Annotated in this window: 442 protein-coding genes, 7 tRNA genes, 1 riboswitch and 1 other annotated feature (1 of these 451 running past the window's edge); of the genes, 203 read left to right on the plus strand and 246 right to left on the minus strand. The window is 59.2% G+C overall.

Going from position 1 to position 451,793, the window contains the following annotated elements; all coding sequences use genetic code 11:
• The first annotated feature begins 191 nt into the window (after nt 1-191).
• Nucleotides 192-1,565 carry an ISNCY family transposase gene (locus O8B93_RS12305; RefSeq protein ID WP_269710310.1) on the plus strand — a complete coding sequence of 458 codons (1,374 nt, stop codon included), beginning with the start codon at nt 192-194 and terminating at the stop codon, nt 1,563-1,565.
• A 12-nt stretch (nt 1,566-1,577) separates the two neighbouring features.
• Here the strand turns inward: O8B93_RS12305 and O8B93_RS12310 are convergent, their stop codons facing one another.
• Both O8B93_RS12310 and O8B93_RS12315 read right to left on the minus strand, forming a co-directional pair.
• On the minus strand, nt 1,578-2,315 hold the full coding sequence (locus O8B93_RS12310; protein ID WP_269710311.1) for a hypothetical protein: 738 nt from the start codon (nt 2,313-2,315) through the stop codon (nt 1,578-1,580).
• Nucleotides 2,316-2,862: 547 nt separating this feature from the next.
• Entirely contained in the window at nt 2,863-3,186 is a 324-nt protein-coding gene (locus O8B93_RS12315) for a winged helix-turn-helix transcriptional regulator (protein ID WP_269710312.1), read from the minus strand.
• A gap of 148 nt (nt 3,187-3,334) precedes the next feature.
• Between O8B93_RS12315 and gstA the strand changes: the two genes are divergently transcribed.
• From gstA to O8B93_RS12360, 9 genes are all read left to right on the plus strand, one after another.
• Nucleotides 3,335-3,970, plus strand: coding sequence for a glutathione transferase GstA (gene gstA / locus O8B93_RS12320; protein ID WP_269710313.1), 636 nt, complete (start codon nt 3,335-3,337; stop codon nt 3,968-3,970).
• Nucleotides 3,971-4,069: 99 nt separating this feature from the next.
• Nucleotides 4,070-4,636, plus strand: coding sequence for a YceI family protein (locus O8B93_RS12325; protein WP_269710314.1), 567 nt, complete (start codon nt 4,070-4,072; stop codon nt 4,634-4,636).
• A 110-nt stretch (nt 4,637-4,746) separates the two neighbouring features.
• Nucleotides 4,747-5,136 (plus strand): COG4315 family predicted lipoprotein, encoded by a 390-nt coding sequence (locus tag O8B93_RS12330; RefSeq protein WP_269710315.1) that lies wholly within the window; start codon nt 4,747-4,749, stop codon nt 5,134-5,136.
• Between the two features lie 5 nt (nt 5,137-5,141).
• Nucleotides 5,142-5,648, plus strand: a complete 507-nt coding sequence (locus O8B93_RS12335) for a sigma-70 family RNA polymerase sigma factor (protein ID WP_269710316.1) — start codon at nt 5,142-5,144, stop codon at nt 5,646-5,648.
• Nucleotides 5,645-6,421 carry an anti-sigma factor family protein gene (locus O8B93_RS12340; RefSeq protein WP_269710317.1) on the plus strand — a complete coding sequence of 259 codons (777 nt, stop codon included), beginning with the start codon at nt 5,645-5,647 and terminating at the stop codon, nt 6,419-6,421. Before O8B93_RS12335 ends, O8B93_RS12340 begins: the two co-directional genes overlap by 4 nt.
• 3 nt (nt 6,422-6,424) lie before the next feature.
• Nucleotides 6,425-7,069 (plus strand): cytochrome b, encoded by a 645-nt coding sequence (locus tag O8B93_RS12345; protein ID WP_269710318.1) that lies wholly within the window; start codon nt 6,425-6,427, stop codon nt 7,067-7,069.
• A gap of 372 nt (nt 7,070-7,441) precedes the next feature.
• Complete coding sequence (locus tag O8B93_RS12350) at nt 7,442-8,062, plus strand: DUF1062 domain-containing protein (protein ID WP_269710319.1); 621 nt, start codon at nt 7,442-7,444, stop codon at nt 8,060-8,062.
• Nucleotides 8,063-8,083: 21 nt separating this feature from the next.
• Nucleotides 8,084-8,710 carry a hypothetical protein gene (locus O8B93_RS12355; protein ID WP_405049059.1) on the plus strand — a complete coding sequence of 209 codons (627 nt, stop codon included), beginning with the start codon at nt 8,084-8,086 and terminating at the stop codon, nt 8,708-8,710.
• 141 nt (nt 8,711-8,851) lie between these two features.
• Nucleotides 8,852-9,508, plus strand: a complete 657-nt coding sequence (locus O8B93_RS12360) for a peroxiredoxin (RefSeq protein WP_269710320.1) — start codon at nt 8,852-8,854, stop codon at nt 9,506-9,508.
• Nucleotides 9,509-9,562: 54 nt separating this feature from the next.
• On the opposite strand, the gene O8B93_RS12365 is transcribed toward O8B93_RS12360, so the two are convergent.
• Entirely contained in the window at nt 9,563-10,015 is a 453-nt protein-coding gene (locus O8B93_RS12365; protein WP_174008398.1) for a DUF5680 domain-containing protein, read from the minus strand.
• A gap of 165 nt (nt 10,016-10,180) precedes the next feature.
• Here O8B93_RS12365 and O8B93_RS12370 point away from each other — a divergent pair, with 165 nt between their 5' ends.
• From O8B93_RS12370 to fghA, 3 genes are read left to right on the plus strand one after another with little or no spacing between them, the layout of a single operon-like run.
• A complete protein-coding gene (locus O8B93_RS12370; RefSeq protein WP_080825138.1) occupies nt 10,181-10,636 on the plus strand; it encodes a YaiI/YqxD family protein in 456 nt (151 codons plus the stop codon).
• Between the two features lie 25 nt (nt 10,637-10,661).
• A complete protein-coding gene (locus tag O8B93_RS12375) occupies nt 10,662-11,351 on the plus strand; it encodes a DUF1345 domain-containing protein (RefSeq protein WP_269710321.1) in 690 nt (229 codons plus the stop codon).
• A 29-nt stretch (nt 11,352-11,380) separates the two neighbouring features.
• Nucleotides 11,381-12,214, plus strand: coding sequence for an S-formylglutathione hydrolase (gene fghA, locus O8B93_RS12380; RefSeq protein WP_269710322.1), 834 nt, complete (start codon nt 11,381-11,383; stop codon nt 12,212-12,214).
• Between the two features lie 60 nt (nt 12,215-12,274).
• Here the strand turns inward: fghA and O8B93_RS12385 are convergent, their stop codons facing one another.
• The 6 genes from O8B93_RS12385 to crcB all read right to left on the minus strand — a co-directional run bounded on the left by O8B93_RS12385 (nt 12,275) and on the right by crcB (nt 16,376).
• Nucleotides 12,275-12,664, minus strand: a complete 390-nt coding sequence (locus O8B93_RS12385; protein WP_080808930.1) for a RidA family protein — start codon at nt 12,662-12,664, stop codon at nt 12,275-12,277.
• Nucleotides 12,665-12,898: 234 nt separating this feature from the next.
• The gene (locus O8B93_RS12390) at nt 12,899-13,387 is read right to left on the minus strand and encodes a hypothetical protein (RefSeq protein ID WP_269710323.1); all 489 of its coding nucleotides are present in this window, start codon (nt 13,385-13,387) and stop codon (nt 12,899-12,901) included.
• Between the two features lie 60 nt (nt 13,388-13,447).
• Nucleotides 13,448-14,242 carry an ATP12 family chaperone protein gene (locus tag O8B93_RS12395; protein ID WP_269710324.1) on the minus strand — a complete coding sequence of 265 codons (795 nt, stop codon included), beginning with the start codon at nt 14,240-14,242 and terminating at the stop codon, nt 13,448-13,450.
• A 25-nt stretch (nt 14,243-14,267) separates the two neighbouring features.
• Nucleotides 14,268-14,936, minus strand: coding sequence for an HAD family hydrolase (locus O8B93_RS12400; protein WP_269710325.1), 669 nt, complete (start codon nt 14,934-14,936; stop codon nt 14,268-14,270).
• Between the two features lie 6 nt (nt 14,937-14,942).
• On the minus strand, nt 14,943-15,932 hold the full coding sequence (locus O8B93_RS12405) for an RluA family pseudouridine synthase (RefSeq protein ID WP_269710326.1): 990 nt from the start codon (nt 15,930-15,932) through the stop codon (nt 14,943-14,945).
• Nucleotides 15,933-15,998: 66 nt separating this feature from the next.
• Nucleotides 15,999-16,376: a fluoride efflux transporter CrcB gene (gene crcB / locus O8B93_RS12410; protein WP_080825146.1), complete on the minus strand. Its 378-nt coding sequence runs from the start codon at nt 16,374-16,376 to the stop codon at nt 15,999-16,001.
• Between the two features lie 199 nt (nt 16,377-16,575).
• On the opposite strand from crcB, the gene O8B93_RS12415 reads away from it, so the two are divergent.
• Together O8B93_RS12415 and O8B93_RS12420 are read left to right on the plus strand one after the other, a co-directional pair.
• Nucleotides 16,576-16,866 carry a hypothetical protein gene (locus O8B93_RS12415; protein WP_269710327.1) on the plus strand — a complete coding sequence of 97 codons (291 nt, stop codon included), beginning with the start codon at nt 16,576-16,578 and terminating at the stop codon, nt 16,864-16,866.
• 119 nt (nt 16,867-16,985) lie between these two features.
• Entirely contained in the window at nt 16,986-17,414 is a 429-nt protein-coding gene (locus O8B93_RS12420) for a plastocyanin/azurin family copper-binding protein (protein WP_269710328.1), read from the plus strand.
• 61 nt (nt 17,415-17,475) lie between these two features.
• Here the strand turns inward: O8B93_RS12420 and O8B93_RS12425 are convergent, their stop codons facing one another.
• The gene (locus tag O8B93_RS12425) at nt 17,476-18,468 is read right to left on the minus strand and encodes a copper chaperone PCu(A)C domain-containing protein (RefSeq protein ID WP_269710329.1); all 993 of its coding nucleotides are present in this window, start codon (nt 18,466-18,468) and stop codon (nt 17,476-17,478) included.
• Between the two features lie 87 nt (nt 18,469-18,555).
• Nucleotides 18,556-18,936, minus strand: coding sequence for a hypothetical protein (locus O8B93_RS12430; RefSeq protein ID WP_269710330.1), 381 nt, complete (start codon nt 18,934-18,936; stop codon nt 18,556-18,558).
• A 172-nt stretch (nt 18,937-19,108) separates the two neighbouring features.
• Between O8B93_RS12430 and O8B93_RS12435 the strand changes: the two genes are divergently transcribed.
• The 5 genes from O8B93_RS12435 to O8B93_RS12455 all read left to right on the plus strand — a co-directional run bounded on the left by O8B93_RS12435 (nt 19,109) and on the right by O8B93_RS12455 (nt 25,108).
• Nucleotides 19,109-19,294 carry a DUF3008 family protein gene (locus O8B93_RS12435; RefSeq protein ID WP_173989057.1) on the plus strand — a complete coding sequence of 62 codons (186 nt, stop codon included), beginning with the start codon at nt 19,109-19,111 and terminating at the stop codon, nt 19,292-19,294.
• A 227-nt stretch (nt 19,295-19,521) separates the two neighbouring features.
• Nucleotides 19,522-19,609: riboswitch (glycine riboswitch) on the plus strand.
• A gap of 149 nt (nt 19,610-19,758) precedes the next feature.
• Complete coding sequence (gene gcvT, locus O8B93_RS12440) at nt 19,759-20,898, plus strand: glycine cleavage system aminomethyltransferase GcvT (protein WP_269710331.1); 1,140 nt, start codon at nt 19,759-19,761, stop codon at nt 20,896-20,898.
• 28 nt (nt 20,899-20,926) lie between these two features.
• A complete protein-coding gene (gcvH, locus tag O8B93_RS12445) occupies nt 20,927-21,289 on the plus strand; it encodes a glycine cleavage system protein GcvH (RefSeq protein WP_046800190.1) in 363 nt (120 codons plus the stop codon).
• Nucleotides 21,289-24,153 (plus strand): aminomethyl-transferring glycine dehydrogenase, encoded by a 2,865-nt coding sequence (gene gcvP / locus O8B93_RS12450; protein ID WP_269710332.1) that lies wholly within the window; start codon nt 21,289-21,291, stop codon nt 24,151-24,153. Before gcvH ends, gcvP begins: the two co-directional genes overlap by 1 nt.
• A 151-nt stretch (nt 24,154-24,304) precedes the next feature.
• The gene (locus tag O8B93_RS12455) at nt 24,305-25,108 is read left to right on the plus strand and encodes an endonuclease/exonuclease/phosphatase family protein (protein ID WP_269710333.1); all 804 of its coding nucleotides are present in this window, start codon (nt 24,305-24,307) and stop codon (nt 25,106-25,108) included.
• 29 nt (nt 25,109-25,137) lie between these two features.
• Here O8B93_RS12455 and O8B93_RS12460 read toward each other — a convergent pair whose 3' ends face one another.
• Complete coding sequence (locus O8B93_RS12460; protein ID WP_269710334.1) at nt 25,138-25,641, minus strand: hypothetical protein; 504 nt, start codon at nt 25,639-25,641, stop codon at nt 25,138-25,140.
• 133 nt (nt 25,642-25,774) lie between these two features.
• Here O8B93_RS12460 and O8B93_RS12465 point away from each other — a divergent pair, with 133 nt between their 5' ends.
• Entirely contained in the window at nt 25,775-27,115 is a 1,341-nt protein-coding gene (locus tag O8B93_RS12465) for an MFS transporter (RefSeq protein ID WP_269710335.1), read from the plus strand.
• A 70-nt stretch (nt 27,116-27,185) separates the two neighbouring features.
• On the opposite strand, the gene O8B93_RS12470 is transcribed toward O8B93_RS12465, so the two are convergent.
• The 5 genes from O8B93_RS12470 to cysG all read right to left on the minus strand — a co-directional run bounded on the left by O8B93_RS12470 (nt 27,186) and on the right by cysG (nt 32,113).
• The gene (locus O8B93_RS12470; RefSeq protein ID WP_269710336.1) at nt 27,186-27,998 is read right to left on the minus strand and encodes a ferredoxin--NADP reductase; all 813 of its coding nucleotides are present in this window, start codon (nt 27,996-27,998) and stop codon (nt 27,186-27,188) included.
• 148 nt (nt 27,999-28,146) lie between these two features.
• Complete coding sequence (locus tag O8B93_RS12475) at nt 28,147-28,653, minus strand: DUF934 domain-containing protein (RefSeq protein WP_269710337.1); 507 nt, start codon at nt 28,651-28,653, stop codon at nt 28,147-28,149.
• A gap of 10 nt (nt 28,654-28,663) precedes the next feature.
• Nucleotides 28,664-30,334 (minus strand): nitrite/sulfite reductase, encoded by a 1,671-nt coding sequence (locus tag O8B93_RS12480; RefSeq protein ID WP_269710338.1) that lies wholly within the window; start codon nt 30,332-30,334, stop codon nt 28,664-28,666.
• A gap of 8 nt (nt 30,335-30,342) precedes the next feature.
• The gene (locus tag O8B93_RS12485; protein ID WP_269710339.1) at nt 30,343-30,657 is read right to left on the minus strand and encodes a DUF2849 domain-containing protein; all 315 of its coding nucleotides are present in this window, start codon (nt 30,655-30,657) and stop codon (nt 30,343-30,345) included.
• A complete protein-coding gene (cysG, locus tag O8B93_RS12490; protein WP_269710340.1) occupies nt 30,650-32,113 on the minus strand; it encodes a siroheme synthase CysG in 1,464 nt (487 codons plus the stop codon). Before cysG ends, O8B93_RS12485 begins: the two co-directional genes overlap by 8 nt.
• Nucleotides 32,114-32,375: 262 nt before the next feature.
• Between cysG and O8B93_RS12495 the strand changes: the two genes are divergently transcribed.
• Both O8B93_RS12495 and mazG read left to right on the plus strand, forming a co-directional pair.
• A complete protein-coding gene (locus O8B93_RS12495; protein WP_269710341.1) occupies nt 32,376-32,963 on the plus strand; it encodes a deaminase in 588 nt (195 codons plus the stop codon).
• Between the two features lie 75 nt (nt 32,964-33,038).
• Nucleotides 33,039-33,884: a nucleoside triphosphate pyrophosphohydrolase gene (mazG, locus tag O8B93_RS12500; RefSeq protein ID WP_269710342.1), complete on the plus strand. Its 846-nt coding sequence runs from the start codon at nt 33,039-33,041 to the stop codon at nt 33,882-33,884.
• 21 nt (nt 33,885-33,905) lie between these two features.
• Here mazG and hflX read toward each other — a convergent pair whose 3' ends face one another.
• From hflX to dusB, 8 genes are all read right to left on the minus strand, one after another.
• Nucleotides 33,906-35,345: a GTPase HflX gene (gene hflX / locus O8B93_RS12505; protein ID WP_269710343.1), complete on the minus strand. Its 1,440-nt coding sequence runs from the start codon at nt 35,343-35,345 to the stop codon at nt 33,906-33,908.
• 92 nt (nt 35,346-35,437) lie between these two features.
• Nucleotides 35,438-35,680 carry an RNA chaperone Hfq gene (hfq, locus tag O8B93_RS12510; protein WP_003496145.1) on the minus strand — a complete coding sequence of 81 codons (243 nt, stop codon included), beginning with the start codon at nt 35,678-35,680 and terminating at the stop codon, nt 35,438-35,440.
• Between the two features lie 184 nt (nt 35,681-35,864).
• A complete protein-coding gene (gene trkA, locus O8B93_RS12515; protein WP_405049060.1) occupies nt 35,865-37,241 on the minus strand; it encodes a Trk system potassium transporter TrkA in 1,377 nt (458 codons plus the stop codon).
• A 48-nt stretch (nt 37,242-37,289) separates the two neighbouring features.
• Nucleotides 37,290-38,654: a nitrogen assimilation response regulator NtrX gene (ntrX, locus tag O8B93_RS12520; RefSeq protein ID WP_269710344.1), complete on the minus strand. Its 1,365-nt coding sequence runs from the start codon at nt 38,652-38,654 to the stop codon at nt 37,290-37,292.
• Nucleotides 38,644-40,905, minus strand: coding sequence for a sensor histidine kinase NtrY-like (locus O8B93_RS12525; protein WP_269710345.1), 2,262 nt, complete (start codon nt 40,903-40,905; stop codon nt 38,644-38,646). The genes ntrX and O8B93_RS12525 overlap by 11 nt, the downstream gene beginning before the upstream one ends.
• Before the next feature lie 150 nt (nt 40,906-41,055).
• The gene (gene ntrC / locus O8B93_RS12530) at nt 41,056-42,507 is read right to left on the minus strand and encodes a nitrogen regulation protein NR(I) (RefSeq protein WP_004441656.1); all 1,452 of its coding nucleotides are present in this window, start codon (nt 42,505-42,507) and stop codon (nt 41,056-41,058) included.
• Nucleotides 42,504-43,652 (minus strand): two-component system sensor histidine kinase NtrB, encoded by a 1,149-nt coding sequence (locus O8B93_RS12535; protein ID WP_269710346.1) that lies wholly within the window; start codon nt 43,650-43,652, stop codon nt 42,504-42,506. The genes ntrC and O8B93_RS12535 overlap by 4 nt, the downstream gene beginning before the upstream one ends.
• A complete protein-coding gene (gene dusB / locus O8B93_RS12540; protein ID WP_269710347.1) occupies nt 43,649-44,665 on the minus strand; it encodes a tRNA dihydrouridine synthase DusB in 1,017 nt (338 codons plus the stop codon). The genes O8B93_RS12535 and dusB overlap by 4 nt, the downstream gene beginning before the upstream one ends.
• A gap of 276 nt (nt 44,666-44,941) precedes the next feature.
• Here dusB and O8B93_RS12545 point away from each other — a divergent pair, with 276 nt between their 5' ends.
• Together O8B93_RS12545 and O8B93_RS12550 are read left to right on the plus strand one after the other, a co-directional pair.
• Complete coding sequence (locus O8B93_RS12545; protein ID WP_269710348.1) at nt 44,942-46,129, plus strand: bifunctional 2-C-methyl-D-erythritol 4-phosphate cytidylyltransferase/2-C-methyl-D-erythritol 2,4-cyclodiphosphate synthase; 1,188 nt, start codon at nt 44,942-44,944, stop codon at nt 46,127-46,129.
• Entirely contained in the window at nt 46,126-46,635 is a 510-nt protein-coding gene (locus O8B93_RS12550; RefSeq protein ID WP_269710349.1) for a CinA family protein, read from the plus strand. The genes O8B93_RS12545 and O8B93_RS12550 overlap by 4 nt, the downstream gene beginning before the upstream one ends.
• Here the strand turns inward: O8B93_RS12550 and O8B93_RS12555 are convergent.
• A complete protein-coding gene (locus O8B93_RS12555) occupies nt 46,617-47,072 on the minus strand; it encodes a type II toxin-antitoxin system RatA family toxin (RefSeq protein ID WP_269710350.1) in 456 nt (151 codons plus the stop codon). The two genes, O8B93_RS12550 and O8B93_RS12555, sit on opposite strands and share 19 nt — an antisense overlap.
• A gap of 9 nt (nt 47,073-47,081) precedes the next feature.
• A complete protein-coding gene (locus tag O8B93_RS12560) occupies nt 47,082-47,651 on the minus strand; it encodes a P-loop NTPase family protein (protein ID WP_269710351.1) in 570 nt (189 codons plus the stop codon).
• A 249-nt stretch (nt 47,652-47,900) separates the two neighbouring features.
• On the opposite strand from O8B93_RS12560, the gene O8B93_RS12565 reads away from it, so the two are divergent.
• From O8B93_RS12565 to O8B93_RS12575, 3 genes are all read left to right on the plus strand, one after another.
• Nucleotides 47,901-48,077: a hypothetical protein gene (locus O8B93_RS12565; protein WP_167341581.1), complete on the plus strand. Its 177-nt coding sequence runs from the start codon at nt 47,901-47,903 to the stop codon at nt 48,075-48,077.
• A gap of 128 nt (nt 48,078-48,205) precedes the next feature.
• Entirely contained in the window at nt 48,206-48,940 is a 735-nt protein-coding gene (locus O8B93_RS12570) for a helix-turn-helix transcriptional regulator (protein WP_269710352.1), read from the plus strand.
• Between the two features lie 360 nt (nt 48,941-49,300).
• Nucleotides 49,301-50,233 (plus strand): DMT family transporter, encoded by a 933-nt coding sequence (locus O8B93_RS12575; protein WP_269710353.1) that lies wholly within the window; start codon nt 49,301-49,303, stop codon nt 50,231-50,233.
• A 202-nt stretch (nt 50,234-50,435) separates the two neighbouring features.
• Here the strand turns inward: O8B93_RS12575 and lipA are convergent, their stop codons facing one another.
• The 16 genes from lipA to O8B93_RS12655 all read right to left on the minus strand — a co-directional run bounded on the left by lipA (nt 50,436) and on the right by O8B93_RS12655 (nt 65,769).
• On the minus strand, nt 50,436-51,407 hold the full coding sequence (gene lipA / locus O8B93_RS12580) for a lipoyl synthase (protein ID WP_269710354.1): 972 nt from the start codon (nt 51,405-51,407) through the stop codon (nt 50,436-50,438).
• A gap of 103 nt (nt 51,408-51,510) precedes the next feature.
• Nucleotides 51,511-51,759 (minus strand): GlsB/YeaQ/YmgE family stress response membrane protein, encoded by a 249-nt coding sequence (locus O8B93_RS12585; RefSeq protein WP_269710355.1) that lies wholly within the window; start codon nt 51,757-51,759, stop codon nt 51,511-51,513.
• Between the two features lie 95 nt (nt 51,760-51,854).
• Complete coding sequence (gene lpdA, locus O8B93_RS12590; RefSeq protein ID WP_269710356.1) at nt 51,855-53,300, minus strand: dihydrolipoyl dehydrogenase; 1,446 nt, start codon at nt 53,298-53,300, stop codon at nt 51,855-51,857.
• Between the two features lie 60 nt (nt 53,301-53,360).
• Nucleotides 53,361-54,005, minus strand: coding sequence for an SGNH/GDSL hydrolase family protein (locus O8B93_RS12595; protein ID WP_269710357.1), 645 nt, complete (start codon nt 54,003-54,005; stop codon nt 53,361-53,363).
• A 12-nt stretch (nt 54,006-54,017) separates the two neighbouring features.
• Nucleotides 54,018-55,376, minus strand: a complete 1,359-nt coding sequence (locus O8B93_RS12600) for a pyruvate dehydrogenase complex dihydrolipoamide acetyltransferase (RefSeq protein WP_269710358.1) — start codon at nt 55,374-55,376, stop codon at nt 54,018-54,020.
• A 2-nt stretch (nt 55,377-55,378) separates the two neighbouring features.
• Entirely contained in the window at nt 55,379-55,663 is a 285-nt protein-coding gene (locus tag O8B93_RS12605; RefSeq protein ID WP_269710359.1) for a hypothetical protein, read from the minus strand.
• 11 nt (nt 55,664-55,674) lie between these two features.
• Nucleotides 55,675-57,096: a pyruvate dehydrogenase complex E1 component subunit beta gene (locus tag O8B93_RS12610; protein ID WP_269710360.1), complete on the minus strand. Its 1,422-nt coding sequence runs from the start codon at nt 57,094-57,096 to the stop codon at nt 55,675-55,677.
• A 17-nt stretch (nt 57,097-57,113) separates the two neighbouring features.
• Nucleotides 57,114-58,157 carry a pyruvate dehydrogenase (acetyl-transferring) E1 component subunit alpha gene (gene pdhA / locus O8B93_RS12615; RefSeq protein ID WP_174008359.1) on the minus strand — a complete coding sequence of 348 codons (1,044 nt, stop codon included), beginning with the start codon at nt 58,155-58,157 and terminating at the stop codon, nt 57,114-57,116.
• A 153-nt stretch (nt 58,158-58,310) separates the two neighbouring features.
• Entirely contained in the window at nt 58,311-58,628 is a 318-nt protein-coding gene (locus O8B93_RS12620) for an FtsB family cell division protein (protein ID WP_004441601.1), read from the minus strand.
• A gap of 316 nt (nt 58,629-58,944) precedes the next feature.
• Nucleotides 58,945-60,219, minus strand: a complete 1,275-nt coding sequence (gene eno / locus O8B93_RS12625) for a phosphopyruvate hydratase (RefSeq protein ID WP_003512870.1) — start codon at nt 60,217-60,219, stop codon at nt 58,945-58,947.
• Between the two features lie 136 nt (nt 60,220-60,355).
• Complete coding sequence (kdsA, locus tag O8B93_RS12630) at nt 60,356-61,201, minus strand: 3-deoxy-8-phosphooctulonate synthase (RefSeq protein ID WP_230057916.1); 846 nt, start codon at nt 61,199-61,201, stop codon at nt 60,356-60,358.
• A complete protein-coding gene (locus tag O8B93_RS12635) occupies nt 61,201-62,082 on the minus strand; it encodes a VOC family protein (RefSeq protein WP_269710361.1) in 882 nt (293 codons plus the stop codon). The genes kdsA and O8B93_RS12635 overlap by 1 nt, the downstream gene beginning before the upstream one ends.
• Nucleotides 62,083-62,204: 122 nt before the next feature.
• Complete coding sequence (locus O8B93_RS12640) at nt 62,205-62,693, minus strand: ureidoglycolate lyase (protein WP_269710362.1); 489 nt, start codon at nt 62,691-62,693, stop codon at nt 62,205-62,207.
• Nucleotides 62,693-63,736, minus strand: coding sequence for an L-idonate 5-dehydrogenase (locus tag O8B93_RS12645; protein ID WP_269710363.1), 1,044 nt, complete (start codon nt 63,734-63,736; stop codon nt 62,693-62,695). The genes O8B93_RS12640 and O8B93_RS12645 overlap by 1 nt, the downstream gene beginning before the upstream one ends.
• A gap of 49 nt (nt 63,737-63,785) precedes the next feature.
• On the minus strand, nt 63,786-64,556 hold the full coding sequence (locus tag O8B93_RS12650) for an SDR family oxidoreductase (protein WP_405049061.1): 771 nt from the start codon (nt 64,554-64,556) through the stop codon (nt 63,786-63,788).
• A 10-nt stretch (nt 64,557-64,566) separates the two neighbouring features.
• Nucleotides 64,567-65,769, minus strand: a complete 1,203-nt coding sequence (locus tag O8B93_RS12655) for a mandelate racemase/muconate lactonizing enzyme family protein (RefSeq protein WP_269710364.1) — start codon at nt 65,767-65,769, stop codon at nt 64,567-64,569.
• A 160-nt stretch (nt 65,770-65,929) separates the two neighbouring features.
• Here O8B93_RS12655 and O8B93_RS12660 point away from each other — a divergent pair, with 160 nt between their 5' ends.
• The 12 genes from O8B93_RS12660 to O8B93_RS12715 all read left to right on the plus strand — a co-directional run bounded on the left by O8B93_RS12660 (nt 65,930) and on the right by O8B93_RS12715 (nt 77,114).
• Nucleotides 65,930-66,685, plus strand: a complete 756-nt coding sequence (locus tag O8B93_RS12660; protein WP_092769137.1) for a GntR family transcriptional regulator — start codon at nt 65,930-65,932, stop codon at nt 66,683-66,685.
• A gap of 122 nt (nt 66,686-66,807) precedes the next feature.
• On the plus strand, nt 66,808-68,025 hold the full coding sequence (locus tag O8B93_RS12665; protein WP_269710365.1) for an ABC transporter substrate-binding protein: 1,218 nt from the start codon (nt 66,808-66,810) through the stop codon (nt 68,023-68,025).
• 64 nt (nt 68,026-68,089) lie between these two features.
• The gene (locus O8B93_RS12670) at nt 68,090-69,007 is read left to right on the plus strand and encodes a carbohydrate ABC transporter permease (protein ID WP_269710366.1); all 918 of its coding nucleotides are present in this window, start codon (nt 68,090-68,092) and stop codon (nt 69,005-69,007) included.
• Nucleotides 69,007-69,837, plus strand: a complete 831-nt coding sequence (locus O8B93_RS12675) for a carbohydrate ABC transporter permease (protein WP_269710367.1) — start codon at nt 69,007-69,009, stop codon at nt 69,835-69,837. The genes O8B93_RS12670 and O8B93_RS12675 overlap by 1 nt, the downstream gene beginning before the upstream one ends.
• 12 nt (nt 69,838-69,849) lie before the next feature.
• A complete protein-coding gene (locus O8B93_RS12680) occupies nt 69,850-71,001 on the plus strand; it encodes an ABC transporter ATP-binding protein (protein ID WP_269710368.1) in 1,152 nt (383 codons plus the stop codon).
• A 70-nt stretch (nt 71,002-71,071) separates the two neighbouring features.
• Nucleotides 71,072-72,058, plus strand: coding sequence for a 2-hydroxyacid dehydrogenase (locus O8B93_RS12685; protein ID WP_269710369.1), 987 nt, complete (start codon nt 71,072-71,074; stop codon nt 72,056-72,058).
• Between the two features lie 65 nt (nt 72,059-72,123).
• Nucleotides 72,124-72,927, plus strand: coding sequence for a transporter substrate-binding domain-containing protein (locus O8B93_RS12690; RefSeq protein ID WP_269710370.1), 804 nt, complete (start codon nt 72,124-72,126; stop codon nt 72,925-72,927).
• Nucleotides 72,928-72,995: 68 nt separating this feature from the next.
• Nucleotides 72,996-73,694, plus strand: a complete 699-nt coding sequence (locus O8B93_RS12695) for an amino acid ABC transporter permease (protein ID WP_269710371.1) — start codon at nt 72,996-72,998, stop codon at nt 73,692-73,694.
• Complete coding sequence (locus O8B93_RS12700; RefSeq protein WP_269710372.1) at nt 73,694-74,347, plus strand: amino acid ABC transporter permease; 654 nt, start codon at nt 73,694-73,696, stop codon at nt 74,345-74,347. Before O8B93_RS12695 ends, O8B93_RS12700 begins: the two co-directional genes overlap by 1 nt.
• Nucleotides 74,328-75,059: an amino acid ABC transporter ATP-binding protein gene (locus O8B93_RS12705; protein WP_269710373.1), complete on the plus strand. Its 732-nt coding sequence runs from the start codon at nt 74,328-74,330 to the stop codon at nt 75,057-75,059. The genes O8B93_RS12700 and O8B93_RS12705 overlap by 20 nt, the downstream gene beginning before the upstream one ends.
• Nucleotides 75,060-75,450: 391 nt before the next feature.
• On the plus strand, nt 75,451-76,173 hold the full coding sequence (gene lexA / locus O8B93_RS12710) for a transcriptional repressor LexA (RefSeq protein ID WP_269710374.1): 723 nt from the start codon (nt 75,451-75,453) through the stop codon (nt 76,171-76,173).
• A gap of 263 nt (nt 76,174-76,436) precedes the next feature.
• Nucleotides 76,437-77,114 (plus strand): glutathione S-transferase family protein, encoded by a 678-nt coding sequence (locus O8B93_RS12715; RefSeq protein WP_269710375.1) that lies wholly within the window; start codon nt 76,437-76,439, stop codon nt 77,112-77,114.
• A 19-nt stretch (nt 77,115-77,133) separates the two neighbouring features.
• Here the strand turns inward: O8B93_RS12715 and O8B93_RS12720 are convergent, their stop codons facing one another.
• Nucleotides 77,134-79,563 carry a ComEC/Rec2 family competence protein gene (locus O8B93_RS12720; protein ID WP_269710648.1) on the minus strand — a complete coding sequence of 810 codons (2,430 nt, stop codon included), beginning with the start codon at nt 79,561-79,563 and terminating at the stop codon, nt 77,134-77,136.
• A 307-nt stretch (nt 79,564-79,870) separates the two neighbouring features.
• Here O8B93_RS12720 and gltA point away from each other — a divergent pair, with 307 nt between their 5' ends.
• Nucleotides 79,871-81,160 (plus strand): citrate synthase, encoded by a 1,290-nt coding sequence (gene gltA, locus O8B93_RS12725; RefSeq protein ID WP_003502585.1) that lies wholly within the window; start codon nt 79,871-79,873, stop codon nt 81,158-81,160.
• A 78-nt stretch (nt 81,161-81,238) separates the two neighbouring features.
• Here the strand turns inward: gltA and O8B93_RS12730 are convergent, their stop codons facing one another.
• The 19 genes from O8B93_RS12730 to O8B93_RS12820 form a co-directional block, all read right to left on the minus strand.
• Nucleotides 81,239-81,973 (minus strand): amino acid ABC transporter ATP-binding protein, encoded by a 735-nt coding sequence (locus O8B93_RS12730; protein WP_269710376.1) that lies wholly within the window; start codon nt 81,971-81,973, stop codon nt 81,239-81,241.
• Nucleotides 81,951-82,610 carry an amino acid ABC transporter permease gene (locus tag O8B93_RS12735; RefSeq protein ID WP_010971583.1) on the minus strand — a complete coding sequence of 220 codons (660 nt, stop codon included), beginning with the start codon at nt 82,608-82,610 and terminating at the stop codon, nt 81,951-81,953. Before O8B93_RS12735 ends, O8B93_RS12730 begins: the two co-directional genes overlap by 23 nt.
• Complete coding sequence (locus tag O8B93_RS12740; RefSeq protein ID WP_269710377.1) at nt 82,607-83,278, minus strand: amino acid ABC transporter permease; 672 nt, start codon at nt 83,276-83,278, stop codon at nt 82,607-82,609. The genes O8B93_RS12735 and O8B93_RS12740 overlap by 4 nt, the downstream gene beginning before the upstream one ends.
• Nucleotides 83,279-83,358: 80 nt before the next feature.
• Entirely contained in the window at nt 83,359-84,144 is a 786-nt protein-coding gene (locus O8B93_RS12745; protein ID WP_269710378.1) for a transporter substrate-binding domain-containing protein, read from the minus strand.
• A 6-nt stretch (nt 84,145-84,150) separates the two neighbouring features.
• Nucleotides 84,151-84,861: a GntR family transcriptional regulator gene (locus tag O8B93_RS12750; RefSeq protein ID WP_269710379.1), complete on the minus strand. Its 711-nt coding sequence runs from the start codon at nt 84,859-84,861 to the stop codon at nt 84,151-84,153.
• Between the two features lie 192 nt (nt 84,862-85,053).
• Nucleotides 85,054-86,238 carry a lipid-A-disaccharide synthase gene (lpxB, locus tag O8B93_RS12755; RefSeq protein ID WP_269710380.1) on the minus strand — a complete coding sequence of 395 codons (1,185 nt, stop codon included), beginning with the start codon at nt 86,236-86,238 and terminating at the stop codon, nt 85,054-85,056.
• Nucleotides 86,235-87,116, minus strand: coding sequence for an LpxI family protein (locus O8B93_RS12760; RefSeq protein ID WP_269710381.1), 882 nt, complete (start codon nt 87,114-87,116; stop codon nt 86,235-86,237). Before O8B93_RS12760 ends, lpxB begins: the two co-directional genes overlap by 4 nt.
• A gap of 3 nt (nt 87,117-87,119) precedes the next feature.
• Complete coding sequence (gene lpxA, locus O8B93_RS12765; RefSeq protein WP_269710382.1) at nt 87,120-87,935, minus strand: acyl-ACP--UDP-N-acetylglucosamine O-acyltransferase; 816 nt, start codon at nt 87,933-87,935, stop codon at nt 87,120-87,122.
• Complete coding sequence (gene fabZ / locus O8B93_RS12770) at nt 87,932-88,399, minus strand: 3-hydroxyacyl-ACP dehydratase FabZ (RefSeq protein WP_080809102.1); 468 nt, start codon at nt 88,397-88,399, stop codon at nt 87,932-87,934. The genes lpxA and fabZ overlap by 4 nt, the downstream gene beginning before the upstream one ends.
• Nucleotides 88,392-89,459 (minus strand): UDP-3-O-(3-hydroxymyristoyl)glucosamine N-acyltransferase, encoded by a 1,068-nt coding sequence (lpxD, locus tag O8B93_RS12775; RefSeq protein WP_269710383.1) that lies wholly within the window; start codon nt 89,457-89,459, stop codon nt 88,392-88,394. The genes fabZ and lpxD overlap by 8 nt, the downstream gene beginning before the upstream one ends.
• A gap of 49 nt (nt 89,460-89,508) precedes the next feature.
• On the minus strand, nt 89,509-91,833 hold the full coding sequence (gene bamA, locus O8B93_RS12780; protein ID WP_269710384.1) for an outer membrane protein assembly factor BamA: 2,325 nt from the start codon (nt 91,831-91,833) through the stop codon (nt 89,509-89,511).
• 199 nt (nt 91,834-92,032) lie between these two features.
• A complete protein-coding gene (gene rseP, locus O8B93_RS12785; protein WP_269710649.1) occupies nt 92,033-93,154 on the minus strand; it encodes an RIP metalloprotease RseP in 1,122 nt (373 codons plus the stop codon).
• A gap of 49 nt (nt 93,155-93,203) precedes the next feature.
• A complete protein-coding gene (locus O8B93_RS12790) occupies nt 93,204-94,037 on the minus strand; it encodes a phosphatidate cytidylyltransferase (RefSeq protein WP_174008323.1) in 834 nt (277 codons plus the stop codon).
• Complete coding sequence (locus O8B93_RS12795) at nt 94,037-94,780, minus strand: isoprenyl transferase (RefSeq protein ID WP_269710385.1); 744 nt, start codon at nt 94,778-94,780, stop codon at nt 94,037-94,039. Before O8B93_RS12795 ends, O8B93_RS12790 begins: the two co-directional genes overlap by 1 nt.
• A 64-nt stretch (nt 94,781-94,844) precedes the next feature.
• Nucleotides 94,845-95,402 (minus strand): ribosome recycling factor, encoded by a 558-nt coding sequence (gene frr / locus O8B93_RS12800; RefSeq protein ID WP_006312543.1) that lies wholly within the window; start codon nt 95,400-95,402, stop codon nt 94,845-94,847.
• 66 nt (nt 95,403-95,468) lie between these two features.
• Entirely contained in the window at nt 95,469-96,191 is a 723-nt protein-coding gene (gene pyrH, locus O8B93_RS12805) for a UMP kinase (RefSeq protein ID WP_003502561.1), read from the minus strand.
• A gap of 97 nt (nt 96,192-96,288) precedes the next feature.
• Nucleotides 96,289-97,215: a translation elongation factor Ts gene (tsf, locus tag O8B93_RS12810; protein ID WP_269710386.1), complete on the minus strand. Its 927-nt coding sequence runs from the start codon at nt 97,213-97,215 to the stop codon at nt 96,289-96,291.
• Between the two features lie 359 nt (nt 97,216-97,574).
• Nucleotides 97,575-98,342 (minus strand): 30S ribosomal protein S2, encoded by a 768-nt coding sequence (rpsB, locus tag O8B93_RS12815; RefSeq protein ID WP_269710387.1) that lies wholly within the window; start codon nt 98,340-98,342, stop codon nt 97,575-97,577.
• A gap of 192 nt (nt 98,343-98,534) precedes the next feature.
• The gene (locus O8B93_RS12820; protein WP_269710388.1) at nt 98,535-99,377 is read right to left on the minus strand and encodes a cell envelope integrity EipB family protein; all 843 of its coding nucleotides are present in this window, start codon (nt 99,375-99,377) and stop codon (nt 98,535-98,537) included.
• Between the two features lie 116 nt (nt 99,378-99,493).
• On the opposite strand from O8B93_RS12820, the gene O8B93_RS12825 reads away from it, so the two are divergent.
• From O8B93_RS12825 to O8B93_RS12840, 4 genes are read left to right on the plus strand one after another with little or no spacing between them, the layout of a single operon-like run.
• A complete protein-coding gene (locus O8B93_RS12825; RefSeq protein WP_269710389.1) occupies nt 99,494-99,964 on the plus strand; it encodes a RidA family protein in 471 nt (156 codons plus the stop codon).
• On the plus strand, nt 99,961-100,701 hold the full coding sequence (locus O8B93_RS12830) for a glycerophosphodiester phosphodiesterase (RefSeq protein ID WP_269710390.1): 741 nt from the start codon (nt 99,961-99,963) through the stop codon (nt 100,699-100,701). Before O8B93_RS12825 ends, O8B93_RS12830 begins: the two co-directional genes overlap by 4 nt.
• Complete coding sequence (locus O8B93_RS12835) at nt 100,698-101,897, plus strand: GNAT family N-acetyltransferase (protein WP_269710391.1); 1,200 nt, start codon at nt 100,698-100,700, stop codon at nt 101,895-101,897. The genes O8B93_RS12830 and O8B93_RS12835 overlap by 4 nt, the downstream gene beginning before the upstream one ends.
• A 21-nt stretch (nt 101,898-101,918) precedes the next feature.
• Entirely contained in the window at nt 101,919-102,347 is a 429-nt protein-coding gene (locus O8B93_RS12840) for an HIT family protein (protein ID WP_269710392.1), read from the plus strand.
• Nucleotides 102,348-102,469: 122 nt separating this feature from the next.
• Here the strand turns inward: O8B93_RS12840 and O8B93_RS12845 are convergent, their stop codons facing one another.
• A complete protein-coding gene (locus O8B93_RS12845) occupies nt 102,470-103,324 on the minus strand; it encodes an urea carboxylase-associated family protein (RefSeq protein WP_269710393.1) in 855 nt (284 codons plus the stop codon).
• A 110-nt stretch (nt 103,325-103,434) separates the two neighbouring features.
• Between O8B93_RS12845 and O8B93_RS12850 the strand changes: the two genes are divergently transcribed.
• On the plus strand, nt 103,435-104,301 hold the full coding sequence (locus O8B93_RS12850; RefSeq protein ID WP_269710394.1) for a LysR family transcriptional regulator: 867 nt from the start codon (nt 103,435-103,437) through the stop codon (nt 104,299-104,301).
• Nucleotides 104,302-104,313: 12 nt separating this feature from the next.
• Here the strand turns inward: O8B93_RS12850 and O8B93_RS12855 are convergent, their stop codons facing one another.
• The 6 genes from O8B93_RS12855 to O8B93_RS12880 all read right to left on the minus strand — a co-directional run bounded on the left by O8B93_RS12855 (nt 104,314) and on the right by O8B93_RS12880 (nt 111,682).
• A complete protein-coding gene (locus O8B93_RS12855; protein ID WP_269710395.1) occupies nt 104,314-104,658 on the minus strand; it encodes an AzlD domain-containing protein in 345 nt (114 codons plus the stop codon).
• Nucleotides 104,655-105,413 carry an AzlC family ABC transporter permease gene (locus O8B93_RS12860; protein ID WP_269710396.1) on the minus strand — a complete coding sequence of 253 codons (759 nt, stop codon included), beginning with the start codon at nt 105,411-105,413 and terminating at the stop codon, nt 104,655-104,657. The genes O8B93_RS12855 and O8B93_RS12860 overlap by 4 nt, the downstream gene beginning before the upstream one ends.
• A gap of 77 nt (nt 105,414-105,490) precedes the next feature.
• A complete protein-coding gene (clpA, locus tag O8B93_RS12865) occupies nt 105,491-108,001 on the minus strand; it encodes an ATP-dependent Clp protease ATP-binding subunit ClpA (protein ID WP_269710397.1) in 2,511 nt (836 codons plus the stop codon).
• 10 nt (nt 108,002-108,011) lie between these two features.
• Nucleotides 108,012-108,365, minus strand: coding sequence for an ATP-dependent Clp protease adapter ClpS (clpS, locus tag O8B93_RS12870; protein ID WP_006312564.1), 354 nt, complete (start codon nt 108,363-108,365; stop codon nt 108,012-108,014).
• Nucleotides 108,366-108,647: 282 nt separating this feature from the next.
• The gene (gene cckA, locus O8B93_RS12875; RefSeq protein WP_269710398.1) at nt 108,648-111,230 is read right to left on the minus strand and encodes a cell cycle histidine kinase CckA; all 2,583 of its coding nucleotides are present in this window, start codon (nt 111,228-111,230) and stop codon (nt 108,648-108,650) included.
• 173 nt (nt 111,231-111,403) lie between these two features.
• Entirely contained in the window at nt 111,404-111,682 is a 279-nt protein-coding gene (locus tag O8B93_RS12880; RefSeq protein ID WP_269710399.1) for a hypothetical protein, read from the minus strand.
• A gap of 234 nt (nt 111,683-111,916) precedes the next feature.
• On the opposite strand from O8B93_RS12880, the gene O8B93_RS12885 reads away from it, so the two are divergent.
• Nucleotides 111,917-113,167 carry a flagellar biosynthetic protein FliO gene (locus tag O8B93_RS12885; protein WP_269710400.1) on the plus strand — a complete coding sequence of 417 codons (1,251 nt, stop codon included), beginning with the start codon at nt 111,917-111,919 and terminating at the stop codon, nt 113,165-113,167.
• A gap of 91 nt (nt 113,168-113,258) precedes the next feature.
• Here O8B93_RS12885 and dksA read toward each other — a convergent pair whose 3' ends face one another.
• Complete coding sequence (gene dksA, locus O8B93_RS12890) at nt 113,259-113,678, minus strand: RNA polymerase-binding protein DksA (protein WP_006312570.1); 420 nt, start codon at nt 113,676-113,678, stop codon at nt 113,259-113,261.
• A gap of 302 nt (nt 113,679-113,980) precedes the next feature.
• Between dksA and O8B93_RS12895 the strand changes: the two genes are divergently transcribed.
• The 4 genes from O8B93_RS12895 to O8B93_RS12910 all read left to right on the plus strand — a co-directional run bounded on the left by O8B93_RS12895 (nt 113,981) and on the right by O8B93_RS12910 (nt 117,830).
• Nucleotides 113,981-114,457, plus strand: coding sequence for a SixA phosphatase family protein (locus O8B93_RS12895; RefSeq protein ID WP_269710650.1), 477 nt, complete (start codon nt 113,981-113,983; stop codon nt 114,455-114,457).
• 128 nt (nt 114,458-114,585) lie between these two features.
• Nucleotides 114,586-116,064, plus strand: a complete 1,479-nt coding sequence (locus O8B93_RS12900) for a YcjX family GTP-binding protein (RefSeq protein WP_269710401.1) — start codon at nt 114,586-114,588, stop codon at nt 116,062-116,064.
• Entirely contained in the window at nt 116,061-117,140 is a 1,080-nt protein-coding gene (locus O8B93_RS12905) for a YcjF family protein (protein ID WP_269710402.1), read from the plus strand. Before O8B93_RS12900 ends, O8B93_RS12905 begins: the two co-directional genes overlap by 4 nt.
• Nucleotides 117,141-117,269: 129 nt before the next feature.
• Nucleotides 117,270-117,830 carry a hypothetical protein gene (locus O8B93_RS12910; protein WP_080825214.1) on the plus strand — a complete coding sequence of 187 codons (561 nt, stop codon included), beginning with the start codon at nt 117,270-117,272 and terminating at the stop codon, nt 117,828-117,830.
• Nucleotides 117,831-117,844: 14 nt separating this feature from the next.
• Here O8B93_RS12910 and folK read toward each other — a convergent pair whose 3' ends face one another.
• The 3 genes from folK to folP all read right to left on the minus strand — a co-directional run bounded on the left by folK (nt 117,845) and on the right by folP (nt 119,669).
• A complete protein-coding gene (gene folK / locus O8B93_RS12915; protein WP_269710403.1) occupies nt 117,845-118,381 on the minus strand; it encodes a 2-amino-4-hydroxy-6-hydroxymethyldihydropteridine diphosphokinase in 537 nt (178 codons plus the stop codon).
• Entirely contained in the window at nt 118,365-118,730 is a 366-nt protein-coding gene (gene folB / locus O8B93_RS12920; RefSeq protein WP_269710404.1) for a dihydroneopterin aldolase, read from the minus strand. Before folB ends, folK begins: the two co-directional genes overlap by 17 nt.
• A gap of 78 nt (nt 118,731-118,808) precedes the next feature.
• Nucleotides 118,809-119,669, minus strand: coding sequence for a dihydropteroate synthase (gene folP, locus O8B93_RS12925; RefSeq protein WP_473774526.1), 861 nt, complete (start codon nt 119,667-119,669; stop codon nt 118,809-118,811).
• 104 nt (nt 119,670-119,773) lie between these two features.
• Here folP and O8B93_RS12930 point away from each other — a divergent pair, with 104 nt between their 5' ends.
• Nucleotides 119,774-120,400, plus strand: a complete 627-nt coding sequence (locus tag O8B93_RS12930) for a DUF922 domain-containing Zn-dependent protease (RefSeq protein WP_269710405.1) — start codon at nt 119,774-119,776, stop codon at nt 120,398-120,400.
• A gap of 306 nt (nt 120,401-120,706) precedes the next feature.
• On the opposite strand, the gene O8B93_RS12935 is transcribed toward O8B93_RS12930, so the two are convergent.
• Nucleotides 120,707-121,027 carry a 2Fe-2S iron-sulfur cluster-binding protein gene (locus tag O8B93_RS12935; RefSeq protein WP_006312579.1) on the minus strand — a complete coding sequence of 107 codons (321 nt, stop codon included), beginning with the start codon at nt 121,025-121,027 and terminating at the stop codon, nt 120,707-120,709.
• A gap of 158 nt (nt 121,028-121,185) precedes the next feature.
• Nucleotides 121,186-121,554 carry an Hpt domain-containing protein gene (locus O8B93_RS12940; protein ID WP_269710406.1) on the minus strand — a complete coding sequence of 123 codons (369 nt, stop codon included), beginning with the start codon at nt 121,552-121,554 and terminating at the stop codon, nt 121,186-121,188.
• Nucleotides 121,555-122,031: 477 nt separating this feature from the next.
• Here O8B93_RS12940 and O8B93_RS12945 point away from each other — a divergent pair, with 477 nt between their 5' ends.
• The gene (locus tag O8B93_RS12945; RefSeq protein WP_269710407.1) at nt 122,032-128,394 is read left to right on the plus strand and encodes an apolipoprotein A-IV repeat region-like domain-containing protein; all 6,363 of its coding nucleotides are present in this window, start codon (nt 122,032-122,034) and stop codon (nt 128,392-128,394) included.
• Nucleotides 128,395-129,142: 748 nt separating this feature from the next.
• Here the strand turns inward: O8B93_RS12945 and O8B93_RS12950 are convergent.
• Nucleotides 129,143-130,060, minus strand: a complete 918-nt coding sequence (locus O8B93_RS12950) for a PhzF family phenazine biosynthesis protein (RefSeq protein ID WP_269710408.1) — start codon at nt 130,058-130,060, stop codon at nt 129,143-129,145.
• Nucleotides 130,061-130,364: 304 nt separating this feature from the next.
• Between O8B93_RS12950 and O8B93_RS12955 the strand changes: the two genes are divergently transcribed.
• Both O8B93_RS12955 and O8B93_RS12960 read left to right on the plus strand, forming a co-directional pair.
• Nucleotides 130,365-131,138 carry an NAD kinase gene (locus O8B93_RS12955; protein WP_269710409.1) on the plus strand — a complete coding sequence of 258 codons (774 nt, stop codon included), beginning with the start codon at nt 130,365-130,367 and terminating at the stop codon, nt 131,136-131,138.
• 19 nt (nt 131,139-131,157) lie between these two features.
• Nucleotides 131,158-131,658 carry a hypothetical protein gene (locus O8B93_RS12960; protein ID WP_269710410.1) on the plus strand — a complete coding sequence of 167 codons (501 nt, stop codon included), beginning with the start codon at nt 131,158-131,160 and terminating at the stop codon, nt 131,656-131,658.
• A gap of 59 nt (nt 131,659-131,717) precedes the next feature.
• On the opposite strand, the gene O8B93_RS12965 is transcribed toward O8B93_RS12960, so the two are convergent.
• The 4 genes from O8B93_RS12965 to O8B93_RS12980 all read right to left on the minus strand — a co-directional run bounded on the left by O8B93_RS12965 (nt 131,718) and on the right by O8B93_RS12980 (nt 137,527).
• On the minus strand, nt 131,718-132,188 hold the full coding sequence (locus tag O8B93_RS12965; RefSeq protein WP_269710411.1) for a cysteine hydrolase family protein: 471 nt from the start codon (nt 132,186-132,188) through the stop codon (nt 131,718-131,720).
• A 74-nt stretch (nt 132,189-132,262) separates the two neighbouring features.
• Nucleotides 132,263-133,394, minus strand: a protein-coding gene (prfB, locus tag O8B93_RS12970; protein ID WP_269710412.1) for a peptide chain release factor 2 whose coding sequence is annotated in 2 segments (ribosomal slippage) — nt 132,263-133,324 and nt 133,326-133,394 — 1,131 coding nt in all. Because the reading frame shifts where the segments join, the coding sequence is not laid out codon by codon here.
• A gap of 98 nt (nt 133,395-133,492) precedes the next feature.
• On the minus strand, nt 133,493-135,940 hold the full coding sequence (locus O8B93_RS12975; protein WP_269710413.1) for a penicillin-binding protein 1A: 2,448 nt from the start codon (nt 135,938-135,940) through the stop codon (nt 133,493-133,495).
• A 327-nt stretch (nt 135,941-136,267) separates the two neighbouring features.
• On the minus strand, nt 136,268-137,527 hold the full coding sequence (locus O8B93_RS12980) for an N-acetylmuramoyl-L-alanine amidase (protein WP_269710414.1): 1,260 nt from the start codon (nt 137,525-137,527) through the stop codon (nt 136,268-136,270).
• Nucleotides 137,528-138,172: 645 nt separating this feature from the next.
• On the opposite strand from O8B93_RS12980, the gene O8B93_RS12985 reads away from it, so the two are divergent.
• Nucleotides 138,173-141,076 (plus strand): Rne/Rng family ribonuclease, encoded by a 2,904-nt coding sequence (locus O8B93_RS12985; RefSeq protein WP_269710415.1) that lies wholly within the window; start codon nt 138,173-138,175, stop codon nt 141,074-141,076.
• Nucleotides 141,077-141,187: 111 nt separating this feature from the next.
• On the opposite strand, the gene O8B93_RS12990 is transcribed toward O8B93_RS12985, so the two are convergent.
• From O8B93_RS12990 to O8B93_RS13000, 3 genes are all read right to left on the minus strand, one after another.
• A complete protein-coding gene (locus tag O8B93_RS12990; protein ID WP_269710416.1) occupies nt 141,188-141,892 on the minus strand; it encodes an SDR family oxidoreductase in 705 nt (234 codons plus the stop codon).
• A gap of 127 nt (nt 141,893-142,019) precedes the next feature.
• Complete coding sequence (locus O8B93_RS12995) at nt 142,020-142,385, minus strand: antibiotic biosynthesis monooxygenase family protein (protein WP_269710417.1); 366 nt, start codon at nt 142,383-142,385, stop codon at nt 142,020-142,022.
• Nucleotides 142,382-142,708, minus strand: coding sequence for an NIPSNAP family protein (locus O8B93_RS13000; protein ID WP_269710418.1), 327 nt, complete (start codon nt 142,706-142,708; stop codon nt 142,382-142,384). Before O8B93_RS13000 ends, O8B93_RS12995 begins: the two co-directional genes overlap by 4 nt.
• Nucleotides 142,709-142,782: 74 nt before the next feature.
• Between O8B93_RS13000 and O8B93_RS13005 the strand changes: the two genes are divergently transcribed.
• The gene (locus tag O8B93_RS13005; RefSeq protein ID WP_269710419.1) at nt 142,783-143,466 is read left to right on the plus strand and encodes an ArsR/SmtB family transcription factor; all 684 of its coding nucleotides are present in this window, start codon (nt 142,783-142,785) and stop codon (nt 143,464-143,466) included.
• A 27-nt stretch (nt 143,467-143,493) separates the two neighbouring features.
• On the opposite strand, the gene O8B93_RS13010 is transcribed toward O8B93_RS13005, so the two are convergent.
• Nucleotides 143,494-144,651, minus strand: coding sequence for a pyridoxal phosphate-dependent aminotransferase (locus O8B93_RS13010; protein WP_269710652.1), 1,158 nt, complete (start codon nt 144,649-144,651; stop codon nt 143,494-143,496).
• 173 nt (nt 144,652-144,824) lie between these two features.
• Here O8B93_RS13010 and O8B93_RS13015 point away from each other — a divergent pair, with 173 nt between their 5' ends.
• The 6 genes from O8B93_RS13015 (at nt 144,825) to O8B93_RS13040 (ending at nt 149,202) form a co-directional block, all read left to right on the plus strand.
• Nucleotides 144,825-145,592, plus strand: a complete 768-nt coding sequence (locus O8B93_RS13015) for a DsbA family protein (RefSeq protein WP_269710420.1) — start codon at nt 144,825-144,827, stop codon at nt 145,590-145,592.
• 125 nt (nt 145,593-145,717) lie between these two features.
• Nucleotides 145,718-146,155 carry a type II 3-dehydroquinate dehydratase gene (aroQ, locus tag O8B93_RS13020; RefSeq protein ID WP_006312617.1) on the plus strand — a complete coding sequence of 146 codons (438 nt, stop codon included), beginning with the start codon at nt 145,718-145,720 and terminating at the stop codon, nt 146,153-146,155.
• Between the two features lie 25 nt (nt 146,156-146,180).
• Complete coding sequence (gene accB / locus O8B93_RS13025; RefSeq protein WP_269710421.1) at nt 146,181-146,669, plus strand: acetyl-CoA carboxylase biotin carboxyl carrier protein; 489 nt, start codon at nt 146,181-146,183, stop codon at nt 146,667-146,669.
• 12 nt (nt 146,670-146,681) lie between these two features.
• Nucleotides 146,682-148,028: an acetyl-CoA carboxylase biotin carboxylase subunit gene (gene accC / locus O8B93_RS13030; RefSeq protein WP_080834223.1), complete on the plus strand. Its 1,347-nt coding sequence runs from the start codon at nt 146,682-146,684 to the stop codon at nt 148,026-148,028.
• A 6-nt stretch (nt 148,029-148,034) separates the two neighbouring features.
• A complete protein-coding gene (gene aat, locus O8B93_RS13035) occupies nt 148,035-148,679 on the plus strand; it encodes a leucyl/phenylalanyl-tRNA--protein transferase (protein WP_269710422.1) in 645 nt (214 codons plus the stop codon).
• A 79-nt stretch (nt 148,680-148,758) separates the two neighbouring features.
• Nucleotides 148,759-149,202, plus strand: coding sequence for a hypothetical protein (locus tag O8B93_RS13040; RefSeq protein ID WP_269710423.1), 444 nt, complete (start codon nt 148,759-148,761; stop codon nt 149,200-149,202).
• 18 nt (nt 149,203-149,220) lie between these two features.
• Here O8B93_RS13040 and O8B93_RS13045 read toward each other — a convergent pair whose 3' ends face one another.
• From O8B93_RS13045 to gatB, 5 genes are all read right to left on the minus strand, one after another.
• A complete protein-coding gene (locus tag O8B93_RS13045; RefSeq protein WP_269710424.1) occupies nt 149,221-149,658 on the minus strand; it encodes a DUF2155 domain-containing protein in 438 nt (145 codons plus the stop codon).
• 132 nt (nt 149,659-149,790) lie between these two features.
• Nucleotides 149,791-150,189 (minus strand): NADH:ubiquinone oxidoreductase subunit NDUFA12, encoded by a 399-nt coding sequence (locus O8B93_RS13050; RefSeq protein WP_046800275.1) that lies wholly within the window; start codon nt 150,187-150,189, stop codon nt 149,791-149,793.
• 110 nt (nt 150,190-150,299) lie between these two features.
• Nucleotides 150,300-150,773, minus strand: a complete 474-nt coding sequence (locus O8B93_RS13055) for a GNAT family N-acetyltransferase (protein WP_269710425.1) — start codon at nt 150,771-150,773, stop codon at nt 150,300-150,302.
• The gene (locus O8B93_RS13060; RefSeq protein WP_142839643.1) at nt 150,770-151,267 is read right to left on the minus strand and encodes a GNAT family N-acetyltransferase; all 498 of its coding nucleotides are present in this window, start codon (nt 151,265-151,267) and stop codon (nt 150,770-150,772) included. Before O8B93_RS13060 ends, O8B93_RS13055 begins: the two co-directional genes overlap by 4 nt.
• A gap of 207 nt (nt 151,268-151,474) precedes the next feature.
• Complete coding sequence (gene gatB, locus O8B93_RS13065) at nt 151,475-152,980, minus strand: Asp-tRNA(Asn)/Glu-tRNA(Gln) amidotransferase subunit GatB (RefSeq protein ID WP_269710426.1); 1,506 nt, start codon at nt 152,978-152,980, stop codon at nt 151,475-151,477.
• 150 nt (nt 152,981-153,130) lie between these two features.
• Between gatB and O8B93_RS13070 the strand changes: the two genes are divergently transcribed.
• Complete coding sequence (locus O8B93_RS13070) at nt 153,131-153,463, plus strand: DUF1294 domain-containing protein (protein ID WP_269710427.1); 333 nt, start codon at nt 153,131-153,133, stop codon at nt 153,461-153,463.
• On the opposite strand, the gene O8B93_RS13075 is transcribed toward O8B93_RS13070, so the two are convergent.
• Nucleotides 153,445-153,954 (minus strand): GNAT family N-acetyltransferase, encoded by a 510-nt coding sequence (locus O8B93_RS13075; RefSeq protein ID WP_269710428.1) that lies wholly within the window; start codon nt 153,952-153,954, stop codon nt 153,445-153,447. The two genes, O8B93_RS13070 and O8B93_RS13075, sit on opposite strands and share 19 nt — an antisense overlap.
• A 274-nt stretch (nt 153,955-154,228) precedes the next feature.
• Here O8B93_RS13075 and O8B93_RS13080 point away from each other — a divergent pair, with 274 nt between their 5' ends.
• Complete coding sequence (locus O8B93_RS13080; RefSeq protein ID WP_142839639.1) at nt 154,229-154,486, plus strand: YjhX family toxin; 258 nt, start codon at nt 154,229-154,231, stop codon at nt 154,484-154,486.
• 58 nt (nt 154,487-154,544) lie between these two features.
• Here O8B93_RS13080 and gatA read toward each other — a convergent pair whose 3' ends face one another.
• The 3 genes from gatA to O8B93_RS13095 all read right to left on the minus strand — a co-directional run bounded on the left by gatA (nt 154,545) and on the right by O8B93_RS13095 (nt 157,199).
• Nucleotides 154,545-156,026 carry an Asp-tRNA(Asn)/Glu-tRNA(Gln) amidotransferase subunit GatA gene (gene gatA / locus O8B93_RS13085; protein WP_142839636.1) on the minus strand — a complete coding sequence of 494 codons (1,482 nt, stop codon included), beginning with the start codon at nt 156,024-156,026 and terminating at the stop codon, nt 154,545-154,547.
• A 55-nt stretch (nt 156,027-156,081) separates the two neighbouring features.
• On the minus strand, nt 156,082-156,369 hold the full coding sequence (gene gatC / locus O8B93_RS13090) for an Asp-tRNA(Asn)/Glu-tRNA(Gln) amidotransferase subunit GatC (RefSeq protein ID WP_003521472.1): 288 nt from the start codon (nt 156,367-156,369) through the stop codon (nt 156,082-156,084).
• Nucleotides 156,370-156,494: 125 nt separating this feature from the next.
• Nucleotides 156,495-157,199, minus strand: a complete 705-nt coding sequence (locus tag O8B93_RS13095; protein ID WP_269710429.1) for a metal-dependent hydrolase — start codon at nt 157,197-157,199, stop codon at nt 156,495-156,497.
• 84 nt (nt 157,200-157,283) lie between these two features.
• On the opposite strand from O8B93_RS13095, the gene O8B93_RS13100 reads away from it, so the two are divergent.
• Both O8B93_RS13100 and ruvX read left to right on the plus strand, forming a co-directional pair.
• Nucleotides 157,284-157,586 carry an alkylphosphonate utilization protein gene (locus O8B93_RS13100; protein WP_167305589.1) on the plus strand — a complete coding sequence of 101 codons (303 nt, stop codon included), beginning with the start codon at nt 157,284-157,286 and terminating at the stop codon, nt 157,584-157,586.
• A 14-nt stretch (nt 157,587-157,600) separates the two neighbouring features.
• Nucleotides 157,601-158,080 (plus strand): Holliday junction resolvase RuvX, encoded by a 480-nt coding sequence (gene ruvX, locus O8B93_RS13105; protein WP_269710430.1) that lies wholly within the window; start codon nt 157,601-157,603, stop codon nt 158,078-158,080.
• On the opposite strand, the gene O8B93_RS13110 is transcribed toward ruvX, so the two are convergent.
• The 5 genes from O8B93_RS13110 to O8B93_RS13130 form a co-directional block, all read right to left on the minus strand.
• Nucleotides 158,032-158,349, minus strand: coding sequence for a DUF6105 family protein (locus O8B93_RS13110; RefSeq protein WP_269710431.1), 318 nt, complete (start codon nt 158,347-158,349; stop codon nt 158,032-158,034). The two genes, ruvX and O8B93_RS13110, sit on opposite strands and share 49 nt — an antisense overlap.
• Nucleotides 158,346-158,507 (minus strand): hypothetical protein, encoded by a 162-nt coding sequence (locus O8B93_RS13115; RefSeq protein WP_158523269.1) that lies wholly within the window; start codon nt 158,505-158,507, stop codon nt 158,346-158,348. Before O8B93_RS13115 ends, O8B93_RS13110 begins: the two co-directional genes overlap by 4 nt.
• A 249-nt stretch (nt 158,508-158,756) precedes the next feature.
• Nucleotides 158,757-159,401 (minus strand): TetR/AcrR family transcriptional regulator, encoded by a 645-nt coding sequence (locus tag O8B93_RS13120; RefSeq protein WP_080825247.1) that lies wholly within the window; start codon nt 159,399-159,401, stop codon nt 158,757-158,759.
• Nucleotides 159,402-159,549: 148 nt separating this feature from the next.
• Entirely contained in the window at nt 159,550-160,161 is a 612-nt protein-coding gene (locus O8B93_RS13125; protein ID WP_269710653.1) for a GNAT family N-acetyltransferase, read from the minus strand.
• A gap of 140 nt (nt 160,162-160,301) precedes the next feature.
• On the minus strand, nt 160,302-161,954 hold the full coding sequence (locus tag O8B93_RS13130; RefSeq protein WP_269710432.1) for an acyl-CoA dehydrogenase family protein: 1,653 nt from the start codon (nt 161,952-161,954) through the stop codon (nt 160,302-160,304).
• A gap of 354 nt (nt 161,955-162,308) precedes the next feature.
• On the opposite strand from O8B93_RS13130, the gene O8B93_RS13135 reads away from it, so the two are divergent.
• From O8B93_RS13135 to dprA, 5 genes are all read left to right on the plus strand, one after another.
• Nucleotides 162,309-162,740 (plus strand): nuclear transport factor 2 family protein, encoded by a 432-nt coding sequence (locus O8B93_RS13135; protein ID WP_269710433.1) that lies wholly within the window; start codon nt 162,309-162,311, stop codon nt 162,738-162,740.
• Nucleotides 162,741-162,980: 240 nt separating this feature from the next.
• Nucleotides 162,981-163,922: an aspartate carbamoyltransferase catalytic subunit gene (locus O8B93_RS13140; RefSeq protein WP_173986855.1), complete on the plus strand. Its 942-nt coding sequence runs from the start codon at nt 162,981-162,983 to the stop codon at nt 163,920-163,922.
• Nucleotides 163,919-165,211: a dihydroorotase gene (locus tag O8B93_RS13145; RefSeq protein WP_269710434.1), complete on the plus strand. Its 1,293-nt coding sequence runs from the start codon at nt 163,919-163,921 to the stop codon at nt 165,209-165,211. Before O8B93_RS13140 ends, O8B93_RS13145 begins: the two co-directional genes overlap by 4 nt.
• A 48-nt stretch (nt 165,212-165,259) precedes the next feature.
• Nucleotides 165,260-165,877, plus strand: a complete 618-nt coding sequence (gene plsY, locus O8B93_RS13150) for a glycerol-3-phosphate 1-O-acyltransferase PlsY (RefSeq protein WP_162991770.1) — start codon at nt 165,260-165,262, stop codon at nt 165,875-165,877.
• 22 nt (nt 165,878-165,899) lie between these two features.
• A complete protein-coding gene (gene dprA, locus O8B93_RS13155; RefSeq protein ID WP_269710435.1) occupies nt 165,900-167,042 on the plus strand; it encodes a DNA-processing protein DprA in 1,143 nt (380 codons plus the stop codon).
• On the opposite strand, the gene O8B93_RS13160 is transcribed toward dprA, so the two are convergent.
• Nucleotides 166,995-167,228: a hypothetical protein gene (locus tag O8B93_RS13160; RefSeq protein WP_269710436.1), complete on the minus strand. Its 234-nt coding sequence runs from the start codon at nt 167,226-167,228 to the stop codon at nt 166,995-166,997. The two genes, dprA and O8B93_RS13160, sit on opposite strands and share 48 nt — an antisense overlap.
• A 259-nt stretch (nt 167,229-167,487) precedes the next feature.
• On the opposite strand from O8B93_RS13160, the gene topA reads away from it, so the two are divergent.
• From topA to rpmG, 6 genes are all read left to right on the plus strand, one after another.
• Complete coding sequence (topA, locus tag O8B93_RS13165; RefSeq protein WP_269710437.1) at nt 167,488-170,169, plus strand: type I DNA topoisomerase; 2,682 nt, start codon at nt 167,488-167,490, stop codon at nt 170,167-170,169.
• The gene (gene rnr, locus O8B93_RS13170) at nt 170,166-172,520 is read left to right on the plus strand and encodes a ribonuclease R (RefSeq protein ID WP_269710438.1); all 2,355 of its coding nucleotides are present in this window, start codon (nt 170,166-170,168) and stop codon (nt 172,518-172,520) included. Before topA ends, rnr begins: the two co-directional genes overlap by 4 nt.
• A 53-nt stretch (nt 172,521-172,573) precedes the next feature.
• Nucleotides 172,574-173,017 carry a DUF983 domain-containing protein gene (locus O8B93_RS13175; protein WP_092769226.1) on the plus strand — a complete coding sequence of 148 codons (444 nt, stop codon included), beginning with the start codon at nt 172,574-172,576 and terminating at the stop codon, nt 173,015-173,017.
• Nucleotides 173,018-173,079: 62 nt separating this feature from the next.
• Complete coding sequence (locus tag O8B93_RS13180) at nt 173,080-173,706, plus strand: NUDIX hydrolase (protein WP_269710654.1); 627 nt, start codon at nt 173,080-173,082, stop codon at nt 173,704-173,706.
• A 17-nt stretch (nt 173,707-173,723) separates the two neighbouring features.
• Nucleotides 173,724-174,890, plus strand: coding sequence for an MFS transporter (locus O8B93_RS13185; RefSeq protein WP_269710655.1), 1,167 nt, complete (start codon nt 173,724-173,726; stop codon nt 174,888-174,890).
• An 89-nt stretch (nt 174,891-174,979) separates the two neighbouring features.
• Nucleotides 174,980-175,147, plus strand: a complete 168-nt coding sequence (rpmG, locus tag O8B93_RS13190; protein ID WP_003496403.1) for a 50S ribosomal protein L33 — start codon at nt 174,980-174,982, stop codon at nt 175,145-175,147.
• 908 nt (nt 175,148-176,055) lie between these two features.
• Here rpmG and O8B93_RS13195 read toward each other — a convergent pair.
• Complete coding sequence (locus O8B93_RS13195) at nt 176,056-177,426, minus strand: PleD family two-component system response regulator (protein WP_269710439.1); 1,371 nt, start codon at nt 177,424-177,426, stop codon at nt 176,056-176,058.
• Nucleotides 177,427-177,444: 18 nt separating this feature from the next.
• The gene (locus O8B93_RS13200; protein WP_003496409.1) at nt 177,445-177,816 is read right to left on the minus strand and encodes a response regulator; all 372 of its coding nucleotides are present in this window, start codon (nt 177,814-177,816) and stop codon (nt 177,445-177,447) included.
• 131 nt (nt 177,817-177,947) lie between these two features.
• On the opposite strand from O8B93_RS13200, the gene O8B93_RS13205 reads away from it, so the two are divergent.
• The 3 genes from O8B93_RS13205 to O8B93_RS13215 all read left to right on the plus strand — a co-directional run bounded on the left by O8B93_RS13205 (nt 177,948) and on the right by O8B93_RS13215 (nt 181,018).
• A complete protein-coding gene (locus O8B93_RS13205) occupies nt 177,948-178,256 on the plus strand; it encodes a DUF3572 domain-containing protein (RefSeq protein WP_173986774.1) in 309 nt (102 codons plus the stop codon).
• 69 nt (nt 178,257-178,325) lie between these two features.
• Nucleotides 178,326-179,609: a DNA polymerase IV gene (locus tag O8B93_RS13210; protein ID WP_269710440.1), complete on the plus strand. Its 1,284-nt coding sequence runs from the start codon at nt 178,326-178,328 to the stop codon at nt 179,607-179,609.
• A 170-nt stretch (nt 179,610-179,779) separates the two neighbouring features.
• A complete protein-coding gene (locus O8B93_RS13215; protein WP_269710441.1) occupies nt 179,780-181,018 on the plus strand; it encodes a L,D-transpeptidase family protein in 1,239 nt (412 codons plus the stop codon).
• Between the two features lie 11 nt (nt 181,019-181,029).
• Here the strand turns inward: O8B93_RS13215 and dnaE are convergent, their stop codons facing one another.
• The 26 genes from dnaE to O8B93_RS13345 all read right to left on the minus strand — a co-directional run bounded on the left by dnaE (nt 181,030) and on the right by O8B93_RS13345 (nt 208,766).
• The gene (gene dnaE / locus O8B93_RS13220; RefSeq protein ID WP_269710442.1) at nt 181,030-184,530 is read right to left on the minus strand and encodes a DNA polymerase III subunit alpha; all 3,501 of its coding nucleotides are present in this window, start codon (nt 184,528-184,530) and stop codon (nt 181,030-181,032) included.
• A 414-nt stretch (nt 184,531-184,944) separates the two neighbouring features.
• Nucleotides 184,945-185,628: an ABC transporter ATP-binding protein gene (locus O8B93_RS13225; RefSeq protein WP_269710443.1), complete on the minus strand. Its 684-nt coding sequence runs from the start codon at nt 185,626-185,628 to the stop codon at nt 184,945-184,947.
• Between the two features lie 15 nt (nt 185,629-185,643).
• Nucleotides 185,644-186,951, minus strand: coding sequence for a lipoprotein-releasing ABC transporter permease subunit (locus O8B93_RS13230; RefSeq protein ID WP_269710444.1), 1,308 nt, complete (start codon nt 186,949-186,951; stop codon nt 185,644-185,646).
• A gap of 127 nt (nt 186,952-187,078) precedes the next feature.
• Nucleotides 187,079-188,401: a proline--tRNA ligase gene (gene proS, locus O8B93_RS13235; protein WP_269710445.1), complete on the minus strand. Its 1,323-nt coding sequence runs from the start codon at nt 188,399-188,401 to the stop codon at nt 187,079-187,081.
• Nucleotides 188,402-189,067: 666 nt separating this feature from the next.
• On the minus strand, nt 189,068-189,337 hold the full coding sequence (locus tag O8B93_RS13240) for a DUF1467 family protein (RefSeq protein ID WP_010971518.1): 270 nt from the start codon (nt 189,335-189,337) through the stop codon (nt 189,068-189,070).
• 176 nt (nt 189,338-189,513) lie between these two features.
• Nucleotides 189,514-191,181 carry a ribonuclease J gene (locus O8B93_RS13245; RefSeq protein ID WP_269710446.1) on the minus strand — a complete coding sequence of 556 codons (1,668 nt, stop codon included), beginning with the start codon at nt 191,179-191,181 and terminating at the stop codon, nt 189,514-189,516.
• Between the two features lie 204 nt (nt 191,182-191,385).
• Nucleotides 191,386-192,126 carry a biotin--[acetyl-CoA-carboxylase] ligase gene (locus O8B93_RS13250; RefSeq protein WP_269710447.1) on the minus strand — a complete coding sequence of 247 codons (741 nt, stop codon included), beginning with the start codon at nt 192,124-192,126 and terminating at the stop codon, nt 191,386-191,388.
• Between the two features lie 26 nt (nt 192,127-192,152).
• Nucleotides 192,153-193,595 carry an NADH-quinone oxidoreductase subunit NuoN gene (gene nuoN / locus O8B93_RS13255; RefSeq protein WP_269710448.1) on the minus strand — a complete coding sequence of 481 codons (1,443 nt, stop codon included), beginning with the start codon at nt 193,593-193,595 and terminating at the stop codon, nt 192,153-192,155.
• An 18-nt stretch (nt 193,596-193,613) separates the two neighbouring features.
• Nucleotides 193,614-195,125 (minus strand): NADH-quinone oxidoreductase subunit M, encoded by a 1,512-nt coding sequence (locus O8B93_RS13260; RefSeq protein ID WP_269710449.1) that lies wholly within the window; start codon nt 195,123-195,125, stop codon nt 193,614-193,616.
• Nucleotides 195,125-197,122: an NADH-quinone oxidoreductase subunit L gene (gene nuoL / locus O8B93_RS13265; RefSeq protein ID WP_269710450.1), complete on the minus strand. Its 1,998-nt coding sequence runs from the start codon at nt 197,120-197,122 to the stop codon at nt 195,125-195,127. Before nuoL ends, O8B93_RS13260 begins: the two co-directional genes overlap by 1 nt.
• Before the next feature lie 7 nt (nt 197,123-197,129).
• A complete protein-coding gene (nuoK, locus tag O8B93_RS13270; RefSeq protein ID WP_003521516.1) occupies nt 197,130-197,438 on the minus strand; it encodes an NADH-quinone oxidoreductase subunit NuoK in 309 nt (102 codons plus the stop codon).
• A 27-nt stretch (nt 197,439-197,465) separates the two neighbouring features.
• Entirely contained in the window at nt 197,466-198,080 is a 615-nt protein-coding gene (locus tag O8B93_RS13275) for an NADH-quinone oxidoreductase subunit J (protein WP_080809276.1), read from the minus strand.
• Between the two features lie 137 nt (nt 198,081-198,217).
• Nucleotides 198,218-198,709 (minus strand): NADH-quinone oxidoreductase subunit NuoI, encoded by a 492-nt coding sequence (gene nuoI, locus O8B93_RS13280; protein ID WP_004441327.1) that lies wholly within the window; start codon nt 198,707-198,709, stop codon nt 198,218-198,220.
• 36 nt (nt 198,710-198,745) lie between these two features.
• Nucleotides 198,746-199,792, minus strand: a complete 1,047-nt coding sequence (gene nuoH / locus O8B93_RS13285) for an NADH-quinone oxidoreductase subunit NuoH (RefSeq protein ID WP_269710451.1) — start codon at nt 199,790-199,792, stop codon at nt 198,746-198,748.
• Nucleotides 199,793-199,805: 13 nt separating this feature from the next.
• Nucleotides 199,806-201,887, minus strand: a complete 2,082-nt coding sequence (nuoG, locus tag O8B93_RS13290) for an NADH-quinone oxidoreductase subunit NuoG (protein ID WP_269710452.1) — start codon at nt 201,885-201,887, stop codon at nt 199,806-199,808.
• A gap of 149 nt (nt 201,888-202,036) precedes the next feature.
• Complete coding sequence (gene nuoF, locus O8B93_RS13295) at nt 202,037-203,341, minus strand: NADH-quinone oxidoreductase subunit NuoF (protein WP_020012329.1); 1,305 nt, start codon at nt 203,339-203,341, stop codon at nt 202,037-202,039.
• Between the two features lie 10 nt (nt 203,342-203,351).
• Entirely contained in the window at nt 203,352-204,458 is a 1,107-nt protein-coding gene (locus O8B93_RS13300; protein WP_269710453.1) for an NADH-quinone oxidoreductase subunit E, read from the minus strand.
• A gap of 16 nt (nt 204,459-204,474) precedes the next feature.
• Entirely contained in the window at nt 204,475-204,735 is a 261-nt protein-coding gene (locus tag O8B93_RS13305; RefSeq protein ID WP_003521522.1) for a hypothetical protein, read from the minus strand.
• On the minus strand, nt 204,735-205,925 hold the full coding sequence (locus O8B93_RS13310; RefSeq protein ID WP_020012326.1) for an NADH-quinone oxidoreductase subunit D: 1,191 nt from the start codon (nt 205,923-205,925) through the stop codon (nt 204,735-204,737). The genes O8B93_RS13305 and O8B93_RS13310 overlap by 1 nt, the downstream gene beginning before the upstream one ends.
• A gap of 1 nt (nt 205,926) precedes the next feature.
• Nucleotides 205,927-206,355 (minus strand): GFA family protein, encoded by a 429-nt coding sequence (locus O8B93_RS13315; protein WP_269698065.1) that lies wholly within the window; start codon nt 206,353-206,355, stop codon nt 205,927-205,929.
• Entirely contained in the window at nt 206,352-206,954 is a 603-nt protein-coding gene (locus O8B93_RS13320; RefSeq protein ID WP_269710454.1) for an NADH-quinone oxidoreductase subunit C, read from the minus strand. Before O8B93_RS13320 ends, O8B93_RS13315 begins: the two co-directional genes overlap by 4 nt.
• A gap of 21 nt (nt 206,955-206,975) precedes the next feature.
• Entirely contained in the window at nt 206,976-207,560 is a 585-nt protein-coding gene (locus O8B93_RS13325; RefSeq protein WP_003512655.1) for a NuoB/complex I 20 kDa subunit family protein, read from the minus strand.
• The gene (locus tag O8B93_RS13330) at nt 207,551-207,916 is read right to left on the minus strand and encodes an NADH-quinone oxidoreductase subunit A (protein ID WP_269710455.1); all 366 of its coding nucleotides are present in this window, start codon (nt 207,914-207,916) and stop codon (nt 207,551-207,553) included. The genes O8B93_RS13325 and O8B93_RS13330 overlap by 10 nt, the downstream gene beginning before the upstream one ends.
• A 436-nt stretch (nt 207,917-208,352) precedes the next feature.
• Nucleotides 208,353-208,429: transfer RNA gene (locus O8B93_RS13335), tRNA-Asp, on the minus strand.
• A 41-nt stretch (nt 208,430-208,470) separates the two neighbouring features.
• Nucleotides 208,471-208,547, minus strand: a tRNA-Asp gene (locus O8B93_RS13340).
• 87 nt (nt 208,548-208,634) lie between these two features.
• A complete protein-coding gene (locus O8B93_RS13345; protein WP_269710456.1) occupies nt 208,635-208,766 on the minus strand; it encodes a hypothetical protein in 132 nt (43 codons plus the stop codon).
• A gap of 226 nt (nt 208,767-208,992) precedes the next feature.
• Here O8B93_RS13345 and O8B93_RS13350 point away from each other — a divergent pair.
• A tRNA-Val gene (locus O8B93_RS13350) sits at nt 208,993-209,068 on the plus strand.
• Nucleotides 209,069-209,391: 323 nt separating this feature from the next.
• Entirely contained in the window at nt 209,392-209,529 is a 138-nt protein-coding gene (locus O8B93_RS13355; RefSeq protein ID WP_269710457.1) for a hypothetical protein, read from the plus strand.
• Nucleotides 209,530-209,736: 207 nt separating this feature from the next.
• Here the strand turns inward: O8B93_RS13355 and O8B93_RS13360 are convergent, their stop codons facing one another.
• From O8B93_RS13360 to clpP, 5 genes are all read right to left on the minus strand, one after another.
• Complete coding sequence (locus O8B93_RS13360; protein WP_269710458.1) at nt 209,737-211,935, minus strand: esterase-like activity of phytase family protein; 2,199 nt, start codon at nt 211,933-211,935, stop codon at nt 209,737-209,739.
• 348 nt (nt 211,936-212,283) lie between these two features.
• A complete protein-coding gene (gene hupB, locus O8B93_RS13365; protein ID WP_006312721.1) occupies nt 212,284-212,559 on the minus strand; it encodes a DNA-binding protein HupB in 276 nt (91 codons plus the stop codon).
• Between the two features lie 290 nt (nt 212,560-212,849).
• Nucleotides 212,850-215,267: an endopeptidase La gene (lon, locus tag O8B93_RS13370; RefSeq protein WP_269710459.1), complete on the minus strand. Its 2,418-nt coding sequence runs from the start codon at nt 215,265-215,267 to the stop codon at nt 212,850-212,852.
• 414 nt (nt 215,268-215,681) lie between these two features.
• On the minus strand, nt 215,682-216,959 hold the full coding sequence (gene clpX, locus O8B93_RS13375; RefSeq protein WP_003521528.1) for an ATP-dependent Clp protease ATP-binding subunit ClpX: 1,278 nt from the start codon (nt 216,957-216,959) through the stop codon (nt 215,682-215,684).
• Nucleotides 216,960-217,250: 291 nt separating this feature from the next.
• On the minus strand, nt 217,251-217,883 hold the full coding sequence (gene clpP / locus O8B93_RS13380) for an ATP-dependent Clp endopeptidase proteolytic subunit ClpP (RefSeq protein ID WP_003496491.1): 633 nt from the start codon (nt 217,881-217,883) through the stop codon (nt 217,251-217,253).
• Nucleotides 217,884-218,334: 451 nt separating this feature from the next.
• On the opposite strand from clpP, the gene O8B93_RS13385 reads away from it, so the two are divergent.
• Both O8B93_RS13385 and O8B93_RS13390 read left to right on the plus strand, forming a co-directional pair.
• Entirely contained in the window at nt 218,335-219,582 is a 1,248-nt protein-coding gene (locus tag O8B93_RS13385; RefSeq protein WP_269710460.1) for a GGDEF domain-containing protein, read from the plus strand.
• 88 nt (nt 219,583-219,670) lie between these two features.
• On the plus strand, nt 219,671-220,918 hold the full coding sequence (locus tag O8B93_RS13390; RefSeq protein ID WP_269710461.1) for a cytochrome P450: 1,248 nt from the start codon (nt 219,671-219,673) through the stop codon (nt 220,916-220,918).
• 56 nt (nt 220,919-220,974) lie between these two features.
• Here O8B93_RS13390 and O8B93_RS13395 read toward each other — a convergent pair whose 3' ends face one another.
• The 3 genes from O8B93_RS13395 to O8B93_RS13405 form a co-directional block, all read right to left on the minus strand.
• Nucleotides 220,975-221,316, minus strand: coding sequence for a cupin domain-containing protein (locus tag O8B93_RS13395; protein ID WP_269710462.1), 342 nt, complete (start codon nt 221,314-221,316; stop codon nt 220,975-220,977).
• A 174-nt stretch (nt 221,317-221,490) separates the two neighbouring features.
• Nucleotides 221,491-222,006, minus strand: coding sequence for a hypothetical protein (locus O8B93_RS13400; protein ID WP_269710463.1), 516 nt, complete (start codon nt 222,004-222,006; stop codon nt 221,491-221,493).
• Between the two features lie 77 nt (nt 222,007-222,083).
• Entirely contained in the window at nt 222,084-222,548 is a 465-nt protein-coding gene (locus O8B93_RS13405; protein ID WP_269710656.1) for a hypothetical protein, read from the minus strand.
• Nucleotides 222,549-222,726: 178 nt separating this feature from the next.
• Here O8B93_RS13405 and O8B93_RS13410 point away from each other — a divergent pair, with 178 nt between their 5' ends.
• Nucleotides 222,727-223,182: a MarR family winged helix-turn-helix transcriptional regulator gene (locus O8B93_RS13410; RefSeq protein ID WP_269710464.1), complete on the plus strand. Its 456-nt coding sequence runs from the start codon at nt 222,727-222,729 to the stop codon at nt 223,180-223,182.
• A 162-nt stretch (nt 223,183-223,344) separates the two neighbouring features.
• On the opposite strand, the gene O8B93_RS13415 is transcribed toward O8B93_RS13410, so the two are convergent.
• A complete protein-coding gene (locus O8B93_RS13415; protein ID WP_269710465.1) occupies nt 223,345-224,628 on the minus strand; it encodes an O-acetylhomoserine aminocarboxypropyltransferase in 1,284 nt (427 codons plus the stop codon).
• Nucleotides 224,629-224,701: 73 nt separating this feature from the next.
• Nucleotides 224,702-225,136 carry a CoA-binding protein gene (locus tag O8B93_RS13420; RefSeq protein WP_269710466.1) on the minus strand — a complete coding sequence of 145 codons (435 nt, stop codon included), beginning with the start codon at nt 225,134-225,136 and terminating at the stop codon, nt 224,702-224,704.
• 907 nt (nt 225,137-226,043) lie between these two features.
• Between O8B93_RS13420 and O8B93_RS13425 the strand changes: the two genes are divergently transcribed.
• From O8B93_RS13425 to O8B93_RS13450, 6 genes are all read left to right on the plus strand, one after another.
• Complete coding sequence (locus O8B93_RS13425) at nt 226,044-226,880, plus strand: EamA family transporter (RefSeq protein ID WP_269710467.1); 837 nt, start codon at nt 226,044-226,046, stop codon at nt 226,878-226,880.
• A 252-nt stretch (nt 226,881-227,132) separates the two neighbouring features.
• Nucleotides 227,133-227,597, plus strand: coding sequence for a 50S ribosomal protein L13 (gene rplM, locus O8B93_RS13430; protein WP_006312738.1), 465 nt, complete (start codon nt 227,133-227,135; stop codon nt 227,595-227,597).
• 2 nt (nt 227,598-227,599) lie between these two features.
• Entirely contained in the window at nt 227,600-228,067 is a 468-nt protein-coding gene (gene rpsI / locus O8B93_RS13435) for a 30S ribosomal protein S9 (RefSeq protein ID WP_003496509.1), read from the plus strand.
• Between the two features lie 131 nt (nt 228,068-228,198).
• Nucleotides 228,199-229,152 carry an agmatinase gene (speB, locus tag O8B93_RS13440; protein WP_269710468.1) on the plus strand — a complete coding sequence of 318 codons (954 nt, stop codon included), beginning with the start codon at nt 228,199-228,201 and terminating at the stop codon, nt 229,150-229,152.
• A 70-nt stretch (nt 229,153-229,222) separates the two neighbouring features.
• The gene (gene argC, locus O8B93_RS13445; RefSeq protein WP_269710469.1) at nt 229,223-230,155 is read left to right on the plus strand and encodes an N-acetyl-gamma-glutamyl-phosphate reductase; all 933 of its coding nucleotides are present in this window, start codon (nt 229,223-229,225) and stop codon (nt 230,153-230,155) included.
• Between the two features lie 10 nt (nt 230,156-230,165).
• Complete coding sequence (locus tag O8B93_RS13450; protein WP_269710470.1) at nt 230,166-231,011, plus strand: aminoglycoside phosphotransferase family protein; 846 nt, start codon at nt 230,166-230,168, stop codon at nt 231,009-231,011.
• 6 nt (nt 231,012-231,017) lie between these two features.
• Here the strand turns inward: O8B93_RS13450 and O8B93_RS13455 are convergent, their stop codons facing one another.
• Nucleotides 231,018-232,121 (minus strand): COX15/CtaA family protein, encoded by a 1,104-nt coding sequence (locus O8B93_RS13455; protein ID WP_269710657.1) that lies wholly within the window; start codon nt 232,119-232,121, stop codon nt 231,018-231,020.
• Between the two features lie 143 nt (nt 232,122-232,264).
• On the opposite strand from O8B93_RS13455, the gene O8B93_RS13460 reads away from it, so the two are divergent.
• Both O8B93_RS13460 and uppA read left to right on the plus strand, forming a co-directional pair.
• The gene (locus O8B93_RS13460; protein ID WP_269710471.1) at nt 232,265-232,477 is read left to right on the plus strand and encodes a DUF2842 domain-containing protein; all 213 of its coding nucleotides are present in this window, start codon (nt 232,265-232,267) and stop codon (nt 232,475-232,477) included.
• A 97-nt stretch (nt 232,478-232,574) separates the two neighbouring features.
• Nucleotides 232,575-233,804: a polysaccharide biosynthesis GNAT family N-acetyltransferase UppA gene (gene uppA / locus O8B93_RS13465; RefSeq protein WP_269710472.1), complete on the plus strand. Its 1,230-nt coding sequence runs from the start codon at nt 232,575-232,577 to the stop codon at nt 233,802-233,804.
• 18 nt (nt 233,805-233,822) lie between these two features.
• Here uppA and uppB read toward each other — a convergent pair whose 3' ends face one another.
• Nucleotides 233,823-236,087 carry a polysaccharide biosynthesis protein UppB gene (gene uppB, locus O8B93_RS13470; protein WP_269710473.1) on the minus strand — a complete coding sequence of 755 codons (2,265 nt, stop codon included), beginning with the start codon at nt 236,085-236,087 and terminating at the stop codon, nt 233,823-233,825.
• A 210-nt stretch (nt 236,088-236,297) separates the two neighbouring features.
• On the opposite strand from uppB, the gene uppC reads away from it, so the two are divergent.
• From uppC to O8B93_RS13500, 6 genes are all read left to right on the plus strand, one after another.
• Entirely contained in the window at nt 236,298-236,870 is a 573-nt protein-coding gene (uppC, locus tag O8B93_RS13475; protein ID WP_269710474.1) for a polysaccharide export protein UppC, read from the plus strand.
• 16 nt (nt 236,871-236,886) lie between these two features.
• Nucleotides 236,887-238,029, plus strand: a complete 1,143-nt coding sequence (gene uppD / locus O8B93_RS13480; protein WP_269710475.1) for a polysaccharide biosynthesis type 4 glycosyltransferase UppD — start codon at nt 236,887-236,889, stop codon at nt 238,027-238,029.
• Between the two features lie 223 nt (nt 238,030-238,252).
• Nucleotides 238,253-239,806, plus strand: a complete 1,554-nt coding sequence (gene uppE, locus O8B93_RS13485) for a polysaccharide biosynthesis glycosyltransferase UppE (protein WP_269710476.1) — start codon at nt 238,253-238,255, stop codon at nt 239,804-239,806.
• Entirely contained in the window at nt 239,803-241,044 is a 1,242-nt protein-coding gene (uppF, locus tag O8B93_RS13490; protein WP_269710477.1) for a polysaccharide biosynthesis O-antigen ligase family protein UppF, read from the plus strand. The genes uppE and uppF overlap by 4 nt, the downstream gene beginning before the upstream one ends.
• A gap of 78 nt (nt 241,045-241,122) precedes the next feature.
• Nucleotides 241,123-241,272: a hypothetical protein gene (locus tag O8B93_RS13495; RefSeq protein WP_003512607.1), complete on the plus strand. Its 150-nt coding sequence runs from the start codon at nt 241,123-241,125 to the stop codon at nt 241,270-241,272.
• A 171-nt stretch (nt 241,273-241,443) separates the two neighbouring features.
• The gene (locus tag O8B93_RS13500) at nt 241,444-242,085 is read left to right on the plus strand and encodes a hypothetical protein (protein ID WP_269710478.1); all 642 of its coding nucleotides are present in this window, start codon (nt 241,444-241,446) and stop codon (nt 242,083-242,085) included.
• 71 nt (nt 242,086-242,156) lie between these two features.
• On the opposite strand, the gene O8B93_RS13505 is transcribed toward O8B93_RS13500, so the two are convergent.
• Nucleotides 242,157-242,693: a DUF1269 domain-containing protein gene (locus O8B93_RS13505; RefSeq protein ID WP_269710479.1), complete on the minus strand. Its 537-nt coding sequence runs from the start codon at nt 242,691-242,693 to the stop codon at nt 242,157-242,159.
• 229 nt (nt 242,694-242,922) lie between these two features.
• On the opposite strand from O8B93_RS13505, the gene O8B93_RS13510 reads away from it, so the two are divergent.
• The 3 genes from O8B93_RS13510 to O8B93_RS13520 all read left to right on the plus strand — a co-directional run bounded on the left by O8B93_RS13510 (nt 242,923) and on the right by O8B93_RS13520 (nt 243,823).
• Nucleotides 242,923-242,999, plus strand: a tRNA-Pro gene (locus tag O8B93_RS13510).
• A gap of 137 nt (nt 243,000-243,136) precedes the next feature.
• Nucleotides 243,137-243,397 (plus strand): hypothetical protein, encoded by a 261-nt coding sequence (locus O8B93_RS13515; RefSeq protein WP_269710480.1) that lies wholly within the window; start codon nt 243,137-243,139, stop codon nt 243,395-243,397.
• A gap of 222 nt (nt 243,398-243,619) precedes the next feature.
• Nucleotides 243,620-243,823: a hypothetical protein gene (locus O8B93_RS13520; protein ID WP_269710481.1), complete on the plus strand. Its 204-nt coding sequence runs from the start codon at nt 243,620-243,622 to the stop codon at nt 243,821-243,823.
• A gap of 206 nt (nt 243,824-244,029) precedes the next feature.
• Here the strand turns inward: O8B93_RS13520 and O8B93_RS13525 are convergent, their stop codons facing one another.
• Entirely contained in the window at nt 244,030-244,584 is a 555-nt protein-coding gene (locus O8B93_RS13525) for a dual specificity protein phosphatase family protein (protein WP_269710658.1), read from the minus strand.
• A gap of 137 nt (nt 244,585-244,721) precedes the next feature.
• On the minus strand, nt 244,722-245,309 hold the full coding sequence (locus O8B93_RS13530; RefSeq protein ID WP_269710482.1) for a YqaA family protein: 588 nt from the start codon (nt 245,307-245,309) through the stop codon (nt 244,722-244,724).
• 510 nt (nt 245,310-245,819) lie between these two features.
• Here O8B93_RS13530 and O8B93_RS13535 point away from each other — a divergent pair.
• Nucleotides 245,820-246,464: an exopolysaccharide biosynthesis protein gene (locus tag O8B93_RS13535; protein WP_269710483.1), complete on the plus strand. Its 645-nt coding sequence runs from the start codon at nt 245,820-245,822 to the stop codon at nt 246,462-246,464.
• Nucleotides 246,465-246,469: 5 nt separating this feature from the next.
• On the opposite strand, the gene O8B93_RS13540 is transcribed toward O8B93_RS13535, so the two are convergent.
• Nucleotides 246,470-246,745 (minus strand): hypothetical protein, encoded by a 276-nt coding sequence (locus O8B93_RS13540; protein ID WP_269710484.1) that lies wholly within the window; start codon nt 246,743-246,745, stop codon nt 246,470-246,472.
• Between the two features lie 176 nt (nt 246,746-246,921).
• On the opposite strand from O8B93_RS13540, the gene O8B93_RS13545 reads away from it, so the two are divergent.
• Nucleotides 246,922-246,996 (plus strand) — tRNA-Asn (locus O8B93_RS13545).
• A 414-nt stretch (nt 246,997-247,410) separates the two neighbouring features.
• On the plus strand, nt 247,411-247,677 hold the full coding sequence (locus O8B93_RS13550; RefSeq protein ID WP_269710485.1) for a hypothetical protein: 267 nt from the start codon (nt 247,411-247,413) through the stop codon (nt 247,675-247,677).
• A gap of 124 nt (nt 247,678-247,801) precedes the next feature.
• Here O8B93_RS13550 and O8B93_RS13555 read toward each other — a convergent pair whose 3' ends face one another.
• Complete coding sequence (locus O8B93_RS13555) at nt 247,802-248,206, minus strand: DUF2934 domain-containing protein (RefSeq protein WP_269710486.1); 405 nt, start codon at nt 248,204-248,206, stop codon at nt 247,802-247,804.
• Nucleotides 248,207-248,377: 171 nt separating this feature from the next.
• Here O8B93_RS13555 and O8B93_RS13560 point away from each other — a divergent pair, with 171 nt between their 5' ends.
• Complete coding sequence (locus O8B93_RS13560; RefSeq protein WP_269710487.1) at nt 248,378-248,617, plus strand: hypothetical protein; 240 nt, start codon at nt 248,378-248,380, stop codon at nt 248,615-248,617.
• Nucleotides 248,618-248,682: 65 nt separating this feature from the next.
• Here O8B93_RS13560 and O8B93_RS13565 read toward each other — a convergent pair whose 3' ends face one another.
• From O8B93_RS13565 to O8B93_RS13575, 3 genes are all read right to left on the minus strand, one after another.
• Nucleotides 248,683-249,126, minus strand: coding sequence for a TIGR02594 family protein (locus O8B93_RS13565; RefSeq protein ID WP_269710488.1), 444 nt, complete (start codon nt 249,124-249,126; stop codon nt 248,683-248,685).
• A gap of 113 nt (nt 249,127-249,239) precedes the next feature.
• Nucleotides 249,240-249,797 carry a methylated-DNA--[protein]-cysteine S-methyltransferase gene (locus tag O8B93_RS13570; RefSeq protein WP_269710489.1) on the minus strand — a complete coding sequence of 186 codons (558 nt, stop codon included), beginning with the start codon at nt 249,795-249,797 and terminating at the stop codon, nt 249,240-249,242.
• A gap of 149 nt (nt 249,798-249,946) precedes the next feature.
• Entirely contained in the window at nt 249,947-250,228 is a 282-nt protein-coding gene (locus O8B93_RS13575) for a DUF982 domain-containing protein (RefSeq protein WP_269710490.1), read from the minus strand.
• A 188-nt stretch (nt 250,229-250,416) separates the two neighbouring features.
• Here O8B93_RS13575 and O8B93_RS13580 point away from each other — a divergent pair, with 188 nt between their 5' ends.
• The 4 genes from O8B93_RS13580 (at nt 250,417) to sseA (ending at nt 255,203) form a co-directional block, all read left to right on the plus strand.
• Entirely contained in the window at nt 250,417-251,856 is a 1,440-nt protein-coding gene (locus O8B93_RS13580) for a cryptochrome/photolyase family protein (RefSeq protein ID WP_269710491.1), read from the plus strand.
• Nucleotides 251,857-251,978: 122 nt separating this feature from the next.
• Nucleotides 251,979-253,016 carry a cysteine synthase A gene (locus O8B93_RS13585; protein ID WP_269710492.1) on the plus strand — a complete coding sequence of 346 codons (1,038 nt, stop codon included), beginning with the start codon at nt 251,979-251,981 and terminating at the stop codon, nt 253,014-253,016.
• A 12-nt stretch (nt 253,017-253,028) separates the two neighbouring features.
• Nucleotides 253,029-253,766: an alanyl-tRNA editing protein gene (locus tag O8B93_RS13590; RefSeq protein ID WP_269710493.1), complete on the plus strand. Its 738-nt coding sequence runs from the start codon at nt 253,029-253,031 to the stop codon at nt 253,764-253,766.
• A 15-nt stretch (nt 253,767-253,781) separates the two neighbouring features.
• Nucleotides 253,782-255,203 (plus strand): 3-mercaptopyruvate sulfurtransferase, encoded by a 1,422-nt coding sequence (gene sseA, locus O8B93_RS13595; protein ID WP_269710494.1) that lies wholly within the window; start codon nt 253,782-253,784, stop codon nt 255,201-255,203.
• A 72-nt stretch (nt 255,204-255,275) separates the two neighbouring features.
• Here the strand turns inward: sseA and O8B93_RS13600 are convergent, their stop codons facing one another.
• A complete protein-coding gene (locus tag O8B93_RS13600; protein WP_269710495.1) occupies nt 255,276-255,920 on the minus strand; it encodes a dihydrofolate reductase family protein in 645 nt (214 codons plus the stop codon).
• 51 nt (nt 255,921-255,971) lie between these two features.
• Entirely contained in the window at nt 255,972-256,856 is an 885-nt protein-coding gene (locus O8B93_RS13605) for a DUF4344 domain-containing metallopeptidase (protein WP_269710496.1), read from the minus strand.
• Between the two features lie 164 nt (nt 256,857-257,020).
• Between O8B93_RS13605 and O8B93_RS13610 the strand changes: the two genes are divergently transcribed.
• The 3 genes from O8B93_RS13610 to O8B93_RS13620 all read left to right on the plus strand — a co-directional run bounded on the left by O8B93_RS13610 (nt 257,021) and on the right by O8B93_RS13620 (nt 260,094).
• The gene (locus O8B93_RS13610; protein ID WP_269710497.1) at nt 257,021-257,488 is read left to right on the plus strand and encodes a DUF1203 domain-containing protein; all 468 of its coding nucleotides are present in this window, start codon (nt 257,021-257,023) and stop codon (nt 257,486-257,488) included.
• A gap of 98 nt (nt 257,489-257,586) precedes the next feature.
• Nucleotides 257,587-257,922: a PilZ domain-containing protein gene (locus tag O8B93_RS13615; RefSeq protein ID WP_269710498.1), complete on the plus strand. Its 336-nt coding sequence runs from the start codon at nt 257,587-257,589 to the stop codon at nt 257,920-257,922.
• 183 nt (nt 257,923-258,105) lie between these two features.
• Nucleotides 258,106-260,094, plus strand: a complete 1,989-nt coding sequence (locus O8B93_RS13620; RefSeq protein WP_269710499.1) for a bifunctional 2',3'-cyclic-nucleotide 2'-phosphodiesterase/3'-nucleotidase — start codon at nt 258,106-258,108, stop codon at nt 260,092-260,094.
• A gap of 297 nt (nt 260,095-260,391) precedes the next feature.
• On the opposite strand, the gene O8B93_RS13625 is transcribed toward O8B93_RS13620, so the two are convergent.
• A complete protein-coding gene (locus tag O8B93_RS13625) occupies nt 260,392-261,360 on the minus strand; it encodes a LysR family transcriptional regulator (protein ID WP_269710500.1) in 969 nt (322 codons plus the stop codon).
• A 149-nt stretch (nt 261,361-261,509) separates the two neighbouring features.
• Between O8B93_RS13625 and O8B93_RS13630 the strand changes: the two genes are divergently transcribed.
• Nucleotides 261,510-262,127: an FMN-dependent NADH-azoreductase gene (locus O8B93_RS13630; protein ID WP_269710501.1), complete on the plus strand. Its 618-nt coding sequence runs from the start codon at nt 261,510-261,512 to the stop codon at nt 262,125-262,127.
• A 40-nt stretch (nt 262,128-262,167) separates the two neighbouring features.
• Here O8B93_RS13630 and O8B93_RS13635 read toward each other — a convergent pair whose 3' ends face one another.
• From O8B93_RS13635 to ilvA, 3 genes are all read right to left on the minus strand, one after another.
• Nucleotides 262,168-263,433: a GGDEF domain-containing protein gene (locus O8B93_RS13635; RefSeq protein ID WP_269710502.1), complete on the minus strand. Its 1,266-nt coding sequence runs from the start codon at nt 263,431-263,433 to the stop codon at nt 262,168-262,170.
• Between the two features lie 217 nt (nt 263,434-263,650).
• Nucleotides 263,651-263,962: an HlyU family transcriptional regulator gene (locus O8B93_RS13640; RefSeq protein ID WP_269710503.1), complete on the minus strand. Its 312-nt coding sequence runs from the start codon at nt 263,960-263,962 to the stop codon at nt 263,651-263,653.
• Nucleotides 263,963-264,036: 74 nt separating this feature from the next.
• Nucleotides 264,037-265,311 carry a threonine ammonia-lyase gene (gene ilvA / locus O8B93_RS13645; protein ID WP_269710504.1) on the minus strand — a complete coding sequence of 425 codons (1,275 nt, stop codon included), beginning with the start codon at nt 265,309-265,311 and terminating at the stop codon, nt 264,037-264,039.
• 80 nt (nt 265,312-265,391) lie between these two features.
• On the opposite strand from ilvA, the gene O8B93_RS13650 reads away from it, so the two are divergent.
• The 3 genes from O8B93_RS13650 to O8B93_RS13660 all read left to right on the plus strand — a co-directional run bounded on the left by O8B93_RS13650 (nt 265,392) and on the right by O8B93_RS13660 (nt 268,590).
• Nucleotides 265,392-266,849: a TrkH family potassium uptake protein gene (locus O8B93_RS13650; protein ID WP_269710505.1), complete on the plus strand. Its 1,458-nt coding sequence runs from the start codon at nt 265,392-265,394 to the stop codon at nt 266,847-266,849.
• A gap of 95 nt (nt 266,850-266,944) precedes the next feature.
• Nucleotides 266,945-267,202, plus strand: a complete 258-nt coding sequence (locus O8B93_RS13655; RefSeq protein WP_269710506.1) for a heavy-metal-associated domain-containing protein — start codon at nt 266,945-266,947, stop codon at nt 267,200-267,202.
• 515 nt (nt 267,203-267,717) lie between these two features.
• A complete protein-coding gene (locus tag O8B93_RS13660) occupies nt 267,718-268,590 on the plus strand; it encodes an IS110 family transposase (protein ID WP_269710507.1) in 873 nt (290 codons plus the stop codon).
• A 156-nt stretch (nt 268,591-268,746) separates the two neighbouring features.
• Here O8B93_RS13660 and O8B93_RS13665 read toward each other — a convergent pair whose 3' ends face one another.
• The 16 genes from O8B93_RS13665 to O8B93_RS13740 all read right to left on the minus strand — a co-directional run bounded on the left by O8B93_RS13665 (nt 268,747) and on the right by O8B93_RS13740 (nt 284,507).
• The gene (locus O8B93_RS13665) at nt 268,747-270,240 is read right to left on the minus strand and encodes an ABC transporter substrate-binding protein (RefSeq protein WP_269710508.1); all 1,494 of its coding nucleotides are present in this window, start codon (nt 270,238-270,240) and stop codon (nt 268,747-268,749) included.
• Nucleotides 270,241-270,479: 239 nt separating this feature from the next.
• Nucleotides 270,480-271,490, minus strand: a complete 1,011-nt coding sequence (locus tag O8B93_RS13670; RefSeq protein ID WP_269710509.1) for an ABC transporter ATP-binding protein — start codon at nt 271,488-271,490, stop codon at nt 270,480-270,482.
• Nucleotides 271,491-271,501: 11 nt separating this feature from the next.
• Entirely contained in the window at nt 271,502-272,569 is a 1,068-nt protein-coding gene (locus O8B93_RS13675) for an ABC transporter ATP-binding protein (protein WP_269710510.1), read from the minus strand.
• Nucleotides 272,570-272,706: 137 nt separating this feature from the next.
• Nucleotides 272,707-273,612 (minus strand): ABC transporter permease, encoded by a 906-nt coding sequence (locus O8B93_RS13680; protein WP_174008213.1) that lies wholly within the window; start codon nt 273,610-273,612, stop codon nt 272,707-272,709.
• The gene (locus O8B93_RS13685; protein ID WP_092769302.1) at nt 273,602-274,546 is read right to left on the minus strand and encodes an ABC transporter permease; all 945 of its coding nucleotides are present in this window, start codon (nt 274,544-274,546) and stop codon (nt 273,602-273,604) included. The genes O8B93_RS13680 and O8B93_RS13685 overlap by 11 nt, the downstream gene beginning before the upstream one ends.
• Before the next feature lie 73 nt (nt 274,547-274,619).
• Nucleotides 274,620-275,108, minus strand: coding sequence for a Cu(I)-responsive transcriptional regulator (gene cueR / locus O8B93_RS13690; protein ID WP_010971464.1), 489 nt, complete (start codon nt 275,106-275,108; stop codon nt 274,620-274,622).
• An 11-nt stretch (nt 275,109-275,119) separates the two neighbouring features.
• Nucleotides 275,120-276,127: a 2Fe-2S iron-sulfur cluster-binding protein gene (locus tag O8B93_RS13695; protein WP_405049062.1), complete on the minus strand. Its 1,008-nt coding sequence runs from the start codon at nt 276,125-276,127 to the stop codon at nt 275,120-275,122.
• A gap of 15 nt (nt 276,128-276,142) precedes the next feature.
• Nucleotides 276,143-278,647, minus strand: a complete 2,505-nt coding sequence (locus O8B93_RS13700; RefSeq protein ID WP_269710512.1) for a heavy metal translocating P-type ATPase — start codon at nt 278,645-278,647, stop codon at nt 276,143-276,145.
• 186 nt (nt 278,648-278,833) lie between these two features.
• Nucleotides 278,834-278,919, minus strand: a tRNA-Leu gene (locus tag O8B93_RS13705).
• Nucleotides 278,920-279,052: 133 nt separating this feature from the next.
• Entirely contained in the window at nt 279,053-279,781 is a 729-nt protein-coding gene (locus O8B93_RS13710; RefSeq protein WP_269710513.1) for a nuclease, read from the minus strand.
• An 85-nt stretch (nt 279,782-279,866) separates the two neighbouring features.
• Complete coding sequence (locus O8B93_RS13715; protein ID WP_269710514.1) at nt 279,867-280,400, minus strand: MerR family transcriptional regulator; 534 nt, start codon at nt 280,398-280,400, stop codon at nt 279,867-279,869.
• 275 nt (nt 280,401-280,675) lie between these two features.
• Entirely contained in the window at nt 280,676-281,014 is a 339-nt protein-coding gene (locus O8B93_RS13720; protein WP_063951285.1) for an integration host factor subunit alpha, read from the minus strand.
• Between the two features lie 243 nt (nt 281,015-281,257).
• Entirely contained in the window at nt 281,258-282,229 is a 972-nt protein-coding gene (locus tag O8B93_RS13725) for a beta-ketoacyl-ACP synthase III (protein ID WP_269710515.1), read from the minus strand.
• A gap of 4 nt (nt 282,230-282,233) precedes the next feature.
• Nucleotides 282,234-283,295, minus strand: coding sequence for a phosphate acyltransferase PlsX (gene plsX / locus O8B93_RS13730; RefSeq protein WP_006312806.1), 1,062 nt, complete (start codon nt 283,293-283,295; stop codon nt 282,234-282,236).
• Nucleotides 283,296-283,395: 100 nt separating this feature from the next.
• Nucleotides 283,396-283,959, minus strand: coding sequence for a YceD family protein (locus O8B93_RS13735; RefSeq protein ID WP_269710516.1), 564 nt, complete (start codon nt 283,957-283,959; stop codon nt 283,396-283,398).
• An 8-nt stretch (nt 283,960-283,967) separates the two neighbouring features.
• Nucleotides 283,968-284,507: a ubiquinol-cytochrome C chaperone family protein gene (locus O8B93_RS13740; RefSeq protein ID WP_269710517.1), complete on the minus strand. Its 540-nt coding sequence runs from the start codon at nt 284,505-284,507 to the stop codon at nt 283,968-283,970.
• A gap of 271 nt (nt 284,508-284,778) precedes the next feature.
• On the opposite strand from O8B93_RS13740, the gene O8B93_RS13745 reads away from it, so the two are divergent.
• Nucleotides 284,779-285,309: an outer membrane protein assembly factor BamE gene (locus tag O8B93_RS13745; protein ID WP_269710518.1), complete on the plus strand. Its 531-nt coding sequence runs from the start codon at nt 284,779-284,781 to the stop codon at nt 285,307-285,309.
• Nucleotides 285,310-285,383: 74 nt separating this feature from the next.
• Here the strand turns inward: O8B93_RS13745 and O8B93_RS13750 are convergent, their stop codons facing one another.
• The 13 genes from O8B93_RS13750 to O8B93_RS13810 form a co-directional block, all read right to left on the minus strand.
• Nucleotides 285,384-287,522 (minus strand): sodium-translocating pyrophosphatase, encoded by a 2,139-nt coding sequence (locus O8B93_RS13750; RefSeq protein WP_269710519.1) that lies wholly within the window; start codon nt 287,520-287,522, stop codon nt 285,384-285,386.
• A gap of 221 nt (nt 287,523-287,743) precedes the next feature.
• On the minus strand, nt 287,744-288,967 hold the full coding sequence (locus O8B93_RS13755; RefSeq protein ID WP_269710520.1) for an MFS transporter: 1,224 nt from the start codon (nt 288,965-288,967) through the stop codon (nt 287,744-287,746).
• A gap of 21 nt (nt 288,968-288,988) precedes the next feature.
• The gene (gene nusB / locus O8B93_RS13760; RefSeq protein WP_010971444.1) at nt 288,989-289,486 is read right to left on the minus strand and encodes a transcription antitermination factor NusB; all 498 of its coding nucleotides are present in this window, start codon (nt 289,484-289,486) and stop codon (nt 288,989-288,991) included.
• A 4-nt stretch (nt 289,487-289,490) separates the two neighbouring features.
• A complete protein-coding gene (locus O8B93_RS13765; RefSeq protein ID WP_020809943.1) occupies nt 289,491-289,937 on the minus strand; it encodes a 6,7-dimethyl-8-ribityllumazine synthase in 447 nt (148 codons plus the stop codon).
• 176 nt (nt 289,938-290,113) lie between these two features.
• The gene (locus O8B93_RS13770) at nt 290,114-290,746 is read right to left on the minus strand and encodes a LysE family translocator (RefSeq protein WP_269710521.1); all 633 of its coding nucleotides are present in this window, start codon (nt 290,744-290,746) and stop codon (nt 290,114-290,116) included.
• A gap of 294 nt (nt 290,747-291,040) precedes the next feature.
• Complete coding sequence (locus O8B93_RS13775; protein ID WP_269710522.1) at nt 291,041-291,652, minus strand: riboflavin synthase; 612 nt, start codon at nt 291,650-291,652, stop codon at nt 291,041-291,043.
• Nucleotides 291,652-292,896 carry a bifunctional diaminohydroxyphosphoribosylaminopyrimidine deaminase/5-amino-6-(5-phosphoribosylamino)uracil reductase RibD gene (ribD, locus tag O8B93_RS13780; protein ID WP_269710523.1) on the minus strand — a complete coding sequence of 415 codons (1,245 nt, stop codon included), beginning with the start codon at nt 292,894-292,896 and terminating at the stop codon, nt 291,652-291,654. The genes O8B93_RS13775 and ribD overlap by 1 nt, the downstream gene beginning before the upstream one ends.
• A gap of 2 nt (nt 292,897-292,898) precedes the next feature.
• The gene (gene nrdR, locus O8B93_RS13785) at nt 292,899-293,378 is read right to left on the minus strand and encodes a transcriptional regulator NrdR (RefSeq protein WP_063951297.1); all 480 of its coding nucleotides are present in this window, start codon (nt 293,376-293,378) and stop codon (nt 292,899-292,901) included.
• Nucleotides 293,379-293,390: 12 nt separating this feature from the next.
• The gene (glyA, locus tag O8B93_RS13790) at nt 293,391-294,680 is read right to left on the minus strand and encodes a serine hydroxymethyltransferase (RefSeq protein ID WP_006312829.1); all 1,290 of its coding nucleotides are present in this window, start codon (nt 294,678-294,680) and stop codon (nt 293,391-293,393) included.
• A gap of 352 nt (nt 294,681-295,032) precedes the next feature.
• A complete protein-coding gene (locus tag O8B93_RS13795) occupies nt 295,033-296,364 on the minus strand; it encodes a L,D-transpeptidase family protein (RefSeq protein ID WP_269710524.1) in 1,332 nt (443 codons plus the stop codon).
• Nucleotides 296,365-296,736: 372 nt separating this feature from the next.
• Nucleotides 296,737-297,246 (minus strand): transcriptional regulator LdtR, encoded by a 510-nt coding sequence (gene ldtR / locus O8B93_RS13800; protein ID WP_169539083.1) that lies wholly within the window; start codon nt 297,244-297,246, stop codon nt 296,737-296,739.
• 234 nt (nt 297,247-297,480) lie between these two features.
• Nucleotides 297,481-297,918 carry a DUF6163 family protein gene (locus O8B93_RS13805; protein WP_006312832.1) on the minus strand — a complete coding sequence of 146 codons (438 nt, stop codon included), beginning with the start codon at nt 297,916-297,918 and terminating at the stop codon, nt 297,481-297,483.
• Nucleotides 297,919-298,101: 183 nt separating this feature from the next.
• The gene (locus O8B93_RS13810) at nt 298,102-299,145 is read right to left on the minus strand and encodes a serine hydrolase domain-containing protein (protein WP_269710525.1); all 1,044 of its coding nucleotides are present in this window, start codon (nt 299,143-299,145) and stop codon (nt 298,102-298,104) included.
• 164 nt (nt 299,146-299,309) lie between these two features.
• On the opposite strand from O8B93_RS13810, the gene hemB reads away from it, so the two are divergent.
• The 3 genes from hemB to O8B93_RS13825 all read left to right on the plus strand — a co-directional run bounded on the left by hemB (nt 299,310) and on the right by O8B93_RS13825 (nt 301,815).
• Nucleotides 299,310-300,323, plus strand: coding sequence for a porphobilinogen synthase (hemB, locus tag O8B93_RS13815; RefSeq protein WP_269710526.1), 1,014 nt, complete (start codon nt 299,310-299,312; stop codon nt 300,321-300,323).
• Nucleotides 300,324-300,420: 97 nt separating this feature from the next.
• Entirely contained in the window at nt 300,421-300,879 is a 459-nt protein-coding gene (locus O8B93_RS13820; RefSeq protein WP_269710527.1) for an RDD family protein, read from the plus strand.
• A gap of 177 nt (nt 300,880-301,056) precedes the next feature.
• Nucleotides 301,057-301,815 (plus strand): arginyltransferase, encoded by a 759-nt coding sequence (locus tag O8B93_RS13825; protein WP_269710528.1) that lies wholly within the window; start codon nt 301,057-301,059, stop codon nt 301,813-301,815.
• Between the two features lie 92 nt (nt 301,816-301,907).
• On the opposite strand, the gene parC is transcribed toward O8B93_RS13825, so the two are convergent.
• Nucleotides 301,908-304,160 carry a DNA topoisomerase IV subunit A gene (gene parC / locus O8B93_RS13830; protein WP_269710529.1) on the minus strand — a complete coding sequence of 751 codons (2,253 nt, stop codon included), beginning with the start codon at nt 304,158-304,160 and terminating at the stop codon, nt 301,908-301,910.
• A 229-nt stretch (nt 304,161-304,389) separates the two neighbouring features.
• Between parC and O8B93_RS13835 the strand changes: the two genes are divergently transcribed.
• Nucleotides 304,390-305,580 (plus strand): hypothetical protein, encoded by a 1,191-nt coding sequence (locus tag O8B93_RS13835; protein WP_269710530.1) that lies wholly within the window; start codon nt 304,390-304,392, stop codon nt 305,578-305,580.
• Between the two features lie 41 nt (nt 305,581-305,621).
• On the opposite strand, the gene O8B93_RS13840 is transcribed toward O8B93_RS13835, so the two are convergent.
• From O8B93_RS13840 to aspS, 4 genes are all read right to left on the minus strand, one after another.
• The gene (locus O8B93_RS13840) at nt 305,622-307,103 is read right to left on the minus strand and encodes a SulP family inorganic anion transporter (RefSeq protein ID WP_269710531.1); all 1,482 of its coding nucleotides are present in this window, start codon (nt 307,101-307,103) and stop codon (nt 305,622-305,624) included.
• Nucleotides 307,104-307,177: 74 nt separating this feature from the next.
• Nucleotides 307,178-307,233: a sequence feature (sul1 is cis-regulatory element that is thought to sense ions involved in sulfur or methionine metabolism; They are found in Alphaproteobacteria), on the minus strand.
• 78 nt (nt 307,234-307,311) lie between these two features.
• On the minus strand, nt 307,312-309,417 hold the full coding sequence (locus O8B93_RS13845) for a methyl-accepting chemotaxis protein (RefSeq protein ID WP_269710532.1): 2,106 nt from the start codon (nt 309,415-309,417) through the stop codon (nt 307,312-307,314).
• Between the two features lie 104 nt (nt 309,418-309,521).
• Complete coding sequence (locus tag O8B93_RS13850; RefSeq protein WP_269710533.1) at nt 309,522-309,998, minus strand: FUSC family protein; 477 nt, start codon at nt 309,996-309,998, stop codon at nt 309,522-309,524.
• A 2-nt stretch (nt 309,999-310,000) separates the two neighbouring features.
• Nucleotides 310,001-311,788 carry an aspartate--tRNA ligase gene (aspS, locus tag O8B93_RS13855; protein WP_269710534.1) on the minus strand — a complete coding sequence of 596 codons (1,788 nt, stop codon included), beginning with the start codon at nt 311,786-311,788 and terminating at the stop codon, nt 310,001-310,003.
• A 180-nt stretch (nt 311,789-311,968) separates the two neighbouring features.
• Between aspS and O8B93_RS13860 the strand changes: the two genes are divergently transcribed.
• The 8 genes from O8B93_RS13860 (at nt 311,969) to O8B93_RS13895 (ending at nt 319,652) form a co-directional block, all read left to right on the plus strand.
• Nucleotides 311,969-313,249, plus strand: a complete 1,281-nt coding sequence (locus O8B93_RS13860) for an MFS transporter (RefSeq protein WP_269710535.1) — start codon at nt 311,969-311,971, stop codon at nt 313,247-313,249.
• 82 nt (nt 313,250-313,331) lie between these two features.
• Nucleotides 313,332-314,498 carry a ribonuclease D gene (gene rnd / locus O8B93_RS13865; RefSeq protein WP_269710536.1) on the plus strand — a complete coding sequence of 389 codons (1,167 nt, stop codon included), beginning with the start codon at nt 313,332-313,334 and terminating at the stop codon, nt 314,496-314,498.
• A gap of 81 nt (nt 314,499-314,579) precedes the next feature.
• Nucleotides 314,580-315,185 (plus strand): hypothetical protein, encoded by a 606-nt coding sequence (locus tag O8B93_RS13870; protein WP_269710537.1) that lies wholly within the window; start codon nt 314,580-314,582, stop codon nt 315,183-315,185.
• A gap of 180 nt (nt 315,186-315,365) precedes the next feature.
• Nucleotides 315,366-316,394 (plus strand): adenylate/guanylate cyclase domain-containing protein, encoded by a 1,029-nt coding sequence (locus O8B93_RS13875; protein WP_269710538.1) that lies wholly within the window; start codon nt 315,366-315,368, stop codon nt 316,392-316,394.
• Between the two features lie 144 nt (nt 316,395-316,538).
• Nucleotides 316,539-317,897, plus strand: coding sequence for an esterase-like activity of phytase family protein (locus tag O8B93_RS13880; RefSeq protein WP_269710539.1), 1,359 nt, complete (start codon nt 316,539-316,541; stop codon nt 317,895-317,897).
• Between the two features lie 136 nt (nt 317,898-318,033).
• Nucleotides 318,034-318,381 (plus strand): YunG family protein, encoded by a 348-nt coding sequence (locus O8B93_RS13885; protein WP_269710540.1) that lies wholly within the window; start codon nt 318,034-318,036, stop codon nt 318,379-318,381.
• Between the two features lie 167 nt (nt 318,382-318,548).
• Nucleotides 318,549-318,896 (plus strand): hypothetical protein, encoded by a 348-nt coding sequence (locus O8B93_RS13890; protein ID WP_269710541.1) that lies wholly within the window; start codon nt 318,549-318,551, stop codon nt 318,894-318,896.
• Between the two features lie 123 nt (nt 318,897-319,019).
• Nucleotides 319,020-319,652: a DapH/DapD/GlmU-related protein gene (locus O8B93_RS13895; RefSeq protein WP_269710542.1), complete on the plus strand. Its 633-nt coding sequence runs from the start codon at nt 319,020-319,022 to the stop codon at nt 319,650-319,652.
• Nucleotides 319,653-319,682: 30 nt separating this feature from the next.
• On the opposite strand, the gene ppx is transcribed toward O8B93_RS13895, so the two are convergent.
• The 4 genes from ppx to O8B93_RS13915 are packed head-to-tail and all read right to left on the minus strand — an operon-like array spanning nt 319,683 to nt 325,391.
• Nucleotides 319,683-321,206 carry an exopolyphosphatase gene (gene ppx, locus O8B93_RS13900; RefSeq protein WP_269710543.1) on the minus strand — a complete coding sequence of 508 codons (1,524 nt, stop codon included), beginning with the start codon at nt 321,204-321,206 and terminating at the stop codon, nt 319,683-319,685.
• A complete protein-coding gene (locus O8B93_RS13905) occupies nt 321,203-323,506 on the minus strand; it encodes an RNA degradosome polyphosphate kinase (RefSeq protein WP_405049063.1) in 2,304 nt (767 codons plus the stop codon). Before O8B93_RS13905 ends, ppx begins: the two co-directional genes overlap by 4 nt.
• A complete protein-coding gene (gene hdaA / locus O8B93_RS13910) occupies nt 323,503-324,231 on the minus strand; it encodes a DnaA regulatory inactivator HdaA (protein WP_269710544.1) in 729 nt (242 codons plus the stop codon). The genes O8B93_RS13905 and hdaA overlap by 4 nt, the downstream gene beginning before the upstream one ends.
• Nucleotides 324,232-324,233: 2 nt before the next feature.
• Nucleotides 324,234-325,391, minus strand: coding sequence for an AI-2E family transporter (locus O8B93_RS13915; RefSeq protein WP_269710545.1), 1,158 nt, complete (start codon nt 325,389-325,391; stop codon nt 324,234-324,236).
• Nucleotides 325,392-325,674: 283 nt separating this feature from the next.
• On the opposite strand from O8B93_RS13915, the gene purM reads away from it, so the two are divergent.
• The 3 genes from purM (at nt 325,675) to O8B93_RS13930 (ending at nt 328,487) form a co-directional block, all read left to right on the plus strand.
• On the plus strand, nt 325,675-326,748 hold the full coding sequence (purM, locus tag O8B93_RS13920) for a phosphoribosylformylglycinamidine cyclo-ligase (RefSeq protein WP_269710546.1): 1,074 nt from the start codon (nt 325,675-325,677) through the stop codon (nt 326,746-326,748).
• A complete protein-coding gene (gene purN / locus O8B93_RS13925; protein WP_269710547.1) occupies nt 326,745-327,419 on the plus strand; it encodes a phosphoribosylglycinamide formyltransferase in 675 nt (224 codons plus the stop codon). The genes purM and purN overlap by 4 nt, the downstream gene beginning before the upstream one ends.
• Before the next feature lie 132 nt (nt 327,420-327,551).
• Nucleotides 327,552-328,487 carry an omptin family outer membrane protease gene (locus tag O8B93_RS13930; RefSeq protein ID WP_269710548.1) on the plus strand — a complete coding sequence of 312 codons (936 nt, stop codon included), beginning with the start codon at nt 327,552-327,554 and terminating at the stop codon, nt 328,485-328,487.
• A gap of 156 nt (nt 328,488-328,643) precedes the next feature.
• Here O8B93_RS13930 and O8B93_RS13935 read toward each other — a convergent pair whose 3' ends face one another.
• Both O8B93_RS13935 and O8B93_RS13940 read right to left on the minus strand, forming a co-directional pair.
• Complete coding sequence (locus tag O8B93_RS13935) at nt 328,644-329,273, minus strand: NUDIX domain-containing protein (RefSeq protein ID WP_269710549.1); 630 nt, start codon at nt 329,271-329,273, stop codon at nt 328,644-328,646.
• A gap of 58 nt (nt 329,274-329,331) precedes the next feature.
• Complete coding sequence (locus O8B93_RS13940) at nt 329,332-331,554, minus strand: molybdopterin-containing oxidoreductase family protein (protein WP_269710550.1); 2,223 nt, start codon at nt 331,552-331,554, stop codon at nt 329,332-329,334.
• Nucleotides 331,555-331,595: 41 nt separating this feature from the next.
• Here O8B93_RS13940 and O8B93_RS13945 point away from each other — a divergent pair, with 41 nt between their 5' ends.
• The gene (locus O8B93_RS13945; protein WP_269710551.1) at nt 331,596-332,459 is read left to right on the plus strand and encodes a 23S rRNA (adenine(2030)-N(6))-methyltransferase RlmJ; all 864 of its coding nucleotides are present in this window, start codon (nt 331,596-331,598) and stop codon (nt 332,457-332,459) included.
• 4 nt (nt 332,460-332,463) lie between these two features.
• Here O8B93_RS13945 and O8B93_RS13950 read toward each other — a convergent pair whose 3' ends face one another.
• On the minus strand, nt 332,464-333,411 hold the full coding sequence (locus O8B93_RS13950; protein WP_173986680.1) for a lysylphosphatidylglycerol synthase domain-containing protein: 948 nt from the start codon (nt 333,409-333,411) through the stop codon (nt 332,464-332,466).
• Between the two features lie 198 nt (nt 333,412-333,609).
• Between O8B93_RS13950 and O8B93_RS13955 the strand changes: the two genes are divergently transcribed.
• Nucleotides 333,610-334,368 (plus strand): ribonuclease T2 family protein, encoded by a 759-nt coding sequence (locus tag O8B93_RS13955; protein WP_269710552.1) that lies wholly within the window; start codon nt 333,610-333,612, stop codon nt 334,366-334,368.
• A 31-nt stretch (nt 334,369-334,399) separates the two neighbouring features.
• Entirely contained in the window at nt 334,400-334,996 is a 597-nt protein-coding gene (locus O8B93_RS13960; RefSeq protein WP_269710553.1) for a glutathione S-transferase, read from the plus strand.
• Between the two features lie 117 nt (nt 334,997-335,113).
• Here O8B93_RS13960 and O8B93_RS13965 read toward each other — a convergent pair whose 3' ends face one another.
• Nucleotides 335,114-335,770 carry an outer membrane protein gene (locus tag O8B93_RS13965; protein WP_269710554.1) on the minus strand — a complete coding sequence of 219 codons (657 nt, stop codon included), beginning with the start codon at nt 335,768-335,770 and terminating at the stop codon, nt 335,114-335,116.
• A 348-nt stretch (nt 335,771-336,118) separates the two neighbouring features.
• On the opposite strand from O8B93_RS13965, the gene O8B93_RS13970 reads away from it, so the two are divergent.
• The 5 genes from O8B93_RS13970 (at nt 336,119) to O8B93_RS13990 (ending at nt 340,366) form a co-directional block, all read left to right on the plus strand.
• Nucleotides 336,119-336,907 carry an SDR family oxidoreductase gene (locus O8B93_RS13970; protein ID WP_269710555.1) on the plus strand — a complete coding sequence of 263 codons (789 nt, stop codon included), beginning with the start codon at nt 336,119-336,121 and terminating at the stop codon, nt 336,905-336,907.
• Nucleotides 336,904-338,949 (plus strand): excinuclease ABC subunit UvrC, encoded by a 2,046-nt coding sequence (gene uvrC, locus O8B93_RS13975; protein ID WP_269710556.1) that lies wholly within the window; start codon nt 336,904-336,906, stop codon nt 338,947-338,949. The genes O8B93_RS13970 and uvrC overlap by 4 nt, the downstream gene beginning before the upstream one ends.
• Nucleotides 338,950-339,052: 103 nt before the next feature.
• On the plus strand, nt 339,053-339,640 hold the full coding sequence (gene pgsA, locus O8B93_RS13980) for a CDP-diacylglycerol--glycerol-3-phosphate 3-phosphatidyltransferase (RefSeq protein WP_269710557.1): 588 nt from the start codon (nt 339,053-339,055) through the stop codon (nt 339,638-339,640).
• Complete coding sequence (gene moaD, locus O8B93_RS13985; RefSeq protein WP_065654069.1) at nt 339,640-339,894, plus strand: molybdopterin converting factor subunit 1; 255 nt, start codon at nt 339,640-339,642, stop codon at nt 339,892-339,894. Before pgsA ends, moaD begins: the two co-directional genes overlap by 1 nt.
• 4 nt (nt 339,895-339,898) lie before the next feature.
• Nucleotides 339,899-340,366, plus strand: coding sequence for a molybdenum cofactor biosynthesis protein MoaE (locus tag O8B93_RS13990; protein ID WP_269710558.1), 468 nt, complete (start codon nt 339,899-339,901; stop codon nt 340,364-340,366).
• Nucleotides 340,367-340,970: 604 nt separating this feature from the next.
• Here the strand turns inward: O8B93_RS13990 and O8B93_RS13995 are convergent.
• On the minus strand, nt 340,971-341,867 hold the full coding sequence (locus tag O8B93_RS13995) for a branched-chain amino acid ABC transporter permease (protein WP_269710559.1): 897 nt from the start codon (nt 341,865-341,867) through the stop codon (nt 340,971-340,973).
• Nucleotides 341,868-341,927: 60 nt separating this feature from the next.
• Between O8B93_RS13995 and O8B93_RS14000 the strand changes: the two genes are divergently transcribed.
• Nucleotides 341,928-342,479: a CGNR zinc finger domain-containing protein gene (locus O8B93_RS14000; protein ID WP_269710660.1), complete on the plus strand. Its 552-nt coding sequence runs from the start codon at nt 341,928-341,930 to the stop codon at nt 342,477-342,479.
• Nucleotides 342,476-342,985 (plus strand): hypothetical protein, encoded by a 510-nt coding sequence (locus O8B93_RS14005; protein ID WP_269710560.1) that lies wholly within the window; start codon nt 342,476-342,478, stop codon nt 342,983-342,985. Before O8B93_RS14000 ends, O8B93_RS14005 begins: the two co-directional genes overlap by 4 nt.
• A gap of 277 nt (nt 342,986-343,262) precedes the next feature.
• Here O8B93_RS14005 and ndk read toward each other — a convergent pair whose 3' ends face one another.
• A complete protein-coding gene (ndk, locus tag O8B93_RS14010; RefSeq protein ID WP_003502118.1) occupies nt 343,263-343,685 on the minus strand; it encodes a nucleoside-diphosphate kinase in 423 nt (140 codons plus the stop codon).
• A 103-nt stretch (nt 343,686-343,788) separates the two neighbouring features.
• Complete coding sequence (locus O8B93_RS14015) at nt 343,789-344,484, minus strand: glutathione S-transferase family protein (protein ID WP_269710561.1); 696 nt, start codon at nt 344,482-344,484, stop codon at nt 343,789-343,791.
• Nucleotides 344,485-344,741: 257 nt separating this feature from the next.
• On the opposite strand from O8B93_RS14015, the gene O8B93_RS14020 reads away from it, so the two are divergent.
• On the plus strand, nt 344,742-345,788 hold the full coding sequence (locus O8B93_RS14020) for a GGDEF domain-containing protein (RefSeq protein WP_269710562.1): 1,047 nt from the start codon (nt 344,742-344,744) through the stop codon (nt 345,786-345,788).
• 69 nt (nt 345,789-345,857) lie between these two features.
• Nucleotides 345,858-347,741, plus strand: coding sequence for an ABC-F family ATP-binding cassette domain-containing protein (locus O8B93_RS14025; protein WP_269710661.1), 1,884 nt, complete (start codon nt 345,858-345,860; stop codon nt 347,739-347,741).
• Nucleotides 347,742-347,795: 54 nt separating this feature from the next.
• Here the strand turns inward: O8B93_RS14025 and O8B93_RS14030 are convergent, their stop codons facing one another.
• The 4 genes from O8B93_RS14030 to O8B93_RS14045 form a co-directional block, all read right to left on the minus strand.
• Complete coding sequence (locus O8B93_RS14030; protein ID WP_269710563.1) at nt 347,796-348,278, minus strand: GlcG/HbpS family heme-binding protein; 483 nt, start codon at nt 348,276-348,278, stop codon at nt 347,796-347,798.
• A gap of 89 nt (nt 348,279-348,367) precedes the next feature.
• A complete protein-coding gene (locus tag O8B93_RS14035) occupies nt 348,368-348,976 on the minus strand; it encodes a response regulator transcription factor (protein ID WP_269710564.1) in 609 nt (202 codons plus the stop codon).
• The gene (locus O8B93_RS14040; RefSeq protein ID WP_405049064.1) at nt 348,973-350,634 is read right to left on the minus strand and encodes a sensor histidine kinase; all 1,662 of its coding nucleotides are present in this window, start codon (nt 350,632-350,634) and stop codon (nt 348,973-348,975) included. The genes O8B93_RS14035 and O8B93_RS14040 overlap by 4 nt, the downstream gene beginning before the upstream one ends.
• An 84-nt stretch (nt 350,635-350,718) precedes the next feature.
• Nucleotides 350,719-352,656 (minus strand): EAL domain-containing protein, encoded by a 1,938-nt coding sequence (locus O8B93_RS14045; RefSeq protein ID WP_269710565.1) that lies wholly within the window; start codon nt 352,654-352,656, stop codon nt 350,719-350,721.
• A 458-nt stretch (nt 352,657-353,114) separates the two neighbouring features.
• On the opposite strand from O8B93_RS14045, the gene O8B93_RS14050 reads away from it, so the two are divergent.
• Complete coding sequence (locus tag O8B93_RS14050) at nt 353,115-354,041, plus strand: Gfo/Idh/MocA family protein (protein ID WP_269710566.1); 927 nt, start codon at nt 353,115-353,117, stop codon at nt 354,039-354,041.
• Between the two features lie 30 nt (nt 354,042-354,071).
• Here the strand turns inward: O8B93_RS14050 and O8B93_RS14055 are convergent, their stop codons facing one another.
• The 3 genes from O8B93_RS14055 to O8B93_RS14065 all read right to left on the minus strand — a co-directional run bounded on the left by O8B93_RS14055 (nt 354,072) and on the right by O8B93_RS14065 (nt 357,265).
• Nucleotides 354,072-355,100 (minus strand): sensor domain-containing diguanylate cyclase, encoded by a 1,029-nt coding sequence (locus O8B93_RS14055; protein WP_269710663.1) that lies wholly within the window; start codon nt 355,098-355,100, stop codon nt 354,072-354,074.
• Between the two features lie 196 nt (nt 355,101-355,296).
• A complete protein-coding gene (locus O8B93_RS14060) occupies nt 355,297-355,746 on the minus strand; it encodes a DNA polymerase III subunit chi (protein ID WP_269710567.1) in 450 nt (149 codons plus the stop codon).
• A 25-nt stretch (nt 355,747-355,771) separates the two neighbouring features.
• The gene (locus tag O8B93_RS14065) at nt 355,772-357,265 is read right to left on the minus strand and encodes a leucyl aminopeptidase (RefSeq protein ID WP_269710664.1); all 1,494 of its coding nucleotides are present in this window, start codon (nt 357,263-357,265) and stop codon (nt 355,772-355,774) included.
• A 297-nt stretch (nt 357,266-357,562) separates the two neighbouring features.
• Here O8B93_RS14065 and O8B93_RS14070 point away from each other — a divergent pair, with 297 nt between their 5' ends.
• The 9 genes from O8B93_RS14070 to O8B93_RS14110 all read left to right on the plus strand — a co-directional run bounded on the left by O8B93_RS14070 (nt 357,563) and on the right by O8B93_RS14110 (nt 366,764).
• Nucleotides 357,563-358,732, plus strand: coding sequence for an LptF/LptG family permease (locus O8B93_RS14070; RefSeq protein WP_269710568.1), 1,170 nt, complete (start codon nt 357,563-357,565; stop codon nt 358,730-358,732).
• Entirely contained in the window at nt 358,729-359,817 is a 1,089-nt protein-coding gene (gene lptG, locus O8B93_RS14075; protein ID WP_269710569.1) for an LPS export ABC transporter permease LptG, read from the plus strand. Before O8B93_RS14070 ends, lptG begins: the two co-directional genes overlap by 4 nt.
• Nucleotides 359,817-362,198 carry an LPS-assembly protein LptD gene (locus O8B93_RS14080; RefSeq protein WP_269710570.1) on the plus strand — a complete coding sequence of 794 codons (2,382 nt, stop codon included), beginning with the start codon at nt 359,817-359,819 and terminating at the stop codon, nt 362,196-362,198. The genes lptG and O8B93_RS14080 overlap by 1 nt, the downstream gene beginning before the upstream one ends.
• A gap of 293 nt (nt 362,199-362,491) precedes the next feature.
• Entirely contained in the window at nt 362,492-363,439 is a 948-nt protein-coding gene (locus O8B93_RS14085; RefSeq protein WP_269710571.1) for a SurA N-terminal domain-containing protein, read from the plus strand.
• Between the two features lie 26 nt (nt 363,440-363,465).
• On the plus strand, nt 363,466-364,488 hold the full coding sequence (pdxA, locus tag O8B93_RS14090; RefSeq protein ID WP_269710572.1) for a 4-hydroxythreonine-4-phosphate dehydrogenase PdxA: 1,023 nt from the start codon (nt 363,466-363,468) through the stop codon (nt 364,486-364,488).
• The gene (gene rsmA / locus O8B93_RS14095) at nt 364,488-365,318 is read left to right on the plus strand and encodes a 16S rRNA (adenine(1518)-N(6)/adenine(1519)-N(6))-dimethyltransferase RsmA (protein ID WP_269710573.1); all 831 of its coding nucleotides are present in this window, start codon (nt 364,488-364,490) and stop codon (nt 365,316-365,318) included. Before pdxA ends, rsmA begins: the two co-directional genes overlap by 1 nt.
• Before the next feature lie 85 nt (nt 365,319-365,403).
• Nucleotides 365,404-365,658, plus strand: a complete 255-nt coding sequence (locus O8B93_RS14100) for a type II toxin-antitoxin system Phd/YefM family antitoxin (RefSeq protein ID WP_269710574.1) — start codon at nt 365,404-365,406, stop codon at nt 365,656-365,658.
• Nucleotides 365,651-366,097: a type II toxin-antitoxin system VapC family toxin gene (locus O8B93_RS14105; RefSeq protein WP_269710575.1), complete on the plus strand. Its 447-nt coding sequence runs from the start codon at nt 365,651-365,653 to the stop codon at nt 366,095-366,097. The genes O8B93_RS14100 and O8B93_RS14105 overlap by 8 nt, the downstream gene beginning before the upstream one ends.
• 40 nt (nt 366,098-366,137) lie before the next feature.
• Entirely contained in the window at nt 366,138-366,764 is a 627-nt protein-coding gene (locus O8B93_RS14110) for an alpha/beta hydrolase (protein WP_269710576.1), read from the plus strand.
• A 32-nt stretch (nt 366,765-366,796) separates the two neighbouring features.
• Here the strand turns inward: O8B93_RS14110 and gmk are convergent, their stop codons facing one another.
• The 7 genes from gmk to fabD all read right to left on the minus strand — a co-directional run bounded on the left by gmk (nt 366,797) and on the right by fabD (nt 373,881).
• Entirely contained in the window at nt 366,797-367,459 is a 663-nt protein-coding gene (gene gmk / locus O8B93_RS14115; RefSeq protein WP_269710577.1) for a guanylate kinase, read from the minus strand.
• Between the two features lie 5 nt (nt 367,460-367,464).
• The gene (locus O8B93_RS14120; protein WP_269710578.1) at nt 367,465-368,352 is read right to left on the minus strand and encodes a YicC/YloC family endoribonuclease; all 888 of its coding nucleotides are present in this window, start codon (nt 368,350-368,352) and stop codon (nt 367,465-367,467) included.
• A 66-nt stretch (nt 368,353-368,418) separates the two neighbouring features.
• Nucleotides 368,419-369,639 carry an endolytic transglycosylase MltG gene (gene mltG, locus O8B93_RS14125; protein WP_269710579.1) on the minus strand — a complete coding sequence of 407 codons (1,221 nt, stop codon included), beginning with the start codon at nt 369,637-369,639 and terminating at the stop codon, nt 368,419-368,421.
• Nucleotides 369,640-370,001: 362 nt separating this feature from the next.
• Nucleotides 370,002-371,264: a beta-ketoacyl-ACP synthase II gene (gene fabF / locus O8B93_RS14130; protein WP_269710580.1), complete on the minus strand. Its 1,263-nt coding sequence runs from the start codon at nt 371,262-371,264 to the stop codon at nt 370,002-370,004.
• Between the two features lie 252 nt (nt 371,265-371,516).
• The gene (locus tag O8B93_RS14135) at nt 371,517-371,753 is read right to left on the minus strand and encodes an acyl carrier protein (protein ID WP_003502080.1); all 237 of its coding nucleotides are present in this window, start codon (nt 371,751-371,753) and stop codon (nt 371,517-371,519) included.
• Nucleotides 371,754-372,103: 350 nt separating this feature from the next.
• Entirely contained in the window at nt 372,104-372,841 is a 738-nt protein-coding gene (fabG, locus tag O8B93_RS14140) for a 3-oxoacyl-[acyl-carrier-protein] reductase (protein WP_006314577.1), read from the minus strand.
• A gap of 95 nt (nt 372,842-372,936) precedes the next feature.
• A complete protein-coding gene (gene fabD / locus O8B93_RS14145; RefSeq protein WP_269710581.1) occupies nt 372,937-373,881 on the minus strand; it encodes an ACP S-malonyltransferase in 945 nt (314 codons plus the stop codon).
• 224 nt (nt 373,882-374,105) lie between these two features.
• On the opposite strand from fabD, the gene O8B93_RS14150 reads away from it, so the two are divergent.
• The 5 genes from O8B93_RS14150 to rplI all read left to right on the plus strand — a co-directional run bounded on the left by O8B93_RS14150 (nt 374,106) and on the right by rplI (nt 377,874).
• Nucleotides 374,106-375,149: an aldo/keto reductase gene (locus O8B93_RS14150; RefSeq protein ID WP_269710582.1), complete on the plus strand. Its 1,044-nt coding sequence runs from the start codon at nt 374,106-374,108 to the stop codon at nt 375,147-375,149.
• Between the two features lie 288 nt (nt 375,150-375,437).
• Entirely contained in the window at nt 375,438-375,899 is a 462-nt protein-coding gene (gene rpsF / locus O8B93_RS14155) for a 30S ribosomal protein S6 (protein ID WP_003502065.1), read from the plus strand.
• A 13-nt stretch (nt 375,900-375,912) separates the two neighbouring features.
• Nucleotides 375,913-376,161 carry a 30S ribosomal protein S18 gene (gene rpsR, locus O8B93_RS14160; RefSeq protein WP_003496832.1) on the plus strand — a complete coding sequence of 83 codons (249 nt, stop codon included), beginning with the start codon at nt 375,913-375,915 and terminating at the stop codon, nt 376,159-376,161.
• Nucleotides 376,162-376,309: 148 nt separating this feature from the next.
• Nucleotides 376,310-377,284, plus strand: coding sequence for a DUF2232 domain-containing protein (locus O8B93_RS14165; RefSeq protein WP_269710583.1), 975 nt, complete (start codon nt 376,310-376,312; stop codon nt 377,282-377,284).
• Between the two features lie 14 nt (nt 377,285-377,298).
• Nucleotides 377,299-377,874, plus strand: coding sequence for a 50S ribosomal protein L9 (gene rplI / locus O8B93_RS14170; protein ID WP_269710584.1), 576 nt, complete (start codon nt 377,299-377,301; stop codon nt 377,872-377,874).
• Between the two features lie 268 nt (nt 377,875-378,142).
• On the opposite strand, the gene O8B93_RS14175 is transcribed toward rplI, so the two are convergent.
• The 3 genes from O8B93_RS14175 to O8B93_RS14185 are packed head-to-tail and all read right to left on the minus strand — an operon-like array spanning nt 378,143 to nt 381,432.
• Nucleotides 378,143-379,210, minus strand: a complete 1,068-nt coding sequence (locus O8B93_RS14175; RefSeq protein WP_269710585.1) for an HlyD family secretion protein — start codon at nt 379,208-379,210, stop codon at nt 378,143-378,145.
• An 18-nt stretch (nt 379,211-379,228) separates the two neighbouring features.
• Nucleotides 379,229-380,980 carry an MFS transporter gene (locus O8B93_RS14180; protein ID WP_269710586.1) on the minus strand — a complete coding sequence of 584 codons (1,752 nt, stop codon included), beginning with the start codon at nt 380,978-380,980 and terminating at the stop codon, nt 379,229-379,231.
• A complete protein-coding gene (locus tag O8B93_RS14185) occupies nt 380,977-381,432 on the minus strand; it encodes a MarR family winged helix-turn-helix transcriptional regulator (RefSeq protein WP_269710587.1) in 456 nt (151 codons plus the stop codon). The genes O8B93_RS14180 and O8B93_RS14185 overlap by 4 nt, the downstream gene beginning before the upstream one ends.
• Nucleotides 381,433-381,742: 310 nt before the next feature.
• Between O8B93_RS14185 and O8B93_RS14190 the strand changes: the two genes are divergently transcribed.
• A complete protein-coding gene (locus O8B93_RS14190; RefSeq protein WP_174008140.1) occupies nt 381,743-383,239 on the plus strand; it encodes a replicative DNA helicase in 1,497 nt (498 codons plus the stop codon).
• A 99-nt stretch (nt 383,240-383,338) separates the two neighbouring features.
• On the opposite strand, the gene O8B93_RS14195 is transcribed toward O8B93_RS14190, so the two are convergent.
• The 3 genes from O8B93_RS14195 to O8B93_RS14205 form a co-directional block, all read right to left on the minus strand.
• Nucleotides 383,339-383,641 carry an AzlD family protein gene (locus O8B93_RS14195; RefSeq protein WP_269710588.1) on the minus strand — a complete coding sequence of 101 codons (303 nt, stop codon included), beginning with the start codon at nt 383,639-383,641 and terminating at the stop codon, nt 383,339-383,341.
• On the minus strand, nt 383,638-384,342 hold the full coding sequence (locus O8B93_RS14200; RefSeq protein WP_269710589.1) for an AzlC family ABC transporter permease: 705 nt from the start codon (nt 384,340-384,342) through the stop codon (nt 383,638-383,640). Before O8B93_RS14200 ends, O8B93_RS14195 begins: the two co-directional genes overlap by 4 nt.
• A 97-nt stretch (nt 384,343-384,439) precedes the next feature.
• Nucleotides 384,440-385,297: an AraC family transcriptional regulator gene (locus O8B93_RS14205; protein WP_269710590.1), complete on the minus strand. Its 858-nt coding sequence runs from the start codon at nt 385,295-385,297 to the stop codon at nt 384,440-384,442.
• Nucleotides 385,298-385,383: 86 nt separating this feature from the next.
• On the opposite strand from O8B93_RS14205, the gene alr reads away from it, so the two are divergent.
• The 14 genes from alr (at nt 385,384) to rarD (ending at nt 397,537) form a co-directional block, all read left to right on the plus strand.
• Nucleotides 385,384-386,559, plus strand: coding sequence for an alanine racemase (gene alr / locus O8B93_RS14210; RefSeq protein ID WP_269710591.1), 1,176 nt, complete (start codon nt 385,384-385,386; stop codon nt 386,557-386,559).
• A gap of 65 nt (nt 386,560-386,624) precedes the next feature.
• On the plus strand, nt 386,625-386,936 hold the full coding sequence (locus tag O8B93_RS14215; RefSeq protein ID WP_269710592.1) for a type II toxin-antitoxin system ParD family antitoxin: 312 nt from the start codon (nt 386,625-386,627) through the stop codon (nt 386,934-386,936).
• Nucleotides 386,893-387,183 (plus strand): type II toxin-antitoxin system RelE/ParE family toxin, encoded by a 291-nt coding sequence (locus O8B93_RS14220; RefSeq protein ID WP_269710593.1) that lies wholly within the window; start codon nt 386,893-386,895, stop codon nt 387,181-387,183. The genes O8B93_RS14215 and O8B93_RS14220 overlap by 44 nt, the downstream gene beginning before the upstream one ends.
• 6 nt (nt 387,184-387,189) lie before the next feature.
• On the plus strand, nt 387,190-388,596 hold the full coding sequence (radA, locus tag O8B93_RS14225) for a DNA repair protein RadA (RefSeq protein ID WP_269710594.1): 1,407 nt from the start codon (nt 387,190-387,192) through the stop codon (nt 388,594-388,596).
• An 89-nt stretch (nt 388,597-388,685) separates the two neighbouring features.
• Complete coding sequence (locus O8B93_RS14230; protein ID WP_269710595.1) at nt 388,686-389,273, plus strand: CvpA family protein; 588 nt, start codon at nt 388,686-388,688, stop codon at nt 389,271-389,273.
• 138 nt (nt 389,274-389,411) lie between these two features.
• The gene (gene purF / locus O8B93_RS14235) at nt 389,412-390,920 is read left to right on the plus strand and encodes an amidophosphoribosyltransferase (protein WP_269710596.1); all 1,509 of its coding nucleotides are present in this window, start codon (nt 389,412-389,414) and stop codon (nt 390,918-390,920) included.
• A 144-nt stretch (nt 390,921-391,064) separates the two neighbouring features.
• Nucleotides 391,065-391,805, plus strand: a complete 741-nt coding sequence (locus O8B93_RS14240; protein WP_269710597.1) for an SDR family NAD(P)-dependent oxidoreductase — start codon at nt 391,065-391,067, stop codon at nt 391,803-391,805.
• 213 nt (nt 391,806-392,018) lie between these two features.
• A complete protein-coding gene (gene cysS / locus O8B93_RS14245; RefSeq protein WP_269710598.1) occupies nt 392,019-393,404 on the plus strand; it encodes a cysteine--tRNA ligase in 1,386 nt (461 codons plus the stop codon).
• A gap of 259 nt (nt 393,405-393,663) precedes the next feature.
• Nucleotides 393,664-394,032, plus strand: coding sequence for an endonuclease domain-containing protein (locus O8B93_RS14250; protein ID WP_269710599.1), 369 nt, complete (start codon nt 393,664-393,666; stop codon nt 394,030-394,032).
• The gene (locus O8B93_RS14255) at nt 394,029-394,505 is read left to right on the plus strand and encodes a GFA family protein (protein ID WP_269710600.1); all 477 of its coding nucleotides are present in this window, start codon (nt 394,029-394,031) and stop codon (nt 394,503-394,505) included. Before O8B93_RS14250 ends, O8B93_RS14255 begins: the two co-directional genes overlap by 4 nt.
• Nucleotides 394,502-394,966 carry a GFA family protein gene (locus O8B93_RS14260; protein WP_269710601.1) on the plus strand — a complete coding sequence of 155 codons (465 nt, stop codon included), beginning with the start codon at nt 394,502-394,504 and terminating at the stop codon, nt 394,964-394,966. Before O8B93_RS14255 ends, O8B93_RS14260 begins: the two co-directional genes overlap by 4 nt.
• Nucleotides 394,963-395,442 carry a GFA family protein gene (locus O8B93_RS14265; protein ID WP_269710602.1) on the plus strand — a complete coding sequence of 160 codons (480 nt, stop codon included), beginning with the start codon at nt 394,963-394,965 and terminating at the stop codon, nt 395,440-395,442. The genes O8B93_RS14260 and O8B93_RS14265 overlap by 4 nt, the downstream gene beginning before the upstream one ends.
• 2 nt (nt 395,443-395,444) lie before the next feature.
• Nucleotides 395,445-396,401 (plus strand): prolyl aminopeptidase, encoded by a 957-nt coding sequence (gene pip, locus O8B93_RS14270; protein WP_269710603.1) that lies wholly within the window; start codon nt 395,445-395,447, stop codon nt 396,399-396,401.
• Nucleotides 396,402-396,628: 227 nt separating this feature from the next.
• Nucleotides 396,629-397,537 carry an EamA family transporter RarD gene (gene rarD / locus O8B93_RS14275; RefSeq protein ID WP_269710604.1) on the plus strand — a complete coding sequence of 303 codons (909 nt, stop codon included), beginning with the start codon at nt 396,629-396,631 and terminating at the stop codon, nt 397,535-397,537.
• Nucleotides 397,538-397,582: 45 nt separating this feature from the next.
• Here rarD and O8B93_RS14280 read toward each other — a convergent pair whose 3' ends face one another.
• Together O8B93_RS14280 and O8B93_RS14285 are read right to left on the minus strand one after the other, a co-directional pair.
• Nucleotides 397,583-399,343: a peptidoglycan D,D-transpeptidase FtsI family protein gene (locus tag O8B93_RS14280; RefSeq protein WP_269710605.1), complete on the minus strand. Its 1,761-nt coding sequence runs from the start codon at nt 399,341-399,343 to the stop codon at nt 397,583-397,585.
• 262 nt (nt 399,344-399,605) lie between these two features.
• Nucleotides 399,606-400,226: an LOG family protein gene (locus O8B93_RS14285; protein ID WP_080817300.1), complete on the minus strand. Its 621-nt coding sequence runs from the start codon at nt 400,224-400,226 to the stop codon at nt 399,606-399,608.
• Nucleotides 400,227-400,382: 156 nt separating this feature from the next.
• Here O8B93_RS14285 and O8B93_RS14290 point away from each other — a divergent pair, with 156 nt between their 5' ends.
• From O8B93_RS14290 to O8B93_RS14315, 6 genes are all read left to right on the plus strand, one after another.
• Nucleotides 400,383-402,407: a LysM peptidoglycan-binding domain-containing protein gene (locus O8B93_RS14290; protein WP_269710606.1), complete on the plus strand. Its 2,025-nt coding sequence runs from the start codon at nt 400,383-400,385 to the stop codon at nt 402,405-402,407.
• A gap of 111 nt (nt 402,408-402,518) precedes the next feature.
• A complete protein-coding gene (locus tag O8B93_RS14295) occupies nt 402,519-404,405 on the plus strand; it encodes an ABCB family ABC transporter ATP-binding protein/permease (protein WP_269710607.1) in 1,887 nt (628 codons plus the stop codon).
• Nucleotides 404,406-404,543: 138 nt separating this feature from the next.
• Nucleotides 404,544-405,278 (plus strand): phosphatidylserine decarboxylase, encoded by a 735-nt coding sequence (locus O8B93_RS14300; RefSeq protein ID WP_269710608.1) that lies wholly within the window; start codon nt 404,544-404,546, stop codon nt 405,276-405,278.
• Nucleotides 405,279-405,301: 23 nt separating this feature from the next.
• The gene (gene pssA / locus O8B93_RS14305; RefSeq protein ID WP_269710609.1) at nt 405,302-406,168 is read left to right on the plus strand and encodes a CDP-diacylglycerol--serine O-phosphatidyltransferase; all 867 of its coding nucleotides are present in this window, start codon (nt 405,302-405,304) and stop codon (nt 406,166-406,168) included.
• Nucleotides 406,169-406,340: 172 nt separating this feature from the next.
• Nucleotides 406,341-406,472: a hypothetical protein gene (locus O8B93_RS14310; protein ID WP_004440985.1), complete on the plus strand. Its 132-nt coding sequence runs from the start codon at nt 406,341-406,343 to the stop codon at nt 406,470-406,472.
• A gap of 388 nt (nt 406,473-406,860) precedes the next feature.
• Nucleotides 406,861-408,153, plus strand: a complete 1,293-nt coding sequence (locus tag O8B93_RS14315) for a GGDEF domain-containing response regulator (RefSeq protein WP_269710610.1) — start codon at nt 406,861-406,863, stop codon at nt 408,151-408,153.
• A 223-nt stretch (nt 408,154-408,376) separates the two neighbouring features.
• Here O8B93_RS14315 and O8B93_RS14320 read toward each other — a convergent pair whose 3' ends face one another.
• Together O8B93_RS14320 and O8B93_RS14325 are read right to left on the minus strand one after the other, a co-directional pair.
• On the minus strand, nt 408,377-409,138 hold the full coding sequence (locus O8B93_RS14320) for an SOS response-associated peptidase (RefSeq protein WP_269710611.1): 762 nt from the start codon (nt 409,136-409,138) through the stop codon (nt 408,377-408,379).
• Between the two features lie 10 nt (nt 409,139-409,148).
• Nucleotides 409,149-409,472: a YnfA family protein gene (locus tag O8B93_RS14325; RefSeq protein ID WP_035216073.1), complete on the minus strand. Its 324-nt coding sequence runs from the start codon at nt 409,470-409,472 to the stop codon at nt 409,149-409,151.
• Nucleotides 409,473-409,605: 133 nt separating this feature from the next.
• Here O8B93_RS14325 and O8B93_RS14330 point away from each other — a divergent pair, with 133 nt between their 5' ends.
• The 9 genes from O8B93_RS14330 (at nt 409,606) to O8B93_RS14370 (ending at nt 415,575) form a co-directional block, all read left to right on the plus strand.
• Nucleotides 409,606-410,022, plus strand: a complete 417-nt coding sequence (locus O8B93_RS14330; RefSeq protein WP_269710612.1) for an NUDIX hydrolase — start codon at nt 409,606-409,608, stop codon at nt 410,020-410,022.
• A gap of 98 nt (nt 410,023-410,120) precedes the next feature.
• Nucleotides 410,121-410,558 (plus strand): TIGR02301 family protein, encoded by a 438-nt coding sequence (locus O8B93_RS14335; protein WP_269710665.1) that lies wholly within the window; start codon nt 410,121-410,123, stop codon nt 410,556-410,558.
• Nucleotides 410,559-410,663: 105 nt separating this feature from the next.
• A complete protein-coding gene (locus tag O8B93_RS14340; RefSeq protein WP_006314521.1) occupies nt 410,664-410,921 on the plus strand; it encodes a hypothetical protein in 258 nt (85 codons plus the stop codon).
• Nucleotides 410,922-410,935: 14 nt separating this feature from the next.
• Complete coding sequence (locus O8B93_RS14345) at nt 410,936-411,703, plus strand: hypothetical protein (protein WP_269710613.1); 768 nt, start codon at nt 410,936-410,938, stop codon at nt 411,701-411,703.
• Nucleotides 411,704-411,825: 122 nt separating this feature from the next.
• Nucleotides 411,826-412,674 carry a CAF17-like 4Fe-4S cluster assembly/insertion protein YgfZ gene (gene ygfZ, locus O8B93_RS14350; protein ID WP_269710614.1) on the plus strand — a complete coding sequence of 283 codons (849 nt, stop codon included), beginning with the start codon at nt 411,826-411,828 and terminating at the stop codon, nt 412,672-412,674.
• A gap of 2 nt (nt 412,675-412,676) precedes the next feature.
• A complete protein-coding gene (locus tag O8B93_RS14355) occupies nt 412,677-413,300 on the plus strand; it encodes an HD family hydrolase (protein ID WP_269710615.1) in 624 nt (207 codons plus the stop codon).
• Nucleotides 413,297-413,815, plus strand: coding sequence for a tyrosine phosphatase family protein (locus tag O8B93_RS14360; RefSeq protein ID WP_269710616.1), 519 nt, complete (start codon nt 413,297-413,299; stop codon nt 413,813-413,815). The genes O8B93_RS14355 and O8B93_RS14360 overlap by 4 nt, the downstream gene beginning before the upstream one ends.
• Before the next feature lie 77 nt (nt 413,816-413,892).
• Entirely contained in the window at nt 413,893-414,714 is an 822-nt protein-coding gene (locus tag O8B93_RS14365) for a mechanosensitive ion channel family protein (protein WP_269710617.1), read from the plus strand.
• A 180-nt stretch (nt 414,715-414,894) separates the two neighbouring features.
• Complete coding sequence (locus O8B93_RS14370; protein ID WP_269710618.1) at nt 414,895-415,575, plus strand: ZinT family metal-binding protein; 681 nt, start codon at nt 414,895-414,897, stop codon at nt 415,573-415,575.
• Between the two features lie 195 nt (nt 415,576-415,770).
• Here the strand turns inward: O8B93_RS14370 and O8B93_RS14375 are convergent, their stop codons facing one another.
• The 3 genes from O8B93_RS14375 to O8B93_RS14385 all read right to left on the minus strand — a co-directional run bounded on the left by O8B93_RS14375 (nt 415,771) and on the right by O8B93_RS14385 (nt 418,661).
• Nucleotides 415,771-416,589 (minus strand): ABC transporter permease, encoded by an 819-nt coding sequence (locus O8B93_RS14375; RefSeq protein WP_269710619.1) that lies wholly within the window; start codon nt 416,587-416,589, stop codon nt 415,771-415,773.
• The gene (locus tag O8B93_RS14380) at nt 416,586-417,374 is read right to left on the minus strand and encodes an ABC transporter ATP-binding protein (RefSeq protein WP_269710620.1); all 789 of its coding nucleotides are present in this window, start codon (nt 417,372-417,374) and stop codon (nt 416,586-416,588) included. Before O8B93_RS14380 ends, O8B93_RS14375 begins: the two co-directional genes overlap by 4 nt.
• Nucleotides 417,375-417,617: 243 nt before the next feature.
• Nucleotides 417,618-418,661: an ABC transporter substrate-binding protein gene (locus O8B93_RS14385; RefSeq protein ID WP_269710621.1), complete on the minus strand. Its 1,044-nt coding sequence runs from the start codon at nt 418,659-418,661 to the stop codon at nt 417,618-417,620.
• Nucleotides 418,662-418,952: 291 nt separating this feature from the next.
• Between O8B93_RS14385 and O8B93_RS14390 the strand changes: the two genes are divergently transcribed.
• From O8B93_RS14390 to O8B93_RS14405, 4 genes are all read left to right on the plus strand, one after another.
• Nucleotides 418,953-420,512 (plus strand): VOC family protein, encoded by a 1,560-nt coding sequence (locus O8B93_RS14390; protein ID WP_269710622.1) that lies wholly within the window; start codon nt 418,953-418,955, stop codon nt 420,510-420,512.
• 250 nt (nt 420,513-420,762) lie between these two features.
• Nucleotides 420,763-423,543: a DUF2339 domain-containing protein gene (locus O8B93_RS14395; protein WP_269710623.1), complete on the plus strand. Its 2,781-nt coding sequence runs from the start codon at nt 420,763-420,765 to the stop codon at nt 423,541-423,543.
• Nucleotides 423,540-424,184: an HD domain-containing protein gene (locus O8B93_RS14400; protein WP_269710624.1), complete on the plus strand. Its 645-nt coding sequence runs from the start codon at nt 423,540-423,542 to the stop codon at nt 424,182-424,184. The genes O8B93_RS14395 and O8B93_RS14400 overlap by 4 nt, the downstream gene beginning before the upstream one ends.
• An 11-nt stretch (nt 424,185-424,195) precedes the next feature.
• Complete coding sequence (locus O8B93_RS14405) at nt 424,196-425,038, plus strand: MOSC domain-containing protein (protein WP_269710625.1); 843 nt, start codon at nt 424,196-424,198, stop codon at nt 425,036-425,038.
• Nucleotides 425,039-425,208: 170 nt separating this feature from the next.
• Here O8B93_RS14405 and O8B93_RS14410 read toward each other — a convergent pair whose 3' ends face one another.
• Nucleotides 425,209-425,943 (minus strand): class I SAM-dependent methyltransferase, encoded by a 735-nt coding sequence (locus tag O8B93_RS14410; protein ID WP_269710626.1) that lies wholly within the window; start codon nt 425,941-425,943, stop codon nt 425,209-425,211.
• Between the two features lie 164 nt (nt 425,944-426,107).
• Here O8B93_RS14410 and O8B93_RS14415 point away from each other — a divergent pair, with 164 nt between their 5' ends.
• Entirely contained in the window at nt 426,108-427,322 is a 1,215-nt protein-coding gene (locus O8B93_RS14415; protein WP_269710627.1) for an MFS transporter, read from the plus strand.
• A 54-nt stretch (nt 427,323-427,376) separates the two neighbouring features.
• Here the strand turns inward: O8B93_RS14415 and recO are convergent, their stop codons facing one another.
• The 11 genes from recO to rpoZ all read right to left on the minus strand — a co-directional run bounded on the left by recO (nt 427,377) and on the right by rpoZ (nt 436,680).
• Entirely contained in the window at nt 427,377-428,141 is a 765-nt protein-coding gene (gene recO, locus O8B93_RS14420; RefSeq protein WP_269710628.1) for a DNA repair protein RecO, read from the minus strand.
• A 56-nt stretch (nt 428,142-428,197) separates the two neighbouring features.
• Nucleotides 428,198-428,575 (minus strand): response regulator, encoded by a 378-nt coding sequence (locus tag O8B93_RS14425; RefSeq protein WP_269710629.1) that lies wholly within the window; start codon nt 428,573-428,575, stop codon nt 428,198-428,200.
• Between the two features lie 135 nt (nt 428,576-428,710).
• On the minus strand, nt 428,711-429,463 hold the full coding sequence (locus tag O8B93_RS14430; RefSeq protein ID WP_269710630.1) for a Crp/Fnr family transcriptional regulator: 753 nt from the start codon (nt 429,461-429,463) through the stop codon (nt 428,711-428,713).
• Nucleotides 429,464-429,641: 178 nt separating this feature from the next.
• Nucleotides 429,642-430,592 (minus strand): GTPase Era, encoded by a 951-nt coding sequence (era, locus tag O8B93_RS14435; protein WP_035218044.1) that lies wholly within the window; start codon nt 430,590-430,592, stop codon nt 429,642-429,644.
• A gap of 73 nt (nt 430,593-430,665) precedes the next feature.
• Complete coding sequence (rnc, locus tag O8B93_RS14440) at nt 430,666-431,385, minus strand: ribonuclease III (RefSeq protein ID WP_269710631.1); 720 nt, start codon at nt 431,383-431,385, stop codon at nt 430,666-430,668.
• On the minus strand, nt 431,382-432,128 hold the full coding sequence (gene lepB / locus O8B93_RS14445; protein WP_269710632.1) for a signal peptidase I: 747 nt from the start codon (nt 432,126-432,128) through the stop codon (nt 431,382-431,384). The genes rnc and lepB overlap by 4 nt, the downstream gene beginning before the upstream one ends.
• A 206-nt stretch (nt 432,129-432,334) precedes the next feature.
• On the minus strand, nt 432,335-432,739 hold the full coding sequence (gene acpS, locus O8B93_RS14450; RefSeq protein WP_269710633.1) for a holo-ACP synthase: 405 nt from the start codon (nt 432,737-432,739) through the stop codon (nt 432,335-432,337).
• On the minus strand, nt 432,736-433,314 hold the full coding sequence (locus tag O8B93_RS14455; RefSeq protein WP_269710634.1) for a DUF2062 domain-containing protein: 579 nt from the start codon (nt 433,312-433,314) through the stop codon (nt 432,736-432,738). Before O8B93_RS14455 ends, acpS begins: the two co-directional genes overlap by 4 nt.
• 266 nt (nt 433,315-433,580) lie before the next feature.
• Nucleotides 433,581-433,727, minus strand: coding sequence for a hypothetical protein (locus tag O8B93_RS14460; protein WP_035214828.1), 147 nt, complete (start codon nt 433,725-433,727; stop codon nt 433,581-433,583).
• A 196-nt stretch (nt 433,728-433,923) separates the two neighbouring features.
• Nucleotides 433,924-436,158, minus strand: coding sequence for a RelA/SpoT family protein (locus O8B93_RS14465; protein WP_269710635.1), 2,235 nt, complete (start codon nt 436,156-436,158; stop codon nt 433,924-433,926).
• Between the two features lie 132 nt (nt 436,159-436,290).
• Nucleotides 436,291-436,680 (minus strand): DNA-directed RNA polymerase subunit omega, encoded by a 390-nt coding sequence (rpoZ, locus tag O8B93_RS14470; RefSeq protein WP_269710636.1) that lies wholly within the window; start codon nt 436,678-436,680, stop codon nt 436,291-436,293.
• 394 nt (nt 436,681-437,074) lie between these two features.
• Here rpoZ and O8B93_RS14475 point away from each other — a divergent pair, with 394 nt between their 5' ends.
• Nucleotides 437,075-437,644, plus strand: coding sequence for a LabA-like NYN domain-containing protein (locus O8B93_RS14475; RefSeq protein ID WP_003509957.1), 570 nt, complete (start codon nt 437,075-437,077; stop codon nt 437,642-437,644).
• 217 nt (nt 437,645-437,861) lie between these two features.
• Complete coding sequence (locus O8B93_RS14480) at nt 437,862-439,361, plus strand: globin-coupled sensor protein (RefSeq protein WP_269710637.1); 1,500 nt, start codon at nt 437,862-437,864, stop codon at nt 439,359-439,361.
• 304 nt (nt 439,362-439,665) lie between these two features.
• Here O8B93_RS14480 and smpB read toward each other — a convergent pair whose 3' ends face one another.
• Entirely contained in the window at nt 439,666-440,148 is a 483-nt protein-coding gene (gene smpB, locus O8B93_RS14485) for an SsrA-binding protein SmpB (RefSeq protein ID WP_121690118.1), read from the minus strand.
• A gap of 161 nt (nt 440,149-440,309) precedes the next feature.
• Nucleotides 440,310-441,194: a 4-hydroxy-tetrahydrodipicolinate synthase gene (gene dapA, locus O8B93_RS14490; RefSeq protein ID WP_269710638.1), complete on the minus strand. Its 885-nt coding sequence runs from the start codon at nt 441,192-441,194 to the stop codon at nt 440,310-440,312.
• A 360-nt stretch (nt 441,195-441,554) separates the two neighbouring features.
• Between dapA and O8B93_RS14495 the strand changes: the two genes are divergently transcribed.
• The gene (locus O8B93_RS14495) at nt 441,555-443,627 is read left to right on the plus strand and encodes a lytic transglycosylase domain-containing protein (protein ID WP_269710639.1); all 2,073 of its coding nucleotides are present in this window, start codon (nt 441,555-441,557) and stop codon (nt 443,625-443,627) included.
• A 161-nt stretch (nt 443,628-443,788) separates the two neighbouring features.
• Here the strand turns inward: O8B93_RS14495 and O8B93_RS14500 are convergent, their stop codons facing one another.
• From O8B93_RS14500 to O8B93_RS14515, 4 genes are all read right to left on the minus strand, one after another.
• Nucleotides 443,789-444,835 (minus strand): porin, encoded by a 1,047-nt coding sequence (locus O8B93_RS14500; protein WP_269710640.1) that lies wholly within the window; start codon nt 444,833-444,835, stop codon nt 443,789-443,791.
• Nucleotides 444,836-445,409: 574 nt separating this feature from the next.
• Nucleotides 445,410-446,450: a porin gene (locus tag O8B93_RS14505; protein WP_269710641.1), complete on the minus strand. Its 1,041-nt coding sequence runs from the start codon at nt 446,448-446,450 to the stop codon at nt 445,410-445,412.
• Between the two features lie 567 nt (nt 446,451-447,017).
• On the minus strand, nt 447,018-447,326 hold the full coding sequence (locus O8B93_RS14510; protein WP_269710642.1) for a hypothetical protein: 309 nt from the start codon (nt 447,324-447,326) through the stop codon (nt 447,018-447,020).
• A gap of 343 nt (nt 447,327-447,669) precedes the next feature.
• Nucleotides 447,670-447,760 (minus strand) — tRNA-Ser (locus O8B93_RS14515).
• Between the two features lie 162 nt (nt 447,761-447,922).
• Here O8B93_RS14515 and O8B93_RS14520 point away from each other — a divergent pair.
• The gene (locus tag O8B93_RS14520) at nt 447,923-448,264 is read left to right on the plus strand and encodes a hypothetical protein (protein ID WP_010972649.1); all 342 of its coding nucleotides are present in this window, start codon (nt 447,923-447,925) and stop codon (nt 448,262-448,264) included.
• A gap of 90 nt (nt 448,265-448,354) precedes the next feature.
• Nucleotides 448,355-448,531, plus strand: a complete 177-nt coding sequence (locus O8B93_RS14525; RefSeq protein ID WP_269710643.1) for a hypothetical protein — start codon at nt 448,355-448,357, stop codon at nt 448,529-448,531.
• Here the strand turns inward: O8B93_RS14525 and O8B93_RS14530 are convergent, their stop codons facing one another.
• Together O8B93_RS14530 and O8B93_RS14535 are read right to left on the minus strand one after the other, a co-directional pair.
• A complete protein-coding gene (locus O8B93_RS14530; protein WP_269710644.1) occupies nt 448,532-449,332 on the minus strand; it encodes an HpcH/HpaI aldolase/citrate lyase family protein in 801 nt (266 codons plus the stop codon).
• A gap of 7 nt (nt 449,333-449,339) precedes the next feature.
• Nucleotides 449,340-450,557 (minus strand): NAD(P)/FAD-dependent oxidoreductase, encoded by a 1,218-nt coding sequence (locus O8B93_RS14535; RefSeq protein ID WP_269710666.1) that lies wholly within the window; start codon nt 450,555-450,557, stop codon nt 449,340-449,342.
• 328 nt (nt 450,558-450,885) lie between these two features.
• On the opposite strand from O8B93_RS14535, the gene O8B93_RS14540 reads away from it, so the two are divergent.
• Nucleotides 450,886-451,233 (plus strand): hypothetical protein, encoded by a 348-nt coding sequence (locus O8B93_RS14540; RefSeq protein WP_006311510.1) that lies wholly within the window; start codon nt 450,886-450,888, stop codon nt 451,231-451,233.
• 172 nt (nt 451,234-451,405) lie between these two features.
• Nucleotides 451,406-451,793 carry the start of a pyridoxal phosphate-dependent aminotransferase gene (locus tag O8B93_RS14545; protein ID WP_269710645.1) on the plus strand. It continues 725 nt past the right edge of the window, so only the first 388 of its 1,113 coding nucleotides appear in the window; the start codon lies at nt 451,406-451,408; its stop codon lies off the right edge, out of view.

The following is a 451,793-nucleotide window of genomic DNA, read 5'->3' on the forward strand; positions in this document are numbered from 1 at the left end:
TTATGCGATTATTGTTTGTAGCCGCAAAGTTAGAATGTCCTGTTTCTGCAAAGTTGGAATGTCACACTCCCCGGGTCTGAATGATGCCCGTTATGCGATTATTGTTTGTAGCCGCAAAGTTAGAATGTCCTGTTTCTGCAAAGTTGGAATGTCACACTCCCCGGGTCTGAATGATGCCCGGGAGATTGCAGATGGGACTGATTGCGATGAGCGAGCGTGATTTGCAGCGGATCGAGATTTTGTCGAAGGTGATTGCCGGTGGGATGACCATGGTGTCGGCGGCGCATGTGCTTGATCTCAGCACACGGCAAATCCGTCGGTTGTTGAACAGGATGCAAACTGACGGTGCGGCTTCGATCCGGCACAAGGCGATCGGCCGGCCATCCAACAACCGCATCAATGACGGCATTCGTGATTACGCGGTAACGCTGGTTCGTGAACGTTATGCGGACTTCGGCCCGACCCTGGCGACCGAGAAGCTGGCCGAGCGTGATGGCTTGCAGGTTTCGCGCGAGACGTTGCGCAGCTGGATGGTGGATGCCGGAATTTGGCTGTCACGTAAGCAGCGTCGGACGTTTCATCAGCCGAGATTACGTCGCGAGGCCTTTGGCGAGCTGGTACAGATCGACGGTTCTGAGCATCGCTGGTTCGAGGATCGCGGGCCAGCGTGTTCGCTGTTGGTGTTCGTTGACGATGCGACCGGCAGGCTGATGCAGTTGCGTTTTGTACGTTCCGAAAGTGCCTTCACCTATTTTGAGGCGCTGGCGCTTTATCTCAAACGTCACGGCGCGCCGATTGCCTTCTATTCTGACAAACATTCAGTGTTCCGGGTGGCGAAGAAGGATGCCAGGGGCGGCCAGGGCATGACGCAGTTCGGACGGGCGCTGTGTGAGCTAAATATCGAGATTCTCTGCGCAAATTCGAGTCAGGCCAAAGGTCGGGTCGAGCGAATGAACCGGACGCTGCAGGACCGGTTGGTCAAGGAGTTGCGGCTGGCCGGCATCGACACAATGGAGGCGGGCAATGCGTTTCTGCCGGGTTTCATGGCCAATTACAATGCGCGATTTGCGATCGCCCCTGCCCGCTCCAATGACCTGCATCGGCCGATGAATCTGCCACCGGACCGGTTGGCTGAGATTCTATGCAAACGCGAGCAGCGGTATGTCGGATCGCAGCTGACATTCTCGTTCGAACGCCAGCGGATCATGCTGGACGAGAACGACGTCACGCGAGGCCTGGTTGGCAAATATGTCGAGACCTATGCCTACGCCGATGGTCGCCTCGATGTGCGCTGGAAGGGGTATTCCCTGCCCTATACGGTGTTCGACAAGGATCAGCGGGTAACGCATGCGGCGATCACCGAGAACAAGCGGCTCGGCGATCTTTTGGCCTATATCAAGGAACGTCAGGACCAGCAGACAACGCCGAAGGTGAAGACCAACAGCGACAAGAACGGCTACACATCGCGGGGCCGCAAGCCGGGGCGGAAGACGGATGCCATGAACGATCCGGCGGTGATTGCGCGATGTCGGCAAGCACTATCATTCCCGCCTGCGGCGGAATAAAGATCGCGTGGGTCAATGCACACCGATGTCGCTTTGCGTATCCGATTCCAATTGCAGACAGGTGGCCCAGAGTGGTGTTTTGTGGAAGGATCCATCCTCAAAGAGCGTTAGCCCTGCTCTCGCCTCATAGAGCAAACCCAGCCAGCACAAGCGACGAATGACGCCGTAGCGGAGCTCAGACTTTAGGGACCATGCCTCGACTTTTATCTCGGCGTTCGACAGATGTGCCACGCTTGGATACAGGATTTTCAAGACCTCGTTCAGCGAGCAACCTGATCTGGCCTTGATATTGAGAAGATTGAGGAACATGCGCCACCAGCGTAGCCGCTCACGCACTTCCTTTTCTGTTTCAGCATCGTGGACGTAGGAATAGAGATAATCCGTGGCGACCAGATCGAAGAAGGCCTGCGGTCTTGCCAGAAATTCCCTGCCACGTTTGGTTGGCAGCAGCACGTCTTTCTTGCGGCGAAGGAGTTTCAGATGGCCGGTCATGTCGCGCACGACCCAAAGCGGCGGCATGTCGCTTTCATTGAGAACCTTGTTCATCGTGTAAAGCTCGTCGGACGTATAGTCTGGCCATTCAAAGTGAACGGCCGCCCAGTGCACGAACTTGCGGTTCATGGCGCCTGTGGCCGTCAAGCCAATGCCGCCTTGCGTATTGGCATAGGACAGGCTCAGGACCATGCCACGCAGCAGTGGCGACAGAGCGATGACATCGACATCGCCTATGAGTTCAATCTCCGGAAGCATCCTCTGATCTTGTCCCCCTGCATCATTCGATGTCTGTGAGTATCAACTGCTACCGGTACGATTGCTACTGAGAAAGCTAAAGCCGAATGGGTGTGTCTATCACCCGCCCCCGCCCTCTCCTTGCAACCGGAGAGCCGGTTCGGTCGGGGGCTGATCCGCGGTGTCAGTGTCGCATGTCTAAATGGCCGGGACACCTAAATCGGACATTTCTACTTTGCGCCACAGCGGGCATTTCAACTCCCCCGCCACATTGTTTCTATCACCCCCCTGCATCATTCGATGTCTGTGAGTATCAACTGCTACCGGTACGATTGCTACTGAGAAAGCTAAAGCCGAATGGGTGTGTCTATCACCCGCCCCCGCCCTCTCCTTGCAACCGGAGAGCCGGTTCGGTCGGGGGCTGATCCGCGGTGTCAGTGTCGCATGTCTAAATGGCCGGGACACCTAAATCGGACATTTCTACTTTGCGCCACAGCGGGCATTTCAACTCCCCCGCCACATTGTTTGTGGACGGAAAAGGCTTCTGCTGGAAACGTCCATGAGAACTTCAGGCCGCGTCCCTGGCCTTGAGCCACAAGCCAAACTCTTGAACCACGGTCACCACCTTGTCCAGCCGATGACCATCCTCCGTCAGAGCGTACTCGACCTTGACCGGAATGGTCGGATAGACGGTGCGAGAGACAAGCTTTGCCTCCTCAAGCGCGCGCAGGTCCAGTGTCAGCATTCGCTGGGATATGCCCGGCACCAGTCGCCGAAGCTCATTGAAACGCTTCGGGCCGTCCACGAGATATGATGCGATGAGCAGACGCCACCGCCCGCCCAGCAAATGCATGGCCTGCTCGACGGAGCAGCCGGATACCGTGTCTTTCATCAGATAACCTATCGGGATTGCAGGTATAATTTATGTACCTAGATGACAAGTTTTTGCGTTCTTACGTTTTTATACGGCCTGAATTACATGGATGTCACGCTTTTCCTGACGGTAAGCAAGACCGCATAATCCATGGAGACCACCGGGAATGAAACTCTACTACATGCCTGCCGCCTGCTCTCTTTCTCCCCACATCGTCGCAAACGAACTTGGCCTCGATGTCGATTTCATCAAGGTCGATCACAGCGATCACACAACCCAACAAGGGAAGAACTTCTACAAGGTCAATCCGCATGGTTACATTCCCGCGCTTGAGCTTGATGATGGTAACATCCTGCGGGAAGGTGTTGTAATCGTTCAGTATCTTGCCGACCAGAGACCGGAAATGCGCCTTGCTGCCGCCAACGGAACATTTGAGAGATACAAGCTTCAGGAGATGCTCGCCTTTCTCTCGACGGAAATCCACAAGGGCTTCATTCCGCTCCTCTACGCTGATCTGGCAGGTGACTACATCGAGACAGCAAGGCCGAAGCTGGAGAAACGCTTCGCCTGGATTAATGAGCATCTCGCGGACAGATGGTTCCTCATGGGAGACGATTTTACAGTCGCTGACGCGTATCTGTTTGCGTTGACCGGCTGGGGTCAGGCGCCCTGGGTGAAATCCTACTACAATGCCCCAATTCACTTTGACAGTTTTCAGCACCTGCAGGCTTGGTACGGGCGCGTGAAGAGCCGTGAAGCCGTGCAGAAATCCATACTTCAGGAAGGTCTTGATCTGAACTGATGGCAGGGATTTGGTGATCTGTCACAGATCACAGGGATTAAATGGCTTCCTGCGGTGTTCTCCTGATTGCGATCAAGTATTCAAAAAGGAGCCTGCGTCGTGAAATACCCCGACTCCCTCACTTTCCTGATGGTGGCATTGGCCTGCAATCCGGTGTCCGCCAGCCCGTTCTCGTCCGCTGCCGGACGGTATCGCATCGATCCCGCCTCCCATATCGGGTTTTCAATCGAACAGGTTGCCGGTCCCGGAATCAAGGGTGCGATCCTCGATATATCCGGCCGGTTCGACATCGATCCGGACCAGCCGGCCAAATCTTACGTGGAAATCAACTTGAATCCGTCCAGCGTGAAGACGGGGCAAGAGCGGGTGGAAAACTTCCTGAAATCAAGCGCGGTTTTTAATATCTCCGCCTATCCGCAGATCGTGTTTCGCTCCAACCGGGTCGTTCAGGACGGGCCGCGCAGCGCGGTCGTCGAAGGCATATTGACAGCCAAGGGCGTATCCCGACCCGAAACCTTTCACGCGACATTCGTTGAACAGCAAAAGGGATCGGTTACCTTCCATGTCACCGGCAATGTCCCCCGCATGCCCTATGGCATGGGCGTCGGTGTACCGCTCTATTCGAATACGGTGGCCTTCGACATCGATCTGAAAGGCGTCAGATAAAAAGCGGCAGACGCATCAAAAAATCGGCGCGGCGGGGAATAAATCCCGCTGACCGGTGTTTTATCAATATCGGGCGCCTTGTCCGATCCGTTTCCTCAAAGGACTATCTCATGCGTGCACATCAATTCGTTCTGGTCGGCGCCCTCACGCTTGCCTCTACCGCCGCCCTCGCCGAGCCTTATGCCGGTGGAGCGGTGGTTGAAAAGGCAACGGCCAAGGGCACTATCCTCACCGACGCCAAAGGCATGACGCTCTATACATTCGACAATGACGGCGACGCCTCATCGGCCTGCTATGATGGTTGCGCGAAAAAATGGCCCCCCCTCACCGCTCTGAAAACCGACAAGGCGGATGGCGACTACAAACCGATCGCCCGCAAGGACGGCACGATGCAGTGGTCGCATGATGGAAAGCCGCTTTATCGCTGGCAGATGGACAAGAAACCCGGTGACATCACAGGCGATGGCGTCGGCGGCGTTTGGCACGTTGCCAAGGAGTAGCGGCAATGCCGGAGTTTCTGGACGAGATGACAAGTTGCATACCAGCGCTGCGACGTTATGCGAATGCGCTGACGCATGATCGTGACACGGCTGACGATCTCGTCCAGGACTGTCTGGAAAGAGCGATCCGCAAAAAAGCACTATGGCGACCGCAGGGTCCGTTGCGCCCCTGGCTGTATCGGGTGCTTGTCAATGTCTACCGCAACAATCTGCGCGGCAGCAAACGCCGGCCCCAGCAAATCCCGATTGATGACGCGGCGGAACAACTGGTTGTCCCGGCGGCGCAGACGGGTCGGATCGCCCTTGCGGAAATGGCCCGCGCCATCGAAAAACTGTCTGGCGAACACCGCGAGGCCCTGCTCCTCGTCGTTGTCGAAGGCCTGACCTATGCGGAAGCCGCAAATATTCTTGAAATTCCCCTTGGCACACTGATGTCCCGTCTGGGGCGAGCCCGAACGGCACTTGCCCGCATGACCCAGGAAGACCAGCCAAATCTCAAGGTGATAAAATGACCGGCAACGAGCCACAGATAACCGAAGCCGATCTCATCTCCTATGTCGATGGGCAGCTTGAAGACGACAGGCTCGATGCCGTTCGTGCCCACCTCACCTCCAATCCGGCCGACGCACGCAAGGTCAAGATGTGGCAGCAGCAAAATGCGACGCTGACGGCTCTCTATGGTCCTCTCGACACCAATGTTTTGCCCGATCGTCTCGATGTATACCGCATTGAGCGGCGCATGCGATCGGAACGGGCAGACTGGCGCAACAGGGCGGCGGCAGCTGTCGTTGTTCTTGCCGTCGGGCTGACAGGCGGCTGGTTCGGACGTGGACTTGTATCCGACGTTGCCGAACCTGCTTCCATCGTGGCGGATGCAGCGCAGGCACATAAGCTGTTTGCGAGCGACGTTCTGCATCCGGTTGAGGTCCGCGCCGATAGCGAAGATGCCCAGAACCTGCCGAAATGGCTCTCGAAGCGGCTGGACCGCAAAATCAACATCCCGGATCTTTCCCGTCACGGCCTCTCTCTCGTTGGTGGCCGTGTCCTGCCCGGTTCCGAAGGCCCTGCCGCCCAACTCATGTACGAAGACAAAGGCGGGCAACGTGTCACGCTTTACATCGTTGCTGCGGCCGACTCGAACGACAGCGCCATGCGGCGCTCCAGCATCGGTTCGCTGGAGACAGTGTCATGGGACGACGAAATGATCCGCTGCGCCCTGGTCGGCAACCTGCCTTCCGACCGCATGGACGCCATCGCCAAAGACACCTATCAACAGCTGAGTTAACCGATGCAATATTCTGGCGACAATTCCGAGAGCGCTCCGGTGGGTGGACGCAGCTGGCGCAACACGCCCTCCTCCTTTGGGCTGGTGGCGATCGCGTTTCACTGGACGATCGCTGTCCTTTTCGTAGCACAGCTTGCATTGGGATATCTGATGAGCCGCGACAGCATCGATCCGGTGCTTCAGTTTAATCTTTTCCAGTACCACAAGTCGATCGGATTTCTGGTACTGGCGCTCGCAGTGCCGCGTTGCATCTGGTCGGTTTTCAGCGACAAGCCGCGGGCTGTCGATGGCGAAAGTGTCGTTTCGAGGTTCGCTGCGCGGGCCGCTCATGCGGCGTTGCTGTTCCTGACCCTGGCCGTGCCCCTCGCCGGCTGGGCGGTGGCCTCGACCTCTCCCTTGCAAATCCCCAGCTACGTCTTTGATCTCGTTGTCGTTCCGGGGTTGCCGATGGCGATCTCGGATCAAGCCGAGGCCTTCTGGAGTGACGTTCACGCCACCCTCGCCTATCTCGCGGCCATTATCGTCTTTCTTCATGTGATAGCGGCTCTGTGGCACCATTTCGTCCGCAGAGATCCGACCCTTCGTCGCATGCTTCCCCTTCCGGACGCCACGGATAAGAGCTGCCGGGAAACCTCCTCCGGGCAGTAGGGAGACGATCGAAGAGTTGCACAAAAGCTGCAGGCGCAACCTGTTTCAGCCGCCGGATGCACGGGGGCTCCCTTTCCGGGCCATCATTTGTTATGGTCGCCCGCGAAGAGCATAGGCGCATCGAGGTAGACTTTGCCTAAGTAAATACCGGTCTCAATCCAGTTTCACCCGTATTGCGGATAGCCACAGGCTGTCGGCGTATGATCATGTTCATCGGGTGGTGGCAAGAGACCGGTCTGGCATTGTTAAAATGTGCCTTGCACAGCCCTGCTGTCTCAGCTCTTCGCCCACCCAGGACATCGCCACGCCGCACCCGCAAGGGTTTTCTCCTGCACCATCTTGGTGGACTTCCAGACGGAAGACCAAGACACTATGTGCAATCTCCTTCGGGTCCAATGGACCGTCACGCCAAGAACGGCGCCCCAGCCCTGGCTTGCCTGCAACGGATGCGGTGAGCTGAGGGCATTTCAGGCCAGCGGCAAGATCCGGCTCAATGCCAATGGCCGCAAACTCGATGCCTGGCTCATCTACAGATGCCTGATCTGCGACAAAAGCTGGAACCGGCCAATCTTCGAGCGGCAGAATGTTCGCGACATAAGCCCACCTGTTCTGGAGGCACTGCAGTCCAACGATCCGCAGTGGATAAGAGCCGAAACCTTCAACCTCGAGGCGTTGAGACGCAAGTCGCAGCGTATCGACGAGTTTCCGGAGTTCGATATCGGGAAAACGATCCGGGACGAACCTCCCGACTGGGCCGCGGCCGAAATCGATCTCGCGGTTCCGTTTCCGGCTGGCATACGCCTCGATCGCCTGCTGGCCGCCGAACTGGGGCTTTCACGCTCGATGCTACAGAAGCTTCATGAAGGCGGGCACATACGGGCGCAATCCGAGCTTCTGCGGCGGCGTCTCAGGAACGGCACACGGATTGTTATCGAATGCCGCGACGGGCTTGATCCGGAGCGGTTCTGGAAATCGGCGATGACCAGCCTCTAAGGGCAGTGCGGGGGTCTGCAAGTGCAGGCCCTCGCCTGCCGCATCGACGTAGTTCAGCCAGTTGCTGGAGATGGCATTTTTCTATTCATCGGGCTTGCGGAACGAAGAGGAATGGTAAAAAAATCCGGCCGTCTAACGAGGGTATTGGGCGGAATGAAAAGCGCATCTTATATCGCATGGGTGGTCATCGTGGCGATGTCCGCCTCAACGGAAGCAGCTAGCGCCGGGCCGAAGGATCACCGTTGGTCGAAGGATCCGGCGAGCCAGTGCGCGTTCGTCGTGCCGGCCTCGATGACCGAGGGACCGGCCTTCTGGACAGGCACCTGCATCGATGGAAAGGCTTCCGGCATCGGCATGCTCCGTCGTCGGGATGGCGGTCGCGCCGGGGCTGCTTTCCTCGGCAAAATGAAGAATGGCCTTCCTGAAATCGGTGTCGTCGATCTGGGCGACGGATATCGGGCGGGTATGTTCAGTGACGGCGATATTGGTGGCGAGGCCGAGCTTGAGCCCCAGGTGCGGATCGATGCGTTTCGTATTGCTGCTGATGCTGCAAGGCAGGTCAGCGCCAAATATGCAGCGGAGAAGAATGAAGCCTCCGCTCAGCTTTATCGCACTATGGCGGAAACCCTTGAAGCTCAGATCGAATAGGCACCCCCTGCCCGGCGTCGTGACAGACACGCGGTGAAAAGCTCTGGCCATTTCAGACAAAAACTTTAAGCTCCTGCGCCGGACACAAATTGCAGAGAACCATCAGATTTTCAGTTCAAATCATCCGGGAGAAAGCACACTATGAGCCTGCGTATCAACGATATTGCCCCCGACTTCACCGCCGAGACCACCCAGGGTCCGGTGCGTTTTCACGACTGGATCGGCGATGGCTGGGCGGTCCTGTTTTCCCATCCGAAAAACTTCACGCCCGTGTGCACGACGGAACTTGGCGCCATGGGCGGCCTGCAGCCGGAATTCGAAAAACGCGGCGTCAAGATCATCGGCATTTCGGTCGATCCGGTCGAAAGCCATGAAAAATGGAAGAACGATATCCGCACCGCAACCGGCTTCAATGTCGATTATCCGCTGATCGGCGACAAGGACCTGAAGGTGGCGAAGCTTTATGACATGCTGCCGGCGGGTGCGGGCGACAGTTCCGAAGGCCGCACGCCTGCCGATAACGCCACCGTGCGCTCCGTCTTCGTCATCGGCCCCGACAAGAAGATCAAGCTGGTCCTCACCTACCCGATGACCACCGGCCGCAATTTCGATGAAATTCTCCGCGCCATCGATTCCATCCAGCTGACCTCCAAACACCAGGTAGCGACGCCCGCCAACTGGAAGCAGGGAGAGGATGTCATCATCACCGCCGCCGTCTCCAACGAAGATGCGATTACCCGTTTCGGCTCCTATGACACGGTTCTTCCGTATCTGCGCAAGACGAAGCAGCCCGGCTGAGCTCGTAGCGAAAACGGGGGCGGTGAACTATCATCGCCCCATCATTCGCACGTCTCACGGCTTTATGATCCCGCCATGATAGTCAAGCCGGTACGTTTCGACATGTCCCCGGTAGATGCGCTCGACACCGGTGAAGGATCCGAATTCACCAGCATTCGTATCGACATAGATCAGATTTTCCACCGGATGGGTAAAGCCGCCGAGAAACCGGCCTTGCCGATAGAGCGTGGAAAGCGACCGCTGAATGACCATTCCGGCCGTCGTGCCGTCGATCATATCAGGCCTGAGGATACGGCCGTAATAACTCATCCCCCACACCGCGGTTCCCTGGTGCCAGACGACCTCTTGGCCGATGAAATCGGTTCCCCCGAAATAGCTGTCGACATAATGCCAGTCTCCGTCGCGATAACCGAGATCGTGCGATCCCTGACGCGTGGGGGTCGCAGATTTATCGCCGCCGCCGACATATGTTGCAGACTTGGCTTGCACGATAAATTCCTCCAACATTGACCCTCTCCACGATATAGAACATAAAGTGAACATAAACGGTTTTCGCGATTGTCGCAAGCATCCTCCTGCGCGACGTCGAGCCGCTATTTCAGCGCTGACGGGCTTGGTAATTGCGGCGTTTGCGCTTAGAAGCGTGGCAGGAATTATCCCAAAAGAGTGCTCATGCCGCAAAACCCGCAAATCTATGTCGATGCCGACGCCTGCCCCGTGAAGCCGGAAATCCTTAAAGTTGCGGAGCGGCATGGGCTGGAAGTGACCTTTGTCGCCAATTCCGGTCTGCGCCCTTCACGCGATCCGATGGTGAAAAACGTCATCGTATCCGCGGGTTTCGATGCGGCCGATGACTGGATTGCCGAGCATGCCGGCGAAAATGATATCGTCATTACCGCCGATGTGCCGCTGGCCGGACGCTGCGTTGCCAAGGGCGCGCTGGTCACGGGGCCGACGGGGCGTGTTTTCGATCCGTCGAATATCGGCATGGCGACGGCGATGCGTGATCTGGGTGCGCATCTGCGCGAAACCGGGGAAAGCAAGGGATATAACGCGGCCTTTTCACCGCGTGACCGCTCGGCTTTTCTGGAGACGCTTGACCGTTTCTGCCGCCGTGTCAAAAAATGACGCTGCAAACAGAAAGGTGTCGTCCATGCCCCCCGCCAGCCCGAAAAGCCCGGCCAAGAGCCCAGCAAGTCCCAAGAGCAATATCTATCGCCGTCACCGGCCTTTCGTCATTGCATTTCTCGTCTGGGCCGGCAGTCTCGGCGTGGCGCTTGCATTTGCGCCGTCCCTTGCCATCGAGATCGCCGCAGTCCTGTTTTTCCTGACCTATCTGACGCTGGTCGCTTTTCGCCTGCCGCAGCTGACGGCGCAGCAACTGAAGGCCCATGCCGACAGCGACGATTTGCCTGCGATCGCGATCATCGCCGTCACGCTGCTTGCGGTCGGTGTTGCCGTGGTGTCGCTGTTTCAGGCGCTCAACCACACGGGTGAAACGGTCTGGACGCTGCTCATTGCCTTTGCCTCTGTCATCTTCGGCTGGCTGACGATCCACACCATGACCGCCCTGCACTACGCCCATCTTTACTGGCGGCCGGCCACGGTGGACGGCAAGCGTCAGCATCGCGGCGGCATGGATTTTCCGGCGACGAAGGAACCCTGCGGTTACGACTTCCTCTATTTCGCTGTGGTGATCGGCATGACGGCGCAGACCTCGGATGTGGGGGTAACCACCACCGCCATGCGCAAGGTGACGCTACTGCACTCCATCGTTTCTTTTTTCTTCAACACGGTTCTGGTCGCGGCGGCGGTCAATGCCGCGGTCTCGCTTGCGGGCTGAACCGGAATTTTTCTTAAGGGAATGGCTTCATGAACATCATTTCGCAGAATACGGCCTTTGGCGGCATGCAGGGCGTTTTTTCGCACCAGTCCGAAACGCTCAAAAGCGAGATGACCTTTGCGGTCTATGTGCCGCCGAAGGCGATCCATGAGCCCTGTCCGGTTGTCTGGTATCTCTCGGGCCTCACCTGCACCCACGCCAATGTCATGGAAAAGGGCGAATATCGCCGCATGGCGTCCGAACTCGGGCTTATCATCGTCTGCCCGGATACCAGCCCGCGCGGCAACGACGTGCCGGATGAGCTGACCAACTGGCAGATGGGCAAGGGCGCCGGTTTTTATCTCGACGCCACCGAGGAGCCGTGGTCGGAACACTACCAGATGTACAGCTATGTGGCGGAAGAGCTGCCTGCCCTGATCGGCCAGCATTTCCGCGCCGATATGAGTCGCCAGTCCATTTTCGGCCATTCGATGGGCGGTCATGGTGCGATGACGATTGCACTGAAAAACCCCGAGCGTTTCAAGAGCTGCTCGGCCTTTGCACCCATCGTTGCCCCCTCTTCCGCCGACTGGTCGGAACCGGCGCTGGAAAAATATCTCGGTGCGGACCGGACCGCATGGCGTCAATATGACGCCTGCTCGCTGATCGAGGATGGCGCACGGTTTCCCGAATTCCTGATCGATCAGGGCAAGGCCGATAGTTTCCTGGAAAAAGGCCTGCGCCCCTGGCTGTTCGAAGAGGCGATCAAGGGAACGGATATCGGCCTGACGCTGCGCATGCACGATCGTTACGACCACTCCTATTATTTCATCTCCACTTTCATGGATGACCATTTGAAGTGGCATGCGGAGCGGCTTGGCTAAGGATAGGGAAACAGGCCGGCGGCGCCGTGTGAGCGCCGCCGTCTCAGTCTTGATCCCGCGTTACGGGATGCGGGCGATGACCTTGATCTCGAAATCGAAGCCGGCGAGCCAGTTGACGCCGATGGCGGTCCAGTTCGGATAAGGCGACTTGCTGAAAATCTCCTGCTTGACCTTCATGATCGTTCCGAACTGGTTTTCCGGGTCCGTATGGAACGTTGTTACATCTACGATATCGTCGAAAGTGCAGCCTGCCGCCGCAAGTGTCGCCTTGAGATTTTCGAAAGCCAGCCGGACCTGCTGTTCAAAGTCTGGCTCAGGCGTTCCATCGGCACGGCTGCCGACCTGGCCTGAAACGAAAAGAAGGTCACCGGATCGAATGGCGGCCGAGTAGCCGTGTTCTTCGTAAAGCGCGTGTCTGTTGGCCGGGAAAATTGCTTCGCGTTCAGTCATCTAGCATCTCTCTTTGTGGCTTGAGTGCCTTGGACGAGCGAAGCGTTATTTTTGAAGCTTCGAACGCCAAGTTACATACGTTACGTATGCGAGATAGTGACGTACGCAGCGTATGTCAATTCAGATACGCAATGTATGTGAAATCCAATACATCGAGATGCAGTTTTTCAGAGCGTCAAATTTTCATGATTAAAGGGGGATGAGTGGCTGACGCACTCCCGCCTTCCCTGCTGCTTATGGAAACAGAGCCGTCGCAAGCGTCGTCGGACCCGGCCGTTTCAGCCTGAATTCGTGGATCACCCGTTCTGCGACGCCATAGGCGAGTTCCTGCTCGATCGATTGATTGTCGAAGCTGACAACGGTGGCAGTGAATTTGGCCTCGGCGATGACCTCACCCGTTGCTACTGCTGCGGCACGGACGATGACCTTGGCCGATGCCCGCTCTCCGAACAGGAAGGGTGCGCGTGTGACGGATGTGAGACGGATGGTCAGTACCACACGCGGTCTGGTTTCACCCCGCGCTGTCGTCTTGATCGCATTCTGGACCTGCGCGTGGATGGACTGCATCAATGCCGGCGCGACATCCGGGCGTGCGGCGACAAATGCGCCGCGCACATCATAAAGCAGCCGGTCGGTGTTTGTCGCTTCCGGTTCCAGCCTGAAAGACATGAGCACGAAACACGCCAGCACGACAATGCCAAGGCGTTTAAGCGTGGTGGTCATGATCAGCGGCTCCCCTTACGTGAGGTAACCGCATGTTCGGCGATCAGGGTTAGAAAAGCGTTAAGAAGCGCTCTTCAGCGACTCCAGCACGTTGAGGGCGGCGCGCATATCGATCAGCCTGACGGCGCGGCGTTCCAGCGCTTCTTCGTCCTCGCCCCATTGCTCGGCGGTCCAGTCCTCGTCCAGATGGGCGAGCGCCCAGGCTTCTTCCAGCGTGAGTTCGCCTTCCGCCAATGCCAGCGCCAGAATGGCAGAGCCGGTCAGGGACGTCATGGTGTGCAGCGCGGCGAGCGCAATCGGTGTGTCGTATTTCTTCAGCGTCACAGCGAAGGCCGCGATGGCTTCGCGCGGCTGGTCGCGATGCATGACACCTTCGACGAGGATAAAGCGGGCGCCGAGTACATTGGTCGCCCAGTCCAGAACCGGATCCCAATGGTCCGTCTGCCGGGCAACCAGCGCTTCCGGATCGCCGGCGCGATAGCAGAGGAGATCGGATGATGAAAAACGGAGTATGTCCTCGAAAACCGCCTGTGTGTCGCTGGCGATGCCATCGATGGCGGTATTTACATGCCGCGATACCGGCATAACGACCGGGTTCACCACTTCCTTCTGTGCATCCCACTCGTCGCGGAGCAATTCGGCCAGCGCACGCGACGGTGCGACCAGCGGCTTCTTGGCGGGCGTGCGCAGCGGCTTGCCGTCGAGGAGGATGGTGAAACCGCCCTCCTCCGTCTCTCCGACGGTAACATCCTTATAGAACCGCTTCGGCAGAGGTTTCTGCATCTGGATCTGCGCGCGCAGGATCGGGTCGGGGTGGCTGAGGCCCTCCGAAAGGTCGTTCAGGAGATCACGCATGGCATATCCTCGTCAGTCGAAAAAATCATTCAGATATGTCGGCCGGAACATAGGCCGGAATTTCGTTCGGATGGTTGACCACTGCATCGGCGCCCGCCTTCCAGAGGTCCTCGACCGAGGCATAACCCCAGGCAACGCCGATGGCTTTTGCGCCCGCCGCTTTCGCCATCTGCATGTCATAGATCGCGTCACCGATGACGACAGTATCGGCCGGAACCATGCCGGTTTCGTGGCAGCATTCCATCACCATGGCCGGGTGCGGCTTGGATGGGCAGTCATCCGCCGTGCGCGAAACGATGAAATGATCGGCAAAGCCATGGGTTTCCAGAATTTGGGTGAGCCCACGCCGGCCTTTGCCAGTGACGGCCCCGATCAGCACGTCATCCCGTTTCGAAAGCGTATCGATCAGCGAGGCGATACCGTCGAAAAGCGGCGTCGTCATCTCGGGACGTTCCCGTAGAGGATGATAAACCTCCCTGTAACGCTGCGTCATCGCCAGTGCCTCCTCATCCACATGCGTCTTGCCGAGCATGCGGGCGATGGCGATATCCAGCGTCAGCCCGATGATCGCCTTGGTCTCGGAGATATCAGGCCGCGGCTTCCCAAAATCGGCAAAGGTCTCGGACATGACGGCATGGATCAGGCCGGCGCTGTCCACCAGTGTGCCGTCGCAATCGAAAAGGACGAGTTTCATCTGCTATCAGTCTTCCCTATCGCCATCCGCCACGTCGAGGCCGAGCAGGTTCCAGGTCTGCACCATATGCGGCGGCAAGGGTGCGCTGACGCGAAGCCGGCCGCCGTTCGGATGCGGTATATCGATATGGCGGGCATGCAGGTGCAGACGCTTCTGGATGCCGCCCGGGAAATCCCAGTTCGGATCGTCAATGTAATATTTCGGATCGCCGATAATCGGGTGCCCCATATGCAGCGCATGAACGCGAAGCTGATGGGTACGGCCAGTATAGGGTTCCATTTCCAGCCAGGCGAGGTTCTGCGCGGCGGTATCGATGACGCGGTAATAGGAAATGGCGTGATCGGCCCCCTCATCGCCGTGCTTGGCGATGCGCATGCGATCGCCGTCGGGGGTCTGTTCCTTGACCAGCCAGGTGGAAATCTTGTCCTGATGTTTGCGCGGCACGCCCTTGACCAGCGCCCAGTAGGTCTTTTTGGTATCGCGCTCGCGGAAGGCGGCCGTCAGCTTTTGCGCGGCACCACGGGTGCGGGCAACCACCAGCACGCCTGACGTGTCACGGTCCAGACGGTGCACCAGACGCGGCTTTTCGCCCTTCGGGCTGGTCCACGCTTCCAGAAGACCGTCAATATGGCGGTTGACGCCGGAACCACCCTGCACGGCAATGCCAGCGGGCTTGTTGAACACGAGAACCTTGTCGTCCTCATGCAGCAGCATGCGCGCCAGAAGCTCGCCATCATCAGAATGTTTGAGATCCCTCGATCCGATCGGACCGGTTTTGGTCTTCATATCGGAATCGACCGGCGGTACGCGAACCATCTGTCCCGGCTGCACCCGTGCATCCGTCTTCACCCGGCCGCCGTCCACACGCACCTGGCCGGAGCGCAGCAGCTTTTGCAGCTGCCCGAAACCGAGCCCCGGATAGTGAATCTTGAACCAGCGATCGAGGCGCATACCGGCCTCGTCGGCCTCGACCTTGATATGCTCGATACCTGCCATGAAATTTCCAGTCTTTCTGTCTTGATCGCGCGCTCTGTTCGTCGGCGCGCCGTTTGGTTCAAGCCTTTAGAACAAGTTGCGGCCCAAGGCCAGCCCGGCGAAAACCGCGGCGATGGAAACCACAAGGCTTGCGAGGATGTAAACGGCCGAAAGACCGAGTGCGCCACGCTCGAAAAGCGCAACCGCATCCAGCGAGAAGGATGAGAATGTGGTGAACCCGCCAAGCACGCCGGTCACGAGAAACAGGCGCATTTCCATTGATGCGTTCAGCCGACGCGCCACAAGTTCGACCAGCAGACCGATCAGGAAAGACCCGACGATATTAACCGCGAGCGTTCCCCACGGAAAATTCGGCCCCGCCAGCCGCATGCTCCAGACGCCGACCAGATAACGGAATACGGAACCGATTGCGCCGCCTGTGGCGACAAGAGCGATATTGATCATGGGGAATGGTGTCTCCGGAAATTGCCGGACCGGGCAGTCCGACGCATTTCTAGACCAAGGAAACCGCGGACGAAACCCCTTTGCCGGGCGCTTTCAGCCATTAAAATACGATTAAATTGCAGCGTCGCGATTTAGCCTTCCAACAACATGCGGATGCTAATCTTCGGTTTTTAGGGTCGCAAAGATGGCCGGGGGTTGGATGACACAGGTTCTTTCTGTTTCTGCAAATACGGCAGCCTATGCGCTGGAAGCGGTGAAGCCATCGCAGCGCGTTCCGCGCAAAACGGAAATCGAAGACGCTATTCACGAGCTGGCGCGTAAAGCCGAACGCGGTGAGGATTTTCAGCTTCGCGGCATGATGACTGCCATCAAACCACCAGCCCTCGCACTCTATTTCCTGACGGTCGCCAGCCAGCGCCAGGAGCAACAGGCAACGCTGGAACAGGCCCAGCAGGCATATGAAGACAATGAAGGAAATAAACTAATTTAATATCATATATTTACAGAAATTTCCGTATCTATTTTATGATATATGTCAGTTTGATTTCACGCGTTCAGGTTGCTGTCAGTTAGATTTCCTAATCCTCCGACATCCACTGGAGGAAGCTCATGACATCATTGATCCGCTGCACCACCGTCTTCGCAGCGGTGCTGACAGTCTCTGCGCCGGCTTTTGCTGCCACCACCATCAAAGTAACCGAAGGCGGTGAAGGCGGAGGCCCCATGACGCTTGCCTTGGACCAGACGACGGTCAAGGCCGGGGACGCGGTCTTTCAGGTGCATAACGACGCGATGAGCGAACAGCACGAGATGATCCTCGTCAAGCTGAAGTCGGCCGATGAGAAAATCCCTCTCAACACAGCCAAACATCGCGTCGATGAAAAGCAGTTGAAGAGCCTTGGCGAAGTGGCAGACCTCAAGCCCGGTGGCGACGGGCAGTTGAAGGCGAAGCTGACGCCCGGCGCCTATCTTCTCTTCTGCAACATCAAGGGACACTACGAAGCAGGCATGCAGGCCAGGCTGACCGTTACAAAATAAGAATGGCCGAATAGCTGGGGCTGCCGGATGGGTTTTGCGTTCCGGCAGCCTCTTTTTATCGTCAGTTGTGCTGGTGTCCGCCCTTGGCGTCACCACCCTTGGCGGCGCCCGTCGAGAGCACGATCTCGACCTTGCCGGCCTTTTCAAAGACCAGCGTCACCGGCACCTTGTCGCCTTCGGCAAAGGGCTTCTTTACATTGAAGAACATCATGTGCAGGCCGCCGGGCTTCAGTTCCACCGTCTGCCCGGCGGGAATGACGATACCGTCATCCAGCTTGCGCATTTTCATGACGTCGTTGACCATGGCCATTTCGTGGATTTCTGCACGGCCGGCGGCAGAGGACTCCACGCCGACCAGCTTGTCGTCGCTGTCGCCGTTGTTCTTGATGGTCACGTAACCGCCGCCAACCGGCTGGCCCGGCAGCATGGCCTTGGTTGCACCATCAGACACTTCGAGGCTGCCCGCCTTTACGACATCCATATTCATATCCATGGCCATGGCGGAATGGTCGTGCCCGCCGGCATGTTCCGACTTCGCGGTTACTTTGATGGTCGGCGCCGGGCTTTTCAGCGAATGCGGATCGACGCCGACGGCTGCGACTTCATCCCAGGAGACCTTGCCCTTGTCGCCACAAAGCTGCGTCACCTTGAATGGCAGGTCCTGCCCGGCTTCAACGCCGGAGATTTTGCCCTGAACGGCGAAGGTGTCGTAAAACTCGTCCGGCAGGTTACCACCCTTCCAGCGGACTTCGACAGCGCCGCTGGTGATGTCCTTGCCGTGGTTCTTGTAGGTCTTCTGGTAGTCGCCCTTGATGATTTCCAGTTCCCAGCCGGCCTTGGGTTGCGGCTTGGCGGAAATGAAGCCTTCCGGGAGCTTGATCTGTACTTCCGTCGTGGCAAGTCCGCCATCGCAGCCGTGCGGCACCTGAAGGGCGGCAACGATGGTGCTGTCCTGTTCGGCCGAACCGTCCACAAATGTGGCATGGGCAAAAGCCGGCGCGGTCGAAACCGATGCGGCGAAGAGAGTGCAGGTGATGATCTTGGTGGTTTTCATTTGTTCTGTCCCCGCGACTGCGCCCCTTGGGGCTACGCAGTCGCTCCGTGCCGCTGGCAGGCGGCGATGATTCCGTAACGTGAAAAATCAGGCGGACAGGGACGGCGGGCCGCGCGCGGCCGGTTTTTGGATCGTCGGGACAGAGCGGAAGCTCCATTCGGCGGACAGGCGATTATCGAGCCAGGCGAATTCGGTCTTCAACCAGCCTTCCGTATCGGGCATCGGTAGAAGAATGGACGATGCCAGCAGGCAGGCCTCGCAGAAAAGGATAGCGTCGCCCGAATGGGCCGGGCCGTCCTTGGCATGGGAAGCATTCGCCCCACCCGCGTGACCGAGGCAAATCTCGGCAAAGGTTCCATCCGGCAACCGGTAGCTCTCGTCGAGGACAACCTGCGGACTTACGGCAAGTGCGGGCTTGTGGGCAAAACCGAGCGACAGCATCACGGCAGCGCAGAAAATGCGAAGCATTTTCTCCATCCCTGTCAGGCGTCGTTTTCGATTTGCGTCCATATTCTAGGCGATATCCCGCTTTCCCGCCGATTTCAAAGGGGAATTTTGCCGCAGGCTTGATAGTTGTAAGGGAACGATCGACGTGAGGCGGCATTTTCCTATTGAAACCACCATTTCAAAGGAGGCAGACATGCCAGCCAAATCCAAAGCCCAGCAGAAAGCGGCAGGTGCCGCACTCGCCGCCAAACGCGGCGAAGTGAAAAAATCTAGTTTACAAGGCGCTTCAAAAAGCATGGAGAAGTCCATGACAGAAAAGGAACTTGTTGATTTTGCATCGACGAAACGAAAAGGCTTGCCGGAGAAAAAATCCGATTAGCCGCGCCGGTTCTTCGAGCAGAAGTCCGGTCGCTGAAAAGCCCCGTTGCGTCCGTGAGAACCACGTACACCCGCGTCCTGTGACGGGCGTGGACTGGATACGGACACCCGCTCTCGAAATAGATATACGAGACGGCTGATATGACGATGGCGCAGATGGAGCAAGAATCTGTTCAGATGCGTCATTTGGTCCTTGCCAATAGCGGGGCTTCGAAGATAATGAGCGTCGCATCATCGTTGGGAGAAACCGCTTCACTGCGGTGCCGAAGGAGCAACCGCCCCGGAAACTCTCAGGCAAAAGGACCAGCGGTGACGACGGAACTCTGGAGAGAAGCCACCTTTCATAAGGACGGCTCGCCGAAGGGATAACAATCTCAGGCGACAAGGACAGAGGGGGCTCTTGAACCGGCGCTTCGCGCCATGACCTGAGCCCGCGCGATATATCGCGCAACCCTGGAGGCGTCCTTGGACGATACCGCCGCGCTGAAAACCACGCCGCTGCATTCCCTGCACATATCGCTTGGCGCCCGCATGGTGCCGTTTGCCGGTTACGACATGCCCGTGCAATATCCGGCCGGCGTACTGAAGGAACATCTTCAGACCCGCACCTCCGCCGGCCTGTTCGACGTGTCCCACATGGGCCAGGTGATTGTGAAGGCGAAGTCCGGTAACAATGAAGATGCCGCACTTGCGCTTGAGAAGCTGGTGCCGGTTGACATTCTCGGCCTCAAGGAAGGCCGCCAGCGCTACGGTTTCTTCACCGACGAAAACGGCAATATCCTCGATGATCTGATGATTACCAATCGTGGCGATCATCTATTCGTCGTCGTTAATGCTTCCTGCAAGGATGCCGATGTCGCCCACATGAAGGCGCATCTTTCCGATACCTGTGAGATCACCCTTCTCGACGACCGCGCCTTGATCGCACTTCAGGGGCCGCGCGCCGAAGAGGTGCTGGCCGAACTGTGGACGGGCGTTTCCGAGATGAAGTTCATGGATGTGCAGGAGGTGCCGCTGCACGATGTTCCCTGCATCGTCTCGCGCTCCGGTTACTCCGGCGAGGACGGCTTTGAAATTTCCATGCCAGCCGACAAGGCCGAAGAGATCGCCAGGGCACTGCTCGAACATCCCGATTGCGAAGCCATCGGGCTTGGCGCGCGCGACAGCCTGCGTCTGGAAGCCGGCCTTTGTCTCTACGGTAACGATATCGACACCACGACCTCCCCCATCGAAGCCTCACTTGAATGGGCGATCCAGAAGGCGCGCCGCGCCGGTGGCGACCGTGAAGGCGGTTTTCCGGGGGCAGAACGCATTCTTGGCGAACTCAAGGACGGCACATCGCGCCGCCGTGTCGGTCTGAAGCCCGAAGGCAAGGCTCCTGTGCGCGGCCATTCGAAGCTTTTCGCGGATGCCGAAGGCAAGACGGAAGTCGGCGAAGTGACCTCCGGCGGTTTCGGCCCCTCGGTCGAAGGCCCCGTCGCCATGGGTTACGTGCCCGTTTCTTGCGCTGCTCCCGGCACGGCGATCTTCGCGGAAGTGCGTGGCAAATATCTGCCCGTCACCGTCGCCGCCCTGCCCTTCATCAAGCCCACCTACAAACGCTAATCCTCATTCCATCTCCGGAGAGAACACGATGCTGAAATTTACCGCAGAACACGAATGGCTAAAGTTCGAAGGCGATATCGCCACCGTTGGCATCACCAGCCACGCCGCTGAACAGCTCGGCGATCTCGTTTTCGTCGAGCTGCCGGAAGTGGGCGCAACTTTCGCCAAGGATGGCGATGCTGCGACCGTTGAATCCGTCAAGGCTGCCTCCGACGTCTATTGTCCGCTGGATGGCGAAGTGGTCGAAATCAACCAGGCGATCGTTGACGATCCCTCGCTGGTCAATTCCGATCCGCAGGGTGCCGGCTGGTTCTTCAAGCTGAAGCTTTCCAACGCCGCGGATGCCGATACGCTGCTCGACGAAGCAGCCTACAAGGAGCTGATCGCGTAATGACGACGCCCACCGAATTCCATTTCACCGACTATCAGCCCTATGATTTCGCCAACCGGCGTCACATAGGGCCGTCGCCGTCGGAAATGGCAGAGATGCTGAAGGTCGTCGGCTATAAGAGCCTCGACGCGCTCATCGACGCCACCGTTCCCTCCTCCATCCGCCAAAAGGTGCCGCTCACCTGGGGTGCGGCGCTGACCGAACGCGAGGCGCTGGATCGCCTGCGCGAGACGGCCAACAAGAACCAGGTCCTGACCTCGCTGATCGGCCAGGGCTATTACGGCACCATCACGCCGCCGGTCATCCAGCGCAATATTCTGGAGAACCCGGCCTGGTACACGGCCTATACGCCCTACCAGCCGGAAATCAGCCAGGGCCGCCTTGAGGCGCTGCTGAACTACCAGACCATGGTCTGCGATCTCACCGGCCTTGATGTCGCCAATGCATCGCTGCTCGATGAAGCGACGGCCGCTGCCGAAGCCATGGCCATGTGCCAGCGCGTCGCCAAGTCCAAGGCGACCGCCTTCTTCGTGGACGCCAATTGCCATCCGCAGACCATCGCGCTGATCGAGACCCGTGCGGCCCCGCTCGGCTGGAAGGTGATTGTCGGCAATCCCTTCACCGATCTCGATCCGGTCGACGTGTTCGGCGCGATCTTCCAGTATCCCGGCACCCACGGTCATGTCAGCGATTTCTCGGGCCTGATTTCCCGCCTGCACCAGACAGGCGCAATCGCCGCCGTCGCCGCCGACCTTCTGGCGCTGACGCTGCTGAAATCACCAGGCGAAATGGGTGCCGACATCGCGATCGGCACCTCGCAACGCTTCGGCGTTCCGGTCGGTTATGGTGGTCCGCACGCTGCTTACATGTCCGTCAAGGACGCGCATAAGCGCTCCATGCCCGGCCGTCTGGTCGGCGTTTCCGTCGATGCGCGCGGCAACCGCGCCTATCGCCTGTCGCTGCAGACCCGCGAACAGCATATTCGCCGCGAGAAGGCGACGTCTAACATCTGCACCGCGCAGGTGCTGCTCGCCGTCATGGCCTCGATGTATGGCGTCTTCCACGGCCCGCAGGGCATCAAGGCAATTGCCCAGCAGACCCACCAGAAGGCCGTGCTGATGGCCAAGGGCCTGGAGAAACTCGGTTACGTCATCGAGCCGGAAACTTTCTTCGACACGATTACCGTCGAAGTCGGCCATATGCAGGGCGTTATCCTGCGCTCCGCCGTGGCGGAAGGCGTCAATCTGCGCAAGGTCGGCGCCACCAAGATCGGCATGAGCCTTGACGAGCGCACGCGCCCGGCAACGCTTGAGGCCGTGTGGCGCGCCTTTGGCGGCAATTTCTCGATTTCGGATTTTACGCCGGAATATCGCCTGCCGAAGGAACTGCTGCGCACCAGCCAGTACATGACGCATCCGATCTTCCACATGAACCGCGCCGAAAGCGAGATGACCCGTTACATTCGCCGTCTTTCGGACCGCGATCTGGCGCTGGACCGCTCGATGATCCCACTCGGTTCCTGCACCATGAAACTGAACGCCACGGCGGAAATGCTGCCGATCACCTGGCCGGAGTTTTCCGACATTCATCCCTTCGTGCCGGCCAATCAGGCGCTCGGCTACAAGGAGATGATCGACGATCTCTCCGAAAAGCTTTGCTCCGTCACCGGTTACGACGCCTTCTCCATGCAGCCGAATTCCGGTGCGCAGGGCGAGTATGCGGGGCTTCTGACAATCCGCAATTATCATCTCGCCAATGGCGGCACACATCGCGATGTCTGCCTCATTCCAACCTCGGCGCATGGCACCAACCCGGCCTCGGCGCAGATGGTCGGCATGAAGGTGGTGCCGGTGAAGGTGCGTGATAACGGCGACATCGATATTGATGATTTCCGTGCAAAAGCAGAGCAGTATGCGGAAAACCTCTCGTGCTGCATGATCACCTATCCGTCCACCCACGGCGTGTTCGAGGAGACGGTTCGCGAGATCTGCGAGATCACCCACAAACATGGCGGTCAGGTCTATCTCGACGGCGCCAACATGAACGCCATGGTTGGCCTTGCCCGTCCCGGCGATATCGGCTCCGACGTTTCGCACCTCAACCTGCACAAGACCTTCTGCATTCCGCACGGTGGCGGTGGTCCGGGCATGGGACCGATCGGCGTCAAGGCGCATCTGGCGCCTCACCTGCCCGGCCATCCAGCGACGGATGGACGCGAGGGTGCTGTGTCTGCGGCTCCTTTCGGTTCACCGTCGATCCTGCCGATCTCCTGGAGCTATTGCCTGATGATGGGCGGCGAAGGGCTGACGCAGGCGACCAAGGTGGCGATCCTCAATGCCAACTACATCGCCGAGCGGCTGAAGGGCGCTTATGACGTGCTCTACAAGTCCGAGACGGGTCGCGTGGCACATGAGTGCATCATCGATACCCGACCGCTCGCGGATAGCTGCGGAGTGACGGTGGACGATGTGGCCAAGCGCCTCATCGATTGCGGTTTCCACGCGCCGACCATGAGCTGGCCGGTGGCCGGCACGCTGATGATCGAGCCGACGGAATCCGAAACCAAGGCGGAAATCGACCGTTTCTGCGATGCGATGCTGGCGATCCGCGAGGAAGCCCGCGATATCGAGGAAGGTCGTGCGGACAAGCTCAACAATCCGCTGAAGAACGCGCCACACACGGTGGAAGACCTGGTCGGTGAATGGGATCGCCCCTATAGCCGTGAAAAGGGCTGCTTCCCGCCCGGCGCCTTCCGCATCGACAAATACTGGTCGCCGGTCAACCGCATCGACAATGTCTATGGTGACCGCAACCTCATCTGCACCTGCCCGCCGATGGAAGCTTACGCCGAAGCGGCCGAATAAGGCACCTGCGCAACATCATAATGAGGCCCGGAGCGATCCGGGCCTTTTTATTGCGGTCAGCTTTGCGACCATGCAGTCGCCAACCGCACACAATTGATCCGCAGACGTTCCATGCTAAACAGGGCAACGCAGTTAAGGGGATGGAGCGGGAATGCGTCTGATTTGCCTGAATGGTTGGGGCGGAAAGCTTCATGACGAGCTCGTTCCGTATATTGCCTCATCCGACCCCGATATTTTATGCCTACAGGAGGTGGTTCACACGCCTGCCGCCACACAGGACTGGTTGAGCTATCGCGATCACGGCATCGAACTGCCACAGCGGGCGAACTTCTTTCGCGATGTCGCCGAGGCCTTGCCGGACCATGTGGCGATATTCTGCCCCGCGGCGCAGGGTGACCTCTGGCATGGCGAGACGCGATATCCTTCCCAGTGGGGGCTCGCCACCTTCGTTCGCAAATCCATCGCCATCATTGCGCAGGCGCAGGGTTTCGTGCACGGCGTCTTCTCAGCGGACGGATATGGCGACCATCCGCGATCACGCACGGGTCATGCCATCAGGGTTTTCGATTTCACGACCGGTCAGCCTGTCGTCATTGCCCATATGCATGGGCTGCGCGACCTCGACGGCAAACATGATATGCCTGCCCGGCTGGAGCAGGCAAAACGTCTTGTGCAACTCGTCAGGAACATTGCAGAGGATGGTGACCGGGTCATCGTCTGCGGCGATTTCAACGTTCTGCCTGATAGCAAGACCTTCGCCGTGTTGAATGAGCTCAATCTTGTCGAACTCGTCACGACCCGTGGTTTCACCGATACCCGGACCTCGCATTATACCAAGCCGAACAGATATGCGGATTATCTGCTGGTCAATCCGGCTGTGAAGGTCGGTCACTTCGATGTCGTGAGACAACCTGAGGTCTCGGATCATTGCCCATTGCTGCTTGAATTCAGCTGAAGGGCCGGGCGCCACATTAAGGCGGCTCGTCAGCGCACCAGTCGGATGTCGCTCGTCACCACCGTCTTGCCGGTCCTGCCGTCCTTGTCGGTGGTGCGCAGCCGCAGTCCGTTGGTTCCAACCTTTTCAATGGTCATGGCGGCAATGCGGTCGCCGTTGATATCACGGTTCCATCGGACCGTGAGGTTGATTGCGTTACCTCGCCTTGTGCCGGAAAGCGCTGATGGCCGGCCGGAAGGGCCGGTATAGGCGCCACTATAGCGTCCGCCCTTCTCCGACAGATCGGCGGCGATCGCGCGCCTCACCACCAGAAGGCCGCGGCAAGTGCCCGACATGTTGAGCGACGATGCCCCTGCATTGGAATTCAGCGTGCAACTCACATTGATCGGTGGAGTGCCGATCCGGGTTATCACCGTTCCCTCCCCCGCCCATGTGCCTTTCAGCGATGTGAGGAATGCGCGTTCATCCGCATGTGCGGCCTGCGCGGCGAGCAATCCGGCTGAAAATAGAAGTGCAAAAGCCTTGGTCTTCATGGCGAGTATCCGTTTTTTCCATGAAGACTAACTCGCCAGTACCGTCAAACGTTCCTCCAGCCTATTCTGCAACGATCAAAAACATCCCAGATTTATCTTTGTGTCGTGCCAATGCAACCAAATGCGGGCACAGATGTTTCTCGCCAGCCTCGATCAATTTCCCATTCCCTCTTGCATATTTTTCGGAGCATATTTCATGACGACTATCGGCGTTTCTGCACCGCATGGCGGCCTTCCTTCCGGTGGTTTGCCGCGCAGCGGTGGTATCTCAGACCGCACGCTTTTTGCCCTTGCAGCGCTGAATTTTTTCCTCGCCGATGCCCGTGACGGTCTCGGGCCGTTTCTGGATGCATTTCTAGCGACACAGGGCTGGTCTTCGCTCTCGCTGGGCATGATCGCCACGGTCGGCGGCCTCGTCGGCCTGCTTGCCACACCGCTCTGCGGTGCGCTGGTGGATGGCACGACGTGGAAGAGGATGCTGATCGCCATCCCCGTCATTCTCGTGACCATCGGCGCTCTGATCACACTGATCTTTCCGGACGCGTGGATCGTCTGGACCGGCCAGATCATGACAGCTGTGGTCGGCGCCGTGGTCGGTCCGGCCCTTGCCGGCCTCACACTCGGCCTTGTCGGCGAGCGCCTGTTTTCGCATCAGATCTCGCGCAACGAGTTCTGGAACCACGGCGGTAATTTCGCGTCGCTTTTCGCGACTTATGTGGTCGTCACCTTCTTCGGCATGAACGGGATCATCGGCCTGATGCTGCTGACCGCGGCAGGCGCTCTGGTTGCCACGGCGGCCATTGATCCTGCGAGGATAGACCACAAGGTTGCGCGTGGCCTTGCCGAAGACAAGGGAGAGCCCGGGCCATCCGGCATCAAGGTGTTGCTGCACGAGCGCGGGCTGATCTTTCTCGCCATCATTCTGCTGGTCTTCCATTTCGGCAACGCGCCGATGGGCCGGCTGATCGCGCAGGATTTCGCCATCGAACTGCAGACACCCTTCCGCACCACCGCGATCATTACCGGTGTCGCGCAATTCGCCATGATTTTCGTCGCCGCCATGGCGCCATGGCTGATACGCCGTTTCGGTCTTTCCACCGTGTTTATCGTCGCGCTCGTCGACCTGCCCATCCGTGGCCTTCTCGCCTCGGCCTTTACGGATTTCTGGGTCATCTTTCCGGTGCAGTTTCTTGATGGCGTTGGCGCAGGCCTGCTCGGCATTGTCACCCCCGTCGCGGTGGAAAGAATCCTGAAGGGGACCGGCCGTTTTAATGTCGGCCTTGCCAGCGTCATGATGGTCCAGGGCATCGGCGCATCATTCAGCAATGTCGTTGCAGGCTGGCTGGTGACGAAGGGCGGTTATTCGCTGTCGCATCTTGTCGGCGGCGGCATCGCGGCGATCGCGATCGGACTTTTCCTTGTCTATCGCAACGAAATCGCGCCGAAACAGGATGATGAAGGCGCTTCTCGATAACGGCATATTGAAGTGCGCAAACAAAAAGGAGGCCTGACGGCCTCCTGAAATCTTGTAGTCTGTCAGGCATTCAGCCGACGAAAGCGCGTTCGATCACGAACTCGGCGGGCTTGTTGTTGGCGCCTTCGTTAAGGCCGGCCTTTTCAAGCAGTTCCTTGGTGTCCTTCAACATCGCCGAGGAACCGCAGATCATGCCGCGATCAATGGCGGGATCGAGTGCCGGCACACCGAGATCAGCAAACAGCTTGCCGTTTTCGATCAGCGTGGTGATGCGGCCCTTGGAGGGGTAATCCTCGCGGGTGACAGTCGCATAATGCTTGAGCTTGTCGCCGACGATCTCGTTCAGAAATTCGTGATTGCGGATTTCTTCTACCAGATCGAAGCCGTATTTCAGCTCGGCGACGTCACGGCAGGTGTGGGTGAGGATGACTTCTTCGAACTTCTCATAGGTCTCGGGGTCGCGGATCAGGCTTGCGAAAGGCGCGATGCCGGTACCGGTCGAGAACATGTAGAGCCGCCTGCCGGGCGTCAGCGCATCCAGAACCAGCGTGCCTGTCGGCTTCTTGCGCATCAGCACGGTATCGCCAGGCTTGATCGCCTGAAGATGCGAAGTCAGCGGGCCATCCGGAACCTTGATCGAGAAGAATTCCAGTTCCTCGTCCCAGGCCGGGCTGGCGATGGAATAGGCGCGGTAGATCGGCTTTTCACCGACCATCAGGCCGATCATGGCGAACTCGCCGGAACGGAAACGGAAACCGGCCGGACGCGTCATGCGGAAACGGAACAGGTGATCCGTATAATGCTCCACCGACAAAACCGTCTCGGCGTAAACACCGTCGGGTATCTTGATCGCGAAATCTTCCGTCTTGGCTGGCGCGTTCATTTCAGGTTCCGTCCATTCTCATTCGATAAGCGACATTCTCCAACCCGGCAATTATACCATTTTTACCGAGGTTTGAAGGCATGAGAATGTCACAACTGCTATGTACTCAGGAAATATGTATCAAAAAATCATATTTCCGCGCAACGTGTCATGCCGACGCACGACGGCGCCAGCTATAGGCCTCACCGCCCGCCGCCGGCCGGGCCGTCGGCTGGTAATAGACCGGGATTTCCGGCAGGCGATTTTCGGACAGACGGCGGATCGCCGTGTCGTTCGTGACCGCAAAGCTGGTGAAACCGGTTCGCAACATCAGCGGCACCTGGTCGATCAGCACATCGCCCACCGCCCTCACCTCGCCGGCAAAACCGAGGCGGCTGCGCAGGAGCGAAGCGTGGCTGAAACCGCGGCCGTCGTTGAAAGCGGGAAAGCTGATCGCGACAAAGTCGAGACGGTCGAGATATGGCTCCAGCTTGAGAACATCGTCGGCCGGCGTGATAAACACGCCAAGGCCGATATCGTTGCTTTCAGCGGCGCGGACAAGGAAATCGGCGAGCGGCAGCACCAGCTTCTGCTCGGCCGTTGCCTTCACTTCTTCCGTTTCAATCACCCAGGGATCGTTTTCCACGAAGCCGTCGCGGGTCCAGATTTTCGTCATATCCATCTCCTCAGGCAGCTTGGGCGGCGGAACCGTAGAGCGCATCCTTGAAAGGTTGCGGTCCAACGCGGCGATAAGCTTCGAGGAAGTTCTCTTCCTTCGAAAGGCGCAAGCCGAGATAGGTGTCGACGATGGTTTCTACCGCGTCGGTCACTTTTTCCGGCTCGAAGCCACGGCCGATGATCTCACCGATCGAGGTGTTTTCGTCGCCGGATCCGCCAAGCGTGATCTGGTAGAGTTCCGCACCCTTCTTCTCCACGCCCAGAAGGCCGATATGGCCGACATGGTGGTGGCCGCAGGCATTGATGCAGCCCGAAATCTTGATCTTCAATTCACCAATTTCCGCCTGACGCTCCGGCGCGCCGAAACGGGTGGAAATTTCCTGCGCCACCGGAATGGAGCGCGCATTGGCGAGCGCGCAATAGTCCAGCCCGGGACAGGCAATGATATCGGTGATCAGCCCGGCATTGGCGGTGGCAAGACCCGCACCCACCAGCGCCCGATAGACCGGCTCGAGATCAGCCAGCGCCACATGCGGCAGGATGATGTTCTGCTCGTGGCTGATGCGGATTTCGTCGAAGGCATATTCGGCGGCGATATCGGCAACAAGTTCCATCTGCTCGTCGGTCGCATCACCGGGAATGCCACCAATCGGCTTCAGCGAGATTGTCACCATGCCGTAGTCCGGATGCTTGTGCGGCGCGACGTTCTGCTCGACGAAACGGGCGAAACCTCCATCGGCACGCTTCCAGCGCGCCAGGCTTTCCCAGCCTTCGGGTCGATCCGTCAGCGCCGGCGGCGCGAAATAAGCGGTGATGGCAGCAATATCGGCATCCGGCAGCTTCAACTCGGTGTTTTTCAGCTCGGCGAATTCAACCTCGACCTGGCGAGCCAGCTCTTCCGCGCCAGTCTCATGCACGAGGATCTTGATGCGCGCCTTGTATTTGTTGTCGCGGCGGCCATGCAGGTTATAAACGCGCATGACGGCCGTGGTGTAGGACAGGAGATCCTCTTCCGGCAGGAAGTCGCGGATCTTCTTGGCGATCATCGGCGTGCGGCCCTGCCCACCGCCGACATAAACGGCAAAACCGATCTCGCCCTTGTCGTTCTTTTTCAGATGCAGGCCGATATCGTGGACCTGAATGGCGGCGCGGTCGCGCTCGGCACCCGTCACCGCGATCTTGAACTTGCGCGGCAGGAACGAGAACTCGGGATGCACGGAGGACCATTGACGCAGGATTTCCGCATAGGGACGCGGATCGGCGACTTCGTCTGCGGCAGCACCGGCGAAATGATCGGCGGTCACGTTGCGAATGCAGTTGCCGGAGGTCTGCAGCGCGTGCATTTCCACGCTTGCCAGTTCGGACAGAATATCCGGCGTATCGGAAAGCTTCGGCCAATTATACTGGATGTTCTGGCGGGTGGTGAAGTGGCCGTAACCACGGTCATATTTCCGGGCGATATGGGCGAGCATCCGCATCTGCTTCGAATTCAGCGTACCGTAGGGAATGGCGACGCGCAGCATATAGGCGTGCAGCTGAAGATAGACACCATTCATCAGACGCAGCGGCTTGAATGCGTCCTCGGCCAGCTCGCCGGACAACCGGCGCTCCACCTGATCGCGAAACTGCGCCACGCGGCCTTCAACAAATGCGTGATCGAACTCGTCGTAACGGTACATATTCTTCCTCAGACTGCGATAAATGCTGCATCGGCCGGCTTGTAGCCGGTGGCATAGTGCATGGTCGGGCCGGCGGCGCGGATACGCTCGCGAAGCCGCGTCGGCCAGAGCTTGCCGTTCTCTTCCACGACATCGACGATATTGACGTCAACGACCTTGTTGGCGGAAAAATCGCGCTTGCCGATTTCCTCGAACGAGGCCACCGCCTCCGCATGACGAGCGACGATTGCATCCTGCAGCGTCTCGGTCCATTCGCCATTGGCGTCGAGCCAGACGGCAATGCCGTCGCTCAGGCGATTGGCGGTCAAAACCTTGTCAACCATTCACATACTCCCTTTTGAGGCTCGCCGGCTTGACTGCAAGCGCAAGCGCCTCGGATCTGTCGAAATTCGCACCAGCAACCGCATCACCGATGATGACCATGACCGGACCGGTCAGTTCATCGCGATGTTCGAGGTCGGGCAGATCGTTCAATGTGCCATGCAGCAGGCGGCGATCCGCGCGGCTGGCATTCTCGATGACGGCGACGGTGGTTTCGACGCCAAGTCCCGCATCGATCAGCCGCTTGGCCACCGAAGCGGCAACGCTGCGGCCCATATAGACGGCAATGGTGGCGCCGGAGACGGCAAGACGCGCCCAATCAGGCAGGACATCGCCGGTCAGGTCGTGACCAGTGGTGAAAATCAGCGACGAAGCGACACCGCGCAGCGTCAGTGGCAATTCGAAATCCGCAGCCGCGGCAAAGGCGGAAGTGATGCCCGGCACGATTTCATAAGCGATACCGGCCTCGCGCAGCGCTGCCATCTCCTCACCCGCGCGGCCATAGACCAGCGGATCACCGGATTTGAGGCGGACGACACGCTTGCCTTCCTGGCCGAGACGCACCAGCAGGCGGTTGATGTCATTTTGCGACTTGCTATGGCAGCCCTTGCGCTTGCCTACGGAGAGCCGCTCGGCATCGCGGCGACCCATATCGACAATCGCCTGCGGCACCAGGGCGTCGTAGACGATCACATCGGCTTCCATCAGCACGCGCTGCGCACGCAGGGTCAGCAAATCTTCCGCGCCGGGGCCTGCGCCGACCAGCCAGACGCGGCCTTCGCTGCGTTCGGGAGACTGCAGCAGACGGTCAGCCGCCTGACGGGCGGACAGCGTATCGCCAATCGCGACGGCATCCGCGACCGCACCAGAGAAGAAACGCCGCCAGAAATTGCGCCGCAGGGCACCCTTCGGCACGTTTTCCTCAGCCGCATCACGATACTGCACCGCAAGACGCGCGAGTTTGCCGAGCGATGGCGACAGCATCTGGTCGATGCGGGCGCGGATCATCTGGGCGAGAACCGGCCCTGCCCCTTCCGTGCCGATGGCAATGGCAACTGGCGCGCGGGCAACGAGTGCAGGCGTGAAGAAGTCGCAAAATTCGGGCTGATCCACCGCATTGGCGGGGATTTTCTTCGCACGTGCTACAGAGACGATTTCACGATCCAGCGCTTCATCGCCCGTTGCGGCGAACACGAGGGTGGCGTTGTCAACCAACAGGCTGGCGAAGGCCAGAGCACGGTGATCGATACTGTTTTCGCTGATGTAACGCGCAAAATCCGCTTCCGGCTGATCGGCATAAGCAACGATATGGGCGTTGGTATTGGCGAGCAGCCTCACCTTCGCGAAGGCTTCGTCGCCATTGCCGAAAACGGCAACCTGCCGGCCCTCCACCCGGAAGAAAGCGGGGAAGGTTGAAAGGCGGTCGCCAGCAGCGGAAAAATCATGTTCGTTGTGCATTGGACATATATCCCGCATTGCGGCGCAAGATTGAAGAAACAGAAATTCAAGCCTTTCCGGGACCTGGATTTTTATTTCTCGAAGACCCCGGTTTTGGAGGAAAACAAACCGGCGAGGATTTTTCGAGCCTTGGCGGGGCCTCAGAATCCCCGCGGAATCCCTTGACAAAGCAGGTGCCCGCGCCGAACAAGGAATGACAATCACCTGTCGATTTCTCCATGCGAAGACCGCTTTCCTGAAAGCGGCACGAAGGATCAGACCCTTGACCAGCCAGCCGCTCGCCGCCCGCCTCCTCGATGTCATCGAACACGAGATCCTACCCCTGACTGTCCGCGGCGTCAGTCTCGGTAACAAGGTTTTCGGGGCGGCGATCCTGCGCAAATCGGACCTGTCGCTCGTCGTTGCCGAGACCAATAATGAGCTGGAAAATCCGCTCTGGCATGGCGAAGTGCATACACTGAAGCGTTTTTACGAGCTGGGCGAAAAGCCGAATACCAAGGACCTGATTTTCCTCTCCACCCACGAACCCTGCACCATGTGCATGTCCGCCATCACCTGGGCCGGTTTCGATAATTTCTATTCCTTCTTCAGCCACGAGGATTCACGCGACGCTTTCGCGATCCCGCATGACCTGAAAATTCTCAAGGAAGTCTTTGGGCTGGAACCGGGTGGATATCGCCGCAGTAACGCCTTCTGGAATTCTTTCTTCATCGCCGATCTGGTGGAAGGCGAAGACGATGCGCTGAAAACCACGCTGAAGGCCCAGACGGCCCGCATCAAGGCCGCTTATGATGATCTCTCCACCAGCTACCAATCATCCAAGAGCGACAACGATATTCCGCTGAATTAAGCATTTCCAGGGAAAACTGCGTAGCGGTTTTCCGTTCGGACAATACGTAAAACTAAAAACGAAGGTTTAGATACGATGGAAGCCTCGAAGGATATTTCCCGCCTGATCGAGATCATGGAGGCGCTGCGTCAGCCGGAAACCGGCTGCCCCTGGGATGTCGTGCAGACCTTCGAGACGATCAAGCCCTATACGATCGAAGAGGCCTATGAGGTTGCCGATGCCATCGAGCGCAAGGATATGGACGATCTTTGCGATGAGCTGGGTGATCTTCTGCTGCAGGTGGTTTTCCACGCCCGCATCGCCGAGGAACGGGGTGAATTCGCCTTTGGCGACGTGGTGCACGCTGTCACCTCGAAGATGATCCGCCGCCATCCGCATGTCTTCGACGTCTCCGATGCCGATACGCCTGACAGCGTCAAGCTGCAGTGGGACCAGATCAAGGCCGAGGAGAAGCGTGAAAGGGCAGAGCGCCGTGCACGGCGGGGCATCACCGAAGATTTCAAGGCCGGGTTTCTGGGCGGCGTGCAGCGCAGCCAGCCGGCGCTGACGGAGGCTTTGAAATTGCAGGAGCAGGCCGCCCGCGTCGGTTTCGACTGGTCTGACCCGGCGCCCATCCTCGACAAGATCGAGGAGGAAATCGCCGAACTGCGCGAGGCGCTGGCGGAGGGAAAGCCGGAGAAAGTCTCTGACGAACTCGGCGATCTGATCTTCGCCCTCGTCAATATCGGTCGCCACGTCAAAGCCGATCCGGAAGATGCCCTGCGCGGCACCAATACGAAATTCCGTAGACGTTTCAATCACATCGAGACATCGCTCAGCGACAATGGCGAGACGTTGAAAGAGGCGAGCCTCGAGAGGATGGAAGATTTGTGGCAGGCGGCGAAACGGATCGAGCGTTCGCTTGATACGGTTTTGCCCTGATTATTTGATGAACGGGAGCGCTCAGCGTTCCCAGTCTTCCCGCTCGCGACCGGCCGTCTTTCCAAGCTTCCGTTCGAGTTCAACAGCCTGCGCTTCCGACAGGCGAACATCCAGCGCAACCGATCCGTCCTCGTGATCTTCACGATTGTCGACGATGGAATTGCTGTAAACCCAGGATATCAGCGGCAACTGCTCCACGGAAAGAACCACGGTGGTTTCCGTCAGCACACCGGACAGGCGCTTTGAAATCTCGTCCATAAGGGCATCGACGCCCTCACCCGTGATTGCGGAAACGGCGCGGATATCCGAGCGCCCTTCGGCGCGCTCAATGATGGCGTCGTGTGCTTCCGGCTCCAGACGGTCGACCTTGTTCCAGACCTCGATGATACGCTTTTCGGCTTCCTTCTCATCGATACCGAGATCGCCAAGAATACGCAGAACATCCGCAGACTGGGCGGCATTATCAGGATCCGACATGTCACGAACATGCAGAACGAGATCGGCCTCCAGCACCTCTTCCAGCGTCGCGCGGAACGCGGCGACGAGATGTGTCGGCAGGTCGGAAATGAAGCCCACCGTATCCGACAGGATGACGGTTCGGCCATGCGGCAGCTTCATGCGGCGCAATGTCGGGTCGAGTGTGGCGAACAGCATGTCTTCCGCCAGAACACCCGCACCGGTGATGCGGTTGAACAGCGTGGATTTGCCGGCATTGGTGTAGCCAACCAGTGCAACGATCGGATGCGGCACCTTGCGGCGCTTGGCACGGTGAAGCTGGCGGGTACGCACCACCTGCTCCAGCTCCTTTTCGAGCTTTACGATGCGATCCTGCAGCAACCGTCTGTCGGCCTCGATCTGGGTTTCGCCCGGACCACCCATGAAGCCTGCACCACCGCGCTGCCGTTCAAGGTGGGTCCAGCTTCTGACCAGGCGGCCCTTCTGGTAGTTCAGATGCGCAAGATCGACCTGCAGCGTGCCCTCCTTGGTGGAGGCGCGGCGGCCGAAGATTTCAAGGATCAGGCCGGTGCGGTCGATGACCTTGGCGTTCCACTGCTTTTCGAGATTGCGCTGCTGCACCGGGGTGAGCGGATGGTCGACAATCACCAGACCGGAATCGGTTTCATCCAAGAGATGACCGATTTCCTCGATCTTGCCGGTTCCGAACAGGGTTGCGGGACGCGGCTGGTTGACCGAAACGACGAGCCCCTGGGTCACCTCGAGATCGATGGCAAGCGCCAGACCCTTCGCTTCCTCAAGCTTGGCTTCGACGGAACGGCCGGGAGCAGCCGGGCCTGCCGCCGCGTCACGATTTTCGCGCTGCTGCTTGAGAACGGGCACAAGAACAACCGCGCGCATGTCGTCGCGGCGCTTTTCCTGCTCCGGAATGATCGATTCGTTCGAGGTGTCGCGTGTTGAAATGGGTTCGGCCTTATCCAGAAAGAATGTTACGGCCGACCGCATCCGCGCGGGCGGCCATGGAGATTAACCTGACGGGACCGGAAATGTTCCGATTCAGGTCAGTCTCTGTCGAAGATACCGTTAAAGGAGCCTGATCAGGCCGCGCCTTCTTCGCTCTCGAACATCTGCATCGGCTGGCCGGGCATGATGGTGGAGATTGCATGCTTGTAGACCAGCTGCGAGTGACCATCGCGGCGCAGAAGCACGCAGAAATTGTCGAAGGAGGTGACAACGCCCGTCAGCTTGACGCCGTTGATCAGGAAAATCGTGAGCGAAATCTTTTGCTTACGAACGGTATTGAGGAAGAGATCCTGAAGGTTTTGAGAACGTTCCGCCATGGCGCCGCTTCTTTCTTTATTGCCGGCAGGGATACCGGAAAATAATCAATCAATAATAAGCCGGCCGAGTCTTGTCCCCCGCTTGGCCGACCTCAAACTCTGGTATCAAATCATGTTCCGTTCCGCAACGGCGAAAACAGCCAAATGAGTACGAGTATTGACCCGCATTTTCGATTCGGGACAGTCAAAAATATTGTATCGAAACACGGAAAAGTTGTTCCACATCCCGCACCGCATCGGCGGAGGCAAACAGCACGACGCGATCCTTCGCCTTGATTTTCGTGCTGCCATCCGGGCGGATCACCACACCGTCGCGATAGATCGCGCCAATGCGCACGCCATCGGGCATATCGATATCGCGAAAAGACTGACCGACCAGCGGCGATGTTTCCAGCGCTTCCGCCTCGATCACCTCTGCCGAACCGCGCTGGACGGCGTAGACCGAACGTATACGGCCTTTGCGCACATGCTGTAGCACGCGTGAGATCGTGACGGCGCGGGGGTTGATATAGGCATCGAGTCCCAGCGAGCGGGCGACATCATGGAAGGAGGTGCTGTTCAGCAGCGCCAGGTTCGATTTGCAGCCAAGCTGCTTGGCGATCACGGCGGCTAGAATGTTGGTCTGGTCGTTATTGGTGAGCGTGACGATCAGGTCTGCATCCTGAATATCCGCCTGCATCAGAATTTTCTGGTCGAGGGCCGAGCCATGCATGACGATGGTGTGGCTCAGCTGTTCGGATGCGGCAATCGCCCTGTCGCGATCGGCCTCGATGATCTTCACGCGCGTTTTCGGCTGCATTTCCTCGATCTTGTGCGCAACGAAATGGCCGATATTGCCGGCGCCTGCAATGACGATGCGCTGCGCTTCCTGCTCTTCATGGCCGAAGAGGCTCAATGTGCGGCGGGCGTGCTGGCGCTGGCAGATGACATAGGCAAGGTCGCCCACCCGCAACTGCTCGGAGGAATGCGCCACCTTGAGAAGGCCGTTACGATAGACACCCACCACCGTGGCGACGAGGTCCGGAAACAGGCTGGAGAGCTGCTGCAGCGGCGTGTTGATGACGGGGCAATCTTCCATGCATTCGATGGCCAGCATGTAGATCGTATCTTCGGCAAAGCGCACCACATCGGTGGCGCCCGGAAAGGCGATGCGGCGAAGCACCATCTTCCCAACTTCAACTTCCGGGGAAATCGTCACATCGATGGACATGTTTTCGCGGCTGAAGAGATCGGCATATTCCGGCTTCAGATAGCTCTGGTCGCGGATACGGGCAATCTTGGTCGGCACGCTGAAGAGTGCATGCGCCACTTCGCAGGCGACGATATTGATCTCGTCATGCAGCGTTACCGCGATGATCATGTCGGCCTGATCCGCACCGGCCTTGGCCAGCATGTCTGGATGGGCGCCGTGACCGACATAACCGCGCACATCCAGCGTCTCGGTAATGGCGGTGATTAGCGGCGCGGCCGTATCGATCACCGATACCTCATTGTCCTCCCGCGACAATTGTTCGGCGATGCCGTAACCCACCTGCCCTGCGCCGCAAATGATGACTTTCATGCTGTCTCTCTGACGGAATAATCGGTTGCGGCGAAGCGCCTTTTTCCCTTATACGCCGAGAGATTTCAGTTTGCGATGCAGCGCCGACCGTTCCATGCCGACAAATTCCGCCGTGCGCGAAATATTGCCGCCGAAGCGGTTGATCTGGGCCATCAGATAGTCCCGTTCAAACATTTCGCGCGCTTCACGCAGCGGCAGGGTCATGATGTGCTGGTCGCCCTGCGCCGAAATCTTCGGCAGCATGTCGCCAATATCCGAAGGCAGCATGTCGGCCGAGATCGGGGCTTCGCCACCTTCTGGACGGGCGAGGATCATCAGCCGCTCGATATTGTTGCGCAGCTGGCGGATATTGCCCGGCCAGTCATGGGTTTGGAGAACGGCCATGGCGTCGTCGCCGATCTTGCGTGGGCGAATGCCGGCCTGCTCGGAAATCTGCCGCATGAACATGTCGACGAGGAAAGGAATATCCTCGCGCCGTTCGGAGAGCGCCGGCACCTTCACCGGCACCACGGCGAGGCGATGATAGAGGTCCTCGCGGAACTGGCCTTCGGCGATCAGGCTTTCGAGGTGATGGGCGGTAGAGGAAATGATGCGCACATCCACCTTCACCCGCTTGCCGCCGCCGACGCGCTCGAACTGCTGATCGACCAGCACGCGCAGGATCTTGTTCTGGGTTTCGCGCGGCATTTCGCCGACTTCATCAAGGTAAAGAACGCCACGATGGGCTTCTTCCAGAGCGCCCACCTTGCGGGGCTGCCCGGGCAGGCCTTCCGTGCCGAACAGCGCAATTTCCATACGATCAGGCGTAATCGTCGCGGCATTCAGCGCCACGAAAGGTCCCGTGGCGCGCGAGGATTTCTTGTGCACCATGCGTGCCACCAGCTCCTTGCCGGAACCGGAGGGACCGAGGATCATGATACGGCTGTTGGTGGGCGCAACCCTGTCGATGGTCTGGCGAAGCTGCGAAACCGCAAGTGACGCGCCGACGAGTTCAACCGCGTCACCGGTACGCCTCTTGAGTTCCTGAACCTCGCGCTTCAGCTTGGAGTTTTCCAGCGCCCGCTCGGCGATCAGGATCAGACGATCGGCCTTGAACGGCTTTTCAATGAAATCGAACGCCCCTCGCTTGATCGCGTTGACGGCGGTTTCGATATTGCCGTGACCGGAAATCATGACGACAGGGATTTCGGGGTGGCGGCTCTTGATTTCGTCCAGCAGCGCCAGACCGTCGAGTTTCGAACCCTGCATCCAGATGTCGAGAAAGATCAGGCGCGGCACACGCTCGGAAATGGCGGCCAGTGCGCTGTCGCTGTCGAAGGCCATACGCGTCTCGTGGCCTTCATCGGAAAGAATGCCCGCTACGATTTCGCGAATGTCCGCTTCGTCATCCACGACCAAAATATCAGACGCCATATGCTGCTTCCTTGTTATTTTCGCCGCCGACCGCCTCGATATAGGGCAGCAGCACTCGGATCATGGCGCCATGGCCATGGTCGAATTCGGCAGGGGCATCGTGGAGTTCCAGATACCCGCCATGTTCTTCGATGATCTTCTTGACGATGGCCAGACCAAGGCCCGTGCCCTTGTCCCGCATCGTCATATAGGGTTCGAGAATGCGGTGACGGTTTTCGACAGGAAGGCCACGGCCATTGTCGATGATGTCAGCCACGAAACGCGAATTGGCCTCGTCGAAAGACGCACGCACCAGGATTTTACCCGGCCGCTTTTCGCCCTCCACCGCCTCGATGGCTTCCGTCGCATTCTTGATGAGATTGCCGAAGGCCTGTCCCAGCATGCGGGCATCGAACATGCCCTCCAGCGGGATATCCCCCAACTCCGTCGTGAACTTCGTATCGGCGGCGCTGATTTCTCGAAGGAAGGCTGCGTCCTTGAGGATCGCCCGCAGGTCCGACTTTTCCTTCGTCGGCTTTGGCATACGCGCAAAGGCCGAGAATTCATCCACCATCCGGCCGATATCACCGACCTGCCGGACAATGGTGTCCGTACACTGGTCGAAGATGGCGCGGTCATTTTCGGCGATCTGCTTGCCGAAACGGCGCTTGATGCGCTCTGCGGAAAGCTGGATCGGCGTCAGCGGGTTCTTGATTTCATGTGCAATACGCCGTGCCACATCCGACCATGCGGTGGAGCGCTGAGCGATGACGAGATCGGTAATGTCGTCGAGGGTGATGACATAGCTGTCGCGGCCATCACGGGCATCCTCGCGGGTTACCTGCACATTCAGCGTCCGTTCCTTGCCGCGCCGCATGATATTGATCTGCTTGCGGAAGTTGCCGCGCGCCCAGCTGTTCGCCTCGGTCACGACCTGATCAATCTCCGGTGCAATCTCGGAAAGCTGCGCTCCCATCAACTGGTCGAAATTCAGCGCCAGGAACTCCTCACCGGACGGGTTGACGATGGTGATCCTGCGGTTCTCATCAATGCCGATGACGGCGGCGGTCACGCCCGACAACACGGCTTCGATGAAGCGGCGGCGGTCGTCAATATCGTCCTTGGCCTCGATGATCTGCTCCTGCTGGCTGCGCAGTTCCGAGACCATCTTGTTGAAGGTGCGCGACAGGCGCCCGACGTCGCCATCGACGGCGCGAACGGGAACCAGCACATGCATGTTGCCGGTGGCGACACTGTCGGCGGCGCTGATGAGAAGACGGATCGGCCGCACGATCCGGTCGGCGACCGCGATTGCCGTCCAGATGGCGACCAGAAGCACGATCAGCGCAAAACCGAGATAGAGGATCGCAAAGGCGATCTGCAGCGGCGCGCGGCCCGCCTCCATATTCTTGTATTCCGCGCGGTTCTCCTCCATCAGCCGCATTGCGGTCATCACCTTGGGATCGACCGCGCGCACGGTATAGAGGAACGTGCCGCTGATGCCTTCAAGTTTGATAATGGCGCCAACGAGGTTGGTGATACCGGGCGGGATAAGGGTCGGTTGACCGGCGGCGGCTTTTTCGAGCGCGTCGTGCGGAATGGCCGGAAGCGGCTTTTCCGTCTTGATATCGGCCTGCGCAACCGCGTCGCCGTCCTCCTGCACCAGAAACGCGCCGAGCAGGCCGCGGCCCTTGGCCTGACGCGTCATCAGATCGACGAAGCCGGTACGATCAAGATAAAAAAGTGCGCGGTTGCGATCGAGGTCGGTGGCCATCGACAGGGTCTGGCCCTGCAGATAACCGGCATTTTCCATCATATAGGCTTGGGCGATATTGCCTGATGACTCGACGATCGACTGGGTGCGGATCGAAAACCAGCGGTCGAGGCCGACATTCAGCGTCAGGCTGGCGAAGATCGCCACAAGAACGGCCGGCGTGATCGCGACGATGGAGAAAAGCACGACGATGCGAACGTGGAGTCGCGCCGCCGCCCTGCCCTTTTTACGCGCTTTCAGCAGCCGGTTGATTTCGCGGCCGATGAGGAAGATCAGGCCGATTACCAAGATCGAATTGATCACCACCGAGGCAATGACGACATTGGTCGTCGGTGCAATCGGCGTCACGCCCATAAGCACGAAGAGGGTGATGATGGCACAGACAAGGGCAACGCCGGCGAGCACCAGCCCCGGCAGGGCAAATGACATCCTGCGATCGGCAACCACCATTCCCGCTGCCTCGTCGGCAACGTCGTGTTCGGCGGCGGGTTTCCGCATGCACTACTCCCAATTGCTGGCCAGCCAGCACCACAGTCCTGAAGTCAGGCAGGACTCACCTCCCTCTGGCGAATCTCTGTCCTTCCTAGTGTTTTCCAAGCAACACAATGTGGCGAAAATGCAACGACAACTGCGGCCTTGTCAACATTCTCAGCTGGGGCGGGAACTACGATAGACGGAAACGCCGAGCTCGCGGATTTTCTTGCGCAGCGTATTGCGGTTGAGGCCAAGAAGATCGGCGGCCTTGATCTGGTTGCCGCGGGTCGCCGTCAGGGCAGCGAGAATCAGCGGGTATTCGAGTTCGCGCAGCACGCGGTCATAAAGGCCGGGCGGTGGCAGGCCATCACCGAAGCTGGCGAAATAATCCCGCATGTTTTCCTCAACCGCCTGCGAAATGGTGAGCGAGCCGGTGCGGACCGCCATCTTGTCCAGCGGGCTATCGGGAACATCCGACTGCAATTCCTGCTCGATGATCTCGCGGGTGATGACTTCCTGCGGATAAAGCGCCATCAGGCGGCGGATCAGGTTTTCCAGCTCGCGCACGTTGCCCGGCCAGGCATAGGCCTTCATCACCTCCAGCGCCTCTGTCTCGAAACGCTTGCCTTCCAGCCCTTCTTTCTCACCCGTCTGGATGAAATGGCGCACGAGATCAGGAATATCCTCGGCGCGATCGCGCAGCGGCGGCAGGCGCAGCGGCACGACGTTGAGGCGATAATAAAGGTCTTCGCGGAAGAGACCCTGATTGATCGACTGTTTCAGGTCCTTGTTGGTGGCGGCAACGATGCGGACATCGGTACGGATCGGCGTGCGGCCTCCCACGGTCGTATATTCGCCCTGCTGCAGGACGCGCAGCAGGCGCGTCTGGGCATCCATCGGCATATCGCCGATTTCATCGAGGAACAGCGTACCGCCCTCGGCCTGTTCGAAACGGCCGGTGGAGCGGTTCTGCGCGCCGGTAAAGGCACCCTTCTCATGGCCGAACAGTTCGGATTCGATAAGGTCGCGCGGGATGGCCGCCATGTTGATGGCAACAAAGGGACCGTTGCGGCGCTTGCCGTAATCATGCAGCGCGCGCGCCACTAGCTCCTTGCCGGTGCCGGATTCACCCGTGATCATCAGGGTCAGGTCGGTCTGCATCAGGCGGGCGAGAACACGGTAGATTTCCTGCATCGCCGCGGAGCGGCCAACGAGCGGCATGCCGTCCTGCATGTCGTCATCGAGCTTGGCGGGCTTGCGCTTCGGTTCGGAAAGCGCGCGGCCGATGATGGCGATCAGTTCCGTGAGATCGAAGGGCTTGGGCAGATAGTCGTAGGCGCCCTTCTCCGAGGCCTTGATGGCCGTCATGAAGGTGTTCTGGGCGCTCATGACGAGAACCGGCAGGTCCGGACGGGCCTTCTTGATGCGCGGCAGAAGATCGAAGGCGTTTTCATCCGGCATCACGACATCGGTCACGACAAGATCGCCCTCACCCGCCGACACCCAGCGCCAGAGCGTTGCGGCGTTGGAGGTGATGCGCACGTCGTAACCGGCGCGGCTGAGCGCCTGGTTCAGTACCGTGCGGATTGCGGCATCATCATCGGCGACGAGGATCGTAGCTGTCATCTGTCATTTCCTGTCGTGTTCGGCAAAGAGCTGTCGTCAAGCGCCACTTCCGGCGAGACGGGCATCAATACGCGGAAAGTCGTGCGGTGGTTCTGGCTGTCGCATTCGACAATGCCGCCATGGGCGCCGATCAGCTTGGCGACAAGCGCAAGTCCCAGGCCCGAACCATTCGTCTTGGTAGTGATGAAAGGATCGAAAAGATGCGGCAGAAGATCGGCCGGAACGCCGGGGCCGTTGTCATGCACGCAAAATTCGAGCGGCAACGAGATGCGTTCGCGGCTGCCGGCAACCGACATACGCATGCCGGGGCGATAAGCCGTCGTCAGCAATATTTCGCCATCCGTCTGGTTACCCACGGCCTCGGCCGCATTCTTCACCAGATTGAGGAAGACCTGCACCAGTTGATCGCGATTGGCATAGACCGGTGGCAGCGACGGGTCGTAATTCTCTGATATCTTGATGTGGCGGGCAAAACCCGCCTTGGCGATGGCCTTCACATGATCGAGCACCGAATGGATGTTGACCGGTACGCGGTCCACCGGACGCTCGTCGGAAAATACTTCCATACGGTCGACCAGCGAGACGATACGGTCGGTCTCGTCGCAGATCAGTCGCGTCAGCGCGCGGTCTTCATCGGGAACGGAGGACTCCAGCAACTGGGCAGCCCCGCGAATGCCTGAAAGCGGGTTCTTGATCTCATGCGCCAGCATTGAGGCAAGGCCGGTGACCGAGCGAGCCGCGGCGCGATGGGTCAACTGCCGGTCGATCTTGTCGGCCATCGACCGTTCCTGGAAGACGACGACCACCGACCCCGGCTCGCTGACGACGGGCGCTACATAAAGGTCCACCAGCTTGTCCTGGCCGAGGCGCGGCGAACTCAGATCAACGCGATATTCGTTGACCGGCGCACGGCGCTCCCGCACCTGATCGATCAGCGCCAGAAGCGGACTGCCGAAGGGAATGAAAGTGGAGACGCGATAACGGGCAAGATGGGAGGCGCTCGCCCCAAAAAAAGCTTCGGCTTCCCAATTGGCGAATGAAATGAAACCTTCGCCATCCACCAGAATGACCGGGTTTTGCACCGCGTTCAGAACCGCCATGGCGAGCGGGTTTGCATCTGCCGGGCTGTGTTTGTCAGCGCTCATGCGGCCTTCCTTGCGGCTTCTTCGCCCGCATTTTCGCAAAGGGCGGAGCGCAGCAGATCCGCCACCTCTACCGTATCACGCGATGTCATGATGTTAGCCTTATGGGGCGTGGCGATATCAGGTGCGAAACGGTCGAGATACCAGCCCAGATGTTTGCGGGCATGCCGGAGACCGGCTTCCCTTCCGTAGAATTCCAGCATCATCTCGTAATGTTCGATGGCGATGGCGGGAATATCGTCGCGGTGCGGCGCTGAATGTCCGGCGAGCACCGCCGGCAGCCAGGGCTGACCCTGCGCGCCGCGACCGACCATGACAGCATCCGCACCGGAACGGTGCAGGATTTCGCGCGCATCCTCAGCTGTTTCCACATCGCCATTGGCGATCAGCGGCACGGAAATCACCTCGCGCACGGCGCGGATGGCGTCCCAATCCGCCCGCCCCTCATAAAACTGCATGCGGGTGCGACCGTGAATGGTGATGAGCTGCACACCAGCCGCTTCGGCACGGCGGGCAATGTCAGGCGCATTGATGCTGTTTTCGTCCCAGCCGAGCCGCATCTTAAGCGTTACCGGTACATCAACCGCGCCAACCGTCGCCTCGATCAACGACAGTGCATGGTCGGGATCACGCATCAAAGCCGAGCCGGAATAACCGCCCGTCACCTTCTTTGCCGGACAACCCATATTGATATCGATGATGCCGGCGCCGTTATCGGCGGCAATCTTCGCGGCCTCAGCCATGAAATGTGCCTCGCGCCCGGCAAGCTGCACCATATGCGGAACCATGCCGGCATTTTTCAGTCGGGCCCAGGATTCGCCCCTGTTAGCGACGAGTTCGCGACTTGCGACCATTTCCGTCACGACCAGACCCGCGCCATAACGCCAGGCCAGCTGCCGGAACGGCAAATCCGTCACGCCCGACATGGGCGCCAGCACCGCACGATTACGGATCGTGACTGAGCCGATGCTGAACGGTTCTGACAACTCCGGAAGATGCAATTGATGATCTTTCATGCAGAAGGGTTATTTGCATTATTTTTAGACAGTGTTTGCGCGGTTGCCAAGCACTTTTAGAGGGTTGCACCTTTTATTTGCTGGGCGGCTGCCTGCCTGTTTTGCTGTCGGCAGCAATTTGTGCAGGTTCAAAGGCGCAATGACGATCGATCCCGCGACATGCAGGGGCGAATGCGCGTCTTATCGGGCTGGCCATCCGGGTTTTGAAACGCTAGAGCAGGACTGTCAACCGCTAAGGGTTGCGCACAAAGCATATGACCAATGCAGGAAAGTACTATGAAATTCGGCATCGTCATCGTCGCCGCCGGACGCGGTGAAAGAGCAGGCTCTCCTGAGGAAGGGCCCAAGCAATATCGCCCGATCGGCGGCAAGGCCGTGATCGAGCATACCTTGGCGACCTTCCTGCGCTGGAACGACGCCTGCCCGATCGTGGTCGTCAGCCATGCCGATGATGCTGCACTGCTGTCGCCTATCCTTGCACGGCTTGATGCCGGCGAGCGGATCACCACAGTCACAGGCGGCGCGACGCGCCAGCAATCAGTGCTGGCCGGGCTTGAGGCACTCTCCTTGCACGGCCTTACCCATGTGATGATCCATGATGCCGTGCGGCCTTTCGTCGCCGCGGACATGCTGGAGCGTATCGTGGCGCTGCATCTGGCGGGCGCGGGAGGCGTTCTGCCTGCCCTGCCCGTCACCGATACGCTGAAGCGCGGCCTGGATGATCGCGTTGTGGAGACGGTTTCCCGGCAGGGACTTTATGCGGCGCAGACACCGCAAAGTTTCAGCTACAGCGACATTCTTGGCGCGCATCGTGCCGCCGCCGCTTCCGGCAAAACGGATTTCACCGATGATGCATCGATTGCCGAATGGGCGGGACTGACCGTGACGCTGACCGAAGGTTCGGTCGATAATGTGAAACTCACTCTCAAGCGGGATATCGCCATGGCCGATGAAAAGCTCTCCCACGCATTGCCCGATGTGCGCACCGGCAATGGTTACGACGTTCACCAGCTGGAGGCCGGCGACGGCGTGACGCTTTGCGGCGTCTTCATCGAACACGACCAGAAACTCAAAGGCCATTCGGATGCCGATGTGGCTCTGCATGCGTTGACGGACGCGCTGCTCGCTACCTGCGGTGCGGGCGATATCGGCGATCACTTCCCGCCTTCCGACCCGCAATGGAAGGGCGCGGCCTCGCGTATTTTCCTTGAACATGCGGCCAAGGTCGTGCGCGACAATGGCGGCACGATCATGAATGCCGATGTCTCGCTGATCGCCGAAGCTCCGCGCATCGGTCCGCACCGCCAGGCGATGCGGGAAGCACTTTCGGACATGCTCGGCATTGCGCTGGAGCGCTGCTCGGTGAAAGCGACAACCAATGAGACGATCGGTTTCGTCGGCCGCCGGGAAGGCATAGCGGCCATCGCCACCGCCACCGTCGTCTACCGAGGCAGGCCGCTATGAGCCTTTTCCCCGAAGATATCGAAGAACTGGCACGGCGAATCATCACCGATTTCAGCGGCCGTGGTTTGATGGTCTCGACGGCGGAAAGCTGCACCGGAGGACTGATCGTCGGCGCACTGACGGAGATTGCCGGCTCCTCCGCCGTCGTCGACCGCGGTTTCGTCACCTACACGAACGAAGCCAAGAGGGACATGCTGGGAGTTGGCGCCGAGACTCTGACAACATTTGGTGCGGTCTCCCGGCAGACCGCGCTGCAGATGGCACATGGCGCCCTCTTCCGCTCGCGCGCGGATTTCGCCGTGGCGGTGACCGGCATTGCCGGTCCGGGCGGCGGTTCAGCCGAAAAACCGGTGGGGCTGGTGCATCTGGCCGCCAAGGCGCGCAACGGCGAACTCCTGCATCACGAAATGCGTTACGGAGATATCGGTCGTACTGAAATCCGGCTTGCGACGGTCAGGACCGCGCTTGAGATGCTGATTGCCCTCAATCAGGCGGGGTCGGTGTAGATTTTGTCGGCGCGGGTCTCGAAGGCTTCCGCAAACATGCGGAACGCCCGATCGAACATAGAACCCATGACCGCGCCGAGCAGGCGGTTCTTGAATTCATAATCTATGAAGAAATGAATGGCCGCGCCGCCATTTTCGGCGGCTTCAAAACGCCAGCGATTATCGAGATATTTGAACGGGCCATCGATATATTTCACATCGATGGCGCGCTCGGCGGGGTTCAACAACACCTGCGTGGTGAAGGTCTCGCGAATGGCCTTGTAGCCAACAGTCATATCCGCCACCAACAGCACCTTGCCATCCCGTTCCTTGCGCAAGCGGACGGTGAGCGCCTCGCAAAGCGGCAGAAATTGCGGATATTTCTCCACATCGGCGACGAGGTCGTACATGCGGTCGGGCGAGTGTTTGACAAAGCGATGTGTTTCGAACTGTGGCATGAACGGCAGTTAATCCTCGATACCGAGAAGATCAAGAAGGCGGCGAAGCTGTTTTCGGCTTTTTAGCTGGAATATCGGCACGTTGGGGCCATGAAGCGCGAAATTCTCTTCGAAGATCGGAGTGTGGCGGCTTTCGAAATTCCAGATATAGCGCAGGAAATCGAGGTCTATTCTTTCCGGGCACCCTGCCGCCATTTCGGGCCGGGCCTTGCCATAACCCTTCACGATCCGGCTGATCGCACCCCACAGGCAAAGCCAGCGCGGCATCCGGACCCACAGGACGATATCCGTTCTTGGCAGACGCAAATCGAACGATGAGGGATTGCTGCCATCCATCAGCCATCGATCTTCGGTGATGATAGCTGCGATCCTCTGCCGCTGTTCTTCGCGCGGGCGCAACTGCCATCCTGGCAACCAGAAAATGTCGCGATCCATGGAAACATAGCGAAGCCCGAAGGCAGCCGCGAGTTTTTGCGACAGTGTCGATTTCCCACCGCCGGAGCAGCCGACAACCATGATGCGGCGTGCCGACGCGATGATGTCAGCTGCATCCTTGACGTTTTCCAGATAGTTCGGCATCGAATAAACCTCATTCTCGTCGCCGTGCATTGTCCAATAAAGCGGGCAATATTCTGCAACGGTGAGACGCCAGCGCCCGACGTTACGGAAATTTAACTATTGCAACCCCCTCGCAGGGATTGCTATTTATTTGCGACTAATATTACACCCATGGGATGCAACGGCGCTGGAACCTCCCATTTTCACCGCGCTTATTCATCCTTGGGTTCACACCCGATACATAACCGCTTTGAGCCACTGAGTGAGCCGATGGACGATTTTTCCAACATCATCAACCTTCTCGAATCCGCCAAGCAACTCGCATCGATGAACGAAATGCCGATGCTTGCCTATCTCATCGACGTCGCGAAATGCGAGGCGAGAGAGAACAAGCCGGTTTTGCGAAAGCGCAAACGCGGCGAATCGACCGTCAAGGAAGACTGTTAATTGCCTTTTCCCATAGCCGAGCGATAAAGCCGGCTGGTCCAATCTTCAAGACGATGCCATAATCATGCAATGAAACCGGCCGCTTTTTCGAGGCGGCCATTTCTTTGCACAATGGAAACGACAGCGTCATGACAGTCGCATCGGCAGATATCAGAACCTACCGGCAGGAAAGACCCAGGGAGCGGCATGGCTTCGTGCAGATCGTTCTTCCCGTCTCCGGCCACCTGCGGATCGACGTGGCCGGCCGGCAGGATGAACTCTCCACCGGGCGCGGCGTCTTCATCCATCGCGATGCGCCGCACACGCAGGAAGCGACTGACATCAACCGTTCGCTGGTCGTCGATCTCGATGAAAGTGCTGTTTCCGAACGCACGCTCGAGAAGTTTTCCCGCACGCCCTTTCTCGAAATTGCCCCGGACACACGGCAATTGATCGTCTATATGCGCGGCCTCATTGGAACGGATGGGCGCCGAGACGATGTCGCTGGCCTGTGGGCGCCGCTTCTTGTCGACAGCCTTGCCGATGAAAGAGCCGATATCCGGGAGCGCCTGCGTTGGCTTGGCGCGGTCGTTAGGGCGGAACCGTTCTTCCTTTGGACCGTCGGCATGCTGGCGGCCTGTGCGTCGATCAGCGAAAGCCGCCTTCATGCCCTGTTTCTCGAGGAGTTCGGTCTCTCGCCTCACCGCTGGCTGGCCCGGCTGCGTATGGGCAAGGTCTGCGCCCTGCTCGACGATTCCAGCCTGCCCATCGCCGAAATTGCCCTGCTGGCCGGTTTTTCCGACCAGACGGCGCTGACGCGCGCCATGCGCAATAGCGTCGGCGAAACACCGGCCGCCTATCGCCGGAATCGCGGCATCCACTAGATGTGAGCTTTCACGCGGTCGTCGTTCAGTGGAGCGTGGGTGGGTGTGGCTCTACCCCCCTCTGCCCTGCCGGGCATCTCCCCCTCAAGGGGGGAGATCGATCTGTGGCAAGGTCTCGCCCATCTCGAAGCTTGAGAATGAAGTGGAGTTAGCGCCTCCTGCCAATCTCCCCCCTTGAGGGGGAGATGCCCGGCAGGGCAGAGGGGGGTAAGCCACACCTACCCTCAAATCCGCTATAAACGGACAACCCTCTGAAAACCATCAATCAGAGCGGCGGACAAATCCTCAGGAGTTTTTGTCAAGACAGCCGCAAAGGGCTGTGGCACATCGCGGACAAAGTGAATGCGGATGTGACATGACATGAACAACAGGACAGGTCTCGGTGTTTTTTACGGCATGCTGGCGGGTGCGCTCTGGGGCGGCATATTCCTCGCGCCCAAACTCGTGCCGGATTTTTCCGCGCTGCAACTCTCGACGGCGCGTTATCTCACCTACGGGCTGATTTCCCTCATCATTATCGGCCCACGTCTGAAGCGGGTATCGGCCCATTTCGGTCCGCGCGAATGGATCGCGCTCGGCTGGCTGAGCATGATCGGCAACATCGCCTATTACGTCTTCATCTCGACAGCAGTGAAACTGAGCGGTGTCGCCTTCACCTCGATCATCATCGGTTTCCTGCCGGTCGCGGTCACCATCATCGGCAGCCGTGATCATGGCGCAGTGTCGCTGAAGCGGCTCTGGCCATCGCTCGTTTTCGGCGCAATTGGCATCATCGGCATTTCCTGGCAGTCGCTGACGGAAAACGACGCCGGGCTGGATGTCTCGCGTCTCATCGGGCTTGCCTGCGCGCTGGGAGCGCTCGCGTCTTGGACGGCTTTCGCGGTTGGCAATGCCCGTTGGCTCTCGCGCCTTCACGATGTCAGCGCCGATGACTGGAACATGATGACGGGTGTGGTGACCGGCGGGCTTGCGTTGCTGCTCGCCATTCCGGCCTTCGGCTTTGGCGGAGAAAGCCACGGTACGGGAGACTGGCTGCATTTCGCCGCCATCGCCGCCGGGCTTGGTTTCACCGCCTCCATTCTCGGCAATGCCTTCTGGAACCGCATGAGCCGCATGCTGCCGCTCACCATGGTGGGGCAGATGATCCTGTTCGAAACGCTGTTTGCGCTGCTTTACGGGTTTCTATGGGAAGGGCGCGGGCCGACGCTCGTCGAAATCGTGGCGATCTGCTCGGTGGTGCTGAGCGTCGTCTTGTGCATGCGGGCGCATAGGCCGGAGAAGGTTGTGGTGTGATTGGGTGGAAGGCCTGCAACAGGCGGATGAACCATTTCACAAGCCTCGCCTCCCACTCACGTCATCCTCGGGCCTGTCCCGAGGATCCAATTACGTATCGTACAATCGATAGGTCGCAGATGTTCGGGACAAGCCCAAGCATGACGGTGGGGAGAGCGCATATCGCCCGATCCAGCAATCTATGTCGCCGAACCTTTATCCCTTACTCAGCAGCCGCCAGAAGCTTCTTCTCGCGGGCTGCACGCAGGCGTTCGAAATCGTCGCCTGCATGGTGCGAGGAACGCGTCAGCGGGCTGGAGGAGACCATCAGGAAGCCCTTGGCATAGGCGACCGTCTCGTAGGACTTGAATTCCTCCGGTGTGACGAAGGCCTCGACCTTGTGGTGTTTGCGGGTCGGCTGCAGGTATTGGCCGATAGTCAGGAAGTCCACATCGGCACTGCGCAGATCGTCCATCAGTTGCAGCACTTCGTTACGCTCTTCACCGAGACCAACCATAATGCCCGACTTGGTGAACATGGTGGGGTCCAGTTCCTTGACGCGCTGCAGGAGGCGCACGGAATGGAAATAGCGCGCACCGGGGCGAACCGTCAGGTAATTGCCCGGAACGGTTTCCATATTGTGGTTGAAGACGTCTGGCTTGGCGGCCACGACACGCTCCAGCGCGCCGGGCTTCTTCAGGAAGTCGGGCGTGAGGATTTCGATGGTCGTCGTCGGAGACGCGGCGCGGATCGCCCAGATGACCTTTTCGAAATGTTCAGCACCGCCATCGGCGAGATCGTCGCGGTCTACCGAGGTGATGACGACGTGCGAAAGGCCCATCTGCTTGACGGCCTTGGCGACATTCTCAGGCTCGTCCATATCAAGCGCATTGGGCTTGCCGGTCGCGACGTTGCAGAAGGCGCAGGCACGGGTGCAGATTTCACCCATGATCATGAAGGTCGCGTGTTTCTTCTCCCAGCACTCGCCGATATTCGGACAGCCGGCTTCCTCGCACACCGTGACGAGCTTGTGGCTGCGCACCAGTTCGCGCGTCTCGTGATAACCCTTGGAGGTCGGTGCCTTGACGCGGATCCACTCCGGCTTGCGCATCACCTCGGTATCGGGCTTATGCGCCTTTTCCGGATGGCGGATGCGCTTTTCGTCGGACGATGTCCTGTCGAGAATAGTGACCATTAAAAACCTGCTTCCATCGCCTGTAGCGATCTAAACACCTGTTGGCCGGATGCTTTAGAACAATTCCAGAAAAAGCGTAAGCCCTTTCCGGTCATGCGGCCCGTTAGCGCCGCACCAGCTTTGCCACAAACAGCAGCAGGCTGGCGCCCAGGAAAGACGTGACGAAATAACCGAGCCTGCTGTCCTGCACGAAGACATCGAGACTGCGAAGCAGCGCAACAGCCACCACCGAACCGACAATGCCAAGCACAATGTTCATGAAAATGCCGAAACGCATGTCCATGAGCTTTCCAGCAAGCCAGCCGGCGAGACCGCCGATGATGATTGCTGCAATCCAGCCTACACTTTCCATTCCACGCTCCCTGAAACAACAGCCCCGCCTTAAGGCTTCATCGAGACATATGGGACACCCGGCAAGGTTAGACAATGCCGGGTATCACGCGGCACTTATGCGTTGAGCACACGTCCGTAAGCGTCGAGCACGCTTTCCTTCATCGATTCCGAAATGGTCGGATGGGGGAAGATGGTGTGCATCAAATCTTCTTCTGTCGTCTCCAGATTCATGGCGACGACAAAGCCCTGAATGAGTTCGGTCACTTCCGCGCCGACCATATGGGCGCCGAGGAGCTCGCCGGTCTTCTTGTCGAAGATGGTTTTGACCAAGCCCTGGTCTTCGCCAAGCGCGACCGCCTTGCCGTTTGCCGCAAAGGAGAAGCGGCCGACGCGAATATCGCGGCCCTGTTCCTTTGCCTTGGCTTCGGTGAGACCAACCGAGGCAACCTGCGGGTTGCAATAGGTGCAGCCTGGAATCTTCAGCTTGTCCATCGGGTGAACATTCGGCAGACCGGCGATCTTTTCGACGCAGATGACAGCTTCGTGCTCAGCCTTGTGGGCAAGCAGAGGCGGGCCAGCAACGTCGCCGATGGCGTAGATGCCGGGAACGTTGGTCTTGCCATAACCGTCGATGACGATGAAGCCGCGATCGGTCTTCACGCCAGCAGCCTCCAGGCCGATGCCTTCGATATTGGCAACGACGCCGACGGCGGAGATCATGCGATCTGCGGTGATCTTCTCGGAAGAACCGTCCTTCTTCTCCAGCGTCGCGGTGATGGAGTTCGCGCCTTTCTCCACCTTGGAAACCTTGGTTTCCAGATGGATTTTCATGCCCTGCTTTTCGAGCTGCTTCTTGGCGAAGGTGGAGATTTCCGCGTCTTCTACAGGCATGACCTGGCTCATGATTTCGACAACGGTCACGTCCACACCCATGGTGCGGTAGAAGCTGGCGAATTCGATGCCAATGGCGCCCGAGCCCATGACGAGCAGCGACTTCGGCATTTCTTCCGGCTTCATTGCCTCGAAATAAGTCCAGATCAGCTTGCCATCGGGCTCAATGCCTGGCAGCGCACGCGGGCGCGCGCCAGTTGCGACGATGATGTGCTTGGCAGTGTAGGTGCCCTCGCCCAGCGTGTTCTTCGGCACGGGGCCCTGCGGCTGTACCACCGGCTTGGTTGACTTGCCGACTACGATTTCGCCCGGCTTGGTGATCTTGGCTTCACCCCAGATGATATCGACCTTGTTCTTCTTGAACAGGAAACCGACACCATTGTTCATGCGAGCGGCAATGCCGCGCGAGCGGGCGACGATTGCCTTCACATCCGGCTTGATCGAGCCTTCCAGCGTAAGGCCGTAATCTTTGGCGTGGGTGGCAGTGTGCATGACATCGGCGGTGCGCAGCAGGGCTTTGGTCGGAATGCAGCCCCAGTTGGAGCAGATACCTGCCAGATGCTCGCGCTCCACGACGGCAACCTTCATGCCGAGCTGGGCTGCGCGGATCGCGGCAATATAACCGCCCGGTCCCGAACCGATGATGATGACGTCATAAAATTGAGCCATTGAAAATCCTGCCTTGTCTTGTTCGGATGACGGCAAACCGTCCCGAAACGAGAATGAGTGTCAAAGTCCGAGCATCATGCGGACGACGGGCTCCAGCCCGCGGCCGATGGCCCCTGTGTTTTCAGCATCGAGATGAACGCCATCCACCGGCGTCGTGTGGGCGACGGACCCTGCATCGAAAAATCCGCAATCGAGCTCGTCCGCAAGGTCGCGGTAAACGGAGGCCAGCATCGCCGATTCATCAATCGCATCACGAAAGATCGCCCCCATGACGGGGTTCGCCGTTTCGCAGAGCTGCGGCGGCGCGACGATCAGCACACCAGGCGCTTCCCAGTCGGGTACCTGCCAGACATGGTTGCGCGTGAGCTTTACCAGCCGCTCGATACCCTTCATGGCGACAATGGCCGACCCGTGGATCGACGGCTTCATGTCATTGGTGCCGAGCATGATGATGACGAGATCGAGCGGCGCATGGCTGTGCAGCAGCGTCGGCAGCAATCTGGCGCCATTGCGGTCACAATCGGCGGTGTGGTCGTCATAGGCGGTGGTGCGACCGCCCAGCCCTTCGTGGATCACATGCACGTCAGGCCCGAGCGCCTTTTGCAAGACGCTCGGCCAAAGATCGTCATGGCTGTGCCGGCCACCCGTTTCCGCATTTGATCCCCAGGTGAGGGAATCGCCAAAGCAGAGGACCGACTTCACCATCTTACTCTCCGATCAAACCAGCATGCCCATCGGGTTTTCGATATAGCGCTTGAAGGCGCCGATCAGTTCGGCTCCGAGCGCGCCATCGACGCAGCGATGGTCGGTCGAGAGCGTGACGGTCATGACGTTGGCGATCTTGATCTCGCCATTCTTCACGACTGCCCGCTGTTCGCCCGCACCGACCGCCAGAATGGTGGCATGCGGCGGGTTGATGACGGCGGAGAAGCTTTTCACGCCCATCATGCCCATGTTGGACACGGCGGTCGTGCCACCCTGATACTCCTCGGGCTTCAGCTTGCGCTCTTTCGCGCGCTTGCCGTAGTCCTTCATCTCGTTGGAGATGGTGGAGAGCGACTTTTCTTCCGCCTTGCGGATGATCGGCGTGATCAGGCCACCCGGAATGGAAACGGCAACGCCGACATCCGAGTGCTTGTGCTTGACCATGGCGCTTTCCGTCCAGGAGACGTTGGCGTCAGGTACATCGCGCAGCGAAAGCGCCAGCGCCTTGATGACCATGTCGTTGACCGACAGCTTGTAGACCGGCTTGCCGTCCTTTTCCGGAGCAGCCGCATTGAGCTGGGCGCGCAACGCCAGAAGCGTGTCGAGCTCGCAATCCACGGAAACGTAGAAATGCGGAACCGTCTGCTTGGATTCGACCAGACGCTTGGCGATGACCTTGCGCATGCCGTCATGCGGCACGAGCTCGTAGGAACCCGGTTCGAACAGCTTGAGAACCGCTTCGTCCGATTGCCCCTTGGCAAGGGCCGGAGCCGGTGCACTTGGCGATGCAGCGGCGGCCGGAGCAGCCTTCGCACCGCCGGAAGCGGCAGCCTTTTCCACGTCGGTCTTGATGATGCGGCCATGCGGGCCGGAACCGGAGACGGCCGAGAGGTCGAGACCGGCTTCCTTGGCAAGACGGCGGGCAAGCGGCGAAGCAAAGATGCGCTCACCGGACTTTGCAACCGGTGCAGGCGTGGAAGACGCGGGCGCCTGATCGGCGGCCGGCTTTTCAGCCTTGGCAGGTGCTGTTTCTTCCTTCGGCGCTTCGGCCTTAGCGGCTTCCTGCTTGGGAGCCTCGGCTTTCGCAGGAGCGGCATCGCCGCCCTTTGCCGCTTCAGCCACGTCCTCGCCATCGGCGGCGAGAATTGCGATCAGGGCGTTGACCTTGACCCCTTCGCTACCAGCGGGAACCACGAGCTTGGCGACCGTACCCTCGTCGACGGCTTCCACTTCCATGGTCGCCTTGTCGGTCTCGATCTCGGCGATCACGTCACCGGGGGCGACCTTGTCGCCTTCCTTGACCAGCCACTTGGCCAGATTGCCCTCTTCCATCGTCGGAGAAAGGGCAGGCATGGTGATGTTGATAGGCATGACTAGTCCCCCCAAACGAGATTATATTGTTCCAGCTCTTCAGGATGTTCCGCCAGCCGATCCAGCTGCGATGGCGAGACTTCGATATATCCGGCGACATCGTTCAGCCATTCGCTCACGGCGCCGATGACGCCGATATACTCGCGCGGGACACCGGCAATCACATCGCCTTCGCCGTCATTGATAACAGCCCAAAAAACGACGCGCTCGAACTGAGGCGCCCCTTTTGAACCTAAAACGCGATACCAATTTTCCGGCGCCGGGAGGATTTGTTTTATTTTGCTCACAAAATCCTCCTTTACTTGTAGCAGACGGTTTTGACAGCCTGAACGACTTCATCGACGTTGGGCAGAGCCAGCTTTTCGAGGTTCGCCGCGTAAGGCATCGGAACATCCTTGCCGGCAATCGTCAGGATCGGCGCATCGAGATAATCGAAAGCGGCGCGCATGACCTGGTTGGCGATGAAGTCACCGACCGATGACTGCGGGAAACCTTCCTCGACCGTGACCAGACGACCGGTCTTCTTGACCGATTCGATAACGGTCGGCAGGTCCATCGGACGGATGGTGCGCAGATCGATCAGCTCAACATCGATGCCGAGCTTTTCGAGTTCCGCAACCGCCTTGATCGCGTAGGTCATGCCGATACCGAAGGAAACGATGGTCGCATCCTTGCCCTTGCGATGGATACGCGCCTTGCCGATCGGCAGCACGAAATCATCGAGCTTCGGCACTTCGAAGCTCTGACCGTAGAGAATTTCATTTTCCAGGAAAATGACCGGGTTCGGATCGCGGATAGCCGCTTTCAGCAGACCCTTGGCATCGGCTGCCGTGTAAGGCATGACGACCTTGAGGCCCGGAATATGGCTGTACCATGCGGCGTAACATTGCGAATGCTGCGCACCAACGCGGGCAGCAGCGCCCGAGGGACCACGGAACACCATCGGTGCGCCCATCTGGCCGCCCGACATGTAAAGCGTCTTTGCCGCCGAGTTGACGATCTGGTCGATCGCCTGCATGGCGAAGTTGAAGGTCATGAATTCGACGATGGGGCGCAGGCCCGTCATCGCAGCGCCGACGCCGATACCGGCAAAACCATGCTCGGTGATCGGGGTGTCGATGACGCGGCGCTCGCCAAATTCCTGCAGCAACCCTTGAGTGATCTTGTATGCGCCCTGATATTCGGCGACTTCTTCACCCATGACGAAAACTTTTTCGTCGGCGCGCATCTCTTCGGCCATGGCGTCGCGCAGTGCTTCACGCACCGTCGTCATCACCATTTCCGTACCTTCCGGGATATCCGGATCGGCTGCGACATCGATCTTCGGGGCTGCCGGAACCTTTGCGGCTTCCTTGGCAGCGCTCGGCTCTTCGGCAGCTTCGCGGGTCTTGCCGCCGGCGGCATCAGAACCGGAATTTGCGGCTTCGGCCTTCGGCTCTTCCTTCTTGGCAGAGGAAGAGATGTCGTCGGCGCTTTCGCCTTCCTGGATGAGAACGGCGATCGGCGTATTGACCTTGACGCCTTCGGTGCCGGCATCGATCAGCAACTTGCCGATGACGCCTTCGTCCACGGCCTCCACTTCCATGGTCGCCTTGTCAGTCTCGATCTCGGCAATCACGTCGCCGGAGGTGACCTTGTCGCCTTCCTTTTTAAGCCACTTGGAAAGCGTGCCTTCCTCCATGGTCGGGGAAAGGGCGGGCATAAGAATTTCTACAGGCATGGGTTTCCCTTTCCCGATCAGAGCAGAATGTCGGTGTAGAGCTCGGATACATCCGGCTCGGGGTCGTTCTGGGCGAAGTCGGCGCTGTCGGCAACGATATCACGGACATCCTTGTCGATGGCCTTCAATTCGTCTTCACTTGCCCAGCCATGGTCCAGAAGCCGTGCCTTGACCTGCTCGATCGGGTCATGTTCGGAGCGCATCTTCTGCACTTCGTCCTTGGAGCGGTATTTCGCCGGGTCCGACATGGAGTGACCACGATAACGGTAGGTCAGCATTTCCAGGATGATCGGACCCTTGCCGGAACGGCAATGTTCCAGCGCCTGATCGGCGGCGGCCTTGACGGCGCGCACATCCATGCCATCCACCTGAACGCCGGGAATGCCGAAGGACTGGCCGCGCAGCGAATAGTTCGACTGGGCGGTGGCGCGGGCGGTCGAAGTGCCCATGGCGTAACGGTTGTTCTCGACGATATAGATGATCGGCAGCTTCCAGAGAGCAGCCATGTTGAAGCTCTCGTAGACTTGGCCCTGATTTGCCGCGCCGTCACCGAAATAGGTCACGGACACATTGTCGTTGCCGCGATATTTGTTGGCGAAGGCGAGACCGGTTCCAAGCGAAACCTGCGCGCCAACGATGCCGTGGCCGCCGTAAAAATGTTTCTCCTTGGAGAACATGTGCATGGAGCCGCCCTTGCCTTTCGACAGGCCACCCTTGCGGCCGGTCAACTCGGCCATGACGCCACGCGCGCTCATGCCCAAAGCAAGCATGTGGCCGTGGTCACGGTAAGCGGTGATGACCTGATCGCCTTCCTTCTGCGACATCTGCATGCCGACAACGACGGCTTCCTGGCCGATGTAGAGGTGACAGAAACCACCGATGAAGCCCATGCCGTAAAGCTGGCCTGCCTTTTCTTCGAAACGGCGGATCAAAAGCATTTCACGGTAAGCGTGAAGCTCTTCGTCCTTCGAGAAGTCCGGGCTGTTCTTGCCGGTGAATTCGGTTGCGGACTTTGCCGTGGTCTTGCGGCCGGATACGGTCGCTGGTTTTCGCGGCGCCATTCATCCCTCCCTGAGTTGCCGTTTGAATGGATAGAGTGGCGCGTACCATATGCAAGAAAATGCCATGCAGCAATGCTTTAAACGCATGGCACATATTCACGCTAAGATGCTGTGAATAAATAAAAAATGTTAAATTAACTTGATTTAGGTTAATTAGAAATATGTGTTCATGATGACGATTTCGTCCGTGCGGGACATATTCAGCTGGTAACGGGAAATTTCATCGATCATGTCCCGCTCCAGCGAGCCATCGCTCAGCAATTCCACCTGCCGCTCCAGCGCCACACGCGCCTGCGTCAGCTTTGCGAGCTCAGCCGTCCGGGTAATACGCTGCCGCTCCAGCCGTTCCGTCGCCTGAAGGCCAAAGTCACCATGGATGGAATGATAACCGAAATAGGAAAGAAAAGCGATCGTGATGGCCGGAACGATCAAACGGCCGAATCGTCTTTTTTTATGATGTCTGGTCCACATGCCGGAGAGAAGCCCTAAAACGCACAACGTGATTCTGAGACTAAGCCGGATTGTTTAACTATCCGTTGACCTTAAATTATGATCGGCGGATCGGCATGAAAAAGCCCGCCGGAGGGCGGGCTCAAACTGCTGACGAAGTCCTTTAATCTCTCCTCCGTCATACTCGGGCTTGTCCCGAGCATCTGCAACGTCTCAAGTTGGTGGGACATTGGCAGATCCTCGGCACAAGGCCGAGGATGACGTCGAATGTGTTGCCAGACCTGTTGTCAACCTCGGTCAACCGGTCAGCGGGGCTCTACCGCCCCGAGAACACATGTTACCCGCGCAGGATCGAACGGCCGGCGTAGGCAGCCTGCGGGCCGAGCATTTCCTCAATGCGGATCAGCTGGTTGTACTTTGCGAGCCGGTCGGAACGGGCAAGCGAGCCGGTCTTGATCTGACCGCAGTTCGTCGCAACAGCGAGATCGGCGATGGTGGAGTCTTCCGTCTCACCCGAACGGTGCGACATGACGGCGGTGTAGCCGGCCTTGTGCGCGGTTTCGACCGCATCGAGCGTCTCAGAGAGCGAGCCGATCTGGTTGACCTTGACGAGGATGGAGTTTGCGACACCCATCTTGATACCATCGCGAAGGCGGGCGGAATTGGTGACGAAGAGATCGTCGCCCACCAGCTGGCACTTGTTGCCGATGAGATCGGTCAGAGCCTTCCAGCCGTCCCAGTCGTCTTCAGCCATGCCGTCTTCGACGGAGATGATCGGATACTTGGCAACGAGTTCGGCCAGATATTCGGCCTGCTCGATCGGCGAACGGGTCTTGCCTTCGCCTTCATAAACGTAGTTGCCGTTCTTGAAGAATTCGGTCGCAGCACAGTCGAGACCGATGAACATGTCGTCGCCCGGACGGTAGCCAGCCTTTTCGATCGACTTCATGATGAAATCGAGAGCAGCAGGCGCGCTTTCGAGACCCGGTGCAAAACCGCCCTCATCACCGACATTGGTGTTGTGGCCCTGTGCGGACAGTTCTTTTTTGAGCGTATGGAACACTTCCGAGCCCATGCGCACGGCTTCACGGATGTTTTCCGCGCCAACCGGCAGGATCATGAATTCCTGGAAATCGATCGGGTTATCGGCATGCGCGCCGCCATTGATGATGTTCATCATCGGAACCGGCAGCAGATGCGCGTTCGGGCCACCGACATAACGGTAAAGCGGCAGGCCGGAGGCTTCGGCAGCAGCCTTGGCGACAGCAAGCGAAACGCCGAGGATGGCGTTGGCGCCGATGCGCGACTTGTTCGGCGTGCCGTCAAGCGCGATCATCATCTGGTCGATCTGGATCTGGTTTTCAGCGTCGAAACCGCCGATGGCATCGAAGATTTCGGTATTGACGGCTTCAACCGCCTTTTCCACGCCCTTGCCGAGATAGCGCTTGCCGCCATCGCGCAGTTCAACCGCCTCATGCGCGCCGGTGGAAGCGCCCGAAGGAACGGCCGCACGGCCCATGGAGCCGTCTTCGAGGTAAACATCGACTTCAACGGTCGGGTTGCCGCGGCTGTCGAGGATTTCGCGCGCGATGATATCGGTAATGGCAGTCATGGTCTCTCCCTTGGGAATGGAACAGATATTTTCCGTCGCCTGTCTTAGACGATGACGAAGAAATTACAATGACGGCGGACGGTAGAAACGGCCCGCCCGCCATTTAAAATCGATTGGCACAAACCGCGCCGGCCCCTCAGGCTTTGGTGATGGCGTCGAAGGCGAGGAGCTTTTCCAGCAGTTTCGGCATGTCTTTCAGGTGGACCATGTTGGGGCCATCGGAAGGCGCATTGTCCGGGTCCTCATGGGTTTCGATGAAGAGGCCGGCAACGCCGACAGCCACCGCCGCGCGCGCCAAAGTCTCGACGAATTCACGCTGGCCGCCCGTTGAGCCGCCCTGCCCGCCCGGCTGCTGAACCGAATGCGTGGCGTCAAAGACAACAGGCGCACCGAGTGAAGCCATGATCGGCAAGGAGCGCATGTCGGAAACAAGCGTGTTGTAACCGAAGGAGGCGCCGCGCTCGCACAGGAGCACATTCGGATTGCCGCTCTCATTCAGCTTGGCCAGCACGTTCTTCATGTCCCAGGGGGCGAGGAACTGGCCCTTCTTGACATTGATGACGCGGCCGGTTTTCGCGGCGGCGACGAGAAGATCGGTCTGCCGGCTGAGGAAGGCCGGGATCTGCAACACATCAACCACTTCGGACACGATGGCGCATTGTTCCTCGGTATGAATGTCGCTCAGAACCGGAAAGCCGAATTCCTTCTTGAGATCGGCGAAAATCTCCATCGCGCTGTCCAGGCCGATGCCGCGCTTGCCGGAAAGCGAAGTGCGGTTCGCCTTGTCGAAGGAGGATTTGTAAACGAGGCCGATACCCAGACTATCGCACAGCTCCTTGAGCACGCCGGCGATCATGAAGGCATGGTCGCGGCTTTCCATCTGGCAGGGGCCGGCGATCAGCGAAAAACGTTCGCTGTTGCAGAAGGAAACCTTGCTGGCGCCATCGCCGGCGGTGACTTTGAGATTGTTGGTAACGCTCATCATATTTCCTCGAAGGCGAAGGCGACGCCCTGACCGGGTGCTGCGGGCACCACCAGACGGCCGCCCGCTTCCATGCTCGAAACGCCATTAGCAGCAAGTACTGCCGCTGTCACGGCAAGATCGTCGACGGAGAAGACGACGCCCACGCCGCGCAGCCCGCCGTCTCCTCGATTTGAAGCAACTAGGTCAAGGCTGGCGAAGGCCGGCTTTTTGGTCAATCGGATGCAAGCATTGCCGGTTGCGAAAATCATATCTCCATCTGGAGACATCATTGTCTCACAGGCGAAGACCGTTTCGATCAGACGAGCCGCTTTCGCATCTCCGCCGGAAAACAGCACGATTTCGCGGAGCCCCGTGACAGCGTTGGCGTGCCGCTCGAGCATCGTGCGGTCACCCGGCAAAGCCTTCAGCCGCTGGCAGCCGAACAGGAAAAAATCCGCCGCCGCCCCGCTTGCCGCAAAAGCCAGCCGGAATGCCGCTTCGCTGCGCGAACCGTCCGGCATCTGAACCGGCCGCGAAAATTCAAAAAGATCGCCGGCGGACAGGCCCGCCGCGACGAAGCGTTGATGATCGGCAGTAGCGTCGCCTGTTTTGGCGACGAGAGCCGAAAAACCGTCATCGCCATGATGCTTTCTGAACGCCTGATCCCTTCCGGTGAAGACATCGCCCTTCTCTATCGACGCAATATACTTAGCTGGCTCAGCAATCGCCAGCGGCTCGATATAGGTTCCATCCTGAAAGAAAACACAGGCGTTTTGCGTGCCGAATGGATGGAGAGCCGGTGGCGCGACCGTGAAGCCGAGAGATTGAAGTCGGCGAGCCGCGATACCGAGATCCCGCACCGGCAGGACAAGATGATCGACGCTTCGCTTGTCATCCATGATTTCCGTCCCTTCGGCCCGCGTCCGGCGCTGGACCGGACTGTTGCGGCAGACAAAAGCACGAACGACGCCAGGAATGCAAATTGTCTATCCCGGATATTGCGCGTATCCCGGGCAAAAATTCACGAAGAAATGTTGGACATATCCACCGATACAGGCGTTTGCAGCGGGTAAAGGACGGTGTCTCCACCACGTCCCGTCTGCCACATCGTCATGGCAAATATGCCGGAAGGCGCAAGCGGTGTCAGCCTGTGGTGCATGACACCGCAACGATAGGTGACGATCTGGCTGGGGCCTGCCAGAAAGGCCTGGAAGGTGGTTTCATCCGGCGTCCCGTCTTCACCGGCCTCGCAGACCACGATCAGAGATGACGACTGGTCGAGCGGCAAAAAAGTCTGGCTGGAGAATGGATGTATTTCCATTTGCGAGATGAATCGCGCGCCAGGCATTGCCTTCGCCTGTACGAGTTGAAGCACGGGCGTTTTTGCGTCGCCGGTCCCCTCATAGGCATGCGTTAGTGACGCCAGCTGATCGAGTGAAGATATATCGGCGACCGAGCCGAATGGCGCGAAGGCCTCCGCCGTCAGCGGCCTGACGATAACGGGCTTCATCAGGCTGCTCCACTGAAGGCAAGCTGCACTTTCATGCTTTTTGCGCGGTCACCGGCAATATCGAAGGCCTCCCGGACCTGATCGAACGGCAATGTGGCACTGATCAAAGGCTTAACATCGATCAGGCCGCGTCCCATCATGTTCACCGCCTGCGCAAACTCCTCGTGGAAGCGGAACGTTCCGCGCAGCTGCAGCTCTTTTGCAACGATGAGGTTCATCGGAATGGTAAAGTCGCCACCGAGCCCGAGCTGGACGATCACGCCGCCCGGTCGGAGCAGATCCAGCGCCGGGACCAGAGCCGCCTGATTGCCGGAAGCTTCGAACAGGACGTCGAAGACGCCTTTTTCAAATCGGTATTTCTCAAGCAGGCCGACATCGCGCAGGATGTTGACGGCTTCATCCGCGCCGATACGGCGCGCCAGATCGAGCGGTGCGTCGGCGACATCTGTAACGACGATATGCGCCGCTCCGGCAAGACGGGCAACAAGCAGGCTCAGCATGCCGATCGGTCCGGCGCCGGTTATCAGCACCGTCTTGCCCAGAAGCGATCCGGCCTGACGCGCGGCATGGAGGCACACGGCCAAAGGCTCGGCCATCGCTGCCTCACCCATGGAAAGCCCGTCGGCAATCGGTACCGGCTGCGTCGAATGGACCGTCACGATTTCACGGAAACCGCCCTGAACATGGGGGGAGCGCATGGCGCTACCCATGAAGCGCATGTCCAGGCACTGATTCTGCATGCCCTCACCGCAATAGCGGCAGGTGCCGCAAGGCAGGCTCGGATTGACGGCCACGCGCATGCCGGGCACGAGATGCGAAACGGAACTGCCCACCTCAGCCACCGTGCCGGCAAACTCATGACCGAGCGCCATCGGCTCGCGAACGCGCACCGTGCCGAAGCCGCCATGGTTATAATAATGCAGATCCGAGCCGCAAATTCCGCCGACGGCAACAGCCACCCGCACCTCGTCCGCGGCAAGTGGCTGGCCAGCAATTTCCTCTACCCGCAGGTCTTTTGCTGCATGAATGACGATTCCGCGCATGCGCGTCTCCTCCCGTCAATTTCTGTTGGCATCAAGGATGGCAGCGGTCCTAAAGAACCGACAGCATTCCGCCGTCGACATAGATTATCTGGCCATTGACGTAGTCGGAGGCCGAAGCAGAGAGGAACACAGCAGTTCCGACGAGTTCCTGCGGCTTGCCCCAGCGTTTCGCAGGCGTGCGCGCCTTCACCCAGGCGTCGAATTCCGGATTGTCGATCAGCGCCTGATTCATGTCGGTCAGCATGTAGCCGGGGCCGATGGCGTTGGCCTGTATGCCATATTGCGCCCACTCCGCCGCCATGGTGCGGGTCAGCATCTTGATGCCGCCCTTGGCCACGGTGTAGGGCGCCACCGTTGCGCGGGCCAGTTCGCTGGTCAGCGAGCCGATATTGACGATCTTGCCATATCCCCGCGGGATCATCCGTTTTGCAGCCTCACGGCCGATCATGAAGGCGCTTGTGAGGTTGGTGTCGATCACCCGCTGCCAGTCCGCCGTCTCCAGCTCGATCATCGGTTTGCGGAACTGGATGCCGGCATTGTTGACGAGAATGTCGACGTCTATCCCCTGCTCATCAAGCCTGGCGAAAGCCTCAATGATTGCGTTTTCGGAGGTGACGTCAAAGGCGACCGCCTCGGCATCATGGCCGGCATTGCGAAACTCCTCTACCGTTTGCGCGACACGTGACGGATCGGTGCCGTTGATGAGGATGCGTGCCCCTGCAACGGCAAGTCCTTCCGCCATTGCGCGGCCGAGGCCGCGTGAAGAACCGGTAACAAGCGCCGTGCGCCCGGAGAGATCGAAGATGGTCTGATTGATCATGATGCCCTCCTCACAGCGTGCTGACGCGGACCGTCAGGTCCGGCCGCTCGAAGACCTTGGGCAGCAATTCGGTGCCGAGGCCGGGTCCTTCCATCGGCAGCACGAAGCCGTTTTCGATGACAGGCAGATTTGTCACCAGCTCGCTATACCAGCCGGTATAAAAAGCGCGCACCGACTCCTGGATCATGGTGTTGGTCTGCGAAAAAGAGGAATGAACGGCCGCGGCATAGGCGACAGGCCCGGTGCAATCATGCGGCGCGTAGGGGCGATGATAGGTATCAGCCAGCGCGGCAATCTTGCGGCCTTCGGTCAGGCCGCCGGTCCAGACGAGGTCAGTCATGACGATGCCGATCGCACCGGCTTCCAGCATGTCCTTGTAGGGGAAGCGGGAACCGAGCGTTTCCGAGGCACAGATCGGCACGCTGGTGGAGGCGGCCAGTTCCGAAAGGGCGGATACCGAATTCATCCGTATCGGGTCCTCGTACCATGTCGGGTCGAAAGCCTCGAGTTCGCGGGCGATTTTCTTGATCGTCGGCAGGTTCCAGAGGCTGTGAAACTCCACCATGATTTGCATGCGGTCACCCACACATTTGCGTATCTGCTCGAACGGCAAAAGGGCTGCGCGCAACTGCTCGCTGGTGATATAGCGTCCGTCGTTTTCGATGGCCGCGGGATCGAATGGCCAGATTTTCATCGCCGAAATGCCCTGCTCCAGCAGGTTTTCGGCAAGCGCGCCCGCATCCGTCATGAAAGCCTTGAGATCTTCATAGGGGCCTTCGGCATCGTCGCGAAAATTCCAGGTATCGACCGGCTTGATCTTGTTGGACCGAACATAACCGTAACCGGCGCAGGTATTGTAGACGGGAATACGATCGTGGCAGAGGCCGCCCAGCATCTGATGGACCGGCTGGTTGCAGACCTTGCCGAAAATATCCCACAGCGCCAGATCGATCGCCGAAGCCGCACGATATTCGGCGCCAGTCGAGGCCTGCGCCATCGGCAGATTCACCAGTTCGCGGGAATGCGCCTCAATCCGCATCGGGTCGCGGCCAAGCAGGCGACCGGCGAGCACATCATGGATATGAGCCTCGACCGCGCCTGCGCCATAGAAGGTCTCACCCAGCCCGATCACCCCGGCATCGGTGTGGATGCGCACCCAAAGCACATTTGAGAACTCCTCGGTCCGCAAAGTTTCGACAGACGTAATCTTCATTAGCTCCTCCGCGCGCCCACCTCGGTCGCGTCTCCCGATTGACTGACCAGCCTCCCAGCCAGTCTCGATCAGGACAATAATGTTGCTTGTAAAATTTCACAACATGTTTTATACCGATTTATGTACTGAGTTCGTTGACCGCGACGGGAGGAGACCGGAGATGGCACGCAAGCAGACAAAGCCGGAATTGGTAAAAGACGGCGAAAAGCCGAAGCGCGCAAACCGCGTCAACTTCTTCGATCTCGCTTATGAGCGCATCGAGGAACTGCTGATCAATTGCGAGCTGAAGCCCGGCCGGCAACTGACATTGCAGGAATTGCAGGATGCGACGGGGCTGGGCCGGACGCCGGTTCATAATGCCGTCAGCCGTCTTGCCGCCGATACGCTGCTGGTGGTGCTGCCCCGCCACGGCCTCAGGGTCGCGCCCATCGATCTAGCGCGTGAGCGCCTGCTGCTACAGCTTCGCCGGGACATGGAACGCTTCGTCATGCGGCTGGCGGTGGAACGGGCAAGCCTCTCCCATCGCAATCAGATGCTGCATATTGAACGTGCCCTGCGTGAACGGCGGGAGCAGATCACGCTCAGCGAATTCAACCTGCTCGACCGTCGGATTGACCAGATATTGCTGGCGGCGGCGAACGAACCCTTCCTCGAACATACCCTGCGGCCGCTGCACACGATCTATCGGCGCATCGGCTTCATTCACCACACGGTGACACATGGAAAATCCGACCTGACGCAGACAGTCGACTGCCATCTTTCGGTCCTGAATGCCGTCGCGAACCGCCATCTGGACACGGCGCTTGCCGCAACGGACGCCTTGGTCGGCTTCGTCGATTCCATGTTCGATGAAATGGAAACGGGCATAGACCCTCGCCTGCTGGATTGCAGTATCGAACCGATTTTCAAGATTTGAAACAGCGGCGCCATTGGATGCCCACTATCCGGCCGCCATGAAGAAAGATTTCTGAAATACATATTTTACAATGACTTATGGCGCTCGGGAGGCGCCACAAAAAAGCTCAGGGAGGAGCATGGATGAGCAATATCGTAAAATCCTTGATTGCGGCCACAATGGCGACGGCGCTTGCATCCTGGGCAGCCCCTGCGCTGGCCAAGGACAAGATCACCTTCGCCGCCGCGGTTTTTGCGGAAGCCGGACGTGGCGACCGGGTCAAGGCCTGGATCCAGAAGTTCAACGAAAGTCAGGACAAGGTCGAAGTTGAACCCATCGCAATTCCGTTTTCCAGCCTCGCCAACACCGTCTTCACCCAGATGGGTGGCGGCGGTGGACCGGACCTCGTGCGCTTCGACCAGACCGATTTCTTCGCTGCCATTCCATCCGGGCGCCTGCTGCCGCTCGATGATCTGATCAGCGACAAGGATCACGACTTCCTGGGGCCGGACCGCTTCATGAAGGTGAAGGACGTCCGTTACGGTCTGCTGTTCGACACGACGGGTTATGCGCTGCTGTACAACAAGGACATCCTGCCGGAACCACCGAAGGATTTCGAAAGCTTCCTGTCGGCCGCCAAGGAGAAAACCAAGGACGGCGTTTATGGTTATGCCTACCGCGCCACGATGGCGGAGCGCGCCGGTTTCTGGCAGGATCTCTGCAACTACGTCTTCGGATTTGGCGGTCGCTGGAGCGACAAGGACGGCAAGCTCACGCTCAATAGCCCTGACGTCATCAAGGGCGTTACCGCCTACAAGCAGGTTTATGATGCCTCTGTGACGCCACGCGGCGCTGACGCGGCCACCTATCGCCGCATGTTCTGGGAAGGCAAGATCGCCATGAATGTCGATAATGGCGGCGTGGCGGCAATCTTCAACCAGAACGCCCCGCAGCTCAATTTCGCCGCAGCACCCTCGCCTTTCCCGGACAAGGCCCAAGGCCTCATCATGACGGCCCTCGTGGTCAACGCCAACACGAAACACAAGGATGCGGCGGGCGCCTTCATCAAATGGGCCTATTCCCCCGAAAACCAGAAAGGTCTTCAGGCAGCCATGGGGACGGGTGTCGGCACCAAGATCGACATGTCTGCCGAAGAGCAGGCGAAGCGGCCATGGCTGAAGGTCTATGAAGGCCAGATGCAGAATGCCCTTCCGCAGCTTGTGATGGGACATGAGGGCAAGACGCCCGAAATCCAGCAGATCGTGCTCGAGCAGGTGTTGAAGGTCCTTCTCGAAAACGCCGATCCAAAGGACGCCATGGATCGCGCCCAAACGCTGGTGGAGCGGCGCGTGCTTCGCTGAAATCGATGCGGAGGCTGCCTGAACGGCCTCCGCAACCCCGGCTCTATTTCCCTCGAGGTCAGTTATGAAACGTGCCCAGTTCGCAAGAGCAAGGCTCGACGGTCATCCGTTGACTCCTTATCTCTTCGCCGCACCGGTCGGCATCTATCTACTGCTGTTTCAGTTTTATCCGCTGGTCCAGCAGTTCTTCATGAGCTTCACCGCCACCGACCTGCTGACGCCCAACGTCAACCGGTTCGTCGGTATCGAGAATTATTCCTTCCTGATCGAGGATGGCGAATTGTGGAAGGTGCTGTGGATCACGGCGATCTATACCGTCGCCTGCGTGATCTTTGCGATCGGCACGGGCCTCGGTTCGGCAATGCTGCTCGATTCACCTTTTTTCGGCCGGGGTATCGCCCGGGCGCTCATCACCGTTCCCTGGGCCGCGCCGTCCGTTGCCGTCGCGCTGGTGTTCACCTGGATATTCAATTCACAATACGGCATTTTCAACCGGGTTCTCACCGGCCTCGGCCTTCCCTTCGGCGGTGAGAACTGGCTCGACGATCCAAACCTCGCCCTACCGGCTATCCTGCTCACCACCGTCTGGCAGATATTTCCCTTCTCTTCCGTGGTAATCCTTGCGGCGCTGCAGGGCGTGCCGCATGAGCTCAAGGAGGCTGCCGTCATCGATGGCGCTGACCGGCTCAACATCTTCAAGACCGCCACATGGCCGACCATTCAGCCGACCGTGCTGATGCTGACGCTGTTCGTCACCATCTGGTCGCTGCGCCGCTTCGACCTAATCTGGCTGATGACGCAGGGCGGCCCGATCGGCGCGACCAACACGCTCGTCATCGAGCTTTATCGCCAGGGTTTCGTCTATCGCGATCTCGGATCAGCGGCCTCCATCGGCATGATCGGCCTGTCGATCGCGCTTCTGGTCACCGTCATCTATTTCAAGGTCACCCGGATGACTGAACAGGCACAGGGGAAGCGTTGATGAATACCACCGGCAACGCCCACTACGTCCGTATCCTTGCCGTCCTCTTCATGCTCGGCTTTGCGGCTTTTCCGATCTACTGGATGTTCGTCACGTCCATGACGCCGTCCTCGGAACTCTTCGCGCCCTTTCCGCGGCTCGTGCCCGACTGGTCGCAGCTTGGAATCTATCTCGAGGTTTTCGATACCATTCCGGTGACGACATGGCTGAAGAACAGCTTTCTGGTCGCCACAGGCACCACCGTCCTCAGCATCCTGCTTGCCGTCCTGCCGGCTTACGCCCTTTCCCGCTTCCGGTTTGCAGGACTTGCGATACTTGGCTTCGCATTGTTTGCGACGCAGATGCTGCCGGAAGCCATGCTTGTCGTGCCGCTCTATTCGATATTCGGCGATCTCAACCTGCTCAATACGATCCCTGGCCTTGTGCTGGCAAACACCGCTTTCGTGGTGCCTGTCATTACTTGGATCATCAAGGGTGCGATCGACGGCATTCCGATAGAGATCGAAGAAGCGGCAAGGGTCGATGGCTGCTCGCGTCTCGATATTGTGCTCGGCATCATCATTCCGCTGATTACGCCAACGCTCGCTGCCGCCGCCGTTATCTCTTTTTTCCACGGCTGGAACGAATATGTCTTCGCGCAGACCCTGATCAGCAGTGAAAACCTCAGGACGGCTTCCGTCGGGCTCGCCAGTTTTGTCGGCGAACTCTCCACCCCCATCCATTCCGTCATGGCAGTGGGGGTGATCTACACCCTGCCCGCCATCGTCTTTTACCTCTTTGCCCAACGCTACGTGGTCGCCGGAATGACCGCTGGCAGCGTCAAAGGCTGACAGGAAAACCAGATGCCCGCTATTGAACTCAATAATATCTCAAAGAAATTCGGTGCGAAGGAAGTCATTCGCGACATCAATGTCTCGATCGAAGAGGGAGATTTCCTCGTCCTTCTCGGTCCTTCGGGCTGCGGCAAATCCACGCTCTTGCGTATGCTCGCAGGCCTTGAAAGCATTTCCGGCGGGGAAATCCTGATCGGCGGCAGGCGCGTCGATCAATTGCCGCCCGGCGAGCGCGATATCGCCTTCGTGTTTCAGTCCTACGCGCTTTACCCGCATCTTTCCGTGCGCAGGAACATGTCCTTCCCGCTGTTGATGCAGCAGTTTCGCTGGTGGCACCACCTGCCGGTCATCGGCGGCATGGCTAAACGCCGGATCGAGAAATCACCTGCAGTTGTCGAAAAGGTCGCCAGGATCGCAAAAATCCTCGGACTGACGGAGATGCTCGACCGTTTCCCGCGCACGCTCTCCGGCGGACAGCGCCAGCGCGTCGCCCTCGGGCGGGCCATGGTGCGGGAACCGGAAGTGTTCCTGATGGACGAGCCGCTCTCCAATCTGGACGCCAAGCTTCGAACGTCAATGCGTTCGGAGATTTCACGCCTGCACCAGGAGATCGGTGGAACCTTCGTCTACGTGACGCATGACCAGGTCGAAGCCATGACCATGGGCACAAAAATCGCCCTGATGCGCGACGGCATCATCCAGCAATTCGGAACGGCGCGCGAAATCTATACCGATCCGGCCAATACCTATGTCGCCCGCTTCATCGGCACGCCGCCGATGAACCTGATCGTCACTGATAAAAAGCCGGATGGCCTCTTCGTCGGTTCAACCCCGATCCGGGTGGATGCGCCACAGTCGGAGACGGCTTCCACCGTGCTGCTGGGCATCCGGCCAAACGCCCTCTCCCTGACGACGGAGCCGACCGAGGCCTCTCTGCGGGGCGAGGTCGTGATGGTCGAACATATCGGCGCAGATTCGATCATCGCCGTTCGCCTCAAAGACGGCCGCACGGCGCATGACGAGGACGGCGATATGGATGCGGTGATGGTGACCGTTCCCGGATATTGCACGCTTTCACTGCGGCAGGAGGTTTCGCTGACGATCGATCCCGATCAGGCCATCCTGTTTTCGACCGTGACGGGCGAGCGGATCCGATCGTGATCGTGACCCGACCTGCACCAGCGCAACCATTTTTCAATCTCCAGAAATATCCGCAGCGGGGAGAATAGACATGTCAAAACGGATCGTTTTTCACGGCGAAAATGCCGCATGTTTCAGCGATGACTTCACAAGCCTGGTGGATGGCGGCGCGGAAATCGCTCTGCTGCCGGATCAACTCGTCACAGAGGAAGACCGCGACGCCTATCGCAACGCCGATATCATCGTCGGCGTCAAATTTGATGCATCGTTGCCGACGCCGGAGAGACTGACGCTGTTTCATGTTCCCGGTGCCGGTTATGACGCCGTCAATCTCGATCTGCTGCCGAGAAGTGCCGTTGTCTGTAACTGCTTTGGCCATGATCCCGCGATTGCCGAATATGTGTTTTCAGCCATTCTGAACCGCCATGTTCCGTTGCGCGATGCCGACAACAAATTGCGCGCCGGCCAATGGGCCTACTGGTCCGGTTCAGCGGAGCGCCTGCACGACGAAATTTCAGGAAAGACTGTCGGTCTTCTCGGATTCGGTCATATCGGGAAGGCCATTGCCATCCGCGCGAAGGCGTTCGGAATGCAGGTCAGCGTCGCCAATCGCAGCCGCGTGGAACCGTCGGATCTGGTTGACCGCTCCTTCGCTCTGGATCAGCTCAACGAATTCTGGCCGACCGCAGATTTCATCGTCGTCTCCGTACCACTAACGGACACGACACGCGGGATCGTCGATGCGGAGGCATTCGCCGCGATGAAATCCGGTGCCGTCATCATCAATGTCGGGCGCGGCCCGACCATAGACGAGCAGGCGCTTTATGACGCGCTGAAGGGCGGGACCATCGGCGGCGCGGTCATCGACACATGGTACGCCTATCCGTCACCAGACGCGCCGACGAAACAACCGTCCGCACTGCCATTCAATCAACTCGATAACATCATCATGACGCCGCACATGTCCGGCTGGACCAGTGGAACGGTGCGGCGGCGTCAGCAGACGATCGCGGAAAACATCAATCGGCGGCTGAAGGGGCAAGACTGCATCAACATCGTCCGCACCGCGTCTGAATAGCAGATCACCGCATGGCCGGGAGGAGCCGGCCATAAACCACAGCTCAATCAACCAGGGAGAGAGTGATGAGCATCTTTCAGTCTTTTAAATCCGTCGCTGCCGCGATCGCGGTTTGTGCCGGTATCTTCACCGGTTTTTCGGCCAATGCACAGAGCGTCGATGACATCGTCAAGCGCGGCTCGGTGAAGATCGGCGTGCTGGTGGGTGCGCCGCCCTTCGGCTCTGTGGACGCGCAGGGAAATCCGGTCGGGTATGATGCCGATGTCGCGACACTTGTCGGTAAATATCTCGGCGTACCGGTCACCATGGTCCAGCTGACGCCGCCATCACGCATTCCGGCTCTGGAATCCGGCAAGGTGGACTTCCTTGTCGCGACGCTGGCGCCGACGCCGGAGCGCGCCAAGGCGGTGATGTTCACCAACCCCTACAGCGCCTTCCAGGTGGGGATCTATTCTCACAAGGATACCAAGATTGAAAAATGGGAAGACCTGAAAGGCATGACTGTCGGGGTCAATCGCGGATCGAGCGTCGAGCGCGAATTCGTCAACCGCGAGAAAGAACTTGGCCTGACGATCCTGCGCTTTGATGATGATGCGACGACCATGCAGGCTCTTTTCTCGGGTCAGGTGCAGGCGATCGCCGGGCCGGATGCGCAGGCCAACGCAGCCATCAAGCTGCGCGGCGATACGACGACGGAGATGAAATTCTTCTTCTCCATGCAGCCGAACTCGATGACCGTTCGCAAGGATGCCGTCGACCTGCATCAGTGGCTGAACAATACAATCTATTACATCAAGCAGAATGGAGAGCTGGACGCGATTGCCCGCAAATGGGTCGGCACGCCCCTGCCCGTTCTCCCGACATTCTGATCGGACGGCAAAACTCCGGCGCGCCCTTCCACAGGCGCGCCGGAACAGCTTATTCGGGAGGAGCCAGCATGAATTTTTCACTTCACTTCGAGGCCGTGTTTGCCGAATCGGATCTGATCTGGCGCGGCATCCTGTTGACGATAGGTCTTTCGGCAACCGCTATCGTCCTCGGCACGATGATCGCCGTGGCGCTGGTCGCCATGCGCAGTCTCGGCAACGGAGCCATCCGCTTCGGTGTCGATTCCTATGTCGAACTGCTCAGGAATACGCCGTTTCTCGTCCAGCTCTTCATGGTCTTCTTCGGACTGCCGCTCGTGGGCTTTCGCATGTCCGGAACACAGGCAGCGCTCTTTGCCATGACGCTCAACCTTTCGGCCTATGCGACGGAGATCATTCGCGCCGGGGTGGAGTCCATACACCGCTCACAGGTCGAGGCGGGCCTGTCGCTTTCACTCAGCCGCCTTCAGGTATTTCGTTACGTGGTGATGAAACCGGCCTTTGCAAAAATATGGCCGGCACTCTCCAGCCAGTTCGTGCTGATGCTTCTGGCATCGAGCATCTGCTCCTTCATCTCGGTACCCGAGCTCTCCGGTGCGGCTTCGATCATCGAGCAGCGGACGTTTCGAAGCTTCGAGACCTATATCGTCGTCACCATCATCTACCTCCTTCTCGCGCTGGCGCTGAAAATCATCCTCGCATGGTTCGGTCACTGGCTGTTCCGCCGCCGCGTCAAGGTCCTGCCCACCGTCAAGGAAGGAATTGCCTGATGTCCTCATTCGGTTGGCCTGAATTTCTTTTCCTGCTTCGTGCGGCCGGCTGGTCCATCGTCCTGACCGCCATCGCCTTCAGCATCGGCTCACTGGCTGGCGGCTTCTTCGCCATCATGCGGCTTTCGCAATACGGATCGGTCCGCAGTGTCGCGGCAGGTTACATCACCATCATCCAGTCGATACCGGTGCTGATGATCCTGTTCATGTCCTATTACGGGTTGACGCTGTTCGGGTTCGAAATACCGCCGCTGCTCGCCGCATCGGTGTCCCTGTCGGTCTATGTTTCGGCCTATCTGGCGGAAATCTGGCGCGGCTCCATTCAGGCGGTGCCAAAGCAGCAATGGGAAGCCTCGGCCTCGCTGGCGCTCACGCGTTTCCAGCAATACCGTTACGTCATCCTGCCGCAGGCGCTGCGGCTTTCCCTGCCTCCGACGGTGGGGTTCCTTGTCCAGCTCGTCAAGAACACCTCCATCGTATCCGTGGTGGGCTTCGTGGAACTTTCGCGCGCGGGCCAGCTCGTCAACAATGCGACGTTCAGACCCTTCCAGGTGTTCTTCGTCGTCGCCCTTCTTTATTTCGCGATCTGCTTCCCGCTATCGCGCCTCAGCCGCCATCTCGAAAGGGTTCTCCATGTCGGTCGTAACAATTGATCAGGTGCACAAGCGTTATGGCGCCCTTGAAGTTCTGAAGGGTGTATCGCTGAATGTCGAGGCGGGACAGGTGGTCGCCATCATCGGGCGCAGCGGCTCCGGCAAGAGCACGATGCTGCGCTGCATCAACGGTCTCGAAGAGTTTCAGTCCGGCAGTATCACCGCCGCGGGACACAGGGTGGAGCAGGACCAGACCAAGCTCAGACAGTTGCGCAAGGACGTCGGCATCGTCTTCCAGAGTTATAATCTCTTTCCGCATCTGACCGTCGGCGAAAACATCATGCTGTCTCCGAAGATAACGCAGGATGTCGCCGGAGCTGATGCCGATGCGCTGGCGCGCAAGGTGCTGGCGCAGGTGGGGCTGGCGGAAAAATTCGACGCCTATCCGGACATGTTGTCAGGCGGACAGCAGCAGCGCGTGGCCATCGCCCGCTCGCTGGCGATGCGGCCAAAAGTCATGCTGTTCGACGAGGTGACATCCGCTCTCGATCCCGAACTGACGGGAGAAGTGCTTCTGGTCATGGAACAGCTGGCGCGAGAGGGCATGACGATGTTGCTGGTGACCCATGAAATGAGCTTTGCCCGCAGTGTCGCAAATGTGACCGTCTTCATGCACCAGGGCAAGATCTGGGAAATGGGCGCTTCGAAACAGCTGTTCGAGCAGCCGCAAACGCCCGAGCTGCAGGCCTTCCTGTCCAACGGCGTCAAATAGCCAGTCATCCATTGGGAGAGCAGGTCTGGCAAACGCAGTCACCGGACCCGCGCCACGGGGCTGCCACTTCAATGCGAATAAAAGAAGCAACGGAGAGGGTCATCACTCTGCGTTGCTTCGGCGCGTTCAGACGGTTTCGGCTCCTCGGTCGTGATCCGACGTGGAAACATTTCCACGACAATTTCATCGATCGGAATCCGCGACCGGCGTCCATTCACAATGCCATCAACGTCATCGTGCCTGCTCTGTTCATGGTTTCCAAGATTGAATCACGATCCGAGATGCATCCTTCACGAAATTTTAGGGGATTGCGGAACACATATGGAACATATAGTGTTCGTTCTGTATTTGTTTCGCGACTTCAACGACGATTCTTAAGGGTGTTTTCCTCATGCTCACGCGCAAACAGCAGGAATTGCTTCTCTTCATTCATGAAAGAATGAAAGAGTCCGGCGTGCCGCCCTCCTTCGATGAAATGAAGGACGCACTCGATCTTGCTTCCAAATCCGGCATCCACCGGCTGATTACCGCACTCGAAGAGCGCGGGTTTATTCGCCGGCTACCTAATAGGGCGCGCGCGCTGGAAGTCATCAAGCTGCCCGAGGCTTACACCCCGGGTGCAAGGCCGCAGCGCGGCTTTTCGCCGAGCGTCATCGAAGGTAGCCTGGGAAAACCGAAGGAGCCGGAACCGGCGCCTGCCGTGAAGGCGCCCGCCAATGATTTCGCTGGAGCCGCCAGCGTTCCCGTCATGGGTCGTATCGCTGCCGGTGTGCCGATTTCCGCCATCCAGAACAATACCCATGATGTAGCCGTGCCGGTGGACATGCTGGGTTCGGGCGAGCATTACGCGCTTGAGGTCAAAGGCGATTCGATGATCGAGGCCGGCATTTTTGATGGCGATACCGTCATCATCCGCAACGGCAACACCGCCAATCCGGGCGATATCGTCGTGGCACTGGTGGATGATGAGGAAGCCACGCTGAAGCGCTTCCGCCGCAAGGGTGCGTCCATCGCGCTGGAAGCGGCGAACCCGGCCTACGAGACTCGCATTTTCGGACCGGATCGGGTGAAAATCCAAGGCAAGCTGGTGGGGTTGATCCGCCGTTACCATTGATAGCTGGAGGCTGCCGCCGGTATCACTGAAACCGAATTGGTTTTCAGAGGCGACCGATTTGGCTTTCGAAATGAATGGCGCGTCGTTCCGTTGAATTGATGCGCCTTTTCTTTGTGAAATTGGCAAAGGCGCTCGTCGCTGCGAAATGCGGTCGTGCACGACGATCCGTTCATCAATTGGCGTTATGGGAGCCATGGATTCTTTGCGATATTCCAAGGCCCCTTCGCAGGTATAGAAATGTGCGTCCTATCGGGGAAAACGCCATGTACGATCTTTATATTGCCAACAAAAACTATTCCTCATGGTCGCTGCGGCCCTGGGTTTTGATGCGCACGCTCGGCATCGCCTTTGATGAAAAACTCGTTCCGTTCGGTGAAGGTGTTTCCTTCTCCAGCTTTTCGCCGACCGGCAAGGTGCCCTGCCTTGTTGATGAGGGCGTGACGATCTGGGAAACGCTGTCTATCGCCGAATATCTGGCCGAGAGACATCAGGGCGTCTGGGCAAGCGACAAGCACGCACGGGCCTGGTCTCGCTCGGCGGCGAGCGAAATGCATGCGGGGTTTTCCTCACTGCGTAATCTCTACCCCATGTCGGTCGGTATCCGGGTAAAACCCAAAGCCGACGATGCCGGGCTTGCGGCCGATATAAAGCGCGTCGATGCGCTTTGGAGCGAAGGCCTCACAAAATTCGGCGGACCGTTTCTCGCCGGTCAGAAATTCACGGCGGTCGACGCCTTCTTCTGCCCGGTGGCGTTCCGCTTCCAGACCTATGGCGCCGATCTTTCACCGGCGGCGAAGGCCTATTGCGACCGGCTGCTCGCCCTACCCGCAATGCGCGAATGGTACGAGGCCGGACTGAAGGAAATCTGGCGTGATCTGCCACACGAAGAGGAGATCGGCGGCATTGGCGAATTGACCGCGGATCTGCGCGTCAAGGCCTGACAAAACATGCTGGCGGCACTCATTGCGATGCCGCCAGCAACCGGGTGACGGCCTCAGGTACGTCACGGTCAAAACGGCCGCTCTTCCAGTCGTAGAAGCGATGTTCGCTCCACGGCCTGTCGGTGCCTGCGGTCGCCGCGCGTATCCGTCCAACGACGCCCGCTTGATCGCTGCCGGCGAAATTTATCTCCACAGAGCCGATGCGCCTCAGTACGTCGCGATTGAGCAGCAAGGCTCCCGAGCGGCACTGCGTAAACGAGGTTCTGCGGGAAACGATGACGATATCTGCGATGTCACAGGCTTTCCCCGCAAACCGGCCGTCTTCCAGCACTATGATAAATTCGCCGCTTCTCGCACGCGCCACACACCAGACGCCTGTCCTGCAGGTGAAGACGCCGGACGAGGCATCTCTCAGCGTGGCCGTCATCTCCCGCGCCACGGCCTTCATGTCTTCCGGCGCCAGCTTCGATTTTGAGCTGAGAGCAACGGTGGTTGTGGAAATCCCCGTCTTGATAAGGACAGGCGAGAGCGGTTTCTCAGGCAGCAGCAATGCCCTCTGCCACTGATCATAGATGAAGCCCTGCGGCCGCGTTTTTGTGGTGTAGACCTTGCCCTCGTCCAGAAGCGCCACCAGCTTGCCTTCCTCATGGATAAGCAGATCAGGCAGACTGCGTTGGGCGACGGCTCCGGAGAGGCCGAAGGCGAGGAACAGAGGCGGAATTCCAAGAAGCGCCAGCCGGCTGCGCAGCAAGGTCAGCAACAGAAAACCCGCCGAGGCGATGCCGATGAACCAGCCATGCGGCCGCCCGGTGGCGGCGCTGCCGCCCCAGGACGCCACCTCCTGCGCAACCTCTATGACAAGTGCCATGCCGTACCCCATGACCTTCAGGAAGGGCGCATCGAGCCCGAAGGGCATCAACAGCATGGCGATGAGGCCGAAGGGCATGACGACCAGTGACATCAGCGGCATGGCTGCCAGATTGGCGAAAAGTCCATAGGTGGTGACACGCTGAAAATGTTCGACCGAATAGATCGCCGTCGAAAGCCCGCCGATCAGCGACGTGGTGATAACACCGCCGATGATGGTGCCCGCCGTTTCCGCCACCGTCATCCACGCCGGTTTGCGCCCGATGAACAGACGCTCCCGGTCGGTGCGCCAGCGGCTCCAGGCGGCATAGGCGGCAACAAGCGCGATCGTCGCGGCAAAGGACATCTGGAAGCTCGGCCCCATGATTTCCGAGGGAGACAGAGCGAGAATGACCAGAGCGGACAGCGCAACATTCCTGAGGCTAAGCGACGGCTGATCGAACAGCACCGCAATCAGCATCACCGACATCATCAGCCAGGCACGTTCGGCAGAGACGGCAAAACCGGAAATCAGGTAATAGGCGAGCGTCATCAGGAGCGCCGCAAAAGCGGATATCTTCTTCACCGGCCAGCGCTGGGCAAAGGCCGGAAACAGGCTGAAAGCGAGCCTCAGTCCAACAAAGAATATGCCTGAGGCCAGCGCCATGTTGAGCCCGGATATGGCGACGATATGGGCAAGGCCGGAAAGACGCAGGGCTTCCATCGTCCCGGCCGATATGGCCTGTCTCTCATCGGTGACGATGGAGGCGGCAAACGCGCCGGCATCACCACCGATGGTGTTGCGGATGCGCTCGGCAATGGCGATGCGCAGGCCGTAAAGCCGCATATCGGCCCATTCCAGCCAGTCCTCTTTTGCGTCGATATCAGGAGCCGTTACCGTCTGCGGCGGCTTATAAAAAAAGCCGGTCGCGCCGATGCCCCTGAAATAGGAGGCAAAGGCGAAATCATTGAGACCGGGCAAGGCCGGACCGGATGGCGGCGACAGCCGTGCCTTGCCGCGGATGGTCGCACCGAGTGCCGCCGGCTCGCCGCCGCCGCGGGCCAGCAAAGAGACCTTTGCCGGAGGGCGTGACACTGTCGGCGCTTCGGTCGCAGCCAGTTGCACCACATACCGCCAGTCGCCGCGGGCATCGACCTCCCGGCGTATCACCGTTCCTGATATGGTGGTGGTGACGGGCGTATCCAGCACCACGGTCCCTGCCCGCCGCGTTTCGAATTCGGCAAAAAGCATGCCCAGCAACAGCAGCGCGACAATGCTGCAGGCCGTGGCTGCCGGGGTCGCGCGATATCGGGTGGCGCATGCCAGGCCGGCGGCGAGCAAAAAAAGAATAATGAGAAGCGGCAATGAAGGTGCTGCATCCAGTGAAAACCAGAGGATCGCTCCGCATCCGATGAAAACAGGCACGAAAAGAAAATCATGGCCGAATGCGCGTTCCTCGGCGAGGCAGGTGGTGATTTTCTGGATAATGGCAGTTTGCGGTTTCGGCCTGCTGACAAGGGCAGGCAAATCATATGTCGCGACCTCGCCGGTCCGGCGCAGCGGTGACAGGATATCCGCCGTGCCGGGCAAGCCGCCCTGCATCGTTTCGGCATATCCGAAATGCTGTTTTTCCCCTTGACCAAGCAATCTGCGCCGCGCCCCTGCCGCACCGGAAACAGGTTTGCAGGTGGACGCGAGGGATTGCAATGCTTTCCTTTAACCCTGCGTTGACCGAGATTGAATTGCCATGATCGATAAAGTGAAAAGCAACGCGATTGCGTTTGCCGCAATGCACAATTTGACCTTTGGATAGCTTGGCATCGGCGCCAGGATCATATAGCTAATCGGTAGACGCTTAACCGCGAGGCGTGTCTCAACGCCTCCACCCGCATGTTCTCGGAGGATCAGTATGACGGAAAAAAGCGCTACAGTGACACTTGGCGAAAAGCAGGTGGAACTCCCGGTTAGGGAAGGCACGATTGGACCGAGCGTCGTCGACATCGCCACGCTCTACAAGCACACGGGCTCCTTCACCTACGACCCGGGTTTCACGTCGACGGCCTCCTGCGAATCCAAGATCACCTATATCGACGGTGACGAGGGCGTTCTCCTGCATCGTGGTTTCCCCATCGAGCAGCTGGCTGAACAGGGCGACTTCCTGGAAACCTGCTACCTGCTGCTTTACGGCGAACTGCCGACGGCTGCACAGAAGAAGGATTTCGACACCCGCGTCACGCGCCACACCATGGTGCACGAGCAGATGAGCCGCTTCTTCACCGGCTATCGTCGCGATGCGCATCCGATGGCCGTCATGTGCGGCACGGTCGGCGCTCTCTCGGCCTTCTATCACGACTCGACCGACATCACCGATCCGCACCAGCGCATGGTCGCTTCGCTGCGCATGATCGCGAAGATGCCGACGATCGCCGCCATGGCCTACAAGTACCATATCGGCCAGCCCTTCGTTTACCCAAAGAACGATCTGGATTACGCCTCCAACTTCCTGCACATGTGCTTTGCCGTGCCGTGCGAGGACTACAAGGTGGATCCGGTTCTGGCCCGCGCCATGGACCGCATCTTCATCCTGCATGCCGATCACGAGCAGAACGCCTCCACCTCCACGGTGCGTCTTGCCGGTTCGTCGGGTGCAAATCCGTTCGCCTGTATTGCGGCTGGCATCGCCTGCCTCTGGGGTCCGGCTCACGGCGGCGCCAATGAAGCGGCGCTCAACATGCTCAACGAAATCGGCACGGTTGACCGTATTCCGGAATATATCGCCCGCGCCAAGGACAAGAACGATCCGTTCCGCCTGATGGGCTTTGGCCACCGCGTCTACAAGAACTACGACCCGCGCGCCAAGATCATGCAGAAGACGATGTACGAAGTGCTGGAAGCCACCGGCAATTCCGACGATCCGATCATGCAGGTCGCGCTGGAACTGGAAAAGATCGCCCTTTCTGACCCCTACTTCGTCGAAAAGAAGCTTTACCCGAATGTCGACTTCTATTCGGGCATCACGCTGAAGGCGCTCGGCTTCCCCACGACCATGTTCACCGTTCTCTTCGCTCTCGCCCGCACCGTCGGCTGGATCGCGCAGTGGAACGAAATGATCGAAGATCCGCAGCAGCGTATCGGCCGTCCGCGCCAGCTCTACACAGGCGCCGGCAAGCGCGATTACGTTCCGGTTTCCAAGCGTTAAGCCGCGAAACCAACTAAGATCAAAGGCCGGCAGGTTTTCACCCGCCGGCCTTTTTGTTGGGCGTCTCCGGGATATTTCTCAGTGGCGCGCAGCAACGCCGAGAAACTGCTTCAGTTCTGGCGTGACGGGATTGGAGAACACCTCCTCAGGCGGGCCGATTTCATGCACCCTGCCCTCATGCATGAAAACGACGCGGGAGCAGACGTCGCGGGCAAATTTCATTTCATGCGTTACCATCAGCAGCGTCATGCCTTCGCCGGCAAGTTCACGCACCACCGCCAGCACTTCAGAAACCAACTCGGGATCGAGCGCCGAGGTGATCTCGTCGCAGAGGATCGCGATAGGCTGCATGGCGAGCGCGCGGGCAATGGCGACGCGCTGCTGCTGGCCACCGGACAATTCATCGGGATAGGCATCGAACTTATGCGCTAGCCCGACCCGCTCCAGCATCTTGCGGGCAACGGCTTCCGCTTCCGGTTTCGGTGTCTTCTTCACCACCGTCTGAGACAGCATGACGTTGCCGCCGACGGTCTGGTGCGGAAAGAGGTTGAACTGCTGGAAGATCATGCCGACCTTCAGCCGCAAAGCTTTCAGATGCAGATCATCGTCGAGAAGCTGCGCGCCGGCGACTGATATGGAACCGGCCGAAATCGTCTCCAGCCCGTTGATGCAGCGAAGCAGGGTCGATTTTCCCGATCCGCTCTTGCCGATGATGGCGATGACCTCGCCGGGCTCCACATCGAGGTTGATGCCTTTCAGAACCTCGTTGCTGCCATAGCTTTTACGGACTTCAGTGATTTCGATGAGCGACATTGAGCTTCCTTTCGAGGATCTGGCTGCTCTTCGACAGAGGCCAGCACAGCGCGAAATAGATGAGGGCGACGAGGCCATAAACGGTGAAGGGCTGGAAGGTGGCGTTGGTGACGACCGTGCCGGCCTTGGACAGTTCCACGAAGCCGATGATCGAGGTTACCGCCGTTCCCTTGATGACCTGCACGAAGAAACCGACGGTTGGCGGAATGGCCACCCGCATGGCCTGCGGCAGGATGACGTAGCGCATCTGTTGCAGGCGGCCCATGGCAAGGCTTGCCGATGCCTCCCATTGGCCCTTCGCGACAGATTCGACGCAGCCGCGCCAGATTTCGGTGAGAAATGCAGCCGCCCACAGGATCAGCGTCAGGCCCGCCGCCAGCCAGGCCGGCACATCGATGCCGACGAGGCCGAGGCCGAAAAAGGCGATGAAAAGCTGCATCAAAAGCGGCGTTCCCTGAAAAAGCTCTACATAATAGCGCGCGAAAACCCGCATCGATTTTTTTCGGGAAATGCGCATGAACAGCAGAAGCAGCGCCACGAGACCGCCGCCGGCAAAGGAAACGAGCGACAGCAGAACGGTCCAGCGCGTCGCAAGCAGCAGGTTTCTGAGAATATCCCAGGTGGAGAATTCGATCATCGGACACTCCTGCGCGGAAAGATGAGGTTGCCGCCCATGACAAGCACCTGCCTCAACAGAATGGCCAGCACAAGATAGATGACGGTGGAGACCATGTAGGCTTCGAAGGCGCGGAAGGTGCGCGACTGGATGAAATTGGCCGCGAAGGTCAGGTCCTCGGCGGCGATCTGCGATACGACAGACGAGCCGAGCATGACGATCACCACCTGCGACGAAAGCGCTGGCCAGATGCGTTGCAGGGAGGGAACCAGCACCACATGCCGGAAGGTCTCGAAACGAGTCATGGCAAGGCTTGCCCCCGCCTCAAATTGCCCCTTGGGCGTCGCCTGAATGCCGGCGCGGATGATCTCGCAGCTATAAGCACCGAGATTGACCACCATGGCAATGTTGGCCGCGCTCAGTTCCGACAGTTGCAGGCCAAGCGACGGCAGGCCGAAGAAGATAAAAAACAATTGTATGAGAAATGGCGTATTGCGAATGAGCTCCACATAGGTCGCGACCGGCGGCCGCAGCCATTTGGGCCCGAGCGCGCGCACCCAGGCGCAGAATATGCCGAGAGCTATGCCAAGAATGCCGCCGATGGCAATCAATTCCAGCGTGATGGCAATGCCCTTGGCGATCTGCGGGTAATAATCGACAAGCCATCCAAAATCGAATGTGTATTTCACCCGATATTTCCTTTCGGGGAGGACAAACCATGCGCCGGGCGGGGATCAGACAGGACCGGCGCATGGATTTGCCGGGTTGGTCAGAGATCCTTCGGAAGGTCGGTTTTCAGCCACTTCTGCGCGATCGTGTTCAGCGAACCATCGGTCTTTGCAGTCGCGATGATGGCGTTGACCTTTTCCAGCAGCGCCGGCTGTTCCTTGTTCAGGCCGATATAGCAGGGGGAATTCTTGATCAGGAATTTCAGCTCGGGGCGCTTCGGCGGGTTCTTGGCCAGAATGGCGGCGGCCACGACATTGCCCGTGGCCACGGCTTCCACCTGGCCGGCGAGGAACGCAGAGATGGTGCCGTTATTGTCCTCATAACGCTTGATGGTGGTGTCGGCCGGAGCGACCTTGGTCAGTTCCAGATCCTCGACAGCGCCACGGGTGACGCCGATGGTCTTGCCCGAGAGATCTTCCGCCTTGGTGACAGTAACCGAGTCCGGTGCAAAGACGCCGTTGAAGAACGGCGCATAGGCGGTGGAGAAGTCGATGACCTTTTCACGGTCCGGGTTCTTGCCGAGGCTCGAGATGACGAGATCGACCTTGTTGGTCTGCAGATAGGGAACGCGGTTGGCGCTGGTGACCGGCACCAGCTCGACCTTCACGCCAAGCTTCTCGCCGATGAGATTGGCAACGTCGATATCGTAACCCTGCGGCGCCATATCCGTGCCGACGCTGCCGAAGGGCGGGAAATCCTGCGGGACCGCAACACGGATCGTACCGCGCGAGGAAATATCGCTAAGCGCATCGGCAAAGGCTGCGGGCGAGAAACCAAGCGTTGCGGAAACAGCGGCGATGGCGAGCAATGAACGTCTGGACAACATGGGAGACTACTCCTTGGGGCTTGAGAAAAGGGGCTGCAATGAAAGGGAGTTGCGAAGCTCATAAAGCGGGTCCGGTCTGCGGGTGAGATCGAGACCAGTTTCGACTTCGTCGAGATGGCGGATGGCGAGTTCGGCGGCAGCATGGAAATCGGCCGCTTTGATCGCCTCGAAGATGCGGCAATGTCCGTCATGCGATTGTTGTGCATGGAAATCGGACTGATAGAGCATGGAGATGAGGATGGTTCTGGCCGTCAGGTCACGCAGCGCTTCGACGATGATGTCGTTTCCGGCGATTTCGGCGATGCGGATGTGAAAATCACCCATCAGGCAGGTCAGGCGCTGTCGATCACCTTTGGCAATCGCCGCCTTCTCCTCATCGAGATGATCGGCAAGCATGGCAATGCCTTGCGCGCTCACAGTGGAAAGATTGCGCAGAAGCCCATATTCGATGATGCGGCGCGCCTCATAGACCTTGATGGATTCTTCAGCGGAAGGCTCCACCACGAACCAGCCGCGACGTGGGCTGACAGTGACGATGCCGCGCGTCTCAAGCCGCATCATCGCCTCGCGAATGCGCGTCCGCGACACGCTGAAAAGGCTGGCGAGCTGGTTCTCGCTGAGCCGGGTTCCCGGACGGATGCGCGCGGAAAGAATACCTGAGATGATGGCGTCTTCTACCGCGCTCTGGGCGCTTTCGGATGTATGGCTATCTTGCATACAAGATTGAAAGCAAGAGCCGTGCCAGACGAAAATTTAGCGGTTCTCGGCCGCCTGATGATCAGTTGCTTGCCGCCCTAACAATCAAATGCGCTAAAACAGAGCCCTCGCCTGCCTTGATCGGCGGCAGGTGGAACTGAGCGTTACCTGTCCGCGAACCGCGATTACGCCGCTCGGACAGGACAAATATGATCAGGCTGAGCGGCTATTTTTGGTCTTCAGGACATCGAGAAGAATGGCTGCGCCGGTTTCGCCGGGAGGGATTTCCGTATGCAGACGCTGCTGCACCAGCGCGTAACCTTCCAGCATCGCCCGCCGTTCGGTGGTATCGGAAGACAGGCGCTCGGCCCAGCGCAGCATCGAGCCTGATCGCACCACCTCGTTGAAATATTCCGGTATGATGGCGTAATCGGCAATCAGATTCGGCAAAGCGCCCGTCCAGGTCTTCACCCGCTTGCTCAGCATGGTGAAAATCCAGTCGGTCTTATAGACCGAGATGGTCGGCACGCCGGCAAGCGCCAGTTCGAGAATGACGGTGCCGGAAGCGGCAATGGCCGCATCGGCCTTAGCAAAGGCGTTCCACTTGAAGGCAGAGTCGATGCCGATCTCGGGCCGGATATTGTCCGGCCACGCCGCTGCCATTTCGCGAATGCGATGTTCCTGCCGTGGTACGGTGGGAAGCAGGAACCGGGTGGGGCCGTTGCGCTGCACGAAGGCCTTCGCCGCTTCCTGAAACGGCTCCATCAACCGTGTCGTCTCAGTGGAGCGCGAGCCCGGCAGCAGAAGGATGGTCTTCGGATGGCCTTGCTCCGGAAGAGGCCGCTCTGCTCGCTTCTGCCGCACCGCGAGCACTTCGGGATCGACACTGAGCCGGTGGCCGACGAATGTAGTCGGCGGGCCGCCAAGACGCCGCATGGCCTCGGGCTCGAAAGGCAGCAGGGCCAGAACGTGGTCGACATAGGACAACATCGCCGTGGCGCGATACTCCTTCCACGCCCACACGCTCGGGCAGACATAATTGACAACCGGCAGCTGCGGCAATTGCTTGCGGACTTTTTTCGCGACGCGATGGGTGAAGTCCGGGCTGTCGATGATCAGCAGAATGTCCGGCTTTGCGGCCACGATGGCCGCGGCGGTCTGGTTGATCCGCGCAATGAGTTTCGGCAGCTTCTTGAAAACCTGCGTGAAGCCCATGATGGAGAGTTCGGAATAGTCGAACAGAGACTTAAGTCCCTGCGCCTTCAGCGCTTCGCCGCCAACGCCTACCAGTTCGACAGAACCTGCATATCGGGCTTTGAGCGATCGGATCAGATCCGCGCCTAAGAGATCGCCGGATACTTCGCCAGCGATTACCGCCACTTTTAATGCCGCCGTCATCCGATCATGTCTCCGCCCACCATGTCGCCACCCAGTGACGTATCGATGCCGCAAACGAATATGCCCGCCTCGTCGGCTGCTTTCAACATCGCGTCACGATCGAGCACCAGCGCCCGCCCGGCTTCGACGGCAATGCCCGCCAGCCCGGCTCTTTTCGCATTTTCCACGGTCTCGATGCCGATGGTCGGCAGATCGGCGCGTATATCCTGCTGGGGCTTGCAGAGCTTGACTAGCACGCCTTTACGGCGGGGCGATATGCGCCCTTCACCACGCAGAGCGGCGACACGCGCCAGCATGGCATCCGTACCCTCGACACCTTCCAGCGCCACGATGCGGCCACCGACGGAGACCGCCCCCTGCCCGACATCGAGCTTGCCGAGCGCAAGTGCCGCCTCAGCCGCCTTGCGAATATCCTTAAAATCCTCTTCGGCAGGTTTTTGCCCCCCAAAAGACCCCGTGGTTGCCAGAAGGCCGGGCGCAATTTCATGCGCGCCGATGACTTTTGCGCCGAGCGTACTGATGATCTGGATCACCATCTGCAGAACGGCGTCATCACCGCCAGAGAGCAGCGTTTTGACGATGGAAGGCAACTTGAGCAGGATGCCCGCAGTGGGACGGATTTCCCGCCATTCCGGCCGCCGTGCGACGGCGCCGGACAAGACGACACGGTCTACCTGGTTTTCTCTCAGTAGACGGCCAAGACCCGCGACATCCCCGACACTGATGACGGCATTGTCGAAACCGCTCCAGTCGAAACGGGAATCATCGCGCAAGCGCACGATGAAGGGGTTTTCGCCCATCTCCCGGGCGGCGGCTGCCACATAAAGCGGCAACTGGCCGCTGCCGGCCACGATGGCGAGACGCCTACCGCCTGCCACGGCTCACTTGCCCCGGTTAGGCGACGAAATTGCGCGGTCGCTGCCCGCACCGATGAAATCGATGATTTCGAGCGCCTGCGGGCAATCCAGATAGTCGTCACGCTCGATAGCCGCCGCGTTGCCGCGGATCGTGCCTTCGGCCTCGAAAATCGCCTTGTACACGCGCCTGACCTTGTGGATATCCGCGCGCTCGATGCCGGCACGCGTCATACCGACGACATTCAGGCCACCGAGAATACCGGGATTGCCGTTCAGCATGCCATAGGGAATGACGTCGTAATTGACCGCCGACAGTCCGCCGATGAAAGCCTGACGGCCGATGCGGGTGAACTGGTGCACGGCGCAACCACCGCCCAGAATAGCGCGGTCCTCTATGGTGACATGGCCAGCCAGCATCACATTGTTTGACAGGATGATGTGGCTACCGAGCTGGCAATCATGCGCAACATGCGAATTGGCCAGGAAGAGATTATCATCGCCGACAATAGTCTTACCGCCGCCATCGGAACTTCCGGCATTCATCGTCACGCCTTCGCGCATGATGCAGCGTTCACCGATTTCGAGCGTCGTTTCCGAACCATCGTGGCGAACCGCCTGCGGCGTGCCGCCGATGACCGCCATGGAATGAATGATCGATCCGCGGCCGATCGTCGTCAAGCCGGACACTACGGCATGGTTATGCAGCCGGACCTCATCATGCAACGTGACTTTCGCACCGACATAGCTGAGCGCACCGATGACGACGTTCTCACCGACAACCGCACCGTCTTCTATGACGGCCGTCGGGTGAATTCTGGCCGACGCCGCGATCGTGCTCATTGCTGATCCTCGGGGATCATCATAGCACCGACATCAGCTTCCGCCACAAGCGCGCCGTCCACCTTCGCTTCGCAGTGGAACTTAAACACATTGCCGCGCTGACGCTGCTTGGTGACATGGATTTCGAGACGGTCACCGGGTACCACAGGCTTGCGGAAACGCGCATTGTCAATGGTCATGAAGTAGACCAGATGACCGCCTTCGCCCTGGCTGCGAGCGCATATCGCACCTGCCGTCTGTGCCATGGCTTCAACGATCAGAACGCCCGGCATGATCGGGCGATCAGGGAAATGGCCAGTGAAATGCGGCTCGTTAACCGTCACATTCTTGATGCCGATCGCTGAATTATTACCATCGATCTCGATGATCTTGTCGATCAGCAGGAACGGGTAACGATGCGGCAGAAGTTTCATAACTTCCAGGATGTCGGCCGTGCCAAGCGTCGCCTTCGTTTCGTCAGCCATTGTTTTTCTCTCCTGTTTTTTTATCACGCTCATCGACGCGCGCCAGAATATCGGCCATATCGCGCAGGAAATGCTTCATCGGACGCGCCGGTATTCCGCCGTAACGGGCGCCAGCCGGAACATCGGAAACCACACCGCTCATCGCGGCGATCTGCACACCGTCGCCAATGGTGATATGACCATTGATGCCCGTCGCGCCGCCAATCATCACACCATCACCAATGCGGGTACTGCCGGCAATACCGACCCCACTGACGATGCCGCAATGACGGCCGATGCGAACGTTGTGACCGATCTGCACCTGATTGTCGATCTTGGTGCCTTCACCAATAACGGTGTCATCCATCGTGCCGCGATCGATCGTCGTATTGGCGCCGACCTCCACATTGTCCTGAATGATGACCCGGCCGATCTGCACGATTTTCAGCATGCCGCGCGGACCCGGCGCATAACCGAAACCATCCTGGCCGATGCGTGCGCCGTTGTGGATGATGACATTATTGCCAAGCAGCGCCGCCAGAATGCTCGCTCCACCGGCAATCGAGCAATCGCGGCCGATCTGGACATCGGAGCCGATAACGACACCAGGGCCAATGCGCGTGCCCGCACCGATATGAACACGGGCGCCGATCACGGCCAGCGGTTCCACTATGACACCCGCCTCCAGCTTTGCCGACGGATCGACATAGGCTGCCGGGGAAATTTCCGCTCCCATCGTAGCAACAAGCGAGGGCCGCATGGCGGAAGGATGTAGCAAAGCGCCAACCTGCGCAAACAGCGTGTGCGGGGTCTTCGATATCAATGCGGGAATGTGTGAGGGAATCAGGTTCTTCAGGGCCGCGTCACAAATGACAGCACCGGCCTCGCACGTCAGTAGCTCCTCGCCGCTCTTTCGCGAGAGAATGTAACAGAGCTGATCCGGTTTTGCCCGGTAGACCGGTGCAACGGACCTGATAATCCGCTCGCCTGCCGCGTCATCAGACAGTTCCGCCCCAAAACGGTCTGCGATATCTTTCAATCGCAGTCCCTCGTGGGGCGGAAAAAATGCGTTGTATTCCATCAGCCGGAAACTCCAGAACGTTCAAAGTTGCAGTTCTGGACTGCCGATATCAGAAAGTGTTGGACATGCCAAACCGGAAACGCTGTTCCTCGTCGTAGTCTTCCTTGGCAATCGGCACGGCGTAGTCGACACGGATCGGACCGAAGGGCGAAGCCCACATCACGCCGATACCCGCGGATGCACGGATGGAGTTGTCATCCTTGACGGTCTGCGACGTAGAGACCTTGTTGCCATACATCGTACCGGCATCGACGAAGCCGGCAAGACGAAGGCCGAAGTCCTCAGGAATACCAGGCATCGGAGCCGTGACTTCCGCAGACGCTGCGAAGTAGGTTGTACCCCCGATGGAGTCCGAACCGATGCGCGGGCCGATACCATCGTTCTTGAAGCCGCGAACCTGTCGGCCGCCGAACTTGAACTGATCGAAAACGAGCAAATTGTCGCCTGTCGGCATGACATGACCCGCCTGACCCGTGAGCGAACCGATGATGTCGTATTCGTCGGACAGCGTGTAGTAATACCGTGCCTTGGCATAAATCTTGTAGTATTCGGAATCGCCGCCGAGACCTGCAAATTCGTTCGTCAACGCAGCCTGCCAGCCTTCACGCGGCATGTTGCGATCATCGAGCGTGTTGTAGTTCAGCGTGTTCGAAAGGATGGACTGGGTCCAGTCACCACCCTTGATCAGAGCCTGATAAGGTTCGGCAAGATTGGAATTGCTCTGCCAATCACCCTTACCGTCGTAGTTGATCTGCTTATAGGTGTACTTGAACGTCGTCGACAGGTTTTCGGTGATCGGCGCCGTTACGCGCAGCGCGAAGCCCTGTTCGTCGTAGTTGTAGTAGTCTTCGCTCTTGCTCTGGTTCTTGAACAGGTCGAAACCTGCAGCCAGACGGTAGCCGAGGAAATAGGGCTCGGTGAAGGACAGCGAGTAGGTACGCGCATCGTCTTCACCCGCACCGGCTGCAACACGGATGTACTGACCGCGACCAAGGAAGTTCTTTTCTTCGACAGATGCCTCGAGCAGCACGCCGTCGTTCTGCGAGTAACCCGCGCCGATACCGAACGAACCCGTCGACTGATCTTCAACGTCAACCACGATCACGACGCGGTCAGGCGCACTGCCGCCGGCGGTCGAGATATTGACCTTGGAGAAATAACCGAGAGCTTCGAGGCGGCGCTTTGCAGCGGTGATGATCGTCTGGTTGAACGCATCGCCTTCGGAAATATCGAATTCACGACGGATGACGTAATCACGCGTACGGGTGTTGCCACGGATTTCGATACGCTCGACGTAAGCGCGCTCGCCCTGATCGACGATATAGGTCACGCCGATGGTGTTGCCAGCCATGTCGCGGTCGCCGCGCGGCGTAACACGGGCGAAGGGATAACCTTCACCGGCAACGCGCTTGGAAATCGCTTCCATGCTCTGCTGGACTTCCTTGGCGCTGTAGCTTGCACCCTGGCGGGTTTCCACCAGGCCCTGCAGTTCAGAACCGTCGACGCCGGGAACGGTCGATTCGACCGCGACGCCGCCGAAGTTGTAACGCTGACCTTCATCAACCGTGATGGTGATGTTGTATTCGTTCTTGGATTCGTCAAGCACAGCCTCGGAACCCACGACCCGGAAGTCGGCGTAACCGCGATTGTAATAGAACTGGCGCAGCGACTCTTCGTCGGCGCGCAGCTTGTCCTCGTTATAAACGTCCTTACGCGTCAGGAACGACAGCATGTTGGACTTCTTGGTATTGATGACAGCGGCCAGACGACCGTCGCTGTAGGAATTGTTGCCGACGAAATCGATGCGACCGATCTTCGTGCGCTCGCCTTCGTTGATGACGAAAGCAATGTTCACACGGCCCTGGCCAACGGAAACGGTCTGCGTGGTGATTTCCACGTCGCTGCGACCGATGGCGGCATAGGCTTCCTTAAGGCGGGCAATATCCGCCGTCACGATTGCCTGGTTGAAGGGGCCCATCGGCTGGGTCTGCACGATGCCAGCGAGCTTGTCGTCCTTGATCTTGCGGTTACCGTTGAAGACAACCTGGTTGACAAGCTGGTTCTCATTGACCGTCACGACCAGCGTGCTGCCGGAAACGCGCATGGAGACATTCGAGAAGTAACCGGTGGCGTAAAGACGCTTCACCGATTCATCGATATCGGAATTGGAAAAGTTCTTACCCGGCGCAATGGTGATGTTGGAGCGCACGGAGTCCGCACCGGACCGTTCAGCCCCGCGAACATCAATCTTGCTGATGACGGCTGCATTTGCAACGCCAGCAGAGGCAAGCACGCCAAGGCCCGCAACCGAAGAAACACCGGCAGACAGAGCAACCGCCGACACAGCGTTCAAAAATCTTGAACCAGCCTTCATTTCAATTCTTACCTTTTTACGTTGTCCCTCAGCGGGCGGAACCCGACTCCGGCCATGTGCGTCGTTTTACCTGCTTTTCCCCTACAAGCAAGCGTGAACGTTAAATTCTGTTTACTTCGTGCTCCAGAGTGGCTCATTCGCCACTTCGGCATAAAAACACGGTAAACAAACAACTAACAAAACCGTTAAAACACAATCCTCAGCCGATCAAGCTGCTGATATCATTCCATGTTGCAAAAACCATAAGACCCAAAATCATCATCATCCCGATACGGAACGCGACTTCCTGCGCGCCTGCGCCAAGCGGCCTGCCACGGATGGCCTCGATGGCATAGAATACCAGATGGCCACCGTCCAGCACCGGGACGGGCATAAGGTTGAGAAGGCCGATCGAGACGGAGAGAACGGCGGCGAGCTGGATAACGGCGGAAATGCCGAGCGTCGCCATCTGGCCGGATGCCTGCGCCACACGCACCGGGCCACCCAGCTGATCGGCATTCATGCGGCCGGTTACGAGATTGCCGATATAGTTGAAAGTGCCGGTGATGACGTGGCCGGTTTCGCGCACGCCCTCAACCACCGCCTCGGACGGCGAATATTCGATATGACGGAAATTGCCGCTGGTCTGGTCGGTGACGATGCCGATGATGCCCATTTCCAGCTTGTTGCCGAACTGATCCGTGGTTTCGGTACGGGTCGGAACCATCGGCAGCTTAAGCTCCTCGCCTGCCCTTTCGACGGTTACCGTAATCGGCGTGCCCGGCCGGATGCCGACATAACGGCGGACATCCTCGAAGGTCATCACTTTTTCGCCATCGATCGCAACCAGCCGGTCGCCGGGCTTTACGCCGGCGGTAGCGGCGGCGCTGTTTTCACGCACCTCCGCCACGACAGGATCAGCGATCATCCGGCCGTAGATGCCGAAAAGCACCGCAAAAATGAGAATTGCGAGAATGAAATTGGCGATCGGACCGGCGGCAACCGTGGCCGCCCTTTTCCACAGCTTTGCGCCGGAAAGCGTCTGCGCCCTCTCCTCCAGCGACATATGCGACAGGCCGGAACTATCCGGCTTGCTCGCCGCATCTTCGTCGCCGAAGAACTTGACGTAGCCACCAAGCGGAATTGCGGAAATCTTCCATCGCGTGCCGCGCTTGTCGGTGAAACCGATCAGCTCCGGGCCAAAGCCGATGGAGAAAGCGGTGGAGCGGATGCCGCACCAGCGACCGACAAGGTAATGCCCCATCTCATGAACGAAAACGAGCAGGGAAAGCACCAGGATAAAGGGCACGATATAGCCGGTCAGAAAGCCCGTCGCCGCCATTATTGTGTTCATGACAATCTGCCTTTTATGTCGTGACCTTTCGCGCCGCCTAGAAACCCGGCAACAGACCGCCGCCCGACCCGGGCACGTCTCCGGTTGCCGCCGCATGCACGAAAGCTATGAGGAATACCGTAAAGCAGGCGAAAACAAGACCGTCAACACGGTCCATGAAGCCGCCATGGCCCGGAATGAGATGGCTGGAATCCTTGACCTGGAAACGGCGTTTCACGAAGGATTCGAAGAGGTCGCCGATCTGGCTGAACACTGAAAGTACAAGCGCGAGCCCCAGCACCAGCAGGCTGATCCTGCCGTGATAGGCCATGGAGACCGCAGCGCCGCCGATCACCGCCGCCACCGCGCCACCAATGGCACCGGACCAGGTCTTGCCGGGCGAAATAGAAGGCGCAAGTTTCGGCCCGCCAATGGCGCGTCCAACGAAATAAGCCAGGATATCCGTCGACCAGACGACGGCGAAAATAAACAGGATGGAAGCAAAGCCGGCCAGTTCGTCACCGCGGATAGCCGCCAGCGATATGCCGCTCAGGCCCGCATAAAAAATGCCGCCCACCAGCCACCAGTTCTTGCCGCGCAAAACCGGAAACAGCGCCGCAGTCAGCGTGAAGCCGGATAAAAGTGGCAGATCGAGCGAGGATTCGCCGAAGATCGTATTGCCGGCGATGACGGCAACCGCAAACCAGCCCCAGGCATTGCCGGTCGAGTTGGTCTCCGACATCCGGGTAATCGTCGACCACTCATAATAGATGAGGATCGCCAGAAGACCCGCAACGATGCGGAACAGAATGCCGCCATACCAAGTCGCGGCCAGAATGACCGCGGCCATGACGATTGCGGACACGATCCGCAGTCTGAGTTCACGGCTCATCAGGCGCCTGCCACGGCAACCTGCTCGGCCAGAGCACCGAAGCGGCGGTCACGCGTTGCATATTGCTCGATTGCGGAGAAGAACCGCTGACGGTCGAAGTCGGGCCAATATTCGGGCACGAACAGGAATTCGGAATAGGCTGCCTGCCAGAGCAGGAAGTTCGACAGGCGTTCCTCGCCGCTGGTGCGGATGATGAGATCCGGATCCGGCATCCCTGATGTATCGAGCCTCGCCGAAATCGTGTCAGGCGTAATGGCGTCAGCGCTGAGCCGGCCTTCCGCAACATCACGGGCGATTGACGCTGTCGCGCGGGCAATCTCGTCACGACTGCCGTAATTAAAGGCGATCACCAGCGTCAGCTTGGTATTACCAACCGTCATCTGCTCCGCCTCTTCGAGGAGAGAGCGTATATCGGTCTTCAGCCCCTGCCGGTCGCCGATGATCCGCACGCGGACATTTTCGCGATGCAGTTCCGCAAGGTCGCGACGGATGAAGGCCTTCAGAAGGCCCATCAGATCGCTCACCTCGGATTCCGGTCTGCGCCAGTTTTCGGAGGAGAAAGCAAACAGCGTGAGATAGCTGATACCGCAGTCGCCTGCCGCACGCACAGTCTCGCGCACGGCCTCAACCCCACGGCGATGCCCCATCACGCGTGGAAGTCCGCGCTGCTTTGCCCAGCGGCCATTGCCATCCATGATGATGGCGACGTGCTCGGGTATGGAGGAACGTGTCGTCGTCGGCATATCGATCCAGTAACAGGCAGCGCGGAATTAAAACGAATAAAATACAGGTCTATCGCGAGCGATATCAGACCTGCATGATTTCCTTTTCCTTCTCGGCAAGCAAGCGGTCAATTTCCGAAATCGTGTCGTCGGTCATTTTCTGCACCTTTTCCGACTGTCCACGGCTTTCGTCCTGACCGATATCGCCGTCTTTTTCGGCTTTTTTCAGACCATCCATACCGTCTCGGCGCACATGGCGAATCGCCACTTTTGCTTTTTCGGAATATTCGTGGGCCACCTTGACGAGCGATTTGCGGCGCTCTTCGTTGAGTTCAGGCAGCGGAATTCTGAGGTTCTGGCCGTCCACGATCGGATTGAGGCCGAGATTGGATTCGCGTATCGCGCGGTCGACAGCATTGACCATCGACTTGTCCCAGATGTTGACGCCGAGCATGCGCGGCTCCGGAACGGTGATGTTCGCAACCTGGTTGAGCGGAACACGCGAGCCATAGGCATCGATGGTCACCGGGTCGAGAATATTGGCCGAAGCCCGGCCGGTGCGCAGCGATGCGATATCGCTCTTGAATGCATTGATGGCACCATCCATGCGGCGCTTGATATCGTTGAGGTCAATACCACTCATCTTGATACTCCATCTCTATCGGCCAAGCCGGCCGGAATCCGCCCCGGAGGCGACGTCGTTTTTTGATTATTTGTCGTGCACGATGGTCTTGCGACCACCGCCGGTCAATATCTGCGCGAAACCGCCCTTCTCATGGATCGAGAAAACGATGATCGGAATGTGGTTTTCGCGAGCGAGGGCAACAGCGGCGATATCCATGACTGCCAGCCCCTTGCCGAGCACTTCGCTGTGCGTCAGTTCGTCGAAACGGGTGGCTGTCGGATCCTTCTTCGGATCGGCGGAATAGATGCCATCCACCTGGGTACCCTTGAAGATCGCCTCGGCGCCCATTTCGGCGGCACGAAGCGCTGCAGCGGAATCGGTGGTGAAGAACGGGTTGCCCGTGCCGCCGGCAAAAATCACCACGCGACCCTGGGCCAGATGATGAAGTGCAGCGCGCTGCGAGAAGCTTTCACAGATTTCAGGCATCGCGATTGCGGAGAGAACGACGGTGTCGATGCTGAGCTTGCGCAGGGAGGTTGCGAGCGCCAGCGCGTTGATGACCGTTGCCAGCATGCCCATATGGTCGCCGGTGACCCGGTCCCCACCCTTGGATGCCACAGCCACGCCGCGGAAAATATTGCCGCCGCCGACGACGACGCCGACCTCGACGCCCATTGCCCTGGCCTCGGCTATATCGGAGGCGATACGGTCGGCCACCGCCACATCGATACCGAAACCCTGATCGCCCATGAGGGCTTCACCGGAAGCCTTGAGAAGAACACGTTTGTAGATCGGCTTGGAAGACATCATGACTCCTCGGAAATGTAACCGAAACGCGGATACACGAAGGGCACCGCGTTGTCACGCGATGCCCTCCCGTTTTCCCAAGATTGGGTAAATATAATCAGCCCTTGGCGACTGCGGCGACTTCTGCTGCGAAATCGCTTTCTTCCTTCTCGACGCCTTCGCCGAGCAGCAGACGAACCATGCCCGTCACTTCGATGGCAGCGCCGGCTTCCTTTTCGGCTGCCTTAACGGCGTCGCCGACAGTGATGTCGGGGTTGATGACGAAAGCCTGCGACAGAAGGGCGACTTCTTCGAAGAACTTGCGCATGCGGCCATCAACCATCTTTTCGATGATGGCTTCCGGCTTGCCGGATTCGCGAGCCTGTTCGATGAAGACGTTGCGTTCGCGTTCCGCAACAGCAGCGTCAACTTCTTCAGCGCGGATGGCGAGCGGGTTGGTTGCAGCGATGTGCATGGCAACCTGACGGCCGATGGAGTTCAGAACGGCCTTGTCGCCTTCCGACTTCAGGGCAACGAGAACGCCGAGCTTGCCGATGCCGTCGCCGGCAGCGTTGTGGACGTAGGTCGCAACAACACCGTGCGGCACTTCGAGTGCAGCCGAGCGGCGCAGCGTCATGTTTTCACCGATCGTGGCGATGGCGTCCTTGATGCTGTCGGAAACGTTCTTGCCGGTCGCCGGGTAGTTGGCGGCGGAAACAGCCTCAACGGTGCCGTCGGTGGTGAGGGCAACCTGGGCGATACCGCGGATGAGGTCCTGGAACGCGTCGTTACGGGCAACGAAGTCGGTTTCAGAGTTGAGCTCGACAACAACAGCCTTGTGACCCATGGTGGCAACGCCGATCAGACCTTCGGCAGCCGTGCGGCCGGACTTCTTGTCGGCCTTTGCGATGCCCTTGGCGCGCAGCCAGTCGATTGCCGCTTCCATGTCGCCATTGGTTTCAGCAAGAGCCTTCTTGCAGTCCATCATGCCTGCGCCAGACTTCTCGCGCAGTTCCTTCACCATTGCGGCTGTGATTTCGGTCATTGTTTGCCTCTTATCGGTTCGATCGGTCAGCCGGCGGAATTTGCCGTGCCGAAGTTCTGGGTGATGACTGTACCCGGCCGCACACCCTTTGAAACCCGGAGGTTCCGGGATGGGCATGCGCATTCCCAAGTGCTGCGGCGTCGCCATACATCGAAATGATGGGTGCCGCTCTAGTGTGACAGCGTTATGAAGACTGCCTGCCGTTCCAACCACATCGAACGCCTTCGGTTTTAAAAAAACACATGGCGGAGCGGTTAGAAACGAACAAGGCCGTCAACCCATTGAAGGTCTTTGACGGCCTTGTCATATCCTGGTCGAGGAGACGGCGATCAAGAAATCGCCGCCAGACAGGGCCTAAATCAGGCGCCAGCCTCGTCTTCGAGCGCGGGCTCGATCGGAGCTTCTTCGGCAGCGCCGATGTCGCGGCCGGAAGCGCCCTGCTGACGTGCGATACCGTCGATGGCAGCGCGGGCGATCAGGTCGCAATAAAGCGAAATGGCGCGCGATGCGTCGTCGTTACCGGGGATCGGGTAGTCGATGTGATCCGGGTCGCAGTTCGAGTCAATGATCGCAACGACCGGAATGCCAAGACGCTTGGCTTCTTCGATCGCGATCTTTTCCTTGTTGGTGTCGATGATGAACATCAGGTCCGGAACGCCGCCCATATCGCGGATACCGCCGAGAGCCTTTTCAAGCTTTTCGCGCTCGCGCTCAAGGTTCAGGCGTTCCTTCTTGGAGTAGCCGGAAGCTTCCGAGTTCAGGATTTCGTCAACCTTGCGCAGACGCTGGATAGAGTTCGAGATGGTCTTCCAGTTGGTCATCATGCCGCCGAGCCAGCGGGAGTTGACGTAATACTGGGCCGAACGCTTTGCGCTGTCGGCGATGATTTCCGACGCCTGGCGCTTGGTGCCAACGAACAGAACGCGGCCGCCACGGGCAACGGTGTCGGACACGACCTGAAGGGCGCGCGACAGCATCGGAACGGTCTGGGCCAGATCGATGATGTGGATGTTGTTACGGTCGCCGAAGATGTACGGCTTCATCTTCGGGTTCCAGCGGTGCGTCTGGTGGCCAAAGTGAACACCAGCTTCGAGAAGCTGGCGCATAGAAAAATCGGGCAATGCCATGCCTTGTTACTCCTTTTCCGGTTTAACCCCCGCGAAGCGAACAGCACCGATTTTCATCGATACCACCGGGCGGAACGGACCGGATTTCTCCCGGAACATCCCAAGCTTCGCGTGTGGAATGGTGAGCCGCATACAGTCGCCTGCATGAAAATGCAAGCATTTATGCGAAAAAATCGCTCAAATAGCCGCGTTTCAGCGGACTGGCTTGCTTTCGCAGGTTTCGGGCTTGAGAATATCAAGTTTCGCAAGCTTCCCCGTCAGAACGAAATCGCCGTAATCCATCGTCAGATCGCGGGTGATTCCGTTTTCGTAAAGCTTGAACGACATGCGGTAGATCGGAAGGGCGTCGGTGCCGGTCTTGTCGTTGTAATAAGCGATGGTCACCGGCCAGAAAGCGGCCTTGGCGAATTCGCCAGCCTTGCCGGCGTCGGCATCTCCATCCTTCGGCATCTGCGACTTGCCGACAAGCGTGGACGTGATCAGGCTTTCATCACCGTCATCCGAACCATCGAAAATGCGCGATTCGAAGATGCGTTTTCCCTGTTTCGCATGCTCGATGACCTGGAACATGTGCTGCGTCGGGAATTCGCTGGCGACGAGACTGACTTGACGGGCATCCGGCCGGGTCAGATCAACCTTCACGCCATCGGTGCCGTCAATTGCAGCCCCCTGCACTTCCTTGTCCAGCTTGTCGTCGGTGTAGGACTTGGTTTCGAAGGTGAATTTCTTGGCAGCCAGGTCCTCGAAGGTCTTGGTCTGCTGGTCGGTCATGCGAACCGCATCGCCGGTGTTGATCTGCGTCACGAAACGGAAATCCGTCTTGTAACCCTGACAGGCCGAGCCGGTGAATTCATAAACCATGCGGCCGGTCATGCCCTCGATGCCGGAGCGGTCCGACGCATCTTTAAGTTCGAGATCGTAGACGGCGCGATGGGCGACGAGATCAGGAACCGCGATGGGCAAGGCATTGGCAGCGTTTGACAGGCCGGTCATAAGCCCTGTTGCGGCAACGAAGCCAAGCGTCCTGACAAACATGCAATATCTCCTGTTGGACTCGCTGCTCATATTGTACAAGCAACCGCCCGGCTTTTGGATCAACATCTTCTGAATGCCGGATTCTTGAAGGATTTACAACAAAACCGGAGACGAAAATGTCTGACGTCATCGAAGGCCGCCTCAAGGAACTTGGCTTTACGCTTCCAGTCGCGGCAGCACCAGCCGCAAACTACGTTCCGTTCACCATCAGCGGCAATCTTCTCTATGTATCAGGTCAACTGCCGATGGAATCGGGCAAGATTGCGGTGACGGGCCTTGTTGGCCGCGATGTCGACGTTGCAAGCGCCCAGCGCGCGGCCGAATTATGCGCCGTCAACATTCTCGCACAGGTCAAGGCCGCATTGAATGGCGACCTCTCGAAAATCCGCCGCGTCGTCAAGCTGAACGGCTTCGTTGCCTCCGTTCCGGAGTTCGTGGAGCAGCATCTCGTCATCAACGGCGCTTCCAATCTTATTGCCACTGTTCTCGGTGAACCCGGCAGACATGCCCGTGCCGCCGTCGGCATGGCCTGCCTGCCCTTCAATGCGTCAGTCGAAATCGACGCCATCGTGGAAATCGACGTATGACGCTCAAGCTTTCCTGGCTGACGGCGCAACCCGTCGCCCATCGCGGTTATCATGATCTCAACAAGGCGGTCTGGGAAAACACGATTTCCGCCTTTTCCCGCGCCATTGAGGCCGGTTTCGCCATCGAATGCGACGTGCAGCTGGCCGCCGACAGCGTGCCGGTGGTTTTCCATGACCACGATCTGGAAAGGCTGGCCGGCATCAAGGGTGATGTGCGTGAACGCACGTCGGCGGAACTGGCGATGCTCTCCGTTGGACAGACCAAGGACCGCGTCCCCACCCTCAAGCAGCTTCTGACACTCTGCGCCGGCAAGGTGCCGCTCGTCATCGAGCTGAAAGGCCGTGAAGGCGAAGGCGTCGACGATGGTTTTGCCGAGGCGGTGCTGGAAGACCTCGAGGGCTACAAGGGCCATGTGGCGCTGATGAGCTTCGATCATCATCTGCTGAAGGACCTGAAGGCCGCAGGCTCACCCTGGCCGCTCGGGCTGACGGCGGAAGGCGACAAGCCGGAAGACTTCTTTAGGCATGACGAAGCGATGCAGCTGGGACTCGATTTCATCTCCTATCATTGGGGTCATCTGCCCAACAGCTTCATCGAGGCGCAAAGAAAACTCGGGCTTCCAGTGATTACCTGGACGGTAAGGGATGAAAATGCGCGCGCGACTACCTATAAATATGCGGACCAGATGACATTCGAAGGTTTCGACCCGAGAGAGAACCCATCCGCCACGGCATGACAGACGATTATTCCATACGCGTTGCGCAATCCTTCACGGATATCGCTCCGGAAAGCTGGAACCAGCTTTCCGGAGTTTCACGCGACACGTTAGAAAAATATTACAACCCCTTTATTTCCCATGCATTTTTATCCTCCATGGAAGATTCCGGCTCGGCGACGGCAAAGACCGGCTGGCTTGGACATCACATGCTGCTGGAAGATGCCGTGGGAACGCTCGTCGGCGCCGTGCCGGCCTATCTGAAGAACCACAGTCAGGGCGAATATGTCTTCGACCACGGCTGGGCGGACGCTTTTGAACGGGCCGGCGGCCATTATTATCCAAAGCTGCAATGTTCGGTTCCCTTCACGCCTGCGACCGGGCCGAGGCTGCTCATCTCCGAAACCGTGGACGCCAAGCGCTTCAAGCCGCTTCTGGCCTCCGGCCTGGCGCAGGTGACCGAAAAGATCGGTGTTTCCTCCGCGCATGTCACGTTTCTGGAAGAGGATGATCTGTCCGCCCTGCTCCCGCGCGATTTCCTGCATCGGACCGACCAGCAGTTTCACTTCATCAATGACGGCTATCGTGACCACGATGATTTTCTCGAAGCCCTTTCCTCGCGCAAACGCAAGGGGCTGAAAAAGGAACGCCGCGCGGCGCTGGAACATGGCATCGAAATCGACTGGCTGACCGGAAGCGATCTGACCGAGGATATCTGGGATCAGTTCTTCGCCTTCTACATGGATACCGGCAGTCGCAAATGGGGCCGGCCCTATCTGACGCGCAAGTTTTATTCGCTGATCGGCGAACGCATGGCTGATGATGTGCTGCTGGTGATGGCGAAACGCGAGGGGCGCTACATTGCCGGGGCGATCAACTTTATCGGTTCGGATGCGCTTTATGGCCGCCACTGGGGCTGCATCGAGGACCATCCCTTCCTGCATTTCGAGGTCTGTTACCATCAGGCGATCGATTTCGCGCTGGCAAAGGGATTGAAACGGGTCGAAGCCGGTGCCCAGGGTGAACACAAGCTGGCGCGTGGTTATGTGCCGGTCACGACCCATTCGGCGCATTTCATCGCCCATCCGGGCCTGCGCCGCGCCATTGCCGATTATCTTCAGCGCGAACGCGAAGAAGTCGAGCATATCGGCGATTATCTTGACGAACACACGCCCTTCCGCAAGGGCGAGAGACAGGAACACGAACCGGACGCATAGTCCGCGATGAGGAGATCACCGATGACCAGCGCCTATGACGACAACAATATCTTCGCGAAAATCCTGCGAGGCGAAATTCCCAGCCACAAGCTTTACGAAGATGAGCATACGCTGGCCTTCATGGATGTGATGCCGCAGGCCCCCGGCCATCTGCTCGTCGTTCCGAAAACGGGTTCGCGCAACCTGCTCGATGCCGACCCGGAAGTGCTGGCGAAAACCATTCCCGTGGTGCAGAAACTCGCCGTGGCCGCCAAGGAAGCGTTCGATGCGGATGGCGTCTTCATCGCCCAGTTCAACGAACCGGCAGCCGGCCAGACGGTGTTCCACCTGCATTTCCACGTCATTCCGCGCAAGGAAGGCGAACCGCTGAAGCCGCATTCCGGCGTGACGGCCGATGGCGAGGTGCTGAAGGCTCATGCGGAGAAGATCAAGGCAGCGCTCGCTTCGTAACGCTGGCTAAACAGGCAACGTCATCCTCGGCCTTGTGCCGAGGATCTAACCACGTATCGTGAAATCAATCGGTTGCAGATGCTCGGGACACGCCGAGCATGACGGAGGAGAGGTTTTCCGACCTATCGCTCCCCAGGACGGTAGGCATTCCGTTCCGGCCACGGCCAGCCCTCAAGCACCGCCATATCCGGCCGGAATATTTCCACCTTCAGCGGATAACAGGCCGCCGTGTCGCTTGAATGCGTGGCGCTGCAGTCGCCGCCGGGGCACGCGGAAAGCGCGCCGATGAGGTCGATTTCCGCGAAAAATTCCAGATAGTCGCCGGGCCGCACCGGGCTTGCCTTCATGAAGTACTGGTGTGTATCGCGGGTGAAGCCGGTGCACATGAAGACATTCAACACATCATGCACATGCGGCTCGGCCTCGCGGAATGACAGGCCTTTGGCGGAAGCGAGAGCGTTCGTCAGGTTCGAATGGCAGCAATGGTGGTAGTCCCCGCCGCTCAAGAGCTTGTTGGTATAGGGATCGCAACGGGTGCCGATCACATCATGCACACCGCCGCCATCCCCGTCGAAGCCATACCATGACAGCGTATCATGGGTGATGGTCGCCATCGGCCGAAGTGATGGCAGGTTACTCCACAACCGGTTGCCGACGGAAACATGGGTGGCATGCAGCGCGCGCGTCTTGCCGCTGAAAAAGCGCTCGTTCAGATCATGAGCATTCCAGAGGTTCAAATCTCCGACCTGCGGCCCTTCCATGCTGACGATGCGGAAAAAATGCCCTTTGGGGACAGTGAAGGTGCGGCCGTCGCGCGGGGGCACGATGACTTCATCGATCTTCTCCATGCCGTTTTTTGCCTGTTCCAGACGCGCAAGGTCCGGTACTTCAAGCGTGCCGTTCGGATAAACAACGACGGGACGGATGGCACGGCGCTCGGCGGCATCCACGGGTTCGGCAGCAGGCATGATGGTCATGAAATCCTCGGAGAAAGACGTTATCGACCTGATAATTGCGCGATGGCCACCCCGCTGACAAGACGGGTTTTTCTTGCGCTCAGCCCAAGCCTCACTTACCCTAATGGATCATGACACTGCCGCCACTTGCCACCCTTCGTGCTTTCGAATCCGCCGCCAGAAAGGCAAGTTTTGCCCTGGCCGCGCAGGAGCTCGGCATGACGGCGACCGCAGTAAGCCAGCATGTACGCAATCTGGAGGCATGGCTTGGGGTAGCGCTTTTCGAGCGCCATGCGCGCGGCGTCAGGCTTACGCCGGCCGGAAGGGAATTTGGCAACACGGTCTCCGGCAGCCTGCGGCAGATCGCTTCCGGCGCGGAACGCCTCCGCCGGGGTAACGAGCGCATGACCGTGCGCCTTGCCAGCCTGCCTTCGGTGGTGGCACATTTTCTCACCCCCCGGCTGCCCCGTTTCCGGGCCTTGCATCCCGACATACAGGTGTCGATCAGCTATTCTGGGTCACAGCATGCAAGCGCGCCAGATATCACCATCGGGCATGGGATATCCTTCGGGGAAAATGCCGTGGCCCTTTTCAGCGCCGAAACACGCCCAACCTGCGCGCCCAGCTATGTCCCCAATGCTGGTCCCTTCAGTGATGAGGCGAGCCTGTTGGGATCGGAACTGTTGCATGATGACACCGAGACTGCCTGGCGTGACTGGTTTGCGGTTGGCGATATGTCGCTGCCCTATGGTGCAGGTCCGATTTTTGCGGATTTCAATCTGCTGGTTACGGCCTTGAAGGCGGGACAAGGGATAGGCCTCTGCCCGACGGCGCTTCTTCGTGAAGAGATCGCGGAGGGCCAGCTGACCGTACTTTTCGACCGGGCCGTCGATACGGATAAATATTACTGGCTGATGGAGACGTATGATATGACCGCATCGGCGCGCCTTCTCGCAGACTGGCTGGTGGCGGAAGCGCATGGGAGCGACCTGACCTAGAACAAGCAGGCATTAAAAACCGCGCAAGAACAGCCCACCCGCCAGAAGCGCAATCGGAACCACCACCCCGACGATGACGCGCTGCCCTGCTACCAGAAATGCGATGAAACCGAGGGCGGCCGCGCCGATGCGCAGCCACATGGGCGACGCTTCCAGCGATCCCGTTGGAAAGACGATAAGCTTGGCGGTGACGGCCATGACAAGTGCGGTGGCAACCGCCCTCACCCAATAAAGTGCTTCGGAATCCTCTTTCAACCGGTTACCGGCGAGGACGCCGAGCCAGCGCCAAAAATCGGTCGCCAGCCAACCGGCAATGGCGATGAACAGATAGGGCGCCCACCAGTTTTCGGTCATCATGGCTCGCCCTCCGGTGACACGGGTTTGATCCGGCGGCGAAAGACGAAGCGGTCGATCACATAGGCCAAAGTGCCGCCACCGATACCGGCATAGAGAATATCGAATTCCGGCGCGACCATCGCAAAGGCGGGTCCGGCAATCACGCCGATGACGAAGGCGACCTTGACGACGGAATGGCGGGCCGAGGCCCAGATGGATGCGATGAAATAGACCGGTGTCAGAAAGAACAGGACACCAGCAACCAGCGGCGGAAACGCGGCGACCACGCCATAACACAGGCCAACAATGATGGCGTTGACGACCGTGAGCGTGATGCCGAAACCGGCGAACCAGGCGGCGCGTGCCTCACGCGGCACCTTAGAGAGATTTTGCGTCGCAAAGACCCAGGCCGTGATCGCGACGAAATGGGAAAGAAACAGCAAGAACCATGTCGGTGTCTTTGCGCCGCGCATTTCCGGAACGATGGAGGCGACCATCGGCATCATCCGGACCGAAGACAGCGTGACCGCCAGAAAACAGGCGGCAAGGTTGGCGCCGCCGACCATGGAGCCGATCAGGATCATCTTCGCCGGCAAGGCCCAGATGGCAAGCGTCATGAACACCGCTTCGCCGCGCGCCACCCCGGATTCCAGCGCAAAGGCGCTGAAACCGACGAAAGATGTCATGAGAATGAGCGAGGGTAGCGAGAAGATGCCCCGCATTCCCCGGAAGAACCAGCCGCTGAGGGGGATGACTTCGCTTTCGGCAGTCTGCATTTGAATTCCATCAGGAACGGACAGGCATGAAAATGCCGGGCTCTCGCCCGGCATCGTCTATCGGTCAAAGACCCGCATTACTTCTTCTTCGGCACCTTCGGCACCGTATTGGCCTTGCGGCGCGGCTTGTCCTCATCAGACTTGTCGGCCTCGGCCACCAGAACCTCAGCCTCATCAGCGGCCTTTGCCGCCTTGGAAGCCGTTTTCGCCTTGGCCTTCGGTTTACCCGGTGATTTCGCCGCCTTCAGCTCGGCCTCCGGCTGCGGCTTCACGGGTGTGGTCTCCGGCAGAACCTCGAGGATCAGACCGTCGGAGCCGTCATCCTTCTTGCCGACGGTGACGCTGACGACGCCACCCTTCTTGAGTTTGCCAAAGAGGATTTCATTGGCAAGCGGCTTCTTGATGTGTTCCTGGATCACGCGCGACAGCGGGCGGGCACCCATCTTTTCGTCATAACCCTTTTCAGCCAGCCAGGAGATCGCATCCTCATGCAGATCGAAGGTGACATTGCGTTCGGACAGCTGGGTTTCCAGCTGCATGACGAACTTCTGCACGACCTTGTGGATGACGGCGGTCGGCAGCGGCGAGAACGGAATGATCGCATCCAGACGGTTGCGGAATTCCGGCGTGAACAGGCGGTTGATCGCCTCTTCATCCTCACCCGTGCGGCGCGAAGAACCGAAACCGATGGCTGACTTGGCCATTTCGGACGCACCCGCATTGGTCGTCATGATGAGGATGACGTTGCGGAAGTCGATCTTCTTCCCGTTATGGTCGGTCAGCGAGCCATGGTCCATTACCTGCAACAGAATGTTGTAGATGTCGGGATGCGCCTTCTCGATTTCGTCCAGCAGCACCACGGAATGCGGATGCTGATCGACGCCATCGGTCAAGAGACCGCCCTGATCGAAGCCGACATAACCAGGAGGTGCGCCGAGCAGGCGCGAGACGGTATGGCGCTCCATATATTCCGACATGTCGAAGCGCAGCATCTCGACACCGAGCGAGGCGGCAAGCTGCTTGGCCACTTCCGTCTTGCCCACGCCCGTCGGGCCGGAGAAGACATAGGAGCCGATCGGCTTGTTCGGTTCGCGCAGGCCCGCACGCGCCAGCTTGATGGCGGTCGCCAGCGCCTCGATGGCGATGTCCTGACCATAAACCACAGAGCGCAGTTCCTTTTCGAGGTTGGCGAGAACCATCTCGTCATCCTTCGAAACCGTCTTCGCCGGAATACGGGCCATCGTCGCGATGGTGGCCTCGATTTCCCGTTCGGTGATCAGCTTGCGGCGCTTGGAAACAGGCAGCAGCATCTGCGCTGCACCGGTTTCGTCAATCACGTCAATTGCCTTGTCGGGCAACTTGCGGTCCGAGATATAACGGGCCGACAGCTCGACGGCAGCCTTGATCGCCTCGTTGGAATATCTGAGGTGATGATAATCCTCAAAATACGGCTTCAGACCCTTCATGATCGCGATGGCATCATCGATAGACGGTTCGTTGACGTCGATCTTCTGGAAACGACGCACGAGCGCGCGGTCCTTTTCGAAGAACTGGCGATATTCCTTGTAGGTGGTCGAACCGATGCAGCGGATCGCGCCCGATGACAGCGCAGGCTTCAAGAGGTTCGATGCATCCATCGCGCCGCCGGAGGTGGCACCTGCACCGATGACGGTGTGGATTTCGTCGATGAACAGAACCGCGCCCGGAAACTCTTCCAGTTCCTTGACGACCTGCTTCAGACGCTCTTCGAAATCACCTCGATAACGGGTGCCGGCAAGCAGCGTGCCCATGTCGAGCGAGAAGATGGTGTCATTGGCGAGCGCCTCCGGCACCTTGCCTTCGACGATGCGCTTGGCCAGACCTTCGGCAATTGCCGTCTTGCCCACGCCCGGATCACCCACATAAAGCGGATTGTTCTTGGAGCGGCGGCAGAGGATCTGAATGGTGCGGTTGACTTCGTCGTGACGGCCGATCAGTGGGTCGATCTTGCCGTTCCTCGCCTTGTCGTTGAGGTTGACGCAATAGGCTTTCAGCGCATCCTGCTGCTTCTTGGCGGACGGGCCTTCTTCCTCGGGATTGCTGCGGCTCGCCTTGTTCTCGCTTTCCGGCTCATCAGCGCCACGCGCCGCGCGCGTCTGCGACGTGCCCGGGCGCTTGCCGATACCGTGAGAGATGTAATTGACCGCGTCGTAACGGGTCATTTCCTGCTCCTGCAGGAAATAGGCAGCATGGCTTTCGCGCTCGGCGAAAATGGCGACGAGCACGTTGGCGCCGGTCACTTCCTCGCGGCCGGATGACTGAACATGGATGACGGCCCGCTGGATGACCCGCTGAAAGCCGGATGTGGGTTTGGAATCCTCGTCATAACCGGTCACGAGGTTGGTCAGTTCATTGTCGACATAATCGCTGACGGTCTTGCGCAGCGCATCGAGATCGACATTGCAGGCGGCCATAACGGCGGCGGCATCCGCGTCGTCGATCAGCGCCAGAAGCAGGTGTTCGAGCGTCGCATATTCGTGATGACGCTCATTTGCAAAGGTCAGTGCCTGGTGCAGCGCCTTCTCGAGACTTGGGGAAAAAGTTGGCACGTTGCGATCCTCATTTCTTTTCCATGACGCACTGTAGCGGGTGCTGGTGCTGTCGGGCGAAATCCATGACCTGGCTTACTTTCGTCTCTGCGACCTCATATGTAAACACCCCGCATTCGCCCACGCCGTGCTGGTGCACGTGCAGCATGATGCGGGTTGCCGCCTCGCGATCCTTCTGGAAAAAACGCTCCAGAATATGGATGACGAATTCCATGGGAGTGTAGTCGTCATTCAGTAAAAGAACACGGTACAAATTCGGTCTTTTCGTTTTCGGCTTAACGCGGGTGATAACAGACGTTCCGCGGTTGGTGCCGCCGTCTTCCCCGTCGCCCTCGCCCTGCATGTAGATCGGCTTAGCGATCATCTTTCATCATTCTCCAAACTGTTCTCAAACCGACAGCTGATTGCCAGGAGGGAGAACTTCGCCTCTCCATATCTAGGTCGTTAAGATGCGATTTTAAGCCCCTTGCGCAACGGTGCAATCACTATTGCGTTTGCGAAGAGGCAAACCTCGGGAAAAGTGAGGCTGTGGAGGCGGTATACGAAGCAAGAGGGCAACAAACAGGCGGGAACGGCCAGCTCGGGCCACATGCGGACCGGTTCTGCGGGGCAAACGACGCAGGCATCCGGTTCGCCGCCGCCGGCGTCACTCCTTGTCGTCGAGCATCTCGCGAACGGCGATGGCGAGCTGCTTCAGCGAGAAGGGTTTCGGCAGGAAACCGAACTTGGCATCCGCCGGCAGGTTCTTGGCAAAGGCATCCTCGGCATAACCGGAAACGAAGATGAACTTCAGGTCCGGATAGGATTTGCGCAACTCTCTCAGCAGCGACGGACCATCCATTTCCGGCATCACGACGTCAGATACGACGATGTCGACCTTGCCCTCCAGTTCCTCCATCACTTCCAGCGCCTCGGTGCCGGAACCGGCCTCGTGCACGGTGTAACCGCGGGTTTCCAGCATGCGCTTGCCACCGCGCCGCACGGCCTCCTCGTCCTCAACCAGAAGGACGACGGCGGAATTGCCGGTCAGATCGAGTGGCTCTTCTTTCACAGGCTCAGGCGCCACGACCGGGGCGAGTGCCGCCTGACCGGGTTGCTGCCCGGCAACGACCTCCACCACATGGCGCGGCAGGTAGATGCGGAACGCGGTGCCCTTGCCCATTTCCGATTCGGGATAGATATAACCACCTGACTGCTTGACGATGCCATAGACCATCGACAGGCCAAGGCCCGTGCCCTTGCCGACTTCCTTGGTGGTGAAGAAGGGTTCGAAAATCTTGTCCATGATTTCAGGCGGAATGCCGGTGCCACTATCGGCAACTTCCACCATGACCATGTCTTCGGCCGGGAATTCGGGGCGGCCAAGCGCTGCAACTTCTTTCTCATCGACGTTGCGCGTCCTGATGGTGATCTTACCACCATCAGGCATGGCGTCGCGCGCATTAACGCAGAGATTGATGAGCACTTGCTCGAATTGCGAAAGATCGGTCTTCACCGGCCAGAGATCACGGCCGTAGTCGACCTCCAGCTTGACATTGGTGCCTGATATCAACCGGTCGACCAGCATGCGCAGATCGCCGATCACGTCAGTGAGATTGAGGACGGCCGGACGCATCGTCTGCTTGCGCGAGAAGGCGAGAAGCTGGCGCACCAGAACGGCGGCGCGGTTGGCATTGCGCTTGATCTCCATGAGATCGGCAAAGCTCGGATCGGCGGGCCGCGCCTGCAGCAGCAGATGGTCTGATGACAGCAGGATGGCGGTGAGAACGTTGTTGAAGTCGTGGGCGATGCCGCCCGCAAGCGTGCCAACGGCATTCATCTTCTGCGTCTGCGCCATCTGGGTTTCGAGCGCCTTCTGCTCGGTCACCTCGATGGCGTATACGATCGCCACTTCTTCCGGGGCCTCATCGTCCTGGTCGATGACGGCGTTGACGTAGAAACGGAAATGCCGGCCCTCGTCCGTCGGGTGGCGGGAATCGAACGGAGCGATATCGCCCTGGCGATCCTTGGCTTCGGCCAGAGCCTGTTCCAGCCGCGGCTTTTCATTGTCGTGAAGGACCGTTTCAAGCGCCACGCCACGGTCGATATCGTCACGCCCGACGACGCCGGAAAACAGCTTGAGGAAAGGCGCGTTGATACGCAGGATGCGGCCTTCGCCGTCGAGCGAGGCAATCGCCATCGGTGTATTGTTGAAGAAGCGGGTGAAGCGCATGGCGGAGGAGGATTCCGTGTCCTCCTGCCCCTTCGGACGCATCAGCACGATCGTGCGGCTTTCCCCCGGCGCGCCGTCCTTCGCAGTGACCTGATGCACGAGGCGGGCCGGCATGCTCTGGCCGTTCACGCGGCGCATGTCGAGATCGAGGATTTCGGTGCGCTTGGCCGTGCCCTGCGGATGGACGGATTCAATCAGCGCCATGCCTTCGCCGGCGACGATGTCCGAAATGGTCATCGAACCCGGCGAAAACTGCGCGAGATCGATGCCGAGCCATTCCGAAAGGGTGGCGTTCAGATAAACGATCTCGCCCTTGCGGCTGGCGGAAAAGAAACCGGCCGGCGCATGATCGAGATAGTCGATGGCGTTCTGCAATTCGCGGAAGAAGCGCTCCTGGTCCTCGCGCTCCGGCGTGATGTCGGCGATCTGGAAAACGTGCAGCCCCTCGCCGCTCGCATCCTTCAGCACCCGGCCTTTCAGCCTGTACCAATGCGGCCCCGCACCGGAATCCTCGCCGAGCGGTTTCAGCAGCCGGAACTCCTCGTAACCGTCGCGGCCTTCGCGCAGCACGTTGATGAGCCGGTAAAGCGCTTCGGTCGATTCGCGGCTACGCGATAAAAGCGTCTCGAGGCTCTGGATATCGCTCGCCTTCGTGGTGCCGCTCATGCGGCAATAGGTGGCGTTGGCATAGACCATATGCCCCTTGGCGTCGGTGATCAGCGTGCCTTCGGGATGGGCCGAGAGAAACCGGCGGGCAAGGCCGTCCGACTGTGACTGCGGCATGACCTCGATGAAGCCGATGATCGACGAGACCAGAAAGAAGATGCCCATCATGGCCAGCACGCCAAGAATGCCGAGCACGATTTCGTTTTCCAGCGAATCCTTGAAATAGACGAAGGCGGCCGCCGCCGCGATCAGAACCAGTGCCAGAAGCAGAATGCGCAAGACCGTGCCGGAACGGGCACGCCTGTCCACCAGCGGAAGGTCGTTGTCGCTTGTCTCGCGCACCCGTGTCATCTTGGCCTCGCAGTCGTGCAGGTCGTCATTCGGTCAGCCTTATTTCCTCGACGGAATCGGGCAGCAGAATTTCTTGTAGCAACTCGCTTGACCGTCAAAAAGCTCCGCTACGACACAAAGGCTTAAAAACGCACAGCGAAAACAGCCTGAAAGCGGTATAAATGCCTCAAAGGCTACCGTCGCGTACAGCTCAGCTCTTTCACCTGGCATTGAATGCGTGGCGCGGAGCAGACGATCTTGCCGTCAGCGACGGTGCAGACCGAGCATCCGTCCGTAAAATCGATGCAGGACGGATTGTCCCGCACGAAGTCCGTCATGGTGGCGGAATTTTCCGACGCTTTATCTTCCGCTGCCATTGCCAGGTCCGGAGAACCGAAAATCGGTAGCGTCCAGAGAACAACCGCAATGAGACGTGGCGCAGGAAACCCGTCAACGCGCGATAGCTTGACCATTTAGATCGCTCCTCTAGCGAAAGGATTGCAACCTTCATTGTCGCCCAGCATTGAAGGAGAGGATATGGTGTTTTGGTGGCGTCGTTGCGATCGATGCGGCTATCTCGTGGGGCAAAATGAATAAACCTTGTATCGCACTTAAAAAAATCGTCTTTTCCTGTTTCGCGTTCACACTATAAGAACCACGGCAATATTAATTGTCCAAGAAACTGAAATGCCAAAAAATCTGAAGGGATGATCTCCATGATGGAAGATTTTATCGGCACCTATGGCAACAATCTCATCGTCGCCGTTGTCGGTGTGGGTGTAGCGCTTCTCGTTCTGGCGATCGCTTTGTGGCTTCTGCGCAGGCGCAGCGGTTCGTCACCCTTTATCCGTGGCGGTCGCAACCGCCAGCCGCGCCTGCAGGTTCTTGACGCGACGGCCGTGGATGCGCGCCGCCGTCTGGTTCTCGTGCGTCGCGACAATGTCGAACATCTGGTCATGATCGGCGGCCCGACCGATATCGTCATCGAGAGCGGTATCGGCGCGATCCCGATCGTCAGGGACGTGCAGGAGCCGGAACTGAAGGCGCTGCCGCGCCAGGAAAGCGAACAGAGGAGAGCCGAACCGCCGATCCCGCCGGAACGCCTCGCCGCCCTGCCGCAGCAGCCCATTGTGGCCGCAGTTCCTGTTTCCGCCCCGGAAGAACCCGTAAAGCAACCGCAGCGGGCTGAGCCGCCTGCGCCTGCGCCGGTTTCGCGTCCCGTACCTGTTGCGGCAACCGCCGCCCCGGTGCCGCCGCGTCCATCGACACCACCGCAACCCGTGCCGCCCGCGGCAATCTCGCGAGAGCCCGCTTCGCCGGTAAGACAGGCGGCGCCCGAACGGACCCGCCCCGCGCCGCCGCCCATCCCGGTTGCAGCCGTCCAGGCCGCAACCGTCCTGCCAATGGCCGCAGCATCACTCGATATGCCGGCGGCACCGGCAGAGCCGAAGCGGTCCGAGCCCTTCGTACAGGCTCCGGTGCCCGCACCCGTCGCGCCGCCTATCCCCACCCAGATGCCCGAGCAGGCAAAGGTGGCCGAAGAACGGAGCGTGCAGCTTGCCCCGCCGGTCTTTGCGGCGCGTGAGCCGGTGATCGACCAATCCAGCGCTGCCGATTTTCTCGACGCTGCGCGCGACCGGGTGCTTCCGGACCTGAAGCCGGACCAGACTAAATCGCCCGCTCCTTTTCCGCCGAGGCCTGAAAACCCACCTGCGGCTTCAGCCGACGCCGAACCGAAATTTTCCGATGATCTTGCCATCGATTTCGAAAGCTTTCTGGAAGCGGAAATTGCCAAAGGCAAGGAAGCCGATAAAGAACCTTCCGTCACGCCTGTGGCCGACAGGCAGGTCAAAACGCAGCCCGCCTCTCCGCCCGTCACCGGCGCCACACCGGATGGAGACATGCAGAAGGAAATGGCGCGTATCTTCGGAGAGCTTTCCGTCACCCGCGATCGCTGATGCGCGAAATCATGACAACAAAAAGGGCACGGAAATGGCTTCCGTGCCCTTTTTCAATTGATGCGGTTTTCAGCCTGCCGGCGGAAACGCCTTATTCGTCGCGGTAGACTTTTTCGCGACGCTCGTGACGCTCCTGCGCCTCGATGGACAGCGTTGCGATCGGTCGGGCGTCCAGACGCTTGAGGCCGATAGGCTCACCCGTCTCCTCACAATAACCGTAAGTGCCGTCGTCGATCCGCTGAAGGGCTGCATCGATCTTCGAGATCAGCTTGCGCTGACGGTCGCGGGCGCGAAGCTCGATCGCCCGGTCTGTTTCGGAAGATGCCCGATCAGCGAGATCGGGATGGTTGGCGCTTTCTTCGGCGAGATGTCCGAGCGTCTCGCGCGCTTCTCTCAGGATATCATTTTTCCAGGCTATGAGCTTCGCGCGAAAATAGGCACGCTGGCTGGCATTCATGAACTCATCGTCTTCCGAGAGCACATATTTGCTAAGATCGATCTTCTCACTCAACGCGATTCTCCTCGAAGAACATCTCAATGCGGCGGTGTATACTCCAATGATATAGGCCGATTCAAGTCTACAGATCAGTTTTCAGGCATTTTTAAAACTGACACAAAAATCATCTAAATGACTAATTTTTATCCTTTATTCGTATTGAAGCGATCTCTTCTTCAATCACTTCAATGCGACTTACCAACAGGAAAGAGGACTTGCGGTCCTGCAACCCTATCCTGTAGCATTCAGTCCGTGTCCTGACATTCGAACGCCGGTCCCCGCCCTTGACAGCATCTTTCCCGAGCCGAGTTTATCTTCTGCGCCACGCCAAGGCCGCCTGGGCGGCGCCGGGAGAACGGGATTTCGACCGGGGATTGAATGAGGCCGGTTTTGCCGAAGCGGAGATCATCGCCGACCTTGCCGCAGACCGGCGTTACCGCCCCGATCTCATTCTGTCATCCACGGCCGCGCGCTGCCGGCAGACCACGCAGGCCTGGCAGCGGGCTTTCAATGAAGGCATCGATATCGTCTATATCGACGAGATGTACAATGCCCGCAGCGAAACCTATCTGTCGCTCATCGCCGCGCAGACGGAGGTGCAGTCGGTGATGCTGGTGGGGCATAACCCCACCATGGAGGCGACGCTGGAGGCCATGATCGGCGAGGATCTGCTGCATGCCGCCCTGCCCTCGGGTTTTCCCACCTCGGGTCTTGCGGTTCTTGATCAGGACGACAGCGCGGCAAGCGGTAAAAATCGCTGGCGGCTGATCGATTTCCTCTCACCCGGCAGATAACCGCCGCCGCGTGAAACCAAGGCGCCGGGAATCAGCACTGCCGAAAATCCGCTACAGCGCTTCTTTTTTGGGCAGCCGCAACTTCCTATATGCAGCCGTGACCGTGAAACACAGCCAGGAAATTGCCATTGCCGCCTTCTCTTACGTCCCTGACAGACAGCGCGCTTATCGCTTTCGATAATCTGGCCGACCGTGCGAGCAATCTCACCCATCCGACATTGCGGCTTGGCGTCACCGGCCTTTCGCGGGCGGGCAAGACCGTTTTCATCTCCTCCCTCGTGCATAACCTGCTGAATGGCGGCAGATTGCCGCTGTTCGAGGCGATGCGATCCGGGCGCGTCTCCAATGTGCGCCTGGAGCCGCAGCCGGACGACGCCATTCCCCGCTTCCAGTATGAAGACCATATTCAGGCGCTGGTGCGTGACAGGCTCTGGCCGGATTCGACACGGGCGATCTCGGAACTCCGGATCACACTGGATTACCAGAGCGCCAGTGGCTGGGGCCGGTGGTTTTCGGCCGGCAAGCTCTCCATCGATATCGTCGACTATCCCGGCGAATGGCTGCTAGACCTGCCGCTGCTTTCGCAGGACTACAAGCAGTTCAGCGATGCAACTGTCGCACTTGCCGGAAGCGGCATTCGCGCAGAACTCGCGCAGCAATGGCTGGCGATCGCCTCTTCGCTGGATATCAATGCGCCCGCCGACGAAATGACGGCGCGCCGTCTGGCGGAAAGTTTTGCGGCCTATCTGAAAGCCTGCAAATCCGACGAAAGGTCGCTCTCCACTTTGCCGCCGGGCCGCTTTCTGATGCCTGGTGATCTCGAGGGATCGCCAGCGCTGACATTTGCGCCCCTGCCGGGCCTGACCGACGAGAAAGCTCCGAAGGGCTCGCTGCGCGCCATGATGGAGCGACGCTACGACGCTTATAAATCAATCGTGGTCAAACCCTTCTTCCGCGAACATTTCGCCCGCCTAGACCGGCAGATCGTGCTGATCGATACGCTGCAGGCGGTCAATCGCGGTCCGGAGGCCGTGCAGGATCTGGAGCGGGCGCTGGGCGATGTGCTTGCCTGTTTCCGCCCCGGCACCAATAGCATATTGTCGTCGCTGATCCGCCGGCGCATCGACAAGGTGCTGATTGCCGCCACCAAGGCCGATCATCTGCATCATGAAAGCCATGACCGGCTGGAGCGGCTGACCCGCCGTCTGGTAGACCGCGCCATTACTACCATCGGCATGAATGGCGCGGGCATCGAGGTCATGGCGCTCGCTTCCGTGCGCGCCACCAGAGAGGCCAGCGTGCGTCAGGACGGCCATGAGCTGCCCGTTATCGTCGGCACGCCGATGGCCGGTGAAACCATCAATGGCGAGACTTTCGACGGTAATCGCAAGACGGCAATCTTTCCAGGCGATCTGCCAGAGGATCCGGAGCCGCTGTTTCGCAGCATAGACCAGGATGGCGACAAGGCGACACTGCCTGACGTCAATGTCGTGCGTTTCCGCCCGCCCAATATCGACGAGCCGGGCAGCGGCGGCATCCGGCTTTCCGTTCCCCATATCAGGCTCGACCGTGCCATGCAGTTCCTGTTCGGAGACAAGCTCGCATGAAGGCTCCCACACAAAACGATCAGCAGATACGCCGCCCGGCGGCTTTCACGCTCGAGACCGAGGAGACGGCACGGCCGTCCGCCACGCAAAAACGCGCGCCGCGCAGCTTCGACGCGGAGATTTCGCTGACGCCGGATGAGGACGATCCGTTTATGGCGCCTGCGGATATCGACGCCGCCACATTGCCGGTGGCGACGCCGAAGAAAAGCCGTTTCTCCTTCGGCAAGCTGGCGCTCGGGGCGCTTGGTGTCCTGTTCTCGCTCGCCTTCGGGCTCTGGGCGGATCAGCTCATTCGCAATCTGTTTTCCCGCTCGGACTGGCTAGGTTATACGGCAACGATCGCGCTGATCGTGGCGCTTTTCGCGGTTCTCGCCCTTGTTGGCCGCGAGGTCTTCGGCATCATGCGACTCAATGCCGTGCAGTCTCTCAAGGCCGACGCTGAAACGGCGAGCCTCGACAAGAGTCCGAAACCTGCGCGCGCCATCGTCACCCGCCTCAATGCCGTCCTCTCGCACCGGGCGGAAACGGCCAAGGGGCGCGCCGCGTTGAAGGAAACGGAAAATGACGTCATCGACGGCCCGCATCTGATCGAGCTTGCGGAGCGCGAGCTGCTGGTGCCGCTCGACAGGCAGGCCCGTGCCCTCATTCTCAATTCCTCCAAGCGCGTCTCCGTCGTTACTGCCGTCAGCCCGCGCGCGGTGGTCGATCTCGCTTATGTGCTGTTCGAGGTGACGCGGCTGGTGCGCGCCATGGCGGAGCTTTATGGCGGCCGTCCCGGCACGCTCGGCATGCTGAAACTCCTGCGCGATGTCGTCGCGCATCTCGCCGTCACGGGTTCGATCGCCGTGGGTGACGGGCTTGCCCAGCAGATTCTCGGCCATGGCCTTGCCTCGAAACTCTCCGCCCGTCTCGGCGAAGGCGTCATCAACGGGTTGATGACGGCGCGAATCGGTATTGCCGCCATGGATCTTTGCCGTCCGCTGCCGTTCAGGGCGGTGAAGCGGCCGGGCATTGGTGATTTCATGTCCGACCTCACGCCCGATTTAAGCGGCGGAAAAAACGCTGAAAAAGCCTGATCTGCCGGGCATCGACGGTTCAAAAGGTTACGGACAAAGCCGCAAATGAGAGCGAAATAAACCAAGCATTAACCATTCCGCCGGTAGATTGCGGCCTATCGAACAGGCTTCTTCGCCGGGGAAAGTATCATGTATTCGCGCTTCTTTTCGCTTATGGGCGGACTTGCCGCCATTTTGTCCGTCAGCGGCGGTTTCGGCATGTCTGACGTCCATGCGGCATCACGCGATCGCGACGACGTCTTCTTCCGCTCGGTGGCCGGCAGCTGGAAAGGCCCCGGCGAAATCGTCGCCGGTAAATACAAGGGCACGAAATTCACCTGCGACCTGACGGGCGAACCGCTAGACGACAAGCAGACCGGCATCAAGCTTGGCGGCACCTGCCGCGTCGGCGTCTTCAGCCAGCCCATGTCGGCAGTCATCAGCCAGAAGGGCAACAGCTACGAGGGCAAGTTTCTCGATGGCTCCGCCGGCAAGGGTCTCGACATCACCTCCGGACAGGTGAGCGGTGACAAGGTCGTCGTCGGCATCAACCGCGCCAAGCTGAACGGCGCCATGGTCGCCCGCGTCTCGAGCGACAATTCGATGAACATCACCATTTCGGTCAAGGTCGCCGACCAGATGATCCCGGTCATCGGCGTCACGCTGGCGCGTGATATCGACCAGATCGCCGTCGGCTCGATCAAGCCGTAAGAGCCATAATCTTCTCAGCCATCGCCGAGCGGGAGTGTCCACCACTCCCGCTTTTCGTTTGCGCGGACAATGCCGCTCCTGTCCGCCTGCTGGAGCCATTGCCGCACAGGCTTTCCCTTGACCTCGAGATCGGGCGCGATGTCGGCAAGCGGCATCAGCACGAAAGCGCGCTCCGTCATACGCGGATGCGGCACCTCGATGCTTTCCGTAGCGAAAGCCTCATTACCATAGGTCAGCACGTCGATATCGATGGTGCGCGGTCCCCAGCGTTCCGTCCGCACCCGTTTCATGCCCCTTTCGATATCGAGGCAAAGTTGCAGCAGCGCCGGCGCAGTCAGCGACGTTTCTACGAGGGCGCAGCAATTGAAGAAATCCGCCTGATCGATCTTTCCCCAGGGCGGTGTGCGGTAGAGGTCGGAAACGGCCTGCAGCCGGCAATCACCATGCGCATCGAGTTCGCGCAGCGCCCGCGCCATGGCGGCAGTGGGATCGCCGATATTACCGCCAAGCCCCAGTGCGGCGACAGTCAGCTTTTCAGGCACGGTGTTCAACGCTCACCTGCGCATAATCGAGAATGCCGGGAACCGGCGCCGAGGGTTTACGCACCGTGATCCTCAGCCAGACGATCTGCGGATAACGCGCCCGCAGCGCCTTGGCGATGTCGTTCGCCAGAGCTTCGATGAGATACCGGCGCTGCCCGACGACGCTTTTTTCGATGACGGCAAAGGCCACGCCGTAATCGACAGTATTTTCGATATCGTCGGTTTCCAGCGCGTCACCTGCCTCGACTTCCATCTCGGCATCGACGAAAAAGCGCTGACCCAGCACCTCCTCCTGCTCGAGAAGGCCATGACGGGCGAAAAAGGAACAGTTTTTCAGGATGATGGTATAGCGGCTCATCGCATCGCCTCCATGGCAGGATTGTTTCGCCTGAAAACCGCGCCACCTTCGGGACACGGCACTCCGGCACTCGTTGATCTACGCATCGGCCTTTGCCGACGCTTTTGCAAGGACCGCATCGGCAATAGCCAGCGCATCGCGGGTCGCGGCGACATTATGCACGCGAAAAATCGAAGCACCCGCGAGTCTCAGGATCGCGGTGGTTGCAGCCGTTCCGATATCGCGTTCCTCCGCCACATCCCTGCCCGTCAGCGACCCGATGAAACGCTTGCGCGACGTGCCAGCAAGAACCGGCAGGCCAAAAGCGGCGAGTTCACCGAAACGGGCCATCAGCGCGACATTTTCGCTTTCATTCTTGGCAAACCCGAAACCGGGATCAAGCACCAGAGCATCGCGGGCAATGCCCGCATCCTCGGCAATTCCGAGCGAGCGATTGAGGAATTCAAACTGGTCCTCAATGACATCGTCAAGCTTTTGCCGGTCGCGGCCGGTATGCATGATGCAGATGCCGGCGCGGGCGGAAGCAACGACGCCCGCCATATCAAGGTCCTTCTGCAGGCCGAAGACGTCATTGACGATATGGGCGCCGGCGCCAATTGCCAGCCTTGCCGTGGAGGCGCGATAGGTGTCGACGGAAATCAGCACATCGGTCTCGCGGCGCAATTTCTCAATGACCGGCAGCACCCGGTCCTGTTCCTCTGCCTCCGTGACCGCGGCAGCGCCCGGCCGCGTGGATTCGCCGCCGATATCGATGATGTCTGCCCCCTCCTCCACGCAGGTCAGCGCATGGGAAAAAGCCGCATCGACGGCAAGATAACGGCCGCCATCGGAAAAGGAATCAGGCGTTGCATTGACGATGGCCATAATACGGCCACGCCCATCAAGTTTCAGGGAGCGGCCATGGGCCGCTTGCCACACATTGCTGCCGACTGTTATCACGTAACACGCGCCTTTCGGGAATAACGGAGTGTTATGTCAATTCTTATAAGTTCCGCTCCGCCTATGCAGCAAACCTTTTTCAAGTTCAACCGGAAGGCCGGGTCATGACCAAATCATCACGCGCACTCTGCGCCGTTTTCGCAGGCGCATTGGCCCTTTCCCTGTCCGGACCGGCTTTTTCCGAAACCATCGTCCGCAAGACCTATTCCTATTTTTCGGTCAGCGGCAAAACCGCAGCCGATCTCGACCAGCAGCTTTCCAAGCACGGCCCGCTGACCCGCAATACCGGCGCGCGCCATCCCGGTGCGACCGAAATCAAGTTCGGCGGTGAACTCACCTATGTCGAAAAAAATGGCATGTGCAGCGTGGGAACGGCCAAGGTGCTGCTGAACACCCGCATTTTGCTGCCGCAATGGAAAAACCGCCGCCGCACCACGGCGGAACTGGCCTTCATCTGGGATACGCTGCTTGCCGATATCAAGCGCCACGAGGAACGCCACGCGGAAATCGCCCGCACCCATGCCCGTTCGCTAGAAAGACAACTGACGTCGCTTCGCCCGCAGAAAAGCTGTGAAGCACTTCAGGGAATGGTCGGCAAGATCACCCAGACCGTGATGGACGAACACGACCGCGACCAGATGCGCTTCGACGTGGTGGAATCGAAAAACTTCGATGCCCGTATGACCCGGCTGTTGAAAAACCGGCTGGAACAGGGTCAGGCCCGCCGCTGACGGTTGTTGGCAACCCTTCCCAAATCTCAAGGAACAACAGGGACATGACGTAACGTCATGTCCGATATCACCCGTGAATTCTCGTCATGGTGCGGGCGGCGAGACTCATTGTAGCTTGTTCATACGGTTTGAAATGGTTGTGGCCCACGGCGGTCCGGGGGTTGCAACCGTCTCCGGTTCTCCCGGTGCGCACTTGAGGGCTCGCAGGTGTTTCCTCCCTCGCCTGCATGCTGCGTACCCGCCTCGCCCCGCTCCCCATTACCAGGTGAGCGGGGCTTTTTCTGCGCGGGACAATGCCGAAAGTTTTCAGCCCTGACGTTCGGGAACATGCACGACGAGACCGTCAAGCTCGTCATTCATCTTGATCTGACAGGAAAGCCGCGAAGTGGGGCGAACCTCGAAGGCAAAATCCAGCATGTCCTCTTCCATCGGCTCGGGTCCGCCGACCCGCTCTGCCCAGGCATCGTCAACATAGACGTGGCAGGTGGCGCAGGCACAGGCGCCGCCGCATTCCGCATCAATGCCGGGAACGGAGTTGCGCACCGCATTCTCCATGACGGTGGAGCCGTTGCTCACGTCTAGTTCATGAGGCGTGCCGTCAAAGGCAACGATGGTGAGTTTTGTCATGCCGGAAATCCAAAATGTGATCTGAGAATTGTTCTAAACACATAGAGCGCCGCGCGTCCATCCGGACGCGCAAAGGACGCTCTATGTTTTTGAATCTACGCATCGGGGCACACAGGCTGAACCGGCCTTGCAAAATGGCAAATTTGATGGCTTTCGCCTCAGCGGCAGAGCTTGAGGATGAAATTTTCAGCTTCGACAATGGCTGCGGCGAGTTTAGCGATCAGCGCGCTGTCATTGCCCTTCTCCTCCACCGCGGCCGCGGCCGCGGAAACGGCGGAGGCGCCGACTGCCTGCGCCGATCCCTTCAGACGGTGAGCGGTGGCCATGACGGTCTTGGTGTCTGCGTCCGCCATTTCATGCAGGGCTGCGCGGGCGCTGCGGCTGAACAGCTGCAGCACCTCGATTTCCAGATCCTTGTCGCCCATCGTCTGCTGTGCAAGATGATCGAAATCGATTGGCTTCTTGCTGACCGAAGGTGCGCCGCCGTAATTATCGGGAGCTTCGAAAACAATACTGACCGCTGCCATGGCTGGAATCCTGTCTCACCGTATCCTGTTTCGTGTCACATATGTGTCGTATTCACGCATGCTGGCGGCTGCTATCGGCTTAAATTACGGCGTGACGCAGGCGAAAATCTTCTGCTATGGTTAATTTATGTTAAACTTATGCGAAACAAGGCGTTCAGCGTGAAACTCAGGTTTAAAAACTGTTAAAAAGCCGACACTTCGCCGCCGTCGCAAATCCGCATTAATTGTTTCGAACACCTAAATGTGTCACTACGGTACTGCCGTTCTCGCAGGGCTTAAGCTCAAGCTTTGTTATTGCGGCACAGTGATGTAATTTCGCCCGAAAGCTGGACCACCAGCAATTCGGGATTTGGTAAATGGCGGAACTGTTCTCTCTTGAGGGAAAAGTTTCGTTGGCATGATGGCGGCAGTCCGCTTGCTGATCGCAAGTGGGTCAACGGCATGAAGCCGGGCGTATGTGTAACGAGGCGTAACCGCATGGCGAATAACAAGATCAGCGACTCTGTCGACGAGACTGCATTTCAGGCATTGGAAGATGCCTTGCAGCTTGGCGCTTTCGAAGAAAAGCCGGAGACGCGGAAAACTGCAAAGCCGAAGCAGCCGGAGGCCAGAGTGAAGGAAGCAAGCAGACAGACCCCTGCTCCCGAGGCCGCCCGCGCGCCCGCCGAACAGACGCCCAGATCGCCCAATCTCGAAGCCGCCAATGATGGCTCCAAGCGCAGCCCGGCGATGATCCTGAAATCGCTGGAAGGCGGCTCCATCGGCGGCGCATTGCGCAACGCCACGATCATGTCGGTGATCTGGGCGCTCGGCGGCCTTGGCATCGCACATCTTCTTTACGGCAATGCGCTGTGGAACATCGGCTCGCTCGCCGATCTCACCGCCATCCCAGGTCTGATGGCGATCGTCGTCGGCATCCTCGTTCCCGTCATGCTGTTCTTCGCCTTCGCGATCATGATGGCGCGCGCCCGCGATCTGCGCAATGCCGCCCGCTCCATGGCAGAAGTCGCCCTTCGTCTTGCGGAACCCGAAACGGTAGCGTCCGACCGCATCATGTCCGTCGGCCAGGCGGTTCGCCGCGAAGTCTCCGCCATGAATGACGGCATCGAGCGCACCATTGCCCGTGCGACTGAACTCGAAACCCTTGTGCATTCCGAAGTCAACGCGCTTGAGCGCAGCTATGCCGACAACGAACTGCGCGTGCGCAGCCTAGTGCAGGAACTGACCGCCGAGCGCGACGCCATCGTCAACCATGCCGAGCGCATCCGCTCCTCCATCGTTGGCGCGCAGGAACAGATCAAGGAAGAGCTTTCCATCGTCGGCGAAGAGCTTTCGATGCGGATTGCCACGACAGGCGAGGCTTTTGCCTCGATGATCGACACGCGTTCTGCCGCGCTGCTCGAAAAATCGCGCGCTTCGACCGAAGCAATGGGCAGCCTGATCGCCGCCAAGACCGAAAACCTGCTTCAGGCGCTGAACTCCTCCGGCTCGACGATATCAAACGAATTCGACATGCGCCTGCATAACCTCACCTCGACGCTGGATGAGCGCGGTGAAGTGCTGCTGGAGCGTTTCGCGATCCATGCATCGACACTGGACAGCGGCGTGGAAAGCCTCAACAGCGCGCTTGAGGAGCGCACCCGCCAGCTCAACGAGACGCTGTCCACGCGCTCGCTGGAACTCAACCGCAATATCGAGCGCGGCCAGCAGGTCATGGGCGGTTCGCTGGATACGGTTCTCGACAAGCTCTCCACGACGCTTGAAGAAAAGGGCCTCTCCTTCCGCCAGAGCCTGCAAAGCAGCGCCGACGATGCGATCATGGATCTCGATCTTCGCTCGGGCCTTTACGAAGAGCGCATGCAGGCGACGGTCGGCCAGGTCAATTCGGCCTTCGACGAGCATGTGGCGCAATTTGCCAGCGCCTTCGACCAGCGCGCCGGCAGCCTCGACAGCAAGCTGATGGAAAGCCTCGCCCGCATCAACGAAACCGTTGCCGGCGGCTCCGAAGCCCTCGACACCATGCTGACAAGCGGCCTTGAGCGCATCGGCAGCACCATGACCGACCAGTCGCTGGCGCTCGCAACCGCGTTGGGCACGGGTCAAGAAATGTTGGAAAGCGCGCTTGAAAGCCGGACCCAGGCATTCAGCGACGCCATCGGCCAGCGCACCGCCGAAATCACCGATGCCTTCACCAATTCGCACGCGAAGATCGATACCGTTCTGGCGGAACGCAGCAACGCCCTGTTCGGCGCGCTTTCAGCCAGCCAGGACCGTTTCGACGAAGCACTCGCCAGCCGTTCCCTCGCCATTACCGGCTCGGTTTCCGGCACGGCCGAACACCTTGCCGCGATGCTCGACGAACGCGCCGCCGCGATCAACAGCGTCGTTGCCGACGTCGAACGCCGCCTGACGGAAACGCTCGAAACCCGGGCCGCAGCCATTACCGGCGCCGTTTCCGGCATCGAGCACCGCATCTCCGACACGCTGGAAAGCCGCACGGCTGCCCTGCATGATGTCGTCTCCGGCGCGGAGAGCCGTATCGCCGATACGCTTGACGGCCGCACCGCCGCTCTTTCCAGCGCGATCTCCGGCGTCGAGGAACGTATTGCCGACACGATGGACAGCCGCACGCTGTCACTCGACATGACCTTCGCCAATGTCGAGGAGCGGCTTTCCGAGACGCTCGATAACCGCACCTCCGCCCTGACAGGCATTGTTGCCAGCGCTGAAGAAAAGATCGCCGGCGCGCTCGACAGCCGCACGGCCACCTTCGGCGACGTGGTTGCCGGTGCTGAAACCCGTATCGCCGAAACGCTTGATGGCCGCACCGCAGCGCTCAATGCCGTGGTTTCCGGTGCTGAAGAGCGCATCGCGGATGCCCTCGACAGCCGTACCATGGCGCTCGACATGACCTTCTCTGGCGCCGAGGAAAAGATCACCGAAGCGCTCGACACCCGCACCGCAGCCCTTGGCGAACTGGTGGCAAGTGCCGAGACCCGTATTGCCGGCGCGCTCGACAGCCGCACGGATTCGCTGAAGACAGTCGTTTCCGGCGCGGAAGAGCGGATCACCGACCTGCTCGACAGCCGTACCATGGCGCTCGACATGAGCTTCTCCGGCGTCGAAGAAAAGATCACCGATATTCTCGATGGCCGCACTGCCGCCCTGCACAGCGCCGTTGCCGGCGTTGAGGACCGCATTGCCGGCGCGCTCGACAGCCGTACCGCTGCCCTTTCCGGTATCGTATCAGGCGCGGAAGAACGCATCGCCGATGCGCTTGATAGCCGCACCCTGGCACTCGACATGACGATTTCCGGTGTCGAAGAGCGGATTGCCGAAGCTATGGATGCGAGAGCGTCGTCGCTTTCGCTTGCCGCTGCCGGCGTCGGCCAGCGTCTCGAGGCAACCGCCTTCACGCTTGAAAACGCCCTTGCCAGCGGTCACGAGCGGCTGGAAACCATGCTCGGTTCGCAGGCGGAGCGCATTGCCGGTTCGCTGGAGCGCAATAGCGGCCTGATCGAACAAAGCGTTTCGGGTGCCGCCAACCGCATCGAAAGCGTCGTGGAGGACGGCAGCAGCCGTTTTGCGCAGACGGTGGAAGAAGGCGTCTCGCGTCTCGAAAGCAACCTGTCGCAATCACATGAGGATATCCGCACCGCGCTTGACCAGCGCCAGGCGGATCTTGCAGCGACGCTCAGCTCCGCCACCACCCAGATGGGCGACATGCTCTCCGAGCAGGCGATGATGATCGGTACCACGGTCGCCTCCAGCGCCAGCATGCTGGAACTGTCGCTCGAAACCCAGCAGGAGACGCTGCAGAAGGCAATCGACGGCAGTGCGGCAACGCTGGAAGAGCGCCTTCGCAACAGCGCCGGCGACATTGCCGTCAAGATCGGCGAAGCCGCCCGTGAAATCGGCGGGGCGACCGATGCCCTTTCCTCCCGCATCGAAACCTCAATCGGCAATGTCACCACCCGCCTCGACGAGACCGGCGCCCGCATCGAGACCTCTCTCGACGCCCTCCAGACCCGCGTCGGCGGCGATCTGGCCAACGTCAACAATTCGATCGAGGATGCCGGCCGCCGCTTCGCCGACGCGCTGGAAGACAAGACGGCTGTGTTCGCCCGTACCAGCGACGAGGCCGCCGAGCGCATCACCGGCATTCTGGACGAGCAGACGACCCGCGTTGCAGACACGTTCGAAAACCGCACCAGCCGTCTGGCCGAAACCTTCGATGCCGGCTCGGCCCGTATCGACGAGCGCCTCGGCACCATGGACCGGGCGCTGACGATCGGTCTCGACAATGTCAACCGCACCATCGAAGGCAAGGCAAGCGATCTCGCCGTCAGCCTGCGCGGCGCAGTTACCTCCGCCACCCAGAATATCGGCGACGAAGCGGCTCGCTCTTCCGCCCTGCTCGCCAAGTCCGGCTCTGAATTTGCCGAACAGGTGCAGGCGCAGAACGAAGCCTTCACCAAGGCTATCGAGGAACGTTCCGGCGAGATCGTCAATCGCATTTCCGATGCGCAGACCCGTCTCTCCGGCCAGGCCGCTGCCGTCGCCCAGACCTTCTCCGAGGCTGGCAACATCATCGTCAACAAGGTGGCCGAAGCCGAAGCCGTCGTCCGCTCCCAGGTCGGCGTCATCTCGGAGACACTGACCGGTGTCGAATCCGCCCTCGACGCACGCGGTGAATCCATCCGCTCGGCGCTTGATAACCGCACCCGCGAACTCAACTCGATGCTGGCCAGCCGTTCTGCCGAACTGTCGCGCCTGATCGAGGAGAAGGCGAAACCCGTCGTCGACGAATACGCCACCATCGGCCGCGAAGCCGCCGAAAAGATCGTTTCCGCTGCCCAGCAGAGCGCAGAGCTTCTGTCGCAGAGCAATAGCGGCATGGTCGGCATGGTGGAACAGGCGATCAGCGATTACGCCAATGCCGGCACGGATGCGGCAAGCAAGCTCGTCGCGGCCACCCGCCAGAGCACAGACATGCTGTCGCAGACGCATACCGCCATGGCGGATGCCGTCGAAGAGGGTATCGAGAAATATGCCCGCTCAGGCAGCGATGCGGCCAACAAGCTCGTCGCAGCCACACGCCAGAGCACGGATATGCTGTCGCAGACCCATAACAGCATGGCCGAGATCGTCGAGCAGTCGGCGACCAACTTCAACTCCGCCGTCGAGCGTGCCGCACAGGGCTTCGGCGCGGCCGATGAAGCATTGAATGCCTCTGCAACCCGCTTCTCCGAATCGGCCTCACAGGCTGCCGACATGGTCTCCAGCTCCAGCCGTCTGCTCGAAGGAAAGATCGACCGTCTGTCGAATATTTCCGGCCAGACGCTGGCGCAGGTTGCCGGCATCGTTGGCCGCTTCGAGGAACATTCGAAGGTGCTGAGTCAGGCGTCGGAACTGCTCAATGCGGCACAGTCGAGCCTCGTCGGCACGCTGGAAGAGCGTCAGGATGCGCTTCGCAGCCTGTCGGTCGGCCTCGTCAAGCGTTCCGAGGAAATCGAAAGCGCCATGCGCAACGTCGTTGGCGTGGTGGAAAACACCCTCAACGAGGCCGAGGAGCGTTCGCAGAATGTCGCGGGTAATCTGCGTGACAATCTGCAGGCCTCCTTCTCAGATATCGGCCGCTCGCTCGACGAGACCGAACAGCGCGCCCGCTCGGCGGCACAGACAATGCGGGGCGCCCTGCTCTCCGCCGGTCAGGACGCCAGCCGCTCGATCGAAAGCACGCTCTCCGACGCGCAGAAATATTCCGACGAGCTGGTCAACCGCCTGCGCGGCGGTGTCGAATCCTCGCTCTCCGAAGTCGACAACCTTCTGGGCAGTGCCTCGGAAAAATCCAACGCCGCGGCAGCCAACCTCAAGGAAACGCTGCGCCAGGCCGTCGAGGAGGCCGTCAGCCGCTTTGCAGGAGCGACAGACGAGATCCGCCGTTCCAGCCACGATATCCGCCGTGAGCTGGATGCAACCCGCGCCGAATTGAAGCGCGGTGCATTCGACCTGCCGGAAGAGGCCAAGGAAAGTGCAGCCGCCATGCGCCGCGCCGTTTCCGAACAGATCAAGGCCCTGCAGGATATTTCCCAGCTCGTCGGTCGCTCGACCCACCAGATGGAAGTGTCCGAACCCGTCGCCCTTGCCATCGCCGCAACCCAGCCCGTCGCAGAACGCCGCGTCGAGCCGCGTCCGCAGCCGGCGGCGGCGGCTCCGGTGCAGCAGCGCCCGGCACAGCCGCAGCCTGCCCCCGCATTGCGTGGTGCGCTGCCGCTTGAGAACCGCCAGGTCGAAAACCGCCAAGTCGAAAATCGTCAGGCACCCGCCCCGGCACAGCCGGTCGCAACCAACCCGGCCGGACGCCGGGAAGAAGGCGGCGGCTGGATCAGCGATCTCCTGCGCGGCGCGTCCCAGGAGACACCGGCTGCATCCACACCGCGCGCCAGCACCGAGCAGCAGCCCACCCGTGCGGCCGACACCCGCAATCCCCGGCACATGGTGGAATCGCTGAATTCGCTTTCGGTCGATATTGCCCGCGCCATCGATCACGATGCCTCCGTGGAACTGTGGCGTCGCTACCAGCGTGGCGAGCGCGACGTCTTCACCCGTCGCCTCTACACGCTGAAGGGCCAGACGACGTTTGACGAGATCAAGCGCAAATACGAACGGGAAGCGGAATTCCGCACCGCCGTGGACCGCTACATCACAGATTTCGAGAAGCTGCTCGCCGACGTGGCCCGCACCGACCGCGACCGGAGCGTCACCCAGTCCTACCTTACCTCCGATACCGGCAAGGTCTATACGATGCTGGCCCACGCGGCGGGCCGGTTTAATTGACCCTTCACGCCAAGCTTAACTATCAAACCCCGGCTCTGGCCGGGGTTTCGTTTTTTGTTTGAAAAGCTCCGCCAAACTGGGAAATTCCGGCGTATGCAGATAAGGCTCGTGGCGACTATCCGCAGCACACCTTATTTTCGGGTTCAAGCCACGCAGAAATAGTGTTTTCAAATAAAAATCGCACTTGGCGAATCTCGACGCAGAAGCTTCGATAAAAATTTAATTTATATTGAATTACGGCGCTATTTTACTTATTATTTTTTGGTATATTACTATACGATTTATCGTATTTAATTAGAAAATACTTATGAATTTAAAAAATATTGCCATAATAGCAACACTTCCTTTCCAGCTCACTTCTTGCGCCAGATTTGACGAGGATCCAGAAGCCGTCAATAAGTGCGACAGAGGTAAGATAGAACAAACTCTTAAGGACTTTTATGGCCATCGTGAAAGAGAGATACAAACAATAGTCCGACATATTAACTACCGGAAATTTTCCTCGGAATGCTTGGGTACGCTTGAGGTGAGAACCCCAATTTACGGTTGGCCAACTGAGCGCAAATACCCCGAAATATCGATGGGTTGGAATTTGCACTATAGCATACAGGAGAAAACAGGGATCTGCCTGAGGAAGTCCACTACAATCGCGTCGATAAGAATAGACACTATTTGCCATAGATAGTTCCTCGGACACATCGAGAATCCTATAAACCACCAGTCAAAATTTTCCTTCAGCGCCCCGAAATCAAAGTTCGAACGTACCCGATGCAACCCGCACCGCGTGGCCGCCGATGCGGGCGCGGGCGATTTCGTTGTCCTTGATGTCCATGCGCAGGTGGATGTGGGATGGTCTTTCCATTTCCACGCCCTGCTCTATCAGGAGCGGATGGTGGCCGTCCGTCAGCCCGTCGAAATGGTGGATGGCGCCAGAGAGAGCGGCGGCGGCCGAGCCGGTGGCCGGGTCTTCCGCAATCCCCATCTCCGGGGAGAACATGCGGGCATGGAACTTCGCCGCATGGTTGACGCCGCCGCGACAGTAGATATAGGCCGCCGCCAGCAAGCCCTCGACCAGCGGCGCGGTGCGCAGCCAGAGATTGGCGTCGAAATCCATGTCGCGGACGGCGGCGATATTGTGCATCGGCACCAGAAGGAAAGGCACGCCGGCGGTCCAGATCGAGGGCACATGATTCTCGAAGCCTAGATGCCCCTCGCTGACGCCAAGCGCATCGGCGAGCGCGGCGTGATTAAGCGGCAGCTCGACGCGGGAGGATTTGCGTGGCAGGTCGAATTCCGCGAAGCTGACGGCGCCGGCGCGCATCTTCACCGCACAGCGTACCGGACCGACCTTCTCTTCCAGCACGCAGACCATATCGATATCGTCATCGCCCTCGCCGCGATTGCGCTCGGCAATGGCGACTGCCGCACCGACTGTCGGGTGGCCGGCGAAGGGCAATTCGCCTGACGGTGTAAAGATGCGCAGCGAAGCCGCGTGTGAGGGATTGCTGGATCGGTTGATGAAGACCGTCTCGGAGAGGTTCATTTCCCGCGCAATCGCCTGCATGGTGTCCTGGGAAAGATCATCGGCGTCATACATGACCGCCAGCGGATTTCCCGCCATTTTCGTCTCGGTAAAGACATCATAGATATCGTAGTTCAGCGCCACATCCGTCTCCTGCCACTCGTCATTCCGGCTGCCTTGGCAAACTGCATCACGTCGCCCCGCATCGCAACCCTTGTCGGCGGGCGCAAATCAAGAAGCTGTGGACCGGAACTGCAAGACGCTTCGCAATGGAACGCTTGGCGGTTCGAAAGGCCTTGTCGTCTGCCGTCGTCTTCATGTACCAAGGGTGCGTCTGGCGGCTTGTTATCTACCTCCCGGTTGAGGTTTAAAGATTTCGAACCGCTTCAACGGTTTACAGCGTCCTGCACGGGCCGGTTCCGGTCTGCGCCGTTGTTGAGGGAAGCGGATGTCGCATTCTACCTATTCACTGTCCTTCGTCGCCTCCCCATCCGAGGAGGCGCAGATGGCGTTGAAAGAGCTGAAAGCCGTTTATGATGATACGCCGTTCGAAGAGGCCGATGTGATCGTTGCGCTCGGCGGCGACGGTTTCATGCTGCAGATTCTCAACGAGACGATGAATTCCGGCAAGCGGGTCTATGGCATGAACCGGGGGTCCGTCGGTTTCCTGATGAATGACTACCGGGTGGACGGCCTCACCCAGCGCATCGCTGTGGCGAGCGGCAATGATTTCCATCCCCTGCGCATGACGACGACGGATTCCGACGGCGATGAGTTTACCGCGCTCGCAATGAACGAAGTCAGCCTGTTTCGCCAGTCGCATCAGGCCGCCAAGCTGCGTGTCGAGGTAGATGGCAAGGTACGGCTGGAGGAACTGATCTGCGACGGCATGATGGTGGCGACCCCTGCAGGCTCGACGGCTTACAATTTCTCCGCCCATGGGCCGATCCTGCCGCTCGAATCACCGCTTCTGGCACTGACCCCGGTCAGCGCTTTCCGGCCGCGACGCTGGCGCGGCGCGCTTTTGCCGAATAAGGTAACCGTCGATATTCATGTTCTCGAGCGCGACAAACGCCCGGTGAACGCGGTGGCCGACCATACCGAGGTCAAATCCGTTCGTCACGTCAGGATCGCACAATCGCAGGACAGGACGGCGAGAATTCTATCGGATCCGGATCGTTCTTGGTCGGACCGGGTTCTCGCCGAACAGTTCAACAATTAAACCAACCACCACGATTGCCATGCACGTCAAAAAAACGCTCTTCGCTGCTCTGCTTCTCGCCATGGCTGCTTTGCCTGCCCGGGCGCAGACGCCGGCGATCGACACGCTGCCCGTTTCCGCCATATTCGTCGTCAGCAGCGGCATGTGGGAAGACCGGAACCTGGAGCCCGTAAAAGGCCCTGACGGACAATTGCGGCCACCGCCTGCCTCGCCGACACGGGGCTATTACAAGGTCATTGCGATCCGCCAGGGCGACGGCACTGCGAAAATCTACCTGCAGCGCATCGTCTTTACCGCCGACGGACCAAGCCTGCTCGAAAATATCGAGCTTGAAGAATTCAGCCAGATGAAATCCTATGTCACGGATATCCGTCCGGAAAGCTCGAATGGCGCCTCCGCCTCACCCGGCCTGTTCGTGACCGTCTATCTGAAGACGGACCCGATGGCCAAGGAAGCGGAGAGCTGGACGATCCTTATCGACGAGCTGGGTGAGATGAAGGTCGAGAAAGCCTCCAACTAACGTAGTATTTGGAGGCAACCTATTCGCGATTCCGGCCCTGACCGGTGTGCCGGAACACGCTAGTTGTTCAGCTCATGTGCCCCGGTGAGAACCGCCCCGAAATGATGCTTCCACAATCTCGCACCCAGTTCACCGCTCCGGTCGAGACTGGAGCCCACCGTCAACCACGGCAATAGCGTGGGGTGCAGCCCCGCATCGAACAGGGCAAATCCGGCGGCCAGCACGCAGGTATCGGCCTGAATGCCGCAGACGAGCACACGGTCGAGTTTCAGAGACAGGAGGTAGTCGATAACCTCCCGGGGTGGCGCATAACCGTGTTTGATGAATATGCGATCTGCCGGCACGAGCGACACATCATCGCTGCCCGGCTTCCAGCCCAGTTGCCGTTCGAAGGGGGTAACACCTTCATCATGGCGTTCAACGGTGGCGATGCTGGGCATGGTTTTAGCGAGCGCGGATATCTCCGCCACGAGCGAGGCCGGCGGACTGAAGCTTGGCTGGACGTCGACGATATAAAGCGCCTGTTTCATGCGTGTCCTCCAACGAAAAACCCCTCGCAACGGTTTTGCGAGGGGCAACTTTCCGATCGACGCATCAGGGCGTCTTAATCGATATCCGAGACTTCCACATTCGCGCCACCGCTGATGCGGTGGGCAAGCGCGGCTTCCATGAACTCATTCAGGTCACCATCAAGCACGTTGCCGGGCGCGGTGCTTTCCACGCCGGTGCGCAGGTCCTTGACCAGCTGGTAGGGCTGCAGAACGTAGGAACGGATCTGGTGGCCCCAGCCGATATCGGTCTTGGACGCCGCCTGCGCATTGGCGGCCTCTTCCCGCTTCTGCAGTTCCACCTCGTAGAGACGGGCGCGCAGCATATCCCACGCCTTGGCGCGGTTCTTGTGCTGGGAGCGTTCCTGCTGGCAGGCGACGGCGATGCCGGTTGGAATATGCGTGATACGCACAGCCGAGTCCGTGGTGTTAACGTGCTGACCACCCGCACCTGACGAACGATAGGTGTCGATGCGGCAATCGCTTTCATTGATGTCGATCTGGATCGAATCATCGACCACCGGATAGACCCAGATGGAGGAAAACGAGGTGTGGCGCCGGGCATTGCTGTCATAGGGCGAAATACGAACGAGGCGATGAACGCCCGATTCCGTCTTCATCCAGCCGAAGGCGTTGTGACCCTTGACCAGGATCGTGGCCGACTTGATGCCCGCTTCATCGCCGTCGTGGATTTCGAGAACTTCGACCTTGAAGCCCTGACGCTCGGCCCAACGAGTGTACATGCGCAGCAGCATGTTCGCCCAATCCTGGCTTTCGGTGCCGCCTGCGCCGGAATGCACTTCCACATAGGTGTCGTTGCTGTCTGCCTCGCCGGAAAGCATGGCTTCCACCTGACGGCGGTTCGCTTCGCTTCGCAGCGCCTTCAACGCATCTTCGGCATCCTTGACGATCTCGTCATCGCCTTCCATCTCGCCGAGTTCGATCAGCTCGATATTGTCCTTGAGCTGCTGCTCCAGCGCCTTGACGCCGTTGATGCTGTCATCCAGTTGCTGGCGTTCGCGCATCAGCTTCTGGGCTTCGGAGGCGTCGTTCCAGAGGGTCGGATCCTCTGCCTTATTGTTCAACCAGTCCAGTCGTCTTATCGCCTGGTCCCAGTCAAAGATGCCTCCTCAGCAGGCTTATGGCCTGCTTGATTTCATCGACTACGTTCACGATTTCATTGCGCATTTCGCTGGTTCTTCACCTTCATTGAAACTCGTTGCTCAAATAAATGCGGGGGGCGCGGATGTAAAGACCCGCGCCCCCGCCAAACGTCATGACTGCTGTCAATAAAGACCGCCACCACCGCCGGTGATGGCCTGCTGTGCCTGCGGCGACGTCTTCAGAATGTCTTCCTGCGACATGTAACCTTCCGCACCAATCACCGAGAAGGTGGAAGCCGGACCCGTGCCGGGCTTGAAGGCTTCCATGATCGTGTCCGGTTCGCCTTCAGCCGCCGCCATGCCGGTCTTGCGGTTGACGGCGACGAAGTTCATGCCAGCGGGAACGATGAACTTGCTCGGCTCCAGATGCTTGGCCGCATCGGCGATGAACTCACCGAAGATTGGCGCCGACAGCGAACCACCCGTGCCGCCGCGCCCCAGAGGTGCAGGCGAATCGAAACCGATATAGAGACCGGCGACCATGTCCGGCGTGTAACCGACGAACCACGCGTCTTTTTCATCATTGGTCGTGCCCGTCTTGCCGGCAACAGGCAGATCGACCTTGATCTTGCCCGCCGCCGTGCCGCGCTGCACGACGCCTTCCAGCATGGAGGTCGTCTGGTAAGCGGTCATCGGGTCGAGAACCTGCTCACGATTGTCAACGATGACAGGCTCGTCCTGATTGTGCCAGGTGGTGGCGTTACACCCCTCGCAGGCGCGTTCCTCGTGGCGGAAGATCGTCTTGCCGTAACGGTCCTGAATGCGGTCGATAAGCGTCGGCTTGATCTGCTTGCCGCCATTTGCAAGGACCGAATAGGCCGAGACCATGCGCATGACGGTGGTTTCACCCGAGCCGAGCGACATGGACAGAAGCGGCGGCATCTTGTCGTAGATGCCGAAGCGTTCGGCATATTCCGCCACCAGGTTCATGCCCATGTCCTGCGCCAGGCGCACGGTCATCAGGTTACGGGATTTTTCGATACCGAGACGCAGGGTCGAAGGACCAGCAGAACCCCCGCCGTAATTCTGCGGTTTCCAGACCTGACCGCCGGACACCACCTCGATCGGTGCATCGAGAATGACCGATGCCGGCGTGTAGCCATTGTCGAGCGCGGCCGCATAGATGAACGGCTTGAAGGAGGAACCCGGCTGACGCATGGCCTGCGTGGAGCGGTTGAATTCCGACTGCGCATAGGAGAAGCCGCCGACCATGGCCAAAACTCGGCCGGTATGCGGGTCCATCACCACCATGCCGCCCTGCACTTTTGGCGGCTGACGCAGACGGTATTCGTTGCCGGAGCCGGAAAGCGGCTGCACATAGACAACGTCGCCCGCCGTCAGAACGCCGACCGGCGACTTGGCGGTCGCTTTCTTGCCGCTCGCATCACGAAAGGCCCAGCGCATGTTTTCAGCGGAGATATGACCGCGCGTGCGCTTGTCGCCATCTTCCGCATCAGGGTCGGCCTGGACACCGATATCGATGCCATCGGCGGCAACGGCGAGGACAACAGCAAGCTTCCATTCGGGAACGTCCCGGAGGGACTTGACCTTGGCCAGCGCCGCCGTCCAGTCGCCAGCCGTCTCGATCTTCTCCACTGGTCCACGGAAACCGCGACGTTCGTCATATTGCACAAGTCCGTCCTGAAGCGCCTTGCGCGCCTCCATCTGGATTTGCGGATCAAAGGAGGTGCGGACCGAAAGACCGCCCTCAAGAAGCGCCTCCTCGCCGAATTTTTCGACGATCTGGCGGCGGACTTCCTCGGCGAAATAATCGGAGGCGGGAATATGCGCGCCGCCGCGGCGCAGGTTGACGCCGAGCGGCTGCTTCTTGGCATCCGCGGCGTCGGCGACGGTGATGTAGCCGTTTTCGGCCATGCGATCGATCACCCAGTCGCGGCGCTCCAGAGCAGCTTTTTCGCGACGGATCGGATGGTAGTTGGCCGGCCCCTTCGGCAGCGATGCGAGATAAGCGGTCTCGGCGATCGTCAGTTCCGTTACCGACTTGTTGAAATAGGTGAGTGATGCACCAGCGATGCCGTAGGAATTCAGGCCGAAAAAGATCTCGTTGAGATAAAGCTCAAGGATCTTGTCCTTGGAATAGGTCTGCTCGATGCGGAAGGAGAGAATGGCTTCCTTGAGCTTGCGGTCGATGGTCTGGTCGTTGGTCAGAAGGAAGTTCTTCGCCACCTGCTGGGTGATGGTGGATGCACCGACCGGACGGCGACCGGAACCGACATTCTGGAGATTGACGAGAATGGCGCGACCAAGACCCCAGATATCGACACCGGGGTGATTGTAGAAATTCTTGTCTTCGGCGGAAAGGAACGCGGCCTTCACGCGGTCGGGAATAGCCTGGATCGGCAGAAACAGCCGCTTTTCATGGGCATATTCCGCCATCAGCGCACCGTTGCCGGCGTGCACGCGGGTGGTTACCGGCGGTTCATACGTGCTCAGAACTGCATAATCCGGCAGGTCCTTCGTCACGCCGTGCAAATAAATCGCACCGACGACGGCGGCGCACAGGAAGAGCACGCTGGCCAAGCCGAAAAAATATCCAATCAGTCTGATCATACCAAGCTACCGATAATTCGAATCGTAACCATCCACGCCCGACAAAATACGGGCGCATATTTGCATATCGCGTGCCGTTTTGCACACCATACCTTCGATGACAAGCCGGATATGGCAGCATTCGCTGATATGTTACCGGGCCGCGGGCCCGCAATCACGCACCGACGCTTTACGGATTGCCACCGAATCCGGTTTCCGAGTAACGCGGCGAATGTGAGTAAAATAGGGCTTGGGGTCGTTAATCGACCGCAAGCCCAAGAATTGAACAGCTTTTTCCACGATCAATGGCAGGGCGGCAACAACGTCTCCACCGCACCCCTGCCGCCATCAGCCGCCGTTCGCCAGGGCCTTGGAACGGTATCTCCCAACGGCCGTTGCCAATGTGTCGGCCACTTTCTTGCGCCACTCGATATCGAGAAGCAGCTTTTCGTCTTCCGCATTCGAAAGGAAGCCAAGCTCAAGAAGCACCGACGGCACATCATGGGCGCGCAGAACCATGAAACCGGCGTAACGGTGCGGATTGTTGATGAGGCCAACCTGCCCCTCAAAGGAGGAAACGATGTTTTCGGCCAGCGTTACCGAAAAGGCCTGGGTTTCACGGCGGGTGAAATCGAGAAGAATATCGGCGACCTCCGGCGGCTCTGTGGAAGCGGCAACGCCGGCAATCTGGTCTGACTTGTTTTCGCGCTCCGCCAGCTCCTGTGCCTGTCGGTCCGATGCCCGGTCCGACAGGGTGTAGACGGTCGCACCACGAATGCCCTTCTGCTTCAGCGTGTCAGCGTGCAAGGATATAAAGAGATTGGCATTGTTCTGGCGGGCGATCGTCACCCGTTCGGACAAGGCGAGGAAGGTGTCGGAATCGCGGGTGAGAAAGGCCTTGATGCCGGGTTCGCGGTTCAACCGCTCCACAAGCTCCTTCGCAAAGGTCAAAGTGATGACCTTTTCCTCGGTGCCCGTCGTGCCGCCGGTGGCACCTGCATCGATGCCGCCATGGCCGGCATCGACGGCTATGACAAATTCCGCCGGCCGTGATGTCTTGTCGTCGGGCGTGATCGCGGCTGTTGTCACCGGGGCCGGCGCCTGCCACTGCTGGTCCTTCACCAGCTCTGCAAACTTGCCCTTCGTTGTGATCTCGGCATCGAGCACAAAACGGAAAGACTGCCCGTCATCGCCCTTTTTCGTTTCGGCGACCGTCACCTGAACCGGCTTTTTCGCCGTCAGCACGATGCGGGCGCTGTTCTCGCCCATGGTGCCGAAGCGAATATCCGAAAAAAGCCCGGTCGGTTTCAGGTCGGAAGTGGGAAACGCGAAATTCACCGCGGGAAAGTCGACGACGATGCGGGCGGGCGAATCGAGATAGTGAACGTCGAATTCCGGCTCCTCGGCAAAATCGAGAACGATGCGCGTGCGCGCCTCATCACCGATGATCCGCGCCTGGTGGGCGACGAGCGGCTCTGCCGCATGGGCCGTCGGAACGACGGAGACTGAGGTGACGGCATAAAATGCCAAGGCCGCCAAAGCCCGCGCGATTCGCGCGCCAAGCCGCCCTGCCCCACCTGAAATCGCTGCGTTGCGCGTGAAATCCATGGCCTTCAAGAAATTCCGTATATCAGTCATTTTCGATAAACAGCGCGGGAAAACGCCGGTAACGGTGCCGTTTCAACCACGCCGTACGAGTATTTGCGCCTTTGCGCCCCACAATCGCAGGCCTTGGTGAACCAATTGTTAACCCGGAAATTCCACCAATAATATGGCATATTTAGCCAGCCTATTGCTATTATGACAGAGAAAACATACAACGCATGTGAGGGTTAAAAGTGTTGACGGGATAGATGCCCGCCGGCTGCCAATCGAAAAAGACGCTGGCGCTGCACATCGGGCAATCATCTGCCGTCGTTACATTTATCCTGAAACTGGATCAATTCCGGCCGTGGCCGGAGACCTACCCGGTGGCCCTGCCACCGCTGCTCTGAGGAGAGCAAATTCATCGGATCCCAAGGGGTCTATATATTATTGTCGTTCCGCCTGGCCAATGATGTCGCAGCAGTTTTCACATGAACCGGATACCAGGAGCAGGCCAAGCGCCTCGCCGTCGGTCCGGATGCTGCCAGTTTACAGAGGCCCGGCTGGAGACTTCATTTCCGGCACATCCTTGCACTCATATGAAAGGCTCGTCCATGTGGCGGGCCTGTTCTCGTATAAAACAAGGCTGCGCCGAGGAGCACAGCTTACATGGCAGACAAAATGCTTATCGACGCCTCCCACGAAGAGGAGACACGCGTAGTCGTTGTCCGTGGGAACCGGATCGAAGAATTCGATTTTGAATCGGAACACAAGAAACAGATCCGCGGCAATATCTACCTTGCCAAGGTTACCCGCGTTGAGCCTTCCCTTCAGGCGGCCTTTGTGGACTACGGTGGAAATCGCCACGGCTTTCTCGCTTTTGCGGAAATCCATCCGGATTATTACCAGATTCCGCTCGCCGACCGTCAGGCCCTGCTGAAGGCGGAAGCCGAGGATCACCGCCGCAGCGACGATTTCGAATCGGCCGATGCGCCCGAGCCCGGCGCGCCGATGATCGACCTGTCGCAGGTGGATCAGCCTGACGTCGGCATCGTTTCCGCAAGCGAAACTACCGAGGCCGTTGCCACCGAAGAAGCTGCCCCCGTCGCGGAAGCGGTTTCTGAGGAAACGGCCGTTGAGGTCGTTGCGGAGGAAGCGCCCGCCGAGGAAGAAAAGCCGAAGAAGCGCGTTCGCCGCCCCCGCGCCAAGAAGAAGACAGCTGAAGAAATCGCAGCCGAGGCAGCGGATGCGTCTTCCGAAGACGATGGCAGCACCGGCGGCGAAATGGCCGCAATGGTCGATACCGACACGATTTCCGAGGAAGTCGAAGGCCTTCGTCGCGGCAATGATGATGACGAAGACGATGATGACGATCATCACGAAAAGGAAGTCATTGAATCCGTTGGCGCCGAAGACGCCATGGAAGAAGTTCCGGATCGCGTCGCCCGCAAGCCGCGCAAGCAGTACCGCATCCAGGAAGTCATCAAGCGCCGCCAGATCCTTCTGGTCCAGGTCGCCAAGGAAGAACGTGGCAACAAGGGTGCCGCACTCACCACCTATCTGTCGCTTGCCGGCCGTTATTCCGTGCTGATGCCGAATACCGCGCGTGGCGGCGGCATTTCCCGCAAGATCACACAGCCGACTGACCGCAAGCGGCTGAAGGAAATCGCGCGCGATCTGGAGGTTCCGCAGGGCATGGGCGTCATTCTGCGTACCGCAGGCGCCAACCGCACCCGCGTCGAGATCAAGCGCGACTTCGAATATCTGATGCGCCTGTGGGAAAACGTCCGCACGCTGACACTGAATTCCACCGCCCCCTGCCTCGTTTACGAGGAAGGCTCGCTCATCAAGCGCTCGATCCGCGACCTTTATAACAAGGATATCAGCGAGATCATCGTTTCCGGCGAGGAAGGCTATCGTGAAGCGAAAGACTTCATGAAGATGCTGATGCCGAGCCACGCCAAGGTGGTTCAGCCTTACCGCGACATTCATCCGATCTTCTCGCGCTCCGGTATCGAAGCCCAGCTCGACCGCATGCTGCAGCCGCAGGTCACGCTGAAGTCGGGTGGTTACCTCATCATCAATCAGACGGAAGCGCTGGTTTCGATCGACGTCAACTCCGGCCGTTCGACCCGCGAGCATTCCATCGAGGAAACCGCGCTGACGACCAACCTCGAGGCGGCGGAAGAAGTGGCGCGCCAGCTGCGTCTGCGCGACCTTGCCGGTCTTGTCGTCATCGACTTCATCGACATGGAAGAAAAGCGCAACAACCGCTCCGTCGAGAAGAAGCTCAAGGATTGCCTGAAGAACGACCGCGCCCGTATCCAGGTCGGCCGCATCTCGCATTTCGGCCTTCTGGAAATGTCGCGCCAGCGCATCCGCGCTTCGGTGCTGGAATCGACCACGCAGGTCTGCCAGCATTGCGGCGGCACGGGCCACGTCCGTTCGGAATCCTCCATCGCGCTGCATGTGCTGCGCGGCGTCGAGGAATATCTGCTGCGCAACACCACCCATAACATCACCGTGCGCTGCACGCCGGAAACGGCGCTTTACCTGCTCAACCACAAGCGCGGCACGATCGTTGATTATGAAGGCCGCTTCGGCGTCGCCATCATCATCGCAGCTGACGCCGGTGTCGGTGCACAGCATTTCGCCATCGATCGCGGCGAAGCCGTCGAAAATCCGGTGAAGATCGAAAGCCTCATCCAGATGCTGCCGAACTTCGTCGAAGAAGAAGACGATATCGTCATCGAGGTGGAAGAGGACGAAGACGAGGAAGAAATCGTCAAGGCCGAGAGCGCCCAACCACGCCAGCAGCCGCAGGGCGACAATGGCGAGGACGGCAAGCGCAAGCGCAAGCGTCGCCGCCGCCGTCGTGGCAAGGGCGGTCAGAACGACCAGAACGGTGCGCTCGATGGCCAGGCCGGCGATGACGCCGATGATGTTGAAGGCGATGACGACAGCGCCGAAGCTGATGACACCGATGGCGATGCCGACGAAAACGGCGTGAACGAAACCGCAAATTCCGACGAAGACGGCAAGCGCAAGCGCCGTCGTCGCGGCAAGCGTGGCGGCCGCCGCAACCGTGACGATGCTCTCGATGCTGCAGGCACCGACGGCGAGACGGAAGGTGAAGAGGTTTCCGCCGCAGCGCCGGTAACGGAAGAGCCCGCCACCGCCGCCGAAGTGGTGGAAGGCGTGGTTGCCGACGTCGTGGCAGAAGAAGCCCCGAAGAAGCCCCGCCGCACCCGCAAGGCGAAAACCAAGACCGAAACCGAAGAGGCGCCGAAGGCTGAAACCGTCGAAACGGTCGAGCCGGTAATCATCGAGCCTGTCATCGTTGAAGCGACTGTTGTCGATGTCGCCATCGAAGAGGTCGGTGAAGCCTCGGCCGATCTGGCACCGGAAGCGGACGCTCCTGCGGCGGAAGAAAAGACCCGCGCAAACCGGGGCAGCAATGTCTCCAGTTCGGTACCGGTCGTCACCTCTTCCGGTTCGCCCGCGAGCAACCCTGATGGCGATGAGCCGAAGCCACGCAAGGGTGGCTGGTGGCAGCGCAAAGGCTTCTTCTGAGAGAAGTGACACTTAATAAAAAACGCCCGCAACATCGTTGCGGGCGTTTTGTTTTGTCGGTGCCAGAGCCCCAGACGATGTCACAGGAAAGAGTGTCGGTATGACCGCGCGTCAAACAGACCGAGTCAGCCCGCCATCAATCCGGATATTCTGCCCGGTAATATACCCTGCCCCTTCGGACGCGAGGAATGCCACGGTGGCAGCGATTTCCTCGCTCTTGCCGTAGCGCTGCATCGGCACGCTCTCGCGGCGCTCCTCCGTGCCCGGCAGGCTGTCGATCCAGCCGGGCAGGACATTGTTCATGCGCACATTGTCGGCCGCATAGGTATCGGCAAAAATCTTGGTGTAGGAGGCAAGGCCGGCGCGGAACACCGCCGATGTCGGGAACATGGCGCTCGGTTCGAAAGCCCAGGCCGTCGAGATGTTGACGATCGCACCGGCCTTCTGCTTCACCATGATGGGCGCTACGATCCGCGTCGGGCGGATGACGTTCATCAGATAAACATCGAGACCGGTGTGCCATTGCTCGTCGGTAATATCGAGAATGGAGGCGCGCGGGCCATGTCCGGCGCTATTGACCAGCACGTCGATGCGGCCGAATTTCTCGAGCGTCTGATCCGTCAGCCGCTGGAGATCGTCATTGGACTGGTTGGAGCCGGTGACACCGATACCGCCCAGTTCCTTCGCCAGCGCCTCGCCCTTGCCGGAAGAGGACAGGATTGCGAGCCTGTAACCGTCCGCCGCCAGGCGTTTGGCCACAGCCGCGCCCATGCCGCTGCCGCCTGCCGTTACAATAGCCACTTTTTCTGCCGACATCGCTTTTCTCCATATCCAGTCCAACGGGTGGTCCTGCACCACATTGACCCATCTATAACGGGTTTCAAGGATGAGTTCGAACCAGAAAGCCTTGCAGCGGCATACAGAAAAACTGATGCTGGAAATCTCAGCCCAAGCTGCTCCCCTCTATCGAATGGGCGTCCCGGCTGTCGGCTGGCGCTTCCTCCCGTTCCAACATGCCATAATCGCGGATCACATGTGCAATACGCAAGCGATAGTCGGAAAAGACGCCGGATCGGCCCAGAGCTTGCGCCGTGCGATGTGGCAGGGTGTTGCGCCACGCCCTCACCGCCTCCTCATCCCGAAAAAAGGAAAGCGAGAGCATCTTCTCCGGATTGCTGATGCTCTGAAACCTTTCGATGGACAGGAAACCATCGATTGTTTCGAGTTCGGCCCGCAGGCCGGCGGCTATATCGAGATAATGCTGTTTTTCGCCCTCAGCCGGCCAGACCTCGAAGATCACGGCGATCATTGCCCGCCTCCCGTCTGCGGGGCGGAGGTGAGGCGCAGGAACAGCCGGTCCTCGCGGCGGATGAACTGCTCGCGGCGGGCGAACTCATAGTTTTCCCGCCCCGCCGGGTCGGCGGCAAGCCGCGCCCTATAGGCTTCGTAAGCGGCGAGATTTTCGATGTTGTAGACACCATAGGCAATGGTGCTCGACCCCTCCTTGGGCGCGTAATAACCGATGAGATCAGCACCGCAGCGCGGGATCGCCTCGCCCCAGTTACGGGCATAACGGTCGAAGGCATCGACCTTGAAAGGGTCGATCTCATAGCGGATGAAACAGGTCAACATCGTTGGTCTCCTCATGTTCTGTCTCTCCCTTTTATACCATTGCTCCGCATCAATGCTTCGGTTATTGTCGAAGTATGAAGGATGGACCCCTTATCGCCAATGTCGCCGCCCTGATCGGTGACCCCGCCCGCGCCAACATATTGACGGCGCTGATGGATGGACGTGCGCTGACGGCAAGCGAGCTTGCGGAAGCCGCCGGCGTGACCCTGCAGACCGCCAGCGGGCACCTTTCCAAGCTCTCTGAGTCACAATTGCTGAAGGCGGAAAAACAGGGGCGGCACCGTTATTTCCGTCTCTCCGACGAAGATGTGGCGCAGGTTCTGGAAGCGCTGATGGGTCTTGCGCAGCGAACGGGCGCGGTCCGTGTACGCACCGGGCCGAAGGACAAGGCGCTGCGAGAGGCACGCATCTGCTACGACCACCTGGCCGGGGAAAGCGGTGTTGCGCTACTTTCCGCCATTACCGCCAAGGGACTGGTGACATCAGGTGATGACCCGGCGCTGACGGATGACGGGCGCGATTTCTTCTCGAGCTTCGGTATCGATCTTTCGCCGCTCGAAAAGGCGCGGCGGCCGTTGTGTCTGCATTGTCTGGACTGGAGCGAACGCCGCCATCACCTCGGCGGCGGGCTCGGCGCATCGCTGCTTGACGCCATGCAGCAGCGCGACTGGTTGCGGCGCGGAAACGGTCGTGTGCTGACCTTCACGGCAAAAGGCGAAAAGGCTTTCGTCAGCACCTTCGGCTGCACGCCCGCCTGATTTCGGAAAAAGGCGGACGTTGCGGGCTTATTTCAGCCAGCCGGCAATACGTCCCACCGCCTCGGCAATGTCCGATACCGAACCCGCATAGGAAATACGCAGCGCCCTGTGACCCTCCTCGGGATCGAAATCCATGCCCGGTGTCGCCGCCACATCGATTTCCGCCAGCATACGCTTGGCGAAATCCATGCTGTCATTGGAAAAACGACTGGTATCGACATAGGCGTAAAAAGCCCCATCCATCGGAGAGGCCAGAGGCAGGCCGATTTCCGGCAGGCGCGCCATCAGGAAATCGCGGTTGGTGCGGTAGCTTTCCCGGTAGACGTCGAGTTCTTCCGCCGCCGAAAAAGCCGCGGTCGCCGCCAGCTGCGAGAGTTCCGGCGGTGAAATATAGAGGCTCTGGGCCAGGCACTCGACCGGACGGACGAGATTTTCGGGCAGCACCATCCAGCCGATGCGCCAGCCGGTCATGCAATAATATTTGGAAAACGAATTGATGATCACGGCACTATCGGTGATTTCGAGCGCGCTCGTTTCCTCCCCGACGAAGGTCAGTCCGTGATAAATCTCGTCGGAAATGAAGGCCATGTCGCGGCTTTCGCAATAGCTCGCCAACCGCTTCAGCGCCTCACGGCCGGTAACCGTGCCGGTGGGATTGGCGGGGCTTGCCAGAAGCACGCCCTTCAACTTGCAGCCCGCTTTCGTTTCCGCGCGTTCCAGACTTGCCGGTGTCAGCGTGTAGCCGGTTTCGGCCGTGACGGGCACTTCCACGACATTAAGACCGAGCGCTTTCAGAATATTGCGATAAGCGGGGTAACCGGGCCTTGCGATGGCAACATGATCACCGGCATCAAACAAGCTGAGGAAGGCAAGATTGAAGGCGGCGGACGAACCTGTCGTCACCGCGATGCGCGCCGGATCGATGGCCACCTGATGGCGCAGCCGGTAATGGCCGGCGATCGCCTCGCGCAGCTCGCGCAGGCCGAGCGCGTCGGTATAGCCGATGCGTCCGTGTTTCAGCGCTTCTTGAGCCGCTTCCAGCGAGGCTTTCGGCGCGGGGTGGGAAGGCTGGCCGACCGCCATGGAAATAACGGGGCGTCCCGCCTGCCTGCGCCTGTTCGCTTCCGCCAAAATGTCCATGGCGTGAAAGGGTTCGACTGCGCTCCGCTTCGACATCGTAATCAAGGGCATGCTCTTTCCTGAACCGTATTTCGCAGACTTGCCGCAGAATCACAATCTTCACAATCATGCGATCATAATGCGGACAAGTATTTTTGCCGTATGGCATTTGGCTTAAAGTAAGGTAATTGCCTTCATAAGATTTCAAGAGGCTGCGGCCGAACAGAATGAGGACCGATATGGCGCATTTTCTCCGTTCCACCCTTCTCGCCAGCGTGACGGCCCTTTCAACGGTATTCGCCGGCCTGCCCGCCCACGCGCTCGATGAGAAGCAGAAGAAGGAAATGGGCGAGTTCATCAAGCAGTATCTGATCGAGAACCCGGAAATCATGCTCGAGGTTCAGGATGCGCTTGAACGCAAGCAATATGCCTCGCGCAACGCCAAGGCCGCGGAAGCGGTTGCCGACAACAAGAAGGCCATCTTCGAATCGAAATACGACCTGGCGCTCGGCAATCCCGATGGCGACGTCACGCTGGTCGAATTTTTCGACTATAATTGCGGTTATTGCAAACGCGCCATGGGCGACATGGACAATATCCTGAAGGGCGACAAGAAGGTCCGCGTCGTCCTCAAGGAGTTTCCGATCCTCGGGCCGGAATCGGTTGCCGCACACCGCGTCTCCAACGCCGTGAAGCTTTTGGCGCCGGCCAAATATGCCGAATTCCAGCGCACCCTGCTTGGCGGCCGTGGACGGGCCAATGAAGACAGCGCCATGGAAGTCGCAACCTCGCTTGGCCTCAAGGAAGCCGATATCCGCAAATCCATGGCTGAAAACCCCAATGACGCGCAGGTGCAGGAAACCTACAAGCTGGCAACCAGCCTCGGCATTACCGGAACACCCTCCTATATCGTCGGCGACGAGGCGGTTTTCGGTGCTGTCGGTGCAGACCCGCTGAAGGAAAAAATCGCCAACATGCGCAGCTGCGGCAAAGCAACCTGCTCGTGATTCAGACGAAAGGCCTTTATTGCCTGTGAGATAAGGGGCAGCCCCTGCGCTTTAGGGCTTGCAGGGGCTTTTCCTTGAAGGCTGCGCAGTCTATAGGTGTCGCTGATTTTCTTATGGAAACGCGAATGAGCAACATCATCATCGTCATCAACGGCCCCAATCTCAACATGCTGGGAAAACGGGAACCGGGTATCTACGGTGGCAAAACGCTGAAAGACATAGAAAACGATTGTGTGAACGCCGGAGCCGATCTCGGCTTTTCGGTGGAATTTCGCCAATCCAACCACGAGGGCGTGCTCGTGGACTGGCTGCATGAGGCGGGCGAGCGGGCGGCGGGTGTCGTCATCAACCCCGGCGCTTACAGCCACACCTCCATCGCCCTGCACGACGCCATTCGCGCAATTTCGACTCCGGTCGTGGAAGTGCACATCTCCAATATCCATGCACGGGAAGAATTCCGTCACAAATCGATGGTCTCGCCCGCAGCCAAGGGCATGATCTGCGGTTTCGGACCATATGGATACGTCATGGCGCTTCATGCGCTGAAGAACATCACGGCATAAAAAGAAACAAAGAATAGGGTTTGTCATGTCTGAAAAGAAACAGGGTATCGACAAGGAACTGATCCGCGAACTCGCGAATATCCTCAATGATACCGACCTTTCGGAAATCGAAGTGGAGCAGGAAGACCTGCGTATCCGCGTTTCCCGCGCGGCTCCCGCTCCCGCCACGGTCTATGCCGCAGCACCCGCCGCTTATGCGCCCGCACCGGCAGCAGCAGCGCCTGCAGCCGCACCGGCAGTTGCTGCCCCGGCCGCACCTGCAGCACCGGCCCGCAACCCGGCCAACACCGTTTCCTCGCCGATGGTCGGCACGGTTTACCTGTCGCCTGCTCCAGGCGCCCGTCCCTTCATCGAAGTGGGCGCGACCGTCAAGGAAGGCCAGACCATCCTCATCGTCGAAGCCATGAAGACCATGAACCAGATCCCGGCCCCCAAGTCCGGCAAGGTCGTGGAAATCGTCGTCAACGACGCACAGCCCGTGGAGTATGGCGAAGCCCTCGTGGTCATCGAATAAAGGCGGTTCAGCATGGTTTCGAAGATCCTCATAGCCAACCGTGGCGAGATTGCGCTGCGCGTCCTGCGCGCCGCAAAAGAGCTTGGCATTCCGACTGTCGCCGTGCACTCCACGGCCGATGCGGATGCGATGCATGTGCGCCTTGCCGACGAAAGCGTGTGCATCGGCCCGCCGCCTTCGCGTGACAGCTACCTCAACATCCATCAGATCGTTGCGGCCTGCGAAATCACCGGTGCGGACGCCGTTCACCCCGGTTACGGCTTCCTGTCGGAAAATGCCAAGTTCGCCGATATTCTCGACGCGCACGGCATCACCTTCATCGGGCCGACCGCCGAACATATCCGCATCATGGGCGACAAGATCACCGCCAAGCAGACGGCGCAGGAACTCGGCATCCCCGTCGTTCCCGGCTCCGATGGCGAGGTGAAGCCTGAAAACGCGATGGAAATCGCACGCACGATCGGTTTCCCCGTCCTCATCAAGGCGACGGCAGGCGGTGGTGGCCGCGGCATGAAAGTGGCGAAGACCGAAGCCGATCTGGAAGAAGCCGTTGCGACGGCCCGCTCCGAAGCGGCAGCAGCCTTCGGCAACGATGCCGTCTACATGGAAAAATACCTCGGCAAGCCGCGCCATATCGAAGTGCAGGTTTTCGGCGATGGTGAAGGCAATGCCGTTCACCTTGGCGAACGCGATTGCTCGTTGCAGCGCCGCCACCAGAAGGTGCTGGAAGAAGCCAATTCACCGGCACTGACAGTCGAACAGCGCATGAAGATTGGCGAAATTTGCGCTGACGCCATGCGCAAGCTGAAATATCGCGGCGCCGGCACCATCGAGTTCCTGTATGAAAACGGCGAGTTCTATTTCATCGAAATGAACACCCGTCTGCAGGTGGAGCATCCGGTAACGGAAGCCATCACCGGCATGGATCTCGTGCAGGAGCAGATCAGGGTCGCTTCAGGTCAGGGCCTGTCGGTCACGCAGGCGGATATCGAATTCCATGGCCACGCCATCGAATGCCGTATCAATGCCGAAGACCCACGCACCTTCGTTCCCTCGCCGGGCACGCTGACCTATTTCCACACACCGGGCGGCCTTGGCGTGCGCGTCGATTCGGGTGCCTATCAGGGCTACAAGATCCCGCCTTACTACGACAGCATGATCGGCAAACTCATCGTTCACGGTCGCGACCGTGACGAGTGCATCCGCCGCCTGCGTCGGGCGCTCGACGAATTCGTCGTTGATGGCATCAAGACCACGCTGCCGCTTTTCCAGGATCTTCTCCAGAATGAGGATATTCTAAACGGCGATTACGATATTCACTGGCTGGAGAAGTATCTGGCCGGTGACGCGTCTCACTAAGACGATATGGCTGGGCGGCGCAGCAGAAACAACGACATAACGGTCGATATTCTGCTGCGCGCCTATTCCGCCGGCCTGTTTCCCATGGCCGACTCGGCTGACGATCCTGAGCTTTTCTGGGTCGAGCCGGAGATACGCGGCATCATCCCGCTCAATGATTTTCACGTTTCCAAAAGTCTCGCCAAGGCGATACGCAAGAAGCCGTTCGACATACGTTTCAACACCGCCTTCGAAGCTGTCATGGCGGGATGTGCGGCGGAAGCGCCTGACAGGCCGAGCACCTGGATCAACGCCACCATTCGCAGGCTTTATACCGAGCTGCACCAGATCGGCCATGCCCACAGCGTTGAAGCGTGGGAGGGCGAGGAACTGGTCGGCGGTCTTTATGGCGTCTCGCTGGGGGCCGCGTTCTTTGGCGAAAGCATGTTTTCCCGCCGCACCAACGCCTCGAAGATTTGCCTCGTGCATCTGGTGGAGCGGTTGCGGCAGCAGGGGTTTACCCTGCTCGACACGCAATTCACGACCGAGCACCTGAAAACATTCGGCGCAATCGACATTCCAAAATCGGAATATGCGACGATACTGGAAGCAGCCGTCGACCGGCCGGATGTGCCCTTTGATAAATTGATCGCCCAAGAAAATCCGCACTGAAAACAACCTTAGATTTTTCTTGCAACCCGCAAAAACTTGACTTATCCGATCATGATATTTCATTTATTGGGGGATGATCATGCGCTGGATCGCGGCCTTCTTGTTAACGCTGGCACTGGTAGCAACGGCGACGGCCGCTGAACAGCGCCCCAACCCGCAAGCCGCCTGGCGAAACGAAGTTTCACGCGCCCTGGCGGGCGCAACCGGCCGACCCGAATTCAAGGTCGTGCGGACGAAAAATCAGCAGGTGCTCCTTGTCAGTTTTCGCGTCGACCAGACGGGGAAAATGCAGGCCGTACAGGTCAAAAACATCAGGAACAGCACTTACCAAGCCCGAGCGGCTGTAAAGAAGGTATTTTCCGAGGTCCGATTCCCCTCACCTCCTGCCAGCGATCGGCCCCACAAATTCAGCGTTCCAATCGTGATCGGACCCGAACTGACGCGGGAAGAAATGATCGAACAACTCGAAAGCAGAAGCAAAACCCTGGCCGCTATGGCCGAGAAGCTGAAGCGCCAGCGGTAGTTACCGATCAGACGGTGATTATTTGCTGGCCGTAGAAGGGGCAGGAACTTCCGAGTCCTGCTTGCAGCCCGTCAGCCACACGTCGTAGATCGGGTGCTCAACGGCGTTGAGGCCCGGGCTGTCGGCGAACATCCAGCCGGTGAAGATTCGCTTGATCTTGCGGTCGAGGGTGATTTCATCGACCTCGACAAAAGCGTCGATCTTCTGGGTTTCCATCTGGTCGCGGGAATAACAGACCTTTGGCGTCACCTGAAGCGCGCCGAATTGCACCGTCTCGTCGATATAAACATCAAAGGATGTGATGCGGCCGGTGATCTTGTCGATGCCGGAAAACACTGCAACGCGGTTTTCCAGACGGGCGGCGGCGACGGGTGATACGATGAGGACAGCAGAGACCGCAGCAAACAGCGACACTGTCAGCGCACGCAAAGAACGATCCCGCGTGATTTTCCTCATAGGATATGTCTCCAAATATTTGCCTGTGTCGAACCGCCGACCGGATCAACGCCTAAGGGCGGAATGTGGCAAAAACCGGTGAGGCCGGATGCAAGCGCGGCGTTTTGCACAACACCGCGCATCACAAGATGCTTAGTTGCCGGGGGTCCAGGCGTCGTAGTCGCCGGTCACGCGCGGGCGTTCGCCGGCAACAGCCAGCGACCCTTGGGGGCGATAGGCCTTGGACGTGCCGGTGTGGTTCGGCTGATGCGGCTTCTGCCAGTCGCGCGCGACGTAGCTTTCCTGGCTCGGTGGTACGTCGGTGCGATAATGCATCCAGCCATGCCAGCCCGGCGGAATGGCCGAGGCTTCCGCATAACCATTATAGATCACCCAGCGGCGCGGCATGCCCCAAGAGGTGGTGCCGCCTTCGTAATAGGTATTGCCCAACTCATCCTGTCCGACTTTCTTGCCAAAACGCCAGGTATGAAACCGCGTTCCGATCGTCTGGCCATTCCACCAGGTGAAGATTTGCGTCAGGAGAGTCTTCATTATCCGTTCCTCGGGCTTGAATGCGCTGCAGCGATTTTAAATCGCACGGCACAAGACATGCTTATGCCGCCCCTCACGGCAATTGTCCAGCATTTCGAGATATATCGGCGCTATTTCAGCTTCATCCTGAAGCCTAAATGCCGCTTCTCGAAACCCAGTCGCTCATAGAAGCGATGTGCGTCCAGCCGGGCCATGTTGGAGGTGAGCTGGGCGGCATTCATGCCCTGACGACGTGCTTCCTCAAGGCAATAATTGATCATCACCGCACCGATACCCCGTCCGCGCATGTCAGACCGTGTCTGCACCGCCTCGATCACCATGGATTTGGCCCCTCGCCCCACGAGCTTGGTGAGGATGGCCGTCTGGAAAGTGCCGACCACTTCGCCATCCAGTTCCGCCACATAAAGCGTTTCGCTGGGCGATGCGGCAATGGCGCGGAAGGCCGCGAGATAATCGGGCTGCGCCGATTCGTCGGTGGTGTCACCGTGGCCGCCGATCTCGTCGGCGGCGAAAATGGCGGCGAGCGCCGGAAGATCATCTTCGCGCGCCGTACGGATTATCAGTTTCTGCAATGTCGCATTCATCGGGTCAGGCTCTTTTCCATAACGATGCCGGGTAAACCCTCGATGCCGGCCATGCGCTCGATTCGGTCCACCTCGACAAATCCGACGCCTTCATAAAAGGCGATTGCGACAGTATTTTTAGGCTCGACTTCAAGACGCATGATTTCCGCATCCGGAAAGCAGGTTTCCAGTTCGGCGAAGAGATCGCGGCCGACGCCCTGCCGCTGAAGATCGGGCGCCACATAGAGCTGGTGCAACAGGGCCGTCTTCGCCATCTTGGTGGACATGGAGCCATAGGCCATGCCACCGATCCGCTTGCCGTCATCAGCAACGAGAAACTCGCCGCCCTTTTTCTCGACACGGTCCTTCATGGCCTGCGGCGAATGCCATGCGGCAATCAGCTCGTTCACCTTGTCTGCGCCGTAGATCGCGTCATAGGTGGCGTGCCATGTCGTCGCGAGCAGCGTCCGGACCGGCTCGATGTCACGCAGGCTGGCTGTGCGGATGAAAAACATGATCTGGCTCCGTCTTGAAACAGAAATGCCGGGCGTTGATCCCGGCAGAAGTGATGTCAGTCCCTCGTACTCGACGTCATCCTCGGGCTTGTCCCGAGGATCTGAGCACGTTTGACCTTGTGGGTCATTAGATCCTCGGGACAAGCCCGAGGATGACGGATGAGAGCTGTCGGCCTCAATGCTTCTACGGCACGAGGCAGCCTGCGCTTACTCGTCCTCGATACCGAGCTTGGCCTTCACCAGCGCCTGCACCGCCTGCGGGTTGGCCTTGCCGCCCGTCGCCTTCATGACCTGACCGACGAACCAGCCGGCGAGCGTCGGCTTTGCCTTGACCTTCTCGACCTGATCCGGATTGGCGGCGATGATATCATCCACGGCCTTTTCGATGGCGCCGGTGTCCGTCACCTGCTTCATACCGCGGGCCTCGACGATTTCAGCCGGATTGCCGCCTTCGTTCCAGACGATCTCGAACAGATCCTTGGCGATCTTGCCGGAAATGGTCTCGGCCTTGATGAGATCGATGATGCCGCCGAGCTGTTCCGGGGAAACCGGCGTCGTTTCGATATCCTTGCCTGATTTATTGAGCGCGCCCAGAAGATCATTGATGACCCAGTTGGCGGCGGCCTTCGCATCGCGACCGGCGGCGACGGCTTCGTAATAATCGGCGATTGCCTTTTCCGAAACGAGGATCGAGGCGTCATAGACCGACAGGCCGAGATCGGCCACGAAACGGGCCTTCTTGTCGTCGGGCAGTTCCGGCAGATCGACCTTCAGCGCTTCGACGAAAGCATCGTCGAATTCGAGCGGCAGCAGGTCCGGGTCGGGGAAATAACGATAGTCATGCGCGTCTTCCTTGGAGCGCATGGATCGCGTTTCGCCCTTGCCGGGATCGAACAGGCGGGTTTCCTGATCGATGGCGCCGCCGTCCTCCAGAATGGCAATCTGGCGGCGCGCCTCATATTCTATGGCCTGACCAACGAAGCGGATGGAGTTGACGTTCTTGATTTCGCAGCGCGTACCGAAACCTTCGCCCGGGCGGCGCACGGAAACGTTGACGTCGGCGCGCATCGAGCCTTCGTCCATGTTGCCGTCGCAGGTGCCGAGATAACGCACGATGGAGCGCAGCTTGGTGAGGTAACCCTTGGCCTCATCCGACGAGCGCATGTCCGGCTTGGAAACGATTTCCATCAGCGCCACGCCCGAACGGTTGAGGTCCACGAAGGACATGGTCGGGTGCTGGTCATGCATGGACTTGCCGGCGTCCTGCTCCAGATGCAGGCGCTCGATGCCAATCTCGATATCCTCGAAATTGCCCTGACGGTCGGGACCAAGCGAAATGGTGATGGTGCCCTCACCGACGATCGGGTCCTTGAACTGCGAAATCTGGTAGCCCTGCGGCAGGTCCGGATAGAAGTAGTTCTTGCGGTCGAAGATCGAACGGTTGTTGATCTTCGCCTTCAGCCCGAGGCCCGTGCGTACCGCCTGCTTGACGCATTCCTCGTTGATGACGGGAAGCATGCCGGGCATGGCGGCATCGACAAGCGACACGTTGGAATTCGGCGCATTGCCGAAGGTGGTGGAGGCACCTGAAAACAGCTTGGAATTGGAGAGAACCTGCGCATGGACTTCCAGTCCGATCACGATTTCCCAATCGCCGGTGGCGCCGGGAATGAAGCGTTTCGGGTCGGGGGTGCGCACGTCTACAAGGGTCATCTGAAGCTCACGATATACGGGTTCTTTGGCTCTGGTGGGTAGAACATATGGCGCGCGGGCGCAAGACATCTTGCGCCCTGTCGCACGAAGCGCCGAATTTTCGGCGCTCTGCATACGTAATTTTTACGCGTCTGATTTTCAATTCAAATCATGACGATGATTACCCTGTGTTTCATGATCTTTGTCGCCTTCAATCTAGTCGTCTTTCTTGTCTATTGGTGGGACAGGCAAGCGGCGAGGAATGGCGGCTGGCGCATTCGCGAAAGCACATTGCTGGGGCTCGCCTTTCTGGGCGGCAGCGTGGGCGCAATTTCGGCTCAACGCCTGCTGCGGCACAAAACGCGCAAGGAACCCTTTCGCAGCATTCTGCTCTCCATCGTAATTTTACAAGCGGGCCTTGTTGCGTCAGTGGCAATCATGCCGGACTGGCCGGTGCGGCTTGTGAACAGCCTGATAAGGCTCAGTCAGAATTCCGTGCCGTAAAGACCGCTCTCGATCTCGACAAGCTGCTTTTGCAGGCCGACCGACTGCACATCGCGATCGAGCTTCGGCGCGTAGGAGACTGAGAGCCAGCGGACGCTGTAGCCATGGTGGCGGAAAAATGCGACGGCCGGTTCGTTCTGGGCGTGTGTTTCAAGCCGGATGGTTTCAAAACCCCTGTCCGCTATCAGCCGTTCAATATCGGCCAGCAGGAAGCTACCGACCTGCCGGCGCTGAAAATCCGGATCGATCCAGAAATCTGAAATCGTCTCGTCAAAATGTTCCCGCGCCGCCCATCCGGCAACCGTGCCGCCAAATTCCGCCACGCGAATGGCAAGCCATGATGACCGGGTGAAATTGGAAAAGGCGCTGGCCGCGTTGTCGTGAAGCGTCGCGGTGATGCCGAGTGCGGCGGTTGCCTGACGCCATGCCCTGAGGCCGATAGCCGCTAAGGCCGCCGCTTCCTGCTCATGCGCATTGCGAATGACGATCAAGCCGCGCCCTCCATGGCCATCACAAGTAAAACATCGGCGGCGCGATTCGGCCAAATGGTTTTTCCAGACGCGCCCTGGACTTGACCACGCCTGCCTTGCCCGCTAACCAGAACGGGCAAGAACGGAGTTTTTATGTTCGCTCAATCGGAGTCCTGGTAAAGGCCCTGCCCGCAAGTTTCTTGCGCGCCGGGCCAGATGAAACCGAGCCGGATGCCCCAACGGCACCCGGGTTTGCTTTCACGCGTCTAGATGACGCCGACCGGATTTCCAAAAAATGGACATTTCCCGCGCCGAACAGCGCATTCTACATCTGCTCGCCCAGGGCGGCAGAATTGAACTCGTTCGAGACGATACCCGCAAAATCGAAAAAATCGCGCTCTATACGCGCGACGGCTGGATTTTCAGCGGTCTCAATCTCCTCACCTTCCGCAAGCTGAAACAGAAGAGAGCGATCGCCTCTTCCGGCGGCAAGCCTTACCGCATCACGACGCGCGGGCTGGAACTCGTGCGGGGTGAGCTGGACAATCGATGAAAAACAAACGGGCGGCATTGGATGCCGCCCGTTCGTGTAGAAAGCTTGGTGAATCCGCTCACCACCACTTGGCGGGGGTGAACTTGCCCGCTGCCTGCTCGATGGCGTGTGCCGTCTTGAACAGCGTTTCTTCCTCGAAAGGCTTGCCGATGAGCTGCAGGCCGAGCGGCAGGCCCTTGCCGTCAAGGCCGGCCGGCACCGAGAGGCCCGGAAGACCGGCCATGTTGACCGTGATGGTGAAGACGTCCTGCAGGTACATCTTCACCGGATCGGAGGCGAGTTCCTCGTCACCGACAGCAAAGGCGGAAGATGGGGTGATCGGCGCCAGAATGGCGTCGACGCCCGCATGGAAGACGTTTTCGAAGTCACGCTTGATGAGGGTACGGACCTTCTGCGCCTTCAGATAATAGGCGTCGTAATAACCGGCCGAAAGCACATAGGTGCCGACCATGATACGGCGCTGCACTTCCTTGCCGAAACCGGCCGCACGGCTCTTTTCGTACATATCGGCAATGTCCTTGCCGTCGACGCGCAGGCCGTAGCGCACGCCATCATAACGGGCAAGGTTGGACGAGGCTTCCGCCGGTGCGACGATGTAATAAGCGGGCAGCGCATATTTGGTGTGCGGCAGCGAAATATCGACCACTTCCGCGCCGGCATCGCGAAGCCATTCCACGCCCTTGGCCCAGAGCTTTTCAATCTCTTCCGGCATGCCGTCAACGCGGTATTCCTTGGGGATACCGATCTTCAGACCCTTCAGCGACTGGCCGATGGCCTTTTCATAATCCGGCACCGGCAGATCAACAGAGGTGGTGTCTTTCGCATCCACGCTTGCCATGGTCTTCAACAGGATAGCGGCGTCGCGCACGTCACGGGCGATCGGGCCTGCCTGATCAAGCGAGGAAGCGTAAGCGACGATGCCGAAGCGCGAGCAGCGGCCATAGGTGGGCTTGATGCCGACGGTGCCGGTGAAGGCCGCCGGCTGGCGAATGGAGCCGCCGGTGTCGGTTGCTGTAGCGCCGGCGCAGAGATGCGCAGCCACGGCTGCTGCCGAACCGCCAGAAGAACCGCCCGGCACCAGCTTCTGGTCGGAACCATTGGCGCGCCAGGGATTGATGGCCGGGCCGTACCAGGAGCTTTCATTGGACGAGCCCATGGCGAATTCGTCCATGTTGAGCTTACCGAGCATGACGGCGCCCTGATCCCAGAGGTTCTGGGTGACGGTGGATTCATATTTCGGCTTGAAGCCATCGAGAACATGCGAACACGCCTGCGTGTGCACGTCGCGGGTGGCGAAAAGGTCCTTTACGCCAAGTGGAACGCCCTCCAGTTCGCCAGCCTTGCCGGCGGCGATGCGTTCGTCGGAGGCTTTCGCCATGTCGCGCGCCTTTTCAGGCGTCAGGGCGACATAGGCGTTCAGCGCGCCGTTCGCCGCATCGATAGCGGAGAGATAGGCGTCGGTCAGCTCGAGGGCGGAAAATTCTTTGCCCTTCAGCTTTTCGCGGGCTTCGGCAATGGTCAGGCTCGTCAGGTCGGTCATGGTCGGCAACGGCTTTCGAAAATCTCGGAAAAATCAGGCGGCAAACGGCGATCGCTTATTCGACCACTTTTGGGACCATGAAGAAGTCCCGGTCGGTCGCAGGCGCATTGGCGACAATGTCTTCCGCCTTATTGCCGTCGGTCACCACGTCGGCGCGTTTTTTCATGTCCACCGGGGTGACTGACGTCATCGGCTCGACGCCGTCGACATTCACTTCCGAAAGCTGCTCCACGAAACCGAGTATGCCGTTCAGCTGGCCGAGCATATTCTGTGCTTCTTCTTCGCTGACAGCGATACGGGCAAGGCGCGCAACGCGCTTCACGGTGGCGAGATCGACGGACATGGTTCTACTCCGATGGGATATTTCCCATTCGCTATAATCACCATGTCCGCCATTCGCAACGGTAGAAAGCATGTCGTGCCAAACTGCGGAGTGGTTTTGCGGCCCCGACATGCTCTCACGGAGCTTCAGAAGGACAGCGTATCGCCCGCCTTAGGCGTGTGGACACGCGCTTCCGAGCCTTCCATGCCGGCCACGAACTTGTCCGGCGTCTGATCGATGATCGGGAAGGAGCCGTAGTGGCAAGGAAGGACATTCTGGAACTTGAAGAAGCGCTGGCAGGCGAGCGCCGCCACGGCACCGCCCATGGTGAAGCGGTCGCCGATCGGCACGAGGCCAATATCCGGCTGGTGCAGTTCGTTGATGAGCTTCATGTCGGAGAAGATGTCGGTGTCGCCCATGTGATAGACGGCCGGGCCGTCCTCGAAATGCAGCATCAGGCCGTTGGCGTTACCGAGCGAATGGGAGACGCCATCTTCGGTAATCTGGGCCGAGGAATGCAGCGCATTGGTGAAGGTGACGGAAAAACCGTCGAAATGCACCGTGCCGCCGGTATTGCCCATATCGACCTTCGCGACACCCTTTGCGGAAAGCCAGGCGGCAAGATCGGCATTGGCCAGCACGGTGGCGCCCGTTTCGCGGGCGAGCTGAACGGTATCGCCGACGTGGTCGCCATGGCCGTGGGTCAGGAGAATATGGGTGATGCCTTCGGCCGCCGATTTCCCATCCTGTCCGGCAAAACCGGGGTTGCCGGTGAAGAACGGATCGATGAGGATCTTCGCGCTACCGTTTTCGAGGCGGAAGGCGGAATGGCCGAGCCAGGTGATTTTCATGGGAACTTCTCCTTTGTATTGCCGGTATATTATGACATAGGACGGCCTGAACAACCGCACTACCGATATTTCAGAGAGGCGACAATGGCTGCGGATAATGACGATTACGTGTATGATGAAGCGAGCGGCGAATGGCGGCCGGCTTCCGAACTGGCCGCCGAAGCGGCGCGCGCAAAGGAAGTGCGCGATGCCGCCGGCAATGTGCTTGAAGATGGCGATTCCGTAACGCTCATCAAGGATTTAAAGGTCAAGGGCACCAGCACAGTCATCAAGCAGGGCACCGTCATCAAGTCGATCCGCCTCACCGACAATCCCGAAGAGATCGATTGCAGGCATGACGCGGTCAAGGGTCTGGTGCTGCGCACCGAATTCGTCCGCAAAAGATAAAGGCAACACGCGACATGGCGACACTCACAATCGAGGAACTGGCGCAGACGCTGCGGCCCGCACAGGCGATTGCCGGCCTCGACCTTGGCACGAAAACCATCGGGCTTGCCATGTCGGACCTCTCACGTCGCTTCGCGACGCCGCGTCCCGTCCTCAAGCGGGTGAAATTCACGCAGGATGCGCAGGTGCTGCTGGCGTTTGCCGAGAAGGAAAAGGTCGCCGCCTTCATCATCGGCCTGCCTGTCAACATGGATGGCTCGGCCGGTCCCCGCGTGCAGGCGACGCGCGCCTTCGTGCGCACCATGGGCGAAAAAACCACCCTGCCCTTTATCTTCTGGGATGAGCGGCTTTCAACCGTTGCGGCAGAGCGCGCGCTTCTGGAAATGGACGTTTCTCGCGCCAAGCGGGCCGAACGCATCGATTCGGCGGCCGCGAGTTTCATTCTTCAGGGCGCGCTGGACAGGCTTTCCGCGCTGACCCGCGCGGCCGACTGACGGCCCTGCCACCAGGTGGTGATCTGCTTTCTCTTGCGGTATGCGAGGATCGCAAAAACGATCACACTATCTACCGCTATGGCGCGGGCGACCATTGGAGGCAGGTTTTCCGGCGGAATGCCGAGAATATTGCCGTATATCTCGAACACCAGATCATGGGTCTGGCGCGTGAGCATGTAGAAGCCGAAGCTCATGTCGTAATAGGAGAGCCAGTACCAACTGCCCAGCAGCGCGACGGGACCGGCCCAGAGGATCAAAAACCACTTCATGCCGTCTGCCCCCGCACAAAAAACGTATCGGGAATGCCGGCAAGCACCGCCCAGCGCACCGCAGCCATCAGGCATAGGTTCAGCGCCGGCGCGTCGATATCCAACGGCAGCATAGCAAAAAACGTCATCATGACGCCCAAGGCTGTCCAGCGGTTCACTTGCGGCTCCCTTATGCGCAGTCATTGCGCATGGTTAACATTTCGTTAATCCACACTGGACCCGCCGTCATGGCGAGGCAAATGAAAGCTGTCATTATGGTTAACGACGGGCGGGCGACATGTGGAAAAGAATGTGACCCCGTGAACGGACGGAAGCACCGGGCGGTTGCGCGCCCGGTGAAAACATGGCTGATTTTTCATTAACGTCGCGCCTGCCTCGGGTGCTTCCACCCGCCGCGGTAACTTCAGTCAGCCGTAAACGCCGCGCACCAGCCTTTTGACGGCGGTAGTAATCTTATCCCAGTCCTTATCGGATTTGAGCGGCACGCCGGCAAACTGGCCGCTGGTGGCCGCGGAAATGACGAGGTGCTGGATGGCGGCAAACAATACGGCGTTGACGGCAGCGGTATCCACGCCCTTGGGAGCCGCAAGCGAGCCGCGCATGCGCTCCAGCCATTTGCCCAGCGACTTGGCGCGGGCTTCGGCCAGCTGGCGGACCTGCGGCGAGCCATCCGAGACTTCCCAGGCGATGATCTTGCACACAAGCGGGTCGCTGCGCAGCGCATCCATGAAATAAAGCGCCAGCTTTTCCATGAGATCGCCGTAGGTCAGAAGAAACATGCCGCCGGTGTCTTCGGGAATACGATCCTTGACCCAGGAGCCGAGATCCTCGCCAATCGCCTCGATCAGACCGTCAAGGCCGCCGAAATAGCGATAGATGAGCTGCTTGTCGCAGCCGGCGCGGCGGGCAACGGCATTGATGCCGAACCCCTGAAACCCTTCCTCGGCAAGCAGCGACCGCGCCGCATTAAAAATCGCCTTCTCCGTCTGAGCACGATCCTTGATGCGCTTTTCCGGTCTGTCGGCTGAAATCGCCTCTGCGGTCGCCAGCATGATTCCCCACCCGTGTTAAGAAGGCCTGACCACAGGGGTTAACAAAGCATGAAGCGAAGGACAATGTGGCGGCAGGATTGGGCGGAATGTTCCTGTGGATGAAGCGGCCGCGCCAACAATCCTTACCCACACTATGGGGATGCGTCGCTCACTCCAAAGCCATGCCAAACCAAACGCTGCCGGGCGTTTCATGGCTGTCGAGGCGCTTGAAGCCCCGGGTTTCCCAGAATCGCATGCCCGCATGGTTGCGTTCGCTCGCGCCGAGATGGATGCCGTAGACGTTGTTCTGTCTTGCCATATCGAGCCAGCGCGACAGAAGCCGGGTGCCGCCGCCCTTGCCCTGCGTGCGCGGCAGGAGGTTCATGTGGATATGGGCCGGAAAGGGATCGGTAAGCCAGGAGGGCGTGCGGCGCGGATGGTGGATGGAATGAGCGCGGCGCTGGTCGGCACCCCATGTCTGCGGGTCGCCGCCGGGGTCGGGATAGAGGGCGCGCAGATGCGGCCACCATTCCTGCTCCAGCCGTTCTTCGTGCGAAGCCGTATCGAGCGCGCCGGCGATGTAGCCGCAGACACCCTCCTCGTCCTCGGCCACGAAAACGGCATCGGGCCAGAGACGCAGATAGGGCACGGAATAGATATGCCCCACCATACGGCCATCATTGTAAAGCGGGGTGGCATCCTGCCCGGCATCGCCGGTGGCAAGGCTTATGGCGTAAAGCGCGTCTTCATCTTCAGGGCGGGCGGAGCGGAAGGTCAGCATTTGCAGGCGCCCTCCATCTTCGTGCGCGGACACGCGCCAGCCGTCCGAAAGACAGGAATACTCCCCACGCCAACGCATTTTCTCAAATCCGATACCCCTCCCACAGGGACTGCAAAAAATAGCCCTCCACCCTTTATCGGTCAGGATGCGGGCGGATACAATAAATCGATTATATAATTCGGATCGAAGCGGGAATCGAGCATGCCGTAAGTGTGCCGCCAGCCGCCTGCGAGACGGGTTTCGAGGAAGGCATCGGCGATCTTGCCGGCGCCCAGGCGGCAAAGCTCGGCGGCAGCGGCCGCAAGCGCGAACTGTTCCACCAGCAGGCGGGCCGCACCCTCGTCACGTTCCGCAAGCGCGATCGCGGCGCGCAACACATCGGTGGTCTTCTTGCCGGCAGGTCCGAGATCGCGCTCCAGCGTCTGGAAGACGAGATCGAACAGGTCCTTGCCGCGCTGGAGAACCCGTAGCACATCCAGCGCCATGACGTTGCCGGACCCTTCCCAAATGGCGTTAACAGGCGCTTCGCGATAGTGGCGGGCAATCGGCCGCTCTTCGACGTAGCCGTTGCCGCCAAGGCACTCCATGGCCTCATAGATAAGCGCCGGCGCGATCTTGCAGCACCAGTATTTGACGATGGGCGTCATGACGCGGGCATAAGCGGCTTCTGCCGGATTGTTGCGGGCGGCGTCGAAGGCCGTTGCCAGCCGGAAGGAGAGCGCGGTCGCAGCTGCCACATCCAGCGCCATATCGGCGAGAACGCGGGTCATGATCGGCTGGCTGACCAGCATCTTGCCGAAAACCGAACGGCCGCGGGCAAAATGCACGGCTTCGGCAAGCGAGGCACGCATCATGCCAGCAGACGCCAGCGCACAATCGAGCCGCGTCAGCGTCACCATGTCGAGAATGGTGCGAATACCGCTGCCGGGATCGCCGAGCAGATAACCGAAGGCATCGGTGAATTCGACTTCGGCCGACGCATTGGAGCGGTTGCCGAGCTTGTCCTTGAGGCGCTGGAAATGCAGGCCGTTCTTTGAGCCGTCTTCCAGATAACGCGGCACCAGGAAGCAACCCATGCCGTCGCCCATCTGGGCGAGCATCACGAAACCGTCGCTCATCGGCGCGGAGAGGAACCATTTGTGGCCGGACAGACGATAGATACCCTCGCCCACCCGCTCCGCCGTGGTGCGGTTGGCACGCACATCCGTACCGCCCTGCTTTTCCGTCATGCCCATACCGATGGTGACGGCGGTTTTTTGCAGGGCCGGCTTCTGCGAGCTGTCATATTTGCGCGACAGGATCTTCGGCATCCATTCCTTCTGCACCCGCGGCGAAGTCATGATGGCGGCGACGGAAGCGCTGGTCATGGTCAGCGGGCAGAGATGCCCCGCCTCCAGCTGCGAGGTGAGGTAGAATTTCGTGGCGCGGGCCTTGTGCTCACTCCCGCGCGTATCGGGGGAATTCTCCCAGACGCTGGAATGCAGACCTGATGACATCGAACGGCGCATCAGCGCATGCCAGGCGGGATGAAACTCCACCTGATCCAGACGTTCGCCGCGCGGACCGTGGGTATGCAATTGCGGCACGCCCTGATTGGCCATGCGCGCCAGTTCCTGCGCCTCATGTGACGTGACGTAACGGCCAAGCTGGTCGTACTCGTCCCTCAGATTGCGCGACAGGCCGGAGGTGAGATCGACGATCAGCGGATCGGAACGATAGGCGTTGATACCGGACCAGAGGCTAGGCTGGTTCAGTTCGGCGAGCGTTTCTTCTGTCCGGGAATTCTGGGTCATCCGCTGCTTCTAGCTGTTTTGTACTGGCATTGCATAGTGGGGTGATATTGCATAATTCCACCCACAGGAAGCGATTGAGACGATTAGATCGCCGCTTTCGGTATTTTTCGGGAGTGACCCTGATCTAGGTCTCCGGCCTGGAGAATGCCAGACACGTTTCCGGCAAGACAGGGCGACGCCCCGCTCACACTTTGCGAACCGGCGCGCATATCGCTTAATTCGCCACCTGCGACAGCCGATCGATCTGATTCACGGGCCATCGCGCATATTCTGCTTAATCCACCACCTGATGTGGAACCTGCCGCAGGCTTTTTGGGTTGGCGACGTGTTGACAGCCAGCACAGGGAGGAAGCCATGGAGGCCAGCGCAAGGAAGCTCTTCGAACAATATGAGCGTTTTTTCAACAAGTCTCTCAAAGGTGACATGAATATGGAGGAAGTTGCATCCCTCTACGCCTCCGACTTTATCGCTGCATCTCCTGCCGGGGTGATGACCGGAAAGAATGACGACCACCTGAAGCAGGTCATGACGAAGGGTTACGAGCGCTATCGGGCCATAGGAACGAAGGAGATGCGGATACGCGGCGTCCGTATCTCGCCCATCGATGAACATCATTGCGTCGCCCATGTCGCCTGGACGGCGACCTTCGCCCGCAAGGGGCAACAGGATGTCGCAATCGATTTCGATGTTCACTACTTCGTGCAGGAGTTGAACGGGCCGCCGAAAGTTTTCGGCTGGGCGTCAGGCGACGAACAGGCGCTTTTAAAGAAGCACGGCATCGTCTGACACGCGCTTGCCCCATCACCCACCGAAATGCGGGTCTCAAGGGTTGGGAAAACATCGCCGTGTTTTCATTTCAGCCCCTGCGGGCGCTTGCCCCGAGACCATGCAATCTCTATAGAGCGCAGGACCGAATTCCGCGGCACTCCTGAGGCGTGTTCACAGCGAATGGAGCGCACGGATCAGCATTCGGGCGTTCCGGGCATTTTCACGGGAAAATGCGGCGCCCGTCAGGAGGCAAACCGCATGGTCTTCTTCCCCCATCGCCATCTCCTCGGCATCAAGGGGCTTTCCCATCAGGATATCACCCTGCTTCTCGACAAGGCCGATGAGGCGGTGAAAATCAGCCGCCAGCGCGAGAAAAAGACCTCGACGCTTCGGGGCCTGACGCAGATCAACCTGTTCTTCGAAGCCTCGACGCGCACGCAATCCTCCTTCGAGCTTGCCGGAAAACGCCTCGGCGCGGATGTGATGAACATGTCGGTCGGCAATTCCTCGGTGAAGAAGGGCGAAACGCTGATCGATACGGCGATGACGCTGAACGCCATGCGCCCGGACGTGCTGGTCGTGCGCCATTCGTCGGCAGGGGCGGCAGCGCTTCTGGCGCAAAAGGTCGCCTGCTCCGTGGTCAATGCCGGCGACGGCCAGCATGAGCACCCGACACAGGCACTGCTCGACGCGCTGACCATCCGCCGCGCCAAGGGCGAGCTTTCGGGTATCACGGTGGCGATCTGCGGTGACGTGCTGCATTCGCGCGTCGCCCGCTCCAATATCATTCTTCTCAACCAGATGGGTGCGCGCGTTCGCGTCGTCGCCCCCGCCACGCTTCTTCCCTCCGGCATTCGCGACATGAGCGTGGAAGTTTTCCACGACATGAAGGAAGGGCTGAAGGATGCCGATGTGGTGATGATGCTGCGCCTGCAGCGCGAGCGCATGTCCGGCTCCTTCGTGCCTTCGGTACGCGAATATTTCCACTACTACGGTCTGGATGCCGAAAAGCTGAAAGCGGCGAAGGAAGATGCGCTGGTCATGCATCCCGGCCCGATGAACCGCGGCGTGGAAATCGCCTCCGAAGTGGCAGACGGTCCGCAGAGCGTGATTGAAAGCCAGGTGGAAATGGGGGTTGCCGTGCGCATGGCCGTCATGGAAACCCTGCTTGTCTCGCAAAATCAGGGTGAGCGCGTATGAGTGCCGTTACCGTTCTCAAGAACCTCCGCATCGTCGATCCCTCCCGTGATATCGACGAGACCGGCAGCATCGTCATCGGCGCAGATGGCACCATCCTCGCAGCCGGCAAGGATGCGCACAATCAAGGCGCGCCTGATGGTGCGACGGTGCGCGACTGCAAGGGTGTGGTGGCCGTTCCCGGTCTGGTGGATGCCCGCGTTTTTGTCGGCGAACCCGGTGCCGAGCACCGCGAAACCATTGAATCCGCCGCCCGTGCGGCAGCGGCCGGCGGCGTCACCAGCATCATCGTGATGCCGGATACCGATCCCGTTATCGATGACATCGCGCTGGTCGAATATGTGAAGAAGACGGCGCGCGACAAGGCAATCGTCAATGTCCATCCGGCAGCGGCCCTGACCAAGGGCCTCCGCGGCGAGGAAATGACTGAATTCGGCATGTTGAAGGAAGCCGGTGCGGTTGCCTTCACCAATGGCCGCAAGGCGCTTTCCGACACGCTGGTGCTGCGCCGCGCCATGACCTATGCCCGCGAACTGGGTGCTGTCATTGCGCTTGAGACCCGCGACAAATATATTGGCGGCGGGGACATGAACGAGGGGCTTTTTGCGAGCTGGCTCGGACTGTCAGGCGTTCCGAAGGAAGCCGAGATCATTCCGCTGGAGCGTGACCTGCGCATTGCCGGGCTGACGCAGGCGATCTACCACGCCGCCAAGATTTCCGTACCGGAATCGGCAGAGGCGATCCGTGTCGCCCGGCAGCGGGGCGTGAAAGCCACCTGCGGTATTTCCATCAATCATCTGACGCTCAATGAGAACGATATCGGCGAGTATCGCACCTTCTTCAAGCTTTCCCCGCCGCTGCGCGCCGAAGACGACCGCAAGGCCATGGTGGAAGCGCTGAAGGATGGCACGATCGATATCATTGTCTCCTCGCACGACCCACAGGATGTCGACACCAAGCGCCTGCCGTTTTCGGATGCGGCGAGCGGTGCGGTGGGGCTGGAAACCATGCTGGCGGCGGCATTGCGCCTCTATCACAGCGGCGAAGTTCCGCTGATGCGGCTGATCGATGCGCTTTCCACCCGCCCGGCGAAGATTTTCGGTCTCGATGCCGGAACGCTTAAAGCCGGTGCCAAAGCCGATATCACGCTGATCGATCTCGATGAGCCATGGCTCGTGGCACGCGACCAACTGGTGTCGAAATCCAAGAATACGCCATTCGAGGATGCCCGTTTCAGCGGCCGCGCTGTGGCCACTTATGTGGCTGGCAAAGCCGTTCATTCCTTGGCATAAGATCACGGCAAGAGATCACGCGGACGGCGCGACAGAGGGGACATCTGAATGAGTGCTTTGACTGACTGGCAGACAGCGCCTGCCCTTCTCGCGCTGGCGGCGCTGATCGGCTATCTGCTTGGCTCCATCCCCTTCGGCCTCATCCTTACCCGCATGGCGGGGCTGGGTGACGTGCGCAAGATCGGTTCGGGCAATATTGGCGCTACCAACGTGCTGCGCACCGGCAACAAGAAGCTCGCCGCCGCGACCCTGCTGCTCGACGCCCTGAAGGGTACGGCGGCGGTTCTGGTCGCCAATGCACTCTGGGGTTACGAGGCCTCGCTGGTCGCCGGCTTCTTCGCCTTCCTCGGCCATCTGTTTCCGGTGTGGTTGGGTTTCAAGGGCGGCAAGGGTGTCGCCGTCTATATCGGCGTCCTGCTTGGCGCGGCCCCGCTGATGATGCTGGCCTTCGCGCTGATCTGGCTCGCAACCGCGTTCATCACCCGCTACTCCTCGCTGTCGGCACTGCTGGCCATGCTGATCATTCCCGTCGCGCTCTGGGTGCTTGGACCCGAAAAGACGGCCCTGCTGGTGACGCTGCTCAGCGTGATTTCCTGGTGGAAACATCGCGAAAATATCAAGCGTCTGATGGCCGGCACCGAAAGCAGGATCGGGCAAAAGGGCTGAACCCCAATCTTGAGGATATGCCATGCCGCATGAGGAAACGATACGGCAGGGCATAGAGCTTTCCGCGCGGCAGCGGGTCGCCTGGCTGAGGCTCATCCGCAGCGACAATATTGGCCCCGTTACCTTTCGCGAACTCATCAATCATTTCGGCAGCGCCGAAAAGGCGCTCGATGCCCTGCCCGAGCTTTCGCGGCGCGGCGGATCATTGCGCAGCCCACGCATCGCCACGCCGGCGGAAGCGGAAGGCGAGATCGAAACTGCGGACAAATTCGGCGCGCGTTTCATCGGCATCGGCGAGCCGGATTATCCACCTGCCCTGCGCCAGATGGATGGCGCGCCGCCGCTGATCGCCATGAAGGGATCTGCGGATGTGGCGACAAGAGCCTGCGTCGGCATCGTCGGTTCGCGCAACGCCTCCATCAACGGCGCGAAATTCGCTGCTATGCTGGCACGCGATTGTGGGCGCGCCGGTTATACGATCGCATCGGGGCTGGCGCGCGGCATCGATGCGGCCGCGCACAGGGCAAGCCTTGCGACCGGCACGGTTGCGATGCTTGCCGGCGGTCTCGACCGCCCCTACCCGCAGGAAAATTTCGGGCTTTTGCAGGACATATACGATCAGGGCGGCGCGACGATCAGCGAAATGCCTTTCGGCTGGGAGCCGCGCGCCCGCGATTTTCCCCGCCGCAACCGGTTGATCGCGGGCGTGTCGCTTGGCGTCGTCATCGTCGAGGCGGCGGAGCGTTCGGGTTCGCTGATCACGGCGCGGCTTGCCGGCGAAGCGGGCCGTCTGGTTTTTGCCGTGCCCGGCTCCCCGCTCGATGCACGTTGCGAAGGCACCAACCGGCTGATCAAGGAAGGCGCGATGTTGACCACGGGTGCGGCCGACATTCTCGAAGCGCTGCGACCGCTGATGGAGCCGCAATTGCCCTATGACCGCAAAATCGAGGAACCGAGATCCGACACGGAGATGTCACCACCGGGGGACGACGAGCGCAGCATCATCGCCGCCGCTCTCGGTCCCTCGCCCGTGGAAACCGACGATATCATCCGTCACACAGGTTTTTCCGCTGCAACCGTTCATTTGGTGCTGCTGGAGCTTGATATTGCCGGGAAGCTAAACCGGCATGCCGGGGGGCGTGTTTCGCTGTTCGTCGCGGATTGACAGTTTGCGACGACCGCTCTGGATATCGCCGACTTCGACATAGGCCATCTCGATCAAATAACACAGCATGTCTGCGCCCTCGCGACTGGCGACCTGGCGCAACTCCGCCAGCATCTGGCGGATGTATGCCAAGTTCTCTCTGGTCCCCTCATTATCGGCATTATTGTTTGTGGCGTTCGGGACCATATATTTATCCTGGAAATTCAGACTGAAACGGGGAGCATTAAGTCGATTCAAATGATGTTGCCCATCATAACCAATTTACCAAAGATTGCAATACAACAATAGATTATCCATAGGTTGCAAAGGCCCGGAAGCGAGAAAATCGGGCTTGCCTCTTGACCAGCGGGCATTACCTGTCCATGTCGAATTATAAAGAAGGCCAATTGCGGCACCGCGCCGCGACCGGGGCCACGTTAACGGACCAGTTCCAGAGAAGAACAATATGAATGTCGTCGTCGTAGAATCTCCTGCCAAAGCCAAGACGATCAACAAGTATCTTGGTTCGGGCTACAAGGTTCTTGCATCCTTTGGCCACGTCAGAGACCTTCCTGCCAAGGACGGATCGGTGCTGCCCGACCAGGATTTCGAAATGTCCTGGGAAGTCGACAGCGCATCCGCCAAGCGCATGAAGGATATTGCCGATGCGGTGAAATCCTCCGACGGCCTCATTCTCGCAACCGACCCGGATCGTGAAGGTGAAGCCATTTCCTGGCACGTTCTCGATCTTTTGAAGAAGAAGCGCGTTCTCGGCGACAAGCCGGTGAAGCGCGTGGTCTTCAACGCCATCACCAAAAAGGCGGTGCTGGACGCCATGGCCAACCCGCGCGACATCGACGTGCCGCTGGTCGACGCCTATCTCGCCCGCCGCGCGCTTGACTATCTCGTCGGTTTCAACCTGTCGCCGGTGCTGTGGCGCAAGCTGCCGGGCGCGCGCTCGGCCGGCCGCGTTCAGTCGGTTGCGCTGCGTCTCGTCTGCGACCGCGAGTCCGAGATCGAACGCTTCGTCTCCGAGGAATACTGGAACATCAGCGCGCTTTTGAAGACACCGCGCGGTGACGAGTTCGAAGCCAAGCTGATTTCGGCCGATGGCAAACGGCTGCAAAGCCGCGGGATCAAGACCGGAGACGATGCAAACCGGCTGAAGACACTTCTGGAAGGCGCGACCTATGTCGTGGATACGGTTGAGGCCAAGCCCGTCAAGCGTAATCCCGGCCCACCCTTCACCACCTCGACTTTGCAGCAGGCGGCGTCTTCGCGCATGGGCTTTGGCGCTTCGCGGACGATGCAGGTGGCGCAGAAGCTCTATGAAGGTATCGACATCGGCGGCGAGACAGTCGGTCTCATCACCTATATGCGTACCGACGGCGTACAGATGGCCCCCGAAGCTATCGATGCCGCTCGTAAGGCCATTGGCGAGCAGTTCGGCGACCGCTATGTGCCGGAAAAGGCGCGTTTCTACTCCACCAAGGCCAAGAACGCCCAGGAAGCGCACGAGGCGATCCGCCCGACCGATTTCAACCGCACGCCCGACCAGGTGAAGCGTTATCTCGATGCCGATCAGCTGCGTCTTTACGACCTGATCTGGAAGCGCGGTATCGCCAGCCAGATGGCGTCCGCCGAAATCGAGCGGACGACGGTCGAAATCCTCGCGGACAAGAACGGCGAGAAGGCCGGGCTTCGCGCCGTCGGCTCGGTGATCCGTTTTGACGGTTTCATCGCCGCCTATACCGACCAGAAGGAAGACGGCGAGCAGAGCGACGACGGTGACGACGAAGGCCGTCTGCCGCAGATCAATGCGCGCGAGAACCTCGCCAAGCAGAAGATCAATGCCAGCCAGCACTTCACCGAACCGCCGCCGCGCTATTCGGAAGCCTCACTCATCAAGAAGATGGAAGAACTCGGCATCGGCCGCCCTTCCACCTATGCGGCAACGCTGAAGACGCTGAGCGACCGTGAATATATCATCGTCGACAAGCGCAAGCTGATCCCGCATTCACGCGGACGGCTGGTGACGGCTTTCCTTGAAAGCTTCTTCTCCAAATATGTCGAATACGACTTCACCGCTGCTCTCGAAGAAAAGCTCGACCGTATTTCCGCGGGCGAACTGGACTGGAAGCAGGTGCTGCGCGATTTCTGGAAGGATTTCTTCGCGCAGATCGAAGATACCAAGGAATTGCGCGTCACCAACGTGCTGGATGCGCTGAACGAGGTTCTGGCGCCGCTGGTATTCCCCAAGCGTGAGGATGGCTCGGATCCGCGCATCTGTCAGGTTTGCGGCACCGGCAATCTCTCGCTGAAGCTCGGTAAATACGGCGCTTTCGTCGGTTGCTCCAACTATCCGGAATGCAACTACACCCGCCAGCTCACCTCTGACGGTGCGGAAGCGGACGCTGCGGCATCGAACGAGCCGAAAGCACTCGGTGCCGACCCGATGACCGGCGAGGAGCTGACGCTTCGCTCCGGCCGTTTCGGACCCTATATCCAGCGCGGCGATGGCAAAGAGGCCAAGCGTTCCTCGTTGCCCAAGGGCTGGAAGCCTGAGGATATCGACCACGAAAAGGCGCTGGCGCTCATCAACCTGCCGCGCGATATCGGCAAACATCCGGAAACCGGCAAGATGATATCGGCCGGGCTTGGCCGCTACGGACCGTTCCTTCTGCATGATGGTTCCTATGCGAACCTTGAAACCATCGAGGACGTGTTCTCGATCGGTCTCAACCGCGCCGTCACGGTCATTGCCGAAAAGCAGAGCAAGGGACCGGGACGCGGCCGCAGCGGCACGCCGGCGGCGCTGAAAGAACTGGGCGACCATCCCGATGGCGGTGCTATCACCGTCCGCGACGGGCGTTATGGCGCTTACGTCAACTGGGGCAAGGTCAATGCCACCATTCCGAAGGGGCAGGACCCGGCTTCCGTGACTCTGGACGAGTCACTGGTGCTGATCGCCGAGCGTATCGCCAAGACCGGCACCGGCGGCAAGCCCGCCAAGGCCAAGAAACCTGCCGCCAAGAAGGCCGATGGTGCCGCCGCAAAACCAAAGGCGACGAAAGCCAAGGCAGCAACCAAGAGCATGGCGACCGCCAAGCCGAAGGCAGCGGCCAAACCCAAGAAGGCAGCAGAGTGAGCAAGGCGCCACGTCAGAGACAGGGTTCCGCCAGCGACGGTTTCGGACGCACCGGGCGCGGCAAGCGGGTGAGCGAAGGTGAAGGCATCATCCATGGCGAGGTGCCTTCCCGCGAAGTGCTGCTGAAATTCATCGCCGACCATCCGCAGCAGGCTTCCAAGCGCGAAATTGCCAAGGCTTTCGGGCTGAAGGGTGAAAACCGCATCGTTCTGAAAGCGCTGCTGAAGGAACTGGAAGTTGACGGCATGGTGCACAAGAGCCGCAAGTCGCTGACGCGGCCGGGCGGTCTGCCGCCTGTCACGGTTCTCGACATCACCACCCGCGACAAGGACGGCGAATTGATCGGCCGGCCGGCGGAATGGCCGGAGGATATGGGCGCTGCACCCGCCGTGCTGATCCGCCAGTCCTCGCAGGATCGCGGCAAGAAGGCACCGGCGGCAGGTCTCGGCGACCGCATTCTTGCAAAGATATTCCCCTCCAAGGAGAGCGTCGGCCCGGCCTATACGGCCCGCGTCGTGAAACTGATCGACCGTCGCCAGAACGCGCTGCTTGGTGTGTTCAAGCAGATGGAAGGCGGCGGCGGACGGCTGATGCCGATCGACCGGCGCGGCGAAGAAATGGTCATCGACCCCGATGGTGTCGGCGATGCGAAAGACGGCGATCTGATCGAGGTGGAAACCTCGCGCAACAGCGGCCGTTACGGCCTGACGCGCGCGAAGGTTCTGTCCGTCGTTGGTTCCGTCGCATCGGAAAAGGCGATCTCGATGATCGCCATCCATGCGCATGGTATTCCGCATATCTTCCCGTCGAATGTGCTGGCGGAAGCGGATGCGGCCAAGGCCGCGACCATGTCGCACCGCGAGGACTGGCGCGACCTGCCGCTCATCACCATCGATCCGGCCGACGCCAAGGATCATGACGACGCGGTCTATGCCGAACCGGACCCCTCGCCCGACAATCCCGATGGTGTCATCGTCACCGTCGCCATTGCCGATGTCTCCTGGTATGTGCGCCCCGGCGCGCCGCTTGACCGAGAGGCGCTGAAGCGCGGCAACTCGGTCTATTTCCCCGACCGGGTTGTGCCGATGCTGCCGGAACGCATTTCCAACGATCTCTGCTCGCTGAAGGAAGGTGTCGACCGCCCTGCCCTTGCTGTGCGCATGACCTTTTCCAAGGAAGGCCGCAAGGCCGGCCACACCTTCCATCGCATCATGATGAAGAGTGCCGCCAAGCTGTCTTACCAGCAGGCCCAGGCGGCTATCGATGGCAAGCCCGACGACAAGACCGGCCCGCTACTGGAGCCGATCCTCAAGCCGCTGTGGCACACTTATGAGGTGATGAAGCGCGGCCGCGACCGCCGCCAGCCGCTGGAACTCGACATGCCGGAGCGCAAGATCCAGCTGCGGCCCGACGGCACGGTGGACAAGGTCGTCATTCCCGAACGGCTGGATGCACATAAGCTGATCGAAGAGATGATGATCCAGGCGAATGTCGCCGCTGCCGAAACGCTGGAAAAAAAGAAGCAGCCGCTGGTCTATCGCGTCCACGACGCGCCGACGCTGACCAAGCAGGAGGTGCTGCGCGAATTCCTCGGCACGATCGGCATTTCCATGGCCAAGGGTGCGGTCATGCGCGCCAATTCCTTCAACGGCATTCTGGCGCGCGCCATTGATACGCCGCACCAGATCATGGTCAACGAGATGGTGCTGCGCAGCCAGAGCCAGGCAATCTACAGCCCTGAGAATATCGGCCATTTTGGCCTTAACCTGATGAAATATGCGCATTTCACCTCGCCGATCCGCCGTTATGCCGATCTGATCGTGCATCGGGCGCTGGTGGGCTCGCTCGGTCTCGGCGAAGGTGGCATCACGCCACAGGAAGAGGCGACGCTTGATGATATCGCCGCCGAAATCTCGACTTTCGAGCGCCGCGCCATGGCAGCCGAGCGCGACACCATCAACCGGCTGATCGCGCATCATCTTTCCGAAAGGGTGGGTGAAGAATTCGAGGGCCGCGTCGGCGGTGTCACCAAGGCGGGACTATTTGTCGCGCTGCCGCAGTTTGGCGCTGATGGCTTTGTTCCTATATCTACACTCGGAACCGATTATTTCTTCTATGACGAGGCCCATCAGGCTTTGACGGGGGAAAAGACCGGTCTCGGTTATCAGCTTGGCGACACGGTTCAGGTCCGGCTTGCAGAAGCGGTGCCCCTCGCGGGCGCGTTGCGTTTTGAAATGTTGAGTCCGGGGCGTAAGATGCCGGTCGGCTCGCGGTCGTTCCACAAGGCAGGCCGGCGGACATCGCGTCCGGGCGCGAAGCCCGGGACACGGCCGCCCAGAGGGCGACGGTAGGACGACGCTAACAAGACCGCGAAGCGGTTCAAGAACGGGAGAAGGACTTAAGGATGAGTGCACATCAGGGCTCGGAGACGGTCACTTTCGGAGACAGCAGCGCTGAGAGACCGCTTGGCCGCTCGATCATGCGGGGCATGGCCAACCGTTGCCCGGCCTGCGGCAGCGGCCGCCTGTTCCGGGCCTTCCTCAAGCCGGTGGATGCCTGCGCGGCCTGCGGCGAAGAAATGCACCATCACCGTTCCGACGACCTGCCGCCCTATATTTCCATCGTCATCATCGGCCATATCGCCGTTGGCGGCTTCATGATGACGGATATGATCCTGAACATTCCCATGTGGGCGCATTTTGCCATCTGGGTGCCGATCACCATTCTGGCCGCACTTTTGACGCTGCAACCCATCAAGGGCGGCGTCATCGGCCTGCAATGGGCGCTGCGTATGCACGGCTTCGACCGAAAACAACCAAAAGCGCAGATAGACGGCTCTTCTCACTGACCGTGGGCGGGACCTTGCGTGAACCCCAGCACTCCCGGGATGCCGAGACGGTGATCGCGCGCCTGCGGCCGCGCGATGCCGCCTCCCTGATCCTGTTCGACCGTTCCGGCCCGCAGCTCAGGGTGCTGATGGGTCAGCGCAGCAGCGCCCACGTCTTCATGCCCGGCGCCTACGTGTTTCCGGGCGGCAAACGCGATCCGCGTGACCATGCGCTGCCCTTTTCCGGCGATCTGCATCCCGCCGTGCTACGCAGCCTCACCGCTTCGGCAGCACGCCGTCTCAGCGCCGCCGGCGCAAGGGCTCTGGCGCTTGCAGCCGCGCGCGAGCTTTTCGAGGAAACGGGCGTGGATATCGGATTGGGCGCTAAGGGTCCTGATCTTTCCCGTTTCAGATATGTTGCACGCGCCATCACGCCACCCGGCAATGTGCGGCGCTACGACACGCGATTCTTCTGCTGTTATACCGACGAGTTGGGGCTGGATATCCGGCTAATCCGTGATTCCGATGAACTCTCCAACGTGCAATGGCTTGACATGACAGACCTTTCCGGTCTGAACATGCCCAAAATCACGCGTACGGTTCTCGAAGATGTCACAAAACTCATGATAGGTGATCCCTCACTGCCCTTTGAAAGCCCCGCGCGGCTGTACGTCACGCGCCACGGCCGGTTCATTCGAGACTTTGTATAAAGGCCGTCATGTCACAAATGAAATGCGAAGAAGCGGATGCCATCCACTGGCCCTCACTGATCGCCGCGATTTCCGCCATCAGTGCGGTCGGTGTCGCCATCGGCCTTGGGCTGCCGCTCCTGTCGATCATTCTTGAGAAGCGCGGCATCTCCTCGACCATGATCGGGGTGAATTCGGCAATGGCCGGTGTTGCGGCCATGATGGCGGCTCCGGTCACCACCAAGATCGCCCATGATTTCGGCGTGGCGCGAACCATGCTGCTGGCCGTGGTTATTTCGGCGCTGAGCGCGCTCTGCTTCTATTTCGCTGATGCCTTCTGGATGTGGTTTCCGCTGCGAATCGTTTTCCACGGCGCCACCACCACTCTGTTCATTCTCTCCGAATACTGGATCAACATGACCGCGCCGCCGAAAAAACGCGGCATGGTGCTTGGCATCTACGCCACTGGCCTCGCAGTGGGTTTCGCCGTCGGGCCGTTGCTGTTTTCGGCGGTCGGCAGCGAAGGCATCCTGCCCTTCCTCGTTGGCGCCGCGATCATCCTTCTGGCCGCCATACCCATCTTCATGGCGCGCGGCGAAAGCCCGGAACTGGACGAGCACCCCAATCACCATTTCATCCGTTACGTCTGGCTGGTGCCGATGGCATCGGCCGCAGCTTTCGTGTTCGGTTCGGTGCAGGCAGGTGGCCTGTCGCTCTTTCCGATCTACGCCACCCGTGAGGGTTTCAACGAATCGCAGGCCGCTCTCCTGCTGACGGTGATGGGAATCGGCAACATGGTCTTCCAGATACCGATCGGCCTGCTTTCCGACCGGCTGAAGGATCGGCGCACCATGCTCGCCCTGATGGCCTTTGCGGGCGTTTGCGGCACGCTGGCCCTGCCGCTTCTGGTGGAGAGCTGGATACTGGTGGCGGCGCTGCTGCTGTTCTGGGGTGGCCTCGTCTCCGGCATGTATACCGTCGGCCTCACCCACCTTGGATCACGGCTCAAGGGCGCCGATCTGGTCTCCGCCAACGCCGCCTTTATCTTCTGTTACGCCATGGGTACGATCGCCGGACCGCAGGCCGTCGGCATTTCCATGGATATTGCGGGCACCAATGGTTTCGCCTGGGCGCTTGCCGTATTTTTCGGGCTTTACGTGGTGCTTTATGGGTTCCGTTTTGTTTTCCGGGCAAAACAGGCTTGACTTTTTGGGCGCGATACGTAGTTTCGCGCCAGATTTAGCCGAGGTGAGAAGCGCCTGCGGCTTCTCTTTTGTTTAAAGGCAGGACGACCATGGCGAAAGCTACAACAATCAAGATCAAGCTGCTGTCGACAGCCGACACCGGTACCTTCTACGTCACCACCAAGAACAGCCGTACGTTCACGGACAAGATGACGAAGACGAAGTACGACCCGGTTGTACGCAAGCACGTTGAATTCAAGGAAACCAAGATCAAGTAATGTCTTGATCGGGTTCTCCGGCAAATAGCGCGCCCAATGGGCGCGTTTTTTGTTTGTGCCGAAATATTACCGCCACGACGCTCGTCACACCGAGCGGCTTTCCTTTCGTGGAAACGAGGGTGCTGCCTCTCCATAGACCATGACATTGCTGCTGCCACTGGCAAAGCACGCGCGGCACTGACGGGGCACGAGCCTGCCGCCCGTTCAAGCACATGATCGCCAAGATATATCCGCAGGCATTTACGAAGGCTGCTCCGAACACCCCCTTGGCCTATGTCCGTCCCCTGCCCCTACATCGACGTCGCACAGCCCTGCACAGAAATCGGTCGGGAACCGGCGCCTCGCTACACGCGCGCCACCAGCAGGCTGTTTTCGGGAAGAAGGCGGTCGGCCAACGATGTGATTACGGCACGAGGAACCGATTCGGACATCGTCAGCCGACCGACCCCACGATTCAGGAGATGCGGCGGACCTGAGCATCATGGGGCATTCAAACTACGCAATACCAGCCCCTGACGAGCGAAATCGAGACGGCAAAAGCCGCCATCATTCCATCACCGCAAGACCGACAAACCGCCGGAAGAACTGTTACTCTCGATTGTGAGTGTGCGCAGAAGTAAAATAAAAATCAACAAATTCTTAAGCCAGAGATACGTTCCCTGAGAAACATGGTTAAATATACCAAGCTGGCACACTATAGTTTCCTGCGAGATTGAATTCAACGTATTTCTCAACTTGAACTCTATTAAGGCCACCTCGATTCATCCCTTCATTGCAAATAGATAAAATACATCTGGGGTCAATGGCTTGCGGCCTCTCGACGTCCGCCAGGATGGGCGAGTAGCGATTTCGCCGGGATATGCCGGAGAGTCTCCGCAGACAATCGTGGTTAATTGCCCGCGCCCGGCTCAGGCCGCGGCGGCCACGACGCGGTTGCGTCCTGCGTGTTTTGCCTCGTAAAGCGCCTTGTCGGCCTGCTTCAATATCTCGTCCGGCGCGCCGAAGGCACCGCTGCTGGTGGCGATGCCGAGGGAGGCGGTAATGCTCAGTTCCCGATCGATGGAACGAACATAAAAGGGCTTGTCTTCCACGATTGCCCGCAGGCGCTCGGCGACGCTTGCCGCAAGCTCCATGGGCGTATCCGGCATGACGACGACGAATTCCTCCCCGCCATAGCGGCAGGCGAGATCCGCGCCGCGCACCGTGCTGCGGATGCGTGCTGCAAATTCGCGCAGCACCTCATCGCCGACATCGTGGCCATAGGTGTCATTGACCAGCTTGAAGCGGTCAATATCGGTCATGCAGATGGAGATCGGGCGACCACGCACGGCGGCGCGGTCGAAAAGTATCTTCAGGTGACTATCGAGATAACGACGATTGTTGAGGCCCGTCAGCCCGTCCACAATCGCAAGCTCCATCGTATGCTGCAGATTGAGCCGCAGATGTTCATTGTAGCGCTTGCGCCTGATCTGCGTCAGCGAACGGGCGACGAGTTCATTCGGATCGATCGGGCGGAGAATGTAATCGTTCACCCCAAGATCGAGCGCACGCGCCACCATCTCATCCGCCCCCTGCTCCGCCACCAGAAGCAATGGCAGAAAACGGGTGCGCTCCAGCGAGCGAAGCTGCGAACACAGCCTCAGCGGATCGTAGTCCTCGAAATTGGAATTGACGATGACCAGCTCGAAGGGGCTGCTCGCCGCCTTGAGCAAGGCCGCCTGCGGCTCCGTGACGGCATCGATCTCCGCAACCGGCTTCAGCGCCCGGATGATGCGTTCCTGCGAGCTGGCGCGGCCATCCGCAACCAGCACGCGGCCCGGTGTCTGCATCAGGCCATCGCTCCGCAGCATCTCCTCGATGCCGATCTGCCGGGCAGTCTCCGCACGCAGCCGCAGCTCGTCGCTGACGGCCTTCAGTCGAACCAGACTTTTGACGCGGGCGATCAGTTGAAGATCGTTGACCGGTTTGGTGAGAAAATCGTCGGCACCCGCCTTGAGGCCGCGCACACGGTCCGACGGCTGATCGAGCGCGGTGACCATGACAACCGGAATATGAGCGGTATTTGGATTGGCCTTCAGCCTTTCGCAAACTTCGAAACCATCCATGCCCGGCATCATGATATCGAGCAGGATGATATCGACCTGCTCCTCATCACATATCGTCAGCGCCTTGAAACCATCCTCGGCGGTGACGACGTCGAAATACTCAGCGATAAGCCGGGCTTCGAGAAGCTTTACGTTTGCGGGTATGTCGTCAACAACCAGAACTCTCGCCGTCATAACAGTTCCCCAACCGACTTACGCATCGCCAAGATAGGTCTTGATGATTTCGATGAATTTCGGAACGGAAATCGGCTTCGACACATAGGCTTCGCATCCGCCCTGACGAATGCGCTCCTCGTCACCCTTCATGGCAAAGGCCGTGACCGCGATGACCGGGATGACATGCAGCTCGTCGTCTTCCTTCAGCCACTTCGTCACCTCCAGCCCGGAAACCTCCGGCAGCTGGATATCCATGAGGATAAGGTCCGGGCGGTGCTTGCGAGCGAGATCGAGCGCCTCCATGCCGTTGCGCGTCTGAATAGTGGTATAACCAGACGCCTCGATCAGGTCGCGAAAGAGCTTCATGTTCAGCTCGTTGTCTTCGACTATCATGACCTGCTTGGGCATGGTGGGCAGTCCCCGTTTCGCTTTGAAACCTTCATCCAGACATATAAGTTGTCAGGATGCCGATTCCATCGTCCATTCGTTGCGCAAGGCTAGAGGGATTTGGTTTCAAAATAGGTAACTTCGGGGAAGAAATGCTGCGCGATACAAAAAACAAAGGCAATGCCGGCCAGGATCCGCAAGAAACGGCGGCCGCCATACTTGGCTGGCTGGCGAACGAGCCTGACATGCTGTCGCGTTTTCTGGCCTTGAGCGGATTACAAGCCACTATGCTGCGCCAGGCCGTCAATGATCCCGGCTTCCTGGCGGGGCTGACGGATTTCCTGATGAGCCACGAGCCGGATCTGATGGCGTTCTGTGCCGCCACCGATACATCCCCCGAAACGGTGGCCGCCGCCTGGCACCATTTTTCCGGGCCGGGGCTGGATTCAGGTGTGTATTGACGGGACGCCACTTGAGCGGCCATCGCAGCCGGAGTATGGTCGGCTACGTTCTGGTTTTGTTTTCGGCCCATGTCCACGTCACACCACTATGATCCCGGTTTTTGCCGCGACTGTCTGGCTGGCCAGCCAGAAGGGTTGAGGCGTTGCCGCGCCTGCGGCAGCCCGCGTCTTCTCTATCATTCCGAACTCTACGATCTGAGCATCGCCCATATCGATTGCGACGCCTTTTATGCCTCTGTCGAAAAACGCGACAATCCGGAACTGGCCGACAAGCCTGTTATCGTTGGCGGCGGCAAGCGCGGGGTGGTTTCCACCGCCTGTTATATCGCCCGCATCCACGGCGTGCGCTCCGCCATGCCCATGTTCAAGGCGCTGGAAGCCTGCCCCGACGCTGTCGTCATCAAGCCCGACATGGAAAAATACAGCCGTGTCGGCCGTCAGATCCGCGCAATGATGCAGGAATTGACGCCGCTGGTGCAGCCGCTTTCCATCGACGAGGCGTTTCTCGATCTTTCAGGCACCGAGAAGCTGCATCACGATCCGCCGGCGCGGGTGCTGGCGAAATTCGCCCGACGCGTGGAAAAAGAGGTGGGGGTGAGTGTTTCTGCGGGGCTTTCCTATTGCAAGTTTCTCGCCAAGGTCGCCTCGGATCTGCAAAAACCGCGCGGCTTTTCGGTTGTCGGCGAAGCAGAGGCGCTGTCCTTTCTGGCAGCGCGCCCGGTCACGACCATCTGGGGCGTGGGAAAGGCCTTTGCAGCGACGCTGGAAGCGGATGGCATCCGCATGATCGCGCAATTGCAGGAGATGGAAGAGAGCGAGTTGATGCGCCGTTACGGCGTGATGGGGCAGCGGCTGTTCCGGCTATCGCGCGGTATTGATGAACGGCATGTGCACGACAACGATCCGGTCAAAAGCGTCTCGTCCGAAACCACCTTCTTTAATGATATTTCCCGCCATGAGGATCTCGTTTCCATCCTGCGGTCGCTTTCCGAAAAAGTGGCCTGGCGGCTGAAGAAAAGCGGCATTGCCGGCCAGACCGTGGTGCTGAAAATGAAAACGGCGGACTTCAAGACCCGCACCCGCAACCGCAGGCTTGATGACCCCACCCAGCTTGCCGACCGCATATTCCGCACCGGCCTTGCACTCCTGGAAAAAGAAACCGACGGCACCAAGTTCCGCCTTATCGGCATAGGCGTCAGCGATCTGCGCGATGCTGGCCTCGCCGATCCGCCCGATCTCGTCGACAGGCAAGCCACGCGGCGGGCAGCGGCGGAGGCGGCAATGGACAAGCTGCGCGACAAGTTCGGCAAGGGCAGCGTCGAGACCGGCTATACCTTCGGCACCCGCAAATAGGGACCTGAAGACGACCATGCGGACCTTTCCAACTGTGTCTGCCACCACCCGTGCCCAATGTATTTTAGATTTTACACAAATTAGTGATGTTGCGGCCGCGGCTTCCTTAAACTTCATTAAACTTCGCGTGGTTGAGTGAAGGAAGTTTTGTGCATGTGGTGTATTGCGTCATGTCCCTTCGCCTCCGTCTTCTGACCGGCATGCTGTCGGCCAGCATTCTTGCTTTTCCGGCGCTTGCCGCCGACAGCCGGTCGCTGCAGATCCTGGTGTCAAAAAGCGACCAGTCGCTCTCGCTTTATGAGAACGGTGAGATCATCGCCACCTCGAAAGTCTCCACCGGCAAGGCCGGGCACGAGACGCCGAGCGGCATCTTCTCCATTCTGGAAAAGCGAAAATACCACGAGTCGAATATCTATTCGGCCGCCCCAATGCCCTTCATGCAACGGCTGACATGGTCCGGCATCGCGCTGCACGAGGGCAAGGTGCCGAATTATCCGGCCTCGCATGGCTGCGTGCGCCTGCCTTCGAAATTTGCCAAGTCACTTTTCGGAGACACGCAGGCCGGTGTGCATGTCATCATCACCGATCGCCCGGTTTCCCTGCGTTTCGTAGAGCATCCGGCGCTGTTTGCACCACGCGACGATGCCGACGACGGCAAGCTGCTTCTGTCGGATGTGCAGCTGCGCCCGGCGACCTTCGATGCGGCATTGGGTGCGGTCGAGGTTGCCGTCAATGAAAAGACGCAGGCCATCAAACCGGCGGTAAAGATCAAAGCCTCCTCGCCGCTGCGCATCCTCATTACAAGGCGTGGCGAGCGGGAAAAGGTGATGGATATCCAGGCCGTACTGACCCGCCTGGGCTTCGATGCCGGTTCTGCCGATGGTTATGCGGGCGAAATGACGGTGAGCGCCATCAACGGGTTCAAGCGCTGGAAAGGGCTGAAAACATCAGGACCGCTTCTGACCGACGACTTTGTGACGTCGCTTTACGCGTCTGCCGGTGAGGATCATCCGCCGAATGGCCAGATCATGGTGCGGCAGGACTTCAAGCCGCTGTTCGAAGCAGCCATTGATATCAAGGATCCGGAAGTGGCGCTCGGAACCCATTTCCTTGAGGCCGTTTCCGTGGACCGCGCAGCCGGAACCGCGGAATGGAACGGCGTGACGCTCGAAAATCATCTGCCAGCCGCCGCCCGCAAGCGGCTTGGCATTACCGTTACCGAAGCGCCCGGCGGTTTCGACCAGTTGAGCGCCGTACTCAGCCGCCTCGAAATCCCCGCGGATATACGCCACCGGATCGAGCAGGAGCTTTCAAGCGGAAGCTCGATCACCGTTTCCGATCTCAGTCACCAGATGGAGACAGGAACCGGAACCGACTTCATCACCGTCACAAAGGAAGGGCCGGTGTGAGGGCTTTCGCCTCACACCAGCTCCACATCAACGACACCGGGTGCGGACCGCAGCGCAGCGGCGATTTCAGGTGAAATGCGGTATTTCTCCGTCAGCTCAACCTCGATCTCGCGGCTGCCCTCATCCTTGATGACGATGAAATAGACCGATCCGTCGCCTTTTGTGTTGAGGTGGCGGGCAACGGTTTTCAGCGGGCCGGAATCGCGTACATAGACCCGAAGCGCCTTCTGCATCTGCACGGATTTCTCTTCCAGCGACTGCGCCGTCTGAATACGCAGGCCGATGCCTTCCGGCCGCTCTTCCGCCTGTACGGTGATGACAAGCGATTTGCCGACTTCCAGCAGATCACGGAACTGGCCGAGCCCTTCGGAAAACAGCACGGCCTCATATTGTCCTGAAGCATCCGAGAAGGTGACGATGCCCATCTTGTTGCCGGTGCGGGTCTTGCGCTCCTGCTTGCCCGTCACTGTGCCGGCCAGACGCCCGGCGGTGGCGCCCTGCTTCACCGCGGCGGAAAAATCGGCGAAATTCTGCACCCGCAACTTTTCCAATATGGGGCGATAGGTATCGAGTGGATGGGCGGTGAGATAAAAACCGAGCACCTGATATTCACGCAACAGTTTTTCCGAGGCGAGCCAGGACTGGAAGGCGGGCAGGATCAGCTTTTCCGGGCCATTGCCGCCACCGGAGCCGAACATGTCCGACTGACCAATGGTGCGGTTGTTCTGCGCCATCTGGGCATAACCGATGATGCGGTCCAGCCCGCCGATCAGCTCTGCACGGTCACGGCCGAAACAATCGAAAGCGCCGGCATTGATCAGGCTTTCCAGCACACGCCGGTTGATCTGCTTGGGATCGATGCGCAGGCAGAAATCCTCAAGGCTCGTAAACGGCTTGTCGTCGCGTACCTGGACGATATGTTCCACCGCCCCCTCGCCCACGCCCTTGATGGCCGCCAGCGAATAATAGATGCGGTTTTCACCCGTCTCGAACTGGCGGAATGAGGTCTGTACCGAGGGTGCGACGACCTCGATGCCGAGACGGCCGGCATCCTGACGGAAATCGTTGAGCTTTTCCGTGTTGGCCATGTCGAGCGTCATCGAGGCCGCGAGGAACTCCACCGGATAATGCGCCTTCATATAGGCGGTCTGGTAAGACACGATGGCGTAAGCGGCGGCGTGGCTCTTGTTGAAGCCGTAATTGGCGAATTTCGCCAGGAGATCGAAGATGGTATCGGCCTGCGGTTTCGAGACGCCGTTTTTAATGGCACCATCAACAAAACGTTCGCGCTGCTTGTCCATCTCCTCCTTGATCTTCTTGCCCATGGCGCGGCGCAGAAGATCGGCTTCGCCGAGCGAATATCCTGACAGGACCTGGGCGATCTGCATCACCTGCTCCTGATAGACGATAACGCCCTGCGTTTCCTTCAGCAGATGGTCGATGGTCGGATGGATCGATTCCAGCTCCTCCTCGCCATGTTTGCGGGCATTATAGACCGGAATGTTTTCCATCGGGCCGGGACGATAAAGCGCCACCAGCGCGATGATGTCCTCGATGCAGTCCGGACGCATGCCGATCAGCGCCTTGCGCATGCCCGCACTTTCCACCTGGAACACGCCGATGGTTTCGCCGCGCGACAGCATCTCGTAGGTCTTGGCGTCCTCGAGCGGAATGGCGGCGAGATCGACCTTGATGCCGCGCTTGGCAACAAAATCGACGGCCACCTTCAGCACCGTCAGCGTCTTCAGGCCGAGAAAGTCGAATTTGACGAGGCCGGCGCTTTCCACCCATTTCATGTTGAACTGGGTGACCGGCATATCGGATCGCGGATCGCGATACATCGGCACCAGCTTGGAGAGCGGCCGGTCGCCGATGACGATACCGGCGGCGTGGGTGGAGGCGTGGCGGTAAAGCCCCTCGATCTTCTGGGCGATATCCAAGAGGCGGGCGACGACCGGCTCCTTGTCCGCCTCTTCCTGCAATCGCGGCTCCTCCTCGATCGCCTTGGAGAGCGGCGTCGGATTGGCCGGGTTGTTGGGCACCAGCTTGCAGATCTTGTCCACCTGGCCATAGGGCATTTCCAGCACGCGGCCGACGTCGCGCAGGGCCGCTCGCGCCTGTAGCGAACCGAAGGTGATGATCTGTGCCACCTGCTCGCGGCCATATTTGGCCTGCACGTAGCGGATCACCTCTTCGCGGCGATCCTGGCAGAAGTCGATATCGAAGTCGGGCATCGAAACGCGTTCGGGATTGAGAAAGCGTTCGAACAGCAGCGAGAAGCGCAGCGGATCGACATCGGTAATGGTCAGCGCATAAGCAACGAGCGAGCCCGCACCCGAACCACGGCCCGGCCCAACCGGAATATCGTGCTGCTTGGCCCATTTGATGAAGTCGGCAACGATCAGGAAGTAACCGGGAAACTTCATGCGCGAGATGACGCCGAGTTCGAAATCCAGCCTTTCACGATAATCCTGCTCGGTGTAACCGGGCGCCATGCCGAGCGCAGCAAGCCGCTGATCCAGCCCCTCCACTGCCTGTCGGCGCAGTTCCTCGGTTTCGGCGCGTTCGGCCGCTTCCGGATCGTCGCTGGCGCCGGTGAAACGTGGCAGGATCGGCCCGCGCTTTTTCAGCACATAGGAGCATCGGAGCGCGATCTCGACGCTGTTCTCCAGCGCCTCGGGAAGATCGGCAAACAGCGCCGTCATCTCGTCACGGCTTTTAAGGTAATGATCGGGTGTCAGGCGGAAGCGGCTGTCATCGGACACGATGGCGTTATGCGCCACCGCCATCAGCGCGTCATGTGCCTCATAGTCAGCCTTGGACGGGAAAAACGCCTCGTTTGTGGCAACGAGGGGGATATCGTATTCATAGGCCAGCCCAATCAAGCGCCGCTCGTGGGAACGGTCGTAACCGGACTGGCGCTGCAATTCGATATAAAGCCTGTCGCCAAAGAGCGACTTCAGCGTCAGCAGCCGCTCTTTGGCCTGCGCGGTGTGGCCTTCCTTCAGCGCCATATCGACGGGGCCGCCGGAGGCACCGGTCAATGCAATGAGTCCGGCATTGGAGGCTTCTTCCAGCCATGCGCGGGTAATGTGCACGGAATGGCTTCCGCCCTCACCGTCCAGATAAGCGCGGCTGACGAGATCCACCAGCCGCTCATAGCCTTCCGCATTGGCGGCAAGGAGAACGATGGCGGGGAGTTTCTGGAGGTGGCTATTGTGATTGCGGCGATCCTCCGCCGCATCCTGCATGTCGACGGACAGCTGGCAGCCGATGATCGGCTGCAGACCTTCGTCCCGCGCCTTTTCGGAAAATTCCAGCGCGACGAAGAGGTTGTTGGTATCGGTAATGGCAATGGCCGGCTGGCCGTCGCCAACGGCCTTGGACATGATTTTCTTGAGGGGCAACGCCCCCTCAAGCAGGGAATAAGCGGAATGAACCCGAAGATGGACGAAGCCGGGGGTCTTCAACGTTTCGCCAGAGGTCTCTCCACGCATAACCGCATCGCCCATATCGTCATCCTGTCATTCTGAATCGAGGGGGCGATTTTCCGATTTCCGGCGCTCAATGTCCACCATTTTGCGGCATCCATACAGGCTTCTGCGCCGGTGTCTTCTTCACAGGGCGGTGAGGATCACCGAAAAGCTGGCAACAAAGACAGCGATGGAAGCGAAAGCGGCAACGTCACGGATGAAATCAGTCATTGGTCTCTCCTTACTCGTTATGTTCCAACTTTGTTCTCATTTTGTTCGATTGTCAACAGGGTTCTACTGATATTCCTATTGCTAATGTTCGAGAATCGCCTTCGGTTCCGTCCGAGCGAATGGCAAGCCGCTGACTCCAAAGCAAAAAAGCCCGGAGGTGAAGACACCGCCGGGCCTGGGAAAAAATCAAATGCGAGGATAACTTTCGCGCGGTAAACCGCGTCAGAAATCGACGATCTTGCCGTCGGCGAGCGTCACGCGGCGATCCATGCGGTTGGCAAGGTCGTGATTATGTGTGGCGATCAGCGCCGCGAGGCCGGATTGACGAACCAGTGCCTCCAGCGCATCGAAAACATAATGCGCGGTCTCCGGATCGAGATTGCCGGTCGGTTCGTCGGCCAGCAGCAGCAGCGGCGCATTGGCGACGGCGCGCGCAATGGCGACACGCTGCTGTTCACCGCCGGAGAGTTCGGCCGGACGGTGCTCACCGCGATGGCCTACCCGCATATAATCGAGCAGCGCGCTTGCTCGCTTGCGTGCCTCCGCCTGCGTGAGACCGGCGATGAGTTGCGGCATCATCACATTTTCCACCGCGGAGAATTCCGGCAGGAGGTGGTGGAACTGATAAACGAAACCGATGTCGCTGCGGCGGATCGCGGTGCGCGCTTCATCCGGCAGGCTGTTGCAGGGCGCACCGTTGATGAAGACCTCGCCGGCATCGGGATGTTCGAGAAGCCCCGCCAGATGCAGCAGAGTGGACTTGCCGGTGCCCGAAGGGGCGACCAGCGCCACCATCTCACCGCTCTTCAATTCAAAATCGGCCTTGCGCAGAATGGAAAGCGATGTCTCGCCCTGACCATAGGTTCTCTCGACACCGGTAAGCCGCAGCACTGTTTTTTTTGCCATATTGCGAAGCGGTCCTTATTCGTAACGCAGGGCCTGCACCGGATCGAGCTTGGAAGCCCGCCAGGCCGGGAAGATCGTTGCCAGGAAAGAAAGCGTGAGCGCCATGATGACGACGGTGATGGTCTCGCTCAAATCCATTTCGGCCGGCAGCTGGCTTAGGAAATAGAGCTGCGGATCAAACAGCACCGTGCCCGATACCCAGGAAAAGAACTGCCGGATTGACTCCACGTTGAGGCAGACAAGGACGCCGAGTGCGACGCCGGCAAAGGTGCCGACCGTACCGATGGCGGCCCCCGTCATGAAGAAGATGCGCATCACCGCGCCCGAGCTTGCGCCCATGGTGCGCAGGATGGCGATATCGCTGCCCTTGTCCTTCACCAGCATGATGAGACCTGAGATGATGTTAAGCGCCGCCACCAGCACGATGAGGGTGAGGATCATGAACATCACGTTTCTTTCCACCTGCAGGGCGGAGAAGAAGGTCTGGTTCCGCTGTCTCCAATCGGTGATATAGACCTGCCGTTCGGCGGCCTGTTCCACCAGCGGCCGGATGCCATCGACATCATCAGGCCGGCTGACGTAAAGCTCGATCGACTGCACGATGCCATCGGCATTGAAATAAAGCTGGGCTTCGGACAGCGGCATGTAGATCATGGACGCGTCATATTCCGACATGCCGATCTCGAAGACACCTGAGATCTTGTAGGATTTGACGCGCGGATTGACGCCCATCGGCGTCACGTCGCCTTCCGGGGAAATCAGCGTGATATCGTCGCCGGCTGTCACGCCCAGCTGGGCGGCGAGCCGTGAACCGACGAGAACGCCATCACCCGCCATGAAGCCGACGAGGTCGCCGGTCTTGATGTTGGTCGCGACTTCCTTGACCTTGTCGATATCTTCCTGGCGCACGCCGCGCACCAGCGCGCCGGAGCCCGCGCCGCCGCGGCCGGAGGCAAGCGTCTGGCCCTCCACCAGCGGCAACGCCATGGTGACGCCGGGAACAGCGGCGAATTTCTTCGCCAGCTCATCGTAATTGTTGAAGGGCTGGTCGATCGGCTGCACGATCATATGGCCGTTAATGCCGAGAATGCGGGAAATCAATTCGGTGCGGAAACCATTCATGACGGCCATGACGATGATCAGCGTCGCCACACCGAGCATGATGCCGACGAAAGAAAAACCGGCGATGACGGAAATGAACGCTTCCTTGCGCCGCGACCGCAGATAGCGCCATGCCACCATGCGTTCAAATGCGGAAAAAGGCCGGGCGGTCCTTTCCCGGGCGGAAGGAGCCGCACCCTTGTCAGCATCGGCTTTTGCCATGTCGTCTCCCTGATCTCAATTTGCAGGATCGGCCTTTTCCAAAGATCGGTCCCAATCGTAGCGACGCCTGCGCCATAAAACCGGAGCGGTCTTCGCATGAAGGCCGCTCCCATCTTTCCCTTTGCGCTCAGCCAAGCGCCTTGTTCATTGCCGCCTCGATTGTGACGGTTTCACGTTCACCGGTCTTGCGATCCTTCACTTCCACTTCGCCGTTCGCAACGGAACGCGGGCCGACGATGATCTGCACCGGCACACCGATCAGATCGGCTGTGGCGAATTTCTGGCCTGCACGATCGTCCGTATCGTCATAGAGAACATCCTTGCCGGCGTTGGAGAGCTGGTAATACAGCTTCTCACAAGCCGCATCGCAGGCCGCATCGCCAGCCTTCATGTTGATGATCACGACATCGAAAGGAGCGACTGAGGCCGGCCAGATGATTCCGTTCTCATCATGCGATGCTTCAATGATGGCGGGAACAAGGCGTGTCGGCCCAATGCCATAGGAACCCATGTGGACAGGGTGTTCCTTGCCATCCTTGCCCTGCACTTTCGCGCCCATCGGCTCGGAATATTTGGTGCCGAAATAGAAGATGTGGCCAACCTCGATGCCGCGCGCGGAAAGGCGCTCGCCTTCGGGAATGGCGTCGTAGGCGGGTTCGTCATGCATTTCTGACGTCGCGGCGTAATCGGCCGTCCACTCGTCGAACACGCTCTGCAGCGCCGCGACATCGTCGAAATCGGTGCTTTCGGCCGGAATGGCGCGGTCAAGGAAGCTCTTGTGGCAGAAGACTTCGGATTCGCCGGTATCGGCCAGAATGATGAATTCATGGCTGTGGTTGCCGCCGATCGGGCCGGTATCGGCGCGCATCGGAATGGCGCGCAGGCCAAGACGCTCGAAGGTACGCAAATAGGCCACGAACATCTTATTATAGGAATGAATCGCGTCTTCCTTGGTCAGGTCGAAGGAATAGGCGTCCTTCATCAGAAACTCGCGCGAGCGCATGGTGCCGAAACGGGGACGCACCTCGTCGCGGAACTTCAGCTGGATGTGATAGAGGTTCAGCGGCAGGTTCTTGTAGGACTTCACATAGGAACGGAAGATGTCGGTGATCATCTCCTCATTGGTGGGGCCGTAGAGCATCTGGCGGTCCTGGCGGTCCTTGATGCGCAGCATTTCCTTGCCGTAGTCATCGTAACGACCGCTTTCCTGCCAGAGTTCGGCCGTCTGCAGCGTCGGCATCAGAAGCTCGATGGCGCCGGCCCGGTTCTGCTCCTCACGGATGATCTTGTTGACCTTGTCCAGCACGCGCTTGCCAAGCGGCAGCCAGGAATAGATGCCAGCCGATTGCTGCCGGATCATGCCGGCGCGCAGCATGAGGCGGTGAGAAACAATCTCGGCTTCCTTGGGGTTTTCCTTAAGGATGGGCAGGAAATAACGGCTAAGACGCATGACGGCTTCCATTGATACGGACGATAGCGACCAAAGGCGCGGGAATCGCCCCGAATAGAGGGATATTGGCGCCGGATATAGCCGTTTCCCGCCAAGAAGAAAACCCGGCATGAAAAGAGTGATAAAGGCCATTTCAAGGTATTTTCGCGATAGCTAATTCGCGTCAAAACGCTTTGGCCGGAATAATATTCTTGATTGGGTGCGACATAATGCACCACAGAGAATTTTTTGCCGACTGTAACAAATATGCAAAAAATGAGATGACAAGCATGGGGGTTTGGGCTAGCTTTAGCTTACAAAAGAGGCAGGAAGTTTAAATTCTTGTCATTTTCGCGGTCAGTCTTGGGAGGATCAGATCTTAGGCGCGCTCGTCGCTGCCCCGGCAACGGTTACAGATCACGCGAAAACTGAAAAACAAGGCTGAAATGCCTTGTTTTTTTTTGCTTTTACGCACGGCCCCTGCTCCCTGCCATTATTCCGGTAAGAATACGGCGATGAATCACGCAAGCGGCCACGTTGCTGCTGTGTGCACGATAGATATGACATCCATATGACATGGCCTCAGCCAGGTTTGCCGGAAATTGCCACATGCATGGGCAGAGACTTCGGGTTGCTGTGAGGCTGAGTGCGCAGATGCAGGCGGGGCCGACATCGTTAGCGCTTTTGTCAGTCGAAAACCGGGATAATTCGCGGCAGGTCATCAAGGCTGAAGCCGAACCACCAGGTTGCGCCGTACCAAAGCCCACAGATCAGCGCCGAGATCAGGGTCGTCCACAGAACGATCCGCCCGCCCTTGAATGTGGTTGGCGCGCTGGCGACTGTGCCCAGTGCCACATCACCTTCCTCGTCCTGAGTGCGCAGGCCGATCGGAAGCACGATGAAAAGCACCGTCCACCAGACGATGAAATAAACGGCGAAGACCGAAAGAAGCGGCATGTGATCCTCCTGCACAATGCGTCCTTGTAACGTATTCATCGGCGAACCGGAATCAATTCTCGGCAAGAAGTGCAAAAAGCCACAAAGAAACAAAGAGGGCCGCACTTTTCGGCACGGCCCCTTGATTCAAGGAAACGGCGAAGGAGGATGCGTAGCTCCCACCCTTACCTCCCGGTTCAAACCTTCGTTACGAAAACCGTCACGATCGGCTTCTTGCCCCAGCTCTGGTTGGCGGCTGCGCGCACAGCGCGGCGCACCGCTTCACGCAGCAGTTCCAGATCCTTACGGCGCGCGCGCGGAATGCTTTCGACGGCGCCGAGCACGGCGTCATAAAGCGTGTCCTCCATCGCCTCGTCCTCGTCATCGAATTCCGGCAGGCCGAAAGGCACGACATCGGGATCGCCGAGGAAGTCGTAACGGCTGTCCAGCACGACATTGACGGCGACATGGCCGGCAAAGGAGAGCTTGCGGCGATTGCCGATGCCCATCTCGTCCATGTCACCGACGAGATTGCCATCCTTGAAGACGCGGCCATGCGGCACGTCATCGATAACCTCGGCCGGGCCTGGAGCAAGGCGCAGAACATTGCCGTTGCGCACCTTCGGCACCTGGGAAATACCTGCCTGCTCGGCCAGCTCCTTCTGCGCCACCAGATGCGCCGCTTCGCCATGAACAGGCACGACGATCTGCGGCTTCGTCCACTCGTACATCCGCAGAAGCTCGTTGCGGCGCGGATGGCCGGATACATGCACCAGAGCTTCATTGTCGGTCACGATATGAACGCCCTGTTCGATCAGGCCGTTCTTGATCTCGATGATCGCCTTTTCGTTTCCGGGAATGGCACGCGAGGAAAAGACGACGGTATCTCCCGAAGCGAGCGCCACATTGCGCATCTCGTCGCGGGAAAGCTTGGCGAGCGCTGCGCGCGGTTCGCCCTGCGAACCGGTCAGGATCAGCACCACGCGGTCGCGCGGAATATAACCATATTCGTCTTCGGCGAGGAACGGCTTGATGCCTTCCATGATGCCGAGATCCTGCGAGACATTCACGACCCGCTTCAGCGAGGAGCCGAGCAGCAAAACCTCGCGGCCGGCCGCTTCCGCCGCCTGCGCAATCGAGCGGATGCGCCCGACATTGGAGGAGAAGGTGGTGACCGCCACGCGGCCTTCGGCACTTTCGATGATCTGGCGCAGGCCTTCAGAAACCTCATGTTCGGAGGGCGACACGCCGTCGCGCAGCGAGTTAGTGCTGTCGCACATCAGCGCCAGCACGCCCTCTTCACCGATGGCGCGGAAACGCGCCTCATCCGTCAACGGCCCAAGCGACGGGGCCTCGTCGATCTTCCAGTCGCCGGTATGTATGACATTGCCGAGTGGCGTCCGAATGACCAGCGACATCGGCTCCGGAATAGAGTGGTTGACGCCAACAGCTTCGATTTCGAACGGACCGACATTGATGCGGTCGCCGGCCTTGAAGATCGTCACCGGAATTTCGGCACGGGTGCCCTCATAGGCGCGCTTGGCTTCCAGCATGCCGGCCGTGAAAGGCGAGGCATAGACCGGCACATTGAGGCCGGGCCAGAGATCGTTCAGCGCACCATAATGGTCCTCATGGGCGTGGGTGATGATGATGCCCTTGAGGTTCTTCTTCTGCTCGGCGATATAACTGATATCAGGCAGCACCAGATCGACGCCCGGCAGGTCGGGGCCGGCGAAGGTCACGCCGCAATCCACCATGATCCATTCGCGCTTGCTTGCCGGCCCATAGCCGTAAAGCGCCAGATTCATGCCGATTTCACCCACGCCGCCAAGCGGCACAAAGACCAGTTCGTCCTGTTTAGCCATTGTTTTTCTTATCCATTCACGAAAGCGCTCAGGCGTCGGCAATTTGCCGCGCCCGCCGCCTCTATCCAGCATCGGACCTGTTGAACCATCTGATCGACCGGGCCGATGCGGAACCGGTTTGTCACCCTGCATTTCATGAGCCGCAGGAAAGCTCCAACCTAAGGGATCCGGTTCGGCGCGGGTTCCTGGGCCGCACCGTTCACCTCATCCGAAAAACACGTCGCCGGCGGCGATGGAGCGCCTTGCGCCCTCGTCTTCATCCAGCAGCAGATAACCATTATCATCAATCCCGACAAAACGCCCGCCAATCGAACGGTCCGGGAAATTGACGGTGATATGTTCGCCAATCCCGCAGGCAGCGGCCCGCCAGCCGGCTATTACGCCGGCAACACCCCTGCCCTCGTCCCAGTCCCGCAGCACATCAGCCGTCGCGCGGAAGAGATGGGCGAAGAGCTCGTCGGGCGAGCAGGACGCACCATGTTCGGAGAGCATGGTGACGGGATAAAGCGGATTGTCGGGCTTATGGGCGATGTTGATGCCGATGCCGATGACGATGGCGCGCCGACCGTGGGGCAGCAACTCCGCTTCCATCAGAATACCGCAGGTCTTGCGACGACCGATCAGCACGTCATTCGGCCATTTGATCTCAAGCGCTTCACCACCCGTCGGCAGCACCGCACGAATGGCGCGATAGACAGCGAGCGCAAAAGCGAGCGGCAGGGAGCCGATGCGCTCCATCGGCGCGGGATCGATCAGAAGAAGCGAGGCGTAGAGATTGCCGGGTTCAGAAACCCAGGGCCGGCCGCGACGGCCGCGACCGCCGGTCTGGCGGATGGCGGTAACCCACAGGTTGCCGCCATCACCCGCCCGTGCCCGGGCGAAACATTCCAGATTGGTCGATGGCGTCTCCGCCATCGCTTCGTGCCGGAAATCATCAATGGACATCCGACCCGTATGCTTGTCTGTGCTGCTCAAAAGAAAGTCTTCGCCGCAGCGGTTACCGCGTTGCCGAGCGCACCGCCAAAGACGATGAAGGCGACAACGAACAGGGCCGAAAGCGCATAAACGACTTTCAGTTCGCCGGCCGGACGTTCGAACTTGTCCTTGGCCTCATCGAACCACATGACCTTGACGACGCGAATATAATAATAAGCGCCGACAACCGAACCGATCACACCGATGATGGCGAGCGGATAAAGCTTTGCTTCAATGGCGGCGAGGAAGACATAATACTTGCCGAAGAAGCCGGCGAGCGGCGGAATACCGGCAAGCGAGAACATCAGGATCGTCAGCACAACCGCCATGAAGGGGTTGGAGGACGAAAGACCGGCGAGATCCTCGACAGTCTCGACATTGCCGATTTCCTTGCGGCGCATGGAGAGAATGCAGGCGAAGGTGCCGAGCGTCATGACCATATAGATGGTCATGTAGAGGATGACGCCCGAAATGCCAGCCTGCGTGCCGGCGGCAAGACCGACCAGCGCATAACCCATGTGACCGATGGAGGAATAGGCCATCAGGCGCTTGATGTTCTTCTGGCCGATTGCGGCAAAGGAGCCGAGCAGCATGGAGGCGATGGAGATGAAGACGACGATCTGCTGCCAGTCTGCGAAGACCGGCTGGAACGCTTCAACGACGATGCGCACGAGGATCGCCATGGCGCCGATCTTCGGTGCAGCCGACAGGAAGGCCGTAACCGGGGTCGGCGCGCCTTCATAAACATCAGGTGTCCACATGTGAAACGGCACGGCGGAAATCTTGAATGCGAGACCGGCGAGAACGAAGACCAGACCGAAGACGAGGCCGAGCGAGCGGGTTTCCGATGCCAGAACCTGGGCGATTTCGGCAAAGCCGGTGTTGCCGGTGAAGCCGTAGACCAGCGACATGCCGTAAAGCAGCATGCCGGAGGAGAGCGCGCCGAGAACGAAGTACTTCAGGCCCGCTTCCGTGGAGCGCAGGCTTTCGCGGTTGATGGCGCAGACGACGTAGAGCGCCAGCGACTGCAGTTCCAGCGCCATATAGAGCGAGATCATGTTGTTGGCCGAGATCATCAGCAGGATGCCCAGCGTCGCGAGCACCAGCAGCACCGGATATTCGAAGCGGCCGATCGGCTCGAAGCGGCCCTGTCCGACGGCAAGGATCATGGCGGTGATGGAGCCGATCAGCGCCAGCACCTTCATGAAGTTACCGAAGGCATCGGCGATGTAGACACCGCCGAAGGCAACGCCCGATGCGGGGGCGAAAATGATCCAGAGACCGACGACGAGCAGGAGGGCAACGGCGAGGCCGGTTACCGTCGTTGTCGACTTGTCGCCCGAGAAGACGCCAATCATGAGCAGCGCCAGCGCGCCGACCGCAAGGATCAGCTCGGGCGTCGCGATGTGCAGACTGGCAAAAAGGATTTCAGCGGTCATGTCCAACGGGTCCTGTCGTCAATTCATAGAGAGCGCAACATTTTGCGCCGCCTGCAATGCAGCCGAATAGTTGTTTACCAGAAGATCGACCGATGCGGCTGTCGCATCGAACACCGGCGCCGGATAGACACCAAAGAAGATCGTCAGCGCAACCAGCGGATAAAGGATGACCTTTTCGCGGGTTGACAGATCGAGCATCGATTTCAGGCTTTCCTTCTCGAGCGCGCCGAAGATCACGCGGCGGTAAAGCCACAGCGCATAGGCGGCCGAGAGGATGACGCCGGTTGCCGCAAACAGTGCGACCAGCGTGTTGGCGCGGAAGACGCCGATCAGCGTCAGGAATTCACCGACGAAGCCTGACGTGCCGGGCAGACCGACATTGGCCATGGTGAAGATCATGAAGGCGACGGCATATTTCGGCATATTGTTGACTAGGCCGCCATAGGCCGCGATTTCGCGGGTATGGAGACGGTCATAGACAACGCCGACGCAGAGGAAGAGCGCGCCAGACACGATGCCGTGCGACAGCATCTGGAAGATCGCGCCCTGCACGCCCTGCACATTGGCGGCGAAAATGCCCATGGTCACGTAACCCATGTGGGCGACGGATGAATAGGCGATCAGCTTCTTGATGTCGTCCTGCATCATCGCCACCAGCGAGGTGTAGATGATGGCAAGAACCGACAGCGTGAAGACGAAGGGTGCGAAATAGTCAGACGCCAGCGGGAACATCGACAGCGAGAAGCGGATGAAACCGTAACCGCCGAGCTTAAGCATGACGCCGGCAAGAATGACGGAGCCAGCGGTCGGCGCCTGAACGTGGGCGTCCGGCAGCCAGGTATGCACCGGCCACATCGGCATCTTCACCGAGAAGGCGGCAAAACAGGCAAGCCAGAGCCAGGTCTGCATGCCGGCCGGGAAGCCGTATTTCAGCAGTTCGGTCATGTCGGTCGTACCGGACTGCCAGTACATCGCCATGATGGCGAGCATGGTCAGAACCGAGCCGAGCAGCGTGTAGAGGAAGAACTTGTAGGAGGCGTAAACGCGATCCTTGCCACCCCAGACGCCGATGATGATGAACATCGGGATCAGCGTCGCTTCGAAGAAGACGTAGAAGAGAACGGTATCCAGCGCCACGAAAACGCCGATCATGACGACTTCCAGCAGCAGGAAGGCGATCATGTATTCCTTGATGCGCTTCTCGATCGAATCCCAGCTTGCCAGCACGCAGAAAGGCATGAGGAAAGTGGTGAGGATGACGAACAGCATGGAGATGCCGTCGACGCCGAGATGATAGGCGGCGATGTTGCCGAACCATTGATGCTTCTCGACCATCTGGAAACCGGGGTTCGAATTGTCGAAACCGATCCAGACGAACAGCGACACGATAAACGTGAAGACGGTCGTCAGCAGCGAGACGTTGAGAATGTTGCGGCGACCATAAGGGCCGTTCTCATTTGTCAGAAGCAGGAGCACCACGCCGACGAGCGGCAGAAAGGTGACCGTTGAAAGAATGGGCCAATCGGTCATCAGAGGGCACTCCCGAGCATCATCCAGGTGACAAGCGCCGCGATGCCGATCAGCATCGCAAAGGCATAATGATAGAGGTAACCGGATTGCAGGCGGACCATGCGGTTGGTCACGTCAACCACACGCGCTGCAATGCCGTTCGGTCCATAATGGTCGATGACGGCGACGTCACCCTTCTTCCACAGGAAGCGACCAAGCGCCTTTGCGGAACGCACGAAGAGGAAATCGTAGAGTTCATCGAAGTACCACTTGTTCAGAAGGAACTGGTAGAGGCCGCGATGGGTCGCTGCCAGACGCTTCGGCGTATCCGGCGACTTGATGTACATGTACCAGGCGGTCACGAAACCAAGCGCCATGGCGAAGAACGGGCTCCACTTGACCCACAGCGGCACGTGGTGGAATTCCTCAAGGATTTCATTTTCCGGAAGCGTAAAGAGAGCGCCCTTCCAGAATTCGGCATATTCCTCACCGAAGAAATGACCTTCGAACAGGACACCGGCGAAGATCGCGCCAACCGTCAGGATGAAAAGCGGGATCAGCATGACCATCGGCGATTCATGCACATGGTGCATGACGTCGGCGGAAGCGCGCGGCTTACCGAAGAACGTCATGAAAGCCAGACGCCAGGAATAGAAGCTGGTGAACAGCGCGGCGATGACCAGGAGCGTGAAGGCGAAACCGGACAGAACCGAATGGGACGCGTAAGCGGATTCGATGATGACGTCCTTCGAGAAGAAGCCGGCAAAACCGATCATCGTGCCCGGGATACCAACGCCGGTCAGCGCCAGCGTGCCAACGGTCATGGTCCAGAAGGTGATGGGGATATGCTTGCGCAGGCCACCCATGTAACGCATGTCCTGCTCGCCATCGACGGCATGGATGACCGAGCCGGCGCATAGGAACAGCAGGGCCTTGAAGAAGGCGTGCGTGAACAGGTGGAACACCGCCGCGCCATAAGCGCCGACGCCGAGCGCCACGAACATGTAGCCGAGCTGCGAGCAGGTCGAATAGGCGATAACACGCTTGATGTCGTTCTGCACGAGGCCGACGGTTGCCGCGAAGAAGGCGGTGATCGCGCCGATCAGCGTCACGACGGTGAGCGCATCATGCGACAGTTCAAACAGCGGCGACATGCGGGCGACGAGGAAGACACCGGCGGTAACCATGGTTGCGGCGTGAATGAGGGCCGAAACCGGCGTCGGGCCTTCCATCGCGTCCGGCAGCCAGGTGTGCAGCAGGAACTGCGCCGACTTACCCATGGCGCCCATGAAGAGCAGCAGGCAGACACCCGTCATCGCATTGGCCTTGTCCAGATGCATACCGAACAGGTTGATGACCGTGTCAGTGGAAGCAGCGCCTTCAGCCGGCAGATAGGTCGCAGCGGCGGCGAAGATCGTTTCGAAATTGATCGAGCCGAACAGCACGAACACGCCGCCAATGCCGAGGATGAAGCCGAAGTCACCGACGCGGTTGACGATGAAGGCTTTCATCGCAGCGGCCGATGCGGACGGCTTCTTGAACCAGAAGCCGATCAACAGATAGGACGCCAGACCCACGCCTTCCCAGCCGAAGAACATCTGCAGCAGATTGTCGGAAGTCACCAGCATCAGCATGGCGAAGGTGAAGAGCGACAGATAGGCAAAGAAGCGCGGACGATGCGGATCGTGGTGCATGTATCCGATCGAATAAAGGTGCACGAGCGTCGAGACCGTGTTGACCACGACGAACATGACGGCCGTCAGCGTATCGATGCGGAAAGCCCATTCGACGTCAATGCCGCCGGACTGGATCCAGCGCAGAACAGTAACCTTGATCACCTCGCCCGGCTCACCATGGGCGAGCGCCACGGTGAAGAAGACGATCCACGACAGTATGGCGACCACGATCATCAGACCGGTGGTGACATATTCCGACGCCTTGGCGCCGATCGAGCGGCCGAACAGGCCGGCGATCAGGAAGCCGATCAGTGGAAGAAAGACGATAGCCTTGTAGATCATAGCCTTATCAGCCCTTCATCATATTGACGTCTTCGACGGCGATCGATCCGCGGTTGCGGTAGAAGACAACGAGTATTGCAAGACCGATGGCCGCTTCGGCAGCTGCGACGGTCAGAATGAACAAAGCAAAGACCTGGCCGACGATATCGTTCAGGAAGGCCGAGAAGGCCACCATGTTGATGTTGACCGCCAAGAGGATGAGTTCGATCGACATGAGGATGACGATGACGTTCTTCCGGTTGAGGAAGATGCCGAACACGCCGATCGTGAAGAGGATGGCGCTGACCGTCAGGTAGTGGGAAAGACCGATTTCCATATTCTGTTTCCTTGGATCCGTTCGCCTTCAGATGCCCTGGCCCGGCTTGACCTTGACCGTGGTGACGGCGGTCTTCGGGTCGCGGCCGACCTGCGTGGAAATATCCTGCCGCTTGATGTCGGTGCGGTGACGCAGGGTCAGCACGATGGCGCCGATCATGGCCACCAGCAGCACGAGACCGGCCAGCTGGAAGAAGTAGACGTAGTTGGTATAGAGCACATCGCCGAGTGCTGCCGTATTGGTGCGCACGGCCGGCGACGGGATCGGCATGGTGATCGATTTTGCTGCAACCGGGTTCAGGACGCTGCCACCGACCACGACGATCAGTTCAGCCGCCAGAATGACGCCGATCAGCGCACCGACCGGGGCATATTGCAGCACGCCGGAGCGCAATTCGGCAAAATCCACATCCAGCATCATGACGACGAAGAGGAAAAGCACCGCGACCGCGCCGACATAGACCACCAGCAGGATCATGGCGAGGAACTCGGCCCCCGTCAGCAGGAACAGCGCGGCTGCGTTGAAGAAGGTCAAAATCAGGAAGAGCACCGAATGAACAGGGTTCTTCGATGCGATGACCATGAACGCAGACGCCACGGCGACGAAAGCGAATATATAAAAGAATACAGCGTGCAGACCCATCTTGGTGCCTTCTTGTCCTCATCGGGAGAAGATGGCTCGTAGCCCCCTCACCCGTTTCGTCCCCGCCGGCGAAAACCGCGCAGGCATTTTACTTTTTCATCGCTTTCCGGGGTCTCCCCCGGAAAGACGGTTGCACCTTAACGGTAAGGTGCATCCAGTGCGAGGTTGCGCGCGATTTCACGCTCCCAGCGGTCGCCATTGTCGAGAAGCTTCTGCTTGTCGAAATAAAGCTCCTCGCGGGTTTCCGTCGCGAATTCGAAGTTCGGGCCTTCGACGATGGCATCCACCGGGCAGGCTTCCTGGCAGAAACCGCAATAGATGCACTTCACCATGTCGATATCGTAACGCACCGTGCGTCGGGTGCCGTCATTGCGGCGCGGGCCGGCTTCGATGGTGATCGCCTGAGCGGGACAGATCGCTTCACACAGCTTACAGGCGATGCAGCGTTCTTCACCGTTCGGATAACGGCGCAGCGCGTGCTCGCCACGGAAGCGCGGAGACACCGGACCCTTTTCGAAAGGATAGTTGATCGTCGCCTTCTGCTTGAAAAAGTGGCGCATGGTCAGGAAGATCGCGCCTACGAATTCCTTCAGGAACAGCGAGTTGACGGCTTGGGAGAGGCTTGCCATCTCAGTCTCCAGATTTCTGAGCGAGGAGTACGGACATCAACCGGCCCACCCCGTCAGCTTCAATACGAATGCAACCATAACGACCATGGCGAGCGACAGCGGCAGGAACACCTTCCAGCCGAGACGCATGAGCTGGTCATAACGGTAACGCGGAACGAAAGCCTTGGTGAGCGCTATCATGAAGAAGACCATGCAGCCCTTCAACGCGAACCAGACGATACCCGGAACCCAGTTCAGGAACCACACATCCACGATCGGCAGCCAGCCGCCAAGGAACAGGATCGTCGTCAGGCAGCAGATCAGGACGATCGCAGCGTATTCGCCAAGCATGAACATCATGTAAGGCGTCGAGCCATATTCGACCATGTGACCGGCGACCAGTTCCGATTCCGCTTCCGGAAGGTCGAAGGGCGGACGGTTGGTTTCGGCAAGGCCGGAAATGAAGAACACGATGAACATCGGGAACAGCGACAGCCAGTGCCAGTCAAGGAACGAGGCCGGCAGACCCATCATGGTGCCGAGACCGGTGCGCTGGGCAAGAACGATGTCCGTCAGGTTCAGCGAGCCCACGCAGAGCAGAACGGTAACGATGACCAGACCGATCGACACTTCGTAGGACACCATCTGCGCGGCCGAACGCAGCGCGCCGAGGAACGGGTACTTCGAGTTCGAAGCCCAGCCGCCCATGATGATGCCGTACACTTCAAGCGACGAAATCGCGAAGATGTAGAGAATGCCGACATTGATATTGGCGACGACCCAGCCATCCGCAAACGGAATGACGGCATAGGTGGCGAGCGCCAGCGTCACGGCAACCAGCGGCGCCAAGAGGAAGACCGCCTTGTTGGCGCCGGCCGGAATGACGGGCTCCTTCAGGATGAACTTCAAGAGGTCGGCGAAGGACTGGAAGAGACCGAAGGGACCAACGACGTTCGGACCACGGCGCAGCTGCACGGCTGCCCAGACCTTGCGGTCGGCAAGCAGCAGGAAGGCGATGGCCACCAGAAGGCAAACGAGAAGCAGCAGGGACTGGCCGACCATGATCAGCGCGGGCCAGACGTAGCTCCAGAAAAACTGTTCCATAAATCCCCTACCCTTACTCTGCCGCAGCCTGGAAATTGTTGCGGGCCAATGCGGAGCACTCGGCCATGACGGCGGATGCGCGCGCAATCGGGTTCGTCAAATAAAAGTCTTTTACAGTCGAGGCAAACGCCGACTTGGTGAGTGAGCCGGTTTTACCAGCCAGCGCTTCGATATCCGTGGCCTTGCCGGCAACGATCTCGTCGGTTTCCGCCAGATGCGGATGCGCGACATAAAGCTGGCCGCGCAGGGCAGACAGCGAATCGAACGGCAGCTTCTTGCCGAGCACGTCGGACAGCGCGCGCAGGATCGCCCAGTCTTCACGGGCTTCGCCCGGTGCGAAACCGGCGCGGTTGCCCACCTGCACACGGCCTTCGGTGTTGACCCAGATACCGGATTTTTCGGTATAGGCCGCACCCGGAAGGATGACGTCGGCGTTCATCGCGCCCTGATCGCCATGGCTGCCGATATAGACGGTGAACTTTGCGCCCTTGTTCGACAGGTCGAGTTCATCGGCACCCAGTAGGAAGAGAACATCCATGGAGGCGACCATGTCGGCTGCGGCGACACCGCCCTCGCCCGGCACAAAGCCGATATCGAGACCGCCAACGCGGGCCGCGGCAGTGTGCAGCACCGAGAAGCCATTCCACTCTTCGCTGACAGCGCCAACCGAAACGGCAAGCTTGGCAGCAGCCGCGAGAACCGCTGCGCCGTCGGCACGTGCCAGAGCGCCCTGACCGATGATGATCAGCGGGTTCTTGGCGGACTTCAGCTTGTCAACGAAGCTGTGCGAACCATTGGCCAGATCGGAGAGCGTTTCAGCACCCGAGCCGAGATATTCGTAATTGTAGCGCAGCTCACCTGCCTCACCGATCACACCGATCGGGAAACCGCCGCGACGCCAGCGCTTGCGGATGCGGGCGTTGAGGACAGCCGCTTCGAAACGCGGGTTAGCGCCAACGATCAGCAGTGCGTCCGCCTGCTCGATGCCTTCAATGGTGGAATTGAAGATGTAGCTGGCGCGACCCAAAGACGAATCAAGCGCTGCGCCATCCTGACGGCAATCGACATTGGCCGAACCGAGCGACGCCAGAAGCGACTTCAGCGCGAACATTTCTTCAACGGAAGACAGATCGCCGGCGATCGCGCCGATCTTGTTGCCGGATGTTGCGGCAACAGCCTGCTTGATCGCACCGAAGGCTTCGCCCCAGGTGGCGGGCTGCAGACGGCCATCCTTGCGGACGTAAGGCCGGTCAAGGCGCTGCGTCTTCAGGCCGTCCCAGATGAAGCGGCTCTTGTCAGAAATCCACTCTTCGTTAATCGCCTCGTTGACACGCGGCATGACGCGCATGACTTCGCGGCCACGGGTATCGACGCGGATGGCCGAACCGAGCGCGTCCATCACGTCGATGGTTTCGGTCTTGTTCAGCTCCCACGGACGGGCGGTGAAGGCGAAAGGCTTGGAGGTGAGCGCGCCGACCGGGCAAAGATCAACAACGTTGCCCTGCAGCTCCGAGGTCATGGCCTGCTCGAGATAGGTGGTGATTTCGGCATCTTCGCCGCGGCCGATAAGGCCCAGTTCGGCGATACCGGCAACTTCCGTGGTGAAACGGACGCAGCGCGTGCAGTGGATGCAACGGTTCATGACCGTCTTGACGAGCGGTCCGATATATTTGTCTTCAACCGCACGCTTGTTTTCCGCATAACGCGAACCGGCGATACCGAAGGCCATGGCCTGGTCCTGCAGGTCGCATTCGCCGCCCTGGTCGCAGATCGGGCAATCCAGCGGGTGGTTGATGAGCAGGAATTCCATCACGCCTTCGCGGGCCTTCTTGACCATCGGCGTATTGGTGAAAACCTCAGGCAATTCGCCGTTCGGGCCGCCGCGAACATCGCGCACGCCCATGGCGCAGGAGGCGGCGGGCTTGGGCGGTCCGCCCTTCACCTCGATGAGACACATGCGGCAGTTACCCGCGACCGACAAGCGCTCATGAAAACAAAAGCGCGGAACTTCGGCACCAGCCTCCTCGCACGCCTGCAACAGCGTGAAATGATCCGGAACCTCGATCTCTTTACCGTCAACCTTGAGCTTTGCCATGGTCCTACTTACGTCCTGTTGCCTGTTCGTCCCATGTCTCACACGGTCCGCAACAAATCCTTAATCACGCCCGGCACTCGTATCGTCTGCCAGACGCTTCATGGTGTCGCGAGGCCGGAAAATTCCGGCTCCGCCTGAAGCCTCAATGCTTATTCAGCGGCTTCCAGAACAGCGCCATCATCCATGGCCCTGTAGGTATATTGGTCGATGCGCTTTTCGATTTCCGGACGGAAATTGCGGATCAGCGCCTGTACCGGCCATGCGGCGGCGTCGCCGAGCGCACAGATGGTATGGCCTTCGATCTGCTTGGTCACTTCAAACAGCATGTCGATTTCGCGCTTCTGCGCGTTACCCTTGACCATGCGCTCCAGCACGCGCCACATCCAGCCGGTGCCTTCGCGGCACGGCGTGCACTGGCCGCAGCTTTCATGCTTGAAGAAAGCCGCGATGCGGGCAATCGCCTTGATGACGTCGGTGGACTTGTCCATGACGATCATGCCGCCGGTGCCGAAGGAAGACTTCACTTCGCGCATGCCATCGAAGTCCATGATGGCGTCCTTCATGTCCTCACCGCGCACGATGGGGCAGGATGCGCCGCCGGGGATGACGCCGAGCAGATTGTCCCAGCCGCCGCGAATGCCACCGCAATGGTGTTCGATCAGTTCACGGAAGGACAGGCCCAGCGCATCTTCGAAGGTGCATGGACGCTCGACATGGCCTGACACCATGAACAGCTTGGTGCCGACATTGTTCGGACGGCCGATAGACGAGAACCAGGCAGCGCCACGGCGCAGGATGGTCGGCGCAACGGCGATCGATTCAACGTTGTTGACGGTCGTCGGGCAGCCGTAAAGACCCATATTGGCCGGGAACGGGGGCTTGAGGCGCGGCTGGCCCTTCTTGCCTTCAAGGCTTTCGAGCAGAGCCGTCTCTTCGCCGCAGATATAGGCACCCGCGCCGTGATGGACGTAGATGTCGAAATCCCAGCCGTTCTTGTTGTTCTTGCCGAGCAGGCCGGCATCGTAGCACTCGTCGATGGCCGCCTGAAGCGCTTCACGCTCGCGCATATATTCGCCGCGCACGTAGATATAGGCGGTATGCGCGCCCATGGCGAAACCGGCGATCACGCAGCCTTCGATCAGCGTATGCGGATCGTTGCGCAGGATTTCGCGGTCCTTGCAGGTGCCGGGTTCGGATTCGTCGGCGTTAACGACGAGATAATGCGGACGGCCGTCATTTTCCTTCGGCATGAAGGACCATTTGAGACCTGTCGGGAAGCCAGCGCCACCGCGACCGCGAAGGCCGGAAGCCTTCATCTCGTTGATGATCCAGTCACGGCCCTTTTCGATGATCTGCTTGGTGCCATCCCAATGGCCGCGCGCTCTCACGCCCTTCAGGGACTTGTCCTTGAGGCCGTAGAGATTGGTAAAGATGCGATCCTGATCTTTTAACATGCTTCACCTCTTACCGCGGCTTCTTGCCGAAGACCCTGATATACTCGGCTTCGCCACCCTTGGCGAGCGCCTCGGCCTGCTTGATCCACTCGTCGCGTTCGATGCGGCCCTTGAAATTCAGATAACCGTCGACCCAGTCGCATTCGGCCTTCTTCCAGCCGGCGACCTGCGCAAAGGTGAAGATGCCGAGCTCGTGCAGCGTGCCTTCGATCTTCGGACCAACGCCGGAAATGAGCTTCAGGTCGTCAGGCGTCGCCGGGCGTTCGATGCCGGCCGGACGATCCTTGGAATCGAGCGACGGCTTTGCCGCCGCAGCCGTTCCGGAAGCTTCCTTTTCGACGGTCTTTACATTGGCTTCCGCAGCCTTCGGCTCATTGGCCGGCGTCTTCAGCTTCGGATCGGTTTCCGGCGCGTCCGTCTTCGGCTTGGCGGCATTGGACGGCGGAACCGGTGCGGCATCCGCAGGCACTTCGGCCGGCTTGTCGAGATTGGAACGGTCCGGCTTGATCTCTTCCGTCAGCGTCGTCAGCCCGCCGACTGGAACCGACTCGTGACGGTCGATCTGCGGGCCGGTCTTGACCGTGTCGCCCTTGCCCGCCTCGAACGTGTCGATGATTTCTTCCAGGCGCTCGGGCGTCAGGTCCTCATAGGCATCCTTGAAGATGATGACCATCGGCGCGTTGACGCAGGCGCCCTGACATTCCACTTCTTCCCAAGACAGCGTGCCGCTCTCATTGGTGTGCAGCGGATCGTGGTGGATCTTCTTGCGGCAGACATCCATCAGTGCTTCGGAACCGCGCAGCATGCAGGGCGTGGTGCCGCAGACCTGAACGTGGGCGCGCGTGCCGACCGGCTTCAGCTGGAACTGGGTATAGAAGGTCGCCACTTCCATGACGCGGATATAGGCCATATCCAGCATGTCGGCGATCTTTTCGATGGCGGCGCGGGTAACCCAGCCGTCCTGCTCCTGCGCACGCATGAGCAGCGGGATGACCGCCGATTGCTGGCGTCCCTCGGGATATTTCTTGATCGTCTTTTCCGCCCATGCGGTATTATCCGCGTTAAAGGCAAACGCCACGGGCTGGAACTGATCTTCGGCTAGTCGACGAACGGACATACTTCCTCACGCCTTTTCAGTTTAACGTCTCACAACGCGATCTCGCCACCGTGACGAATTCGCAGGCGTAAGCCGCCTTGTCTTTTTGCATGAACACAATGAACTTGCTGCCATTGGGAACCGAGGCCTTGATCTCGTATCCCGACGACAGAAGCTGCTTGATGGTCGAAGAGCCGCCGCTCGACAGCGATATGCCGCCCTCGTCCGTCGCCGTCTGGGCGAGAGCGGGGGCAGACATCGCAGCGAGAAAAGCCGGTATGGCCAGCGGCAGACGCATCAGCGGTCGACCTCCCCGAACACGATGTCGAGGGAGCCGAGTACGGCTGTAACGTCAGCAAGCTGATGGCCCTTGCACAGGAAATCCATAGCCTGCAGGTGTGCGTAACCCGGAGCGCGGATTTTGCAACGGTAGGGCTTGTTCGAACCGTCTGCGACCACGTAAACGCCGAACTCGCCCTTCGGCGCTTCGACGGCGGCGTAAACTTCGCCGGCCGGAACGTGATAACCTTCGGTGTAGAGCTTGAAGTGGTGGATCAGCGCTTCCATCGAACGCTTCATCTCGCCACGCTTCGGCGGAACCACCTTGCCATCGAGCGAGGAGACCGGGCCGATGCGGTGCTTGCCGGAGAGAAGATCGACGCACTGCTTCATGATCTTCACAGATTCGCGCATTTCCTGCATGCGGATCAGGTAACGATCATAGCAGTCGCCATTCTTGCCGACGGGAATGTCGAATTCGAGATCGGAATAGCACTCATAAGGCTGCGAACGACGCAGATCCCAGGCGGCACCCGAACCGCGAACCATGACGCCGGTGAAACCCCAGGCGAAGGCATCTTCCAGCGAGACGACGCCGATATCGACGTTACGCTGCTTGTAGATGCGGTTGTCGGTCAGAAGACCTTCGATATTGTCGAGAACGGTGAGGAACGGGTCGCACCACTTGCCGATATCATCGACCAGTTCCGGCGGCAGGTCCTGATGCACGCCGCCCGGACGAACATAAGCCGAGTGCATGCGGGCGCCACAGGCGCGCTCATAGAACACCATCAGCTTTTCGCGTTCTTCGAAGCCCCAGACCGGCGGCGTCATCGCGCCTACGTCCATGGCCTGCGTCGTCACGTTCATGATGTGCGACAGGATGCGGCCGATTTCCGAGTAAAGCACGCGGATCAGCTGGCCGCGCATCGGGATTTCGAGGCCCAGCAGCTTTTCGACGGCGAGCGCGAAAGCATGTTCCTGGTTCATCGGCGCGACATAATCGAGACGATCAAAGTAAGGAACTGCCTGCAGATAGGTCTTCGTCTCGATCAGCTTTTCGGTGCCGCGATGCAGAAGACCGATATGCGGATCGACACGCTCGACGATTTCGCCGTCCAGTTCCAGAACCAGACGCAGCACGCCGTGCGCGGACGGGTGTTCCGGACCGAAGTTGATCGTGAAATTGCGGACGTTATGCTCAGTCATTCTAGTGCTCCGCCGAGGTGATCATGGCGATGAATTCGGGGCCAGTCATGTTCTGCGTGGTCTCAGCGAACGAATAGCTCGAAGGCTTTTCATCCGTAAAAATCTGCGACGCGAACGTGAAACTGGAAGGGTTGTCGAAAGCCTGCAGCGACACGGCCAGATGTTGGCCATCCTTGGAACGCCACATCAAGGTGCTGCCGCAATTCGTGCAGAAGCAACGCTCGCCCCATTCCGAGGAGGAAAAGACGCCAAGCTGTTCTTCGTTTTCAAAGGAAACGCCGGTGCATTCGACAGCCATGAACGCACCGCCGGACCAGCGGCGGCACATGGAGCAATGGCAAACGCCGAATTCGCGGGCGCCAATGCCGGCATTAAAGCCAACGGCGCCGCAAAGACATTGTCCATGCTCTGTCGCGGGGGCTTGGCTCATTGCTTAGCCTTTTCGTCACCCGGAAGAACATATTCGGTTCCTTCCCAAGGGGAAAGGAAGTCGAAGTTACGGAATTCCTGCTTCAGTTCGACCGGTTCATAAAGAACCCGCTTCAGAACGTCATCGTAACGCACTTCCACAAAGCCGGTAACCGGAAAATCCTTGCGCAGCGGATGGCCTTCGAAACCGTAATCCGTGAGGATGCGGCGCAGGTCCTTATGGCCTTCGAAAGGAATGCCATACATGTCCCAGGCTTCGCGCTCGAACCATTCCGCACCCATGTAAACGGGTGTCGATGACGGCACGCCCTCGTCTTCCGCCACCTGCAGCTTGACGCGCACGCGCAGGTTCTGGCGTGGCGACAGGAGATGGTAGACGACATCGAAACGCTTCTCGCGCTGCGGCCAATCAACGCCGCAAATATCGATGATGTTAACGAAACCGCACTGCACGTCGTCGCGCAGGAAGGTCAAAAGCGCAATCACGCTTTCAGTAGTCGTGTTCAGCGTCAGCTCGCCATAGGCGATATCGGCAGATACCACGAGGGAACCACGCGCTTCCTTAACGTAAGCAGCAAGATCGTTGAGAGCTTCGCTCATTCTTAAATCCGTCCTTTGCCCTTAGCGCTCGATAGTACCGGTACGCCGGATCTTCTTCTGCAGCAGAAGCACGCCGTAAAGCAGCGCCTCAGCCGTGGGGGGACAGCCCGGGACATAGATATCAACAGGCACGACGCGGTCGCAGCCGCGCACCACGGCGTAGGAATAATGGTAATAACCGCCGCCATTGGCGCAGGAGCCCATGGAAATGACGTAACGCGGCTCAGGCATCTGGTCATAGACCTTACGCAGAGCGGGCGCCATCTTGTTGGTCAGTGTGCCAGCAACGATCATGACGTCCGACTGGCGCGGTGAGGCGCGCGGGGCGACACCGAAGCGCTCCATGTCATAACGCGGACCGGACGCCTGCATCAGGCCCTCAACGGCGCAGCAGGCAAGACCGAACTGCATCCACATCAGCGATCCGGTACGCGCCCAGGTGATCAGCTCGTCGGTCGAGGTGACGAGAAAGCCCTTGTCGGCCAGCTCGTCGTTGATTTCCGTGAAGTAGGCGTCGTTGCTGCCAACCGGCTTGCCGGTTGCGGGATCGATGATCCCCTTCGGCTGCGGCGCGACGAGCGTGCTGTTGTTCTGGCTCATGCCCATTCCAGCGCTCCCTTTTTCCACTCATAGATAAAGCCGATGGTGAGGACGCCAAGGAACACCATCATCGACCAGAAACCGAACCAGCCCATCTCGCCGAAAGACACCGCCCAGGGAAACAGGAAGGCGACTTCCAGATCGAAGATGATGAACAGGATCGACACAAGATAAAATCGGATATCGAACTTCATGCGGGCGTCGTCGAAGGCATTGAAACCGCACTCGAAAGCGGAAAGCTTTTCCGGGTCCGGCGCCTTGTAAGCGACAGCAAACGGCGCAATGAGAAGCGCCAGGCCAATGACAAGAGCGATACCGATGAATATTGCGATCGGAATGTAGGAACTGAGGAGTTCAGTCATGGTCTCTTCCTTGCCCGGCCGGGTGCCGGACCTGCCTTTGCGACTGATAAGTCTCAAGGCGCACAAATATGTTGCAACGCCAAAGTGGTTAGCGCAGCCGCGCCCTCTCTGCAAGAGTTTAGGCACCATTTCAAGACACCTGCCGCATTGATTGGCAACAATATTGCCCGAATTGACGCAAATTTGGGCCACAATTCCGACCTAAGCCCCTCAAATACAATAATAATCGATTGAAGGACGCAACCGCAAAAAAGTCACACGAATTTTACATCGAAATGGCGGCGAAGTGACGGTTTTCGGAGATCGAAACTTGACTAAACAACACAGGAAAAATCGCGCATAAAAAGGCTGGAATCAGCCACCGGAAACACCAGCGCCGAAGTGGGCACTCAAGGCGTTTTTTTCGTTTTTGGAGAGGCATTTCAGGAGAGAGAAATGGCGCGAGTGACGGGGCTCGAACCCGCGACCTCCGGCGTGACAGGCCGGCACTCTAACCGACTGAGCTACACCCGCGCTCCACAGACATTTGTCTGCGTATTTTCCGAGGAACAGGATGGCGCGAGTGACGGGGCTCGAACCCGCGACCTCCGGCGTGACAGGCCGGCACTCTAACCAACTGAGCTACACCCGCTTATCCTGACGGCAGGAACTTGTCCCGCCGTACGAACCAGCCTCGGCTGTTCGTTGAGCGGCTAACTACGGCGTTCGTGCGGGGGTGTCAAGCGGGTTTCACGACAAAAGAATAAGCTTCCTCATTTTGATCGGGAAAAATCGGAAGGCCTTTAAGTGCGATCGCCGCAAAGGCCATGTTTTCCGGGCTTTTCCCAACAAAAACAAAAAACTTGTCCACAGCCGCAGGCCACCATGGCGGCTTTTCTATAAAGCTGTCAGTGCATCACCCGGGCCCGATTTTGCCAAAAAGCCCGCAGTTCCCGGCTTTTTGCCCCTCGCCTTTCGCACCCGAAAAACTTGTCCGGAAAAAAAACAAAAAAACTTCACAAAAGCTCTTGCGGTTTTTTTCCGATCCGAATACATCACGGCCACCGACGCGGCGGACATGATCCGCAAGACGCGAAGGGCGATTAGCTCAGTTGGTAGAGCGCCTCGTTTACACCGAGGATGTCGGGAGTTCGAGTCTCTCATCGCCCACCATTTTCCTAAAATCTCCCAATATACCTTCTCCAAGCCGATTGCTTCGCGGGTCGTGAAGCGCTTTGTCCTTAATTTCCCGCACGGGAATCAGACAGTCCTGCCCCCGATTTTACGCTAAAGGACCGGATTCGTAGTCCGAAACAACGACAATCGCTTTTTCCCGCCTCTCATCTATTCCAAATCGGGACTTCTGTTCCGGTTTCCGACAACTGGGCCGAATCTCTGTTCCACTCCGTAACATACCGAAAAATAAGCAGATTCAGACTTTTTAAAGAGATTTCGGGCATTGTTTACGTACCGTTTCATGATGAACGGCTGAACTGATGGATGAAACCATGTCGATCGACGCGTTTGTAACTCTCGCGCTTATTGCGCTGCCTGTTTATATTTTTTTCCGCTGGGTCCAGCAGGACTCAGAAAAACAAGATACTCCCAAAAGTCCGAAGTCCATGGGGCGCTGATCTGTCAGGATCGGTCCGCGGCATTTTAACGGATCGCACCTGGACGAAATTCACCACGAGTCGATACTGAAAGAGCAACGCCGATGTTGCGGCTTGCCTCATGACGCATCGTTCAAGAGCGGCGATAGCCCTTGTGGGGCTCCCTTCGCCAAACAAAAAAGCCGGGCATTGCCCGGCTTTTCTCATTTGCAACGCCATTCAGCGCGATCAGTTGATCGCCTTCAGATTGACGGTGAAGAACAGCGTCTCGCCGGAAGAATCGTCCACACCGTCATTGTCGGTCACGGCATAGGCCGTTCCCGCCTTGTCAAAGGTGAAGCCTTCCAACTTGTCGACGACGTAGCCGTTAGTCTGAGCCTTGAGATCGGGCAGGAAATCATGCGCTTCCTGCTTGGCCACCAGCGGCAGCTCACCACCGATCTTGCCGGGCTTCAGGTCGGCGATCGCGACGCGATAGAGCTTCTTGATCTTGGCCTTGTCACCAATCTGGTTGTCGCGTTCGACGATATAGACATTATCGCCCTGCGCGGTGATTTCGGAAAGGCCGACCCAGCCGGCTTCGGTCTTGTCGAGCGGGTAACGCACGGCGCCCCACTCCTTGGACTTCGGATTATAGGAGACAAGCTTGACGAAGCCCTTCTCATCCGTGCCCCATTCGCGCTGTACGGCCATCCACAGCGTGGCATCATCGCCCTTGCCGACCATGGTCACGCCTTCGAAACCGAAGCGGGTGTCACCGGCGAGTAGTTCCTTCGGCAGTGCGATCTCGGCCTTGATCTCGCCCTTGGCGTTGACGTTGTAGAGCGCGTGCGGAACGAGCTTGGCGCTATCGCCTTCCGAGGCCAGCCAGAAGCCGCCCTTGCCGTCGAGCGTGATGCCTTCGATATCGAGCTTCTGGGCAGCGATGCCGTCACGCTTGACGCGCAGCACGCTGGTGATGGTGGCGGGCTTCTTCGTAGCGTCGATGGTGTAGATCGACGGCTGGTTGCCATAGACCGAGTCGGACACGGCGTAGAGAATGCCGGGCTTTTCGGCATCGCCAACCAAGCCCGAAAGAGCACCCCAGCCGATCGGCGCACCATCGACGGTGGCGGAGACGAGCTGCGGATAGGCCGCCTGGCCTTCCGCACGTTCATAGAGCATGACATGCGAGCGAGCACCGCCACCCTCGACCAGATCGGCCTCGTTAGCCGTGACGAGAAGGTTGCGCGAGGGAATGGCAACAGCACCTTCCGGCGAAATGCCCGAAGGCAGGAGCTGCGTCAGCTGCGGCTCTGCGCCGGTATCCTTGTAGACGGCAACGACCGAGGCGCGCTCGGCAAGAACGAAGAAGTACTTCTGGCCATCGAAGGTTGCTGCCTCCAGACCTTCAGGCTCGATGCCCTTCGCCTTGGAGCGCTTTTCCGGATAGTGGCCGATGGCCGCAACCGCGTGCTCGAGCGAAGCACCGGCTTCATAAAGAAGCTTGCCGGTCTTGTCGAAAATGGTGAAGCCGCGCGAACCGCCCTGCCAGTCGCCCTCATTGGCGATGACGATACGATCATTGTCCAGCCACTTCACCGCATCCGGCTCGCGCTTGCGGCCTTCCTGCTTGTCGGTGAACTTCAGCTGGCCATCGGTCTTGGTGTCGATGCCTTCCAGATTGACGGTGCCGGCGGAGAAATGGGTCTTCACCGTGCCGGTCTTGCCGTCGATGATGACGATATGGTTGTTCTCCTGCAGCGTGAGCGCAATCTCGCCATTGGCATTGATCGAGACGAATTCCGGCTCCGGATCCTCAGGGGAAATTTCAGCGAGACCGGTAACATCGATCTTCTTCAGGGTCGCGCAATCGGCCACGCCGTCCTTCAGGCCGACCGTCACCAGATAACCGGCCGGCATCTGCGGCAATGCGCCTTCGTTCACCTCTTCATCGCGTTCGTTTTCGATCGCGATGGCGGCAAAGGTCCTGTCCGGGGAAACGGCAACGGAATCAGGCTGGCCACCGAGATCACAGCTCGCTTCGATCTTTTTGGTGGCGATATCGACCGTCACCAGCTTGCCGGAGGGGTTGGCACGATTTTCCGACGTGTTGACGCCGGCCAGAACCTTCGCACCTGCAACGGCAACCGAGGTCGGCTCGCCCTGCAGCAGCAATGCGCCGCCGGCCTTCGGAGCCTTTGCGTCGGTGATGTCGATGAAGCCGATGCCACCAAGCGGGCTGTCGGAATAGATCAGCGTCTTGCCATCTTCGCTGGCAGTGACGATTTCAGCCGAGGTGACGGACTTGGCGTCCTTGTCCGCAGGCAGGTTTTTCGCTACCGGGAAAGACGCAATGCGGTTGAAAACCGGCTCGGCAGCGGCCGGGAAGGCAGCGGATGTGAGCAGTGCCGCAGTCAAAGCCATATGAGAAAATCGGAACGCCATTTTAATCCCCCTTGGGTCCAGAAATACCCCATGGCTTCTGCGTCAAAGACGTGACACTGGCATGACATTTCATGGCGGTGGAATCAAAAAGCCCGGCCATGGAGGCCGGGCTTTCGTGTTTATGCGCACATTCCGGGTTTCGAAACGCCGTGTCTCCGGATGGAAGCTACACAGGCGTACCTCGAGACTTTCAATCCACACCCTACGGGGTGAAACCGGGCCGCCCGAAAGAGCTTTCGGAGGCCGCCACTTCACGCCTGATGATGGCATGAGCGCGTCACAACATGTTTCCTCGTGAACCTGAAAAGCCGCCTGCCCGCCGCCGGGCATTGCGGCTTTCCGGAAACCTTACGAGTTGACTGCGTCCTTCAGGCCCTTGCCTGCGGAAAACTTCGGCACGTTGCGAGCCGGGATATCGACTTCAGCACCCGTGGAAGGGTTACGGCCCTTGGAGGCTTCACGACGGCTTACGGAGAAGCTGCCGAAGCCGGCGAGACGGATGTCGCCACCGTTCTTCAGTTCGCCCTGTACGGTTTCGAATACGGCATCAACAGCGGAAGCAGCATCTGCCTTCGTGAGACCAGCCTTTTCGGCAACAGCAGAGACGAGCTCGTTCTTGTTCATGTTTCCACCCCTTTCAATGGTTTGAAACGACTAAAATTAAGCCGGCGCAGAATACATTCGCATCCGCGCACAGCAACTCAAAAGCGCTGGAATCGCCTGAAAAACAAGGGGTCTGCGATTTTTTTCACAAAAAAGGCCGACATTTCTGCCGGCCTTCCACATATTCGTGCCAATTTGGCATCAGTTGCGCGGAGCTGGGCACCGCACATGCGCTCAGACACCTAACGCATTGATTCTATGCACTGCCCGTCGCGAAAGGCGATTCCCGCCCCCCGCGACGACGCGCACCATCAATGCGCGATCGTCTGGTTGCCGTCGTCGACACCTTCGACCGTTGCAATAACAGGCGTCTCGATGCTGCCATCCCACTCGATGGGTTCCGGCTGGCGAATGAGGGCGTGCTTGATGACCTCGCCCATGCGCGACACCGGAATGATTTCCATCTCGTTCTTCACATTATCCGGAATCTCCGCCAGATCCTTGGCGTTTTCTTCCGGGATAAGCACCTTCTTGATGCCGCCGCGCAGAGCCGCAAGCAGCTTTTCCTTCAGGCCGCCGATCGGCAGAACGCGACCACGAAGCGTGATCTCGCCCGTCATCGCCACATCCTTGGAGACCGGAATACCGGTCATGATGGAGACGATAGCGGTTGCCATGGCAACACCGGCAGACGGTCCGTCCTTCGGGGTTGCACCTTCGGGAACGTGAACGTGGATGTCGCTCTTGTCGAAGCGCGGCGGTTCGATGCCGAAGTCCACGGCGCGCGAGCGGACATAGGATGCCGCCGCGGAAATGGATTCCTTCATCACTTCCTTGAGGTTGCCGGTGACCGTCATGCGGCCCTTGCCCGGCATCATCACGCCTTCGATGGTGAGCAGCTCACCGCCGACTTCCGTCCAGGCCAGACCGGTGACGACACCAACCTGATCCTCGCGCTCGGCCTCGCCGTGGCGGAACCGCGGAACGCCGAGATAATCCTCGATGTTTGCAGCCGTGACCGCAACAGACGTGGATTTGCCCTTGATGATCTCGGTCACCGCCTTGCGGGCAAGCTTCATCAATTCGCGTTCAAAGTTGCGAACACCGGCTTCCCGTGTGTACTGCTGGCTGATGGCCATCAGGGCATCGTCGCTGACCGAGAACTCTTCCGGACGCAGGGCATGTTCCTTGATCGCCTTCGGCAACAGGTGACGCTTGGCGATTTCGCGCTTTTCGTCTTCCGTGTAACCGGCAATGCGGATCACTTCCATACGGTCCATCAGCGGACCCGGAATGTTCAACGTGTTGGCCGTGGTCACGAACATCACGTCGGACAGGTCGTATTCCACTTCAAGGTAGTGGTCCATGAAGGTGGAGTTCTGTTCCGGATCAAGGACCTCAAGCAGTGCGGACGACGGATCGCCACGGAAATCCATGCCCATCTTGTCGATTTCATCGAGCAGGAAGAGCGGGTTCGCCTTCTTGGCCTTCTTCATCGACTGGACGATCTTGCCCGGCATGGAGCCGATATAGGTGCGGCGGTGACCGCGGATTTCCGCCTCGTCACGCACGCCACCCAGCGCCATACGCACATATTCGCGGCCGGTCGCCTTGGCGATCGACTTGGCGAGCGAGGTCTTGCCGACGCCGGGAGGACCGACGAGGCACAGGATCGGGCCGCGGATCTTGGTCGCGCGCGCCTGTACCGCCAGGTACTCGACGATGCGTTCCTTGACCTTGTCCAGACCGAAGTGATCCTGATCGAGGATCGTCTCGGCGGCATTGAGATCGGTCTTGATCTTCGACTTCTTGCCCCAGGGCAGACCAAGCAGCCAGTCCAGATAGTTGCGCACGACGGTCGCTTCCGCGGACATCGGGCTCATCTGGCGAAGCTTCTTCATTTCCGCGTCGGCCTTGTCCCTCGCTTCCTTGGAAAGCTTGGTCTTGGCGATGCGCTCTTCCAGCTCGGCCATCTCGTCACGGCCATCCTCGCCGTCACCGAGTTCCTTCTGGATCGCCTTCATCTGCTCGTTCAGATAATATTCGCGCTGGGTCTTCTCCATCTGGCGCTTGACGCGCGAGCGGATGCGCTTTTCGACCTGAAGCACGGAAATTTCGCCTTCCATGAAGCCGAGCGCTTTTTCAAGCCGCTGCTTCACGCTGACGGTTTCGAGCATTTCCTGCTTTTCGGTGATCTTGATCGACAGGTGCGAAGCGACCGTATCGGCCAGCTTCGAATAATCGTCGATCTGGCCGGCAGCGCCGACAACCTCGGGCGAAATCTTCTTGTTGAGCTTCACATAGCTCTCGAATTCCGAAACGACCGAACGCGACAGCGCCTCGATCTCGACCGGATCTTCAGCGGGTTCCTGCAGCGGCGTCGCGGAGGCTTCGTAGAAATCCTCTCGGTCGGTATAGCTGTCGATCTGGGCGCGGCCTTTGCCTTCCACCAGCACCTTCACGGTGCCATCGGGAAGCTTCAGAAGCTGCAGCACATTGGCGACCGTGCCAACCTTGTGGATAGCCTCGGGAGCCGGATCGTCATCGCTGGCGTTGATCTGGGTGACAAGCATGATCTGCTTGTCCGAGCCCATGACTTCCTCGAGCGCACGAATGGATTTTTCCCGCCCGACGAACAGGGGAACGATCATATGCGGGAAAACGACAATGTCGCGCAGGGGAAGTACCGGATAGGTACCGCCAGATGCCGCAGACGTGATGTTCGTCATATCATTTCCTTTCCTGGTCCCTTTCGGGACACCTTGCCGGACATCTTGGGGGCATCCGGCACATTCATTTCTCGAGACTGAAAGTGGAGTTTCGAAACCCCGATTTCAAGTCACCGGAAGAGACGGTCCCGCGCACCGGCAGAACCGTGAAATTCAACAAAACCCAGCGCCGGCTATTACTCCCGACATTTCCGGTTATCCCCAAGGGTCGGGAACCGGGTCGCCGACGGTAATTCACATTTCCGTCATATCGCGCTGCAAATCAGTTGTAAGACTTTATCAGCAAAGCGCAATCCGCTCCAAACGCAAAATCAGGCTTCGCCAAGTTAGGCGCAAGTTTCGACGCAACACACAACGGAAAAGGCCCGCACGGATGCGGGCCTTCTGATTTCATCACAGTACTGGACCAGCTTATCAGGCCGAAACGTTGGTCTTTTCTTCCTGACGATCCGCATAGATATAGAGCGGACGGGCCACACCGCTGACGACGTCGTTGGAGATGACAACTTCGCGAACACCTTCCAGGGTCGGCAGTTCGAACATGGTATCCAGCAGGATCTTTTCCATGATCGAGCGCAGGCCGCGGGCACCGGTCTTACGGGTGATCGCCTTGCGGGCAATCTCGCGCAGCGCGTCCTCGTGGAAGGTCAGTTCCACATCTTCCATCTCGAACAGGCGCTGATACTGCTTGACGAGCGCGTTCTTCGGCTCGGACAGAATCTGGATCAGCGCATCTTCATCAAGGTCTTCCAGCGTTGCCAGAACGGGCAGACGGCCGATGAATTCCGGGATGAGACCGAACTTCACCAGATCTTCCGGCTCCAGCTCGCGCAGCACCTCGCCCACACGGCGATCGTCTTCCGCCTTGACGGTCGCACCGAAGCCGATCGAGGTCTTTTCACCACGGGCCGAGATGATCTTGTCGAGGCCGGCGAATGCGCCGCCGCAGATGAACAGGATGTTGGTCGTATCCACCTGCAGGAATTCCTGCTGCGGATGCTTGCGGCCGCCCTGCGGCGGAACGGAGGCGACCGTGCCTTCCATGATCTTCAGAAGCGCCTGCTGGACGCCCTCGCCCGACACGTCGCGCGTGATGGACGGATTGTCCGACTTGCGGGAAATCTTGTCGACTTCGTCGATATAGACGATGCCGCGCTGGGCGCGCTCGACATTATAATCCGCAGCCTGCAACAGCTTCAGGATGATGTTTTCCACGTCCTCGCCGACATAACCGGCTTCGGTCAGCGTCGTTGCGTCCGCCATGGTGAAGGGAACGTCGATGATGCGGGCGAGCGTCTGGGCAAGATAGGTCTTGCCGCAACCCGTCGGACCGACGAGCATGATGTTCGACTTCGCAAGCTCGACATCGCCGTTCTTGGAGGCATGCGCGAGGCGCTTGTAATGGTTGTGAACGGCCACAGACAGGATTTTCTTCGCCTGCTTCTGACCGATGACATATTCGTCGAGAATCTTGATGATGTCCTGCGGGGTGGGAACACCCTCGCGCGACTTCACCATCGACGTCTTGTTCTCCTCGCGGATGATGTCCATGCACAATTCGACGCATTCATCGCAGATGAATACTGTCGGTCCGGCAATGAGTTTCCGGACTTCGTGCTGGCTCTTGCCGCAGAATGAACAATAGAGTGTATTCTTAGAGTCGCCGCCGTTGCTGCCGCTGACTTTGCTCATATCTCTTTCCTTCCAGCACGCCGCAGGTCCGCCAAACGGATCGCGGTCAACTTACCGCCCGCAGATACGACAGCCCTTGGGGTGCATCGCCGTATCCGCCTCGTTTCCCGGGGTACTAACCGGTATCAGATACATGAGCTGACCACCGGCTGCAACGAATTCCCCATCAAACAAGGCTACGTCATAAAAACTCAACATAGCCTTTATATATACTAATATCGCTTTCTGTTGCGGTTGAAAGCCCCGAAATTACTTTTGCGGGGTCAAACAAACGTTAGAAAGCGGCGCGCCTCAATTCGCGGCGGCGCCTTCCATTTCCTGGCGCGAGGTCAGGATCTTGTCGATCACACCCCAGTCCTTCGCCTCGTCTGCATCCATGAAGTGGTCGCGATCAAGGGTTTTTTCAACCTCTTCGAGCGTGCGGCCGGTGTGCTTCACGTAGACTTCATTGAGGCGACGCTTCATCTTGATGATGTCGCGGGCATGACGCTCGATATCCGATGCCTGGCCCTGGAAGCCGCCGGAAGGCTGGTGCACCATGATGCGGGCGTTCGGGGTTGCGAAACGCATTCCCTTTTCGCCAGCAGCCAGAAGCAGCGAGCCCATGGATGCGGCCTGACCGACGCAGAGCGTCGAAACCGCGGGGCGGATGAACTGCATCGTATCGTAGATCGCCATGCCGGCGGTCACGACACCACCCGGCGAATTGATGTAGAGCGCGATTTCCTTCTTCGGGTTCTCAGCCTCGAGGAAAAGGAGCTGCGCGCAGACGAGCGACGCCATCTGGTCTTCCACCGGTCCGGTGAGGAAAATGATGCGTTCCTTGAGAAGACGGGAAAATATGTCGTAGGAGCGTTCGCCGCGATTGGTCTGCTCTACGACCATCGGCACCAGAGCCATGGCGGTATCAACTGGATTTTTCATGTCCGTCCTTTGTCAACTCTGCCCTTCGCGGAAAACCGCTCCGGAATCACTTCTAACCTTCATTCTCCCTACATAGAGTGTCCCTGCCCCGTACTTCAAGACACGAAGCCGCATATCCTTAACGGCTCAACAGCGTTTGCAGGCCTTCGGGGCCGGTCTGGCAAGGGTTTCGAACCGGCCGGGGCCAGCCGGGGCCCTTTCACCTGCCGCCACCATTTTTTTACCATGGCGGGCGACGCCGGCAAAAACTGCCTGCGATGCACAGATATAACTTCTCACCGGCAAGAACTCGTTAGGTATTTGCTGCTGATATTGCCCAGCGAATTTCCGGTTCCCATCGGGGAATGGGCCCTTCCGGGCGAAATGGCAGCTCAACAATTCCAGCGGGCATAACGCACCTCGTGCGAAAGCGCCCGCTTTTACCGCATTATGGCGCAGATAGGATTTTGCAATGCTGGATGCAAAGACGAGCACGCTACTATGGGCGGCGGAGACGTTCACCCTTGCCGTGCTTTTGGGAACGCTGTGGCTGCACCGCCCTTCCCGCCGGCACAATCTCTATTTCGCCGCCGGTTTCCTCGCCACGGGCTTTGGCACCGTCATGGTGGCGTTTCGTGGGGATATTTCCAGTTTCCTGTCCATTCAGGTCGGCAATACGCTGGCGCTTTCCGCCTTCGGCTTCTGGCTCGCGGGCCTGCTCTGTCTGGAGCAGCGCAAACCCGGCGGCTGGATCGCCATTCCGGCCCTTCTATGGGTCGCCGGAATGTTCGTGCCATCAGTGCGTGAAGACATGGTCGCTCGCATCCTGCTTTATCATGCCAGCGCAGCCACGGGATACTTCATGCTCGCCGGCGTGCTTCTTGCCAGCAGGGCGCGCGCGTCACGCAGCCGAAAGGTACTGGCCACGATCCTGATCCTGCAGGCTTTTGCCGGGGCACTCGTCGCTTCCATCGTCATCCCGACCAATGCCGCTATCCCCAACGCCATTCCCATGACGTCGGCGCTCTCCATTTCCGGCATGCTCGGTTTCACGGCCATCATCATGATCAGCGCCAAGATCATCATGGAAGATACGGAGGACCGTCTCCACCGGCTCGCCATGACCGATCATCTGACCGGCGTCCTCAACCGGCGCGGTCTGCTGGAGGAGTTCGACCGCATCAAGAAGCGCTCGCATGGCTCCGACCGCTACGTAGCGCTGGTTCTCTTCGACATCGACCATTTCAAGAAGATCAATGACAGATACGGACATCAGTCCGGCGATGCCGTGCTCGTGCATTTCTGCAATATCGCACAACGGGTGATCGGCGAGCGCGGCCTTTTCGTCCGGATGGGCGGCGAGGAATTTGCGCTGGTGGCCGAAGTCGAGAGCCCTTCCAGCACCGTGGCCCTTGCGGAATCCATCCGTGGCAATCTGCGCCTTTCGAAAATCACTGCACGCAATGAAGCCATCAAGGTGACAACCAGCGTCGGCATATCCGAAGCCCTGATCAAGGATGCAGAGCTGAGCGTGATGATGACCGAGGCCGACCGTGCGCTTTATGCCGCCAAGAAGGCCGGGCGCAACCGGACCGTCATCCACGTAAATTCGGCCAATGTCGTCGTGCCCGCTTCGGACCGCGACGAAAACCCGATGGACAACAATGCCGACCGGCAGGTCGCGGCACTGAACCGGATATCCGCCATCGCCAGCCGGTGAAATGTCACCTTACAGCGACATGTGACGGCGAACGCACTGGTCGTTTCCCGCCCTTCCCAAAGCGCCACACGCGGACTAAACCATCAGCATGACAGCGACATTTCCCTTTCTCAAAATCGATCCCGCCACTCGCCGCGTTTCCCTCAACGCCCGCGATCCGGCCTTCTACAACGATCCGAACCCGGTTTATGCCGCCCTGCACGCGCAATGTCCCACCTTTTACTGGGAAGAGCAGCGACAGTGGTTTTTCACCTGCTATGACCATGTCAGCACCCTGCTGCGCGATCGCCGGTTTGGACGGCAGATCCTGCATGTGGCTACTCGTGAAGAGATCGGCCTGTCGGAGCCGCTTGAGCATGTGAAGCATTTCGACCTGGCCGAGCAGCATTCGCTTCTGGAGCTGGAGCCGCCGGAGCACACGCGGCTGCGCACGCTGATCAACCGCGCCTTCGTTTCGCGGCATGTCGACAAGATGAAGCCGGAAATCGAGGAACTCGCCAACCGCCTGATCGACGCCTTCGAAGCGAATGGCGAGACTGAGCTGCTCTCCTCTTATGCCGACATCATTCCGGTGACGATGATCGCCCGCATGATCGGCATTCCCGAAGAGATGGGGCCGCAGCTTCTCAAATGGTCGCATGCCTATGTCGGCATGTACATGTTCAAGCGCACGCCCGAAGACGAGCTTCTTGCCGACAAGGCGGCGAAGGAATTCTCGGACTATGTGCGCAGCGTGATCGCCGAGCGGCGGGCGGAGCCCAAAGACGATCTGCTGAGCCACATGATCCATACGGAGCACAAGGGCCAATACCTGACAGACGACGAGCTGGTCTCCACGACCATAGTGTTATTGAATGCCGGTCACGAGGCGACGGTGCACCAGATCGGCAATTCGGTGCGCATCATTCTGGAAAGCGGCCTCAACCCCGAGACCCTTTTCCATGACGAGACGGCAACCGAACGCACGGTCGAGGAAACGCTGCGCATCTGCGCGCCGGTCCACATCTTCCAGCGTTGGGTTCTCGAACCGGTCGAGATCGATGGCGTGCAGTTCAAGCGCGGCGACAAGGTCAGCCTCATCCTGGCAGCCGCCAACCTCGATCCGGCGAAATTTTCCGATCCTCTGGCCTTCCTGCCAGATCGGAACGAGGGCGCCAACGTCTCCTTCGGTGCCGGCATCCATTTCTGCATCGGTGCGCCGCTTGCGAGACTGGAGCTCAATCTCGCTTTGCCCCTGCTTTTCAAACGCCTGCCCGGCCTGAAGATTGCCGAGCCGCCCAAGGTGAAGGACGTCTATCATTTCCATGGTCTGGAGCGGCTCGATCTCAGCTGGTGACAGCCATGCCGGGAATGACCTTTTCCCGGCGATGGACACATAAAAGTCATCCGCCCCTACAACCGGATGACATAATCCTTACGCGTCGTTTCCACGACCTCCCAGGTGCCTGTGAAGCCCGGGCGCAGAACCACCCGGTCACCCGGCCTCAGATCGCGCGATGCGCCGCCGTCTTCAGTCAGGATGGAATGGCCTTCGAGAATGCTGAAATATTCCCATTCGTCATAGACCACCCGCCATTTGCCGGGAGTGGACTGCCAGATGCCGGCATAGATGCCGCCGGGAGCCTCTTCGAGATTCCATGTCGTGAATTTGGGATCACCTGATATCAGTCTTTCCGGCGCGGGTGCGCCATGCTCCACTTCGGTGACATCATCAAAAGACAGAAAATTCGCCATGGTATCCCGGTCCGTCAAATGTGGTCGTTACCATAGCTTTGCTCGATTGTGAGCGCTTCGTCAAACGCCTTCAACCCAGAACACAACTTAAAATTGATTTTCAACTCGATGACGATGAATGCTTGCTTGGCATCCCTCGCCCAGACGGGCGGCCGCAGCCGGGAAAGATGCAGTTCACTCCATCTTGGTCCAGCCAAACACCAGCCACTTGTATTTCGACTTCTTGTCGGGTTCGGCGGTGTAGGTCATCTGCATATCGCCGTCCTTCGCATAGATATCGAGCCTCGGCGTGGTATCCAGCTTGAGCCATAAGGAACTCTTGTTAAACGACCACGTCCCGCACCAGACGCATCCGGTGGACGGTGGATCACCAGCTTGATGGAAATTGTAACGTCCGTCCGCCGTGATCTCCAGATAGTCGAAGGCGGAGTAAAAAGTCGTCACCGTTTCTTGGAACAGCGTGGCGTCCGCTTCCTGCTGGGCCGTTGGCGCCGTCTTCATGTCCCGCGGCGGGCGGCTGGTCGCACCGGTGAGCTTCCATTTTCCGACAAAATCCTGCTGCGTCGGGAAATATTCCGCCTCAGCCTGCGCCTTCGGGACCGGAGCAATGCCCGGCACGTCGGCCAAAAGTGCAATTCCGAATGCAAGGAAAAAGCTGACAATTCGAAGCAGTCCGGCTCGGTTTTCCATATGGCACGTCTTTCGTGATGGGGCGCTAGAGCGTCTGTCTTAGGCGGATTCTGCGCTTGAAGCGACTATGTGCAACCTCAATTTCCTGCCAATTTCGCGAGCGCTATGAACAGGAAGAGCGTGGCCAGAAATTCGATCGGAAGCCGCCAGCGGCTCAATCGGACCCATTTCATTGCAGCCTTCGAAGCCGTTTTGGCCTCACCGGCCACTTCCGTCTCAAACCGCAGCGCCATGGGGATGAAATAGGCAAAGGACCAGATTCGTGCCGCAAGATGCACCGCGAGTGCCAGCCATATCCAGATGCGAATGGCGGGGTGAGCCCATGTCAGCCAGACGGCCAGAAGCAACGCCACTTCGAACAGCCCGTGAATGGGACCCCAGAAAAGCTTTCGGTTGATCCCGCCCCTTTCGGGTTGGATCAGCACCGGCTGGGAGGGCCATACCCGGTCAACAAGGAGAGTCTCGTAGATGCCGCCGCCCAGCCCGATGGCGCCAAGAATACCGGCAATCGCGACCGCATAAAAAACCGAGGGTTCGAACATTGTCGTCACTCACCTTTTCCAGAAATCATCGCTGCGATGCTTGCGAGAGCAAGTCGGATCAGCAGGCATTTTCCAACTTTTCGAAGCACATGAACCCAGTAATGAACTTACCACTGGCGAAATCACGCCCGGCCCATTATCTTGATCACTATGATTTCTTAATTATCGAGATACTTTAATGTCAAGAGACATCTCAAATCGACGGTTGACCGACCTGCTTCGCCAAGCCAGCGCGCAATCACTGCTGATCAGCCAGGCTATAGCGTCCAAGGCTCGGTTGAACACCACCGATCTGGAGTGCCTGGACATTCTTCAAATGCAGGGCCAAGCCAGTGCAGGCGGACTTGCGAAAGCAACCGGCCTGACGACCGGAGCGGTGACGGCGCTGCTGGATCGCTTGGAGAAGGCCGGCTTCATAAGACGTTTGCCCGACCCTGCGGATCGCCGTCGCGTGCTGGCAGCACCAGATCCTGAAAAAATGCGTGCGTTGTTTGAGATGTACGCGCCGCTTCAGGAAAGGATGGAGGCGCTCTATCGAGACTATGATGACGAGCAACTGGAACTGATCATCGGCTTTATGAATAAATCCTGCGCCATTTCTCGTGACTTCGTCGGCACGTTGCAGAAGATTTAAGCGGTGCGCCAGCGAGCCGATGCGCATCGATGCTAATCCCTGCCAACCATAACAATCAAATTCGCTGCCACCGAAAATACCCTGTTTCCAAAGGCTTTCCGGCGGCTGCGTAATTAGAAGTCGGCCGTCATGCGGCTATTCACGCCCGTATGAAGAAACTCATCACACCTTGGCAAATGACTGTTCGAGATCGGCGATGATGTCCTTGACGTCTTCGATGCCGATCGACAGGCGCACCACATCCGGCCCGGCGCCGGCTGCCGTCTGCTGTTCCGGTGTCAGCTGGGCATGGGTGGTGGAGGCCGGGTGGATGACGAGCGAGCGTGTATCGCCGATATTGGCGAGATGGGAGAAAAGCTGCAGCCCTTCCACCAGCGCCTTTCCGCCAGCATAACCGCCCTTCACGCCGAAGGTGAAGACGGAGCCCGCACCCTTCGGCGAATAATGCTGCTGGATGGCGTGGTTATCGCTGTCCTCCAGGCCCGCATAATGGACCCAGCCGACCTTTGGGTGCGCCTTCAGCCATTTCGCGACGGCGAGCGCATTGTCGGAATGGCGCTGAACGCGCAGCGGCAGCGTCTCTATGCCGGTCAGGATCAGGAAGGCGTTGAAGGGCGAGATTGCCGGGCCGAGATCACGCAATCCCAGGACACGGCAGGCGATGGCGAAGGCGAAGTTGCCAAAGGTCTGGTGCAGGACGACGCCGGAATATTCCGGACGCGGCTGCGACAGTGCCGGGAATCTATCCGTCGCCGACCAGTCGAAGGTGCCGCCATCAACAATGATGCCACCCATGGAATTGCCGTGTCCTCCAAGGAATTTCGTCAGCGAATGCAGCACGATGTCAGCGCCATGTTCCAGCGGCCGCAGCAGATAGGGACTTGCCATGGTGTTGTCGACAATGAGCGGCAGGCCGTGACGGTGGGCGACATCGGCAATCGCGGCGATATCGACGAAGGTGCCGCCGGGATTGGCAAGGCTTTCGATGAAGATGGCGCGCGTGCGCTCATCGATCTGCGCCTCGAAGCTTGCCGGATCTGCGGCGTCCGCCCAGCGCACCTGCCAGTCGAAACCCTTGAAGGCGTGGCCGAACTGGTTGATGGAGCCACCATAAAGCTGGCGGGCCGCGACGAAATTATCGCCGGATTGCATGAGCGTATGGAAAACCAGCAATTGCGCCGCGTGACCGGAAGCGACGGCGAGCGCCGCCGTACCGCCTTCGAGCGCCGCCACGCGCTCCTCCAGAACCGCCTGGGTGGGGTTCATGATGCGGGTGTAGATATTGCCGAACTCTTTCAATCCGAACAAGGCGGCGGCGTGATCCGCATCGCGGAAAGCATAGGCCGTCGTCTGATAAATCGGCGTTGCGCGCGCACCGGTAGTAGGATCAGGCTGCGCGCCGGCGTGAACGGCCAGTGTCGAAAATCCAGGATTGTTGCTCGGCATTATGTTTCCTCCATTGGAATTTTGGAGGGATCATAATGCCTTGGCGTCAAATGATAAGTGCAATCCGTACCAACTATCGCGCAATATTGAGACGCGGATACTCAATTGCGGGGCAACGGTCCATCACCACGTCAATGCCATAGGCTTCCGCCTTGGCGGCAGCATTGTCGTCGCGAACGGAAAGCTGGCCCCAGATCACCGATGGCCGGTCGGGCAGCAATATCGCCTCCTCGACAATGGCCGACAAATATTCCGGTGCGCGGAAAACATCGATCATGTCGATCGCCTCAGGGATATCGGCGAGCCTGGCATAGACCTTCTGCCCCAATATCTCCTTGCCCGCCTGGCCGGGATTGACCGGAAAGACGCGATACCCCTTGGACAGCAGAAAGCGCATCACGCCGTGGCTCGGCCTGTCGGGATTGGGTGAAGCACCGAGCAAGGCGATGGTTTTGACGTCAGTCAGAATTTTTCTGAGATAGTCGGGCTCGTAAGTATCATGCTGCATGTCAACTTATCCCTTCTGGAACGTCACCTGATTTGAAGAATACCAGCGCAAGTCCACCATACGAAAACCACGCGAGGATAGCGTCTCCTGCATGATTTCGCGAACACAGCCCCAACATCGGCGATTGCGCCCACCCTTCCAATCTAGGAAGCCTTTCCGTTCTCTTGAACCCCTGCCCGGCCCAAAAATCGCTGCCACGGAGAGTTCAGCGCCCTGCAGCGGCCGCTTGTTGTCCACGCAAAATGATTTCACCAAACACGGGAATTCGGATTGTATTGACTATTTCTGTCCAGTTTTTAAAAACGGCGCAGACAGACCTGAATACCAGCGCAAACAACATTGACGTGCAATTCATGCGCCGTTCGTCTCCTGTTTGTTTTCATTCCGTTCGCAGTTAAATTAGCTATATCTAATTTTCAATAAGTTATGTCGTAAACCAATCAATACCCCAGACTATAACGTTACAGTTCATCATTATGCGAATACATGAAATTTATTTTCAAGAATGTCATCTGCGAATTGATACACCTTCCGCTCAAAATACCCATAGGGGATCAGCGGGAACATTTAGTGAAACAAGTCATATTTTTAGCCCAAAATGTGCCCCTTGGAGGAACGACGAGCCGTGCATCCAGCACTGGTGCCCGCGCCTGATAGATGAAATCCTGAGCAGAACCTTGCATCAAGCCCGCGCAAAATCATTCCTCATTTGCAAAACGTGAACAAAGCGCAAATTTTACGCGTGTAGCAATATCTGCGGCAAGGTGCATCCCGCCCGGGTGGCTTGTGCGGTCGAAAATCGTGTGCATGGGCAATCGGAAAAGGCTTGCTGCCCGCGGGAAATCGATTCCGGTTTTCAAACCAATGCTATAGGTTGCCAAAAGTAGCCGGCGAGCGAGTCTTTATTGTGACATTTGACATTCTTCTTCTGGTGCTCCTCGGCGCGGTGCTGCATGCCGGATGGAATGCGCTGGTCAAATCCGGGTCCGACAAATCGCTGGACGCCTCGCTGATTGCGGCAGGGGCTGCGGCTTGCTCCTTGCCCTTTCTGCCTTTCCTGCCCTTTCCGACGCCGGTGGCCATACCTTTTCTGATTGCCTCGGCCATTCTGCAATTCGCCTATTTCCGCCTTGTCGCCGCCGCCTATACGATCGGCGATATTGGCCTCGTCTATCCCGTCATGCGCGGCGTGGCGCCTTTGATCGTTGCCGCAACGAGCAGCCTGTTTCTCAGCGAGGTGTTAAGCCCGCTCGCACTCGCCGGCATCGCCGTCATTTCCGGCGGCATCCTGACGCTGGCTTTCGAAGCGCGGCGCGGCGGTGGAAAGGCGATCCTGGTCGCCCTTCTCAATGCCTTCGTGATCGCCTCCTACACCTTCGTCGACGGGGTGGGAGCGCGGCTTTCCGGCAATGCGATCTCCTATACGCTGTGGATGTCGCTTCTGCCGCCGGTGCTGCTGTTCGGTTTTGCCTTTTACCAGCGCGGCGTCGGCCCGGTTGCGCAGCACGTTCGGCGCAACTGGTGGCGCGGCCTGATCGGCGGCGGCGGCTCCATTCTGTCCTACGGTCTGGCGCTCTATGCCATGACCAAAGCCCCCGTCGCCGTGGTCGCGGCACTCAGGGAAACCTCCATTCTCTTTGCGCTGGTGATCTCCGTCGTCATCCTGAAGGAACGCGCCAGCATCTGGCGTTATCTCGCCGGCGGCATCATCGCGGCGGGCGTTCTGGTGATGCGGCTCGGCTAAAATGGGTCGATTTAATGGGGTAAAATAATACCCCGCAACTAACATGCTGTTTTAATTCAGTTATTTTTACAGCCCGCAAAATCCGTCATATTGACGCTTTCACGCACACACCGTATAAGCGCGCCAGATCGGATTCCAGCCGGAATAGGGTCATTTGCGGTTGCCTTTAACGGCAACCAAATCAAGCAACAAGAAACGCCCGTATGCTCTTTTATCAAGAGTGTGACGGGTCCACGTTAGAAAGTGAAATCCATGTCTACTTTCGTTCAGAAGCCCGCTGAGGTGGAGAAGAAGTGGATCATCATCGACGCCGAAGGCCTCGTTGTTGGTCGCCTCGCCACCATCGTTGCAACCCGCCTGCGCGGCAAGCACAAGGCTACCTTTACCCCCCACGTTGATGATGGCGACAACGTCATCGTTATCAATGCGGAAAAGGTTGCCTTCACCGGCAAGAAGTATTCCGACAAGAAGTACTACTGGCACACCGGTCACCCGGGTGGCATCAAGGAGCGCACCGCTCGCCAGATCATCGAAGGCCGCTTCCCGGAGCGTGTCGTTGAAAAGGCCATCGAGCGCATGATCCCGCGCGGCCCGCTCGGCCGTCGCCAGATGAAGAACCTGCGCGTTTACGCCGGCTCTAACCACCCGCACGAAGCACAGCAGCCCACCGTTCTCGACGTGGCCGCGCTTAACAAGAAGAACGTAAGGAGCGCCTGATAATGGCCGATCTTTCCTCTCTGAAAGACCTCGCCCCGGCATCGGAAGCTTCGGCTCCCGTGCACGTCCGCAAGGTTGACACCCTCGGCCGCTCCTACGCGACCGGCAAGCGCAAGAACGCCGTAGCCCGCGTATGGGTGAAGGCCGGTTCTGGCAAGATCATCATCAACGGCCGCGATTTCACCACGTATTTCGCACGTCCGGTTCTGCAGATGATCCTCCAGCAGCCGTTGGTCGCAGCTGCCCGTTCGGGTCAGTTCGACATCATTGCAACGGTTGCAGGCGGCGGTCTTTCCGGCCAGGCCGGTGCCGTTCGTCACGGTGTTTCCAAGGCACTCACCTACTTCGAACCGGGCCTGCGCTCCGTTCTGAAGAAGGGTGGCTTCCTGACCCGCGACAGCCGTGTTGTCGAGCGTAAGAAGTACGGTAAGGCCAAGGCCCGCCGTTCGTTCCAGTTCTCCAAGCGTTAATCGCTTATCGGAACAGTTCGTTCAGAACTTCGAAAGGCGGGGCTTCGGCTCCGCCTTTTTTCATGGCTCTCGTCCCTTGTTTTTTCGGCGAGAAGGCAGCACCTTCAACGCAAAACGCGATGGGGTGACATATGCCGGCCAAAACAATCGACCATGCCTTTACCTCGACAACGCTGACTTCGGCCGCGACCGACCCCACCCATGCGGGCGTCCTCTCCTTCATGCGGCGTAAATATACGAAGAATCTCAAGGGCGTTTCGACGGCCGTGTGGGGTATTCCCTTTGACGCGGCAACCTCCAACCGGCCCGGTGCGCGCTTCGGGCCGCAGGCGATCCGCCGCGCCTCGGCGATCTTCGACAATGATCCGCAATATCCCTTCGCTCGCGATCTTTTCGCCCATATGCCGACCATCGATTATGGCGACTGCCTGCTCGACTATGGCAACCACTGGAAAACGCCCGATACGATCGAAAAGGAAGCGCGCAGAATCATCTCCAAGACGGATTATCTGCTGACGCTCGGCGGCGATCACTTCATCACCTGGCCATTGCTGAAAGCGCATGTGGCCAAGCATGGGCGGCTGGCGCTGGTGCAATTCGATGCGCATCAGGACACATGGTTCGATGATGGCAAGCGCATCGACCACGGCTCCTTCGTCGCGCGTGCGGTGCGCGACGGGCTGATAGATCCTGATCGTTCGATCCAGATCGGTATCCGCACCCATGCACCCGACGATTTCGGCATCCGTATTCTCCACGGTTACGAGGTGGAAGAAATGAAGGCGAGTGATATCGCTTCGCTGATCGTCAAGCACACGGGCGGCATGCCGGTCTACCTGACCTTCGATATTGATTGCCTCGATCCCGCCTTCGCACCTGGCACCGGCACACCTGTCGCCGGCGGACCGACCAGCGCCAAAACTCTCTCGGTTCTGCGCGGGCTTGGCCAGCTTGATATTCGCGGTTCTGACGTGGTGGAGGTGGCCCCCGCTTACGACCATGCGGATATTACCGCCATTGCCGGAGCGACCGTTGCAATGTATATGCTTGGCCTGCGTGCCGAACGGCTGGCCAAGGCTGGCTGACAAGCAAAACGGCACTTGCCGAACTGATTCCGAATACCCTTTCAACCCTTTGAAAAGTCAGGACAAGGACATGACAGCGAAGATCTTCATCGATGGCGAACACGGCACCACGGGTCTGCAGATCCGCACGCGCCTTGCCGGTCGCCGCGATATCGAGCTGCTGTCCATTCCAGAGGCCGAGCGCCGCAATGCGGCGATGCGCGAGGATATGCTCAACAACGCCGACATTTCGATCCTCTGCCTGCCGGACGATGCCTCGAAGGAGGCTGTCTCCATGGTGGCCGGCAACAACAATGTCCGCATCATCGACACCTCGACCGCCTATCGCGTCCATCAGGACTGGGCTTATGGCTTTGCCGAAATGGATAAGGAACAGGGCGAAAAGGTTCGTTCCGCCCGCCTCGTCGCCAATCCGGGCTGCTACCCTACCGGCGCGATCGCCCTTCTGCGCCCGCTTCGCACCGCAGGCCTCCTGCCGGACGGTTATCCGGTCAGCGTCAATGCGGTTTCCGGCTACACCGGCGGCGGCAAGCAGATGATCGCGCAGATGGAAGACCAGAGCCGCGATGACGCCATCAGCGCCAATAATTTCCTGTATGGCCTGACGCTCAAGCACAAGCATGTGCCGGAGATGACCATCCACGGCCAGCTCGACCGTGCACCGCTGTTTTCGCCCTCCGTCGGTCGTTTCCCGCAAGGCATGATCGTGCAGGTGCCGCTGTTTGCCGCCGACCTGAAGGAAGGCACGACAATCGAAACGATCCATGCCGCACTGGTGGCCCATTATGCCGGTCAGGACATCGTCAGTGTCGTTCCGCTTGCCGAAAGCAAGGGGCTTTCCCGCATCGATGCGGAAGAACTGGCGGGCAAGGACACGATGAAGCTCTTCGTCTTCGGCACGGAAGGCGGCGAGCACATCAATCTCGTGGCGTTGCTCGACAATCTCGGCAAGGGCGCCTCCGGCGCGGCCGTGCAGAATATGGAACTGATGCTGTCGGCATGAGATTTTTCGCATGAATAATACCACGCCGTCTTTTCCAGCCTCGTGGAATATCGAGGCCGCAAAACGCATCGCCGATACACCGGCCGGCATCGTGTATGAACTGACGCGCAAGGACGGCTCTCTTGCCATTGGCAAGGTTCTGAAAAAGAAGGTGCTTAAAGACAGCCTTCGCGGCGCGGATTTCATCGCATGGCGCGCGGGTATCGGCTGCGTCGAACTGCTCGACCGCTCCGACAATATTCTGCTGATGGAACATGCGGGCACGGAGACCCTTCGCGACGTGCTGTTCCGCGATGGCAACGACGATGCCACCACGGAAATCGCCGCTGAGGTTCTGCTTAGATATCACCAGCCATCAGAGCAGCCGCCGCCGTCCAGCCTGCTAACGCTGCCGCTCTATTTCGAAAGCCTGTTCCGCAAGGCCGAACAGGATCGTTCCGACGGCGTCGACAGCCCCTTTGTCGAGGCAGCAAGGCTTGCGCAGACGCTGATAGATCAGCAGCGGAATATCAAGCCGCTGCATGGCGACCTGCACCATGAGAATATCATGCACAGCGATCGCGGCTGGATCATCATCGACCCGGCCGGCCTGATCGGCGATGCGGCGCTCGATGTCGCCAACATGTTCTCCAATCCGCTCGACCGTTTCGACCTCACCCGCAGCGAAGCACGCATCGCCTCCATGGCAGCGATCTTTTCCCGGACGCTGCAACGGGACGAACGGCTATTGCTGCAATATGCCTTTGCCTATGGCTGCCTTTCGGCCACCTGGCACGAAGAGGACGAAAATGCGGAAGAGCGCGACAACGAACTCGCCGTCGCGGCAACCATCAAGGCAGTGCTGAAACAGTTTTAAGCGCGGTCAGTCCCTGAGTTCGACCGCGACGGGTGCCGGATATTCACCGATGAACCCGCGCCAATGGGCGACAGCAAAACCAAGCACCAGCAGCGCCATGCCCTGATGGGCGAGAGCGACATGGATATCGACATGCATCAGAAGCGTGGTGATGCCGAGTCCCGCCTGAATGGAGATGAGCACGAAGAACAGCACAGCGCGGCGGGCATGCGGCGTGCCGGGCAAGGCACGGGCCATCGACACCATATGCCACAGCGTGGCGGCAAACAGCGTGTAGGCGCCGAGACGGTGGATGAACTGCACCGTCTTCGGATTTTCGAACAGGTTGATCCACCAGGGCTGTTGCAGGAAGAGATCACCCGGCACCAGCGAACCATCCATCAGCGGCCAGGTATTATAGGACAGGCCGGCATTCAGCCCCGCCACCAGCGCGCCGAGATAGATCTGGAACAGACAGAGTACCGTCAGCAGCGCGGCAAAGCCCCTGCCCGTCCGCTCATCCGCCGCATCAGGTGAATGATGCGACAGGCCGCGCAATATCCACATACAGCCCGCGAAGATGAGGCAGGCGATCGTCAGATGGGTGGCGAGGCGATATTGCGAGACATCCGTGCGGTTGACGAGGCCTGATGACACCATCCACCAACCGACGAAGCCCTGGAAACCGCCAAGCGCCAGAAGGCCTACCAGCGGCAGGCGCAGGCGCTTTTCAACGCGGCCGGTGAGCCAGAAGAAGGCAAGCGGGAGGGCAAAGACGAGGCCGATGGTACGGGCAAGCAGGCGATGGGCCCATTCCCACCAGAAAATCGTCTTGAACTCATCAAGCGACATGCCCTTGTTGATTTCCTGATATTGGGGAATGCGCTTGTAGAGCTGGAATTCCTCTTCCCACTCAGCCACGGAAAGCGGCGGTATCGCGCCGTGAATCGGTTTCCATTCCGTGATCGACAGGCCGGATTCGGTGAGCCGCGTGGCGCCGCCGACGAGGACCAGACAGAAGAGCGTGAAAAGCACGACGCGCAGCCAGATGCGCAGCAGGCGGCGGTCTTTTTCCTGTTTCTGCAGGGCGGCCTCCACCACCATGTCCACAGAACCATTTGCCATCGTCATGCCGTTCGAACGCATCTTTCAGGTCTCCCTCATACAGTCATGTTGATTAGCCCCAACCGGCACCACAAAACAAGGCCTCAGGGTTTGCGGCATGCGGTCGCGGCGGTATAGTCCTGCGCAGACATTCAATGATGGAAGATTTCATGCACCCTCGCCTCAGATCGCTTATCGGCACCGTCGTCATCATCTGCCTCGTCGTCGTTTACGCCGTAGCGGCGACGGCCATCGCGTCGGCGACGCTGGCGCAATCGCCCTGGTGGGTGCATCTCGCCTATTTCGTACTGAGCGGCATTCTGTGGATATTGCCAGCGATGCTGATCATCAAATGGATGGCCGGTCCTAAAAAACAGGGCTAATCGCAGGCGACTACGCGACACCCTGAGGTCGCAATTTTATAAACAGATTGTTTGCCGCTCAAGGATATAGTCCGACCGAAACAACCGGAGAGAGTGGATGGTGGCTGAGGGGCCGGTCACAATCAGCGAGGATAAAGCGCCGACCGCCGTGCACAACGAGCGGCGCGGTGCCGATCGTCTGGTGATCGATCTCGTTGACGACGCCAAGTCCATCCGCTCCGACTGGGAACAGCTGGAAAACGACCCGCTCAATTCGCTGCATCAGGGCTTTGGCTGGTGTTCCATCTGGGCGCAAACGCAGGAGAGTGCCCTCCTGACCCTGCGTGGCCGGCAGGACGGCAGGACCATCTTCCTGCTGCCGCTCGAAATCGTGCAGGAAGGCGGTATCCGCAAGGCGCGTTTTCCCGGCGGCCGCTTCAACAATATCAATACCGGGCTTTTCGAACCGGCCTTTGCCGCTCGCGCCGGACAGGAAATCGCCGCGGCGATTGCCCGCGAGGCGCGCAAGCTGCTTGACGGCCGGGCCGATATTCTCGCGCTGCAGAACATCCCGTTGATCTGGCGCGGCAGGACCAGTCCGCTCTCCTATCTGGCCTCCGTCGAAAACCAGAACCCGGCCTTCCAGCTTCCCCTGCTCGACAGTTTCGAAGCCACGCTTCGGCAGGTCAATGCCAAGAGACGACGGAAGAAATTCCGCATCCAGAGCCGCAGGGCGGAGGAAATGGGTGGCTACAGCCATGTGATCGCCCGATCCCCGAAGGAAAAATGCGAATTATTGCAGACATTCTTCCGGCAAAAGGCCACTCGCTTTGCCTCACAGCGCATTCCCGATGTATTTCGCGACCAGTCGGTGAAAGACTTCTTCTACGATCTGGCCAACTTCCAGGAAACGGGCACGGACACTCTGCTGGAGCTGCACGCGATTCGCCTGCGTGGCGCAAATGAAGGCATCATCGCTGCCGTCGCCGGTCTTTCGCGCAAGCAGGATCACATCATCTGCCAGTTCGGTTCGATCGATGAATCTTTTTCAGAACTCAGTCCCGGCGAATTGCTGTTCTGGCTGATGATCGAAAGGGCGTGTCGTGAAAAGGCGGCGATTTTCGATTTCGGTGTGGGCGACCAGCTCTACAAACGCAGCTGGTGCCCGCTTTCCACCGCGCAGCACGATATATTCCTGCCGGTGACGTTGAAGGGCCGGGCAGCGGCTTCCGCCTATGTCGCCATCGCCCGGACGAAGAGCCTGATCAAATCCAATCCGGCGCTTTATGCACTGATCCAGCGTTTTCGCGCCGGGCGGCCAAGAGCGGAAGCCTCGGCCGCCGACTGAGCGGGGTTTCGCGGCCCGTCAGGCGGCGCTCAGATGATCCGGTTTGCGCATCCCGGTCATCGGCAACGCCTGCTCATAGCCCTGTGCCACCAGGTCATCGAGCGTCTTTTCCAGCATCTCACCGTCCTGGCCGGGAACGGAAACGATTATTTCCGCCGGCAGATTGCGCAGCATTTTCTCAAGACTTGCGATCTGCACCGCGCCACACTCGACGAGAACCGTATCATAGGCATCTGACAACGCGCTGAGGATCATCGTCAGACGATCTATGGCGCGCATGGCCTCACGCGGCTGGGCGTTGCCGCGCGGCACGATATGGGCGTCGGACAGCCGGTCTCCGTGAATTGTTTCACCAAAGGCGGCCGCACCGGCCAGAAGGTCCATGACACCGGGAAGCCCGGCTTCGGGTGTCATCAGCCGCGTTGGACAGCCAGACGCCGTCATATCGACGAGAACCACCGACCGGCCCATTTCTGACAAGGCGCGCGCCAGCATCACGGTCGAGGTCGAACCGCTATCACCAGCCGGCGACACGACGGCGGCGACCGGCTTGGCAAGCCGCGTAGCAAGAAAACCCGCAACGGCGTCGATCGAAAAATCGTCCGACGTGTCGATATCCTCTTCTGCCGCCACCTCTCGCGTTGCAACCACCTCCTCTTTTGGCAAGGCCGGTATCGCAGCCATGGTTGTTACAGGCATCTGCGGCTCTTCCTCGGCGACCTTATGGTGCGCCGCGACCGGAATGGCCTGGGGAGCCGGCTGGATTGTCTCGTGACGCGCGGCAATGGGTTGTTCCGGCACGTCCGCGGCCTCATCCGTCTCGGTCCGCGCGCGTGCCGGCGGTGGCGGATCGGAGAGCGGCGGGACCTGGCTGCGGCCCACCGGCTTCAGAGCCCGGCCGGTGAAGAGTTCCACCAGCATGACGACGATGCAGGAGAGCAGAAAGGCTGCGAGCGTCACCACAATGGTGATGGCGCCGGTTTTCGGGAAATAGGGTTCACGCGGTTCCACCGCCGCCGAAATGACACGCGCATCGGCGGGCGTGGAATCCACCGAGCCTGCCCGCGACGTCGCTTCGCGGTAACGGGCGAGATAGGTTTCTAGAAGCTGCCGCTGGGCCGAGGCCTCGCGCTCGAGATCGTTGAGGCCCACCTGCTGCTCGCCGGCCCGCACGCTTTCAGATTTCAGCACGTTCAATTGCTGGACAAGCTGCCGTTCGCGCAGGCGCGATACATTCGCCTCGTTTTCAAGGCTTGCGAGTACCTTGCGTGTCTCTTCCTGAATCTGCCGCTCTATGCCGGAAAGCTGGTTGCGCAGCGCCCTTATGCGGGGATGGCCCTCCAGCAACGAAGAGGAAAGATCGGAAATCTGGCTGCGGATCGTCGTTTCGTTTTCTTTCAGCCTCTGGATCGTCGGAGAGGCGACGACATCGGGGAAGGTATCGAGCGCGCGGCCGCTTGCCAGCGCATTACGCACGCCTTCGGCCCGCGCTTCCGCATTGGCGCGCTCGCCACGGATACGGCCGAGTTCGGTAGAGATGTCGCTGAGCTGGCGGGTGGCAAGCGTTTCGCCCTGCCCGGCCGAAAGGAGATCGGACGAGGCACGATAATCCGCGACCTTACGATCCGCCTCACGCACCTTCTCGCGCAGATTGGCAATTTCCGGCTCCAGCCAGCGTGCCGCTTCCGTGCTGGTATCCAGCTTCGCGCCACTTTGCAGCGAAATATAAGCCTTCATCATCTCATTGGGGATGGCGGCAGCGAGCTTCGGATCTTTCGAGGAAAATTCGACTGTGATGACCCGCGAGCTTTCGACCTGATAGACCTGCAATTTCTCCCGGAAGGCGGTCAGCACCCGCTCCTCGGGCAGAACCTGCAGCGGATCCTTCTTGAGGCCGACCGCGACCAGCAGCTGCGAAACAAAGGAAGGGTGGGCTTCCGGATCGAACTCATCAAGCTCATAAAGCTTCATGTCTTTCGCAACCTGCTTGATGAGGTCGACCGACTGCAGGATCTGCACCTGGCTGGAAACGGTCAATTCATCAAGCACGGGTTCAGCGGGTGCATTGGACTGCTGCGAGGCGCCGAAAGAGGCCGCGCGGGATTCGATGAGCACGCGCGCCTCGCCCTTATAGGCAGGCGACATCATGCTGGCAGCCACGAAGGCGGCGCCCCCGGAGAGAAGGGTAATCGCCGCTATCCGCACCCTGCGTCGCCATATCGCCGCAACAAGTTGCGCAAGGTCGATATCCACATCCCTGTCATCAATGCGATCGCCGTTCATGCAAGCTCCGTAACCGAGACAAACCTCGGGCGCTCAAATATAGATGGCCAATTTTCGCGAAGTTTAAGTCTTGCCGGTAACACAACCGTTAATCTCGGAGAATCCGACGAAATAAAGCCGCTATTATCATCGCTCGCGCCTGATGTTTACCGGCCATTAACCCTAACAGAACGATAAGAATGGTCAAAGATCGACTCGGAGCCAGATGAGATGCCGCTCGCCGGATCACGACATGTCACCGCACTGACGCTTGCCGTTTTGACGGCCCTTTCCGGTTGCGCGGCATATCAACCCGCACCGCGCTCATTTAATGAGGCCGCACTGCAACCCTATCACGTCGATAGCGGTGACAGGCTGCGCATCAACGTTTTCGAACAGGTCGGGCTGACCAATACCTATACCGTCGATCAGGCGGGTTACGTCGCCTTCCCGCTCGTCGGTCAGGTTCCCGCGCGCGGCAAGACGCTGCCGCAGCTCGAAGCCGCCATTGCCGCGAAGCTGCGGCAGGGATATCTGCGCGATCCCGACGTGACCATCGAAATCGACCGTTACCGTCCCGTCTTCATCATGGGTGAAGTGGGTCGTCCCGGCCAATATTCCTATGTGCCGGGCATGACCGTGCAAAACGCCATCGCCATTGCCGGCGGTTTCACTCCGCGCGCCAACCAGGCGGATGTCGACATTACCCGCAAGATCAATGCCGAGGTGATGACCGGCCGCATCGGGATCAGCGCGCCCATTCTGGCGGGCGATACCGTCTATGTACGCGAACGCTTCTTCTGAAAACGGAGCGGTGAACGTGTCGGATGACGGCCCTCCCCTGCGCATCATTCATTGTTTCCGCTCCCCGGTGGGCGGCGTTTTCCGCCATGTGCGCGATCTGATCGAGGAACATGTCAGGCAAGGCCACAAGGTCGGCATCGTCTGCGACAGCTCCACCGGCGGTGCGCACGAGGAACGGCTTTTCGCGCAAATCACCCCGATGCTGGAGCTTGGCCTCACCCGCCTGCCCATCCGCCGGTCGATCAGCCCCGGCGACCTCCTGGCGCTTTGGAAATCCTACAAACACATCAAAAGTTTGCGGCCGGACATTCTGCACGGGCACAGCGCCAAGGGTGGCGCTCTTGCCCGGCTGATCGGCTCACTCCTGCGGGCGAACAGGTATCGCGTAGCCCGCCTCTATTCGCCGCATGGCGGCAGCCTGCATTATGCCCGAAACAGCCTGAAGGGGCAGCTCTTCCTGCGGCTGGAGCGATTTCAGGAGCATTTCACGGATGCGCTCTGTTTCGTCTGCAATTTCGAACAGGAGACTTACGAAGCCAAGGTCGGCAAGCCGCGCACCCGCACCGCTATGATCTATAATGGCGTTCAGGAGAGCGAATTCGAAACCGTCCTTCCCCGCGAAGGTGCCGCCCGTTTCCTCTATATCGGCATGCTGCGTGACCTCAAGGGACCGGATGTTTTCATTAGAGCCTTCGCAAAGATGGAGCGCAACATCGGCCGGCCCATGTCCGGCGTCATCGTCGGCGACGGACCCGACAGGGACAAATATGCGGCGATGATCGACACGGCAGGGCTTTCCCGGCGCATTTCCATGCATGCCGCCATGCCCGCCAGACAGGCCTTCGAACTCGCCACCACGGTGGTGGTGCCTTCCCGCGCGGAAGCCATGCCCTATATCGTTCTGGAAGCGCTTGCGGCGGGAAAAACCGTCATCGCCTCACACGTTGGCGGTATTCCCGAAGTTCTTGGAGAAGACAGCGAGGCGCTTGTTCCGGCCGGTGACGCCGATGCGCTGGCGCGGATCATGGTCAAGGATGCAGAGGATGCCGACTGGGCGCAGCGGGTCATGCCGCGTCCCGACAGCTTCAAGGCGAAATTTTCCACCCCGGTCATGGCCGATGAGATGATGAAGCTCTATCGTGACCTGCTGACGACTTAAAGTCATTTCAGAAACACGATTTTTAATTGTATATTCCAGCCGTCCTGTAGAAATCTATCATAAACGTTTCTTAGCATGTTTCGGCTAGTTTCCAGCTCGTAGAGTCCCCTCTCGTCCATCCAGACGTGACTGGGAGGTTCTACCACTTTGAAGTTGCGTATCGTCCCGTCGAAAATCGAATGCGGCTTTCGGACCGATGCGCTTGATGGTGCGGACCAAAGCAATGACCAAGACTGACAAGGACAGACTGCAATTCGATCTGGCGTCATTGCGCAAGAAACTCTCCGACTACGAAGCCGGGGGGGCTGCGGCATCCGAAACCGTCGTTCTCAATCCGCTTGCGAAGCAGATCGCCAACCAGCTTCGCGCCGGCAACCATTCGCCCAATATGGTGATCGGTCAGTTGCGGCTTCTCGAATTCACGATGCTCGTGGTCATAGCTGCCGTCGTCAACGGCATTGCAGCCGATCGCGGCCTTGAAACCTTCCTCAAGGTTTTCAGCGGTGGCGTGCTGGGTGCGGCACTCTGCGTCTTTCTCCTGCAGGCGGGTGATTGCTATCAGCTTCCCACGCTGCGCACGCCGCTGAAAATGTTCGCCCGCATTCAGGGTGCCGTCTGCCTTTCCTTCGTGGGAATTGCCTGTTTCCTTCTTGTCTTCTTTCCGGAAACGCTGCATTCCTGGCAGGCCTTCGCCATCTGGTATGCGACGGGCGCGATCGCGATTTTCGCTGGTCGGCTGATCCTTGGCTTTGCCATTCGCCACTGGGGCCGCAACGGCGTCATGGAACGCCGCGCCGTCATCGTCGGCGGCGGTGATGCCGCAAGAGACCTGATCCGTTCGCTGGAGCAGCAGTCCGATAACGACATCCGCATCTGCGGCATTTTCGACGACCGGAAAAGCGAGCGGTCTCCCGAGGTCGTCGCCGGTTACCCCAAACTAGGCACCTTTGCGGAGCTGGTGGAGTTCGCCCGCCTGACAAAGCTCGACATGCTGATCATCGCCCTGCCGCTCAGCGCCGAGGCGCGCATTCTCCAGCTTCTGCGCAAGCTGTGGGTGCTGCCGGTCGATATCCGCATTGCCGCCCATGCCAATAAATTGCGCTTCCGCCCGCGCGCCTATTCCCATGTCGGCAAGGTGCCGATGCTCGATGTGTTCGACAAGCCGATCCGCGACTGGGATTCGGTGGCGAAACGGCTGTTCGACATCACCTTCAGCCTCATGGGGATCGCCCTTTTCTGGCCGGTGATGCTGGCTGCGGGAATTGCCGTGAAAACGACCTCCAAAGGCCCGGTCCTCTTCAAGCAGAAGCGTCACGGCTTCAACAATGAAACGATCAATGTCTGGAAGTTCCGCTCCATGTATACGGAACTCAGCGACCCCACGGCGAAAAAGGCCGTCACGAAGAACGATCCGCGCGTCACGCCGGTCGGCCGCTTCCTGCGCAAATCCTCGATGGACGAGTTGCCGCAGCTTTTCAACGTTCTCTACGGCGACCTCTCTCTGGTCGGTCCGCGCCCGCACGCCGTTCACGCGCAGACGGGCGATCTCAAATATACCGAGGTGGTGGAGCATTATTTCGCCCGCCACAAGGTCAAGCCCGGGGTGACGGGCTGGGCGCAGATCAATGGCTGGCGCGGCGAGATCGACCACGGCGACAAGATCAAGTTCCGGACCGAATATGATCTCTATTACATCGAGAACTGGTCGCTGTTTCTCGATCTGAAGATCCTGTTCCTGACGCCGATCCGGCTGCTCAAATCGGAAAATGCCTATTGACCCATACCGGTTACCAGCACACGGCAGATTTTGACGCACCCTTGGCCACCATGCGGCTCATCGGTGCGTTCTTCATCGCGTTCGGTGTGTTTCTCTCCGGTTTCGTGATTTCCGAACCGGCGCCTTACGAGCTGATGATGGTGGGACAGGTGGCCTTGTGGTTCCTGCTCGGCCTTCGCCTTTCGCGCACCGTCGTCCTGCTTTTATGCCTGTTGCTTGCATTCAACGTCGGTGGTTATCTTTCGCTTACCACCATGGCCGATCTGGATGAGGGACCGCTTTATCTCGCCGTCTCGACCTTTCTGGCGCTGACCTCGGTGTTTTATGCGGCAATTGTCGAGGACAAGTACCAGCGGCTTCTCCTGATCTTCCGCGCCTGGCTTGCGGCAGCGCTCATCACATCACTGCTCGGCATCATCGGTTATTTCCATGCCATTCCGGGGTTTGAGGTCTTCACGCTCTACGACCGCGCCAAGGGTGCCTTCCAGGACCCCAACGTCTTTGGTCCCTTTCTGGTGACACCCTCACTTTACCTCATCTATGGGCTTTTGACCGGCAAGGCGATGCATGCGCCCTGGCGCATCTTCGGGCTGCTCATTCTCGCGCTTGGCATTTTCCTGTCGTTTTCACGCGCGGCCTGGGGCCTCTTTCTGTTCGCCACCATTCTCCTCGTCTTCGTCATGCTCCTGAAGGAGCGGACGGCGGCATTCCGCCTGAAAATCCTCGTGCTGTTCCTTGTCGCCGCTGGTCTTATGGTCGCGGCCGTTATCATCGCGCTGCAGTTCAAGCAGGTGGCGGATCTGTTCTCCAGTCGTGCCTCGGCGGTGCAATCTTATGATGGCGGTCATCTCGGGCGTTTTGCCCGCCACTATCTCGGTTTCCTGCTCGCCATGGAACATCCGCTCGGCATTGGCCCGATGGTGTTCGACAATATCTTTCCCGCCGCCGAACATAATATCTGGCTGAAAAGCCTGACCACACATGGCTGGTTCGGTTTCGTCATCTATCTCACCCTCATCTGCTGGACGATTGCCGCCGGTTTCAGACATCTGCTGCGGCCACGTCCCTGGCAATCATTCCTGATCATTTCCTGGGTGACCTTCGTCGGACATGTGATGATCGGCGCCGTCATCGATACCGACCACTGGCGGCATTTCTTCCTGCTGCTCGGCATCTTGTGGGGGTGCATGGCGCTGGAAAAACGCGAGAGCCTGCGCCGCCGTCCACGCGCAGCATAAAGACCTCCCCTTACGGAACCTTACGCCATTTCATGCGTTTAGCCCCCGAATTCTGATTGTCAAACGGGGAGACATCTTATGACGCAGACCAATAATCTCTATTTCATCATCGGCGCACTCCTTGTGGTCCTCGTTGGCCTTGGAGCCTATGTCTGGCACGAAGAGAGCAAGCCGAAGGGGATCGAGATGAATATCGGCCCGAACGGCGTTTCCGTTCAGGAGAATTAAGCCGCAAGCGTCGCGCAAAGTCCGGCCTTTAAGACCGGGTGCATCCCAAGCCGAAATACGGCCTGGATGCACCCGGTCTTCTTATGAGAGGAGACGAAAGGCGGGAACGATTTCCGCCGAGCCGGTTCGATACGAATGATGCGTATCGCCCGATCATGGACACAGCTAGTTATGGTCTCCTCCATCGACCTTTCCACGCGCCTGACTGCCACCAGACTGGCCCTCAAGGCCATCAAGGACCAGGACGACAATTCCGCCGCCCAATCCACTTCCACGCGGACAGCACTCCTCGGCTCCTATGGGCTCGACAGCTCCTCTTCCACCAATACCAGGCTGGCACAGCTTCTGGCGCAATATGGCCAGGCTTCCGGCGACGACACGCAGACCGAGGTCACGGATACGCAGCCTTCCTCCGGCGACATCACCAAGGCCGATTTCATGAAAGGGCTGAAGGGAATGTTGGAGGAGTTGAGCAAGGACCCGGGCAAGGCGTCGCAGGCCAACGCCATGCTGGAGGCCTTGAAGGCCGGCACGCTCATCGTCTCCGATCCCGCCGAGGGTGTACAGATCAAGGCCTGGGATGCGGCATCTGATACAGAAACCACCTCCAAACCTTCGACTGAGATCACCACGACTGGATGGAGCGACTTTCTGAAGGAACATCTGAAACGCGACGGCTCGACCTATGCCAAGAGCGCCAACGGTGCCTATGTCGACACCATCTCCGGCGACAATGCGTTTTTCGGCGGCGTCGGCAGCCGTTATTATTATCTCACCTGGCCACAGGCGAAAAACGGCACCCTGACCGTCTGATATACGGTTGAGGCACCCCTGAACGGATTGCTGCGACATGAACCATGCCGCAGCGTTGTTGCTTTTCTCATTCAGATGGCTGGCGCGGCAGCAGGTTCGCCTCCGCCGGACAGTGCCTTTTGCAGCTGCGCCTCCTGCGCCGGCGACAGCGAGGTCTTGATGACGCGCCCGCGCAGGCCCTCCAGTTCCGCCAGCACCTTTTCCGGCTGCACCTTGCGGACCAGCACGAAGAGCGCCGAAGAGCCATTCGGAATGGTCTCACCCAGCGACTTGATGAAATCGTCATCGATGCCGAAATCCGTGAGCGAACCCGCAAGTGCACCAGTACCGGCGCCAATCGCGCCACCAATAGCGAAACCCGCCAGCGGATTGAGGAACAGCAGACCGACGAGACCGCCCCATAGACCGCCGGACAGGAAACCGGAGCTTGCGCCGATCGCCGTCAGATTGACGCTCTGCTTCAGATGCACCTTGCCGTTTTCATCGCGGACGACGACCACGGCATCCTCCAGATCGACGAGATATTCCTTTCTCAGGCCTGCAAGTTTCAGAAGGACCCGATCGGCCTCTTCCGTTCCGTCAAAACCAACAACGACGAGTTCGGACATGGTTGTCTCCCTGAGTTTGAATTCCGTTGCGATTGAACGCCAAACAAGGTGGCTTGTTCCGACCATGATGGGAAGAGGATATGTCATGCGTTTGACGGCGGTTCATCCAGAGGACACATTGCCCCTTTCCAGCCCTCTCCCGCCATCCACACTCTTTGTTCCTTTTTTTATGAAAAGACCATTTTCCGCTTGCGCCCTAACAGGCTTATATATAAACGGCTTTCAGGTTCGGAGCGTAGCGCAGCCCGGTAGCGCACTTGACTGGGGGTCAAGGGGTCGTGGGTTCGAATCCCGCCGCTCCGACCATTAAAATCAGATAGATAGCCAGTTCCCCCAGAGCTGGCTATATTTGTTTCAGCTCTCTGTAGCTGGCGCTATGCGCGAATTGAAAACACCCGTTTCGGGTGTGCATTTTTCCAAGCCTGATAATTAGGTGTGCTGAGATGGCCAAAAACCCAAAAATAGAACACTCGGAATTCTCGGGCGAGTTTGAGGATGACGGCATCACCGTTCTCGTTGATATTTACCGGCCAGCAGGCACCCAGCAAGACTGGACGCTCGAGGTTATCAGCGAGCACGACGATGTCACCACCTGGGACGAGCCTTTCGCGACCGACAAGGACGCCTGGGAAGAATTCCTGGCCACCTGTGAGAAAGACGGGATTCGCAGCTTTCTGGACGGCGAAGATCCATCGGTTCATTGAGGGTATCTGGCGACACCAAACCTTAGAGCTTGGGCTCAGGCTCAGTCCCCGCTCCCGACATTGGCTCCATCGGCCTTTTTTTGCTGAGGCGTTCTCCGGTTAAATCCCCGAAAATATTCGCTCAATTTTAACCTGGCCGACCGTGGAAGGACGGCGCGCATTGCCTTGTTGACTCTCTGCTAAAATTAGAACATTTAGTGAACAAAAGAGAGGTCATCCACTATGTCCGACGCTGAAAAAATCATCCCCATCAGGCCTGACGACATCGCGGGATACGTTATCCAGTGCCATGACGGCGACGCGAAGGCGGCCGTCGAGGCCCTTCTCGGCGAAATCGAGCATTTGCAGGACCAGCTTTCCCTTGCCGTCGCCATCATGGGAAAAGGATATACACGCGGGTGGAAGCCGGGAACGGGGCGAGACTAAAATCCCGTCTCCGCAGCCGGCCCCTGGCAGGCTCCCTGAAGCGGGCACGGCGGCATGAAGCCGGTTACGCGTTCAGGCAAAAGCCCCCGCCTGTCGGCGTTAGGCCGCAGGACGAAGGGGCAATTTCGGGGCTGCATAACCGCTAACTGGACTTAGGGATAAAGCAGGGCGTCGGCATCAACTGTGACGCAGGCTCGAAGCCGTGCTTAATATTCGTTGGATGCGATGGCGAAGTCGTCGATGATCGGCATTTTTTCAGCGTTTTCCCAAGTGCGGTCCATGGCGTAGGCTGCGGAAAGATAGGGAATGCCGACATGTCCATAACGAATGGAGAGCTGGCTTTCCGCTTCTTTTTCACCGAGACGTGCCACGCGGCTGAGATAGAGCGCCGTCGCAAGGCCCGTTCTGTCCGCGCCGGATTTGCAATGGATGAGAATGGGTTTCGGCGCATCGCGCATGATCGCAACCAGCTGGTTAACCTGATTCATATTCAGTTCCCGGCTGGCCGACATGCCGAAATCGATGTGGTTCAGGCCGAGCTTCTTCGACGTTTCCACCTCGTCGCGATACCAGCTCTCCGCTTCGTTGGAACCGCGCAGATTGATCACGGTCTTGATTCCGTGATCCTCGGTGTAACGAACCAGTTCTTCACTGCTGGGCTGGTTGGAGCGATAAAACTGCCCCGCGACAACCTCGTGAAAATTGCCCAGAAGCTGAATGGCATAGAGGTAACCGCCTGCCGCAAGCACAGCAAAACCCATGCCCCAAAGCGAGCACTTCCAGAATCTTCTCATAATAAAACGGTTCCCTCATTGGACGAGAGAACGGATACATGTAGATTCTGACAGTAAGCTGAAAGATATGCGACAGTATTGTAAGAGTGGAAATTTGCGCTTGATCAACGCACGAAAACGTAAACCGCATAGACCGCGATGAGTGCGGCAGCGGCAGCGGCCGTTATGGCGCCGAGACGTTTTTCGATGAAATGGCGCACCGATTCCCCGTATCGCTGCAGCAATCCGGCGAGGATGAAAAAGCGCGCGCCGCGCGCGACGATGGCCGAAACAATGAACAGGCCGAGGCTGATATTGGCCGCACCGGAGAGGATCGTCACGACCTTGATGGGCGGCAGATGCGCGAGCCCCGAGGTCACCAGCAGAAGAACGATGGTTTCGTAGTTCACGGAGTTTTTCAATTGCTCGAAGCTGTCGAGCTTGCCGTAAAATTCGAGAATGGGCCGGGCGATGCTTTCAAAGGCATAATGGCCGAGAAACCAGCCGGCAATGCCGCCGAGAACCGAAGCGACGGTTGCCACCAAGGCATAAAACATCGCCTTTTTCGGCTTGGCCAGCACCATGGGCAGGAAAAGCACATCCGCAGGCACGACGAAAACCGAGCTTTCCACGAAAGCGACGATCGCCAGCCACCACACGGCGGTTTTGCGCGCCGCGAGCGCCATCGTCCAGGCATAGATGTTTTTCAGCATTTCGTGTCCCCGGGAAAGAATGTTGCGAAGGCGGTGCAGGCATATCGGTGGTGTTTCATGCGGTTTGCCGATGGCAGACCGTGGGCCGGTGCGACCGACTCCCGCACGAGGATTAGAGACAACGCAACAGAATGGCAAATGTTGGAAGATTTATTTTTGCATCGCAAAAAATCATAAAGCCGAGCATTTCCCGCCGCCTCTGAGGGCAGTTGCTGCAATGCGAAATTTCAGCCTGCGGTAGATTAACTCGCCCTTTTGCTGTAGAATGAGAGGTGGAGGAATGAGGAGGAAGTTATCATGGAATATGTAAGCTTCGTTACATCAATCAATCCGGTCATACTTGTCATATTGCTGGTGGTTCTTCTCGCAGGTGCCTACAGCAGTTGGGTTTCGCACTGATCACACCGGGACCACTCGACCAAATGTGAAGGCCGCGTTTCTATCGGTGATAGGCATCGGGCCGGATGAATGTTATCAACCCCGGAGGTAAAACAACTCCCGGGAAGCCGCATGACGAACGAATTCGCATTCACTGACACGTCTGAAAAGCTCAGCACGACGCTTGAAAAGCTGATAGGAAAGCTGCAGGGCCAGACGATCACGTTGCGCGAGTTGATGGAAGCAATCGGCGAACAGGGCCTGTTGCTTATCTGCGCGATTGCCTCCCTGCCATTTCTCATTCCGGTTTCCATTCCGGGCGTCAGCACGGTTTTCGGTGCGGCGATCATCCTTGTCAGCCTCGCAATCACGCTGAACCGCCTGCCATGGCTGCCGGCAAAAATCCTCGACCGCCAGATGGAAACGGCAAAGCTTGTTCCCGCGCTGCAGAAAGGCGTCGCCATCGTCTCCAAGCTCGACGGGTATATCCGCCCGCGCATTCCTGCCCTGACGACGGGCATCGTCGCCAACCGGATAAATGGACTCGCACTGATGACGGCGGGCGTGCTGCTGATGATGCCGCTTGGCTTCATTCCCTTTTCCAACACATTGCCTGGTGTCGCGATCCTGCTTCTTTCGGCCGGCATGATCCAGAGGGACGGCGTCACCGTGCTCGGCGGTTATCTGTTTCTGGGACTGACGGCGATTTATTTTACCGCGCTGGCCTATGCCGCCTTTTGGGCCGGACAGGGCATCAGTAGCTCCATCGGCGGCTAAGGCCCTCAGCGCTCCCTATTACGGGTCTCGCGGCGGTTCTGCCGCGATGCCCACCACACCGCCAGCCGCCGCCGCCTGCGGCGCACCGCCGGCAAATCATGCGAGAGCACGATGAGACCGAGCGGAATCATCCAGAAACCGAGAATGGGTAAGAACCCAAGCGTCCCGCCCACCACCAGAGCGGAACCGGTGGCGATCCTACCGACGCGCGAACGCGGCATGGCAAGGCTCCATTTTCCGAGGTTGAGGCGACCCGTTCTGTGGTCCATGCCGAATTTCATTCGCTACTGCCCTTTTTCACCTGGCCTGTGGATAATTTTTTCAATGCCGATAAGCCCGGAAAATCGGGACTCCGGCGAGATAAAACAAGAGGAATGCGTTTTTTTTGAAAAAACCGCTTGGCAAATCGGAAAAGCATTTGTATTACCCCGCTCACACCGCGCCAAGCGGCGTACGTTCCCTGGTAGCTCAGCGGTAGAGCATTCGACTGTTAATCGACAGGTCGCCGGTTCGAATCCGGCCCGGGGAGCCACTTTTCTACGAATGAGAAAAGTAACATACCGCTAAATCCCTTCATGCCGATCCGCTTACATATTTCATACTCGCAACACTGCGCTCTTTACTGCTTTGTCGGCTGAATTCCGTTTGCGCGTGGAAAACGGACAAAGTCAGAAGATGTTTCAAAATAAATGCTGAAAAATTCCCTTGGAAGCATCTGGCAAGACCGGCAGTAGATTTCTGGTCGCCTTTTTTCGCGTGCTCATGCGCATCAGCTTCGCGATAACGGAGATACCACTTTGCTCTTCTCATCGTGGTTACGGCGCCGCGCTCCGCTGTTAGCGGACATAATGTGTTCAGCCGGGGTTCAGCCCGACAATCCCACTCTAAGTACATGGAACTTGAGCAGATCAGGGCGCGTTAAAGTCGCTCATTGGGAGACGAGATCATGAAGCTTCTAACCGCAGCAATCTGCCTCGTATCGGTTGGCATCCTGAGCGGATGCGTTGACGACAGTGGATACCGGACGGGCGGGTATTACACGTCTGGCGTCTATTATCGTTCTTATGATCGAGACAGATATTATCGCGACTACGACCGCCAAAACTGGCGACACCAAAGGGAATGGCGCGATCGGCGGGATTGGCGCGGTGATTATCGCTACCGCCCGCACGCGCGCTATGACGGTCAGATGTATGGCGTGATTGTCCGTTAACGGTTGCAACATTACTTTTGGCCGGTCCAATCGACCGGCCAAGCGATGTCGGCAGGAATTGCTCGACATCCGTTTGCTGGCACTGGTTAGCACTCACATTGGCGGGTCCGCCGTAAGCTTAGGATCAGCTTTTCTTGACCGCCCGTTTCGTCGCCTTCGCCGCGTTGGTGAGCGCCGGCGGATCGCTTGCGGGAAAGCTCTCCTCAAGGCTCTCGGTCAGATCGTCTTCTTTGTTGTTTTTCGCAGACTTCTGTTCGTTCTGAAGCGATTTCACCGCCGGGGATTTGGCTTTTGCCGCGGGTGCCTTCTTCGCTGGCGTCTTCTTTGCAGGCGCCTTCTCCGTCGAAGCCTTCGCGGCAGCGGATTTCTTCATGCCATTCCCGCTTTTTGACTTTGCTGTTTCCACGTCTGCGGAGAGCTGCCGCTCCGCCTCGATCCAGTGCCGTTCATGATGCCCGTCGGGTCTTCCTTCCCTCTCCCATATTGCGCGCGCTTTTTCACGGATTGCGGCTTCGCGGTCATGGCTCATAACGGGCCTCCCTCTTCCTGTTGCACCGGTTTCGATTGTGCCACTGAAAAAACAGAAAAAGCCAGAGTTTGTTCCGCAAAGACCCATAAGGAATGAGCATTTCCGCGTGAAAGGGAACCGTCGCCGACCGCGGATCGTTTGTCCTGCAGAAAACCCGCAGGAGACAATTTCATGACCAGCCCGCAAAAACCAAAAACCGAACCGCTCGACATTCGCGATGAGGACGTGGCGCGCTTCGAGACAGACAGTGAACTGAAAGGTAGCGACGGCGAGATTTATCCGGACAAGAGCATGAGCCTGCGTGCCCGCCGGCAGGCGGCGCGGCAGCACGAGGATGCCTTCATCGTCGCCACGGATCTAGAGGATGACGACCAGCGCGAGGCGGCACCCGGCGTCAGGGAGCAGCCATAGGCCTCTTGACATGAATAAGGCGGGTCAGAGCCCGCCTTTATCAGAAATATGCTGCTGTCCCGTCGTCAGCGACGGACGGAGACGATTGCCTTGCGGTTGAAATTGGAGACCTGCACCCGGCCGGACTGGTTGCCGCCGAGGATTTGGGCCGTCTTGCCGCTCATGCTCTTCAAAATGCCTGCATGATAACCGCGGCCGTTACGAATGACGACGACATCACCGGGTTTGGCCTGGTTGACCGGAACGGCATAACCGAAAGATGTCCAGGATTTCGCAAATCCAAAGGATTTAGGCGACTGGCGGCCGGCCTTATTGGCGACCGCATGCAGGAAAAGGCCACACCACGGGGTGCTGCGCGGATTTGCGCCTAGAATGTTCTTGAGGCTCTTATTGTTCTTGGACTCATGCAGCCCGGTGTATTTTTCTGCCTGGTTCAGCATGCCGGCAGAGGCCGGCGCCACGACTGTAAAAGCCAAGGCAGCGGATAGAATTAACGCGGATACTCTCAAACGTCTCGCCCTTATGTTAGAGGGCGTCCGTGTATTGTGACAATTTAGCGACAATTTGACGAGAAATGGGCAGAAATCAGACGCCTATTCATGCGGCCTGATCTGTCATTGCTTTAAAACAGGCTGCCCTGCGCCTCATCGGCGCGGCTGCGGCCGGCATTTTCGAGATCCAGCATGCGCAATTTGGTGGTGGTTCCGCCCGGTGCAGAAAAGCCGCCCAACCTGCCGCCGGCGGCCAGAACCCGGTGGCAGGGAATGATGAGCGGCACCGGGTTTTTCGCCATGGCCTGACCGACATCGCGGGCTTTCTCCATGCCAAGACCGAGGTCTTTCACGATGCCGCCATAGGTCGTCGTGCGGCCCCAGCCGATCTGCCGCGCAACCCCATAGACATCGAGGAAGAAGCGCTCCTGCCCGGTCAGATCGAGCTCCACGGTGGTGAAATCGATCGCCTCGCCGCCGAAATAACGGGTGATCATCGCAATCACCTCACGCGTGCGTGTTTCCGGCACCGCAATCGTGGATGACGGCAGACGTCGCAGGAGAAGTTTTTCGGTTTCGCCGGCGTCAGTACCGGGCAATTGCAGACGGGCGATGCCGCGCCCTGCCCATGCGAGGCCGCAATGGCCGAGAGCTGTGGGAAAAACAATATAGCCGTAGTGGTTGGTCATCGCATTCATCATCCGCTTTCGGGCGCACACGATGCCATATCCTGCGTCCGAAACAACCCGTTTCCTGATCTCGAAAAAACCCTATCTCTAAAAAATAAGGCCACCCGATTTTGCCGGGTGGCCTTTCAGTGCATCAGTCGTGAATACGCTCAGGATGCGATCGTATTCGGTGCCTCCGCCTTGTCCTCCATCAGGCAATACGCCTGCCGGCTGGCGGCGACGAAGGCGGTGCGGGCGATTTCACCCGCTACGTCGCCCATCAGCGAGGCGCGGCACAGCCGCAACGCCTGTTCATGCGCCTTTTCGCCGCGCTCAGGCCATTCGTGCTGGAGAAAATCGAAGGCTTCGTAAACGCCGTTGAAAATTCTGGGAGCGCCGTTCTCCAGGGATATGGTAACGGGCTTTTCCCACTTAACATCATTCAGCAACATTGATTGCACTTCCATGCTTCATTAACCCGCGACAAACGCCGGCTCCTCCAGTTGGTTCCCTTCATCAGCGGTTTCAAGAGCGAAAAAATAACCCTCGAGAAACCATGTGCCCCATCTTCTCATTGTAGCCGATTTGCGGAACAAAGCGGTTCAACACTCGTTCAAGCGGAAGTGAACCGGGTCTATTCATGCCGACAACAGCCTCTCCTGCCATCGTCTGGTTCCGCAAGGATCTGCGCCTTTCTGACAATCTCGCTTTGCTTGCCGCTGTGGAGCACGGCGGGCCTGTCATTCCCGTCTATATCAGGGAAAAATTCACTGGGCCGCTCGGCGGCGCGCAGGAATGGTGGCTTCACCATTCACTTCTCGCCCTCTCCGCCGCGCTTGAAGAAGCCGGAAGCCGTCTTTTGCTTTTAAGCGGTGATGCCAAGCAGACGCTGTGCCGGTTGATATCCGAAACCGGCGCAAAGGCTGTCTTCTGGAACCGCCGTTATGATCCGGCCGGTATGGCCACCGACACGGCGCTCAAACAGAAGCTGCGCGACGATGGCCTGACGGTGCGAAGCTTCTCCGGCCAGCTGCTGCATGAGCCATCGCGGCTGCAGACGAAATCGGGCGGGCCTTACCGCGTCTATACACCTTTCTGGCGGGCGCTGGAGGGTGGCGAGGAGCCACATGCGCCGGTGAATGCGCCCAAAAACCTGAAGGTGCCAGAGGTCTGGCCGAAATCCGAAAAACTCTCCGACTGGAAACTGCTGCCCACCAAGCCGGACTGGGCGAAGGATTTCAGTGACATATGGACGCCCGGCGAAAACGGCGCACAGGAGAAACTTGATGATTTCATCGATGGTGCCCTGAAAGGTTATGAAGAAGGCCGGGATTTTCCGGCGAAACCCGCGACGTCGCTGCTTTCACCGCATCTTGCCGCGGGCGAGATATCGCCGGCGGCCGTCTGGCACGCCACGAAAGGGCTTTCGCGACATATCGCCTCCAACGATATCAGCCGTTTCCGTAAGGAAATCGTCTGGCGGGAATTCTGCTACCATCTGCTGTTTCATTTTTCGCAACTAAACGAGAAGAACTGGAACGACAGTTTCGATGCCTTTGCCTGGAGAGACGACGAAAAATCCTTCAAGGCCTGGACGCGCGGCATGACGGGTTACCCGATCGTGGATGCCGGCATGCGGCAATTGTGGCAACACGGCATCATGCACAACCGGGTGCGCATGATCGTCGCGTCCTTCCTCATCAAACATCTGCTGATCGACTGGCGGAAGGGTGAGAAATGGTTCCGCGACACACTTGTGGATGCCGACCCAGCCTCAAACGCCGCCAACTGGCAATGGGTAGCTGGTTCGGGGGCGGACGCCTCGCCGTTCTTCCGCATCTTCAACCCCATATTGCAGGGAGAGAAATTCGACGGCGACGGCGATTATGTGCGCCGGTTCGTGCCCGAGCTTGAAAAGCTCGAGCGGAAATACATTCACAAGCCGTTCGAAGCGCCGAAAGAGGCGCTGAAAAGGGCGGGCATCGAACTCGGCAAGACTTATCCGCTACCGATCGTCGACCACGGAAAAGCGCGGGAAAGAGCGCTTGCGGCCTATGCCGCAGTGAAGAAGACCACATAAAACTGGGTATCGGCAAAATTTTGCGTGGCTAAGCCAAAGCCGGGAAGATAATTTCTTGCCTTGAAGCGGTTGTAACTGGACATAACGGCACCTAATTTCCGCTCAGACAAGAAGGCTCGATCATGACCATTCATCCCTCTGCGCTCAGTGCTATCGGCAACACGCCGCTCATCCGTCTGAAGGCTGCTTCTGAAGCGACGGGGTGCGAAATCCTCGGCAAGGCGGAATTCCTCAATCCCGGCCAGTCCGTGAAGGATCGCGCCGCGCTCTACATCATCCGCGACGCCGAACGGCGCGGACAATTGCGCCCGGGCGGCACCATCGTGGAAGGCACGGCCGGCAATACCGGCATTGGCCTGTCGCTGGTCGCCAATGCACTTGGCTACAAGACGGTAATCGTCATTCCCGAGACACAGAGTCAGGAAAAGAAGGACGCGCTGAAGCTGCTTGGCGCGAAGCTCGTCGAGGTTCCAGCCGCTCCCTATTCCAATCCGAACAATTACGTGAAGGTCTCCGGCCGGCTGGCGAAACAGCTTGCCGCCACCGATGAGAACGGCGCAATCTGGGCCAACCAGTTCGATAATATCGCCAACCGTCAGGCCCATATCGAAACCACCGCGCCTGAGATCTGGGACCAGACCGACGGCAAGGTTGATGGCTTCATCTGCTCGGTCGGATCAGGCGGAACGCTGGCCGGCGTGGCCGACGGCCTGCGTGATTTCAACCCTGACATCAAGATCGGCCTTGCCGACCCTGAAGGTGCCGCCCTTTACGAATTCTACAAGCACGGGGTCCTGAAGTCCGAAGGTTCTTCCATTACCGAGGGCATTGGGCAGGGCCGCATCACCGCCAATCTCGAAGGTTTTACGCCGGACTTTTCCTATCGTATTTCGGATGCGGAAGCGCTGCCGGTGCTGTTCGATCTCGTCACGAAGGAAGGGCTGTGCCTCGGCGGTTCTTCCGGCATCAACATTGCCGGCGCAATCCGCCTTGCCCGCGAGCTTGGTCCGGGGCATACAATCGTGACGATACTGTGCGACTACGGTAATCGTTATCAGTCGAAGCTCTTCAATCCGGATTTCCTGCGCTCCAAGGGACTTCCCGTGCCGCAGTGGCTGGCGACGAAGAGCGAGATTCCGGTTCCCTACGAAACCGTTTGAGGACATGCCGAAATGCCTGTGAATGCCCTGTTCCGTGACGATTTTTATCTTTCTACCGCAGAAGCGATCGTCACGGCGGTGCATGAGGATGGCGGCATAGAACTGGACCAGACCTGCTTTTACGCCACTTCCGGCGGCCAGCCGGGCGATAGCGGCTTTCTCGAGCGGGCGGATGGTTCGCGCATCGAACTTGGCATCACCAAAAACGGTGCCGACAAGAGCGTCGTCGTCCATGTGCCGCTCGAAGGTCAGCCTTCGCCCGAGATCGGTGAAAAACTGACGCTGCATGTGGACTGGCCGCGCCGCTACAAGCTGATGCGCATGCACACGGCCTGCCACCTGCTCTCCGTCGTCTGTCAGTGGCCGATCACGGGTGCGGCGGTCGGCGAGGACGAATCGCGTGTTGATTTCGACATGTCCGAGACCATCGACAAGGACGAAGTCACGGCAAAGCTGATGGAGCTGGTGAAAGCCAACCATCCGGTCTTCCTGCAATGGATCACCGACGAGGAATTGCAGGCCAATCCGGGCATCGTCAAATCCAAGAATGTGCGCCCGCCAATGGGTCTTGGCCGGGTCAGCCTCGTCTGCATCGGCGAAAATTCCAGCATCGACAGCCAGCCCTGCGGCGGCACCCATGTTTCCGAAACGCAGGAAGTGGGCGATATTCACATTGCCAAGATAGAAAAGAAGGGCAAGGAGAACAGGCGGTTCCGCATTCGTTTCGGCGCGCCTGAAGCTGTTGCCTGAAATCGGAGAGACATCATGAGCACGGATAAGAGCCGTTTCGTCGTTTCGGCGGACTGGGTGGAAAAACAGCTCGGCACATCAGGGTTTCGTGTTGTTGATGCGTCCTGGTATCTGCCGGCGCACAAGCGCAATGGCGCGGAAGAATTCGCGAGCGGCCATCTGCCCGGCGCCGTGTTCTTCGATCAGGACAAGATCGCCGATCACACCACCGGTCTGCCGCATTCCCTGCCCTCGCCGGAGTTCTTCGCGCAAGAGGCCGGCGAACTTGGTCTCAGCGAGAATGATACGATCGTGGTCTATGACGGCCCCGGTTTCTTTTCCGCACCGCGCGTCTGGTGGATGCTGCGGGTGATGGGCGTGCGCAAGGCCTATGTGCTGGATGGCGGCCTCGACGGCTGGAAGCGCGAAGGCCGGCTGCTTGAAACCGGCACGCCGGAGATCGAGCCTGCGACCTTTACGCCTGACTTCAACGAGAAACGCGTGACTTCGCTGTCGACCATGCGTGGCATTGTCGACAGCGGCGAAAAGCAGATCGCCGATGCCCGCGGCGCGGGGCGCTTCACCGGCGATGAGGCCGAACCACGTGCCGGCATGCGGTCGGGCCATATGCCCGGCGCGCGCAGCCTGCCAGCGACAGCCTTTTCGGAGAACGGCCACTTCAAGGACCTGACCGCAATCCGCAAGATGGTGACCGATGCCGGCATCGATCTTGGCAAGCCGGTGGTGACGAGCTGCGGCTCGGGCGTCACCGCCGCTGTCATTACGCTGGCGCTGGAATCGCTCGGCCATCGGGACAATTCGCTCTATGACGGCTCGTGGTCGGAATGGGGTGGACTTGAAGATACACCCGTCGTCACCGGCGCTGCCGATCCCCTGCCCGTCATTTCCCATGGCCCGCTGAAGGCGCATGTGACGCAGCTGGAAATGACCGCACCGCCCAAGGTCAGCCTGCCAATCCCGGTCAACCTCCAGACGGCGCTGATGCGGGTCAACAATATTCCCCTGCACTTCTACCGCTACCTCTACTGGCGGGTGGGGAAACGCTGGCATTGGCAGAAGCGCATGCGCATGAGCGATGCCGAGCTTTCCGCCATTCTAGGCGATCCGAAAAACAGCGTCACGGTTCTCTACATGAACGGCGCGCCCGCCGGTTTCTTCGAACTGAACAAGGCGAGCGACGAGGTGACCGAGCTTTCCTATTTCGGGCTGCTCGAAGAGGCGATTGGGGCTGGCGTCGGCAAATGGTTCCTTCTGCAGGCGCTTTACGCCGCCTGGCAGGACAATCCGCAGCGGGTGACGGTGACCACGAATACGCTCGACCATCCGCGCGCATTGCAGCTTTACCAGATGATGGGCTTTTCGCCTGTCGGCACCTATGAGGCCTGGGTGGAGCCGCTTGCCGATACGGAGCTTCTCGAAATTTCGCTGCGTAATTGAGGGTGTGGCTAGTCCACTTCCTACGCATTCCTGTGCTCATCACAGGAATGCAGGCGGAAGGGGAAACAGTACTCACACCTTCTCGATGATCAGATGCGTTGCCCCCTCGCCCGCCACCGTTCCCGTGCAGCGATAACCAAGTGCGGGCAAATCCAGCTCGTCGAAAAGCAGCTCCCCCTTGCCGAGAAACACCGGCGCAAGGGCCAGATGCAATTCATCGATCATGCCCGCCGCCATATATTGCCGGATGGTCGAGACGCCACCACCGATGCGGACATCCCTGCCATTCACTGCCGTAAGCGCCCGATCCAGCGCGGCTTCAATGCCGTCGGTAACGAAATGAAACTCAGTGCCGCCCTTCATGGTGAAGGAATGGCGCGCGTGGTGGGTCAGGACGAAGACCGGGACATGATAGGGCGGTTCTTCGCCCCACCAGCCCTTCCAGCTTTCATCCGGCCATGCACCACGCACAGGGCCGAACATGTTACGCCCTAAAACCCAGGCGCCAATATTTTCGAAGCTTTTTTCGGAAAAATGCTCATCCGTCCCGGTCGAGCCACCCTCCTTGCCGAACATGCGGTGGAAGGTGCGGGTCTTGAATGCCCATTGGTGCAGCTCTTCGCCTTTCACGCCCAACGGGTTCTGCAGGCTCTGGTCCGGTCCTGCGCCATATCCGTCAAGCGAAATGGCGAAATTGCGAACGACGACCTTCGGCATGGCATTCTCCTCCATCAGGAAGGCCAGCTCACCAGCATCCGGCAACCAGCCTCAGATTTCGCGTTCCAGATTGACGGCCGTGGGAATTTGCCCGCCGGCCGCACCCTTGTCTTCCGTGACACTGTTCAGGAGATGATCGGCGATCAGCTCCGCCTGGAATTTACCAAGCTCGTAGCAATAGGTGATTTCGCGCTTTTCGGCCGACCAGTAGACATCGGGACGGCCGCAGGACTTGGCCGTCAGCTTGACGTCGCCCTTCAGGCCATAACCACTGAAACTGCGGCTGATGAGATCGAGAACCTTCGATTCCTTGACCATGATGGCATAGGGCTCGAGTTCCGGGTCGCGCGGCGGCACGTAGCTGACGGAAAATTTCGAGGGTGTCTGGCTGCGATGAGGCGCGAGGAAATTCTTCCAGTCCGAGGCTACACCCGGATAGGCGGCGACACATTTGTCGAATTCGCCATTGGGAAGCCCCATCATCGTGGCCAGATCGCCATAGCCGTCCTTGTCGCGGCCGACCATGAGGCAGGCCATGTTGCGATCGCGGCTCCTGTCCGGTACCAGCGCGGAAAATACCGGGGCCTCGTGCTCGGGCAAGGTCTCCGCCTCGCGCGCCAGATACCAGCTGTCGGTGGCGTTGACGAGCGCGGTGTCGAGCCATTCCTCATTGGCCTCCAGGATGAGCGTGCCGGCCAGCTGATCAGCCGGGGCCTGGACGCTCGCCGTCTCCGCTGTCCCGAAGTCCGAAATCAGCATGCGCGCGCCCTCGTGATAGAGCGAGAAGATCGCATTGCCGATGACGAAATTGACCGACTGCTGCAGCTGATCGTCGGACAGGCCATCGAGACCGGAGGCAACCTGCGCATTCACCTCGATCGGAGCCGTCAACGAAATAAAAGCCAGCGGAACGGCGGCCAGAAAACGACGCAACATAAAATCAGACCTTCCGGAAACGAGGAGCGCCACTGATTCCCGAAGCTAACGAGTCACGCAATGGGCTGGTTGCATCACCTGTCAAGAATCGGGTGGATAGTGCTCCATTTCGGGATCATAGCTGCAAACAAGCAACGCCGACCCCAACTCGAAGAGGCCCCGCCATGACCGATCTCGTCTTCACTGCAATGCCGGCTAAGGAAGCAGAGGCCTTCCGGGCAAGTACACCCGACGCCTACGGCCTCATGCCGGAAAAGGCCGTTTCGCCTGGCGGCATGCCCTGCCGACACTGCCTGTCGCAGATCGAAGAAGGCGAAGCAATGCTGATCCTCGCCTACCGACCCTTTCCCTCGCTTCAACCTTATGCGGAAACCGGGCCGGTATTTCTGCATGCGGAAGCATGCGAGCATTATCCGGAGACCGCGGCCGTTCCGCCGATGCTGGACAGCCCGGATTATATCGTGCGCGGATATGGAGGCGACGACCGCATCGTCTACGGCACCGGCGCGGTGACGGCGACGGGCGAGATCGTGTCACGCGCGCGGCATCTTCTTGAGCGTGCGGATGTCGCTTATGTACATGTGCGCTCCGCCCGCAACAATTGCTATCAGTGCCGTATCGATACAGCATAATCGGCAATTACCTTCAATTTTAACTGAAGAACTAAATGGCTCTCAAGCTTTCCGCAGCATGATGCATGGTATCGGAAACAATTGATTTGAGCAGCGACATGACAAACAACCTCAATATGGCGACCCGCAGCGCAGCCCGCAGCAAGACAAGGATCTTCGCGACGGTGTTTTATTTCAGCCAGTCGACCCGAGGCCGTGTGGTCGATCTTTCCGCCACCGGAATGGCGCTTGAACTGGACGGGCCTTTTGCCGCCGCCAAGGGCAGCCGGGTCAAGGTGCAGAGCGACGATCTGGGATTTATTGAGGGCGTGGTGCAGTGGCAGCACCAGAACCGCCTCGGCCTGCAGCTGAAGCTTTCCACCAACACGCTGGCGCAGCTCTCCTCCTATTTCCGCTTCTTCCATGAAGAAGTGAAACCGACGCTCGCCCGCTGATCCATCGACATCGAACCGGAGTGCGCCGACATGTGCGCCGCACTTCCCTGACAAAAAATTTATCAAACGGTTGAAAACAGGCCCGACTGTCACGGGCTTGTCATTTTGGTGATGGACTCCTCGGCGATTGCTTCTACCCTGTCGTTTTCCCTGACAGAGCAAGCTTCATCCGAAGGAGTTCCCATGTCGTCGCTTCTCGCTCTCCACCCCATCACCCGCCGTTCGCTTCTCGGCGGCATTGCGGCCTCCTCGGCGCTGGTGTTGCTGCATCCCTTTGCCGCACGCGCGGCGGCCAATCAGGCGCATCTGCGCATCATGGAAACGACTGACATCCATGTTCACGTCTTTCCCTATGATTATTACGCCGACAAGCCGAACGACACGATGGGACTTTCGCGCACTGCCTCGATCATCGACAAGATCCGCGCCGAGGCCGGCAATTCGATGTTGGTGGACAACGGCGACTTCCTACAGGGCAACCCGCTCGGCGACTATATCGCCTATGAGCGCGGCATGAAGGCCGGCGACAAGCATCCCGTCATCAACGCCATGAATGTGCTGGGTTATGATTGCGGCACGCTCGGCAACCACGAATTCAATTACGGTCTCGACTATATGTCGAACACGCTGGCGGGCGCCGGTTTCCCCTATGTCTGCGCCAACCTCACCAAGGGCCAGCTCGCTTCCGATCCGAAAAACGACGAGTTGTTCTTCAAGCCCTACGTCATTCTGGAAAAGCAGATCCGCGATGGCGGCGGCGTGACGAGCCCGGTCAAGGTCGGCATTATCGGCTTCGTGCCGCCGCAGATCATGATGTGGGATTCCAAGAACCTCGAGGGCAAGGCCCAGACGCGCGACATCGTTGAGGCCGCGAAAGCCTGGGTTCCCGTGATGAAGGAAGAAGGCGCCGATATCATCATCGCCCTTTCCCATTCCGGCATCGACGGCAAGGGCCAGACGGAGCGCATGGAAAACGCCTCACTTTATCTGGCGGCCGTCGAAGGCATCGACGCGATCTTCACCGGTCACCAGCATCTTGTCTTCCCCGGCCCGAAGACCTGGGACGGCATCGAGGGTGCGGATGCGGTCAAGGGTACGCTGATGGGCAAGCCTGCGGTCATGGCCGGTTTCTGGGGCTCACATATGGGTCTCATCGACCTCCTGCTTGAAAAGGATGGCAAGAGCTGGAAGATCGTCGACTTTACCTCCGAAGCCCGGCCGATCTATCACCGCGACGACAGTCGCAAGGTCGTCGCCGATTTCACCGACAAGGCGGAGGTTCTCGCCGCCGCCAAGGCCGATCACGAGGCAGCGCTTGCCTATGTACGCCGTCCCGTCGGCAAGACATCCGCTCCGCTCTATTCCTATTTCGCGCTGGTCGCTGACGATCCGTCCGTGCAGATCGTCTCCAACGCCCAGACCTGGTACATCAAGGACATGCTGAAGGAAGGGCAATATAAGGACCTGCCGGTGCTCTCTGCGGCGGCGCCCTTCAAGTCCGGCGGCCGTGGCGGCGCGGATTATTATACCGATGTCCCCGCCGGTGACATCGCCATCAAGAACGTTGCCGACCTGTACCTCTATCCCAATACGGTGCAGGCGGTGCTGATCAACGGCGCGCAGGTGAAAAACTGGTTGGAAATGTCAGCGGGCATGTTCAACACCGTGGAGGCCGGTGCCAAGGACGCACCGCTGCTCAATGCCGACTTCCCGTCCTATAATTTCGACGTCATCGACGGTGTCACCTATCAGATCGACATTTCCAAGCCGGCGAAATTCGACAAGGACGGCAAGGCGGTCAATCCCGACAGCAACCGCATCGTGAACCTTCAGTTCAACGGCAAGCCGATCGACCCCGAGCAGAAATTCGTGGTGGCCACCAATAATTACCGGGCAAGCGGCGGCGGCAAGTTCCCCGATATCGCCGCCGACAAGGTGATCTTCGTGGCCCCCGATACCAACCGCGACGTGATCGTGCGCTATATCATCGATCAGGGCACCATCAATCCATCCGCGGATGCCAACTGGTCCTTTGCGCCTGTCGCCAATACCTCGGCAATCTTCGAGACCGGCCCCAAGGGCCGCCACTATGCGGCGGAAATCAAGGGCGCGAAAATCGAGGATGCCGGCGACGGTGCGGAAGGTTTCGCGAAGTTCCGTCTGGTTCTCTAGAGAACACGGCTCTCCCGGCGGTACATTGCCGGGAGAGTGTTTCCTCAGCAACGGATACGCTCCAGACCGACTATCGTCGTGTAATGATCGCGCCGAGGCAAGGGCCCTACGACGCCGCTTGTTTCTTCTCCCCGCCGGGGAGAAGGTGGCCCGAAGGGTCGGATGAGGGGGCAACGCCGGCGATAGATCGCACCCTTCCCCCCCCTCATCCCGCTGCCGCGACCTTCTCCCCGGCGGGGAGAAGAAACAAGCGGCACCTTTTCGATCCAGATATAACGGTGGAGGTTACAGCCAGTGTCACTCCGCAGCGACAGCCAAGGTCCTCTGCTTGCTCGCCTCCAGCATCCCGTTGAAATCCTTATGGTTCGGACAGGCAGACAGGCGCTGCTGAAAGGCTTGCGTGAGCCATTGGCCGGCAGGTCCGGCCGGTGAATCGACGCGCCGCAGCGTAAAGAGCGGATATTCACCCTGCTCATAGGCTTCGAGTTCAAGCGCCTTCAGGCTGCCATTGGTGAGATCATTACGCACGATCGAGGCGGGCAGACCGCCCCAGCCGAGGCCGCCCTTGATGAGCTGGTATTTGGTGGCGATGTCGCTGACGCGCCATGTCTTGTAGGACAGCACGTTGAAATCCCGTCCCTTCGTCAGGCCCGAGGCATCCGTCACCACGAGTTGAACCTCCTCGCGCACGTCAGCGAGAACCAGCGGCCGCTCGATCTGCGCCAGCGGGTGATCGGCAGCGACCACCGGCAACATGAAGGAATGGCCGACCTTTTCCATGACGAGTTCATCGTCCTGGCGCAGCACGGCCCCGCCGATGCCGATGCCGGCCTTGCGGGAAAGCACCATGTCCATGACCATGCCCAGCTCGCCGACATTGAGGCTGAGCGTGACGGTGGGGAACTGTTCGCGAAAATCGCGCAGCACTGCCACGACAGCCTCTGCCGGCACCATGGTGCTGATGGCGACGGAAAGCTCCGCCTCAAGCCCCTGCTTCAGCCCCTTGGCGCGCGCGCGCATTTCCTGCAGGCCGGCGACGATGCGTCGTGCATCCTCCAGCATGGCGCGCCCCTCATCCGTCAGCTTGGGCTGGCGCACGCCATTCCGCTCGAACAGCGTCACTTCAAGCTGCGCCTCCAGATTGGCGATAGTGTAGCTGACCACCGACTGGGCGCGGTTCAGAGCCCGCGACGCGGCGGAGAAACTGCCGGTTTCGGCAACCGTCAAAAACACCTGCAACTGGTCGAGTGTGGGGTTTGCGTCCATGTCCCATCCATTTCATCGATAGATTGCTTCCATATTATCACAGTTTTATTGATGGCAGTAATTTTTCATATAGGGGGCAAAGGAAGGGCATTCTGCTCTCCCGCCCTCCCAAGGCACCCCGTCAAACCATCGCATGCAAGGAAAAGACCATGTCCAACATTCTGCTCATCACTTCCAGCCCGCGTGGCGACGAATCGGTTTCCAACAAGTTTGCCGGTGAGCTCGCCAGCAAGCTGAAGGCCAAGTCGGCTTCCAACACCCTCGTCCACCGCGATCTCGCCGCTGACCCGATCCCGCATCTCGACACCGTCAAGACCGCCGCGATCCGCAAGGCCCCCGACCAGCGCACGGCCGAAGAATCGGTTGCCGCCGATTATTCCGACAAGCTGGTTGCAGAACTTCTGGCAGCCGACACCGTCGTCATCGGCACCGGCCTCATCAACTTCAACATCTATTCCGGCCTGAAGTCGTGGATCGACAACGTCGCCCGCGCCGGCCAGACCTTCAAATACACCGAAACCGGCCCGGTTGGCCTTGCCACCGGCAAGAAGGTTTACATCGTGCTGGCCGCTGCCGGCGTTTATTCCGAAGGCCCGGCCGTTTCGATGAACCACGCCGTTCCCTACCTCAAGACCGTTCTCGGTTTCATGGGCATGACGGATGTGGAAGTCATCTATGTCGAAGGCCTGGCATTTGGTCCGGAGGCCGTCGAAAAGGCTATTGCCGCTGCCGAAGCCAAAGTTGAAGAACTGGCGCAGGCCGCGTGAGGCACATTCAATGAAGGCCGATGCCGGCGGATCGCCGGTATCAGCCGACCCACATACCATGACGGCCGTGGACCTGGTCCCGGCCGTTATTTTTTGCCGCGTAAAGCCGCGCGTCGGCCTCCGACAGAAGCGCGCGGAAAAGCTGCCCATCCTCAAAGGCGGTAGCGACACCGATGCTGACAGTCAGCGGCGAACCATCCGGCCGTTGCAGCTCCGCAAGGACCGCCGCCCTAAGACTGGCCGAAAATGCGAGCGCCGTTTCATGCGTCATCGCCGGCAGGAGCGCCACGAATTCCTCGCCGCCGAAACGGTAGAGATGCCCCAGCGGCTGCACGGCGCGTTTCAGCACCCCGGCGAACTCTCGCAAGATCTCATCGCCCTGCAGGTGTCCGAACGTGTCGTTGACGGTCTTGAAATGATCGATATCGACGATCAGCACGCTGACCGGACGCTGCTTCTCCAGGCATTCCACGACGAGGGAGGGCGCATCGAGCTCCATGCGGGCGCGGTCCGATACGCCGGTCAGCATATCGCGTCCCGAGCGGGACAAAAGCTCCTCATAACGTTCCCGGAAGGTCAAATCGTTGAAGACATCGGCAACGCTGCGGCGTGTCAGAAAGCGGCCCTTGGCCGATGTCAGCCAGAGATAGGTGGCGAAGAGCAGCGAATAGATGCCGACTGCCACCATCTTCGCCTTCCAGCCATCATAAAAGACATCCGCAGGGGCGTTGAACAACAATCGTAGCACCCCATAAAAACCCGCCTGATCGAAGCTCAGGATAACGACGCCGCAGATCGCGAAGCGCAGCACGATATGGCGCTGCAGATAACGCCCGAGCTTCTCGTAAAACAGGATGATGGCGATGGCGTCGATATAGAGCAGGCTGGTTCCCCAGACCATCAGGATGCCCATTTCATCGAGAAAGCCGGTACTCACGGATTGGCCGGGAACGATCGCCACCGTCTGATGAAAATGAACGATCTGCGCAATGATGACGGTCAATATATTGCCGAGAAACAGCCCGTATATGGGCTGTCGCACCACGGCCGCATCCTCGCGCATATAGAGCATGAGGATCATCATCAGCTTGCCGGCAAAAAGGATCGAGGAGCCTGGCGATGCCACGCCAAAGGGCAGCTGCACGTAAAAAACGGCGGCCAGATAGGTTTCCAGGAAGTGCATGACGCCCAGCGCGGTGAGAAAAACACCGATGCCGAGAATATGCCGGTAATGAAGGAATGCCGTCATTACCGAAAAATAGACGATGGCCTCCGTCAGAAAGAGGGCCAGATTTGCCCATTGCATCGGCACACGCCCTATCGATCCATATCGCGCCGGTTGATTGACGCGACTCCTTGCCCTCTAGAGCAATTCCGGTGAACGCGGTTCACCGGAATTGCTCTAACTCTTTGTTCTGTACATTTCCGGACGCAAAACCGAGTACACTTTTGCTGGAAATGCTCTGTGAACGATAGGCCGAAGCAAAGAACGGAATCTTAATGTCCAGAGCAAGAAAACGTCATCATTTTCCTGGGAAAAGCGACGCGCCGTTCTGATCGATGATGAGTTTCGCCTTGCGGATCGTGAACTCCACCGCATCGTCCAGGCTGGAGAAGACATCGGCGCGCACGAATTCATGCACCAGCACTTCGTCACCGGCCTTTTTTTCGATACGGCCCGCCAAGCGGAACTGGCCGCCTTCCTTGATGGGCGTCGCATAGATCAGATAATCGCCATGCGCATGCGGCTCGGCCTGCGCCACCTTCTGCGGCGCATCGGAAGACGGCTGGCCGGAGCCGAAGGCCGAGAGGATTTTGGAAAAAAACGATGCCATGGCTTTCACTCCCTCAATTCGTCTAACATGCGAAGGGCGGCGTTGCCCCGCCCTTCCCCGTCGCCCTGTCCAAATCAGATGATCAGGTTCGACAGGATGTCGTTTTCGGTGATGTCTTCATAACCGAGGCCGGCCGCCTCGAAGCGCTCCAGAAGCCCTGCGAAGTTTTCCTGCGCATTGGTTTCGATGCCGATCAGGATCGAGCCAAAATTACGCGCTGATTTCTTCAGATATTCGAAACGGGCAATATCATCATCCGGGCCGAGCAAATTGAGGAAATCGCGCAGTGCGCCGGGCCGCTGCGGCAGGCGCAGGATGAAATATTTCTTCACGCCGGTGTAACGCATGGCGCGTTCCTTGACATCCGGCAGGCGCTCGAAATCGAAATTGCCACCGGAGACCACGGCGATGACCGTCTTGCCTTCCAGCCTCTCGCGGCCGAGCTTTTCAAGCGCAGCGATGGACAGGGCGCCCGCAGGCTCCAGCACCACGCCTTCAAGGTTCAGCATCTCGATGATCGTCACGCAGATCGCATTTTCCGGGATGAGCATCACCTGCTCGGCCGGGAAATCCTTCAGTGCCTTGAAGTTCAGGTCGCCGATGCGGGCAACGGCCGCGCCATCGACAAAATTGTCGACCTTGTTCAGCGTCACCGGTTCGCCCCGTTCCAGGCTCTTCTTCAGGCTCGGCGCGCCTTCCGGCTCGCAGAACACGAAGTTCTCCTTCTTCACCGTGCCGGCGAGAAAACCGGTGAGGCCAGCCGAAAGACCGCCACCACCGACCGGCATGACGACGATGTCAGGCTTCGTGCCTTCCGGCAGCTGATCCATGATCTCGGCGGCGACCGTCGCCTGGCCCTCGATGATATCCTCATGGTCAAAGGGCGGCACCATATAGCCGTCATTGTCTTCGACGTGCTGACGCGCGGCGGCATAACACTGGTCGAATATATCGCCCACCAGACGGATCTTGATGAACTCACCGCCGAAGATGCGGGTCTTGTCGATCTTCTGCTGTGGTGTCGTCACCGGCATGAAAACAACGCCGTGAACGCCAAAATGGCGGCAGGCGAAAGCAAAGCCCTGCGCATGGTTGCCGGCCGAGGCGCAGACGAAAACCTTGTCCTTGCCAGCCTTGGCCACCGCCTTGCGCAGAAAGTTGAATGCGCCTCTAATCTTGTAGGAACGAACCGGGGACAGATCCTCACGCTTCAGCCAAATCGACGCGCCATACCGACGGCTGAGATGTTCATTCAACTGCAGCGGCGTTTCGGGGAATATCTCCCGCACTTCCCGCCGCGCTGCTTCCACAAGCTGCTTGTCCACGATAGTCAATCCATTGAAATTCATAATGGCACCCGCTATGCCATAGGAAGGCGTCAGAAACAAAGATTCATTTCAGCGCGACCACGAACCCTGGGTTTCATTTCTTGAACAGCAATCTTCTGCGCTCGGTCATCTATGTGGCGTCCATCTTCGGGCTCTACCTTGCAACGGCCATGTTCCTGCCCGCGCTGACCGATCTTTATTACGGCAATGACGACTGGATGGTGTTTGCGCTTTCGGGTTTCATGTGCGGCGGCTTTGCGCTCGCCTGCGCGCTCGCCACCCGCGGCCCCATCACCTCCTTCAACAAACGTTTTGGCTTCCTGCTCGTCAACCTTCTCTGGCTGGTGTTTTCCATCGTCGGCGCGGTCCCGCTTTACCTCTCCGAGCTCGACCTGACGCCCGGTCAGGCGTTCTTCGAATCCGTTTCGGCCATCACCACGACAGGGTCGACCGCCATATCCGGGTTAGACCACGCGCCGCAGGGTATTCTCCTCTGGCGGTCGCTGCTCTGCTGGCTCGGCGGTATCGGTATCGTCGCGCTCGGTCTCTTCATCCTGCCGCTCCTGCGTGTCGGTGGCATGACCTTCTTCCGCATGGAGTCTTCCGACACCGGCAACGACCGGCCTTTCGCGCGGCTGGCGAGCTTCACCCGGGCTTTCGTGGCGATCTACATCATCATGACCATCGCCTGCACAGTGGCCTTCGATTTTGCCGGCATGTCACATTTCGATGCGCTGAACCATGCCATGTCGACAGTCGCGACCGGCGGGTTTTCCACCCACGACGCCTCTTTCGCCTATTTCAACAATACCGCCCTGCTGTGGATCGCCACCATTTTCCTGATCTTCGGCAGTCTGCCCTTCTCTGTCATGATCCTGCTTGCCGTGCGCCGCCGGCTGGAAACGCTGCGCGACCCACAGATCGCCGTCTTCCTTGGTTATCTCTGCGCGATCTCGATTGCGGTTGGCGTCTATCATCATTTCAGGAACGGCGTGCCGCTGGATGATGCGCTCAGCCATTCCTTCTTCAACATGACCTCGATCCTCTCGACCGGCGGTTTTGCCAGCGATGACTATACGCTCTGGGGTCCCTTCGTCGTTGTCGTCGCCTTTTTCGCGACCTTCATGGGCGGCTGTTCCGGCTCGACGGCGGGCGGTATCAAGGCCTATCGGTTCCTTATCATCTTCAACGTGGCGCGCGCCGGGCTGAAGAAGCTGATCTATCCGAACGCCGTCTATTCCGTGCGTTACGGCCAGCAGGTGGTCGATCCGGAAACCATCCGCACCATCTTTCTGTTCATCAGCTGCTTCATCGCATTGTGGATCGCCGGCAGCCTCGCCATGAGCCTGATGGGCTATGATTTCCTCACCGCCACTTCGGGTGTTGCAACAGCGCTTGCCAATGTCGGCCCCGGCATCGGCCCGATCATCGGGCCTGTCGGCAATTTCTCCACGATCAGCGACCCGGCGCTTTATCTGCTTTCAGTGATGATGCTGCTCGGACGTCTGGAAATCCTGACGGTTTTGGTGCTGCTGATGCCGATTTTCTGGAAGAGCTGAGATCGCTGCATCAGCGCAAATAAAGCGCTTGACCTTCCCACGTTGGAATAGTCCAGGCTCTCCCTGTTAGAATTCCAAACCATGGAGAACAGCCTATGTGCAATGGCCATCAGCACCACCACGAAGCCACCACTGCTGCCCCTGTCGGCGCAGATCTTTCCTTTCACGTTGAAGACATGACCTGCGGTCATTGCGCCGGGGTGATCAAGGGCGCGATCGAAAAGACCGTTCCCGGTGCTGCGGTGCATGCGGACCCTGCAAGCCGCACGGTTGTGGTCGGCGGCGTCTCCGACGCGGCACACATTGCTGAAATCATCACCGCTGCAGGCTATACGCCGGAAGCGCGCGCCTGATCAGAAGAGATACCGGCGGCGTTTTATCCTGTCGCCGCCGGCTCGCATGCCTGCCCCGCCTGACGCTGAACCTTGCGTAACGGCCATTGGACGACATCGAGTTTCGTCCTTCATACCTCCCGCAGCAAATGCCTCTCCCGAAGTCGGTGATGAAGAATTCATTCCTCTCGGCGTCATCCTCGGGCTCGTCCGAGGATCTAAACACGTCAGCAAAACAGGAACGTTGCAGATCCTCGGGACAAGCCCGAGGATTGTTTGTTGCTTTCCGGGTATTGTCGGTGCGGGACTGCGGGCCCTTCACAGCCCGCAGTCCCGGCGGCAGGCAACCGTCCGAGGATCGGGACAACACCCCACGTCATCAAGGTTCCCTGCCGCCTTTGCTTCACCGCTTGGAGAGTTGATTGGGCCGCTGATCGCCACGCCCGCAAACAATCCGAAGCCTGCAAAGGATAGCAGACCTATGGACTTTTTGCACACGCCACCCCCCTGCCGCCTTTGCTTCACCGCTTGGAGAGTTGATTGGGCCGCTGATCGCCACGCCCGCAAACAATCCGAAGCCTGCAAAGGATAGCAGACCTATGGACTTTTTGCACACGCCACCCCTTCGATGCCTCGGTGTCGATGTCGCCAAGGACAATCTCGTCGCCAGCGATGGCACCCGCATCCTGACCGTTGACAACAACCGCTGCGGCATCCGCGCGCTGCTCAAGACGATGCGGCCGGATTTCGTCATCTGCGAACCGACCGGAGGCTACGAGCTCATGCTGCTGGAGGAATGCCTCAAAGTGGGCATAACATGCCATCGCGCCGATGTGATGAAGCTCAAAGCCTATATCCGTTCGATGGGAACGCTTGGCAAAAGCGACGCCATCGACGCCAGACAGATGGCCGCCTATGGCTGCGAGCGTTGGGCAAGGTTGCCGTTATGGCATGCGCCGGATGCCGATGAGATGGAATTGCAGGTGCTGGTGCGGCGCAGAGCCGATCTCGTGGCGCTCAGGGTTGCCGAGCACAACCGCTCTAAAGCCCCTGGCGCAAAGGCTATCGCAGCCTCGTTCAAGGCCATGCTCGGTGCCATCCAGCGCCAGATCGACGCCCTCGATGGCCAAATCGCAGCACTCCCATCCCAGCGAAAGCGGAAACGCCAAAGGTCGACGGCGACAGCGCGGCGGAAGGCCCCAGGCCAAAACCGCATTGTTCATGCCCGCAATGTGTGCAGCACAGGGAAAGGGACAGTTCGCCCCCTTCTACAAACGCCTCATCCGAAACGGAAAACCGCCCATCGTCGCTATCGCCGCAACCATGCGAAAGATCGTCGTGACTATAAACGCAAGGCTCAGAGACGACTTGTTACAACAGAGTTGATGACGCCGGAGTGTTTGGCGTAACTCGTCATTCCAAATAGATATTGTGACCCTTGCCCAGGAGTTTAACCCTGCAGCAGCGGACCTGATCCGGCATCCAGCTACGGCGCTGCGGCACCATAACAGCCAAAACCCGGCTCTTGCGAGCCGGGCCATATTTCGTCAGCGCCGTCAGATGGCTTATTTCGTCGCCAGATCCTTGGTCATAATGAAGTAGTTGATCGGATGCGGCTTGAAGTTCTCGACCTTCTCGGAATAGGCATCGAAAGCGGTCTCATGGATGAGGTAGACGGTGACGGCTTCGTCGTAGACCCTCTTCGCTGCCTCGGCATAGATGGCGTAACGTTTGGCCGGCTCAGCCATCGTATAGGCCGATTTGATCAGCTTGTCCGTCTCCTCACTGCAATAATGCGAGATGTTGTAGCCGCCTCCGCAGGTGTAGTCGGCGTTGAGGAACCCGATCGGTTCCGCAACATCGGTGGCATAACCGCGTGACAGAAGAACCATGTCGAAATTGCCGGACAGGAGATCGGGCTCGATCGCGGTGTAGTCGGCAACACGAACATCGACCTTGATGCCGATTTCCTGCAATTGCGCCTGAATAACGGCGGCGACATCCTTGAGTTCGGTTCTTTCAGTGTAGGCCAGAAGCGTCAGCTTCAGACTGCCGGGCGCAATTCCCGCCTCTTTCAGCAGAGCCTTTGCCTTCTCCACGTCATAAGCCGGTGTGACGTCTTTCGGCGCCCAAGGCTCTCCCGGTGCGAAAGGCATCGTTGCGGGCTTTACCACGCCTTCATAGATGCTGTCGGCAATACCGGCGGTGTCGATGGCGGCCCGGATCGCCTGCCGGACCTTGATATCCTTGAACGGCGCCTTGGAATTATTGAGCAGCATCTCCGTAATCCGGGGCACGGTGATCGGCGCGACCTTGACACCCTTCGTGGCTTCTATGGTCTTTACCGCCCAGGGTGGGATCACGCGCGAAATCTGCACTTCACCGCTTCTTATCTGGGTGGCGCGCGTATCGGCATCCGGAATAAAGTTCACACGGCCGCCCGCAAGCTTCGGCATGCCGGCCCAATAGTCATGGTTCGCGGTCAGCTCCATATATTGGTTAGCATCGACCTTGGTGATCTTGAAAGGCCCGGTGCAGGTTCCAATCGGATCGACCTTGCCATCCTTATAGGCTGACGGCGCGAGGATCGAGGTTGCCGGGCTTCCCATCTGCGCTGGCAGCAGCACCGACGGCTCGATGGTCGTGATCTTCACGATATCGTCGCCGCTTGCATCGACGGCTGCGATCAGCTTCGGCGAAAAGGCACGGGCCGGAACCGGTGCCTTCAAGAGATTGGTGAGCGCGTTAACGGCTGCTGCGGCATTGAGCGGCTCGCCATTCTGGAACTTCACACCCTTGCGCAGTTTGAATTCCCAAACCTTCGGCGCGGTCTGCGTCCAGGATTCGGCAAGGCCCGGCTCCAGTTTCGTATCATAACCGACGCGGACCAGGCTTTCGAAGCAGCCTGCGCGGGAACCGAGATAGGCATCGTCGGAGGCCATTTGCCAGCCGGTCTTGACGCCCGTATAATCGTCATAGGTGATCGTTCCGGCGTTTGCCGCATGCGTTCCAAACGAGACGACAATGGCGCATGTCGCCAAAAGTGCGTGCTTCATCATAGAATATTCCCCTTTTATTTTTGATGATAACGCTCTCAATTCACATATTTCACGAATTTCCATTCAATATTTGTGATTACTCAACAGACAAAAAGAATACCCAATGGATACCTTTCGATAATCCATCTGGATATTCTTTATTTTATGTTTTCATACTCGGAATTTTATTCCGATATTAATCCACAAACACACAATTCATCTGTTTTTACCGCAACAGAAAACTGTAACTGCGCCGCCTCTCAGCCCAATTCCCGCCAGCGGTGGCAGCGCGCAAAATGCTCCCCGGAAACGCCTTCCAGAACCGGTTCCACCTCACCGCAGATCGCGGTCGCATATTTGCAGCGGGTGTGAAACTTGCAGCCACCAGGCGGATTGAGCGGGCTCGGCAGATCGCCGTCGAGAAGCATTTCCGGCGCATATAGTCCGGTCTCGTCAAGCATCGACGAGGCGATAAGAGCCTTGGTATAGGGGTGCTTTGGCGCCCGGAAAAGCTCTTCGCGATCAGCGATTTCAACGATCCGTCCGAGGTACATCACCGCGATGCGATCACAGAGATAACGCACGACGCGCAGGTCATGGGAAATCATCAAAACCGTCAGGCCGTGACGGCGCTTCATGTCCATCAGGAGGTTCAGGATCTGCGTGCGCATCGAGGCGTCGAGTGCCGATGTCGGTTCGTCACAGACAAGGAAACTCGGATTGAGAAGAAGCGCACGGCCGATGACGACGCGCTGCAACTGGCCGCCGGAACACTGGCTCGGATACCGATCATAGAAGGAACCGTCCAGACCGACTTCCTCCAGCATGCGTAATACACGCGCCGTGCGTTCCTCGCGGGTGCCGATGCCATGCTGGGCAAGCGGCGCTTCCATGCTCTGGCCAATGCGCATACGCGGATCGAGCGCGGAATAGGGATCCTGAAACACCAGTTGCACGACCCGGCGCACGCGCCGGAGCGCTTCGCCCTGCATATGCAATATGTCGTGATCTCCGATGCTGACCTCACCCCGCGTCGCGTGTGTCAGGCGCGTCATCAACCCGGCAACGGTGCTTTTGCCGCATCCGGATTCACCGACAAGGCCCAGCACCTCCCCCTCGCCGATCGTCAGGGAAACATCGTCGACGGATTTCACCACACGGTGACCGAGGCCCGATATGGGATAATATTTACAGAGGTTCTTCGCGACCACATAGGGCCGGCTGCCGTTATCCGCTGATGGCGGCATCTGTGTCATAGGTTTGGACAACATCATCGCCTCCTTCAACAAACCGCATGGCTGGAATGGTCGTGATCGGCATGGTCGTCGCCGACTGCCCAGCACCGCGCCTTGCGCCCTTCAGGCAAGGCGTTCAAATCCGGTTCCGTCGCCATGCAGCGGCCTCCCATGCCTGCCGACTTGGCGAGCGCGCAACGCGGATGAAACCGGCAGCCGCAGGACATGTCATGGGCCTGTGCGCTTGAGCCGGGGATCGTCAGCAACTGTCCCTCGCTGTCAGTGGTCAGCAGGGAACAACTGATGAGCGCCTTGGTATATGGGTGCTGCGGCGCCTTGAGGATTGCCTGCGTTGGCCCCTCCTCGACGATGCGGCCGGCATACATGACCGCGATCCGGTCCGCGAAAGCGGCGACGACCGAGAGATCGTGGGTGATGAGCAGCGTTGCCAGCCGGCGCTTGCGGCGTTCATCATCCAGCAGGCGCAGGATTTGTGCCTGGACGGTGACATCAAGCGCCGTCGTCGGCTCATCGGCGATCAGCAGCTGCGGATTGCCCGACAATGCTGCGGCAATCATCACACGTTGCGCCATGCCGCCGGAAAGCTCATGAGCGAAACATTGCGCCCGCGCCGAGGGGTCGGGAATGCCGACATCGGACAGGAGACCGACAACCCGGTTCAGCGCAGCACTTCGGCTCATCTTGCGATGAATCCAGAGCGGCTCGGCAACTTGCGTCCTGACCCGGCTGGTCGGGTCCAGCATGGCCTGCGGCTGCTGGAACAGCATGCTGATATCGGCACCACGCAGCGCATCGAGTTCGGAGGATGAAAGAGCGAGAATGTCGCGCCCGGCAAAGGAAATGCGGCCGGAATTGATTTCCACGCCCTGCGGCAGAAGCCGCATCAGCGACAGAGCCGTCATGCTCTTTCCCGATCCGGATTCGCCGACAAGAGCGACGACTTCACCGGCATTGACGGAAAGCGTCAGGCCCGAAATAACAAACTTGCGGCCATTTGGCGTCGGCACCGAAACGTGCAGATCCTCGATTTCCAGAAGCGGTGCGCGCTCGGGAGACAGGGCCGTGTTGGCAAGCGTTTGCCCTTCGATATTCATAAGAGTTCCCCTTATTTTTATTGAATCGGAGGCATTTGCGTATTCATGCGGCTTCAGACGATATTACTCTCCTTCCGGCCCTGCGGCCTTATCTATGTTTGACATTAGTCAAATCTGTTTTTGCCTGTTTGCAGGCGTCAATGATTGTTCGTTTTCTTCGTTTCCAGGTTGAGGCCATGGCCGATCCACGTCACGCTGAGCGCCGACAGGAAGATCGCGAGACCCGGTGCGATGACGAGAATTGGCATGCGCTCGGCATAGGCCTGTGCATCTGACAACATCAGCGCCCAGTCGGCGGCCGGCGGCTGCACGCCGAGCCCCAGGAATGACAAACCGCCTACTGTGATCAGCTTGTGGCCAAAGCGCAGGAACGCCACGGCCGCGATCGGCCAGATCGTATTGGGAATGATATGCCGGAAGATGATGAAGCGCCGCGTGCAGCCCAGCACCTCGGCGGCGCGGATATATTCGCGGGAATTGATCGACAGCGTCAGTCCCCGCGCCAACCGCGCAAAAGGCGTCCAGCCGACGATCGTCAGCGACGCGATCAGCGTTCCGTATCCGGGGCCGAAGATGGCGACGAGGAAAATCGCGATGACCACATCGGGTATGGCGATAAGCAGATCGACCACGCGCATCAGCACCTCATCGAGGATACCGCGGCTGCGGCCACTGATGATGCCGATAAAGGTGCCGATGGAGACCGACAGAATGACGGTGATGGCGGCAATCGTGACCGTGAAGCGGCCGCCGATCAAGAGCCGGCTCAGGACATCGCGACCGAGATGATCCGTTCCGAGCCAATAGGTGGCGCTCGGCGCATTCAGCCTGAGGCGAAGGTTCTGCTGTGCCGGATTATAGGGCGAAATCCACGGCGCGATCACCAGGAGCAGAATGATGGCGAGAAAAATTGCCGATCCCGCATAGAAGGTCCAGTGCCGCCGGCGGATGAAATCCGTGAAGCGGGAGAGTGTCGAGGGGCGCGTGGGCAAGGTCATCGGCATGGCGGCGGCAGGCGCGCTCGGGAAAAGACTAGTGGTCATGTTGACCTCGCATGGCTGGATTGATCAGGACATAGAAGCTGTCGGCCAGAGTATTGACCAGGATGGACAGGGCCACGATGCAGATGAAACCGCCCTGCAGCATCGGGATGTCGCGATTGATCACGGCGTCATAGAGAAGCCGGCCCATGCCGGGAATGGCGAAGATCACTTCCACCACCACCGATCCGCCAAGCAGGCCGGCAAGCCACAGGGCAAAGAAGGTGACCACCGGCAGCGAGCCGTTACGAATGCCGTGGCGCATGACCGTGCCATGCATGCCGAGGCCGCGGCTGCGTGCCGCCGTGATATAGGGCGCGCGCAAGACCTCGGCCATGGCGGCACGGGTGACCTGGGTGAAATAGGCGAGCGGCCGCAATGTCAGGGTCAGTGCAGGCAGCACCAGCGAACGCCAGCTGTCCCATCCGGCCGAGGGCAACCAGCCGAGATAAAGCGCAAAGACCAGCGCCGACATGGGTGCAAACCAGTATTCCGGTGTCGCGACGAAGGTCTGGATCATCAGCGTCGCGAAATTGTCGAGCCGTCCGCCCGGACGCATGGCCGCCAGCGTGCCGAGCGGCAGCGCCACGGCGACCGCGACGGCCAATGCCGTCAGCGCCAGCGTTACCGATACGCCGAGAGAGCGCAAAAGCTCGTTGGCGACGGGCTGGCTGCTGGTGAAGGAAAAACCGAGATCACCGCGCAGTGCATTCCACAGCCATGTGAAATATTGCACGTAAAGCGGCCGGTCGAGCCCGAGACTGACCCTCAACGCCTCCACCGCATGCGGATCGAGCGCGGTATCGCGCATGCGCGAAAACAGGATCGTGCGTGCCGGATCCCCACCCGTCATATAGGGCAACAGAAACGCGATGACGGAAACAATGGCCAGCATCAGGCACAGAATAAAGAAGCGCTGTATTATCTGGATCCACATGGCCTGCTCTCCTTCATCAAGATTGGCAGTTTACACTGCATTCGATGCCCGCTCCCAAAAGGGAACCGGCGGCTTATTTCGCCTGGCGCTGTAAATCCATCGCCGGGCCTGATGTCCCCTTCAGCATGCCGGTGCGTTTGGGCACGACGGCAACCGCCGAAAATTCGAGGTCTTCCGCATGGGCAAGGTCATGAATGATCGGGCATTCCGGCTCACCATTGTCAGGGCAATAGGTCGCGAGGTTGCGGAGCGTATCGGCCATTTCCCGCAGCGTATCCATCTTCGCTTCCAGGTCGATGACATGTTCCATGACGATGCGTTTGACATCGCAGGAGGCACCGCCCGGATCGCGCCAGAGGGTCATGAGCTGCCTGATCTTTTCGATGGAAAAACCAAGATCGCGTCCGCGCCGGATGAAGCGCAGCGTTTCCAGATCATTGGCCGTATAGACCCTGTAGCCGGAATCCGTGCGGTTTGCCGATTTGATCAGGCCGATCATCTCGTAGTGCCTGATCATCTTTGCAGAAACACCGGAGGCGGTGGCGGCTGTGCCAATGTTCATCGATCCTGCTCCTATCTTTCCGGGGTGAAAAATACATCCGCATGAATGTCGGCCGTCCGCATGCCGCGCGCCAGCAGCTGCGGCACCGTTGCCTCGATCATGGCCGGCGGGCCGGCAATATAGGCTTTCCAGCCATCGAGATCGTCGAAATCATCCGCCACGGCGGCGCCGACATAACCGCGACGGATATTCGTATGGTCTTCATTCGACAAAACCGGAACGAAGCTCAGATTGCCGTGCCGGGTGGCGAGATCCTGAAAACGGTCGAGCATATAAAGGTCACGCTCGGCGCGGGCGCCGAAATAAACGTGAACGGGGCGTTCACGGCCGGTTGCGAGCGCCGCCTCGACCACGGCCTTCACGGGGGCAAGCCCCGAGCCGCCGGCAATACCGAGGATCGGCCCGCAATGTTTTTCCCGCAGGAAGGAGGAGCCGAAAGGCCCCACGATCGTGACGGGATCACCCGCCCTGGCGAGCGAGAAGATGCGACCGCTCGTCATGCCGCCGGGAACATGCCGGATGTGAAATTCAATCAGCTCCTCGTCCACCCTGCTCGCGATCGAATAATCGCGCGGCGAACAGTCCGGATAAAGCAGGCGCACATATTGCCCGGGTTTGAAGGTGAACTGCGCGCGATCCTCAAGCCTGACGCGGATGAGCTTGATATCATGGGTCGCATCCACCGCTTCCTCAACCACCCCCTCGAAACGGCCGGTCGGGATATCGGCAAATTCATCCTCACCGTCGAGCCAGCCGATCGTCACGTCGCTCGCGGGCACAGCGCGGCAGGCAAGTGTGAGGCCTTCAGCCTTTTCCTCTTCGGTCAATGAGAACGGCGTATGCTTGAGGAGATCGATCTCACCGGAGATGAGGTGCGATTTGCAGGCGCCGCAGCGGCCCATGCGACAGCCATGCGGATAGGCAATGCCGGCGGCGAGCGCGGCCTGAAGCACGGTCTCACCGTCAGCCGCCACGATGCTGCGGCCGATCTGCGGCAGATAGATTGTGTTGCCAGGCATCACCACATCCGCCTCCTATTCCGCCGCTGCGAGCTGCAGGTCGGACGATCTGTCCACCAGCGGCGCACGGAAGCTTTTCAGACGCAGCGCATTCGTCAATACGAAGACGCTGGAAAGCGCCATGGCTCCGGCAGCAAGGACTGGCGACAGCAGAACGCCGTTGACAGGATACAATATGCCGGCCGCCACGGGAACAAGCGCGGCATTGTAAGCGAAGGCCCAGAAGAGATTCTGGCCGATGTTGCGGATCGTCGCCTTGGAGAGAGCAATCGCGTTGGCAACACCGCGCAGATCACCGGACATCAGCACCACGTCGGCACTTTCAATCGCAACATCCGTGCCCGTGCCGATGGCAAGCCCGACATCGGCTGCGGCAAGCGCCGGCGCATCATTGATGCCGTCCCCGACAAAGGCGACCCGTCGTCCGCCGGCGGCAAGCCTCTTGACCGCCTCCACCTTGCCATCGGGCAACACTTCCGCCACCACCTCGTCAATACCGAGGCGACGGGCAATGGCTTCCGCCGTGCGGCGATTATCACCCGTGATCATCGTGACCTTCAGGCCCAGCGCATGCAGCGCCGCGATCGCCTCCGGTGTCGTCTGCTTGATGGGATCAGCGACGGCGATGATCGCGGCCAGCCGGCCATCGACGGCGGCATAAAGCGGCGACTGCCCTTCCCTGCCCATCCGCTCGGCATCAGCGGCAAAGGCCCCGACATCATAACCGAGCTTCACCATGAACCGGTCAGCACCCGCCTCTACCCGGTGGCCATCAACCGTCGCCGCGACACCGAAGCCGGGGGTCGCTTCGAACGATTCGGCCTCGGCAAGCGTCAGGCCACCATGTTTTGCAGCCTCGACGATCGCCTCGGCAATCGGATGTTCAGACCGGTTCTCGAGCGAGGCGACGAGGCGCAGGACCTCATCCGCATCGAAGCCCTGGGTCGTGTTGAAATGCGCCAGTTTCGGCTTGCCGAGCGTCAGCGTACCGGTCTTGTCGACCGCGATGACATCGGCGTCGCGCAGCGTTTGGAGCGCGTCACCGCGGCGGAACAGCACGCCCATTTCGGCGGCGCGACCGGTGCCGACCATGATCGACGTCGGCGTGGCAAGGCCCATGGCGCAGGGACAGGCGATGATGAGAACCGCAACCGCGTTGACGAGCGCGAAGGTCAAGGCCGGATCGGGCCCAAAGATGAACCAGACGGCGAAGGTGACAAGTGCCGCCAGCATGACGGCCGGCACGAACCAGTTGGTAACCTTGTCCACCAGCGCCTGAATGGGCAGCTTGTCAGCCTGCGCCTCCTCCACCATGCGGATGATCTGCGCGATCAGCGTATCACTGCCAACCTTGGTTGCGCGGAAGGTGAAGGAGCCATTGCGGTTCACCGTGCCGCCGACGACCTCGGAACCCTCCGTCTTGGTAACCGGGACTGGCTCGCCCGTGATCATCGATTCATCGACATAAGAAGAGCCGCTGAGAACCAGACCATCGACCGGCACTTTCTCGCCCGGGCGAACGACGATCACATCGCCCGTTCGCACATCCTGCAACGGTACATCGATGGTTTCCCCATCGCGCAGCACGCGGGCCGACTTGGCCTGCAGGCCGACGAGCCGCTTTATCGCCTCGCTGGTGCGGCCCTTGGCGCGCGCTTCGAGAAAACGGCCAAGCAGGATCAACGTGACGATAACAGCGGCGGCCTCATAATAGACATTGGCCGTGCCGCGCGGCAGGATTTCAGGCAGGAAGGTCGCAACCACCGAAAATCCCCAGGCGGCGGCAGTGCCCAACACCACAAGCGAATTCATGTCCGGCGCGAGCCGCAGAAGCGCGGGAATGCCCTTTTTGAAGAAACGCAGGCCCGGCCCGAACAGGACCAGCGTGGTCAGCACGAATTGCAGATACCAGCTTTCCCGCATGCCGACCGTTTCCATGACGAAATCATGGATGGCGGGCACCAGATGCGAACCCATTTCCAGCACGAAAACCGGCAATGTCAGGACAACGGCCACGGCAAGGCTGATTTTCAGGCTGCGCATTTCCGCTGCGCGCCTGTCCTGTTCCGCATCGCCGGCTTTGTCGGCGACGATCTCTTTCGCCTGGTAGCCCGCCCGCTTGATCGCCTCCGCCAGGGTGGCGGCGGAAGCGGCATTGCCCGCCACACGAATGGTGGCGCGCTCGGTCGCGAGATTGACGCTTGCATCGGAAACGCCGGAAACAGCCTTCAGCGCCTTTTCGACGCGCCCGACGCAGGAGGCGCAGGTCATGCCTTCAATATCGAGTTCGACGGTTTTTTCTTCGACGCCATAACCCGCATGCCGGACAGCGGCAATCACGGCGGGCACATCGGGCGGCCCGGAAAAGGAGATATCGGCGCGTTCCGTCGCAAGATTGACCGAGGCCTTCAAGACGCCCGGTACCTTGGCAATCGCCTTCTCCACACGACCCACACAGGAGGCGCATGTCATGCCGTCGATCGCAATCTGATGACTCGCCCGGATCTCCATTTGTGACATGCGTATGACCCCTCTTTTCTTTATATTGAAAAAGATAGGGCTTCCCATCGTGGCAAGGTCAATAGGTTCTTTTGGGTGATTTTCAGAGAAAAATGCTAATTACTTTAGCAGGCTTATTTTTTAAGCGCGCCAAATAGGAATGAGGGCAATCTGCGATGAACGGCGCACATCGTCTGTAAAGTAAGGTGGTGCGGACGGCGGGACTTGAACCCGCAAGACCAATGGTCGGCAGATTTTAAGTCTGCTGCGTCTACCGATTTCGCCACGTCCGCATCGCTGCGCCCCAAGGTGTCTAAAACAAGGGCGCTACGAAATTATCTCACTCGGTAAAAGGGCCAGCGCGCCCACTCCCGAATGTGATGCTGCCCCATCTACACAGGCACGCGTGCTGCGGTCAACGGGGCCTCAGCCACACCAGGACTGATTTTTTGCCGAGACCGGATGCGCCAGCCCCTCCCGCACGAGTTGATCGGCAAAGGAAACACCCGACCGTGAAAGCCGTTTGCGTTCCGGGGCTTGCCCGCCTGCATCGCCAGAGGACGACACGTCGAAAGTGCCGGCATTCAGCATGTCGCGAAGCCTGACCTTTGCAATGAAACCACGCTGGCGCTCTTCCATGCAGCGAGCGCGGTCGATCTGCGGAACATCGATGCCGGCGAGCTGCATCTTCACGCCCTTCATCCAGAACGTATTGCCATCGGCGACGCAATTATTAAGACCGGAGCGGCCGCAGAAGGCAAAGGCGCCGCTTTTTTCGCCGAGCGAGATTTTTTCGACCGAGGGCCGCGTTTCCGGCAGGATAGCAGCAACCTGGCTTGGCGGTGCGACGGATGGCATGGCGATCGGACGCGGCGGCACTGGGCCGCTACCCGGCAGAACGGGCGATGCGGGGCGAATGGATGCGACTTTTTCCGTTGCGACGGTATCGCGTTTGGCGGCCGTCGCGACTTTCGGGGAATTTGTGGCTGGCGATGTGGTCTTAGCAGCATGCCGCTGCGGCAGAAGGCTGTCGCGATGTTCGTAAACCTGAATGCCGCCGGCAATGACGCCGAGCATCAGCACCCAGGGCCAAACGCTGCCGCCGCTCGATTTCTTCGCCGTGCGGCGTCGCGCTGTCGATTTTCGGTTGCTCACGATCGGACTCCTTTCAACGGAGCCGCATTATCGGCCAAAGGAGTTTCCGAAAGGTTGGCATTGCAAAACAGCTGTGGATAAACCGTCAGCGAACCTGATCGAGCAGGCGCTTGCATTCGAGCAGGTCGAAAAGGGCTTCCTGCAACAGCGCCTGATCATCCTTGCCGATGCTCGATTTGCCGACCGATATTTCGGCATCGCTGTTGCCGCCGCCGAAACCGAAAAAACGGCCGCTCGGCTTGGCCTTCGGACGGCCGACGACCTCGTCCCCATCCGGATCGACGACGCGGGGTTCGGCGACTTCCTTTTCACCGCTCGCCGCCATGATGGCTTCCATGGTTGCCAGATCGCCGGAAGCGATTGCCGCCACGAAACGGTTGCCATTGGTTTTCAGAAGCTTCTGCACACCCTTGATGGTGTAGCCATGGTCATAAAGAAGGTGACGGATACCCTTCAGAAGGTCGATATCGTCAGGGCGATAATAACGGCGGCCCCCACCCCGTTTCATCGGCTTGATCTGCGGAAAGCGCGTTTCCCAGAAACGCAGCACATGCTGCGGCAGGTTCAGCTCATCCGCCACTTCACTGATCGTCCGAAACGCGTCGGGGCTTTTGTCCAAATTTCCACTCCCATCCGAACTGAGGCGCCATGCATCCGGCCGGACACTGAACGAGAACGCTTTACACTCACCGGTCAAAATGCCGCGCAAAAGTCAGTCAGACTCTCGCACCGGCAGCCTTGCCGCGAGATACAAATCACTAAAATTGATTATGATGTGAGTCGACCGGATTTCAACGGCTTGCACGTTGAAATTCAAGTATGTTCACAGGAAGAATGGGGAAAAAGGCTTGCGATACGGCAAAAAGCACGTGTCGCGGCGGTTTCCGGTCGGGCTTATGCCCCGGTCTTCTGGCCCTTCTGCTTGGCCTTGCGGGCCGTATGAGCCTTGAGAATGCGCTGTTTCAGCACGTTCGAGGCCTTGAAGGTCATGACACGGCGCGGCGAAATCGGAACTTCCTCACCCGTCTTCGGGTTGCGGCCTATACGCTCGTTCTTTTCCCGGATCTGAAAAGTAGCGAAGGACGACAGCTTGACGACCTCCCCGCGGGTGATCGCGTTGCAAATCTCGTCGATGATCGTCTCGACCAGTTCGGCGGATTCGGTGCGGGACAGCCCGACTTTACGAAACACAGATTCTGCAAGATCTGCGCGTGTCACTGTCTTCCCGGCCATTTTTCCCCACAAACCGTGTCTGAATTTTTCTCTAGGAGCCGCCGAGATTATTTCCCTTGTGGCGACCGGTCAAGGGATTGTTCCAGATTCATTTGAGGCTTTCGGCAATCAGTGCAAGGGCTTAGAGCAGCCGGTACGGTTTTGCCACAGGCTGGTGCCGCTTGGGCACATCTGACCGGAGCGGGAGCGCGAAAAACACAACCGATTTCGCGCCTGCGCCCCGTCAGAGACGGGAATGGGCCGTTACCAGCGCAGCAGCACCGCCCCCCAGGTGAAACCGCCGCCCATGGCCTCCAGCATCACCAGATCGCCTTTCTTGATGCGTCCGTCGCCGGCCGCGACGGCGAGCGCCAGCGGAATGGAGGCGGCCGAAGTATTGCCGTGCTTGTCGACGGTGATGACGACCTTTTCCGGATCGATGTTGAGCTTCTTAGCCGATCCGTCGATGATGCGCTTGTTGGCCTGGTGCGGAACGAGCCAGTCAAGATCATCGGATGTGGTGCCCGTCGCCTCGAAGGCCTGTTCGATGACGTCGGTGATCATGCCGACGGCATGCTTGAACACTTCCCGGCCTTCCATGCGCAGATGGCCAACCGTGCCCGTCGTGGACGGTCCACCGTCGACATAAAGCTTTTCCTTATGCGAACCATCGGAACGTAGCTGCGCGGTCAGAATGCCGCGATCGCCAGAGGTGCCCTCGCCTTCGCCGGCTTCCAGAACCAGTGCGCCGGCGCCGTCGCCGAACAGAACGCAAGTGGTGCGGTCCTTCCAGTCGAGGATGCGCGAGAAGGTTTCGGAACCGATCACCAGAACGCGCTTGGCCATGCCGCCGCGAATATAAAGATCGGCGGTCGATACGGCATAAACGAAACCGGAGCAGACGGCCTGCATGTCGAAGGCGAAACCATGGGTCATGCCAAGACGGTTCTGGATGTTCACCGCCGTTGCCGGAAAGGTGTTATCCGGGGTCGAGGTAGCCAGAATGATGAGGTCGATATCGTCGGGCGTGAGGCCTGCATTGTCGAGCGCTGCACGCGCCGCCGCCTCGCCGAGAGACGCGGTGGTTTCACCTTCGCCGGCGATATAGCGCTGCCTGATGCCGGTGCGCTGCACGATCCATTCGTCAGAGGTCTCGACAACCCCTTCGATTTCGCTGTTGGTCATGACACGCTTCGGAAGCGCTGCCCCGAAACCACGGACTATAGAGCGGATCATTCTCTTATTCCTCGTCAGCCACGAGAGCTTCGGGCGCCGGGGGCGGAAGCCGTCTTGCGTGGTAAATCTTCAGATCATTTTCTATCTTGGCCGTCAGGCCGTTGTGGACCATGTCGTAGCCGACATCGACGGCGGAGGCAAAACCGATGGCATCCGTACCGCCATGGCTCTTGATGACGATGCCGTTGAGGCCGAGAAACACACCGCCATTGACCTTGCGCGGGTCCATCTTTTCCCTGAGCACATCGAAGGCGCTTTTTGCCAGGATATAACCGATCTTGGCAAAGAAGCTGCGGGAGATCGCCTCGCGCAAAAGCGTCGTGATCTGGCGGGCCGTGCCTTCGGCGGCTTTCAGCGCGATGTTGCCGGTGAAACCTTCCGTCACCACAACATCCACGGTGCCCTTGCCGATATCGTCGCCTTCAACGAAACCGCGATAATCGATGGTGCCGAGGTCGGCCTCGCGAATGAGACGCCCGGCCTCACGCACCTCTTCCTGACCCTTGACCTCCTCGACGCCGACATTGAGCAGGCCGACGGTCGGACGGTCGATATCGAAAAGTGCGCGCGCCATGGCGCCGCCCATCAGGGCGAAATCGAGAAGCTGCTGGGAATCGGCGCCGATGGTGGCGCCAACATCGAGAACGATGCTTTCGCCCTTCAGCGTCGGCCAGATGCCGGCAATCGCCGGGCGTTCCACCCGCGCCATGGTGCGCAAACAGAATTTGGCCATGGCCATCAGCGCACCGGTATTGCCGGCGGAAACCGCGACATCCGCCTCGCCGAGCTTCACCGCCTCGATGGCGCGCCACATGCTGGAGACGTAGCGGCCGCGACGAAGCGCCTGGCTCGGCTTTTCGTCCATGCTGACCGAGACTTCACAATCGTGAAAGACCGACTTTTCCCGAAGGGCGGGATATTGTGCCAGAATGGGGTCGCATTTGCTCTTCTGCCCATAGAGCAGAAAAGTTACATCGTTGTGCCGTTCAAGCGCCTTGGCGGCACCGGGTATGGCAACATCTGGGCCGAAATCGCCACCCATGACGTCAATTGCAATTCTGATCACTCGTCCCTTATCCTTCTTGCCGCCACTCAAGCGGATTTCGCGCGAAAATACCTTTTCCGGCTCTTGTTACAATAAAATTATTTCAGCCCGGCTGGGCCATTCAGTCTTTTTTCCAATCTTTCAACACGGCAAAGGGCGATGGCGGCTTGTCATCGTCGGTCTCTTTTTCAGCCTTTTCGGCAAATTCCACGTCCGGCTTGCGCGGATAAGGGTCGATGGCAAGGGCCGCAAATTCGGCAACCACGGCACCGACATCGATGCTGTCGCCGGTAAACTGGTCGGGAATGTCAGGGCCATCGGGATCGAGTACGATCTCGCCTTCTTCATTCGTCACCATCCTCGCCAGCTTCGATCCTTCCGGCACGAAAATATGTTCCACGGTCTCATCGATCTTGCTCGAAACCGGTTCCAGCGTGACGACGCAGGATTGAGTGACCGCCGCATGCACCTCGCCCTTGATCTTGATGCCATCCCTCTTCCAGCGGGTAACCTGCAGCTCCGCCTTCAGATATTCGACGGAGACCACATCCCAGAATTTCGCCAGCGCCTTCAGCTCCTCGGCACTGGCTGCGAGACCAATCCTGACCGGATTGGCGGAAATATGGCCTACCTTGACGGGATAGGAAAAAGGCAGGTCGTCATTTGCGGCGTGTCGCGCGTTCATCGTGAACCTCATTGTCCAGGCAAGGGCAGCGTCAGGCTTCCGGTTGCTATCGTCTCTTCGGACTGGGCGGCAAGGGCATCGGATGTTTCCATCATCCAGCCCGCCAGCCCCTCCATCTCGGGAGCCTCGTCGTCTACCTGCGGATATATATTGCGCCGGAGCGCTGCGGCAAGAGCGGTACGGTCGGTTGCATCCAGTGCCGCCGCATAGGATTCGAGCCGCCCATAGAACATGCCGGCGAATTTCTTCATGCGTTTCGGCACACCCTGGTCGCCTATCCCCAATTCGCGGATGGAGTGATCGATATCCTGGAAAAAGGCATCGACGATCTCCTGGGCGATCTCCTGCCCGCTGACACCTGATGATTTGGTGCGGCGGAAATAGAGAATCATGATCACCGAGAGCATCTCGAAACGGCCCATGACGGTATCGGGAACGCCTAGATCGAGATAAAAAGCGGGCGTGCGCGCGGCCGCCGTCAAGATCGCATATTGCCGGTCGACTATGGCGCGGTTGTTGTTTTTGTGTCTGAACAGCCCGAATATCATCGTTTTTTTTCCGAAGGGGACGGGTGAATGCGCTTACCGCCCATCGCACTTGTTGCATGATCGTCAAAGCTGGTTTACCGAAGCATCCACGAATTGCAATGCTGTCACGGTCACGTTCGTCTTTTGGCTGAAACAGTCGAAGAGAACCGGAGGAGTTCCAAAAGGCCGGGAAAGCATTGAATTTGGGGGGTGATCGGGATTTTCCGTCCCCGGATTGACACAATCATGTGCACAGACACTGTGCACCACGCAATGCCGGAAGGTGCCATTCATGATCGCAGTCGGGGAAAAGCAGTTGAGCAAGCAGAAATCCGCAAGTCACGGCAAAATTCTGAGCAAAACCGCCATCGCAATCGTGCTCGCATCCGGCCTGCTTTCCGCCTGCACCAGCACGACAGATGTGTTCCATAACGGCTATGTCATGGACGATCAGTCGCTGCAGCTGATCCCGGAAGGCTCGAGCCGTGAGCAGGTTCTCCTGACCATGGGCACGCCCTCCACCACGGCGACTTTCGGTAACGAGGTGTTCTATTACATCTCGCAGAAGCGCGTGCGCCGCGCGGCCTTCCTGAAGCCGTCGCTGGTCGAGCAGAACATTCTCGCGATCTACTTCAACAAGGATGGCGTCATCGAGCGCAAGGCCAATTATACGCTGCAGGACGGCAAGGTCTTCGACTCGATTTCGCGCACCACGCCGACCGGCGGCAAGGACCTCACCTTCCTGCAACAGCTGCTCTCCGGGGGCACCTCGGGCGCCAATATCGCCAAGAGCATTCTCGGCCAGGGCGGCAATACACCCTGACCGCGACAGGAACGGAAAACTCAAAGGCCCGGGGATCGCTCCCCGGGCCTTTTCATTTGTCGGAACCGTAGCCTTTAGTGGGCGAGAACCGCCAGCAGCAGCAGCGCGACGATATTGGTGATCTTGATGGCAGGGTTGACGGCTGGACCTGCGGTATCCTTGTAGGGATCGCCGACAGTGTCGCCCGTTACCGATGCCTTGTGCGCCTCGGAACCCTTGACGTGGCGCACGCCATCCTTGTCGACGAAGCCATCTTCGAAGCTCTTCTTGGCATTGTCCCAGGCGCCACCACCCGATGTCATGGAAATTGCCACGAACAGCCCGTTGATGATGACACCCAGCAGGGATGCACCCAGCGCGGCAAAAGCGGATGCCTTGGAGCCGGAGATCAGCAGCACACCGAAATAAACCACCAGCGGCGCCAGAACGGGCAGAAGCGACGGGATGACCATTTCCCTGATCGCCGCCTTGGTCAAAAGGTCCACGGCCTTGCCGTAGTCCGGCTTTTCCGTGCCGGCCATGATGCCGGGTTTTTCGCGGAACTGGCGACGGACTTCCTCAACGATGGCGCTTGCCGCCTTGCCCACCGCCGTCATGGCGATGCCGCCGAAGAGATAGGGGATGAGACCGCCAAACAGCAGGCCGGCAACCACGTAAGGGTTGGCGAGGCTGAAGGAGATTTCTCCAATGTCCTTGAAGTAAGGATAGGTATCGCCATTGGCGGCGAAATAGGACAGGTCGTTGGCATAGGCCGCAAACAGCACCAATGCGCCGAGACCGGCCGAACCGATGGCGTAACCCTTGGTCACCGCCTTGGTGGTGTTGCCAACGGCGTCCAGCGCGTCGGTCGCCTTGCGAACGTCTGGATCAAGGCCGGCCATTTCGGCGATGCCGCCGGCATTGTCCGTGACCGGCCCGAAAGCGTCGAGCGCGACGATCATGCCCGCCAAGCCGAGCATGGCGGTAACGGCGATGCCGGTGCCGAACAGGCCGCCAAGCTGATAGGTTCCGATGATACCGCCGACGATGACGATGGCCGGCAGCGCCGTCGATTCCAGCGACACCGCAAGCCCCTGGATGACGTTGGTCCCGTGGCCGGTGACCGATGCCTGGGCGATGGAGTTGACCGGCCGCTTGTTGGTGCCGGTATAATATTCGGTGATGACGACGATCAGCGCCGTCACGACGAGGCCGACCAATCCGCAGAAGAAGAGTTTGGTGCCGGTGATCTCCATGCCGGCCACCGTGCCGATCGTTCCCCAGCCAACCGTGGCATAGGTTGCCACGGCAAGGCCGACGACGGAAAAGATGCCGGTGGCAATGAGCCCCTTATAGAGGGCACCCATGATGGAGTTGTTGGTGCCGAGCTTCACGAAGAAGGTACCGGCAATCGAGGTCAGGATGCAGGCGCCGCAGATCGCCAGCGGATAGACCATGGCGCTTTCCAGTATCGGCGTTCCGGCAAAAAAGATCGCGGCGAGAACCATGGTCGCGACGACAGAGACGGCATAGGTCTCGAACAGGTCTGCCGCCATGCCGGCGCAGTCACCGACATTGTCGCCGACATTGTCGGCGATGGTTGCCGGGTTGCGCGGATCATCCTCGGGAATTCCTGCTTCCACCTTGCCGACGAGATCGCCGCCGACATCGGCGCCCTTGGTGAAGATGCCGCCGCCGAGACGGGCGAATATGGAAATCAGCGAGGCGCCGAAGCCGAGCGACACCAGCGCATCGATCACCTCACGCGAGCCGGGCGCGTGGCCCATCACCGCGGTGAGGATGTAATAATAGATCGAGACGCCGAGCAGCGCGAGGCCCGCCACCAGCATGCCGGTGATGGCGCCCGACTTGAAGGCAATATCGAGACCGGCGGAAAGGCTGTGCGAGGCGGCCTGCGCGGTGCGCAGATTGGCGCGCACGGAGACATGCATGCCGACAAAGCCGGCGACACCGGACAGAACCGCGCCGATGATGAAACCGATAGCCGCCATGGAGGACAAGAGATACCAGGCCAGAATGGCGACGATCAGTCCGACGATGGCGATGGTGAGATATTGACGGGTGAGATAAGCTTGTGCGCCTTCACGGATATAACCTGCTATTTCACGCATACGCTCGTTGCCCTGATCGGCATCGAGAACACTCTTGGTCGCCCATACCGCGTAAACCACGGACAGGATACCGCATAAAATCACTATGGGTATTACGGTCATGCGCACTTACCTCCCAAAAAGCCGGGTCTCACTCCCTCCCCGGCGTGGCGAAACCTTGTGCAAGGACAGGGGCGATGGCTCGCACTCCAGGTCCTGTCGTGGCCATTTGTTCCCCTCCCAAGGAAAAACGACCTGCGCGGCAAGATTGCGTTGGCGAAAGGTGCGGCGTCAAGCCCACAAATTTGCCTGAAACATGAAAGGGGTAGAGAACGAGCGCGACCCTACGCGGCGTTTTTGCGCTGCCTCAGCAGAAGCGACAGGACGAGCAGCAGGCAAAGGCCCGCAACCGGCCAGATGACGAGGTTCATCACCGACCAGCCCCAGGCCGTAAACACCTTGCCGGACGAGAAAGAGGAGAGCGCCACCGTGCCGAACAGCACGATATCGTGGAAGCCCTGCACCTTGTCCGCCTCATGCGGGCGATAACTTGACGTAATGATGGCGGTTGCGCCGATGAAACCGAAATTCCAGCCAAGCCCGAGAAGAACGAGCGCCGCCCAGAAATTCCACAGTTCTATGCCCATATGGGCGACGACGGCGCAGGCCATCAGCACGATGAGGCCAGCCGCCACGATTTTTTCCGCGCCGAATCGGGAAATCAGCATGCCGGTGAAGAAGCTCGGGGCGAACATGGCCAGAACGTGCCACTGGATGCCGAGCGTGGCGAGTTCGGTTGGGAAACCACAGCCGACCACCATGGCAAGCGGCGCACCGGTCATCATGAAGGTCATCAAGGCGTAAGAGCCTATACCGCAGATCATGCCGGTAACGAAACGCTGGGTGCGGACGATTTCCGAAAGCGGTCTCACCGCCTCCGTATGGATGGACGCGGCCTTCGGGTCCGGCAATTTCAGGAACGCCAGAATGGCGATCGAAACGAGACCGAGCGGCACCAGCGCGATGAATGCGCCGGCAAAAGTGACCGGCGCAAGCAGGTCCTTGCCGAGAATCGCCAGTTGTGGCCCGACAATGGCGGAGATGATGCCGCCCGCCAGAATCCACGAGATTGCCTTAGGCTTGTAAAAGGACGGCGATGCATCGGCCGCCGCAAAGCGGATTTTCTGCGTGAAGCCGCCGGAAATGCCGATCAGCAGCAGACCGACGGCAAACAGCCAGAAATCCGAGCGGAAGAGCGCGACGGCGGCGATGCCACCGCCGATAGAGCACATCAGCGCGCCGACCATGAAGCCGGCCTTACGGCCAAGGAAACGGGATGCGGCCGCAACGCAGATCGCACCAAGCGCCACGCCGATATTGAAGCCGGTAAGCGGCGCAGTTGCCAGTGACTTGTCGGCGCCGAGCAGTTGATAACCCGCGAGCGCGCCGACCGAAAAGCTTAAAGGTGCAGCCGATCCCATGATCGCCTGCGCCATGGTGAGGAGGAAGACGTTGCGCTTTGCCTCGTCCAGTTGAACCTCTAGTCCGGGGACGGAAACCACGCTCATCTCTTCCTCACCTGCCTGTTATTAGCGCTTTGCCTCGCCGCGTACCTGCTTGGCGATGCGGTCAAGCACCGCGTTCACCAGCTTGGGCTCGTCATGTTCGAAGAAAGCGCGGGCGATTTCGACATATTCGGTGACGATGACGGCAACCGGCACGTCCTTGCGCTCGAGAATCTCGAAGGTGCCGGCACGCAGGATAGCACGCACGGTGGCGTCGAGACGCGACAGCGGCCAGTCTTCCAGAAGGGCGGAGCGCACCAGCGGGTCGATCTTCGTCTGGTCGCGCACGACGCCAGAGACGATCGAACGGAACCACGAAGGATCGGCCTTCAGATAGGTATCGCCATCGACTTCCTGGCCGAGACGGTGCGCCTCATATTCGGCGACGACTTCCATCACGCCGGTTCCGCCGACATCCATCTGGTACAGCGCCTGCACGGCCGCAAGACGGGCCGCGCCACGCTGGTTGGCGGGCTTTACCGAAGGCTGGCGCGGTTCACCGCCGTTTTCAACATCCGACATGCGTTCAGCCACCCAGTTTCTTTTTCAGCTCGATCATGGTAAGCGCCGCGCGGGCGGCAAAACCGCCCTTGTCCTTGTCGGAGCGGCGCACGCGCGCCCAGGCCTGCTCGTCGTTTTCGACGGTGAGGATGCCATTGCCGATCGGCAGCGATTCGCTGACGGCGAGATCCATCAGGGCGCGGGAGGATTCGTTGGAGACGATATCGAAGTGATAGGTCTCGCCGCGAATGACCATGCCGAGCGCAACGAAACCGTCATATTCGGTGCCGTCATTGTCGGCGCCATCGAGCGCCATGGCGATGGCGGCGGGGATTTCCAGCGCGCCGGGAACGGTGATGACGTCATAGGTGGCGCCGGCCTCATCGAGCGCGAACTTCGCGCCTTCGAGAAGGGCATCCGCCATATCGTCATAAAAACGTGCTTCCACGATAAGAAGATGGGGTTTGGACATGTGAGGGTTCCTGGGGGATTTTCCCGAAAAGCTTTACGCCGGATCATACCGGTATTTGCGGCGGTCAAACCACGGCTGGCCGTTTTTGGCAAGTATTTTCATGCATTGCCCGCGCAAGATGACCCGTTTGCACCGGCTGCTGCAAGGCTTAATGTCTGTGCGGCAAGGCTGAAAAATCAGCTTTTCTGGAAAGCCAGATGCACGCCAAGCCCCATCAGCACCGTTCCGGCGGCACGCCGGGCCAGAGCCTGCACGGCGCTCGACCGCTTCAGACGCCCGACCATGGCGCCCGCCAGAAGCACGCCGACGAGATCGGCGGAAGAGAAGATGAAATTGACGGCAATACCGAGGATCAGGAACTGCAGCCAGACGGGAAAGGCGGCCGCCGGATCGACGAATTGCGGTAGGAAGGCCAGAAAGAACAGCGCGGTCTTAGGGTTGAGCACATCAACGATGATGCTGTCGATGAAGGCGCGGCGGGCCGATTTCGGCTCGATGGTCAGATTGACCGCCTCGCCCTCCATGTTGCTGCGCAGCATCGAGAAACCGAGCCAGATGAGATAAAGCGCGCCGCAGAGCTTTACTGCAAGGTAAAGCCACGGCACTGCCTGAAACAATACCGAGAGGCCCGCAGCCGCCGCGAAAATGTGAAAATAGCAGCCGACATGGATGCCCAGCACCGCCATCAACCCGGCAAACCGGCCACGCGCCATGGTCTGAGCGGCCGCGTAAAGCATGGCCGGGCCGGGAATATAGGCAAACAGGGCAGTCGTGATGAAAAAGGCTGTCAGCAGTTCAAAAGACGGCATGATGTATGTTCCCTACCCAGTTTCGCTACCAGTCGATTTCAAACGACCGGACGATATCTGTATAACCTTCCACGTTCGACCGGAAGTGTGGCGGCGACCGACACCAATAGGATCAAACTCGCTGCTCCTCCTCCGTCATGCCGGACTTGATCCGGCATCCAGCCGACGCGCGTCTGCGCGGCGAGAAGAGTCCTTTCAGCCCAAGGACTTGGGCTGGCTGGATTCCGGCTCAAGGCCGGAATGACGGGAGAAGGAAAAGTCCGCGAACACAATAAAGCGCCGAGCCTCCTCAGCTTACGCCGCCGGAAACTCCGCAAGCCTTGCGGCATAACGGGCCATCGTATCGACCTCGAAATTGACGAAATCACCCTGATGGCGTTCACCCCAGGTGGTGACCGCAAGCGTGTGACGGATCAGCAGAACGTCGAAATCGGTGCCTTCAACGGCATTGACGGTGAGCGAGGTGCCATCGAGCGCCACGGAGCCCTTGGGGGCAACGAATTTCGCCAGATGCTCCGGCGCGCGCAGGCGAATTCGCACCGCCTCACCTTCCGGCTCGACCGACAGGATTTCCGCCCTGCCATCGACATGGCCGGAGACGATGTGGCCGCCGAGTTCGTCGCCGATCTTGAGCGCCCGCTCCAGATTGACATGCGTGCCCTTCTGCCATCCGGAAATGGTCGTCAGACGCAGCGCCTCTTCCCATGCCTCGACCTCGTACCAGCGTTCATTGCTGCCATTATCAGGCAGCTTTGTCACCGTCAGGCACACGCCGCCATGGGAGATCGACGCGCCCATGTCGATGGTCTTCGGATCGTAATTGGTCGCCACGCGCAGGCGAACACCCTCCGGCAGCGGTTCCAGCTCGGAAACGGTTCCAACGTCGGTGACAATTCCGGTAAACATCAAATCGGCCTTTCATAATCGAAGCAGCGATCCGGCCCATAGGCTGTCTCGCTGACAAGAGCGTAGTCGCCCGTGATATCGGCACGGCGAAGCGGCGTTTCAATGCCGCCCTTACCGATCACGACAGGGCTTTCGAACAGCATGATACGGTCCACCAGCCCGGCTTCAAGGAATGATTTTGCGGCAAAGGCGCCGCCTTCGACCAGAAGTTCCGACATACCGCTTTCTGCGAGGATGTGGAGGAGGTTTTCGAGGGTTGTAGTTTCGAGGATCTGGACGCCGGCGTCGGTCAGGAGTTGGCGGCGGTGGTTGAGGTTACCCCCCTCTGCCCTGCCGGGCATCTCCCCCTCAAGGGGGGAGATCGATGGGGCACTGTCTTGCCCAACATCAACGGCTGGAGAATGAGAAACGGGTTCAAAATTTGAGCGAGCGGACAGCCCCTCGCCGATCTCCCCCCTTGAGGGGGAGATGCCCGGCAGGGCAGAGGGGGGTAAAGCCGCAACCACCACCGGAACTTCACGCGCGCTCCGCACAAGCTTCGACGCCAGCGGCAACTCAAACTGCCGATCCAGCACGATACGCACCGGCGAGCGGTTCTCCATACCGGCAATGCGCACCGTCAATTCCGGATCATCCGCAATCGCGGTGCGAATGCCGACAAGAATTCCATCGCAGCGTGCCCGCAGTTCATGGACAGCACGACGCGACTCCGCACCGGTAATCGCCACCTGCCCCTCGCCTTCCCTGCCAATCATGCCATCAGCGGAAACAGCAAGCTTCAGAATCACATGCGGGCGTTTTTTCATCTGGCGCGTGAGGTATCCGGCAAGCGCCCGCTTGCCCTCGGCGCGCAGCAGGCCGGTTTCCACGACGATGCCCGCATCACGCAAAATCGTATAACCACGGCCGGAAACACGCTCATCCGGATCATCCACCGCCACCACGACACGGGCGACGCCGTATTCCACCAGAGCATTGGCGCAGGGCGGGGTTTTGCCCCAGTGGGAACAGGGTTCAAGAGTGACATAGGCGGTCGCGCCACGCGCCGCCTCGCCGGCGATTTCCAGCGCTTGCCGTTCGGCATGCGGCCGGCCGCCGATGGCCGTTACCGCTTCGGCAATGATGTGTCCGTCCTTGACGAGAACGCAGCCGACCGAGGGGTTGGTCAGCGTCTGGCCCTGGTGGCGAAGCGAAACCTCGATGGCACGCGCCATGAACCTTTCGTCATCGGCACGGATCGTCACGGTTAGACTCCACCATCCGTATCACGGGCGATCTTGGCGTTGATTTCGGCAATCACGTTTTCGAAATCCTCGGCATGGCTGAAATCGCGATAGACCGAGGCATAACGCACGAAGGCCACGTCATCGAGGCTCTTCAGCGCTTCCAGAACCTGCAGCCCGATTTCTTCCGAGGGAATTTCCGTCTCGCCGGAGCTTTCGAGACGACGGGCAATGCCGGAAACGGCCCGCTCGATCCGGTCGCGGTCAACCGGGCGCTTGCGCAGCGCGATCTCGAAGGATCGCACCAGCTTTTCCCGGTCGAAGGGCAGCTTGCGGCCGCTTTTCTTGATGACCATCAGCTCGCGCAGTTGCACGCGCTCATAGGTCGTGAAGCGGCCGCCGCAATCCGGGCAGATGCGCCGCCGACGGATGGAGGTGTTGTCCTCCGCCGGACGCGAGTCCTTGACCTGTGTGTCTTCGGAACCGCAAAAGGGGCAGCGCATCGTCTTTTTTCCTTACATGTACGGGTACATCGGGAAACGGTCGGTCAGGCCGACGACCTTTTCACGCACGGCGGCCTCGACGGAGGCATTGCCTTCATCCGAATTGGCAACCTTCAAGCCGTCGAGAACCTCGACGATCAGCTTGCCGATTTCGCGGAATTCCGCTTCCTTGAAACCGCGCGTCGTACCGGCCGGCGTGCCGAGACGGACACCAGAGGTGACGAAGGGCTTTTCCGGGTCGAAAGGAATGCCGTTCTTGTTGCAGGTGATGTAAGCGCGGCCGAGGGCTGCTTCCGCACGCTTGCCTGTCGCGTTCTTCTTGCGAAGGTCGACCAGCATCAAGTGGTTGTCGGTGCCGCCGGAGACGACATCCAGACCACCTTCGATCAGGGTTTCGGCCAGCGCCTTGGCGTTCTTCACGACCTGCGCGGCATAGTCCTTGAATTCCGGCTGCAACGCTTCACCGAAGGCAACGGCCTTGGCGGCGATGACGTGCATCAGCGGGCCGCCCTGCAGGCCGGGGAATACGGCCGAATTGAACTTCTTGGCCAGATCCTCGTCATTGGTGAGGATCATGCCGCCGCGCGGGCCGCGCAGCGACTTGTGGGTCGTCGTCGTTGCGACGTGGCAATGCGGGAACGGCGACGGGTGCTGGCCACCGGCAACGAGACCGGCGATGTGGGCCATGTCGACCATCAGGTAAGCGCCGACTTCATCGGCGATCTCGCGGAAACGCTTCCAGTCCCAGACCCGCGAATAGGCGGTGCCACCGGCGAGGATCAGCTTCGGCCGGGTTTCCTTGGCCTTGCGCTCCACTTCGTCCATGTCGAGCAGGTTGTCGCCTTCGCGCACGCCGTAGGACACGACGTTGAACCATTTGCCGGACATGTTGACCGGCGAACCATGCGTCAGGTGACCGCCCGAGTTCAGGTCGAGACCCATGAAGGTATCGCCCGGCTGCAGGAGCGCGAGGAACACGGCCTGGTTCATCTGCGAACCGGAATTCGGCTGAACGTTGGCAAAGTTGACGCCGAACAGCTTCTTGGCGCGCTCGATGGCGAGTTCTTCAGCGATGTCGACGAACTGGCAGCCGCCGTAATAACGCTTGCCGGGATAACCCTCGGCATATTTGTTGGTCATGATCGAACCCTGCGCTTCAAGCACAGCGCGGGAAACGATGTTTTCCGAGGCGATCAGTTCGATCTCGTGGCGCTGGCGACCCAGTTCCTTCTCGATCGCGCCGAAAATATCCGGATCGACTTCGGCAAGCGGACGGGAGAAGAAAGCATCTGTGTTCGACATGGTGAAGGCTCCTGAAACAGTAATGCGATGGCGTCTTAGCGCCCTGCCCGAACAAGAGCAATACGGGCAGCGAGATTTGCCCGTCAAACTGCGACGTTGCGGCGAAAAGTGACAGATGTTTTTATGAAAAGCAGGATACGACGGAAAATAAAGGCGGCGCTTCGATGATGCGCGGCCAAGCCACACACTCGCGTCATCCTCGGGCTTGTCCCGAGGATCTGCAACGCTTCTATTTTACGATAGGTGATTAGATCCTCGGGACAAGCCCGAGGATGACGGCGGAGGGACTGGCTGGCTTTCCAGCGATCACCTCTCCCCTCGCCCACAATTCCACGCTGACGGCTAAGCCCTATCAGTTGCGCGGCAGCAAATCGTCGTCCACCGCACCTGCCGGCTGCTCCATGCCCGCGGTGGTGTTGAGCGCCAGTTCGGCATTGCCGTCCTTGCCGTAGATATCGTCGCGGAACTGAACCACGCCGTCCTTCGCTGACCATGCGGTGATGTAGACGAAATAAACGGGCACTTCCTGCGCGAGCTTGATCGGCGTGTTGACGCGCGATGCGATGACGCGTTCCATTTCCTGGCGTGACCAGCCGGGCGTGTCACGCAGCAACCAGGACGTCAGGTCGCGTACGTTCTGCACGCGCACGCAACCGGACGATTCAAAACGCATCAGCTTGTTGAACAGGCCCTGCTGCGGCGTGTCGTGCATATATTCGTTGTTCGGATTGTGGAAGTTGATCTTCGTCGAGGACATGGCGTTGATCTTGCCGGGGTCCTGACGGAACATCAGGTTCGGAGCCTTCGGCGCGAACCAGTCGACCGTGGTCGGCGAGACTTCCTGCCCCTTGCCGTCGATGAGGCGGATGTTGTTCCGCTCCAGATAGGTCGGGTCCTTCTGCATCAGCGGCACGATGTCCTTTTCGACGATCGAACGCGGCGCGGTCCAGTAAGGATTGAGGATAACCTCGTAGATCTTGGAATTGATGACGTGGGTCGGGCGGCTGGCGCGGCCGACAACGGCGGTGTTGCGCAGCACGACGCGTTCGTTTTCAACGGCCTCGATGGCGGCGGCCGGGATATTCACCATCAGGTGACGCTGGCCGAGATCTCCGGACATGGACTGGATGCGCACGAGGTTGGTCTGCAGCTGCGCGAGACGAATCTGCGCGGAAACATTGAGCGCCTTGGTGGTATATTCGCCGCTGACGCCGTCAGCCGGAAGCCCGTGACGCGCCTGGAAACGCTTCAGCGCGCCATCGACATAGGAATCAAAGGCGCTGGAAATGCCGGCTTCACGCGGCAGGTCGCCCGATACCATCAGTCGCTGGCGCAGCGCCTGCACGGAAGGATCGGAGACGCCGATCTGGAGACGCTGCTGGCTGGCGGGCACATCCGGCCAGCCGCCGTTCTGAACGATCTGCTGATATTGCATGATCGCCTGCTGCATGTAGACAGGGGCTTCCCGTCCGAGAACCGGATTGTTGGAAACGACGCCGACGGCCGAACGCGAGGTATTGGCGTCGAACTGGTCATCCCAGTTACCGCGGCGCGAAGAGCCCATGAGATCGTTGAGCGCATCCTGCGCAAGGGCCGGCGCGGCAAGCGCGGCAACACCAACGGAAACGGCCGAACGCAGAAGCGTGCGGCGCGATACGGGATCGGAAACGGATTTCTTTGTCATTCTACCTACCAGCCACTCTCTTCGGCATTCTGAACAATGCCTAAATCAATATGATTAACAAACACGTACAACGTGCCTGCCGGCCGGTAATACCCGATATGCAAGATCAGGGCGCTGGTGTCTGGCAATATAATCGGCACTTGCCGCAACAACAGGAGGAACAGCCGGCTCCTTAGTCTTGCGCGTCCCATATCAATATGGCCGATTCGTGTCACTGCCCTCTTCTCACGAAGCTGTGTTTCCCTGAAAAACAGGGCGAAGGCCTGACGGATGGCCGGGCTTGACAGGGAAAAACGCGCGGCGGTACCGCGCAGAATCCGCAAGCCGGGGGCAAAGGATGCCCCCGGCCTAAACAGTGAAACCGTCGCGGAATTACAGGCGGTAAGCGATCGAGTCGTTCCAGAAGCGATCAAGGCGCTGCAGCAGCTTGTTCATTTCGGAGAACTCACCGGTGCCGATGCCGCCGACCTTTTCGATCGAGCCGACGTGGCGTTCATAAAGGCGGGCAACCGTTTCGGCGATTGCCTGGCCCTCTTCGGTCAGGCTGATGCGGACCGAGCGGCGGTCGACACGCGAGCGCTGGTGGTTGATGAGACCGAGGTCGACCAGCTTCTTGACGTTATAGGAGACGTTCGAGCCGAGGTAATAACCGCGGGAACGAAGTTCGCCGGCCGTCAGTTCGGAATTGCCGATGTTGAACAGCAGGAGAGCCTGAACGGCGTTGACGTCATCGCGACCCTGACGGTCGAACTCGTCCTTGATGACATCGAGGAGGCGGCGGTGGAGGCGTTCCACCAGGTGCAGCGACTCCATGTAGAGCGAACGGATGGTATCTTCGTGTGCGTCGGCAACAACGGCCTGCGGCTTAACTTTGCTATTGATCATGACTGCCTCACTGTTTTGTTTGGCGGTGTGTTTGTTTGTCTCCCGCCTTGAGTGAGAACCTAATCAATGCGCATAAAATTCTACTTAAAAGCTACGATTAACAAATAGTTACCTGCATTTTCCCAAAGGCGCCGAACTTGTGGCGAAGCGGGAATGCGCTGAGCGCGAACATTATAAATCAATGACTTAACCGAAAAAACCGGCCTGAAAACAGGCCGAATTGCTTTATTCTTATGGTAAATCAATTCTTGCGCGCTCTTCATTTTGGCGGTGATCCAGCCAGAAAGCGACCAGGAATAGTATATAAATGGTTGCCACGAGACCGTGCATGACGGGCACGAGCGTGTTGGCACCGAAGATATGCGGCCATACCTTATACATGGCGATCTGCGTGCCGGCGCCCATGACCCACATGACCGCCCCCCAGGAGGCGCCGAGCCACAGACCAAGGGCCGCGACCGGGAAAATAACCGCGAGCGCACTGCCCGCCACACGCCAGGGCAGGTTCAGCATATCGAAGCGCCCATGACCGCCAAGCGAATAGCCCGTCAGCATCGCCCAATATTGCAGGCCGAACCAGAAACAGGACACCGCCACCAGTCTCATGAAGACCAGAAACAGGATTTCCGTCAGCGGGCGTTTCGGCAGAGGTTGAGAATCAGGTTCCATGGCCGGAAGATAAGGTCTCGACGGGCGGGCGACCAGTCCATATTGAATCCCGCCGCGTGCCTTGTCAAAACATCATCATCAGCCAGGCCGGCAAACCCGCCGAAATCATACAAAGCTGCCCAAATGGTTGCACCGCACGCCGGCACGTTTTGGCGATATGGGCACCGCGCAGGCGGCCCCTTCTTAAATAGCCAAGGCAAGAGCCAGAAGGAGGCGATAAGGAAGACTGCGAGGCACCATTTGGTTTATGGTTCCGGCAATATAGAGATCACGATCCGGTACATAAAAGAGCATTGTGCCGAAGGCGCCGGAATGTCCGATCATCGCCGGGACTGAAAAGAAGGGCGACTGCCAGCGTGGAATGCTGAACCGCATGACACCCACACCGTAAGAAAGAGGAACCCACAGTGAAAAAATCGAGTGCCACCGTGCCGTCATCCTCGCCAAGCATGCCTTGGGAAACAGCTCTCCTGTCACGAAAGCGCGAAGAAAGCGGATCTGGTCCGAGATAGTCGATACGATGGCGCCTTCGGCCGTAAAAGAGGACAAGGCCTTGGGCGTATATAAACGCCTGTCTCGATACATGACCGCCGTGACCTCACAGAAGCGGTTGAGGGTCGCTGCCGTAAAAAGCCAAGTATCCTTCAACGCCAGCGGCTCAAGCAGACGCTCACGCAGCGCATCTTCGTAACTGCGACCGCACAGAACTTCGATGATGCGTCCCAAAAGCATATAGTTGGTGTCGCTGTAGAATGCCTTTCCCGGCGTGGAGGGAGCAAAATGTCCCTTCATGGACCGGCAGATCGACAGAAGTTCATCTAAGCTCCAGCCCCTGTCTGCCTGCAGAAGATCGGCAAGGACAATGCGTCCATCCGGTTGCGTCTCTTCGAAATAGTCCGGAATGCCCGATGTGTGGGCCAGAAGGTCACCGATCGTGACCTTCGATCCGAAATCATATCCCTTGTAAATATTGAGACCACACATCACCTCCCATCCGAGCACATCAGCAGCGCGGGTATCCAGTGAAAGCACGTGCTCTTCACATAACTGCATGATCAGAGCCGTGGTGAACAATTTGGTAATGCTGGCGATGAAGTAGGGCTGTCGCTCTACGCCGCATCGCCAGGAGAAACCAGTAGATGGTTGCTCGATTGCCAGGGAAAGCCCGGTTATGCCGGGCGCGTTGGCAAACCGCGTCACGATCCGTTCAAGTTTGGGTTTTTGCATCTATCGTCCCGCTGGGCCAAGCTCGTTTCCGCCATCATCGAGAGCTGATTTATCCCGGCCAAGAGGCATTGTGACCCAACACCATTGCAGGAAAATTGCCGCATTCGCATCGCGCCTCCTCTGTGTTATGCAGCTTGCGAAATTTGATCGAAGGACATTCTGACATGCAGGACAAAACGCATCTGGTCGACGAGATCACCGGCCATCGCCGCATGCGGCGCAATCGCAAGGCGGATTGGACGCGCCGTCTGGTTCAGGAAAATCGCCTGACCGTTGATGATCTCATCTGGCCGGTCTTCATCGTGCCGGGTAGCAATATTATCGAGCCCATTCCGGCCATGCCCGGCGTCAACCGCATGAGCGTTGACCGGCTGGTGGAAGCGGCCAAGGAAGCCGCTGATCTCGGCATTCCCGCAATCGCGACATTCCCGAATATCGAGATGGAGCTGCGCGACGAGACCGGCTCGAATGCTCTCGAGGCCAATAATCTCATCAACCAGGCGACGATCGCCGTTAAAAAAGCCGTTCCCAATATCGGCATGATCACCGATGTCGCGCTCGACCCTTTCACCAGCCATGGCCATGACGGCATTCTGCGGGGCGACGAGATCGTCAATGACGAAACGGTAGAGCAGGTCGTCAGGGCCGCTATCCTGCAGGCGGAAGCCGGTTCGGACATTATTTCCCCCTCGGAGATGATGGATGGCCGTATCGGCGCCATCCGTCGCGGTCTCGATGCCGCCGGGCACCAGAATGTCGGCATCATGGCCTATGCGACGAAATTCTCTTCCGGCTATTACGGCCCCTATCGCGAAGCGATCTCCACTGCCGGTCTGCTGAAGGGCGACAAGAACAGCTATTACATCAGCCCCGCCAACGGCATGGAGGCGATCCGCGATGCGGCGCTTGACGTCGAGGAAGGTGCCGACATGCTGATGGTCAAACCCGGCCTGCCCTATCTCGATATCTGCTGGCGGCTGAAGGAAAATTTCGGGCTGCCGACCTTCGCGTATCAGGTGTCAGGCGAATATACCCAGATCAAGGCCGCGGCCATGAATGGCTGGATCGACGGCGAGCGTGTGATGATGGAAACGCTTCTCTGTTTCAAGCGTGCGGGTTGCGACGGTATTCTTACCTATTTCGCCATAGAGGCTGCACGCAAACTGGCAAAGGGCTGAGCCCGACGCTTATTGTATTCGGTCGTTTTCTTCCCATATTGTCTGCTGACACGGCAAATATGCCGCGCTGTCAGATCCCCTCAGGAGAAAACGACCGATGAGCCTCGACCAGAACCCCACCTATGCCGCACCGGATGACTGGCGCGCCTATAGCGGCGTCCTGAGCCGGCGCGTCTTCGCGTTCCTGATCGATTACGCGATCGTTCTGCTTCTGTGCATCCCGGCCGCGGTCGTCGTGTTTTTTCTCGGCGTAATTACCTTCGGCCTTGGCTGGTTTCTCTACCCGGCGCTTTTCGTCATCGTCGCGGTGCTTTATTTCGGTGTTTCGCTCGGCGGCCCCTCGCAGGCCACACCCGGCATGCGGGCGATGGGCATCGCAATGGCGCGCATGGACGGACGGCGAATCGATTTCCTGCTGGCGACCGTGCACATCGTGCTGTTCTGGGTCATCAACTCGGTTTTGACGCCGCTGATACTGCTCGCAGGCCTGTTTACCGAGCGCTCGCGCCTCGTTCACGACTTCCTGCTCGGCACCGTCATGGTCAGAACACGCTGATATCGCAGAATGCCACGAAAACGTGGCTTTTAAAGGCGGTAAATACCTCATCCCGCAGTTGACGTTTTCCGTCATTTTGCCATTCTGTGACATTATGCTTGTCGCTTGAAGCGCCGCCGCCAACCCCGTGAAATCGCGGCGCGCTTTATAACAGACGCAGGAGGCGATCACGGTTCGATGAACACGCAGGCGACGCCCTCTCCTCAATTCTATCTTACGGCGCCGGCCACCTGCCCCTATCTGCCGAACCAGATGGAGCGGAAGGTCTTCACCCATCTGGTCGGCCCGCGCGCCTCGGAAATGAACGATCTTCTGACGCAGGGCGGTTTCAGACGCTCGCAGAACATCGCCTATCGCCCGGCCTGCGAAACCTGCCGCGCCTGTGTTTCCGTGCGCATCCTGACCGAACAGTTCCAACCGACGAAATCGATGCGGCGCGTTCTTGCCGCCAACCGAGATGTCGTAGCGACTGTTCACGCTGCCGAACCCTCCACCGAACAATTCGCCCTGTTTCGCCGCTACCTCGACAACCGCCACCAGTCCGGCGGCATGTCCGACATGTCGGCGCTGGACTATGCGATCATGGTGGAAGACACACATGTGAACACCCGCATCATCGAATATCGCGTGCGCGAGCCCGGCTCCGGGATCGATTCCAGCAAACGCGGCGAGCTTCTGGCCGTGGCGCTCAGCGACGTGATGAGCGACGGCCTGTCGATGGTCTATTCCTTCTTCAATCCCGCGCTGGAAAAGCGTTCGCTCGGCACCTTCATGATCATTGATCACATCACCCGCACCCGCGCGCTCGGCTTGCCGCATGTCTATCTCGGCTATTGGGTCGATGGTTCGGAAAAGATGGGCTACAAGACCCGCTACCATCCGCAGGAGCATCTGACGCCGCGCGGATGGGAGGTTTATGTGCCGGAAGAAGAATGAGTTGTCGTTGAAAACCCAGCACGAATGCTGGGCTGATATAAGCAGCGCAGGAAAGGCGTCCCGGCTTTGCCCCCGGGAACGCTGTTCAAATATCACCCGCCAAACTTCCCGCTACGTGGAAAACCCTTCGGCACGGTGCGGCCAACGGTAGCGCGGTCGGCCAGCCATTCGCGCAGTTCCTCGCCGACCTTGTTGAACAGGCGCCCGGCCGTGTCCGACCAGCTGAGACCCTCGGCGAGCGCGAAACATTTCACGTCGATGACGCCGCCATCCTTGTAGCGTTGCAGGCGCACGCCCTTGCCGCGCGACATTTCCGGCACCTGCGACAGCGGGAAGGCCAAAAGCTTGCGGTTTTCGCCGACAACGGCGACATGGTCGCCCGTCACTGGCACGGCAAGCTTGGCTTCGTCAGGCATGGAGACGTTCATGATCTGCTTGCCCTTGCGGGTATTAGCAATCATTTCGCTTTCTGCGACGATGAAGCCGTTGCCCGCAGTCGAGACCAGCAACAGCTTGCGCGACGGGTCGTGAACGAACGCAGTCAGGATGTCCTGATCGTTTTCCATATCAACCATGATACGGATCGGCTCGCCATGGCCGCGCCCACCCGGCAGCTTGTCGGAGCCAAGCGTATAGGCCTTGCCGCCTGTCGTCAGCAGCAAGAGCTTGTCAGTCGTCTGCGCCGGGAAGGCAAGCTTCGGGCCGTCGCCTTCCTTGAAGGTCAGGGTCGACGTATCGGACATGTGGCCCTTCAACGCCCTGATCCAGCCCTTCTGCGAGATGACGATGGTGACCGGTTCTTTCTCGATCATCGCCTGCTGGATGGCCTCGATATCGGCATCCGGCGCATCCGCGAACTGCGTGCGACGGCGGCCGATCTCGGTTGCCTTGGCATATTTCTTTTTGACCTCGCCGATTTCCCAGGCGACGGTCTGCCACTGCTTGTCGTCGGAGGCGAGCAGACCTTCGATTTCGGCCTTCTCGCTGCTGAGTTCATCGAACTCCTTGCGGATTTCGAATTCCTCGAGCTTGCGCAGATTGCGCAGCCGCATGTTGAGGATGGCTTCGGCCTGGTTGTCGGTGAGTGACCACTTGGCCATCATCACCTGTTTCGGCTCGTCCTCCTCGCGGATGATGCGGATTACCTCATCCAGATTGAGATAGGCGACCAGCAGGCCACCCAGAATCTCGAGCCTGCGATCGATGGCGGCCAGACGGTGGCGGGAGCGGCGGACCAGCACGTCCTTGCGGTGCGCCAGCCATTCGCTCAGCACCTCGTTCAGCGCCATGACCTTCGGCACCTTGCCAAGCGACAGCACGTTCATATTGAGCGGCAGGCGGCTTTCGAGGTCGGACAGGCGGAACAGCGATTCCATCAGGAGCGTCGCATCGACGGTGCGGTTCTTCGGCACCAGCACGATGCGCACGTCTTCGGCGGATTCGTCGCGAACATCTTCCAGCAGCGGCAGCTTGCGGGCGAGCAGAAGCTCGGCGATCTTTTCGATCAGCCGCGATTTCTGCACCTGGAAGGGAATTTCGGTGATGACGATCTGGTAACCGCCGCGACCGAGATCTTCCGTTTCCCATTTGGCACGCACGCGGAAACCGCCGCGGCCGGTCTTGTAGGCATCGAGAATATTCTCGCGGCTTTCGATGATCACGCCACCCGTGGGCAGATCGGGGCCGGGAATGAACTCCACCAGCTTTTCGACCGTCGCATCGGGATGCTTGATGAGATACAGCGCCGCATCGCAAAGTTCGTGGGCATTGTGCGGCGGGATCGATGTCGCCATGCCCACGGCAATGCCAGAGGCACCATTGGCCAGAAGATTCGGGAAAGCACCCGGCAGGACCACCGGTTCCTCGTCTTCTTCATTATAGGTGGCGCGGAAATCCACCGCGTCCTCGCCGATGCCTTCCAGCAGCAGCGCCGCCACATCGGTCATGCGCGCTTCGGTGTAACGATAGGCGGCAGCGCCGTCGCCATCGATGTTGCCGAAATTGCCCTGCCCGTCGACGATCGGATAACGCTGCGAGAAATCCTGCGCGAGACGCACCAGCGCATCATAGACCGACTGGTCGCCATGCGGGTGGAACTTACCGATGACGTCACCGACGATACGGGCGCATTTCTTGAAGGCCGAGTTGGGACGAATGCCCATTTCGCTCATGGCGTGAATGATGCGGCGGTGCACCGGCTTCAGGCCGTCGCGCACATCCGGCAGCGCACGATGCATGATCGTGGACAAGGCGTAAGCGAGGTAGCGCTCTTCAAGCGCCGCCTTCAAATCGACCGGATGAATATTATCGTCTCCGCCGGACGGAGGTACCAGATCTTTTCCCATGGTGCTTGACTAGCGGAAATGCCGATAACCGGCAAGAAATTCAGGGGGCGCAGCTGTGGATGAAAGCAACCCTTTCATGCGATTTTTTGTTAACCGCGTTGCAAATGCCGCAATGCCGCCGTCATGGGAATCGATCTAAATCCTATAGACCTTTGAATAATCGCGAATATAAGTATCACCATTCGAATTCGGACACGGCACACAGCCGCACGTTGAGGGAAGAAACATCATGAGACTGAAATCCACCCGGCAAGTTCTTTTCGCGAGTGCCGCGCTTCTTACGCTTTCGGCGCCGGCCTTCGCGCTGGATGGCGGGGACGTGCTGAAGAAGATCAATGCAGCCTATGCCGCCCAGGGCGGCGAGATCACTGCCGGCTCCGTCGCCGTCAACGGCTCCACGGTGACCCTGAACAGCGTGACCTTCAACGCTGCCGCCGATCCGGCCAAGAAAATCCCGGTCGGCAACATCACGCTTGAAGGCGTCGAGGAAAACAACGGCGGTTACAAGATCAAGAACGCCCGCTTCGACAATATCGACTACAAGCAGGAAAAGGTAGAGATCAAGGCAAGCGACATCTACATGTCCGGCCTCGTCATTCCGGCCGATGCAACCACGGGCACCGTGGATTCGCTGATGTTCTATGATGAAGCGCATAGCGGTCCGGTTTCCGTTTCCGTCGACGGCAAGCCGGCTTTCTCGCTTGAGGAAACCAGCGCGACGATGTCGGTCAGCGATGACAAGAACTCGATCGGTTTCGAACTCGACGCATCCGGCTTCAAGGCCGATCTCAGCGAAGTCACCGATCCGGCGACCAAGGATGCCATTGAAAAGCTGAAGCTGCAGGCGCTTTCCGGCGACATGACCATGAGCGGCAGCTGGGAAGTGGCCTCCGGTACTGTTGATGTTGAGGAATACGCCATCGACCTCGATGACGTCGGCCGTCTCAACATGTCCTTTGGTTTCTCCGGCTACACGCTCGACTTCATCAAGTCGATGCAGGAGACGGTGAAGGCGCAGGCTGCCAACCCGAACAAGGAACAGGCGGACCAGGCGGCAAGCCTTGCCATGCTCGGCCTGATGCAGCAGCTATCCTTCGTGAATGCCGAAATCAGCTTCGAAGACGCCAGCATCACCAAGCGCGCCATCGACTATGCGGCAAGCCAGCAGGGCATGACGGGCGACCAGCTTGCCCAGACCATCAAGGGCATGGCCCCGATCATGATGGCCTCGCTCAATGTTCCGGAGTTGCAGAACATGGTGTCAACGGCCATCAACGCCTACATCGACAATCCGAAGAACTTCTCGATCACGGCAGAACCGGAAAAGCCGGTTCCGTTCCCGATGATCATGGGCGCTGCGATGGGTGCGCCGAACACCCTGCCGAAAATGCTCGGTGTCACGGTGACGGCAAACGAATAGAACCAAAAAGCCCCGGTCATGCCGGGGCTTTTCTTTTGTGCTCAGTGCAGTGGCAGCGCCGCCGCATCCTGCTTGTCGTGTAGGGCGAAGCGGTCGATCATATGGGCGCTCGCCTCATTGACGCCGATTACCTCCACCCGCTTGCCGCTTCTGCGGAATTTCAACACCACCTTGTCCAGCGCGCCAACCGCCGAAATATCCCACAGATGCGCTTGGCTGACATCGATCGTCACCGCTTCCACCTCATCGGCGAAATCGAAGGCGGCGATGAAGCTTTCAGTCGAGGCGAAGAAAATCTGGCCATCGACCCGATAGATCCGTTCCCGCCCATCGGCTGAAAGCTCCGGCCGGACATGGAAGAGCTTTGAAACCTTGCCCGCGAAAAACACGCCGGAAAGAAGGACGCCCGCCAGCACGCCCTTTGCAAGGTCATGCGTTGCGAGCACCGTGCCGACGGTTACCAGCATGACGATGCTCGACGATGGCGGGTTGCGGCGGAGATCGAGGATGGAACGCCATGAGAAGGTGCCGATGGAGACCATGATCATGACAGCCACCAGTGCCGCCATGGGAATGATGCGAACGAGATCATCCAGCACCAGAATGAGGAACAGCAGGAAAGCACCCGCCACGAAGGTGGAAAGCCTACCGCGACCGCCGGAGCTGACATTGATGACGGACTGGCCGATCATGGCACAGCCGCCCATGCCGCCGATGAGGGCAGACGCGATGTTGCTCGTCCCCTGCCCGATGCATTCGCGGCTCTTGTTGCTGCCCGTATCCGTCATGTCGTCGACGATCTGTGCCGTCAGCAGCGATTCCAGCAGGCCGACAGCAGCCAGTGCAATCGAATAGGGAAAGATGATCTGCAGCGTCTCGAAGGTCAGCGGCACCTGCGGCAATGCAAAGATCGGCAGCGTCGAGGGCAATTCGCCGAGATCGCCGACCGTGCGGATGTCCATGCCGGAGAAAATCGCAACGCAGGTCAGGGCGACGATGGCGACCAGCGGTGACGGGATGATCTTCGTGACCAGCGGGAAGAGATAGATGATGGCAAGGCCGGCCGCGATCATGACATAGGTTTCAACGGGAACACCGATCAGTTCGGGCAATTGCGCCATGAAGATCAGGATCGCCAGTGCATTAACGAAACCGGTAATGACCGAGCGCGACACGAAACGCATCACCCGGCCGAGTTTCGCGAAACCCGCCACAATCTGCAACACGCCCATGAGGATGGTGGCGGCGAAGAGATATTGCAGCCCGTGTTCCTTGACGAGCGTGACCATCAGCACGGCCGTCGCGGCGGTTGCCGCCGAAATCATGCCGGGCCGCCCGCCGGTGAAGGCGGAAACGCAGGCGATGGCGAAGGAGGCGAAGAGCCCCACTTTTGGATCGACACCGGCAATGACGGAAAAGCCGATGGCTTCGGGAATGAGGGCAAGTGCCACGACGATGCCGGAAAGAACATCGCCGCGAATATTGGAAAACCACTCACGTCTGTAAGTCTGAAATCTGTTCATCTGATTTTTTCGCAAAGAATGACGCACCGGCCGGAACCATGTCCGGTAGATTGAAATAAAATGTCGGTGCTTTGCGTTGTCTGGCGGATCGGCGGCCAGAAGAGCCACCCGGAATTTCACCGGGTCCGTGGTGAGTGGCCCATTTATAGACAGCAAAAAAGCGGGCCGCAAGTTGCGCGCCCGCTTTCGGTACTTGCTACCGTGTATCTCAGGCCGCTTCGCGCCCGCCATATTCCCGCATTTCCGCGTCGCTCAGCCGGAACTGGTGGACGAGTTGCTTGAGACGTGCAGTCTCACCGGCCAGCATGGCGCTGGCGGCATTGTTTTCCTCGACCATGGCGGCATTCTGCTGCGTGCCCTGATCCAGATGATTGACGGCAGTGTTGATTTCGGAGAGCCCCAGCGACTGCTCCCTCGTGGCAGCGGCGATGGCTTCGATATGATCATTGATCGTCTTCACCGAGCCGCCGATGCGCGACAGGGCAGCGCCGGTTTCCCGGACGAACCGCGCCCCCTCCTTCACCTCCGTGCCGGAGGTCTGGATAAGCAGCTTGATTTCGGCAGCGGCCCTTGCGGAACGTTGCGCCAGTTCCCGCACCTCCTGCGCGACGACGGCGAAACCACGTCCCGCCTCGCCCGCACGCGCGGCCTCCACGCCGGCATTGAGGGCAAGAAGATTGGTCTGGAAAGCAATCTCGTCGATAACGCCGATGATGTTGCCAATCCTGCCGGAGGATTGTTCGATCTTTTCCATGGCGGTCACGGTGTCTACGACGAGATTGGCCGTGCGGTTGGCATCCTCGTCCGCCGAATGGGCGATCGCGCGGGCCTCTACGGCGCGCTCCGCTGAAATGCGGATATTCGCCGTCAACTCATCCAGCGCCGCGGCGGTTTCCTCAAGAGAAGCAGCCTGCTGCTCGGTACGACGGGCAAGATCGGCAGCGCTCTGGCTGATTTCCTGGCTGCCGCCGTCAATCGCCACGCTCGACTGCACGACGCCGGACATGGCAGCATCGAGTTGACGGATCGTCCGGTTGAGATCGTGACGCAGGGCTTCGAAATCCGGAGCAAAAGGCTCGTCCAGCTCGAAGGAGAGGTCGCCTGCCGCTAGGCGGCGCAGCGCCGCCGCAAGTCCGCCCGTCGCCTGCATCAGCCTTGCCTGTGCTTGGTCCTCCGCTTCTCGCTGGAACCGCGCTCTTTCGGTTTCGGCCTGTTGCCGGGTCGCAAGCGCCTGGTTCTCCAGCGCGATCTTGGCGATGGCGCCCTGCCGGAAGATTTCCAGCGCATGGGCCATGGCGCCGAATTCGTCCCGGCGGCGCAGGCCGGGAACGGCAAATTCCGTTTCACCTTCCGCCAGACGTCGCATTGCGCCGGTGATCGCGGTCGCCGGACGGGTAATTGAGCGGCCGATGAAGTAGACCCCGGCAAAAAGGCTTACGACGGTCAGCGCGATGAGGGCGACGACGATCGAAACCGTTGTTTCCGCCGCAGCGCTGTTCGCAAGAGCGCTTGCCTCCCTCTCCTGCCTGTAGGCCGTGGCAATATCGGTGACGACGGGCAGCAAGGCATCGTAGGCGGAAGCGAAACTTTCCCGCGCGCCCTCCTCCTCCAGCACGGCGGTCGCGTAAAAGCGAAAAGAGGCTGTGTATATCTCCAATGCATCCATGATGCGCTGACGCTCCGCACCAGGCCGATATTCCAGCTTCACCAGCGCCTTGAAGGTTTCCACCTCCGCGGCATGTTTCGTCACATAGGTTTCATCGCGCCGCAGGATGAAATCTTTCTCGTGCCGGCGCATCATCAGCATGCTGGCGCGGATTTCGGTATTGGTGACGGCGTCGGTGAGTTTTTCGATGGAGTGCACGCCGTTGCGCATGGCACCCTCAAGACCTTCGGACGGCGTGAGACCCAGTTCCCTGTTCTTGGCGACAAGTGCCTTCATGCGCTCGGAATAGGCCTCGGCACCCTGCGCAAGCTTTTCAAGCCGCGCCCGATTTTCGGATGTCGCGCTGCCTTCAAGATCGTCCAAAGACTGCCGGACCTGATTCATCGTCTGCCCGAACTGCACGACGGATTTCATATCGCGCGTCAGCAGAAAATCTCTCTGGTGAAGACGACTTTCATGCAGGTCGTCCTGCAGCGCCGTCAGCACCCCATCGCGCTCAATCAGCGTCTCTTCAGCAACGCGGTAACGCGCCTCCATCTGTCTCTGCCAGAGCAGCATGCCCGCAATAACAGCTATTCCGCACAGCGCAGCCAGCGCCAGCATTGACACGCGATGTGCAATTTTGAACGTCGAGACCAGCGAAAACATTCAACCCTCGTTTGCAGATTTCCTGCGGGGATGAATGATCGAGAAGACTTAAGGACTCCTCTACCGGATTTGTCAGTTTGATTAAGTTTTTGTGACACTTAGGGCTAGAACTTCAGACGCTCGCGAAAAAACACGAGCGCGACAACCATGCCGGTTGCCACACCGACGATGACATCGACAAACCGGACGAAACCGGCAATCTGCGGTCCCATCAGCAGGACGAGCATGGCCGAAGCGCCGGCCTGTATCGGCACGACCGCCGGCAGGCCGAACAGGGTGGCGAGGATCATGGCGATGAAGGTCGCCGAGGCCAGCCGGATTTCGGCGAAGTCATGCGGCACGAGCAGCGCGACCTCCCCGACAAGAATGCCGATGGTGACGCCGACCATCAACCCAAGCCCCTGACGAACATGGCTTGGAATGCCGGGAGACAGGCAGATCAGCGCGCTGATTGCGGCAAAGACGGGTTGCGGATGGCCGAGCCACCGATGCGCGACCCAGAACGCAAAAGCGGCCGCAAGCGCGGCCGCCAATGCACGGGTGAAGGCTGCACGAACACGTTCGAGCAGCGTCTTCAACATGATCAGTCCTTCTTGGACGGAACGACGCGCAGCGCCAGTTCGCGAAGCTGCGTCGGCGTTGCCGGCGACGGCGCGTTCATCAGAAGGTCCTGCGCCTGCTGGTTCATCGGGAACAGCGTGATTTCGCGCAGGTTCTTGGCGCCGACCAGCAGCATGACCACACGGTCGATGCCGAATGCGCAACCGCCGTGCGGAGGCGCGCCGTACTGGAAGGCGCGGTAGAGACCGCCGAAGCGCTCTTCCACATCGCTCTGCGACAGGCCGACCTTTTCGAAGGCCTTGACCATCAGTTCGGGCGACTGGTTACGGATCGAGCCGGAGGCGATTTCGAAGCCGTTGCAGACTGCGTCATACTGGAACGCCTTGATGGACAGCGGATCCTGCCCTTCCAGCGCTTCCATGCCACCCTGCGGCATGGAGAAGGGGTTGTGGGCGAAGTCGACCTTCTTTTCTTCCTCGTTGTATTCGAAGAAGGGGAAATCGACGATCCAGCACATTTCGAAACGGTCGCGATCGATCAGGTTCAGCTCGTCGGCGGCGCGGGTGCGCGCCTCGCCGGCGAACTTGTAGAACTTGGCGGGATCACCGGCGACGAAGAAGCAGGCATCACCCGCTTCCAGGCCGAGCTGCTGGCGCAGCGCCTCGGTGCGTTCCTCGCCGATGTTCTTGGCAAGCGGACCGGAGCCGCCGACCTTGCCGTCTTCTTCCTTCCAGAAGATATAGCCGAGGCCCGGCTGGCCCTGAGACTGCGCCCATGCGTTCATGCGGTCGCAGAAAGCGCGCGAACCGCCGGTCTTGGCCGGGATTGCCCAAACCTGAACCTTTGGGTTGGAAGCGATCATGTTGGCGAAGACCTTGAAGCCCGAACCGTCGAAATGCTCGGTCACGGCTTCCATGACGATCGGGTTGCGCAGGTCGGGCTTGTCGGAACCGTATTTGCGGATCGATTCGTCATAGGGAATGCGCGGCCACTGTTTCGTCACCGGCTTGCCTTCGGCAAACTGTTCGAACACGGCCGTCATCATCGGCTCCATCGTGGTCCAGACATCTTCCTGGGTCACGAAGCTCATTTCGACGTCAAGCTGGTAGAACTCGCCCGGCAGGCGGTCGGCACGCGGGTCTTCATCGCGGAAGCACGGAGCGATCTGGAAATAGCGGTCGAAACCGGCAACCATCAGAAGCTGCTTGTACTGCTGCGGCGCCTGCGGCAACGCGAAGAACTGGCCTTCGTGGATACGCGAGGGAACGAGGAAGTCGCGCGCGCCTTCCGGCGAGGAGGCGGTGAGGATCGGCGTCGTATATTCGGCAAAGCCCAGTTCACCCATGCCCTTGCGCATGGAAGAGATGATCTGCGTGCGCTTGACGATGTTCCTGTGAAGCGTCTCGCGACGAAGGTCGAGGAAGCGGTACTTCAGACGAACGTCCTCAGGATATTCCGGCTCGCCGAAGACAGGCAGCGGCAATTCCTTGGCAACACCCAGAACCTCGATTTCCTGCGCGTAAAGCTCGATCTCGCCGGTCGCCATACCCTTGTTGATGGTGTCCTCTGAGCGCGCCTTGACCAGGCCGTCGATGCGGATGACCCATTCGCCTCGCACGGTTTCCGCAACCTTGAAGGCCGGGCTATCAGGATCGGCCACGACCTGGGTGATGCCGTAATGATCGCGAAGGTCGATGAAGAGAACGCCGCCATGATCTCGCACGCGGTGAACCCAACCGGAAAGGCGAACGGTTTCGCCGACGTCGGACTTGCGGAGAGCGGCACAGGTGTGGCTGCGATAACGATGCATTTTTATATCCTGGAACGTGTCGTGGGCCAGAGAGGCGGCACTGTCGAAATTTGCCGGAAAAGCGCATGACCAGCCTGATTTGTCAAGGCAAAGCGCAAGATTGTCGCCTTCCGCCTGTCCTTTCCCCCGCCTTGGCTTTAGATAGGGCTAATCCAGCCTGCCAAACCGAGTCGGCCCGCAATGAGCCAGATCAGACCTCTTATCCCGCTTCTCGTCACCGCCGGCATTCTGATCGGCGGCAACGGCCTGCAGGGAACCTATATCGCGCTGCGCGGCCTCTCCGAGGGATTTTCGGCCAGCACCATCGGCCTCATCAGCGCTGCCTACAGTATCGGCTTCGCGCTCGGCTGCATTTCGGTGACGCAGCTCATGCGCCGGATCGGCCATATCAGAACCTTCGCCACCATGGCGGCGGTCGCTTCCGCCGCATCGATCGCCATGCCGCTCGTCATCCATCCGGTGTTCTGGATGCTGATGCGTTTCGTCATCGGTATTGCGGTCGCCTGTCTTTTCGCCGTGATCGAAAGCTGGATCAATGCGCAGGTCACAAATTCCAACCGGGCGCGCACGCTTTCCATCTATCGTTTCGTCGATCTCGGCTCCGTGACGCTGGCGCAATATATCATTCCCATCGCCGGTATCGGCGGGCCGGTGGTGTTTTCGCTGATCGCGATGGCCCTGTCGCTTTCGCTGGTGCCGATCTCGCTTGCCGACAAATCCAACCCCGCGCCGCCAAAACAGATTCCCTTCAATCTTTTCGCCGTCTGGCGCATCTCGCCGCTTGCCGTTGTCGGCTGCGTGGCCGTCGGGCTCAGCATGGCGGCGTTCCGCAACATGGGGCCGATCTATGCCGAACAGATCGGAATGTCCGTCACCGCCATCGCCACCTTCATGAGTGCCGGCATCATCGGCGGCGTGGTGCTGCAATATCCACTCGGCGTCTATTCCGATCGTTATGACCGCCGCATCATCATTCTCGCCACCACCGCCGGCTCTGTCATCGTCGGCCTGTTCCTCGCCTTCTTCGCCGGCACGGATGAATGGAGCAACATCATCGGCGTCTTCGTTTTTGGCGCCTTTGCCCTGCCGCTCTATTCGCTGAGTTCCGCGCATGGCAACGATCACGCCAAGGAAGGCGAGCATGCGATGATGTCGGCCGGGCTGCTGTTCTTCTGGTCCGTGGGCGCGACGGTCGGCCCGCTTCTCGCCTCGCTCCTGATCGATCAATTCGGCCCCAAGGCACTGTTCAGCTATACGGCCGCGATCCAGATCGTTTTCATCGCCTATACGCTGTACCGGCTGCAGGTGCGCGAAGGCGTTCCCGTCGAGGAGAGGAACTGGCGGTTCCGCTCGCTTTTGCGCACCTCCGCCTATTTCCAGAAGCTCGCCGCCCCCACCCCGCCCAAAAAGGCCGACCACCCCAAAAAAGATGAACCGGAGCCCGAGAAAAACGATCCTTGAGGCCGGAAAAGCGGGCTTTGTATTGACATGCGCCCGGCAAAGGGAAAGTAAGACGGATAATTTTCACGAGTGGCCATTTGCAATGATTGAAACGACTGCCGCCCTCGCCGAAGCCTGCACGGAACTGGCGAAATCGGAATTCATTACCATCGACACCGAATTTTTGCGGGAAACGACCTTCTGGCCGGAGCTGTGCCTCGTACAGATGGCGAGCCCGACGCTCGAAGTACTGGTTGATCCGCTGGCCAAGGGTATCGATCTTACGCCGATGTTCGAACTGATGGCCAATCCAAACGTCGTGAAGGTTTTCCACGCCGCGCGGCAGGATATCGAAATCATCTACCATCTCGGCGGGCTCATTCCGCATCCGATTTTCGACACGCAGGTCGCCGCCATGGTCTGCGGTTTCGGCGATTCGATCTCCTACGACCAGCTTGTCCAGAAGATCAAGAATGTGCAGATCGACAAATCCTCGCGTTTCACCGACTGGAGCCGCCGTCCGCTGACCGAAAAGCAGCTGGACTACGCGCTGGCCGACGTGACGCATCTGCGCGACGTCTATCTCTCGCTCAAGGCGCAGCTGGAGCGCGAGGGCCGCTCGCTGTGGCTGACCGAAGAGATGGACATTCTGGAATCCCGCGACACCTACGACATGCATCCCGACGATGCCTGGCTGCGGCTGAAATCGCGCCTGCGCAAGCCGACCGAACTTGCCATCCTCAAATTCGTCGCCGCCTGGCGCGAGCGTGAGGCGCGGTCGCGCAACGTGCCGCGCTCCCGCGTGCTGAAGGACGATGGGATCTTCGAAATCGCCCAGCAGCAGCCGAAGGACGCCGAGGCGCTGTCGCGGCTTCGCACCATCCCGAAGGGCTGGGAACGGTCCACCTCCGGCACCGCCATCATCGAAACGGTGAATGCGGCGCTGGCGCTGCCGAAAGAAGAGATGCCGAAGGCACCGCGCCACAGCCATGCACCGGAAGGCTCCGGTGCTGCCGTGGAGCTTTTGAAGGTTCTTCTGAAACTGACGGCGGACAAGCACGGCGTCGCCGCCAAGGTCATCGCCAACAGCGACGATCTGGACAAGATCGCGTCCGAAGGTGAAAAGGCAACCGTTGCGGCGCTGACCGGGTGGCGACGCGAGCTGTTCGGCGATGTGGCGCTGAAGCTCATCAATGGCGAAGTGGCCCTGCGTTTCGCCGGCAAGAAGGTCGAGGCCGTGGAAGTTGAGGTGGCAGTGAGCGAGTCGTAACCGCCCGCCTTTCTCACCCCAATTTTGCCCGCATCGCGTCCCATCTCTTTACCGATGGTCGCGCGATTTGAGGGTCTTGCCATGAAACCTGCCCGCACTCTGCTGCTCGCCGCACTTGTCGCGGCGGCAGGCATTCTCCCCTCTCTTCCAGCCCGGGCCGCCGAGGACAAGGTCGATCTGCAGGGTGAATGGACGACCGACTGCCTGAAGATCGGCAAGAACGACCGCCACGGCATCATCACGCGCATCACCATTCGCGATAGCCGCATACATGCAGTGTCGCAGATTTATGCCCGCAACGGCTGCCAGCGGCCAACGGTACAGGTGCGTTACGAGGGCACGCTGGATGGCGGCCTGAAAGATCAGGACAGCCTGCTTTTTGCCCACACCATCACCTCGATCACCATGACGCCGAATGACGGCGATGTCGTCGAGCGCTATAATCGCGATCCAAAAGGCATGGGCTGCGGCCTGAGCGGCTGGAAAGAAAACATTGCCCTCGATGTCGATGGCCGCACCTGCGCCGCCATCACCTTCGCCCGCAAGGGAGAAACCCTGTTCGACCGCGCCTGGATCGATGGCAACAAGCTTCGTTTTGCCGCCTTTCCGGTCAAATGGTCGAACCGCACGCCCGACGACCGGCCACAATCGCCGCTTGAAACCGTCTATCACAGAACATCCTATTAGAAGTGGTGCCACATCCGCAGGCGTTTGCGGCAACCGCGCAACAGCCTTACCAATCCTTCATGCAACCTTACCGATTGCTCACTTTTTGCGGCGCTTTTTCCACACTAATGTCGCATATGACCTGAACAGAAGCTTTGCCCGAGGGGAGCGCGGGCTTCCCTTTCCGAGATCAGAACCGACATGAGAAAATTGCTGCCCATTCTGGATTACGTGGTGCTGTTCGTTGCCGTGGCCGGCAGCGGCGTAGCCTACGCCTTTCTGGAATATGGCGGCGGCGCGTTGATCGGCGCGACCTATGCGCTTTTCGCTTGCGCACCGATCCTCGCTTTTGAGCGCGGTTACATCATGCCCGGCCTGTCGCGACAGGTGAGCGCCTTGCCGACACCGGCCTATATCGCCGTCGGCCTGATCATCTATGCCGTGCTGGTTTTCTGCGGATTCGGTCTCGGCGGCACCATCCTGTGGCTGAGCGGGATATTTCCCGGCACCTGGAAACGCGCCGTTCACGCCGAAGTGCAGACGCTGATCTTCACGCTCATCGTCTGCGGCATCATCGTCTTCATCATGCGTGTGCGCGAGCTTCTCGGCCGCGACATCTTCATCGACCTCATTCTCGGGCGCTATCGTCGGCCGATCAGCGAAGACCGCGTCTTCATCTTCATCGATCTCGTCGGCTCCACCTCCTTTGCCGAAACCCATGGCGACCTGAAGGCCCAGGAATTCCTCGGCGAAATCTTTGCCAGCTATGCAGCACCGGTCAGACGACATGGCGGTGTCATCGACGATTACATCGGAGATGCCGCCATCATCACCTGGCCCTATCACATGGCGATAAGGCGGGCGGCCTGCGTGCGCTGCGTTTTCGACATTCAGGCGACCATGGAGGAAAAACGCGACATGTGGCTTTCCCGCTTCGGCGAGATGCCGCGCCTGCGTTTCGCCATCCATGGCGGGCCGGTCATCACAGCGGAAATCGGTGTCGACCACCACAAGATTACCTATTTCGGCGATACGGTGAACACGACCTCGCGCCTCGAATCGCTGAGCAAGATGCTCGGCCATCCGGTGCTGATTTCCGCCGATCTCGCCCACCAGCTGGTGCTCCCAAAGGGCGTGCGCAGCGAATATCTCGGCGAACATGCCGTGAAGGGCCGTGGCCAGACGCTTGGCGTCTGCACGCTCAGCCAATATCAAGCGCCCGCAGCATAAGGGTTATCGGCACCCAGAGGCCACGTGCCGGTGGCGGCCGTCACAAAATTTCATCAAAGCTTCAAACGGCAATCACCTGCCTGTCATGCGGCGACCCTATCGCGTCAATCCTGTCTTCAACAGGTATTGAGAGGGGTCTCCATCATGAAGCACATTCTTTTCGCCTCCTGCGCGGTTCTCGCGCTCGCCACCGCATCGCATGCGGCAGACCAGGAGTTTCCGGCAAAGCTGGTCTCCCACGCCATTCTGCCGGCAAACACCATCATTCCGGCGCCCACTGACGCGCCTGAACACCTCAAGACCTCCGCCAAGTTCACCACCGCCGACCGCAAGCGCGCAGAAGGTCTGGGCACCGTGCCGGGCAAGGACGGCGTACGTCTCACCGGTCTTTCCATGCCTTTCAACGGTCAGGCGATGCAGGGTTTCTCCGGCATCAAGGCAATGCCCGACGGCAGCTTCTGGAGCCTTTCCGACAATGGCTTCGGTTCCAAGCTCAATTCCAGCGACGCCATGCTGATGCTTCACCATCTGAAGTTCGACTGGGATGCCGGCAAGGTCAATGCGCTGGAAACCGTGTTCCTTTCCGACCCCGACATGAAGGCGCCCTTCCCCATCGTTCTCGAAGGCACCGCCAAGCGCTATCTGACTGGCGCGGATTTCGACGTCGAATCCATTCAGCCGGTTGCCGATGGTTTCTGGGTGGGCGAGGAATTCGGCCCCTATATCCTGAAATTCACCCGCGACGGCAAGCTGACCGACGTCATCTCCACCAAGGCCGGCGATATCGAGGTGAAGTCTCCCGATCATCCCACGCTCGCCCTGCCCGGCAACCCGACACAGAAGATGCCGGCCTTCAACCTGAAGCGATCTGGCGGTTATGAGGGCATGGCACTTTCCAAGGACGGTTCCAAGCTCTACGGCCTTCTGGAGGGCCCGCTTTACATGGCCGATGGCCAGGTGGAGAAGACCGAAGACGGCGCGACGGCGCTGCGCATCATCGAACTCGACACTGCCAAGAAAGAATGGACCGGCCGCACCTGGCTCTATCCGCTGGCGCAGGGTGGCGAAGCCATCGGCGACTTCAACATGCTTGATGACAGCACCGCGCTGGTCATCGAACGCGACAATGGCGCCGGCACCGCCGACAAGGCCTGCGCCGACCCGAAGAAGCCGGAAGCAAACTGCTTTGCCGTGCCCGCCAAGGTGAAGCGCATCTACAAGATCGAATTTAATGACGCCAATGTCGGCAAGGCCGCCCGCAAGATCGGCTATATCGACCTTCTGAAGATCTCCGATCCTGACAACAAGAAACGTCAGGGCGGCGGCAATGGTTATTACGACATGCCTTTTGTCACCATCGAGAATGTCGACCGCGTCGATGCCACGCATATCATCGTCGGCAACGACAACAACCTGCCCTTCTCGGCCGGCCGCGCGCTGGACAAGGCTGATGACAACGAATTCGTCCTGCTTGAGGTCAAGGACCTGCTTGACGCCAAGTGAGACCAAGGCTGCTGCCAATCGTTTCGGCAGCAGCGAATGACACAACGGAGCGCCGGGCAGACACAAAGGTTTGCAGGGCGCTCCATTCGATTCTCAAGAGCCAACAGAAACATGCTTGCGGAAAAGAAGACATTTCATGCAGGACCATGCAGAGAGACTTTATTACGCCCTGAAGAAAAGCTGGTCGGGTGAGACCAGCAGCCTTTGGTCCCGCGAAAACCCGGCCAAGGGGCAAGGCGGCGTCACCGCGCTGGTGGTGCAGGATATCTTCGGCGGCGAGCTTGCCAAAACCGCTGTCAGCGGTGCCGAGCATTTCTACAATATCGTCGAAGGCACCCGCTGGGATTTCACCTTCGCCCAATTCGATATCCCGGTTGGCTATCAGGACCGGCTCGCCAGCCGCACGGAAGCCATGGCGACGATCACGCCGCTGCAATATGCCTATCTCAGCGCCTGCATCCGCAAGGCGCTGGGGCACGGATGAGCCTTTTGCACGGCAGTGCCGGCCCCGCGCGTTTGCGCGGCGACTTCAGCATGACGGTCAGGTTTCAGCCTCATCCATAACCGCGATTTCCATCTTTCCGCAAAGCGGTCACAATCAATGCGATAATCCTGGCTGGCGCAATGGATGCACCAACAGGAGAGACGTTGATGAGTGAGAGTTGCCCGATACTGACACCGGTAGAACGGCAAATTCAGGATATACTGGAACGCAAGGAAGCGGCGATGATGGCCACCATTCACGCAGCGCTCGAGCGTGTCAGCAACGAGGTCGCGGAAGCATTCCGGGCCGTCGATTCAGATATGCAGCCGCCACCTCGCGACTATTTTGCCGCTGTCGCACATCAACAGCTCTTTCTGTTGTTATGTGGGGCCGATCCGAAAACCTTCGAGGGCGGAGACTCTGAAATCGCTGGTCATATCATTCGGAATACTCAGAACATAACAGAGCACTACTGGAAGAAGAAAGACACAACGACGAATGTCACCAGCAAGTGAAATGGCGACCGACATGATCCTCACATAAGAGGAAATGCCGGCCACGACCGGACCGCTTCGCCATCCCACGTCACAGGCCCTTCATCATCCCCGGTTAAGCAGGCGCAAAATCCGGAGACTGGAATGGACTCGACCGCACAGATCAAGCGCCCGAAACTCGCAGAGACTGTCATTCACGCGACGGCGAGCATAAGAGATTCGAACATTGGCAGATGCTGCGAGATTCTGGCTGACACCTCGCTGCACAATGTCGAACTCGGGAATTACTCCTATCTCGGGCAGCGCTGCATGGTGGGTGACGCGATAATCGGAAAGTTTTGCGCCATCGCCGCGGAGGTCAGAATAGGCGCTCCGAACCACCCGATGGACCGGCCATCCATGCATCGTTTCAGCTACTGCCCGGAATATTACGCTGCCGATGCGGTGCGCGACGACGCCTTTTTCGACCAGCGAAAGTGGGATCGCGCCATCATCGGTCACGATGTCTGGATCGGACACGGGGTTATCGTCTTGCCGGGGGTAACGGTTGGAGACGGCGCGGTGCTTGCCGCCGGCGCCGTGGTCACCAAAGATGTGCCGCCCTACACCATCGTCGGCGGTGTTCCCGCAAAAATCATTCGCGAGCGCTTTTCACGATCCATCGCGGAGAAGCTTGCCACCATCGCATGGTGGGATTGGCCCTTCGAGACGATCATGGCGCGGCTTGGCGACTTTCAGTCAACCGATATCGAAGCCTTTTGCGAGCGCTGGTCGTAGCCAGCGCCGCAGGACAGGGCATCGTCGCTGCTACTCGAATACAAAGGCCAGTCGCTTGCCCGTCAGCTTCGCCAGCTGCTGCAAACGGCCATCCAGCCGCTCTCCCGCGAAATCGCAATAATCATGCGGCACAACGAATTCCAGATCGAGATCAGGATTGTCGGACTTGCGGAATTTCAGGTGATCGACGACACCGGGCATCGAGGCAGAGAAGAGGTAAACGACGCGCAACAGGCCGCCCAGCAGCTTGCCGAGTTCCTGCAGACGTTCACCCGCCATGGCGGCGAGCGGTTCCGTCGTACCGTTATCGTTCAGGCCCTCGAAGCGGTAATAATTGGCGAGCGCAATATAGGCGCGGCCGGGATGGGTGATCGCCACGAAAGACGAATGGGCGATGATGTTGAGTGCCTGCAACCCGCGGTAATCGGGGTGGGCGCGCCAACTGATATCGGCCAGCAGGCAGGCCGCCTGCCGATAGCGGCTTTCTTCTTCCGTCTCGTCGATACCGAAGACAGGAAAGGTTCGGCCACTCCAATCCGCCAATTCGCGCGCATGTTCGGGCGAGCGGGCGCGCAAAATGGCAAGCTCATCCGCCGCGACCAGCAGCGGATCGGATTCGCGCTCGGCTTCCGTCAGCAGCGAATAAAGATATCCTTCACGCACGCCCTGTGCGGAGAAGGCGATCTTGGCCGGCTTCATCGCTCTCAGAACTTCACGCATGGCGATGGCGCCGAAAGGCAGCAGCGACCGGCGGTTCTTGGAGACTGCCTGCCAGGCCGGATCCTTGCTGTCCCGGGAGACGATGACCTCCTCCAGAAAATTCAGCATTTCTTCCAGCGGCAATTCGTAACCCTGCATCATGTGCAGCGGATAGCCTGATATCTCCATATGCAGCTTGGCGATATTTCGCCAGGTGCCGCCAACCGCATAAAAAGTGCGTCCCTCACCGGCTGCCAGAAGCTTCGTGAAGGATTTGACGTGTTTTCTGGCGATCGTGGCCGCTTTCTCCAGAGAACCGTCCGACTGTTCAGACAGCCGCAGGCCGCCTAGCGGCAGGGTGATGCCCTCGCCACAGCTCTTGTCCTTGATGTCGATGAGTTCGAGTGAACCGCCGCCAAGGTCGCCGGCGATACCATCGGGTTGATAAAAACCGCTGATCACGCCATAGGCCGAATAAAGCGCTTCCTTCTCGCCTGACAGCACCTCGATCTCGCAGCCGAGAATGGCTTCGGCCTCGCGGATGAAATCCGGGCCGTTTTCCGCCTCGCGTGCCGCTGCCGTGGCAAGCACATAAAGCTTTTGCGCCTGCGCCTGTTCGGAAAGCACATGGAAGCGCCTGAGCGCCATCAGGGCCCGGGTGACGCCTTCCTCATGCATGCGGCCCGTCAGCGCCAGTCCCTTGCCAAGGCCGCACAGGACCTTTTCGTTGAACAGCACCGCGGGCGCGCGGGAGAGACCTTCATATACGACAAGACGAACGGAGTTCGAACCAATATCTATGACGGAAACGGGGGCAAGGCCGGTCAGCCGCCCCTGTGCTTCTGATCGAGTCATTCAGCCTGTTTCTTGCGGGACGAAATCAACCCGGCAATCAATTTGGGCGCACTGGATTTCAAGGCTTCACCACGTCCGGAAAGGCTGGGATTGGTCATGAAATAGTGCTGCGCGTTGAACGGTTCTTCGCCTTTACGCACCTCGATGCGCCTCGACGTTCCGTCCGCAAGTATCTCGTAGCTCTGCTGGTTGTCAATGAGATTGCCCAGCATAATCTGTGAAAGAACCTGCTCATGCACGGTCGGATTGGTGAGCGGAACCAGCGTTTCCACGCGTCGGTCAAGGTTACGCGGCATCATGTCGGCAGAGCCGATATAGACCAGCGCCTTGTCGGATGGCAGGCCGAAACCATTGCCGAAGCAGAAGATGCGGCTGTGTTCGAGGAAGCGGCCGACGATGGATTTGACGCGGATATTGTCCGACAGGCCCGCCACCTGCGGGCGCAGGCAGCAGATGCCGCGTATGACAAGATCAATCTCAACGCCCGCAGCACTTGCGCGATAAAGCGTGTCGATGATTTCAGGGTCGACCAGCGAATTCATCTTCATCCAGATCGCCGCCGGCGCACCGCGCTTGGCGTGCTCGATCTCTTCATTAATGTGCTTCACGATGCGGGCGCGCAGCGTATAGGGCGAAATGGCGAGCTTCATGCCCTCTTCCGGTTCGCCGTAACCCGTGATGAAATTGAAGATATTCGCCATGTCATGGGCGATCTTCGGGTTGCAGGTGAAGAAGGACAGGTCGGTATAAATCTTCGCCGTGATCGGGTGATAGTTACCGGTGCCGAGGTGGCAATAGGTTCTGAGTTTGCCGTCTTCGCGGCGCACCACCATCGACATCTTGGCATGGGTCTTGAGTTCGATGAAGCCGAACACGACCTGAACGCCGGCGCGCTCCAGGTCGCGTGCCCAGCGAATATTCGCCTCTTCGTCGAAACGCGCCTTCAGTTCAACCAGCGCGGTGACGGATTTGCCGGCTTCCGCCGCATCGATGAGGGCACGAACGATCGGGCTGTCGTTGGAGGTGCGGTAAAGCGTCTGCTTGATGGCAAGGACGTCGGGGTCACGCGCCGCCTGCAACAGGAACTGCACAACCACATCGAAGCTTTCATAGGGATGGTGAACCACCATGTCCTTTTCGCGGATGGCGGCAAGGCAATCGCCGGCATGTTCGCGCACGCGCTCGGGAAAACGGGCGTTGTAAGGCTCGAATTTCAGGTCGTCGCGCGGCGCACGCACGATTTCCGAAATGGTGTTGAGCGCGAGAAGGCCGGGCAGAACGGCAACGCGATTATCCGGCACGCCAAGCTCATGTACCACGAACTGGCGCAGCGACGGCGGCATTTCGCTGTCGGTCTCGATGCGGATGACGGAACCGCGGCGGCGGCGCTTCAGCGCGCTTTCGAAGAAGCGGACCAGATCTTCCGCTTCTTCCTCCACCTCGATATCGCTGTCTCTGATGATGCGGAACGTGCCGAAGCCCCGGACGCTATAGCCGGGATAGAGCCGGTGAATGAACAGGCCGACCACATCCTCGAGCGTGATGTAACGGATGGCGTTCTTGTCATCCGGCAGGCGCACGAAGCGGTCGAGTGCCGGCGGCAGGCGCAGGAGCGCCGTCATCGGCTCGCGACCGTTGACGCTGTCGAGCTGCAGGCCCATCGAGAAACCCAGGTTCGGAATGAAGGGGAACGGGTGCGCAGGGTCGATGGACAGCGGGGTCAGCACCGGGAATATACGTTCTTCGAATTCGGTGCCCAGCCAGATCCGATCCGCATCGGAAAGTGCCGCAGGCCGCACCACGAAGATTTCTTCCTTGGCAAGATATTGCTGCAGGACGGCAAGCGAGGCCTGCTGCTCCATCTGCAGATTGTCGATTTCCTTCAGAATATCTTCCAGCTGCTCGGCCGGCGTCTTGCCGTCGGGCGTCTTGACGGTGATCTTCTGGCGCACCTGGCCTTCAAGGCCGGCAACGCGGACCATGAAGAACTCATCGAGGTTAGCGGCCGAGATGGACAGGAAACGCAGCCGCTCCAGCAGCGGATGATCCGTGTTCAGCGTTTCCTCGAGAACACGGCGATTGAACTGCAGCCAGGAGAATTCGCGGTTGATGAAACGCGCCGGGCTGTCCCAGAGGTTCTCGCCCTCAGCCACCGGCTGAACCTTGTTGAAGTCTTCCTGCGCGATAGCGTCCATGCCCTGTTCCATCCCCTGACCGATTTCCGTGCCGTGATCCTGCTGCATCGCGTGATCGTCCTTCTTGCCCGTATAACAGTTTGACGACGGAACTGTGACAGTCAATCGCCGTCCGGCCCGTCGCCCGTCGCCGCATTGTCCATCGCGTTGAGGACTTCCGCCACCAGCGGGCGGGTTATCCTCGTTGCGCGCGAAAGCGCCAGGCGGTCGATCTGCTCCACGATTGTCTGCGCCGTGTCGAGCGAACGCTCCATCCTGTTGACGATGTAGCCTATGAGTTTGTCATCCATATAAAGCTGCCGGTCGGCAAAGAGTTTTACCAGCACCTGCGCCAGCAGCCCTTCGTCGGGTTCACCGGTTTCCACCACGGTCACGGCTTTCAGGCGCGAACGCAGGTCCGGCAGCGTCACCGGCCATGCGGCGGGCCATTGCCGGCTGGTCATCAAGAGCGTCGTGCCGTGCTGGCGCACACTGTTGATGACATGGAAAAGTTCCTTATCGTCGAAACCCCGCCGGTCGGCATCCTCGAAAAGAACCGGCCCCGTTTCAGCCGCACGCGCGGCACCCGCGCCCGCCTGCGGGTGAATGTCGCGGGCATCGCTGATGTTTTTCCAGATATTGGCGAGGTGGGATTTTCCCGAACCCGGCGGCCCTGCCAGCACCACGACCGGCGACGGCCAGTGCGGCCATTCATCGATGAGGCTGACGGCAGCCGCAAGCGAGGCGGAAACGAGGAGATCCTCCCGGCCGGAAGCGGACTGGTGCGAGAATGCGAGCGGCAGCTGCTCGGCCTTCGACCGGGCGTTGTCGGTTTTGATTTGGTCAGTCATTGTCAGCTCTGAGAGTCAATCTTGCCGGAGGACGCTTCCCGTTCTTCCAGGGCAGGGTTGGCGTCCCAGGGAAGATTGGCGGCGTGCCCATGGTACAGATCGCTTTCAAGATACCGCGACAATGCAAAGCGGACAAGCACGCCGACCGCAGCGGCAGCGGGAACCGCGACCAGAAGGCCGACGAAACCGAAAAGCGCACCGAAAGCGAAGAGCGCGAACATCAGCCAGACCGGATGCAGGCCGACGCTTTTACCGACAAGCTTCGGCTGCAGGATATTGCCTTCGATGAACTGGCCGGAAAAGAACACGACGAGCGTCAGGAAGACATAGATATAGTCCGGCCAGAACTGCACGATGGCGACGCCGACCGCAAGGACGAGGCCGACCATGGAACCAATATAGGGAATGAAGCTGATGAGGCCGGAGAAAAGGCCGATCAGCAGACCGAAATTCAGGCCGACCAATGACAGGCCGACGGCATAATAGACACCGAGAATGATGCAGAGCGACCCCTGCCCGCGCACGAAGCCGGCAATCGTCTTGTCCATGTCGCGGGCGATCTGGCGCACGGTATGCACGTAGTCACGCGGGATCCAGCTGTCGACCTTGTCGATCATCCGGTCCCAGTCGAGCAGCAGGTAAAAGGCAACGACGGGCGTGACGACCAGAAGCGACAGGACATCGACCAGCGATTTGCCGGAATTCCATATCTGCGTCAAAAGCGTGCCGATGAAACCGGCGCCCTCGGTCAGGAGCTTTGAAAAATTCTCCTTTACCGAGTTGATCTGGCCGCTCACCCAATCCGGCAGAAGATTGGTATCTGCACCGGCGATCAGCTGCTGCAACGACGAGATATATTGCGGGATGCGTGTGATGAATTCCGACGCCTGAGCGACGATCAGCGGAATGATGATGATGAGCGAAAGCGCAAAGATCAGCACGAAGGAAACGAGGATGACGACGGTCGCCATCAACCGGCTCAAGCCCCGCCGCTCCAGCCAGTCGGCCACCGGATCGAGAAAATAGGCAAGCGCCATGCCCGCCACGAAAGGCAGCAGAATGGAGCTAAAAACCATCAGGAAAAGGACAAAGACGGCAAGCACGCCAATCCAGAAAAACACCTGCCGGCGCAGGCTCGTGCCGCTCACATGGGGTTGCATTCGTTCTTCCTTCTGTCGCCGATGCCGTCATCGCCCATCATGGAGATAGGATGCGCGTATGCATATGGTCAAGACTGCAGCATCAAAGCCATGGACGACTTGTCGATTGAAAGACGCCACGGGGCCGTTGCGGCCTGCCCCGCCGCAGGCTCAGCCATAGCGACACCTGGTCACCGCCGATGCCAAAGCCGTTAAAAACCGGAGCTTTTGCCACTCAAACCCTTGCATCAGGCCCCGTCCCGTGCGAATGGCGACGCCAAAGGAACCAGCGGAGACGAGAGCCATGAGCCAGTCGGGCAAGAACGGTCTTACCTATAGTGATGCAGGTGTGGATATCGACGCCGGCAACCTGATGGTCGAGAAGATCAAACCGGCGGTGCGCTCCACGCGGCGTCCCGGTGCGGATGGTGAAATCGGCGGCTTCGGCGGCCTGTTCGATCTGAAGGCGGCGGGTTTCACCGATCCGGTTCTGGTCGCCGCCAATGACGGCGTCGGCACCAAGCTGAAGATCGCCATCGACGCTGACTATCACGACACCGTTGGTATCGATCTCGTCGCCATGTGCGTCAACGATCTCGTCGTTCAGGGCGCAGAGCCGCTGTTCTTCCTCGATTATTTCGCCACCGGCAAGCTCGATCCCGACCAGGGTGCGGCCATCGTTTCCGGCATCGCCGCCGGCTGCCGCGAATCCGGCTGTGCGCTGATCGGCGGTGAAACCGCTGAAATGCCCGGCATGTATTCCGATGGCGACTATGATCTCGCAGGCTTTGCCGTCGGTGCGGCGGAACGCGGTCAGCTTCTGCCGGCCGGCGATATTGCCGAAGGCGACGTCATTCTCGGTCTCTCCTCCTCCGGCGTTCACTCCAACGGGTTTTCGCTGGTGCGCAAGATCGTTTCGATCTCCGGCCTCGACTGGAGCGCTCCTGCCCCCTTCGCCGACGGCAAGAAGCTCGGCGAAGCACTGCTGACCCCGACCCGCATCTATGTGAAGCCGCTTCTGAAGGCCATTCGCGAGACCGGCGCGCTGAAGGCGCTGGCGCACATCACCGGCGGTGGTTTTCCTGAAAATATTCCGCGCGTTCTGCCCAAACATCTCGCCGCCGAGATCGATCTTGCCGCCATCAAGGTTCCGGCAGTCTTCTCCTGGCTTGCCAAGACCGGCGGCGTCGAAGCCCATGAAATGCTGCGCACCTTCAATTGCGGCGTCGGCATGATAGTCGTCGTTTCGGCTGAAAATGCCGCTAAGGTCACCGAGGCGCTCACGGCGGAAGGCGAGACCGTCTTCCCGCTCGGCCGCATGGTCGCCCGCGAAGACGGCGCGCACGGCACGATCTACAAGGGCACTCTCGGCCTATGATGAGCGCCGCCTTGTCGTCCGGTCGCAAGCGTGTCGTCGTTTTCATCTCCGGCGGCGGCTCCAACATGGTGTCGCTGGCCAAGGCCTGTCAGGCGGCGGATTTTCCGGCCGAAATCGCCTGCGTGATTTCCGACAAGGCGTCCGCGGGCGGGCTGGAAAAAGCCCGTGACCTCGGCATTCCGACGCTGGTGTTCGAACGCAAAACCTATGGCAGCAAGGCCGAACATGAAGGCGCCATTCTGGCAGCGCTTGGCGAGATCGCGCCTGACATCATCTGCCTTGCCGGTTACATGCGGCTGATATCGGGGGATTTCATCGCCCCCTATGAGGGCCGGATCATCAATATCCACCCTTCCCTGCTGCCGCTTTTCCCCGGTCTTCACACCCATCAGCGCGCCATCGATAGCGGCATGAAGATTTCCGGCTGCACCGTGCATTTCGTCACCGAAGGCATGGATGAAGGCCCGACCATCGCGCAGGGTGCTGTTCCGGTGCTTTCCGGCGACACGGCCGATACGCTGGCGGCACGCATTCTGACCGTCGAGCACCACCTTTACCCGCTTGCGCTGAAACTTCTTGCGGATGGCAAAGTGCGAATGGAAGGTGGCAAGACTATATTTGCTTCCAGCGCGATTAAATCCGAACATGAAAGCATAATATCCGCCTCATAATTTCTTAATTACTAAATTAAAAAAAACGAGTAATATTGCAATTTATTACGAATAAACCGATCATTTACCATAATCACCTTTAATGCCCGCAACGGCCCCTATTTCAGGCCCTCCGGTCATTCAGGAGCGATTATGCGATTTTCGAAATTTTCCCTGCCGCTTTCTGCGGTTTTGTTGATGGGCACGAGCCTCCCACTCGCCGCCGAACAAAGCGGCATTACTGCCTCACTGGATGCCGGCGTTCTTAACATTAAGGCAACGGAAAAATTCTATAGCGGCAGTCATAAAAACAGTCAGCTCGACTGGAAAACGACAAACGCGATGGCTCTGCGCGGATCGCTTGGATTTGAGCTTTCACCCGATTGGCGCATCAAAACGGAAGGTCGCATCGGCTTTGCAGGTGATGGCTTCATGACCGACTACGATTGGCTCAGCCCGTTTTACAGAGATACATCGAAAAATGGATGGAGCCATCGTTCAGAGCACGGCGACACGCGGCTGGACCACTACCTGACTGGAAGTATCGAATTAAACCGCACCCTGCTGGAGGACCCGCTGCAACACCTCAGCGCCGGCGTCGGCTTTCGTTACACCGACGTGCAATGGTCCTCATATGGCGGAAACTACATCTACAGCTCCCGAGGTTTCCGCGATAATGTCGGTGAGTTCGGAAACAGCGAAAAAGCGATTACTTACAGACAGCAAATTCCGGTGTTTTACGGCAACCTGAGCGGTGGACGCAAATTCGGCAACTGGTCGCTGAATGCGGGTCTTGAAGGCGGCGCAATGGTCTATGCGAAAGCCACGGACGATCATTGGATGCGCTCGCTACGTTTTGCCGATAAGTTCGACATAGGCGGGATGTTCGGAGCGAAAGCGGGCATAGCCTATGACCTGACTGACAATGCCTCCCTCTATCTCGACGGCGCTTACGAATATACCAGTTTTTCTCGCGGCGATAAAACCGCTACGCCATTCGGAAGCTCAACCGGCCTCATCTACAATAATGCGGGGGGCGGCGATATGCAGTCTCTTTTCGTAGGCGCTGGTGTCAAAGGCCGGTTTTGATAACAAGGTTGATGGGCGGGGACGAGTTGGTGGTTAAGCGCGAAGATGAGGTCGTCGCGTGTCTGGCCAAAGTCAGCACCCCTCAGACCCGCCCAAAGCTCATTGCCGCTATACGTGCCGAGCGCTCAGGGCGCTCAAACGTAACCGCGGATGAAATTACGCTCTGGAAAGAAGACGGTCGCGATTCAACATCGCCCATTGCAGCAGGATGATCGTCTTGGAATCGGTGATTTCGCCTGATGCGATCATCGCGAAGGCCTCGTCGAGGCCATAGGTCAGAACCTCCAGATCCTCACCTTCATCCTCCAGCCCGCCGCCATGGCCGGCCTGCACGTCGAGGTCGATGCGCGCGACGAAGAGGCTGACCTTCTCCGTCAGCGTGCCGGGGCTGGCATACATGTCGAAGAGATACTCGACCTTTTCCACCGCATAGCCGGATTCTTCCATTGCCTCGCGGCGAATGGCATCGGCGGCATCGTCGTCATCTAGAAGCCCCGCCGGTACCTCGATCATGAAGCTCGGGTCGCCGTTTACGAAAGCGGCGGGGCGGAACTGGCGCACCATCACCACGCTGTCGCGTTTCACGTCATAAAGAAGAATGGCGGCGGCGCTGCCATGGTCATGCACTTCCCGCACGATGCGCATCGTCCTACCGTCAGGCATGCGCTGGTCGAAAATGAGCTTCTGCATATGCACGAAGCCCTTCCACACCGTTTCTTTTTCCACGAGCCGGATTCTGCCGGCATCCATGTCGGCCGGAACGTTTTTCGCCTGCGTCTGTGTCACCGGATATGTCCTTGCCTGTCGTGGAATTGCTTCAGATTGTCTGTATGGCGGTGCAATATCAAGCCTCGCCGGCCTTGTCGTCGCGGCGCAGCCACACCTTGTTGTCGTGAAACGCCGCGCCGCCATAGGGGGCGACGGCATCGGCACCGGTCAGAACATTGATGCCCTCGCCGTCCAGATGCGCCTTGTTCGGCCACAGGCCCTCGGCAATCAGCACACCCGGCCTTGCGCCCTCCACGATCTTCGCATGCAGACGCACTTCGCCGCGTATATTGCCGATACGGACGATATCACCATCCGCAATATTGTTGCGGACAGCATCCTCGGGACAGACCATCAATTCCGGACGGCCTTCCTTCTGCACGGAGGTTTTAGTTTCCGCGAAGGTGGAATTCAGGAAGTTGCGCGCCGGTGACGTCGCCAGCCGGAAGGGATGGTCCGCATCCGCAACCTCGATGACATCAACCTGATCCGGAAATTTCGGAAACTCGGAGACAGGCCCCATCACACCGATGTTTTTCGGCGGCTTGTTCGGAGAAGGTCCGGTTGCCCATTCCGGGCTGAAGCGGAATTTGCCGTCGCCATAACCAAAGCCCTCGAGATAATGCGCCACCTCGAAGGGCGGCTGCGCATCGATCCACTTCTCTTCCGCCAGCGTGTCGAAATCGCCCCAGCCACTGGTTCTCAGCATACGATCAACATGCTCGCGGGCAGAAAGGCCGAAGCCCGGCATGTGGTCTATACCGAGGCGCTTTGCCAGTTCCTCGATGACGAAGAGGTTGGTGCGCACCGTTTCCGGTGGCTCCACCAGTTTGGGGCCGAGCAGAATGTGGTTCTGGCCGCCGGCGCGATAGATATCGTCATGTTCGAGGAACATGGTGGCGGGCATCACGATATCGGCCACCTCGGCCGTTTCCGTCATGAACTGCTCATGCACCGCAACGAAGAGATCGTCGCGCAGGAACCCCTGTTTTACCAGCCGCTGTTCAGGCGCTACATTAACGGGATTGGTATTCTGGATCAGCAGCGCCGTCACCGGGCCGCCATGGCGCAGCGCTTCCGCGTCGCCCGTCAGCACGCGGCCGATCTGCGATTGGTCGAGCTGGCGCACATCAGGGTCGGCGTAAGAACTGCCCATCAGCTCCGCCTTGTTGAGCCTGAAGATATCGCCATTATTGTGGAAGGCGCCGCCGCCCTCATATTGCCAGGAGCCGAGAACCGTGGCGATGGAAAGCGCCGCATGCATGGCGACTGCGCCATTGCGCTGGCGGGCAAACCCGTAACCCAGCCGGAAGAAGGTCTTTTTCGTCGTGCCGACCAGCCGCGCGAAAGCTTCGATCTCTTCTACCGAAAGGCCGGTGATTTCGGATGCCCATTGCGGCGTCTTCGACTTCAGATGCGCTTCGAGCCCCGCCGGATCGTCGGCGAAACGCGCCATGTAGTCGCGGTCGGCATAACCGTCGCGGAAGGCGATGTGCATGACGGCGCAGGCCAGTGCGGCATCCGTACCGGGCCGGACGACAAGGCGCATATCCGCCTGTTTCATGGTCGGATTGTCATAAATATCGACAACGACGATCTTCGCACCACGCTCCTTGCGGGCTTTCACCGCATGGGTCATGACGTTGACCTGGGTGGCGACCGCATTGGTGCCCCAGATGACGACGACATCGGCCTTGCCGATCTCGCGCGGATCTGGCCCACGCAGTGCGCCGGTGCCCATCACATAGCCTGTCCAGGCCATGTTGGTGCAGATCGAACCGAAGAAGCCCGAATATTTCCTGGCGTGGCGCAGCCGCTCGATGGAATCGCGCTGCACCTGCCCCATGGTGCCAGCGTAAAAATAGGGCCAGATGGCCTCCGCACCATGGCGGGCTTCCGCCTTGACGAAAGCGTCGGCCACCTCGTCCAGCGCCGCTTCCCAGGAAATCTCCTGCCAGTCGCCTGCCCCTTTTGCACCCTTGCGGCGCTTCGGCGTCAGCAAACGACCGGGATGGTAGATGCGCTCGGAATAACGCGCCACCTTGGCGCAGATGACGCCGGCGGTATATGTATTGGCATTGGCGCCGCGCACGCGGCCGATGCGGCCATCGGCATTGATATCGACCTCCAGCGCGCAGGCGCTCGGACAGTCATGGGGACAGACCGTGTGTTCGATACGGACTTCGGCCCGGGAGGCGGCTTTTTCAGCGGAAATCGGGGTCGCAACGTTCATGTCTTTTGTATATTGCATCAACGATGCGGCAAAAAGGCCGAAGTGACGTCCATCAAGAATATTCATCCTGACCATTCCTCCGGATAAACGGCAAGCGAGACATATCCATGAACTACCGCCACATTTATCACGCCGGCAATTTCGCGGATGTCCTCAAACATGCCGTTCTCGCCCGCCTCGTGCGTTATCTCCAGAATAAGGACAAGGCGTTTCGGGTGCTGGACACCCATGCCGGCATCGGGCTTTACGACCTCTCCTCGGAAGAGGCACAGAAAACCGGCGAATGGCAGACCGGCATCGGCAAGCTGATGGAAGCCGACCTGCCCGCCCCCATCGCCGAATTGCTGGAGCCCTATCTTGCCGCCGTCAGGGAGCTTAACCCGCAAGGCGGCATGCAATTTTATCCCGGCTCGCCGAAACTCGCACGCATGCTGTTCCGTCCGCAGGACCGGCTTTCGGCCATGGAACTGCATCCGGACGACGCACGCGCCCTGTCTCGTCTGTTCGAGGGGGATTATCAGGTTCGCATCACCGAGCTGGATGGCTGGCTGTCGCTCGGCGCACATCTGCCGCCCAAGGAAAAGCGCGGCCTCATCCTCGTCGATCCGCCTTTCGAGCTTGAGAACGAATATCAGCGGCTGGCAGATGGTCTGAACAAGGCTTACCGGCGGTTTTCAACCGGCACCTATTGCCTGTGGTATCCGTTGAAAAAAGGCGCGCCGATCAGGGATTTCCATGAACGGCTGCAATCCTTCGATATTCCGAAGATGCTGTGTGCGGAACTATCCGTCAAAAGCGACCGGCTCGAGGGCTTGAGCGGTTCGGGCCTCATCGTCGTCAACCCGCCCTATACGCTGAAGGACGAGCTGCACACGCTGCTGCCCTTCCTGAAAACGGTGATGGCGCAGGACCGGTACGCATCACACCGCGCCTTCTGGCTGCGCGGCGAGGAGAAGCCGGAAGAGGATTGAGGTTCTACCGCAACCCTTCCCGCTTCTGCGCCTGCGCAAGCTGTGATCGTTCGAAGAACAGGATCACGAACAGCGCCATGATAAAGGGAATGATGAGGTAGAACAGGCGGAACACCAGAAGTGCGGCAATGACATCCGCTGGGTTCATATCCGGCAGGCCGGTAACGAAGACCAGTTCCAGCACGCCGAGCCCGCCCGGCGCATGCGAGATGAGCGCGGCCGAAAAAGACACCAGAAAAATGCCGAGAATGACCATGTAACCGGGATTCCCGGCCTCCGGCAGGGCAAAATAGATGATGCCAGCCGCGCCGATCAACTCGATCGGGCCGATGACGAGCTGTTGCGCCACCAGCTTCGGCGCGGGGTAAGGCAGAACGAAGGAGCCGATTTTCAAGGGCTTCAGCCTGAGCAGGCTGCCGAGGACATAAAGGCTGACGAAGAGAAGCAGCACAATGCCCGTCGTCGTCGAGGCTTCGACGGGCAGGATGCCGGTAAACCGTTCGGTGATGTCAGGCTCGTATAGCAGCACCAGACCGATCAGCATGATCGTCCCAATGAGGAAGGTGAAGGAGCAAAGGCCGACGAGGACGCCCACCTCCGCAACGCTCAGCCCCTTGGACGTATAAGCCCGGTATCGCACCACGGCACCCGAAAATACGGATGCCCCGACATTGTGGGACAGTGCATAGGTGGTGAAAGAGGTGAGCGTGATGAAGAACCAGTTCACCTTGCGGCCAAGATGCTGCAGCGCGATGCGGTCGTAACCGGCGAGCGCGGCATAGGCCAGCAGGGTTGCAAGGCCCGAACACAGCCAGTCCCGCACACGAATGGCTTTCAGGCTGTCCCAGAGATCATCGAGCGACAGGCCACGCAATTCGTGGAAGAGCAACCAGGCGGAAAAACCGATCGTCGCGAAACCAACGACGGGCCAGATGTATTTTTTGAATTTCATGCGGTCATGCCGCCTATTTCCCCCAACATCGCCCCAGCCCTGTTTCCGTCTTTCGCGGAAGATTCGCCAGACTCTATTCGTTATGCGGCGAAGCTTTCAACCTTTTTGCCCGTTTGCCTCGTTCACAAATTTATGTAAGACCGGATCATCGCCCGACGGCGATGTGAGGTGGTTCAGTTTCCGGGGAACATGCACCGAATGAAACGTTATGCAGGTTTCATCGCCTTGGGTCTTCTTTCGCTTGCAGCACTGTGGTTTGCGCAGGAAAAACCCGTTTCGAAAGGACCGGAAACCGACCGGCAGACGCCAGTTCAGCAGCAATCCGCTGCACGCCCCCAGCAGAACGCAGCCCGGCAGAATGCGGACAATGCCCAACCCCCTCGTGGTACGGGCTTCGATTTCTACGTGCTCTCCCTGTCCTGGTCGCCGGCATTCTGCGCCAGTTCCGAAGGTTCCGGCAACCGCCAGCAATGCGGCAGTGACAGGCGTTACGGTTTCGTGGTGCACGGGCTGTGGCCGCAGAACGAAAACGGCTATCCCGAATTCTGCAAAAGCAGCGAGCCGGAGCGGGTTCCGGACGCGATCGGCCGCAGCATGTTCGACATCATGCCGTCGATGGGCCTGATCGGCCACCAGTGGCGCAAGCACGGCGCCTGTTCCGGCCTGTCGCAGAAGGATTATTTTGCGGCGACACGGGCGGCGTTCCAGGCCATCAGGCTGCCGGGGAAAATTTCCTCCGGCGCGCAGACCAATACACTCTCCGCCGACGCCATCGAAACCGCCTTCACCGACGCCAATCCGGGCCTGTCGAAACGCGCCGTCTCGATCAGCTGCGACGGCAGGCGCCTTGAGGAAGTGCGCATCTGCCTCAACAAGGACATGACATTTCGCGATTGCCCTGAACTGGACCGCAAAGGCTGCCGCGCCAGCGCCACCGAGATCATACCCATACGCTGATTACCCCCTATCAACCCCATAGGACCCGACCATGGAACTGCTTTATTCGCCCGCCTCCCCTTACTCCGCCAAGGTGCGCATGGCCGCCCGCCATCTCGACATCGATGTCACCTCCGTGCGCGTCGATACCAATGCCGAGCCGGCCACGCTGATGGACAACAATCCGCTCGGCAAAATCCCGGTCCTGCTGCTGGACGAAGGCGGCTCGGTCTATGACAGTGTAGCGATCATGCATTATCTCGACCGCCTTTCGGGCGGCAAGCTTTACCCCAAGAAGAACGGCAAGCGCACCGAAGCGGAAATCCTGGAAGCGCTGTGCGACGGCATCATGGATTGCCTGCTCGCCATCGTTTACGAGCGGCGTTTCCGCCCGGAAGACAAGATCCACCAGCCGTGGATCGACAAGCAGTGGAGCAAGGTGGTTCGCGGGCTCGATCATCTCAACGCCAACCTGCCTAAAACTGGCAAGAAGCTGCATGGCGGCCATTTCGCCCTTGCGGCGATGATCGGTTATCTCGACCTGCGTTTTGCCGGTGAGTGGGCCGAGGGACGCGATGCGCTAGCAGCGTGGCCAGAAACCTTCAGCAAGCGTTTCGACGCCTATGCGGAAATGAAGGCTGCGGCCTAAACCCGCCAAACAAAACCGCCCGGTTCTTTCCGCCGGGCGTCAAGGCGATGGCAAATCACAGAAACAAAAAAAGCCGGGGCGTAAACCCCGGCTTTTCCTTGACCGATCCGAGAAGGATCAGAACTTGACGCCGATACCGGCCTTGACCGAGTGATCGTCGAAACCACGCGAGAAGGCGTCGTTGCCGAGCGTGTAGTCCTTCTTCTGGTAATCGCTGTAGCGATATTCCAGACGAGCAGTGATGTTGTCGGTCACCATGGCTTCAACACCGGCACCAACCGTGTAACCGAGAGCCGTGGCGCTGTCCTTGTTGACGCCGTCACGAACCTTGTTGTCGGAGACAGCAAGACCGGCCGTACCATAAAGCAGGAACGGGTTCATGTCGTAACCGACGCGGCCACGCAGCGAGCCGTTGACGCCCTGCTTGCCTTCGACGGCGCGACCGGCAACCGTACCGGCGGAGCCCTTCTCGTCGCCCATGTTCACGTCTGCTTCAGCACCGTAAACGATCTGGCCGCTCTGCATGTTGTAACCACCATAGACGCCGCCACCGAAGCCCTTGGCGTCACGGCCGTCATTGCTGGAGCTGAAACGGCCCCAGTCATAGTTGACCGTACCACCGAGGTAGGCGCCGGACCAATCCTTGACCGCGGCGGGCTGGTCGTAGGCTACCGGTGCCTGCGGCACTTCATTTACGGCGTCGGCGGCGTGAGCAGCCGAAAAACCGGCGGCTGCCATGGTCGAAGCCATAAGGGTTGCTACGAAAATACGCATGTTATTCTCCTTTCAGGACCGCTCTGCACTCAAAACATTGTTTTCAGACGCGGTAAAATCGTCGGGTTAATTTGCCCCTCTGGAAACTGAACTTGATGGGAGAATGCGGAGATCAAAGAGCCAAAATGTGAATTGTTTGGGGCAGAGACGTGACTAGAATTAGACGTTGCCTAATTGCAACAAGGGTTTTATTAACCCTAATAGAAGCCTAACCAGCAATAGATCGCCTTTAAACTTAGTTATATTCAAATTAAACCGAAATTGCATTGTGAATAAAAAATCGCCCAATTCTTTTGGGGCTGAGTGACAGCTTGCGATTTGCATTTATATCCAGCAAATAGGGCGTGTATGAGCAAATGCAGGTCCGCCGTGAAAGAACATATACCGAAGACAGTCTTGATAACGGGCGCCGCCCGCCGGCTTGGGCGGGCAATCGCCACCGATCTCGCAGCCCACGGCTTTGCGATTGCCGTCCATGCCAATGAATCCATGGCGCAGGCGGAGGAATTCGCTAACGAAATAAGGCAGAAAGGTGGCAGAGCCGCTGCCGTTCAGGCGGATCTGACACAATCTGCGCCCACCATGGCGCTCGTCGAAAAGGCCGCCGCCGCGCTTGGCCCGATCGGTGTCGTCGTCAATAATGCGTCGGTTTTTCTCGCCGATACCGCCGAAACGCCCGATCCGGCCGTTTTCGATGCCCATTTCGCGGTGCATGTGCGGGCCCCTTCCCTCATCGCCGCCGCCTTTGTCGCGCAACTGCCTGCCGATAAATCCGGGCTGATCGTCAATATCATCGACCAGCGTGTGCTTGCGCTCACGCCGCGTTTTTATTCCTACACGCTTTCAAAATCGGCGCTGTGGACCGCCACACGGACCATGGCGCAGAGCTTTGCGCCGCGCGTGCGGGTCAATGCCATCGGGCCCGGCCCCACCTTCAAAAGCGAAAGACAGGCGCCCCAGGACTTTCAGGCGCAGATCGACGGCCTTATATTAAAGCGTGGTCCCGCGCCGGATGAGTTCGGCCAGACGATTCGCTTTCTTTATGATACGCCGTCGGTCACCGGACAAATGATCGCGCTCGACGGCGGCCAGCACCTTGGCTGGGAAACCCCTGACGTGGCGGAGATAAATGAATGAACGGAAAGAAGCTGCCTGATGGCGGTATTCTGTTCGATGAAACCGACGACGAAGACGACGATGCCAACCTTGCCGCAACAGATTCGGCCGAGGCGTCGGGCAGCGTTGCCGGCATGGACTGGAATGCGGGCTGGAAGAACGAATCCGGCCTGAAGGGCATGGATCTCATCGGCGAATTCGTCAAACACTTGCCGAATTCGCCGGGTGTCTACCGCATGTTCAACGAGGCCGGTGACGTTCTTTACGTCGGCAAGGCACGCTCGCTGAAGAAACGTGTCGGCAACTATGCGCAGGGCCGCGTGCATTCCAACCGCATCGCCCAGATGGTGCGTTTCACCACCCATATGGAATTCGTCACCACCCGCACGGAGACCGAGGCGCTTCTCTTGGAAGCGAATCTGATCAAACGTTTACGTCCGCGCTTTAACGTGCTTTTGCGTGACGACAAGTCGTTTCCCTATATTCTGATTACCGCCGACAATCGCGCGCCGGCGATTTTCAAACATCGCGGCGCGAGAGCGCGCAAGGGCGATTATTTCGGCCCCTTTGCGTCGGCTGGTGCCGTCGGCCGCACGATCAATTCGCTACAGCGCGCCTTTTTGATCCGCACCTGCACCGACAGCGTGTTCGAGACCCGCACCCGTCCTTGTCTTCTTTATCAAATCAAGCGCTGTTCCGGCCCCTGTACGCATGAGATCAGCGATCAGGGGTATGAAGAACTCGTCAAGGAAGCCAAGGATTTCCTGTCCGGCAAAAGCCAGAGCGTCAAGACTGCGATTGCGCGGCAGATGAATGAGGCGGCAGAGGACCTCGATTTCGAGCGCGCCGCGGTTTATCGCGACCGGCTGGCAGCGCTGTCGCACGTCCAGAGCCATCAGGGCATCAATCCCGCCGGCATCGAGGAAGCGGATGTCTTTGCCATCCACCATGAAGGCGGAATTTCCTGCATTCAGGTGTTCTTTTTCCGCACCGGCCAGAACTGGGGCAACCGCGCCTATTTCCCGAAGGCCGATCCTTCCCTGCCCGGCTCGGAAATCCTCAACGCCTTCCTCGCGCAGTTTTACGACGACAAGCCCGTGCCGAAGCAGATCCTGCTGTCCGAAACGGTGGAAGAACAGGAGCTGCTGGCCGCGGCACTTGGCGAAAAGGCCGGGCACAGGGTCACGATCAGCGTGCCGCAACGCGGCGAGAAAAAGGACATTACCGACCATGTTCTGGCCAATGCCCGTGAGGCGCATGGCCGCAAGCTGGCGGAAACCTCATCTCAGGCGCGACTGCTGAAAGGTTTTGCGGAGACCTTCGGTCTTTCCAACGTGCCGCGCCGCATCGAGATTTACGATAACTCGCACATCATGGGCACCAATGCAGTCGGTGGCATGGTGGTGGCGGGGCCGGAAGGTTTCGTCAAAAACCAGTATCGCAAGTTCAACATCAAATCGACCGACATCACCCCCGGCGACGACTTCGGCATGATGCGCGAGGTGATGACCCGTCGCTTTTCGCGCCTGTTGAAAGAAGAAGGCAAGCCCGACCGCGAACGGACGCCGACACCGGAAGAAGCCGCCGACCTGCCCTTCCCCGCCTGGCCGGATGTAATCCTGATCGATGGTGGTCAGGGCCAGATGACGGCGGTGCGGGCCATTCTCGACGAACTCGGCATTCGCGACTGTGTGACGGCCATCGGCGTGGCGAAGGGTGTGGACCGCGAGGCGGGCCGCGAGCGCTTCTTTGCGGATGGGCGCAGCGATTTTTCCCTGCCGCCGCGCGATCCCGTGCTTTATTTCATCCAGCGTATGCGCGACGAGGCCCACCGATTCGCCATCGGCTCACACCGGGCGCGTCGCAAGAAGGAAATGGTGCGCAATCCGCTGGATGAAATCTCAGGGATAGGTCCGGGCCGCAAGCGCTCCCTGTTGCAACATTTCGGCACCGCCAAGGCGGTTTCCCGTGCCGGCCTCAACGATCTGATGAATGTTACCGGCATTTCCGAGACGGTGGCGCGACAAATTTACAATCACTTCCACGAGAGCGGCGGCGATTGATGCAGAACGGTGAGACCGAACTGCTAAAAAAACATAATGACGTGTTGACGCTATGCCCTAGCGGCGGCATCAAGACAGCTGATCTCAGACTGACAGGTTTCCCATGGCTTCGCGCGCATACAGCATTCCCAACCTCCTGACCTATGGCCGTATTCTCGCGGTTCCTGTCATTGTTTTGTGCTTTTTTATCGAAGGGAAGCTGGAAAGCTCGGATTTCGCGCGCTGGACGGCGCTCTGGCTGTTCATCATCGCCTCGCTGACCGATTTTCTAGATGGTTATCTGGCGCGCATCTGGAATCAGACGTCGAATATCGGCCGCATGCTGGACCCGATCGCCGACAAGCTGCTGGTCGCCTCCGTGCTGCTGTTGATGGCGGCGGATGGCACCATTGCCGGCTGGTCGCTCTGGGCTGCCATCACCATTCTCTGCCGCGAAATTCTGGTTTCCGGCCTGCGCGAATATCTGGCGGCGCTAAAGGTCAGCGTTCCCGTCACCCAGATCGCCAAATGGAAGACGACGATCCAGATGGTGGCCATCGCCTTCCTGCTTGCGGGTCCTGCGGGCGACAAGGTGCTGCCCTACACGACCGAAATGGGCATTACGCTTCTGTGGCTCGCCGCGGCGCTGACCATGTATACCGGTTATGATTACTTCAAGGCGGGCCTCAAGCACATCGTGGACGAAGAATAATGACACGGATCGTTTATTTCGCCTGGGTTCGCGAGAAGATCGGCACGGATGAGGAGGAGCTGGATATCCCTTCCTCCGTCACCACCGCCGGCGAGCTGATCGCCTGGCTTGCGACACGCGGTGAAAATTACGAAGCAGCCTTCGAGTTTCCCAATGTGATCCGCGTTGCGGTCAATCAGGAACATGTCGAGCACGACGAGAGTATCGTCGGCGCACGCGAGATCGGCATTTTTCCGCCCATGACGGGGGGATGAGCGGATGCAGAAAGCCGTCGAACCGACTGTGCGCGTACAGGCAGAAGACTTCGACGCCGCCGACGAAACACGCCTGATAGCGCAGGGCGACAGAAGCATCGGCGCCGTCGTAGCTTTCACCGGGCTCTGCCGGGACGATGGCGGCACGCTGGCAGCACTGGAACTCGAACATTATCCCGGCATGGCGGAAGCGGAGATCACCCGCATCGCCAAACTGGCGATGGAGCGCTTCGGCCTGCTTGGCCTCACCGCCATTCACCGCCATGGCAAGATCGCGACAGGCGAAAACATCGTCCTTGTCATCGCCGCTTCATCGCATCGACAGGCCGCCTTCGATGGCGCGAATTTCGTGATGGACTATCTCAAGACCTCAGCCCCGTTCTGGAAAAAAGAACATGGCAGGGATGGCACGACGGGCGACTGGGTGGCTGCGAAGGCCACCGACGATACGGCCAAGGGCAAGTGGCGATAAAGTAACCAATAACATGTGTATAAGCTGTGGATAACAGTTATTCACAGGATTTATTGCATGGTAACGCAGCGAGAATCGGTCTTGCGCAGACACAACATATATGTCACATTTTACCCGTGACATCTAAATATAGACAGATGACTATTAATTATCCGCTGGACCCACGATTCGCCAGTTCTGTTTTCCACTAACATGTGGAAAACATCAAAGAACCAAGAATTGACCAGATGGGCGCTCGGTAGGAATATGAAATTCGGACGAGTCGAGTCGAAATCGACTCGTCCGATGAACAGCGAAGCGGTCCCGCCGCCTCTGAGTCCGAGTGCTTGAGTAAGCCTTGGCATGCTGTTCTTTTGTGACTGAAAAGTCAAGTCGGCGGGAGAAAGGAGAAACAGCTATGCCAATCGGAATGACTGCCTCAACTGGGCAAAAATGTCCTGAAAGCGGCGTCTGGACTGTGGTCGGTACACCGTCAACTACAGCTCCTATAGCCCGCGGCAATACCATGCCTCCCTATGCCGGGAAAGCGGTTACCTGGAAACTTACCCAGCTAGCCTAAATTGAAAGAGGGGCCGGGATTTCTATTCCGGCCCCTGCTCGACAATTAAACTGCACGACGACTGCTGCGCATGACAATCAGCCAGCCGACCAGCAAAGCCAGAACCGCCGCATCCCGCCAGGCGACCGGGCCGTAACCAACCCAGAATGTTTCCGCAAAACCGACGGCGGCGGCCCCCAGGCCGCAGATGAGCGGGCTGGCATATCCGCCCGCCGCCGAGATCAGCACGACTTTCAGACCGAAGACGAGACCGGCACCAAAATCCATGGTGCCGTAATAAAGCGTGGCCAGTACACCAGCGATGGCCGCAACGAGGCCCGCTGCGCAATAGGACAGCAGAAAGACCCTGCCCGCATTTACCCCGAAGAGCGAGGCGGCAAAGGCATCATCCGACACCGCCTTCCAGCGCCTGCCGAAAGCGGAACGGTGAAGATAAAGCGAGCCTGCGAGAATGAGCAGGCAGAAGATTGCCGTGTTCAGCATCTGCATCGGCGTCAGGGTTACGGCAAAGCCGCCCTCGGTCCAGAAGCGCACCGGCTGAGATAAGAGCGGCGGCAGCCACAATTGCCTTGTATCGGCGGCGAGCCTCGCACTTTCCGTGAGCGCGATCAGGACGCCAACGGACGCGACGGTCACCGCGTTCGGAGAGGCCTTCGCCAGCGGTCGCATCACCGCCCTGCCAATGAAACCCGCGGCCCAGAGCCCGCCGAACAGGCCGGCTCCTGCCCCCAGCGCCAATGTTGCCGGCAGAACCAGCCACAGCCGGTTCCAGCCGAAATCGGCAAACAGGAGGCAGGTCTGACCGGCAAAGGCGAATATGGCGCCATAGGTCACATCGGAGCGTTTCGTGACCGAAAAGGCGATGGCATAACCGAAGGCCATAACCGCATAAAGGGCAGCGACCGGCACGGCATTCAGCAATTGTTGCAGGAAATAAGCCAAGCCCGTCCTCCCGCCACGATTATAACTGTTAAAATACATTTTGATAGTTATAATATGCGTATGACATTTCGCTGGACGGAACATCGTTTTGCAGGGGGAGCATTGGCGCTCGATGTCGCCAACAGCGTGATCCTGCGCTCGGACACGGCAAGAACGCTGGACCGTTTTGCCGTGCCGGAACAGATCGCCGCCTTTGCCGAAGCGGCGACGCGGCTTGGTGTAGAGCGTGACAGGTTTCCCACCCTCATCGCGCCGGAAGCGGACAAACGGCCCGTTTTCATTGAGCTTCGCGAGGCGATCGACGATCATTTCCGTTCGTTTGTCTCCGGCGGAGCCAACGATGATGGCAAGCTCGCCCGGTTTCTCTCTGCCGGCGGCACGGCACTGCGGGTATTCCCGGCCTCCAAAAGTCTCGCCAACGCCACCGTCCATTCCGCTCTGTCGCTGCTTGCCGGCGAGACACAGGAAAGGCTGCGGATCTGCGGCAATTGCGGCTGGCTGTTCATTGACCGCAGCAAAAACAGAAGCCGTGTCTGGTGTGACATGGCTGTGTGCGGCAACCGGCAGAAAGCCAGCCGGCATTATCACCGCAAGAAGGAAGTGCAGCCATGAAAATTGCCCTGCCCCTGCTGGCGATTGCAGCAATGCTGTCTCTTTTCGGCTGTCAGCGCGATGAACCGCGTGAAGTGGCCAAGCTTTCCGGGCGCATGTTCGTCTTCAACTACCGCGTCGCCATCGCCACCTATCTGGTGACGCTTCAGCGTATCGCTCCCATCCGCGACGGCAGCAGCGTGGAAGCGGCTTTCGAAAATCCGCGCGGCGGCCCCGATCTCACGACCAGCGAGAGGATTTTTCCAAAAGACGAAAAGATCACCGTTCAGAGCCCGCCAGTCGAATGCGTGAAGCAGGACCGGCCCTACCGGGTCACCATCCGCATCAAGGGACCGGATGGCGATGTCATGCAGACAATCGAGACCACGATCCGCTCCGACACCGACCAGTCGGCTCTACCGGCCAAGCCGCTGGTGATTGGCCCGCTCTATACGCCCAATCCGGAGGTGTTCAAGCCCGACGGCACGACGGATATGCGGCCGGTTCAGGGGTGCCCGGCGTCTTAGGGACTGACGGAGCAGGTGCAACATCTCCTCATCCCTGTGCTTGTCACAGGGATCCAGTCAGCCCAAGTCCTTGGGCTGAAAAGAGTCCTCCCGTCACGCGGACGCGTGTCGGCTGGATTCCTGTGACAAGCACAGGAATGAGGATGGAGGCGGGTGCGGCGTCCCCTTTTCGCAACCCAAAACAAAAAAACGGAGCCTTTCAGCCCCGTTTCTTCGAGTCTTTTCAACGGCCTCAGCCAATCGCCTGAAACAGCGATTCAAGCCGTTGAGATTTGAATCAGCCGACGATTTCGGTTTCGGCGAACCAGTAGGCGATTTCCTGTGCGGCGGTTTCCGGAGCGTCGGAACCGTGAACGGAGTTTTCGCCGATAGAGAGCGCGAAGGACTTGCGGATGGTGCCTTCAGCGGCCTGGGCCGGGTTGGTTGCGCCCATGATTTCGCGGTTCTTGAGGATGGCGTTTTCGCCTTCCAGAACCTGAACGATGGTCGGGCCGGAGGTCATGCCTTCAACGAGTTCGCCGAAGAAGGGGCGCTCTTTGTGAACGGCGTAGAAGCCTTCGGCTTCGCGCTTGCTCATCCAGACGCGCTTGGAGGCGACGATGCGCAGACCGTTGTCTTCAAATACCTTGGTGATCGCGCCCGTGAGGTTACGCTTGGTTGCGTCCGGCTTGATCATCGAAAATGTGCGTTCAATCGCCATGTGTCCGTTTCCTTTTCCTTCAGAGAAAGTGGGCGGTCTTTACCCGCCCAAAGGCCCGAAAACAAGGGGGATCAACGAGATTGCGACGATGACGGCAGACATTTCACGCCGCTGTCACACTGCGGCCCCTCGCATCATAGAGATCGAGGCAGCCTTCGAACCAGTCCCGTACCGGATCATTATCGGCAAACAGATCCGCCCCGGTGGTAATGCGCGCCCATTGCAGCGCGCCGAACACGATATAGTCCGCGAACAGCGGCGACGTGCCGCCAATGAAGGGCTGGAAGCTCAACATGCGGCGGATCGGCGCGAGCAACGCAGGAAAGGCAGCGATTTCGGCCTCACGGTTCGCCACCACCACCTCCAGCGGGCGGCCAAGCGCCTTTGTCCGGCTTTCGCGGAAATAGCGACGATCGGGCTCGTCCAGCATGTTGTGGATATCGAGGACGGCAATGCGGGAAATGGCCGGATGCAGAACCGTCTGCGACCAGCTTTCGACAAAACGGGCCATCGCCTTACCGCCCTCCCCGTCAAACAGCGACGGCCGTTCCGGGTAAGCCTCGTCAAGATAAAGCGCGATTTCGAAACTGTCGCTCACCAGCTGGTCGCCATCGCGCAGGATCGGCACTGTCTTCGAAAACCCGTCCTCCACCGTTGGAATGACCGTGAAGGGCAAGGGACGCTCCTCGAAATCCAACCCCTTATGGGCCAGCGAAAGCACCGTTTTCCAGCAATGGGGAGAAAACGGTCGGGAAATATCGCTTCCGCACAACGAGTAGAGCGTTCTGGAAGTCGTCATGGGCTGCCCTCTTCTGCAATATCGATGAAACGATATAAGAACGGCCGAGCCATGAAATCAAATCAGGATTTGTCATGTGATCGATCAGAAAACGCGCGCAGTCCGCGCGTCTATCTGACATGGAAATTTTCGCTTCGCAGTGCCAAAAATTTTCGCGGATTCAGTCAATTTTAAACCGTTGCTTGTAAGAATAAACCCATTCAAAAATCGGTTATCGCCGGTCTATTCATAATAATCTCTGGGTATTGGGGCTGTCAGTGACGACATCGGCGGGCGATAAAAAACGTGATCAGGCAAGAAGTTCTCTTGTCGTTACCAAAATCACCCAATTCATCGCCAAGATGAACATTGCGCCATTGCCGCGCAATTACGAACTGATCTATGAAATATTGTCGGGCCACAATCCGGCCATGGGCCGCGACATTCTCGCGCTCGGCAACGCGCCGCAGCAGCACGAGATCGATCTTATCGGCCAGCGGCACAACTTGCCCGGCTTTTCCCGGATCGAGGCCGAACAGATGGCGAGCGAGGCCTTCGATACATTGACGCAGATTTCCGCACGGCTGGAGGCAAGCCTTCACCGTACCGAAACTTTCATGGACGGCCTGCAGCAGCACGAGGACGGTGAGCCCCCGGCAACGCAGCGTTTCCTGGAGCTTCTGGGCGACATTCACGAGGAGCAGACGAGCCTTCGGCATTTCATCGCCATGGGGTTGGTGAAAATCCGCGAAGCCGAAAGAAACCGGGTGGAACTTCAGGCCGCCTCCCTGCGCGACAGCTTGACGGCGCTTCCCAACCGGGCCGCCTTCCTGGAAAAGCTCGGCGCCCTTTTTGCGAAGGATCGGGCCGCGTCCGCCACCTCGCTGGTGTTGCTCGATATCGATCATTTCCGCGAAATCAACGGTAAATATGGTTCTTCCGCCGGTAACAAGGCGCTGCGACGGCTCGCCGCGCTGTTTCGCAAGACCGTCAAGAAGGACGATTTCGTCGCTCGCATCGGTGGCGATGAATTCGCCTTTCTGTTTGCCGGCGTGCCGCAGAATACGGCCGAGGCCATTGCCGAGCGGCTGCGGCAAAGCGTGGAGGCCCTGCGCTTCGCGACCAGTGGGGGCGATGGCGAGCATCTGACGGTTTCGATCGGCGTCGCGGAGGTGGACGGCACAGCCACAGCCGGGGAATTTTTCGGCCATGCCGAACTCGCTTTGCTCTCGGCCCGCAGCGGCACGCGCAACTGCGTTATCGGCTACTCGCGGGAGGTGGCGCAGCACAGCCGCAACAGCTATCTGGCGCAGCTCGGCTCCTGAAGCGGCATTCTCTCACGGTGTGGCGCGGAGGCTCTTGCCTTGGCCAGACAGTTCGGCCAAAACGGCGCCATGATTACCATTACCGATCTTTCCGCCCGCATCGCCGGGCGTCTGCTTCTTGACCATGCCAGCGTGACGCTTCCCGCCGGTGTGAAGGTGGGCCTTGTTGGCCGCAACGGCGCTGGCAAATCCACCCTGTTCCGGGTCATCACCGGCGACTTCTCGGCGGAAAGCGGTTCGGTGACGATCCCGAAGCAAGCGCGCATCGGCCAGGTGGCCCAGGAAGCACCGGGCACGGAAGAGTCGCTGATTTCCATCGTGCTTGCCGCCGACAAGGAGCGCAGCGCGCTTCTGGCAGAAGCGGAAACCGCAACCGATCCGCACCGGATCGCTGAAATCCAGATGCGGCTTGTCGATATCGACGCCCATTCGGCGGAAGCGCGCGCCTCCAGCATTCTCGCCGGTCTCGGCTTCGATCACGAGGCGCAGCTTCGCCCCGCCTCATCCTTCTCCGGTGGCTGGCGCATGCGCGTGGCGCTCGCCTCGGTGCTGTTTGCCGAACCAGACCTGTTGCTGCTCGACGAGCCGACCAACTATCTCGATCTCGAAGGCACGCTCTGGCTGGAAGACTATATCCGGCGTTATCCGCATACCGTCATCGTCATCAGCCATGACCGCGATCTTCTCAACAATGCCGTCAATTCCATCGTGCATCTGGATCAGAAGAAGCTGACCTTCTATCGCGGCGGTTACGACCAGTTCGAGCGCCAGAAGGCCGAGGCCGACGAATTGCAGATGAAGGCCAAGGTCAAGAACGACGCCGCGCGCAAACATCTGCAAAGCTTCATCGACCGTTTCCGCGCCAAGGCCACCAAGGCGCGCCAGGCCCAGAGCCGCATCAAGGCGCTGGAGCGCATGGGCACCGTTGCCGCCGTGATCGAGGACCATGTCCAGCCGATCACATTTCCCGAGCCGGAAAAGCAGCCCGCCTCCCCCATCGTCGCCATCAATGGCGGCGCGGTCGGTTACGAGCCGGGCAAATCCATCCTGAAACAGCTCAATCTCAGGATCGACAATGACGACCGCATCGCGCTGCTCGGCTCCAACGGCAACGGCAAATCGACCTTTGCGAAATTCATCTCCGGCCGGCTTGCGCCGCAGGCGGGCGATCTTCGCGTCGCCTCGGGCCTCAAGATCGGCTTCTTCGCACAGCATCAGCTCGATGACCTCGTGCCGGATGAAACGCCCGTCGAACATGTGCGCAAGCTGATGCCGCTCGCTCCTGAAGCGCAGGTTCGTGCTCGCGTGGCGCAGATGGGTCTTGCAACAGAAAAAATGGCGACGGCGGCGAAGGACTTGTCCGGTGGCGAAAAAGCCCGGCTGCTGATGGGGCTTGCCGCCTTCCATGCGCCGAACCTGTTGATCCTCGACGAACCGACCAACCATCTCGACATCGACAGTCGCCGGGCGCTGATCGAGGCGCTGAACGATTATAGCGGCGCGGTCATCCTCATCTCGCACGACCGCCACCTGATCGAAGCGACGGTGGACCGGTTGTGGCTGGTGGCCGACGGCACGGTCAAGACCTTCGAAGGCGACATGGAGGAATATCGCGATCTCGTTGTTTCCTCCGGCAAGAAGAAAGAAGACAAGACCGAGGCCGCCGCCGACCAGACCTCGAAAGCCGACCAGCGCAAGGCCAATGCGGAAAAGCGCGCCCAGCTGGCACCGCTCAAGAAAAAGATCAACGAAATCGAATCCCTGACGGCAAAGCTTGAGAAACTGATTCAGTCCCTCGACAAGGAACTGGCGGACCCTGTTTTATACGAAAAAGCGCCCGCCAAGGCCGCGCTGAAAGTGAAGGAGCGCGGCGAGGCCGCTGCTAAGCTTTCTGACGCCGAGGAGCAATGGCTGGCGCTCTCGAGCGAATACGAGGACGCGATGGCATCCTGATGCACAACCGGAGGGGCCGGCGGCTGGAAGCCGCCGATCCCTGTTCCATGATGCTTACTTGGCGCCGATGGCGTTGAGACCTTCGCGGGCGCATTCGGCATCAATCGCACCCGAGGGTGCGCCGCCGACACCGATGCCGCCGACCAGCGCATCGCCGATCTTGATCGGCAGGCCGCCAGCCTGAATGACCATACGCTCATCCATGTTACGAAGGCCATCATTGGCGGGCTTGGAAGCGATGAATTCCGCGATCTCGCCGATGTCACGCCCAAGCGATGCGGCCGCGAAAGCCTTGCCGGTTGCGCTGGAGACGGTGTGCGGGCCGGAACCATCTGCCTTCAGCACGGTCTTGGTGGCACCATCGCGGGTGACGATGGCAACGGTGACGGCATTGCCCTTGGCGGAGCAGGCCTGCAGCGCTGCCTTGGCCGCTTTTTCCGCCATGTCGAGCGGCAGATAGGGCGCGGTCGGCAGCGTTTGCGCCAATGCGGCCGAAGGAGCGATCAGAACGGAGACGATGAGAAGGTTGCGGATCATGTAAAGGTCCTCTTGGCTGATGAGGACCCCAGCTTAGGCGGATGGCGCGGACCTGCGAATCCGTAAGATTTGCCGGCTGCTCGGTAGTTCTACTGATCTGCGCCGGCTTCCAGCCACAACCGCGTCATTTCTGCCTGCGAGGTGGTGCCGAGCTTGAGGCCGATGGCGGCGCGATGGCTGTCCACTGTGCGTGGCGACAGGCCAAGCCCATCGGCGATCTGGCGGGAGGTGAAACCGAGTGCGATACGTTCGAGGATTTCACGCTCACGCGCGGTCAGCAGCGCCAAAAGCGCCCTAGTCTCGGCATGCAGCGCTTTCGCGTCGAGCGTGCGGGCCAATATCCGGTTCGCCTTCTGGATCGCATCGATGAGATCCTGCTCATCCACGGGCTTGGAGAGAAAATCTACTGCGCCATTGTGAAAGGCACGGCGGCAGGCTTCGATATTGCCATGGCCGGAAATGACGATGACCGGCCAGTCGACACCCTCTTCCGCCAGCTTTTCCTGCAGCTTCAATCCGGTGATGGCAGGCATGCGGATATCGAAGATGAGGCAGCCCGGCTCGAGAGCGGGCAACTGGCCGAGAAAAACCACCGGATCGGCAAAGCCCTTCGCTTTTATGCCGACTGTGGACAGGAGCAAGATCAGCGCCTTGCGCACGGCGTCATCGTCATCGACAAGATAGACGGGCAGCGTCATGGGTTCCGCGCCTCCGCCGCGACCGGAAGGATGACGCGGAAAAGCGCGCCATTCTCACTGTCGACGTAGAGAATTTCACCGCCGGCGCGCTCCACCAGTCGCTGGCTGAGGGCGAGCCCCAGACCCATGCCGTCCCTTTTTGTGGTTGCGAAAGGCGTAAACAGGCGGTCGCGCAAATCCGGTGCGACGCCGGGGCCATTATCGGCCACTTCGAACACGGTGAAATCACCTTTTCGGCTCAATGTTGCGGTGATGGCTTTCCTGCCTTCGACGGCTGTGAGCGCATCGAGAGCATTACGCAGCAGATTGAACATCACCTGCTCCATTTCCACCGGATCGGCCCGCACCGAAAGCGGCGTCTCCGGCATGGCGATATCGATGCTGGCCGCGTGCCGTGCCGCCTCACCGGCAAGCAACGCATCGACATTGCGCAAAGCGGCGCGCAGATCATGCGCGGCGGCCGGTTGACGGTGCGGCAGCGACCAGTTGCGAAACCGGACGAGCATGTTGGCGGCACTTCGCGCCTGATCGATCATGTCATCCAGGGCGCCGGAAAGGGCAACGGTATCCTGGCGGGCAAGCAACCGTCGCCCGGCCTGCGCCTGCGCCAATATCGCCGTCAAAGGCTGGGTCAGCTCATGCGCCAGACCGCTCGCCATCTCACCCAGCGCATTGACCCGCGAGGCATGGGTAAGCCTCGCTTCCATGCCGCTCAGTTCGGCCCGCCTTTCTGCGGCACGCATACGCGTCCTCTGTTTCGCCATCACGATGCCGAGCAGGAAAACCACGGTAGCGCCGGCCATTCCCGCCAACAGGGCGCGGCCCGGCAGAAGATCCCGCCAGGTGATCGAAAGAGCGGTTTCGAGGAGCAGAGGCTGGGTAGCGCTGCTCAACTGCCGGACATATTGCGGCTTTTCCGGCAGTGTCGGTGGACCGAACAATATCGTGCCATCCGGCATTTTCAGACGGATCACCGCCTGTTTCATCGACCAGAAAGGATCGTTGGATGCCACAAGCTGCGCCGCGTCGATTGCGAGCACCAGAACCTTCGACGCCGTCTCGCTGTTGGGACTGCGCTTCACGATCAAGTAATGCCCGGGCCGGAGGGCGCTTGCCACCAGGATCGGGTGGCCGGAAAACACCGATGCCGCCTTGCGAATGACTGTCGCCAGTTCGTTTTCCAATGGCCGGGTGCCCACCACGGGGCCTCCCTCATTGAGGGCCACCAGCTGAAGCTCATCAATGCGCGGATAAAACTGCAGAATGGGAGCGGCAACGTCGAGCAGCAGGCCGTGATCCGCGCCCTGCTCTGCCTGCGCCACCGCCGAAAGCGCGGTGACATGCGCGTCATGCTGGTCGGCCCGGCGGGACACCTCGGCCTGCAAGGCGTCGCTCTGCCGCGCAAGCTCGCCGAGCAAGCTGACATATTGGTAAGCCGCCAGTGCAGAAATGACGGCCGCCATCAGCAGCGCCCAGACCAGAATCACCCCTGGCAAGGACCATATTGCCTGCGGACGCGGATCGGCCTGCAAGGGCTGAGCCGGTTTTCCGGGCATGTCATTCCATGCATCGTCGTTTTCAAACATCGTCGTTTTCAGGCATCGGCTCACTCGCGTGACCGGAAAAAGCGGTCGCAACATCGGTTCGTCAAGAGACATTCCTCAGCACAGACCGGAAGAACATTCAACCCGGCCACGGCCGAATTCATGCCCTTGCCATTGGCCGGTGAGGCTCCCGATGCGCTAGGCGCATGCCCGGCGGGGCAGCAACCGATCAAGCGGCACGGCGGGCGAGTAAAGATAACCCTGACCGAAACGAATGCCCATCTGCATGAGAATCCGGCTCTGCTCTTCGGTTTCTATGCCTTCCGTTACAAGCTTGGCGCCGTAGCGCTCGGCGCTTTGGAAGGCGAGCACGACGGCGTCCCTGAACCGTGCCTGATCGAGCCTAGATGTCATCCACTGATCGATCTTGACTTCCTCGAAGGGAAATCTTGCCAGCAAGGTGAGCGCGGCATAACCGGTGCCAAAATCGTCCAGCGCCAGCCGGACGCCGGCGGCAATCAGCGTATCGAAATTCTGCTGCACGGAATCGGTGGTCGGCATCCTGCTCATTTCCGTCACCTCGATCGACAGGCGATGCGCAGGCACCGTCATCTCCTGCAGCAAAGCCACCACCCGATCTGCGAAACGCGCGGTCGCAAAAGACGAGGCGGAAATATTCACCGCCAGATGAAAATCCGCATCGAGGCCACGCAGTTCGGCAAGGTCGCGGACTACCGCTTCGATGGTTGACCATTCAAACTCCACCAGCAGCCGGTGGCGTTCGGCGATTTCCAGCACATAATAGGGCGAAAGCGCCTGCCCATGCATATCGATCGCCCGCAGGAGCGCTTCTGCGCCGATCATGCGGCGATTGTGAATTTCAAATTTCGGCTGGTAAAATATCGGCGGCTTTCCGTTTTTGATCCAACGCACCAGCATCTGCCGCACGCCCTCGTCCCGCGCCGCTTTCTCGGCGAAAGAAAAGGGAAAAATCTGCACGGGGTTTTCACTCCGCCTGAGCGCCAGACTGAGATGCCTGAGGAAGGAGGCCACGTTCTGGTGCGAGACCATTTCCAGATTCGACGCCCCGATTTTGAGATGCGGGACCGGCCCTGCCTCCGCTGACCTGAAAAAGGCGATCAACCCCTCGTGGAGATGCATGACGAGGCCGACACTCTCCGATTTCTCCAGCGAAACTCCCTCGATGACAACCGCAAGCGTTGCATCGCCGAACATAAAGCTATGCGGCGCATTAAATTTCGACAGTAGCCCGTTATCGCCATCGCAGATTTCCCGCGCCAATGCCGGCCAGAAAAGATCGGCCCAGTCATCGCCCTGATGAGCCACGACATCGGCGATATTGACGATTTCGATGAGGAGGAGAGCGTGCGGCACAGTCGATGTCTGGCGAGCCACCATTTCGATATGGTCTTTAAGGGCACGCCTGTTGGGCAGGCCGGTCAGAGAATCCGTGCGTGCCACAACCTCACGTTTTTTCACCGCTTCCCTCACCCGCGCTTCGCTGCGCAGCACCAGGAAGAGACAGGCAATCATCGGCAGGCCGACACTCGCGCCGACAATGCGCCGTCCGACATTGCTCAAAAACACCTCCTGACCGACCATGCCGAGACCATAGGTGAGGCAAATCGCGAACAGCGCCGCGAAAATCCTGATCGCGAAAACCCCGGCAACCTCTCTCAGGCCGAGTTCGGTCAGACGGCGCCGGCGCATCCAGCCATACATGGCGATGCCAAAAGCGGAAATGACGCTCATATCCAGAAAGGCGGCGCCAAAGAGGGCCGGACCGCCGAACAGGAAACGCCCGGCAGAAATCAGCGCAAGACTTATCAACCCGCCCTGCCAGGATCCGACCAATCCCGCCAGAAACAACAGGTCAGAACGAATATAAGGCTTGGAGGGCAGCTGAATGAATTCGGACACCAGCAGCGTCAGCAGAAAGCCGGTCGCTCCGAAAACAGCTCCATAGTAGATTTTATAACGGACGTCATCGAAAGCTATGTTTCGTTGCAGAAGCATCAGCATGGACACCATACCAACCACGGCTGCGGCCTGCAGCAGCAGAAATGGCAATTCGGCGGCCGATGCGGCCGCTTGAGCGACGATCAATTCCATCATTTGCAATTCACCGTAAAATATCGGCGCTGGCACCGGAACTTCAGCATCTGGCAATCAAAAATCCTGCTTTTGCGCAGGGTAAGTATAAAATTATCACCATTCGCCCCGTTGGCCCATGCCCACTCCAACAGCGCGCCTGAAATAAACCCATCACGCAACCGCCGCTCAAAGAAATCAATATAAAAATAAAATTATAAAACAATATTTCCGAAATTCATCTTTAAACTTATCATTTAAGATAGTACATAGGCAATGATAAAATGGATATTGAAAACAATACTTTTGAAACTCAAATTAATCTGAATTTTCGAATATACATTCAAAGATTCCGTCATGGCATTGCGATATGAAAAATGACGCCTCCTGCGGAAACGATCGCCTTGCCCCTTCGGTTGTTTCTGCTAAAAACCTGTAAAGTCACACTTTATCCCATGAAGCACTCAAACGGATTCCTCTCCATGTCAGCCACCAAGCTTGCCATCGTCGGCGTCGGCAAAATCGTTCGCGACCAGCATCTCCCCGCCATCGCAGGCAATCCGGATTTCGAATTGATCTGCACCGCGAGCCGCCACGGCACCGTGGACGGTGTTTCCTCCTATGGCACCATCGAGGCCATGCTGGAGGCGGAGCCGGCAATCAATGCGGTTTCGCTGTGCATGCCGCCGCAATATCGTTACGAGGCGGCTTACGCGGCGCTGAATGCCGGCAAGCATGTTTTCCTTGAAAAACCGCCGGGCGCGACGCTTTCGGAGGTGCAGGATCTCGTTCGCCTCGCGGGCTCCAAGGGTCTTTCGCTGTTTGCCAGCTGGCATTCCCGTTATGCGCCAGCGGTCGAGGCGGCGAAGGCGTTTCTGGCCTCGACGAAAATCGACAGCGTGCATGTCATCTGGAAAGAGGATGTGCGTCACTGGCACCCGAACCAGGCCTGGATCTGGCAGGCGGGCGGTCTCGGCGTGTTCGATCCCGGCATCAATGCGCTGTCGATCATCACCCATATCCTGCCGCGCGCACTGTTCCTAACCAAGGCGACGCTGGAATTCCCGGAAAACCGCGACGCCCCTATCGCCGCCGACCTGCATTTTTCCGACGTTGAAAAAACGCCTGTCCATGCCGAATTCGACTGGCGCCAGACCGGCAAGCAGAGCTGGGATATCGTTGCCGAAACGGCAGCGGGACAGATGGTGCTTTCGGAAGGCGGCGCGAAGCTCTCGATCAACGGCGAGGAAAAACTGTCCCAGCCGGAACGGGAATATCCTGCCCTTTACGAGCGCTTCGCCGAGATCATCAAGGCGGGCCGCTCCGACGTCGATCTCGCGCCGTTGACCCATGTGGCCGACGCCTTCCTGCTCGGCCGCCACAAATTCGTGAATTCCTTCTACGATTGAGAAGCCTCGACGCTTCCAGACATACAAGCCTCAGAGGGCGCGGCTGACAAAGCGGTCGCGCCCCGATTTCTTGGCCTGGTAAAGCGCTTCATCGACGCTGCGAAGCAGTGCCGCGCGGTCTGTGCCCGCCTGAGGAGCGAGCGCACCGCCGATGCTGAGACGGGCATCGACCGCCCGACCATCGACATCGAAAGGTTTGCGGAAGGCGGCGAGCAGACGATCCGCCAGGCCGTTCAGCACGTCGGCGCTGCTTGGCCGGGGAATGAAAATGGCAAATTCGTCGCCGCCCATGCGCACCACTATATCGTCACCGCGGATCGCATTGCGGATTCGACCGGCTGCGGCGTTCAGCACACGATCACCCGCCGGATGGCCGAAAGTATCGTTGATGGATTTGAAGCCATCCATATCGAGATAAAGAACGCCGAAAGTCTCTTTTTCGCGCAGGGCCGCGCCTAGCTGACCATCGACAATCGCATCCAGGGCGTTGCGGTTATAAAATCCGGTCAGCGGGTCGGTCATTGCCGCATCCCGCAATTCCCGCTCAGCAAGGCTCATGGTGAAATTGGCTTTCTGAAGCCGCAGCAACGCGGCCGCGAGCAGCGCAAAACTTCTGAGATTGTCGACTTCGAGGCGGGAAAATTTCCGTGGCACCGTGTCAACCAGACAAAAAGCACCAATCACAAAACCCGGCTCCAACTCAATCGGCGCTCCGGCATAAGAGCGCAGTTCGGGTCCGCTCTTCACGTAGGACATGAAGCGGAAATCCGGATGCTCTGTCAAATCTGGAATGGCAACCACATCCAGCCTGCTGACGACGCGATTGCAGATCGAAAGGTCCCGCGGGCATTCAGACAGCTGCATCCCCGCCTGTTCAGCAATATGAAGCCAGTCCTCATCAACGATGTGGACAGCAGCACGCGGAACACCAAAAACGCCCTGCGCCAACTGCGACAGCGCTTTCAGCTCCGGCATCTCGGCATTTTTGAAGGACATGATCGACCTTACCGCGACCAGACGTTCGGTTTCTCCCTCCGGTCTTGATATCGCCTGCCCCATGCTCATGTCCTTCTGCTGTTGCTTTCGCGGCAGCCGCGTCGACCCGATCCCGCCACACGAATCAACGGCTTCAAAGTCGGCTTAGTCCGCCCTTGCGGCGCATCATGCAAAAACCGCCTGTTGACGCCACATGCGAATTTTTGCCGGTCTGTTTGCGTATGGAACAAATCATGGGCATGGCGAAACTGCGGTGCGGTCAAACCTTTTTCTGCCAGCGACCTTCAGGAGACTGCTGCCAATAGGTCAGCGAATGCCCCTCCGCCTTCAGCGTTTTCCAGTGGTTACGCGCCATTTCCAGCTGGTAGGCGTCATATCCATCGAACATGAAGACGACGCGCTCATAGGTCTCCACCGCCGGCGGTTCGGCGCCATCGACCAGAAAGCGCACGTTCGCCGCATTGCCGTTCTCGACCGATGCCGTCAGAAGAATCGGCTGGTTCTGCGGCGCTGATGACGCATCGGTGGCGTGCGGCAGAAAACTATCGTCACGAAAGGTCCACAGATGCGTGTCGAGGAAATCACGACGCTCGTCGTCCACCGTCTGGATCGCGACCTTCCAGCCGCGTTCCAGCGATTTCTCGAGCAAAGGCGGCAGCGCATCCTCCAGCTTCGATTCCGTCAGATGGTAGAACAGAATTTCAGTCATTCGCAGACGCGCCGCTCCGCTCGCTTCAATCTTCGTAGTGGGCACGAACGAGTTCGTTCAGCAGACGTACGCCGTAGCCCGATCCCCAGGACTGGTTGATCTCGGTGAGCGGCGAGCCCATGGCAGTACCGGCAATATCAAGATGCGCCCACGGTGTTTCGCCCACGAAACGCTTGAGGAACTGCGCAGCGGTGACGGAACCCGCCAGCCGGCCGGAGCTGTTCTTCATATCGGCGAATTTGGAATCGATGATCTTGTCGTAATCCTTGCCAAGCGGCATGCGCCACAGCTTCTCGGCCGTCGCCTCTCCCGCCTGAGCAAGCCGCGCGGCCAGCTCGTCGTCGTTGGAGAAAAGACCGGCCTGAAGGTTGCCGAGCGCAACCGTGATCGCACCGGTCAGCGTGGCGAGGTTGATCATGAATTTCGGATTGAAGCGATCCTTGGTGTACCAGAGCGCATCGGCCAGAACCAGCCGGCCTTCGGCATCGGTATTGATGATCTCGATGGTCTGGCCGGACATGGAGGTCACGATATCGCCGGGACGCTGGGCATTGCCGTCAGGCATGTTTTCCACAAGGCCGATGACGCCGATCACGTTTGCCTTGGCCTTGCGGGCCGCAAGCACATGCATCAGGCCGGTCACGGCAGCAGCACCGCCCATATCACCCTTCATGTCTTCCATGTTGAGACCGGGCTTCAGCGAAATGCCGCCGGTGTCGAAAACGACGCCCTTGCCGACGAAGGCGATGGGCTCGTCCTTCTTGGAACCACCGTTCCACTGCATGACCGCCAGCCGCGGCGGGCGGGCCGAGCCCTGCGCGACGCCGAGAAGCGCATTCATGCCGAGCTTCTTCAGCTCTTTTTCGCCGAGAATTTCGACATCGACGCCGAGCTTGCGCAATTCCTCCGCCTTCTCGGCGAATTCTACGGGACCAAGCACATTCGGCGGCAGGTTGACGAGATCACGCGCCAGAACCACGCCGCCCGCAACGGCTTCCGACACGGCAAAGGCCTTTTCCGCATCCTTGTGCACGGCGGTTACGATGGTGACATCGACCTTCTTCGGCGTCTTTTCATCGTCGGATTTCTTCTTGGTCTTATAGGCATCGAAACTATAGGCGCGCAGCAAGAGGCCAAGCGCAAAATCCGCGGCCGCCTGCGCGCTCACCTCGACACCCGCGGCATCGAGATAGATGACGACCTTGTCCGCCTTCTTGAAATGGGCAGTCGCGGTGCCGCCGGCGCGCAGCCAGTCATGGGCGACCAGCTTCGACGGCTTGCCGAGCCCGATGACGAGCAGACGGTCGGCGGCGGAACCCTGCGGCGCGATGACGTCGAGCGTCGCCATCGACTTTGCGGAAAAGCCGGAAATCTTCGCCGCCCTTTCGATCACACCGCCCGGGTCAGCCTCGGAAGCACCGGCGACGGCCAGCGCTTCGCCCGAGGCCTGCAGCACGATGGCCAGGGCATTTTCCAGCGAGGCGGAATTGGCGAAAGAAATATCGAATTTAGCGGACATGTTTTCCTGCTCTTCTTCTACGACTTGCACGATGCGCATGATCATGGCCTTTTCGGCCCGGGGCGCAACCCGCATTCTTTAAAGGCCTACAGTCGTTAAAGGAAAGGCATTTTTGTGGAAGATGAAATCACGTCATGAAACCGACAGCTTGTTCCACAAAAAGACACAGGCGGTGGAAAAATCATCGCGCAAAACATATTTGTGAGCATGCCGGAATAGCCAATTGCCAACGATGCGATTAGATAGGCGGAAATTCGGCGAGCGATCGCACGAAAAAACAATATCGAACAGGGCCGTATGAAGCTTCTCGAGAACTATATCCTGCGGCGGACAACGCAGATGTTTCTGGTCGCGCTGTTGCCGGTGCTGGCCATCATCTGGACCATCCAGGTTCTCCAGAGAATCAATCTCGTGACCGATACGGGTCAGTCGATGGGTTCCTTCATGGCGCTTGCGACGTTGATCCTGCCGACGCTTATCCCCGTCGTGCTGCCTTTCGCGCTTGTCATCGGCATCACCCAGATCTTCACGACGATGAACAATGATTCCGAGCTTGCCATCATCGATGCGGCCGGAGCGCCGCGTTCGGTGATGTATCGCCCGGTTCTCATTCTCGCCGCCATTCTCAGCCTGTTTTCCTTCACCATTACCAACTTCATCGAGCCGCCCGCCCGCAACTCCGCCCGGCAGATGGTGGCTGCCGCATATGCCGACCTGCTGTCTTCGGTCATCGAGGAAAAGACCTTTCGCACCATTCAGGACGGCCTTTACGTGCAGATCGCCCAGCGGCAGGGCCGTATCCTCAAGGGCCTGTTCGTGGCCGACCGCCGCGATCCGAATTTCGACCTCATCTATTATGCCAAGGAGGGCATGATCGATGAAAGCGGCACCTCGTTGACCATGCGCGACGGCGAAGTGCAGCAGAAGACGCCCGACGGCAAGGTATCGATCGTCAAGTTCCTGTCCTATGCCTTCGACCTTTCGACCATGTCGGAAAAGCAGGATTCGGAGCCGTCGCTTTCGCCAGGTGATGCGAGCCTCGGCTTCCTTCTCTCGCCGGACGAGAACAATGCGAGCTACAAGCGCTCGCCGGAAACCTTCCGCAGCGAGTTGCACAAGCGCCTGTCGGACTGGATGTTCGCCTTCTCCTTCGCGCTGATTTCGCTCGCCATCGCCGCCGATTCCCGGTCACACCGCGAAGCACGCCTGCATCCGATGGTCGCTGCCCTGGTGACGGCCTTCATGCTGCGCTGGCTCGGTTTTTACGTCACCAACCAGATCAAGCAGAGTTCTGCCTTCATTCCACTGGTCTATGCCGTGCCGGGTCTCAGCGGTGCTGCTGCTGCCTTCGTGCTGATGACCGGCCGCAAGCCGAAAATGCCGAAGGTGATCGCGGATGCGACGGGTCGCCTGCGTCGTCTGTTCTCCAGCCGGATGGTGAAAAACCCGGGGAGCGGTAACACATGATTTTCAACACGCTCGCCCGTTATTTCCTGAAGCGGTATCTGATCACCGCCGTCTGGTTCCTGCTCGGCGTATCGTCGATCATCTATCTCGCCGATTTCAGCGAGACGGCACGACGCATGTCCGGACTGCCCGGCTATTCCGTTCCGGCTGCGCTTGGCCTGACCGCGCTTCGCCTGCCGTTGATCCTGCAGCAGACCGTTCCCTTCATTGCGCTTTTCGTCGGCATGACGACGCTGATCTCACTCAACCGGCGTTACGAACTGGTGGTGACGCGTGCGGCCGGCATTTCCGCCTGGCAATTCATCCTTCCCTTCGTGCTCGGTGCGGTTTTCATCGGCATCCTGTCCGTCATGGTCCTCAACCCCATCGCCGCATGGGGCCAGAACAAATCACTGGCGATGGAGGCCGGCCTGCGCAACGAAGCAGGCGGTGGCCGCCAGCAGGAGATCATTCCGTGGATGCGCCAGTCAAGCGGCGGCAAGGATACGATCATCGGCGCCAAGAGCTTCGAAGACAACGGAACGATGCTTCTCGACGTGGTTCTCATCGACCTCGACAAGGACGGAAACATCGTCTCGCGGAAGGATGCGAAGTCGGCTAAGTTGGAAGATGGTTACTGGCTTCTTAACGGCGTTTCGGAAACGCGCGCCGGACATGTGCCAGTTCGGCAAGAGAGCATGCGGATCAGTACCAATCTGAGACGGGAATTCGTCCAGGAGCGCATGACGCAGACGGAAACCGTTGCTTTCTTTGACCTTTCTCACAAGATCGAAGTTGCAAAGTCCTTTGGACTATCTTCGAAGGCGCTTGAGACGCAGTATCATTTCCTGCTATCGACGCCCCTGCTTCTGGTCGCGATGACCTTGATCGCCGCGACCGTTTCATTAAAGTTCAGCCGCTTCGCCCAATCGCGCTCCGTGATTCTGGGTGGAATCGTTTCCGGCTTCGTGCTTTATGTAGTAACCGTGCTCGTAAGGGCATTCGGGAGTGGTGGCGTTGTCCCTCCCACCGTTGCGGTCTGGGTTCCAGTTATCGTGGCGTTGGCTTTGGGGGCAACCATTCTGCTTCATCAGGAGGACGGCTAGTGGCGGTATATGACCGCGGGAATATCAGGCGGCTTTGGACGGCCCTTCTGACAGGTGCCGCTGTGTGCGCGTATTTGGCATCCAGCCCGGTCGCTTTCGGCCAGGATGGACTGCTTGCGTCGGCAAGCCAAGACGATTCGAAACTCCTGCTTACAGCAAATGAACTGACCTATAACCGCGATTCCCAGCGCGTCATCGCGAAGGGTGTGGTTCGTATGAACTATTCGGGCTACCGCATGGTGGCCCAGCAAGTGGAATACAACCAGCAGACCGGTCGCGTGATTGCCCATGGCAACATCGAGCTGATCGAGCCGGGCGGCAACAAGATCTATGCCGACGAGATGGACGTCACCGACGATTTCGGTCAGGGCTTCGTCAATGCGTTGCGCGTCGAGACGACGGACAATACCCGTATCGCGGGCGAGAGCGCCGAACGTCTCGAAGGCGACCGGATGGTGCTCAACAACGGCGTCTACACCGCGTGTCTGCCCTGTGCCGAGCGGCCGGAAAAGGCGCCTCTGTGGCAGGTCAAGGCGGAACGTGTCATTCAGGACGGACAGACCCATACGATCCGTCTGGAAAAGGCCCGCCTACAGCTTTTCGGCCATTCGATTGCCTATGTGCCGTTCATGACGGTTCCGGACAATACAGTGAAGCGGAAATCCGGTTTCCTCTTCCCACAGATGAGCATGACCAACAAGCTTGGTTTTGGCCTCGGCGTTCCCTATTTCCAGGTCCTGTCCGATACATCGGATTTGACGGTCACACCGACCTACTACACGAAACAGGGCTTGCTTCTGCAGGCTGAGTTGCGCCAGCGTTTTGAGACGGGCATGCACACGCTGACGATTGCCGGCATCAGCCAGCAGTCGTCTGACACCTTCATCGCCGGAACAAGTGATGCGTTGAACGATCAGCGCGGCATGGTGGCAACCAAGGGTGATTTCAGCATCAACCCGCGCTGGGCCTTCGGCTGGGACGCCATGGTGCAGTCCGACAACAATTTCTCGCGTACCTACAACCTGAAGGGCTACAAGAACGACGTCCAGACCAACCAGATTTATCTGGCGGGCACTGGCGAACGTAACAGCTTCGATGCCCGCGGTTATTACTTCAACGTTCAGGACACGGACAATTCCGAGCTCAAGGAACGCAAGCAGGCGATCGTTCATCCGGTTGTGGACTATCGTTATTTCCTGCCGGATCCGATCTATGGCGGCGAACTCTCGCTGACCACGAACTTCACGAGCATCAGCCGTTCGACGCAGGATTCCTACGCGATGGGCGGTTTCCCGCGCTTCAATGGTCTGGAAGGGTCGTATACCCGCTGGACCACCGAAGCGGAATGGAAGCGCACCATCACGATGGATAGCGGCCTGCAGATCACGCCGATCCTCGCGGCGCGCGGCGACGCGTTGTGGACCGACATGACTGCGGCGAGCTTCACCTCCGGCGGGACGTCTTATGCCTATGAAGGCATGATCCATGACGATGCAGCTCTGCGTGGCATGGTCACCGGTGGCCTTGAAGTGCGTTATCCCTGGCTGTTCACGGCGCTCAACAGCAGCCATGTGATCGAGCCGATCGCGCAGATTTTCGTGCGGCCGAACGAGCAATATTCGGGACGTTTTCCGAACGAGGATGCGCAGGCCTTCGTATTCGACGCCACCAACCTGTTCGAGCGTGACAAGTTCTCCGGCTTCGACCGCATCGAAGGCGGCACGCGTGCCAATCTCGGCTTCCGTTATAATGGCACGTTCGACAATGGTTACGGTATTCGGGCGATTGCCGGTCAATCCTTCCATCTGGCAGGCGACAATTCCTTCGCCTCCTACGACCTCCTGAATGTGGGCGCCAATTCCGGCCTCGAATCCGATCGTTCGGATTATGTCGCCATGGCTGCCTTCGATGCACCGATCGGTCTCTCGCTGTCCTCGAGCCTGCGTCTCGACAAGGACAATTTCGAAATCAACCGGTCGGAAACGGGCATCAGCTATTCGGATCGCCGCATCAACGGCAAGCTCAGCTATACGCAGGTCAAGGCACAGCCGGAATACGGATATAACGAAAACCGCGATATCATCCAGGCTTCCGGCTCGCTGCGCATGGACGACAACTGGTCGCTGTTCGGCTCGATCAACTACGATCTGAACGGAAAATTTGCCGCGGAGCGTCGTATCGGCATTGCCTATCAGGACGAGTGCACGATCTTGACGGTCAGCTATTCCGACGAAGGCAATATCAATTCCAGCCGCCAGGCCGCCAATGACTGGTCGATCAATGCGCGCCTCGCCTTCCGCACGCTCGGCGACGTCAGCGTCGGTTCGGCCAATGAGGACTGGAACGACATGGATATCGGCTGGAAGCCAAACAATTACTGAGTTTGAAGGCAGGTCACGCAGCATCGTGACCTGCCTTTTTTCGTTTGGCCAGTAAAGTCACGGTTTCGCCGCAACAACACGCCAATGTCGACCGGGCATGAAACCTTGAAGGTTTTTCTTTCAACAAACCGACACATTGCCGTTTTGCGGATCGCAGTGATATATACGTGGCGAATTTGCGGTGCGGGTGCACAGGTGCAGGTCTGACATGACGGGATGCTGAGATTCCCGCTTCGGACGGAACAGAATGGCGGAAGAGGGCAAGGATCCTCTCCGACAAAAGGGAGAAACAGATGATGAATTTCGGAAAGTCGGCTTTGCGTGGCGCTGCTTTTGCCTTTGCGATTTTCGCCGTTCCCATGGCCATAGTGCCCTATGCCGGCCAGGCCTTCGCCGACAGCACCGTCAAGATCGTCGTCAACAAGACCCCCATTACCAATGACGATATCGCAAGACGTGTTGCCTTCCTCAAGCTGCAGCGCCAGTCCGGCAATCTCAACGAAAAAGCCCGCGAGCAGCTGGTCGACGAGGCGCTGAAGCGCGAAGAGATCGGCCGCGTGAAGATGTCGGTCAGTACCCAGGACGTCGATGCGGCCTTCGCGAGATTTGCCGGTAATAATAAAATGAAGCCCGAGCAGCTGACGAAAGTGCTCGCACAGGCGGGCGTCGGCGCCGACCATTTCAAGGCCTTCATCGCCGTTCAGATGAGCTGGCCGCGCCTCGTCAACGCCCGTTATGGCGCCCGCGGCAAGATGTCGAACCAGGATCTCGTCACCCGTCTGAAGGAACGCGGCGAAAAGCCCGTGACCACGGAATATTTCCTGCAGCAGGTTATCTTCGTCATCCCGGAGGCAAAGCGCAACGCCATTACCGGCAAGCGCAAGGCCGAGGCAGAAGCCTCGCGCAAGCGCTACCCCGGCTGCGACCAGGCCATGAGCTTCGCCGCAACCATGCGTGACGTGGCGATCAAGGACCTCGGACGCATTCTCGCGCCGGAGCTGCCCGAAGACTGGAAGGCGCTGGTGGAGAAGACCAAGGAAGGCGGCACCACGGGCACGCGTGTGACCGAGAAGGGCGTCGAATATCTGGCCATCTGCAAGCAGCGTCAGGTTTCCGATGATTACGCCGCGGAAATGGTCTTCAAATCCGAAGACCTGATGAAGGCCAAGGACGGCGAAAACCCGAACGAAAAGAAATACATGGATGAGCTGCGCAAGAAGGCGCAGATCGTCAACACCTGATATTGATCAAAGAGCCGGGCCCTTCCGTGACACATGCATCCCTGCCGCTTGCCCTGACCCAGGGAGACCCAGCCGGTATCGGCCCCGATATCGCTATTATCGCCTGGGCAAAGCGCCGGGAGAACGGTGTGCCGCCATTCATCTTCATCGGTGACCCCGATGTGGTGGCAAGCCGTGCGGCGCTGATTGGCGTGCCCGTCAACATCGAGACCTGCGATCCGGAAGACGCTGTCAGCCTGTTCGAGCGGGCTTTCCCCATTCTTCCCCTTCCTGTCGGTTTTGACGTGCAGGCGGGTCAGCCGCATGTCGGCGCGGCCCACGCCACGATCAAGGCCATCGAGATGGCCGTCTCTCTGACGGTCGAAGGCAAAGCTGCGGCTGTCGTCACCAATCCGATCGCAAAATCCGTGCTTTACGAGGCCGGTTTCGGCTTTCCCGGCCATACGGAATTCCTGGCCGATCTCGCCCTGCGCCAGACGGGCAAGCAGGTGACGCCGGTGATGATGATTGCCGGTCCCAAGGTTCGGGTCGTGCCGGTAACCATCCATATTCCGATAAAGGATGTGCCGGCTGCGCTTACGGAAGAGCTGATCGTCACGACATGCCGGATCATCGATACCGATCTGCGGGAAAAATTCGGCATAGTGGCGCCGCGTCTGGCCGTCGCCGGCCTTAACCCGCATGCGGGTGAAGATGGTGCGCTGGGCACGGAGGATCGCGATGTGGTTCATCCCGCGACCATGCGGTTGCGCAAGGACGGCATCGACGCCTTCGGTCCCCTGCCCGCCGACACCATGTTCCACGATGCCGCCCGCAAGCGTTATGACGTCGCGGTGTGCATGTATCACGATCAAGCACTCATTCCGGCCAAGGCGCTCGGCTTTGACGATTCGGTCAACGTCACGCTCGGATTGCCCTTCATCCGCACGTCACCCGACCATGGCACTGCCTTCGGCATTGCCGGCCAGGGCATTGCCAATGAGACGAGCCTGGTGGCGGCGCTGACGATGGCGGCGGAGATTTCCATCCGCAGCCGGGTTGGCACGTAATGGCCGCCATCGATGGACTGCCGCCGCTGCGCGATGTCATCCAGCGCCATGGGCTCGATGCGAAGAAATCGCTCGGGCAGAATTTCCTGTTCGACCTCAACCTGACCCAGAAGATCGCCCGCACCGCCGGGCCGCTCGATGGGGTGACGGTGATCGAGGTCGGCCCCGGTCCCGGCGGCCTCACCCGCGCCATTCTGTCGCTCGGCGCGAAAAAGGTCATCGCCGTCGAGCGCGACAGCCGCTGCCTGCCCGTTCTTGCGGAAATCGAAGCGCATTATCCCGGACGGCTCGAGATCATAGAGGGCGACGCCCTGAAGACGGATTTCGAAGCGCTGGTTCCCGCCGGCGAGCCTGTGCGCATCATCGCCAACCTGCCCTATAATGTCGGCACGCAATTGCTGGTCAACTGGCTGCTGCCGAAGGCATGGCCGCCCTTCTGGCTCTCCATGACGCTGATGTTCCAGAAGGAAGTGGGCCAGCGCATCGTGGCCGAAGAAGGCGACAATCACTACGGCCGCCTCGGCGTTCTTGCCGGCTGGCGCACCGTTTCCGAAATGGCCTTCGACGTTCCGCCCCAGGCCTTCAGCCCGCCGCCGAAGGTGACCTCGACGGTCGTGCACCTGCTGCCGAAGGACAAGCCATTGCCCTGCGACGTTGCGAAGCTTGAAAGGGTCACGGAAGCAGCCTTCGGCCAGCGCCGCAAGATGCTGCGCCAGAGCGTGAAAAGCCTTGGCGGGGAAACGCTGCTGGAACAAGCGGGTATCGATCCCACGCGCCGGGCGGAAACGCTCTCGGTGGAGGAATTCGTGACGTTGGCGAACTGCCTGTAAGGTCAGGCAGACGGTAACGGCGAAGGTTGCCTGCAACTCTGCGCTCTACTATTATGTCCATATATGGTCATTTTTGGAGGCAGACATGTCGAGCATGAGTGTTGCCGAAGCAAAAGCCGGTTTTGCCACACTGATCGATGAAGCAGCGAAGGGCGAGTTTGTGACGATCACACGTCACGGCAAACCGGCAGCGGTGCTCGTTTCCGTTGAGGCGGCAGAAGCAGCAAAAAAGGCGCTGAAGACACCGCCCGCCAATTTCGGTGATTTCCTGCTAACCTATCCGGGCGGCGTGGATTTGTCGCGCGATCCGTCGACCATGAGGGAAATCGATTTTGAGTAACGGCTTCCTGCTCGATACCAATATCATATCCCGTTTTGCTCCCGACAAGCCCATCCCATCCGAAGCGACCCGCACATGGTTCCATGTGCAGGGCGAGGCCGATACACTTTATCTGTCAACTATGACCGTTGCCGAAATCCAAAAGGGAATAGGATATCTTGTTCGCAAGGGCGCCATCGATCGCGCCAAACGTCTGAATGGCTGGTTGAGTTCTCTGACCGAAAACTTCGGGGATAGAATATTGCCAATGGATGTCGCGGTTGCCCGTGTAGCGGGCGCGATGGAGGATGTGGCAAACAGCAAAGGCCGCCATCCCGGCCTTGCTGACTTGATCATTGCCGCCACCGCTCAAGTCTATAATCTGACCGTAACAACCGAAAACCTGAAGCACTTCCTTCCGCTTGGCGTTTCTGCGGATTTGCCCGCGCCGCTCAGGTAGTAGCCCGCGCAAACCGCATAGTAATAATGGAGGCGGGCGAATGCCGGAATTCGCAGGATTTCACTTCAGGGTCGACACAACCTCGCCCGACGCCGATATGTCCGTCGTTTTATTGCATGGTTCTGGCCGAAAAGACGATGATCTCGTATCGTTCGGCTCGTCTGTTTTCCCAAACGCGTTCCTGTTCTCGCCAAGGGGGAGTCTGCCCTTCGAAAACGGCTTCGCCTTTTTCCGTCGGACACCAGACCGCCAGTTGGACTTCGACGATCTGGCAAGACGGGCGGAAAGCCTCTGCATATTTCTGGATTTCGTGGCCCGCGAAACCGGTCACACACCCGTTATTGCCGGGTATTCGAATGGCGCAATCATCGCAGCAGAGGCGATTTTGCAAAACCGGACGTTGTCCAAAGCCGCAATATTACTTCGCCCCCTTTCGCCCCGTCCAAATCGTGCTTTTCCCTCAATGGCGGGATATCCGGCGCTTCTGATTGCGACAGAGGACGATACCCGTCGCGATCCCTCAGACGCGCCATATTTGGCCGGGCAATTCGAAAAAGCCGACGCCGACGTTACATTAGAAGTATTCGCTGGCGGTCACGGCTGGGCTGAAGAAGACGCTGACATCCACACTTGCAAGACATGGCTGAGCAAATTGGATAGCCTCTAGCGAAGTCCAAGGTGTTACAGTACGCGAGACAGTTAAAGCTTCGGCTCTTCCTCGAGCAACGCCCTCACGAAGTCGAACATGCCGTGGCGGCGGTCACGGCGGACGCGTTCGGCCTTGACGATCGCTTCTATGCCCTCGAAGGCAGCCTGCAGGTCGTCGTTGAGGATGACATAATCATAGTCGCGCCAGTGTTCGATCTCTGCGCGGGAATTGAGGAGGCGGGTCTTGATGACCTCTTCGCTATCTTCAGCGCGGCGGTGCAGCCGTGACTGCAACTCGGTCATGGTCGGCGGCAGGATGAAGATCGAGACGACGTCGGCCTTCATCTTGTCCTGCAGCTGCTCGGCGCCCTGCCAGTCGATATCGAACAGCATGTCGCGGCCGGCGGCCATCGCCGCTTCGACCGGTTCGCGCGGCGTACCATAAAAATTGCCGTGGACTTCGGCCCATTCGAGCAGCTCGTCATTATCGCGCATGCGCTCGAAATCACGCTTGGAGATGAAGTGATAGTGGATGCCCTCGATCTCGCTCTGGCGGCGCGGACGTGTCGTGACGCTGACGGAAAGGCTGATATTCTTGTCTTTCTCAAGCAGATTGCGCGCAATCGTGGACTTGCCCGCGCCCGATGGCGAAGAAATCACCAGCATCAGCCCCCTGCGGGCAATCGTGACGGGAGAATTATTCACCGGGACCATGGGGTCTACTCCAGATTTTGAACCTGTTCGCGAAACTGGTCGATCACCACTTTCAACTCTATGCCCGCTGCGGTTACCGCACTGGCATTCGATTTGGAACAGATTGTATTCGACTCGCGGTTAAATTCCTGTGCAAGAAAATCGAGCTTGCGGCCGACAGGGCCGCCATTCTCCAACAGTTCGCGGGAAGCCTGAACATGGGCATGCAGCCGGTCGATCTCTTCACGCAGATCCGCCTTGGTGGCAATCAGCGCTGCCTCGGCATGCAGGCGGTCACGGTCGAGCCCGTGCATACCGTCACCGATGAGGGCGATCTGCTGGGCGAGCCGTGCCGCAATCTGCTCGGGCTGGCGGGATGGGTCATTCTCGATGATATCCACGAGCTGCTCGATGCGGTTGATGTGGCCGGAGAGGATGGCAAACAGCGACGCCCCTTCCCGCTCGCGCATGTCCTTCAGCCTCTCCACGGCAGCGGCAAAACCGGCAAGCACTTCACCATTGCGCGCCGCCTGCGCTTCGGCATCATCTTCCGCCTCACGAAAATCGACCAGCCCGCGTATCGTCAGCAACGTATCGAAGCTCAGCGGCTTGTCGTCCACGACATCAGCGAGCTCCTTCTTGAGCGCCAGAACGGCGGCCAGCGCGTCGCGGTTGATCACGGCCTCAAGCCGGTTTTCCGCAATCGCCAGCGTCAGGCCCGCCTGAATATTGCCGCGGGAAAGATGCTCGCTCGCGATTTCGCGCAGGCCGCTTTCCAGTGCTTCAAGACCGGTCGGCAGGCGCAGGCGCACATCGAGCCCCTTGCCGTTCACCGAACGCAACTCCCAGGCCCAGCGGTAACGGCCGGAGGTTCCTTCGCTGCGCGCAAAGCCGGTCATCGATTGCAATGTCATATCTGAAAGCCCCCCGGTCATGCCGCGCAAAACGGGCCCTGTGATGACAGGGCCCGGTTAAGATTATCAGTTATTGGCAGGTTTTTCCGCCTCGGCGCCGCCCGGTTGACCATCCACGATCACATCGGGATTGCCGCCGGAAGCAGCTTTTTCGGCCTCGATCTTGCGCCAGCGGCGGACGTTGGCGTTGTGCTCTTCAAGCGTCTTGGCGAAGACGTGGCCGCCAGTGCCATCGGCCACGAAGTAAATATCATCCGTGCGCCATGGATTGGCGACTGCCTCAAGCGCCGCCCGGCCCGGATTGGCGATGGGAGACGGCGGCAGGCCCTTGATGACATAGGTGTTGAACGGCGTCTGCTTCTGCAGGTCCGACTGATAGATCGGCCGGTCGGACGGTTTGCCGTCGCCGCCGAACAGACCGTAGATGATCGTCGGGTCGGATTGCAGGCGCATGCCCTTCTTCAGGCGGTTATAGAAGACGGAGGCGACGTGGGCGCGCTCGTCATCCTTGCCGGTTTCCTTCTCGACGATCGAGGCGAGCGTCACGAATTCTTCGACGGTCTTGATCGGCAGGTCGGGATCACGCCGCTCCCAGATCATGTCGATCAGCTTGTCCTGCGCCGCGCTCATCTGACTGATGATTTCTTCGCGTTTGGTGCCGCGGGTGAAGCGGTACGTATCAGGGCGCAGACTGCCCTCAGGTGGCAGCGTTGCGGGCAGTTCACCATCCAGCACCTCGTCTGCAGCAAGGCGTGCGAACATCTGCTTCACGGTCAGACCTTCCGGCAGCGACACGGAATAAAGGATCGATTTGCCGGATTCCAGGAGCAGCAGGATATCCTTCATCGATGCGCCGGCCTTGATCTCATATTCGCCGGTTTTCAGCGTCTGGTCCTTTTGCAGATAGCTGCCGGCCATCAGACGGAAAACGCGCGCGTTCGAGATGACGTCGTTGCGCTCGAGGTTATTGGCAATCTCGATGAGACCCGCGCCATTGCGGACGGTAAAATGTGTATTCGTTTCAAGCGGACCAGGCTCCTGGAACGCATTGATCATGTAATAGAAAGCGGCAATGGCGAGTACGCAGACCGCGACTGCGAGCGTCATCAGAAAGTTCAGGAAGATCACAAGCTGCCCGTGGGCCTTGCGCGAGCGCTTGGGTGGCGCCGGCACTTTTTCCGGCCGCAAGGCTTCCGTCGGGGATTTCGGAATGATCGGGCCGCGATTGCCTTCGCCCGCACCGTTCTGCCCGTATGGTCCCTGGCTGTTCTGATTCGTGTCGCTCACCGTCGGTCCTTTTCAGTTCGGCGTTGTCAGCGCTTTTTGCGCAGGTAATGCGGCAAAAACAGGTTCGGAATGCCGTCCCGCACCACATGGAGATATCGTGAAGCCCTGATATTGCGCTTCACGGCCATCGTTTAGGACAAAGCCCATGGAGAAAGCCGCCCGCAGCCGGAAATAACCCGACCCGGCAAACGTCTTCCATAAACGACTACAATATCGGCGCGAAAATCGGAATGGCTTTCGCAAGCCGTGATACGTTCTTCAAAGGAAAGAACATGCTTGTCGGCGTCCGGCAGGAGAACGCCGCAACCGCCATGGACGGCTTGCGGCGCGAATGCCATCGCGATGGCAAATCGCCGCCGCGATTATGCTTCGTAACGACGCAGCACGAGCGAGGCGTTGGTGCCGCCAAAACCGAAGGAGTTCGAGAGCGCCACATTGACCTGCCGCTTGCGCGCCTTGTGCGGCACGAGGTCGATCTTCGTCTCGACATCGGGATTGTCGAGATTGAGCGTCGGCGGAACAATGTTGTCGCGGATCGCAAGCGTCGCGAAAATTGCCTCGATAGCGCCGGCAGCGCCTAGAAGATGGCCGGTGGCCGACTTGGTGGAAGACATGGAAATCTTCGGAGCCGATTCGCCGACCAGACGTTCGACCGCGCCAAGCTCGATCGTGTCGGCCATGGTGGAGGTGCCGTGGGCGTTGATATAGTCGATATCGTCAGGCGTAAGGCCCGCACGCTTCAGCGCCATGGACATGCAGCGGTAGGCACCGTCGCCGTCCTCGGACGGCGCCGTGATATGGAAGGCATCACCGGAAAGGCCGTAACCGACGACTTCGGCGTAAATCTTCGCGCCGCGCGCCTTGGCATGCTCGAGCTCTTCGAGAACGACGATGCCAGCGCCCTCGCCCATGACGAAACCGTCGCGGTCGCGGTCGTAGGGACGCGAAGCCTTCTGCGGGTCGTCATTGTGCTGGGTGGAAAGCGCCTTGCAGGCGGCAAAACCGGCAAGCGCGATGCGGCAGACCGGCGATTCGGCACCACCGGCAACCATGACCTCGGCATCGCCAAGCGCGATCAGCCGGGCGGCGTCGCCGATAGCGTGTGCGCCGGTCGAGCAGGCCGTTACCACGGAATGATTCGGACCGCGCAGCTTGTGGCGAATGGAAACCTGGCCGGATACGAGGTTGATCAGACGGCCGGGAATGAAAAATGGAGAAATGCGGCGTGGGCCCTTGTCGCGCAGCGTGTAACCCGCCTCGACGATGCCTTCCAGACCGCCGATGCCGGAGCCAATCAGAACGCCGGTGGCGATCTGGTCGTCGTCCGTTTCCGGATGCCAGTTTGCGTCGGCAAGCGCCATGTCGGCGGCAGCCATGCCGTAGAGGATGAAAGGATCGACCTTGCGCTGTTCCTTGGGCTCCATCCAGTCATCGGCATTGAAGGTGCCGTTGGAGCCGTCGCCGACGGGAATGCGGCAGGCGATCTTTGCGGGCAGGTCTTCGACCTCGAATTCAGTCACGAGACGGGCGCCGTTCTGGCCGGCCAAAAGCCGCTCCCAGGTCACTTCCGTTCCACATCCAAGAGGAGATACCATGCCGGTACCGGTGATAACGACACGCCTCATCGCCAATGCTCCGCCCTTATCCAAATCATCGGTCTTTTCTGCAACACCGGGCACCATGGTATGGTACTCACGGCAGGCTGCAGTATGTCTAAATCTTTGCATGAAGGTTGCAGGCCGCGTTGTTGCGGCCCGTGACCCTTGCGACAGCAGGAAAGCGCGCCCTTCGAAGCACCTACCGTCTGCCTATAAAACATTGGCCCGGACAAGCCGGGCCAAGACGGGAAGATATGTCACCTTCCCGATGAAGGTCGATCAGGCCTGGGCCTTCTCGATGAACTTGACGGCGTCGCCGACGGTCAGGATCGAGTCAGCTGCGTCGTCGGGAATCTCAACGCCGAATTCTTCTTCGAAAGCCATGACCAGTTCAACGGTGTCGAGCGAATCAGCGCCCAGATCGTCAATGAAGCTGGCGCCTTCGACAACCTTGTCGGCGTCAACGCCAAGATGATCAATTACAATTTTCTTTACGCGTTCTGCGATATCGCTCATGTCGGTTTCCTCGACCTTTATTTTGAAAGGGAATGCCTTTCGGCACCCTGCCCTGTTAGAAGCCCTCATGCGCCGTTCAAATCCGGCACCGCTGGCAAACCCGTTCAACCCGGTCCAAGCTAGACATCGTCACGCAAAATCGCAACGGCTTCCTGTCTCTCCGGGACGACTGTTCACAGTCTTGGCCCGCTTAACATGGTTTCAATCGGTCGAAAAGCCTGAAAACGCGCTAAGCACAGCGTATGACAGGCAATTTCCCCGAAAACCAGCAAGCGGGGCCTTGCGGCGCCAGCTACCCAAGAAGGTGCTTAAACAGCGCCGCAATCCTTTTATGACGGCCGCAAGTGCCGTCAGATCATCGCCATGCCACCGTTGACGTGCAGGGTCTGGCCGGTCATGTAGGCGGCTTCATTGGAAGCCAGATACAGAACGGCAGACGCAACCTCGGCGCCGGTGCCCATGCGCTTCATGGGAATGGCGCCCATGATGGCGTCTTTCTGCTTGTCGTTCAGCTTGCCGGTCATCGCGCTTTCAATGAAGCCCGGCGCCACGCAGTTGACGGTGACGTTGCGGGTGGCGATTTCCTGCGCCAGCGACTTCGAAAAACCGATCATGCCGGCCTTGGAGGCGCAATAGTTCGCCTGGCCGGGATTGCCCGTAACACCGACGATGGAGGTGATGTTGATGATGCGGCCAAAACGGCGGCGCATCATCGGATGCGTCAGCTCGCGCGTCAGGCGGAACATCGCCGTCAGGTTCACTTCGATGACGTTGTCCCAGTCCTCGTCGCTCATGCGCACGAAGAGGCCGTCCTTGGTGATGCCGGCATTGTTGACGAGAATATCGACGCCTTCCAGCTCGGCTTCGGCCTTTTCGCCGAGCGCCTTGACCTCGGCGCGGTCGGCGAGGTTGGCCGGGAAAATCTTGACGCGGTCGCCAAGTTCCGCCGCCAGCGCCTCAAGTTTTTCAACGCGGGTGCCGTGCAGGCCGACTGTTGCGCCCTGTTTGTGCAGAAGGCGGGCGATTTCTTCGCCGATGCCGCCGGTCGCGCCGGTTACGAGAGCCTTGCGGCCTGTCAGATCTAACATGGTCCGTTCCTTCTTAATGGCAAGTCCGCAGGAAGTTTTGCGGCTCTGCGTCGGGAATTGTCAAAAATAAAAGCCGTTGCGGGGCGAAGCCCGTCTCAGCCGATAAGAGTGGCAAGAAGCTGGTCGATATCGGCTGCACCGTTGACGGCAACGCCGTTCACCGTCTTGTCGATACGGCGGGCAAGGCCCGTCAGCACCTTGCCGGAGCCGATCTCGTAAAGCTGCGTGATATTGTTGGCGGCAAACCACTCAACCGTTTCGCGCCAGCGCACCTGACCCGTCACCTGCTCGACCAGCAGGGCGGCGATCTCGTCGGCATCGGAAACCGGCGCGGCGCGTACATTGGCGATGACGGGCACGACGGGCGCCTTCTTTTCGACATTGGCCAGCGCCTCGCGCATCGCTTCCGCAGCCGGCGCCATCAGCGCCGAGTGGAAAGGCGCGGAAACCGGCAGCATGATGGCGCGCTTGGCACCTTTTTCGGAAGCGATCGCGGCGGCTTTCTCGACAGCGGCCTTGGAGCCGGAGATGACCAGCTGGCCGCCGCCATTATCATTGGCGATCTGGCAGACGCCGAGAATGCCGGCCTCCTCGCAGATTGCCGAAACCGCATCATGCTCCAGCCCGATGATCGCTGCCATGGCGCCTTCGCCGACCGGCACGGCGGCCTGCATGGCGTTGCCGCGGGTGCGCAGAAGCCGCGCGGTATCGGCAATCGAAAAGGTCCCGGCAGCACAGAGCGCCGAATATTCGCCAAGCGAATGGCCAGCCACATAAGACACCGTATCGGACAGCTTCAGGCCACGCGCTTCCAGAACGCGCATCACTGCCATAGAGACGGCCATGAGGGCCGGCTGGGCGTTAGCGGTCAGCGTCAGCGTTTCTTCCGGACCGTTCCACATGATGTCGGAAAGCTTCTGGTCGAGCGCCTCATCGACTTCCTGAAACACGGCGCGCGCTTCCGGATAGGTGTCCGCCAGCTCCTTGCCCATGCCGACGGCCTGGCTTCCCTGACCGGGAAATGTGAATGCAATACCCATGGGATGTCGTCCTTCTTTTCTGGCCTTGCCTTTATTCTTTCGGACTTCCATTCACATTCCGGCTAGCGAAGTCAAGGCTTGAAGCCCTATGGCAGGCGTTTGTCAGGGGTTTTGCCAACCTGTTTTCCCCTTTCTTTTCATCATATTTTTTCTTGCACTGCGGCAAATCCCCATTACTTTCACCCCACCTTCCAAACTATCTGGCCAAGCACCGGGACATTTCCATGAAACAGAGACTATTGGGCCGCACGGGTATTTCCGTGTCTGAAATCTGCCTCGGCACCATGACATGGGGCACGCAGAACACCGAAGCCGAAGCGCATGCGCAGATGGATTACGCCGTCGAAAACGGCGTCAATTTCTTCGATACGGCAGAGCTTTACCCCACCACGCCCGTTTCCGCCGAAACTCAGGGCCGGACGGAAGATTATATCGGCACATGGTTTGAAAAGACCGGAAAGCGCGATCAGGTCGTGCTCGCCACCAAGGTTGCCGGCTCAGGACGCGATTACATTCGTGGCGGTCGCGATATCGACGCTGCCGCGATCCGCGAGGCTGTCGATACCAGCCTCCAGCGCCTGAAAACCGACTATATCGATCTCTACCAAATCCACTGGCCGAATCGCGGCACCTATCATTTCCGTGGTGTATGGAGCTTTGACGCTTCCGGTCAGGATACCAAGCGCACGCTTGCCGAAATCACCGAAAAGCTGGAAACGCTCGGCGAATTGGTTAAGGCCGGAAAAATCCGCGCCATTGGCCTTTCCAACGAAAGCGCCTGGGGTACGCAGAAATATATCGATATTGCCGAGGCTAACGGCCTGCCGCGCGTCGCCACCATCCAGAACGAATATAACCTGCTCTATCGCAGCTTCGATCTGGACATGGCGGAAGTCGCCCATCACGAAGATGTCGGCCTGCTCGCCTATTCGCCACTGGCGGCAGGGCTGCTGACCGGCAAATACCAGAACGGCGCTCGTCCCGCCGGTTCACGCGGAACCATCAACAAGGATCTCGGTGGCCGTTTGCAGCCGCATCAGGAAGCGCCGGTCAAGGCCTATCTGGAGCTTGCTGCCGCTCATGGTATCGACCCCGCAAAACTCGCCATCGCCTTCTGCCTGACGCGCCCCTTCATGGCCTCCGTCATCATCGGCGCCACCACGATGGAGCAGCTGAAGGTTGATATTGCGGCCGCAGATATCACTCTTTCCGAAGACGTGCTGAAGGGCATCGCAGCCATCCACCGGCAATATCCAATGCCGATCTGATGATCAAACGGCGCGCTTTTTCACGGTCGCCCTTGCATTCCGGGCAAAAATCCGTATAAGCGCGCTGTTCACAACACCCGGTCCAATTGGCTGGTGGCTGAACGGAGGGCTGGTTCCGGTGACGGAACAGCAGGAACCATAAGGTTTTTCCGGCCTCCCGTGTCTCCGCTCTCGACCGTCTCGAACAACGCTTTTCTTGCTTTAAGGCTCACGCCTTTTCAGGAGCAGTCGTTGAGGCTTAGCGCCGTTGCCGGGTGAAGGACGAAACGCAAGAAAGGCAAAGCTTAAATGGCTCTTTACGAACACATCTTCCTTGCCCGGCAGGATATTTCTGCCCAGCAGGTCGACGCACTTGTCGAGCAGTACAAGGGCGTTATCGAATCGTTCGGCGGTAAAGTCGGACGCGTCGAGAACTGGGGTCTGAAGTCCCTCACCTACCGCATCAAGAAGAACCGCAAGGCTCACTACGCTCTCATGGACATCGACGCTCCGGCGGCCGCCATCCATGAAGTCGAGCGCCAGATGCGCATCAACGAAGACGTTCTTCGCTACATGACCATCGCCGTCGAAGCCCACGAAGAAGGCCCGTCCGCGATGATGCAGAAGCGCGATCGCGACGACCGTCCGCGCCGTGACGGCGACCGTCCGGACCGTGGCCCGCGTGAAGATCGTGGCCCGCGCGCACCGCGTGAAGGTGGCTTCGGCGACCGCGAAGACCGTCCGCGCCGTCCGCGCGAAGACCGTGCATAAGGAGAATTGACCAATGGCTGATACATCCTCTTCCCAGGCACGCCGCCCGTTCCACCGCCGTCGCAAGACGTGCCCCTTCTCCGGCGCAAACGCTCCGAAGATCGACTACAAGGACGTTCGTCTGCTGCAGCGCTACATTTCCGAGCGCGGCAAGATCGTTCCTTCCCGCATCACGGCCGTTTCCCAGAAGAAGCAGCGCGAACTCGCCCAGGCGATCAAGCGCGCCCGCTTCCTCGGCCTGCTGCCTTACGTGGTAGCGTAATGAATTGAAGCGAGGCTGCGTTTTGGCGCGGCCTCGTTTCTCCCAATCCTTCCGCGTTGGGCGCGGATCGATACTCTAAAAACCCATGTTGGGGATGAGGCTCTCTGGAGCGATCCTCTAACTGCTTAAGTTTCAGCAGGACAGCGAAGTGCAGAAGTTGAACCAGACAGTGCTGATTTCCGGCGTTCTCGCCGGCATATGCGCCGCGTTTTTAACGCTTGGCGCAACGGCACAGTCGTCGCTTTCTTTCCTGCTTTATGCCGGTTCCGCCATGCCGATCTTCATTGCAGGCATGGGCTGGGGCAACCGCGCCGCCATTATCGCGATCATCACCACCGCCATCATCGGCGCTTTGGTCATGTCGCCGCTTTTCGCGCTGACCATTGCCATATTCACGCTGATCCCGGCGGGCTGGCTTTCGCATCTCGCCAATCTGGCGCGCCCGGCCTCCGAACTCGGCGGTCCGGATGATCTGCTTGCCTGGTATCCGCTGTCCGGCATCGTGCTGCATCTGTGCATTCTGGTTTCCGTCGCCGTCGTCATTCTCGGCTGGATGATCGGTTACGGTCCCGATCTCGTCGCACGCATGGTCGATATCATGATGACCTCGGTGCAGAACCGCGAACCTTTATTCGAGCCCAATGCCGAAGCGCTGGCCCAGACAAAATCCCTTCTGGTGCTGATGCTGCCGATCGTCCAGGGCGGTCTTTGGGTCATTCTCCTGTTTGCGGCCTATTATTTCGCGACGCGACTGGTCGGTTCCTTCGGCAAGGGCCTGCGCCCGCGCGAGGACATCGCTTCCGCGCTGCGCATGCACCGCAACGCCATCTTCATTTTCCTCGCCGGCATTGTCGCCATGTTCCTCGGCGGCGTCGCGGCCATGGTCGGCGCGGTCATCTGCGGCACCTTTGGCGCGGGCTTCCTGATGGCGGGTTATGCCTCCCTGCATAAAAAAGCGCGCGGCAAGGACTGGCGTCTGCCGGTTCTCATTCTCGCATACCTCTCGGCGGTCTTTGTCTTTCCGCTGTTCATCATTCTCGTGTTCGGCCTCAGCGACGTGCGCAGCACGATCTCCCTGACGCCGGCGCGGAAAAACGACAATACGAACGAAACCAACAACTAGAAAGGATCAAGAAGATGGACGTTATTCTTCTCGAACGCATCAACAAGCTCGGCCAGATGGGCGAAACCGTCAAGGTTCGCGACGGCTATGCCCGTAACTTCCTGCTGCCGCAGGGCAAGGCGCTGCGCGCCAACGCTGCCAACAAGACCCGTTTCGAAACCGAGCGCGCAACGCTTGAAGCCCGTAACCTCGAGCGCAAGTCGGAAGCCCAGACGGTTGCCGAAGCACTCGAAGGCAAGTCCTTCATCGTCGTCCGTTCGGCTGGCGAAACCGGTCAGCTGTACGGTTCTGTTGCTGCCCGCGACGTCGTCGAAATCCTCGGCGCCGAAGGCTTCAACATCGGCCGCAACCAGGTTGAACTGAACACGCCGATCAAGACCATCGGCCTGCACAACGTTACCCTGCACCTGCACGCCGAAGTCGAGCTTCAGGTCGAGCTGAACGTTGCCCGTTCCGCCGAAGAAGCAGAACGCCAGGCCAAGGGCGAGAGCCTTACCTCCGCTGACGCCATCTACGGCGTTGACGAAGACGCACTGCGTCCGGAAGACTTCTTCGATCCGGAAGCTGATCGCGACGGCGACGACGAATAAGATTTGGCCCTTGCGGCCATAAGAAAACCCCGGATGGAGACATCCGGGGTTTTTGTGTTTGGGGCTTCGAGTTCGCGGAGGGTTTTACCCCCCTCTGCCCTGCCGGGCATCTCCCCCTCAAGGGGGGAGATCGACCCGCGGCGAGGTCGCGGCAATCTCGACATTTGAGAATGAAGCAACGGGAGAGCTTATTGTTGATCTCCCCCCTTGAGGGGGAGATGTCCGGCAGGACAGAGGGGGGTAAACCACACCCTCCAACCTTTACCGACTACCTCGCCGCCGTCTCCGCCCCATCAGGCGCCTTGCTCTTATCCACATGCACCACCACCGACATGCCCGGCGAAAGCTCCGCCGCGAGCGGCTGATCCGCATCGATCACGATCCGCACGCCGAGACGCTGGGCGATCTTCACGAAATTGCCGGTCGCATTGTCGGGCTTGATGACGGCGAATTCCGAACCCGTCGCGGGGGAGAACCGCTCCACATGGCCGGTGAGCTTGCGGCGATGCAACGCATCGACCGAAATCGTCACCGGTTGGCCCACCTGCATGCCGGCGAGCTGGGTTTCCTTGAAATTGGCGATAACCCAGACATCATGCGGCACGACGGCCATCAGTTGCGTGCCGGCGGTGACATATTGGCCGGTGCGCACGCCGACTTCGCCGAGCCTGCCATCCACGGGCGCGTGGATTTCGGTATTGGCAAGATCGATGCGGGCGAGCTCGACGGCGGCTTCGGCATTGGCGACGGCGGCCTGCAGCGAGCTGCGATTGACGATGATGGTCTGCAGATCCTGACGGGAAACCTCGAGCGCCGCTTTCGCCTGCGAGAGGGATGCCCGCGCCTTTTCAAGCGCGGCATGGGCTTCTTCTTGCAGGCTGGAGGTTCCGGCACCGCTCTTGATGAGATTATCCTGCCGGTCGGAGGCGAGCTGCGCCTGCTTCAGCGAGGCCTCGGCGCCGTCGACTGCCGCTTCGCTGGAGCGGATATTGGCATTGGCGGCATTTTCCTGCTGGCGGGAATTGTCGAGCGCTGCCTTGTGGGTATCGAGCGTGGCTTCCGCCTGCGCCTGTTTCTGGCGATAGATGCGGTCATCGATCTTGGCCAGCAGGGCGCCCTCCTTGACTTCCTGATAGTCCTTCACCGGGACATCCACGACATAACCGCTGACCTGCGGGCTCATGGTCGTCACATAACCACGCACGAAGGCGTTGTCGGTCATTTCGACGGTGGAAAGGAAAGGCGGCAGCCGCCAGGCGTAAAGCACGAGTGCCACACCGGCGATGCCACCGAGCAGTACGAGAATGGAAACGGGGGTAAAAAACTTCTTCAGCATAATGTCACTCTTGGAGGTTCAAGACTGTAGCGCCGGGGCGGCATCGACCTTGTCCCGGAAAAGGAACGGACGGATGCGCATCCAGGCAAGGTGGAGCAAAAGCGCGGCCAGTGCCAGCGCCGAAACGACTGAGATCAGCAGGAACGTGTCATTATAGGCAAGCACATAGGCTTCCTTGCTGACCTGCTGACCCAGCAGGGACAACCCTTCAGCCTTCAGGAGCGCCGGGTCGGTGATGACATGGCTGTAGGCGCCGGAAAGCTGAGATACGCGCTGGGCGACCACGGGGTTGGTGAGCAGGACATTTTCCACCAGAATATTGGAATGGAATTTTTCCCGCAGCGTCACGAAGCTGCCAAGCAGCCCGGTCATCAGCATCGAACCCGTGATCTGGGTGAACAGGAAGATGGCGATGAAATTCACGAGATAGGGCGCGCCTCTGCCAAGTGCTGCGGCAAAGCCCTTGGACATGACGGGCGGCAGGAACATGGCGGCGCCGAAGGCGATCATCATCTGGCTGAGATACATCTCACCCGGCCGTGTCAGATTGGTGGACTGGCTATCCATGAATGAACCGGCCGCAATCAGCGTCAGCGCAATCACATGGGCCGTATCAACATATTTCGTCAGCATCAGCCAGGCGCAGGCGGCACCGCCGAGGACAGTTGCCAGCAGCACCAGCGCATAAAGCGTCGTCGTCTGATCGTTTAACAGACCAAGCTGCTGGTAAAATCCGACCGCCGTTGAGGATTGCTCGGAGGAAACCGCACGATAAACGAGCAGGACTGCAATGACATGCAGGTTGGTTTTCGAGAAAATCCAGCGCAGGTCGAGCAGTGGGTTCTTGCGCGGCAATTCGATGAAGGCCATGAGGGTTAGAAGCGCGATCGACGTCGCCAGAAGCACGCCGAGCCACCAGGTTTCGAACCACCAGTAGAACCGGCCGAGAGTGAGCATCACCGCAAGACAGCCGAGACCGCCCGCAAACAACAGATAGCTCAGAATATCCATACGCTCGATGACCTTCGCACGCGGCGGCGGCGTGACTTTCAGCACATAGATCATGGCGAGCGAGATCAGCGCAAAACCCACCTCCATGGAATAGAGCGCGTTCCAGCCGCCGATTTCCAGCAGGGACGGCGAAACGATGCGCGCGATGGGTGCCGACAGCAACGTGCCGGTCAACGCGATGCTGAAACCGAGCGAGAATTTCCGGGCTGGCGGAAAAGCCTCGAGAATATAGAGGAATCCAAGCGATGAGATCGGGGCGGCGGCCATGCCGCTGACGAAACGGATCACGGTTGCCGAATGCAGGTCCGTCACGAACAGGTTGAGACAGGAAGCGACGACAAAGGCGATAATCGAGACTTCGGCAAAGGGTCGCAGGCCATATTGCGCCCTGACCTTGAAGAGCGCGATGGAGAAGGTGGCGTAGGGCGCCATATAGGCGGCGGAAAGCCAGGCCGCCTCGGCAACCGTGGCGGAAAACTCGCCCTGAAGCTGGTAGAGATTGGCCATGACGAGGTTCATGCCCAGCCCTTGCGTGATGAAGAACGACAGGCCGGCGAAGATGAAGCACAGCCGCAGCCATACCGGCCGCTCCATCGGTAGCGGCGCGGCGACAGCGGCGGCTTCCGCCACGGTCTCGTCAGTGCCGGCGGCACTTGGCGGTACAGTCGCTTCCTCTTCCGGAAGCTCGGCAGGTTTGGCGGTCACCTCGACATTTTGGGAAGCGGCCTCATCCGGGGTCTGCGGCAACACGCTGCTCACGATTGCACCCTCCCGGCTGCGAGGTTCTGCAGATTGGCCGAAAGACGGCGCATTACATCAAGCGCCATCGCCAGATCTTCAGACGAAATATCGGCGGTGATTTCCGAACGCAGCGACCTTGCCACCGCCTGCACCGTGCCGGAGGTCTTCTCACCTTCTTCCGTCATATGGATACGCTTGGCGCGGCGATCGTTTTCATCGGAGCGACGCTCGATGAGGTTCTGTTTCTCCATGCCGTCAAGTACCCGCACCAGTGTCGGGGTTTCGATTTCCATTTCCTCCGCAAGTTCCGTCTGCGTCAGCGGACCGCGCCGCGAGAGCGCAAAAAGCGCACGCGCACGGGCCAGAGTCAGCCCGCTTTCCCCCACCCGCGCATCAAAAAACGCGCGCAGTTTGCGGGTGAAAGCGGAGACCTCATCCAGAAGCTGCTCCTTGTCGGTCTCGCGGGACATGTCAGTAAGCCTTATAATTAGCACACTACTTATTTACTGCCTATTTATTCGCAAGCCTGACGATTTTCAAGTTTCTTTCGTGCCGGGTCTGCCATGCGGTAAACTCATGGCAGCGAATCACGTTGCCGGAAAATTCCAGCACCTTGTCCCCACCCCCTGTGGATTGCTGGGGACAACTGAAGATGTGATCCAGCTTTGCGGACCGGACACCAGCCTGCCGTATAGTGTTGCAACAATATCATTGACTGCCATGCCCCAGGAAGCCAAACCCGAGGTTTAAGGACAAAGGCAAAGGGAGATCGCGCAAACCATGAACGACGCTGTGAGAAAGATCACCCCCGCGCAACCGGCGGAACCGCATTACCGCGAGGCGCCGAACAACATCGAGGCCGAACAGGCGCTGCTTGGCGCCATCCTCGTCAACAACGACGCCTACTACCGCGTCTCGGATTTCTTGAAGCCCGTGCATCTCTACGAGCCGCTGCATCGCAAGATTTTCGAGGTGGCGGGCGATATCATCCGCATGGGCAAGACCGCCAATCCGGTGACGATCAAGACCTTCCTGCCGGCCGATGACAAGATCGGCGACCTGACGGTGGCGCAATATCTCGCACGTCTGGCGGCCGAAGCCGTATCGATCATCAACGCCGAAGACTACGGCCGGGCGATCTACGATCTGGCCCTGCGTCGCGCGCTGATCCAGATCGGCGAGGATGTCGTCAACATCGCCTATGATGCACCGCTTGACATGCCGCCGCAGGCGCAGATCGAAGACACCGAGCGCCGCCTGTTCGAACTGGCGGAAACCGGCCGTTACGACGGCGGTTTCCAGTCGTTCAACGATGCGGTGGCGCTGGCGATCGACATGGCGGGCGCCGCTTTCGAGCGCGATGGCAATCTCTCGGGCATTTCCACCGGCATTCATTCGCTCGACGGACGCATGGGCGGCCTGCAGCGTTCCGACCTTATCGTGCTGGCGGGTCGTCCGGGTATGGGCAAGACCTCGCTTGCGACCAACATCGCCTATAATATTGCCGCCTCCTATGAGCAGGAAGTGCAGCCGGATGGTTCGTTCAAGGCGAAGAATGGCGGCGTCGTCGGCTTCTATTCGCTCGAAATGTCGTCCGAACAGCTGGCCACGCGTATTATTTCCGAGCAGACGGAAGTCTCCTCCTCGAAAATCCGCCGTGGTGACATCACTGAATCCGATTTCGAAAAACTCGTCGCCTGCTCGCAGATGATGCAGAAGGTGCCCCTTTATATCGACCAGACCGGTGGTATTTCGATTGCCCAGCTTTCCGCCCGTGCCCGCCGCCTGAAGCGCCAGCGCGGCCTCGATGTCCTGGTCGTGGACTATATTCAGCTGATGACCGGCGCCGGCAAGAGCGGCGAAAACCGCGTGCAGGAAATCACCCAGATCACCACCGGCCTCAAGGCGCTAGGCAAGGAACTCAACGTTCCGATCATCGCACTATCCCAGCTCTCCCGTGCGGTGGAAAACCGTGAAGACAAGCGCCCGCAACTTTCCGACCTGCGTGAATCGGGCTCGATCGAGCAGGACGCCGACGTGGTGCTTTTCGTGTTCCGCGAGGAATATTACGTCAAGAACATGGAACCGCGCGATATTTCCGATCCCAAATATGCCGAGTGGGAAGCGCTGTTCGACAAGGTGAAAGGTACGGCGGACGTCATCATCGCCAAGCAGCGTCACGGACCGACCGGTACCGTGAAACTCGCCTTCCAGTCCGAATTCACGCGCTTCGCCGATCTGGCTGATCCGAGCTTCACCCAATACGAAGAGCACTAATCCAAAACACAGCGAGGGTGACGTATTTTCACCCTCGCTGCCCACTTCGCATTCCAGACGCTGAGTCCGGAGTCTTTTCAGGACTTTGGCGCGACTTTCTTACAATCCGATTCCGCGCAGCAACGCCACGGACACAACACCGAGGGCTGCTGCCGGCAGCAGGCTGAGGCGCAGCGCCGCGACGGCGGTTATTGCGCAGGCGATGGTTTCGGCCGGGCCAGTGGCGAGCGCCGTCGGCGTGACCACGGCCATTAGAACGGCGGGTGGTACCACGCCGAGCGCCTTCTTCAGACGCGGCGTCAGGCTGAAATGACTGACCAGCAGCAGGCCGCCAAGACGCGTGGCGACGGTCGCCGCCATCATGGCGAGAATCGTCAAAAACGTGTTCGGATCGAGCGTCATGCTGGCTGCTCCACCTGCTGCTCACGACTGAGGGCGGCGACGGCAAGCCCCGCCAGCGCGCCGGCGGCAATATACCAGGCGCCCGGGACCAGCGTGTGGGTGAGACAGGCGGCGGATGCACTTGCCAAAAGCACAAAGCCGGTTTCCCTGCCTTTCCAGAAGCCCATGAGCAGCACGATGAAGACGGCGGGAAAGGCGAAATCCAGACCGATGACCGACATGTCTCCCACCACCGCACCGAGCAGCGCGCCGGCGAGTGTGGCGAGGTTCCAGACGAGATAGATCGAGAGTGCGGCGCCGGCGAAGAAGGCCGCCGTGAGCCTGCCGGCAATAACCCGGAATTCCGCCAGGGCCCAGGATTCATCCGTCAGCACCAGCATCGCCGCATATTTTCGCCAGCCCCTGAAATCATCCAGCTTGCCGGCAAGGGAGGCGCTCATCAGCACATGGCGCAGATTGACGAGAAGCGCCGCAAATCCAAGCGCACTCCAGCTGGCCGGATGGGTCCAGAGATCCATTGCGACGAATTGCGAGCCGCCGGCAAAGATCAGCAGCGACATCAAAGACGCTTCCAGCGGCGACAGGCCCTTGCCGATGGCGACCGCGCCAAACACAACACCGATCGGCACCATGGCCACCAGCAATGGAGCGGCGGCCCTCAGCCCCGCGATAAGTTCCGCGCGTTTTTTCGATGTGGACATCGCATTCTCCCTTTCAGGCGGGAGGAATTACGCCGGAAAAGGCACCGTGGTCTTGAATGAAAGTGCTGCCGCGCGGTTTTATGGCAAACCGCTCCCCTCACCCAAGCCGAAATTGCCCCGGCGTGACACCGGTGCGCGCCTTGAAGTGGCGGGTGAAATGCGCCTGATCGGCAAAACCGCACAGGGCCGCCACCTCTGCCGGCATTTCTCCCGCGCGCAGAAGCCGGCGCGCCCTGCGGATGCGCACATCCGTCAGATAGGCATGGGGTGTGATGTGGAATTCCCTACGAAAAGCGCGGATGAGATGCGCCCGGCTGAGACCGGCAATGCAGGCCAGTTCCTCCAGGCCAATATCGCTATCGTAATTATCGGTGAGATAATCCCGGGCGGTATGAACCGCCGTTTTCTCGCGGGTCTCGACCGGCAGGATGATGGTGCTGCCATGCCTGCCGAACAGAGCTGCCAGAACCGAGAACATGCCCTCATCCGCCTCCAGCGCCCCGGTTTTCGCCTCCAGCCGCCGATGCGCCATCTGGAAGGCGGCCGCCATCTGCGGATCGCGTGGGAGGAATTTTGGAAAGGACGGCGTGCCGTGAAAGGCCCTGCCCGTGACATCCTCGATGATGTCGCGCAGCAGTTCCGCATCGGGATAGATCATCCGGTAGCGATAACCACCGCCGCCCGGCGCGCCGTCGTGAACCTCGTCGGGATTGATAAGATAAAGGTGCCCCGGCCCCGTCTGTTCGGTGGTGCCCTGAATGGTGGAAATCTGCGAGCCGCTTTCGATGGCGCCTATGGAAAACGTGTCATGCGCATGCGGCGAATATTCATGGGTGAGAAATGTCGCGCTGAGGCACTCCATGCCGCCAAAACGCCGGTCACGCCAGAAACGCGTGGTTTCCGTCGTGGCAACGGGCATGACATCCAAAGCCTGTTCCTGCGAAACATTGTGCATGAGCGAAGTTTAAAGCATTCGATCCTTACCGTCTTGAACAAAAGTGCTAGGGTCTGGCCGGTTCCAAATCAACCGGACGCAATGGCATGACAGACGACTTCGAAGACAGCTTTCCCGAAAACGAAACCGATGCTTTCGAGCAAGCCCCGTTGCGATTGACCGTCGATCTCGGCGCACTCGCCGACAATTGGCGGGACATGAAGAAGCGTTCCGGAAGCGCGCGGACGGCAGCCGTCGTCAAGGCCGATGCCTATGGTCTCGGCATCGAGGATTGTGGTGCTACACTTTACCACGCCGGCGCGCGGGACTTCTTCGTGGCGACGGTGGCCGAGGGCGCGACGCTGCGGTCCTATGCTCCGGAAGCGCGCATCTTCGTGCTCTCAGGCATCTGGCAGGGGCAGGAACGGCAGGTCTTCGACAATGATCTGGTGCCGGTGCTGGCCTCCGAGGAGCAGCTGTCCTTCTGGATGGCGACGGTGGCCGAGCGTGGCGACCACCCTTGCGCGCTACATGTGGACACCGGTTTCAATCGCCTCGGCCTGCCGCTTGATGACGCCCTGTTTCTGGCCGATGACGTGACACGGCCGGCGAGTTTCGATCCGGTTCTGGTGCTTTCGCATCTCGCCTGCGCCGACACGCCATCTTCGCCGATGAACAGGGTTCAGCTCGAATCATTCCGCAAGGTTAGCGCCGCTTTCGAAGGTATCGAATCAAGCCTTTCGGCTTCTGCCGGGATATTTCTCGGCCGTGACTATCACTTCGACCTCACCCGCCCTGGCATCGCGCTTTATGGTGGCGAAGCGGTCAACGGCGTAGCCAACCCGATGCGGCCTGTGGCGAAGGCCGAGGCGCGGATCATCCAGATACGCGAGGCGGGTGAAGGCCAGACCGTCAGCTATGGCGGCAGCTTCCTGCTGAAGCGCGCAAGCCGGCTCGCCATTGCTTCCGTCGGTTATGCGGATGGGTATCAGCGTTCGCTGTCCGGTTCCGGCATTCCGCTGCGCGAAATGGGCCATGGTGGTGCCTATGGCGTGGTCAATGGCCATAAAGTGCCCGTCGCCGGCCGCGTGACCATGGACCTCACCATTTTCGACGTCACGGATGTGCCTGTTAATGCCATTCGCAGCGGCGACTATATCGAGCTTTTTGGCCCCAACGTACCGGTCGACGATACCGCGCGGGCGGCCGGCACCATCGGCTACGAGATGCTGACAGGGCTTGGCCTGCGCTATGAGCGGCAATATCTGATGGCCGACGACTGAGAGCTGCCTTTAGCTCTTGGAAAGCCGATGTGACCTGTGCTAAAAGAGAACAAAAGGAGATCGAAATGCCCGAAATCCATTTGAGCGAGCAGGACGAGAAGTTCATCGAGGAGCAGGTGGCGGCGGGTGTCTTCAAGGATGCCGACGCGGTGATTTCCGCTGGTCTTCGTTTACTGGGCAGCGAGGAAGGCCGATTCGCGGAGCTTCAGCGGTTGATTCAGGAAGGCCTGGATGACGTGGACGCCGGCCGGGTGATGGAGTTCTCCAGTGCAGATGATTTCACAGCACACATTATGAAGCTGGCGGAGGAGCAGAATGAAGCGAAGGCGTCTGGTGGTCACCGCGCAGGCGCTGAACGATCTTCTCGTCGATCATAATTATATTGCGCAATTCAATCCCGTTGCTGCCAAGCGCTTTCTGGACGACATCAACGTCAAAATGATCTCGCTGGCGCGATACGGGATAACAGGCGTGCCTCGGAGCTTCGCGCCAAATTTGCGAGCTTTCCCCTATCGTGATCGATGCATCTATTTCATCGTCGATGACAAAAAGATGTATGTGCTGCGCGTGCTGCATGGCCATCAAGACATTTCCGCCGGCGATTTCAAACAAGAAGAAAACTGACAAAACATGGCCAAAGCCAAGACCCAATTTGTGTGCCAGAACTGCGGCACAGTTCATACCCGCTGGGCGGGAAAATGCGAAGGCTGCGGCGAATGGAATACCATCGTCGAGGAAGACCCGATGGGCGGCATCGGCTCCGGGCCGGGCAAGGTGCCGAAGAAGGGCAGACCTGTCACGCTCACCTCGCTTTCCGGCGAAATCGAGGAAGCGCCGCGCATTCCGACCGGCATTAGCGAACTGGACCGGGCGACCGGCGGCGGTTTCGTGCGCGGTTCGGCTGTGTTGATCGGCGGCGATCCCGGCATCGGCAAATCCACCCTTTTGATGCAGGCGGCGGCGGCCCTTTCCCGGCGCGGTCACCGCGTCATCTATGTCTCGGGCGAAGAGGCGGTGGCGCAGGTGCGCCTGCGCGCCCAGCGTCTGGGTGCTGCCGAAACCGATGTGCTGCTGGCGGCGGAAACCAATGTCGAGGATATTCTGGCCACGGTTTCCGAGGGCAAGCGGCCCGATCTCATCATCATCGATTCCATCCAGACGTTGTGGAGCGATACAGCCGATTCCGCCCCCGGCACGGTGACGCAGGTGCGCACCGGCGTGCAGGCGATGATCCGGTTTGCCAAGCAGACGGGCGCGACCATGGTGCTCGTCGGCCATGTGACCAAGGAAGGCCAGATCGCCGGTCCGCGCGTGGTCGAGCACATGGTCGACGCCGTGCTCTATTTCGAGGGTGACCGCGGCCACCATTACCGCATCCTGCGCACCGTCAAGAACCGCTTCGGACCGACGGATGAAATCGGCGTTTTTGAAATGTCGGATCGTGGCCTCAGGGAAGTCTCCAATCCCTCCGAACTGTTTCTGGGGGAGCGCAACGAAAAATCGCCCGGTGCAGCAGTTTTTGCCGGCATCGAAGGCACCCGCCCCGTACTCGTCGAAGTGCAGGCGCTGGTCGCGGCCACCTCGCTTGGCACGCCACGCCGCGCCGTGGTCGGCTGGGACAGTTCACGACTTGCCATGATCCTTGCCGTGTTGGAGGCCCATTGCGGCGTGAAGCTCGGCCAGCATGACGTTTATTTGAACGTGGCCGGCGGATACCGCATTTCCGAACCGGCGGCGGATATGGCGATTGCCTCGGCGCTGGTTTCCTCGCTTGCCGGTCTTGCCCTGCCCGCCGATTGCGTCTATTTCGGCGAAATCAGCCTGTCGGGTGCGGTACGTCCGGTGGCGCACACGGTGCAGCGATTGAAAGAAGCTGAAAAACTTGGTTTTTCCGCCGCACTTCTGCCGTCAGGTTCGGCTGAATTGCCGAAAGCGGGCAAGGGTCGCTGGACGGAAATTGAAAGCCTTCCGGACCTCGTGGCCCGCATCGCCGGCTCCGGCAACCGGTTCAAACAGGTTGAGGACGACGAATATTGATCCTTTCGCCAAGGGAAACAGTGGTGTAAGAGGATCGCAAAATTGGCAAGGCAGCGTCTGACAAGGCGTCGCACCTCCGGAGTTGGTATATGCCCATTACAATTTTCGACGGCATCGTCATCGCCGTTGTTCTTTTCTCCGCCCTTCTTGCGATGGTGCGCGGTTTTTCACGCGAGATTCTGTCGATTGCGAGCTGGGGCGGCTCGGTCGCCGCCGCCTATTATCTTTATCCGGTTCTGCTGCCCTATGCGCGCAACTATACCGATGACGACAAGATCGCCATTGCCGGTTCTGCGGGCGTGGTTTTCCTCGTCTCGCTGATCGTCATCTCCTTCATCACCTCGCGCATTGCCGATTTCATTATCGACAGCCGCATCGGCGCGCTGGATCGCACGCTCGGTTTCCTGTTCGGCGCGGCGCGCGGCATTCTGCTCTTGGTCGTCGCGGTCGCCTTCTGGAACTGGCTGGTGGATGTGAAGACGCAGCCGGAATGGGTGACGCAGGCCAAGTCCAAGCCCTTCCTTGATGGGCTGGTGGGCAAGCTGGAGGCGGTTCTGCCTGACGATATCGAGCCGCAGATTCGCGCCCGTATCCTTGGAAAACCGCAGGAACCGACGGCCGCGCAGGCCCCTGCGGAAGATGTGCCGGCAACAAATCCGCCAGCAACGAATAATTGACACGAGGGTGCGCCTTGCAATGCATGCAAGGCGCGCTATTTGTGCTAAATATCAAGCACGACACAGACAGGCCAACCGGGAGACACGCTCACCGGAGAGGTCTTTCTTTTTTCTCGGTAGAGAGCAAGGGCAAGCCGGATGATTGAGCCGCTTTCGTATTCCCCGTTTTCTGGGTCCACTTTCAAGGAAGAGATCGACGGCGATACGCTGCATGAAGAATGCGGCGTTTTCGGCATTCTCGGCCATGACGATGCCTCGGCGCTGACCGCTCTCGGCCTGCATGCGCTTCAGCATCGCGGCCAGGAAGCAGCCGGCATCGTCTCCTTTGATGGCAAACGCTTCCACCAGGAACGCCATATGGGCCTCGTCGGCGATCATTATACCGATCCGGCAACCCTTGCCCGCCTGCCCGGCTCCATCGCGATTGGCCACACCCGTTATTCCACGACAGGCGAAGTGGCGATGCGCAACGTGCAGCCGCTGTTTGCCGAGCTGGAAGAAGGCGGCATTTCCATTGCCCATAACGGCAACTTCACCAATGGGCTGACGCTGCGCCGCCAGATCATCGCCACCGGCGCCATCTGTCAGTCGACATCGGATACCGAAGTCGTGCTGCATCTCATCGCCCGCTCCCGCCACTCTTCCACCGCCGATCGCTTCATCGATGCCATCAGGCAGATGGAAGGCGGGTATTCGATGCTGGCGATGACCCGCACCAAGCTGATCGCCGCGCGCGACCCGATCGGCATCCGCCCGCTGGTCATGGGCGAGCTGGACGGCAAGCCGATCTTCTGCTCGGAAACATGTGCTCTCGATATCATCGGCGCGAAATTCGTGCGCGACGTTGAAAACGGCGAAGTCATCATCTGCGAAATCCAGCCTGACGGTTCGATTACCATCGATGCGCGCAAGCCGTCGAAGCCGCAGCCGGAGCGTCTCTGCCTGTTCGAATATGTCTATTTCGCCCGCCCCGATTCCGTCGTCGGCGGCCGCAACGTCTATACGACGCGCAAGAACATGGGCATGAACCTTGCCAAGGAAGCGCCGCTGGAAGCCGATGTCGTGGTGCCGGTTCCCGATGGCGGCACGCCGGCAGCGCTTGGTTTTGCGCAGGCAAGCGGCATTCCCTTCGAATACGGCATCATCCGCAACCATTATGTCGGCCGTACCTTCATCGAGCCAACGCAGCAGATCCGCGCTTTCGGCGTCAAGCTCAAGCATTCCGCAAACCGGGCAATGATCGAGGGCAAACGCGTGGTGCTGGTGGATGATTCCATCGTGCGCGGCACGACATCTGTGAAGATCGTGCAGATGATCCGCGAGGCGGGCGCCAAGGAAGTGCATATCCGTGTTGCCAGCCCGATGATCTTCCATCCGGATTTCTACGGCATCGACACACCCGACGCCGACAAGCTGCTCGCCAACCAATATGCCGATGTCGAGGCCATGGCGAAGTTCATTGGCGCTGATTCGCTGGCTTTCCTGTCGATCGACGGACTTTACCGTGCCGTTGGCGGCGAAAACCGCAACCATGCGCGTCCGCAGTTCACGGACCATTATTTCACCGGCGATTATCCGACGCGCCTTCTCGACCAGAACGGCGAGGCCATGGGCAGCAAGATTTCCATGCTGGCCAGCAACGGCTGATAGCCCGAAACATCAAGCGGCCACCGGTTTCCGGGGCCGCTTTTTTCTTGTCTTTTGTTCAGGCCGGCGCGTGCGACGATATGATCGCTTGCGAAAGGCCCACGGCGCTTCGTAGAAGGAAGCGCAATCATTTCGGGGGAGACCATGACTATCGATCTCAAGGGCCGCATCGCTCTCGTCACCGGCGCTTCGCGCGGCATCGGCTATTTCACGGCGCTGGAACTGGCCAAGGCCGGCGCACATGTCATCGCCTGCGCCCGCACGGTGGGCGGCCTTGAGGAGCTGGACGACGCCATCAAGGCCGTTGGCGGCACGGCGACGCTGGTTCCCTTCGATCTCTCCGACATGAAAGCCATTGATGCGCTGGGCGCCAATATCTACGAGCGCTGGGGCAAGCTCGATATTCTGGTCGCCAATGCCGGTGTTCTCGGCGTGATTTCCCCGGTCGGCCATATCGAGGCGAAGGTCTTCGAGAGGGTCATGAACATCAACGTCACCGCCACCTGGCGGCTGATCCGCTCGGTCGAGCCGCTGCTGTTGAAATCGGATGCCGGCCGCGCGCTCATCCTGTCCTCGGGTGCCGCCCATAGCTGTCGCCCCTTCTGGGGTGTCTACTCTGCCTCGAAAGCCGCCGTGGAAGCGCTCGCCCGCACCTGGGCGGCAGAGACGCAGAAGAGCGCGCTTCGTGTCAACAGCATCAATCCCGGCGCCACGCGCACGGCGATGCGTGCGCAGGCCATGCCGGGTGAAGATCCAGCCACCGTGCCGCATCCGTCCGAAGTCGCTGCCGCCATCCTCCCCCTCGCCTCGCCGTCATTGACCGAGACCGGCAAGCTCTTTGTCGTGCGGGAAAACCGTTTTGTGGACTACCGGCAGCCGGAATAGTTTTTCAGCGCCGAGGATCGACACGTCTCCACGGTTGCTCTTGACCGGACGATACCGCCGCGCCATAACGCAAGTCATGAAAACGACGATCTGCACCTGCTGCTGAAATAATTTTTGCTGGTTCGCCACCGGCCAGATCGTTTTCGTCTCCCGCAAGGTCCAACAGACAAACGGTCCGGTCAGGACAATTGACTGCCTTTAGGGAATTGCCGCATGTCCTTGCGCCTCAAACTCCACAACACCCTGACACGCGAAAAGGCGGAATTTGCGCCGATCGATCCTGACAATGTGCGCATGTATGTCTGCGGCCCGACGGTCTATGATTTCGCCCATATCGGCAATGCACGCCCGGTCATCGTCTTCGATGTTCTCTTCCGGCTGCTGCGCCACGTCTATGGCGAAAACCATGTGACCTATGCCCGCAACATCACGGACCTCGACGACAAGATCAATGCACGGGCGCTGAGGGACTATCCGCATCTGCCGCTCAACGACGCCATCCATGCGGTGACGAAAAAGACGGCTGACCAGTTCCATGATGACGTCGCCGCACTCGGCTGCCTTCAACCGACCGTGGAGCCGCGCGCCACCGACTATATTGCCGAGATGATCTACCTCATCGAGAGGCTCATCGAACGCGGCCACGCCTATACGGCGGGCGGCGAGGTTCTGTTCGACACTCGATCCATGGCAGACTACGGCCAGCTTTCCAAACGCCCGCTGGACGAACAGCAGGCCGGGGCGCGTGTTGCGGTGGAGGCCCACAAAAAGAACCCCGGCGATTTCGTGCTGTGGAAGCTCTCCTCCGAGAGCGAACCGGGCTGGGAGAGCCCATGGGGTCTCGGTCGCCCGGGCTGGCACATCGAGTGCTCGGCCATGGCCAGCCGCTATCTCGGCGAAGTCTTCGATATTCACGGCGGCGGGCTCGACCTCATCTTCCCGCACCACGAAAACGAAATCGCGCAATCCCGCTGCGCCCATGGCACACATGTCATGGCCAATGTGTGGATGCATAACGGTTTCGTGCAGGTGGAAGGCCGCAAGATGTCGAAGTCGGAGGGCAACTTCGTGACGATCTACGAATTGCTGCACACGGACAAGTTCGGTGGACGGCAATGGCCGGGCGAAGTGCTGCGCCTTGCGATGCTGATGACGCATTACCGCGAGCCGATCGATTTTTCGGTGAAGCGTCTGGAAGAGGCCGAACGCCTGCTCGCCAAATGGCCGGCAGCCGAGACCTCCGACGCCTTGCCGGATGACACCGTGCTGGATGCACTCGCCGACGACCTCAACACGGTTGCGGCCGTACAGGCTCTGCATGCGCTGGCGCATGCGGCAAATACCGATCCATCCATGCTGCCCGCCTTCGCCGCCAGCGCCGCCCTGCTGGGTGTCCTGCCGAAGAAAACGGAAATGGATGAGGCCATCGTTTCGGCGGTGGATGCGCTGGTGGAATTGCGCCTTGAAATGCTGAAGGCAAAGAACTTTGCGGAGGCCGACCGGTTGCGGGATGAGCTTTCCGAAAAGGGTATTCAGCTGAAGGATGGCAAGGACAAGGAGACCGGGGAGCGGACGACGACGTGGGAGTTGAAGCGGTAATTTGCCGTTGCGGCTCGCGGCTTACCCCCCTCTGCCCTGCCGGGCATCTCCCCCACAGGTGGGGAGATCAATCGCGGTGACCGCTCGTCCATCTTTGACACTGCGGATGGAGCGGGGAGTGTGCTTCTTGCCAATCTCCCCACCTGTGGGGGAGATGCCCGGCAGGGCAGAGGGGGGCCAGACGGCCAACACAATCCACTTGCGGTTTTGAGTTACCTCAACCAATCTGAGGCAAAGCAGCTAAACGGCGAGCCAAATCATGCCGCATGCAGACGTAGACCCGGTGCATCGCAAATATGCGAAGCAAATGCGTAAAGTAATGACGGATGCCGAGCTAAAGCTCTGGAATGCTATTCGAGCCCATCGCCTTGAACGGCTAAGTTTCCGCAGACAGATGCCGATAGCCGGCTTTATCGTTGATTTCGCCTGTTCGGATCATCGCCTCGTCGTCGAAGTCGACGGTTCTCAACATACATCTGAAGCAGCACTACGCTACGATCAGGAAAGAACGGCGCGGCTTGAAAAAGACGGCTGGACCGTCCTCCGTTTCTGGAACGATGATATCCTCAAAGACATCGACAACGTCTGTCTCCACATTATCCGAACGGTAAAGGAGAACCAACCATGACCACCCATACCGGCGGATGCCAATGCGGCGCGATCCGTTTTCGCGCAACTGGCGACCTGAAAGACAGTTCCATCTGCCATTGCCGCATGTGCCAAAAGGCCTTCGGTGCCTATTACGCGCCGCTGGTTTCGGTGCGCAACGTGGAATTCGAATGGACGCGCGGCGAGCCGAAACGGTTTCAATCCTCCAGCGTCGTCAAGCGCGGTTTCTGCCCGGAATGCGGCACGCCGCTGACCTATGAGGCGCCGGATGGCATGGCGGTTGCAGCCGGCGCGTTTGACGATCCCGCGGCACTGCCGCCGACGATGCAGTGGGGGGTGGAACGCAAGATCGATTTCGTCGACAGTCTTCACACCCTGCCCGCCGTTCCGACGGAAGATGACCTGACATCGGTGGACTATCTCACCAACCTCGTCTCCTATCAGCACCCCGACCATGACACGGCGCAATGGCCGCCGGAGAACAGACAATGAGCGAAAGCGGTTTTTCCGGCGGCTGCCAGTGCGGTTCCGTGCGGTTCCATGCGGGCAAGCTCGGCCGGGCCTCCATCTGCCATTGCCGCATGTGCCAGAAACATTTCGGCAATTTCTTCGGCGCGCTCGTCACCGCCGATCAGGCGCATCTGACCTGGACGCGCGGCCAGCCTGCCCTCTTCCGCTCGTCACAGAAAATCCATCGCGGCTTCTGCAACAAATGCGGCACGCCGCTCACCTATCATTATCCCGGGGGTGTGGAGATCGCCATCGGCGCCTTTGATCATCCGGAACAGATCGAACCGCAGGTGCAGGTCAATATCCACAAGCGCATGCCGTGGATCGAGCAGCTATTCTCCAAGCCGGCAATCGAGCAGAGCGTCGATGAGGCGGAGATCGCCTCCTACCAGCACCCGGATCACGACACGGCGGCATGGCCGCCCGAGGATGACCGCGGATGAGTGATATCCCAGTCTTCAGAGGCGGTTGCCAGTGCGGGGCGGTGCGTTACACGATCGATGGGGAATTGCGGTATCCGCATCTCTGCCATTGTCGCATGTGCCAGAAGGCGTCAGGCAATTATTTCATGCCCCTTGCCGCCAGCAGCCGGGCAAAATTTGAAATGACCCGTGGCGAGGCGTCGTGGTTCCAGTCATCGGATCATGTGCGCCGCGGCTTTTGTGGACGCTGCGGCACGCCACTTTTCTACGATATGCCGGGGGCCGATTTCATCAATATCACGCTCGGTTCGCTGGATGAGCCGGAAAGGATAAAGCCGGAGGCACAATCCAATCTCACCGGCAAAATGCACTGGTTCGGCGAACTCGACGGCTTGCCGGTCGAGCCGGAACCTGCAACGGATGATGAGCCAGCACCGGTGAACAACCGGCAGCACCCGGATCACGACACGGCCACATGGCCGCCCGAAGGAGCATAAGCATGACTGAAGAACTGCGCGGCTTTTACCCCGAGATCGAGCCTTTTGAAACCGGCATGCTGGATGTCGGCGACGGGCATGTGATCTATTGGGAACGGGTGGGCACGCGTGGTGCCAAACCGGCGGTTTTCCTGCATGGCGGCCCGGGTGGCGGGGTAAACCCTACGCATCGGCGCGTTTTCGATCCCGCGCTTTACGATGTCATCCTGTTCGATCAGCGCGGCTGCGGCCGCTCCACGCCACATGCGGAGCTTGAAGCCAATACCACCTGGCATCTGGTTGCCGATATCGAAAGGCTGCGGGAACTCTGCGGTTTCGAAAAATGGCTGGTGTTTGGCGGCTCCTGGGGTTCGACGCTGGCGCTCGCTTATGCCGAGACCCATCCCGAACATGTCAGCGAACTCGTCCTGCGCGGCATCTACACCGTCACCAGGCCGGAGCTGGACTGGTATTACCAGTTCGGCGTTTCCGAAATGTATCCCGACCACTGGGAAAAATTCATTGCGCCCATTCCGGAGGCGGAGCGCGGTGAGATGATGCAGGCCTATAATCGCTATCTTACCGGCGCCGACGAGGCGAAAAAGCTGGAATGTGCCAAGGCCTGGAGCCAGTGGGAGGGTGCGACCATTGCGCTCGTCACCGACCCCAGCCGTGTGGATGATTTCGGCGAGGATAAATACGCCATCGCCTTTGCACGCATCGAGAACCATTTCTTCGTCAATGACTGCTGGCTGGAGGACGAGCAATTGCTGCGGAACGCCGGCAGGCTGAAAGATATTCCCGGTGTCATCGTGCATGGGCGTTATGATATGCCCTGCCCGCTGAAATATGCCTGGCAGCTGGCCAAGGCCTGGCCGAAGGCGGATTTCCACATCATCGAGGCGGCCGGGCATGCGCTGAGCGAACCTGGCATTCTTGACCAGCTGATCCGTGCAAACGATCGCTTTGCCGGGAAATGAGATTCCTTTCAGATGCTTGAAGTGGCCTGATGAGACATTGATTCAAACGGGATTTGACGCAGGATTTCCTGTGGAGATCAACCGGCACGTTGCGACGTAAGCTCATTTCAAGGGCACGGCGCCTTTTATTCATGCAGTTTTTCTCATGAACGCTTCACGGAAATGAATTGGCCGCCACCGTGCCGATCCGGTATAAAATGCCATCCGAACAATTGGCGGTATTCCCCATGGCACTCGACAAAACGCTCCCGGCCCAAGAGGGCGGCGATAGCGCGCGCGGTTTTGCTTTCGCGCTCTCTGCATATCTGCTGTGGGGTTTCCTTCCCATTTACATGAAAGCGGTCGCGCATATTTCGCCGATCGAGGTCATCGTGCATCGCGTCATCTGGTCGGTTCCGATTGCGGCGGTCGTGCTGATCGCGCTCGGGCGCACGGCGGAAATCAGAACCGCGCTCAGAAACCCGAAAATGCTGGCCATGGCGAGCCTGACAGCCGCCCTCATCAGCATCAACTGGGGTGTTTATATCTGGGCGATCGGCACAGGCCGCGCGCTGGATGCAGCGCTTGGCTATTTCATCAATCCGCTGTTCAGCATCTTCCTCGGCGCCGTCCTCCTGAAGGAGAAACTCTATCCGGCGCAGATCGCCGCCATCTGCCTCGTGGGGCTGGCGGTCGCAATCCTCACCTGGCATGCGGGCAGCCTGCCGTGGGTATCCATCGCGCTCACCGTGTCCTGGGGTTTTTACGCCTTCTTCCGCAAGACATTGCCGATCGGTGCGACACAGGGCTTCCTGCTGGAGGTCATGCTGCTGTCCATCCCCGCCGTTCTGGTCATGATCTGGCTTGCCTTCAGTGGACAGGCTCATTTCATGGCCGGAAATTCCGCCGACACATGGCTTCTGGCGGCAAGCGGGGTGATTACCGCCGTTCCGCTCATTCTCTATGGCAATGGCGCGAAGCTGCTGCGGCTTTCGACCATCGGCATCATGCAATATATCGCGCCGACGATGATCTTCCTCATCGCCATCTTCATCTTCAAGGAACCCTTCGACATGGTGCGGATGGTAGCCTTTGCGATGATCTGGGTAGCGCTGGCGATCTATACCGGCTCCAGTCTGATGCGGCTCAAGAAGTAGTGTGGCCCCACCTCCCGTGCCTCATGGGGTGAGAGCTGCAAAGCATCAATAATCCACCAGCAGCTGCTGTGCGCCTTCGTCTCCAAAATGGGGTTTGACGCCGAGAAGCCCCGCCGTCTGCGCGATGATCTCACGCGTCATCGGGGCTGCGGTGGAGGCCGCCGTGCGCCCGCCGTTCACGCCGGTCTTCGGCGCGTCGATCATCGTCAGCACGACGTATTTCGGCTTGTGCATGGGAAAGCCGGCGACGAAGGCGTTGAAATTGATATCCTTGGCGTAACGACCGTTGATGACCTTGTCGGCCGTTCCGGTCTTGCCACCCACATGAAATCCCTCCACCTGCGCGCCACGGCCGGAACCCTTGATGCCGTTCCAGTTGAACAGGTAGCGCATATCCGCGCTCGTCCTCTGCTCGATGACGCTGCGTGAAATCGAGGCCGCATCCTCTTTCGAACGCGGCAGGAACGTCGGCGACATCAGGTTACCGCCATTGATGAGGGCTGCGGCCGCCACTGCCGTCTGCAGCGGCGTGGTGGCAACGCCATGGCCGAAGGAGATGGTGACGGAATTGATCTTCTTCCACACTCTCGGCTGGGTTGGCGTCGCGACTCCAGGCATTTCGGTTTCCATTTTCGTCAGCAGCCCGAGTTTCGTCAGGAACTGCTGGTGGCCTTCGACGCCCACCTTGTCGGCCACCGCCGCCGTGCCGATATTCGATGAATATTGAAACACTTCCGGGATCGATAGCGGGCGGTTCCGGCCCTTGAAATCCTTGATGGTGAAGCCGCCCATACGGATCGGCCGCGAGGCATCCACCACCGAATTGAGGGTGATCGCCCCGGCATCCAGCCCCATGGCCAGCGTGAAGCTCTTGAAGGTGGATCCCATTTCGAAGGTGGCGTTGCTCATGCGGTTGAACCAGCCCTTTTCATAGTCCCTGTCGATGCTGCCATCGGCAAGGGTGCGGGACGGTTCGTTGGGGTCGTAGTCCGGCACCGAGGCCATGGCCAGCACCTCGCCGGTCTCCACATCGAGGATGACCGAGCCCGCAGCTTCCGCCTCATAGGCGCTCTTCGCCTTCACGACGACCTCGCGGACGATGTTCTGCACCCGCATATCGATGGAAAGCTTCACCGGCTCCAGAGGCGCGCCGCTGGCAAGGCCGACGGCGCGCAGGTCGGCCAGCCCCTGCTGGTCGAGATATCGCTCCATGCCGGCAAGACCCTGATTGTCGACATTGACGTGGCCGATAATATGCGAAGCCGCCGGCCCGCCCGGGTAGAACCGCCGTTTTTCCGGCCGGAAGCCGATGCCTGGTATGCCGAGATTGAGAATATCCGCCTGTTGGCGCGGCGTCAGCTGGCGCCGCAGCCACTGGAAGCCGGTGTCCGAGCGCAACCGTCGATGCGTTTCGCGCCAGTCGAGATTGGGGATGACGCTCGCGAGCTTCTCCACCACCTCATCGGGATCGACCACCCGGCGCGGATCCGCATAAAGCGACACCATGTTGAGATCGGTCGCCAGAAGCATGCCGTTGCGGTCGACAATATCAGGCCGGGAGGCGACGGCATTGGCCCCGGTATTGATCCAGGCCGTCGCCACGGGTTCGGCGAGGCCATATTGGACGAGCCGTGCAGCGACGACGACATAGATGGCGGCGAAGACGGCGATCACGATACCGAGCCTCAGCCGTGCATCGACCCGGCGGCGGGCGGCGGAACCGAGGATCGCATCGCCAGTCTTGCCGGGATGTCTCTGGATAATAAAATGCGCCCGGCTCCTGAGCCGCATCACAAAAGCAATCATGTCTGATGCCACCCACTTCATGGCGGCAGAAGAAAATTCCGCAACACCAACGCCTCTGGAGAGGCTGGCACAGGATCAGTCGCGGGGCCATGAAAAGAGTGGGCTGAACGATGCCGCCGTTAAATCTGTATTAATATACATTTAAAATTGTAACGAGCCGCCGGGCGGCCGTTAACAATCGCCGCACCTGTCGTCTGTTTCCGAAGATATGCGGCGGTTTCGGGAGCGCGCGTCACATGAACAGGATGAGACGCGACGCGCTTTAAAGCCGGGAAATCACCGAAGGATCGCCTTCGGGGTTCTGCTGCGCCAGCGCCCGGTCGATGATGGCGGGCACGATGTCCTTCACCTCATCGACGATGAGCGGGTTCAGAAGATGGGCGCGGTGGATGAAGCCCTGGTCGCGCATGTGCTGCACCAGTTCCAGCATGGGGTTCCAGAAGCCGTTGATATTGGCGAAGACCATCGGCTTGGCGTGCCGGCCGAGCTGTGCCCAGGTCATGATCTCGACGATCTCTTCCAGAGTGCCTACGCCACCGGGCAGGGTCACGAAGGCGTCCGAGCGCTCGAACATCATATGTTTGCGCTCATGCATGTCCTTGGTGATGACAAGCTCGTTCAATTGTCCGAGAGAATGGCGTGTTGCCTCCATATCGACCAGAAATTCCGGTATGATGCCGGTCACTTCGCCGCCATTGGAGAGAACGCCGCTGGCAACCGCGCCCATGATGCCCTTGGTGCCGCCGCCGTAGACGAGGCGAATGCCATTTTCGGCAATGGATTTCCCAAGCGCGCGGCCTGCTTCCATATGAGCCGGGTCACGTCCGGGCTGGGAGCCGCAATAAACGCAGATGGATCGAATCGCTGTATTTTTGTCCGTCATGGAGGGAAGGAACAATGTGCGATGCGGCACGTCAAGAAAATTTGGGAAATCCCTTGCAAATATGGCCTTTTGGCCACTGGCCGCTTGTCTGGGGCAAGGTAAGACGCTAGCAATCTCAACTCGTGTGAAAAGCTTGAAATATCCGGAGATTCCAGGATGAAAAACAATAAGGCCGGTTTGCTGGCGCTGATCGTGCTGGGCATTGCGTCCCTGCTCATGATCTTTTTCGTCCTGCCGAGGATTTCCAATGACGGCAAACCGATCGGCGACGCCATCAACGAGGCGGGCAATGCCGTGAAGAACAGCGTTGAAATGGGAGCCGACAAGGCGGGCGACATCCTCTCCGACGCGGCCGAAGAGACGGCCAATATTGCCGACAAGGTCGGCCGCCGTGCGGCTTCCGCAACCCAGTCGATCAAGGACATGGCCTCGCTTTTCGCCGACAACAAGGTTCCGTCCGACACCGATTTCGCAGCCGCCCGCAAGAAGGTCGAGGCTTCGCTGAAGGAGCTGACCAATATCGACATTCCCGAGTCGCTGGACGAAACCACGTCGCGGCTCATCACCACGGCGCGTGCCGCTGCCGAACGCACTACCGCCTTCCTGCGCGGCCTGCCTGACAATGCGGCCGCCGCGGCAGCACAGGTCCGCCGTCTGGCAGGCGTATTCGCCGGCACCGACGACGGCGCGCCTGAAGCCGCAAAACCGGCCGCTGCGCCCGCCGATGCCGCCCAGTCCTCTTCCGGCACACCGACCTTCGACGTGTTGCGCGTCGAGCCCGATGGTTCAGCCGTAATTGCCGGCAAGGCACAGCCGGGTGCAAAGCTTGAAATACTGAGCAACGGCAAGGTGATCGCCCAGACGACCATCGACGGCACGGGCGATTTCGCCGCCGTTTTCGACAATCCCCTGCCGCCCGGCGATCATGAGCTGGTGTTGCGTTCAACCGATGCCAACGGCAAGGCGACGCAGTCCGAAGAAGTGGCAACCGTTTCCGTGCCGCAGAGCAAGTCGGGCGAGCTTCTGGCCATGGTTTCCAAACCCGGCAAGGCAAGCCGCGTGCTGGCCATGCCGGAGGCCGCACCTCCGGCGCTCCAGCCGCAGCAGGTCACGCCGCCACAACCGTCTGCCGCAACTTCCGAAACCACCGCCAACAACACGCCCGTACCCTCTTCCGGCACTGCCGCCCCCGCCGCTGCCGGATCGACTGCCGTTGCCCCGCTCACGTCGAGCGTTCAGGTCACCGCCGTCGAATTCGAGGGATCGAAGATTTTCGTCGCGGGTTCCGCGCCCGCCGGTTCGACCGTTCGCGCGCTTGTCGATGACAAGGAAATCGGCAAGAGCACGACCGAGGCCTCCGACCATTTTGTCATCGAAGGCGATGTCGATCTGGCCGTCGGCAGCCATATCATCACCGTCGAGGAACTGAATGCCGACGGCACGGCGAAGGTGCGCGTGCGCGTTCCCTTCGAGCGGCCGCAGACCGATCAGGCAACCGTCGCCATGCAGGCCCCGTCGACCTCATCTTCGGCCAACACGACCGCGGCACCGGCCGAAAACCAAAGCACGGCAAGCGACCGCGCCGCATTTGAAAAGCTGCGCACCGATGTCGCCAAGGCATTCGGCATCCTGTCCAATCTCTACAAGGATCAGGCGACGCCGGCGCTCGATCAGGCCATTGCCGGCCGCTCGGCGGTGGTGATCGCGCTTAAATCACTCTCCGAGTTCCGCACCGCCGCTGCCACGGAGCCTGACTTCACTGCTTTTGCCGGCGATATCACGGGCAAGGCGCGTCAGCTGCTTGCGACGGTCGAAGCCTGGCCGAACGATGTGGCAGCCATCGGCAAGGGCATCGCCTCGCTGGCAAGCCGCCTCGCCGAACTGCACATCATCGCTCCGCCTGCCCCCGCGCCGCAGGCTCCTGCCGGCCCGCAGACCTTCGAGCAGGCACCGCTTGCCGAAAGCCAGAACAGCGTCATCATCCGCCGCGGCGACACGCTGTGGCAGATTTCCCGGCGCGTTTACGGACAGGGCGTGCGTTACACCACGATCTACCTCGCGAATGAGGACCAGATCAGAAACCCTGATCTGATCGAGCCCGGCCAGATTTTCGGCGTGCCGAAAGAGGCACTGCCGAACGCGGAGGAACTCCACCGCAAGCGGCTGAAGAGCGGCTCCTGAGGATGTGAAGACGTTGCGGTGAACCCGCAACGTCCCTATCTGTGACACGCGCGGCGGCTTGACCAAAGCCGCCGTCCTGCTGTCGGCTTCCGGCAGTGACCGGAGAGAATGATGGCCACGAAGAAAAAAACCATTTCGGCGGATTCCAGCAATCCGACCCAGACCCTTGTCAATCTCTGGCCCTATATGTGGCCCGAGGGCCGCTGGGACCTGAAGATGCGGGTGATCTGGGCAACCGTTTTCCTCATCGTCGCCAAGCTGGTGCTGATCGCCGTTCCCTATTTCTTCAAATGGGCAACGGATGCGCTGAATGGCAAGCTCGACATGGCGGGTCTGGTTCCGGCCTTCCTGCTCGGCGCGGTGGCGCTGGTCATTGCCTATAATCTGACGCGGCTGATCCAGGTCGGGCTAAACCAGCTGCGCGATTCGCTGTTTGCCAGCGTCGGCCAGCATGCGGTGCGCCAGCTCGCCTATCGTACCTTCGTGCACATGCACCGGCTTTCGCTGCGTTTCCATCTGGAGCGCAAGACCGGCGGGCTTTCGCGGGTGATCGAGCGCGGCACCAAGGGCATCGAAACCATTGTCCGCTTCACCATTCTCAACACCGCACCAACCTTCATCGAATTCCTGCTGACGGCCATCATCTTCTGGGCGTCCTATGGTTTTTCCTATGTGCTGGTCACCGTCGTCACCGTCTGGGCCTATATCTGGTTCACGGTCAGGGCCAGCAACTGGCGTATCGGCATCCGCCGCGCCATGAATGACAGCGATACCGACGCGAATACCAAAGCGATCGATTCGCTGCTCAACTTCGAGACCGTCAAATATTTCGGCAATGAAGAGATGGAGGCGCGGCGTTTCGACGTCGCCATGGAGCGTTACGAAAAATCGGCGATCTCGATCTGGACCTCGCTCGGTTGGCTGAACTTCGGCCAAGGCGTGATCTTCGGCATCGGCTCCACGGTCATGATGGTGATGTCGGCACTGGCCGTGCAGCGCGGCGAGCAGACCATCGGCGATTTCGTGTTCGTCAATGCGCTGCTGCTGCAGCTTTCCGTGCCGCTCAATTTCATCGGCTTCGTCTATCGCGAAATCCGCCAGGGCCTGACCGATATCGAACAGATGTTCGATCTTCTCGAGGTAGAGGCCGAAGTCACCGACAGGCCGGATGCAAAGCCGCTTGCGGCCGGCCCTGGCGCGATCTCCTTTCGCGACGTGCATTTTGCCTATGATCCCGAACGACCGATCCTCAAGGGCGTTTCCTTCGATGTGCCGGCCGGCAAGACGGTGGCGATCGTCGGCCCTTCCGGTGCGGGAAAATCGACGATCTCGCGGCTGCTCTATCGTTTCTACGATATTCAGGAGGGTGCGGTTACCATCGACGGACAGGATATTCGCGACGTGACGCAAAAGAGCCTGCGCTCGGTGATCGGCATGGTGCCGCAGGATACGGTGCTGTTCAACGACACGCTGGCCTACAACATCCGTTACGGCCGCCCCTCCGCCACCGACGAGGAGCTGAAGGCAGCGGCGGATGCGGCGCAGATCAGCGCCTTCATCGGCAAGCTGCCGGACGGTTACGCCACCATGGTCGGCGAACGCGGTTTGAAACTGTCGGGTGGTGAAAAGCAGCGCGTGGCGATCGCCCGGACCATCCTCAAGGCACCGCCGATCCTGATCCTCGATGAGGCGACGTCGGCGCTCGATACGCATACCGAGCAGGAAATCCAGAGCGCCCTCGACATCGTCTCGAAAAACCGCACGACGCTGGTCATCGCCCACCGCCTTTCCACGGTCATCCACGCGGATGAGATCATCGTGCTGAAGGAAGGCCTGATCGCCGAACGGGGAACGCACGCCTCGCTGATGGCGCAAAACGGCCTCTACGCCTCGATGTGGAGCCGCCAGCGCGAGGCGATCCGCGCCGAAGAGATGCTGCGTCATGTTCGCGAAAGCGACGATCTCGGCGTGGTGGATCGCGGCGAACCGGCGCATTGACGGCATAAACTCGGCATAACTCCGGGGGAACCGGGGCGGGAGACCCGCCGGGCCATTGCCGGGCGGGACGTTTGGCTGTAACCAGCAAGGCGAAGTTTGTCGCATGCCCGTATGGATCGTGTCGTATGAAGACCACATATGAAGGCGCAGACAAAAACCGGAGCAAGGAACCCTATGAATCTGTTCGACACCATTCGCAACACCATCGTACCGATCCACAAGGAAGGTTATGTCTTCGTGGCGGCCTTCTTCGTCGCATCGCTGGTGCTCGGCTGGATCGCCGAACCGCTTTTCTGGGTTGGTCTCGTGCTGACGGCCTGGTGCGCCTATTTCTTCCGCGATCCCGAGCGTGTCACCCCGCAGGATGACGACCTCATCATCAGCCCTGCTGACGGCAAGGTTTCCGCCGTGCAGAGCGTCATTCCGCCGCTGGAACTGGAACTCGGCAAGGAACCGCTGGTGCGCATTTCGGTGTTCATGAACGTGTTCAACTGCCATGTGAACCGTGCGCCCGTGCGTGGCCGCATCGTCAATGTCGCTTACCGTCCCGGCCTCTTCCTCAATGCCGAAGTCGACAAGGCTTCCGAGGACAATGAGCGCAACGGCCTCGTCATCGAGACCGCGCATGGCAAGGTCGGCGTGGTGCAGATCGCCGGCATGGTTGCGCGGCGCATCGTCTGCTGGGTGAAGCCGAATGAACCTGTTGATGCCGGTGAGCGTTTCGGCCTTATCCGTTTCGGTTCGCGCCTCGATATCTTCCTTCCCGCTGGTTTCGAGCCGCGTGTATCGGTCGGCCAGACGGCGATTGCCGGTGAAACCGTGCTTGCCGAATTCGGCTCGGCCAAGGGTCCGGTCCTTAGCCGTCGCGGCTGAAGACAAACAGGAAGGGCATGCGCATGGAAACGCCGGCAGCAGAGTCACAGCAGAACGGAAAACATGAGGGCCGCGACGATAGCGGCCGTGGGCCACGCCTGAGGGAAATTCCCTTTCGCCTCGTCGTTCCCAATCTCATCACTGTTCTCGCTATCTGCGCTGGCCTGAGCGGCGTGCGCCTTGCCATTGAAGGCCGATTCGAACTGGCGGTCGGCATGGTGCTGCTCGCCGCCTTCCTCGACGGTATCGACGGGCGCATTGCCCGCATGATGAAGGCGACCTCCAAATTCGGCGAACAGATGGATTCGCTTGCCGATATCGTCAATTTCGGTGTCGCCCCTGCCCTCGTCGTTTATATCTATCTGCTCGATCAGGCACGTTCGATCGGCTGGATCGGCGCCCTCATCTATGTCATTGCCGCCGGCCTGCGCCTGGCGCGCTTCAACGTCATGATCGAGCGGCCGGTAAAAGCGCCCTGGCAGAATGAATTCTTCGTGGGCGTGCCGGCGCCGATGGGCGCCATGCTGGTGCTTCTGCCGGTTTATCTCGGTTTCCTCGGCGTGGAGCCGGACAAGCCCTTCGCTTACGTCGCCGCCGCCTATACGGTCCTGATCGGTTATCTTCTCATCAGCCGCCTGCCGGTCTGGTCGGGGAAATCAAGCACCCGCATCCGCCGTGATCTGGTGCTGCCGATGATCCTCGTCGTCGTGCTTTATGTGGCAATGCTGATGAGCTTCACCTGGGAAGTTCTGGTTCTGACGGTTGCCGCCTATCTCGTCTTCATTCCCATCAGCGCCCGCCTCTGGCACCGCCGCTACGGCACGCTGACGATCGAGGAAGACGCGCATGACGACGCCAATGGTGGCAACGGCCTCGATCGCGGCATTTAAAACCGCAGGTTTATTTTTTCGCCACACAAGCCGGCGCAGGATGTGACGCAAAATGTCGCAGCCTGAAACGCCGGCTTAGTCTTTTTCGCCTCGAATCCGTCAAGATTAGCCTCGAAAGAAGGGGCTCACACGCATCGCAAAGGCGATTGGCGTGAATTGTGGAGAGAGAGAAATGACGAACGAGACGAAGGCACAGCCGCAGGCCAAGCCCGACCTCAAGAGCCACTACCGCCCGCTCGGACTGAAGGCCGTTGCTGCCGCAGCCCTGATGCTGAAGCGCAAGCCGGCCGCCAAAACCGCCTGAAAACATTCAGTTTTTTGACATCAGCGGATATTGTGGATTTTCCGGAAGACGGAGAGATCCTGAAGGAAGATCAACAATCTCGCGGCGCCTTCTGCAGGCGCCGTTTTTGTTTTTTATGTTCCGCGATATTGCGGAGCGCAAACCATTCATAGAATTGGCAGAATTCTGTAACGAAGCCGCAACGAAACTGCAGTACAAAGCCCGGCTTCGACAAGAAGGCTATACGAGCGCCAACGTATAGATTAGTGAATACAAAAGAACTTTTCCATTCCGCATTTTTTTCCACAACAATGCATAAGCTGGCCTTCGAATTCGCGGATACGCGAATGACGAATATTCGGCGTTGAGGAAAGACTGGGGAGACGGGCCAGGGGGGCTTGGGACGGCCATGCAGGATAAAATCCTTCTGATTGAAGATTCCGTTGCTCTTTCCATGCTGCTGAAAACGCGGCTTTCGGAGGAAACGGAAGCCGAGGTCGTCCATTGCGCCAGCATGGCCGATGCCGATGCTCTGATGCAGGCCAATAATTTCACGCTGGCGCTGACGGGTCTCAACCTGCCCGATGCGCCGAAAGGTGAAATCCTGACACTTCTGTCAGAACACAAAGTGCCGGCCATCGTCTTCACCGCAACGGTGGATGAGGAAGCACGCAAGCGTTACGCCGAAAAGAAAATCATCGACTATATCGTCAAGGACGGTCATCGCACCGTCGATGCGGTGGTCAAGACGGTCGACCGGATTTTGACCAACAAGCGCTTTTCCGTTCTGGTGGTCGATGATGCGCGCACGGCGCGCTCCGGCCTCGTGGAGATTCTGGAGCGACAGAATTTCAAGGTCAGCGAAGCCCATTCCGGCAACCGGGCGCTGGAAATCCTGTCGCAGGATCGGTCGATCCAGCTCGTCATTACCGATTACCACATGCCTGACATGGATGGTTACGAACTCACACGGCGCATCCGTGACAGCCGGTCCTCCGAAGACCTGCGGGTGATCGGCATATCCTCCTCCACCGACCGCCTGCTTTCGGCAAGCTTCCTCAAGGCCGGCGCGTCGGATTTCGTCTACCGCCCCTTCGTGCCGGAAGAATTGCAGTGCCGCATCGACAACAATATCGAGACGCTGAAGCAGCTCAAGCGCCTGCGTGAACTGGCCGAGCGGGATCACCTCACCGGCCTGCCCAATCGCCGCTCCTTCTTCGAGCGTACGCGGGCGCTGATGGATGTCATCAATGACAATGACGAAAGCGGCGCCGTCGCCATTCTCGACATCGACCATTTCAAGAAGATCAACGACACGCTGGGGCACGATGCCGGCGACAGGGCGCTGAAGAAGCTGGCCGAACTGCTGCATGGCATGTGCGACGAGCAACGCCATATCCCCGCCCGCCTCGGCGGCGAGGAATTCGCCGTGTTCCTGCGCGGGCTGGACGCGCGGGCCGCCTATGCCTTCTGCGAGGAACTGCGCGAGCAGGTGGAAAAGAACGGCCGACAGCTGAGCGGCAGCAGCCTGGCGCTGACGATTTCACTCGGCGTCGTGGAGATCGAAAAGGGCGAGCCCTTCGACAACCAGCTGAATGCGGCGGATCAGTTGCTCTATCTCGCCAAGGCGAATGGCCGCAACCGCGTCTACTCCGACATCATGATCCAGGAAGGCCTGCAGAAGATCGGGCTGAACGGGTGATAGCTCCGGAGAGCTCGTTATCCGTGTGATCGAGCGGGAGCCGCTTGTTTCTTCTCCCCGCCGGGGAGAAGTCCGCGGCAGCGGGATGAGGGGGCAAGCTCTCCGCATATCGCTGGCGTTACCCCCTCATCTGACCCTTCGGGCCATCTTCTCCCCGGCGGGGAGAAGAAATACGCGGCGACCTTCAGCCCCAAAGATTAAACGCAAATGTGCAGGTTTCTCGTCAAAACAGCGACATCTGCCCGTCATCTTTCGCCGGCCTGATCTTCGCCAGTGGCGCGCTTTCCGGCACCGGATCAATGAGATCGGGGCCCACATTGGCGACCTTGTTGACCTTGTCCGAGACCGGAATCATCTCGAAAAAATCGTCCTGAACCGGCCGCATCAGGTCGGCGACCTCGCGTGGTTCCTGGGTCTTGCAGTCCAGCCAGCGGCTGAAATCCTCTGGCGCGATAATCACGGGCATACGGTCGTGGATGCGGCCGATCGCGGCATTGGCGGCGGTGGTGAGGATTGCGCCGGTATCGACTTCCGAGCCATCGGCAGATGACCAGGTTTCCATGAGACCTGCGAAAGCGACGATGCCACCGTTCTTCGGGCGGATGAAATAGGGCTGGGCTTTGCCGCCCTCCTCCTTCGGCGGGCGTCGCCATTCATAAAAGCCCGTTGCCGGGACGAGTACACGGCGATGGCGCATGGCGGCGCGGAAGGAAGCCTTGCCGATTGCGGTTTCGGAACGGGCATTGATGAGCAGCGGAAAGTCCTTCGGATCCTTAACCCAGCCCGGCATGAAACCCCAGCGCACCAGCACGGCCCGGCGGTTGGGCAGGTTGCTGCCACGCTCCTGCCGCTCGCCTTCCATGACGACCAGAATGGGTTGGGTCGGCGCGATGTTGAAACGGGCCGGAAAGTCCTCAAGGCCGATCAGATCGAGATAATCGGCGATCTCTTCCGGCGTCGCCTTCAGCACGAAACGTCCGCACATCGCCTTCTCCTCAACCCCTTGGTCCGAACAGGATGATGGCGGTGCCGGCAAGGCAGACGACGCCGCCGGCAATATCCCACCTGTCCGGCGCATGGCCTTCCACACCCCAGAGCCAGAACAGTGAAGCGGCAATATAGATCCCGCCATAGGCGGCATAGGCCCTGCCCGCAGCCTCGGTCGGGACCAGCGTCAAAAGCCACGCGAAAGCCGCCAGCGCCACCATGCCTGGCAGCAATATCCACCCGGTCTTGCCGAGTTTCAGCCAGGCCCAGAAGGAGAAACAGCCGGCGATTTCGGCGACGGCCGCCAGAACATAGATAAGATAGACCTTCATTCCACCGTCTTTAGCATGCACAATCACGCCCGTTCCGGACTATAACCATCGGCGCGGAAACCGGAATCGATTTTTCCGAGCGACGATACCACTATAGACAGGCCGCAAACGGCCGAAACAAGCGAAACCATTCATGACCCTTCGTATCAAGCCACGCGCCGCCTCCTCCGCGATCGTCAGGAATGGAGACCGGCTGCTTCTGGTGCGCCGTATCAATCCGCCCTCCAAGGATATGTTCGCCTTTCCGGGCGGACGAGCCGAAGAAGGGGAAACCCCGGACGAGACGGCATTGCGCGAGTTGCAAGAGGAAACCGGCATCGTCGCCCGCGGGCCACAGCTTTTCGCGACCTACGATCTTCCCACCCGTGACGCTGAGGGCGTGCTGACGAGCCACTATTTCCTGTCAGTCTTCACCGTGGAAACCGATGCCGATCCGCTGGTGACTATCGGTGACGATGCGGCGGATGCGGGCTGGTACACATTGGCGGAGATTCGCCTTCTGCCAGCGCCCGAAAGCGTCGTCGAATGCGCCGAGCGCCTGCTTGCATGATTGCCAGCCAGCCAGAATCGCTATTATCTACGACCCATCCGCCCGCCGGATGGTCACGAGCCAACAGTTCACGCGTATGTGTGGGGCAGAGTAGAATTTTGATACGACCAACCATCTTCCTGTCTCTTTTTCTGACAATGCTTGCCGTATCAGGGCAAGCAGGCATCGCTTATGCGCAGCCTTCAAAATCCGTTTCTACGGCGCGTCCTGCGGAGACAATGCCGCCCAAACCCGCTCCATATGATGACAAGCTGGCGCGGCTTTCGGAAATATTGGGCGCGGTGCAATATCTGAGAACATTGTGCCCCTCTTCCGGACCGGAGGACTGGCGCAAATCGATGAGCGACCTTCTGGCTGCGGACACCGCCAGCGAACCCGAACGACGCCAGCGCATGACGGCTGCATTCAACCGTGGATACCGCTCCTTTGCGGCCATCCACACCAGTTGCACACGCGCCGCCATCATGGCAGAAGAGAACTACCGTAACGAAGGGGCAACACTCGCGCAGGAAATCGCGTCCAGGTTCGGAAATTAAAGGTTTATTAACCTCTTTTCGCCGCAGCCCGTGCCGTTTTGATAAAAGGCTGCTAGTGTTGTTAACAGGGTGGTAAGGACTTGCCCGCCCTGTCGAGGATGAAAAATGCAGACAAGCCGTAACGAAATCGACGATATGATCGTGCATGAAAAGATGCAGGTCGCTCTGGAACACCAGAACGAGGCATGGGCTGACGGCATGGCCGACGGCATCGAGCCTGAGATCATCGCCGATGCCGCGATCGCTCTGGCCATGCGCGAAACCATCCGTATTCACGGCGAGGCCGGCGCGGAAGCAATGCTGGAATCGCTGCGCCAGCGTATGCTTCAGGGCGAATTTTCGCCGCAGCGGATTATACAGTAAAGCCGGAGTCTATCATGTCCTGCCTGAGCAAGGGGCTTTTGCGCTCTTCCGCCCTGCTGTCCATCCTGCTTGCGCTCGCCGCCGGCCCGATTGGCCTGCCGGATAAAGCCTTTGCCCTTTCCGAGCTGAAGCCGGCGCAGAAGAGCGAAAGCGAACCGCAGGCACAGAACGGCGAACAGCCGCAGCAGGCACAGCCGGCTGAACCTGACGAAGTCGAAGGCGATTCGGAAGGCATTCCCCTGCCCGACCCGCTGGTCGACCGTTCCGCCAGCCAGACAAACCAGCAATCTGCCAAGCCCGACACGACGCCGGAAATGTCCGTTGTGATCGAGCACGATATTTCCAAGGCGCCCGAGCCCGTGCGCAAGCTGCGCCAGCAGATCATCGATGCCGCCGCGTCAGGCGATATCGAGAAACTGCGGCCCTTCATCGTTGCCGGGCAGAATCAGTTCCGCATCGACGGCAGTGACAGCGAAGACCCGATCGCGGCGCTGAAAAGCTATTCCGGTGATCCTGATGGCCTGGAAGTGCTGGCGATCATCATCGACCTGCTCTCCACAGGTTATGCCCATATCGATGCCGGCACGCCGGACGAAGCCTATGTCTTCCCTTATTTCGCCGGGAAGCCGCTGAATACGCTGACTGCGCCGGAAAAGGTGGAGCTGCTGCGCATCATCACGGCGGGCGATCTGGCGGACATGCAGGAATATGGCAATTACAGCTTCTACCGCATCGGCATTTCGCCCGATGGCAAATGGAAGTTCTTCACCGCCGGCGATTGATCGCATCCCGGCGCTTGCCGTTCTTCTACAAAAATCCTAACTGTGCGGAATGAGCATTCCGGCAAAGTGCATCTGCATTTTGCCGGATATTGAATAGTCTCGACGAACCGAACGGTGACGCCATGTCTTCCGCCTTTCTTGCCGACCGCCGCCTGATCCGGGTTTCCGGCACCGGCGCCGAAGAGTTTCTGAATAATCTGATCACGGCCGATATCGAAAATCTGCCGGAAGGCGAAGCCCGCGCATCGGCGCTTCTCACGCCGCAGGGCAAGATCCTGTTCGATTTCCTGATCTGGCGTGACGGCGGGGATTTTCTTGTTGAAACGGGTGCAGCCGAGCAGGACGCGCTGCTGCGCCGCCTGACCATGTACAAACTGCGCGCGCCCGTCGATCTGAAGGCCGAGACCGTGGAAGGCGTCAGCGTTTTCTGGGGCGGCAGCGTGCCGGAGGCAGGCGTGCGGGACGGTCGTTTCGCCAAGGCGAGTGTCGATCTCCGGCGTGTGCCCGACACATCCGCCTCCGGCGACGCCGCAGCCTATGAGGCGCTGCGCGTCGAACACGGCATTGCCGAAGCCGGCCGGGATTATGCGCTACAGGATGCATTTCCCCATGATGTGCTGATGGATGTGAATGACGGCGTTTCCTTCAAGAAGGGCTGCTTCGTTGGCCAGGAAGTCGTTTCCCGCATGAAACACCGCGGCACGGCAAGACGGCGCGTCGTGACCGTTTCGGCCGATGGCACGCTCCCGGTCAGCGGGACGGAGATTATCGCCAATGGAAAACCCGTTGGTGCACTCGGAACCGTCCACGGCAACAAAGCGCTTGCCATCGTGCGGACCGACCGCATTGCCGATGCGCTTGCCGCCGGCACGTCGCTGCTCGCTGACAATGTCGCGGTGAGCGTGGCCCTTCCGGTCTGGACTGGCCTCTCCTTCCCGGCGGCCGATCCGGCGGCGCGGGCGGAGGACTGAGAGTGGCGCCTGCAAAAAGTCCGCGCGCCTGGCAGCGCATGCTGTCGGGACGGCGGCTCGATCTGCTCGACCCTTCGCCGCTTGATGTGGAAATCGCCGATATTGCCCATGGCCTTGCCCGCGTTGCCCGCTGGAATGGCCAGACGCGCGGCGACCACGCATTTTCCGTCGCCCAGCATTGCCTCATCGTCGAGACCATTTTCTGCCGCATGTGCACCGGTGCCACGCCTGATGAGATGCAGATGGCGCTTCTGCACGATGCACCGGAATATGTGATCGGCGACATGATCTCGCCGTTCAAATCCGTGGTCGGCGGCGGTTACAAGACGGTGGAAAAGCGGCTGGAAGCCGCCGTGCATCTGCGTTTCGGCCTGCCGCCGCATGCATCGCGCGACTTGAAGGACCGCATCAAGAAGGCCGACACGGTGGCCGCCTTTTTCGAAGCGACCGAGCTTGCCGGTTTTTCCACCGCCGAAGCCCAGAAATTCTTCGGCCTGCCGCGCGGCATCACCCGCGATATGTTCGATATCATCCCCCTTCCCTCGACGGAGGCGCAAAGACTGTTCATCGCCCGCTTCGAGGCAATCGAGACGCTGCGCGTGACCAGAACCGGGAGTGCGACATGACGGCCATCGTGGTATCGCCGCTGTCGCGGATCGCCGAAATGGCCGTTAAGCACAAGGCTCGAGAAATGGTGACGCTAATCGCCAAGGAGCAAAGCTTTCACCGCCCGGCCGTCATCGCCGCCGAGCGGCACCTGACGCTTGCCATGAACGATATCGCCTTCAAGGGCACCGGCGATCTCATTGCACCCGATGATGCGCATGTGCTGAAGCTGATCGATTTTACGCGCGAATGGGACCAGTCCGCGCCGCTGCTCATCCATTGCTGGATGGGGATTTCGCGCTCGCCGGCCGCCGCCGTCATCGCCGCACTCAGCCTTTATCCCGATCAGGATGATGACGAGCTTGCGCAACGCCTGCGCACCGTTTCACCCTATGCCACGCCCAATGCCCGCATTATCGCCATCGGCGACCGGCTGCTGGGGCGCGAGGGCCGGCTTATCAAGGCGATCAAGGCCATCGGCCGGGGGGCGGATACCGATGGCAACGTGCCTTTCGTGCTGCCGCTTGCCGGCTGAGGCCCGATTTTGGGCGGAACCGCTGCGGCATCCATTCGTTACCAAACCTGAACGGCAATAAAATCACGGGATAATTCATGGAACAACAGGCAACGGATATCATCGTCGCATCGCAGACGGCCGTACGGCAGGCGAGCGCGCTGGCGGTGCAATATTCCTTTTCGGTCATCGGTGCGCTGCTGCTGCTGATCATCGGCTGGCTGGCCGCCACCTTCCTGCAACGCTGGGCCTTTCAGGGCCTGTCGCGCATTCGCGGTTTCGATGCGACGCTCGCCGGTTTCTTCGCGGGTGGCATCCGTTATGTCGTGCTCATTCTGGTCATCGTCATGGTGCTTGGCCAGTTCGGTGTGCAAACGGCCTCCATTCTCGCCGCCCTCGGCGCTGCTGGCCTCGCCATCGGTCTTGCGCTGCAAGGCACGCTGCAGAACATCGCGGCCGGCATCATGCTGCTTGTGCTGCGCCCCTTCCGGGTCGGCGAATACATCGAGACCAGCACGGTCAACGGTACGATCATTGAAATCGGGCTGTTTGCCACCGAACTCAAAACGAGTGACGGGCTTTATCGGCTTGCGCCCAATTCCACGCTCTGGAATGTGCCGATCACCAATTACAGCCGCTTCCCGTCGCGCCGTCACGAACTGAGCCTGACCGTCAAGAACGACGAGGATCTGGCTGCCGCGCAGGACATGCTGATACGCGTGGTGCGCTCCGAAAGCCGGGTGCTGCTGGACCCTGCCCCCGTAACCTTCGTCGATTCCGTCAGCACCGACAGCGCCACCGTCAAGTTGCGTTATTGGGTGCGCAGCGACAGCTATTTCGCAACGACCCGCGATGTGACGAAAGCGATGAAACTCGCCTTTGACGAACGCAAGGCCGAGGTGAGCGCACAGCCCGCCTGAGGCGTGACGGCTCACCCTTCCCGCAGATTTTTGAAGCGCGGTGGCTGAACAGCCATCGCGCTTTTTCATGACGGCACATCAACACGTACCCTTGCATCCCGCCAAAGATGCTTCTATAGGTCGATATGTAATGTTATTACGTTACTTATTTTTGATCGTAGACTGAAGAGGGCCGAAACAATGCAGAAGACACTGACCCGCCTCACCGGCGCGCTCGCACTTGGTTCCATGCTGGTGGCGGCTGCCGCGGCAACGGCTGCCGGTGGCGACAAATCCGCTGCCCACAGCCATGACCATGGTCATGACCACCAGATGAGCGAGGCGGAAAAGCAGATTTACAAGGGTTATTTCGAGGATGCCCAGGTGAAACCGCGCGCGCTTTCCGACTGGGAAGGCGACTGGCAATCGGTTTATCCCTATCTGCTGAACGGCTCGCTCGACAGCGTCATGGCCGACAAGGCCGCACATGGCGACAAGACGGCGGCCGAATACCGCGCCTATTACGAGATTGGCTACAAGACAGACGTCAACCGCATCGTCATCAAGGCCGACAGCGTGGCATTCTACAAGGACGGCAAGCCGGCTGAAGGCACCTATGTCAGCGACGGCCATGAAATCCTGACCTACAAGAAGGGCAACCGCGGCGTACGCTATATCTTCAAGAAGACCGCCGGCGACGAGGCCGCACCGCAATTCATCCAGTTCAGCGACCACTCCATCGCTCCGGTCAAGGCCGGCCATTACCATCTTTATTGGGGCAATGATCGCAAGGCGCTGCTGGATGAAGTCACCAATTGGCCGACCTATTATCCTTTCCTGATGGACGGCGCCGACATCGTGAAGGAAATGGCGGCGCATTAAGCCGTCGTAGGTTCACGGCTTTCCGCAGCGTGAGGAATTCCGAGCGAGCACGTCTTTCGCCTTCTCCCCGCCGGGGAGAAGGTCGCGGCAGCGGGATGAGGGGGCACGGGTGCGGTCTATCGCTGACGTTGCCCCCTCATCCGACCCTTCGGGCCACCTTCTCCCCGGCGGGGAGAAGAAACCAGCGGCAACCGCTCACTGCCCCATGGTGGAGCGATGCGCCCAGCCGGTCATGCGCTTTTCCAGCCAGGCCATGACCGCATACATGGCGATACCTTCCACGGCGAGCATCAGCAGGCCTGCAAAGACCAGCGGCACGTTGAACTGGCTCTGCGCCGAACTCATCATGTTACCGAGGCCGTAATTGGAGGCGACGGTTTCCGAGACGACCGAGCCGACGAAGGCGAGCGTGATGGCGATTTTCAGCGAACCGAAGAAATAGGGCATGGACCGCGGAATGCCGACCTTCAGCATGATGTCCATCTTCTTTGCACCGAGTGCGCGCAGCACGTCTTCGGTCTCCGGCTCGATGGTGGCAAGGCCGGTGGCGACATTCACGACGATGGGAAAGAAGGAAATCAGGAAGGCGGTCAGAACGGCGGGTACCGTTCCGATGCCGAACCAGATGACGAGGATGGGCACCAGCGCCACCTTCGGAATGGCGTTAAAACCGATCATCAGCGGATAAAGGCCCGCATAGATGGTTTTCGACCAGCCGATGAACAGGCCGATGGCGAGACCGGCGGCGACGGCAATGGCGAAGCCCAGCGTCGTGGTATAAAGCGTCTGCAGCGAATTCTTCCAGATCGGCGACCAATATTGCACGATGGCCTGCCCGACCCTGATCGGCGACGGCAGAATTGTGGGCGGCATTTTCAACGCATAGACGAGCAGTTCCCACAGTGCGAAAAGCGCCAGCGTATAGAGCCATGGCGCGGCCTTCACCCAGTTGACCCGGTCAATCAGCGGCTTGCGCGGTTCGACCGCCGCGCTGCTTTCCATGATCGCGCTCATGCCGTCACCCTCGCCTGCGCGATTTCGCCATGCAGTTCCTGCACCATGTCGTTGAAACCCTTGTCATACATGATATCGAGCTGGCGCGGACGGGCGAAGGGAACACGATGTTCCGCCAGCACCCGGCCGGGCCTTGCGCTCATCACGAAAATCTTGTCGGCCAGAAAGGTCGCTTCGCGCAGATCATGGGTCACGAGAATGATGGTGACGCGTTGCGCGGCGTGCAGATCGCGGATGACGCACCACAACTCCTCACGGGTGAAGGCATCGAGTGCGCCGAAAGGCTCGTCCAGCATCAGCAATTCCGGTTCGTGGATCAGCGCACGGCAGAGATTGGCGCGCTGCTGCATACCGCCGGAAAGCTGCCAAGGGTATTTGGAGCCAAAGCCCTTCAGGCCGACGATTTCCAGCAGGCGCTCGGCCTTTGCGACATAGCTCGCCTTATGGGCGCGCAGGCGACGACGATGTTTCTCGACGATTTCGAGCGGCAGCAGGATGTTCTCGAGCGTGGTGCGCCAAGGCAGCATCGTCGGGTTCTGAAATGCCATGCCGACGATGGAGACCGGCTCCGTAACCTGCCGCCCGGCAACGACGACATTGCCCTTTTGCGGAATATGCAGGCCCGTCACCAGTTTCATCAGCGTGGACTTGCCGCAGCCGGACGGACCGACCACGGCGGCGAATTCACCCTTATCGACCGTCAAGTTCAGGCCGGATACGGCGAGCGTGCCGGCGGAACCGCCATAGCGCATGTCCACGCCGTCTATTTCCACGAGATGTGACATCGAGATCCCCATTTTTAGGCTGGAACGGGCGCCTATGGCCTTCGTTACTCCCGCCGCAATTCCAAGGCTGCCAGCTACACCCGGCATTGCCGCTTGTTTCTTCTCCCCGCCGGGGAGAAGGTGGCCCGAAGGGTCGGATGAGGGGGCAAGCGCAGAGATATACGGAGAGCTTGCCCCCTCATCCCGCTGACGCGGACTTCTCCCCGGCGGGGAGAAGAAACTCGCGGCACCCACTCGTCCATCTCAGGGAAGCATGCGCTCTTCCTTGGCCGGCAGGTAGGTCGCATCGAAGACCTGCTCCGCCTTGACGTTACCCTTGAGGCCAAGCGAAACCTTCAGCGTCTCGATGGAGGCCCCAAGCCGGGCCGGATCGACGCCGCCCATGCCGTTTTCCACCACATAGGGCGTCTTGATATTCATGCTGTTGGCCATGTTGAGGCGTTCAAGCTCGATGGCGCTATCGAGCGTCTCGTTGCGCTTCAACACCGCCGCCACCCCCTCTTCCGGGTTCTTGACGGAATCTACGAAGCCCTTGGCCAGTGCCTTCAGGAAACCTTTGACGGCTTCAGGATTTTTCTCAGCGAAATCAGTATTTACCAGCACCGCATTGCCATAGAGATTCAAGCCATGCTCGGCCATTAGGATGGTCGAGATATCGTCATCGGCAATGCCCTGTTTCTTGAGATTGAGGATGACCGAAAAGGCAAAACCGAAAACGGCATCGACGTCACCCTTGGCAAGCATCGGTTCACGCACCGGAAAACCGATCGATTCGATCTTGATCTTGCTGTCATCGAGGCCCGCCACCTGCTTGAAGGCAGGCCATTGCGCGAAGGCGCCATCCGGCGGCGGCGCGCCGAGCTTCTTGCCTTCCAGCGATTTCGGATCGCCGGTGACACCAAGCGACTTGCGGCCAACCACGGCAAATGTCGGGCGCTCATAGACCAAATAAACGGCCTTGATTTTCTGGCTAGGATCCTCGTCGAGGAACTTCATCACCGAGTTGATATCGCCAAAACCCATCTGATACGCGCCGGTCGCAACACGCGGGATGGCCTCGACCGAGCCGTTGCCGCTGTCGATGGTGACGTCGAGACCTTCCGCCTTGAAGTAGCCCTTGTCGAGCGCCAGCAGGAAACCGGCGGCTGGTCCCTCGAATTTCCAATCGAGCGTGAATTTCACCGGCGTTTCAGCATAAGCACCCGTCACCGGCAGCGAAAAGCCAGCGGCCGCACCGATGGCGGCAAGGGCCAGCGTTCTGGACAACAACCTGCGCGTTAAAATCATCTATTCCCCCTGATGGTTTTGCTGGATTGGTTGCATAAGACCCAATTCCAACCCTCAAGGCAAGATAAAATTGCATACAAAATAGCCGTTATTTTGTATGCTTATTTTATATGCATAAATGATCGATACACAGGCAAACAGCTGGCAATTCTGCCCATCCCGCGTGCAACGAAGGTGTGGAAATATCGTTCACACAGAGAACACATCGTTCTCATTTGCCGGGGTTGCGGATCAGGGGCAGCGTGAGACAAATAGGGCCACGAACAGCAGGCGAAACGGCGGGACGGCGACATGAATTCTGCACTTGGAATACACCACATCACCATGATCACCCGGAAGGTGCAGGCGAATGTGGATTTTTACGCCGGTTTCCTGGGGCTGCGGCTGGTCAAGCGCACGGCCGGCTTCGAGGACGCCATGCAGTTGCATCTGCTTTACGGCGACGATATCGGCTCTCCCGGCTCGTTACTGACCTTTCTGGTCTGGGAAGATGGCGGTCAGGGTCGCGTCGGATACGGGCAGACGCTGGAAATTTCCGTGGCGATCGATCCCGCGGCGATTGGATTCTGGCTGACACGGGCGCTAAAATTCGGCCTGCGCGCCGAGGGACCATCGGACGAATTCGGTGCGCCCGTCATCCGGCTGAAAGACCCTGATGGCCTGATCGTCAAGCTGGTCGGCACCCACGCCTTTGCTGATGCGACGCCGCATGTGACGGTCGATATCTCCACGGAAGATGCCATTCGCCGAATCTATGGTGCAACCATGCTGAGCGAGGTGCCGGAAGAAACCGTGGCGTTTCTGGAAAAACACTTCGGTTACCGGCAGGAAAGCCAGGCGGGCGCGATCCGCCGGCTCGTTTCCGACAGCGGCGACATTATTGACGTGCGTGATGCGACCGGCTTCTGGTCCAGCGCGCCCGGCACCGGCACGGTGGACCACATCGCTTTCCGTGCGAAGGACATGGATGAGCTGACCACGGTTCTAACCGGGTTGAAATCACTGAATTCCAGCACCACCAATGCCCATGACCGGAAATATTTCCACTCGCTCTACGTCCGGGAGCCGGGCGGCGTGCTGATTGAGATGGCAACGGATGCGCCCGGCATGACGGTGGACGAACCGCTGGCGACGCTTGGCGAAGAGCTGTTCATTCCGCCGCTCTTCATGAAGGATGAAGCGGATGTGCGTGTTGCCCTGCCGCAATTTGCAATGCCGGGGGAAGAGCGGATCGTCTATCGCGACCTGCCCTTCGTGCACCGTTTCTATACACCTGCGGAGCCTGACGGCAGCACCATCATCCTGCTGCACGGTTCCGGCGGCAGCGAAACGAGCCTGATGCCGCTGGCGCACAGGGCGGCACCCCGCGCCACCCTCCTCGGCGTGCGCGGCCGCAGCACGGAAGAAGATATCGCCCGCTGGTTTCGGCGCTTCCCCGATTTCAGCTTCGACCAGAATGATATCGCCTCGGAAGCGGAGGCCTTTGCCGCCTTTGTGGAAGGGGCAATCCGCGCCTATGGTCTCGATCGCTCGAAACTGCGGTTCATCGGCCATTCCAATGGCGCGAACTTCTATGCGGCCTTTGCAGCACTTTATCCGGAGCTTGCCGGCGACGCCCTGCTCTACCGCCCGATGCCGGTTCTTGAAACATGGCCGGAGAGCGATCTTTCCGGCCGCAATTTTCTGCTTGTTGCGGGAGAACGCGACAAATACCGCGACGGCGCGAGCGAGCTGCAAGGAAGGCTTGCGGCAAGCGGCGCAACGGTTGAGGTGGAAACGCTTGAGGACGGGCACGAACTCGGGCTCACCGATATCGACGTGGCGCGGCGCTGGCTGGTGGATGCTTCCTGATTCGAGCGGCGCATAGGACCGAGCGGCTGCGCCTTGCGTTCTTCTCCCCGCCGGGGAGAAGGTCGCGGCAGCGGGATGAGGGGGCGAGGTCAGCGATGGACCGAGAGCTTACCCCCTCATCTGTCCCTTCGGGACATCTTCTCCCCGGCGGGGAGAAGAAACAAGCGGCTCGCTTGTGCCCCAATCAACCGGGCCTTGCATAAATTCACCAAAAGGGCTTTAAAAACAGCTTCATAATTGGAGAGCCCGTTTGGACATCCCGCTGTTTATCCTCGCCCTCGTCGCGGCCTTCATCTACACGCTGGTCGCGAGCATCCGCAATTCAAGCCGAATCAAGTCTCTGGAACGGGAGGTTCACAGCCTCAAGCGGCTGATGGCTGCGGGGGTGGTCGCTCCGGCGATGACGCAGGCAGAGACCGCGGAAACAGCGGAAAAATCGGATTTCGCAGCGGAAACAGAAAGCGAAGCCGCACCGGAAGCAACAGCTTCCCAAGCTGCATACGCATCCGAGACCGACGAAGCCGCAGCCACGGCAGTACCGGAAGAACTCGCGCGCGAAGAGGCCCAGCCTGCGCCTGCTGTAGAGACTGCCGAAGCACCGGCAGCGAAGGAAAGCTTCGAAAGCCTGCTGGGCGCCCGCTGGGCCGTCTGGGCCGGCGGGCTGGCGCTGGCACTTGGCGGCATTTTCCTCGTGAAATACTCTATCGAATCGGGTCTCCTGAGCCCGGCGGTCAGGCTCGCGCTCGCCGCCATTTTCGGTCTTTTCCTCGGGCTTGCCGGCGAGGCGATCCGCCGCAAGGCGTTGCCGGGCATCGCCACCACCTATTCCAACGCCATGATACCGGGCGTGCTGACGGCAGCGGGCGCATTGACGCTGTTCGGCGTGGTCTATGCCGCCTATGGCATTTACGACTATATCGGCTCCGGCACGGCATTTGTCCTGCTCGGTGTTGTCGCCTTTGCCACCATCGGACTATCGCTTCTGCACGGACAGGCGCTGGCCGGTCTCGGCCTTCTCGGTTCGATGCTGACTCCGGCGCTGATTTCCAGCGAAACGCCAAATATCTGGGCGCTTTTCGTGTTCCTGACGATCTCGTGGCTGGCGACCGCCGCGGCCGCGCGCCGACAGGGCTGGACGGTGGTTCCATCGCTTGCCAATGTGGGACTTGGTCTATGGGCGCTCGGCTATATCGGTTTTTCCGAGACCGTCAGTGTCGAACCTGTCGTTATTTCCCTGCTGATCATGATTGCCGGAACAATCTGGCTTTGGCCGGGAGCGGCATTTGATAAAGCCAACCGCGATATATACGCGCCGGAAGAGGCAAAGGCCGAAACGACCGCGATGCGGCTGATACACCTATTTTCAAGGCCGTCCCTGGCGATTAGTCTCACCGTGTCTCTTGCCGTTGCGCTCCCAACGGTCGCCATCTTACTTGCCGATGGCGGGATAAGTATCCATCCTGCATTTGCGATGCTTGTACTCCTTGCCGCACTCGCTGCACTCGGTGCGAGCCGTCATTTCGCCGTCTGGCCGGCAATTTTCGCGGCGCTGACGGCACAGACCGGCGTCGCATTCCTAGGACAACGGTTCTTCGCTTTCGATCCGTTACTCGGTGGAGCCGCCGCGGTGACTTTGCCATCGGTCAGTAGCGGCACAGGCTCAAACGTCGCGGCGAGCCTCTCATTCGGCGCCATTCTGGTGCTGTGCGGATTTTCTTTCATCAAGCGAAAAGGGCCAGCAGACCAGAGCTTCGCCAAGCTGTGGGCGTTCCTGATTGCCCTTTTCCCGGTCTGGATAGGAACCACCAGCTTCGTCCTTTTCGGCAATCTCGGCCGAGACTGGCTGCATGCCGCCTACGGTCTCGGGCTTGGCTTCGTGCTGATTGCAGGTGCCGAATGGCTGCACCGGCAGAACAATGAGGCCTATCGCAAACCGCTCAACATTCTCGTGCTCGGTTCCTTTGCCGCCTTCGCGCTCAGCCTGCACACGCTGACGGAAGGGCTGGTGACAACCGTGCTGCTTTCCGTCATCGGTTTTGTCTATGTGCTGGCAAGCCGCAAGCGCAACTGGGAGGTGCTGCCCTGGGTGATGGCGGTGGCAAGCGTTGCCGTTCTCGGCCGTATCGCCTGGGAACCCACCCTCGTCGGGCCGCAGAACCTCGGCACCACGCCTGTTTTCAACGCGCTTCTGCCGGGCTATGGCATTCCCGCCCTGCTGGCCGTCGCCTCGGCCTGGCTGCTGCGCGACTGGCCGGGTGTCCGGGCCAAGAACTTCCTGCAGGCGATTGCCAGCGTGATGGGGCTTCTCGCCGTCGCCATCCTCATCCGCCACGCGATGAATGGCGGCACGCTTGACAACAGCGTACCGACACTTGGCGAACAGTCGATCTATACGCTGCTGACCATCGGTTTCTCAGGTGTCTTGATGACGCTCGATCTGAAGAGCCCGAGCCCCGTCTTCCGTTACGGTTCGATGATTGCCGGCGTGATCGCCGTCATCAATGTGCTGACGATGCATTTCTTCACGCTCAACCCCTACTTCACCGGCGAAAATACCGGCCGCATCCCGGTGCTCAACCTGCTGCTGATCGGTTACCTGTTGCCGGCGCTCGCCTATGGCGGCCTTGCCTATTATGCGCGGGGAAAACGTCCCCCGCTCTATGTCAGCATGCTGGCGGTGGCGGGTGCAGCACTCGGCTTCGCCTGGGCCACGCTTTCGGTGCGCCGTTTCTGGCAGGGCGAAAACATTGCCGACTGGAAGGGTTTCATGCAAGGCGAGACCTACAGCTATTCCGTGGTCTGGCTGCTGATCGGCGTGTTGCTGCTCGTGCTCGGCTCGCGCTTTAATGCCCGTAGCCTGCGTCTGGCATCGGCTGCCTTCGTGCTGATCTCGGTTGCCAAGGCCTTCCTGATCGACATGAGCAATCTTGAAGGTGTGCTGAGAGCCCTGTCCTTCATAGGGCTCGGCGCGGTGCTGATCGGCATCGGCCTGTTCTACCAGAAAATCCTCACCCGGAAGCCGAAGGCATGATCGCGGCCGAGGCTTTCGCGCCCTATGCGGCGCTCGCGCAGGACCTGATACCGCATGCCGCCGATACAGGCGACGGCTCGCATGATCTTGCCCATATTCACCGTGTCTTCCGCAACGCCATGCGCATCCATGCGGGCGAAGGCGGGGATGGCAATGTGCTGGCGGCAAGCGTGCTGTTGCATGATTGCGTGGCCGTGGAAAAGAATTCGCCCTTGCGGGTGCAGGCCTCGCGGCTGGCGGCGGAAAAAGCATCAGGCATTCTGGCCGGACTCGGCTGGCAGAAGCAGGATATCGACGCCGCGGCCCATGCCATCACCACCCATAGCTTTTCCGCCAATATCGAGCCGCAGACACTGGAGGCAAAAATCCTTCAGGATGCCGACCGGCTGGATGCCATCGGGATGATTGGTGCCGCGCGCTGCTTTTATATTGCCGGGCGCATGGGCTCAGCGCTTTACGACCCGGCCGATCCGCTGGCGAAGGAGCGACCGCTTGATGACCGCGCCTATGCCATCGACCATTTCGAAACCAAACTGTTCAAGCTGGCCGATGGCTTCCGCACCGAAACGGGGCGGCAGATGGCCAAAGCCCGCCATGAGCGGCTGAAACAGGTGCTAGACCTGTTTCTCGACGAGATTTGAGGATATCCAAGATGCGCGTGACCGAACTCAACATCTATCCGCTCAAAAGCGCGCGCGGCATTGCGCTTAAGGAAAGCGCCGTTTCGGCGGAAGGCCTGCCGGGTGACCGCCGCGCCATGCTGACCGACCCTTCCGGCCATTTCATCACCCAGCGCGAGTTGCCTGCCATCGCCACCGTGCTGGCACGACACGACGATGGCGGCATGGTGCTTTCGCGCGAGAAGAATGGCGAGATTTTCGCACGCCCCTCCGGGCAGCGCATGGATGTGGCGGTGTGGAAATCAGTCGTCAGCGCCAATATCGCCGCTGACGACACCAACGACACACTCTCGGCCTGGCTTGGGCGCGAGGTGAAGCTGGTATTCTTCGACGATGCCGCAAAGCGTATCGCAAGCCTTGAATGGACAGGCAATGAAACCCCCGTCACCTTTGCCGACGGCTACCAGATCCTGGTCACCACCACCGCCTCGCTTGCCGCACTCAACGACAATATGAGCGGAAATGGCGAGGACACTGTCGGCATGGAACGGTTCCGGCCGAATATCGTGCTGGAGACGGACGAGCCATGGGCGGAGGATCGCTGGGCGGCCATCGAGATCGGCGGCATTCGTTTTGATCTCGTCAAACCCTGCGCCCGCTGCATCATGACCACGCAGGACCAGATGACCGGCTCCCGCGATGTGCCCTCACCCATGAAAGCCATGGGCCGCATCCGGATGTCGAGTGATCGGCGCGTGCCCGGCCCGCTCTTCGGCTGGAACGTGACGCCGCGCGGTCAGGGCAGTCTGTCCGTTGGCGATGTGGCTAAGGTGGTCGAGGAACGGCCGGAGGGCTGGGCAATCAAGCGGCGGTAAGTCGGCGGCTTGGCTCTGTACGGGCACACCCTCCCGCCCTCATTCCTGTGCTTGTCACAGGAATCCTGCCGACGCGCGTCTGCGCGGCGAGAAGAATCTTTTCAGCCCAAGGACTTGGGCTGGCTGGATCCCTGTGACGAGCACAGGGATGAGGAGAGGAAGGAGCGTGATTACGGCTTCTTCGCCCCGACGATCAGAAAGATCGGACGGCGGTCCTCGTGCTTCAGTTCCGGGCGCTCGGCCATCAAAGCCGGATCGGGGCGCGGCTCCGCCAGCTGCGTCAGGGCAAAACCGGCGGACAGCAAGCCGTTGAGAATGCCTGATACGGTGCGGTGATATTTGACCACATCATCCGCCATCCAGTTGGAATGGCGCACGCCTTCGTTCTGATAGTTGTCGAGCGGCCAGTGCAGGATTTCACCATCCTCGCCATAAAACCAGTCCTGTTTTTCCAGCGCGGTGAACACCGGATGCTCGATGGAAAAGACGAAATCACCGCCGGCTTTCAGCACCGCGAAAATCTTCGCGAATGCCGCGTCGAGATCGCGGACGTAATGCAGGGCGAGAGAACTCAGCACCACATCGAAACTCTCCTGCGGAAAATCAATGTCTTCAATCGCTGCCCGGCGATAGTCGATGCCCGGGCCGCCATTGATTTCGGCAGCGCGGCGCAGCATGTTTTCCGAGAGATCGACGCCGACAATGTGCGCCGCCCCCTGTTCCGCCGCATAACGGCAATGCCAGCCGAAACCGCAGCCGAGATCGAGAAAAGACCTGTCTTTCAGGTCCGGCAGCATGGCGCGCAGCTCATGCCATTCGCCGGCCTGGCGCAAACCCTCGATGGAACGCGGCATGGCGCTATAACGCTCGAAAAAGCCTGCGTCGTCGTAGATATTCTGTTTCATCGTCGTCGCTCCGACCGTATTCCATCAATGGCATGAATAATGGCCGTCAAGAAAAGTCGCTAGTGGGACGGGCTGACAAAAGATAATATTCATCCGATCATAGAGGAATCCGCGGCAAGCCATGGCCCTTCTTTTTGGGCGCGCGCTGCGATGGGGGAATGTTCATGTCGCAAGCCACACGCCAGACCATGCCCTGGCTGATTATCGCAGCCGGGTCGCTGATTGCGGTCATGACCTTCGGACCCCGTTCGGCCATGGGTTTCTTCCAGTTGCCGATGCTTGCCGATACCGGCTGGGATCGTTCCACCTTCGGTCTTGCCATGGCTTTGCAGAACCTGTTCTGGGGCCTTGGCCAGCCTTTCTTCGGCGCGATGGCTGATAAATACGGCACGGGCCGCGTGCTCGTTCTGTCAGGCATTCTTTATGCCGCAGGTCTCGTCTGCATGTCCTTCGGCACCTCGCCTTTCTGGCTGCATTTTGGCGGCGGCGTGCTTGTCGGGCTTGGCATTGCCGCCGGTTCCTTCAGCGTCATTCTTTCCGCCTTCGCGCGCCACGTCACGCCGCAGCAGCGCTCGCTTGCCTTCGGCATCGGCACGGCGGCGGGTTCGGCCGGCATGTTCCTGTTTGCGCCCATCAGCCAGGGGCTGATTTCCGCCTATGGCTGGTCGGACAGCCTCGTCTGGCTGGCTGCCATGATGGTGCTCGTTCCGCTGCTGGCATGGCCGATGCGCGGCAATTCCTCCTCCGGCAGCCAGTCGCAGGCACAGTTCCAGCAGACGGCGGGCGAAGCGCTGAAGGAAGCGCTTGGCCACAAGAGCTATCTGCTTCTGACCACCGGTTTCTTCGTGTGCGGTTTTCAGGTGGCCTTCATAACAGCACATTTCCCGGCCTATCTCGGCGATATCGGCATCGAACCGCGTTACGCCGTCATCGCCATGGCGCTGATCGGCTTCTTCAACATCATCGGCTCGCTCGCCGCCGGGGTTATCGCCCAGCGTTATTCGAAACCCTATCTGCTGGCCTATATCTATATCGCCCGCTCGGTCGTGGTCACGGCCTTCCTGCTGCTGCCGCAATCGCCGCTTTCGGTCATTCTTTTCGCCTCGGTCATGGGTATTCTGTGGCTTTCCACCGTGCCGCCTACCAATGCGCTGGTGGCAATCATGTTCGGCACCCGCCATCTCGGCATGCTGGGCGGCGTGGTTTTCCTCACCCACCAGATCGGCTCGTTCCTCGGCGTGTGGCTGGGGGGCTTCCTTTATGACCGGTTCGGCACCTACGATATCGTCTGGTGGCTCGGCGTTGGCCTCGGGATTTTTGCGGCCATCGTGCACTGGCCCATTCAGGAGCGGCCGGCACCACGGCCTGCCATGGCATGAGACTGGAGCGCATTTCCTGACGGAAAACCGGGGTCCACTTTTCCTGGAAATGCTCTAGACCGCTTTATCGAGAGTGGGCGGCGCAGCCTTACGCTCCAGCGCCTTCAGCGCCGCCTGCACGAAACCGTCGCGGGCGGCGTTTTCATTCATGCCGCGCGGATCATAAACATGCCGGTGAAGGAAGTGGCCGGTCAGCCGAAACGCCGCCGCGAGGCTTTCGGGATCGGCCGCCTTCGACTGGCCTTCGCCGAGAAAGGCGGGAAGCGCAAGCATCCTTGCCGCATAGGGGGCGCCCGCCGTGCGGCAGACCGCCCTGCCCGTCTTCGGTGAGACATAGATGAGATCGCTGCGCAGCCCCGTCGCCGCACATTCTGTAAGATCAAGGCCGAAACCGAGATCATTCAGCACCGCCAGTTCGAAGCGCACGAACAATTCACCGGCATCGACCGGCTCATGGAGATTGTCGAGAATGACATCCAGCGCCTGGTAAAGATGCGGATGCGGATCGCGCTCCGGCAGAAGCCTGAGCAAAGCGCCCATGGCCTGCACACCGTAAACGGCCGTCGCCGTCTCCATCAACTGTGCTGCGCGCAATTGCAGCGGTTCGATACGGAATTCCCCGAGATGATCATGCAGCCGCGCTCGCCAGATGACATCCACCCGGTTTCCCGCCTGCAGCACCGGCTGCATAGTGCGAGACCGGCCGGAGCGCACCATGCCCAGATGGCGGCCGCGCGAAGGGGTCATCACCTCGGCGATGACACTTGTCTCGCCATGGCGTTTAAAGCCGAGAATGATCGCCTCATCCTGCCACTGCATGAAACCTGTCCGAATTTCGATTCAAGCCCGATCATAACCGATCTGGCGCCGAAACGTTATTCTTTTACAGCGTCGCTTGGCATGCCGACGAGTTTGAGAACAAAATCCATGATTTCATTCTCCCCGAAGGGCTTGCCGAGCAGAGGCGACTGCGAGAGATCATCGGGAAACCCCGTCGTATCGCCGTAACCGCTGACGAAACCGAAAGGAATGCCTACCTCGCGCAATCCGCGCGCGAAATCATAACTCTTGCCATCCGTCAGGCTGACATCGAGAAGAACGCAATCGGCGCCGTCCTGTTCGACGGCTTGCCTTGCCTGCCCAAGCGTCGTGGCGATCACGACCGTTTCCACCCCCATGGACTGGAGAACCGCTTCGACATCAAGCGCCACCAGATATTCATCCTCAACGATGATAACCCGTTGTGGCACCATATGTTTTCTTCTTCCTAAATAAACAGCCGAAAGGCTCGATGCCACGATCTGCGGCGTGATCTCAAGCGAGATATCACTACAGGAGTCGCAAATTACGGCTCCAGCGTCATTTAAAAAAGACATGTCGGAAGAAGATCAGATGAAGGGCCTTTGACGCTTCTCGTCGCTTTCCCAGCCGGCCACATGGGCCAGCCCGGCATTATCAAGCACCAGACAGCCCTTGTCCGTCCAGCGGATCAGGCCGCGATCGACCAGCTTTCTCAAGGTCTTGTTGGTGTGCACGATGGAAAGGCCGAGCGTATCCGCCACATGCTGCTGGGTGACAGGAATAGGCGTTTCGCCGCGCATGAGATCAACCGCCTTCGCCTTGCTGTAGAGGAATGCGATGAGATAGGCCGCGCGCTCCAGTGCGGTACGCCTCCCGATGCTGAGGAGATGGCTGTCGAGCATGCGTTCCTCACTTGCCGCGATCCAGGTCAGGTCATAGGCAAGGCTCGGATGATCGGTGAAGAGATTGTTGAGGCGCGACCGCTCGAAGACGCAGAGCGTCACCGGCGACAGCGCCTCCACCGAATGCTGCATTTCCCCCATCACCGTGCCCTGCAGACCAACGAGATCACCCGGCATGACATAGTTGAGGATCTGCCGCCGGCCGTCCTCCAGCGTCTTGTAACGAAAAGCCCAGCCATGCAGGACGGTATAGAGATGGGCGCTGTGCGAGCCTTCCATCAGGATGACGGAGCCGCTTTCCACCGCGAGCTCTCCCGTCTTGAAACGGGAGACGAAATCGAGTTCGGGGGAGGAAAAGTCCCGGAAGTGCGGCAGATCGCGCAGGGGACATTGCTGGCACGGGGTGGTGGAGATTCCGTTCGGTTTTTTTGGCGACATGAATATCCATCATCAAAAAAGGTTGCGCCCAATTGTTTTGGAACAACCCGCCCGAACGTATTCGGTTCCAGATGATAGCTGAAGATATTCAGTTCGTTATTTGTGCAGAGATCCCCTATGCCCGCTCCGTCCTCATTCCTGTGCTTGTCACAGGAATGAGGAACGAAACGGATACCAGTTAGCCCCGCGGGAATTCGAGACCCATTTCACGGAAACGCTCGGGGTCGTCGCCCCAGTTCTCGCGCACCTTGACGAACAGGAAAAGATGCACCGGCTGCTCGAGGATCTCAGACAGTTCCTTGCGCGAGGCGGTGGAGATCGCCTTGATCGCATCGCCGTTCTTGCCCAGCGCGATCTTCTTCTGGCTGTCGCGCTCGACATAGATCACCTGCTCGATGCGCACGGAGCCGTCCTTGCGTTCCTCCCACTTTTCCGTCTCGACATGCGAGGCGTAGGGCAATTCCTGATGCAGGCGCAGGAACAGTTTTTCGCGGGTGATTTCGGCCGCGAGCTGGCGCATCGGCAGATCGGAAATCTGGTCTTCCGGATAATACCACGGGCCTTCCGGCAGCGCCTCCACCAGGTAATCCATCAGGTCTTCGCAGCCCGAACCGTTGGTGGCGGAAATCATGAAGGTGCGGTCAAACGCGACCGTCTCATTGGCGGCGGCGGCGAGCTTCAGAAGGTCTTCCCGCTTCACCTGGTCGATCTTGTTGAGGCAGAGGATCTTCTTCTGCGGAACATCCTTCAGCCCTTCGAGAATGGCCTCGGCATCACCCTTCAGGCCGCGCTCGCTGTCGATCAAAAGCAGAATGAGATCCGCATCCTTCGCGCCGCCCCAGGCCGAAGTAACCATGGCGCGGTCGAGCCGGCGGCGCGGTTTGAAGATGCCGGGCGTGTCCATGAAAACGATCTGCGCATTTTTGTGAATGGCGATGCCGCGCATCACGGCCCGCGTCGTCTGCACCTTGTGGCTGACGATCGAAACCTTAGCGCCAACCAGCCTGTTCACCAGCGTCGACTTGCCGGCATTGGTCGGGCCGATAAGGGCCACAAAACCGGAACGGGTCGGAAGGTTGTTGTCTTCGCCTTCAATGGCGGGGTTTTCGTGATCGGTCATGTTATCCATCAAGGTCAGAGGTATTCAACATGCGGCCCGCGGGTCCGCCATGCGCTCGATTCTGGCACCCTAAGGTGGGTGCTCAGTTTTTGGTGGGGCTTTTCTGCCAGACGCCTTCGCGCTCCAGCAATCTGGTGGCCGCCACCTGTTCGGCCGCGCGCTTGGAGCGCTCGACGCCGGTTTCCGGCTTCACGCCGGGAATTTCCACCGTCACGGTGAAGCTGGGATCGTGATCCGGTCCGGAGCGATCGTCAACCCGGTAAGCGGGTGTCGCCGCAAATCGGGCATGCGCCCATTCCTGCAACTCGGTCTTGGCATCACGCCGGCCGGCATCCACGCTGGTCGCGCGGCCCTGCCAGTATTTCAGAATGAATTTGCGCGACGCTTCCAGCCCGCCATCCAGATAGATGGTGGCGATCAGGCTTTCGACAACATCAGCGCGCACGTTCAGCATCGCCTTGCCGGTCAGCTTCTTCACGTCCGATCCGGTGCGAATGAAATTATGCAGGCCCATCTCGTCGCCGATCGCGGCGCAGGATTCAGCGCTGACAAGCTGGTTCAGGCGAACGGAAAGCTCGCCTTCGCTGGCGTTGCGGAAAGTGGAAAACAGCAGTTCGGCAACACAGAGACCGAGAACGCGGTCGCCCAGAAATTCCAGCCGCTCGTAATTGCCGGCTGCGGCAGAACGGGCGCTGGCATGGGTCAAGGCCCGGTCTAGCCGGGCCTTTTCCTTGAATTCATATCCGATCAACGCTTCGAGACGGGAAATCTCCGCAATCGACAGCGGCTTGGTCTTGCTCATCCCACAACCTTGAACAGGCGGTCCCAACGCATGTTGGCCGGCCATTCCCAAATGCGGCTGAACGGCGTGTCGTTGCCCAGCGAGAAGAAGATGATGCTGGCGCGGCCAATCAGGTTTTCTTCCGGCACGAAACCGACGTCAAAACGGCTGTCGAGCGAATTGTCTCTGTTGTCGCCCATCATGAAATAATGGCCTTCCGGCACCACGAATTCGCGGGTGTTGTCGCCGCGCGAGTCTGGCGACTGGTCGAGCGTGTCGTAGGTGACGCCATTATCGAGTGTTTCGCGGAAGACCGGCACATTGGTGCCCGGATCGGCGCGGTAATCCGAGGTGAAGGTGCCGTCTGGCTGCTTCGGAACCGGCTGGCCGTTGATGAACAGCACGCCGTTCGTCACCTGCACACGGTCACCGGGTAAGCCGACCAGGCGCTTGATGTAATCCACTTCAGGATTGGGCGGCAGGCGGAAGACCACGACATCGCCGCGCTTCGGCTTGCTGAATTCGAGGATACGGCCGGAAAAGAGGTTCGGCGAAAAGGGCAGCGAATATTTCGAATAGCCGTAGGAGAACTTGTTGACGAACAGATAGTCGCCAACCAGAAGCGTCGGCATCATCGAGCCTGACGGGATCGTGAAGGGCTGAAACAGCACGGTGCGGATGACCATGGCCAGCAGCAGCGCCTGAATGATGACCTTGACGTTCTCCCAGAGGGCGTTCTGCTTCTTCTCAGCTTTTTCGGACACTTATAGACCTGCCTGATTGTTCCCCGGCTCCTTCGATCTCAGAAGCTCCCGGGCCGTTGCTTGTCGCGCCTGCGGCGGGTGATGCTGTTTCACGCAGCCGGCAACGCTTTCATATTTCTGCGACTTCTCTAGAACCTTTCCAGCCCGAAGGGAAGCGCTTCTGTGACACCTCTGCAAATAGAGCGCCTTTATGACGGCAGCACGCCTTACCCGTTCACGGGAACCGCTTCGATAATCACAAATGCCTGAGCATAGGGGAAGTCATCCGTGATCGTCAGATGGATATTGGCGCGATGACCGGGCGGCAGCATGCCCGCCAGCCTATCCCCTGCTCCGTTGGTCAGGATCATGGTCGGTTTGCCGCCCGGCAGATTGACGACGCCCATATCCTTCCAGAAAACGCCGTTCGCAAGTCCGGTTCCAAGCGCCTTGGAGCAGGCTTCCTTGGCAGCGAAACGCTTGGCGTAAGACGCGGCACGGTTTTTCCGGCCATCCGATTTCGCCCGTTCGATATCGGTGAAACAGCGATGGGTGAAACGTTCGCCGAAACGCTCGATCGATTTTTCGACGCGGCGGATGTCGATCAGGTCGCTGCCCAATCCAATGATCATTTCAACATCTCCAGAGAAGCATTCTTATTGGCGGCGCGGTGGGCGAGATTTTCCATCTTGCGCCGCTGGAAGCCGCTGATGAGGCTGTAGACGGCGATATAGGCAATGACAGCGCTGATGGCAGCGGGAAACAACGCACCGATGGTCATGGGTTCCAGCACCGGCGTCCATATCTGCCGGAATTCGAGATGGCTGAACAGCGCGACGAAATCCACATGCGCCGCACTTGCCGTCTTCTGCCGGCCGAGGATGAAATGCCCCAGCTCCCAGGTGGACGCCCAGATGAACGGAAATGTCAGCGGATTGCCGAAGGTGGTGCCGAGTGCTGCGGCCACGAGATTGACGCGCATGAGGAAACCGAGCGCCATGGCGATGATGATATGGATACCGAGAAAGGGTGTCCACGCCACGCCCACACCAATCGCAACACCGGCGGCAACCGAATGGGGAGAGGCGGAAAGCCTGAGAAGGCGCAGCTTCATATAGCGCAGCGAACGGGAAAACCCCGTGCGCGGCCAAAAGAGGTCGCGAATCTTTTCTGAAAAACCAACGGGTTCACGGCGGCGAAACGGCATGGGTGCAGTTTATTTCATCGCCCGGGCGGAGCCAAGAGGCTGGCGGACGACAAAGGTGTTTTGCCGGATATTCTTCTCACCGCCATTCCGGTGTTGAGCCGGAATGTTCCGGGGAACGGGAGTAAGAAGGATGCTCCCGTCGTGGATCCGCGCTTGTTGGTGCGCAGCCGCATTGTTTTTCTTGCAGAGCGCGAGACCGCGCCACAATGGCTGCGAAACTCGTGAACCACATACGCATGGCGAAGGGCTGCCATGCGCTGAGTGCATTACCGGCGGAACAGGCCGCGGTCGATTTCGCGCTGACGGAACTCGAGGTCGACATTCGATACCGAGCCGCTGAGATAATCGAATTCGCGTTCCTGGGTCGTCTTGCCACGAACGGCTCGGGCGATCTTGCGAAGCGGAGTAAACATGATTTCATGTCCTTTCAGTTTGGAAATGGCGTTTCTCATCGGTGTAGGACCACCGGCACGCCGCGTTTTCCGTTTTCAATTTCTGAAAGGAAGATAGTCGCAAACCACAGCAGCGACCAGAGACAGGAAAAGGCCGCTGCCATGCATTGAGCGCATAACAACGGCCTTTTGGTATTTGCAAAAGATCAAAAATGCCTCAATCGAAGGCACGCGTGACCGTCGACACGCAATCGAGATCCTTGAGCTGCGACAGCAACTGGTTCAGCTGCCTGAGATCCCAGACTTCGACATCCAGCGCCAGTTCGGAGAAGTCAGTGCCGATGCGGACCATGTTGAGCCCGCGGATGTTGACATCAAGCGTCGCGATCGATTGCGCGACGGAGGCGAGCGTGCCCGGCTCGTTCAGCGCATTGATCATCACCCGCGCCATGAAGCGCGACTTGTTCGCCTCATCGAGATCCCAACGGACATCGATCCAGCGTTCCGGTTCATCGTCGAAGCGCTGAAGCGCCGGCGCCTGAATGGGATAGATGGTGATGCCCTTGCCTTTTTCCATGATGCCGACGATGCGGTCGCCCGGAACGGCACCAGCCGCACCGAAATGCACATCAACATTGCCGGAAAGGCCACGGATCGGTAGCGGGTCCGGTCCGTCCAGCATCTCGGCCGCGCCGTCATCCTCCAGAACGGAGCGCGACTTGCCGGGGATCTTGAAGACCATGCCGGAGGCGCTGCGCATGTTGAACCAGCCGTCGTCGCCGGTCATCTTCACCGTCACGCGCTCGTCCTGATAATCCGGGAACACCGCACGCAGCACGTCGAGCGAGGAGACCTCACCGCGGCCAACGGCGGCGATGGCGTCTTCCACGTCCTTCTGCGCCAGACGATGCAGCACGGGCTTCAGCGCTTCACGAGAGAATGCCTTGCCGGCGCGCTCGAAGGTGCGCTCGAGAATACGATAACCGAGGCCGGAATATTGCTTGCGGATGGCCATGCGGGTGGCGCGGCGAATGGCCGAGCGGGCCTTGCCCGTCACCACAACCTCTTCCCAGGCGGCGGGCGGCACCTGCACGCCGGAACGGATGATCTCCACCTCGTCGCCATTGTTGAGCCGGGTGACGAGCGGCATGATCCGCCCGTTGATCTTGGCGCCGACCGTGGTGTCGCCGATATTGGTGTGCACCGCATAGGCGAAATCGATGGGGGTCGCGCCACGCGGCAGGGCAATCAGCTTGCCCTTGGGCGTGAAACAGAACACCTGATCCTGGAACAGCTCAAGCTTGGTATGCTCCAGGAATTCTTCCGGGCTGTCGCCTTCGGCCAGCGATTCGATGGTGTGGCGCAGCCAGGAATAGGCATTGCTTTCTTTCGAAAGCAGATCGCCCTCGCCGTTTTCGCCGTCCTTGTAGAGCGCATGGGCGGCGATGCCGAATTCGGCGATCTCATGCATGCGCTTGGTGCGGATCTGCAGCTCGATACGCTGGCGCGACGGGCCGACGATGGTGGTGTGGATGGAGCGATAATCGTTCTGCTTCGGGGTGGAGATATAGTCCTTGAAGCGGCCCGGCACCACGCGCCAGCGGGTGTGTACAATGCCCAGCGCCCGGTAGCAGCCGGGAATATCATCCACCAGAATGCGGAAACCGTAGACATCGGAAAGCTGCTCGAAGGAGAGCGACTTCGACTGCATCTTGCGGAATACCGAATAGGGCTTCTTCTGACGCCCCTTGACGTTCGTGCCGAGCAACCCGTTGGCCACCAGAAGTTCGCGCAACTCGTCCTCGATCTTCTTGATGAGGCCTTCATTGCGGGTTTCCAGTTCCTGCAGACGGTTGGTCACCGTCTCATAGGCTTCCGGATTGAGATAACGGAAGGACAGGTCCTCCAGCTCGTCGCGCATATCCTGCATGCCCATGCGGCCGGCGAGCGGCGCATAGATTTCCATGGTCTCCTCGGAAATGCGGCTGCGCTTGTCGGCCGGCATGTATTCCATGGTGCGCATATTGTGCAGGCGGTCGGCGAGCTTGACCAGGAGAACACGCACGTCATCGGAAATGGCAAGCAGCAGCTTGCGCAGGTTTTCGGCCTGCTTGGCCTTGCGGGTGACGAGATCGAGTTTCTTGAGCTTGGTGAGACCCTCCACCAGCCGGCCGATGTCTTCGCCGAAGAGTTCATCTATTTCAGCACGGGTGGCGGTGGTGTCCTCGATCGTATCGTGCAGCAACGCCACCGCGATGGTCGATTCGTCGAGATGCATTTCGGTGAGGATCGCGGCAACTTCCAGCGGATGCGAGATATAGGGGTCGCCATTGGCCCGCTTCTGCTGGCCATGTTTCTGCATCGCGTAAACATAGGCCTTGTTCAGCAGGGCCTCATTCGCATCCGGTTTATATTTTTGAACCCGCTCAACGAGTTCGTATTGCCGCATCATGCGATATTCCACAAAAAGAAAGCGCGCCAACCTTGGGGTCGGCGCACAATGCTGCATCAATAGGGATCAGATTATGACGGCAACTATTGACAGACGGTAACCACCGCCTGCCAAAGGCGTCATAAAACCGGATCAATAGTCGTCATTTTTTTCCGGCGGCACAAGGCCTTCGATACCGGCCAGCAGTTCTTCTTCCGACATCTGGTCGAAAGTGACGGTTTCCGGCTGGTCGTCCTCTTCGCCATCGGCAGCGGAGGCGGCGAGCGTGACCGGATCGGGCTCGGGCTCGTCAACTTCCACGTGCTTCTGCAGCGAATGGATGAGGTCTTCCTTCAGATCGTCGGGAGACAAGGTCTCGTCGGCGATTTCACGCAGCGCCACGACAGGGTTCTTGTCGTTATCGCGGTCAACCGTGATGGAGGACCCTTGAGAAATCTGGCGCGCACGATGGCTGGCGAGAAGCACCAGCTCGAAACGGTTGTCTACTTTATCAATGCAATCTTCAACTGTGACGCGGGCCATTGCCTGTCCTTTGCGGGTCGTAATGTCGTGGATCAGAGCGCCGTGCTTTCTTTGGGATGCACAAGGGTTGCTCTAACCTATTGAATCTGCGCTTCGTGCCTTGCGAAAAACGCTTGGGATTCCTCGCGACGAAGCCTTCCAGCTTCCGATACAGCCATTGGCCGCGGAATTCAAGTTTTTCCTGTCTTTGGCGTCTTTTGGCACCTTATTGCCGATGTTTGGCGTCTGATGAACAAAATGTCTAGAAGAATTGTCTTGGAATACGCAGGAAGGTAGCTTACTTAAAACGCAACGGCGGTATGCGAAGTTCGTTGATACGACATGCTTTTTTTAGCGTTATCGACCGGAAATAAAAGCCAGATAATGGCCTTTCCAAAAAAAGGAATGGGATGGAATGTTCGATCCACGGGAGAAAATTGCGCTCTTTATAGACGGAGCCAATCTTTATGCAGCATCGAAAAGCCTGGGATTCGATATCGACTACCGCAAGCTTCTGAAGGCGTTTCAGAAGCGTGGCTATCTGCTGCGCGCCTATTATTACACCGCGCTTATCGAAGATCAGGAATATTCCTCGATCCGCCCGCTGATCGACTGGCTGGATTATAACGGCTACAAGGTCGTGACGAAGCCGGCGAAGGAATTCACCGACGCGCTCGGCCGCCGCAAGATCAAGGGCAACATGGATATCGAACTCGCAGTCGATGCCATGGAACAGTCCGAGACGGTCGATCACCTGGTTCTGTTCTCCGGCGACGGCGACTTCACCACACTGGTGGACGCGCTGCAGCGCAAGGGCCGCAAGGTCTCTGTTGTTTCGACGATGGCCACACAGCCCGCCATGATTGCAGACGATCTGCGCCGCCAAGCCGACCACTTCATCGATCTGATGACGCTGAAGGCCGAAATCGGCCGCGACCCGAACGAGCGCCCTGTGCGTCACGCCGAAGGTCCCGAGACGGTCTGATCCGAGCTTGCTCCATCACATCGAGAAACGCGTCCGTCGAAAAAACGGGCGCGTTTTTGTTTGCGCAGGCGTTGCCCCGGGACCGGAAAATTGCCGCTTTAATTAACAAACGTCAAATCCAGCCAATCGAAATTATATCTTGGTTAATTTTAGACGTGTCTAAATCACGCACCGGCGCCAGAGACATGATTTGGGTGCCAAAGCAGGATGATCAGACATGCACGGCCAGGCTAAAAACGACCGACAACTCGATGAAAGACTGAATTTTCTGGGGCTTGGCCCCGGTGAGCGGCAAAATCTTTCAGGCATGAAGGGCGTCATTACCGGCTCTCTCGATGCGTCTCTCGATCGTTTTTACACGAAGGTTCGCGCCGTGCCGGAAACGGCAAAGTTCTTCTCCAGCGAGGCCCATATCCACCACGCCAAGAGCATGCAGCTCAAACATTGGTCAAGGATCGCCTCCGGTAAGTTCAATGAGGATTACACCAATGCCGTGACCGCCATCGGCCGCACCCATGCAAGGCTGGGGCTGGAGCCGAGATGGTATATCGGCGGTTATGCCCTGATGCTCGACGGCATCGTCAAGGCGGTGATCGAGTCGGAATTGAAGGGCCTTTTCATGGAAAAGAAGGCCAAAAAGGTGAAGGACGCCCTCTCCGCCACCATCAAGGCCGCCCTTCTCGACATGGATTATTCGATCTCCGTCTATCTCGACGTGCTTGCCAGCGAGCGGCAAAAGGTGGAGGCCGAGCAGGCGCAGATGAAGAAGGAGCAGGATCACGTTCTCGAACTGCTCAACAACGCCCTCGACCGGCTGGCCAATGGCGATCTCACCTCCAGCATCGGTGAAAAGACAGCGCCGCAATTCGAAGGGCTGATCGCCAATTTCAATGCTGCCGTCGGCAATCTCTCCGGCGCATTTGCGCAGATCGTCGAAGAGGCCAACAAAATTTCCGGCAATACGCGCGAACTGACGTCTGCGACCGACGACATGGCCCGCCGCACAGAGCAGCAGGCCGCCGCGCTGGAGGAAACCGCCGCCGCCGTCGAGGAAATCACCACCATTTCCAAACTCTCCGCCCAGCGCTCCGAAGAGGCCAAGGCCATCGTCGAAAGCTCGGCAATTGAGGCGGCGCGCTCGCGCGATGTGGTGACGGATGCGGTGAAGGCCATGGGCGCCATCGAGGAATCGTCGCAGAAGATCACCCAGATCATTTCCGTCATCGACGAGATTTCCTTCCAGACCAACCTTCTGGCGCTGAATGCCGGCGTGGAAGCCGCACGCGCCGGCGAGGCCGGCAAGGGTTTCGCCGTTGTCGCCCAGGAAGTGCGGGAACTCGCACAGCGCTCCGCCAACGCCGCCAAGGAAATCAAAACGCTGATCGCCAAGTCTTCCGAGGATGTGACGCAGGGCGTTTCGCTGGTCAACAAGACGGGAGAATCCTTAAATACGATCGGCAACAAGGTCGATCACATCAAGGATCACATCACCTCGCTGACCAAGGCGGCGCAGGAGCAGTCCGTCGGCATTCAGGAAATCAGTGCCGCGATCAACAGCATGGACAATCTGACCCAGAAGAATGCGGCGATGGTGGAAGAAACCAATGCCGCCACGCATAATCTGAGCGATGTCAGCGCCAATCTGGCGGCGCTGGTGAGCCGGTTCAGCGTTTCGGCAACGGGGGCGCATGTGGAGCGGACGTATCGGGCTGCTTGAAAGACAACAGAGGCGCATTTCCCTCGTCATTGCGGCCTTGAACCACTGCTGCCCGGTTTAATTTTTTGAACGTCGACATATCCACTCAACGTCATCCTCGGGCTTGTCCCGAGGATCTAACCACGTCAACAAAATCAAGGCGTTGCAGATCCTCGGGACAAGCCCGAGGATGACGTATGCGTGAGTGGCACGCTGGCAGTCCAAATCAAAAAACGCTGCATTTTTTGATGTCCAGTTCAAGCCCAACTCCTTGGGCCGAAGGGACTATGCAGGGAAAAACCGCAGTCCCCCTACCCGGCAGAACTCACTGCGAATTACCCTTCAGCAACCGCGACTTCTGCCGGTTCCAGTCGCGTTCCTTCTCGGTCTCGCGCTTGTCGTGCAGCTTCTTGCCCTTGGCCAGCGCCAGTTCCAGCTTCGCGCGGCCCTTGTCGTTGAAATAGACCTTCAGCGGCACCAGCGTCATGCCGTCGCGGTTGATGCCGGCGCGCAGGCGGTTGATCTCGCGCTTGTTCAGGAGCAGCTTGCGACGGCGGCGCGGCTCGTGGTTGAAGCGGTTGGCCTGCAGATATTCCGGCAGGTGAGAATTGATCAGCCAGATTTCATCGCCCTCATCCGAGGCATAGGATTCTGCTATGTTCGCCTTGCCTTCGCGCAGCGACTTGACCTCGGTGCCGGTCAACACCAGCCCCGCCTCATAGGTATCGATGATCTCGTAGTTGAAACGAGCCTTGCGGTTTTCCGCAACGATCTTGTTCACCACGCGCTGGCTGCCTTTGGGGGCCATGATATTTCAATCCCTTGTTTTTCTTATTGCGCCTTCGGCCTTGCTACCGAGAGCGGTTTTCAAACATCTATGTAATGTTGTCGCCGCAAAAAGAAAAGGCGCGCGGGACGGCTTCTGTTGCGAAGCTGCCCATGGCGCGCCTTATTGTTGTCAGGCGTATCTCAGTTCATCAGGCCGGCATGCTTCAGCGCCGCATCGATCGCCGCTTCCGTCGCCGGTTCCAGCGTGCTCATCAAGGGTGAACGGACCCGGCGATTGCCGCCGCGTGTCTTCGACAGCGCATATTTAGTGCCGCAGACGCCGGGCTCCATGAAGATTGCCCTGTGCAGCGGCATCAGGCGGTCCTGATAGTCCAGTGCCTTGGCATAATCACCGGCAAGCATTGCCGCCTGGAACTCCGAACAAAGGCGCGGCGCGACATTGGCGGTGACCGAAATGCAGCCGACACCGCCATGGGCGTTGAAGCCGAGTGCCGTACCATCCTCACCCGAAAGCTGGATGAAATCCTTGCCGCAGGAAATGCGCTGTTCGGAAACGCGGTCAAGCTTGCCCGTCGCATCCTTCACACCGACGATGTTCTTATGCGCCTTGACCAGCGCACCCATTGTCTCGGGCGACATATCCACGACCGAGCGCGGCGGGATGTTGTAGATGACGATCGGCAGCTTCACCGCTTCGGCGACAGCGGAAAAATGCGCGAACAGGCCCTTTTGCGTCGGCTTGTTGTAATAGGGGGTGACCACCAATAGCGCATCCGCACCGGCTTCCTGCGCGTGCAGCGCAAGCTCGATTGCTTCATCCGTATTGTTGGAGCCAGCACCCGCGATGACCGGAACCCGTTTCGCCGCAACCTCAATGCACAGTTCAACGACCCGTTTGTGCTCGTCGTGGGAAAGCGTCGGGGATTCCCCCGTCGTGCCCACGGGCACAAGGCCGTTGCTGCCTTCGGCGATCTGCCATTCCACATGGGCGGCGAAGGCCTGTTCGTCCACGGCGCCATTGTCCGTGAACGGGGTAATGAGGGCGGGAATAGATCCCTTGAACATGCAAAGCTCCTGGCGCCGAACCGGTTCATGCTTCGGCCGCATTCGATGGTTAAAACCGGCACACATTAGAGCCAGCCCTTGGCGCCGACAAGCGCAAAGGCAGCGTATTTTGTCCGAAATTGTCGGAAGTGTGACAGTCTCCGGGCCGGGATCGGCGAGCGCAAAAGGCAAGTGGCGAAAAGCTGCGCCGCTCGCAGGCCGGTGAATAAAAGTTGATCGAATTGCAGGGCGGAAATTAAGATTTCATTAGGCCTGAAATCTCAAGATTCCGGTGCGGGACTGAAAACCTTCTCGGCAATCCCGCTGCAATGAAGCGATATTACAAGAAAGTCGACAAATCCGTACACGATGAAGAGCGGCATGAAAAAGACAGTCTGGGGATTGATGGCGGCGGGGCTTGCCGCAACCGTTTGGAACGCACTGGCCGGGCCGCTCCCGGAAGGTGCGGCCCCCCTTCCCTATGTCAAGCCGAACGCACCGACCGTTCCGGCCTTCATGCCCGCCTCGCCCGAGATCACCGGCGCCATACCGCGCCTCAACCGTCCCGATGATACCGGCCAGTTGAAGGCCGGCCTCGACGCGCTTTCCAGCCGGGACGCGACCCGCGCAATTGCACTCAGAAACGCGATGCCGAGCGGCAGTCTCGACCGGCATATTCTTTCCTGGGCGATTGCCGTTTCCGGCCAGAAGGACGTACCATCAGCCGAAATCGCCACCGCCCAGCGCGAACTGGCCGGCTGGCCAGGTGCCGCCACCGTGCGCGCGAATTCCGAAAAGGCGCTTTACCGCGAGGATCCACCGGCCGCTCAGGTGCTTTCAGCCTTCGGCAGCAGCCGGCCGGAAACGGCAGAAGGCACGGTCGTGCTTGCCAAGGCGCTCGCCTCCTCCGGTAAAACAGACGAATCACAGTGCCTCATTCGCCAGCTCTGGATCAGCGAAGGCATGGACAAGGACATGGAAGACCGTGTGCTTGCTGAATTTCCTGCCTATCTGACGCCGGCCGATCACAAGGCGCGCATGGATTATCTGATGTATCGCAGCCGTATCGGCCAGGCGAAGCGTTTCGGCGATCTCGGCAAGGCCCAGTCGCTATATAATGCCTGGGCGGCGGTGCTGCAGCGATCCGCCAATGCCACGACGTTGCTGAGCAAGGTCGATGCCTCCTGGCGCAACGATCCGACCTATCTCTTCGCGCGCATCGAGAACCTGCGCAACCAGCAGAAGTATCCGGAAGCCGCCGTCCTGCTGCGGCAGGCGCCGAAGGACACAGGCAAGCTCGTCAATCCCGGCGAATGGTGGAATGAACGCCGCATCATCGCGCGCGGCGTCGCCGATCTCGGCGATTTTGCCGAGGCCTACCGCATCGTCGCCAATCATTCGGCCACCTCGTCCGTCGATATTGCCGATGCCGAATTCCATGCCGGCTGGTATGCGTTGAGGGCGCTGCGTGATCCGGCGACGGCGGCACGCCACTTCAATACGCTGCTACAGACCTCGAACCGGCCGCTTTCGGCCTCGCGCGCCTATTATTGGCTTGGGCGGACGGCGGAAGCCGGCGGGCCGGGCAATGCCCGTGATTTCTTCACCAAGGCAGCCGCCCATCCCGGCACCTTCTATGGCCAGCTTGCCGCCGCGCGGATAGGCACGAAGACCCTGAACGTTAGCTACCCCAACCCCAGCAACGGCGACCGGGAACGTTTTGCCGGCCGTGAGGCGGTGCGCGCCATCGACCGGCTGGAGGCAGCGGGTTACGGCTGGCGTGCCGACAGTCTTTATCGGTCGCTTGCCGAACAGCTCGACAGCCCCGGCGAACTTGCCATTCTGGCAGCGCGGGCGGAAGGCAACGGCAATCATCAGGTTTCGCTACAGATCGGCAAGACCGCCTTCAGCCGCGGCATCGATGCGGCAGCTCTCGCCTATCCGCTCGGCGTCATTCCGGCCAGCGCCAATATTGCCGGCTCCGGCAAGGCGCTCGCTTATGCCATCGCCCGGCAGGAAAGCGCCTTCAACCCGGCAGCCGTCTCCGCCGCCAATGCCCGCGGCCTGCTGCAACTGCTGCCCGGCACGGCCAAGGGCGTGGCCGGCCGCCACGGCCTGCCCTATACGCCAGCCATGTTAACCAGCGATGCCGGCTATAACGCCACGCTCGGCGCCCACTATCTAGGGGAGCAGATCGACAGCTTCGGCGGTTCCTACATCCTCACCTTCGTCGCTTATAATGCCGGGCCGAAGCGCGTGCCGGAATGGATCTCCCGATATGGCGACCCGCGCGGCAAGCCGATCGACGAGGTGGTGGACTGGATCGAGCGCATCCCCTTCCCCGAGACGCGCAATTATGTGCAGCGGGTGATGGAGAATTATCAAGTCTATAAGACCAGGCTCGGGCAACAGGCGGATATCGTCGATGATCTGCGCCACGGGCGGGCGGGATAAGAGCGGAAGCTTCCGCCAATCGTTGAACATTGCAGGAACATTCAAGCATCGGCTCGCCCGGTGCTTTTTTGTTTTTGCACGCCGGTAACGACCGGAAAAACTCAAAAGAAAAACCCCGGCATTTCTGCCGGGGTTTCCATCACTGACAATGTCAGATCAGATTAGAACGTGCGCTGAAGGCGAACGAAGCCGGTGACCTGATCGTCGGCGCCATCTTCGTCGTAGTAGTTGGCGGTGATCTTGGTGCTCAGACCTTCGGTGATCTTGTAGTCAACCGTCAGACCAGCCGTCCACGCGTCACGATCGCCAACGAAGTCGCCGTCAACAGGGTTGACATCGAGCTTGCTCAGGTATTCGAAGCCGGGGGTAATGGTCAGGCGGTCGGTAGCCTTAACCGCGTACTCAACAGCAACAGCCCATTCCGACTTTGCGTAGTAAGCATTGTCGCCCGAAGCCCATACACCAGCGAGGCCGAAGGTGCCCGGACCAACGTCAGCAAACAGCATAGCGCGGATCGCAACGTTTTCTGCGTCGAAGTCGTAGCTGGCGATCAAGTTGGCGGAAACTGCACCAAACTTGCCACCAATCATGCCACCGATACCAACGTTGTTGTCCGGATCGTAACGGAACTGACCGAACTGGCCTTCAAGCTCATCAACCGAGAGCGCTGCCTGGAAAGAACCAGCGTCGTAGGTGTACTTGATCGAGTTGAACAGAGTGTTGGTCGAAAGAATGTCGGTTTCACCAGAAAGATCGTCATCCCACCAGCTGTAGAACTTACCGACCTTCAGACCACCCAGTTCAATGAATGCCTGGTCAACAAAAACGCTCGAAGAAGAGGAAGAACCGTTATCAGCATTGCCGCGGAAACCGATGAAGCCACGAAGAGCGCCGAGTTCGGTGTCAGTGCGGGTGTCAACTTCGAACTGAGCGCGTGTGAACGAATCCCAGTCAGACGTACCACCAGCGGCTGTGCCTGCGCTTGAACCGTTACCACGGTTAAAGTCGGTCTGGAAACGAATGTAACCGCCGAACTTCAGGCAGGTTTCGGTACCGGGGATGTAGAAGAAGCCGGTGCCGAAAGCGTCGCAAACGCGAACGTATTCCAGGGGCTCAGGCTCAGCAGCGACGATAGCGTCGGCAGCGTGAGCGCCGGATACTGCTGCGAGAGCCGCAGCGGAGCCGATGAGAAGGCTCTTGATGTTCATGGTTGACCTCCAGTCAAACGCTTAATCTTCTAAGCAGCGGGTGGGAAAGCACTACAGAAATGCGTGCCGCTTATGGAGATGATTAGAGCCAAAACCGGCGGGCTGGGCAATCGTAATCATGACAAAAGGAAGACAGTAAGGTGTCCTTAGTTTTGAGATGTTGCGAAATAGCTACAATTCTAATCGACAAGTCCCCATTCCTTAAAGAAGCGTTAATAAGTTATCGTTTTCAAATACTTAATAGGTACGAAGGCTGGTTTACGCAGCAAAACCTGATCCTTTCCCCTAAATCCTGACACAACCGGGCCATGAGAAATTGTCCAAAAGACGATTACGGAGGTCTGGAATCGGACTTTCATCGACGGGCGAATCGAACCGTGAACGAATTTTGACGTATCCCCCTCCCGCGAACCTACGCCAGTTGCGAATCAAAAAGGAATACAGCAGCCGTTTTCGCAAAGGGACGGAATTCTGGTGCCAATGCGCCGCTCCACCCAAGGGCGATATGCGTGCTCAAAAGAAAAACCCCGGCATTTCTGCCGGGGTTTCCAATATTGACAAATGTCAGATCAGATTAGAACGAACGCTGAAGGCGAACGAAACCGGTCCACTGCTCATCGCGATTGTCGATGTCCTGGTAGTTTGCAGTGATCTTGGTGGAGAGGCCCTGGGTGATCTTGTAATCAACCGTCAGACCGCCCTTCCAGCCGTCGTCGTTCGAGAAGTCGTCGAACGATACGAGGCCGTAGTTGCCGTAGTACTGAACGCCGGGGGTGATCGTCAGCTTGTCAGTCGCCTTGATGGCGTATTCAGCTGCAACTGCCCACTCGGAGACGTTGTAGTAAGCGTTCGCGCCAGAAGCCCAAACACCAGCCAGACCGAGCGTACCCGGACCAACGTCAGCCGTTGCGATCAGACGTACCGAGCCGTTTTCACGGTCGGTGTCGTAGCCGCCGATGAGCTGAAGCGAAGCTGCGCCGAGCTTGGCGCCAACGCCGAGAGCGATACCAACGTTGTTGTCAGCTTCGTTGAAGCCCTGAACGTTGATGCCTTCGAGTTCGTCAACCGAAACGCCTGCCCAGAACGAGCCAGCGTCGTAGGTGTAACGAATAGAGTTGAAGAGAGCGTTGGAAGACAGCTCGTCCGTTTCGCCAGAGAGGCTATCGTCCCACCAGCTGTAGAACTTACCGACCTTCAGGCCACCGAGTTCGATGAATGCCTGGTCAACAAAAACGCCGGAAGAGCCGGAAGAGCCGTTGTCAGCGTTACCACGGAAGCCGATGAAGCCACGCAGAGCGCCGAGTTCGGTGTCGGTACGGGTGTCAACTTCGAACTGAGCGCGCGTGAAAGCGTCCCAATCAGAGGTGCCGCCGTTGTTGGTGCCAGCGCTCGTGCCGTTACCGTTCTTGAAGTCTACCTGGAAACGAACGTAGCCCTGGAACTTCAGGCAGGTTTCGGTGCCGGGGATGTAGAAGAAGCCAGTGCCGAAAGCGTCGCAAACGCGAACGTATTCCAGGGGCTCAGGCTCAGCAGCGACGATAGCGTCGGCAGCGTGAGCGCCGGATACTGCTGCGAGAGCCGCAGCGGAGCCGATGAGAAGGCTCTTGATGTTCATGGTTGACCTCCAGTCAAAGTTTTTAAGTGGGTCTGGGTACTTTCGCTGAAGGACAGCATTCCCTGCCCCATTCCCGTGTTCTTAGAAGCCAAACGATCCACCGCCTCGCTTCTGGTCGTGAAAATACAAAAGGTTTCGCCGCTTGCAATCGCCAACATCCGATAAATAGCATTTACGTATATGCTTCATTTCGGTTTGTTGCGGAAACAACACACCCTGCGCAACCGGCCACTGACTGCTTTTACAATGCGTTAAGATTTTTGTTGAAAATCCGTTAGTTAGCGAGGTTAACAAGGTCTTTCTAAACTATCGGACTTTCCAGCCATTCCTTGCTCTCAAGGAGCGCGAGATTGGGATTTTTTGCTTGGATAGATTTGGAATCAAAGCGCATCTGGAATGCACAGAGAGGCAAAAGCGGGAAAGACCGCTTGCCCGAGGCTGATTCACCAAGCAGCGATTCGACGGATGGATAGATATTCGGCCTAACTGGGCGATGTGCCTCGGGCATGTGCCGCATGCCACCAACGACGCCACTTTCCTATTGGGTGTAGCCGCTGGTGTCAGGACTTAGTTGCGATCCAGAGCCACATTGAGTGAATGCCGCTCGATTCGCTCCTGCAACGCAACCACGACGGCCAGCAAGAATTCCCGGCGTCGAGGTGCGGTGGTTTTCTCCAAAGTCGTGGTCAGCCGTGCGCGAATCTTCTCCATAAACCCCACATGATCAAAGCGGTGGGCGGATATGTTGATTTCAACCTCATCCATATAGTGTGCGAGGTGTGGACTCAGTTCCAGATTCGCGTCCGTCTGATAGTGAGACGCCATCTGCTCACCAAGCGTGGCCATCTGCGCGTATGGGCCGTATTCGTCGGTCATCAAATCTCCTTCGTGCGGGTGAAGATTTAGATAGGCGATCTTTTTCCAAGAACGAGATGCCTTGAAGGCTTACCCGCGTAAAAGATCGACTCGAATTTCTAAAATATCCGTGATCAATCCATAGCCTGTCGATTGGTTCTTCACCGCGAGTGCCGACGAACGCAGACAATTGATAAAGGTAGCAAGGCGAAACTCGGCTGTTCACAGGAGGAAACCGGTTGTCAGCGACCTGACCTGCCGTCACCGACGGCATTTCCTTATTCAAACAGCGAAGCTTTATATCGCGTTCGGCCTGCAGCCGGGGATAAATGCAGAAGAGAATATTAGTTTTGAAAGAAACTGATGGCGGAGAGGATGGGATTCGAACCCACGATACGCTTTTGACGTATACTCCCTTAGCAGGGGAGCGCCTTCGACCACTCGGCCACCTCTCCGGTGCGGCCTGATTATTGCGTAAAAAAAACGAATGCAAGGCTTTTTCGCCAAGAAGCCGAAAAACCTGTTGGGCAAACAGGACTTCGTGAAACTTTGCAGGCAATTCGGGAACTTCTTGCAGGCCGGCACGTTCTGGCTTCGGTAACAAAAGAGGTGTTCTCATGGCTCAGACCAAACTGAATGTTGTCGAAGATACGATCGAAAACCAGATTGCCGAGTTGCGTTCGCAGATCTCGTCTCTCTCCAAGTCCGTTTCCGCCCGTGCAGAAGGGGTGAGCGAGGATGCGTCCGAATTTCTGGATGAGGCACGCGGCCGCGTTCGCAAGGCCGCGCACAATGTGCGCGCACAGGGCCAGAACGTGGTTGAAGCAGTCAAGGAAAATCCGGGCACGGCAACCTCACTACTGACGATCGTCGGCGCGCTCGGTTTTGCGATCGGTTATGTGGTTGGCACAAGCACACAGCAGAGCTCGTCCAACAGCAGCCTGTATCGCTGGCGCTGATCGCCGTATAAATTGAAGTTGAGGCAAGGCGGGTCTCTCCTGCCTTGCCTTTAACTATTGGTATAAAGTGCCGTGAAAATGGGGGCGAACATGCGGTTCAGCGACGATCTTGAAGTAGCCTTGTCGGATTTTGCGAGGGATCATGCCATAGACAGGGATGAAGCCGTGCAGCGTATCATTCGCGCCGCTCTGATCAATGGCGGCTATCTCGCTTCCGGCGAAGAAGGCATTCCGCCGGAAAAGCTCAACGCCAGCAACGACGACTGATCAATAGCCCGATCTGGATGGCTGAGGTGCCGCTCCGCCCTTGTAGCGGGCGGAGAGCGCACGGAGCGTATTGGCGAATTCCGTCACATCTGCACCAACAGCCACAAAGGATGCGCCGAGTTCGAGATAACGGCGATTATAGGCCTCGTTGAAGGTCAAAATGCCGGCAGCCTTGCCCGCCGCGACGATCTTCACGATCGCTGTTTCGATCACGGCCTGCACTTCCGGCTCGTCGATCCGGCCGAGATAACCCATGTCGGCGGCGAGATCGGCCGGACCGATGAAGACGCCGTCCACACCTTCCACCGCAAGAATATTGTCGAGATCGTTGATCGCCGCCCGCGTTTCGGCCTGCACCAGCAGGCAGACGCCATCGGAGGCGCTGTCGGCATAATCGGCGATCGTGTTGAAGGCGGATGCACGGGCCACCGCCGCGCCCATGCCGCGAATGCCACGCGGCGGATAATGCATGGCGCTGACCAGATCCCTCGCCTGCTCCGCCGAATCGACCATCGGCACAAGGAGCGTGCGGGCGCCCGCATCCAGAAGCTGCTTGATCATCCAGCTTTCGCCGACGGGCACACGCACCACCGGCTCCGCAGGCGATGTGGCAAGCGCCCGCAGCTGGTCGATAATGCTGCGCAGATCATTCGGCCCATGCTCCCCATCGATCACCAGCCAGTCGAAACCCGCCGTGCCAGCGATTTCCGCCGCGATGGCCTCGCCCATATCGAGCCAGAGGCCAATCTGCGGTTTGCCCGCATGGATGGCGGTTTTGAAACGGTTTTCGGGAGCGGGCATGATATCCTCAGGAAAGCAATAATTTCAGATCGGCGGCAGCGTCCGCCAGGATGGCGCGATCCGGCTCCGCGCCGTTATCGAGCAGTTTCTTGCCGGCGACATAGGCCTTGGCATCGTTGACGGCATCAACAGCCACGAATCGACCGTCGCGGAAATACCAGACGGACCAGCTGCCTTCGCGCGCACCGGCCCTCAGCATCGTTTCGTCATAACCGAGATTGAAGCCGGCAATTTGCAGCTTCACCTCATATTGATCCGACCAGAACCAGGGTTTTGCCTCATAGGCGGCTTCGGTGCCGGCCAGCACGGCGGCGGTCGCCTCGGCCTGATCAACGGCATTCTGTACCGATTCGAGACGCACATGCTGGCCGCGCCACGGCAACTTGGCGCAATCACCCACCGCATGAATGTCCGCATCCGATGTGCGGGCATGGTCGTCAACCACGATACCGTTGCCGACATCAAGGCCCGATTCGCGGGCAAGCCGGTCATTCGGGGTCACGCCGATGCCAACGATGACAAAATCGACATCGAGCATCGAACCGTCGGAGAGTTCGGCAGCGGCCACCCGGCCATCCATGCCGACAAGGCGCACGAGCCCGGTTTTTTCGCGGATGGAGACGCCATGGGCCTGATGGATGCCGCGCATGATATCGGCGGTTTCCTTCGCCGCCACGCGCTGGAGAATACGGTCGGCCATCTCGATCAGCGTCACTTCAAGGCCGAGCTTGCGGGCAACCGCCGCCGCTTCGAGGCCGATATAACCGCCGCCGATCACCAGCAGCCTGCGGCCCGGCTTCATCTCCTCCACCAGCCGGTCGGCATCGCGCTTGTCGCGAACCGTCAACACGCCTTCGAGATCACCGCCAATGCTGGCGGGCAGCAGGCGGGGTGCGGCCCCGGTCGCCAGCACCAGCTTGTCATAGGCAAGCGTGCTGCCATCCTGCATGCGCACCGTTTTGGCCTTGCGGTCGATATCTTCCACCCATGTGGAAAGCCGGATATCGACATTGTTTTCCGCGTACCACTCCTCCGGGCGGAACATCAGCCGGTCAAAGCTCATCTCACCGAGAAGGTATTTTTTGGAGAGCGGCGGCCGCTGGTAGGGATAGGCATCCTCGGAGCCGATGATGGTGATGGGACGCTCGTCCTTCAGCGCCCGAAGCTTCGACGCCAGCGCGAAAGCGGCCTGCCCCGCCCCGACGATTACCAGCCTTCCCGTCACAGTCCACTCCCAGAACAACCACGAAGCGTCGATACTGCCGCACCCCGCGAAGCCATATTGCAGGATCAGGCGTAACGCCAAGTACGGCCCCAGTCAACCGCGCAGCAACACCAGCCCTGTGCAAGCGTGACACATTATCAGCATAGCCTGCGGCACCGCTGCAACCGGATGGGGCACAGCGCATTTTCATGAGTGGAAACATCGGCTTCCCCAGCGAAAGCTGGTCGAGATCGACACAGACTAGAGAGAATTGCGCAGATTTCCTTCACGCCCTGGCAAGGAAGCCGGGTTAAAATAGGCACCTAAAGAGGCAATCCGGGAGGTTGTCATGGCTCTACATATGGATATCAGTCAGAACGTTCCTCAGGACGAGAAGTACGAGAAATTTCCGATCGACCGGCCCGGCAAGATCACCTTCATCGGGCACCATCTCAGCGCCAAGGACACCATGCGCTGCCTGGTGCGCAGCATTTCCCTTTACGGTGCGGAACTGGATGTGAGCCCCGAACTGGAAATGCCGGCCAATTTCTATCTGGAGATTCTCGGCATTCGCGATGAGATCGGCTGTACGCTGATCCGCCGGGAGGAAGAAAAGGTCACCATCGGTTTCAACATGCTGATCGATGCGGAATTCCTGCACCATGTCCGCCGGCTGAGTTTCGAGACCAGCGCCTGAGTGAGTTGCGCCGGGCCTGCCGCATCTGGCCGGCAGGTCTTTCTCCCGTGACGCGGCAGCGGAAAAATCTGTTCCAAAACAGCCGCTCGGTCACCAGGCGCGTCTTGCGTCCGGTGTTTTTGCACCTATTGTGAGCCGGGTTTTCAAACACAGCTACCGGAACTTTCAGCCAATGTCCGCTTTCTCACGCCTCACGCCGCTTGCCGTCTCGCTTCCCTCAACCGTTCCTTTCGTTGGCCCGGAAGCCATCGAGCGCAGCCGCGGCCTGAAGGTAGAGGCGCGAATCGGCGCCAACGAAAGCGGCTTTGGCCCCGCCCCTTCAGTGCTTCTCGCCATGCGGGACGCGGCGGCTGAGACCTGGATGTACAGTGATCCGGAGAATTTCGAGCTGAAGGAAGCGCTTGCGATCCACTACGGCGTTGCACGCGGCAATATCGCCATCGGCAGTGGGGTCGATGGACTGCTGGGTGAAATCGCCAGGCTGATCGTCGAGCCGGGCACGCCTGTCGTCACCTCGTTTGGCGGCTATCCCACTTTCAATTACCATGTGAACGGTTTTG

This window comes from Martinezella rhizogenes (genome assembly GCF_027460065.1).
In the GTDB taxonomy this organism is placed as follows: Bacteria; Pseudomonadota; Alphaproteobacteria; order Rhizobiales; family Rhizobiaceae; genus Agrobacterium; species Agrobacterium rhizogenes_C.

What these genes read in the sequence shown, in the direction of transcription:
- O8B93_RS12305 (WP_269710310.1), top strand. Translation starts at nt 192, where the DNA reads ATGGGACTGATTGCGATGAGCGAGCGTGATTTGCAGCGGATCGAGATT.
- O8B93_RS12310 (WP_269710311.1), bottom strand. Translation starts at nt 2,315, where the DNA reads ATGCTTCCGGAGATTGAACTCATAGGCGATGTCGATGTCATCGCTCTG.
- O8B93_RS12315 (WP_269710312.1), bottom strand. Translation starts at nt 3,186, where the DNA reads ATGAAAGACACGGTATCCGGCTGCTCCGTCGAGCAGGCCATGCATTTG.
- gstA (WP_269710313.1), top strand. Translation starts at nt 3,335, where the DNA reads ATGAAACTCTACTACATGCCTGCCGCCTGCTCTCTTTCTCCCCACATC.
- O8B93_RS12330 (WP_269710315.1), top strand. Translation starts at nt 4,747, where the DNA reads ATGCGTGCACATCAATTCGTTCTGGTCGGCGCCCTCACGCTTGCCTCT.
- O8B93_RS12335 (WP_269710316.1), top strand. Translation starts at nt 5,142, where the DNA reads ATGCCGGAGTTTCTGGACGAGATGACAAGTTGCATACCAGCGCTGCGA.
- O8B93_RS12340 (WP_269710317.1), top strand. Translation starts at nt 5,645, where the DNA reads ATGACCGGCAACGAGCCACAGATAACCGAAGCCGATCTCATCTCCTAT.
- O8B93_RS12345 (WP_269710318.1), top strand. Translation starts at nt 6,425, where the DNA reads ATGCAATATTCTGGCGACAATTCCGAGAGCGCTCCGGTGGGTGGACGC.
- O8B93_RS12350 (WP_269710319.1), top strand. Translation starts at nt 7,442, where the DNA reads ATGTGCAATCTCCTTCGGGTCCAATGGACCGTCACGCCAAGAACGGCG.
- O8B93_RS12360 (WP_269710320.1), top strand. Translation starts at nt 8,852, where the DNA reads ATGAGCCTGCGTATCAACGATATTGCCCCCGACTTCACCGCCGAGACC.
- O8B93_RS12365 (WP_174008398.1), bottom strand. Translation starts at nt 10,015, where the DNA reads ATGTTGGAGGAATTTATCGTGCAAGCCAAGTCTGCAACATATGTCGGC.
- O8B93_RS12370 (WP_080825138.1), top strand. Translation starts at nt 10,181, where the DNA reads ATGCCGCAAAACCCGCAAATCTATGTCGATGCCGACGCCTGCCCCGTG.
- O8B93_RS12375 (WP_269710321.1), top strand. Translation starts at nt 10,662, where the DNA reads ATGCCCCCCGCCAGCCCGAAAAGCCCGGCCAAGAGCCCAGCAAGTCCC.
- fghA (WP_269710322.1), top strand. Translation starts at nt 11,381, where the DNA reads ATGAACATCATTTCGCAGAATACGGCCTTTGGCGGCATGCAGGGCGTT.
- O8B93_RS12385 (WP_080808930.1), bottom strand. Translation starts at nt 12,664, where the DNA reads ATGACTGAACGCGAAGCAATTTTCCCGGCCAACAGACACGCGCTTTAC.
- O8B93_RS12390 (WP_269710323.1), bottom strand. Translation starts at nt 13,387, where the DNA reads ATGACCACCACGCTTAAACGCCTTGGCATTGTCGTGCTGGCGTGTTTC.
- O8B93_RS12395 (WP_269710324.1), bottom strand. Translation starts at nt 14,242, where the DNA reads ATGCGTGATCTCCTGAACGACCTTTCGGAGGGCCTCAGCCACCCCGAC.
- O8B93_RS12400 (WP_269710325.1), bottom strand. Translation starts at nt 14,936, where the DNA reads ATGAAACTCGTCCTTTTCGATTGCGACGGCACACTGGTGGACAGCGCC.
- O8B93_RS12405 (WP_269710326.1), bottom strand. Translation starts at nt 15,932, where the DNA reads ATGGCAGGTATCGAGCATATCAAGGTCGAGGCCGACGAGGCCGGTATG.
- crcB (WP_080825146.1), bottom strand. Translation starts at nt 16,376, where the DNA reads ATGATCAATATCGCTCTTGTCGCCACAGGCGGCGCAATCGGTTCCGTA.
- O8B93_RS12415 (WP_269710327.1), top strand. Translation starts at nt 16,576, where the DNA reads ATGACACAGGTTCTTTCTGTTTCTGCAAATACGGCAGCCTATGCGCTG.
- O8B93_RS12420 (WP_269710328.1), top strand. Translation starts at nt 16,986, where the DNA reads ATGACATCATTGATCCGCTGCACCACCGTCTTCGCAGCGGTGCTGACA.
- O8B93_RS12425 (WP_269710329.1), bottom strand. Translation starts at nt 18,468, where the DNA reads ATGAAAACCACCAAGATCATCACCTGCACTCTCTTCGCCGCATCGGTT.
- O8B93_RS12430 (WP_269710330.1), bottom strand. Translation starts at nt 18,936, where the DNA reads ATGCTTCGCATTTTCTGCGCTGCCGTGATGCTGTCGCTCGGTTTTGCC.
- O8B93_RS12435 (WP_173989057.1), top strand. Translation starts at nt 19,109, where the DNA reads ATGCCAGCCAAATCCAAAGCCCAGCAGAAAGCGGCAGGTGCCGCACTC.
- gcvH (WP_046800190.1), top strand. Translation starts at nt 20,927, where the DNA reads ATGCTGAAATTTACCGCAGAACACGAATGGCTAAAGTTCGAAGGCGAT.
- gcvP (WP_269710332.1), top strand. Translation starts at nt 21,289, where the DNA reads ATGACGACGCCCACCGAATTCCATTTCACCGACTATCAGCCCTATGAT.
- O8B93_RS12455 (WP_269710333.1), top strand. Translation starts at nt 24,305, where the DNA reads ATGCGTCTGATTTGCCTGAATGGTTGGGGCGGAAAGCTTCATGACGAG.
- O8B93_RS12460 (WP_269710334.1), bottom strand. Translation starts at nt 25,641, where the DNA reads ATGAAGACCAAGGCTTTTGCACTTCTATTTTCAGCCGGATTGCTCGCC.
- O8B93_RS12465 (WP_269710335.1), top strand. Translation starts at nt 25,775, where the DNA reads ATGTTTCTCGCCAGCCTCGATCAATTTCCCATTCCCTCTTGCATATTT.
- O8B93_RS12470 (WP_269710336.1), bottom strand. Translation starts at nt 27,998, where the DNA reads ATGAACGCGCCAGCCAAGACGGAAGATTTCGCGATCAAGATACCCGAC.
- O8B93_RS12475 (WP_269710337.1), bottom strand. Translation starts at nt 28,653, where the DNA reads ATGACGAAAATCTGGACCCGCGACGGCTTCGTGGAAAACGATCCCTGG.
- O8B93_RS12480 (WP_269710338.1), bottom strand. Translation starts at nt 30,334, where the DNA reads ATGTACCGTTACGACGAGTTCGATCACGCATTTGTTGAAGGCCGCGTG.
- O8B93_RS12485 (WP_269710339.1), bottom strand. Translation starts at nt 30,657, where the DNA reads ATGGTTGACAAGGTTTTGACCGCCAATCGCCTGAGCGACGGCATTGCC.
- cysG (WP_269710340.1), bottom strand. Translation starts at nt 32,113, where the DNA reads ATGCACAACGAACATGATTTTTCCGCTGCTGGCGACCGCCTTTCAACC.
- mazG (WP_269710342.1), top strand. Translation starts at nt 33,039, where the DNA reads ATGGAAGCCTCGAAGGATATTTCCCGCCTGATCGAGATCATGGAGGCG.
- hflX (WP_269710343.1), bottom strand. Translation starts at nt 35,345, where the DNA reads ATGCGGTCGGCCGTAACATTCTTTCTGGATAAGGCCGAACCCATTTCA.
- hfq (WP_003496145.1), bottom strand. Translation starts at nt 35,680, where the DNA reads ATGGCGGAACGTTCTCAAAACCTTCAGGATCTCTTCCTCAATACCGTT.
- trkA (WP_405049060.1), bottom strand. Translation starts at nt 37,241, where the DNA reads ATGAAAGTCATCATTTGCGGCGCAGGGCAGGTGGGTTACGGCATCGCC.
- ntrX (WP_269710344.1), bottom strand. Translation starts at nt 38,654, where the DNA reads ATGGCGTCTGATATTTTGGTCGTGGATGACGAAGCGGACATTCGCGAA.
- O8B93_RS12525 (WP_269710345.1), bottom strand. Translation starts at nt 40,905, where the DNA reads ATGCGGAAACCCGCCGCCGAACACGACGTTGCCGACGAGGCAGCGGGA.
- ntrC (WP_004441656.1), bottom strand. Translation starts at nt 42,507, where the DNA reads ATGACAGCTACGATCCTCGTCGCCGATGATGATGCCGCAATCCGCACG.
- O8B93_RS12535 (WP_269710346.1), bottom strand. Translation starts at nt 43,652, where the DNA reads ATGAGCGCTGACAAACACAGCCCGGCAGATGCAAACCCGCTCGCCATG.
- dusB (WP_269710347.1), bottom strand. Translation starts at nt 44,665, where the DNA reads ATGAAAGATCATCAATTGCATCTTCCGGAGTTGTCAGAACCGTTCAGC.
- O8B93_RS12545 (WP_269710348.1), top strand. Translation starts at nt 44,942, where the DNA reads ATGAAATTCGGCATCGTCATCGTCGCCGCCGGACGCGGTGAAAGAGCA.
- O8B93_RS12550 (WP_269710349.1), top strand. Translation starts at nt 46,126, where the DNA reads ATGAGCCTTTTCCCCGAAGATATCGAAGAACTGGCACGGCGAATCATC.
- O8B93_RS12555 (WP_269710350.1), bottom strand. Translation starts at nt 47,072, where the DNA reads ATGCCACAGTTCGAAACACATCGCTTTGTCAAACACTCGCCCGACCGC.
- O8B93_RS12560 (WP_269710351.1), bottom strand. Translation starts at nt 47,651, where the DNA reads ATGCCGAACTATCTGGAAAACGTCAAGGATGCAGCTGACATCATCGCG.
- O8B93_RS12565 (WP_167341581.1), top strand. Translation starts at nt 47,901, where the DNA reads ATGGACGATTTTTCCAACATCATCAACCTTCTCGAATCCGCCAAGCAA.
- O8B93_RS12570 (WP_269710352.1), top strand. Translation starts at nt 48,206, where the DNA reads ATGACAGTCGCATCGGCAGATATCAGAACCTACCGGCAGGAAAGACCC.
- O8B93_RS12575 (WP_269710353.1), top strand. Translation starts at nt 49,301, where the DNA reads ATGAACAACAGGACAGGTCTCGGTGTTTTTTACGGCATGCTGGCGGGT.
- lipA (WP_269710354.1), bottom strand. Translation starts at nt 51,407, where the DNA reads ATGGTCACTATTCTCGACAGGACATCGTCCGACGAAAAGCGCATCCGC.
- O8B93_RS12585 (WP_269710355.1), bottom strand. Translation starts at nt 51,759, where the DNA reads ATGGAAAGTGTAGGCTGGATTGCAGCAATCATCATCGGCGGTCTCGCC.
- lpdA (WP_269710356.1), bottom strand. Translation starts at nt 53,300, where the DNA reads ATGGCTCAATTTTATGACGTCATCATCATCGGTTCGGGACCGGGCGGT.
- O8B93_RS12595 (WP_269710357.1), bottom strand. Translation starts at nt 54,005, where the DNA reads ATGGTGAAGTCGGTCCTCTGCTTTGGCGATTCCCTCACCTGGGGATCA.
- O8B93_RS12600 (WP_269710358.1), bottom strand. Translation starts at nt 55,376, where the DNA reads ATGCCTATCAACATCACCATGCCTGCCCTTTCTCCGACGATGGAAGAG.
- O8B93_RS12610 (WP_269710360.1), bottom strand. Translation starts at nt 57,096, where the DNA reads ATGCCTGTAGAAATTCTTATGCCCGCCCTTTCCCCGACCATGGAGGAA.
- pdhA (WP_174008359.1), bottom strand. Translation starts at nt 58,157, where the DNA reads ATGGCGCCGCGAAAACCAGCGACCGTATCCGGCCGCAAGACCACGGCA.
- O8B93_RS12620 (WP_004441601.1), bottom strand. Translation starts at nt 58,628, where the DNA reads ATGTGGACCAGACATCATAAAAAAAGACGATTCGGCCGTTTGATCGTT.
- eno (WP_003512870.1), bottom strand. Translation starts at nt 60,219, where the DNA reads ATGACTGCCATTACCGATATCATCGCGCGCGAAATCCTCGACAGCCGC.
- kdsA (WP_230057916.1), bottom strand. Translation starts at nt 61,201, where the DNA reads ATGAGCGTTACCAACAATCTCAAAGTCACCGCCGGCGATGGCGCCAGC.
- O8B93_RS12635 (WP_269710361.1), bottom strand. Translation starts at nt 62,082, where the DNA reads ATGGATGACAAGCGAAGCGTCGATCATCTTGTCCTGCCGGTGCGGGAT.
- O8B93_RS12640 (WP_269710362.1), bottom strand. Translation starts at nt 62,693, where the DNA reads ATGAAGCCCGTTATCGTCAGGCCGCTGACGGCGGAGGCCTTCGCGCCA.
- O8B93_RS12645 (WP_269710363.1), bottom strand. Translation starts at nt 63,736, where the DNA reads ATGCGCGGAATCGTCATTCATGCAGCAAAAGACCTGCGGGTAGAGGAA.
- O8B93_RS12650 (WP_405049061.1), bottom strand. Translation starts at nt 64,556, where the DNA reads ATGATCAATCAGACCATCTTCGATCTCTCCGGGCGCACGGCGCTTGTT.
- O8B93_RS12655 (WP_269710364.1), bottom strand. Translation starts at nt 65,769, where the DNA reads ATGAAGATTACGTCTGTCGAAACTTTGCGGACCGAGGAGTTCTCAAAT.
- O8B93_RS12660 (WP_092769137.1), top strand. Translation starts at nt 65,930, where the DNA reads ATGGCACGCAAGCAGACAAAGCCGGAATTGGTAAAAGACGGCGAAAAG.
- O8B93_RS12665 (WP_269710365.1), top strand. Translation starts at nt 66,808, where the DNA reads ATGAGCAATATCGTAAAATCCTTGATTGCGGCCACAATGGCGACGGCG.
- O8B93_RS12670 (WP_269710366.1), top strand. Translation starts at nt 68,090, where the DNA reads ATGAAACGTGCCCAGTTCGCAAGAGCAAGGCTCGACGGTCATCCGTTG.
- O8B93_RS12675 (WP_269710367.1), top strand. Translation starts at nt 69,007, where the DNA reads ATGAATACCACCGGCAACGCCCACTACGTCCGTATCCTTGCCGTCCTC.
- O8B93_RS12680 (WP_269710368.1), top strand. Translation starts at nt 69,850, where the DNA reads ATGCCCGCTATTGAACTCAATAATATCTCAAAGAAATTCGGTGCGAAG.
- O8B93_RS12685 (WP_269710369.1), top strand. Translation starts at nt 71,072, where the DNA reads ATGTCAAAACGGATCGTTTTTCACGGCGAAAATGCCGCATGTTTCAGC.
- O8B93_RS12690 (WP_269710370.1), top strand. Translation starts at nt 72,124, where the DNA reads ATGAGCATCTTTCAGTCTTTTAAATCCGTCGCTGCCGCGATCGCGGTT.
- O8B93_RS12695 (WP_269710371.1), top strand. Translation starts at nt 72,996, where the DNA reads ATGAATTTTTCACTTCACTTCGAGGCCGTGTTTGCCGAATCGGATCTG.
- O8B93_RS12700 (WP_269710372.1), top strand. Translation starts at nt 73,694, where the DNA reads ATGTCCTCATTCGGTTGGCCTGAATTTCTTTTCCTGCTTCGTGCGGCC.
- O8B93_RS12705 (WP_269710373.1), top strand. Translation starts at nt 74,328, where the DNA reads ATGTCGGTCGTAACAATTGATCAGGTGCACAAGCGTTATGGCGCCCTT.
- lexA (WP_269710374.1), top strand. Translation starts at nt 75,451, where the DNA reads ATGCTCACGCGCAAACAGCAGGAATTGCTTCTCTTCATTCATGAAAGA.
- O8B93_RS12715 (WP_269710375.1), top strand. Translation starts at nt 76,437, where the DNA reads ATGTACGATCTTTATATTGCCAACAAAAACTATTCCTCATGGTCGCTG.
- O8B93_RS12720 (WP_269710648.1), bottom strand. Translation starts at nt 79,563, where the DNA reads ATGCAGGGCGGCTTGCCCGGCACGGCGGATATCCTGTCACCGCTGCGC.
- gltA (WP_003502585.1), top strand. Translation starts at nt 79,871, where the DNA reads ATGACGGAAAAAAGCGCTACAGTGACACTTGGCGAAAAGCAGGTGGAA.
- O8B93_RS12730 (WP_269710376.1), bottom strand. Translation starts at nt 81,973, where the DNA reads ATGTCGCTCATCGAAATCACTGAAGTCCGTAAAAGCTATGGCAGCAAC.
- O8B93_RS12735 (WP_010971583.1), bottom strand. Translation starts at nt 82,610, where the DNA reads ATGATCGAATTCTCCACCTGGGATATTCTCAGAAACCTGCTGCTTGCG.
- O8B93_RS12745 (WP_269710378.1), bottom strand. Translation starts at nt 84,144, where the DNA reads ATGTTGTCCAGACGTTCATTGCTCGCCATCGCCGCTGTTTCCGCAACG.
- O8B93_RS12750 (WP_269710379.1), bottom strand. Translation starts at nt 84,861, where the DNA reads ATGCAAGATAGCCATACATCCGAAAGCGCCCAGAGCGCGGTAGAAGAC.
- lpxB (WP_269710380.1), bottom strand. Translation starts at nt 86,238, where the DNA reads ATGACGGCGGCATTAAAAGTGGCGGTAATCGCTGGCGAAGTATCCGGC.
- lpxA (WP_269710382.1), bottom strand. Translation starts at nt 87,935, where the DNA reads ATGAGCACGATCGCGGCGTCGGCCAGAATTCACCCGACGGCCGTCATA.
- fabZ (WP_080809102.1), bottom strand. Translation starts at nt 88,399, where the DNA reads ATGGCTGACGAAACGAAGGCGACGCTTGGCACGGCCGACATCCTGGAA.
- lpxD (WP_269710383.1), bottom strand. Translation starts at nt 89,459, where the DNA reads ATGGAATACAACGCATTTTTTCCGCCCCACGAGGGACTGCGATTGAAA.
- bamA (WP_269710384.1), bottom strand. Translation starts at nt 91,833, where the DNA reads ATGAAGGCTGGTTCAAGATTTTTGAACGCTGTGTCGGCGGTTGCTCTG.
- rseP (WP_269710649.1), bottom strand. Translation starts at nt 93,154, where the DNA reads ATGGCGGCGACGGGCTTTCTGACCGGCTATATCGTGCCCTTTATCCTG.
- O8B93_RS12790 (WP_174008323.1), bottom strand. Translation starts at nt 94,037, where the DNA reads ATGAGCCGTGAACTCAGACTGCGGATCGTGTCCGCAATCGTCATGGCC.
- O8B93_RS12795 (WP_269710385.1), bottom strand. Translation starts at nt 94,780, where the DNA reads ATGCCGACGACGACACGTTCCTCCATACCCGAGCACGTCGCCATCATC.
- frr (WP_006312543.1), bottom strand. Translation starts at nt 95,402, where the DNA reads ATGAGTGGTATTGACCTCAACGATATCAAGCGCCGCATGGATGGTGCC.
- pyrH (WP_003502561.1), bottom strand. Translation starts at nt 96,191, where the DNA reads ATGTCTTCCAAGCCGATCTACAAACGTGTTCTTCTCAAGGCTTCCGGT.
- tsf (WP_269710386.1), bottom strand. Translation starts at nt 97,215, where the DNA reads ATGACCGAAATCACAGCCGCAATGGTGAAGGAACTGCGCGAGAAGTCT.
- rpsB (WP_269710387.1), bottom strand. Translation starts at nt 98,342, where the DNA reads ATGGCATTGCCCGATTTTTCTATGCGCCAGCTTCTCGAAGCTGGTGTT.
- O8B93_RS12820 (WP_269710388.1), bottom strand. Translation starts at nt 99,377, where the DNA reads ATGTTTGTCAGGACGCTTGGCTTCGTTGCCGCAACAGGGCTTATGACC.
- O8B93_RS12825 (WP_269710389.1), top strand. Translation starts at nt 99,494, where the DNA reads ATGTCTGACGTCATCGAAGGCCGCCTCAAGGAACTTGGCTTTACGCTT.
- O8B93_RS12830 (WP_269710390.1), top strand. Translation starts at nt 99,961, where the DNA reads ATGACGCTCAAGCTTTCCTGGCTGACGGCGCAACCCGTCGCCCATCGC.
- O8B93_RS12835 (WP_269710391.1), top strand. Translation starts at nt 100,698, where the DNA reads ATGACAGACGATTATTCCATACGCGTTGCGCAATCCTTCACGGATATC.
- O8B93_RS12840 (WP_269710392.1), top strand. Translation starts at nt 101,919, where the DNA reads ATGACCAGCGCCTATGACGACAACAATATCTTCGCGAAAATCCTGCGA.
- O8B93_RS12845 (WP_269710393.1), bottom strand. Translation starts at nt 103,324, where the DNA reads ATGACCATCATGCCTGCTGCCGAACCCGTGGATGCCGCCGAGCGCCGT.
- O8B93_RS12850 (WP_269710394.1), top strand. Translation starts at nt 103,435, where the DNA reads ATGACACTGCCGCCACTTGCCACCCTTCGTGCTTTCGAATCCGCCGCC.
- O8B93_RS12855 (WP_269710395.1), bottom strand. Translation starts at nt 104,658, where the DNA reads ATGATGACCGAAAACTGGTGGGCGCCCTATCTGTTCATCGCCATTGCC.
- O8B93_RS12860 (WP_269710396.1), bottom strand. Translation starts at nt 105,413, where the DNA reads ATGCAGACTGCCGAAAGCGAAGTCATCCCCCTCAGCGGCTGGTTCTTC.
- clpS (WP_006312564.1), bottom strand. Translation starts at nt 108,365, where the DNA reads ATGATCGCTAAGCCGATCTACATGCAGGGCGAGGGCGACGGGGAAGAC.
- cckA (WP_269710398.1), bottom strand. Translation starts at nt 111,230, where the DNA reads ATGACACGGGTGCGCGAGACAAGCGACAACGACCTTCCGCTGGTGGAC.
- O8B93_RS12880 (WP_269710399.1), bottom strand. Translation starts at nt 111,682, where the DNA reads ATGGTCAAGCTATCGCGCGTTGACGGGTTTCCTGCGCCACGTCTCATT.
- O8B93_RS12885 (WP_269710400.1), top strand. Translation starts at nt 111,917, where the DNA reads ATGATCTCCATGATGGAAGATTTTATCGGCACCTATGGCAACAATCTC.
- O8B93_RS12905 (WP_269710402.1), top strand. Translation starts at nt 116,061, where the DNA reads ATGAAGGCTCCCACACAAAACGATCAGCAGATACGCCGCCCGGCGGCT.
- O8B93_RS12910 (WP_080825214.1), top strand. Translation starts at nt 117,270, where the DNA reads ATGTATTCGCGCTTCTTTTCGCTTATGGGCGGACTTGCCGCCATTTTG.
- folB (WP_269710404.1), bottom strand. Translation starts at nt 118,730, where the DNA reads ATGAGCCGCTATACCATCATCCTGAAAAACTGTTCCTTTTTCGCCCGT.
- O8B93_RS12930 (WP_269710405.1), top strand. Translation starts at nt 119,774, where the DNA reads ATGACCAAATCATCACGCGCACTCTGCGCCGTTTTCGCAGGCGCATTG.
- O8B93_RS12935 (WP_006312579.1), bottom strand. Translation starts at nt 121,027, where the DNA reads ATGACAAAACTCACCATCGTTGCCTTTGACGGCACGCCTCATGAACTA.
- O8B93_RS12940 (WP_269710406.1), bottom strand. Translation starts at nt 121,554, where the DNA reads ATGGCAGCGGTCAGTATTGTTTTCGAAGCTCCCGATAATTACGGCGGC.
- O8B93_RS12945 (WP_269710407.1), top strand. Translation starts at nt 122,032, where the DNA reads ATGGCGAATAACAAGATCAGCGACTCTGTCGACGAGACTGCATTTCAG.
- O8B93_RS12955 (WP_269710409.1), top strand. Translation starts at nt 130,365, where the DNA reads ATGTCGCATTCTACCTATTCACTGTCCTTCGTCGCCTCCCCATCCGAG.
- O8B93_RS12960 (WP_269710410.1), top strand. Translation starts at nt 131,158, where the DNA reads ATGCACGTCAAAAAAACGCTCTTCGCTGCTCTGCTTCTCGCCATGGCT.
- O8B93_RS12965 (WP_269710411.1), bottom strand. Translation starts at nt 132,188, where the DNA reads ATGAAACAGGCGCTTTATATCGTCGACGTCCAGCCAAGCTTCAGTCCG.
- O8B93_RS12975 (WP_269710413.1), bottom strand. Translation starts at nt 135,940, where the DNA reads ATGATCAGACTGATTGGATATTTTTTCGGCTTGGCCAGCGTGCTCTTC.
- O8B93_RS12980 (WP_269710414.1), bottom strand. Translation starts at nt 137,527, where the DNA reads ATGGATTTCACGCGCAACGCAGCGATTTCAGGTGGGGCAGGGCGGCTT.
- O8B93_RS12985 (WP_269710415.1), top strand. Translation starts at nt 138,173, where the DNA reads ATGGCAGACAAAATGCTTATCGACGCCTCCCACGAAGAGGAGACACGC.
- O8B93_RS12990 (WP_269710416.1), bottom strand. Translation starts at nt 141,892, where the DNA reads ATGTCGGCAGAAAAAGTGGCTATTGTAACGGCAGGCGGCAGCGGCATG.
- O8B93_RS12995 (WP_269710417.1), bottom strand. Translation starts at nt 142,385, where the DNA reads ATGATCGCCGTGATCTTCGAGGTCTGGCCGGCTGAGGGCGAAAAACAG.
- O8B93_RS13000 (WP_269710418.1), bottom strand. Translation starts at nt 142,708, where the DNA reads ATGTTGACCTGTTTCATCCGCTATGAGATCGACCCTTTCAAGGTCGAT.
- O8B93_RS13005 (WP_269710419.1), top strand. Translation starts at nt 142,783, where the DNA reads ATGAAGGATGGACCCCTTATCGCCAATGTCGCCGCCCTGATCGGTGAC.
- O8B93_RS13015 (WP_269710420.1), top strand. Translation starts at nt 144,825, where the DNA reads ATGGCGCATTTTCTCCGTTCCACCCTTCTCGCCAGCGTGACGGCCCTT.
- aroQ (WP_006312617.1), top strand. Translation starts at nt 145,718, where the DNA reads ATGAGCAACATCATCATCGTCATCAACGGCCCCAATCTCAACATGCTG.
- accB (WP_269710421.1), top strand. Translation starts at nt 146,181, where the DNA reads ATGTCTGAAAAGAAACAGGGTATCGACAAGGAACTGATCCGCGAACTC.
- accC (WP_080834223.1), top strand. Translation starts at nt 146,682, where the DNA reads ATGGTTTCGAAGATCCTCATAGCCAACCGTGGCGAGATTGCGCTGCGC.
- aat (WP_269710422.1), top strand. Translation starts at nt 148,035, where the DNA reads ATGGCTGGGCGGCGCAGCAGAAACAACGACATAACGGTCGATATTCTG.
- O8B93_RS13040 (WP_269710423.1), top strand. Translation starts at nt 148,759, where the DNA reads ATGCGCTGGATCGCGGCCTTCTTGTTAACGCTGGCACTGGTAGCAACG.
- O8B93_RS13045 (WP_269710424.1), bottom strand. Translation starts at nt 149,658, where the DNA reads ATGAGGAAAATCACGCGGGATCGTTCTTTGCGTGCGCTGACAGTGTCG.
- O8B93_RS13050 (WP_046800275.1), bottom strand. Translation starts at nt 150,189, where the DNA reads ATGAAGACTCTCCTGACGCAAATCTTCACCTGGTGGAATGGCCAGACG.
- O8B93_RS13055 (WP_269710425.1), bottom strand. Translation starts at nt 150,773, where the DNA reads ATGAATGCGACATTGCAGAAACTGATAATCCGTACGGCGCGCGAAGAT.
- O8B93_RS13060 (WP_142839643.1), bottom strand. Translation starts at nt 151,267, where the DNA reads ATGTTTTTCATCCGCACAGCCAGCCTGCGTGACATCGAGCCGGTCCGG.
- gatB (WP_269710426.1), bottom strand. Translation starts at nt 152,980, where the DNA reads ATGACCCTTGTAGACGTGCGCACCCCCGACCCGAAACGCTTCATTCCC.
- O8B93_RS13070 (WP_269710427.1), top strand. Translation starts at nt 153,131, where the DNA reads ATGACGATGATTACCCTGTGTTTCATGATCTTTGTCGCCTTCAATCTA.
- O8B93_RS13080 (WP_142839639.1), top strand. Translation starts at nt 154,229, where the DNA reads ATGGACATTTCCCGCGCCGAACAGCGCATTCTACATCTGCTCGCCCAG.
- gatA (WP_142839636.1), bottom strand. Translation starts at nt 156,026, where the DNA reads ATGACCGACCTGACGAGCCTGACCATTGCCGAAGCCCGCGAAAAGCTG.
- gatC (WP_003521472.1), bottom strand. Translation starts at nt 156,369, where the DNA reads ATGTCCGTCGATCTCGCCACCGTGAAGCGCGTTGCGCGCCTTGCCCGT.
- O8B93_RS13095 (WP_269710429.1), bottom strand. Translation starts at nt 157,199, where the DNA reads ATGAAAATCACCTGGCTCGGCCATTCCGCCTTCCGCCTCGAAAACGGT.
- O8B93_RS13100 (WP_167305589.1), top strand. Translation starts at nt 157,284, where the DNA reads ATGGCTGCGGATAATGACGATTACGTGTATGATGAAGCGAGCGGCGAA.
- ruvX (WP_269710430.1), top strand. Translation starts at nt 157,601, where the DNA reads ATGGCGACACTCACAATCGAGGAACTGGCGCAGACGCTGCGGCCCGCA.
- O8B93_RS13110 (WP_269710431.1), bottom strand. Translation starts at nt 158,349, where the DNA reads ATGAAGTGGTTTTTGATCCTCTGGGCCGGTCCCGTCGCGCTGCTGGGC.
- O8B93_RS13120 (WP_080825247.1), bottom strand. Translation starts at nt 159,401, where the DNA reads ATGCTGGCGACCGCAGAGGCGATTTCAGCCGACAGACCGGAAAAGCGC.
- O8B93_RS13125 (WP_269710653.1), bottom strand. Translation starts at nt 160,161, where the DNA reads ATGCTGACCTTCCGCTCCGCCCGCCCTGAAGATGAAGACGCGCTTTAC.
- O8B93_RS13130 (WP_269710432.1), bottom strand. Translation starts at nt 161,954, where the DNA reads ATGACCCAGAATTCCCGGACAGAAGAAACGCTCGCCGAACTGAACCAG.
- O8B93_RS13135 (WP_269710433.1), top strand. Translation starts at nt 162,309, where the DNA reads ATGGAGGCCAGCGCAAGGAAGCTCTTCGAACAATATGAGCGTTTTTTC.
- O8B93_RS13140 (WP_173986855.1), top strand. Translation starts at nt 162,981, where the DNA reads ATGGTCTTCTTCCCCCATCGCCATCTCCTCGGCATCAAGGGGCTTTCC.
- O8B93_RS13145 (WP_269710434.1), top strand. Translation starts at nt 163,919, where the DNA reads ATGAGTGCCGTTACCGTTCTCAAGAACCTCCGCATCGTCGATCCCTCC.
- plsY (WP_162991770.1), top strand. Translation starts at nt 165,260, where the DNA reads ATGAGTGCTTTGACTGACTGGCAGACAGCGCCTGCCCTTCTCGCGCTG.
- dprA (WP_269710435.1), top strand. Translation starts at nt 165,900, where the DNA reads ATGCCGCATGAGGAAACGATACGGCAGGGCATAGAGCTTTCCGCGCGG.
- O8B93_RS13160 (WP_269710436.1), bottom strand. Translation starts at nt 167,228, where the DNA reads ATGGTCCCGAACGCCACAAACAATAATGCCGATAATGAGGGGACCAGA.
- topA (WP_269710437.1), top strand. Translation starts at nt 167,488, where the DNA reads ATGAATGTCGTCGTCGTAGAATCTCCTGCCAAAGCCAAGACGATCAAC.
- O8B93_RS13175 (WP_092769226.1), top strand. Translation starts at nt 172,574, where the DNA reads ATGAGTGCACATCAGGGCTCGGAGACGGTCACTTTCGGAGACAGCAGC.
- O8B93_RS13185 (WP_269710655.1), top strand. Translation starts at nt 173,724, where the DNA reads ATGAAATGCGAAGAAGCGGATGCCATCCACTGGCCCTCACTGATCGCC.
- rpmG (WP_003496403.1), top strand. Translation starts at nt 174,980, where the DNA reads ATGGCGAAAGCTACAACAATCAAGATCAAGCTGCTGTCGACAGCCGAC.
- O8B93_RS13195 (WP_269710439.1), bottom strand. Translation starts at nt 177,426, where the DNA reads ATGACGGCGAGAGTTCTGGTTGTTGACGACATACCCGCAAACGTAAAG.
- O8B93_RS13200 (WP_003496409.1), bottom strand. Translation starts at nt 177,816, where the DNA reads ATGCCCAAGCAGGTCATGATAGTCGAAGACAACGAGCTGAACATGAAG.
- O8B93_RS13205 (WP_173986774.1), top strand. Translation starts at nt 177,948, where the DNA reads ATGCTGCGCGATACAAAAAACAAAGGCAATGCCGGCCAGGATCCGCAA.
- O8B93_RS13210 (WP_269710440.1), top strand. Translation starts at nt 178,326, where the DNA reads ATGTCCACGTCACACCACTATGATCCCGGTTTTTGCCGCGACTGTCTG.
- O8B93_RS13215 (WP_269710441.1), top strand. Translation starts at nt 179,780, where the DNA reads ATGTCCCTTCGCCTCCGTCTTCTGACCGGCATGCTGTCGGCCAGCATT.
- dnaE (WP_269710442.1), bottom strand. Translation starts at nt 184,530, where the DNA reads ATGGGCGATGCGGTTATGCGTGGAGAGACCTCTGGCGAAACGTTGAAG.
- O8B93_RS13225 (WP_269710443.1), bottom strand. Translation starts at nt 185,628, where the DNA reads ATGGCAAAAAAAACAGTGCTGCGGCTTACCGGTGTCGAGAGAACCTAT.
- O8B93_RS13230 (WP_269710444.1), bottom strand. Translation starts at nt 186,951, where the DNA reads ATGGCAAAAGCCGATGCTGACAAGGGTGCGGCTCCTTCCGCCCGGGAA.
- proS (WP_269710445.1), bottom strand. Translation starts at nt 188,401, where the DNA reads ATGCGTCTTAGCCGTTATTTCCTGCCCATCCTTAAGGAAAACCCCAAG.
- O8B93_RS13240 (WP_010971518.1), bottom strand. Translation starts at nt 189,337, where the DNA reads ATGCCGCTTCTTTCGGTCTTCGCCGTTTATTTCATCGTCTGGTGGACG.
- O8B93_RS13245 (WP_269710446.1), bottom strand. Translation starts at nt 191,181, where the DNA reads ATGGCTAAACAGGACGAACTGGTCTTTGTGCCGCTTGGCGGCGTGGGT.
- O8B93_RS13250 (WP_269710447.1), bottom strand. Translation starts at nt 192,126, where the DNA reads ATGTCCATTGATGATTTCCGGCACGAAGCGATGGCGGAGACGCCATCG.
- nuoN (WP_269710448.1), bottom strand. Translation starts at nt 193,595, where the DNA reads ATGACCGCTGAAATCCTTTTTGCCAGTCTGCACATCGCGACGCCCGAG.
- O8B93_RS13260 (WP_269710449.1), bottom strand. Translation starts at nt 195,125, where the DNA reads ATGACCGATTGGCCCATTCTTTCAACGGTCACCTTTCTGCCGCTCGTC.
- nuoL (WP_269710450.1), bottom strand. Translation starts at nt 197,122, where the DNA reads ATGATCTACAAGGCTATCGTCTTTCTTCCACTGATCGGCTTCCTGATC.
- nuoK (WP_003521516.1), bottom strand. Translation starts at nt 197,438, where the DNA reads ATGGAAATCGGTCTTTCCCACTACCTGACGGTCAGCGCCATCCTCTTC.
- O8B93_RS13275 (WP_080809276.1), bottom strand. Translation starts at nt 198,080, where the DNA reads ATGGGTCTGCACGCTGTATTCTTTTATATATTCGCTTTCGTCGCCGTG.
- nuoI (WP_004441327.1), bottom strand. Translation starts at nt 198,709, where the DNA reads ATGGCAAGCCTCTCCCAAGCCGTCAACTCGCTGTTCCTGAAGGAATTC.
- nuoH (WP_269710451.1), bottom strand. Translation starts at nt 199,792, where the DNA reads ATGGAACAGTTTTTCTGGAGCTACGTCTGGCCCGCGCTGATCATGGTC.
- nuoG (WP_269710452.1), bottom strand. Translation starts at nt 201,887, where the DNA reads ATGGCAAAGCTCAAGGTTGACGGTAAAGAGATCGAGGTTCCGGATCAT.
- nuoF (WP_020012329.1), bottom strand. Translation starts at nt 203,341, where the DNA reads ATGTTAAAAGATCAGGATCGCATCTTTACCAATCTCTACGGCCTCAAG.
- O8B93_RS13300 (WP_269710453.1), bottom strand. Translation starts at nt 204,458, where the DNA reads ATGTCCGTTCGTCGACTAGCCGAAGATCAGTTCCAGCCCGTGGCGTTT.
- O8B93_RS13305 (WP_003521522.1), bottom strand. Translation starts at nt 204,735, where the DNA reads ATGCGTCTGCCGCTGGCCATACCGGCTTTTCTCGCTGCGATGTCTGCC.
- O8B93_RS13310 (WP_020012326.1), bottom strand. Translation starts at nt 205,925, where the DNA reads ATGACTGAGCATAACGTCCGCAATTTCACGATCAACTTCGGTCCGGAA.
- O8B93_RS13315 (WP_269698065.1), bottom strand. Translation starts at nt 206,355, where the DNA reads ATGAGCCAAGCCCCCGCGACAGAGCATGGACAATGTCTTTGCGGCGCC.
- O8B93_RS13320 (WP_269710454.1), bottom strand. Translation starts at nt 206,954, where the DNA reads ATGAGCGAAGCTCTCAACGATCTTGCTGCTTACGTTAAGGAAGCGCGT.
- O8B93_RS13325 (WP_003512655.1), bottom strand. Translation starts at nt 207,560, where the DNA reads ATGGGCATGAGCCAGAACAACAGCACGCTCGTCGCGCCGCAGCCGAAG.
- O8B93_RS13330 (WP_269710455.1), bottom strand. Translation starts at nt 207,916, where the DNA reads ATGACTGAACTCCTCAGTTCCTACATTCCGATCGCAATATTCATCGGT.
- O8B93_RS13355 (WP_269710457.1), top strand. Translation starts at nt 209,392, where the DNA reads ATGGATGAAACCATGTCGATCGACGCGTTTGTAACTCTCGCGCTTATT.
- O8B93_RS13360 (WP_269710458.1), bottom strand. Translation starts at nt 211,935, where the DNA reads ATGGCGTTCCGATTTTCTCATATGGCTTTGACTGCGGCACTGCTCACA.
- hupB (WP_006312721.1), bottom strand. Translation starts at nt 212,559, where the DNA reads ATGAACAAGAACGAGCTCGTCTCTGCTGTTGCCGAAAAGGCTGGTCTC.
- lon (WP_269710459.1), bottom strand. Translation starts at nt 215,267, where the DNA reads ATGACGAACATCACGTCTGCGGCATCTGGCGGTACCTATCCGGTACTT.
- clpX (WP_003521528.1), bottom strand. Translation starts at nt 216,959, where the DNA reads ATGAGCAAAGTCAGCGGCAGCAACGGCGGCGACTCTAAGAATACACTC.
- clpP (WP_003496491.1), bottom strand. Translation starts at nt 217,883, where the DNA reads ATGAAAAATCCAGTTGATACCGCCATGGCTCTGGTGCCGATGGTCGTA.
- O8B93_RS13385 (WP_269710460.1), top strand. Translation starts at nt 218,335, where the DNA reads ATGCTGGATGCAAAGACGAGCACGCTACTATGGGCGGCGGAGACGTTC.
- O8B93_RS13390 (WP_269710461.1), top strand. Translation starts at nt 219,671, where the DNA reads ATGACAGCGACATTTCCCTTTCTCAAAATCGATCCCGCCACTCGCCGC.
- O8B93_RS13395 (WP_269710462.1), bottom strand. Translation starts at nt 221,316, where the DNA reads ATGGCGAATTTTCTGTCTTTTGATGATGTCACCGAAGTGGAGCATGGC.
- O8B93_RS13400 (WP_269710463.1), bottom strand. Translation starts at nt 222,006, where the DNA reads ATGGAAAACCGAGCCGGACTGCTTCGAATTGTCAGCTTTTTCCTTGCA.
- O8B93_RS13405 (WP_269710656.1), bottom strand. Translation starts at nt 222,548, where the DNA reads ATGTTCGAACCCTCGGTTTTTTATGCGGTCGCGATTGCCGGTATTCTT.
- O8B93_RS13410 (WP_269710464.1), top strand. Translation starts at nt 222,727, where the DNA reads ATGTCAAGAGACATCTCAAATCGACGGTTGACCGACCTGCTTCGCCAA.
- O8B93_RS13415 (WP_269710465.1), bottom strand. Translation starts at nt 224,628, where the DNA reads ATGCCGAGCAACAATCCTGGATTTTCGACACTGGCCGTTCACGCCGGC.
- O8B93_RS13420 (WP_269710466.1), bottom strand. Translation starts at nt 225,136, where the DNA reads ATGCAGCATGATACTTACGAGCCCGACTATCTCAGAAAAATTCTGACT.
- rplM (WP_006312738.1), top strand. Translation starts at nt 227,133, where the DNA reads ATGTCTACTTTCGTTCAGAAGCCCGCTGAGGTGGAGAAGAAGTGGATC.
- rpsI (WP_003496509.1), top strand. Translation starts at nt 227,600, where the DNA reads ATGGCCGATCTTTCCTCTCTGAAAGACCTCGCCCCGGCATCGGAAGCT.
- speB (WP_269710468.1), top strand. Translation starts at nt 228,199, where the DNA reads ATGCCGGCCAAAACAATCGACCATGCCTTTACCTCGACAACGCTGACT.
- argC (WP_269710469.1), top strand. Translation starts at nt 229,223, where the DNA reads ATGACAGCGAAGATCTTCATCGATGGCGAACACGGCACCACGGGTCTG.
- O8B93_RS13450 (WP_269710470.1), top strand. Translation starts at nt 230,166, where the DNA reads ATGAATAATACCACGCCGTCTTTTCCAGCCTCGTGGAATATCGAGGCC.
- O8B93_RS13455 (WP_269710657.1), bottom strand. Translation starts at nt 232,121, where the DNA reads ATGACGATGGCAAATGGTTCTGTGGACATGGTGGTGGAGGCCGCCCTG.
- O8B93_RS13460 (WP_269710471.1), top strand. Translation starts at nt 232,265, where the DNA reads ATGCACCCTCGCCTCAGATCGCTTATCGGCACCGTCGTCATCATCTGC.
- uppA (WP_269710472.1), top strand. Translation starts at nt 232,575, where the DNA reads ATGGTGGCTGAGGGGCCGGTCACAATCAGCGAGGATAAAGCGCCGACC.
- uppB (WP_269710473.1), bottom strand. Translation starts at nt 236,087, where the DNA reads ATGAACGGCGATCGCATTGATGACAGGGATGTGGATATCGACCTTGCG.
- uppC (WP_269710474.1), top strand. Translation starts at nt 236,298, where the DNA reads ATGCCGCTCGCCGGATCACGACATGTCACCGCACTGACGCTTGCCGTT.
- uppE (WP_269710476.1), top strand. Translation starts at nt 238,253, where the DNA reads ATGACCAAGACTGACAAGGACAGACTGCAATTCGATCTGGCGTCATTG.
- O8B93_RS13495 (WP_003512607.1), top strand. Translation starts at nt 241,123, where the DNA reads ATGACGCAGACCAATAATCTCTATTTCATCATCGGCGCACTCCTTGTG.
- O8B93_RS13500 (WP_269710478.1), top strand. Translation starts at nt 241,444, where the DNA reads ATGGTCTCCTCCATCGACCTTTCCACGCGCCTGACTGCCACCAGACTG.
- O8B93_RS13505 (WP_269710479.1), bottom strand. Translation starts at nt 242,693, where the DNA reads ATGTCCGAACTCGTCGTTGTTGGTTTTGACGGAACGGAAGAGGCCGAT.
- O8B93_RS13515 (WP_269710480.1), top strand. Translation starts at nt 243,137, where the DNA reads ATGGCCAAAAACCCAAAAATAGAACACTCGGAATTCTCGGGCGAGTTT.
- O8B93_RS13520 (WP_269710481.1), top strand. Translation starts at nt 243,620, where the DNA reads ATGTCCGACGCTGAAAAAATCATCCCCATCAGGCCTGACGACATCGCG.
- O8B93_RS13525 (WP_269710658.1), bottom strand. Translation starts at nt 244,584, where the DNA reads ATGGGTTTTGCTGTGCTTGCGGCAGGCGGTTACCTCTATGCCATTCAG.
- O8B93_RS13530 (WP_269710482.1), bottom strand. Translation starts at nt 245,309, where the DNA reads ATGCTGAAAAACATCTATGCCTGGACGATGGCGCTCGCGGCGCGCAAA.
- O8B93_RS13535 (WP_269710483.1), top strand. Translation starts at nt 245,820, where the DNA reads ATGACGAACGAATTCGCATTCACTGACACGTCTGAAAAGCTCAGCACG.
- O8B93_RS13540 (WP_269710484.1), bottom strand. Translation starts at nt 246,745, where the DNA reads ATGAAATTCGGCATGGACCACAGAACGGGTCGCCTCAACCTCGGAAAA.
- O8B93_RS13550 (WP_269710485.1), top strand. Translation starts at nt 247,411, where the DNA reads ATGAAGCTTCTAACCGCAGCAATCTGCCTCGTATCGGTTGGCATCCTG.
- O8B93_RS13555 (WP_269710486.1), bottom strand. Translation starts at nt 248,206, where the DNA reads ATGAGCCATGACCGCGAAGCCGCAATCCGTGAAAAAGCGCGCGCAATA.
- O8B93_RS13560 (WP_269710487.1), top strand. Translation starts at nt 248,378, where the DNA reads ATGACCAGCCCGCAAAAACCAAAAACCGAACCGCTCGACATTCGCGAT.
- O8B93_RS13570 (WP_269710489.1), bottom strand. Translation starts at nt 249,797, where the DNA reads ATGACCAACCACTACGGCTATATTGTTTTTCCCACAGCTCTCGGCCAT.
- O8B93_RS13575 (WP_269710490.1), bottom strand. Translation starts at nt 250,228, where the DNA reads ATGTTGCTGAATGATGTTAAGTGGGAAAAGCCCGTTACCATATCCCTG.
- O8B93_RS13580 (WP_269710491.1), top strand. Translation starts at nt 250,417, where the DNA reads ATGCCGACAACAGCCTCTCCTGCCATCGTCTGGTTCCGCAAGGATCTG.
- O8B93_RS13585 (WP_269710492.1), top strand. Translation starts at nt 251,979, where the DNA reads ATGACCATTCATCCCTCTGCGCTCAGTGCTATCGGCAACACGCCGCTC.
- O8B93_RS13590 (WP_269710493.1), top strand. Translation starts at nt 253,029, where the DNA reads ATGCCTGTGAATGCCCTGTTCCGTGACGATTTTTATCTTTCTACCGCA.
- sseA (WP_269710494.1), top strand. Translation starts at nt 253,782, where the DNA reads ATGAGCACGGATAAGAGCCGTTTCGTCGTTTCGGCGGACTGGGTGGAA.
- O8B93_RS13600 (WP_269710495.1), bottom strand. Translation starts at nt 255,920, where the DNA reads ATGCCGAAGGTCGTCGTTCGCAATTTCGCCATTTCGCTTGACGGATAT.
- O8B93_RS13605 (WP_269710496.1), bottom strand. Translation starts at nt 256,856, where the DNA reads ATGTTGCGTCGTTTTCTGGCCGCCGTTCCGCTGGCTTTTATTTCGTTG.
- O8B93_RS13610 (WP_269710497.1), top strand. Translation starts at nt 257,021, where the DNA reads ATGACCGATCTCGTCTTCACTGCAATGCCGGCTAAGGAAGCAGAGGCC.
- O8B93_RS13615 (WP_269710498.1), top strand. Translation starts at nt 257,587, where the DNA reads ATGACAAACAACCTCAATATGGCGACCCGCAGCGCAGCCCGCAGCAAG.
- O8B93_RS13620 (WP_269710499.1), top strand. Translation starts at nt 258,106, where the DNA reads ATGTCGTCGCTTCTCGCTCTCCACCCCATCACCCGCCGTTCGCTTCTC.
- O8B93_RS13625 (WP_269710500.1), bottom strand. Translation starts at nt 261,360, where the DNA reads ATGGACGCAAACCCCACACTCGACCAGTTGCAGGTGTTTTTGACGGTT.
- O8B93_RS13630 (WP_269710501.1), top strand. Translation starts at nt 261,510, where the DNA reads ATGTCCAACATTCTGCTCATCACTTCCAGCCCGCGTGGCGACGAATCG.
- O8B93_RS13635 (WP_269710502.1), bottom strand. Translation starts at nt 263,433, where the DNA reads ATGCAATGGGCAAATCTGGCCCTCTTTCTGACGGAGGCCATCGTCTAT.
- O8B93_RS13640 (WP_269710503.1), bottom strand. Translation starts at nt 263,962, where the DNA reads ATGGCATCGTTTTTTTCCAAAATCCTCTCGGCCTTCGGCTCCGGCCAG.
- ilvA (WP_269710504.1), bottom strand. Translation starts at nt 265,311, where the DNA reads ATGAATTTCAATGGATTGACTATCGTGGACAAGCAGCTTGTGGAAGCA.
- O8B93_RS13655 (WP_269710506.1), top strand. Translation starts at nt 266,945, where the DNA reads ATGTGCAATGGCCATCAGCACCACCACGAAGCCACCACTGCTGCCCCT.
- O8B93_RS13665 (WP_269710508.1), bottom strand. Translation starts at nt 270,240, where the DNA reads ATGATGAAGCACGCACTTTTGGCGACATGCGCCATTGTCGTCTCGTTT.
- O8B93_RS13670 (WP_269710509.1), bottom strand. Translation starts at nt 271,490, where the DNA reads ATGTTGTCCAAACCTATGACACAGATGCCGCCATCAGCGGATAACGGC.
- O8B93_RS13675 (WP_269710510.1), bottom strand. Translation starts at nt 272,569, where the DNA reads ATGAATATCGAAGGGCAAACGCTTGCCAACACGGCCCTGTCTCCCGAG.
- O8B93_RS13680 (WP_174008213.1), bottom strand. Translation starts at nt 273,612, where the DNA reads ATGACCACTAGTCTTTTCCCGAGCGCGCCTGCCGCCGCCATGCCGATG.
- O8B93_RS13685 (WP_092769302.1), bottom strand. Translation starts at nt 274,546, where the DNA reads ATGTGGATCCAGATAATACAGCGCTTCTTTATTCTGTGCCTGATGCTG.
- cueR (WP_010971464.1), bottom strand. Translation starts at nt 275,108, where the DNA reads ATGAACATTGGCACAGCCGCCACCGCCTCCGGTGTTTCTGCAAAGATG.
- O8B93_RS13695 (WP_405049062.1), bottom strand. Translation starts at nt 276,127, where the DNA reads ATGCCTGGCAACACAATCTATCTGCCGCAGATCGGCCGCAGCATCGTG.
- O8B93_RS13700 (WP_269710512.1), bottom strand. Translation starts at nt 278,647, where the DNA reads ATGTCACAAATGGAGATCCGGGCGAGTCATCAGATTGCGATCGACGGC.
- O8B93_RS13720 (WP_063951285.1), bottom strand. Translation starts at nt 281,014, where the DNA reads ATGGCCGGGAAGACAGTGACACGCGCAGATCTTGCAGAATCTGTGTTT.
- O8B93_RS13725 (WP_269710515.1), bottom strand. Translation starts at nt 282,229, where the DNA reads ATGATCCGCTCTATAGTCCGTGGTTTCGGGGCAGCGCTTCCGAAGCGT.
- O8B93_RS13735 (WP_269710516.1), bottom strand. Translation starts at nt 283,959, where the DNA reads ATGAACGCGCGACACGCCGCAAATGACGACCTGCCTTTTTCCTATCCC.
- O8B93_RS13740 (WP_269710517.1), bottom strand. Translation starts at nt 284,507, where the DNA reads ATGATATTCGGGCTGTTCAGACACAAAAACAACAACCGCGCCATAGTC.
- O8B93_RS13745 (WP_269710518.1), top strand. Translation starts at nt 284,779, where the DNA reads ATGATCGCAGTCGGGGAAAAGCAGTTGAGCAAGCAGAAATCCGCAAGT.
- O8B93_RS13750 (WP_269710519.1), bottom strand. Translation starts at nt 287,522, where the DNA reads ATGACCGTAATACCCATAGTGATTTTATGCGGTATCCTGTCCGTGGTT.
- O8B93_RS13755 (WP_269710520.1), bottom strand. Translation starts at nt 288,967, where the DNA reads ATGAGCGTGGTTTCCGTCCCCGGACTAGAGGTTCAACTGGACGAGGCA.
- nusB (WP_010971444.1), bottom strand. Translation starts at nt 289,486, where the DNA reads ATGTCGGATGTTGAAAACGGCGGTGAACCGCGCCAGCCTTCGGTAAAG.
- O8B93_RS13765 (WP_020809943.1), bottom strand. Translation starts at nt 289,937, where the DNA reads ATGTCCAAACCCCATCTTCTTATCGTGGAAGCACGTTTTTATGACGAT.
- O8B93_RS13770 (WP_269710521.1), bottom strand. Translation starts at nt 290,746, where the DNA reads ATGCCGTCTTTTGAACTGCTGACAGCCTTTTTCATCACGACTGCCCTG.
- O8B93_RS13775 (WP_269710522.1), bottom strand. Translation starts at nt 291,652, where the DNA reads ATGTTTACCGGAATTGTCACCGACGTTGGAACCGTTTCCGAGCTGGAA.
- nrdR (WP_063951297.1), bottom strand. Translation starts at nt 293,378, where the DNA reads ATGCGCTGCCCCTTTTGCGGTTCCGAAGACACACAGGTCAAGGACTCG.
- glyA (WP_006312829.1), bottom strand. Translation starts at nt 294,680, where the DNA reads ATGTCGAACACAGATGCTTTCTTCTCCCGTCCGCTTGCCGAAGTCGAT.
- O8B93_RS13795 (WP_269710524.1), bottom strand. Translation starts at nt 296,364, where the DNA reads ATGACAAAGAAATCCGTTTCCGATCCCGTATCGCGCCGCACGCTTCTG.
- O8B93_RS13805 (WP_006312832.1), bottom strand. Translation starts at nt 297,918, where the DNA reads ATGGAACCTGATTCTCAACCTCTGCCGAAACGCCCGCTGACGGAAATC.
- O8B93_RS13810 (WP_269710525.1), bottom strand. Translation starts at nt 299,145, where the DNA reads ATGCAAAAACCCAAACTTGAACGGATCGTGACGCGGTTTGCCAACGCG.
- hemB (WP_269710526.1), top strand. Translation starts at nt 299,310, where the DNA reads ATGCAGGACAAAACGCATCTGGTCGACGAGATCACCGGCCATCGCCGC.
- O8B93_RS13820 (WP_269710527.1), top strand. Translation starts at nt 300,421, where the DNA reads ATGAGCCTCGACCAGAACCCCACCTATGCCGCACCGGATGACTGGCGC.
- O8B93_RS13825 (WP_269710528.1), top strand. Translation starts at nt 301,057, where the DNA reads ATGAACACGCAGGCGACGCCCTCTCCTCAATTCTATCTTACGGCGCCG.
- parC (WP_269710529.1), bottom strand. Translation starts at nt 304,160, where the DNA reads ATGGGAAAAGATCTGGTACCTCCGTCCGGCGGAGACGATAATATTCAT.
- O8B93_RS13835 (WP_269710530.1), top strand. Translation starts at nt 304,390, where the DNA reads ATGAGACTGAAATCCACCCGGCAAGTTCTTTTCGCGAGTGCCGCGCTT.
- O8B93_RS13840 (WP_269710531.1), bottom strand. Translation starts at nt 307,103, where the DNA reads ATGAACAGATTTCAGACTTACAGACGTGAGTGGTTTTCCAATATTCGC.
- O8B93_RS13845 (WP_269710532.1), bottom strand. Translation starts at nt 309,417, where the DNA reads ATGTTTTCGCTGGTCTCGACGTTCAAAATTGCACATCGCGTGTCAATG.
- O8B93_RS13850 (WP_269710533.1), bottom strand. Translation starts at nt 309,998, where the DNA reads ATGTTGAAGACGCTGCTCGAACGTGTTCGTGCAGCCTTCACCCGTGCA.
- aspS (WP_269710534.1), bottom strand. Translation starts at nt 311,788, where the DNA reads ATGCATCGTTATCGCAGCCACACCTGTGCCGCTCTCCGCAAGTCCGAC.
- O8B93_RS13860 (WP_269710535.1), top strand. Translation starts at nt 311,969, where the DNA reads ATGAGCCAGATCAGACCTCTTATCCCGCTTCTCGTCACCGCCGGCATT.
- rnd (WP_269710536.1), top strand. Translation starts at nt 313,332, where the DNA reads ATGATTGAAACGACTGCCGCCCTCGCCGAAGCCTGCACGGAACTGGCG.
- O8B93_RS13870 (WP_269710537.1), top strand. Translation starts at nt 314,580, where the DNA reads ATGAAACCTGCCCGCACTCTGCTGCTCGCCGCACTTGTCGCGGCGGCA.
- O8B93_RS13875 (WP_269710538.1), top strand. Translation starts at nt 315,366, where the DNA reads ATGAGAAAATTGCTGCCCATTCTGGATTACGTGGTGCTGTTCGTTGCC.
- O8B93_RS13880 (WP_269710539.1), top strand. Translation starts at nt 316,539, where the DNA reads ATGAAGCACATTCTTTTCGCCTCCTGCGCGGTTCTCGCGCTCGCCACC.
- O8B93_RS13885 (WP_269710540.1), top strand. Translation starts at nt 318,034, where the DNA reads ATGCAGGACCATGCAGAGAGACTTTATTACGCCCTGAAGAAAAGCTGG.
- O8B93_RS13890 (WP_269710541.1), top strand. Translation starts at nt 318,549, where the DNA reads ATGAGTGAGAGTTGCCCGATACTGACACCGGTAGAACGGCAAATTCAG.
- O8B93_RS13895 (WP_269710542.1), top strand. Translation starts at nt 319,020, where the DNA reads ATGGACTCGACCGCACAGATCAAGCGCCCGAAACTCGCAGAGACTGTC.
- ppx (WP_269710543.1), bottom strand. Translation starts at nt 321,206, where the DNA reads ATGACTCGATCAGAAGCACAGGGGCGGCTGACCGGCCTTGCCCCCGTT.
- hdaA (WP_269710544.1), bottom strand. Translation starts at nt 324,231, where the DNA reads ATGACTGACCAAATCAAAACCGACAACGCCCGGTCGAAGGCCGAGCAG.
- O8B93_RS13915 (WP_269710545.1), bottom strand. Translation starts at nt 325,391, where the DNA reads ATGCAACCCCATGTGAGCGGCACGAGCCTGCGCCGGCAGGTGTTTTTC.
- purM (WP_269710546.1), top strand. Translation starts at nt 325,675, where the DNA reads ATGAGCCAGTCGGGCAAGAACGGTCTTACCTATAGTGATGCAGGTGTG.
- purN (WP_269710547.1), top strand. Translation starts at nt 326,745, where the DNA reads ATGATGAGCGCCGCCTTGTCGTCCGGTCGCAAGCGTGTCGTCGTTTTC.
- O8B93_RS13930 (WP_269710548.1), top strand. Translation starts at nt 327,552, where the DNA reads ATGCGATTTTCGAAATTTTCCCTGCCGCTTTCTGCGGTTTTGTTGATG.
- O8B93_RS13940 (WP_269710550.1), bottom strand. Translation starts at nt 331,554, where the DNA reads ATGAATATTCTTGATGGACGTCACTTCGGCCTTTTTGCCGCATCGTTG.
- O8B93_RS13945 (WP_269710551.1), top strand. Translation starts at nt 331,596, where the DNA reads ATGAACTACCGCCACATTTATCACGCCGGCAATTTCGCGGATGTCCTC.
- O8B93_RS13950 (WP_173986680.1), bottom strand. Translation starts at nt 333,411, where the DNA reads ATGAAATTCAAAAAATACATCTGGCCCGTCGTTGGTTTCGCGACGATC.
- O8B93_RS13955 (WP_269710552.1), top strand. Translation starts at nt 333,610, where the DNA reads ATGAAACGTTATGCAGGTTTCATCGCCTTGGGTCTTCTTTCGCTTGCA.
- O8B93_RS13960 (WP_269710553.1), top strand. Translation starts at nt 334,400, where the DNA reads ATGGAACTGCTTTATTCGCCCGCCTCCCCTTACTCCGCCAAGGTGCGC.
- O8B93_RS13965 (WP_269710554.1), bottom strand. Translation starts at nt 335,770, where the DNA reads ATGCGTATTTTCGTAGCAACCCTTATGGCTTCGACCATGGCAGCCGCC.
- O8B93_RS13970 (WP_269710555.1), top strand. Translation starts at nt 336,119, where the DNA reads ATGAGCAAATGCAGGTCCGCCGTGAAAGAACATATACCGAAGACAGTC.
- uvrC (WP_269710556.1), top strand. Translation starts at nt 336,904, where the DNA reads ATGAACGGAAAGAAGCTGCCTGATGGCGGTATTCTGTTCGATGAAACC.
- pgsA (WP_269710557.1), top strand. Translation starts at nt 339,053, where the DNA reads ATGGCTTCGCGCGCATACAGCATTCCCAACCTCCTGACCTATGGCCGT.
- moaD (WP_065654069.1), top strand. Translation starts at nt 339,640, where the DNA reads ATGACACGGATCGTTTATTTCGCCTGGGTTCGCGAGAAGATCGGCACG.
- O8B93_RS13990 (WP_269710558.1), top strand. Translation starts at nt 339,899, where the DNA reads ATGCAGAAAGCCGTCGAACCGACTGTGCGCGTACAGGCAGAAGACTTC.
- O8B93_RS14000 (WP_269710660.1), top strand. Translation starts at nt 341,928, where the DNA reads ATGACATTTCGCTGGACGGAACATCGTTTTGCAGGGGGAGCATTGGCG.
- O8B93_RS14005 (WP_269710560.1), top strand. Translation starts at nt 342,476, where the DNA reads ATGAAAATTGCCCTGCCCCTGCTGGCGATTGCAGCAATGCTGTCTCTT.
- ndk (WP_003502118.1), bottom strand. Translation starts at nt 343,685, where the DNA reads ATGGCGATTGAACGCACATTTTCGATGATCAAGCCGGACGCAACCAAG.
- O8B93_RS14015 (WP_269710561.1), bottom strand. Translation starts at nt 344,484, where the DNA reads ATGACGACTTCCAGAACGCTCTACTCGTTGTGCGGAAGCGATATTTCC.
- O8B93_RS14025 (WP_269710661.1), top strand. Translation starts at nt 345,858, where the DNA reads ATGATTACCATTACCGATCTTTCCGCCCGCATCGCCGGGCGTCTGCTT.
- O8B93_RS14030 (WP_269710563.1), bottom strand. Translation starts at nt 348,278, where the DNA reads ATGATCCGCAACCTTCTCATCGTCTCCGTTCTGATCGCTCCTTCGGCC.
- O8B93_RS14035 (WP_269710564.1), bottom strand. Translation starts at nt 348,976, where the DNA reads ATGACGCTGCCCGTCTATCTTGTCGATGACGATGACGCCGTGCGCAAG.
- O8B93_RS14040 (WP_405049064.1), bottom strand. Translation starts at nt 350,634, where the DNA reads ATGTCTCTTGACGAACCGATGTTGCGACCGCTTTTTCCGGTCACGCGA.
- O8B93_RS14045 (WP_269710565.1), bottom strand. Translation starts at nt 352,656, where the DNA reads ATGATGGAATTGATCGTCGCTCAAGCGGCCGCATCGGCCGCCGAATTG.
- O8B93_RS14050 (WP_269710566.1), top strand. Translation starts at nt 353,115, where the DNA reads ATGTCAGCCACCAAGCTTGCCATCGTCGGCGTCGGCAAAATCGTTCGC.
- O8B93_RS14055 (WP_269710663.1), bottom strand. Translation starts at nt 355,100, where the DNA reads ATGGGGCAGGCGATATCAAGACCGGAGGGAGAAACCGAACGTCTGGTC.
- O8B93_RS14060 (WP_269710567.1), bottom strand. Translation starts at nt 355,746, where the DNA reads ATGACTGAAATTCTGTTCTACCATCTGACGGAATCGAAGCTGGAGGAT.
- O8B93_RS14065 (WP_269710664.1), bottom strand. Translation starts at nt 357,265, where the DNA reads ATGTCCGCTAAATTCGATATTTCTTTCGCCAATTCCGCCTCGCTGGAA.
- O8B93_RS14070 (WP_269710568.1), top strand. Translation starts at nt 357,563, where the DNA reads ATGAAGCTTCTCGAGAACTATATCCTGCGGCGGACAACGCAGATGTTT.
- lptG (WP_269710569.1), top strand. Translation starts at nt 358,729, where the DNA reads ATGATTTTCAACACGCTCGCCCGTTATTTCCTGAAGCGGTATCTGATC.
- O8B93_RS14085 (WP_269710571.1), top strand. Translation starts at nt 362,492, where the DNA reads ATGATGAATTTCGGAAAGTCGGCTTTGCGTGGCGCTGCTTTTGCCTTT.
- rsmA (WP_269710573.1), top strand. Translation starts at nt 364,488, where the DNA reads ATGGCCGCCATCGATGGACTGCCGCCGCTGCGCGATGTCATCCAGCGC.
- O8B93_RS14100 (WP_269710574.1), top strand. Translation starts at nt 365,404, where the DNA reads ATGTCGAGCATGAGTGTTGCCGAAGCAAAAGCCGGTTTTGCCACACTG.
- O8B93_RS14110 (WP_269710576.1), top strand. Translation starts at nt 366,138, where the DNA reads ATGCCGGAATTCGCAGGATTTCACTTCAGGGTCGACACAACCTCGCCC.
- gmk (WP_269710577.1), bottom strand. Translation starts at nt 367,459, where the DNA reads ATGGTCCCGGTGAATAATTCTCCCGTCACGATTGCCCGCAGGGGGCTG.
- O8B93_RS14120 (WP_269710578.1), bottom strand. Translation starts at nt 368,352, where the DNA reads ATGACATTGCAATCGATGACCGGCTTTGCGCGCAGCGAAGGAACCTCC.
- fabF (WP_269710580.1), bottom strand. Translation starts at nt 371,264, where the DNA reads ATGAGGCGTGTCGTTATCACCGGTACCGGCATGGTATCTCCTCTTGGA.
- O8B93_RS14135 (WP_003502080.1), bottom strand. Translation starts at nt 371,753, where the DNA reads ATGAGCGATATCGCAGAACGCGTAAAGAAAATTGTAATTGATCATCTT.
- fabG (WP_006314577.1), bottom strand. Translation starts at nt 372,841, where the DNA reads ATGTTAGATCTGACAGGCCGCAAGGCTCTCGTAACCGGCGCGACCGGC.
- fabD (WP_269710581.1), bottom strand. Translation starts at nt 373,881, where the DNA reads ATGGGTATTGCATTCACATTTCCCGGTCAGGGAAGCCAGGCCGTCGGC.
- O8B93_RS14150 (WP_269710582.1), top strand. Translation starts at nt 374,106, where the DNA reads ATGAAACAGAGACTATTGGGCCGCACGGGTATTTCCGTGTCTGAAATC.
- rpsF (WP_003502065.1), top strand. Translation starts at nt 375,438, where the DNA reads ATGGCTCTTTACGAACACATCTTCCTTGCCCGGCAGGATATTTCTGCC.
- rpsR (WP_003496832.1), top strand. Translation starts at nt 375,913, where the DNA reads ATGGCTGATACATCCTCTTCCCAGGCACGCCGCCCGTTCCACCGCCGT.
- rplI (WP_269710584.1), top strand. Translation starts at nt 377,299, where the DNA reads ATGGACGTTATTCTTCTCGAACGCATCAACAAGCTCGGCCAGATGGGC.
- O8B93_RS14175 (WP_269710585.1), bottom strand. Translation starts at nt 379,210, where the DNA reads ATGCTGAAGAAGTTTTTTACCCCCGTTTCCATTCTCGTACTGCTCGGT.
- O8B93_RS14185 (WP_269710587.1), bottom strand. Translation starts at nt 381,432, where the DNA reads ATGTCCCGCGAGACCGACAAGGAGCAGCTTCTGGATGAGGTCTCCGCT.
- O8B93_RS14190 (WP_174008140.1), top strand. Translation starts at nt 381,743, where the DNA reads ATGAACGACGCTGTGAGAAAGATCACCCCCGCGCAACCGGCGGAACCG.
- O8B93_RS14195 (WP_269710588.1), bottom strand. Translation starts at nt 383,641, where the DNA reads ATGACGCTCGATCCGAACACGTTTTTGACGATTCTCGCCATGATGGCG.
- O8B93_RS14200 (WP_269710589.1), bottom strand. Translation starts at nt 384,342, where the DNA reads ATGTCCACATCGAAAAAACGCGCGGAACTTATCGCGGGGCTGAGGGCC.
- O8B93_RS14205 (WP_269710590.1), bottom strand. Translation starts at nt 385,297, where the DNA reads ATGCACAATGTTTCGCAGGAACAGGCTTTGGATGTCATGCCCGTTGCC.
- alr (WP_269710591.1), top strand. Translation starts at nt 385,384, where the DNA reads ATGACAGACGACTTCGAAGACAGCTTTCCCGAAAACGAAACCGATGCT.
- O8B93_RS14215 (WP_269710592.1), top strand. Translation starts at nt 386,625, where the DNA reads ATGCCCGAAATCCATTTGAGCGAGCAGGACGAGAAGTTCATCGAGGAG.
- radA (WP_269710594.1), top strand. Translation starts at nt 387,190, where the DNA reads ATGGCCAAAGCCAAGACCCAATTTGTGTGCCAGAACTGCGGCACAGTT.
- O8B93_RS14230 (WP_269710595.1), top strand. Translation starts at nt 388,686, where the DNA reads ATGCCCATTACAATTTTCGACGGCATCGTCATCGCCGTTGTTCTTTTC.
- purF (WP_269710596.1), top strand. Translation starts at nt 389,412, where the DNA reads ATGATTGAGCCGCTTTCGTATTCCCCGTTTTCTGGGTCCACTTTCAAG.
- O8B93_RS14240 (WP_269710597.1), top strand. Translation starts at nt 391,065, where the DNA reads ATGACTATCGATCTCAAGGGCCGCATCGCTCTCGTCACCGGCGCTTCG.
- cysS (WP_269710598.1), top strand. Translation starts at nt 392,019, where the DNA reads ATGTCCTTGCGCCTCAAACTCCACAACACCCTGACACGCGAAAAGGCG.
- O8B93_RS14250 (WP_269710599.1), top strand. Translation starts at nt 393,664, where the DNA reads ATGCCGCATGCAGACGTAGACCCGGTGCATCGCAAATATGCGAAGCAA.
- O8B93_RS14255 (WP_269710600.1), top strand. Translation starts at nt 394,029, where the DNA reads ATGACCACCCATACCGGCGGATGCCAATGCGGCGCGATCCGTTTTCGC.
- O8B93_RS14260 (WP_269710601.1), top strand. Translation starts at nt 394,502, where the DNA reads ATGAGCGAAAGCGGTTTTTCCGGCGGCTGCCAGTGCGGTTCCGTGCGG.
- O8B93_RS14265 (WP_269710602.1), top strand. Translation starts at nt 394,963, where the DNA reads ATGAGTGATATCCCAGTCTTCAGAGGCGGTTGCCAGTGCGGGGCGGTG.
- pip (WP_269710603.1), top strand. Translation starts at nt 395,445, where the DNA reads ATGACTGAAGAACTGCGCGGCTTTTACCCCGAGATCGAGCCTTTTGAA.
- rarD (WP_269710604.1), top strand. Translation starts at nt 396,629, where the DNA reads ATGGCACTCGACAAAACGCTCCCGGCCCAAGAGGGCGGCGATAGCGCG.
- O8B93_RS14280 (WP_269710605.1), bottom strand. Translation starts at nt 399,343, where the DNA reads ATGATTGCTTTTGTGATGCGGCTCAGGAGCCGGGCGCATTTTATTATC.
- O8B93_RS14285 (WP_080817300.1), bottom strand. Translation starts at nt 400,226, where the DNA reads ATGACGGACAAAAATACAGCGATTCGATCCATCTGCGTTTATTGCGGC.
- O8B93_RS14290 (WP_269710606.1), top strand. Translation starts at nt 400,383, where the DNA reads ATGAAAAACAATAAGGCCGGTTTGCTGGCGCTGATCGTGCTGGGCATT.
- O8B93_RS14295 (WP_269710607.1), top strand. Translation starts at nt 402,519, where the DNA reads ATGGCCACGAAGAAAAAAACCATTTCGGCGGATTCCAGCAATCCGACC.
- O8B93_RS14300 (WP_269710608.1), top strand. Translation starts at nt 404,544, where the DNA reads ATGAAGGCGCAGACAAAAACCGGAGCAAGGAACCCTATGAATCTGTTC.
- pssA (WP_269710609.1), top strand. Translation starts at nt 405,302, where the DNA reads ATGGAAACGCCGGCAGCAGAGTCACAGCAGAACGGAAAACATGAGGGC.
- O8B93_RS14310 (WP_004440985.1), top strand. Translation starts at nt 406,341, where the DNA reads ATGACGAACGAGACGAAGGCACAGCCGCAGGCCAAGCCCGACCTCAAG.
- O8B93_RS14315 (WP_269710610.1), top strand. Translation starts at nt 406,861, where the DNA reads ATGCAGGATAAAATCCTTCTGATTGAAGATTCCGTTGCTCTTTCCATG.
- O8B93_RS14320 (WP_269710611.1), bottom strand. Translation starts at nt 409,138, where the DNA reads ATGTGCGGACGTTTCGTGCTGAAGGCGACGCCGGAAGAGATCGCCGAT.
- O8B93_RS14325 (WP_035216073.1), bottom strand. Translation starts at nt 409,472, where the DNA reads ATGAAGGTCTATCTTATCTATGTTCTGGCGGCCGTCGCCGAAATCGCC.
- O8B93_RS14330 (WP_269710612.1), top strand. Translation starts at nt 409,606, where the DNA reads ATGACCCTTCGTATCAAGCCACGCGCCGCCTCCTCCGCGATCGTCAGG.
- O8B93_RS14340 (WP_006314521.1), top strand. Translation starts at nt 410,664, where the DNA reads ATGCAGACAAGCCGTAACGAAATCGACGATATGATCGTGCATGAAAAG.
- O8B93_RS14345 (WP_269710613.1), top strand. Translation starts at nt 410,936, where the DNA reads ATGTCCTGCCTGAGCAAGGGGCTTTTGCGCTCTTCCGCCCTGCTGTCC.
- ygfZ (WP_269710614.1), top strand. Translation starts at nt 411,826, where the DNA reads ATGTCTTCCGCCTTTCTTGCCGACCGCCGCCTGATCCGGGTTTCCGGC.
- O8B93_RS14360 (WP_269710616.1), top strand. Translation starts at nt 413,297, where the DNA reads ATGACGGCCATCGTGGTATCGCCGCTGTCGCGGATCGCCGAAATGGCC.
- O8B93_RS14365 (WP_269710617.1), top strand. Translation starts at nt 413,893, where the DNA reads ATGGAACAACAGGCAACGGATATCATCGTCGCATCGCAGACGGCCGTA.
- O8B93_RS14370 (WP_269710618.1), top strand. Translation starts at nt 414,895, where the DNA reads ATGCAGAAGACACTGACCCGCCTCACCGGCGCGCTCGCACTTGGTTCC.
- O8B93_RS14375 (WP_269710619.1), bottom strand. Translation starts at nt 416,589, where the DNA reads ATGAGCGCGATCATGGAAAGCAGCGCGGCGGTCGAACCGCGCAAGCCG.
- O8B93_RS14380 (WP_269710620.1), bottom strand. Translation starts at nt 417,374, where the DNA reads ATGTCACATCTCGTGGAAATAGACGGCGTGGACATGCGCTATGGCGGT.
- O8B93_RS14385 (WP_269710621.1), bottom strand. Translation starts at nt 418,661, where the DNA reads ATGATTTTAACGCGCAGGTTGTTGTCCAGAACGCTGGCCCTTGCCGCC.
- O8B93_RS14390 (WP_269710622.1), top strand. Translation starts at nt 418,953, where the DNA reads ATGAATTCTGCACTTGGAATACACCACATCACCATGATCACCCGGAAG.
- O8B93_RS14400 (WP_269710624.1), top strand. Translation starts at nt 423,540, where the DNA reads ATGATCGCGGCCGAGGCTTTCGCGCCCTATGCGGCGCTCGCGCAGGAC.
- O8B93_RS14405 (WP_269710625.1), top strand. Translation starts at nt 424,196, where the DNA reads ATGCGCGTGACCGAACTCAACATCTATCCGCTCAAAAGCGCGCGCGGC.
- O8B93_RS14410 (WP_269710626.1), bottom strand. Translation starts at nt 425,943, where the DNA reads ATGAAACAGAATATCTACGACGACGCAGGCTTTTTCGAGCGTTATAGC.
- O8B93_RS14415 (WP_269710627.1), top strand. Translation starts at nt 426,108, where the DNA reads ATGTCGCAAGCCACACGCCAGACCATGCCCTGGCTGATTATCGCAGCC.
- recO (WP_269710628.1), bottom strand. Translation starts at nt 428,141, where the DNA reads ATGCAGTGGCAGGATGAGGCGATCATTCTCGGCTTTAAACGCCATGGC.
- O8B93_RS14425 (WP_269710629.1), bottom strand. Translation starts at nt 428,575, where the DNA reads ATGGTGCCACAACGGGTTATCATCGTTGAGGATGAATATCTGGTGGCG.
- O8B93_RS14430 (WP_269710630.1), bottom strand. Translation starts at nt 429,463, where the DNA reads ATGTCGCCAAAAAAACCGAACGGAATCTCCACCACCCCGTGCCAGCAA.
- era (WP_035218044.1), bottom strand. Translation starts at nt 430,592, where the DNA reads ATGGATAACATGACCGATCACGAAAACCCCGCCATTGAAGGCGAAGAC.
- rnc (WP_269710631.1), bottom strand. Translation starts at nt 431,385, where the DNA reads ATGAGCAAGACCAAGCCGCTGTCGATTGCGGAGATTTCCCGTCTCGAA.
- acpS (WP_269710633.1), bottom strand. Translation starts at nt 432,739, where the DNA reads ATGATCATTGGATTGGGCAGCGACCTGATCGACATCCGCCGCGTCGAA.
- O8B93_RS14455 (WP_269710634.1), bottom strand. Translation starts at nt 433,314, where the DNA reads ATGCCGTTTCGCCGCCGTGAACCCGTTGGTTTTTCAGAAAAGATTCGC.
- O8B93_RS14460 (WP_035214828.1), bottom strand. Translation starts at nt 433,727, where the DNA reads ATGTTTACTCCGCTTCGCAAGATCGCCCGAGCCGTTCGTGGCAAGACG.
- O8B93_RS14465 (WP_269710635.1), bottom strand. Translation starts at nt 436,158, where the DNA reads ATGATGCGGCAATACGAACTCGTTGAGCGGGTTCAAAAATATAAACCG.
- rpoZ (WP_269710636.1), bottom strand. Translation starts at nt 436,680, where the DNA reads ATGGCCCGCGTCACAGTTGAAGATTGCATTGATAAAGTAGACAACCGT.
- O8B93_RS14475 (WP_003509957.1), top strand. Translation starts at nt 437,075, where the DNA reads ATGTTCGATCCACGGGAGAAAATTGCGCTCTTTATAGACGGAGCCAAT.
- O8B93_RS14480 (WP_269710637.1), top strand. Translation starts at nt 437,862, where the DNA reads ATGCACGGCCAGGCTAAAAACGACCGACAACTCGATGAAAGACTGAAT.
- smpB (WP_121690118.1), bottom strand. Translation starts at nt 440,148, where the DNA reads ATGGCCCCCAAAGGCAGCCAGCGCGTGGTGAACAAGATCGTTGCGGAA.
- dapA (WP_269710638.1), bottom strand. Translation starts at nt 441,194, where the DNA reads ATGTTCAAGGGATCTATTCCCGCCCTCATTACCCCGTTCACGGACAAT.
- O8B93_RS14495 (WP_269710639.1), top strand. Translation starts at nt 441,555, where the DNA reads ATGAAAAAGACAGTCTGGGGATTGATGGCGGCGGGGCTTGCCGCAACC.
- O8B93_RS14500 (WP_269710640.1), bottom strand. Translation starts at nt 444,835, where the DNA reads ATGAACATCAAGAGCCTTCTCATCGGCTCCGCTGCGGCTCTCGCAGCA.
- O8B93_RS14505 (WP_269710641.1), bottom strand. Translation starts at nt 446,450, where the DNA reads ATGAACATCAAGAGCCTTCTCATCGGCTCCGCTGCGGCTCTCGCAGCA.
- O8B93_RS14510 (WP_269710642.1), bottom strand. Translation starts at nt 447,326, where the DNA reads ATGACCGACGAATACGGCCCATACGCGCAGATGGCCACGCTTGGTGAG.
- O8B93_RS14520 (WP_010972649.1), top strand. Translation starts at nt 447,923, where the DNA reads ATGGCTCAGACCAAACTGAATGTTGTCGAAGATACGATCGAAAACCAG.
- O8B93_RS14525 (WP_269710643.1), top strand. Translation starts at nt 448,355, where the DNA reads ATGCGGTTCAGCGACGATCTTGAAGTAGCCTTGTCGGATTTTGCGAGG.
- O8B93_RS14530 (WP_269710644.1), bottom strand. Translation starts at nt 449,332, where the DNA reads ATGCCCGCTCCCGAAAACCGTTTCAAAACCGCCATCCATGCGGGCAAA.
- O8B93_RS14540 (WP_006311510.1), top strand. Translation starts at nt 450,886, where the DNA reads ATGGCTCTACATATGGATATCAGTCAGAACGTTCCTCAGGACGAGAAG.